We start from the raw sequence: 461,233 nt of genomic DNA, 5'->3' as shown, positions 1-461,233 counted from the left end.
AAGAGGCGGCGACGGTGGCCGCTTGAAGCAGAACCCGCGCGCCGGTAACCGCGTGGGCAGGCTCCACATATTCCGCCTCGTTGTGGCTCAGCCCGTCACGGCACGGCACAAAGATCATCACGGCAGGCGCCACCCGGGCGAGGAACAGCGCGTCATGGAATGCACCCGAGATCATCTGTTTGTGCGGCAGCTGTAGGGTATTGGCGGCCTCCTCGACGGTTTTGACCATATCGGCAGAGAATGCCTCCCCCGGCATGTCGAACGACCGACTGATCGTTACCGTGCAATGCTGAGCTTCTGCCTCCGCCGCGCACACCTGGCGCAGTTCTGCTTCGATGGCATCGAGCCGCTCTACCCGCGGATGCCTGATATCGACGGCGAAGACCACAGACTGCGGTATGGCGTTGATCGATCCCGGCTGGGCGGNCTACCCGCGGATGCCTGATATCGACGGCGAAGACCACAGACTGCGGTATGGCGTTGATCGATCCCGGCTGGGCGGGAGCGGAACCTCTTTCCAGCCTTGGCCCGGCTGTCTGTGCACCCTGATGTTGGGCAGCCGGGCCGACGCCCTTCTGAATTCAATTATCGCCGGCGTCGCGGCTAACAGACGAAACCGTTATTTAGTCTGGTCCTCCCTGCCTTGGTGATCTCGCCTTTACAGATTCCAATCCTGGACGCTAAGCCAGCAGCGGCCACTCGCTGCTCTCCAATCAACAAGCCTCAAACATCAGGTCGCGGTTATATGCAAAAAAGCCGGCCACCTTTCAGCAGCCGGCCAGTGCAAACAAGGAAGGGAACGTTGCACTGATGGGGCAGTGCACCGTCCGAAGCGTTTCCAAGCGACAATGTTCCACCGACGAGAGAACAAAGAAGGCTTCACCGCCAGCGCACATTCCCGTTAGCCGCGCTGTGTTGCCGTCGCCTGGTGTCTAAAGGCCTTTAACCAGCCACGGATCGGTGTCGTATCCGAGGCGCGGCTTTTCCGGCATTCCACCGGCCGGCAATTTGGCGGTTCCGGTCGGCCTGCAGTCCAGTTCGAGCACCTGCTTCTTGGCAGAGTGCTTCGTAGAGCAAAGGTCCGTGGCGTCACTCACCACCACCTTCTTCTCCTTGGCCTCAGCGACACCAGTCCCAGCGATCACGATCGCCGCGCAAAACACAGCTACTCTCATCATACTCCCCACCGTTGCTCCTACCCAAAAAGGCTGAGCATGACGTTACGGCACATTTAAATTAGCGCAAGCGAATATTAGCTTGGCTAGTCCCCTTCACATCGGCTCTGGTCGCCTCCCCCTTGCTGCTGCGCCTTGCGAAACCGGGAGCGCGATATGGTAGGATGGGCGCATGCCTGCTCATGATCGGAGGGCCGATGTTCATGACTTGAGCTCGACATGGCAGAGGGCTGCAACCGTCAACTTTCCCAAGTCGTCGTGGCGATGAACGATCGCGTCGAGGATCGCTTACTCGTTTACTAGGTTCCGCTGGTCTAGCTCTACGCGATCACACCATAACCACGTGATGACAAATCAGCCATGTGTGTGGCGCGGCGGGCCTGTTCCGCTTGTGGCCGGCGCCTACCCACCTGGGTTCCCCAACCATGGCGTCGGCCATTTTCGTTCTCTCAGCTATTATAGGCCTTTGCTATCGGCCTATGTGTCGGCCTTGGATGGCGAGATCGCGGTTAGATCACCTCGTTCGTTTGGATGTTTCGCTGGCGTTGGCAGGAGGCGCATATGTTCGCCAGCCGNGGCCTTGGATGGCGAGATCGCGGTTAGATCACCTCGTTCGTTTGGATGTTTCGCTGGCGTTGGCAGGAGGCGCATATGTTCGCCAGCCGGCGGATTCCACACCGCCCCACCGGTCAGGCCCAGCGCGCCCGCTGCAAAGTCCCCGCAGACGGCTGCTGGGCCGCTGGCGGGCAGCGGCTACTTGCTGACGATCCAACCCATCAAACCTTGGGACTAAACATCTAGGCCTCGGAATGCAGAGCGGAGAACGTCGGCTTGAAACGCGGAGACGGCAACAGTAGACGGGTCGGCATCTTCCCAGCCTCGCGCCACGTCATCGCGATGACGTTGACGAAGGCGCTCGCGTGAGGCTCGGATGGCCCTGCGCGATTGATCCATGTCCCGGCTAAATGTGGCGGATTCCGCCATGGACTTCTTGCGCATCAGCAAGGTGGCCGTAGTGGCCGCTTGAGCGATATCTATGAGCTTTGCAACCATCGCAGCCTCCCTCAAAGCAATGGTAAACGCCACATTAATAAGCCCGCCGAAACTCTCTCTGCAATGAAAAGAGTTGTACGATTTTTACGAATTCCCGCACCTTCAGTGATGCCGGACCGCTGCTATCCTCGCTCTTGTTCTGTCATCGCAATGAAGGACGACATCTTCGAGCAGCCGTCGCACACCTGTTGCATGAAAAAAGCTGTAGGCGTTTATAGGTGCCCGGGGAATCCGCCGTTTGTTTGCGTTGTGGAGCGGGACAAAGCAAGTTTCCTCACTCAGGCTGCCTACCGTGAAGCGGGGCACAAGCCCGACTTCCACGCGTTGCCGTGGGAAGCTGAACACAGGGCCGTCAAAGAAAGGCAGGTGAACGGGACGGCGCTCGCTGAACGGGACGGCGCTCGCTGAACGCGCCGGCTGCCTTCACGTTCACAACCGGCGCGCCGCTGGTGCGGCTTCTCAGGCGCGCTCCATCGCAGAAGGGAAGGCATCAGCTGCAGCACTGCTGGCCTTTTCCCACACGAAGGCTTGCGCGCATCGCTCTCCCACGGTGTCGGTAAAGTTGTTTACTCGACCGACAAGAGAGTTGGTTTTTCAAACTCCGGACGCTTGCGTTCCGATCAAAGCAGCCGCAACACACGGCCCTCGTTGTTGAACAGAACGAGCGGTTGAAATGGTGAAGTCGCGTCTACCCATTGGGCGGCGACTCGTTTCGGAAGTAGGGAACTTGCGACACACCTCAACTCGACCTGATCTTCTGGCGGCCTTTGGCGCGAGGCGTCGCCCGAAGTAACCGCGAAAGCAACAAAGGAAACGGACCCAACTGGTCCGAAAAACCGTTTGCCTGTTGTCAGCAAGGATCGGTCCCTCCATGCTCTGACCGCTGCAAACACTGGCGTGGAGAAGCCTCGATGTCACAGACCGATGAAAGTCTTATTACCGCTACCATCGAAGGTTACGTTTTGGCCATGTCCACCGGTGCCGAAGAAGGGCTGCGGGCAGCCTTCCACCCACGCGCATCAATCATCGGTAACTTCCAGGGCGCGGTCGAATGGCTGAGTGTCGATGCCTATGTCGGCGAGGTGATGGGTGCGGGCTTGCCGCCGAACACCAGCCCCAACTGGACAGTCGCATCGCTCGACATTACGGGCGATGCAGCCACTGTGAAGGTTGAGGACGAATTTGGAACCACAAGGTTCACCGACTATCTTTCCCTGCTCAAGATCGCAGGAGAATGGAAGATCGTTAGCAAACTCTACCACCTTCACCATTAGGACCGTCCAGATCACAGGCCAAATACCGCTAAGCTGGCGATCTCCTGTCGTAGGTCTCCCAGCGCCTTTAGAGCTTGAGCTCACTCCTTAGCGCGTCGATTCGCTTCGAGGCCTCGGCTTTGCTTAGATCTTCAGCGTAGCTTCTGTCGTCGCCCGCCTGCTCACATAATGTTTTCAAGTAGGAAGCTTGCGACGGAGTCATTGGCTCGTCACCAGTCGTCCATTCGTCAGGATCCTTGCTGATAGTTTCGCTTTTGGCTCGGGGTGAAGTTTGCATGACGCTCTCCATGTTGGGAACGGCACAACGTGTTTGATCTGCTTTTGTTCCACATGCTTGAAGTGTGTGAGATTGCGAGGGCATAGGTGTTCACGACTGCAAGTTTACCCGTGCTGGAACAATCCGACGAGATTGCTTAGCTTCCGCTCGCGGTCGCCAACGATGAGCCGACGCCAACTCTGCGCGACGTCGAAAGACCCTCCGCGCCCGCAATTTACCCCAACGGTGAGGAGACAATCCCCATGAAAGCAATCGTAGCGACGGACCGGACTGCAGGAACGGCCGGGATGAAGTTGGTGGAACTGCCCGAGCCTCAGGCGGCAATTAACGACGTGGTCGTACAGGTTCATGCGGCAGGATTCGTCAACACCGAACTGGAGTGGCCCTCGACGTGGGCCGACCGAGCCTTCCGTGACAGGACCTCTTCGATCCTCGGCCACGAGCTGGCTGGTGTGGTCACTGCGCTCGGCTACGGCACCACGGGGCTTTCAATCGGTCAGCGAGTGTTCGGCCTCGCCGACTGGCATCGCGACGGCACCCTCGCCGAGTATGTTGCCATGGAGGCACGCAATCTCGCGCCACTGCCCGGCGACGTCGACTTCACGGTGGGCGCGAGCCTGCCGATCTCCGGCCTGACCGCCTGGCAGGGGCTGTTCCAGCACGGCCGCCTTCAGGCGGGGCAGAGCGTTCTCGCGCATGGCGCTGCCGGTGCCGTCGGTTCGATGGTGGCGCAGCTTGCAAGGGAGGCCGGAGCCTATGTCATCGGCACCGGACGCGCCGCCGACTGCCAGAAGGCGCTCGACTTCGGTGCAAATGAATTCGTCGACCTCGGAAATGACACGCTGGAAGACGTCGGCGGTGTCGATCTGGTGTTCGATGTCATTGGCGGCGACATCCAGAAGCGGTCCGCAACGCTGGTCCGGGCCGGAGGAACGCTTGTGACAGCCGTCGGACCAACGGATATTCGACCTGCAGACGGCCTGGCGATTGACTTTGTCGTCGAGGCTGATCGAGCCCAGCTTTCTGAGATAGTTCAACGAATCCGGGATGGACGACTGCGGACGAACATCGGCAAAGTCTCGAGCCTGGACGATGCCGTCGCGACCTTCAACTCGACCAAGCGACGCACGGGAAAGACGGTTATCCGCGTTCGTCCGTGAGAACTTGGGAGAGGAGGCGAGTCCTCTCTCCTTAAGGTCGCGTCAGGCAGCTGACACGGTGAGGTGCAAATCAGCGCCTGTCGCGGAATGTAGCCATTGTAGGCAGGCGAGGAATTCGCGTCGTCCATCGTAACCCGATGAGCTGGTTTGCCAAACAGGGGAGTCGAAATCCTTCATGTGTTGTAAGGCCGCGATGGGGGCTCTGCAAGAGTGATACGATTGCCGTCAGGGTCTGCGATCTGGGCAATCTTCCCGTAGTCACCCTCCGATTCACCTGTGAGCGTCACGCCACTTTCTTCAAGCGACCTTCGGGCTTTGTCCATTTTGGGGACCACAATAGTCAGTCTGCCGGACCCAGCATTTTCCTTATCCTGGAAGATTTGCAAGTTGGCGCCTGCGATGTTGCGCCATTGGATCAACCCGTCCATGGGGCGATCATCAGGCCTCCGCTCGAATAGCCGGGTATAGAACTCCTCCGCTTTGTCCATCCTTGCTGTGGCGAGCACGGCGTAAAATCCTTGGATTTGCATTCACATGCCTCGAGCAAATGCGGTGTTTGCGGGAACCTGCTTTGTACGTTTCCGACTCTTGCCTTTTTCGGAAAGTGACCCACAGAATAGCTGATGAGGTTCTATCTCTCTGGGAGGATGGGATGGACATTCAAGCACCTGTTCGGCCTACGCAGCAAACGGCCAAGGAGCTGGTCCGCGAGGTCCTGTTGGGCTCACAACCCGGCAACATACTTCCGTCAAGGCGACCATTGCAGCGGTGCCCGAGCGCCGGCCGCGATCTTCTCGAAACTGACTGCCAGTTAGTCGAAATGATCGTCGATTCAGCCTCCGTTTGGGGACTGTTCATCGCCTTCAACGCTCGAGAAGCGTGATGCCCCACCGTTGGTTCAACCCTCCAGTTTATGTGAAGACCGAGCGCCCGGGGCTTCGCCTTGGTGTCAACCGGGTTGATGCCGCCGCTGAGGAGCTCCTAAAATGGTCCAATCGTGGCCCCAAGTGGCGGCTGGCGGCCGAGGCTTGCCTATCTGCGATGGATGGCAAGATGCTGGGTAACGACTTCCGGCTGCTGTTCGAGGCCGCGGCCGATGAAGAGGAGATGCTGCTGCCGGATTAACAACGCTATACGCAACGGGACCACTCGGGTCTGTTTTCGCGTTGGCGGCCGGCGAATTCACCAGCGCAACGGGCATCTATGCCGTCCGGCTACCGAGCGACGCCCCAGATGGACAGTTGTTCGCCGGTGGGCTTACCATAGGGCCGGGGGGTGACCGATGGAGGTCACATGGTTGATGAAGAGCATCGCCGCGAACGGAGGCAGCGGGTGCTTAAAGGCGCCTCAATCATCAGCGGAATTACAAACTCCGAGATCAGTTGCACCATTCGGAACCAAAACAGTGGCGGAGCTGAGCTCAAAGTCCCGGTGGAAGCGCGTGTCCCTGAGCGGTTTGTGCTTTACGTGCCGACCGACGGCGTTGCCTACCAAGCAGTCCTGCGGTGGCGCAGGAACGACCGAATTGGGGTTCAATTTACAGGAACGTTGCCGAAGCCGCGTCTCCACTATGGCTAAGCAGCGCCGGTGCATTGGCTTTGCGAAATTTGGACACTATCCGGCGCTCCGCACGTGTTTCAGGGCAGTCGTACTTTAGAGGTTACCCTAGGGAACCCTCGCCTCAGGTCGACACGGCCAGAAGGCTGAAGATGCCGGGAATATTCCTCGTCCAGATAGTTAGCCAGACGCCCACGCGCTGCGGGGGTATTACCCAGTGAAGACGTCAAACAACGTCCAGCTTTCGGCGGGTTCAAGTCGTAGCTTTGGGAAGCCATGCCGTCGCTAGGTAAGTCTGCGGTCCAGTTCTCAAGCAGTGATCGACATTCGACATTCCTGTTGGAGGAGTGCGGGTTCTACAGCAGATTCGGTTTCAAGGATCGCGAGGGGTTGGCTTAATGCATCATGAGCGACCCAGCATTCTCAGAAACCGGCACCCGTCTGCGCAGCCCTATGATGCAGATAGGTAGAGTCAAAATCTGCGGCGCGAACGAGCCCTGCCCAGTCGGGCGCATGAAAACGCGAGCCAAGGGTAGATATCAGACCGTCGCGTCGAAGGTCCTGAAGCACTCGGTTCACGTGCACGGAGGAGAGGCCAAGTGCGTCGCCAAGTGCAGCCTGCGTTATGGGGAGATAGGCCACATGATCTTCAATGCGACCGACCGAGCGAAGGCGGACAATAAGTTCGCAAAGAATGTGAGCCATACGAGAGTAGGCGTCGCGCCTTCCGACGTTGGTGACCCACTCTCGATAGATCGCCGCATCGATCACAGTGGAGCGCCAAAACACTCTCGTTATCGAAGAGTGCTGGTCGCAAATGGCGCGAAGATCGTCGTGCCGCATGAAGCCCACTCGAGAGGGCATCAGAGGGGTGAACGTGCAATCCATGACCGACAAATGCAAACCATGCAGGTCGGGAATGTCGCCCGGAACAAAAAAGGAGGATATCTGACGCTTGCCCTCCCCGGTTAGTTTGGTCGACCCTATCAAGCCGTCAAGAACGACGAAGGAAAGGCTCGGCTTCTCGCCCTCGCGCAAAATGTCTTCATTGGGCTGATATTCCTTCTCCTGAATCGAAATGTTCCCCAGAATGCCAATATCTGATTGTGCGAGTTCCGAGATGGTCTGGAGCTTGCGGATCAAGATGTTTGAAGAAGGAGCCTGTGCCATCAAGAACCCGTTCGGGTAGCCCACCAATTTGCTGTGGGCGCTAATTTCGATGGCGGTTGGGCTGGCGACGTTAGATCGTGCTTGATCCCTTTGGCTTCCCGCATCAGAGAGGACCAATTCCCTCCCAGCAGCGCTATCAACTCCAAGGCTTGCGCCTCCGTTATGTTGGTCTCGTCGATAAGCCTTTGGACAAGGCGACGCTCGGGCTCAGACATCATGCCGCCTAGGATCCTTCCCAACCGCTCAGAGACCCCTTCCTAACTATAACATTTGATATAAGTTCCGACCTAAGTGGCTGTTTTTGTGAGGGGCCATAGCGTTCGAAGCCGCGCACTCCGGATCACAGCCTGCTATCCCCCAGATTAACATATGTTATTATGCGAGGAACATTCGAGGCCTCGCCGTTGAATTGCTGAGGAATTACTCACGGGGGGCAGGCTTGCAATGCCGTCGGGTTCCGTCTTGATCGTGGAGGATGAGAGCATGATCCTCTTAGACGTCGAGAACTCTCTCCGCCAGGCCGGGTTCGAGGTGATCGCCGTCTTAAAGGGCCATTGTGACTTTTGATCGTGAGCCGGAGCGAGTTGCGGCTCTGCTGACAGATATCAGACTTGGAGACGGCCCGACCGGGTGGGATGTGGGCCGGCACCTCCGAGGCGCCAATCCTACTATGCCAGTGATATACATGAGCGGCGATGGTGCGGACGATTGGCCGTCTGGAGTGCCCAACAGCCTGATGATCACCAAGCCGTTTGTTATGCCGCAGATCATTACCGGGCTGGCAACTCTCCTCAATACACAGGGAGTGTACCAACTCCCAGCCTCAGAATAGCTGCGGTTGATAGCTGCCATGTGTATATAGGGAAGTCAGGGGGGCCTCTGCTATCCGCCATCATTTGCGGGCAAGTCTCCCAGAAGCTGGCTTAACGGACCAACCAAGGGACTGGGTAGCCTACTTGATTGAAGGATCTCAACGCTTGGGAATTTTGCAGCGACGGGTGGCGGCTCGCGCGGTGTCGGCGACTAAACCGGTGGGCTTTTGCTGATACCTACAAAGCGCGAGGCCACCTTTGGTCGAGGCATTGGGCCGCCAGCGCGTCGGCGCGTGCTGGCGGCCCGTATGCGGCCTCAAAAACACCCATCGAGGCGTCAACCGGGGGGTCGAGTTCGGCCATTTTTGGCCTTTGCAATGCAGGCGTGTATTGCAGCGCCAAAGCACAACCTTTGATCAGCCGCTTGTAATCAGCAGTACGTAAGTGGGCTCGAGAACGGTAAGTGTAACCCCACTATTCAAATGCTGTTCCAGATCGCAAAAGCGCTTGGCGTCAGCCATGTTGACCTCGTAATGCCGACTGAGCAGCAGGGTCAATCGTACGATCAGCCTGCCGACCATCGACCTGAGGATCGCTTTGACCAGCTCCGGCTCCGGCTCGTCGCCTTCGAATATTCCGAGCAGGTAGGTCGCCTTGTCGTGGCGCTCGGCATCGTTTGCAGCCGGGTACGCGCAAAGGGCCAGCAGAAACTCTCTTTCTACATCGCTCGCCGAATCCAAACGGTCGAATTCATCGCGCGTGATGGGGCGACCCGCCACGACAGCATCGGCTTGGCGAGCAATTTGCCGAAGCTCCGAGTAGGCGGCGCAGTGCGAGCAGATCGCCTTCACCAGCGCAGGCGATACGTCCTGACAGTGAGGGGCAGCCGCACAGCCATGATATTCCGCAGCCCCGCCCACCGAGGGCGTCGCATGGTCGACAAATGCAAACGGCAAGGCGCCTAACAGAGCTCGCCGGGAAATCCCACGAACAAGCATCTCAGTACTCCTCGCCCAGCCTGATTGTGAGTACGCGGGTCGTGATAGCTGGCTCGGCTGGGTCGTCTGAGGCGAAGGTCATCGACTGGTCGTAGTAGTCGATCTTCCAGATTACTGTCCTACCGTCGATTTCCAGCACAGCGCAGTCGTGCTCGCCGTGAGGGTCATTGTCGTCATTGAAGGCGTCGAAGGCAGCAACCGCCGCGACCGTGTCGGTAATGTCGGCAGCACTCAGGGCCGCGATTCCGGCCGTCATCACAATCCGTCCGCCTTGTGCGGCGGTGCGCAGGCAATCATTCAGCTGCGCGATGCGTTGCTGCCTACTTCCAAGCGGGCACGTCTCACCAAAGCTGCATTGCAAACTCATGTGCGAATCCTTCTCATCATGGCCCTTGTCGGGACCATTTTTTCTGCTGTGAGTTTTGGGAACGGTGGGCGGCGGCCTTTGGCCACACGCCCAGCTTGGGTCAGTCGGTATGTTCGGGATGCAACAGCGCGATATGGATCAGCTTGCGCGTGAACACTGGAACGTCGAGCCAATCGCGCCAGCGCAGGCTGTAGACGCCGTCAGGGCTGATCCTTACCACCTGTGCCTCGAACCACCCTTGGTAGGCGCCTTCCGTGGCCAAGACCAAGCTTCCCACTTCTATCTTCGCCCAATCGGTCGGCCGCGATGGTTCGGGGCGTTTCGGCCCGCTCTCCTGGATTCCGGTGCTGGATGCCTTTTTGCCGGGCTTCAGTTTCTCAGCAGCAGGCTTGGCGGCTCTGATCGGCCACTTGTAGGTACTTGGCAGGTGGGTCGCGATTTTGTCGAATGTCGCAGCCTTCACAAAGGGCACGAAAGCCTTACCGCTGGCAAACACCCTGCCCTGTGGGAGCTTACCCGCCAGGTCGCGCAACTCGTCGGTTGAGGCCCTAAGTGCCGCCATGCCCATCATACCCGCCGCCTTTTCGGCAACGTCGGTTTCGTCCTCGCCAAACCAGGAGGCATGGGCTTTGCCGCCGTCATCGAGTCCTAGGACGATTAACGCTGGCGAGGCGGTTGCAGTACCGGCAGAAACAGCTGCGTTGGTCATTGAGGGTCTCCCAAAGAAAAGGGCCCCGAGATGGGGCCCTTGGTTGTGTTTTCAGATGATGAACAGTGGTGTCGGCGCCAAGCCGGAGGCGGTAATTGTCGGGCTCGACGCCCTGTGGCGATAGTGTTCAAAAACCCACCTTTTCAGCTGCCTCGGTACCAAAATCGGTCTTCCGAACCCGGCTCAGTATAGCGAGCCAATAGGCAACTGTCAAGAATTATGTTAATTAAATCAACATCTTAGCGTCGACACCCTAAAGGTGGATACGCGTAGTTTCAGTTCAGTGATCGGCGTTGTGCCCGATCTGATGAGCTTTTAACGCGCAATGCTGGGACACTTGCCCGACGATCAGTGATCCACCTGTAAACCACTTGCATGTCCTCTTCGGGCGTCGCTCTTAGTGTAACGTCGATTTTGATGCCCATCCCATGAAGCGATGGCAAACTCTCTATCTTGGTTTGACTCTTCGATTTCCTGAACCTCAAGTGCTTCAGCAGAACGGACCCCTCGGTAAGATGATCAATGAATGTCTCAAGCGAGACGCTGAACTCGCATCTCGCCACCGCCACTATCAGGCAGGAGATCATTTCGACGGTGTGCTGATTGCAACGCATCGTCTCCGGCTTGGCTGACGCCTCGCGAAGCCACCTCGATACGGCGTCCTCATAAAAGTCATCGTTTCGCATGTCTCCGAACTCGATGAACATCGCGATCAGGCCCTTGTAGAGTTCCACTATGCCGACAGGGACGTCTGCCAACGGCTCTCTCAACAGAATGTCGTCCGCGAGCCACATCACCAGCTCGGCGCTTTTTGTGATTATCTTCACTCTATGTTCCTTCCTTTAGGTGTGACGGATTGTAGACCGTTCATCGCGTTCCAAGGCTGGCGCAAAAATAGACCCGCAGAAGAATTGGTATTCGCTGGATGCGGGACATAGCGTTGGCGCCCGATTTGCCGTTACCGGTTATCCGATGGGTGGAGGCACCCGCTAAGACCACCAAACGCTGGGAAAAAAAGCCTCTACCGGCGACGCTAAGGTCGAAGCCGCGTCAAAGGCCGGCGGTTCTACAGGACGCGGCTGACTGCATTGCGTTAGATGAGAACAGCGAAGGTTGTTGAGGGGCCGTTATCTGCTGCCCTGAGCGCCGTGCGGATGCTCTTCGCCATGGCCTGCGCCAGCTGCGGAGGCAAGGCGTTGCCTACTTGGCGATAGGCGGCAGTCTTGCCACCGCTGAACTTCCAGCCATCAGGAAAGCCTTGCAGGCGGGCAACCATGGCGACGGTCAGGCGAGGGAAGCCGACAAAGCCACGCTCTGGTGCGGCATCGGCAACGGACTTGCCGTTCACGCCGAGCTTTTCCCACGCCTGCCGAGTGCGCGTAGGGCCAAGGTCCGGTCCACCGTGCTTCTTTGAGCCACCGACGATGGTGGGAGCCGGGCCGGTAGCGTTCGACCGCCAAGCCTTGGCATCGGCCCAACCATATTGGAGGTTTGGCAGCAGGCTCTGGCCATGCAAAGGCCGATGAATACCGCCTCAGCATTGCCACGATGAACACTCTCTGCCGGGCCTGCGGCACCCCGAAGTCAGCAGCATTGAACAGGCGCCAGTCGACCGCGTAGCCGAGCAGGCCGAGCTGGTTCCGCAATTGCTCGCGATATGTTTCGAAGCGAGGCGCCAAGAACCCCGACATTCTCGATCATGATGGCTTTGGGTCGCATCTCTCCGATCAGGCGCAAGGCGTCGGGGAACATGTTGCGCTCGTCGAGCTCTCCTTCCTGCTTGCCCGCGACGGTGAACGGCAGGCAGGGCAGACCGGCTGCAAGCAAGTCGACCTTGTCCAGGTAGCGGCGACCGTCGAACTTGGCGATGTCGCAGTGAAATACATCCCAAAGCGGCCGGTTTGCCCACAACGTCGAACAGCAGGCAGCATCGAATTCCACCAACGCCAGATGGTCGAAACCCGCGCGGGCGACGCCGATGGCTTGCCCGCCAGCTCCTGCACACAGTTCGATTGTAGTGGGATTGCAGGGGCCGACAGGGCGAACAGCCTTATCTGCTCTCCTGTTTGAACTGCCCTTGGCAATCGGCTGGCGCACGGCGAGCGCATGGCTCCGCCGGGACGCTGAAGCATCCTTTTTCATAAGTTCTCTCCGGGAAGGTTGGGTTACGCGAGGGGCTTGTTGCCGCCTCGCTTCAGCCCTTTACGCGCCATCATCCGAGGGATCGGGCGGCGGCATCCTCCGCGAAGAGAAGTCCAGTTGTGAATAGTGCATTGGGTAAGGGTGCCGGATAGAACGGCTACCTGCGTCTAGTGCGACGTGAAAGCCAGCCCTGGATGCTGGCAGCATCCAGGGCTGGCCAAGTTTTAAAAGTTGAGGTCTTTGAGGAATTCCCGCTCGGTCTTGTCGGCTCGAAGCGACTCCATTTCCGAGTGAGTACGCGGAAGGATGAACTGCCCGTCGAACCCCACACGAGGGGTCTTGATGCCCTTACGACCGTAGTCGACTACGAATGAAAGATCGTGCGTAATTGGCTGCGAATCCAGGCACCAAAGTGGGCGAGGTTTATAGCCTGAATAGCGGAACTGCTCGTGATGAAAATGGTCGTCGAGCGTCTGAGTCATGCGTGTGTCGGGAGGCATTACAGCGATGACGTGGATATGCCGCCCGTCATTGTTCACGATGGTGCGAAAGTTGTCTTTGTGGCGCTTAAAAACTGGATAGTCGGGCGTACAAATCCAAAACGGCATTTTGATCGTCGGTATGTTCTTAGGCTTCTTAAAACAGCGTGTCAGAATTTGCGAATAGACCTTCTCCACCGTTTCCTGCATCTTCTTGTTGACGGTCGATGTCGAGCCGCTGAGGTGGTTGAACTGGAAGGTGAGCAGCGTCGCTGTCGCGCCGCACACCATTCGCTCTTCTACCATTGAGGTGTATCCGTACGTTAGGTCCTCGATCATTTTCGGTGTCAGCTCTATAGCCATCGTCTCCTCCTTGGGTTGGTTGGTTGTGATGGGGTTGTCCTCCCGTGTGAGGTGTCTTCGTGGGTAGTGGGGGTCGGTGGCCTGCCTCCAATACCGTGTTGCCGTAGCCTCCTCAGGCAGCCCCAATCGCCTCCCACCGACAAACACAGCCATGTGCGGGTCCAGTGGAACCGACATCCGAAAGGGTGAAGAACAGGTTGGCTATGCGTGGCGATTCCGCGCGTGGCGTGACTGTTCGATGTTCGACAATTGGGATTGGGCCGTGGCTGGCAATGAGCCTTTACCGGCGACCTCGGCGCGTTGCCAAGACATCGCGACGAGAGGCAGGTTAAAAAGAGGCCGGCGGAGCTTTAGCTCGACCGGCCTTTGAAGAACGTCTTAACTGCAATTTCGGACCGTCCGAAATGATCGACGTCGACAAGTTTGCCTGCGGAAAAACGGCTCGGCTGACCGTGATGACCTAGTCGCGAGGGTCTGGGTCAAGGAAGGCCTCGTTGATAGCAATCTTGAAGGGATTCCCAAGGCTGATAACCCGAGCCCGCAAAATGAAATCCTTGTTCCTTTCCAAACCAAGAAAGGGCTGCGTGTTGCCAACGAACTCCACCTTGATGGAGCCATCGTAGTGCGCCCGCGTCGTCGTCGGCGTATCGGCTTTTGATGCCTCTGGTTTGTTTGCAATCTTGCTATCCAGTTTGGATTGGCAGGTAGCTTTGTTAGATGGACTATTAGGCTTGCTCGGTCGCGTACGGTGGCCGACAATCTTCTTTTTTTCTCGCTTCGACGAGGCACCAGTTGCAGCGAGTTTCTTGAGTGTACTTCGCTTCAAATGCTCTTCAAGCTCCTCAACCTCGACGCCTTCGTTGAGCAGCGCCTGCACCGCGCGACTATAAAGGCTGGCATTCTTGGCCGCGGCGCCTCCCAGACCAAAAATCCAACGAAAAACATGGTAGAGATATTTCTTACCATTGGATGGTGGCGCGTTGTCGCCCCACTTCGGCTCGTTAATGAAATCCGCCCACGCACGCGGCCCCCCTTGTCTGATTTCTTGGGCCACAGACGTGGCCTGTACGATGCAGAGGCGAAGGCCGTCATTGCGGAGGTCCTCGTAGGTTCCGATAGCCCTTTCAATGCCGTTAAGTTGCTTTGCAACCGAACTTTCGGGAGGTTGATTGTGTCCGAGGACGGCTCGCGTATTGGGTAATTGATTCGGTACAGTCGGTACCATTGTTGCTGACTCCTTTGAACTTGGAGTCGAGCCGCCGACGAGCATCTAAATGCCGTTCGCCAGCCCGACTCATGCTGAGTTAGGACTTGACGAGACGGGCCGTTCGGTCATCCGGAGGCGGTGTGAACGCCGTTGACCATGTTCCTGCTGACCGAGCAACTACAGAACAGGGATCGCTGTCTCTAAGCTGGGCCAAGGGAGCCCTGCTCACGCTCGTTGAGCGAGGCGGCATCTGCCGCGACCTTCCTCGTAAGTCAGAATCACGTAACTTTCAAGATGGGAACTGAGCGTTCTTGAGGCAGCAACGCATCCGAGGCGCAGGCTTATAGTAGACTTTTCTACACGCCGGTGTTACACAGCGAGTGCAAATCGGTCAGCCGCGTCGTTGATTTTGTTGTCTTTTTTCAGCGATCTGCCCATTCCGCCTCTGGGCACCAGTTTTCTTTGAAGACATCAAATGCTTGATCTCGGCCTGCCGGCTGTGCCGGCAAGCCTGCGCAACCGAGTTATGAACTTTCGGGGCGCACGGTCTCCACGCGCAGCGAGCCGGCTGGAAGCGGCTGCAGCAGTTCGGCTTCCGGCTTCGTCAGACTGAGCCAAGCCGCCCAATCGCCGGGCCGAAGCACCACGACCTGCCGACTGTGATAGGGCGCAATATCCGGTCCAGGCTCGGTTGTCAGCATGGTGAAGGTTGGCGGCTTGTTGCCGGCAGCTTCACGCCAAAGCCCTGCGATGGCCATGAACGGCGAGCCGTTGAGCGTGAAGCGATGCTTTGCCTTCGGATACTTCGTGCCCGTGAACTCGAAGAAGGCGGATGCCGGCACGAGGCAGCGTTTGCTGCCGGCGAATTGCCGGCCTTCGGAGCGGAAGTTGAACACTGGTCCGCCTTTCGGGCCGGCCAGCGGAAATCCAAACGTCATCGACGTCAGTTCAACAACGCCAGTGTCGCCGGCGGCGCGCATGATCGGGGCTGGATCGTTGATATGGATGTCATCAACCCGCGGCAGGTCAAGTTCGGTCTGATGGGTCGGGATCTCGAGTGCCAGCGACTCCAGCATCCGGCAATATTCAGCCCAGAGAATATGCTGCTCATAGTCGTTGCACATGGAAGGCTCCCGACCGGTCTGCCAGTTTACCTCACGCCAAACAAAGAGGCGATGGACCGCTCAACCCTCGCGGTCGCGCTCGACCAGTATATCGGCCTCGATCGCCGCGTTGACGAAGGCGGCGCGGGCATAGCGCGCCTCTTGAAGGCCTTCCAGAACGCCAAGGCAGGCTTTGCGGGCGGCGACGTGATAGCCGCCTGTCTTCACGGGCCATCGGTTCATGAGGATGTCAGCGGCCTGCGCGACACGCTCCACCTTGTAGATCATGTTTCTGGACCTGCCGAGCGCCACGCGAACCGGCTCATCGAAATGCTGATCTTGCATGCTTCCCCTCCGAACGCGATCGCGAGTCAATTCGGGGGAGGCAAGTTCGGTTCCACGGGAGCGATTTGCCAACGCAATAAACCCGCCTTCTGAAATCACTTTGCGCGCATCGGCCAAATGGCGGATTTGATTTGCTTGGTGATCCCCTTTCCCTGGGGCAAACTGCCTGCCGGGGCTGCAGGAGGAGAAATGCGAGCACGCGCAGCTACGATCGGCGACCTCGAAAGTGTCTTCCGTGATCTGTCCACGCGGATGTCGGACGAGTATGTGGCCGCCGGCAAGGACAGCAAGGTTGCCTACGACAATTTGATGATGAATTTGAAGGAAGGCCGGGCGCACGCGCTGGTCGAGGGCGACAAGACGGTGGCGATCGTCGCCTGGCACGAGAACAGCGACGCCGCCGACACGCTGTTTGCCGCGCAGGAGGGTTTCTTCAGCGCCGCGACGGTCCGCTTCTGCAGGCGCCACATCCGCCACATTCAGGCGCTGGCCGGCAACCTTCCCATCCACTCGCGCAGTTGGCTGCAGCGGGCGGACGTCGGCAAATGGTTCCGCGTCATCGGTTATGTCGAACGCGGCCGGGAGAACGGCGCCACTGTGTTCGAACTGCCGCCGGCACGGGCCGCGTCATCGGTGCGGGCCGCATAGGGCTGCGCACCCACGGATGCCATCACCGAAAAGCCCACCGCCAGGATGGCGATGGGCCGATATTCGCCTGCGATGGGCTCATATCGGGGGCTCAGATATCGGGCTGATCGAGCGCCTCGAAAATCACCCGTTCCAACGAACCGAACTCCTCTTCGATCTCGCTGACCTCAAGGCCTAAATGCCGAGCATCCAGGGCAGCTCGCGTGGTCAGGGTTCGAGCCGTTGCCCTGTCGGCAGGCAGTTCGCCCGGCAGGTGCTCGTGGATCCAGCCCTGCAGGAAATCAACGCCGCGCTCGCTCATCGATTTATCCCTTCCTTTATCGGGGGGACTATTCACCCAGAATGACCCCAGAAGCGACGATCTGAGCCGTCAGGCTGGTGAGCCTGCCTCGCTTCACGAGCGTCGGCTTTTGGTAGATTTTCTTCATGGCGGCGCCTTTCGCGACAAATCGCTCGTCGGCAACAACGTCCGTCGCGGGGCAGCGTTCCATGGCGGGCTGTTGAGCCCGCCCCCTGACACATCGTATTTGAGAACAGCCCCGCTCCCGCTAACCCGTGATGTTGATGCCGCGGCAGGTTGCGAAGCCAATGCGGGGCGTGGCATTTGTCGGTGCCGATCATTGGGATGGCAAGCAGGACATGGCACGGCCACCAGACATCGCCCAACACCAGGCCGCCAAGGCAGGCGTCAGCCTGAACCGGGCGCTTTCCAAACTCGGCCTGTGTTCGCGCAAGCAGGCCGAGCTGCTGATCGCCGAAGGGCGCGTGCGGGTTGGCGGCAAGGTGGTGCGCGATCCGTCGCTGCGTGTCGATCTCGGCCGCGACCGCATCGCTGTCGACGGCGAGCAGATCGTCGGCGAGGCAAAAGTCTACCTGATGATCAATAAGCCGCGCGGACAGGTCACCACGCGCGATGACCCGCAGGATCGTGGCACCGTCTATGACTGCCTGGCGGATCTGGAGTTGCCTTTCGTGTCGCCGGTCGGCCGCCTCGACAAGGCCAGCGAAGGCCTGTTGCTGATGACCAACGACACGCGCTGGGCCAACGGCCTGCTCGATCCGGCCTCGCATGTCGCCAAGACCTATCACGTGCAGATCGGCACCGCGCCCGACGAAGCGATGCTGGCGCGCTTTCGCGACGGAGCGATCGTCGACGGCGAACTGCTGACCGCAAGTTCGATCGAACTGCTGCGCAGCGGCGGCCGCACTGCCTGGCTGGAAATCGTGCTCGACGAGGGCCGCAACCGCCAGATCCGCCGCCTGCTCGGGGCATTCGACATCGAGGTGCTGAGGCTGGTTCGGGTGGCGATCGGCGGTTTGCAGCTCGGCGAACTCGCCAAGGGCAAGGCGCGGCATCTGACATCGGAGGAATTGGCGGTGCTCGCGCGTTAAGAGGCAGGCTTGCCGCGAAACTCTACTTCTGGTTCCACGTGCGTATCACCGGCTCGCTCAGATCGTGCTCATAGCCGAGGATGCTGAGGCTCGCGGTATCAAGTACGAAGTGCGCACCGCCTTCGGGTGGCAGACCGAGCCAGCGCGCGGCCAGCACGCGCAGGAAATGCGAGCTTGAAAACACCAGCACATTGCCCTCGATTGCCTGCAGCCCGGCGATGATCCTGTCGGCCCTGGCACCAACATCCGCTACCGACTCGCCGTCGGGACAGCCGTCACGGAACAATTGCCAGCCGGGACGCTGCACAAGAATCTCCTTGGTCTTAACGCCCTCATAGGCGCCATAGTCCCATTCCTGCAGGTCCGGCTTCTTCACGGCGGTGGCGCCGAAGCCGGCAAGCGTGCAGGTGCTGAAGGCGCGCTGCGACGGGCTCGACCATACAGCCTTGAAGGACAGGCCCTTGAGCCGGTCCGCCACGCTGCGCGCGGCCGCCTCGCCCTTTGGTGTCAACGGTATGTCGGTACGGCCGGTGTGTTTTCCCGAAGCGCTCCACTCCGTCTCGCCGTGACGGACCAGATAGATTTCGGGATACGGATTGCTCATGCGCCGGCCTTTCGGTTTTACGCCGGCACTTTAGCCGGGAAGGCCCAGCCAGCACCAGCCGTTGCTCCGGCTGGCGAAAAGGAAAGCCGCAACCGGCGAAACCGGCTGCGGCCTTGAGGTCGAACGCCCTAGGGGTCAGGCGGGCTGCAGATCGCCCGACAGCGCGAGGTCGGCTTCCTCGGACAATGTGCCGGCCATGGCGGCGGCGAACTTGGTCTGGTCGAGTTCGCCTTCCCAGCGCGCCACCACGATGGTCGCCACTGCATTGCCGACGAAGTTGGTCAGCGCCCGGCATTCCGACATGAAGCGGTCGACGCCGAGGATCAGCGCCATGCCGGCGACCGGCACCGTAGGCACGACCGAGAGCGTCGCGGCCAGCGTGATGAAGCCGGCGCCGGTGATGCCGGCCGCCCCCTTGGAGCTCAGCATGGCGACGAGCAGCAGCAGGATCTGGTCGCCATAGGTGAGCGGCGTGTCGGTCGCCTGGGCGATGAACAAAGCGGCCAGCGTCATGTAGATGTTGGTGCCGTCGAGGTTGAAGGAATAACCGGTCGGGATGACCAGGCCGACCACCGAACGGTTGCAGCCGGCGCGCTCCATCTTGGCCATCAGGCCGGGAAGTGCCGCTTCGGACGACGAGGTGCCGAGCACCAAAAGCAGCTCTTCCTTGATGTAGCGGATCAAAGCGAGGATCGAGAAGCCGTTGTACCAGGCGACGGTGCCGAGCACGACCAGCACGAACAGCAGCGACGTCAGGTAGAAGGTGCCGATCAGAAAGGCGAGGTTGGCGATCGCGCCGATGCCGTATTTGCCGACGGTGAAGGCCATGGCGCCGAACGCGCCGATGGGGGCGGCCTTCATCAGAATGGCGACCAGGCGGAAGATCGGCGAGGTCAACGCCTGCAGGAAATCGACGACCGGGCGGCCGCGCTCACCGACCAGAGCGAGAGAGATGCCGAACAGCACCGAGAAGAACAGCACCTGCAGGATATCGCCTTGTGCGAAGGCGCCGGTGATGGTGTCGGGGATGATGTTGAGCAGGAAGCCGACGATGGACGTGTCATGCGCCTTCTCGGTGAAGGTCGCGACCTTCGAGGGATCGAGCGTCGCCGCATTGATGTGCATGCCGGCGCCGGGCTGGACGACGTTGGAGACGACCAGGCCGACGATCAGCGCCAGGGTCGAAAAGACCAGGAAATAGATCATCGCCTTACCGGCAACGCGGCCGACCTTTTTCAGGTCGGAAACGCCGGCAATGCCCGTCGTCACCGTCAGGAAGATGACCGGCGCGATCACCATCTTGACCAGCTTGATGAAGGCGTCTCCGAGCGGCTTCAGCGAAGCACCGAGTTCGGGATAGAAATGACCGAGCAGCACGCCGGCGGCGATCGCCGTCAGGACCTGCACGTAGAGATGACGGTAAAAGGGTAGCTTGCCGCGCGGTTCGGCGGCAGCGAATGCTGGCTGCATGACGTCCTCCATGGCGCCCCGATCGAAAGCTCGACCTCCCGGGGCAGTTGTTTTCCGCAGCCTTGCGACTGCTGTATTGGTCACTGCAACTGCCGTGCCAGACTGTGCGGCATACCGCAGCCGTTGATTTTGTTGGATCGAGGCTGCTGCCGCTCAACGCAAGTGCGGACATCCGCATGACTGAATTGTGCTTTGTGCGAAATCATGCACAAATAGGGAATGCTGCAACGCCCTGCCGCGGTCCTGTCGCCGACGCCCGAGCAACTCGGCAAACGCGCGCGTCGCGCCTGGCTGCTGTTTGCGGCGATCGCGCTGGTGATCGTTGCCACGGCGCTCACCGGCGCCGGCCTCTACGCGCGCCGCGCCGAGGTCGCGGCACTGGCGGCGCAAGGCCGCACCGATGCCAATCTGAAGGTTGCGTTGCTGCGCGCCGTGCTGGAAAGCCCGCGGGCGCTGCCGCTGCTCTTGTCCGAGGACCAGCAGGTGCATGACGCCCTGCAGAACAAGGGCGCTGTCACGATCGACGTGCTCAACCGCAAGCTCGAAGGGCTGGTCTCCGGCACCAAGGCTTCGGTGCTTTACGTCACCGGCGTCGACGGGTTTGCGATCGCCTCCAGCAACTGGCGCGAAACAACCAGCTTCGTCGGCAACGACTATGGTTTCCGCGCCTATTTCTCCGGCGCCATGCAATCGAGAACGGCCGAATATTTTGCGCTGGGCAACATCAGCAAGCGCCCGGGCCTCTATATTTCGCGTCGCGTCGGCAATGCGGCGGCACCGCTCGGCGTCGTCGTCGTTAAGATGGAATTCGACCAGCTTGAAGCCGACTGGCATGAGGCCAACCGGCCGGCCTATGTCAGCGACGACCACGGCGTCGTGCTGATCACCAGCGTGCCGTCCTGGCGCTTCATGACCACCGCGCCGCTGACCGGCCCGGTGGCTGCCGCCATCCGGAGCAGCCAGCAATTCGGCAACGCGCCGCTGATCCCCTTGCCGATCACACGCCCCGAGGCATTGAGCCCTGACGTGTCGATGGTGCATGCGATAACACCGGGCGGCAGCGATGCCGAATATCTCAGGCTTTCGACACTGGTCCAATCGACGCCATGGCGGCTCGATTATCTCGTGCCGGTCGAAGCGCCGATCGCGGCTGCGGTGCGTGAGATGCGGCTGCTGGCGCTGGGCGTCGTGGTGCCGTTGCTGGCGCTGGCCGGCTATCTCCTGTGGCGCCGTCAGTCGGCGCAGATGCGCATCGCTGCCGAACAGGCAGCGCGCATCGAGCTTGAGCGCCGCGTCGTCGAGCGTACGCATGACCTCAGCCTGGCGCGCGACCGGCTGCAGGCCGAGATCACCGATCACCGCAGCACCGAAGCCAAGCTGCAGGTCATGCAGCAGGAATTGGTGCAGGCCAACCGTCTTGCTACCCTCGGCCAGGTTGCCGCCGGGGTCGCGCATGAGATCAACCAGCCGGTGGCGACGATCCGCGCCTATGCCGACAATGCGCGTGTGTTCCTGGAGCGCAAGCAGACCGCCTCGGCCGAGGAGAACCTTGGCGCGATTGCCGCGCTGACCGAGCGCATCGGAGGCATCACCGAAGAGTTGAAGGTCTTTGCCCGCAAGGGGCGCACGGCAGCCGAACCGGTCGAATTGCGCGGCGTCATCGAGGGCGCCGTGGTGCTGCTCAGAAGCCGCTTTGCCGGTCGGCTGGACGCACTCGATATCACGCTTCCGCCGGTAACGCTCAAGGTGATGGGCAACCGGCTGCGGCTCGAACAGGTGCTGATCAACCTGTTCCAGAATGCGCTGGAAGCGCTGGACGGGCGCGACGGCGCCAGGGTGCAGGTGTCGGCCCAGGAGACGGCCGACGGCGTGGCGCTTGCCGTCGCCGACAATGGGCCGGGCATTTCGCCTGCCATCCTCAAGTCATTGTTCACGCCGTTCAACACCTCGAAGGAAAAAGGCCTCGGGCTCGGCCTCGTCATCTCGCAGGACATCGTCGCCGACTATGGCGGACGCATCGAGGTGGCGAGCGACCAGGCCGGCACGCGCTTTACCATTCACCTCGCCAGGGCAGCATGATGGACACCGCACCGGTCGTATTGATCGACGACGATAGCGAATTGCGGAGGGCCACGCGGCAGACGCTGGAACTCGCTGGTTTTTCCGTCTCGGCCTTTGCGGTGGCGAACGAGGCGCTGGCCGGGCTCGACGCCAATTTTCCCGGCGTGGTGGTGTCCGACATCCGCATGCCCGGCATTGACGGCCTGCAGCTCTTCGACCGCGTCTTGCAGCTTGATGCCGACATTCCGGTAATCCTGGTCACCGGGCATGGCGACATCGCGGTTGCGGTCAAGGCGATCAAGGATGGCGCCTACGACTTCATCACCAAGCCTTTCGCCGCCGACCGGCTGGCGCAAAGTGTGGCACGGGCGGCGGAAAAGCGCCGGCTGGTGATGGAGAACCGCGCCTTGCGCGAAAGCGCCGAACAGGCGCAGGACGGCCTGCCGCTGATCGGGCAGACGCTGGCGATGGAGCGATTGCGCCGGACGCTGCGGCAAATCGCCGATACCGATGTCGACGTTCTGGTGACCGGCGAGACCGGCTCCGGCAAGGAGGTGGTGGCGAGCCTGCTGCATCGCTGGAGCCGCCGCGCCAGGGGCAATTTCGTGGCGCTGAATTGCGGCGCGCTGCCGGACACGGTCATCGAAAGCGAGCTGTTCGGCCATGAGGCCGGCGCCTTCACCGGCGCACAGAAGAAGCGCATCGGCCGGATCGAGCATTCGAGCGGCGGCACGCTGTTCCTCGACGAGATCGAAAGCATGCCGGCCTCGACCCAGGTGCAGATGCTGCGGGTGCTGGAAATGCGCGAGGTGACGCCGCTCGGCACCAATGAAATCCGGCCGGTCGACCTGCGCGTCGTCGCCGCCGCCAAGGTCGATCTCGGCGACGCCAGCCGGCGCGGCGCCTTCCGCGAGGATCTCTACTACCGGCTCAATGTGGTGACGATCTCGATCCCGCCGCTGCGCGAACGCCGCGACGACGTCGCCCTGCTGTTCTTCTACTTCGCCGAGCGTGCAGCCGGCCGCTTCCGCCGGCAAATGCCAGCCGTGCCTGCCTCAGTGCACCGCCATCTGAGCCAGCACGACTGGCCGGGCAATGTGCGTGAACTCGCGCATTTCGCCGAGCGTTTCGTGCTGGGACTCGAGGAAGCGGCGCAAGCGCCACCTTCCGCCCCGGCGGAGCCGGATGACGCCAGCTCACTGCCGGAACGGCTGGAACGCTATGAAGCCAATGTCATCCGCGAGGCGCTTGGCCGCAATGACGGCGATGTCCGGCGCACGATTGAAGCGCTCGGCATTCCGCGCAAGACCTTCTACGACAAGCTGCAGCGGCACCGCATCGTGCGCAGCGATTTTTCCAGGTAATTCATTTTCCAGGTATTCAGGCGTGTGGACCCGAAAGCAGGGTAGATTTTGTGAACCGGCGCAAAAAAACCGTGGCAAGTCGGCATCAGAAAGTGTTGAAGACCGCATCGGCGGCCTTCGGCACGGCGCGATCCGGTTGCGCTCGGCAGATGTTGATGATTTGTTGCCGGTCAGCGGAGAATGAATGATGCGAGAACCTGTCGGTCAAGATGAATATGGATCGACCAACCCGTTCGATCCGGACGATCTGACGAATTTGAACGCGATCGGCCCGGCCATGGGCGGCGGCAACGACTTCGAGAAATACGCCGTTGCCGTGATCATCGTCTTCGGCGCGCTGATCATTGGCGGGCTGATGGCCGCTTCCATGACCTTTGGTCACCGGAACGGCTTCCTGTTTGCGCTTGGCGGCGCAACCGCGGCCTGGATATCGGGCAATGCGCTGCTCCTCGACCGTCCCCGCATCTACGCGGCGTTCGTCGTGATCGCGGCGCTGATGCTCGTCGGGTCGACGCTTACGCTCGTCCTCTGATCAATCTCTTGTTTTGATCAGTAGCCAATCGCCTCGCCGGATGCGGCGCGGCTGTCGATGGCGCCGTTGTAGCGGGCGCCGCCGCCCTTCTCGATTTCCGCCAGGCTCTTGCCGCCGACAAGAATGCCGGCCGCCTGACCCCAGGTAGAATCCGCGAGATCGAGGTGGTAGCCCATGCCGGCCAGCAGTTTTTCAGTGTCGGGCGACAGGCCGAACGGTTCGACATAGATCGTGTCGGGCAGCCATTGATGGTGGATGCGCGATGCGTCGATCGCCTCCTGGATGTTCATGCCGTGGTCGATGACGTTAACGATGGCTTCCAGCGTGATGGTGATGATGCGCGAGCCGCCGGGGCTGCCGATAACCATGAACGGCTTGCCGTCCTTGGCGACGATGGTCGGGCTCATCGATGACAGCGGCGTCTTCTTCGGCTGGATGGCATTGGCCTCTCCCTGCACGAGACCGTAGAGGTTGGGCACGCCAGGCTTCTGGGTGAAATCATCCATCTCGTTGTTGAGCAGGATGCCGGTGCCGTCGGCGACCACGCCGGCGCCGAACGAACCGTTCAGCGTATAGGTGACCGCGACCGCATTGCCGTCATCGTCGATGATTGAATAGTGCGTCGTTTCCTTCGACTCGCCGAAGCCCTTCGGCATCAAATCCTGCGAGACGCCGGCGCGGAACGGGTCGATCTTGTCGCGGATCTCCTTGGCGTAACCCTTGTCGAGCAGTTTCGAGACCGGATTGTCGACGAAATCGGGATCGCCGAGCGCCGAGTTGCGGTCCACATAGGCGTAGCGCATCGCCTCGACCATGACATGCACGGTCTCGGCCGAGCGGGCGCCGAGATAAGACAGCGGGTAGCCCTCCAGCACGTTGAGGATTTCGCAGATGATGACGCCGCCGGAGCTTGGCGGCGGCGAGGACGTGATCTCATAGCCCCGATAGGTGCAGCTCACCGGTTGCAGCTCGCGTACCTTATATTGCTCGAAGTCTGAGTTGGCCAGAATGCCGCCCTTGGCGCCGCTCGCCTTGACGATGGCGTCGGCGATGGCGCCTTTGTAGAAGGCGTCGGCGCCTTTTTCGGAGATGGCGGCGAGCGAGGCTGCAAGATCGGGCTGGAGGAGACGCTCGCCGGCGCCATAGGGTTTGCCGTCCGGCTTCAGGAAGATGGCGGCGGCGGCAGGGTCCTTCGCCAGCCGTGCGGCATTGCTCGCGAATGAAGCAGCGTCGCCCTGGTCGAGGATGAAGCCATCCTTGGCATAGGCAATTGCCGGCGCCATCAAATCCTGGCGTGGCAGCGTGCCATATTTTTCACGAGCCATCTCGAACCCTGCCACGGAACCCGGTACGCCGACCGCAAGGTAGCCATCAAGGCTGGCGCCCTTCACCGGATTGCCGTCCTTGTCGAGATACATGGTCTTGGTTGCCGCCAGCGGCGCGCGCTCGCGGAAATCGAGGAAGGTCGATTTGCCGTCCTTGAAGCGGATGGTCATGAACCCGCCACCGCCGATATTGCCGGCATTAGGGTAGACGACGGCGAGCGCATAGCCGACGGCGACCGCCGCATCGACGGCATTGCCGCCCTTCTTCAGCACCTCGACGCCGGCTTCCGACGCCAGATGCTGGGCGGTGACGACCATGCCGTGCTCGCCCTTCGCCGGTTGTGGCGAGGCGGCATGGAGCGCGCCGGATGGCGCGAGCGCAATTGCGAGCGAAAGGGTGACGCCAATCAGCGTCCGGCGGGTCAAGGGCATGGCGGTGCTCCAAGTGCGGTGCCTAGAAGAGCTACATGGAGCGGCCGAGTCCATCATCAATATGAGCGAACACATATTGATGTTCGCCTGCCGGCAGAGGCAAGCTGATCTCCCCCCTGTGGTGGAGATTAGCCAATCTCAAACAATCCCGCCTGAACCGCCCACAACCGCCGGCCGTTCCGCCGCGACCTTCGCCCGGTAGCCCGCCGCGCGATATGCGGCGACTGGATCGATGGCGCCGCCTGTGTTCAGCCGCGCCATGGCAAGGATCGGCTCGACATCGGTGCGGTAGGCAGCTTTCAGCGTCTGCGTCGCCATCAGCGCATCATTGCCGTCTTGGAAACCCTCGAGCGCCTTGCGGTCGACCAGCAGCGCCTGCGCATAGGCGCGCTGCACCTCGACCGCCGACAGCATCAGGCTTTCGATCGGATCGGTGACGTTGTGGCTCTGGTCGAGCATGTGGGCGGGATCGAAACCCTCGGCGCCGGACAGCTCGGCATCGACCAGTTCGTTGAAGACCAGGAACAGCCGATAGGGATCGATCGAGCCGGCATCGAGATCGTCGTCGCCATATTTGGAATCGTTGAAGTGGAAGCCGCCGAGTTTCTTGAACTGGATCAGCCGCGACACGATCATCTCGATGTTGACGTTGGGCGCATGGTGGCCGAGGTCGACCAGGCAGTAGGCCTTGTCGCCCAGCTCCTTGGATATGAGGTAGTTGGTGCCCCAGTCCTGCACGACCGTGGAGTAGAAAGCCGGCTCGTACATTTTGTGTTCGGTGAACAGTTTCCAGTCGGCGGGCAGTCCGGCATAGATCTCCTTCATCGCGTCGAGATAGCGCTCGAAGGCTTTGGCGAAATTGACCTGGCCGGGGAAATTCGAGCCGTCGCCGATCCACACTGTTAGCGCCCTGGACCCCAGCGTCTTGCCGATCTCGATGCATTCCAGATTGTGCTCGACCGCCTGGCGGCGCGTGCCGGCATCGGCATGCGACAGCGACCCGAACTTGTAGGACAGTTTTTGGTCCCTGGCATCCGAGAAGGTGTTGGAATTCATGGCGTCGAAGCCGAGGCCGAAGCGCGAGGCCGCCTGCTTCAGCCGGTTCGGATCGGCCTTGTCCCACGGTATATGCAGCGAGACGGTCGGCGTCGCCTGTGTCAGTTGGCTGATGACGGCGCAGTCCTCGATCTTGTCGAAAATGTCGCGCGGCTCGCCGGCGCCGGGAAAGCGGGCAAACCGCGTGCCGCCTGTGCCGACGCCCCAGGACGGAATGGCGACGGCGAATTTCTCGACCTTGTCGCGGATGGCATCGATGGCGATGCCGCGGCGGTCGAGGCGTTCGCCGAGCGACGCGTAGTCGCGCTCGAGGTCGGGTTTGCGCTGGGCGTTGTGGCTGGAGACGAGATCGGCGGCGATGATGGTTTCGGACAAGTGCTATTCCTCCCAATGCGTTCAGTCAGCGCTGCCCTTCATCCGGCCCTTCGGGCCACCTTCTCCCCGTATAGTGACGGGGAGAAGAGAAGCGCTCCGCCCTTAACTCAGCGCGTAAAGCTCTGCGCGTTGCCGGCGTCGACGTTGATGATGTTGCCGGTGGATTTGGCCGACATGTCGGACGCCAGGAAATAGATCGCTTCGGCGATGTCTTCGGGAAACACCGAGCGCTTCAGCATCGAGCGCGAGCGGTAGTGTTCTTCCAGATCGTCGGTCGACATCTTGTAGGCGGCGGCGCGCTGTTCCTTCCACTCGCCGGTCCAGATCTTCGAACCGCGCAGCACGGCGTCCGGATTGACGACGTTGACCCGGATCTGGGCTTCCGCGCCTTCCAGCGCCAGGCAGCGGGCGAGATGGATTTCGGCCGCCTTGGCGGTGCAATAGGCGGCGGCATTGGGTGACGCGGCAAGACCGTTCTTGGAGGCGACGAAGACGACATTGCCGCCGATCTTCTGGGCCCGGAACAGCCGGAAGGCTTCGCGCGAGACCAGGAAATAGCCGGTCGACAATATGTCCATGTTCTTGTTCCACAGCGCCAGCGTCGTCTCCTCGATCGGCGCCGAGGAGGCGAGGCCTGCGTTGGAGACGAGAATATCAATGCCGCCGAACTCGACGGCTGTCTGGGCGAAGCCGGAAATCACCTGCTCCTCCGCGGTGACGTTGATCAGCACCGGCCGGACGAAGTCCTTGCCATAGGCTTTCGCCAGTTCGTCGTTGGCGTTGGCAAGTGCGGTCTCGTCGATATCGGCCAGCACGACGCAGGCGCCTTCGCGCAGCAGGCGATTGGCGGTGGCGCGGCCGATGCCGCCGGCGCCGCCGGTGACCAGCGCGATTTGGCCGGCGAGCGACTTCGGCTTCGGCATGCGCTGCAGCTTCAAATCCTCGAGCAGCCAGTATTCGATGTCGAAGGCCTCCTGCGCCGGCAGGCCGACATAGGACGAAACGGTCGAGGCCCCGCGCATGACATTGATGGCGTTGACGTAGAATTCGCCAGAGATGCGGGCGGTGGCCTTGTCGCCGGCGAAGGTGAACATGCCGACGCCGGGCATCAGGTAGACCACGGCGTTGGGGTCACGGATCGGGGGCGAGTCCGGATGCTTGCAGCTGTCGTAATAGGCTCGGTAGCCGACACGGTACTCAGCAATATCGTCGGCGAGTCGGGCGATAACGGCTTCGACGTCGGGCTTCGCTGGGTCGAACTCGATAACCAGCGGGCGGATTTTTGTGCGCAGGAAATGATCCGGGCATGAAGTGCCGAGCGCCGCCAGCGGGCGCAAATCCCTGGAGTTGACGAATTCGAGCACGGCGGCGGAATCGTCGAAATGGCCGAGCTTGTGGCTCTTCTCCGAAATCAGGCCGCGGATCCTCGGCATCAGTCTCGCCGCGATGGCGCGGCGCTCAGCGGCGTCGAGCGATTTGACGACTTCGCCGCCAAAGATGGCGAGACCCTCGGAGCGGCGCTCGAACCATTCGATCGCCTGGTTGATGACCGAGATCGTCGTCTCATAGCACTCCTTGGGTGTGTCGCCCCAGGTGAACAAGCCGTGGCTTTCGAGGATGACGCCCTTGGCCTCGGGGTGTTCGACGCAGAATTTCTCCAGCCAGAGGCCAAGTTCGAAGCCCGGCCGCTTCCACGGCAGCCAGCCGATGGCGTCACCGAAGATCTCCTTGGTCAACGCCTTGGAATCCTTGGCCGCGGCAATCGCGATAATGGCATCGGGATGCATGTGATCGACGAACGGCTTCGGCACATAGGCGTGCAGCGGCGTGTCGATCGAGGCCGCGCGCGGGTTGAGGTTGAAGGTGCAGTGGGGAAGATAGCCCACCATCTCGTCCTCATGCGCGACGCCACGATAGAGGCCTTTCAGCGCCTGCAGTTTGTCCATGTAGAGCGTGGCGAAACCGTCCAGCTTGATCGAGGCGCTGTCGCCGCCCGAGCCCTTGACCCATAGCACTTCGACTTCGGCGCCGGAGAGCGGGTCCTTCTGCCGGATCTTGGACGAGGTGTTGCCGCCGCCATAATTGGTGACACGCTTGTCGGAGCCGAGCGTGTTGGAGCGATAGACCAGAAGCTCAGGCTCGCTCAGCCCCTTGGCTTTCGCATCGTCCCAAAGGTTGGCAAGGCGCGAGCCGGAGCGCTTGTCGAGCATGATTATCCTCCCTGGGACGCAAAAGGCGCGGTCCATTTTGCCGGAAATGTCTACGCAAGCATCTCGGTTGTCAATCATAAACGATCAAGATCGATCATATTGCACTGCACAATGAAATTATATGAGCGGAAATGATTGACACTGGTGGTTTTCTAGTGCCTCATGACCATGCAGGGAGGAACCATGCACGAAAAAGAGCGCCACAGGATCATTCTGTCCGCCGTCCAGGAAAAGCCTGTGGTGACGGTGCAGGAGATGGTCGACCTGACGGACTCCTCCGAGGCGACGATCCGGCGCGATATCGCGGCTCTTCATGTGCAAAAGCGCCTGCGCCGCGTGCGCGGCGGCGCCGAAGCGATCTCGCCACCGCAGTTCATCGGCCTCGCCGGCCGGCCCTTTTCCGTCAACGAAACGCTTAACGCTTCGCAGAAGCGCGCGATTGCGCGCGAAGCGGTGGAGTTGTGCAAGGACGGCGAGCCGATCATCATCAATGGCGGCACCACCACCTTCCAGATGGTGCATTTCCTGACCGGACGCCGCATGCCGATCTTCACCAATTCGTTCCCCATCGCCGACCATCTGCTCAAGCATTCGAAGAACACCGTCATGCTGTCGGGCGGCACCATCTACCGCGAGCAGAACATCATCCTCTCGCCCTTCGACAATGACGTGACGCGCAATTTCTACGCGCGCCGCATGTTCATGGGCGCTCAAGGGCTGGGGCCGCTTGGCCTGATGGAAGGCGACCCGCTGCTGATCCAGGCGGAGCAGAAACTGATCGACCAGGCCGACGAACTGGTGGTGCTGGTCGACTCATCGAAATTCCGCCAGCGCTCGAGCCTGATCCTGTGCGGGCTGAAGCGCATCGCCACCGTCATCACCGATGACGGCATCGAGGATCGCGAAGCCAACATGCTGGAGGCCGCGGGTGTGACGATGATCGTCGCCCGCAAGTCGGCAAAGGAAGAATCCTCGCTGCAGGCCTGAGGCCAACCGCAGCGACGATGGAATGCAACGCTCAAGGGAGGAAATACGATGAGCTTTCTGAAGAAATTGATGGTGACGGCCGCGTTCTCGGCCGCCATGTTCGTGAATGCCGCCTATGCCGAGAACGTCAAGATCGCGCTGGTGGTGAAGTCGCTCGGCAACGGCTTCTTCGACGCCGCCAACAAGGGCGCCGAAGAGGCGGCCAAGGAACTCGGCGATGTCGACATCATCTACACCGGCCCGACCAAGGCGACCGCCGAAGCGCAGATCGAAGTGGTCAATTCGCTGATCGCGCAGAAGGTCAACGCCATTGCGATTTCGGCCAATGACGCCGACGCGCTGGTGCCGGTGCTGAAGAAGGCGATGGAGCGCGGCATCACCGTCATCTCGTGGGATTCGGGCGTCGCCAAGGAAGGCCGCCAGCTGCACCTCAACCCGTCCGACACCGGCCTGATCGGCGAGACCATCATCAAGCTTGCCGCCGACTATCTGCCGGAAGGCGGCGAAGTCGCCATTCTGTCGGCTTCGTCCACCGCGACCAACCAGAACGCCTGGATCGACGCGGCCAAGAAAATCCTGCCGGAAAAATTCCCCAAGATCAAACTCGTCGCCACCGTCTACGGCGATGACGATTCGGCCAAGAGCACCGACGAAGCCAAGGGCCTGCTGAAATCCTATCCGAACCTCAAGGCGATCATCGCGCCGACCACCGTCGGCGTCGTTGCCGCTGCCCAGGTCGTCACCGACGCGAACCTGATCGGCAAGGTCAATGTCACCGGTCTCGCGCTGCCGTCGGAGTTCAAGAAGTTCATCGACAACGGTTCCAGCCAGGCGGTTGCCCTCTGGAATCCGATCGACCTCGGCTACTCCGCCGTCTACCTCGCTCATGATCTGGCGGTGAAGAAGGAAGAGGCAAAGCCGGGCGCAACGCTGTCGATCGGCCGCGTCGGCAAGGTCACGCTCGACGACAGCAACTCGGCTGCGATGGCTCCGCCCTTCCAGTTCGACAAGTCCAACATCGAAAAGTTCTCCAAGATCTATTGATCTCGGACGTCTCGGACCAAGCGCGGCGGGACCAAAATCCCGCCGCGACTTTAAACGGACCTTGTTTCAGGGCTTGATACGGATATGGACACGACAGCCCAGCACGGCATTGCGAAGGAGGAGCCCACGGGTCCTGCCCCGCGCCTGACGCTGTCCGGCGTCTCCAAAAGCTTTCCCGGCGTGCGCGCGCTGCACAATGTCAGCCTGTCGCTTTACCCCGGCCAGGTTACGGCGCTGATCGGTGAAAACGGCGCCGGCAAGTCGACGCTGGTCAAGATCATGACCGGCATCTACCAGCCGGACGCCGGCACGATCAGCATTGACGGCCAGGCCGTCACCCTGCCCAGCGCGCATGCCGCCTTCGGCCACGGCGTCACTGCCATTCATCAGGAAACCGTGCTGTTCGACGATCTGAGCGTCGCCGAAAACATTTTTCTCGGCCATGCGCCGCGCACGCGGCTAGGCACCATCGACTGGCGCACCATGCGAAAACACGCGCGCGAAGTGCTCGACACCATGCATGCCGGCCATATCGACGCCGATGCGCGGCTGAAAGACCTCGGCATCGCCAACAAGCATCTGGTAGCGGTTGCTCGCGCGATGTCGATCGATGCGCAGATCGTCATCATGGATGAGCCGACCGCAGCCCTTTCGATGAAGGAGATCGAGGAGCTTTTCCTGCTGATCGAATTCCTCAAGGAGGAAGGCAAGGCGATCCTGTTCATCAGCCACAAGTTCGACGAGATCTATCGGATCGCCGATCGCTACACCGTGTTCCGCGACGGCGAGATGGTTGGCGAGGGCCTTATCAAGGATACCGGCCAGAGCCAGATCGTGCGCATGATGGTCGGCCGCTCGGTCGATCACATCTTTCCGCAACGCAAGGCCGAGATCGGCGCGCCGGTGCTGTCGGTCGCTGGCCTTTCGCACCCGACCGAATTCAACGACATCGGCTTCGAACTGCACAAGGGCGAGATCCTCGGTTTCTACGGCCTTGTCGGCGCCGGGCGGTCAGAGGTGATGCAGGCGATATCGGGCATCACCCGCATATCGGGTGGAACGATCACGCTGGAAGGCAAGACGATCACGCCGAAATCGGCGGCGGATTCCATCGAAGCCGGCATCGTCTACGTGCCGGAAGAGCGCGGCAAGCAGGGCGTGGTGATCGGCCTGCCGATCTTCCAGAATGTCTCGCTGCCTTCGCTCAAGCGCACCTCCAAATCCGGCCTGCTGCGATTGTCGGACGAATTCGCGCTCGCCCGCTCCTACACCGAGCGGTTAGANTCGGGCGGCAACCAACAGAAGATCGTCATCGCCAAATGGCTGGCGACGGCGCCCAAGGTGATCATCCTGGACGAGCCGACCAAGGGCATCGACATCGGCTCCAAGGCCGCCGTGCACGGCTTCATGGCCGAGCTCGTCGCGCAGGGCCTGTCGGTGATCATGGTGTCGTCGGAACTGCCGGAGATTCTGGGCATGTCCGACCGCGTCGTCGTCATGCGCGAAGGGCTGGTTGCGGCGGTCTACGATAATAAGGGGCTGGACGCCGAAACGCTGGTCCGGACGGCAGCGGGGATCGCGGCATGAAGGCTCTCCTTAAATACCGCGAGATCTGGCTGGCAGCGGCGATCGTCGTTTTGATTGCTCTGATCTCGACGCGTTTCCCGGCCTTTGCCGACCCCGGCAATCTCGCCCAGGTGTTCAACGACACCTCGATCCTGATGATCCTGGCGCTGGGACAGATGGTCGTCATCCTGACCCGCTCGATCGACCTGTCGATGGCCTCCAACCTGTGCTTCACCGGCATGGTGGTGGCGATGCTGAACGCCGCGCATCCGGCGATCCCGATCCCGCTGCTGATCGTCATTGCGCTGGCCGTCGGACTGGTGCTCGGCGCCATCAACGGCCTGCTGGTGTGGCGGCTGAACATCCCTTCCATCGTGGTGACATTGGGCACGCTCACCATCTATCGCGGCGCCACCTTCGTCCTCTCCGGCGGCGCCTGGGTCAATGCCGACAAGATGAGCCCGGACTTCATCGGCTTCCAGCGCGCAGCTTTCCTGGGCATTCCGGTTCTGTCCTGGATCGCCATACTGGTCATCGCGCTGTTCTTCGTGGTGATGACGCGAACCGCGCTTGGCCGTTCGATCTATGCCATCGGCGTCAACCCGACGGCGTCGGTCTATGCCGGCATCGATGTCGGCCGAACCAAATTCATCGTCTTCTGCATTTCCGGCATGATCGGCGGGCTCGCCGGTTATCTCTGGATTTCGCGTTATGTCATCGCCTCGGTCGAGGTCGCCAATGGCTATGAGCTCAATATCATCGCCGCCTGCGTCATCGGCGGCATTTCGATTGCCGGCGGCATCGGCTCGGTCGGGGGCGCGGTGCTCGGCGCGCTGTTCCTCGGCATCATCTCCAACGCACTGCCGGTCATCAACATCTCGCCTTTCTGGCAGATGGCGATTTCAGGCAGCGCCATCATCCTGGCCGTCGTGCTCAACGCGCGCGGCGAACGCCAGCAGGGACGGATCATCCTGAGGAAAGCGGAAGCGGCATGACCGACACCCCCGCCCCGCGCCACATTCCCGACCGGCTCGACAAGCCGCTCTCTTCAGCGATCTTTTCCTGGGAAGCGCTGCTGGTCGTCGTGGCCGTCGCCATCTTCGCCATCAACAGTTTCGCCTCACCCTATTTCCTAGATGCCTATTCGCTGTCGGACCTGACCTTCAATTTCACCGAAAAAGGCCTGATCGCCTTCGCCATGGCGCTGCTGATCATTTCGGGCGAGATCGACCTGTCGGTCGCCGCCATCATCGCGCTCGCCTCGACCATGATGGGCATGGCGGTACAGGCCGGCGCCGACACGCCGGTGCTGGTGGCTATCGGCATCGTCGTCGGGCTCGGTTGCGGCGCCTTCAACGGGCTGTTGGTGACGAGGCTCGGCCTGCCGTCCATCGTCGTTACCATCGGCACGATGAGCCTGTTTCGCGGCATTGCCTTCATCATCCTCGGTGACCAGGCCTACAAGGGCTATCCCGAGAGCTTCGCCTTCTTCGGCCAGGGTTACGTCTGGTGGGTGGTGTCGTTCGAACTGGTGCTCTTCCTCCTCGCGGCCGTCGCCTACTGGTTCCTGCTGCATCGCACCAGCTTCGGCCGCCGTGTCTTTGCCATCGGCAACAATCCGGTCGCGGCACAGTTTTCCGGCGTTCGCGTCGGCCGCATCAAATTCATCCTGTTTTGCCTGACAGGGCTGATGGCCGGCATCGCCTCGGTGCTGATCACCTCGCGGCTCGGCTCGACGCGGCCGTCCATCGCGCAGGGCTACGAGCTTGAGGTCATCACCATGGTGGTGCTGGGCGGCGTCAGCATTCTGGGCGGCTCCGGCAGCATTGTTGGCGTCGTGCTCGCCGCCTTTATCATGGGGCTGGTGACCTTCGGCCTCGGCCTGCTCAACGTGCCCGGCATCGTCATGTCGATCTTCATCGGCCTGCTCTTGATCTTCGTCATCGCGCTGCCGATCATCTGGCGACGGCTGCGTGGTAACAGCTGATGCCCGAGAAATACGCCTTCAAGATGCAGCTCAAACCCGGCATGAAAGCCGAGTACAAAAAGCGCCACGATGAGATCTGGCCGGCGCTGGTGGCGCTGCTGAGAGAGGCCGGCGTTTCTGATTATTCGATCCATCTCGATGAAGACACCAACATCCTGTTCGGCGTGCTGTGGCGGCGGGACGACCATGGCATGGCCGACCTGCCGAAGCATCCGGTGATGCAGCGCTGGTGGGCGCACATGGCCGACATCATGGAGACCAGGCCGGACAACCAACCGGTGGCCATCCCCCTGGAAACAATGTTCCATATGGCATGAGTGCGCTGCGCCACATCGCCGTCATCGACATCGGCAAGACCAACGCCAAGGTGGCGCTGGTCGATCTCGTCACGCTGAGCGAGGTGGGGTTGCGCCGCATGGCGAACGCGCCGCTGCGACAAGCGCCCTATCCGCATCACGATGTCGAGGCGCTGTGGACGTTTATCCTCAACAGCCTTGCCAGCCTCGACCGCGAACAGCGTATCGACGCGATTTCGATCACCACGCATGGTGCGACCGGCGTGCTGGTTGACGCCTCGGGCGAGCTGGTGCTGCCGGTGCTTGACTACGAGTTCGACGGCCCCGACCGGCTGGCGGCGGAGTATGACGCTGTCCGAGCGCCCTTCGCCAAAACCGGTACGCCGCGCCTGCCGGTCGGCCTCAATCTCGGTGCGCAATTCTTCTGGCTTGAGAAGCGTTTCCCCACCGAATTCGCCAAGGCCGCCGCGATGCTGATGTATCCGCAATACTGGGCGCTGCGCCTGACCGGCGTTGCCGCCAACGAGGTGACCTCGCTCGGCTGCCACACCGATCTGTGGAGCCCTTGGGAGGCGGACTTTTCCTCGATGGTCGACAGGCTGGATTGGCGCAGGCTGATGGCATCGGTGCGGCCGGCCAGGGACCAGCTCGGCCCGATCCTGCCGGCGCTTGCCGCGCGCACCGGGCTCGATCCGCAGACCCCGGTATTCTGTGGCCTGCACGATTCCAACGCCTCCCTATTGCCGCATCTTCTGTCCGACGAGCCGCCCTTCTCGGTCGTCTCGACCGGCACCTGGGTGGTATCGATGGCGGTCGGCGGCAGAGAGATTGCGCTCGATGCTGCGCGCGACACGCTGGTCAATGTCAGCGCGCTGGGCGACCCCGTGCCCTCGGCGCGTTTCATGGGTGGCCGTGAGTTTTCCCAGCTGACCAAGGACAAGCCGCAGGACTGCAGCGGCAGCGAGGTGCTGGCCGTTCTGACAAAAAAGATGCTGCTTTTGCCTTCTACCCAGCAGGGATCAGGACCGTTCCCGCACCATGCCGCGGCATGGCTTGGTGCCGAGGGCATCAGCAAAGGCGAGCGGTTCGCCGCCATCTCCTTCTATCTGGCGCTGATGACGGCGACCTGCCTTGAGCTGATCGGCGCCGACGGCCCGACCACCGTGGAAGGACCGTTTGCCCGCAACCGCCTCTTTGTCGGCATGCTGGCGGCAGCGACCGCGCGAATCGTCATCGCCTCCGAGGCCGCCACCGGCACCAGCATCGGCGCGGCGCTGCTGGCAACGGATCAGTCCGTTCCACACGGCAAGGGCGAGAGAACTGAACCGCAGACCGACCCGGTCTGGGCGGCCTATGTCACCGCGTGGCGCGCGGCAGTCGAGGCGCAAGGCTGATCACAAAATCCGCTTGCCAAAGGCCGACATGACGAAGTTGATGGCGTCGGCGCCGATCCGCGGCTCCAGACCGGCGGTCAGCCCGGAAACATCCATCGACAGCAGACCGCCGGACAGCGAGATCGCCTCCATTGCCTGATGCGTCTCGCGCACCGTCAGCCCGCCCGAGCCCGCAGCCCAGCCGGTAAATTCGGTCGCCGTCGGCGAATAGCTGACGTGAAAGCCCTGCGTGCCCGACGTCGCGATGCGGATCGCCTCATGCATGAGGTCGCGCATGCCCATGGCGTCGATGTCGGTCATGGTGAAGGCCGAGACACGCGAATCCTTGAGCACCCTTGCCTCCGCCGGATCGGCATGGCGCAGGCCGACGATGACGACATTTTCCGGCGACAGCTGCGGCTGCAGTGCGCAGGGCTTGTGATCGAGACCGAGCGCGCGGGCCAGCACCGAGACTTCAGGCATGTCTTTGGCCTCCTCGTACTCGGGCATCAGGGCGGCGATGGAATCGATCCAGATCAGGCCGAAGGAATGCGTCGCGCGCGCCGTTGCGGTCAGCGCCTTGTGGGCGATACGGCGATCGGCGCCGGCAGCGAGCCGGATCAAGCCCGAGGGCGGCCGCTCGACGTCGGCGAGTTCGACCACGTCGAAATTCATCGCCTCCAGACGCGCGCCGGTTCCCTCGCGGGCGATAATCCCGCCGGCTTCCGGTTCGGCCGAGATCGACACCATCTTGCGGCCGGAGAAATCCGCGACGTCGTGCATCGGCGCCTTCCCGACATATTCCGAGGTCATCGCCAGAAGCATGGCGCCATAATTCATGCGGAAGGCGACACGGTCGCCGACGGTAGGTCGCGGATCGGCATCCTGCACATCGAGCAGCAGATGGTCGCTGGAAGCGCCGAGCACCCTCACCCCCTTGGCGATCGGCGTCAGCCCTTCGACCAGCACGTCCTCGCGGCCTATATTGGCGATGGCGCGCAGCCGGTCGCCCTCGTCGGCGAAGACCGGCTGGTTGCCGAAGGCGTCGTAGCCGGATGTGCCGATCGGCCGCGAAGGCTTGAGTTTGACCTCGATGATGTCGCTGGTCAGCCGGCAGGCATCGGGTTCGAGTTCGGGCCACGGCACGTCGCGAAAGGTTTCGACACCGCCTTGCAGGATCGCCTCGCCCACGCGCAGATTGTTGATGCCGGGCGGCAGCTTGCCTTCGAGCAGCAGCGTCAGCGACGACGAGGCGCCGCCGGAAATGAAGTCGAGGCTTTTGCCGGACAGGCGCTCGGTCTTGTAGGCATGGGCGACGAGTTGGCCAAGGTTCTCCGGCGTCGGCATTATGGCGCCGAAGCAGCCGAGATTGGTGCCGATGCCGGCGATGCGCACGCCCTTGAATTCCAGGATCTGCTCGACGGTGGGGATCAGGTCGCTTGGCCAGATGCCTTCGCGGAGATCGCCGAGATCGATCATCAGCATGATATCGTGGACGCGGCCCATGCGCTCGGCAATGCGCGATATCTCGCGGATGGTGGTCAGTTCCGACTGCAGGCTGATGTCGACGGTGCGCACGACCTCCTCGACGCGCGCCATGGGCGGGCTGCGCAGCAGCATGACCGGCGCATTGATGCCGCTGTCGCGCAGCCGGCGGATGTTTTCGAAGCGCGATTCCGCGATGCCGGCAACACCGCCGCGCAGCATGGCCCGCGCCACTTGCGGCATGCCGCATGTGCCCTTCGTAACTCCGAACACCTTGATGCCGGACAGCGCGCAGCGCTCGACGATGGTGCGGGCGTTGCGCTCGATGCGGCCAAGGTCGATAGCGACTTGCGGTCCCGACATTTCGTCACTCAGGGTTTGTAGAATCTGTCAGCCAGATGCATCTTCCAGATCGTCGTACGATATTTGTCAAACTTTGCGCAGTGACGGCCTCAATGTTGGAAACCAGAGCAATTGTATGTGGGCACGTCTTTCGATCGGAGAGGCCGGTGACGCTGGTCGTTCATCATTTCGATGGTGAGTGGCAACTGACCTGCGGCGAACATGATCATCCCGCGGACTGTGGAGATTTCGAAGTTATCGGTCTCGGCCATTTGACCGCCAGGCAGGAAAACTTGGCACAGATTGGCCAGCTTGAGCGCGGATGGCTTGCCGAATGGGTGCACGGCGAATGGACTCGATGCCAACACGACGACTAGAGCTCCCTCAGTTCCCGTAGACCAGCCCTTGCGGGTCGATCTCCGGCTTGCGGCCGGCGACGAGGTCGGCCAGGAACTTGCCCGAGCCGCAGGCCATGGTCCAGCCGACATGGCCGTGGCCGGTGTCGAGGTAAAGGTTCTTGTATTTCGCCTTGCCGATGACCGGCACCGAGTTGGGCATCATCGGCCGCAGACCTGCCCACAACAGCGCCTTCTTCTCGTCGAAAGCGCCAGGGAAAAGGTCTTTGCCGGTGCTCAGCATAGACTTGAAGTCGCTGGGCTTGAAGCTGCGGTCGAAGCCGGTGAACTCGGCTGTCGAGGACATGCGCAGGCGGTTTCCGAGCCTGGAGTAACCAACCAGCCGGTCCTCGTCGGCGCCGCCCATGGTCGGTCCCTTGCTCTCGTCCTCCAGCGGGATGGTCGCGCTATAGCCTTTAACCGGATAGACGGGCAGGTCGATACCGTAGCGGCGACCGATCAGGCCGCTCTCGGGGCCCATGGCGATGACGACGGCGTCGCCCGTCACCGGGCCGGCCGATGTCATGACCGCACGTACCCAGTCGCCCTCTATGTCGAGCCCCTCGACCGTGGTGTCGAACAGGAATCTGACGCCGAGCTTTTCGGCGGCATAGGCGGCCAGCCCATCGACGAATATCCTGGAATCGCCGGTCTGGTCGATTGGCGAATAAACGCCGCCGGCGATCTTTTCCTTCACGCCGGCGAGCCCGGGCTCAAGTTCGACCAGCCGGTCGCGGCCGACGATCTCGATCGGCAGGCCATGCTTTGCCAGAAACTGGTAGTTGTCAGTGCCGGTGTCGAGACTGTGCTGCGAGCGGAAGAAATAAAGAATGCCCTTCTTGCGCTCGTCATAGTGGATGCCGGTGGCGTCGGAGAGCGCGTTGATGCAGTCGCGCGAATAGAGCGCCAGGCGCAGTTTGACCTGGCTGTTGGCGCGCAGCCGGGCCACGGTGCACTGGCGCAGGAAACGCAGGCTCCAGGCGAGGAAATAAGGATCGAAGCGCAGCCTGACCTTGATGCCGAGATCATGGTTCCAGAGAGCGCGCAGGAAGGTCTTCAGCGCCGCCGGCGAGGCCCAGGCGGTGGCGTCGCCCGGCGACACCAGACCGGCATTGGACTGGCTGGTGCCGCGCGCCGGCGCCGGATGGCGCTCGATAACGGTGACCTCATGGCCGTCGGCGGCCAGATAATACGCGGCCGCGGTGCCGACAACACCGGCTCCAAGCACCGTTATCTTCATGCCACCCCCCAAAGCTCTTCGCGGCGCAGCGCCTCCACGCCGCATCGCCAATGCCTTCAATAGCGCTTCGCCGCGCGCCTTGCGAGCCCTCGGAAGTGCCCGGCTCAGCCCCGCGCGGAGTTCTTGCCGGTGAGGATGCGCTCCCAGGCGAGCGCATCGGCGACGATCTGGTCGAGGTCGTCGCGTTGCGGGGTCCAGCCGAGTTCGGCGCGTGCAAGGTCCGAATTGGCAACCACGGCGGCGGCGTCGCCGGGGCGCCGGTCGCCCATCTTGACCTCGAAATCCCGGCCGAAGGCGCGCCGCACGCTGTCGATGACCTCGAGCACCGAATAGCCGTGGCTGTAGCCGCAATTGGCGACGAGGCTGCCGCCGCCGGCGCGCAGCCGCTGCAGCGCCAGCCGATGCGCCGCGGCCAGGTCGCTGACATGGATATAATCGCGCATGCAGGTGCCGTCCGGCGTCGGATAATCGGTGCCGAACACCTGCATGAAGGGGCGTTTGCCGAGCGCGGTCTCGCAGGCGACCTTGATCAGATGCGTGGCGCCAGGCGTCGACTGACCCGTCCGGCCCCTGGGGTCGGCGCCGGCGACGTTGAAGTAGCGCAGGGCCGTGTAGCGCAAGGGATGCGCAAGCGCTGCGTCGCGCAGCATCCATTCGCTCATCAGCTTGGACAGGCCGTAGGGCGATTCCGGCGCCAGGCGGGCATCCTCGCGCACCGGCTCCAGGCCGGCGCCGCCATAGACGGCGGCGGTCGAGGAGAAGATGAAATGCGGCACGCCCTCTCGTACCGCGGTTTCGATCAGCGTGCGCGTCTTCGAGGTGTTGTTCTCGTAATAGGCGAGCGGGTCGACAACCGATTCCGGGACCACGATCGAACCGGCGAAGTGGATGATCGCGTCGACCTTGTTATCCCGGATGATCTGGCTGACCAATTCCCTATCGGCGACATCGCCGACGACCAGCTTGGCCTCCGGCGCCACCGCCCATTCGAAGCCCGTGGAAAGGCGGTCGAGAACGACGACGCTCTCGCCGGCATCCAGCAGTTCCCAGACCATGTGGCTGCCGATATAGCCGGCGCCGCCCGTTACCAAAACCGTCATCCGCGTCCTCTTTTACTCATAATTTGTCGGAAACTGTCTCAATCACCGCCTTACTGGAAAGCCTGCGGCAAGGCCATTAGAAACGCCTGAATGTTAGATCCGTAACAGTCTCACCGGCCTGTGGCATCGTACGGAAACAAAATTGATCCACATCAAGGGAATAGGCCACGATCTGGCATCGTTAGGAACAGGCTTGGGGCGTGGCATTTTGACCAAAACGGCCCAGTGGACGACGAATGGGCCAACGATTATGATCCCGCGCAAAACTGGGAAGGCGACATGAACTATCAGCGGTTCTTCGAGGAAGCGATCGACCAGCTCCACGCCGAGCGGCGCTACCGGGTTTTCGCCGATCTCGAGCGCATTGTCGGCAAGTTTCCGCGCGCTATCTGGCGTTCCAACGGCCGCGCCGAGGAAATCACCGTCTGGTGCTCCAACGACTATCTCGGCATGGGCCAGAACCCCGATGTCATCGCCGCTTTCCAGAACGCGGCCGGCAAGATGGGTTCGGGCGCCGGCGGCACCCGCAACATTTCCGGCACCTCGAACCCGTTGGTCGAGCTTGAGCTGGAACTGGCCGACCTGCACGACAAGGAAGCCGCGCTCGTCTTCACCTCCGGCTTCGTCTCCAACGAGGCCTCGATTTCGACCATTGCGCGGCTTTTGCCCAATTGCCTGATCATTTCGGACGAGCTCAACCATGCCTCGATGATCGAAGGCGTGCGGCGCTCGGGTGCCGAAAAGAAGATCTTCCGTCACAATGACGTCGCGCATCTCGAAAGCCTGCTACAGGCGGCGGGCCGCGAACGCGCCAAGCTGATCGTGTTCGAGAGCGTCTATTCGATGGATGGCGACATCGCGCCGATCAAGCAGATCGTCGAACTGGCCGAACGCTACAACGCCATGACCTATATTGACGAGGTCCATGCCGTCGGCATGTACGGACCGCGCGGCGGCGGCATCACCGAGCGCGAGGGGCTGGCCGACCGCATCGACATCATCGAAGGCACGCTGGCCAAGGCGTTCGGCACGCTGGGCGGCTATATCGCCGGCAACAGCGCCGTCATCGACGCGGTGCGCTCCTATGCGCCGGGCTTCATCTTCACCACGGCGCTGCCGCCGGCGATCGCCGCCGCCGCCACCACGTCCATCCGCCACCTCAAGCGGTCGCAAGCCGAGCGCGATGCGCAACAGCGCCAAGCGTCGCGGACCAAGGAGGTTCTGTCTGCAGCCGGCCTGCCGGTGATGGAATCGCCGACACACATCGTGCCGGTGCTGGTCGGTGACCCCGAACTCTGCAAGATGGCCAGCGACCGTCTGCTCGGCGTGCACGGCATCTACATCCAGCCGATCAACTATCCGACCGTGCCGCGCGGCACCGAGCGGCTGCGCATCACGCCGACGCCGTTCCATACCGATACCCTGATTGCGGGACTGCAGGACGCGCTGGTCGAGACATGGGATGCGCTGGGCATTCCCTACGGCTCCGCCGGACGGCCCACTGTCGCCAAGAGCGACCGGATTGTGCCGCTGCTTGTGCCGAAGTCGGGCGGCTGAAGCCGCCGCCCATTCACCTCAAACCGTCCTCATCCATCCCGCCAGCCGGTGTGCCGCTTCCTCGAGTTGGTCGAGGCGGCGGTGGAAGCACAGGCGCAAAAACGCCTCTCCGCCAGGGCCGAAGGCGGTGCCCGGCGCCAGGCCGACATTGGCCTTGTCGACGATGTCGAAAGCAGCCCGGCGCGGATCGGTGATGCCGTCGACCGTGAAAAACAAATAGAACGCGCCTTGCGGCACGGTGAAGCGCGCTTTGCCGGTTGCGCCGAGAATATCGCAGACCAGGTCGCGCGCTTTCCTGGCGCGCTCCACCTGCTCGACGATGAAGGCATCACCGTGGTCCAGCGCCGCGACGGCGCCGCGCTGCATGAACTGGGCGACGCCTGAGGTCGAATACTGGATCAGGTTCTCGAACACCTGCTGCAGCTCGGGATGGGTCTTGATCCAGCCGACGCGCCAGCCGGTCATCGCCCAGTTCTTGGAAAAGGAGTTGACGAACAGGATGCGGTCTTCCGCGGTCGAAATGTCGAGGAAGGACGGCGCACGGCCGTGGCCGTAGTGGAACAGCGAATAGATCTCGTCGGCGATGATCCACAGGCCATTTTGGCGGGCGAGATTCAGGATCGCCTGCAGCGTTTCCTTATCGGCCGTCCAGCCGGTGGGGTTCGATGGCGTGTTGACGAACAGCGCCTTGGTGCGCGGCGTCACCGCAGCCGCAATTTTGTCGATATCGCAGGACCAGCCATTGCCCGACTGGTCGAGCGTGACCGCAACCGGGGTAGCGCCGGAAATACCGGCGGCGGCGGCGAAATTCGGCCACGCCGGGGAGAGATAGACCACCTCGTCGCCGCTGCCGGCGACCGCGGCTAATGCCAACTGAATGGCATGCATGCCGGAACCGGTGGCGATGAATTCCTCTTCGGCGAAGCTCTTGCCGAAATGCCTGGCATAGTAGCGAGAAAGCGCTTGCCTCAGCTCCGGAATGCCTTTCTGCCAGGTATAGAAGGTCTCGCCATTGGCTAGCCCCTTGGCGGCGGCTTCCGAAATGAAGGCAGGCGTCGGCAAATCGCCTTCACCGGCCCAGAGCGGGATCATGCCCTCGCGCGTACGGCCGTAATTGACGACGGCGACAATGCCGCTTTCGGGGGCGGCCACCGCTTCGGCGCGCAAGCTATCGATCAGGGTCATGACAGGTCCGTTTTGATGTCCGCTTTGATGCATGTCATTATCCAGAACCGCTGCGCACTTATGGGCGACATGCATTGGCGGATGCTCTTAGCAGATGCGGCAACAGAAAACCCCGGCCGCGAACGACCGGGGTTTTGGTCCAGAAATCTGGCCTTGTCTATTTCCTGGCGAGGAGATCGCGAATCTCGGTGAGCAGTGCGACGTCAGCCGGCGGCGGAGCCGCAGGTGCGGCCGGCTTCTCGCGCTCGAGCCGCTTGCGCATGTTGTTCACGGCCTTGACCATAAGGAAGATGATGAAAGCCAGGATGACGAAATTCAGCGCCACGGTGATAAAATTGCCGTAGGCGAACACCGCGCCTTCCTTACGCGCGTCGGCAAGATTGGTCGAATGCACTGTTGATGAGAGGCCTATGAAGTAGTTGGAAAAGTCGACGCCACCAAGTGCGCCGATGAAAGGCATGATGATGTCATTGACAAGAGAATCGACGATCTTGCTGAAGGCCGCGCCGATGATGACGCCGACCGCAAGGTCCATCACATTTCCTTTGGAAATGAATTCCTGGAATTCTTTCAGCATTCGACCCTCCTTGTCATGACGGACCGCGCTGCCGCCGTCCCTCCGGCGTCGGCCCGTGCGCACCATAACAAAAACCTGCGGTTGCAACAGAAGCAAAAGCTGGAAAACACCGCTTTCTCCTTACCTTGGGTCACGGTTCGACAGGGCCGCGTCGCGGCCATGCGCCGGAAAGCCGCGATGGACTTGACCTTAGAGCTGTGATTGCCTCTGGGCAGGCCGGGGTGAAAGCTGGCCGAGGAGGATTTTCGGGCCGTGCAGGGCTGGTTCATCGTCATCATTGCGGTCGCCTATGTAACGCTGCTGTTCGTCATCGCCAGCCTCGGCGACCGGCGTTCAACGGCGCTGGGACCCGGCCGCGCCCGGCCCTTCATCTATGCGCTCAGCCTCGCCATCTACTGCACCTCCTGGACCTTCTTCGGCTCGGTCGGCCTGTCGTCCGAGCGCGGCCTCGAATTTTTGGGCATCTACACCGGGCCGGTGCTGGTGTTCGTGTTCGGCTTTCCGCTGCTCAATCGCATCGTGCGGCTGGCCAAGAGCGAGAAGATCACCTCGATCGCCGACTTCCTGGGCGCCCGCTATGGCAAGAGCTTTGCCGTCTCGGCGATCGCCACGCTGATCGCCACCATCGGCGCGGTGCCCTATATCGCACTGCAATTGAAGGCGATCTCCGGTTCGGTCGGCCTGATGGTCGAGCATTATACGGGATCGCCGCCCTCCTTCGATCCCTTCGTCAGCGACATCTCGCTGGTGGTGGCCATGCTCTTGGCGCTGTTTGCGGTGCTGTTCGGCACCCGCCATGCCGACGCCACCGAGCACCAGGACGGGCTGGTGCTGGCGGTGGCGGTCGAAACCGTGGTCAAGCTCGCCGCCTTCCTGGCGATCGGCCTGATGGTCACCTTCCTGATCTTCGGCGGCCCGGGCGACATGATCGACAAGCTGGCCGAAAACAGCCAGGTGCGGCAGGCCATGGGCTACGACACCTCGCTCGCCACCTGGCTGGTGCTGACTTGCCTGAGCGGCTTTGCCATCATCATGCTGCCGCGCCAGTTCTACGTCACCATCGTCGAGAACCGCGGCGAGGCCGAACTGCGCACCGCGACCTGGGTGTTCCCGCTCTATCTCGTAGCGATAAACCTGTTCGTGCTGCCGATCGCCTTCGCCGGCCTGGCGCTGGTCGGCACCAAAACCACCAGTGACCTCTATGTGCTGGCACTGCCCTTGTTCGGCGGCCATGACTTCCTCGCCATGGCCGCCTTCATCGGTGGGCTGTCGGCGGCGACCGCCATGGTGATCGTCGAAAGCGTGGCGCTGTCGATCATGATCTCCAACGACCTCGTCATCCCGCTGTTCGTGCGCCGCCTGCTCAAGACCACGACCTCGGAGAATGAGGATTGGTCGACGCTGATCCTCAACGTGCGGCGCGGCGCCATCTTCATCCTGTTGTTCATTGCCTTCCTCTACTACCGCGAAAGCACCAACTCGGCGCGGCTGTCGTCGATCGGCCTGATGTCGTTCGCGGCAATCGCCCAATTCGCGCCGGCGCTGATCGGCGGGCTGATCTGGCGCGGCGCCAATGGCCGCGGCGCGGCCCTTGGCATGGTCGCCGGCATCCTCGTCTGGGGCTATACGCTGCTTTTGCCGTCGCTCTCGGCAGCCGACGCGGACATCGTCGTGCAGGGGTTGTTCGGTTTCGAGGCGCTGCGGCCGCAGGCTCTGTTCGGCACCGTCGCCGAACCGTTGAACCACGGCGTGCTCTGGAGCCTGTCGGTCAACACGCTGTTCTTCGTGCTCGGCTCGCTGTCGCGCGCGTCAGTGCCGCTGGAGCGGATCCAGGCGTCGATCTTCGTGCCGCGCGAATCCGGCCCGATGCCCAGCCTGCGCCGCTTCCGCACCGCCATCACCGTCAACGTGCTGAAGGACACCATCTCGCGCTACCTCGGCGTCGAGCGCACCGAGCGCTCCTTCCAATCCTTCGAGAAAAGCAATGGCGTCTCGCTGCACGGCAATGAGCAGGCCAGCATGGATGTCATCCGCTTTTCCGAGCAGCTGCTGGCGAGCGCGGTCGGCTCGTCTTCGGCGCGGCTGATCCTGTCGCTGCTGTTTCGCCGCAACGACCGCGAGTCCAAGGACGCCTTTCGCCTGCTCGACGACGCCACCGAAGCGCTGCAGCACAATCGCGACCTGCTGCAGATCGCGCTCGACCAGATGGAGCAGGGCATCACCGTATTCGACCGCGATTTTCGTCTGATCTGCTGGAACAGACAATATCGCGCGCTGTTCGACCTGCCCGACGAGATGGGCCAGGTCGGCGTCTCGCTCGACCGCATCCTGCGCCACCTCGCCGAGCGCGGCGATATTCCGGCCGACCAGCGCGTGGCGATGCTCAACCGGCTGACCAGCTTCGTCAGCCCATGGCAGATGGAGTTGAAGACCAGTGGCCGTATCCTCGAACTGCGCTCCAACCCGATGCCGGACGGCGGAATCGTCGCCACCTATGCCGACATATCAGGACGCGTCGAACAGGATTTGGCGCTGAAGCGGGCCAATGAATCGCTGGAGCAGCGGGTCAAGACGCGGACCATCGAACTGACTAGAGTCAACGAGGAGTTGACCCGGGTCAATGAGGAGCTGGCGCAGGCGCAGATGCTGGCCGAGGAGGCTAATCTGGGCAAGACGCGCTTCCTCGCCGCCGCCGGCCACGACATCCTGCAGCCTTTGAACGCCGCCCGTCTCTACTGCTCGTCGCTGATCGAAAAAGCCGGCAAGGGGCCGGCGGGCAAGGCTGCCGTCAACATCGAATCCTCGCTCGAATCGGTCGAGACGATCCTGGGCGCCGTGCTCGACATTTCGCGCCTCGACGCCGGCGCAATGAAGCCGGACGACAGCGCCTTCCGCCTGGACGGGCTGCTGCGCCAGATCGGCAATGATTTTCAGCCGCTCGCCGCCGAAAAGAAACTCGATCTGACGATCATAGCCTCGTCGCTCAGCGTGTTGACGGACCGCAACCTGCTGCGCCGGCTGATCCAGAATCTGGTCTCCAACGCCATCAAATACACCCCCCATGGCCGCATCCTGGTCGGCGTGCGACGGCGCGGCGAACTCGCGGAAATCCAGGTGATCGACACTGGCATCGGCATTGCCGGCGACAAGCTGAACACGGTCTTCAACGAGTTCACCCGGCTGGACGAAGGCGTGCGCGAGGCCGAAGGTCTCGGCCTTGGCCTGTCCATCGTCGACCGCATCGCGCGGGTGCTGCGGCTCGAGATCCAGATCTTTTCCAACCCGGGCAAGGGTACGCGCTTTTCCGTTATCCTGCCGGTTGCGGCGGTTGAGGCGCCGCGGCGCGAGGTCGAGCCGAAGGCGCCTGCCCGCACCGCGAATTCGCTGGCCGGCCTGCGCGTCATGTGCATCGACAACGACGCCCGCATCCTCGACGGCATGCGGCTTCTGCTCGAGGGCTGGGGCTGCAGCATCGGCACGTTTTCGGGTTCGGAGGATTTTGGCAGGGCCGATCGTCCCGACATCGTGCTTGCCGACTATCATCTCGATGGCAGAAGCGGCCTCGACATCATCGCCCGCCTGCGTGACATCCATGGTTCGGACCTGCCGGCCGTGCTGGTCACCGCCGACCGCTCCACCGAGGTCCGTGCCGCTGCCGCCGCCCTGGACGTGCCGGTGATCAACAAGCCGCTGAAGCCGGCCGTGCTGCGTTCCATGATGGCAAGGGTCAGGCCGCTGGCATCGGCGGCCGAGTAGGGTTCAATGCATGTCGCCCAGAAGTGTGCCCCGGTTCTGGGACCACGACATGCATCGAACAAGAGCTAAAGCGGGTCGCATGAATCCGTTCAGCGCGATGCGCTTTAGCCTGCTGGCTGCAACGGATCGCTGCCGATCTTGGACAGCTGGATCACCGCCTGGGTGCGGCTGTCGACGCCGAGCTTTTGCAGGATGGCCGAGACATGCGCCTTTACCGTCGCTTCGGAGACGCTGAGTTCGTACGCGATCTGCTTGTTGAGCAGGCCTTCGGCCAGCATGCCGAGGACACGCGTCTGCTGCGGCGTCAGCGCCTGCAGCCGCTTGATCAGGTCGGATATTTCGGGGTCGCGCTCGACGCCGAGGTCGATGCCGACGGGGGCTGCGATATCGCCTGCCAGCACCGTCTGCACGGCGCTGCGGATTTCCTCCATGCTGGCCGATTTGGAGATGAAACCGGATGCGCCGAGATCGAGCGCGCGCCGGATGGTCACCGGGTCGTCGTGGGCCGACACCACCACCAGCGGCACCGCCGGGTGGATGCCGCGCAGCGCGATCAGACCGGACAGGCCGCTGGCGCCCGGCATCGACAGATCGAGCAGCACGAGGTCGACATCCTCATGGGCCACGACCAGCGCCTTGGCGCTTTCGAAATCGCCGGCCTCGTGAATGGCGGCGACATCGCCGACGCCGGCAAGCGCCTCTTTCAAGGCGCCGCGGAACAGCGGATGGTCGTCGGCAATGACGAAGGTGTAGCCCGACGGCAAATGTTCCTCCCCAAATCCCTTATTGATTATCGGCTTTTACGGGACCGGACGATTATGCGGCGAAGCGCTTTGTTTCAAGCGGCAATGGCCGGACGGGGCATTTCCCCGCCGGGCAGTTCAGGTCTTTTTCGAATTGAGATTGGCGCCGTCATCCTTGTCCATTTCCTTGACGATGCCCATGAAGCCGCGCAGCATGCGCTCCATATAGCTCATCGTCTTGTCGAAATCCTCCTCGCTCGGCAGCTTCGATTCGAGGCGGGCGGACAGCGAGTTCTCGAGCTTGGCGACGCGTTCGTCCATTGCTTTCATCGAGGCCTGCAAACGGTCGACTTCGTCCTGGAAGGCGGCGCGTTCGTCGGCGGCCATCTTGCAGACGAGCTGGCCGGAGCGCTCCTCGCAGATCGACATGGCGCCGGTCCGGGTGTCCATGCGGACATAACCGTTGGCGGATTTTTCCAGCCGGTAGCGGTCGGTCTCTTCGGACCAGGCCGATGCCGCAACCAGCGAGACCAGTGCGGCGGGGATCAGTATGTGCTGCAGACGCATGTTCCATCCTCCACGAGCCAGTATGCGCAACCTATCACAGCTTTGCGCCGTAAATGCGGACGAGTTGCCCTTCCCCGCATGATCGGTTCGGATTATAGCGCAACCATGTCTCAGATTATCTACAAGATCGCGCCCGAAGCGCTTTGGCGCGAGGCCGAGAAAAACGGCCGTTTCACCGGCGCTCCGATCGATATCGCCGACGGCTTCATCCATTTCTCCACCGCTGATCAGGTCAGGGAGACGGCGGCGAAGCATTTCGCCGGCCAGATGGATTTGCTGCTGATCGCCATCGACGGGGCGCTGCTCGGTGACGCGCTGAAATACGAGGTCTCGCGGGGCGGCGCGCTGTTCCCGCATCTCTATGGCGTGCTCGATATGAGCGCCGTGCTGTGGGTGCGGCCACTGCCGCTCGGGGCCGACGGCGCCCATCAATTCCCGGCGCTGGAGGCCGAATGATCGTGTTCGATCGCATCGGCCAGAAACTGCTGTTCACCTTCGATCCGGAAACGGCGCATGGCATGTCGATCGCGGCGCTGCGATGCGGTCTGCCGGTCGGCGCGCGGACGGTGCGCGACGACAGGTTGAAGCTCAGCCTCTGTGGCATCGCCTTCCCCAATCCGCTCGGCATGGCCGCAGGCTACGACAAGAACGCCGAGGTGCCCGACGCGCTGCTTGGCCTCGGCTTCGGCTTTGCCGAAGTCGGCACCGTGACGCCGCTGCCGCAGGCCGGCAATCCGAAGCCGCGCATTTTCCGGCTGACTGAGGATGATGCGGTGATCAACCGCCTGGGCTTCAACAATGAGGGCCACGAGGCGGCGGAAAAACGCCTTGCCGCGCGCCAGGGACGCGGCGGCATTGTCGGCGTCAACATCGGCGCCAACAAGGACAGCGCCGATCGTGTCCGTGACTATGAGTTGGGCGTTTCCCGTTTTGCGAAATACGCCAGCTATCTCACCGTCAACATCTCGTCGCCCAACACGCCCGGCCTGCGCACCATGCAGGCGCGCGAACAGCTCGGCGAACTGTTGTCTCGGGTCATGTCGGTGCGTGCAGCAGCTTCGGCGCAGCCGCCCCTCTTCCTGAAGATCGCGCCCGATCTGGTCGAGGCCGAGCTTGAAGACATCGCCGCCGAAGTCAGCGAGAAGCAGATTGACGGCGTCATCGTCTCCAACACGACGCTGGCGCGAACCGGATTGCGTAGCGCCACCAGCGAGACCGGCGGGCTCTCCGGCAAACCGCTGTTCGAGCGTTCGACCATCGTGCTGGCCAAGATGCGCAAATTGCTCGGGCCGGAGCGCGCCATTATCGGCGTCGGCGGCGTCGATTCGGCCGAGAACGCGCTGGAGAAAATCCGCGCCGGCGCCGATCTCGTCCAGCTCTACACCGGCATGATCTATGCCGGGCCGGCGCTGCCGGGGCGCATCCTTGCCGGGATGGTGCGATTTGCCGACAAGGAGCGGCTGAAATCATTGCGCGAACTGCGCGACAGCCGGCTCGATCAGTGGGCTGCCAGGCCGCTCTAAAACGCCGTGCGCAACCGGAGCCGCAGGATGGCCAGCAGGCTGAAGCCGCGCACCAGCAGGAAAACGTGCAGCGCCGCCCACAGGCCGTGATTGCCGAGAGACGGCGCCAAGCTGAACAATGCGGCGCTGAAGGCCAGGAACGACACCAGCATCATGTTGCGCATGTCGCGCGACCACGTGGCGCCGATGAAGACGCCGTCCATCTGGAAGGCCAGCACGCCGCTCAACGGTGTCAGTGCCGCCCACGGCAGATAGATGTCGGCAACAGCACGAACGTCCTGCGACGTGGTGATCAAAGAAATCAGGCCGGCGCCGCCGAGCCAGAAGATCAGCGTGGCGGTTCCGGCGAGGCCGAACCCCCAGAATAAGGTCAGACGTACCGCCCGGCGGAACGCCGTCTCGGCACGTGCGCCGATCGCGCGTCCCGCCAACTGTTCGGCCGCGGTGGCGAAACCGTCGAGAAAATAGCCGGCGACGAGGAAGAAGTTCATCAGCACGGCATTGGCGGCCAGCGTCAGCGTGCCGAACTGCGCGCCCTGGCGGGTGAACAGCGCGAAAGCGGCGAGCAGCGAGAACGAGCGGATCATGATATCGCGGTTGAGCGACAGCATGCGCAGGAAAGCGGGCATGTCGAGCAGGCGATGCCGCGGCAGGCGGGGTGCGGCCCGGAAGCGCCAGACAACGATGGCGAGACCCAGCAGCATGGCCAGACATTCGCCGGTGACGGTCGCCCAGGCCACGCCGGCGACGCCCCAGCCAAGCTTCAGGCCGAGCAGGATGCAAAGCACGATGTTGATGCCGTTGAGCACCGCCTGCAGCATCAGCCCAAGCCCGCCCTCGCCGCGTCCAAGGACATAGCCGAGGATGGCGTAGTTGATCAGCGTGAAGGGGGCGGCGAGCATTCTGATGTGGATATAGACGCCCATCGCTTCGCCGACGCGCGCCTCGCCGCCGATGAATTTCTGGCCGGCGATGGCAATCAGCGGCGCAAGGACGACAAGCACGATGCCGGCGGCGACCGCGATCAGCACGGCGCGCCAGAACACCGCCTGCTCCTCCAGTTCGTCGGCGCGCCCGAACGCCTGGGCGACGAGGCCGGTGGTGCCGGAGCGCAGGAAATTGAAGGTGCTGAAGACGACGTCGAAGATCAGCGCCCCAGCCGCCAGGCCGCCGAGCAGGGCGGCATCGCCGAACTGCCCGACCACCGCCGTGTCGGCGATGCCGAGCAGCGGCGTCGTCAGATAGGCGAACGTCATCGGCACGGCGATGGCGAGCACCGAACGGTTGGTGACGGCGAAGGGTCTCGCGTCGGCTGGGGTTGCACCCGTGTCCAGGGGATTGCTGCCTTGCTGATTGCGGCTTGATCGAACAGCCGATGTGCCCCATTTTCCGGCCACCGCGCAATCACTCTTGCCGTGACGGCCAACCGAAATGTTCTTCAGGCGCGAGCCCGCCGGATCCGAGTACTGGTTTTAAGCAATTCCCAAGGGGAAGCGCTATGCGCTTCTCCCGGGAAAACCGCTGCACACTTTTACTGGAATTGCTTTAGCCATGCCCCTGCAGATCGTCCACCACCCCGACTACGATGCCGGCTTCGCCGTCAATCATCGCTTTCCGATGAGCAAATATCCGCTGCTGATGCAGGCCTTGCATATCAGGGGTCTGATCCACGCCGATGCGCTGTCGATGCCGGCGCCGGCGCCGGCCTCCTGGCTGAAGCTCGCCCATGCGGCTGATTATGTCGACCAAGTCATCACGTGTTCGGTGCCTGAAAAGATCGAGCGCGAGATCGGCTTTCCCGTGGGTCCGCGCGTTTCGCTCAGGGCGCAACTCGCCGCCGGTGGTACGGTGCTGGCCGCGCGGCTGGCGCTTATCAACGGCATTGCCTGTAACACTGCCGGCGGCAGCCACCATGCGCGGCATGCGCAAGGCGCGGGCTTCTGCACTTTCAACGATGTCGCCGTCGCTTCGCTGGTGCTGCTGGCCGAAGGTTCCGCCCAAAAAATCCTGATCGTCGATCTCGATGTGCATCAGGGCGACGGCACGGCGGATATACTGAGAGACGAACCACGCGCCTTCACCTTCTCCATGCATGGCGAGCGCAATTATCCGGTGCGCAAGATTGCCTCCGATCTCGACTTTGCGCTGCCGGACGGCACCGGCGATGGCGCCTATCTCGAGCGGCTGGGCGCCCTCCTGCCGGAGCTCTCGGCCAAGGCGCACTGGGACATCGTCTTCTACAATGCCGGCGTCGACGTGCATGCCGAGGACCGGCTCGGCCGGCTATCGCTCAGCGATGACGGCGTGCGTGCCCGCGACGCCATGGTGATCGGTCATTTCCGCGCGCTGGGCATCCCGGTCTGCGGTGTCATCGGCGGCGGCTATTCGACCGATGTCGCAGCGCTGGCCGCGCGCCACGCCATCCTGTTCGAGGTGGCGTCGGACTTTGCCTGAGTGGCCTTCGGTTTGAGCACAATCTTTTCCGAAAACCGGTTGCCACTTTTCGGGATCATGCCTCCGCTTCACTTCCGGTAGTTCGCGAGCCTGAGCAGGATGAACACCGGCACGACGATCGCGGCGCCGAGCAGGATATAGCCCAAGAAGCGATAGACCGCGTTGAAGCCGAGGTTCCACAGATCGATGAAGAAACCCTGGATGCGGTAGAAGACGTCCATCGGCGTCCAGCCGAACGCATTCATGACCAGGCCGACGAGGAACGACACGACCAGCAGCTTGACGATCACCCTGACGGGCGAGTCACCGAGAAAGCGCGTCACTGTGGACAAGGGGCTGCCTCCAGATTGGTATGCCCGGATTCGGGGTACAAACCCACGAATACGCACTTGCTGCGCCCGCATCAAGGCAGGCGGACTGGCGCAATCGGTCGGGGTTTCCAACAGCCGTTTCCGAAGAGCTGTCCAAGGGCGATTGCCCGAAGCACGCCCGTCATGATATCGAGAGGCCAATGCGGGTATGATGTAATGGTAGCTTGTCAGCTTCCCAAGCTGAACGCGAGGGTTCGATTCCCTCTACCCGCTCCAGTTCCTATCCCACCTCCCGCAAGATAAAATCGTGCAGCATCTTGGCTGCCGGCGACAGGACGCGGTTCTTCACCGTGATCAGGCTGTAGGGGCGGACCTCGATGTCAAACTCGGTCTGGACGACATCGATGGCGCCGGCGAGACCGTCGGGGTTCTGGATGAATTTTGCCACCTGGATCGACACCGGGGCGATGGCGTCGGACTGCGCCACCATGACCAGTGTGAGCAGCAGCGACGAGGTGTTGAGGATGCGGTCCGGCAGGGCGATGTTGCGGTTCAGGAAATTGCTCTCCATCGCCTGGCGCAGCGGCGACCCGCCCGACTGGAACACCCAGTCGAAGGCGGCGGTGTCCTCCAGCCGCACCGCCCTCCCATTGTTAAGAGGATGGCCATTGCTCAGCGGGTGGCCGCGACGCACGATCAGGCAGGCCTTCTCGACGCCGATGACACGGGATTCGAACAGGCGCGGATTGAGGTCTTCGGGAACACGGGCGATGATGAAATCATGGCGCGTGGCGATCAGTTCGCGCGCCAGCACATTCGACGTCTCGACCTGCATGGTAATCTCGATGCGCGGATAGAGGCGGCGTATCTCGCGGATCGCCGGGACCGCCAGTTCGATCGCCGGCGCCGTCACCGCGCCAAGGAACACCGAGCCGCCCTTGCCGGCCTTGAGCTCCGATATTTCGCGGTCGGCCTCGCGCATTTCGAGCAGGATCGAGCGCGCGCGCCGGGCCAGCGCCTTGCCGTAAGGGGTGAGCGTGATGCCGCGCGGCAGCCTTTCGCAGAGCTTCACCTCGAGCACCGCTTCCATCTCGGAAATCATGCGCGAGGCCGCCGGCTGCGAGATGTTCATCACCTGGGCGGCAGCACTCACCCGACCGTGATCGTCGAGTGCTGCGATCATGCGCATGTGACGCAGGCTCAAGCCGCTACGCAGAAGTGTCTCGCCATCGCCCGGCAATTCATCGTAACCGCTTGAAATTCCCTGAGGACCTCGTAAAGCCGCCATGCCTTTTCCCGCTTCCGCCACTGTTCCAGCCCGATCTAGTCATATACCGGTTTTGGTATAGCAACCACCGAAGATCGCATTTGACAGTTATGGCAAAGGGTCACACTTTCGCGCGTCCTCAAGACTTGACCGTCGATGACGAGCAAAATCGTATCGATTTAAATCAAGACTGAGGGCCGATTGGGAGGATACCGGAGATCGATTATGACGGCGGCGGCGCTTTGGCGCATCCGCCCGACTGCGCGGCCCGCGAAGCCCCGAGGTGTCGCGTCCATCAACCAGGGAGAGTTTTACGTGAAAATCATCAAGACACTGGCCGCCGTCGCGGCCCTTGGCATCGCTGCCATGACCTACTCGGCGCACGCAGCCGACAAGGGTCTTGTCGGCGTGCTGATGCCGACCAAGACCTCGCAGCGCTGGATCAATGACGGCGATGCCGTCAAGTCCCAGCTCGAAGCTCTCGGCTACACGGTCGACCTGCAGTACGCGCAGGACGACATCCCCAACCAGCTCAGCCAGCTGGAAAACGAAATCACCAAGGGCCCGAAGGCGCTGATCATCGCTTCGATCGACGGCACGACCCTGTCGGACGCGCTGCAGAAGGCCGCTGACGCCGGCGTCGTCGTCGTCGCCTATGACCGCCTGATCAAGAAGACCGCCAATGTCGATTACTACACCACCTTCGACAATTTCGGCGTCGGCGTGATCCAGGCGAACTCGCTGGTCAAGGGCCTCAAGGAGCGCTTCCCGAACACCAAGCCGTGGAACGTCGAACTGTTCGGCGGCTCGCCGGACGACAACAACGCCTTCTTCTTCTACAACGGCGCAATCTCGGTGCTGCAGCCGCTGATCGATGACGGCTCGATCAAGATCAAGTCCGGCCAGACCGGCATGGACAAGGTCGGCACGCTGCGCTGGCTCGCCGCCACCGCCCAGGCGCGCATGGACAACCTGCTGTCGGCCAACTACTCGGACGGCAGCCGCGTCGATGGCGTTCTTTCGCCCTATGACGGCCTGTCGCGCGGCATCACCGCTTCGCTGCGCGCCGTCGGTTACGGCACCGACGCCCAGCCGTGGCCGATCGTGACCGGCCAGGACGCCGAGACCGCTTCGGTCAAGCTGATCATCACGGGCGAGCAATACTCGACCGTGTTCAAGGACACCCGCGAACTGGCCAAGGCCACCGTCGAACTCGTCGACAAGGTGCTCTCGGGCGGCAAGCCGGACGGCCTCGATGAAAAGACCTACAATAACGACGTCAAGGTCGTCCCCTCGATCCTTTTGACGCCGCATGAGGTCGACAAGTCGAACTACCAGGCACTGGTCGTCGACTCCGGCTACATCAAGGCCGACGAACTGAAGTAATCCGTTTATAAAGACAGGGGTCCTGCGCGACGCAGGACCCCTTTCCGTTCACAAGCGACCCCGGTATTGTTTCTACCGGACTTAGTTTGCGTGCATGTCGTTGCCTCAAACCGCAAGCACTTTGGAGCGACATGCAACAGGAGGAGCTTGCCCTGATGACGACGATTTTGGAGATGCGCGACATCACCAAGACGTTCCCCGGCGTGAAGGCGCTGTCGAACGTCAACCTCAGCGTCGAAGAAGGCGAGATCCACGCCGTGGTTGGCGAGAACGGCGCCGGCAAGTCGACGCTGATGAAGGTCCTGTCGGGCGTCTATCCCGCCGGCACCTATGACGGCCAGATCATTTTTCAGGGTCAGGAATGCCAGTTCAAAGGTATCCATGACAGCGAACACAAGGGCATCGTCATCATCCACCAGGAGCTAGCGCTGGTGCCGATGCTGTCGATCACCGAAAATATCTTCCTCGGCAACGAAAACGCCCGATACGGCGTCATCGACTGGGATGCCAACGAGGCGCGCACCGCTGCCCTGTTGAAGAAGGTGGGCCTCAAGGAGGACCCCAAGACACTGATCACCAATATCGGCGTCGGCAAGCAGCAGCTGGTCGAGATCGCCAAGGCGCTGAGCAAGGACGTCAAGCTTTTAATCCTCGATGAGCCGACCGCGTCGCTCAGCGAGAGAGACAGCCAGGCGCTGCTCGATCTTCTGCTCGAATTCAAGCGGCAAGGCATGACCTCGATCCTGATCTCGCACAAGCTCAACGAGATCAACCGGGTCGCCGACAAGGTAACCGTCATCCGTGACGGGCGCACCATCGAGACGCTGGCCAAGAAGGATATCTCCGAAGACCGCATCATCACCTCGATGGTCGGCCGTTCGCTAGACGACCGCTATCCGCCGCGCGAGCCCAAGATCGGCGAAGTCGTGTTCGAGGTGAAAAACTGGTCGGTCTATCACCCGCTCCATGCCGAGCGGCAGGTGATCAAGGGCATCGACATCAATGTGCGCAAGGGCGAGGTGGTCGGCATCGCCGGGCTGATGGGCGCCGGCCGCACCGAATTCGCCATGAGCCTGTTCGGCCGCTCCTATGGCCGCCGCATCACCGGCGAAGTGCTGCTCAAGGGCAAGCCGGTCGATGTCTCCTCGGTAAGCAAGGCGGTCCAACACGGCATCGCCTATGTCACCGAGGACCGCAAGACCTACGGCCTCAACCTCATCGACCATATCAAGCATAACATTACGCTGGCCAATCTCGACGGCGTGTCGCGCCACAGCGTGATCGACGACATGCGCGAACTTGCGGTCGCCAACGACTATCGCAAGAAGACCAATATCCGTGCGTCAAGCGTCTATCAGATGACCGGCAATCTTTCCGGCGGCAACCAGCAGAAGGTGGTGCTGTCGAAGTGGTTGTTTGCCGACCCTGACGTGCTGATCCTCGACGAGCCGACACGCGGCATCGATGTCGGCGCCAAGTATGAAATCTACACGATCATCGCGCGCCTTGCCTCGGAGGGCAAGGCGATCGTGGTCATCTCGTCGGAAATGCCGGAATTGCTAGGGATTACCGACCGCATCTACGTCATGAACGAAGGGCGCATGGTGGGCGAAATGCCGGCGGCGGAAGCAAGCCAGGAAAAGATAATGCGCGCCATCGTCCGGGGAGAAGGAAAAGCAGCATGAGCACCGAAAGCGCCCCCGCCCCGCAGGGCAACGTCGCCGACGAACAGCGCCCGCGCATCGCCGTCTCGGCGCTGGCGACGAATTTACGCGAATACGGACTGATCATAGCCCTGATCGTCATCATGCTGTTCTTCCAGTTCACCACGTCGGGGACGTTGTTCAAGCCGGTCAACCTCAGCAATCTGGTGCAGCAGAACTCCTTCATCATCGTGATGGCGCTGGGCATGCTGCTGGTGATCGTATCGGGCTATATCGACCTCAGCGTCGGATCGGTCGCCGGTTTCATTGGCGCGCTGGCGGCAAATATGATGGTCATCTGGCAACTCGGACCGCTGAGCAATCCCCTGGTGGTTTCAATCGTCTGCCTGGTCGCGGGTGGCCTGATCGGCGCCGCGCAAGGGTATTGGATCGCCTATCACCGGATACCGAGCTTCATTGTCACGCTGGCCGGAATGCTGATCTTCCGCGGCATTTGCCAGGCGTTGCTTGGCGGCGGCTCGTCGGTGGGTCCGCTTCCCGACGACTTCAAGATGCTCAGTTCCGGCTTCATCCCGGATGTGATCGGCCCACTGACGCTCGTCCCGCCGGTCGTGAACGCAGCCGGCAAGACCATCATGGGCAGCGGCGTGACCCTGCACATGACGACGGTCGTGCTGGGGCTGATCGCCGTGCTCGCCTATGCCTATTTCGGGGTCCGCACCCGGCGCAAACGAGAACGCCATGGTTATGAGGCCGAGCCCTTCACCCTGTTCGTCGTCAAGACGCTGGTCGCCAGCGCGCTGGCGCTGTTCCTGGTCTATGAGTTTGCCAGCTACCGCGGCCTGCCCGTGGTGCTGCTGGTCATGGGCGTGCTGATCACGCTGTTCGTCTTCGTCACCAAGCGCATGACCATCGGGAGGCGCATCTACGCCATGGGCGGCAATCCCAAGGCGGCGCAGCTGTCGGGCATCAACACCGAGCGGCTGACGCTGATGGTGTTCATCAATATGGGCGTGCTGTCGGCGCTTGGCGGCCTGATCATCGCGGCTCGTCTCGGCCAGGCGGTGCCGGCGGCGGGTCTCGGCTCGGAGCTCGACGTCATCGCCGCAGTGTTCATCGGCGGCGCCTCGGCGATGGGCGGCGTCGGCCAGGTCATCGGGGCGGTCGTCGGCGGCTTCATCATGGGCGTGATGAACAACGGCATGTCGATCATGGGCGTCAATGTCGACTGGCAGCAGGTGGTCAAAGGCCTGGTGCTGCTCGGCGCCGTGATCTTCGACGTCTACAACAAGAACAAGGCCTGACAAGCTTCAGGCGAGGCAAGCAGGAGGCATACGATCGCGGCGCAGCCGGCAAATTGTCGGCATAAGAAGTCCCCCGAGGGATCAAGTTCGCGAGCGCAATCCGGACGAAGAGTTCAACCCGTGGCGCGGCTAGGTCCGAGCCGCGCAGGTCAAGGTTTGCCAAGAGGCATCCAAGGCCAAGCACATGAGAGAGGATTTAATCATGCTGATCTCCCAGATCCTCGACGACGCCGAGACCATCCGCGTCGTCGCCCGCAATGGCGGCGGCAAGACCAGGATCATCAACGGCGCCCGCAGCGTCTATTCGCTGGCCATGGAAGCCGCGCGCACCGGAACGGCCCTCGCCGCGCTGATCGAACGCAAGGGGTTCGGTGAAGCGATAGACCTCGACGCCGTCTACAAGAAGGGCCGGCTGGTGTCCCCGATCAACCATCCCGATCCTGCGCATCTGCATCTGACCGGCACCGGCCTGACCCATCTCGGCTCGGCGGCGACGCGCGATTCCATGCACAAGAAGCTCAGCGATGGCGGCGAGGAGCAGCTTACCGATTCCATGAAGATGTTCCGCATGGGGCTCGAAGGCGGCAAGCCGGCCAAGGGCCAGACCGGCGTGCAGCCGGAATGGTTCTACAAGGGCAACGGCACCATGGCGGTGGCGCCGGGCGCCGCACTGATGTCGCCGGCCTTTGCGCAGGACGCCGGCGAGGAGCCGGAAATCGCCGGCATCTATGTCATCGGCGACGACGGCGCGCCGTTCCGCGTCGGCTTCACGCTGTCGAACGAGTTTTCCGATCATGTTACCGAGCGGGTGAACTATCTGTTCCTGGCACATTCCAAACTGCGCAACGCCTCGTTCGGGCCGGAAATCCTGATCGGCGACCTGCCGGCCGACGTCAGGGGCTCATCGCGAATCTATCGCGACAGCAATTTGCTGTGGGAAAAGCCGTTCCTGTCGGGCGAAGCGAACATGTCGCACACAATCGCCAATCTCGAACATCATCACTTCAAATATTCGGCCTTCCGCCAGCCGGGCGACGTGCATGTGCACATGTTCGGCACGGCGACGCTGTCCTTTGCCGACGGCATCAAGACTCAGGCCGGCGACGTTTTCGAGATCGAGGCCGCGGATTTCGGCCTGCCGCTGCGCAACCCGCTGGAGATCGAGCAGCCGGTTAAGGTGGCGGTGAAGGCGCTTTGAGGCAGCATCACAATTTGGGAGCCGGAAATGAACGGAATGCGGCTTGTCATTGTGTTCACGGGCGTGGCCCTGTTCCTGACCCAACCGTCGGTGGCCTTTAGCGCCGGCCAGTGCAGCCCGAAGTCCTATCGTGAAGCCCGTTTGGCGATGACGAGCCGTCTTCTAGCAACCGGCTATTCGAAAGCCCAGGTGAGCTTTCTGATGCGCAACACGGATCACACGACATCAGCGCTTCGCAGCGACAGGCTGAACAACAATGGCAAGGTCTGCGGCATCGACTCCGCTAAGGCCCATGTCCTCGGTTGCCTCGACAAGCAGTTGTTCCCGTTGAAGCGCGGCTCAAACGCTTCGCTCGACGAGGTCAAACTGACCGAAGGCTTTTGGGGCAGGAAACGTTTGGCCGCACGCGAACTGCTGTTTATCGGCCATTTTCATGCCTGCCTTGGAGCCGCGAAATCGTATCTCTTTCGCGGCTGACGCCGGCGGACGGGACTCAATAGATATCGAAATCGAAATACTTGGCCTGGATCTTCTTGTAAGTGCCGTCGGCGACGATGGCGTCTATCGCCCCGTTGAGCTTGTCGCGAAGTGCCGTGTCCTCCAGGCGGACAGCGATGCCGGCTTGCGTCTCGGTGCCCTTGACGTCACCGACAAGCTTGCAGCAGCCGTCGCTCGCCTTCTTCAGCCAGTCCATCAGCACGAATTTGTCGGAGATGACGGCGTCGAGACGGCCGTTCTGCAAGTCGGTGATCGCCTCTTCCTGGGTGGGGTAGAGTTTCGCCTCGGCGCCGGCCTTGCCATAGGCGTCCTGCGCATAGTCGGCCTGGGTGGTCGAGGCCTGCGCGCCCACCGTCTTGCCGGCAAGGGCTGCCGGTTCGGTGGAAGTGAGGTCGCTGTCCTTGGGCGCCACCAGCGCCAGCGGCGTCGTGTAGTATTTGTTGGTGAAGGCGACCTGTTTCTTGCGCTCCTCGGTGATGCTCATCGAGGCGATGATGGCGTCGAACTTTTTCGCCTGCAGCGCCGGGATGATGCCGTCCCAGTCCTGGGTGACGATCTCGCACTCGACCTTCATCTGCGCACACAGCGCATTGGCAATGTCGATGTCGAAGCCCTCGATCTTGCCGTCCGCGGTGATGGTGTTGAAGGGCGGATAAGCGCCCTCGGTGCCGATCTTCAATTTCTCCTGCGCCTCAGCCAGCGAGCCGGCCGATATCACCAGCATGGCAGCGCCCGCTGCCGATATGATCCATCTTGAAATCTGCATTTTGGTTCCCCTTGCGCGCCGTTCTCTTGCCGGCCACCGAAAGGCAGCCAAGCATGGTGAGGCAGCGCAGGCAAGTATTTTGCCTGACGGTGATCGAAGGTTCAGCCGGCGGGGCGGAAATGCTTGGAGAGCTTGAGGCCTTGCGCCTGGTAATTCGAGCCGAGATCGGTGCCGTAAAGCGCCTGCGGCCGCTTCAGCATGTGTTCGTAGACCAGCCGGCCGACGATCTGGCCGTGGTCGAGGATGAACGGCACTTCGTGGCTGCGCACTTCGAGCACCGCCCGGCTGCCGGTGCCGCCTGAGGCCGAATGGCCGAAGCCCGGATCGAAGAAGCCGGCATAGTGAACACGGAATTCGCCAACCAGCGGATCGAAGGGCGTCATCTCGGCGGCGTAGAGCGGCGGCACGTGCACGGCTTCGCGGCTGACCAGGATGTAGAACTCGTCCGGGTCGAGCACCAGTTCGCCGGCGCCGCTCTTATAGAGCGGCTCCCAGAAATCGACGGCATCCTGGGCGGCGCGCTTGTCGACATCGACCAAGCCGGTGTGATGCTTGCCGCGATAGCCGACCAGGCCGTTCTGGTCGCCGTCGAGATCGATCGACAGCGCAATGCCGCCGCCGGAAATGTTGGGCGGCTCGGTCGCCACCAGCATCTCGGCGCGGTGCAATTCGTTCAGTTCTGCCTCCGACAACAGCGCGTTGCCGGTGCGAAAGCGGATCTGCGACAGCCTCGATCCGGCGCGTACGACGATCGGGAAGGTGCGCGGACTGACTTCGAGATAAAGCGGCCCGTGATAGCCGGGGGCGATCTTGTCGAACTCATGGCCGCGATCGGTCATCACCCGGGTGAAGATGTCGAGCCGGCCGGTCGAGCTCTTCGGGTTGGCCGAGGCCGACACGTTTGCGGGCAGCGCCAGGCTTTCGAGCAGCGGCACGATGTAGACGCAGCCGGTTTCCAGCACCGCGCCCTCGGCGAGACTGAACTCATGCAATTTCAGCCGGTGAAGCTTGTCGGCCACCAGATGATCGGGACCCGGCAGGAAGGAGGCGCGCACGCGAAAAGCCTTGTCGCCGAGCCTGAGATCGAGGCTCGCCGGCTGCACCTGGTCGACATCGAGCGCGCGCGGCGACTTGAGCGCGCCGGACTGAAACAGCGCGGAAATGTCCTGATCGGGAAGAATGCCTGTCTGCCGCAAAAGGCTGGCTCCGCTCCAAGGTCGGTCTCTTTGTGGCAGGTTCTTGCCGCAAAACCGCTGGATATTATTGCGGAACCTGCCTGGTACAAACCTCTTAATGAAGCCGGCAATTGACGCAAGCGCAGGTGAGGTCTAAAGGGTCGTTATCCCGTGGTGATTTGGCCGGTCGGCTTGCAGCCACGTTAAACAAGTCGCTAAAGGACCGTCGGGCCGCAAGGCCATATGGACCGGTTGCGACTTTCGCGGCCGGTTTTTTTGTGTCTGGAACAAAAGCGATGAGCACCAAGAAGCGTAACTGGAAACCTCAGACCGCACTCGTGCACGGGGGAACGCTGCGTTCCCAGTTCGGCGAGACGTCCGAAGCGATGTACCTCACCCAAGGCTATGTCTACGAGACGGCGCAGGCTGCCGAGGCCCGTTTCAAGGGCGAGGAGCCGGGCTTCATCTATTCGCGCTATGCCAACCCTACCGTCGACATGTTCGAAAAGCGCATGTGCGCGCTGGAGGGTGCCGAAGATGCGCGCGCCACGGCGTCCGGCATGGCGGCGGTGACGGCAGCGCTCCTGTGCAGCGCCAAGGCCGGCGACCATATCGTTGCGGCGCGCGCGCTGTTCGGCTCCTGCCGCTGGGTGGTGGAGACGCTGGCGCCGAAATACGGCATCGAGGCAACGCTGGTCGACGGCACCGACATCGCCAACTGGGAAAAGGCGGTGCGGCCGAACACGAAACTGTTCTTCCTGGAAAGCCCGACCAATCCGACGCTGGAAGTGGTCGACATCGCAGCGGTGGCGGCGCTCGCCACCTCGATCGGCGCCAGGCTGATCGTCGACAATGTCTTTGCCACGCCCTTGCAGCAGAAGCCCTTGCAGCTCGGCGCCCATATCGTCGTCTACTCCGCGACCAAGCACATTGACGGCCAGGGACGCTGTCTCGGCGGCATCATCCTGTCGGACAAGAAATGGATCGACGAGAATTTGCACGACTATTTCCGCCACACCGGCCCGAGCCTGTCGCCGTTCAACGCCTGGACGCTGCTCAAGGGCCTGGAGACGCTGCCGGTTCGGGTGCGCCAGCAGACGGAAAGCGCGGCCAAGATCGCGGATTTCCTGGCAGGACGGCCGGAAATCGCCCGCGTCATCTATCCCGGCCGCGCCGACCACCCGCAGGCCGACATCGTCAAGAAGCAGATGACGGGCGGATCGACGCTGATCTGCCTCGACGTTAAGGGCGGCAAGCAGGCGGCCTTCGCCTTGCAGAACGCGCTCGACATCGTGCTGATCTCCAACAATCTCGGCGACGCCAAGAGCCTGATCACCCATCCGGCGACCACCACGCACAAGAACCTCAGCGACGAAGCTCGCGCCGAGCTTGGCATCGGGCCGGGAACGCTCAGGCTGTCGGTCGGTCTTGAGGATACGGACGATCTGCTGGAGGACGTTGCGCAGGCGCTGAAGGCAGCCGGATAGGCCGCGAGGCGTCACGCTCCCGACGAAACCTCTTCCAGTTCGGCCGTCTTGGTGCCGATGGTCATGATGTTGCCGCGCCAGTCGACGGCGCCGCTCAGCCAGCCGCGCGCCCAGATGGCGGGAAGCATCATGTCGCGGACCATCATCGCCGGGACCAGGCGCAGCGACAGATGCCAGCCCTTGGCCGCGGCCAGCGCGCATTCGGGAATGTAGGCCGCCGTCAGCACGGCCAACACCGTGGCCGGCAGGCTGATGCCGGCACTTGCGGCCGCCACCAGTGCCAACGCCAACGGCACGGCGACGCCGGTCAGGATCTCGGGTGCGAAAAACAGCGGGAAGGTGACGCGGCGCAACCGCGCCCAGCGCGCCTGGCGCGACCAGATGTCGGCAAGTCGGCGCTGCCCCAGTGGTTGCTCGAAAGGCGAGGCAACGAGATTGACGCGCAGGCCCAGTCCGTTGACCAGCTTGGTTGCAGCAGCATCCTCAGCGATCTCGGCGGCCAGCGCGCGGATACCGCCACTGGTATCGAGCATCGGCTTGTTCCACAGCATGCTCTTGCCTTGGGCAAAGCCGAGACCGAGCGCCTCGCCGGCATATTGCCAGCGCGCCTGCAGCGTGTTGAGGAACGCGCATTCGACCTCGGCCCAAAAGCCATCCGGCCGAGAGCCGATCGGCGTCGAGCAGATAAGCCCGGTATTGGTCCGCCAGGCCGCCATCAGGTGCTGGACGTAATCCCTTGGCATCAGCACGTTGGAATCCGCCAGAATAACCCAATGATAGCGCGCCGCTTCCCAGCCCTTGACGCAGTTGTTGAGCTTCGGGTTGCTGCTGACGCGGTCGTCGCCGATCAGCAGCCGGGCCGGCACGTTGGGAAACAGGACGATCGCCCTGTTTATCAGTTTGACGACGGGATCGTCGGCGTGAGCGACGCAGAAGATCAGTTCGTAGCGCGGCCAGTCGAGCGAGAAGGCTCGCTGGAGCGTCTCTTGTGTGAACGGCTCCACGCCGCGCGACGGCACGACGATCGAGACCGGTGGCTGCTCGCCGGACGGCGGAGGGATAAGGCGACGCGCTTGCAGTTTCGACGAAGCAAGCAGGATGCTGGCGAGATTGGAAAGAAGCAAAGCGGAGGAAGCGAAGGCGGCTGTGAGAGCTGGTTCCATCGAGATCTGGTCACTCCGGAAAGGCCGCTCGCGGCTGCTTTGTCAGTCGACAGATGGGCCTTGAGTCGCCGGCAAGGTTTGCGCACACCAACATTGTCATGTGTCACTTAAATGACATTGTTTGTCGGCACCTCCGCTTTGAGGCTGGCAGGACATGCCGTTGTGCGCGTATCAAACCGCATAGCGCGACAAATGTTCCTTGCCGCGCAACCGGAGCAGCCCATGTATCGCGCCGTCACGCGCAACATCGAAGTGCAGGTCAGACCGTTCTACCTGGAGGACCGCTCGGACCCGGCGGAGAACCGTTATGTCTGGGGCTACCAGGTGACGATCGACAACCAGTCGGACGATTTCGTGCAGCTTATGTCGCGTTACTGGCACATCACCGACGGCAGCGGCCGGATCGAGGAAGTGCGCGGCGCCGGCGTGGTCGGCGACCAGCCTGAGCTCAATCCCGGCGACAGCTATCAATACACGTCAGGCTGCCCGCTCTCGACGCCCTCCGGCTTCATGGTCGGCCACTACACCATGCGCAACAAAAAGGGCGAGACGTTCGACGTCGCTATTCCCGCGTTTTCGCTGGATCTGCCGGGGACGCGGCGGACGGTGAATTAGGGGTTTTCTCCCCATCTCTATACGGGGAGGACTGCCCGGCAGTGCAACGAGGGGCGCCGCCGGACTCATGAGGTTATCTTCCACGCACATGACGTAGGCTATGCGCGGCCATTCACCAAAGTTCGCGCTGCCCCTCATCCGCCCTTCGGGCACCTTCTCCCCGTGAACGGGGAGAAGGAAGAGATGCTACTGAGTTGCAAACTCCGCCGGGTCGAAGTCGTACTGCTTCGAGCAGAACTCGCAGGCGACGTGGATGCCGCCATCTTCGGTGCTGTCCTTGATCTCCTGCGCGGAAAACCCCTCGAGGATGCCGCGTATCTTGTCCCTTGAGCAGGAACATTGGTCGGCGACCGGCACGCCGCCGAAGACGCGCACGCCATGTTCGTGGAACAGCCTGTAGAGCAGCCGCTCGGCGCCGATGGTCGGGTCGATCAGCTCGGTCGGCTCGATGGTGCCGAGCAGCGCCACCAGCTCGCGCCACGAATTGTCGGCCGGCTCCTGCGTCACGTCACGCGGATCGCCGTCGCCGCCCGAAATGTCGGGCACGCGCATGCGCTCGGGTGACTGCGGCAGGAACTGCGCCAGGATGCCGCCGGCGCGCCACTGCTCACGAGCGCCGCCGGGACCTGGCGTCAGAAGCTTGGCCACCGACAGCCTGAGGTCGGTCGGGATCTGCTCCGACTGGCGGAAATAGGTGCGCGCGGCGTCCTCCAGCGTCTCGCCGTCGAGCTGGACGATGCCCTGATAGCGCTGCGTGTGCGCGCCCTGGTCGATGGTCAGCGCCAAAACGCCGCTGCCCAGCAGCGTCTGCTGCGAGGTCTGGCCTGCGGCCACCAGGGCCTCCAGCCGGTCGGCGTCGAAACGCGCATAGGCGCGCAATGCCGAAGGCGTGGAGAAATCCGCGACCAGCATGTCGACCGGGCCGTCGGTGCGGGTCTGCAAGATGAACTTGCCTTCGAATTTGAGCGAGGTGCCGAGCAGCACCGTCAGCACACAGGCTTCCGCGAGCAGGCGGGCGACCGGCTCGGGATAGTCGTGACGGTTGAGGATGGCGTCGAGCATCGGCCCGAGTTGCACGGTGCGGCCGCGCACGTCGAGCGGGCCGACCTCGAAGGGTACGACATGATCGTCGCCGGCATAGCCGAACTCGCCGAGTTTGGGGTGATGTTCAGTCACTTGATGCGTTTCCAACATGACAAAGCTCCAGGGCGCGGCCATGCGGCCCGGAGGGGTGCATGCGTCCAAACGCGCTTGATTTGCGTGATGGGGCGCAAATAGGCATCGCGCCGCCCCGGATCAAGCGCTTGGAGATCAAGCGCCTGGAGATCAAGCGCCCAGACACCAGGCCAAAACCGCCTTCTGGGCGTGGAGCCGGTTCTCGGCTTCGTCGAAGACCACCGAATGCGGACCGTCGATGACCTCGTCGGTCACTTCCTCGCCACGATGCGCCGGCAGGCAGTGCATGAACAGGGCGTCGGGCTTGGCCCTGGCCATCAGCGCCGCATTGACCTGATAGGGCGAGAAGACATTATGGCCGCGGGCGCGGTGTTCCTGGCCCATCGACACCCAGCAGTCGGTGACGATGCAGTCGGCCTGGTCGACGGCCTCTTCGGGCGAGCGGGTGAAGTGCAGCTTGCCGCCATTGGTCTTCGACCAGTCGATGTGCTTCTGCGCCGGCTCGCTGCCTTCCGGCACTGCGACGTTCAGGTTGAAGCGGAACCGCGCCGAGGCCTCGAGCAGCGAATGCAGCACGTTGTTGCCGTCGCCGGTCCAGGCGATGGTCTTGCCGGCAACCGGACCGCGATGCTCCTCGAAGGTCATGATGTCGGCCATCAGCTGACAGGGATGGGTGTCGTCGGTCAGCCCGTTGATGACCGGAATCGTGGCATTCTCGGTCAGCTCGAGCAGCCGCTCATGCGACGTGGTGCGGATCATGATGGCGTCGACATAGCGCGACAGCACCTTGGCGGTGTCGGCAATGGTCTCGGAGCGGCCGAGCTGCATTTCGGTCCCGGTCAGCATGATGGTCTCGCCGCCGAGCTGTCGCATGCCGACGTCGAAGGACACGCGCGTGCGCGTCGACGGCTTGTCGAAGATCATGGCCAGCACCTTGCCTTCGAGCGGTTTGGTCCGTTCGCCGGCCTTGAGGCGCGCCTTGCGCACCACCGCATCGTCCAGCATCAGGCGCAGATCGCCTTCGGAAACGGCGGAAAGATCGGTGAAATGGCGAAGGCTCATCGGGAATGGCTCTCGGGATTACTTCGAGGCGGCCGCGGCGATGGCGTCGGTCAGGCCCTTGGCGCCGGCGCGGATGCGATCGAGCGCTTCGCCGATCTCGGCGTCGGTGACGGTCAGCGGCGGCAGCAGACGAATGACGTTGTCGCCTGCCGGCACCGCCAGCAGATGCTGGTCGCGCAGCGCCATGTTGACCTTGGTGTTGGGCATGGCGCATTTCAGGCCAAGCATCAGGCCGCTGCCCCTGATGCCTTCGATGACATCAGGAAATTCGTCGGCGACCGCCGCCAGGCCCTGCTTCATCAGCAATGCCTTGCGCTGGACGTCTTCGAGGAAGCCGTCTTCCAGCACGACGTCGAGCACAGCGTTGCCGACCGCCATGGCCAGCGGATTGCCGCCGAAAGTGGTGCCATGCACGCCTGCCGTCATGCCGACGACAGCGTCGTCGGTGGCGAGGCACGCGCCCATCGGGAAGCCGCCGCCAATGCCCTTGGCAATCGCCATGATGTCGGGCGTCACGCCGGTCCATTCATGCGCGAACAGCTTTCCGGTGCGACCGATACCGCACTGGACCTCATCGAAGATCAGCAGCAGGCCATGCTGGTCGCAGAGCTGCCGCAGCCGCTTCAAGGATTGCGTCGGCACCGGGCGGATGCCGCCCTCGCCCTGTACCGGTTCGATCAGGATCGCGGCGGTCTCTGGTGTGATCGCCTTCTCGGCGGCGTCGATGTCGTCGAAGCCGACCTGGTCGAAGCCTTCGACCTTGGGGCCGAAGCCTTCGAGATATTTGTACTGGCCGCCGGCGGCGATGGTCGCCAGCGTGCGGCCGTGGAAGGCGCCTTCGAAGGTAATGACCCGGAAGCGCTCGGGATGGCCCTTGACGAACTGGTAGCGCCGCGCCGTCTTGATCGCGCATTCGAGCGCCTCGGCGCCGGAATTGGTGAAGAACACCTTGTCGGCGAAGGTGGCGTCAGCCAGCCGCTCGCCGAGCCGGGCCTGCCCCGGGATCTCGTAGAGATTGGAGACGTGCCAGAGCTTGGCCGCCTGTTCGGTCAGCGCCGAGACCAGATGCGGATGGCTGTGGCCCAACGAATTGACCGCGATGCCGCCAGCGAAATCGAGATATCGCTCGCCCTTGTCGGTAACCAGCCAGGTGCCTTCGCCATGATCGAAGGCCAAAGGGGCGCGGGCAAAGGTCTCGTAAAGCGCCGAACCGCTCATTATATGCGTCTCCGGTACCGGAAAAATCAAAAAAGCCGCCAAAGCGGCGGCCTTTGCGGCTTATCGTGTTTTTCGGCCATGAAGTCAACGAAAACGTCGTGCAGAGGCGCGTGGCCAGCTCCCGACGAGACGCCGGCTCATAAGCGACCGGGCAAGTTGGGGAAAACCTAAAAAACCGATTCGTGTTGCACCTGGGACTCTTGTCACCGAGTCAACACATGAGGTAATTGTAGTCGGGAAATAACTAGATTTCGTGCGGCGGACCTAATCACCTAATATATGTGGTGTCTGCCCCGGCAAAGATTGCCGGGTCGGGAACGGATTCCGGCTGCCGCACACATAGCAGGAGCGCGGTCTCATGAACTGGACTGACGAGCGGGTCGAACTTCTCAGGAAACTGTGGTCGGAGGGCTTGAGCGCAAGCCAGATCGCCGCACAACTCGGCGGGGTCAGCCGCAACGCGGTCATCGGCAAGGTGCACCGGCTGAAGCTGTCGGGCCGCGGACGCTCGACCGCGACGCCGGCGCGTCAGAAGAAGACAACGCAGGGATCTTCGATCCAGAAATCGGTGCCTCGCGCCGCAACCACGCAGCGCCATGTCACGACTTCGATCGGGGCGAACGCACTGCAGGCGCAGTTCGACGCCGAGCCGGTGGCGCGCCACTACATCCGCCCGGTCGAAAACGTCGTCGTGCCGATCTCGCGGCATCTGCAGCTCACCGATCTCACCGAGCGCACCTGCAAATGGCCGAATGGCGATCCGCTATCGGAAGACTTCAACTTCTGCGGCAACGAGGCGGCTGAAACCGGACCTTACTGCAAGTACCACGCAAGGGTGGCGTTCCAGCCGGCTTCAGAGCGGCGCAGGAGCCGGTAGTTAGGAATAGGGATTGGGGACTGGGCAGTAGGGAATGGGGTAGCGCTCGTGAGGCGCTACCTTATTCTGCCTACTGCCTACTGCCTACTGCCTACCATCACAGCCACCCACTCTTCCGAAATCGCCAATACAAAAACGAGCAGATCAGCGCGATCGAGACCAATACGACGGGATAGCCGTATTGCATCTTCAGTTCCGGCATGTCGTCGAAATTCATGCCGTAAATGCCGGCGAGCGCCGTCGGCACCGCCAGGATCGCCGCCCATGAGGCCAGCTTCTTGGTGTTCGCGGTTTCCTGGCTCTGGCCGACCAGCAGGCTGGCTTCGAAAGCGAACGCCAGAACCTCGCGCAGGCTGTCGATCTTTTCCTGCACGGTCCGGATATGGTCGGTGACATCGCGAAACAGCGGATGCATTGCGGTATGGATCTGCGGCAGTTCGGCGCTGGTCAGCCGGCGGCAGACCTCGACCAGCGGCAGCGCCGCATTGCGCAGGCGCAACAGATCGCGGCGCAGCATATAGAGCCGCTCGATGTCGGGACCGGTCATCGGCTTCAGCAGCACCCTGTCCTCGATCGCCTCGACCTCGTCCTCGATCTGCTCTAGCACCGGCATGTAGTTGTCGACGATGAAGTCGAGGATGGCGTAGAGGACGAAATCCTCGCCCTTGGCCAGTGAGTGCGGACAGCTTTCCCAGTGCTGGCGCACGGCGGCGTATGAGGTCGAGGGACCATGCCTGACGCTGACGATATAGCCTGAGCCGACGAACAGATGCGTCTCGCCGAAGGTGACGCGTCCGTCGATCAGCTGTGCAGTGCGGGCAACGATGAACAGTGCATCGCCATATTGCTCGATCTTCGGCCGCTGGTGCGGATGTTCGGCGTCTTCGATCGCCAGTTCGTGCAGATGAAATTGCGCCTTGACGCGCAGCAGAAGCTCGCGGTCGGGTTCGAGCAGCCCGATCCAGACGACATGGCCCGACTTCTTGGCCCATTCGCCGGCTTCCTCGATCGGTATGTCGGCGATGCGCTTGCCGGCGGTGTAGACGCTCGACGCGATGATGCCGGACGATGCCGGCGCCGGCTTGAACTCTCGGACATATTCCATCGCAGCCTCCTGAGCGCCTGGCCTTGGCCAGGAACCGAGACGCTAACATCCGGGCAGTTTAGCGCAATATGATTAAGCGTTCGAGGGGCGCGATCACTTCACCGGCAGCACCGGCAGGGCAACCTTGTCGGTCTTGTCGCCCTTGGGACGCTCGGCCGGCAACTGCTCGCCGGTGACGATGTAGTAGATCGTCTCGGCAATGTTGGTGGCGTGGTCGCCGATGCGCTCGATGTTCTTGGCGCAAAACAGCAGATGCGTGCACGGCGTGATGTTGCGCGGATCTTCCATCATGTAGGTCAAAAGCTCGCGAAACAGCGAGGTGTACATGGCGTCGATCTGGTCGTCGCGGTCGCGAACGAAGCCTATTTTCTCGACCGAGCGCGAGGCATAGACGTCGAGCACTTCCTTGAGCTGGGTCAAAGCGAGTTCGGCAAGCGCCTCGAGGCCGCGAAACAGGCTGGTCGGCTGGCGGCCGTCAATGACGCTGACCACACGCTTGGCGACGTTCTTGGCGAGGTCACCGACCCGTTCGAGGTCGGCCGAAATGCGGATGGCGCCGACGATCTCGCGCAGATCCGTCGCCATGGGCTGGCGCTTGGCGATGATGACGATGGCTTTGTCGTCGATTTCGCGCTGGCCATCGTCAAGCACGATGTCGTCACGAATGACCTTCTGGGCGAGGCCGGGATCGGCATTGACCAGCGCCTGGATCGCCTGCTCGACCATGCGCTCGGCATGGCCGCCCATCGCAGCGATGCGCTTCGCCAGGTATTTCAGCTCTTCGTCATAGGCGCTGACAATGTGTACGGACTGCATGGGCGAAATGCCTTCCTTAAATCTTTGGCCTTTTGAGTCGTTTCCTCGACCCCTGTGCTGATACGCTAGCCGGATGACAGAAAGAAGAAACAGGCAGTTAGCAGATAGTACCGCCTCAGCCTGCCGGCAAATGGACCGTGAACGCCGCGCCCTTGCCAACCTCCGACTTGATCGAAAGCCGGGCGTTGTGGCGCGTCAGAATATGCTTGACGATGGACAGGCCAAGACCGGTGCCTTTCTGCGTGCGGCTGCTCTCCACGTCGACGCGATAGAAGCGCTCGGTAATGCGCGGTATGTGCTCTTCCGGGATGCCCGGGCCGTAGTCCCTGATGGTTACATCGATGCCCGGTTCCGGGCCGGCCTCGCCCCGCGCGATCGACACCGTGACGCGTCCGCCAGGCTGGCCGTATTTGCAGGCGTTTTCCAAGAGATTCTCGAACACCTGGAACAGCTCGTCGCGGTCTCCGGGCACGTCGAGCGGCCCCTCGGCGTAGTCGCGTTCGATGACGACGCCGTTCTCGCTGGCGAGCGGGCCTAGTGAATCGATGACGCTGTCGATGGTCTGGCGCAGATCGACCTCGGTTCCCGGCCTCAGGTAAGGCTTCATTTCAAGCCTCGACAGCGACAGGAGATCGTCGATGAGGCGCGCCATGCGGCCGGTCTGGTTCTGCATGATCTGCAGGAACTGCTCGCGCGCCGCCGGATCGTTGCGGGCCGGGCCGCGCAACGTCTCGATGAAGCCCGAGATTGAAGCAAGCGGGGTGCGCAACTCGTGGCTGGCATTGGCTATGAAGTCAGCGCGCATGCGGTCGATGCGGCGCGTCTCACTCTGGTCCTTGAATACCAGCACATAGAGATCGGTGGCGTGGCCGACCGAGGACGCGCTGACCCGGTAGGCCCGTTCAACCGGCAGCTTCTCGGTGTAGTCGACGGCATCGGAGGCGACGGTTCCCGACAGCACGCCGTCGAGCAAGGCCTGCATTTCCGGCGCGCGGAATTTTAGCGACAGCGACAGGCCGGGCGCGATACCGACAAAGGCGGCAAAGGCGGCGGCATTGGCGTGGACGATGGTGGCGGTGCGGTCGAAGATGATCAGCGGATCGGCAACGGCAGCCGCAAGATATTCGCCGGAAAGCCGCTGCAGCCCGCTCGCCTCGATCGTGGCAATGGTCTCAGCAGACCGGCTGGCGCCTCCGGTTGGCAGAAGCGCGGCGGCCAGCAGCACCGTCAACGCAGCCAGGACGACATAGGCGGAGATACCGGCAAAACCATAAACGGCCATGATGGCGATCGCACCGGCGGCAAGCAGCCATCGGCTGTTCCACAGCCGGCCGGCGACGGCCTGCCCCGTGGTTGTCCGCTCTGCGCCGGTGTCAGCCATTCGTGCTTTCCGTGCTTCTGCGCCGGTCCCGCCGAAACTTCCGCTGGACCGGGTTTGAGGCCCCCCATAGCATGAGTCCGCAAGCTGGAAAGGTTCGTCTCGATGAAAAAAGCCAAGGAAAGTCCCGCCGCAGAGCCGGCAGAGGGGCCGCTGAATATCAAGGTGGACGGCAAGGAGCGGGAGTTCGACATCGAAAACCCCGAGCTTCCCAGCTGGATCGAGGACCACAAACTGACCGCAGGCGACTACCCCTACGACAAGAAAATGAAGACCGAGGAGTATGACGAGACGCTGGAGCGGCTGCAGATCGAACTGGTCAAGGCGCAGGCCTGGCTGCAGGCGACCGGCAGCAGACTGATGTCGCTGTTCGAGGGGCGCGATGCCGCCGGCAAGGGCGGCACCATCTCGGTGCTGCGCCAGTATCTCAATCCTCGAACCGCGCGCAATGTGGCGCTGACCAAGCCGACCCCAACCGAAGTCGGGCAATGGTACTACCAGCGCTACGTCGCCCATTTCCCGACATCGGGCGAATTCGTCACCTTCGACCGGTCCTGGTACAACCGCGGCGGCGTCGAGCCGGTGATGGGCTTCTGCACACCGGAACAGCATGCAAAATTCCTCGACGAGACGCCGCATTTCGAGCGGATGATCTCCAACGACGGCATCTATTTCTTCAAATTCTGGCTCAACATCGGCCGCGAAACCCAGCTCGAACGGTTTCACGACCGCCGCTGGTCTCCGCTGAAGAACTGGAAGTTCTCGCCGATCGATATTGCCGGCATCACCAAATGGGACGACTACACCAAGGCGCGCGACCAGATGGTCGAGCGCACGCACAAGCAGTTCGCGCCCTGGATCATCGTGCGGGCCAATGACAAGCGACGCTCGCGGCTGGCCGTCATGCGGCGCATCCTGTTGTCACTGCCCTATGATGGGCGCGATCTCGACGCCATCGGCAAGGAAGACAAAAAGATCGTCGGCGAAGGGCCGTCGTTTCTCGAGAAGTAGAGACTGGCCTCGATAGGCAGAGGCTGAAATTACAGAGCCCACCCCCACACGGAGGTGGGCTCTGTGGCCATTGTCTAAAGCGCATCGCATTTGAACGGATTCACGCGACGCGCTTTAGGTCTTTGTTTCATGCATGTCGTTCTCTCAAAACCGGGGCCACTTTGAGCGACATGCATTAAAGCGCGTCGGGTGAAGACAGTCTCACGACGCCTGCCGCATGCCGAGCATGTGGGGGGTGCCCCTGGCCAACACCGGGGCGTGATGGTTGCGGCGCGAACGCACGACATCCAGCGTATGCTCGTTGAAGGTCAGCAGTGTGGCGACGACCTGCTGGTTGCCATAGGTGCGCTGGTACCCGAGCGGCGTCGCCAGGAAGTGCAACTGCAGCGTCCGCAGCACCCACACCGGCTCGACCTCGATAATGACCTGATCGACATTGCGAGCAAGGCCCCATTCGACGAAGCCGGCGATCAGTTCGGTGCCGACCGTAGACACGCCGCGCTTGCCATCGCGAAAGCCTGGCGCCACCGCGTAACGGGTTAGCTCCCAGACATTCGGTCCCGAAGGGCGCTTTCCCTCGCAGAGTTCCGGCATCACATCGCTAAGGAGATGCGGCCGTGTGGTCGGCAGCATCCGATGATAGCCTGCAAGCTCGCCATTGCGTATGACAAGGTGGTGTTCGGCCTCATCATGGTCGAATTGATCGATTTCGAGGCCGTCCGGGCGATCGAGATCGGTCCACCGCATCTCATCGACGAAGACCTTGTAACGCAGGCGATGGACGGCCTCCCATAGGTCGGGACGTTCCATCAGTTGTTGAGTGGTAAGGGAAAATAGCATTAGCCGTCTCCTGGGCTTAAGAGGAAGATACGGCCGGGCTTTCCCGAAAAAATTGCGCGAAGGTGTTGGCAAGGATTTCCAGGCTGCCACAGCCGACATGGCTAATATAGCTGCGTCTAAACGCCTCCGCGATGGCGTGCACCCTGTTGGCGACGCCGAGTCTGCTTTTGGCGTTAAGAAAGCATTAGCCGTCTCAAGAGGACGACAGGGGCCGGTCTTTTCTGAAGATATGACGCCAACAATGCGGCCATAAATTTCGGGCCGCCAGAACCGGCCTAGCTGATATAGCCGTGCCTGACTGCTTCGGCGACTGCCTGCACACGGTTGGCGGCGCCTAGTTTGCTCTTGGCGTTGAGAAGGTGTTTCTCAGAGGTATGCTCCGAGATGCCGAGGATCTGCGAAATCTCCCACTCGGATTTTCCGACCGCCGCCCATTGCAGGCATTCGCGCTCGCGCGGCGTCAATTCAATGTGATCGATAGATTTGCCGGCCGTCGTTTGAAGCTGCATGGCGCGGCCGATGGCATAGGTGGAGGCCAGCGAGACCATTGCGAATTCGGCTTCGGACAGTTCGACCGCCTCACCGCCCAGCGAGACCAGCGCGATCTGGCCTTCGAGCGTGATCAGCGGGAAGGCGAGGCCGTCACGCAGCTTGAACTGGCGGGCGTCGCGCATTACCTCGGCGCTGCTCTTGTCGGCGGGCATGCTTTGAACGGCATCGCGCCATTGGAATGGCGCCCGAAACTGCTTCAAATGGCTGACGACCGGATCGTGGTCGACGTAGTTGCGCGATAAGTAACGCTCCAGCCATTCGCTAGGCCAATCGCAGAGCAGCACATGGTCCTTCGTCTGGCTGCTTGGTGTACCGGGCTGCGGCACCGTTGCGGCTATCAGGGCCGTCAATCCGAAATTCGAGGTGACACTAAGTAGCTGCTCGCACACCGCAGCCGACGTGTCGGCACGCTGCACCCGGTCAATATATTCAAGTGTCCGGTCAAAATAACCCATCGCAACATCTACCCCATGTTGCCTACCGCTCTTGAGACCGATGCTACGTGCCTGCCCCGCACTTAGCCATCAACCCCGGATTGCAAAGCCACATCCTTAGCTTTTCTAACGCCAGCGACCGCCAACCCCGGGCCGACTCTGTGCGGCTATTTGCAACCTCGCCAAAGCATAACCCGAAATTTGCCCTTTGAAATCAAAAACAATTGTGCCTGCGCCGTTTTCGTATCACAAGCCAACGGCCAAGACGGGCGGAGTTTTTTGTGACATCACGCTGGATAACCATCGCCTTGCTGTCGATGCTGATCGGAGTGCAGCCGTTTGCCGGCGCTGTGCGGGCAGCGGAACCGCAGGTGCCGGTGCTTTGGGATGCCAAGGAGCGGCTGCCGAAGCCGGACCTTGCGGCGCTGCCGAGGCTCAGGTTCCTCACCACAACCGATTTCCCGCCCTTCAATTTTCTCGACGGCACGGGCCGACTGTCCGGCTTCCACATCGACCTGGCGCGGGCGATTTGCGCCGAACTCGACATCGCCGACAAATGCCAGATCCAGGCGCTGCCCTGGGCCGAACTCGACGACGCGTTGCAGAAGGGCGAAGGCGAGGCGATCATCGCCGGCATCGCCGCAACGCCGGAGACGCGGGCGAAGTACAGCTTTTCGCGCTCCTATCTACAGTTTCCGGCGCGCTTCATCATGCCGAAGACCAAGGCCTTCGCCGAGCCGATCCTCGACAAATTGCGCTCGAAGCGGGTCGGCGTGCTGGCCGGCTCGGCGCATGAAAAGATGCTGCGCGATTATTTCGGCACCGTGCAGATCATCCGCTTTCAACGGCCGGAAGACCTCTACAGCGACTTGAAGAGCGCCAAGATCGATGCCGCCTTCGGCGACGGCATGCGCTTTTCCTTCTGGCTGGGCGGCACGGACGCCGCCGGTTGCTGCCGCTTCGCCGGTGGACCCTACCTGGCGCCGGAATATCTGGGGTCCGGCATGACCATTGCCACCCGGGCCAGCGACCCAGCGCTGGCCGCAGCCATGGACTACGCGCTGCAGGAGATATCGGTGAAAGGCACCTTCGCCGAATTCTACCTGCGCTATTTCCCGGTCAGTTTCTTCTGATCCGGTTCCCGGTCAGCTTTTTCTGATCCGGTCCCGGTCAGCTTCCTTTAGGGGCTGGATCAGGTCAGCGTGCGCAGGCGGGCCTTCGCCCCGCGCGCGATGGCTGCGGCGGTCAGCGTGTCGAGATCGAGCTCACGCCGGATCAACTGCAGCACCCGCAATTCCTCCATGCGCATTTCTAGATCGACGGCGGCAACCTCGAAGGCCGCGGCATAGGCGGTGTCGTGCAGCCGTTCGGGCAAAGTCTCGGCGACACGCTCGAGCACGCCTTCCAACCCATCCTTTTCATGCAGCATCTTCTGGCAGTCCTGCGCAATGGCGATCAGCCTGTCCTGCTTGAAATCCTCGAACACCGGCCAGCTGCGGACGACGTCGCCGATGCGCGCCAGTTCGATATCGGTCATGTCGCGATCGGAAGCCGAGGTGATGACCATCAGGTAGATCAGGGCTTCATGGGTGGACGGCAACGGCATTCAAAACTCCTTGATAGTGAGGGTCGAAGGTAGGGACGCCACGGCGCCGTCGCAACGAAAACGCCTGATATCGTTGACGCTCCGCCCTGTCGCGCCTAGAGACCCGGTTGAAAAATCTTACCAGCCGCGAAAGCCGGCCATGACTGGAACTTTGACATGACGGGATCAAACATCGCCGATCTCAACCCCGAAATGCTTGCGGCAGCCGCCGAAAGCAAGGCCTGGCCGTTCGAGGAAGCCAAAAAGATCATCGAGCGCTACAAGGGCGGCGACTTCCCGGAGATCGTCCTGTTCGAGACCGGCTACGGCCCGTCGGGCCTGCCGCATATCGGCACGTTCGGCGAGGTCGCGCGCACCTCGATGGTGCGCCATGCCTTTCACGTGCTGACCGGGAACAAGGTCAAGACCAAGCTGCTCTGCTTCTCCGACGATATGGACGGCATGCGCAAAATCCCCGACAATGTGCCGGATCGCGCAGCGCTCGAGCCCTATCTGCATATGCCCCTGTCGGCGGTGCCCAATCCGTTCGGCGGCGACTATCCGAGCTTTGGCGACCACAACAACGCGATGCTGTGCCGCTTCCTCGACACGTTCGGCTTCGACTACGAATTCGCCAGCGCCACGCAGTACTACAAGGCCGGCCGCTTCGATGCGATGCTGGTGCGCGCCGCCGAGCGCTATGAGCAGATCATGGCGGTGATGCTGCCGACGCTGGGGCCGGAGCGGCAGGCAACCTACAGCCCGTTCCTGCCGATCTCGCCGAAGAGCGGGCGCGTGCTCTACGTGCCGATGAAGCATGTCGACGCCAAGGCCGGCAACATCACCTTCGACGATGAGGGCACCGAGACCACGCTTTCGGTGACCGGCGGGAAGGTCAAGCTGCAGTGGAAGCCGGATTTCGGCATGCGCTGGGCAGCGCTCGGCGTCGATTTCGAAATGTTCGGCAAGGACCACCAGACGAACGCGGTGATCTACGACCGCATCTGCAACATTCTCGGCGGGCGCGCGCCCGAGCATTTCGTCTACGAACTGTTCCTGGACGAGAACGGCCAGAAGATCTCGAAGTCGAAGGGCAACGGGCTGACCATCGACGAATGGCTGCGCTACGCGCCGACCGAAAGCCTCGGCCTCTATATGTATCAGCGGCCAAGGCAGGCGAAAAAGCTCTATTTCGACGTCATCCCACGCGCCGTCGACGAGTACTACACCTTCCTCAACGCCTATCCGCGCCAGGACTGGAAGGAGCGGCTGGGCAATCCGGTCTGGCACATGCATGACGGCAAGCCGCCTTCCATCGACATGCCGGTGCCGTTCTCGCTGCTGCTCAACCTGGTCAGCGCCTCCAACGCGCAAAACAAGGATGTGCTGTGGGGCTTCATCTCGCGCCATGCATCTGGCGTGACGCCGGCGACGCATCCCGAACTCGACCAGCTGGTCGGTTTCGCCATCCGCTACTTCGACGATTTCGTGAAGCCGACGAAGACCTTCCGGCCGGCCGACGATGTCGAACGCGTCGCGCTGGAAGCGCTTGGCAACGCGCTTGCTGGCCTGCCGGCCGGCGCCGACGGCGAAGCGATCCAGAACGCTTCGCTCAACGTGGCGCGCAAGATCGAACGCTATCAGGACCATTCGAAGAAGAGCCCGGACGGCGGCCCTGGTGTCTCGGGCGCTTTCTTCCAGATGATCTACCAGGTGCTGATCGGCCAGGAACGCGGACCGCGCTTCGGTTCGTTCGCAGCCCTCTACGGCATCGCCGAAACCCGCGCGCTCATTGAGCGGGCGCTGGCTGGTCAGCTGGCGGCGTAATTTCCGTCCCGGCCAGCGGCGTGTCTATCGCCGGGGCATCGAGGATCGGTTGCGACGCCGTCGGTGCCACAACAGGCGTTGGCGCCGGTGGCAGGCCGCCAAGATCGGTCGCGGCGCCGAAGACGCCCTTCTTGGCGGCGCGCGCCTTGTCGCCCGCTTCGACATAGGGGCCGGCTGCCGTGGCGCGCGCCCAGCCGTTTTCGACCAGCCACTGGCCGACATCCAGCTTGCCGATGCGGCATTCGGCGGCGATCAGCGCACGGTCGGCCTCCGGCGGCACCTTGCAGGCAACGGCCCGGCCGCGCAGGAAAGACCGGAACGCGGTGCGCGCCCTGATACCGCAAGCCCAGGACTTGCCGCCCTCGGTGCAGGTCTCGTCTTGCCTGACGATGTCGATGCCGGAGACCGTCACGGAATAACCATTGGCTTCGATCAGGCCGGCGGCGGCCGCGACCGGCTGGAACAGTTTTGTTCCTCCCCAGTCGTCGACCGCTCTGCGCCCACGCGGCTTGGGCGGCCCGGCCAGCGCCAGGTCGCTCAGCGGCGCGCGTGGCTCAACCCGTTCAAGTTCTTCTACCGGCAGCGGCGGCGGAGCGATGGCCTCGGGATCGATCGCCCTCGAATGCACCTGAGGCGAGTGCATCGGAGGCTTGACGGGCCGGACCTCGGGGATCGCCGACGTCGCCGGCTCCTCGGGCACGGCCTCGGTGTCCGGGTCGATCTGGTCGACGGTGATGGCGGTGCTTTCGCGATGCAGCGCGCGACCGCCGGCGACGACAATGGCGACCATCACCGGGATCGCCAGGAGGGCTATGAGGATTTGAAGCAGACGCACCGCGAGACCTACTGGCTTGCCCAGACGATCCGCGCCACCCATTCGACATCGCGCATCGCGATGTCGCGGTCCGGGTGGTCGGGGTTGAGCGAAATCAGCACGATCGATTTCGTCGTCTGGCGGTCGAGCACCTTGGCCATGACTTCGCCGGCATTGGTCTTGACGACGACGCGGTCGCCCTTGCGGGTAGCGGCGCCCGGCTCGACGATCAGCACATCGCCATTGCGGTACAGCGGCAGCATGGAATCGCCCTGCACCTTCAACGCATAAGAGGTTTCGGTCGCCCGTGCCGGAAGCTCGACAAGGTCCCAGCCCTGGCCTGAGGGATAGCCGGCATCATCGAAGAAGCCGCCGGCGCCGGCCTGGGCAAAGCCGAGCAGCGGCACCGCCGAACGCTGCGCGGCTACCGAGCCCGAAGCGGCCTTGGCACGGCCTTCGACCAGCCCGGTGAATTCGTCGAGCGAGGCGCCGGTCGCCTCGATGATCTTCGCCAGCGATTCGGTCGACGGCCAGCGCGGCCGTCCATCCGAGGACAGCCGCTTCGATTTGTTGAAAGCGGTGGAGTCCAGACCGGCTCGCCGGGCCAGGCCGGAGGCCGACAACGAATAGCGCTCAGCGAGAGCGTCGATGGCTGCCCAAACTCGGTCATGCGAGAGCAATTCGCTCTCCTCAAAACAGGAAAAAATACCTTTTCCTTCTAACGCGCGGTCATCCGATTGTCCACCGGCGCGCGGCCCGATCCCCTAAAAAGCTGTGTGCGGCGAAGTCGTCATGGATGCCTCAAACTGCCTTGGCAAGGCTGCGCAATCCCTGGTCGGAGCTCATGAAACCCCGCTCGGCCTAGGTCGGCGGTCGCGGTTGAACGGAGCGGGCAAGCGTACTGTTGGACGCGCCAAGGACGCTGTAGCATTTTGATTTGGCGCATGACCCCGAAAATCGATTCCGATTTTCGGGGTCATGCGCGAGGTCGGCGAGCATCATGTAGCGGGCGTTGTTGAGATGGAGGTTGAAGTCGATCTCGGTCGGCAGGCAGCGAAAAGCCAGTCGGCTTTCGCTACCGACCGCATAAGGCCACGGCGCCTTGCCGTGGCCATCATGCGCGCAAGGCGCCCCCAGACGTACATGGGGCGCTAGCTCAAGCGGCCTTCTTCACCTCGCCTTTCGCATAGGGATCGAAGCGCTGGTAGAAGGTCTCGCCCTTCTCGGCCAGGTCGAGCAGCAGCTTTGGCGCCTTGAACTCGGCGCCGTATTTCTTCTGCAGGCCTTTGGCTATTCTGACGAACTCCCTGGCGCCGATGCCGTCGATATAGGACAGCGCGCCGCCGGTGAATGGCGCGAAACCAAAGGCGAGTATCGACCCGAGATCGGCCTCGCGCGGATCGGTGACGATGCCTTCCTCCATCACCCGGGCCGCTTCCAGCGCAATGGTTACCAGCAGGCGCTGCTGCAGTTCCTCATAGTCGACCTTCTCGGCCTCCAGCTGCGGATAGAGATCCTTCAGGCCCGGCCACAGCTTCTTCTTGGCAGGCTTGGCGGGATAGTCGTAAAAACCCTTGCCGTTTTTGCGGCCGAAGCGGCGATGGGTGTCGACCAGCGTGTTGATCAACGCCATCTGCCTGGGGTCGACAGACTTGTCTCCGAGGTCCCTGATGGTCTGCTTCATGATCTTCTGGGCAAGGTCGATCGCCGTCTCGTCGGTCAGCGCCAGCGGGCCGACCGGCATGCCGGCGGCCTTGGCGGCGTTCTCGATCATCGGCGCCGGAACGCCTTCGATCAGCATCTTGTAGGCTTCCGACATGTAGCGCAGCACGCAGCGGTTGACGTAGAAGCCGCGCGTGTCGTTGACGACGATCGGCGTCTTCTTGATGGCGCGCACGAAATCGATCGCGGTGGCCAGCGCCTTGTCGCCGGTCTTCTTGCCCAAAATGATCTCGACCAGCATCATCTTGTCGACCGGCGAGAAGAAGTGGATGCCGACGAAATTCTTCGGCCGCGCCGAATTCTTGGCCAGCGCGGTGATCGGGATGGTCGAAGTGTTGGAGGCGAAGATCGCCGACGATTTCAGCACGGCTTCGGCCTGCTCGGTGGCAGCCTTCTTGACGGCCGAATCCTCGAACACCGCCTCGACCACCAGATCGCAGCCGGCGAGATCGGCATAGTCGGCCGTCGGCGTGATCAACGACAGAAGTCTGTCCTTCTCCTCGGGCTTGGCGCGGCCCTTCTTGACCTGATCGGAGATCAGGCTGTCGGAATGCGCCTTGCCCTTTTCGGCCGACGCCATGTCGCGGTCGAGCAGGACGACCGGGATGCCGGCCTTGGCGGTGACAAAGGCGATGCCGGCACCCATGAAGCCGGCGCCGAGAATACCGATCTTCTTGAACTTGGTCTCCGGCACGCCGGCCGGGCGGCGGGCGCCCTTGTTGAGCTCCTGCAGCGACACGAACAGCGAGCGGATCATCGCTGCTGCTTCCTTCGACTGCATGATTTCGGTGAAATAGCGCTGTTCGATCCGCAGACCGGTGTCGAACGGCACCAGCAGGCCCTCATAGACGCATTTCAGGATGGCCGCGGCGGCCGGATAATTGCCGTAGGTCTCGCGGCGCAGGATGGCGATGGCCGGCGGCCACAGATTGAAGCCGGCCGGCGTATAGATTTGGCCGCCAGGCAGCTTGAAGCCCTTCTCGTCCCAGGGCTGGACGGCTTTCAGGCCGTTCCTGATCATCGCTTTGGCGGTCTCGATCAGCTTGCCGGGTTCGGCGATCTCGTGGATCAGCCCCATCGCCTTGGCTTTCTGCGGCGACAGCGTCTGGCCGGTGGTCAGCATCTGCAACGCCTGCTGCTGGTCGGTCAGGCGCGGCACGCGTTGGGTGCCACCGGCGCCGGGGAAGATGCCGACCTTGACTTCCGGCAAGGCCATCTTGACCTTTTCGGAGTCAGCTGCAACGCGGCCATGACAGGCCAGCGACAGCTCGAACGCGCCGCCCATGCAGGTACCGTTGATCGCCGAGACCCAAGGTTTGCCCGACGTTTCGAGCTTGCGCCACAAGCCACCCATGCGGCCGGCATTGTCGAACAGGAGCTGTGCCGCCTTCTCCGGGTCCTTGGTCTTCTCCTTGGCAAATACGGCCAGCATCTTCTGCAGCATGGTCAGGTCGGCGCCGCCCGAGAAGCTGTCCTTTCCCGAGGTGATCACCGCGCCCTTGATGGCGGCGTCGGCCACCACCTGGTCGATGATCTTGTCGAGCTCGTTCATCACCTCTTCGGTGAAGACGTTCATCGAGCGGTCCGGCATGTTCCAGGTGACCATCGCGATGCCGTCTGCGTCCGTGTCGACCGTGAAGTTTGTATAAGTCATGTCTCTCTCCTTCCGGCCGAAAATCAGACGCGTTCGATAATCGTTGCGGTGCCCATGCCGGCGCCGATGCAGAGCGTCACCAGAGCGGTGTTCAAATCGCGGCGCTCGAGCTCGTCCAGCACCGTGCCCAGGATCATCGCGCCGGTGGCACCGAGCGGATGGCCCATGGCGATGGCGCCGCCATTGACGTTGATCTTGTCGTGCGGGATTTCGAATGCCTGCATGTAGCGCAGCACCACCGAGGCGAAGGCCTCGTTAAGCTCGAACAGGTCGATATCCGACAGCTTCATCTTGGCGCGCTTCAGAAGCTTCTCGGTGACGTCGACCGGACCGGTAAGCATCAGCACCGGCTCGGAGCCGATGTTGGCAAAGGCGCGGATGCGGGCGCGTGGCTTCAGGCCCATCGTCTTGCCGGCCTTCTTCGAGCCGAGCAGTACGGCGGCCGCGCCATCGACGATGCCGGACGAGTTGCCGGCATGGTGGACGTGGTTGACCTCTTCCACCTCAGGGTGCTTCTGCACGGCGACCGCGTCGAAGCCGCCCATTTCACCAGGCATGACGAAGGACGGGTTGAGCGAAGCCAGCGACTGCATGTCGGTCGACGGCCGCATATGCTCGTCATGATCGAGGATGGTGAGGCCGTTCTGGTCCTTGATCGGTATGACGGAGTTCTTGAAACGGCCATCGGCCCAGGCCTTGCCCGCACGCTTCTGGCTCTCGACCGCATAGGCATCGACGTCGTCGCGCGAAAAACCGTATTTGGTGGCGATCAGGTCGGCCGAAATGCCTTGCGGCACGAACCAGCCGGGCAGGCCGACGGACGGGTCCATGAACCACGCGCCGCCCGAGGCGCCCATGCCGACGCGCGACATCGATTCCACGCCGCCTGCAATGACGATCTCGTCGGCGCCTTGAGCGATCTTGGCGGCGCCGAAATTGATGGCGTCGAGGCCTGAGGCGCAGAAGCGCGAGATCTGCATGCCCGGCGCCTTGTTATCGTAGCCGGCCTCGAAGGCGGCGGCACGCGGAATGACGGAGCCGGCTTCGCCGACCGGATCGACGCAGCCGAAGATGATGTCGTCGACGTTTGCAGTGTCGAGGCCGTTGCGGTCGCGCAACGCTTCAAGCGTCCTGGCCGCAAGCCGCACCGCCGGCACCTCGTGCAGCGAGCCATCCTTCTTGCCCTTGCCGCGCGGTGTGCGCACGGCGTCATAGACATAAGCTTCAGCCATTTGCTTGCTCCTTGCTTTGCCGACGTCGCTCTCAGAGAGAGCGGCCGATCAGCAATTTCATGATCTCGTTGGTGCCGCCGTAGATGCGCTGGACGCGGGCGTCGCGGAACATGCGGGCGATCGGATATTCATTCATGTAGCCATAGCCGCCATGCAATTGAAGGCATTCGTCGACGACTTTTCCCTGCAGGTCCGAGAGCCAGTATTTCGCCATCGACGCCGTCACCGGATCCAGCCCGCCATTGATGTGGCGGGTGACGCAATCATTGTAGAAGACGCGGCCGATGGTGGCCTCGGTCTTCAGTTCGGCGAGCTTGAACTGGGTGTTCTGGAACTCGATGATCGCTTTGCCGAAAGCCTTGCGATCCTTGACGTAGTCGATGGTCAGCGCCAGGGCGCGTTCGATCATGGCGATCGCGCCGGTGCCGATCTGCAGGCGCTCCTGCGGCAATTGCTGCATCAGCTGGATGAAGCCCTGTCCCTCTTCGTGGCCAAGCAGGTTCGAGGTCGGCACGCGCAGATCATTGAAGAACAGCTCCGACGTGTCGTTGGCTTTCAGGCCGATCTTGTCGAGGTTGCGGCCGCGTTCGAAGCCGTCGGCCTCGTCGGCCTCGACGACGATCAGCGAGGTGCCCTTGGCGCCTTTGGCCGGATCGGTCTTGGTGACGACGATGATGAAATTGGCCAGTTGGCCATTGGTGATGAAGGTTTTCGAACCGTTGATCTTGTACTGGTTGCCGTCCTTCTCGGCGCGCGTCTTGACGCCTTGCAGGTCGGAGCCGGCGCCCGGCTCGGTCATGGCGATGGCGCCGATCAGTTCGCCGGTCGCCAGTTTCGGCAGCCATTTCTTCTTCTGCTCTTCCGAGCCGTAGTGAAGGATGTAAGGAGCAACGATCGCGTTGTGGAGACCGATGCCGAAACCGTCGACGCCGACATGGCCGATCGCCTCGATGATGGCGCTCTCATGCGCGAAGGTGCCGCCGGAGCCGCCATATTCCTCCGGCATAGAGGCGCAGAGCAGGCCGGCGGCACCCGCCTTGCGCCAGCTCTCGCGGTCGACCATCTCGTTCTTCTCGAACTCGTCGTAGCGCGGCGCGATCTCTTCCGACATGAAGCGGTGCGCCATGTCGTAGAGCATGCCGACCTCGTCCGCCGCCCAGGCGGGCTTCGGCAAGGAGAGCACTTCGGCTGGATTTGTCATGCCGTTTCTCCCGCGCCAACGTCCCCCTCCCCCTCGAGGGGAGGGTGGCCGCGAAGCGGTCGGGTGGGGTCGCCGATGACGTGCTCGACCTTATCTTCGGAATTGACGCGGGTTTGGGGCATTGCGATCATCTCCTACCAAAGCGCCAACCAGCCGGCGCACTGCACGCAAGGACCCCTCCCGGCCCTTCGGGCCACCCTCCCCTCAAGGGGGAGGGGGACGCCAGCCATTTCTAGAACGCTTCCGCAGGCAGCGCCATTAGCGTGTCCGCACCACTGGAAATGCGGGCGAGATGTGCCGATGTCTCGGGCATGATCCGCTCCATGAAGAAGCGCGCCGTCACCACCTTGTTATCGTAAAAAGCCCCATTTTCGTGGACAGATTGGGAGCCATTGGCCCCGGTCTTACCGAGCGCGGCCTTGGCCATCTGCGCCCACATATAGCCCAGCGCGACCAGGCCGAAGAGATGCATGTAATCGGTCGACGCGGCGCCGGCATTGTCGGGCTTGGCCATGCCGTTCTGCACCAGCCACATGGTCGCCGCCTGCAGATCGTTGAGGCCCTTCTTCAGCGCCTTGGTGAAAGGCGCCAGCTTCTCGTCGGCGCGGTTCTCCTCGCAGAACTCGCCGACGTCCTTGAAGAAGGCCTGCACGGCGCGGCCGCCATTCAGACCAAGCTTGCGGCCGACGAGGTCGAGCGCCTGGATGCCGTTGGCGCCTTCATAGATCATGGCGATGCGGGCATCGCGCACGAACTGGCTCATGCCGTGCTCTTCGATGTAGCCGTGGCCCCCGAACACCTGCTGCGCCATGACTGCATGGTCAAAACCCTTGTCGGTGAGCACGCCCTTGATCACCGGCGTCAGCAGGCCGGTATAGTCGTCGGCCGCCTGGCGATCCTTGTCGTCGGCGGAGCGGTGGGCGATGTCGGACTTGATCGCCGTCCACAGCGCCAGCGCGCGGCCGGCCTCATTGAAGGCCTTCATGGTCATCAGCGAGCGGCGGATGTCGGGATGGACGATGATCGGATCGGCTTGTCTGTCCGGCGCCTTGGCGCCAGACAGCGAGCGGCCCTGCAGCCGGTCCTTGGCGTAGGAGACCGCGTTCTGGTAGGCGATCTCGGACAGCGACAGGCCCTGCAGGCCGACGCCGAGCCGGGCTTCGTTCATCATCGTGAACATCGCCTTCAGGCCGCCATTGGCCTCACCGAGCAGCGTGCCTTCGGCCTCGTCATAATTCATGACGCAAGTCGAATTGCCGTGTATGCCCATCTTCTCCTCGATCGACCCGCAGGAGAGCGTGTTCTTCTCGCCCGGATTGCCCGAGGCATCGAGCTTCAGCTTTGGCACGATGAATAGCGAGATGCCCTTCACGCCCGCCGGCGCGCCTTCGATGCGGGCCAACACGAGATGGACGATGTTTTCCGACATGTCGTGCTCGCCGGCCGAGATGAAGATCTTCTGGCCTGAGATCTTGTAGGTGCCGTTGCCGTTCGGCACCGCCTTGGTGCGCAGCAGGCCAAGATCGGTGCCGCAATGCGGCTCGGTCAGGTTCATGGTACCGGTCCAGGACCCCTCGACCAGCTTTGGCAGCCATGTCGCCTTCTGCTCGTCGGTGCCGTGTGTGATGATCGCAGCGATCGCGCCTTGCGTCAGGCCGGGATACATCATCAGCGCCATGTTGGCCGAAACCATGTATTCGGCAACCGCGGTGTGCACGGCATAGGGCAGCCCCTGGCCGCCGAACTCGACGGGCGCCGCCAGTCCCATCCAGCCGCCTTCGCGATACTGGTCGTAGGCTTCCTTGAAGCCCTTCGGCGTCGTCACCGAGCCGTCCTCATGGCGCACGCAGCCTTCCATGTCACCGACGCGGTTCAGAGGATGCATAACGTTTTCGGCGAGCTTGGCGCCTTCGGCGAGGATCGCCTCGACAACGTCGGGCGTCGCGTCGGCAAACCCGGGAAGGTTGGAATATCGCTGATAACCCAGCACCTCGTTGAGCACGAACAGCGTGTCCTGGACCGGCGCCCTGTAGATCGGCATGTGTTCCTCCACCATGCGGGTCTTGGCCGCGAGATCGGGCCCCGAACATGAGGTTGGGGCGGCACGCCGGCCAATGTCGAAAGCGAGATAGCAAAAATTGACGTTTGCGTAAACGTCAATTTTGTCGCCGGGACAAAATTTACCTATGCCAGCCTGTCGCACGAGCGGTGCATGGCTTTGTGCAAAGCGAGGGGGGTCAAACAAAAAGAGCCGCGGGGGCGGCCGCGCGGCTCTTAAGTTCAAAGCTTTCGCCGGGAGCTGCGGAGCAAAATCAGCTGGCGGCGCTGGCCGGGGCCGAACGCTCGGACAGCATCTGGCGCACGGCCGACATCGAGCCGCTCAGCTCGTTGATGGCGTCGTCGATCAGCGCGCGCTGCTTCTGCAGGCGGGCTAGCTGCTTCTCCGACTTGTCGAGAGCCAGCCGCAATTGCTTGGTGTTGGATCCCGTGGGATCGTAGAGATCCATCATCTGCTTGACGTCGCGCAGCGAGAACCCGACCTTGCGGCCGAGCAGGATCAGCTTCAGCCGCGCCTTGTCGCGGCGCGTGTAGAGGCGCGTTGCCCCATCGCGTTTCGGATTGAGCAGGCCCTTGTCTTCATAGAAACGCAGCGTGCGCAGCGTCACGCCGTATTTCTTGGCCATCTCGCCGATGCGCACGAGCTCCTCACTGGCTTCGGCAGACATATTGTTGGTGTTGGCCGCGGCTTCGCCGGGCGAAACAAGTTTCATAGTCACTGGCTTTCCCCTGTCGTGGCATCGCGGTCTCGGACCTTGCAACGCCTGAGTGGAAGCGGGGGCATGCTTCCAGTCGTGGTTTCAACTAATTCATCGCAAAAGGCACGAACGGCGCCCCTCTTACGTTTACGTCAATTCTATATCGATAGCCGCCGCATGACGCAAGGGCGTTCTGGGATTGCGAAACCTTATGCCGCACCCCCGGCGCCGGGTCCGAACGGGCACCGCCTGTATTTCAGCAATGCCGTAACTTCTTAAGCTTGGTTAACACCTTGTTTACCACGATGGGTGAAATGTGCGGATGTCGGTCACCCGTGTTTATCCTGTAGCGAATTTTTCACGGTTTTTCGGAGAGCGGGCCTGGCCCGGGAAGCTCGTCTTCCGCCGCAGCAGTGCCGCGCGGCCGCCTTCGTTCCCGACAAGGACTTGGGAAACTGGCAGCAAGCCGGCCATTCTGAAAAACGGACGCATCGATGAACAGCAAGCGGTCCTATCTCGATACACTCAACGCCGGCAGGCCGCGCAGGCCGAACACCACACTTGATGAATTGAACCGCTCGCTGGAAACGCTGGAGCAGCGGCTGGAGCGCAAGCGCGAGGACGCCGCCGAGCGCTTCGATCCGCGCCGGCCGCCGGCAGAGCCGCGCTACGCAAGCGCCCAGCCCTACGCCCCGCCGCGCTGGTACGAGGACCCGCAGCCCACGCCGCGGCCGAAAGGCGCCGGGCCGGCCGGCTTCGACCAGAACTATCAGGCGATCGCGCGCGACATCGACCGCGTGCGCGGCCAGGAAGACAGCGTCGCCGTGGTCGGCAAGATCGCCGGCGAATTGCGTGGCCTGCGCGAGGAACTGCGCCATCAGATGACGGCCGGCCTGCAGCGCGAATTCGCCGCGTTGCGCAAGGACATCGAACGGGCCTTCCAGGCGAGCAACCAATCGGGTGGTCAGGCAGGCGGCTTGCCCGGCAAGGGCAGCGCCGAACTCGGCGTCGAATTCGAGCGGCTGTCCGGCGCAATCCAGACGCTGGCCGAGAAGAGCGACGACCGAAGCGTCAACATGCTGCGGCTCGAGCTCGAGCAGGTAAAGACGGCGCTCGACACATTGGCGCGCGAGGAAAGCGTGCTGAAGGTCGACCGCCGCTGGGACGATTTCGACCGCCGCTGGAGCGCGTTCGAGGACCGTGTCGACGCCGACCAGCGCAACCGTGCCGACGGCCCCGGATTTTCGGCCCTGACCGACCGGCTCGAACAGATCAGCAATGCCGTCCACAATCTGCCGGAATCGCTGTCGCTGCGCTCGATGGAAGAAAAGGTCCGCACCCTTGCCGGCGCCGTCGATCATTTCGTCAGCCAGCAGAGCAACCGCGGCGGCGACACGCTTGGCCTGATCGACGAACGGCTTGATGAGATTTCGCGCGCCATCGTCGCCTCGACCGTCGCCGCACAGGCCAATTCCTTCGACCCCGAACCCTTTGAACGCATCGAGAAGCGGATCGCCTCGCTGGCGCAGCAGATCGAGGAAGTCGTGCAGGTTCGTCCGAGCGGCGAGGTTCTCGACCGTCTCAGCACGCTGTCGAACAGGGTCGACGAGCTTGCCGGCCGCGCCAATCTGCCGGAACAGGCGATGGAGCGCCTCGGCAAGCAGATCGCGATGATCGCCGACAAGATCGACCGCGCCCCGGCCATGCCCGACGCCGACTATATCTTCCAGGGTCTGGAACAGCGCTTCGACGTGCTGTCGGGCATGATGGAACGTCGGCAGGGCGATGCCATCGAACAGGGCAACATGCTGTTTCGCGATCTCGAGCGGCGGCTGGACGAGGTTGCCGACCGGCTGGACCAGCGCCAGCCGCAGGCTGACAGCGCCGGCATCATGGACGCCATCGACGCACGCTTCACCGCGCTCGCCCAACGCATGGAGACGCGCATTCCCGATCCTGCCAACGAGGCGGCGATCCGCGGCCTGGAAAGCCGGCTCGAAGACATTTCAAGCCGGCTGGAATCGTCGGCCGCGCAGGTCGCCGGCATCGATCCGGCACTGATCCGCAGCCTTGAGGCGCAGGTCTCCAGCCTATCGGCGCATCTGTCGAAGCCCGGCACGCCGCTGCCGGAATTCGAGGACATCAGCCCGCGCCTCAACGAAATCGAGAAGTCGCTGGCCGGAACCCGCGAATCCATCATGGGCGCGGCACGCGAAGCAGCCGAGAGCGCCGTGCGCTCGCTGGCAGATTCCAACGCCAACACCGCGGCCGTTACCGGCCTTGCTCAGGATCTGAAGACGCTGGAAGCGCTGACGCGCCGTTCGGACGAGCGCAATTCACGGACATTCGAGGCTATCCACGACACGTTGCTCAAGATCGTCGATCGTCTGGGCTCGCTGGAGACCAGCGAACCGGCCGAGGCGGTGAGCGAGCTTCTGGATGCCCAGGCCGAGCCGGCGCGGCGGGCCCGCGCTGCACGCGCCTCCAAGATTTCGGTGCAGGACGCGCCGTCGATGGATATCGACCAGCCGCTGCCGCTGACCGGAGACATGGCCGATCTCGACGGCCGCGCCGCCGCCATCATGCGCAGCGAGCCGGATATGCGCGCCGACCCGGGTACGCGTAGCGACCCGGTCATGGGCAGCGAACCCGTACGGCGCTCGCCAGCCGAGGCTGCCGCGGCCGCTGCCCAGGCAGCGCTCGGTTCCGACAGGATTGCCGAGAAAGGCGAAGCCACGGCCAAGAAGTCGCTGTTCGGTGGATTTGCGCGCGCCTTCAGGGGCAAGAAGCCGGCTGACATGCCGCCGCTTGCCGGCTCGGGGCCCAATGTCGACCTGCCGAGCGTCGATCTCGACGAGCCGCTCGATCCGAAGCTCGCCAACCGGCCGTTGGAGCCGGGCTCCGGCGCGCCCGACCTCAACGCCATCATGAAGCGCGTACGCGACGAACGTGGCCCACCGGTGCGCCAAAACTCCGGCGATGCGTCGAAATCCGACTTCATTGCCGCGGCCAGGCGCGCGGCGCAGGCCGCGGCCGCCGAGGCCGACGCGTTGAAACGCCAGTCTACCATGAAGGGCCCGGTCAAGGCGCTTCGTATCGGCGACCTGCTCAAGGCGCGGCGCAAGCCGATCCTGATGGGAGCGGTCGCGATCATGCTGGCGCTTGCCGGCCTCCAGTTGGGCAAGGCCTTCTTCGCCGACCCGGTCGAGGTCGCAAGCAACGATACAACGCCGATCGTCGCCTCGCAGCCGGTCGAGACTGCCTCGGTCAACGCTGCCAGCCAACCCAAGGCAGAACAGCAGGTGGCAGTTCAGGACGTGCCGGCCCGGATCGTCAGGCAGGCGGAGCCCACGGAACCGCCAGCTGGCAACGATGCGCCAATGAATGCGGCCTCGGTCGCTGGGCCCGAAGTGCCGGCGGTGGAGCCCGCGCCAGCGCCGATGGCTTTGGCCGATCCGGCCCCCGCGCCAAATGCAATGCTGCCGACCACCGCCACTGCGGAACCGGCGGCTGCCGACGCGCAGCCTGCGGCCGCCGTCATGGCGCCCTCGGCCTCGGATACGACGGCCTCGGATACTACCGGCGCCGTTCCGCCGGCTGATGCCGCGGTAGCACCTGTCGTGGCCAAGATAGACGTTCCGGCCGATGCCGGCCCGCAAGCCTTGCGCGACGCGGCTGCCGGCGGTGACGCCAAGGCGCTGTTCGAGCTCGGTTCGCGCTATGCTGAATCGCGCGGCGTCAAGGAAGACATGGCGGCAGCGGCCAAATGGTACGAAAAGTCGGCCGAGCTCGGCTTCGCACCGGCGGAATACCGCATCGGCAATTTCTACGAGAAGGGCATCGGCGTCACGCGCGACGTCAAGAAGGCAAAGACCTTCTACCAGCTCGCCGCCGCGCAGGGTAATGCCAGCGCCATGCACAATCTGGCCGTTCTGTTTGCCATGGCCGCCGACGGCGTGACCGACAATGAATCGGCCGCGCACTGGTTTCAGGCGGCGGCCGATGTCGGCGTCAAGGACAGCCAGTTCAATCTCGGCATCCTGGCGGCAAAGGGCGTCGGCATGAAGCAGAGCCTGGAGGAATCCTACAAATGGTTCGCGCTCGTCGCCAAGACCGGCGACAAGGATGCGGCTGCAAAGCGCGACGAAGTCGCCACTGCGCTGCGCCCCGAACAGCTGGAGCGGGCGCGCGCCGCCACGGAACTGTGGAAGCCGAAGCCGCTCGACCCGGCGTCCAACTCGGCCGACATTCCTGAATCCTGGCAGGAAGGCACGCCGCAGACCACCGCCAGCGTCGACATGAAGAAGGCGGTCAAGAACATCCAGCTCATCCTCAACAAGAACGGCTACGATGCCGGCGGCGCCGATGGCGTGATGGGCGGCAAGACCAAGACCGCAATCATGGCTTTCCAGACCGACAACAAGATGCAGGCGACCGGCGAAATCGACGAAAAGCTGGTGAAGGCGCTGCTGGCGCACAAATAACGGCAGATGCGTCGCTAACGCGACGCCCTTGCCATACATTTGCCTGTTAACTGCTTGAGATGTTTTTTGTTTCGGTAGGGCGACGGGGTTTGATCCCACTGCCCCGGCGGTGCAAGAAAGAATTGGCTTTTCGGTGCGACAATGCCCTGGAATGGCTGCAATCGCCGACAGGCAAACTGATCGAGACTGACGGGTGGGCATCTATCTCCCGATCGCGGAAATTTCCGTCAACGTCTTCGTGCTGCTGGCAATGGGCGCGGCGGTGGGTTTCCTGTCGGGCATGTTCGGGGTCGGTGGCGGCTTTCTGATCACGCCGCTCTTGATCTTCTACAACATCCCGCCGGCAATCGCCGTTGCTACCGGTGCCAACCAGGTTATCGCCTCCTCCTTCTCCGGCGCGCTGTCGCACATGAAGCGCGGCACGCTCGACTTCAAGCTCGGCGGGGTGCTGCTGGCCGGCGGCATCGTAGGCTCGACCGGCGGTATCTTCGTCTTTGCCTTCCTGCGTCGGCTCGGCCAGCTCGATTTGTTTATCTCACTGCTTTACGTCGTGCTGCTTGGCACCGTCGGCGGGCTGATGCTGGTCGAGAGCGTCAATGCGCTGCGCGCGACGCGCAGCGGTGCGGCGCCGGTCTTGAAGAAATCCGGCCAGCACAACTGGATCCACCGGCTGCCGCTGAAGATGCGCTTCAGGGCCTCGAAGCTGTTCGTCAGCGTCATTCCGGTGCTGGGGCTCGGCGCCGGCATCGGCTTCCTGTCGTCGATCATGGGTGTCGGTGGTGGCTTCATCATGGTGCCGGCGCTGATCTACCTCCTGAAAGTGCCGACCAACGTCGTCATCGGCACCTCGCTGTTCCAGATCATTTTCACCTCGGCCTACACCACGCTGGTCCACGCCACCACCAACCAGACGGTCGACGTCATGCTTGCCTTCCTGCTGATGGCGGGCGGCGTTGCCGGCGCGCAATATGGCGCCAAGGCAGGACAGAAGCTGCGCGGCGAACAGCTCAGGGCACTGCTGGCGCTGCTGGTGCTGGCGGTTGCCATCCGGCTTGCCATCGATCTCTTCGTCACGCCGCCAAACCTCTATTCGCTGACCGCCGCGGGCCTGAACTGATGCCGCGGTGGGGGATTTTTTCGGCCGCCGTTTTGCTTTTCGCCCTCGCTCTGCCGGCGGCAGCGCAATCGCCGAACCCCTTGCCGGAAGGCATCCAGATCGGTCTCTCCACCGACGCGGTGTCGATCACCGCCGGCTTTTCCGGCGCCGACCTGACCATTTTCGGTTCGCTGGAAAATCCCGACCCGCTGGTCGCGCGACAGGGGCGCTACGACGTCATCGTCGTGCTCGAAGGCCCGCCGCGGCCGGTGGTGGTGCGCCGCAAGGACCGGGTGCTCGGCGTCTGGGTCAATCTGGAATCCGAGACCTTCGAGAACGTGCCGGTATCCTACTCCGTCGCCACGACGCGGCCGCTGCAGGACATCACCGAACCCAACAGCTACAAGCAGCTGTCGCTCGGCGCCTCCAACCTTTACATGCAGCCGGCCGAGGTAACCGACAGTCCGGCGACGATCGAGGAATTCACCGTGGCGCTGCGCGAGCGCAAGGCGGCGACCGGCCTCTATAGCGAGAATGTCGGCGGCGTGCAGTTCCTGTCGCAGAACCTGTTTCGCGCCACGGTGCGGCTGGCGCCCAACGTCCCGGTTGGAACCCATAAAGCCCGCGCGTTCCTGTTCAAGAGCGGTCTGTTCCTCAAGGAAAGCTCGGCCCAGCTCGAAATCCGCAAATCGGGCTTCGAACAGTCGATCTTCCGCGTCGCGCATGATTACTCGTTTCTCTACGGCGTCTTCTCCGTGTCGCTGGCCATGATCACCGGCTGGCTGGGCAGGCTGATCTTCCGCAGGGATTGACGCGCACGACCCATTTCCGGGGAAAGGGGGTTCCCCTTTTCTCAGTCTTGCGATAGACCGCCGCCTCCCAACCCTCGGGTTACACGCACAATCATTCGGCAGAACGGTCAGGCCTCTGGACGGCGCGCGCCTTGCGGACGCCTGCCACAGCGACGACCCAATGACAGGAGGCTGCAATGCACCAGGCATTTGGCGGCATCGATTTCGGCACGTCCAATTCTACGGTGGGCGTGATCCGCAACGGCCAGGCACGGCTGGTGGCGCTGGAAGGCGGACAGCCGACATTGCCAAGCGCGGTTTTCTTCAACTTCGAGGACGGTCACACCTATTTCGGCCGCCGCGCCATTGCCGACTACACCGATGCCATCGAAGGCCGGCTGATGCGGTCGCTGAAGAGCGTGCTCGGCAGTTCGCTGGCGCATGAGAAGACGCGGATCAAGGCCCGGCAGATCGGTTTCATCGACATTGTCGGCATGTTCGTCGGCCATTTGAAGAAGCGGCTTGAGGAAGATGCCGGCGCTCCGGTGGAGAACGTTGTGCTCGGCCGGCCGGTGCAATTTGTCGACGACGATGTGGAAGCCGATGCCAAGGCGCAAAGCGAGCTTGAAAAAGCGGCGCGCGCGCAAGGCTTCAAGCACATCGCCTTCCAGTTCGAACCGATTGCGGCAGCACTCGACTATGAGCAGGACGTGAAGCGCGAGGAACTGGCGTTGATCGTCGACATGGGCGGCGGCACGTCCGACTTCTCGATCGTGCGCGTTTCGCCGCAACGCGCCCGCTCACGCGACCGCAAGGACGACATCCTCGCCAACCGAGGCATTCATATTGGCGGCACCGATTTCGACCGGCTGCTCAGCATCGCCCATGTCATGCCCAAGCTCGGCTATCTCTCGCCCACAAAAGACGGCAAGCGCAACCTGCCGGCGAGCTATTTCATTGATCTCGCGACGTGGCAGCGCATCAACCTCGTCTATACTGCCAAGGCGATGACGCATCTGAGGCAAATCCGCTTCGAGGCCGTCCGCGCCGACCTTGTCGACCGCTTCATCCATATTGTCGAGCACCGTTACGGCCATGCGCTGGCCGGCCTCGTCGAACGAGCCAAGATCGCGCTGACGGATCAGGCTTCGGCCGATGTAACGGTGGCGCTGCCCGGCGCGGGTTTTGCCGCCGAGATCACGCGAGACGGCCTGGAAGAGACGATTGCCGCCGACATCGAGCGGGTGTCCGCTACGGTGCGGCAGACGATTGCCGATGCTGGCGTGAAAGCGTCCGACATCACCGCCGTGTTCCTCACCGGCGGCTCGACCGCCATCCCGCTGGCACGGCGCGAAATCCTGTCGCTGGTGCCGCAAGCCGCCGTTATCGAGGGCGACATGTTCGGTTCGGTCGGCCTTGGCCTGGCGCTGGATGCACAGCGGAAGTTCGCCTGATCGCTTACGCCGGATTGCTGACGGCCTCAGCGCCGAGATGCGCCTTGAGCGCCATCTGGGCGAGGCTTGCCTGGCGGTCGCGATGGGTGATCATGGCGAAGTCGCGCTTCGGCAGTTCGAGCGGCACCGACCGGAGACTGCCCTCGGCGACGGCGCGTCCGACGACGAGGTCCGAGATGATGGTGGCGCCGGCGCCGGCCTCGACCGCCTGGCGAACCGCCTCGTTGCTCGGCAGCACCAGAAATATCTGCAGGTCGCCAAGCGATATCCCCTCGCGGCGGGCCAGGTCCTCCAGCACCTCGCGCGTGCCCGAACCACCCTCACGGATGATCCAGCGCAGCCCTCTGATATCCGGGCGGCCCGGCGCGATCTCGGCGATTTCGGGATGCGAGGCGGCGACGACCAGCATCAACCTGTCGACGTCGACCTTGGTGCGGCGGAGGATGTCTGACTCGGTGCGCCCCTCGACCAGACCGAGATCGGCGGTGCCGTCGAGCACATTGGCCTCGACCTGCCTGGTGTTGCCGATGCTGACGCTTAAGCGCACCGCCGGGTAGGCTTCATGGAAAGAGGCCAGCCTGCGCGGCAGCCAGTAGCTGGCGATGGTCAGGCTGGCGGCGATCGACAGGCTGCCGGCGACCGTCTGCGAGACATGCTCCAGCACATTTCGGGCGGCGGCGGCGCGTTCCAGCACCGCCTTGGCCTCGGGCAGGAAACGGTGGCCGGTCTGAGCCAGCTCGATGTTGCGGCCGACACGGTTGAACAGATGAACGCCATGCTGCTCTTCCAAAGCGCGGATGGCCGCCGACGCCGCCGACTGGGAGATGCCCAAAAGCTCCGCCGCCTTGGTCATATGGCCGCGTTCGGCAACGGCAACGAAAATGCGCAACTGGTCCAGCGTCATGTGTGCATTAAGAACCAATTCCGATCGAATTTACAAGAACAACTGATTAGACGGATCGATAGCTTTATTCTACTTTTTCAGTCGAAGTTAGAAAGAATTCGCCAACAAATCGCGGCCAACAAAATGATCGGGCGGTTCAGATCCCTGTTTGCGCATTGGACCCGTGGCCTCAGGCGGCGGCTGGCCGGCGATCGATATCATCCTGAAGAACACTATATGCGTGGCCCCGGACCGAAGACGCGGGCCAAATTCGCAGGTAGCAAAAGCACGCCGGCATCATGAACCCAGCTGCGCCGCGCGGAGCCAATTCCGCACCGTCGCAACGGCCGCTTGGCGATACACGCGCGCCTGATGAAGGCGACGGCGTCGACACCTCGCCCGCTATCTCCGACAGCATCGCCAAGACCACCTGTTATATGTGCGCCTGCCGGTGCGGCATCGACGTCCACATCAAGGACGGCAAGGTGCGCTACATCAACGGCAACAAGGCCCATCCGGTTAACCGCGGCGTAATCTGCGGCAAGGGCAGCTCCGGCATCATGCAGCACTACAGCCCGGCGCGGCTGAAGAAGCCGCTGTTGCGCAGCGGCCTGCGCGGCTCGGGCGAATTCCGCGAGATCGAGTGGGAGGAAGCGTTTTCGATTGCGACCGGGCGGCTATCGCATATCCGCCGGACCGATCCGAAAAAGCTCGCCTTCTTCACCGGGCGCGACCAGTCGCAGTCGCTGACCGGCTGGTGGGCGAGCCAGTTCGGCACGCCGAACTTCGCCGCCCATGGCGGCTTCTGCTCGGTCAACATGGCGGCCGGCGGGCTCTACACGATCGGCGGCTCGTTCTGGGAGTTCGGCGAGCCGGACTGGGACAATACGAAATACTTCATGCTGTTCGGCGTCGCCGAGGACCATGATTCCAACCCGATCAAGATCGGCTTGGGTAAACTCAAGGCGCGCGGCGCCAAGGTGGTGTCGATCAACCCCTGTCGCACCGGCTACAACGCCATTGCCGACGACTGGATCGGGATCCGGCCCGGCACCGACGGCCTCTTCGTCTTCGCCCTAATCCATGAACTGCTGAAGGCAGGCCGCGTCGATCTCGATTATTTGCTGCGCTACACCAACGCCCATGTGCTGGTCGTCCAGGAGCCGGGTGCGGCGGACGACGGGCTGTTCCTGCGCGACAGCGACAACAATCTTCTCGCCTGGGACAGAGTGGCGAAGACAACCGTCAACGCAGCCGATGCGGATGCGAAACCGGCGCTGACCGGCAGCTTCACGTTCGCCGGCCGCCGTTGCGTGCCGGTGTTCCGGCTTATCGCCGACCGCTACATGGACGACAGCTACGCACCCGATGCGGTCGCGGCACGATGCGGCATTCCGGCCGACACCATCCGCCGGATCGCTGCCGAACTCGCCCACGTCGCCTTCGAACAGACGATCGAACTGCCGGTTGCGTGGACCGACTGGGCCGGACGGCGGCACGAGACGATCAAGGGACGGCCGGTGTCGATGCATGCCATGCGCGGCATCTCGGCCCACTCCAACGGCTTTCACTCCTGCCGTGCCATCCACCTGCTGCAGGTGCTGCTCGGCACGGTGGACGTGCCCGGTGGCTTCCGTTTCAAGCCCCCCTACCCGCGCTCGGCGCCGCCGGGACCGAAGCCGGCCGGCAAGGTGGTCAGGCCGATGACGCCGCTCGACGGCATGCCGCTCGGCTTCGTCTGCGGGCCGGACGATCTCCTGGTCGACGAGGCCGGCACGCCTTTGCGCATCGACAAGGCTTATTCCTGGGATGCGCCGCTCGCCGCGCATGGGCTGATGCATACGGTCATCCGAAATGCGTGGGCCGGTGACCCGTACCCGATCGACACGCTGATGATGTACATGTCGAACATGGCTTGGAATTCCTCGATGAACACCGTCGAGACCATTGCCATGCTCACCGACCATGACGAAGCGGGTAACTACAAGATCCCCTTCATCATCTATTCCGACGCCTATTATTCCGAGACAGTGCCGTTCGCCGATCTGGTGCTGCCCGACACCACCTATCTCGAACGTCACGACTGCATCAGCCTGCTCGACCGGCCGATCAGCCATGCCGACGGGCCGGGCGACGCGATCCGCCATCCGGTGGTCGAACCCGACCGAGATGTCAGGCCGTTCCAATCGGTGCTGATCGAACTCGGGGCGCGGCTGGACCTGCCCTGCTTCATCAACGATGACGGATCCGCGAAATATCGCGACTATGCCGACTACATCGTCAATCACGAGCGCACGCCCGGCATTGGCCCGCTCGCCGGCTGGCGCGGCAAGGACGGCACGTCTGTCGGCAAGGGCGAAGTCAATCCCGACCAGCTGCAGCGCTACATCGACAATGGCGGCTTCTGGCACCAGGATTTTGCTGAGGACCAGCGCTATTACAAGATGGCCAACCGCCCCTATCTCGACTTCGCAGAGCAGATGGGGTTCATCCCCAAGGCCGAGCCGATCGTGTTCCAGCTCTATTGCGAACCGATGCAGCGCTTTCGCCTCGCCGCGCGCGGTCATGGTCGCGTCCAGCCGCCCGAGAGCGAACGCCAGCGCATCGAGACCTATATGGATCCGCTGCCGTTCTGGTTTACGCCGTTCGAAGAGGCCGCGGTCGATCCGCAGAAATATCCGCTGCATGCGCTGACGCAGCGGCCGATGCACATGTATCATTCCTGGGGCTCGCAGAATGCGTGGCTGCGGCAAATCACCAGTCAGAACCGCCTGTTTGTGCACCACCAGACCGCGGCAGATCTCAGTCTCGTCGATGACGACTGGGTGTGGATCGAAAGCATCAACGGTCGGGTTAAGGGGCAGATCAAGCTGGTCGACGGCGTCAATGCGGATACGGTCTGGACCTGGAACGCCATCGGCAAAAGGCGCGGCGCCTGGGGTCTGAAGGACAACGCTGCCGAGAGCAATCGCGGTTTCCTGCTCAACCACATTGTCGGCGACCAGACATCGGCTGACGCGAAAGGCAAACGCTATTCGAATTCCGATCCGGTGACCGGCCAGGCGGCGTGGTTCGACCTCAGGGTACGCATTGTCAAATGCTCTGATGAGGAAGCCGGCTTCACCGAACCGCAATTCGAGCGTTTCAGCCAGCCGCCAAATGTCGAGCCTTCGCCCGACATCCTTCGCTTCGGCGCCGAGTTCCGCGTCCATAGGGAAGCCGTGGAATGACCTGCCTTCCCGCCCATACAGACAAGAAGCTTGGCCTAGTCATCGACCTCGACACCTGCGTCGGCTGCCAGGCCTGCGTCACCGCCTGCAAGGAGTGGAACACCGGCGGCCACATGGCGCCGCTGACCGACATCAACCCCTATGGCGGCGATGTCGACGGCGTCTGGTTCAACCGCGTGCACAGCTACGAGCACACGACCGAAGCGGGCGGTCGCACGGTCAACTTCCCCCGCTCCTGCCTGCACTGTGAAACGCCTGCCTGCGTCACCGTCTGCCCCACCGGCGCCTCCTACAAGCGGGCGTCGGACGGCATCGTGCTGATCGACGAAAGCAAATGCATCGGCTGCAAACTGTGCAGCTGGGCCTGTCCCTATGGCGCGCGCGAATTCGACCCCGATGTTGGCGTGATGAAGAAATGCACGCTGTGCGTCGACCGCATCTACAATGACAATCTGGCCGAGGAAGACCGCGTGCCGGCCTGCGTAGCCGCCTGCCCGACCAGCGCCCGGCATTTCGGCGATCTCGGCGATCCCACCTCGGCTGTCTCGCAATTGGTGGCGGAGCGTGGCGGCGTCGACCTGATGCCGGAGATGGGCTACAAGCCGACCAACAAGTACCTGCCGCCGCGCGCCCGGCGTGCCGCATCGGTGCCGGCGGCAAGGCTCGACCCGGTCAGGGCCGAAGGCGGTTTCCTCGGCTGGGTCGACCGCATGCTTTCGAACTGATATCCATGCATCCTGCCGCCTCGGTCGTTTTCTTCACCACTGCTACAGGAGCGGGCTACGGACTGCTGGCGCTGCTTGGCGTGCTGGGCGGGCTGGGCTTCATCCCGGCCGATTTCTGGCTTGGCCTTATCGGAATGGGGCTGGCGCTTGGGCTGATTGCTGCCGGCCTTTTGTCTTCGACCGTCCATCTCGGCCGCCCCGAACGCGCATGGCGCGCCTTCTCGCAATGGCGCAGTTCGTGGCTGTCGCGCGAAGGCGTGGCTTCGGTGGCAACCTTCATTCCGGCCGGGTTGTTCGGCATCGGCTGGGTGTTCTTCGGCCACACCGGAGGCTGGATGGCCATCGCCGGGTTTCTCGCAACTATCGGCGCAATCGTCACCGTCTGCACCACCGGCATGATCTATGCCTCGCTGAAGCCGATCGCGCAGTGGCATAGCCCGTATACGCTGCCGGGCTATCTCATCTTTTCGGCGATGACCGGCAGCGTGCTGTTGAACGCGCTGCTGCAGGCTTTCGCCATCAGCCCGACCGCCGTTGCGGTAGCCGCCCTGCTGCTGACCTTGCTCGGCTGGGGCTGGAAGCTGGCGACGTGGCGATACAATGACGCGCTGGAGATCGCGACCACCGCCAACGCGGCGACAGGGCTCACTGGCGGCACAGTGCGCTCGCTGGAATGGCCGCACACCGAGGAGAACTACCTGCTCAAGGAAATGGGTTTTCGGATCGCGCGCAAACATGGCGCAAAGCTGCGGCTGATCACGCAGTTGCTGGCTTTCGCCTTGCCTGCCCTGCTGCTGCTTTCTGTCTTATTCGCTTTGCCCTGGCCATTCGCAGCGGTGCTGTCGGTGCTTGCGGCAATCGTCCAGTTCGCCGGCATGCTGGTCGAGCGCTGGCTGTTCTTCGCCGAGGCCAAGCACACCGTCACCCTCTATTACGGCCGGTAGAGCGTCCCGCCGTCAGGCGGCCCGTGCTCGTGGCGCCGCCGGCAAATCCTTAAGCAGGATTTCGATCGCGGCATCGATTACAGCTGTCCTGCGGTCGTGCGCGTAAAGGCCGTATTGGACCGTGAGCGGCTCGGGCAGGCCGGCTGACGTCTTCAGCACCCGCATCGAAGCGGTACGCACGGATTCGGGCGGAAGCAGTCCAACGCCCAGTCCGTTCTCGATCACGGCCTGAAGGCCGGTGACGCTCTGGCACGACAGGACGATCCGGTGCTCCCGACCGGCGGCGACCAGCGCCTCGATCATCCGCCTGCGCCAAGGGCAGGTTGCGCCGAAGGCGGCGAGATCGAGTGGCCGGTCATGGTCCAGCACATAGTCCTGGGCGCAGACCCACTGCAGTTCGACGTTCCATGTCGTCACGGCATCGGCCGCGACGACGGATGTCGGGGCAATCATGACATCCAGCGCATCCTCGCTCCACAGCCGTCCCAGCGCGACGCTGTGCTCGACCATCGCGTCGAGGCTGATGTCGGGATAGGTGCGATGCAGCCGCCCAAGCGCGGCCGAAAGCGCGGCCGTGGTGACCTCTTCGGCAAGACCAATACGCACGCCGCCGCCAATGCTAGCCTGCTGCAGACGCGCCACCGCTTCATCGCCGAGAGCGAGGATGCGGGTCGCGTATCCCAGAAAGAGCTCGCCTTCCGCAGTCGGCACAACGCCGCGGCCGGTGCGCTGGAACAGATGCCGCTGGAGCAGGCCCTCGAGCCGACGCATCTGCATGCTCATCGCCGATTGGGTCTTGCCGGTCTGCGCGGCGACCCTGCTCAGGCTACCTTGCCGGCAGACCGCGACATAGGTGCGGAGAAGGTCGAGGCCGATCTGTTCAGATATCATTTTGTTTGAACTCTGATGTCATAGGTATCAGTCTACAATGATATCTCGCCACGCGCTATCTCACACTCAAGAGAACAGCGCAGGAGAGAAAACCATGAAAGCGATCCGTGTTCACCGCCATGGCGGGCCAGATGTGCTCGCCTACGAAGATGTCGACATCGGCCAGCCCGGACCGGGCGAGGTGCGCGTGCGCAACCGGGCGGTCGGTCTCAACTTCGTCGACATCTATTTTCGCACCGGCGAATACGCGCCGCCCGCTCTGCCATTCATTCCCGGCAATGAAGGCGCAGGCGAAATCGTCGCCGTCGGTGAAGGCGTCAGCGGCTTCGCGCCTGGCGACCGAGTCGCCTATGTCGAGACCCTCGGCGCCTATGCCGAAGAACGCATCGTGCCGGCGCATTTCGTCGTGCATCTGCCCGACGCCATCGATTTCGAGACGGGCGCGGCCATGATGCTGAAGGGGCTGACGGCGCAATATCTGCTGCGTCGCACGTTTCGCGTCGAGGCGGGCCATACAATTCTGGTGCATGCCGCAGCGGGCGGCGTTGGCCTCATCCTGACGCAATGGGCAAAGCATCTCGGCGCCATCGTCATCGGCACGGTCGGTTCACCCGAAAAGGCCGAACTTGCGCGCGCCAATGGCTGCGACCATGTCATCGACTACAGCAAAGAGAATTTCGCCGCACGGGTGAAAGAGGTCACCAACGGCGAGGGCTGCCACGCCGTCTATGACGGCGTCGGCAACGCGACCTTCCCGGCCTCGCTCGACTGCCTGCGGCCGTTCGGCACCTTCGTCAGCTACGGCACAGCGTCGGGGTCGATCCCGCCATTCGACATCATGCTTTTGATGCAAAAGGGTTCGCTGTTCGCCACCTGGCAGTTGCTGTTCCATCATCTCGCCAGGCGTGAGGACGTCGTCGCCATGAGCGAGGATCTGTTCAGCGTCGTCCTCAGCGGCGCAGTGAAAATCCCGGTGCACACAAGCATGCCGCTTGCCGAAGTGGCGGAGGCGCACCGCCGGCTCGAAGCACGGCAGACGACAGGCGCAACCGTGCTTATACCGTAGAAACTCAGCCCGGCCGCAGCATCGAACCGGAAATGGCGAAGATGCGCGCGGCGCCCATCATATAAGCTATCAACGTCTCGCGGCGGAACAGGCCGGCATAGGCGCGGTCGAGCACGTTGAGCGAGCCGGTATAAGCGCCGAAGGCCGGCATGATCATGCGGCCGCCATCGCCGGCAAAGCAGCGCCGCCGCACCGAGCGGCCCTGCTGGACGATGCGGGCGCAAGGGTGAAGATGGCCGGCAACTTCGCCCTCGGTTCTTATCTTCGACGGCTCGTGGCGGAACAGCAGCGAGCCGATGGCGAGTTCGCGCACCGTCTCGCCGGGCAAATCCGCCGGCGCTTCCGGGTCATGGTTGCCGGCGACCCAGAACCAGTCGCGGCCGGCCATCAATGCTTCCAGCCGATCGCGGAAGGTTTGATGCATGCGCTCGGCGCCGCCGCCGTCGTGGAAGGAGTCGCCCAGGCTGATGACGATGGCCGGCTGGTAGTCCGCGATTACCGCCTGCAGCCGGAGCAGAGTGGCGCCGGTATCGTAGGGCGGGATCAGTGCGCCGCGCCTGGCGAAGGACGAGCCCTTTTCCAGATGCAGGTCGGAGACCGCGAGCAGCCTCAGATCGGGGAAATAAAGCACGCCGCGCGAATCACAGATCGCGCGCTCGCCCGCGATGCCGACAAAGTCGGCCTCGGCGATCAGCGATGCCCGCGCCAGCGAAAAATTCATTCCTCAACCATCCCAGGACCCATGGCTTCCTCGACCAAAGTCGCGGCATCCATCAGCAGCGTTTCGTCGGCCTCGCCGTTCACCGGCATCTTGCCGATTTCGAGCATGATCGGCACGGCCAGCGGCGATATCTGTTCGAGTGCCTTATGCACGATTCGACCCTGGATACGCGAGAGCATGTCGGCAAGTCTGCTGACATCGAGCAGACCGGTCGCCGCGTCGGCGCGCGTCGCCTGCAGCAGGATGTGGTCGGGCTCATGGCTGCGCAGCACGTCATAGATCAGATCGGTCGAGACGGTGACCTGGCGGCCGCTTTTCTCCTGGCCGGGGTGACGTTTCTCGATCAGGCCTGAAATCAGCGCGCAGTTGCGGAAGGTGCGCTTGAGCAGCCAGCTGTCGGCCAGCCAAGCCTCGAGGTCGTCGCCCAGCATGTCCTGGTCGAACAGAGCGCCAAGCGAAGGTTTCCGCGATTTGAACATCGCGCCCATATCGCCCAGCGACCAGATGGCCAATGCGTAGTCGGTGGCGACGAAGCCAAGCGGCCTGGCGCCGGCCCTGTCCAGCCGGCGGGTGAGCAGCATGCCGAGCGTCTGGTGCGCCAGCCTGCCCTCGAAAGGATAAGCGACGAGATAGTGACGGTTGCCGCGCGGAAAGGTCTCGATCAAGAGGTCGTCGCGTTTGGGCAATACCGATTTGTCGGCCTGGTAACGCAGCCAATCCGACACCTGCTCGGGCAGCTTCTTCCAGCGCTGCGGGTCGTCCAGCATGGCGCGCACCTGCTCGGCGAGGTAGGTCGAAAGCGGAAATTTGCCGCCGCCATAATAAGGCACCTTGGCGTCGCTTCCCGGCGCATTCGAGACGAAGCATTCGTTCTCGCGGATGCCTTCGAAGCGCAGGACTTTGCCGGCAAACATGAAGGTGTCGCCATGCGTCAGCGTTTCGAGGAAGGCCTCCTCGATCTTGCCCAGAACCCGGCCGCCGTGCGAAGCCGAGCCTTTGCTGCCGGCCTTGACGTAACGCACATTGAGCGCCGGCACCTCGATGATCGTGCCGACATTCAGCCGGTATTGCTGGGCAACGCGCGGATTGGAGACCCGCCACATGCCGTCCTTGTTGAGGCGGATTCGGGCGTAGCGCTCGTAGTTCTTCAGTGCATAGCCGCCGGTAGCGACGAAATCGATGACGCGGTCGAATGCCGGCCGGTCGAGGCTGGCATAGGGCGCTGCTGTCTGCACTTCCTCGTAGAGATCGTCGGCGCGAAACGGCGCTCCGCAGGCGCAGCCCAGCACATGCTGGGCCAGCACATCGAGCCCGCCATTGACCAGCGGCGGCGTATCCTGGGCGTCCAGATAGTTGGCGTCCAGCGCTGCCCGGCACTCCAGCACTTCGAAACGATTGGCCGGGATCAGGATCGCCTTCGACGGCTCGTCCATGCGGTGATTGGCGCGGCCGATGCGCTGCGCCAGCCGGCTGGCGCCCTTGGGCGCGCCGACATGGACGACCAGATCGACATCGCCCCAATCGATGCCAAGGTCGAGCGTCGAGGTGGCGACGATGGCACGGAGCGCGTTTTCCCCCATCGCCTTCTCGACGCGTCGGCGCTGGGCGACATCGAGCGAGCCGTGATGCAGCGCGATCGGCAAGGTATCCTCGTTGACCCGCCATAATTCCTGAAACAGCAGCTCGGCCTGGCTGCGGGTGTTGACGAACAGCAGGGTGGTCTTGTGGCGCTTGATCTCGCGATAGATTTCCGGCGTCGCATAGCGCGCCGAATGGCCGGCCCATGGCACGCGCTCTTCCGAATCGAGTATCGAGATTTCGGGCTTCGCGCCGCCGGTTACGACGATGAGTTCAGCCATGTCTCCCGGTGGATTCTGGCCGACCAGCCAGCGCCGCAATTCGTCGGGCTCGGCCACCGTTGCCGACAGACCGATCGTCTGCAGGCCGGGCAGGATGCTGCGCAGCCGCGCCAGCCCGAGCGCCAGCAGATGGCCGCGTTTCGATGTCACCAGCGAATGCAGCTCGTCGAGCACGACATAGCGCAGATCCTCGAAGAAGCGCCCGGCATCGCCGGCCGCAATCAGCAGCGCCAATTGCTCGGGCGTGGTGAGCAGGATATCGGGCGGCGCCAGCTTCTGGCGCTGTCGCTTGTGGGAAGGCGTGTCGCCGGTGCGCGTCTCGATGGTGACGGGCAGGCCGATCTCCTCCACCGGCTTGCCGAGGTTGCGCTCGATGTCGACGGCCAGCGCCTTCAGCGGCGAGATGTAGAGCGTATGGATGCCGCGCCGTGCCATACCGGCTTTGCGTCTGGGGCGGTTGGCCAGTTCGGTCAATGATGGCAAGAAGCCGGCCAGCGTCTTGCCGGCGCCGGTCGGTGCGATCAAGAGCACCGATTGCCCGGCGTGAGCCTTCGCCAGCAGCTCGATCTGGTGAGCGCGCGGCGACCAGCCTTTTTCGCCAAACCATCTGATGAATGGCTCGGGCAGAAGGACGGCGGCTTTCTGTTTGGCAAGGCGCGGCTGCTCGGTCACGCGAAAGAGGTAGCGCGACGGCGCGCGATCGCCAAGGAAAATCGGAACAAAAGGTGATCGGCCGAGCTATCCCTCGCCGCGTTTACGGGGAGAGGGATGCCGGCAGGCAAGTGAGGCGCAGCGCGACCTTTCAGTCGCTGGCGTCGCCCCTCATCCGCCCTTCGGGCACCTTCTCCCCGTGAACGGGGCGAAGGAAGAGGCGCTAAGGCCGCCGAAACCCAGTCGGCCCGCCATAGAGATACCCAATCCGATCAACCGCATACTTCAGCCCTTCGCGCGAGACCAGCATGGTGTGGCCGTTGGCGTGGATCATGGTCTCGGCGTCGGTCATAACGGCGACATGCCCCTTCCAGAACACGAGGTCACCGCGTTTTAGCCCGGCATAATCGGATCCCGGATCGAGCGGCTCGCCGAGGCCTGCCGCCTGCATGTCGGAATCTCGAAGCACATTGCGGCCGGCCATGCGCATGGCCAGTTGCACGAGGCCAGAACAGTCGATGCCGAAGCCGGAGGTGCCGCCCCAGAGATAGGGCGTGCCGATAAACATCTCGGCGACCGAGACATAGTCGGCGGCGATATCGCTGACGGGGCGCACATGGCCGGCGATCAGCGCCTCGCCGGAAGGCAACAGCGCATAGTGCGTGCCGCGCGTTTCGGCAGCGCCGGTTACCGTCACCGTCGAGCCCATTGACAATTGGCCGCTGATCGGGAAGCGCAGATCCGGGCCAGGATAGAGGAAGGTGCGCGGCGCCGTGACGATGTGGGTTGGCGCATGCTCGGGTGCGCCCAGCATGGTGGCGCCGACGTAGCCGACATAGCCGTCGCGTTCGGCCTGGACCCAGGCCCATCCCTCGGCTTCCTCGAAGACAAGCACATCGTCGCCGAACAGAATTTGCGTGTTGACGCCGGCATCCGGGCGCGGTGCCTTGCGCACGTCAGCCACCGAGGCTGTGATCCGGGCCGGACGGCCGGTGACGAAGCGATCGGCCGACACCTCCCCTTTCAGCCTGGCATCGGCGAGGTCGGAACGGAAGGCGTGGAGGCGGGCGTCCCTGGCAGGCAAATCGGTACTCGTCTAGTTCATGGATTGATCAGATGGGCAGTTCATGAGCCTTGGCAACGATACCATCCCCGAAGCGCTCGACAAAGAGCGCGCCTTCGACCGTGCGCCGGATCAGCACATTGCGCTTGTCGAGCTCGTCGCGATGGCGCGACACCAGTTTCAGCGCACCCATAGTGTCGAGCGCGCGGGTGATAACCGGCTTGGTGACATTGAGGCGGGCTGCCAGGCCGCGCACCGTGTGCGGCGGCGGGTCGAGATAGATGGTGAACAGGATCGCCGTCTGGCGCATGGTGAGATCTGGCGCGCCGGCGCGCACCTGCGACAGCATCACCTGCTGCCACAGCCGCATCGCCTGGCTCGGACGCATCGAAATCGACATCGCCCGAGCATGACGGCAAATTGTTTCGGTTCCGTTTCAGTTTTGGTGGCCGTCTCAGGCGTCAGGCATAGCGCCTCGAAATGACCCGCTCCAGTGCACGGATGCCTTGCGCCTCTCCGCCGGCGGGTCCGTAGGGGCGATCGGACGGGTTCCAGGCGAAGATGTCGAAGTGCGCCCAGCCCGTTGTCCGTTCGACAAAGCGCTTGAGGAACAGCGCCGCGGTGACCGAGCCGGCGAAACCGTCCGTGGTTACGTTGTTGATGTCGGCGATCTTCGACGCCAGCCTGCCGTCATAGGGTCGCCACAACGGCATGCGCCACAACGGATCCTCGACGGCCACGGAGGCCGCAGCCAGTTCGGACGCCAGCGTTTCGTCGCCAGTGTAGAAAGGCGGCAGATCGGGCCCGAGCGCGACACGCGCTGCCCCGGTCAGCGTCGCCATGTCGATCAGCAGTTCCGGCTCCTCGTCATCGGCCAGCGCCAGCGCATCGGCCAGCACCAACCGCCCTTCGGCGTCGGTGTTGCCGATCTCGACGGTAATGCCCTTGCGGCTGGTCAGTACATCTCCAGGCCGGAAGGCGTTGCCGGCAATCGAATTCTCGACCGCCGGGATCAGGACGCGCAGCCGCACCTTCAGCCCGGCAGCCATGATCATCGAGGCCAGGCCCAGCACATTGGCGGCGCCGCCCATATCCTTCTTCATCAAGAGCATGCCCGAGGACGGCTTGATGTCGAGGCCGCCAGTGTCGAAACAGACACCCTTGCCGACCAGCGTCACCTTCGGCGCGCCTTCGGGTCCCCAGACCATGTCGATCAGGCGCGGCGCGCCGACCGAGGCGCGGCCGACCGCATGGATCATCGGGAAATTCTGCTTCAGGAGATCATCGCCCTTGATCACCGACACCTCGGCCTTGTGAGTGGCCGCCAGGGTCCGAACCGCCTTCTCCAACTCGTCCGGTCCCATGTCGCTGGTCGGCGTGTTGACCAGGTCGCGCGCCAGGAAGACGCCGTCGGCGATGCCCCGGACACGTCCTGGATCTACGCCGAGCGGCAGCGCGAAACGCAGCGCCTTGCCTGATTTCTTGCCGTAGCGAGTGAAGACGTAACCACCGAGCACCAAGGCTATGACCGCGAGTTCCGGCTCGGCGGGAGCGGCGGCAAAATGCCAGTCGCCTTCCGGCAAGGCTCTCGCCAGCATGCCGACGGCCAGCGCGCCCTCGCCGTCACCGACGCCGAACAAGGCGCCAGCAAGGGAACCGTTGTCGCCCGGGACGGCGAGCGTCCTGCCGGCTTCGCCGGAAAAGCCGTTGGCGGCCGCCCATGCGATCGTGGAAGGCGAAAGCCCCAAGGCCTCCAGTCCATCCCTCGCGACCAGATGGATCGGCAAGGCAGTGTTTAGTGTCTCGACGAGTTCGACGGGCATTCGATGGTCTCCGNCCTCGCGACCAGATGGATCGGCAAGGCAGTGTTTAGTGTCTCGACGAGTTCGACGGGCATTCGATGGTCTCCGGGAGGCTTGCAGATCGTCCTCAGTCAAGTGACAGGGACGTCGAATGATTTCAACATCTATGCACAGAGCCGGGCATGGGACGTGCCAGGTCAGTGGCTTCCGGCGGGCCGTTCACCGATCCGACGGCTCGCTTTTTAACTGTCCGTTAGGGTTAACAGAATATTTCTGCAGGGATGAAGATGGCCACGTGAATGGCCACGCCCAGAATGGAGAGCCCCGTGCCGATGCCCACCAGCCGAAGGATGAACGTCACGGGCAAACGGTTGGTCACCACAGCGCTGCTGATGGCGCTGGCGGCCGGTGCTGCGGGGTGCGGAACCAGCAAGCTCACGACCGGCTCGATCGGGCGCACCAGCGGCAAACCGCTGGAAACCATGTCGGCCGGCGAGTTGCACGGGGCGACCGGGCGGCTCGGCGAATCCTACGCAAAGAACCCCAACGACAAGCGGCTGGCGACAAATTTTGCGGCGGCGCTCCAGATGGACGGCGATGCCGACCAGTCGCTTGCCGTGATGCGCAAGCTGGCGATCGCCTACCCCAAGGATCGCGACGTGCTTGCCGCCTACGGCAAGGCGCTGGCCGCCAACGGCCAGTTCGAGCCGGCGCTCGACGCCGTGCGCCGGGCGCAGACGCCGGAATATCCGGACTGGCGGCTGATGTCGGCCGAGGCCGCCATTCTCGACCAGCTTGGCCAGAAGGATGAAGCGCGCCAGAACTACCGCAAGGCGCTGGACCTCAAGCCGAACGAACCCTCGATCCTTTCCAATCTCGGCATGTCCTATGTGCTGGAAGGCGATCTGCGCACCGCCGAGACCTATATGCGCTCGGCAGCCCAGCAACCGAATGCCGACAGCCGGGTGCGCCAGAACCTTGCGCTGGTCGTGGGACTGCAGGGCCGCTTCGACGAGGCCGAGAAGATCGCCTCGCAGGAGCTTTCGCCGGAACAGGCGCAAGCCAATGTAGCCTATCTTCGCGAGATGCTTGCCCAGCAGAACGCCTGGAGCCAGCTCAAGGATCAGGACAAGGCAAAGGCGGCGACCAACTGAGCGCCGCATGGGCGCCGGCTCCGCACAGCGCAAAATCCGTCCACGCATCAACGCTGAAAACCAAGAGCCGCACTGCATTGGCAGTGCGGCTCTTTGTATGGCTGCAACGAGGCCTACTGGCTTGAGGAATTGTGCTGGTCGCCGAAGATGCCGCGCTGGCTGACCTGAATGCCGGCTGGGCCCAGAATGATGGCGAACAAAACCGGCAGGAAGAACAGGATCATCGGCACGGTAAGCTTCGGCGGCAGGGCGGCGGCCTTCTTCTCGGCTGCATTCATGCGCATGTCGCGGCTTTCCGCGGCCAGCACGCGCAATGCGTGCGCCACGGGTGTGCCGTAGCGTTCCGCCTGGACCAGTGCCTGGGACACTGACTTCACCGATTCCAGGCCGGTACGAGCCGACAGGTTTTCATAAGCCTGCTTGCGTTCCTGCAGGTAAGAGAGTTCGGCATTGGTCAGCACGAATTCCTCCGCCAGCGCCACCGATTGCGAACCGATCTCCTCGGAGACCTTGCGCAAGGCAGCCTCGACCGACATGCCCGACTCGACGCAGATCAGCATCAGGTCGAGCGCATCCGGCCACGCCGCCTGGATCGACTGCTTGCGCTTGGCGGCACGATTGTTGACGTAAAGGATCGGCGCGTAGAAGCCGGCGTAGGCGACGAGAATGCAGACGAACAGTTTCGCGAAGGCCGGCCGGTCAGGCAGTCCGCCGAGCACGAACAGATAGATCGCTGCCAGCGCGAAACCCACAAACGGCAGGATCAGGCGGAAAAACAGGAAGCGCGTCAGCGGGTTTTGGCCACGAAAGCCCGCCACCTTGAGCTTCTGCAACGTGCCTTCATCGGCCAACGCACGCCGCAGGTCCAGCCTGTCGACGATGTTGCGCATGCCGATCGACTGCTCTTCCCGCAGCCCCTTGCGGCGGCGATCGGCTTCGTTGGCAAGCCGCGAGCGCTGCTTGGCGCGCAATTCGTCACGCTCCAGCGCCACCGATTTCATGCGCGCCTTGAGCTGATTGCCGCCAAGCGCCGGCAGTAACGTGAAGACGGTCGCGAACACCGCAACGCCGACCAGCAATGCGATCAGGAAGGCAGGATCGGTCAGCGATTTTACGACTTGGTCGGTCATCCGTTTTCAGTCTTTTCGTTCGAGCTTTCCAAGGTGGGCCTAAACTTCAAAGTTCATCATCTTGCGCATCACCAGAATGCCGATCGACATCCACACGCCGGAACAGCCAAGGATCAGATTGCCGGTGCTGGTGGTGAACAGCGGCATGATGTAGTTCGGGCTCGACAGATAGACGAGAAGGGCGACGACAATAGGCAGCGCGCCGATGATGACGGCCGACGCCTTCGCTTCCATGGACAGCGCCTGGACCTTGGCCTTCATTTTCTTGCGATCGCGAAGCACGCGCGAAAGGTTGCCTAGCGCCTCGGAGAGATTACCGCCGGCCTGTGACTGGATCTGGATAACGATTCCGAAGAAACTTGCCTCGCTGCACGGCATGGTCTCAGCCATGCGCAAGGTGGCGTCGGGGATGGACATGCCAACCTGCTGCGAATCGACGATCCGGCGGAACTCGGTCTTGACCGGCTCCGGCGATTCATTGGCGATCAGGCGAATGGCGTCGTTGAGCGGCAGGCCGGATTTGACGGCGCGCACGATGATGTCGAGGGAGTTGGGAAATTCGTTGAGGAACGCCTTGACCCGGCGCGCGCGGCGAAACGAGACGAACCAGCGCGGCAGGCCGAGCGCGCCGGCCAGAAGCGTACCCGGCAGGACAAGTAGCGGCGCGCCGGCGAGATAGGCGAGCACCGTCAGCGCGATGCCGCAAATGACGGAGTAGATATAGAAACGCTCGATCGAGACCTGCATGCCGGCCTGACGAATCTGGGCCTTCAACGGCGGCTTCTTGACGGCGAGTTCGTTGGTTTTCTGCTTTTCGTCGAGCTGTTTCAGCGTGTCCTGGACAGATTTACGCCGCTTGACCGCCTCCGCGACACGGTCGCGCGAAGCCTTGACGACCGAACGATCGGTCTCGGCGGCCTTGATCGTCTCGAGCCGCTTGCCGGCCTGCTTCTCGTTGCTCATCTTGGTGAACAGGAAGGCATAGGCGACCGCACCGGCGCTGAAGCCGGCGAGCACGATGAACGCCAGTACGGTGGTATCAATTCCGAACATCGACCTCAGTCCCCACGCCTCGATATGCGTTAGTCAGCGCGTTTCTCCATCGATTCCAGAGCATTGGCGAGGCGCTGTTCCTCGCCATAGTAGCGGGCGCGATCCCAGAAATGCGGACGGCCGATGCCGGTCGACACATGCTCGCCAAGCAGCCTTCCGTTCGAGTCCTCGCCCTTGATGTTGTAGAGCACGATGTCCTGCGTGATGATGACGTCACCTTCCATGCCGATCACCTCGGTGATGTGGGTGATGCGGCGCGAGCCGTCGCGAAGGCGTGCTGCCTGGATGATGACATCGACGGAGCCGACGACGATTTCACGCACGGTCTTCTGCGGCAGCGAATAGCCGCCCATGGCGATCATCGATTCGATACGGTTCAGGCATTCGCGCGGGCTGTTGGAGTGGATCGTTCCCATCGACCCGTCATGGCCGGTGTTCATCGCCTGCAGCAGGTCGAAAACCTCCGGTCCGCGCACTTCGCCGACGATGATGCGTTCGGGCCGCATGCGCAAGCAGTTCTTGACCAGGTCGCGCATGGTCACCTCGCCTTCGCCCTCGAGATTGGGCGGGCGGGTTTCGAGACGTACCACGTGCGGCTGCTGCAGTTGCAGTTCGGCCGAGTCCTCGCAGGTGATGACGCGTTCCTCGCGGTCGATATAGTTGGTCAAGCAGTTGAGCAGCGTCGTCTTGCCGGAGCCGGTACCGCCGGAGATGACGATGTTGCAGCGGACGCGGCCGATAATCTTGAGTATCTCGGCGCCCTGCGGCGAGATGGCGCCGAACTTGACCAGCTGATCGAGCGTCAGCTTGTCCTTCTTGAACTTGCGGATGGTGAGCGCGGTGCCGTCGATGGAGAGCGGCGGCGCGATCACGTTGACGCGAGACCCGTCAGGAAGACGGGCGTCACAGATCGGGCTCGATTCGTCGACGCGGCGGCCAACTTGGCTGACGATGCGCTGGCAGATGTTGAGCAGCTGCTGATTGTCGCGGAAGCGGATGCCGGTCTGTTCGACCTTGCCGTTGACTTCGATGTAGACGTTCTTGGAGCCGTTGACCATGATGTCGGCGATATCGTCGCGGGCGAGCAGCGGTTCCAGCGGCCCGTAGCCTAGCACATCGTTGCAGATGTCGTCGAGCAACTCTTCCTGCTCGGCGATCGACATTGCGAAATTTTTGATGGCGATGATGTCGTTGACGATATCGCGGATTTCCTCGCGCGCGCTCTCGGGATCGAGTTTCGCAAGTTGCGACAGGTCAATGGTGTCGATGAGCGCGGAGAAGACCTGGCTCTTGGTGTCGTAGTAGGTTTCGCTTTTTTCGCGCTGGATCTTTTTTGGCGGCTCCGGCGCCATCGACGGCGCCTCAACGGCACGGCGAGTTGGCGGCGTTGCCAGCGCTCCCGGCGGCGGCGCTGCCGGGGGTCGGGCAAGTACCCCCATCTCCGCAGGCGTTGCAGCAGCCGGCGCCGCTGACGCTGGCTGACGGAACTCCGGGGTGAACCGGCCGCCGTCGTCGGAGCCTCTTTTTCCAAACATGATCGACTACCAATTTCGCTTGAGAAGCGTCATTTCTTGTTACGCGAGAGCTTGCCGAGGAGGCCGCCAAGGCCTGCCTTCTTCCTGGCCTTGATTTCGCTGCGACCGGTCAGCACGTGCGCGATTTCGTTGATCATGCCGACGACCGGGCTCTTGGGATCCATCTCGCCCAGCATGCGGCCGTTGTTCGCGGCATTTCCAAACAACAACGGGTCGAAGGCGATGACCGACATCGGCGTGAGGCTGAGCGGCTCGGCGAAGTCGGAAGCGGAAATCTCGGGCCGTTTCGGCACGCCGGCCTGATTGATGATCAGTTTCGGCGGCGGATCGTTCGGGCGAAGACGCGTCAGCATATCGACCAGATTCTTGGTGTTGCGCAGATTGGCCAATTCCGGCGTCGCAGTGATGACGATCTCGTCGGCCTTGATCAGTGTGTTCTTGGTCCAGCCCGTCCAGATATGGGGGACGTCGAGCACCAGCAGCGGCACGCTGCGCTGGGCGGTATCGATGAGTTGCGTGAAGGCATCGGGATCGAAATCATAGACACGTTCGAGGGTGGAGGGCGCGGCGAGCAGCGACAGATGTTCGGCGCACTGGGCAAGCAGACGGTCGAGATAAACCTCGTCGACGCGTTCGGGCGAAAACACGGCCTCGGCGATGCCTTGCGCAGGGTCCTGGTCGAAGTTTATGTTGGCCGTCCCGAAAGCCAGGTCGAGATCGGCGACGACCACTTCCGACTTGAACAGCGATGACATCGCCCACGCCACATTGTGGGCGATGGTCGAGGAGCCGACGCCACCCTTGGCGCCGACGAAGGCGATCGAGCGGCCGATCGGCTCGGCTTCCGGATCGACGAAGATCGACGAAACCACCGAGACAATATCGGCCATCGACACGGGCGCGATGACGTATTCGGAAATACCGAAGCGGATGAGTTCGCGGTAAAGACCGACATCGTTGTAGTGGCCGATCACCACGACTTTAGAGGAGGGATCGCAATATTCTGAAAGCTGGGCAAGCTGCTCCAGCAACTGCTTCGGTTCGCTGCGCGACTCCAGAAGGATGAGGTTCGGCGTCGGCGCGGATTGGTAGAATTCGATCGCCGTGGCGATGCCGCCCATATGCACTTTCAGATGCGCCTTGGCCATGCGGCGATCCTCGCCGGCCCGCTCCACCGGATGCGCGACACCTTCCGTCTCGCAAAATGCCTGGATGGAAATACGCGGAACCGGCCGCAGCGCCTGCATCGCGGCAATATCCAATTGCGAGCTGTCGCCGCCGTCTACGGGCGTATCGTAGGCAAGATTGCTCATTGTCATGCTCTTTTCCGTGACTTCTCTTCCGGTCTCTACGCGGGACCGGCGCTCCTAGTACGTCACTTCCGAATTGCCGAGGAACTCGTCCGAAATACCTCTGCCGCGGTAGACGTCGATCACCGCGCCGCGGTTCTCGGCGTCGATGTCGGACGACTTTCTTGGCCCGAGCAGATCGGTCGGATTGGCGAGTTGCGCGGCGAGGTTGTTTTGAGACGAGCAGCCGTAATCGGCGTAGTGCTTGTTTTCGGAGGTTTCGAGGATGTCTTCGGGCCAGCGCCCGCATTTGTCGGTCTGGGCTCTCACCGAAATATAGGAAACGCGGATAGGCGCCGACGCTTCCGGGGAAACCGACTGGTAGGAGGTCACCACGATCCGGTTTAGCTTGATGCCGCTGGCAACCGCCAGCCTTGCGAAATCGCGCGCCGCGGCAGTCGCCGCGACCTCATTAGCCGAGCCGATCGGGGTTGCGATCGTCAGCGCCGGGGCAGCGCTCTTGTCGTAACCGTCGAGGAAGCCCAGAAGCGTGTCGCGCTGCGAGCCGGTCATGCCGCGATCGCCGGCGCCGACCGGGAGGTCGAGCTTCTGGTTCTTCTCAGCAATTACGATCGGATGCGTGGTGCGATAATCATCGGGAATCGCCCCAACCGTGATGCTGTCGCGCTTAGCGCAACCGGCAAGCGAGGCGGCGATCGCGACCGCCAGGATCGGCATTGCCGATCGGCGGATCCGGCCACGGCCAGACCATGCCTTTGCGGCAATCGCCAGTACCTTTGATGCTGACTGAGACATGTCCGCTTCCCCGCTTACTTGTAGATGAAGCCGACAACGCCGTGGTAGCGGCCGTTGGGCTTGTCGGTCTGCATGGTGCCGTAGACGCGGTTGACGCGGCCAAGGAACATGGCCGGACCATCGCCGGCGGCATTGAAATTGTCGTCCGGCTTAGCCAGGTCGTTGCGCGCCACCGGCCGAGCCAGATAAGGCGTGATGATGATGACCAGTTCAGTTTCATTGCGGACGAAATCGCGGCTGCGGAATAGCGTGCCGAGCACCGGGATCTTGGTCAGGCCGGGCAAGCCCGATACAGCCTGGCGGACGTCGTCGCGAACGAGGCCGGCAATCATCATCGAACCGCCCGACGGCAATTCGACGGTGGTGTCGGCAAGTCTCTTGCGGATCGACAGAAGCGTCAGGCCGGGCAAGCTGCCGCCGCCTTCCAGGGTGGTAGCACCTTCCGAGGTCGGCTCCGAAACCGATGTTCTGACCTTGAGGCTGATCCGACCCGCCGACAGCACAACGGGCTGGAACTCGAGGCCTATGCCGTATTCCAGCTTTTCGTTGGTGTAGGTGACCTGGCCGGTCTGGTTGTCGGTCGAAACGTTGTTCGTACGTGCCGTGATGAGATTGAATTCGCCGCCGACCCTGAACGTTGCCTTCTCGCCCGAAACCGCGGTGAGGGTCGGTTCTGCAAGCGTCTTCATGACGCCGCTTTGCTCCATGGCATTGATGTAGGCTTTGAGGCCACTGCCGCCCAAGTTAAAGCCTGAATTCTGCGAAAGCGGCTTTCCCAAACCGTAGTTGGGCGAACTCAGCGCACCGTAGGCGATGCCGTCCATGCTGCCGCTGCCAACCATGTTGACGCCGAGCTGCTTCATCACCGAGCGGCTGACTTCGGCCACGGTCACCTTCAGCGTCACTTGGTCGTCGCCGATGATCTGTAGCAGGTTGACGATCTTCGAGACCCGGCGTTCGGCATCCGGGTTGTTGATGTCGACGCCGCCATTGGCATTACCGCCGGCCGCGGTCTGCGAATACTGGCCCGTCGTCGCTTCACCGCCGGACACGAAGATGGTTGCCAGATCGACGGCGCGCTTGGCATCGAGCGGCGTATCCACCGTCCCGGTCAGGACGACGTTGTCGTTCAGCAATTCGACCTTGATCTCGGCATTCGGAAGGAAGCGCTTGAGGTAGTCTTCCAATCCGGCGACGTCGCGTTCGACGGCCAGATCCAGGCTGGCAATCTGCTCGCCATTGGGACCGAAGACGAAGATGTTGGTTTCGCCCACCGACTTGCCGAACAGATAGATGCGCCTTGCGGTGCGGGTCACCGCATCGGCGACCGCGGGATTGGCGACAAGGATGTCGTAGGCGTCGCTCGGCAGATCGATGACGACCGATTTGTTGAGGCCGAGCTTGACACGTTGCGTGGCGGTCGAGGCCGTGACCCCGACGCTCTTTCCGGCGGCCTTGGCGTCGCCGAGGCCACTTGCATGGGCTCCGAGGAAAAGCAGGCCGACGGCTGCAGCCATGGTGACCGGCAGTTTAGCGACTAACCTCATTTCCTTGCCCCTACTTCGGAAACTTCGCCCGATTTGATCAACCGCACCGTTCCGCGCCGCCCACTGCCGGAAACGAGGTAGTCGGCTTCATCGGTACCCTTTTCCTTGTTGTCGGTGATCGAGCGCAGCGCCAGCGTCAGGCGATCGGCCATCTGCTGGGCGACGGTTATGATCTCGGCCTGCTGCGGCGTCAGCTCCAGCGTCGCCGTCTGTCCGACCCTGGTCTTCTTGCCTTCCTCGTCCTCCTGGATGGTCTGATCGATCGCCAGGACGCGGATGTTCTTGAGGATGGTCTCGGTGGTGAATCCGCTGCCGCCGTTGCCGGTGTCGGATCTGCGGGTCATGATGACGTCGACAAAATCGTTGGGCAGGATGAACCCGCCTGCCGACGTGTCAGCCGAGATCGCGGTGGCGACGGCACGCATGCCGGTGGGCAGGATCGAAGACATGAAGCTTTGCCCCTCGCCGATCAGCTTGGAGCGCCGCAGCGGCTCACCGGTGTACATCGCCATGCGGGCGACGGAGCCCTTCAGTTTCTCCCGCGCTTCGGGTTCGGCGGCACGGGTGATGAAATTCGCATTGATGCCATCGGACGGCCAGGACTCCCAGCTGAGATTGTTCTCAAGTGGGCTGCCCATCGGCACGTCGCCGGAAAGCACGAGCACATCCTGCAAGGCAATGGCCGGCGCCTGCGGGGCATCGGCGACGACCTGCTGGGGCGGGACCGCCACCATATTCTTGGCAACATAACCTGCACCACCCGCCGCAGCCACCGCCACGCCCAGAATAATCAGTCGGGATGCTGGCATCTGTCCGAACCCTCGCCTTTAGGCAACCACCTAGCCAGGCCGGACTTTGCAGCGGCAATCGTCAAAACAAGGTTAATGCAATGCTTACGATCGTGATTAATTTAAGGTTTACATAAATTGGACGGACCCGTGCTCCGACGACAGAAAGGGCGAACAGCGGCCTCTTTTCAGACCGATGTCGGAGCGGCAAAGGTTGCTTGCTGTTTCAGTTCGCCAGCTTTGCCAGTGCCCAAACCATCAGGGGTGAATCCGGATAGGTCAGCAGCCCGCCAATGCCGAGTGCAATGCCGTAGGGAACGCCAGTCGTGTCGTCGGCGAAATGGCGCAGGAATAGATTGTGGCTGGTGTAAATCGCCAGCGGCGATTTCCGGTAGAGAAGGATGGCGAGCGTCAGCAGTCCGCCGATGAACGTCGATATCACGAGATACTCGACAAGGTGAATGTTGAACCCCATCCAGACGGCGGTGCCGGCGAGCAGCTTGGCGTCGCCGCCACCCATGCCGCCGAGTGCAAACAGACCGAACGTCACGGCCAGCACCAGGCCGCCGGCGGCGAAATGCCAGCCATAGGTTGCCCAGTCCATGGCCGTCAGCGGCGCAACCAGCGCAAACACCGCCAGCAGCAGCACCGGTACGCGGTTGGCGATCGTCATCGACAGCATGTCGGAGATCGCGGCGAAGAGCATGCAAAAAGGAAAGATGACGAAGATCAACGCTTCGAGCATGGGCGCGACACCCTGTTGCCAACTGTATCCAGCCTCAGCCTAGACATATATGATTAACGATCGATGAGACTGGGTTACTCAAAACCACCCGACGCGATGAAATAAGGGCCGCCAGTCAGGCGGCCCCTATCTCTAAGGCAACCAGTGTATTACGAACCACTCACCTTACCGGCGATGGCGATGAACTTGTTGTTCAGGGCGTTGCCGAGCTGACCAGCGCCAAAAATGATGGCAAGCGCGATGAGAGCGGCGATCAGACCGTATTCGATAGCGGTCGCGCCGGATTCGTCCTTCGCGAAACGTGCGATGAGATTAGACATTCGAGAGCTCCTACTCCACGTGTTACAGCACTTCCGTCAACTTCTGTGGTGGTTGATCGGATGCTGCCAATCTACGGAGAAGCTCTTTCAATCGGCTTAATAAACAGCCTTACCGATTCCTTTCCCGCTTCGAACAGCTTGCGTGGTTAACCGGAAACTAAACGCTGGACAGTAGCTCGCCTGCCCGTGAAAAGCTGTAATTTCACGGCTATCGGCAGGACGCATTGTTATATCAGCTGGCAGCAAGATTGGAGCGAATACCCGGCGCCGGTCAAGGGTTTAACCGTTGGTTCACCAATCTCCTTCATGTTCCGTGAACAAGTTTTGCCGCTGTGGAGCGCCTTGATGACCGCCATGAAATCGTCATTCCTGCTTGTCGCGCTTCTCGCCGTCCCGGCTTTCGTGCTGCCGGCCAAGGCCGGAGCCGGCATCGAAGTGACGATGAACCAGGCCAAGATCGTCAAACTGACACGCCCCGCCGACACCATCGTCGTCGGCAATCCGGCGATCGCCGACGCCTCCGTCCAGGATGCATCGACGATCGTGCTGACGGGCAAGGGGTTCGGCGTGACCAATCTGGTTGTCCTCGACCACGATGGCAGCCCGATCGTCGACGAGCAGGTGACCGTAGTGCGCCAGGACGCGTCGTCGGTGCGTATCTACAGGCGCGCCTCGGTCCAGACCATGTCCTGCACGCCCTATTGCGAAAGCTCGTACAAGAGCGACTCGGAAAAGTCGTCCGAGGCCGAGATGAGCGCTGGGCAGTAAGCGCCTCAGGTGACTTGATTGTCTGGGGGAGAGCCGCGTCGGTTAGCGGCCGGTTAATGTCGCCTGGTCGAATTTAACGGTCATTCAAACCGGAGCTAAATGGGTTCTTGATAGTGGTGCTGACGGTACCGCATCAGGATCGGCAGGAACGGGATATGGGCGACGTTTTGGACGAGGATTCAAGACGCAAGATCTGCAAGGCCAAGGCAGGGCGCGTGACGTTTGCCCGTCGTTTCCTTGGTGATCGGCGCGGCGGCACGGCGATAGAATTCGCCATGCTTGCGTTACCGTTTGCGGCTCTCGTCTTCGCCATCCTCGAGAGCTGCATTTCATTTGCCGGACAGGAGGTGATGGCCAACATCACCGATGATATCGCCCGTCAATTGCGTACTGGCCAGTTGAGGCAAGCCGATGTGACGGAAGAGAAGCTAAAGGGTAGGGTCTGCGCCAGACTCGAGATCATTGTCGCCAAGGGTTGCCCCGGTTTGCTGGTTGATCTGCGCCCGTTCAAGACCTTTGCCGGGGCAGCCAGTGCGGGTTTCAAGATTTCCGGCTCGACCATCACGCTGACGGGCAAGGATCCGGATACAGGCAAGGACCCGGCTTTCGGGACCCCCACAATAGGTCCGGCAGAATCAAAGAACATGCTGCGGGTTTTCTACCCTTGGCCGGTCATGACCGATTTCATGGCTCAATACATGTCGAATATGGATGGCGGCAAGACGCTGCATTACGCAACGGCAACGTGGCAAAACGAGCCATTCGACAACTGAGGCACGTGTAGCAAAGGAAAAGGGCATGTTTCGTGCGGGGGCACATCCGGGGATATCGGTTATCTGGAAGAGAGCGGCGCGGTTTTGTGCCGATCGGCGGGGCATAGCGGCGGTCGAGTTTGCCCTCATCGTGCCCGTCTTGCTGATCATGTATTTCGTTACCATGGAGGCCTCGCAAGCCATCGAGGCCAGCAAGAAGGTCAGCCGCATCAGCTCCATGGTTGCCGACCTCGTCACGCAGCAAACGTCGGTGGTCAATGCAGATCTCACCGACATTATGAAAATCGGAAACTCCAGCCTTCAGCCTTATAACCGCTCAGTCGCCGATATCTTCATCACAGCAATCGACATCGAAGCCGATCCGGGCAAACCGACACCGAAGGCGAAGGTGGCGTGGTCCTGGCGCGTGCTGAATGGGGTCACGAGCCGCGACTCCAACCCGACAAGCTCCACCACTGTTCCGGCGACGCTCAACGTTGCGGGGACTTTCCTTATTCGTGTCAAAACCACTCTCAATTATGAACCGATCATCTCCTGGTCGGAAGGCTCCGAAAAGCCGCTCGGATTTATCTCGGCCTTCAACGAAGGCAAGATAACGATGAGCGAAACCTACTATCTCAGGCCGCGCCGGGCCACGTCGATCCCCTGCAGCGATTGCTGAAGCAGTTCTACCCATTCAACCCGGTTCATTGCGCGCTGCTGTCGGTGCTGGCTGACACCAGGCGCACGATGGAAGCGGCCATCGCATAGTCACTCGCAGCGGCGAGCGTGAACCCTCCCGAATGTCTCGATTCCACGAAATCGTAGACTTCCGGCGACTGCGATCTGAGATTGGTGAGGAAGACGGTCAGTCGGCGTTTGGCTTCGGGGTCGAGATCGCTGCGGACGGCGTGAGGGCCGTATCTGAGCACGCCGGAAGTCCAGATGATCTGGAGCGCGGCTTCTGGAATCCCCGCCGCCTCCAGCCGCGCCGCCGTGCCGTCCGGATCAGCCGGCTGATCGCCAGCAATCGCCGTCCGGTTTTCCGCCGTGGCCCGCTCCCAGCCGAATACGGCATCGGCCTGGCCATCGGCCAGCATCGCTTCTGCGGCGGCAGCCGAGCCGGCATGAACGAGGAATGGCGCATCCTGACTGATCTTGATGCCGTCGGCCGCCAGCCCGGCGAGCGGTAGAAGCGAACCGCCGACATAGTCGGAAGGCGCCATGGCGATGCGGTGCGTTTCCAGGGCCGCGAGATCGGAAAGCCTGCCGTCGCGCGTCAAAAGCACGGAGCGGATGCCCGTGGCACCGTCGGCGTCGACCGGCGCCACAAGAGGTTCGACGCAGCCGCAGCGCTCCGAGGCGGTGGCGTAGGCGGTCGCCGAATAGACCGCGTATTGAATCCGGCCATTGGCCTGCGCCTCCATCAGCGCCGCATAGTCATGCGCGACGACGAATTCCACCTTCATGCCGAGCGCCCTGCCGTAGGCGTCAGTCAGCATGGCCAGACCCGGAACCGTGTTGCCGGCGCCCGGCTCGGCAACGATGCCGATCCGAAACGTGCCGATCTGGTCGCGCCAGTCGGCGTGCGCGGCGAGCTGCGAGGCCAGCAGCGCTACAGTGGTCGCCAGTGCACTCCAACCCAGGTCAGCCCGTCTCATCGATCCATGCCCCGCACGCCGTTCCTTGAAGCGCATCGCATGTCTCAAGGATGCGTACAGCGCGCCTGCCCGACTTCGCGACCATCGCGTCAGGCCGTTGCCGCCTGGTTTACGATTTGCCAATGCCGCGACGGGACCTTATGTCTGGTCAACCAGACTGGCAATGACGGCACCGATGGCACGCGCTTTCCTCTTCGTTCTCGATTCTTTCGGCATTGGCGGCGCCGCCGATGCCGAACCCTATGGGGACGCCGGCTCGAACACATTCGGACATATCGCGCTGGCCTGCGCGGAAGCCCGCGCCGATCGCGAGGGCCTGCGCGAGGGACCGCTGAAGGTGCCCACCATGGTTTCGCTCGGTCTCGGCCGCGCAGCAGAAACCGCAACCGGCTTCCAATTCGACAGCAAAGCCGCTGTTTCAGCCTCCGCTTTCCACGGCGCCGCGCAGGAGATTTCGAGCGGCAAGGATACGCCGTCGGGTCACTGGGAAATCGCCGGGCTGCCCGTGCGGTTCGACTGGGGCTATTTCCCCGATAAGGTGCCCGCCTTCCCTGCCGAACTGGCCGAAGCGATGATCCGCGAGGGTAAGGTGCCGGGCATTCTCGGCAACTGCCATGCGCCCGGCACGGAGATCATCGAGCGCTTCGGCGAGGAGCATATCCGCACTGGCCAGCCGATCTGCTACACCTCGGTCGATTCCGTCCTGCAGATAGCAGCGCACGAAGTTCATTTCGGCCTGGAGCGGCTCTACGAGTTCTGCAAGACGGTACGCCGGCTGGTCGATCCGCTGAAGATCGGACGGGTGATCGCACGGCCTTTCCTGGGCGAAACATCGGCCACCTTCGAGCGCACCTACAACCGCCATGACTACGCCGTGCCGCCGCCTGAGCCGACGCTGCTCGACCGCTTGACCGGGCGCGGCAGCCGGGTGATCGCGGTCGGCAAGATCGGCGACATCTTCGCCCACCGCGGTATCTCGGAAGTACGCAAGGCGCCCGGCAACATGGCAATGTTCGACAAGGCGCTGGGCGCGATGGACGATGCCGGCGACGGCGACCTGGTGTTCGCCAATTTCGTCGATTTCGACACCGAGTTCGGCCATCGCCGCGACGTCGCCGGCTATGCTGCGGCGCTCGAAGCCTTCGACCGCCGGCTGCCCGAGGCACTGGCAAAGCTGAAGCCGGGCGATCTGCTCATCCTCACCGCCGACCATGGCAACGATCCGACATGGCGTGGCACCGACCACACGCGCGAACGCATCCCGGTCATCGGCATCGCACCGGGTCTCACGGGCGGCGACATCGGGCTCAGGACCACCTTCGCCGATATCGGCGAGACGGTCGCCGAACACCTCAAGCTGGCGCGCGGCCGCCACGGCGCTTCCTTCCATGCGGCGATAGGCGGCCATGCCTGAACTGCCCGAGGTCGAAACCGTCCGGCGCGGCCTGCAGCCGGTTCTGGAATGCGCGCGGATCGTGCGCGTCGAGGCACGCCGGCCAGATCTCCGATTTCCGTTTCCGGCGAGATTTGCGCAGAGGCTGACCGGCAAGACGGTCAACGCGCTTGGCCGCCGCGCCAAATATCTCACCATACACCTGGACGGTGGCCCCGTGCTGATCTGCCATCTCGGCATGTCGGGCTCGTTCCGCATCGAGGCCGCTGATGACAAAGAGACGCCCGGCACGTTCCATCAAGAGCGCTCGAAGGATGCCAAGCACGACCATGTGGTGTTCCATGTCGTGTCGCCTGTCGGCGTCCAGTCTCGCGTGGTCTTCAACGACCCGCGTCGCTTCGGCTTCATGTTGTTTGCGGAAGGCCTGGCCGACGCGCATCCGATGCTGGCGGGACTGGGCGTCGAGCCGACCGGCAATGCGCTGGAAGGCACCCTGCTCGCCTCGCTGCTGAAGGGCCGCAGATCGCCGTTGAAGGCGGCGCTGCTCGACCAGAAGCTGATTGCCGGGCTCGGCAATATCTATGTGTCGGAAGCGCTGTGGCGCGCCGGCCTGTCGCCATTGCGCGAGGCAGGCACCATCGCCGGGACCAGCAAGAGGGCCAAGGAACAGAGCGAACGACTGGCCGAGGCAATCCGTTCGGTGATTGCCGATGCGATCGCCGCCGGCGGGTCTTCGCTGCGCGACTATGTGCACACAGACGGGTCGCTGGGCTATTTCCAGCATTCCTTCGCGGTCTACGATCGCGAAGGCGAGCCCTGTCCGACGCCCGGCTGTCGCGGCCAAATCGAGCGCATCGTGCAAAGCGGCCGCTCGACCTTTTATTGCCGGACCTGCCAACGGTAAGCTAGACGGTCCTTCAGTGCCGCAACCAGGAGGCCAGCCCATGAGCTATGAAACTATCATCGTCGAGACGCGCGGCAAGGTCGGCCTGATCACGCTGAACCGGCCCAAGGCGCTCAACGCGCTGAACGCGCAGGTGCTGGCGGATTTGCTGACGGCGGCAAAGGGGTTCGACGCCGATCCCGGCATCGGCGCCATGGTCATCACCGGTTCCGAGAAGGCTTTTGCGGCGGGCGCCGACATCAAGGAAATGCAGGCCGTCACCTACGCGGAGGCCTATGTGCAGGATTTCTTCGTCGGCTGGGAAGAGTTTACCCGCACCCGCAAGCCGATGATCGCGGCGGTCGCCGGCTATGCACTGGGCGGCGGCTGCGAACTGGCGATGATGTGCGATTTCATCATTGCCGCCGACACGGCGAAATTCGGCCAGCCCGAAATCACGCTCGGCGTCATTCCTGGCATGGGCGGGTCGCAACGGCTGACCCGCTTTGTCGGCAAGTCGAAGGCCATGGACATGTGCCTGACCGGACGGATGATGGATGCCGCCGAAGCCGAGCGCAGCGGCCTGGCGTCGCGCGTCGTGCCGGCCGGCGAGTTGATCGAGGAGGCGATGAAGGCCGCGGCCAGGATATCAGAGTTTTCGCTGCCATCGGTGATGATGGCCAAGGAGGCAGTCAACCGCGCCTACGAGACGACGCTGGCGGAGGGACTGCGCTTCGAACGCCGGCTGTTCCACTCGCTGTTTGCGCTCGACGACCAGAAGGAAGGGATGGCCGCCTTTGCCGAGAAGCGGAAGCCGAATTTCACCAATCGCTAGAGTGGCGGCGGCGAGGACCAAAAAGAAGCCAAAGCGGCGTTGACGCGCCGGAAAAGCTGAACTATAAGCCGCTCCAACCGAGGCGGCCGTTGGCTGCCCGTTTGTTTTTTGCGCCCTGCGGCATCCCGCATGCGCCCACCAGATCAGAAGAGAGGCATCATGGCCAATACCTCCTCGGCCAAAAAGGCAACGCGCAAGATCGCCCGCCGCGCAGCGATCAACAAGAACCGCCGCTCGCGCGTGCGTACATATGTCCGCCAGGTCGAAGAGGCACTGGCTGCCGGCGACAAGGCAGCCGCGCTGGAAGCCTTCAAGACCGCAGAGCCGGAATTGATGCGCGCCGCGACCAAGGGCGTGATCCATAAGAATACGGCATCGCGCAAGGTGTCGCGTCTGGCTCACCGCCTCAAGGTGCTGGCGGCCTGATCGACCGTTCCTGAACTGTCGTTCTTTCAAACCCGGCCAATCGCGCCGGGTTTTTTCGTTTTCCGGCAAGCACTTAAAAAGAACGGCCGCAAAGCACGCCCGAGCCGCATTCCAGAGTCTGGAATGCTTTGCCGGCACATACACTCCCACTGATATTCCAATCCGCCGAAACGGCCCACGCCAATAAATTTGGCTGTCACAAATTGCTGATACTTTTCAACGACTTGCTGGAAGTGATCCACAGCTTGTTCACATCGCCTGTGGGCGATAGGCAGCAAGTTGGTGTCAAGCGAATTATTTCAGAAAATTTCAAACCGCACAGCCATTTTCATATTCGCGGCAAAAGGGTTTGAATCCCAATGGCTTTGTCAAAATATGCGCTTCCAGCACGGAGCCCGAACCGTTGTTCACTAACCAGATTCCTTAAAAATCCGTTAGAGGTGGCCTTGCCCTATCCACAGCGATTTCGGTAATGTCGATCTATCGAAAGGGACGGGCCATTAGCCCTTAACCCAGCCTGAATCGGCCAGCTAACAGTGGCAGAATTCATGACGTGGATCAATTCCGCGAACGGGTATGGCTTGCCTTTTCGATACGATAGGGGACTGGCGTAATTGTACATGGCAGCTTGATGGCGCACCGGCGTTTTCGCCGGGCAGCACCGCTTTGCCCGAACATGTCAGACGGACTGGCCTTAAGCAGCCGGGACCGATCCCATTCTGACGAGGCAACGTCATCCGCCGGCGGCGGCGGTGGTGTTGTAGCGAAGATACGGTCGCCGGAAACATGGGTGCAGGAGGCGCACTCCCGGCGGAAAAAAGGTACAAAGGAAAAGGGACGCACAATCATGCAGAGCGGCATCGAGCGGGAGCTTACGGGCGACCTGCCATTTCCCGGAACATTGGTCGGAGCGCACGATATGGCGGCTTCCAACGACGCGGAACAGAAGTTCGACCGGGTCAAGGCCCAGTTGAAGGCGCGCCTGGGAACCGAGGTCTATTCGAGCTGGTTCGGCCGTATGAAGGTGGCTGAGGCTTCCCGGGGCATTGTACGCATCTCGGTGCCCACGGCCTTCCTGCGCTCGTGGATCAATGGCCATTATCTCGATCTCATCGCCGATCTGTGGAAGCACGAGGATCCCGAAATCCTCAAGATCGAGATGGTCGTGCGCACCGCGACCCGTCCGGCCCGCAATGGCGTCGAACCCGAGGTCGTGCCGGCGCGCAAGATGACCAAGCATACGCAGACCGCATTGGCGGCCGGCACGGTCGGCCCCGGCAGGATGGAGCGGGCGCCCGCCCCTCGTCCCGGCACGCCGATCGAGAGCGAATTCCGGCACAATGTGCTGGGGTCGCCGCTCGACCCGCGCTACACGTTCGGCTCCTTCATCGAAGGCCCGTCGAACCGGGTGGCTTTCGCCGCAGCCAAAGCCGTGGCGGAATCGCAGTCGAGCGCGGTGCGCTTCAACCCGCTGTTCCTTCATGCAACCGTCGGGCTCGGCAAGACGCACCTTTTGCAGGCGATTGCGGCCGAATCCCTGAAACAGAACCCGAAATCGCGCGTCGTCTATCTGACGGCCGAATATTTCATGTGGCGCTTCGCCACCGCGATCCGCGACAACAATGCGCTGACGCTGAAGGAACAGCTGCGCGACATCGACCTCTTGATCATCGACGACATGCAGTTCCTGCAGGGCAAGTCGATCCAGCACGAATTCTGCCATCTCATCAACATGCTGCTCGACAGCGCCAAGCAAGTGGTGGTTGCCGCCGACAGGCCGCCGTCGGAACTGGAATCGCTGGAACCGCGGGTGCGCTCGCGCCTCAATGGCGGTGTCGCGCTGGAAATGTCGGCGCCGGACTTCGCCATGCGCATCGGCATGCTCAAGCTGCGGCTTGCCACGGCCAAGGTCGACGATGCGTCGCTCAATATTTCGGAGGAGATCCTCAACCATGTCGCCCGTACCGTCACCGGCAGCGGGCGTGAGCTGGAAGGCGCGTTCAACCAACTGCTGTTTCGTCAGTCGTTCGAGCCGGCGATCACCATCGACCGCATCGACGAGATCCTGGGGCACATCTATCGCTCTGGCGAGCCGAAGCGGGTGCGCATCGAGGACATCCAGCGCATCGTGGCGCGCCACTACAATGTGTCGAAGACCGAGTTGCTGTCCAACCGGCGCACGCGCACCATCGTGAAGCCCAGGCAGGTCGCCATGTACCTGTCGAAGGTATTGACGCCGCGCTCGCTGCCGGAGATCGGCCGGCGGTTCGGCGGGCGCGACCACACCACGGTGCTGCATGCGGTGCGCAAGATCGAGGACCTTTCCGGCGTCGACAACACGCTGGCGCAGGAACTGGAACTGTTGCGCAGGCTGATCAACGACCAAGCCTGATCGGCGCGGCAAACGGAGCGCGCCGGGTTAGAGTATTAGGTCGTCGCGCTTTAAATTTTCTTGTTTTGATGCATGTCGTTGTCCCAAAACCGCTGCGCAGTTTTCGGCGACATGCATCGGTTGCCGGCCAACGTCCGCTTTATCCCCAGAAAGCCCGCTTAACCGGCGCGAACCGGTGGCCCGGACTTGCGTTTGCTGGCTTTTTCCTGTCAGTTTGCATAGATTCTGAGCCTGTTCAGACCTTTCGCGGGGCGCCGCCCACTGGTGACCCGTCCATTCATTCAAGCGAGCCTGTTTCGTCATGCGTGTTATCCTGGAACGGTCCAATCTCCTGAAGTCGCTCAACCACGTTCATCGCGTGGTCGAGCGGCGCAATACCATACCGATCCTGTCGAACGTGCTGCTCAGCGCCGAGGGCGCCAGCCTTGAAATGAAAGCCACCGACCTCGACCTCGAAGTGACCGAAGCGACGCCGGCAAAGGTCGAGCGCGGCGGGGCGACGACGGTTCCGGCGCACCTCCTCTACGACATCGTGCGCAAGCTGGCCGACGGCGCCGAAGTGATGCTGAAGACCGATGAGGACGGCAACGCCATGACGGTGACGTCGGGCCGCTCGAGCTTTCGCCTGCAGTGCCTGCCGCAGTCCGATTTCCCGGAGCTTTCGGCGGGGTCCTTCTCACACATCTTCCGGCTCGATTCCGTCGCCCTGAGAGGCCTGATCGAAAAGACCCAGTTCGCCATCTCCACCGAAGAGACGCGCTACTATCTCAACGGCATCTACCTGCACACGCATGAAACTGGCGGCAAGCTGAAGCTGCGTTCGGTGGCGACCGACGGTCACCGCCTGGCGCGCGCCGAGATCGACGCTCCGGCCGGGTCCGAAGGCATGCCGGGCATCATCATTCCGCGCAAGACGGTCAGCGAATTGCAGAAGCTGGTCGACGATCCCGATGTCGCGGTGACCACCGAATTGTCCGACACCAAGATCCGCTTCACCATCGGCAGCGTGGTTCTGACCTCGAAGCTGATCGACGGCACTTTCCCGGACTACCAGCGCGTCATTCCGACCGGCAACGACAAGAAGCTGATCATCGACCGCCAGAGCTTCGCCGCCGCCGTCGATCGCGTCTCGACCATTTCCTCCGAGCGCGGCCGCGCGGTGAAGCTTTCGATCACCGAAGGCCAGGTGACGCTTGCCGTCAACAATCCGGATTCGGGCAGCGCCACCGAGGAACTGGCGGCCGACTATTCGTCCGACCCGATCGAGATTGGCTTCAACGCCAAATATCTGCTCGACGTCGCTGCTCAACTCACCGGCACGGAAGCCAAGTTCATGCTGGCCGATGCCGGCTCGCCGACGCTGATCCACGACATGGCCGATGAGACCGCGCTCTACGTGCTGATGCCGATGCGGGTGTAGCCGCACTGCGGCACACTGCAGCATGGTGATTGCGGCGACTTCTATAGGCGGATAGCGGTTGCCGGAACAAAATCACATAAGTAAGCTCACACTTACGAATTTCCGCAATTATGCGGCGTTGTCGATCGGCTTTTCACCCGGCGCGGTGGTGTTTTCCGGCGACAATGGCGCCGGCAAGACCAATCTCCTGGAAGCCATCTCGCTGCTGACGCCTGGCCGCGGCCTGCGCCGGGCGCCCTATGTCGACGTGGCCCGCGAAGGCGGCGATGGCGGCTTTGCGCTGCACGCAAGGCTCGACGGGCCGGAGGGGCAGGTCGAGATCGGCACCGGCATCACCGGGGGTGAAGCGGCCGGCGAGGGCGGTCGCAAGGTGCGCATCAATGGCGCGCCGGCACGGTCGGCCGACGCCATGCTGGAATGGCTGCGCGTGGTCTGGCTGACGCCGGCCATGGACGGCCTGTTCCCGGGGCCTGCCGCGGACCGGCGGCGCTTTCTCGACAGGCTGGTGCTTGCGATCGATCCCGGCCACGGCCAGCGCGCGCTCGACTATGAGAAGGCGATGCGCGGACGTAACCGATTGCTTACGGAAGGTTCGCTAGACGGCGCATGGTTCGACGCCATCGAGATGCAAATGGTCGAAACCGGCGTGGCGATTGCCGCGGCGCGCGCCGAGCTGGTGCGCCTGCTGGCCGCCATGATCGACAGGTTGCCGTCCAGCGGGCCGTTTCCGCAAGCCGACATCAGCCTCTTCGGCGACCTTGAAAGCCATGTCGCCTCAGCACCCGCTGTGGATGTCGAGCAACGCTATCGCGACGCCCTTGCCGACGGCCGCGAGCGCGACCGCGCCGCCGGACGCACGCTCGACGGCCCGCACCGTTCGGATCTACTGGTGCGCCACCGCCCCAAGGCGATGCCGGCCGAACTCTGCTCGACCGGAGAGCAGAAGGCGCTGCTGGTCGGCATCGTGTTGTCGCACGCAAGGCTGACCGGCGAGATGTCGGCGATGACGCCGATCCTGTTGCTCGACGAGATTGCCGCGCATCTCGATGCCGGCCGGCGCGCCGCGCTGTTCTCGATCCTGGAGGAGCTGAACTGCCAGGCCTTCATGACCGGAACCGACGCCGCGCTGTTTTCCAGCCTGAGGGGACGCGCGCAGTTCCTCACCGTCGACCACGGCACGGTTGGGCCAACCGAAGAGACCTGACAAGGTTTTTGCTCCGCTATATGGTCGGGCAATGACCCCTGCCGCCCTCACCGACGAAGAACTCGAACGCTATGCCCGCCACATCGTGCTGCCCGAGATCGGCGGCGCTGGCCAGCAGAGGCTGAAGCGGGCCCGGGTACTGGTCATCGGCGCCGGCGGGCTCGGCGCGCCGGTGCTGGAATATCTCGCTGCCGCGGGCGTCGGCACGCTTGGCATCGTTGATGACGACATTGTCTCGCTGTCCAATCTGCAGCGGCAAGTGATCCACGCCACCGATACGGTCGGTACGGCGAAGACCGAGAGCGCCAAAGCAGCGATCGCCCGGATCAATCCCCATGTCGCGGTGGAATTGCACGATTTCAGGCTGACGGCCGACAATGCTGCCGTCCTCGTCACGCGCTACGACGTGGTCGTCGACGGCTCCGACAATTTCGAGACGCGCTATGTGGTGGCTGATGCCTGCGCGGCGGAAAAGCGGCCGCTCGTGCATGCCGCCGTCGGCCGCTTCGACGGCTCGGTGACGGTGTTGATGCCGTTCGGCACCGGCGCCGACGGCAGACCGAACCCTGGATATCGCGACNCCTCTTTCCCGAAGCGCCGCCAGAGGGGCTGGTGCCGTCCTGCGCCGTGGCCGGGGTCGTCGGTGCGCTGACCGGCGTCGTCGGCACCTTGCAGGCAATGGAAGCCATCAAGCTGATCACCGGCATCGGCGAACCGCTGGTCGGCCGGCTGCTGCTCTACGATGCGCTGTCGGCGCGCTTCGACACGATCCGCTACAAGAGAAACTGAGCTTATGGATCAGTCCACCAGCGTCCTTGTTACGCAGCTCGCCTCCGATTTCGAGCGCTGGGATGAACTGCTCAGCCTAATCATGCATTCCTTTGCGCCGATGGACGGCGTCATCGATCCGCCCTCCTCTGCGCATCTGCTGAGCGTCGAAAGCCTGAGGGACAAGGCTGGGCGGGAAACGGTGTTCGTGGCTCTGCAGGGCGGCCAGATCGCAGGCTGCGTTTTTGCGCTGGAGAGACCCGATGATTTCTATGTCGGCAAGCTCGCCGTCGAACTCGGGCTTCAGGGCCGAGGCATCGGCAGACGATTGATGCAGGCTGTCGAGGATCTTGCCCGCAACCGCAACAAACCCGCCATCGAACTGCAGACGCGGGTCGAGCTCACGGCAAATCACGCAACCTTTGCGCGTCTCGGCTTCCGCGAAACCGCGCGCACGGCGCATGACGGTTATGACCGGCCGACCTCGATCACCATGCGCAAGGAGTTCGCGTGAGCCTCGCCCTCAGCGCACAGGAGCAGACAATCGCCTCCGGCCATGACGGGGCGGCGATGGCGATGCGCATCGTTGCCGAAAGCGCTGCGCTGCTCGGCGCGCCGCGACTGATCCCGATCGCCTCGACGCATATAGACGGCGCGCTCTATCACGGCGATTCCGGCACGCTGTTTGCCGAAAGGCTGGTCGATGGCGGCGCCAGGGTCGCGGTGCGCTCGACGCTCAATGTCGGCGCGCTCGATCTGATGGGCTGCTCGCGCGTGCGCCTCGAAGAGCCGGCGCGCGGCATGGCGCGACGAATGATGGAGGCCTACCGCAAACTTGGCTGCGAGCAGAGCTGGACCTGCGCGCCCTATCAGGCCGGCCACAGGCCAGCGCTTGGCAGCGATGTCGCCTGGGGTGAATCGAACGCGGTGGTGTTCTGCAATTCGGTGCTGGGGGCACGTACCAACCGCTATGGCGACTTCCTCGACATCGCCTGCGCCATATCGGGCCGCGCGCCGGATTGCGGCCTGCATCGCCCCGAGAACCGGCAGGCACGATTGGCGTTCGATGTGTCCGGCCTCTCCGCCTCGTTCCTTGGTTCGGAGATCGCTTGGCCGGTGCTGGGCAACCTCTACGGCCGTGAGGTCGGCAATGCGGTCGGCGTCGTCACCGGCATATCCAGCCATCCCGGCGAGGATGCGCTGAAGGCCTTCGGCGCGGCGGCGGCATCGTCGGGCGCCGTCGGCCTGTTCCACATTGCCGGCGTCACGCCAGAAGCGCCCGACGCCGAGGCCATCCTGGTGGGCGGCAGGCCGGAAACGATGATCCGCGTAACGCCGGAGATGGCCATGAAGGCCCGCGCCGGCCTGTCCACCGCAGCCACGCAGACCGCCATCGATGCCGTGGCGATCGGCAGTCCGCATCTGTCTTTGGCCGAATTCGATGCACTTGAGCGGCTGATTGGCGGGCGGCGGCTCAGCGTGCCGATTTACGCCTGCACCGGCCGCCACGTGCTCACCAGGCTGGAGCAGAACGGCAAGCGCAAGATGCTCGAAGCCAGCGGCGTCATCATCGTCGCCGACACCTGCGTGGTGGTGACGCCGATCCTGCCGGATCTGGCCGGCGGCGTGCTGATGACCAATTCGGGAAAATTCGCGCAATATGCCCCGGGCAATACCGGCTACGCCGTGCTTTACGGTTCGCTGGCCGACTGCGTCGAAAGCGCCGTCACGGGTAAGCCGCGATTTACGGATATCGCCGCATGAGCGCCGCAGCCGAAATTCTGGTGCCTGGCAGTGGCGGCGAAGGCGCAGCCCTGGTGTTGACCGCGCCGATCAGCTTCTGGGGCGGCGTCGATCCGAAGAGCGGCCGCATCGCCGATGTCCGTCACCCGCAGCATGGCGAAACCATTTCCGGGCGTGTGCTGTTCCTGCCCGGCACGATCGGCTCGTCCTCAGCGTCAGCCGTGCTGATGGAACTCGTCCACAATGGCCATGCGCCGACGGCACTCGTGCTGCACGAGCCGGACGCGATCCTGCTGCTTGGCTTGATCGTGGCCAGGGAAATGGGCTGGCCGACGCCGGTAGCGCTCAGGCTCGAGCGCGACGATTTTGAGGCCTATCGCGGCAAGCGTGTGAGTGTCGCGGCGGATGGCGCCCTCACAACCGCATCCTGAACGCGGCCCGCTTCAAGTCCGTAGCGGCAGCACGCGGTCCGGCGGCCGGTGGCCGTCGAAGAAGGCGCGGATGTTGATGATCACCTTCTCGCCCATGTCGATGCGGCCCTCGATCGTCGCCGAACCCATATGCGGCAAAAGCACGACCTTGTTCTTCGCGGCAAGCTTCAGCAGTTTCGAGTTCAGCGCCGGTTCGTGCTCGTAGACGTCGAGGCCGGCGCCGGCGATCTTGCCGTCCTGGATCAGCTTGACCAGCGCTTCCTCGTCGATGATGTCGCCACGCGCGGTGTTGACCACATAGGCGGTGGGCTGAAGCAGAGCCAGGCGCCGCGCCGAAAGCAGATGAAAGGTCGCCGGCGTCGACGGGCAATTGACCGAGATGATGTCCATGCGGGCAAGCATCTGGTCGAGGCTTTCCCAGTAGGTCGCCTCAAGCCCTTCCTCGACCGCCGGCAGCACGCGATGGCGGTTATGGTAGTGGATCGACAGGCCGAAAGCCTTGGCGCGCCTGGCAACAGCGGTGCCGATGCGGCCCATGCCGACAATGCCGAGGCGCTTGCCCCAGATGCGCCGCCCGAGCATCCAGGTCGGCGACCAACCGGCCCATTTCTTGTCGCTGGTGAGCACATTGGCGCCTTCGGCCAGCCGCCGCGGGCCGGCCAGCATCAGCGCCATGGTCATGTCGGCCGTATCCTCGGTCAGCACGTTCGGCGTGTTGGTGACGGTAATGCCTTTCCTGGCCGCCGCCGCCACATCGATCTTGTCGACGCCATTTCCGAAATTGGCGATCAGCTTGAGATTGTCGCCGGCCTGGGCAATCAGCGCCGCATCGATCTGGTCGGTGATGGTCGGCACCAGCACATCGGCTTCCTTGATCGCCGCGACCAGCTCCGGCTGCGTCATCGGGCGGTCCTCGACATTCAGCCTGGCGTCGAAGAGTTCGCGCATGCGGGTCTCGACCGGATCGGGCAGCTTGCGCGTGATGACGACGAGAGGCCGTTTTTTGCCTGCCATTGTTTCCTCGAACCCGATCTCGTTGAGACCTCTTTAACCAAGACAGGCGAAACTGAATACCGGTCGCGGTGCCTGCCACTCCTGTAACAAGCGGTGCCGCCGAAGACAAAGAAAAAGGGGCGCCCGGACCAAAGGGCACGCGCCGAAAGGAATGAAAGTGTCTGGTTTCGCGTCGCTTCGCCTGATCCTCAGCGCAGCGCTTCTCGGCGCTCTCCTGCATTCCCCGCAAGCCGCGGCGCAAGGTGCCGCCGCACCTGTGCAGACGGTCACGCTCGGGCCGAGCGGCCTGCCGCTGCCGCGTTTCGTCAGCCTGAAATCGGCTCGCGTCAACTCGCGCGTTGGCCCCGGCGCCAACTATTCCGTCGACTGGATGTACACAAAGGCCGGCCTGCCGATGGAAATCATCCAGGAATTCGATACCTGGCGGCGGGTGCGCGATGCCGATGGTTCGGAGGGTTGGATCAACCAGTCGCTGCTGTCCGGCCGCCGGACCGCGATCGTCGCCCCTTGGCAACGCACCAAAGGTGGCCGAATCAATCTGCTCGACGATGCCGATAAGGACGCCAGCGTCATCGCCATCATCGAGCCGGGCGTTACGGGCACGATCAAAACCTGCGATGGCCAGTGGTGCGAAATGACCTTCGACGGCCACACCGGCTGGATCGCCCAGTCGCAGGTGTGGGGCGCCTATCCCGGCGAGCACGTCAAGAATTGAGATTGCTGGAGGCCTAACGGCCGATACGGCCGAGATGGGTGTCCTGAAAACCGGTCGACAGTTTGAGACCGTAGCCGAGCGCGCGGTCGACGGCGATGTGGATGATCCAGATCAGACCAATCGCGGTCGCCGTCGAATTGGCCAGAACATATCCGGCGAGGGCCAGCAACAGCGGGACGATCAGGATGTGCAACGCGTTGTAAGCGACAGCGCCGATCCGTGCCCCGGCGAGATAGCCCAGCATCGACAGGTCGGGCGCCAGAATAAGCAGGGCGAACAGCCACCAGGAAACGCCTGACGCGGCATAGGCGACTATAGCCACGACCGCGACCGCAACCCATTCGAGCCGGATTGCAAAATCGACAGGTTTCACGGGTTGGGGCTTAAACGCTGCGCTTCGGGCGCAGCCTCACCACGATGTCGACATTGGCGATCTCCATGCCTGCGGGTGGCTCCGGCAGGTTGGAGACGGTCACCGGACCGCTTTCTATATCGAAGATCCTGTTTTCGCCTTCGATGTAAAAATGATGGTGATCGGAGGTGTTGGTGTCGAAATAGGTCTTGGACCCCTCGACCGCCAGGATGCGCAGCAGGCCGGCCTGGGTGAACTGGTGAAGCGCGTTGTAGACGGTGGCGAGCGAGACCGGCACGCCGGCGGCGACCGCCTCTTCATGCAGTTCCTCGGCCGAAAGGTGGCGGTCGCCCTTGGCAAACAGCAGATCGGCCAGCGCAATGCGTTGGCGTGTCGGCCTAAGGCCGGCTTCGCGAACCCGCTTGTCCACAGCGACATTTTCCTTCCGGCCGCCCAGATCCATCTATCCGTCCAAGCCCACAGTTCTGCCTCAAGACACGCCCAGAGTGGCGAAAAAACGTCATCAACCGAAACTGGATACCTCCCGACATATATTCTGTTGGCGGAATACGATCAATAGAGCGACGTGCGTCCAGTTGGACGCACTAAGTGCGCTCTATTGCTTTTTTGGCGTCACATCGTGCTTTCCGGAATCGAAATCGATTTCGGGCCGATGCGAGAGCGCGCATTGACCCGGGCAGACGGGCGGGTTAAGCGCAAACCCCGGTTTCCGGCCCGAAAGGGATTGTGTTAGGAAACCAACGACAAGGGCGCCCCACCGCCCGGGACATTATGGGGACGAGACATATGGCGGGTTCGAAATCCAACTACGGTTATGAGGAATTGCTTGCCTGCGCCCGCGGCGAACTGTTCGGGCCCGGCAACGCCCAGCTACCCTACCCGCCCATGCTGATGTTCGACCGCATCACCGAGATCAGCGAGACCGGCGGCGCCCACGACAAGGGCTTCATCCGCGCCGAATTCGACATCAAGCCGGACCTGTGGTTCTTCGCCTGCCATTTCATCGGCAATCCGATCATGCCTGGGTGCCTGGGCCTCGATGCCATGTGGCAATTGACGGGGTTCTACCTCGGCTGGCTCGGCGAGCCGGGCAAGGGCATGGCGCTGTCGACCGGCGAAGTGAAGTTCAAGGGCATGGTGACGCCTTCGGTCAAGAAGGTGGAATACGGCATCGATTTCAAGCGCGTCATGCGTGGACGCCTGGTGCTCGGTATCGCCGATGGCTGGCTTAAGGCCGACGGCGAACCCATATACGCTGCGACAGACCTCAAGGTGGGGCTGTCCAAGCAATCGGCCGCCTGACCGGCGCCACTGCAGCAGGGCGTTCCCGGACGCGCAACGACGCTGCGGCATTTTGATTTTGCGTATGATCGCCGGCGAAAACCGACTAGGGTTTCGGGATCATCCGCTGGAAGGAGTTGCGAATGAGAAGGGTCGTCGTCACAGGCCTCGGCATCGTATCGTCGATCGGCAACAACGCCAACGAGGTGCAATCCTCGCTCCACGATGCCAAATCAGGCATCAGCTTCTCCGATTCCTTCGCCGAACACGGCTTCCGCTGCCAGGTCTGGGGCGCGCCGACGCTCGACCCGACCCCTATGATCGACCGGCGTGCCATGCGCTTCCTGAGCCAGGGCGCGGCCTGGAACCATGTCGCGATGGACCAGGCGATCGCCGACGCCGGGCTTGGCGAAAGCGACATCACCAATGAGCGCACCGGCATCGTCATGGGCTCGGGCGGCCCCTCGACCCGCACCATCGTCGAGGCGGCCGAGACCACGCTCAAGAACAACAGCCCCAAGCGCATCGGTCCGTTCGCGGTGCCGAAGGCGATGTCGTCGACCGCGTCGGCGACGCTCGCCACCTGGTTCAAGATCCACGGCGTCAACTATTCGATCTCGTCGGCCTGCTCGACCTCGGCGCATTGCATCGGCAACGCCTACGAACTGATCCAGTGGGGCAAGCAGGATGTGATGTTTGCCGGCGGCCATGAAGACCTCGACTGGACGATGTCGGACCTGTTCGATGCCATGGGCGCGATGTCGTCGAAGTATAACGATCGTGCGCCGACAGCTTCCCGCGCGTATGACGCCAATCGCGATGGCTTCGTCATCGCGGGCGGCGCGGGCGTCCTCATCCTGGAGGAGCTCGAACACGCCAAGGCGCGCGGCGCCAAGATCTACGCTGAGATCGTCGGCTATGGCGCGACGTCGGACGGTTACGACATGGTGGCGCCGTCGGGCGAAGGCGCGGTGCGCTGCATGCGCCAGGCTCTGGCGACGGTGTCCACGCCGGTCGACTACATCAACACCCACGGCACCTCGACGCCGGTTGGCGATTCCCGGGAAATGGGCGCCATCCGAGAGGTGTTCGGCGACACGATGCCGTTCATCACCTCGACAAAGTCGCTGACCGGCCATTCGCTGGGTGCCGCCGGCGTCCAGGAATCGATCTACTCGATCCTGATGATGCAAGGCGGCTTCATCGGCGAGAGCGCCCACATCGAAAACCTCGATCCCGAATTCGAGGGCATGCCGATCGTGCGCAAGCGCATCGACGACGCCAGGATCGACACGGTTTTGTCCAATTCGTTCGGCTTCGGTGGCACCAACGCAACGTTGATTTTCCAGCGCTATTCCGCATAAGGCCAGCGTTTTATTGTAGGGGGATTGCCGGCCATGGACGGACTGATGAAGGGCAAGCGCGGGCTTGTCATGGGCGTCGCCAACGATCATTCGATCGCCTGGGGCATCGCCAGGAAATTGTCCGAACACGGGGCGGAGCTTGCCTTCACCTATCAGGGCGACGCCTTCGGGCGCCGCGTCAAGCCGCTTGCCGAGAAACTTGGGGCGTCACTGGTGGTGCCGTGCGACGTCGAGGACAGCGCATCGGTCGCCGCTACCTTCGAGACGCTCGGCAAGGAATGGGGCGGGCTCGACTTCGTCGTCCACGCCATCGGCTTTTCCGACAAGAACGAGCTCAAAGGGCTCTACGCCGACACCAGCCGCGACAATTTCGTCCGCACCATGGTCATCTCCTGCTACTCCTTCACCGAGGTCGCCCGCCATGCCGCCCCGCTGATGAGCGAAGGCGGCGCGATGATCACGCTGACCTATGCCGGCTCTGTCCGCGTCATGCCGAACTACAACGTCATGGGCGTCGCCAAGGCCGGGCTGGAAGCCAGCGTGCGCTATCTCGCCAACGATTATGGCCCGCGCGGCATCCGGGTGAACGGCATATCGGCGGGACCGGTGCGTACTTTGGCCGGCGCCGGAATCTCGGACGCCCGCCACATGTACTCCTACCAGCAGCGCAACTCGCCGCTGCGCCGCACGGTGACCATCGACGAGGTCGGCGGCTCGGCGCTCTATCTTTTGTCCGACCTCTCGTCAGGCGTCACCGGCGAAATCCACTATGTGGATTCCGGCTATCACATCGTGTCGATGCCAACCCTGGATGAGTTGAAGCAGACCGACAGCGTACGCGATTAATTCACCAGAAAAATCAGATGCATCGGCGGAAACTCATTTTAAGGAGATATCCGCTAGAAGTCCTATGGGCTTGGGCTCTGCGCGTTCTTGCTGGGCGCAAAGGATGCTTTAGCCTTTATGAATTTGCGCGTGATATTTCCCGAAAGTCGAGTTGATTTCGGGATCATGCGACAGGGACTGAGCAATGCCTGCTGTCAGCAACCCGAAGCGAACACCTGTGTTCCGGCTGCTCACCGTCGCCAGTTCGGGCCTTGGCAGTTTCATCCTTGGGCTTTGGGGCCTCCGGCATGGTTTCGGGGACGGCTTTGCCGGCATGCAGGCGGAAACCATGATCGGCATCGCGTCGGCGCTATGCGCGCTGGCCGCCGCCGGTGCTGCCTTGTCCTTCTTCGCCGGCGTCGATGAATCGGTGGACTACGTTTTCAACGAAACCCATTTCGACAAGCTGACCGGGCTTTTGGCGCGGCCGGCGATGGTCGGCAGGATTGCCGACGCGGCGTCCGCGACGATCAGGACCGGTGAGCCGGTGTTCCTCATCGACATCGACATCGACCGCTTCAAGCAGATCAACGACGCCATCGGCTACAGCCATGGCGACGAACTGATCCGCGGCTTCACCAAGCGGTTGAAGGCCTGCATGCCCGAAGGCGCGGTGATGGGGCGCATCGGCGCCGGCGAGTTCGCTATCCTTGTCAGGGAACACCAACTCCAAAGCTCGATGGAAAGCACCGTCGAAACCATGATCGAGGAGATGCTGAAGCCGTACCAGCTCGATTCTCACCTGCAGTCGGTCGGCCTGTCGGTCGGCATCGTGGCGATGCCAAAGGATGGCGTCGATCCGGTCCTCATCCTGCGCCGCTCCAACCTGGCGCTGCAGAATGCCCGCGCCGGCGGCGTGGGCAACTGGTCGGTCTTCCATTCCGACATGGGCCAGGTCGCCGACTACCGCCACTGGATCGAATCCGAACTGCACATCGCCTTCGACCGTGGCGATTTCGACCTTCATTACCAGCCGCAGCTCGACCTGCCGACCGGCCGTGTCGTCGGCTACGAGGCGCTGATCCGCTGGAAGCACCCGGAACGCGGCATGATCCCGCCGATGGAATTCATTCCGATCGCCGAAGAGACCGGCATGATCCACCCGATCGGCAATTGGGTGCTGAACAAGGCCTGCAGCGATGCCCGTCATTTGCCCGAGGACTGCTTCGTTGCCGTCAACATCTCGCCGGTCCAGTTCATGACCAAGGATTTCGTAGGCATCGTGCGCGACACGATGGCCAGCACCGGCATCAAGCCGTCGCGCCTGGAGCTCGAACTGACCGAGACGGCGATGATGCAGGACCGTGACCGCGCCGCCATCATCCTGCAGCAGCTTGCCGACATGGGCATCTCGGTGGCGGTCGACGATTTCGGCACCGGCTATTCCAATCTGAGCTACCTGATCGACTTCGCCTTCGGCAAGCTGAAGATCGACCGCTCGTTCGTCAGCCGCATCGACACCGATTCCAATTCGGGCGCCGTCGTCTCTACCATCGTTGGCCTGTCGCGGGCGCTCGGCGTCGGCATCATCGCCGAAGGCGTCGAGACCGAGAACCAGGCGACGCTCTTGCGGGCGGCCGGCTGCGAGATGGTGCAAGGCTATCTGTTCGGCAGGCCGGCGCCGCTCAAGATCAAGCCTGGCGACATCAGACCGACCATTCCCGTCCACGAGCCGGCGCGCATCGTCAGCATGCATTGAGGTGACCGGCACCGTCCTATCGGCGCGCGGAGAAAACCTTGAACATGCCGTCGCGGGCGAGCTCGGCATGGCTGGAGAAGACGGCCTTCAGAACCGGTTCGTAAGGCAGCTGACGGTTCGCCACCATGAACAGCCGCCCGCCCGGCTTCAGCGCCTTGCCCGCCGCCTGGATCATGCCGGCGCCGATTTCCGGCTCGGCCGCCCGGCTGCGATGGAAGGGCGGGTTCATGACGATGGCATCATAGCGCCGCTCGACCGGCTCGCTCAGCAGATCGGTCCAGAAGAAGCCGGGCTCGAAGCCTGTCTGGCCGATATTGCCCCTGGCCGCCTCAAGCGCGTCGAAATCCGCTTCGTAAAGGTCGAGCCCCGTTATGCCGGATGAACGTGCCGCGACCTCGGCGGCGACATAACCCCAGCCGGCGCAGAAATCAGCAATGTTGCCGCGCAGGTCTTTGGGCAGGTTGTCGACCAGAAGTTTCGAGCCGACGTCGATCCGGTCGAAGGAGAACATGCCAGGCGCGGTACGGAAGCGGTCCTCTACGACCAAGGCGGGATTGGCGACGCGCAGTTTTTCCGCAGGCGCCAGATCGGCCGGACGGCGAAGCCAGAAGGCGATGCCGTGATATTTCGGCAGATGCCCTTCGATGGGGACAAGCTGGTCGATGCGCTTGCGCAGGCTGGCGATGCCTTCGTCCTTGCCGCCGGCGACAATGATCAGACCGCCCGGCGTGACGCGTTCGATCGCCTCGGCAATACGCATCTCGTTTAGCCCACGATGGCGGCCGGCAAGCACGAGCGCTGCATCGAATGCATCGCCTTCCGCGCGCGGCGTTACCTTGTGACCGGCACGCTCCAGCGCTCGGAGATGCGGCCGGAAACCCTGTGCAAGATGGAGCTCTGCCTCGAAGCCTTCCGGCAAGCGGAAGCCGGGCTCCGCACCCAGGAACAACACACGCTCGCCCTTTTGCGGCAGAGGGAGCCCCTCGGCCTCGAAGGGATGGAACAGTGTCTTCAGCGGCTCAGCGGCCATTCTTCGATTCTCATGTCGTAGACGGGTATTAAACGAAAACGGGCGCGACATAAGCCGCGCCCGTTCAACTCTATTGTCAGACCACTCAGGCGGCGTTTTCTTCGCCTTCGGCCTTCTTGTCGCGGGCGATTTCCTTGCCGGTGGCCTGGTCGACGACCTTCATCGACAGGCGGACCTTGCCGCGCTCGTCGAAGCCCATCAGCTTGACCCAGACCTTGTCGCCTTCCTTGACGACGTCCGAGGTCTTGGCGACCCGGTCGTTGGCAAGCTGCGAGATGTGGACGAGGCCGTCACGCGGACCGAAGAAGTTGACGAAAGCGCCGAAGTCGGCGGTCTTGACGACCGTGCCTTCGTAGATCTCGCCGACTTCCGGCTCGGCGACGATGGTATGGATCCACTTCTTGGCCGCCTCGATCTCCTTGGCGTTCGACGAAGCGATCTTGACCGTGCCGTCGTCCTCGATGTTGATCTTGGCGCCGGTCTTCTCGACGATCTCGCGGATAACCTTGCCGCCGGAGCCGATCACGTCGCGGATCTTGTCGGTCGGGATGTGCATGACCTCGATGCGCGGTGCGAACTCACCGAGTTCGGGGCGGGCGCCGGTCAGAGCATGCGCCATCTCGCTGAGGATATGCTGGCGGCCGTCCTTGGCCTGGTCCAGCGCGATCTTCATGATCTCCTCGGTGATGCCCTCGATCTTGATGTCCATCTGCAGCGAGGTGATGCCGCCTTCGGTACCGGCGACCTTGAAGTCCATGTCGCCGAGGTGATCTTCGTCACCCAGGATGTCGGACAGAACCGCGAAGCGCTCGCCTTCCTTGATCAGGCCCATCGCGATACCAGCAACCGGCTTGGCCAGCGGAACGCCGGCATCCATCAGCGCCAGCGATGTGCCGCAGACGGTGGCCATCGACGACGAACCGTTGGACTCGGTGATCTCCGAGACGACGCGCAGCGTGTAGGGGAACTGGTCAGCGCTCGGCAGCATCGGACGGATGGCGCGCCAGGCGAGCTTGCCGTGGCCGATTTCGCGGCGGCCCGGCGAACCCATGCGGCCGGTCTCACCGACGGAGTAGGGAGGGAAGTTGTAGTGAAGGAGGAACTTCTCCTTGTACATGCCGGTCAGCGAATCGACATACTGCTCGTCCTCGCCGGTGCCCAATGTGGCAACCACAAGCGCCTGGGTCTCGCCGCGGGTGAACAGCGCCGAACCGTGCGTGCGCGGCAAGACGCCGACTTCCGAGACGATCTTGCGGACCGTCTTGAGGTCACGGCCATCGATGCGCGAACCGGTGTCGAGGATGTTCCAGCGCACGACCTTGGCCTGGAGTTCCTTGAACACCGAACCGATCTGCTCGGAGGTGTACTTGGCGTCTTCGCCTTCGGCCGAAGCGAACGCTGCCTTGACCTTCGCCTTGACGGCGTCGACGGCGGCGTAACGCTTCTGCTTGTCGACGTTCTTGTAGGCATTGCTGAGCTCGTCGCCGACGATCTTCAGCATTTCGGCTTCAAGCGCGGAGTAGTCCGGCGCCGTGAAATCGCGCGGCTCCTTGGCGGCAACTTCGGCCAGCTTGATGATGGCGTCGATGACCGGCTGGAAGCCCCTGTGGCCGAACATGACGGCGCCGAGCATCAGCTCTTCGCCGAGTTCCTTGGCTTCGGACTCGACCATCAGCACGGCGTCGGCGGTGCCGGCGACAATGAGGTCCAGCCTGGATTCCTGCATCTCATCGACATGCGGGTTCAGCACGTATTCGCCGTTGATGTAGCCGACGCGGGCGCCGCCGATCGGGCCCATGAAGGGAACGCCCGAGAGCGTCAAAGCGGCCGAGGTGGCGACGATCGACAGGATGTCGGGATCGTTCTCGAGGTCATGCTGGACGACGGTGACGACGATCTGGGTGTCGTTCTTGTAGCCGTCGGCGAAGAGAGGGCGGATCGGGCGGTCGATCAGGCGGGAAACCAGCGTTTCCTTTTCGCTCGGACGTCCCTCGCGCTTGAAGTAGCCGCCGGGGATCTTGCCGGCGGCGTAGGTCTTTTCCTGGTAGTTGACGGTCAGCGGGAAGAAATCGAGGCCTGGCTTCGGCTCCTTCATCGAAACGACGGTGGCGAGAACCTTGGTTTCGCCGTAGGTCGCAAGCACCGCGCCGTCAGCCTGACGTGCGATCTTGCCGGTTTCCAGGATGAGCGGACGGCCGCCCCATTCGATTTCCACTTTGTGGTAGTTGAACATATCTTGTCCTTAATAAGCGGAAAGGGCCGCGCCGTTTCACGGTGCGCGGATGCCCTTTCCCTGGCTTCCTTTCTCGGGCAGCCACGGGCAAGACAACGGGAAGCTCGGGTAGATTTCGGCGCTGGTTAGCGCACGAGCGTCCTGCAATCCTGCCCCATGACCGTCCATGGGCGGTTTCGAGTGGCCTCTGCGCGCTCGAAACCGGGTCTGGCCAATCGATGCGACTGGCAGAATGCGCGACCGGCGGGCTCTCCTTCGAAAGCCCGCCGGTCAATTCGTCAACGGCGCAGACCGAGCTTCTCGATCAACGTCTGATAGCGCGCGTCATCCTTGCGCTTGAGATAATCAAGCAGGCTGCGGCGCTGGGAGACGAGAGCGAGCAGACCACGGCGGGAATGGTTATCCTTCTTGTGGTCCTTGAAGTGGTCGGTCAGGTTCTTGATGCGCTCGGAAAGGATGGCCACCTGGACTTCCGGAGACCCGGTATCGCCCTTGGCGGTTGCGAATTCACCCATCAATTCCTGTTTGCGCTCGGCAGTAATCGACATCGTGTTTTTCCTTATCTGTTTGAGGAAACGGGTCGCCCTCAGCCGGGATGTCGTCCAGCAGGGGCCGGTGCAAGCAAAGCGACATGGCGCGATGCTGCGGCGCATATAAGGCAATTCCCTGGAAAACACCAGCCCATTCATAAAGCCGGCTCGTCGCAGCCCTTTGCTCAGGAATCCAGGATCCCCCTGATACCTGAAGCTTACAGCCACTTCTTGCTTTTGAAGAAGACGATCAGCCCGACAGCAACGGCCAGCATGAACAGCAGCGAAGCCGGGTAGCCATAGTAGGCTTTCAGTTCCGGCATGTTCCACGGCGAGCTCTCGGGATCGAAATTCATCCCCCAGATACCGACCAGGAAGGTTAGCGGCATGAAAATCACCGAGACGATGGTGAGATAAGAGATCACATCGTTGGTGCGCGCCTGGCTCAGCGACAAATGCATTTCGATCAAGCCGGTCAGCATATCACGCTGGTTCTCGACCAGCTCGATCAGCCGCAATGCGTGGTCGAGCGTGTCGTTGAAGAAGATTTTCGTCTCCGGCTTCACATAGGGCACGTCGTTGCGGATCAGCGTCGCCAGCGTGTCGCGCATCGGCCACAGCACGCCCTTGAGCACATTGGCGTCGCGCCGCAATTCGTGCAGCTGGCGCATCTGATGCTTGTGAGGCGTGTTGAGCATCTCGTCCTCGATGCCATCGACCTCCTCGCTAGCGGCCTCAATCGGCGGGAAATAGCTGTCGACGATGGAATCGATGAGCGCATAGGCCAGATAGTCGGCGCCGCGCATCCGCAACCGGTTGGGCAACGCTGCGGCGATGCGCTTGCGCACGGGGTCGAACGGATCGCCTTCGCGCTCCTGGAAGGTGACGACGAATTTCTTGCCGAAGAACACCGCGATCTGCTCATAGCGATGCACCTTGACGTCGTCGATCATGCGCATGACGACGAAAGCGTGGTCCTCGAAGAAGTCGACCTTCGGCCGCTGGCCGGTGTTGACGACATCTTCCAGAGCCAGTGGATGCAGGTTGAAGATCCGGCCGATCTCCTCGATCAGCTGGATGTTGGCGAGACCGGTGCAGTCCAACCAGACGACCGGCCAGTTGTCGCAATGGGTGTTGAGATCGTCGATGCTGGCATCGTTGATGGTCTTGAATTTTTCAGGCGAAATCAGCGTCAGCCGCAGCTCGGACCGTCGCGCCGCCGGATCGGCGATCAGCGTGCCGGGCGAGGCTCCAACCGGCGGCCGGCGCGTTGTCACCGGCGCCCGCTTCTTCACCGCCTCAGCCTTTGCCATGTGCCCCTCGGATGTGACGTCGACGTAAAACTAGACGGGAGTGGTCAGCCGGCAAAGACCCGCTTCGGCTTGAACATGCCTTGCTCGATGGCGCCGATGGCGACAAGCTTGCCGCGCGCGGTGGCGCAGGCTTCCTCGGCTTCCACGGGCGCGTCGCGGCCGCGGATGATGACGGGATTGCCAAGGCGGATCTTGGTCGCCGCTTCGTCGCTGATGGCAATCTGCGGCAGGCAGTCGAGCGCGGCGGCCGTGTCGACGAGCAGCGCATCGATTGCGCCAAAGTCGATCGGCGCGTCGGCAACATCGGCGTCGCCCTCTTCGTCAGCTTCGCGCTGTTCGCCGAAACGGGCGGCTTCCAGTTCGGCGACGGTGACGAAATCCTCCTGGGTGAACGGCTCGACCTCGACCCTGCGCAATTCGGCGATGTGGCCGAAGCAGCCGAGGTCGCGGCCCATGTCGCGGGCCAGCGAGCGCACATAGGTGCCTTTGCCGCATTCGACCTCGAACGAAGTGTGGTCGGCAGCGTGCTCGACGATGTCCAGACGGCCGATCTCGATCTCGCGCGCGGGGATGTCGACTGTCTCGCCCCCACGGGCGAGATCGTAGGCGCGTTCGCCTGATATCTTGATGGCCGAGAATTGCGGCGGTGTCTGCATGATGACGCCGGTGTAGTTCGGCAGCAGCGCCCTGACATCTTCTTCCGCCGGACGGCGGTCGGAACTTTGCGTCACCGGGCCTTCGAGATCGTCGGTCGAACGCTCCTCGCCCCAAGCGACGGTGAACCGGTAGATTTTGGCGCCGTCCTGCACATAAGGCACGGTCTTGGTTGCCTCGCCCAGCGCGATCGGCAGCATGCCAGAGGCCAGCGGGTCGAGCGTGCCGGCATGGCCGGCCTTTTCGGCCTGGAAAAGCCATTTGATCTTGGAGACGGCTTCGGTCGAACCCATGCCAACCGGCTTGTCCAGCACCACCCAGCCGGAGATCGGCCGGCCCTTCTTCTTGCCGCGGCGCCCCACTATTTCTCGTCCTTGTCGTTGTCTTCGCCATCGGTACCCAAGTCTCGCGCGACTTCCGGCGATTTCAGCAAATCGTTGATCCTGGCGAAATTGTCGAAGGACGTATCGAGCTTGAAGCGGAACTCCGGCATGAACTTCATCTGGCGGAGCGCGCCGGAGACGCGGCCACGCACGAACTTCGCGTGCTTGTTGAGCGCGTCGATGACCGCACCCGTGTCCTTGGCGCCGAGCGGCGAAACGAAGGCCGTTGCGACCCTCAGATCAGTGGACATGCGCACTTCCGAGACCGAAACCACGGTGTTCTCGATCAGCGGGTCGATAATCTCGCCGCGCTGCAAGGTTTCCGACAGCGCATGGCGCACCTGTTCGGCGACGCGAAGCATGCGCTGGGATGGGCTGGAGGCGGTTGGACGGGGCATTTTTCTCAATCCGGAAAGCGTGAGGCGCGGGATGGGACCGTGCCGCCATGTCTCATATTTGTTCTATGCATGTCGTTTATCCCGCACTTTTGGGCGACAGGCATTAAAGTTAGGGCGGCGGTCTTTCGACCACCGCCCGGTCGTATCGACAGTATACGAACTCAGAGCGTCCGGGTCACCATCTCGACGCGGAAGCACTCGATGATGTCGCCGACGCGCATGTCCTCGTAGTTCTGGAAAGCCATGCCGCACTCCTGGCCGCCCGGAACTTCCGCGACTTCATCCTTGAAGCGCTTGAGGGTCTTCAGCGTACCTTCGTGGATGACGACGTTGTCGCGGATCAGGCGCACGCCCGCTCCACGTTCGACCTTGCCTTCGGTGACACGGCAGCCGGCGATCTTGCCGACCTTGGTGATGTCAAAGATCTCGAGGATCTCGGCATTACCGATGAAGGTCTCGCGGCGTTCCGGCGACAGCAGGCCGGAAAGTGCTGCCTTCACATCGTCGACGAGGTTGTAGATGATCGAGTAGTAGCGGATTTCGATGCCCGCGGCCGCCGCGGCCGCACGTGCCTGCACGTTGGCACGGACGTTGAAGCCGATGATCGCGGCCCCCGAGGTCTCCGCCAGCGACACGTCGCTTTCGGTGATGGCGCCGGCGCCGGCATGAACGATGCGCGCACGCACCTCGTCGGTGCCAAGCTTGTCGAGAGCGGCGTTGATCGCCTCGATCGAACCCTGCACGTCGCCCTTGATGACCAGCGGGAATTCCTTCAACCCGCTCGTCTGCAGCTGCGACATCATCTGTTCGAGCGAGCCGCGCTGGCCGGCATGGCGAGCCACTGCCTTCTCGCGCGCCAGACGCTGGCGATATTCGGTGATCTCACGGGCGCGGGCCTCGTTGTTGACGACAGCGAAGCGGTCGCCGGCTTGCGGCGTGCCCTGCAGGCCAAGCACCTCGACCGGCATTGCCGGCGGAGCCTCCTTGATCTGCTCGCCACGGTCATTGACCAGCGCGCGCACCCGGCCCCATTCGTTGCCGGCGACGAGGATGTCGCCCGGCATCAAAGTGCCGGTCTGCACCAGTACGGTGGCGACGGGGCCACGGCCCTTGTCGAGCTGGGCTTCGATGACCACGCCTTCGGCGGTACGGTCCGGATTGGCCTTGAGGTCGAGGATTTCGGCCTGCAGCAGGATCGCTTCCAACAGCTTGTCGAGGTTGGTGCCCTTGGTCGCCGACACTTCGACGTCCAGCACTTCACCGCCCATCGATTCGACGAACACCTCATGGCGCAGCAGTTCCGACCGAACCTTCTGCGGATCGGCATCATGCTTGTCGATCTTGTTGATCGCCACGATGATCGGAACGCCGGCCGCCTTGGCATGGCTGATCGATTCGATGGTCTGCGGCATGACGCTGTCGTCGGCCGCCACCACCAGGATGGCGATGTCGGTCGCCTGAGCGCCGCGGGCGCGCATCGCCGTGAAGGCGGCGTGACCGGGCGTGTCGATGAAGGTGATCTTCTGACCGTTCTTCTCGACCTGGTAGGCGCCGATATGCTGGGTGATGCCGCCGGCTTCGCCGGAGACGACATTGGCATTGCGGATGGCGTCGAGCAGCGAGGTCTTGCCGTGGTCGACATGGCCCATGATGGTCACGACAGGCGGCCGCGACACCAGGTCCTCGGCATTGTCGGCAATGTTGAACAGGCCTTCCTCGATGTCGGACTCGGCGACGCGGCGGACCGTGTGGCCGAATTCTGTGGCGACCAGCTCGGCCGTGTCGGCGTCGATGATGTCGCCCGGCTTCAGGATCTGGCCCTGCTTCATGAAGTACTTGACCACATCGACAGCGCGCTCGGACATGCGCTGCGCCAGTTCCTGGATGGTGATGGTTTCAGGCAGGATCACTTCGCGCATAACCTTCTCGCGCGGCTCATTATGCATCGCGCGCTTGAATTTTTCCTGGCGGCGACGCATCGACGACAGCGAGCGGGCGCGCGCGTCCTCGTCGGAAAGAGCCGTGTTGAGGGTCAGCTTGCCGCGACGACGGTCTTCCTCGGCCTTGGTCGGCTTGGCCGGGCGCGCCACTTCGGGCGTAACCGGACGGCGTACCGGGGCACCGGCGGCGGTGCGCTTCGGCTTGACCTCTTCCTCATCGTCCGACGCCACAAGCTCGGCAGCCTGCGGCGCGCGGCGGCGCGCTTCTTCCTCGGCGCGGCGGCGGGACTCGGCCTCGGTCTGCAGGCGGGCTTCTTCCTCGGCCTGACGGCGCGCGGATTCCTCGCGCTCGCGCTTGCGGCGTTCCTCATCCTCGTTGCGGCGCTTGGCCTCTTCGATGGCGCGTTGGCGGTCCTCGACGTCGCGAACCTTGGAGCCTTCGAGCGCCCTGCGGCGCGCTTCCATTTCATTGCGCGACAGTTCGTTCAGCACCATGCCGCCGCGTTCGGCCGGGGGCGGCGGAGGCGGCGCCTTGGGCGCTTCCTGCACGACGGGGGCTGCCACTACCGCGGGCTTGGGCGTAAATACGGGTGCAGCCACCGGCTCCGGCTTGTCGCCGGGCATGGAGAATTTGCGCTTCTTGATCTCGACCTGGACCTGCTTGGTGCGGCCATGCGAGAAATTCTGTCGCACGACGCTCTGCTCGGTACCGGGGCGCTTCAGCGTCAAGGTCTTCTTCGGTGTAACACTCAACGTCTTATCGTCGCCCGATTTCGTATCGCTCATTCCATATCCTCTGCAGCATCATCTTCGTCAGCAACGGCCGCAAGCATTGCCAGATCGTCGGGGGTTCCGCCCCGATATCGGTCGAGCGCAACCATGCGCCTCTCAACCGCCTTGCCCGCGTCTCCCGCGAGAACGGCAGCATGTATCACATTTGTACCCCCCAATGCCAAGCTCAACTCGGCCTCGGAGAAAAGTTTGTAGGCAAGGACTGCCGGCCCGCCGAGGTGGACAGTTGCCCGCCGCGCCTGACTGATCTTGCGCACGCCATCGTCGGATGCCTCGGTCGCGTGGAGCACGAAAAGCGCCAACCCCGAGCGCACCGCGCTCTCGACCTTGGTTGCGCCGAGTGCGATCGAGCCAGCCTTGCGGGCAAGGCCGAGCATACCCAAAGCGGATCGTGCAAGCAGTCCGTCGACCATGCCGCCGAGATCGGGCGGCACGACGACCTGCGCCTTGAAGGCGCGGGCAAACAGGTTCTTCGCCGCCGCCTTGTCGATATGTAGGCGGTCGGCGCTCACCCAACAACCACGGCCGGGCAGATTTCTCTTTAGGTCAGGAACGACGGCCGAATCCGGGCCGACGACGAAACGGATCAGCTCATCCGGCTCGGCTTGCTTGCGCGTGACGATGCAGGTGCGATCGTTCATCTCGTCCTGGGGCGGGTTGTGTGCGATGCGGTTTCACCTCACGCACCAACGGCTTCGTCAGCCGGGACCTGTTCGGCTGCAAGCTCGTCTTCGGTGATCCAGCCGGCCTTGAGGCGGGCTGCCAGAACCATCTGCTCGGCGTCGGCGCGCGACACGCCGTGATTGGCGAGCACACCCGGGAATACCTTGGTCTCGCCGTCCTTGCGTTCCTTCCAGCCGGTCAGGTCGTCGGCGGCATAGCCGGCGAAATCCTCGATCGTCTTCACGCCATCCTCGCCGAGCGTCACCATCATGGCGGTGGTGACGCCAGGAATCTCGCGCAGTTCGTCGGTGACGCCCAGCGCCTTGCGCTTGTCGTCATGCTCGGCTTCGATCTTCTCCAGATATTCGCGGGCGCGGGTCTGGATCTCCGAAGCGGTGTCTTCGTCGAAACCGTCGATCGAGGCGATCTCGCCCGAATCGACGTAGGCAACTTCCTCGACGCTGGTGAAGCCTTCGGAGGCCAACACCTGGCCGACCATCTCGTCGACATCAAGGGCTTCCATGAACAGCGACGAGCGTTCGACGAATTCCTTCTGGCGGCGCTCAGACTCCTCGGCCTCGGTCAGGATGTCGATGTCCCAGCCGGTGAGCTGCGAGGCAAGACGCACGTTCTGGCCGCGACGGCCGATGGCCAGCGACAGCTGGTCGTCGGGAACCACCACTTCGATGCGCTCGGCATCCTCGTCGAGCACCACCTTGGCGACTTCCGCCGGCTGCAGCGCGTTGACGATGAAGGAGGCGGCCGAAGGCGACCACGGAATGATGTCGATCTTTTCGCCCTGCAATTCGCCGACCACGGCCTGGACGCGGCTGCCGCGCATACCGACGCAGGCGCCGACCGGATCGATCGACGAGTCACGCGAAATGACGGCGATCTTAGCGCGCGAGCCTGGGTCGCGGGCGACCGACTTGATCTCGATGATGCCGTCATAGATTTCCGGCACTTCCATGGTGAAGAGCTTGGCCATGAACTGCGGATGGGTGCGCGACAGGAATATCTGCGGGCCGCGCTGTTCGCGGCGCACGTCGTAGACATAGGCGCGGACGCGGTCGCCGTACTTGTAGTTTTCACGCGGGATCAGCTCGTCGCGGCGGATAATCGCCTCGCCACGGCCGAGATCGACGATGACGTTGCCATATTCGACGCGCTTGACGGTGCCGTTGACGATCTCGCCGATGCGGTCCTTGTATTCGTCATACTGGCGGTCGCGCTCGGCCTCGCGCACTTTCTGCACGATGACCTGCTTGGCTGACTGGGCGGCGATGCGGCCGAAATCCATTGGCGGCAGCTGTTCGGCGATGAAGTCGCCAAGCTGGGCGTCCGGATTGCGCTCGCGGGCCGAGGAAATGGCGATCTGGGTGGCGTAGTCGTCGACCTTCTCGACCACTTCCATCAGCCGCTGCAGCTTCATCTCGCCGGTGTTGGCGTTGATGTCGGCGCGGATGTTGGTTTCCTGGCCGTAGCGCGAGCGCGCGGCCTTCTGGATCGCATCAGCCATGGCGGCAATGACGATCGACTTGTCGATCGACTTTTCACGCGCCACCGCGTCGGCGATCTGCAGCAGTTCAAGTCTGTTGGCGCTTACAACCATCTTATTTCTCCCGAGCTTGTTGCCGAGCTTTTAGGCCCGGCCGCTCATCATAGTTCCTGTTCGATTTCGTCTTCCGCGCCGCCTTCAGCACCTTCGGGTGCATCATCAGCTTCGCCGCGGCGTTTCTTGGCTTCCTTGCGTTCCCGGTTGTCCTTCGAAAGGGCATCGCGAATAAGGTCGTCGGTGAGGATCAGCCGCACATCGGCGATCGCGTCATAAGGAATGCGAACCGTCGGCTCTTCGCCGTAGGCGGCCTTGTCGCGCTCGAGCAGCATGTCGTCTTCGCCGGCTTCGGCGATCTTGCCCTTGAAGCGCTTGCGGTCGGCGACCGGCACCGAGGTTTCCATCTTCACCAGATGGCCGGTCCAGGTGACGAAATCCGACTTGCGTACCAGCGGCCGGTCGATGCCCGGCGACGACACTTCGAGATGATAGGCCTTCTCGATCGGGTCATCGACGTCGAGCGCCGGCGACACAGCGCGGCTGACCTCTTCGCAATCCTCGACGGTCATGGTGCCGTCCTCGCGTTCGGCCATGATCTGCAGCGTCAGGCCGTTCTGGCCCGACAGATGCACCCGCACGAGGCGGAAGCCAATGCCTCGCAACACCGGCTGAACGATCAGCGCGATGCGCGCATCGATACCGCTTTCGCGGATGATGCGGTCGTCGGCTTCGCTTGCCCTTGCAGTCATGCGGTTCCTGTCGTTCTCCGGATCAGGATGATCGTCGTCCCGAACCATCTCTTTGCTGATGGCTGACCGGCAGGTAATAAAAAAGAGCGGGACCGGGTGGACCCACTCTTCGTCATACCGACCAAGAATTTGAGGCTGATATAAACGATCCCGGCCAGTGTTTCAAGTCTGTTAACGGGCCGGGCAGAGCTGCAGCCGGCGACGGCTGGCAGGATTGCGCGGGGCGCATGCCGGCTATGCGGTAACGGCCCTGTGATCCCGGATGTCACTTCGCTATCTATGCTGCACTGCACAAATTAAGATGAGCGCGCGGTGGCGCGCGAAAGGTCAAGACAATGAGCAACCGTACCGTGTTTTCCGCCATAGGCGACGCCTTTGCCCTTTTCGGCAGCGCCGTTGCCGCCTCGCGGGCCGTCGAAGCCGGCCGCAAGCCGCGCGCCAACGATCTGCGCCGGCTCGGCATGGACCCGACCGCTTTCGGCAAGATCGGCCGTTTCTGAAGCCAGACCGGCTGTCGATGCGGGACACTTTCCCATCGAACTATTTTCTGATGAAGGTGAGATAGGCCGGCCGTCGGCCCTCGCGAATGGCTTTTGCCTCGTAGCGTGTGCCCGGCCAGCCTTCATAGGGCCGATGCCAGTCGGCCCCATCTTGCACCTGCCAAAGGAGCGCGCCATGCGCCCGACAGTGCAACAAGGTCCAGTTCACATAGGTGTCGATGTCGGATGCGAAGCGGAATTTTCCGCCCGGCTTCAGCACGCGCGCGAACCGATCGAGGTTGAGCGGGCTGACAAAGCGCCGCTTCCAATGCTTTTTCTTCGGCCAGGGATCGGGGTAGAGCAGATCGATGCCGTCGAGCGACGCCTGCGGCAACCAATCGAGCAGGCGCGTGGCGTCGTCGTCATAAACGCGAAGATTGGCAAGCGGCTTTTCCCGCACCGCCATCATCAACTTGGCCATGCCGTTGACGAACGGCTCGACACCGATGAAGCCGGTCGCCGGTGCCTCCCTGGCACGGTGCAGCAGATGCTCACCGCCGCCGAAGCCGATTTCCAGCCGAACCGTTGAAACATCCGCTGAGAATAGCGCGCGCAATTCTGCCGGTGCCTGGACGGAGAGGTCGAGGCCATACGCTCCAAGACCGCTTTCCAGCGCCGCGGCCTGCTGCGGGCGAATGGTCTTGCCGTGCCGGCGGCCGAAGAACCCTTCGGTCGCGCGGCTCCGCCTGTCCTGTGGATCCATGGCCTGGTCGCGCGCCGCGCTTAGATTGAGATGAGATTTGGGATTGAGATGAGATTTGGCTGAAATCTCATCTCAATCTAATCCTTTGTTGGAGCATGATCTTTTCCAAAAAACCGGTACCACTTTTTGGAATCATGCCTAAGCAGCGATCGCGTCCTTGAGCGCCTTGGCCAGATCGGTCTTTTCCCAGGAGAAGGACCCGTCTCGGCCGGCCTTGCGGCCGAAATGGCCGTAGGACGAGGTCTTTGCGTAGATCGGCTTGTTGAGGTCGAGATGCCTGCGGATGCCGGATGGCGACAAATCCATCACCGTGCGCAGCGCTTCCTCGAGCTTGGCCTCGTCGACCTTGCCGGTGCCGTGCAGGTCGACATAGACCGACAGCGGCTGGGCAACGCCGATGGCGTAGGACAGCTGGATGGTGCAGCGGTCGGCGAGCTTGGCCGCCACTACATTTTTGGCGAGATAGCGCGCCGCATAGGCGGCGGAGCGGTCGACCTTGGTGGTGTCCTTGCCGGAGAAGGCGCCGCCGCCGTGCGGGGCAGCACCACCGTAGGTGTCGACGATGATCTTGCGGCCGGTCAGGCCGGCGTCGCCGTCCGGTCCACCGATGACGAACTTGCCCGTCGGGTTGATGTACCACATGCAATCGTCGGCGATCTTGAGGTCGCCGAGCGCCTCACGGATGTAAGGCTCAACGACCTTGCGGACCTTCTTGGAATCCCAGGTCGCGTCGAGATGCTGCGTCGACAGCACGATCTGCGTCGCTTCGGCGGCTTTGCCATCGACATAGCGAACGGTGACCTGGCTCTTGGCGTCGGGTCCGAGCTTGCCGGCTTCGCCGTTGTTTTCGTGACGGGCAGCGGCGAGCAGTTCGAGAATCTTGTGGCTGTAATAGATCGGCGCCGGCATCAGGTCCGGGGTCTCGCGGCAGGCATAGCCGAACATGATGCCCTGGTCGCCGGCACCCTCTTCGCCCTGGCGGTCGGCGGCGTTGTCGACGCCCTGGCCGATGTCGGGCGACTGGCCGTGCAGCAGAACCTCGATCTTTGCCGTCTTCCAGTGGAAGCCGGCCTGCTCGTAGCCGATTTCGCGGATCGCCTTGCGGGCGACCGACTTGAACTTGGCCGGGTTGACGACCGAATGCCCGGCGGCGTCCTTGAGGATGTTGCCGGCTTTGTCCCGCTTCAGCAGAGTATCGGGAACCCTTACTTCGCCGGCGATGACGACGCGGTTGGTGGTGGCGAGCGTCTCGCAGGCGACGCGGACTTTCCACGGGTCCATGCCGGTCTTCTTGGCCTCGCGATAGACCAGATCGACGATCTCGTCCGAGATGCGGTCACAGACTTTATCGGGATGACCCTCGGCCACGGATTCCGAGGTGAAGAAGTAGTTCTGCCGCGTCACGGGTGTCCCCTCTTGAAAAAACGATCGGCAGGGCTGCCGATTTTGGCGCGCCACGTGTTAACGGTGCCGGGCGCCGCTCGTCAAGCGGTGCCGCGGTTCTGGCATGAGTGCCGCAGCAATATATCTTGTACCACCGGCGGCTGGCACCGCCGGCAGTCGAGCCTCTGGGCTACTCGGGCCCGGGGGATTACTGGGGCCAATGGGTCAATCGACCCACCGAATCACTCGGCATCTTCGGCAGAAAGGGACTTCACAAGGTCGATAATCCGGCGGCGCACCTTCACATCCGCGATCTTGACGAACGCGCGGTTGAGCTGAAGCCCTTCCGGACTGCCGCAGAATTCGACGGCGAAAGCCATCGAAGTGTCCTCGGCAAATCCTCTATTACCCACCGGCTCCTGCCCTGGCGCATCCTCGAAAAAGAAGGCGACAGGCACGCTGAGTATCGAGGCTATTGCCTGCAGACGGCTGGCGCCGACGCGGTTCGTTCCTTTTTCATACTTTTGGATCTGCTGAAACGTAATACCGAGATTTTCACCAAGCTTTTCCTGGCTCATTCCAAGCATATTGCGCCGAAGGCGGACGCGACTTCCCACATGGATGTCGATCGGATTCGGTTTCTTCTTGTTTTCTTCTGTCATTTTTTCCTCGCCGAATTTTTCCGGCCTTTTCTATTTTTCTCGCCCAACGAAGCCGGAGCCAACTGCCCCAACAGAAACACCAACCGACTTCGAGAAAATTAGGCGGTAACAGTATGAGTTTCTAATGTGTCGACTGTCAATTCACCCGTAGCCGTTGCCTTACGTTCAAGCTGAGGGCGATTGCGGCAAACACCAACATGATCAGCATTCCGTTAATGCGCCGCCGCGCGGCGGAGATGAAGGCTTGGCCGGAGATCGGCACCCGCACGTCGATGGCGCCACGTGCATCGACCGCCAATGCGTCGACGATGCGTCCGCGCGTATCGACAACGGCGGAAATGCCGTTGTTGGCGGCGCGCAACAGCGGCAATCCGTTTTCCACCGCGCGAATCTGAGCCTGCCTGAAATGCTGGTACGGCCCGGGCGTGTCGCCGAACCATGCGTCGTTGGTGACGTTCACAATAAGCTGGGATGACGTTGCGTCAACAGCCACAAGATCAGGAAAGATCACCTCGTAGCAAATAAACGGCAAGGCGCTGATGCCGCCGGGCAAAGCGATCGGATGGCGCTCGTTGCCGGCGGCGAAATTCATCGGCCCGGCGACGAGCTGTCCGATGCCGAAGCGGCTGAGCAGACCGGAAAACGGCAGATACTCGCCGAACGGCACCAGATGGACCTTGTCGACGGCATCAGCGATTTCGCCCTTGTCATCGATCGCCACCACCGAATTGTAGTAGCGGCTGTCGGCATCCGCCCCCGATCCGCGCTCCTCGCGCACGACGCCGGCAATCAGCATCTGACCAGGCTGCAGCATGTCGCCGAGCGCGGTCAGCGCGTCCGGACGCTCAGTGAACAGGAAGGGTACCGAGGTCTCCGGCCACAGGATCAACTGCGGTTTGCTATTGCCGGGATCGGGCGCTGCGGCCGACAGGCCCATCATCGTGGCGAAGATGCGGTCGCGCACCGAGGCGTCCCATTTTTCGCTGAGGTCGACATCCGGTTGCACGATACGGACATCGAGAGTGCGGGTTGTCGGCTTGTCGGGGGTCGCGAGCCTGACATAGCCGAAGCCAGCATGGGCGGCGACGAGAATGGCAAGCAGGACCACACCGAGACGGACATGCCGGCGTGCTGCAAGCAAGGCCGGCATGGCGAAGACAAATACCGCCAGCGCGTTCATGCCGACCATGCCGGTCACCGACACGCTTTGCAGCAACAGCGGCACGGGCATCGCCGCATAACCGACGGCATTCCAGGGAAAGCCGGTGAACAGGAAGCCGCGCAGCCATTCCGTCAGGCCAAAGGCAAAGGCAAGGGCGGCAATGCGGCCAATGTCGTTGGTCCATAACAGCCGGGCGACGACGGTGGCGAAGCCGTAGAAAAATGCCAGCGCCAAAGGAATGCCGACGACCGCGAAGGGTAAGGCCCAGGCGAAACTGTCGGCCTCGACCAGAAGCGCCTCACCGATCCACCACAGGCCGGCGAGGAAATAGCCGAAGCCGAACCACCAGCCGATGGCAAAAGCCGGCCGCAGGCGCCTGAGCCAGCCGTCGGAAGCCTCGCCGGTGGCGCCGTCGAGCAGCCAGACCAGCAGTGGAAACGAGACGAAACAGACGGCGAAGAAATCGTAAGGCGCCTGGGCGAGCACCGCCAGCGCCCCGGCAAGAAACGCCACCAGCGCGCGCCGCCAGCCCCAAAGCAGAATTATCCGGCCGGCAAGGCGCTCCATACAGACTTCCCAGGTCGCGCGAATCAGGAGCCAAGATTTATCAGATTTATTGAAACGCGAACCGGCCGATCGCTGCGCTATCGGTGCCATCCCTCGATGGTGAGCCCGCTCAGGTGCTCGGCCTCCTCGCGCGGCACCGTGCGCAAGGTCTGGGTGAAGGTCCAGACATGCCCTTCGGGGTCGCGCGCCCGATACTGCCGTTCGCCGTAGAAATGGTCGGCAGGCTCCTCGACGATTTGGGCTCCAGCCGCCATTGCCCGCCCACAATGCACGTCCAGGCCGTCTTTCAGACGCACACAGACCGACTGAGTGTTCTTGCCGGCGACGCTTACCGGACTGGCAATATGATCGGCCCATTCGGAATCGACGATGATGTAGCCGTCGCCAAAGCGCATTTCGGCATGGACCAGCCGTCCGTCGGCGTCGCTGACCACCATGCTCGGCTCGAAGCCGAAGGCCGTTTCGAGCCATTTCAATGCGGCTCGCGGGTCCTTGTAGAAGACACCCGAGCCAAAGGTTGAGTGCTTGAAGGGATCGTCGATCGTCATCGGCCGGGCAACGTTCTGTCCTAGGCCTGCTCGGTGCGGGGGGCGGTCACGCGGCGGCGACGCTCGCCCTTCTGGTTCTGGACGATGCGCACCCGCTTGACGCGGCGCGGATCGGCGTCGAGCACGTGGAATTCGAAGCCGGGGATGGCTTGCACAACCTCACCACGCGCGGGCACGCGGCCCAGCGTGTTGAAGATCATGCCGCCGATCGTGTCGACATATTCACCATGCTCACCGGCGGTAAAGTCCTCGCCGATCATCTTGGCGACCTCGTCGATCTCGGCCTTGCCGTCGACGACGAACACGCCCTCGCCGGTCTGGGTGATCAGCGGCTCGTCCTCGTCATGCTCGTCCTCGATATCGCCGACGACCATCTCGACGATGTCTTCCAGCGAGGCGAGACCATCGGTGCCGCCATATTCGTCGATGACCAGCGCCATCTGGGTTCGCGTCGTCTGCATATGGCCCATCAGGTCGGAGGCAAGCATCGAGGGCGGCACGAAAAGCACCGGGCGGATCAGATTGAGGTCGCCGATGGTGCGGCCGAGATCGACCTGGGCGAGGTCGAGAAGCGTCGTTGCCGGCGTCTTCCTGGATGTTCTGCCCTTCTTGACCCGGGCGACCTTGGTGATGTGGGCCAGCACGTCGCGGATGTGAACCATGCCGCGCGGATCGTCGAGCGTCTCGGAATAGACCGGCATGCGGGAATGGCCGGACTGCTCGAACAGACCGAGCAGATCGCCCAACGTCGTGGTGATCTCGACGGCCTCAATATCGGCGCGCGGCACCATGACGTCCTCGACGCGTACCTCGCGCAGGCGCAATATGTTGTTGAGCATGGCGCGTTCGCCGGGCGAGAAAGACCCGGCATCGCTGGTCGTTTCGGCAAGCGCGCCGGCGATTTCCTCGCGCAGGCTGGTGCCGTTCCGCTGCCTGAAAAGGCCCAAGACGCGGTCGAACAGGGACGGACCGGCAGGCGATGGCTCGCTGGCAATGCCACCAGAAGCGGGGCTGCCGGAACTGGGACTCGGACTCGATCCCTCTTCCGTCGTATCGGAAGGCTTTGTCGCACTGCCAGCCTCGGGGCGGGCGGCAGTTTCTGGTTTGTCGTTCATCGTCGTCCGGTCAATTGGTCTTTTGTCATTACGTGTAGGGATCGGGAATGGCAAGCCTTGCGAGCGCTGAGCGCTCGATGGCTTCCATCTCATCGGCCTCTGCATCGGTCTCGTGATCGTAGCCCAGCAAATGCAGCAGGCCGTGGATGACGAGATGGGTGATATGGTTCTCGAAGGGCTTGTCTTCCAGGGCTGCTTCGCGCGCCACCGTCTCGGCGGCCAGCACGATGTCACCCAGCATGGGCGGCAGCTTGCCACCCCTGGGGAACGGAAAAACAGGGAAAGACAAGACGTTGGTCGCCTTGTCCTTGCCGCGCCAGCCGGCATTGAGGGTACGGATATGGGCATCGTCGGAAAAGACGATGCTGAGTTCGGAAGGACCGGCAGCAGCGGTTTCGGCAAAGGCAGCCGACACGGCGCGATCGACCAGACGCGTCAGCGCCGCCTCATCGGGCCAGTCGCCGGCCTCGACCGACATATCGATCTCGACGGGAACCGAACTATCCCCGCCGCCAGGTCTTATGTCTTCAGGCATGAGCCCGCATCGTCACATCAGCTCTCGGCGCCGAGGCCGCGCGCCAGCTTGGCGTCGCGGTCATAGGCCCTGACGATTTCGGCCACCAGCGGGTGGCGCACAACGTCGACATCGTTGAAGCGCACGGTTACCGCGCCCGCCACGCCGTCAAGGACACGCAAGGCTTCGACGAGGCCCGACTTGGTGCTTGGAGGCAGATCGATCTGCGTCGGATCGCCGGTGACGATCATGCGCGAATTCTCGCCGAGGCGGGTCAAAAACATCTTCATCTGCATCGGCGTGGTGTTCTGCGCCTCGTCGAGGATGACGGCGGCATGCGCCAGCGTGCGGCCGCGCATGAAGGCCAGCGGCGCGATCTCGATGACCTCGGCGGCAATGGCGCGCTCGACCTTGTCGGCCGGCATCATGTCGTAAAGCGCGTCATAGAGCGGCCGCAGATACGGATCGACCTTTTCCTTCATATCGCCGGGCAGAAAACCCAGCCGCTCGCCGGCCTCGACCGCCGGCCGTGACAGGATGATGCGCTCGACCATGCCGCGTTCGAGCAGCATCGCCGCATGCGCCACCGCCAGATAGGTCTTGCCGGTGCCGGCGGGGCCAATGCCGAAGACAAGTTCCGAACGCTCCAGCGCCCGCATATAGGCGTCCTGGTTGAGCGAACGGGCATAGATCGTCTTCTTGCGGGTGGAGATCTGGGCGGCCGAAACCTTGCCCTTGCGTTCCAGCGTCGGCAGCGTCAGCTGGTCGTCGGCGGCAATGGCCATGCGCACGGCGCCATCGACGTCGGACTGGCCAATGTCGGTGCCCTTCTGGAGAATGCCGTAGAGATTGTCGAGTGCGCGGCGCGCCTGTTCGGCCGCCGAGGCCGAGCCCTTGATGGTCAACTGGTTGCCGCGCGAGCGGATGTCGACGCCGAGCTTCTGCTCGAGCCGGGCCAGGTTCTCGTCGAACTGGCCGTACAGGGCGCTGGCAAGCTTGTTGTTGTCGAAAGTCAGAACGATGTGCGCCATGTCAGAGGCCCCGGATGTCTGGTTCTGGGGCAGAGTCTTCACTTCAGCAGCGCTCAACCGTCTCTCCTCATCTGCCGAGGCCATCAAGCCAACTCGGCGAACAGGCTATTGTAGCCCGTCTTCGTGATTCGCACCCGGATAATGTCACCGATTTCGCCGGCCTTTTCATCAACAATAACCGGCTGCAGCCAAGGCGAGCGGCCGACCTTCTGGCCGGCCTGACGGCCGGGCTTCTCGATCAGCGTGTCGATGGTGCTGCCGACCAGGACCAGGCCGAAATCCTGCTGTTGTTTCAGCAGCAGCGCCTGCAGGCGTTGCAGGCGCTCGTCCTTGACCGCTTCCGGCACGTGATCGGGCATATCGGCGCCCGGCGTGCCGGGACGCGGCGAATATTTGAACGAGAAGGCCGAGGCGTAGTTCACCTGGCGCACCAGACCCATCGTGGCCTCGAAATCCGCCTCGGTTTCGCCGGGGAAGCCGACGATGAAGTCACCGGACAGCGCGATGTCGCCGCGTGCAGCGCGGATGCGCTCGAGCAGCGCCAGATAGTCCTTGGCCGTGTGCCTGCGGTTCATCGCCTTGAGGATGCGGTCTGACCCGGATTGCACCGGCAGGTGCAGATAAGGCATCAAAGCCGGGAGATCGCGATGGGCAGCGATCAATTCGTCGTCCATGTCGCGCGGATGGCTGGTGGTGTAGCGCAGCCGCGCCAGGCCAGGAATTTCGGCCAGCCGGAACAGCAGGCGACCAAGCCCCCATTCCATGCCATCCTCACCCTTGCCGTGCCATGCATTGACGTTCTGCCCCAGCAGCGTCACCTCGCGCACACCGGCATCGGCCAGCCGCTCGGCTTCGGCGACGATCTGCGCCACCGGCCGCGACACTTCCGAGCCCCTGGTATAGGGCACGACGCAGAAGGTGCAGAATTTGTCGCAGCCTTCCTGTACCGTGAGGAAGGCGGTGACGCCGCGCTTGATCATTTCGGCACGCTTCGGCTTCGGCAGATGCTCGAACTTGTCCTCGATGGCGTATTCGGTCTCGACGATCTTCTCGCCGCCACGCACCCGGGCCAGCACATCGGGCAGCCGGTGATAGGTCTGCGGGCCGATGACCAGATCGACAGCAGGCGAACGGCGGATGATTTCCGCGCCTTCGGCCTGCGCGACGCAACCGGCGACGCCGATCAGCATTTCGCGCCCAACTGCTGCGCGTTCAGCCTTCATGTCGCGGATGCGGCCGAGCTCAGAATAGACCTTTTCCGCCGCCTTCTCCCTGATATGGCAGGTGTTGAGCAGCACCAGGTCGGCGTCGGCGATGACATCGGTCGCGGTGTAGCCGTCGGCGGCCAGCGCATCGGTCATGCGCTGTGAGTCATAGACATTCATCTGGCAGCCATAGGTCTTGACGAAGACCTTTTTGGCCGGGGCGGACGCCGCAGCAGCGCTTTGCGAGGCGCTGTCGGTTTCGTTCCGCTCTATCGTGTTCAAATCCATCCGGCGGCTTCTAACGCCTTTTCGTGACAAAAAACAGACGATTCTCGGGCATCGGCCTGTAGGCGCCCGGCCTGCGCTAGCGGCTCGGACGGGGATCGGCGAGCGCGGCCTGCATCATGGCGCGCACCTGGCTTTCCATCAGCCTCGACGTTTCCTTGCGGTTCGAGCCCTTGGAAAAGGCGATGGGCTCGCCGAAATGCACCTCGACGTCAATGGCGCCTTCGGCCATCAGCACCTTGAGATGCGGCATCAGGTCCTGATCGCCGATCCAGGCAGCGAGCGGCCGGTGGCGGCGGCCGAGAGGCACGCCGTGCACCCGCGTGTAGGCAATCGCCAGCGGCTGGATGAAGACCTGCTCGGCCGCGCCTTCCGAAATCGCCATCGAGGCGGCGCCGAACAAGGTGCTCTTGAACGGCAGGATGGTGTTGCCGTCGCCGGTAGAGCCCTCGGCAAACAGCACCATGGCGTCGCCCTTGGCCATGCGGCTGGCGATCTCGCTGGCCTGGTCGCCAGCTGTCCGCTTGCGCTCGCGTTCGATGAAGACCGTACGCTGCAGTTTCGACAGCCAGCCGATCAGCGGCCATCCCTCCATGTCCGCCCGGGCGATGAATGTCACATCGGCAAAGGAGCCGAGCACCATGATGTCGGTCCAGGAGATATGGTTCGAGGCGACCAGCAGCGGGCGCTGGCTGGACAGTGCGCCTTTGACATGGATGCGCAGGCCGAGCGTCCGGACGATGAGGCTGTGCCAGACCTTCAGAATGACCGTCTCGCGCCAGATTCCAGTCTTCATCGACAGCAGCTGCAAAGGCACAAGGACCAGCGAACCGACGACAACGAGGCTCAGCGCCAGGAAAATCCTGATTTTTCCGATCATGCAGCTTGGCCCTGCCCCAAAACTTTGGCTAGCGAAGATCGCGGCGCATGACAAGCGCGCCGGTAGGACCATGTTCGGTCGAGCGGTAATAATTGGCGCGGTGGCCCACCTGGCGGAAGCCCAGCCGCCGGTAGAGGGCGATGGCAGCGACATTGGTCTCGTCGACCTCAAGGAACAGCGCCTCGGCGCGCTGCGCATGCAATTCGCGCAGCACGGCGTCCATCAATTGCCAGCCGAGCCCCTGGCGGCGATGCGAGCGCGCCACCGCCACGGTCAGAATCTCGCCCTCGCCGGCTGCAAGCCTGGCCAGCACGAAGCCGACCGGCGGCTTGGCGCCCTGGCCGATTTCGCGCGCGGCATAGCCGAACACGGTTTCCTGTTCGAGCAACGCGGCGAACTCGCCATCGGTCCAGGGCCGGACGAAATCCTCGCGATGCAGCACCGACGCTGCCGGGCTGTCGGCGATGGTCAGCGGCTCGAGCGCATAGTCCCTGCGGCGCGGCTGGAGGAAAGGGATGCGCATCACTTTTCCTGCCTCAACAGGATGAACCCGGCCTGCGCCTTGGCATCGGCGCCGCGCAGATAGAGTGGCTTCGGCTTGTCGCCCTCGCCTTTTGCAGCGGCGAGCCGGGCGTAGACGGCAATGTCGGCGGTGGCAGCCGTCGGGCCGATATCGAAATCGCGACCGGCCGCGGCTGCGATCTGCACGGCGGCCGTGCCGGCAAGCACCGGACGATTGTCCGCCGCCATTCCCGCGGCTTGGGCAAGTGTGGTCACAGCCGGACCATAGCGCAAAATCGCTTCCGCATCGTAAAGCGCGGCATGGATTTCCTCGCGGCCGGCATCGAGAGCGGCCAGGACCGGGCGGCCGGGAAATGCCGCCCTCGCCTCGGCCGCCAGCGCCTCCAGTGTCGTTACCCCGATCGCCGGGATCTTCAGCGCCAGCGCCAGGCCGCGCGCCGCCGAGACGCCCACCCGCAGGCCGGTGAAGGAACCCGGACCGATGGAAACCGCAACGGCGCCAAGGCCGGCATAATCGGTGCCGTCCGCTTTCAGCGCTTCGTCAATGACAGCCATCAGGTGTTCGGCATGGCCTTTGCCGAGATCGAGTACCGAGCGGCCAAGTTCTCTGCCGCCCGATGCGTCATAGACGCAAGCGGCGCAGAGATTGGCGGCACAGTCGATGGCGAGCAGTTTCATGGGCGACCGGTTCGAAAAACAGTCTCCCTCTGCCCGCCACGGCGCGCCGCCGCAAGAGCCAGCGCGTAAATTGTTAAGTGGCTTCGCTTCGGTGCAGGCCGGACGGCTTACGCCGCCGGCGCGATGCGCAGCATGTGGTTGTCCCAGACATAGTCGGGCTCGGAGCGCGTCGCGCCGCTGCCTTCGATGATTTCGCCAGCACCCGTGGTTGCCATGAAGCCCGGGCCGTCGGGCGCCAGGCCGCAGACCTCGACCAGCGCCTTGGTGGCGACGATCTTGCCGCTGGCGGCGTCGATGACGGCCAGCGAATTGCCTTCCGGCGAAGACACCGCGACCGTGCCGGCAATCGGGTTGGCGGCGACCGAGCCGATGTAATTCCGGAAGCCGGATAGCACGTCCTGCGGCATGTCGAGCAGCTGCAGCCCCTTGCCGCGCGTGGCGCGGCCGACCAGCGGTGGCCGCTCGGTGCCCGGCCCGCGGTACTGGCAGCCGAACCAGATGGTGCCTGTGGGGTCGGCATCCATGTGGCGAATCGACAGCTGGTGCAGAGCCGGCGGCAGTTCGTGCTTTTCGATGAGATCGCCGGTTGTGCGATCGACCAGCACATAGGACGGCTTCATGGTGGCGATGTTGAGCTCGGCGCGGCCATAGTCGGGATGGGTCTCGATGCCGCCATTGGCGATGGCGATCGTCCGGCCGTCTCCGAGCAGCAAGAGCTCATGCGGCCCCATGCCATAGGTCGGAAACTCGCCGATGCGGCTGAACTTGGCCCGTGCGTCGTAGATCCCGACGACGCCGGCGGCATTGTCGAAATTGTTTTCGGTGACGTAAAGCAGCGCGCCGTCGGTGGAAAACACACCGTGGCCGAAGAAATGCCGACCGGTGATGCTGACGATGGTCAGCGGCGGCTCGCGGCCGGCATGGTCGAAGACCACGGCGAAGGTGCCGGGTTGCCGGGCGAAGACCACGGAGCGCTTCGAGACCGGATCGAAGGTGACGTCGTGGCCACGGTCGGGCAGGTCGATCGCATGCAATACTTTTCCGGCTTCCGACAACACAGCGGCGCCAAAGCTGCCGTCGCGCTTGACGAAGGCGGTGGCAAAGACGGCATCGGCGGCAAGCGTGTCCGCCCAGGCCCGCGGCGCCATTGACGCGACGAAGCCGGCGCCGGCAGCTCTGAGAAAATCGCGGCGGTCCATCAGCGGCGTGCGTGTCGCAACCATTGGTCAGTCCCCGTCCAGTGACGAAAAGCCGGCGGTCAGGCCGAACTCGGCGGTTAGCCGGGTGCCGATCAAGCCCGACAGGCTGGAGGTGATCAGCGCGAAATGTTCGAGTTTTCCGCGCTCCGCGGGATCGGCGAGCGTCTTGTCGATCCGACCCTGGATGGATTTGGCAGTGGCAACGCCATTGATGAGCTGGAGATGGATGGATTCCGCCATCCATCTGCTATCCTCGGGCAGCGCGTCGCCGAGCTTCGAGGCCTGGAACAGCGCATCAATGCCGGAGAGGTTGCCGGCTAATGAAAGGCCGGTGTTTTGCGAGCGCCAGTAGATCGCTTGCCTCGGCTTGTCACCCTGCGGTTTGGCGCCGAGAAAACCTTTGAGGCGCACGTCGCGCACCATTTCGAGTTCATTGATGAACACGCCGACCAATTCGGTCACCGCTTCAGTGCCGTCGCGGTAAAGCGCATTGTCGGGTCCGGGATTGGCCCACAGGCCTGCAAAACCGTCCGGTTTTTTCCAGGCGGCGTCGACATCGGCCGCCATGGTCTCGATATTCTTGGCGATCGCCGCGCCATAGGCGCAGCGATAGGGCTCGTCCTTGCCGACGAGCGTCTCGGCGCCGTCGCCGTAAAGCACGAACTCAAGCGCCCCTAATCCCTGCATCGCGACACTCTTGCCCGCCAGCTGCGCTGGATCGGTGGCGGTCGGATCCTTGCCGGCCAGCGCCGCCTGCACCTGCTTCAGGCCGATGCTCTTTCGGTCCGGCCAGTAGAGCATGCGCTCCAGCCGGTTGTTCTCCTTGATTGGCCCGAAGCCGATGATTTCAGCCGACGACCAGGCTGCGACCGTGGCCGAGAATCCGGCATGCGCGGCATCGAGGTTACCCTGCGACGGCGCCTGGCAGAGCGCGTCCATGGCCTTCGCCAAGGTGCCGGCATGGCCATGCAGGCTGGCATAGGCGGGGCGGACAAAGCCGTCGATCGCTCTTTGGATCACGTCGGAGGCTTTCACCGAGGCCGATGCCGGGGACGCACCGAACAGAGCCAATGGGAGGAGTAGAACAGGCAAAACCCGCTTGAGCATCAGAATGACTCCAGGAATTTGATGAGAGCATCGCGGTCGGCCGTATTGGCGGCGGCGAAGCGATCGCGCGCTTTCTGCCCCTCGCCACCATGCCACAGGATCGCTTCGGCAAGCGTGCGCGCACGCCCGTCATGCAGGAAGAAAGCGTTGCCGTTGACGGTCTTTGTCAGGCCGATGCCCCATAGCGGCGGGGTGCGCCATTCACTGCCCGTGGCATCGCCCACCGCCTGGCCGTCGGCAAGGCCAGGCCCCATGTCGTGCAGCAGAAAGTCGGAATAGGGCCAGATCAGTTGGAACGCCTGCGCCTTGTTCCCGCGCATGGTGACGAATTTCGGCGTATGACAGGCAATGCAGCCCATCTCGTAGAACAGCTTCTTGCCGGCGAGCACGGCGGGTGCGCCGACATCGCGCCGCGCCGGCACCGCAAGGTTCTGCGAATAGAAGGTGACGAGGTCCATCACCGGTGGTGGCGCCTCGACCGGGCCGAGCCGCTTCTGCACGCCATTGGGCATGGCCAAACAGGCCTCTTCGGCTGCGGTGCAATCGCCCCAGTGACTGGGCTCTTCCGGCGTCGAAATGCCGATGTCGCCGGCAAAGGCGTCCGCCGCCTGCTGGCGGATCGACGCGGTCTGGGCCTTCCAACCGAAGCGGCCAAGCGTCAGTTGCCCACTGCTGAGGTCACGCACCATGTTGGGCTTGCCGGAAATGCCGTCGCGGTCGTCGGGATCGGCATGGGCAAGGAGGTCGGCCGGCGCGATCTGCTCGATCAGGCCAAGGCCGATCATTGGCGGCGTCAGGCGCGGCGACAGCGTGGTGCGCGGGTCAAGCGGGCCGTAGCCAAGCCCGTCGACCGAATAGCTCGGCTTGCGCAGCCAAACCACGCTGCCGTCGCCGAGCGTGACCTTTTCCTCGCGATAGTCGACATACATGCGGCCTTCGCCCTTGAGGCCGGGCACCGCCAGTCCCTGCAACTGCGCGCCGTAGACCGGATCGGGGAAGTTCAGCACCTTGTGCGCGGCGATCTCGGTCTTTTCCTCGGCCGTGCTCGCATCGCGCGCCAGCCGCAGGAACATCGACGTGGTGCGGCTGTCGGCGGCCGGCGGGCGGCCGCGGCCATCCTTCAAATGGCAATTCTGGCAGGCGCGCTCGTTGAACAGGGGTCCGAGACCGTCCGAGGCCTGGGTCGAGGATGGCGACGACACCCAGTTCTTGCGGAAAAGCGCATTGCCGAGCTTGAAATTGCCCTGTTCCTCGAAGGTAATGTTTTCAGAGGGTTGCGAGAAGGCGTCGCGGTCGACCTGCTTGCGCGACGTGCCGGCGCCGCCTTGCATCGTTTCGAAGGATTCGGGCTTGGAGAAATCCTGGGTTGGCCTGGTAACTGCAAGGACGCGGGCCTGGTCCTTCGGCGTCAGGTCGGTGCGGCTCGTGGCGAGGCCGACCGGTTCCGACGATCCGGCCAGGGCCGGGGCCAAAATTGCCGCCAGGGTTACAACCGAAAGCCCGCGAAAGGCCTGATATCGCGGGTTTTTGAGGAGCAGCGGGCCGGCGGCCCGCCGCAAGCGGCGCAGAATATCTATGGGGCGCCGCATTCCTGCATGGTCCTATTCCGCCTCGTCCGCCGATGCGGCGTTGAGCTGGCCGTATTTTTCCTCGCCGATCGAGGCAAGGAGGTCGAGCTGCGTCTCGAGGAAGTCGATGTGACCTTCCTCATCCGCCAGCAATTCCTCGAACAGCTTCATCGTCACGTAGTCGCCGGCTTCGTTGCAGATCTCGCGCGAACGCTTGTAGGCGGTGCGTGCGTCATATTCGCCGGCGAGATCGGATTCGAGCACTTCCTTGACGTTCTGGCCGATGCGCAACGGCGCCACGGACTGCAAATTGGGATGCCCTTCGAGGAAGATGATACGGGCCACCAGCCGGTCGGCATGGTGCATCTCCTCGATCGATTCGGCGCGTTCCTTCTTTGCCAGCTTGGCATATCCCCAATCTTCGAGCAGGCGGAAATGCACCCAGTATTGATTGACGGCGCCAAGCTCCAGGAACAGAGCCTCGTTAAGCCGCTCGATGATCTGCGGTTCGCCTTTCATGGATTCTGCTCCCATATTGGACGCGCAGGCCTCTGACGCGATCCAGGTGTGAAACGATGTCCACGCCGCTCGCCTCCGAACGGGTGTGGTAATTTTCGGTGACCCGAATGATCGTTTCGACCACATTTGGGAAGCAGCCGCAACAGCGACCGCGCTTTTGCATCGTGTGATAGACCTTCGCCGGCACGATCAGTTGCCAGGGGTCCTGATCCAGCAGATCGACGATCGTCTGCTCAATCTCCTTTTCGGTGATGATGTTGCAATGGCAGATCAGCATGGATTGGCTCTGGCTGACGGCGCCCCTCCGCGCCGTTTGGCTGGTAGTTGGTTGGGGTGCTACTTGAACACCTTGTCCGGTGCGTCGAGGCTGTCGGACCCCTCGAAGGCTATGTTGTTCAGGTTCAGCGCGCCGACGGCGCGTTCGATCGACTTGGTCTGGTCGACCAGCGCGTCGATTGCCGCCTGCACGGTAGCATTGCCTTCGGTGTTGCCCTCGGCGATCTGCTGGTCGTAGGCCTCGCCGGCCACTTCCCGCGCCTTGATCGCCTCCATCTTGGCGACCGAGACATCGAGCTTGTCGGACAGTTCCTTGTCGATCGCCGGATCGGCCGCCTTGACCATATCGTGCACCGACGGGCCTGAAACGACGGTGCCGTCGATGCGCGTGTAGCTGGCGAGATAGGCGGCGCGGATGCCGATGGCGTCATAGAGATGCGAGTTGTAGGTATTATCCGAGAAGCAGTCGTGCTCCTCTTCGGGATCGTGCAGCAGCAGGCCGAGTTTCATGCGCTCCCCGGCCAGTTCGCCGTAGGACAGCGAGCCCATGCCGTTGAAGATCACCGAGATAGCGGTGTTCGGCTGGCCATCGACGAGGTTCTTGCGGGCGGCGCCGTCTTCCTTCCAGTTGCCGACCATCTCCTGCAGGTCGGAGACCAGAAGATCGCTGGCCGACTTCAGATACTCGGCCCGGCGATCGCAATTGCCGCCGGTGCAGTTCTTGAGGTCGTAGTCGGTGTACGGACGCTCGCCGGCGCCCGGGCCGGTGCCGTGCAAATCCTGGCCCCAGAGCAGGAATTCGATGGCGTGATAACCGGTGGCGACATTGGCCTCGATGCCGCCGGCCTCCTGCAGCGTGCCGGCGAGGAACTCCGGCGAAAGCTTCGAGGCGTCGACCTTCTTGCCGTCGATCTCGATGTCCTTGTTGGCGATGACATTGGCGGTGTAGAGCGCGTTGGCGTCGGACTCGGTGCCGTAGCTCTTGGCGACGTAGTCGATCAGGCCTTCGTCGAGCGGCCAGGAGTTCACCTTGCCTTCCCAGTCGTCGACGATCTTGTTGCCGAAGCGGTAGACCTCGGTCTGCTGGTAGGGCACGCGCGACGCCTTCCAGGCATCGCGGGCGGCATTCAGCGTGTCCGCCGACGGGTTGGCAAGCAGCGCGTCGACAGCCTTGTCGAGCGCCTGCGCCGTGGTCAGCGAATCCTCGTACTTGGCCAGCGCGATGTCGGAATAGGTCTTGATGACCGCCTTGGCATCGATCTCCGCCGCCTTGGCCGGCAGGATGAAAACCGCCGCCGTCAACATAGCCGTGGCACCGATCGCAGCCAGTCTGCCGCCATATCGCGCTGTCATCATCAGTCTCCAGTTCAAAGGGGATTCGGTAAAAGGCGCGCGTGCCAAACGGTGCCGGGACATAGGCATGCCGTAGGACACCACAGATGCCGCGCCGCTCTGCGGCTCACGGGAGAAAGACACCAAATGCCTCCAATCGAACGGGTTCAAGGCCCAAACATCAAAGGGATGCGCTGACGCGCGAGCCTCCATAAAACGATGGCGAGGCCGGAAGTCAACTGGTGAACCCTAGAAAATTCAATTGAAACAACAGTTTAGAATTATTCTAAACTAGCACTATCAACTTTAAATCGTAGCCAGCAGCCAAGGTGAGAGACGCCGCGATTGACAAGCGACCGTTCCGGGTGCGACCCGGACCGGGGCTCTTGCGACGGCGGCAGACAATCGCCATCTGGCGGAACGGCTCACAATCAAAGCATGATGTCGTCCGAAAACCGCTTCGCACTTTTCGGCATCATGCTCCAGATTTGAAACAGGAATTCGGGTTGCGATGAAGAACGGGGTCGTCATTGTCGGTGCGGGTCATGCGGGCGTGCAAGCGGCCGCCAGCCTGCGCGAGGAAGGCTATGACGGGCCTGTCATACTGATCGGCGACGAAACCGATCTGCCCTATCACAAGCCGCCGCTGTCGAAGACCTTCATCAAGGACGCCGATGCCAAGCCGCAACCCTTGCGCGGCGAGGCCTTTTACACCGGCAGCGCCATCGACTTCAGGCCGGGCGTCCGAATCGACAGCATCGATACGGCAGGCCGCAAGCTGGACATAGCGGGCGGCGGCGTGCTGCCGTTCGACCGGCTCATCCTGGCCACCGGTTCGCGGCCGCGGCTTCTGCCGCTGCCGGGCGCCGACCTCTCGGGCGTGCTGTCGCTGCGCTCGATCGCCGATGCGCGGCTGATCCGCGCGCTCAGCGCCCAAAGCGAAGACGTGGTCATCCTCGGCGGCGGCTTCATCGGGCTGGAGATCGCGGCAACGCTGAGGGCCGCCGGCCGCAACGTCACCCTGGTCGAGGCTGTCGACCGGCTGCTTGGCCGCGCCGTGGCGCCGGTGGTGGCGAGCCATGTCCGCCAACGGCTGGAGGCGATCGGCGTGCGTATCCTCACCGGCACCACCATTGCCAGGCTGGAAGGGGAAAACCGCCATGTCTGCGCTGCCATCACCTCCACCGGCGAAAGGCTGCCCGCGCGCATGGTCATCGTCGGCATCGGCGCCGTGCCGAATGTCGAACTTGCGCAGGCTGCCGGACTGACTGTCGCCAATGGCATCCGCGTCGACCAACAGATGCGCACCTCAGTGCCTGATATTCTGGCCATCGGCGACGCCGCTTCCTACCGCCACTGGTCGACCGGCGGCGACGTGCGGCTGGAATCGGTGCAGAACGCCACCGACCAGGCGCGGCTTGCCGCACGCACGATCACCGGCCATACGGACGCCTATGCGGCGGTGCCGTGGTTCTGGTCTGACATCGGCGACATGAAACTGCAGATGGTCGGGCTGACCTCGGGCGGCGACAGCCATGTCGTGCTGGGCAACCTCGCTGAGAACAAGTTCTCGATCTACCACTATGCTGGAAGCCGGCTGCTCGGCGTCGAATCCGTCAACAGGCCGGGCGACCATATGCTGGGCCGCAAGATGCTCGGGGCCGGGTTTTCGCCGATGGCGCAGACGATTGCTGAGGGACCTGACGGGCTGAAGGCTGCACTGGCAGCGTTCCAGCAGGATGAGCCGGCACGGGCTGCGGGCTAGACGCACTTACCCTCCCCCTTGTGGGGAGGGTCGCTGCGAAGCAGCGGGGTTGGGGTCGGCGCGAGGCCCCCCACCCGGACCTGCGGTCCGACCTCCCCACAAGGGGGAGGTAGGGGTTTGCGCTAGGCAGCGCAGACTTCGCGGATCGAGCTTTCCAGAATGTCGAGCGCCTCGTTCATGACATTGTCCTGGATGGTGATCGGAGCCAGGAAACGGATGACGTTGCCGTAGACGCCGCAGGTCAGCAGGATCAGCCCCTTGTCGAGCGCCTTCAGCCGGATCGCATTGGCGATCTCGGCCGACGGCAGGCCCTTCTTGACGTCGTTGAACTCGACCGCGTTCATGAAGCCGAGACCCCTGATGTCGACAATCTCGGGCACATCGTCGCGGATCGACTGCAGCCGCTGTTTCAGCCGGGCGCCCAGCGTATTGGCGCGGTCGCACAGCTTTTCGTCCTCGATTACGTCGAGCACGGCGTGTGCTGCGGCGACACCGATCGGGCTGCCGCCATAGGTGCCGCCGAGCCCGCCAGGACCGGGCGCATCCATGATCTCGGCGCGGCCGGTGACCGCCGCCAGCGGGAAGCCGCCGGCCAGGCTTTTCGCCATGGTGGTAATGTCGGCCGCGACCTCATGATGATCCATGGCGAACATCTTGCCGGTGCGGGCAAAGCCGGTCTGCACCTCATCGGCGATCAGCAGCATGCCGTGCTGGTCGCAGAGCTTGCGCAGCGCCGTCAGGAATTCGCGCGGCGCGTCGTAGAAGCCGCCCTCGCCCTGGACCGGCTCGATGATGATGGCGGCAACGCGAGCCGGATCGACATCGGCCTTGAACAGTTTGTCGAGTGCGACCAGCGAATCGGCTGTAGACACGCCGTGCAGCGGCACCGGAAACGGCGCGTGGTAGACGTCGCCCGGCATGGCGCCGAAGCCGACCTTGTAGGGCACGACCTTGCCGGTCAGCGCCATGCCCATGAAGGTGCGGCCGTGGAAGCCGCCGGCAAAGGCGATGACGGCTTGGCGGCCAGTGGCGTTGCGGGCGATCTTGATGGCGTTCTCGACCGCTTCAGCACCCGTAGTGACGAAGATGGTCTTCTTCTCGAACTTGCCGGGCAGCATGCCGTTCAGCCGTTCGGCCAGCCTGACATAGCTCTCATAGGGCACGACCTGGTGGCAGGTATGGGTGAAGCGGTCGAGCTGTGCCTTGACCGCCTCGATCACCCTGGGATGGCGGTGGCCGGTGTTGACGACGGCGATACCGGAGGAGAAATCGATGTATCGGCGGCCTTCTACATCCCAGATCTCCGAATTCTCGGCGCGGTCGGCATAGATCTGCGTCGTCATGCCGACGCCGCGCGAGATCGACTGGTTCTTGCGCTCAGAAATGGCTGCGTTCTTCATTTCGTCCCTCATCGGGCCGACGCCCGTTCTCGTTAGATGAATGCCAAGGCCTCTTCTGACCTTATTTCACGTTTTCCTCAAGTTGGCACCGCCGCCGGGCGATTGGGCCTGTCGTCGATGCGGGCCACTTCGACAGACCGGTCTTAACCAGCCGACCGATACACGTAAGGGGCAGTCCGTGACAGCTCACCCGTCACCGGGAACGGCGAAGCGATCCCGCTCGCCGCGGTGGCGAACTTCCGCTACGACCTCGAACAGCCGACGGTGTGGCGGCGCAACCGCATCCCGATGATCACCGTTCGCGCAGGCCTCGTTGGCGACGTGCTGCCGGCCACCGTCGTCAACGAATTGAAGCCGTCGGTCAACGCCTTCATCGCCAAACTGCCGCCCGGCTATTCCGTTGCAACCGCCGGCTCGGTCGAGGAAAGCGCCAAAAGCCAGGGACCGATCGCAGCGGTGGTGCCGCTGATGCTGTTCGTGATGGCGACCATCCTGATGATCCAGTTGCAAAGTTTTCAGCGCCTGTTCCTGGTCGTGGCGGTGGCGCCGCTCGGCCTGATCGGCGTGGTCGCGGCCCTGGTGCCGAGCGGCGCACCGCTCGGCTTCGTCGCCATTCTGGGCGTCCTGGCGCTGATCGGCATCCTGATCCGCAACTCAGGTGATCCTGATCGTGCAGATCGAGGATCTGGTGGCCGAGGGCCAAGACCGCTGGGAAGCCGTGATCGAAGCGACCGAGCACCGCATGCGGCCGATCGCGCTGACGGCCGCGGCCGCCAGCCTAGCGCTGATCCCGATCGCGCGCGAAGTGTTCTGGGGCCCGATGGCCTACGCCATGATGGGCGGCATCATCGCCGGCACGGCGATCACGCTGCTGTTCCTGCCGGCGCTTTATGTGACGTGGTTCAGGATCAAGGAGCCTAAGCAGGGGGACGAACCATCTGTTCCGGAGAACGGCGAACTGGCGCAAGACCCCGCTTAAGGCTTTGCCGGATCATTCGTTATCGTTAGAGGGTTCGGGGCGCGATTTCGCTCGCTGCCATGGCGATGATTTTGACGTCCGCCAAGCATGCCAGCCTTTTGGCAAGTCGGCCAATGCCAGGATGCTTTCATCCTGCTGCACCACCTCTTGCAGGCCAACGAGCATTATCTCGCGTTCATCCCAATCTCGAGAGTCGCTGCTATAGAATTGCCAACTGCCCCCTTCATCGTTGTAGTTCTCGTCATCGTCAGCTTCATGCACAACGTATGCGATCCAGTCGCCCCGTTTGAATATGCTCTTGTCCGATAGCACCGCGACATTGGGCGGATCTGCAAACTTCCATTCTTCCATGGAATTCCCCAAGCGATTATTCTGCGGAAGAAACTAGTTCACGCCGTCCGAACAAACCCCTCGCTCGCCCTAAGCAAATTGCGTGTGTAATCCTTCTCCACGCGGTGCCCGATCAGCTGGCCCGCCGTCAGGTTCTCCACCGCTTCGCCATTCTGCATCACCATCAGGCGCTCGCACATATGGGTGATGATGGCGAGGTCGTGGCTGACCATCAGGAAGGTCAGCTTGCGCCGACGGCGAACCTCTTCCAGCAGGTTGAGCACTTCCGCCTGCACCGAAGCGTCGAGCGCCGAGGTTGGTTCGTCGAGCAGCAGGATCGACGGTTCGAGGATGAGCGCCCGCGCGATCGCCACGCGCTGACGCTGACCGCCGGAGAGCTGGTGCGCGTAGCGGAAACGGAAACCGTTGCCTAATCCGACCTCGTCGAGGGCGCGCTGGATGCGTTGCTCGCCATCGGCAAAGCCGTGAATGGCGAGCGGCTCCTGTAGCAGGCGGTCGACGGTCTGACGCGGGTGCAGCGAACCATAGGGGTCCTGGAAGACCATCTGCACTTCGCGATAAAAAGCCTTGTCGCGGCGCGCTCCCAGCGTCTTGCCGTTGACCGTGATAGTACCGGATGCGACAGGCACCAGGCCGGCAATGGCTTTGAGCAGCGTCGACTTGCCGGAACCGCTCTCGCCGACCAGGCCGAAGGATTCGCCGGACTTCACCTCGAGGTTCGCCCCTTTCAGCGCGCGAAAACGGTCGAACACCACCTCCAGCCCTTCAATCGAAATGGCTGGCGTCATGCCGCCCACTCCGGCTTGCGGTCGAGCACCGGCAGCGGGTGGCGTTCGTAACCGATCCTGGGCATGCAGTTGAGCAGGCCGCGCGTGTAGGGATGCTGGGCGTCGCGCAGCTCCGACGCCTTGAGCTGCTCGACCACCTTGCCGGCATACATGACGATGACGCGGTCGCAGAAGGAGGCGACCAGCCGCAGATCGTGCGAGATGAAGATCAGACCCATGCCGCGCTCACTGACCAAGCGGTCGAGGATGCCGAGCACATCGAGCTGAACGGTGACGTCGAGCGCCGAGGTCGGCTCGTCGGCGATCATCAGTTCCGGTCCGGCGATCAGCATCATTGCGATCATGGCGCGCTGGCCCATCCCGCCGGACACCTCGTGCGGATGCAGGTCGAAGACACGCGAGGGATCGCGGATCTGCACAGCTTCCAGCATGGCCAGCGCCCGCTCGCGCGCTTCGGCCTTGGAGACCTTTTCATGCGTGCGCAGCGTCTCGACGATCTGGCGGCCGATGCTCATCACCGGGTCGAGCGAATATTTCGGATCCTGCAGGATCATGGCGATGCGTTTGCCGCGCAGCGCCCGGCGCTGGCGGGCGGGTATGTCCAAAAGATCGATGCCGTCCAAGGCGAGCTTCTTGGCCGAAACCAGAGCCTGCGGCGGCGTCAGCCCCATGATGGCGCGGCCGGTCTGCGACTTGCCGGAGCCGCTTTCGCCGACAATGCCCAGCCGCTCTCGGCCGAGCGAGAAGGTGACGCCGCGCACCGCCTGGATGAGGCCGGTCCGAGTCGGGAAGGTGACGCGCAGGTCGTCGACATCGAGAAGTGCACCGCTCATTGGTCACCACTCATTGGTCGCCACTCCGGGGATCGAGCGCATCGCGCAGGCCGTCGCCCAGCAGGTTGAAGCCGAGACTGACGATCAGGATGGCGAAGCCGGGCGCGCCGGCCACCCACCATTGGTCGAGCACGAAGCGACGGCCGGACGCGATCATGGTGCCCCATTCCGGCAGCGGCGGCTGCGCGCCGAGGCCAAGGAAACCGAGGCCGGCGGCGGTGAGGATGATGCCGGCCATATCGAGCGTCACCCGGATGATCAGCGAAGAGATGCAGAGCGGCATGATGTGGCGCAGCACGATGCGGAACGGCGAGGCGCCCATCAATTGCACCGCCTTGATGTAATCGGAATTGCGCACGGTCATCGTCTCGGCCCGCGCAATTCGCGCGTAAGGCGGCCACGAGGTGATGGCGATGGCCAACACCGCGTTTTCGATCCCGGGGCCAAGGGCGGCGACAAAGGCCAGTGCCAGGATCAGCTTGGGGAAGGCGAGGAAGATGTCGGTAATGCGCATCAGAATGGCATCGGTCCAGCCGCCGGCATAGCCGGCGACGGTGCCGACCAAAAGGCCGATGGGGGCTGCGATGACGGCGACAAGAATGACGACGTAGAGCGTCCAGCGCGAGCCGAAAAGAATGCGCGAATAGATATCGCGGCCGAGATCGTCGGTGCCGAACCAATGCGCCGCACTCGGCGCCAAAAGCCGCGCGTTCTTGAGATCGCCGATGGTCGGCGAATAGGGCGCCAGCACATCGGCAAAGGCGGCGACCAGCAGCAGCGCGGTGATGATGAGCAGGCCGAGAAACGCCAGCCGGTTGGCGGAAAAGCGCCGCCAAGCGACGTAGGCGCGGCCGAGCCTTGCCTGCATGCGCGAGGCCGGCCGATCGCTGAGCAGCCAATCGCGGCGCGTTTGGATTGCTTCGGCGCTCATCCTGTCTTCGTCCTCGGATCGAGCACCTTGTAGAGAACATCGGACAGGAGATTGATGCCGATGAACACCGAACCGATGACGATGGTGCCGCCGAGCACGGCGTTCATGTCGGCGTTCTGCAGCGAATTGGTGATGTAGAGGCCGATGCCGGGCCAGGAGAACACCGTCTCGGTCAGCACCGAACCTTCGAGCAGCCCGGCATAGGACAGCGCGATCACCGTGACCATCGGCACCGCGGCGTTGCGCAGCGCATGGCCCCAGATGATTCGCGTTTCAGACAGGCCCTTGGCGCGCGCGGCGACGATGTATTCCTGCGACAGCTCGTTCAGCATGAAGGAGCGCGTCATCCGGCTGATATAGGCGAGCGAGAAATAGCCCAGCAGCCCTGCCGGCAGGATGATGTGGCGGTAAGCGTCGTAGAAGACATCCCACTGGCCCTGCAGCGCGGCGTCGAGCAGGTAGAAGCCGGTGATCGGTGTGAATGTGTACTCGTAGACGATGTCGAGGCGGCCGGGAAAAGCCACCCATTGGAGCTTGGCGTAGAACAGGACAAGCCCCAAAAGCCCGATCCAGAAGATAGGCACGGAATAGCCGATCAGGCCGACAATGCGAACGATCTGGTCGATGAGACTGCCGCGTTTTACCGCTGCCAGCACGCCGAGCGGCACGCCGATCAACGAGCCTATCAAAGTGCCCAAAGTCGCCAGTTCGATCGTTGCCGGAAAGGCACGGCGGATGTCGGTCATCACAGGATTGGTGGTCAGCACAGAGGTGCCGAAATCACCGTTCAGCGCATGCTTGAGATAGATATAGAATTGCTCGATCAACGGCAGGTCGAGCCCCATCTCGCGGCGGGTGCGCTCGACGACATTGGCCGGTGCGCGGTCGCCGAGCACCGCCAGCACCGGATCGATCGGGATGACGCGGCCGATGAAAAAGGTCACCGCGAGCAGGCCGAGATAGGTGGTGACGGCGATGACCAGGAAGCGGCCGATCGCCAACAAGATAGCGACGGCGCGGGCGCTTCCCTGCCCCGCCGTCGCCTGGTTTTCAATCGCGCTCATCAGGGCGCGTCCGCCGGCGCTATTCCTTGGAGACCGGGCCGACGAAGTTGGTGTCGAAGCTCGGACCGAGCGCAAAGCCTTTCAGGTTTTTGCGCAGGCCTGCCACTTCCAATTGCTGGTGGATGATGACGAAGGGGCTGGTGTCGAGGATCGTCTTTTCAAGGCTCTTGTACATATCGGCGCGCTTGCCGGCATCCTTCTCCAGCAAGGCTGCTTCGGTCTGCTTTGTCAGGTCCGGGATGTCCCAGGCATTGCGCCAGGCCAGCGTCTTGGTCTTGCCTTCATCCGAATTGTCCGGGTTTGAGGCAAAGGTCTGGGCGTTGGAGTTCGGATCGAAATAGTCCTGGCCCCACTGGCCGATATAGATGTCATGATTACGGGCGCGGTATTTGGTCAGCGTCTGCTTGCCGTCGCCCGGGATAATTTCCAGCTTGATGCCGGCCTGGCCAAGCGTCTGCTGGATCGATTCCGCCATGCCCGTTGTTGGCTGTCCCGTGCGTACATCCATGGTTACGCTGAAGCCGTCGGCCAGGCCGGCCTTGGTCAGCAGTTCCTTGGCCTTGGCGACGTCGAACTTGAACGGATTTTCGTCCAGTTCGCCCAGCACGCCCTTGGGCAGGAAGGTCTGGTGGATCTCGCCAATGCCCTTGAGGATGGTCGTGCTCAGCGCATCGTAGTCGACCAGATATTTGAACGCCTGGCGAACCTCGGGCTTGGCGAGGTTCGGATTCTTCTGGTTGAGACTGATGTAAAAGACCGTGCCCTTCGGCGCGCTGGTCGTGGTGAGATCGGCATTCTTGGCGATGGCGTCGAGATCGTTCGGCTCGAGGTTGCGGGCAACGTCGATGTCGCCTGCTTCGAGCGCCAGGCGCTGCGCCGAGCTCTCCTTCATGTTGCGGTAGATGACGCGCGCGAGCTTGGCCTTCTCGCCATTGTAATTGTCGTTGCGCTCGAGCACGACGACCTCATTGGCCCGCCATTCGCGCAGCTTGTAGGCGCCGGAGCCGGCATAACCGGTCTTCAGGAAGGCGTTGCCGAAATCGTTGTCCCATTTGTAGTCGGCACTCGGCGTCACCGCGGCGACATGTTCCTTCACCAGCTTTGCGTCGACGACCGAAGCGACCGTTGCCGACAGGCAGTTTAACACGAAGCTCGGCGCATAGGCCTTGTCGACGGTGAACTGGAAGGTGGTATCGTCGACGGCCTTGGCCTTGTCGGCAACATTGTCGCCGCTGATGCCGAACTGGTTGATGATGAATGCCGGCGGCTTGTCCAGCTTGATGGCGCGCTCGAAGGAATAGGCGACATCGGCGGCGGTCAGTGGATTGCCCGAAGCGAACTTTAGGCCGGGCTTGAGCTTGAACGTATAGACCAGACCGTCGTCGGAAACGGTCCAGCTCTCGGCAAGGTCGCCCTTGACCTTGGAGGTGTCGCTGAGGTCGAGGCGGACCAGTAGATCATAGGTGTTGCCGGTGACTTCGGCGGTCGACAGTTCGAATGCCTCGCCCGGATCCATGGAGATGATGTCGTCGATGGCGAAACCTTCGACCAGCGTGTCGGCGGGCGTCACGGCGAAGGCGGGCGCAACGCCTATGAGCAGAGCGGACATGGCAGCACCTGCGAGCCAGACGCGCGAACGTAGAGCAAACTTTTCCATCATCATGATGATTGTTCCCTGTTTTGTTGATTGTTGACCCCGAGTTCCCGGCTCAGGCTGCAGTAATCTTTTTCGCGGCCGGAGGACGACCGTTAGACCCAATACCGTGTTGATTTTTTTCCAGTTGGTCAACACCCTATCCGGCAGCCCTCCAACCGGCAACGGGCATTTTTGCGAGCCGGCATACTGGACCGGAATATGCTGTGCGCGTCGAAGCATGGGCGAGCCAATTGCAGCCGCCGATGGGGAAAAATCTGCTCTTTTCGGTGCTACTTGATGGCAGCAACCAGATCGGCGTCGGGGAAGCAGGTGGCGGGGCGGCCGTTCTTTTCCTGCCAGCTGCCGATCGAGCGGCGGGTCTTGAAGCCGGGCAGGCCGTCGGCGCTGCCGACATCGTAGCCCTTGGCCTCCAGCGCCTGTTGAAGCGCGGCGATGTCGGAACGATGCAGGCCGCCGACCGCACCCCAGCTGCCGACGAAATCAGCATCGCCATGGGCGATGCGGTCAGCGCCATGGCCGATGAACAGGGCGTAGAGGTCGCTGGTGTTGTATTGCTTCAACACGTAAAAATTCGGCGTGGCGATGAAGGCCGGACCGCTGCGTCCGGCCGGCATCAAAAGGAACCCTTCCGCCTTCAGTTCGTTGGCCGGAAAGGCTTTGCCGCCGACACGGCTGATTCCCATCGCCGCCCAGGCTGAGATCTTCTTGCCCTGGTCGGGACCTTCGAGCGAGCAGGAAACGCTTTCCGGAACCGTCACCTCGAAGCCCCAGCCACGCCCCTTCCCCCAGCCATAGTGGACGAGATAGTTGGCGATCGAGGCCAGCACATCAGGCGTCGAATTCCAGATGTCGGGGTGGCCGTCGCCGTCGTAGTCGACGGCGTGCTTCAGGAACGAGGTCGGCATGAATTGCGGCTGGCCGAGCGCGCCGGCCCAGGACGATTTCATGGCGCCGACCGGCGCCAACCCATGCTCGACGATCTCGAGCGCCGCCAGCACTTCGGTGCGGAAGAAGTCTTTCTTGGTCGACATGAAGGCCTTGGTGCCGAGCACTTCGAAAGCGTCGTAGGGCATTTTCGCCGCGCCGAAGCCGGTCTCGCGGCCCCAGATCGCCAACAGTATCTCGCCCGGGACACCGTAGCGCTTTTCGATCGCAGCCAGCGTCTTGGCGTTGGCCGCCTCGCGCGTGCGCCCACCTGACGTGACGGCGCGCACCGTCTTTTCGGCGAAATAGGCGCCGGGCGAACCGAACTCCGCCTGATGCTGCTTCTGCGGCGTGTTGGGCTTTTCGCCGGGCAGAACGAGGTCGGGCAGTTTGAGGTTCGGCTTCACGCCGTCGAAAGCGGCGTCGAAGGTGGATTTGGAGATGCCTTTGGTCTGGGCTTCCGGCCAGAGATCGGTTTGCAGCCAGGCGCGGAACTGGTCGTCGATTTTGGCGGCGGAGGCGGGGGCTACAAAAAGCAGGGCAACAAGGGATGCGAGAAGCGCAACGAGCGCCAATCGGAAAGGTCCGCTTTCTGTCGCGCCCCCCTCTGTCCTGCCGGACATCTCCCCCACAAGGGGAGAGATTGGCTGTCGCTTCGGTTTTCGCCAACCACCAGCGTTGAAAGAAGAATGCCGCCCGAGAAGCTGCTGATCTCCCCCCTTGAGGGGGAGATGTCCGGCAGGACAGAGGGGGGTGTTTGGCGCAAACCTCGAAGAATGCGAAGCTTTCATGTCGCACATCCTGCCCGCCAATTGCGTCAAAACGCCGTCCGCGATCGCAACGCGGCTGCCAGCGTACCCTCATCCAGATAATCAAGCTCGCCGCCAACCGGCACGCCATGGGCAAGTCGTGTCACCTTGACCTCGAAGCCCGACAACTGGTCGGTGAGATAGTGCGCCGTCGTCTGGCCCTCGACGGTGGCATTGACGGCAAGGATCACCTCCTTCACCTCGCCGCCGGCAACGCGGTCGACCAGCGAGCGCACGTTGAGCTGTTCGGGACCGATGCCGTCGAGCGGCGACAGCGTGCCGCCGAGCACGTGGTAGCGCACATTCATGGCCGCCGCCCGCTCCAGCGCCCAGAGATCGGAGACATCCTCGACCACGATCAGCGTCGAGGCATCGCGGCGCGGATCGGTGCAGATCATGCAAGGGTCGGAGGTATCGACATTGCCGCAGATCGTGCAGATGCGCACCTTGTCGGCGGCTTCAGCCATGGCGGCGGCGAGCGGCGACAAAAGCTGCTCCTTCTTCTTGATGAGGTGCAGTGCCGCACGCCTGGCCGAACGCGGCCCTAGTCCCGGGACCTTGGCCAGGAGCTGGATCAGGCGTTCGATCTCGGGACCGGCGATTCGCTTCGACATCGCACTGATCTAGGATTTTTCCGCGCGCTTTGAAACATGCCGCATACGCACCGAGCCCGCCATGCTGCCATGGCGGGCTTGGAAACTGTTTTAGGCGTCAGTAAGCTGACGCTGGCCGGGTCTGGTCGACGATCATTGCGCCGATAGCGTCGGTGTTCTCAGGCGTCGACTGGAAGCCCATCGACGCTTCCTGCGTTGCCGATGGAACCGAGGTGATGTAGCGGGCGTTCAGCGTGCCGCCGAAACGCGAGGCATCGGGCTCGGCCATCGGCTCCTGCATCGCCACCTCCGTCTGCTTGGCGGCGATGCGGACGCTCTTGGCGGGCGCCGCGGAAGCCGTCACATAGGTCTGCTCGGCTGGGGCACGTGTCGCCTTGGCTGCGCGAACCGCCGCGGCCTGCTTGGCAGGATCTGGACGGACAATGGTCTTCACCACCGGCTCGGCGTAGGCAACCTGCACCGGCGCTTCAGGCACAGGCGCGCGCGGCTGCGCCGAGGCAACCATGGTCGTGGATTCATCCGGCAGCGGCTGCCAGTTGCGACCGCGCTTCTCGTAGAAGGCGTTGCCGCCGGCAACCATGGTGTAATGCATGTTCTTGTAGGGGAACCTCAGTCCGGCGGTGTGGAAGTACATCGTGTTCTTCAGCTTGGCCTTGCGCTCGCCCTTGAGCACCGCATCGGCGGCCTCCTCGACATCGGGCATCGCTTTCGAATTCATCGCCCGCGTCATCACGCCGGGCGCGAACTGGCCCGGTTCGCCAACCACTTGGCAAATGGTGCTGCCATGATTGCCGGAGCGCAGCCGGTTCATCACCACCGTGCCGACGGCGATCATGCCGTCACGGCTCGAGCGGTTGGACTCGAAGAACATCGCCCGCTCCAGGCATTCCTTCTCCTTCGGCGTGTTGCGGTAGGCGCGCGTCGAAAGGAAGCTGGGCGTGATGGCGTCGGTCAGGCTGGCGACCGACAGGCCATGCGAAGACGTAGTCTGGCTGCAACCCGCCAGGAACATAGGGGAGAAGATGATGCCGAGCAGAAGCGGCGTCTTCCATCGCGTCGCGATCAACAAAAATGCCTCATTGTCCAGATGCCAGCCCGCCCCGAGATGTGGCAAGAATGAGACTCTTAAAGGCAAAAAGATGGCTAAAGGATTAGCTTTCGTGCAGCATAGGTAAAACTTTATAAATGGCCGGATATGTCCGCGTGAGCAAAGCCGGAGAAAGTCTTAACGACAGCCTCCGCAGCCGATTTCCCTTCATAATCAATTAACTGGTTGGAGCCGGCTCAGAACGGCAATTTCATTCCGGGCGGGATCGGCAAGCCTGCCGTCAGCGCCTTGGTCTTCTCCTGCATAATCTGCTCGACCTTATTTTTGGCGTCATTGTGAGCGGCAAGCAGCAGGTCTTCGAGGATCTCGACCTCGTCCTCCTTGAACAGCGACGGATCGATCTTCAGCGACTTCATCTCGAACTTGCCGGTCAGCGTGACATTGACCAGCCCGCCTCCGGCCTGCCCGCTTGCTTCTATCGTGGCGATCTCGTCCTGCATGGCCTGGAACTTGGCCTGCATTTCCTTCGCCTTGCCCATCAGGCCGAGAAGATCTTTCATGGTCGGGTCCTTTGCGGATTCGTGGCTATGGTCAGGTTTCGTCGTCGTCCGGCGGCGGCTCGACCGGCGCTTCGGCCTTGTCGGTGTCGACTTCCGGCGCGTCGGGAATGCGCACGTCGATGATCTTGGCGCCGGGAAAGCGCGCCAGGATGGCGGCCACAGCCGGATCGCTTTTCGCGTCGGAGAAAGCAGTCTCGCGCCTGGTCGATTCCATCTCGGCCAGCGTTTGGCCGCCCTCTTCCTTCGACAATGACACCAGCCAGTTGCGGCCGGTCCAGGCGCGCAGCTTCGTCGTCAAGTCGTTGAGCAGCATCTTGGGCGCATCGGCGGTCAGGCCGACGTCGATACGGCCGGGCTCGATGCGCACCAGGCGAATACAGCTCTTGACCAGCACCTTGAAGGCGATGTCACGCTGCGCGTCGGCAAGAGCGACAATATCGGCCAGCGATTTCAGCGGCGGCGATTGCGGCTCGACGACCGGCTGCGGAGGCGCGACAAAGGCGACCGGGGGCGCGTCGACCAATCGCATGGTTTGCGCACCGGCTGGCCCGGACGGCATCCGGGTCTGCGCTACCGCGCTGGCGCCGCCGCCATTGCCGGCATTTACCGGCGCACCATTCGGGCGTGACGCACCACCGGACGCCGGAGCGCCGCTCTCCAGAGATTTCAACGCCTCGTCCAGCGTCGGCAGGTCGGCGGCATGCGCCAGCCGGATCAGCACCATCTCGCCGGCGCTGACCGGTCGGTTGGACGACTGCACCTCGGGAATGCCTTTCAAGAGCATCTGCCAGGTTCGCGACAGAACCTTGACCGACAGCGTGCTGGCGAAGTCGGCGCCGCGGCGGCGCTCATCCTCGGACAGGGAAGCGTCGTCGGCAGCCGTCGGCACGAAGCGCAGCCGGGTGACGAGGTGGTTGAATTCGGCCAGATCGGTCAGCACGGCAGCCGGATCGGCGCCGGTGTCGTACTGGTTGCGGAATTCGGCAAGGGCGGCCGCCACATCGCCCTTCATGACATGTTCGAACAGGTCGACGATGCGGGCGCGGTCGGCGAGACCCAGCATGGCGCGCACCGCTTCGGCGCTGACGGCGCCGCCGCCATGGGCGATTGCCTGGTCGAGAATGGAGAGCGAATCGCGGGCCGAGCCTTCGGCGGCGCGCGCGATCATCGCCAGCGCGTCGTCGTCTACCGATATGCCTTCCTTGCCGGCAATGGAGGCGAGATGCGCGACCAGTGCGCCGGCATCGATGCGTCTCAGGTCGAAACGCTGGCAGCGCGACAGCACGGTGATCGGCACCTTGCGGATTTCGGTGGTGGCAAAGATGAATTTGACGTGCGGGGGCGGCTCTTCCAGCGTCTTCAACAGGCCGTTGAAGGCCTGGGTGGAGAGCATGTGCACTTCGTCGATGATGTAGACTTTGTAGCGCGCCGACACCGGGGCATAGCGCACGCGCTCGATAATGTCCCTGATGTCGTCGATGCCGGTATGCGACGCGGCGTCCATCTCGATGACGTCGACATGGCGGCCTTCCATGATCGCCTGGCAGTGCTCGCCCAGGAGGGCGAGGTCGACCGAGGGATGGTCGACCGTCGGCGTCTTGTAGTTGAGCGCCCGCGCCAGGATGCGCGCCGTCGTGGTCTTACCGACGCCGCGCACGCCGGTCAGCATCCAGGCCTGGGCGATGCGGCCTGTGGAGAAAGCGTTGGTCAAAGTGCGGACCATCGGCTCCTGGCCGATCAGTTCGGAGAAATTCGACGGACGATATTTGCGCGCCAGCACGCGATAGGCGACGGCCTTTTGCTTCTCCAGGTTTTCGGGGTCCGAATTTCCGGCTTCGCTCATTCGCCCGTAAAGCTCCAAAAGGCCGCGTCTCAGCGTAGCCGATTCCTGCTAGATCGTTTCACCGTTTTCTGAAACGGCAAACCGCTCTACCCTTTGCTTTAACGCAATTCCGGACGGGAAACCGCTCACACTTTCCCTGGAATTGCTCCAATAGTCTCGCCCGCGCTGCAATGCGTCGTCAATGTCGCGAGAGGGGCCGATGAGGTGGGAGGCTGGAACAATGACCCGTTCCGGGCTCGTTAGGGCTGCTTCCTTCCGGACCTGACCCGGTTGGCGAGTGGATCGTCCACCACCAACCTCCCGCGTTCCATATCGGCAATTCATCGATCAAATGCAAGGGTGCATTGAGAATCGGATGCCCGTGAACTCCGCCGCTCAATGAATCGCTTGCAGCCCCCGTGCAGCCGCTCTAGCGTCATGAGTTTGGGAATAATGCGAGAAGCGCAAGGGAAACGCCAATGCTACCGGGCCTCAAGGCCGGATTCACGCTCGACTCCAGGCTGGAGGCGGATAGCGAGCAGCTGATGTGGCTCGGCCTGTGCGAGCTCAGGGTGATGAACGATAGCCGCTGGCCATGGCTGGTCCTGGTGCCGCAGCGGCCGGGGGCCGAAGAAATCCACGACATGACGCCGCTCGACCAGGCGATGTTGACGTTCGAAACCAACATGGTGGCGCAGGCGCTGAAAAGAACCACGGGCTGCACCAAGATCAACACCGGCGCGCTCGGCAACATCGTTCGGCAATTGCATGTCCACGTCATCGCCCGCTCGGAAGGCGATCCGGGCTGGCCGGGGCCGGTGTGGGGGCACGGCATGCGCGAGCCCTATGAGCGTTCAGGCATCCGCCAGTTTGCGCAACAGATCAAGGCGGCGCTATAAGCCGCCTGTGTCCATCCCTAGACGTTCGAGCTTCCATGACCTTTCGCCTTTTTGACGCGCCCTTGCGCGAACCGAGCCAGTTCGTCGGCTTCGCCGGAAACACGATTGATCGGCAATCCGAGAACCGCGCCGACGATTCCGTCGAAAGGGCGTTGGCCGATCCCTCGGCACGTCTTCTGCCGATGCATGGCGGACGGCTGTATCTGAAATTGCACGATGGCAGCTTCGACCCTTGGTTCGATCTGGCTGAGGGCCAGAAGCTGCAGCCATCACTCGCACAAGGCGTGCTGCTTGGCTTTGCCGAGAGCGGCCCGGTACTTGCCGTGCCGGTCGGCCTCGATCCCGAACAGCTGCCGGAGACCATGAAGGCGATCGATTATCGCTCGGTCTATATGCAGGGGCTGATCGACGAGGCGGCAGCGGGCGCGCTGGCGCAAGGCGCCGCCCTGCTTGCCTGGCATGCCACCCATCGCTTCTGCAGCAAATGCGGCCATGAATCGCAAATGCGGGCCGGCGGCTACAAGCGCCATTGCCCAAATTGCGGCACCGAGCACTTTCCACGCACCGATCCGGTGGCGATTATGCTGACGGCGACGCGGGAAAAATGCCTGCTCGGCCGCGGCCGACATTTCGGGCCCGGCATGTACTCGGCGCTTGCCGGCTTCATCGAGCCGGGCGAGACGATCGAGGCGGCGGTGCGCCGCGAAACGCTGGAGGAAGCCGGCATCCGGCTCGGCCGCGTCGTCTACCATGCCAGCCAACCCTGGCCGTTCCCCTATTCGCTGATGATCGGCTGTTTCGGCGAACCGCTCAATGACGACATCCAGGCCGATCTCAACGAGTTGGAAGATTGCCGCTGGTTTTTTCGCGACGAGGTGCGTTCCATGCTGGAGAGGACGCACAAGGACAATCTGGTCACGCCGCCGAAAGGCGCGATCGCGCATCATCTGATCCGCGCCTGGATCGACAGCGAATAAGAGTTGTTATTTTACGCAATTCCGGACGGAAAACCGCTTCACACTTTTCCTGGAATTGCTTAACGGGAGCAAAAAATGATCCGTCACACCGTGGTTTTCACCCTGAAGCACCCGCAGTACTCGCTGGAGGAAAAGCGGTTCCTCTCCGATGCCAAGCGCATTCTCAGCGCAATCAAGGGCGTCACCCATTTCGAGCCGCTGCGGCAAGTCAGCCCGAAGAACGACTATCACTTCGGCTTCTCGATGGAGTTCGTCGATCAGGCCGCCTACACCAGATATAACGAGCATCCCGACCACGTTGCCTTCGTGCGCGACCGCTGGATCCCGGAAGTCGAAACCTTCATGGAAATCGACTATGTGCCGCTGACCCTGCTGGTTTAGGGGAACCTTAGTCCGCGACCTTCCACTGCTCGCGCGACTCGCTGGCGGGATAGACGCCCAGAATGCGCACTTCGCGCGAGAAGAAGCGCAGTTCGTCCAGCGCCAGCTTGACCAGTGGGTCGTCGGGATGGCCCTCGATATCGGCGTAGAACAGCGTCGCGGTGAAGGCGCCCAACTGATAGCTCTCCAGCTTCGTCATGTTGACGCCGTTGGTGGCGAAACCGCCCATTGCCTTGTAGAGCGCAGCCGGCACGTTGCGGACACGGAACATGAAGGTCGTCATCATCTTGGTGTCGGCCGAGGGCCGTTCGGCCAATCGCTTGTCCTTGGTCAGCACGACGAAGCGGGTGACATTCGAGTCCGTGTCCTCGACATTTTTCTCGATGATGTCGAGGCCATAGAGTTCTGCGGCGAGCGCAGGCGCCAGCGAGGCCATGGTGCGGTCCTTGAGCTCGGAAACCAGCTTCGCCGAACCCGCCGTGTCGCCGGCAATCACCGGCTTCCAGCCATTCTTGCGGATGTATTTGCGGCACTGTCCCAGCGCATGGATATGGCTGTGCACGGTCTTGATCTCTTCGCGTTTGACGCCGGGCAGCACCATCAGTTGGAAATGGATCGGCAGGAAATATTCGCCGACGATGTGGAGTTTCGATTCCGGCAAGAGATGATGGATGTCGGCGACGCGGCCGGCGATGGTGTTTTCGATCGGGATCATGGCGAGGTCGGCCTTGTTGGTCTCGACCGCGTTGAAGGCATCCTCGAAGGTGGGGCACGGCAACGGCTCCATCGAAGGGAACATGTTGCGGCTGGCGGTGTCGGAATTGGCGCCCGGTTCGCCCTGGAAGGATATTCTGTTGGTCTTGTCAGGCATGCCGATATCTCAGGTTGAAGGTCTCAGGAAAGAATTTGTCGGGCGCGTTCGAGGTCTTCCGGCGTGTCGACGCCGAGCGGCAGCGATTGCACGATCTCGGCATCGATGCGCATACCGGCCTCCACCGCCCGCAACTGCTCCAGCCGCTCGCGCCGTTCGAGCGGCGACGGTTTTAGCGCGACGAAGCGTTCGAGGGCTGAGCGCCGATAGGCGTAGAGGCCGACATGGTGATAGAGCGGCCCCTCGCCCCAGGGCGCGGTGGCGCGGGTGAAATAGAGCGCCTTCAGCCGCGTCGCCGACAACGGCGAACCGACGATCTTGACGACGTTGGGGTTGGCCTTTTCCTCGTCGCGGACGATCTCGACGCCGAGCGTGGCGATGTCGACCGCAGCGTCCTCGAACGGTTTCAGCGCCGCACCGATGATCTTGGGATCGATGGTCGGCAGGTCGCCCTGCACATTGACGATGGTTTCGACCTTGCGATCGGGGTCGAGGGCGGTCAGCGCCTCGAAGATACGGTCGGAACCGGATTCGTGGTCGGTGCGCGTCATCACCGCCTCGAAACCGTGCGCGCGCACCGCTTCGGCCACGTTGCGCGTGTCGGTTGCCACCACCACCCGGCCAAGCCCAGCCTCAGCGGCGCGGCGGGCGACATGGACGATCATCGGCGCGCCGGCTATGTCGGCCAGCGGCTTGCCCGGCAGGCGCGTCGAGGCCATGCGGGCCGGGATCAGGATGAGCGTGGACATCGAGGTTGCAAGGCGTTCGAAAGAGGATGGGGAAAGTGGCAAAAGGTCTCACTGGAAGCGCCCTTATAGGTGTTGCAACGCCCAAGCAAAAGACCTAGTTTCCGCCCGATTTGACCGGCTCGACGGGGTGGGTCACGATACCGACGGACGGAGTGGACGGAGAGGTCCGCCGGAAAAGGGAGCCCTGGGGCGTATGGATTCCAACGAAGTCAACAAACTGCTCGCCGGGTTGCTTGGAACCTGTTTCGTCGTCTTCTCGGTCGGTTTGGTGTCCGACGCCCTGTTTGCCTCGCCGGCGCCGGAAAAACCCGGCTTTGCCATCGAGGCGACGGAGCCTGCCGAAGGCGGCGCCGCCGGACCCGCGGCAGAGGCCAAGCCGATCGCCGACCTTTTGGCCACCGCCAATGTCGAGCAAGGTGCGGCCGTCTTCAAGAAATGCCAGGCCTGCCATTCCGGCGAAAAAGGCGGCCCCAACAAGGTCGGCCCGGATCTCTGGGACATCGTCGACCGCCCCGTCGCCGAGCATGAGGGCTTTGCCTATTCGGCCGGCATGAAAGAGTTTTCCAAGGGCGGCGCGGAGAAGTGGACCTATGACAACCTCAACCACTTCATCACCTCGCCGAAGAAATTCGTGAAGGGCACTGCGATGGGCTTTGCCGGCCTGCCGAAGGACGAGGACCGCGCCAACGTCATCGCCTATCTGCGCACGCTATCGGATAGTCCGAAGCCGCTGCCGACGCCAGGTGCCGCCGCTGATGCAACCGCGCCGGGCAAGCCGGCCGAGGGTGCTGCTCCGGCCAAGCCGGCTGAAGGTGCAGCTCCAGCCCCTGCGACGCCGGCACCGGCGCCCGCCAAATAACCGAATTGTCATCTCCATGATCTCAAAAAAGCCGGGTTCAGCCCGGCTTTTTGTTAGGAAAATCGCATATGCGGCGACAAAGCCGCCGCATGGCGGTTTTCACCGGCGTCAAATCATTTAGGATTGCCGGGCATCGCGAAGAGGAGAACGCATGACGGTTGGCCGAACGCTTCTGAGGTCCTTTCTGGTTGTGGGCGCCCTCGCAGGCGGCCTGCAGGCAGCCTTCCCCCAGGAATGGCACACCACCTCTTCGCTGATCGGCCCCTCCAAGTATGGCGAGAATTTCCAGCGCTACGATTATGTGAATCCGGATGCACCGAAGGGCGGTACCTACAATTCGGTCGTTTCCGGCACGTTCGACAGCTTCAATCCCTATATCGTTCAGGGATCGCCGGCGGCCGGCCTGCAGCCATTTGGCGGCGGCCTGCTCTACGACACGCTGATGGATCAGGCGACTGACGAAGGCAGCGTCAGCCACCCGCTCATCGCCGATGCCTACAAGTACCCGACCGACTATTCCTCGGCCACCTACCGGCTCGACCCACGGGCGAAATGGCATGACGGACAGCCGATCACCACTGACGACGTGATCTGGTCGTTCCAGGTGCTGAAGGCCAACAGCCCGATGTACAGCCGCTATTTCGAAAACGTCACCGACGCAGTCGCTGTCTCGGACCGTGAGGTCGAGTTCCACTTCGACCAGAAGGGCAATCGCGAACTGCCCAAGATCCTCGGCGACCTTGTCGTGCTGCCCAAGCATTGGTGGGAAGGCACCGACGCCAATGGCAAGAAACGCGACATCACCAAGGGGACGCTGGAGCCGCCGCTGGGCTCGGCTGCCTACAAGATCGCCAGCTTCAAGGCGGGGTCGGAAATCGTCTGGCAGCGCGTCCCCGACTATTGGGGCGCCAAGCTGGCTGTGAAAATCGGTCGGGAGAATTTCGACACGCAGCACTTTACCTACATTCTTGACGACAACGCCTCCTGGGAGGCGTTCAAGAAAGGTGGCCTCGACGATATCAAGCCGGAAAACAGCTCGAAGCGCTGGGCGACGTTTTATGATTTCGCGGCGATCAAGGCCGGCGATGTGATCAAGCAGGAGTTCAAGACCACCTCGCCCGAGCCGATGCAGGCTTTCATGCTCAACCAGAGACATAGGTTGTTTGCCGATCGTCTGGTCAGGGCCGCGCTCACCTACCCGTTCGATTTCGAATCGATGAACCGCACGCTGTTCTTCGGTTTCAACACTCGCACCCACAGTTATTTCCAAGGCACGGACCTAGCCTCCAGCGGCTTGCCGCAAGGCAAGGAATTGGAGATCCTGGAGAAGTACCGCGACAAGCTGCCGCCGGAAGTATTCACCCAGGAATTCAAGTTGCCGGTCTACGATTCGCCGCAGGCGGAGCGCAAATATCTGAAGCAGGCGGTCGACCTGTTCGCCCAGGCCGGCTGGGTGATCAAGGGCGGCAAGATGGTCAACGCCAAGACCGGCGAGCCATTCAAGTTTGAAATCCTAGGCTCGAATGAAACCGACCAGGTCATTTCCAGCCCCTGGATCGCCAATCTGCGCAAGATCGGCGTCGATGCGACACTGCGCATCGTCGACCCGAGCCAGTACACCAACCGCGTCAGAAATTTCGATTACGACGTCATCACAGGACAGCTCCAACAGTCGGAATCGCCCGGCAACGAGCAGCGCGATTTCTGGAGCTCCAAGGCCGCCGACACACCGGCATCGCGCAATTATTCCGGCATCAAGAACCCGGTCGTTGACGCCCTTGTCGACCGCATCATTTTTGCCACGGATCGCGATGACCTCGTCGCCACCACCCATGCGCTCGATCGCGTGCTGCTGTGGAATTACTATGTGGTGCCGCAATACTATCGCGCCGTTGTGTGGCTGGCTTACTGGAACAAGTTCGGCATCCCGGAAAAGCAGCCCGGCTACCGTGGCGCCGATATCGATTCCTGGTGGATCGATGCGGACAAGGAAAAGGCCCTGGCCGCCAAGTACAAGGGCAGCAATTGATGGCGGGGCTCCCTCGCCGCGATTTCCTGGCCCTCAGTGGCGCCGCGGCCGTTGCTGCGCTGCTGCCGGGCAAGGCTTTCGCCGCCAGCCCAACCGGCGTGAAACTGCATGGACTGTCGGCTTTCGGCGACCTCAAATACAAGCCGGACTTCACTCATTTCGACTATGTCAATGTCGATGCGCCGCAAGGTGGCGTCTTCAACTTCCTGCCGCGCAACTGGCTTGCCAACCAGACGCCGCTGACCTTCAACACGCTGAATTCGTTCGTTCCCAAAGGCGATTCGCCCCAGCGCACGGAGATGTGCTTCGATTCACTGATGGTGAGAGCGTACGACGAACCTGACGCCGTTTACGGGCTGATCGCTGACGGCGTGACGATTTCCGACGACCGCAACGACTTCACCTTCTCGCTGCGCCCGCAGGCCCGCTTCCATGACAGCACGCCATTGACGACAGAGGATGCCGCCTTCACCTTCAAGCTGCTCAAGGACAAGGGGCACCCGTACTATTCCCTGCCGCTAACGCATCTGGATGACGCGATTGCCGTGGATGCCCACACGCTGCAGCTTAGGTTTTCCGGCAAGCAGACAAGCCGCACCATCCTCAACGTCGTCGAGTTCCCGGTCCTGTCGAAGGCGTTCTACACGGCCAACCCGTTCGATTCCTCGCAGATGAACCCGCCGTTGGGGTCAGCCGCCTACAAGGTCGGTCGCTGGTCGGCCGGGGCCTGGATCGAATATGAGCGTGTGGCTGATTATTGGGGCAACGACCTGCCGGTCAATCGCGGCCAGAACAATTTTCAGCGGATCCGCGTTGAGTTCTATCAGGACCGTAGCGTTGCCTTCGAAGCGTTCAAGAAGGGAGAAATCCTCTACAGGGAGGAATTCACCTCGCGCGTCTGGGCGACCGGCTACGACTTCCCAGCCTTCACTGCCGGCAAGGTGGTGAAGCACGAATTCCCGGCCGAAACGGTGCCTTCGATGCAGGGCACCGCCGTCAACCAGCGGCGCGAGCAGTTTCGCGACTCGCGCGTGCGGCAGGCGATCGGGCTCTGCTTCGACTTCGAATGGACGCGGCGCAATTTCTTCTACGGTTCCTATGAGCGCTCGCAATCCTGCTTCGAGAAATCCGAATTTCGCGCCGAGGGCAGACCGTCGCCACAAGAATTGGCTCTTCTTGAGCCGCTGCGTGAGCAGATTCCCGCCGAGGCTTTTGGCGAAGCCGTGGTCCAGGACGCGTCGAACGGCTCCGGCCGCGACCGGCAGTTGCTTGGCAAGGCGGCCAAGCTTCTGGCCGAGGCCGGCTGGAAACGGTCCGGCAATTTCGTCGTGAACGACAAGGGTGGTCGGTTGTCCGCAGAGTTTCTTGTCGACGACGAAGTCTTCGAGCAGGTCTACTCGCCCTGGGTCGAAAACATGAAGGCGGTCGGCATCGATGCCTCGATCCGGCTGGTGGATGCCGCGCAATATCAGCTGCGGCAGAATTCGTTCGACTACGACCTCGTCTCGGTCGCGGCCTCGTTTCCGGCGACGCCAACCCGTGACGACCTCGAAACCATTTTCCATTCGCGAGCAGCTACCGTATCGGGCTCTCGCAATCTGCCGGGAACGTCGAGCCCGGCCATCGACGCCCTGGTTGACGCCGCGGGCGCCGCCAAGGATCGCGAAGGCCTGACAATTGCCATGCGCGCGCTCGACCGGGTCTTGCGTGCACGGCGGGATTGGATTCCAAGTTGGTTCCTGGCGAATCATCGAAGCGCCTATTGGGACATGTTCGGTTTTCCCGAGCGGAAACCCGAGTTCGACTTCCCGGTCGAAGCGCTGTGGTGGGTCGACAAGGGCAAGGCGGCAAAAATTGGCAAAGGGTAGGCTGTTGCGCGGCACTTTACCCTCCCCCTCGTGGGGAGGGTCGGTGAGCACTTCGTGCGCAGCGCGAATGGCGAACCGGGGTGGGGGTGTGACGGCGTACGCCGGGTCGAGACTACCCCCACCCCGCCCCGCTTCGCGGATCGACCCTCCCCACAAGGGGGAGGGTGAAAGCTGATGGGCGCCTACATACTGCGCCGTATCCTGCTGATGATACCGACCCTGTTCGGCATCATGGCGGTTGCTTTCGTCGTCACTCAATTCGCACCGGGTGGACCGGTCGAGCAGGTCATCGCCAGCCTGACCAACCAGGGCGGCAGCGACCGCCTCGGCAGCGGCGGTGGCGATGCAGGAGGCGGCGGCAATTTCGATGTGGCCGGTGACGTCGGCTCGAAGTATCGCGGCGCGCAAGGGCTCGATCCGGAATTCATCAAGAAGCTGGAAAAGCAATTCGGCTTCGACAAACCACCGCTCGAACGCTTCGTCATGATGCTGTGGAACTATGCCCGCTTCGATTTCGGCGACAGCTATTTCCGTGACATCTCGGTTCTTGACCTGATCCTCGAGAAGATGCCGGTGTCGATCTCGCTTGGGCTGTGGATCACGCTGTTGTCCTATCTGATCTCGATCCCCCTTGGCATCCGCAAAGCGGTCAAGGACGGCTCCGCCTTCGACGTCTGGACCAGCGGCGTGATCATCGTCGGCTATGCAATACCGGCGTTCCTGTTCGGCATATTGCTGATGGTGCTGTTCGCGGGCGGCTCCTTCTGGGACTGGTTCCCACTGCGCGGCATCGTCTCCGACAATTGGGACCAATTGTCGTGGCCCGACAAGATCGTCGATTATTTCTGGCACATGACCTTGCCGCTGACGGCGCTGGTGCTGTCGGCCTTCGCGACGACGACGCTGCTGACCAAGAACTCCTTCCTGGAAGAGATACGCAAACAGTATGTGGTGACGGCCCGTGCCAAGGGCCTGTCGGAGCGGCGGGTGCTTTACGGACATGTGTTCCGCAACGCAATGCTGATCGTCATTGCCGGCTTTCCAGCGGCCTTCATCTCGGCCTTCTTCACCGGCTCGCTTTTGATCGAGAACATCTTTTCCCTCGACGGTCTCGGGCTGCTCGGCTTCAGGTCCGTGTTGGCGCGCGACTATCCGGTCGTCTTCGCCAACCTCTATATATTTTCGCTGCTTGGCCTGTTCGTGACGCTGTTGTCCGACCTGATCTACACATGGGTCGATCCGCGCATCGATTTCGAGCGGAGAGACGTCTGATGACGCAGGCTGCAGCCGAGATCACACCGACAAGGATCGCCCGCCCCTGGCTGTCGCCGCTCAACAAGCGGCGCTGGCAGAACTTCAAGGCCAACAGGCGCGGCTACTGGTCGTTGTGGATATTCCTCGCTCTGTTCGTGCTGTCGCTGTTTGCCGAACTGATCGCCAACGACAGACCGATCGTCGCCTACTACAAAGGCGAGATCCTGTTCCCGGTGGCGGTCGCCTACCCCGAGGAAAAATTCGGCGGCTTCTACGCCGTCACCGACTATCGCGACCCGGTCATCCGCGACGAGATCAACGCCAATGGCTGGATGATCTGGCCGCCAATCCGCTATTCCTACCGCACCGTCAACAATGCGATCCCCGACGCCGCTCCCGCAAAACCGTCATGGGAATACGACGCGCAGAGGCGATGCAGCCAATATCCGCAAGGCGCTGCCGATCCTGACTGCATTGTCGGCAACTGGAACTGGCTGGGTACCGACGACCAGGCGCGCGACGTGCTGGCGCGCATCATCTACGGGTTCAGGATTTCCGTGCTGTTCGGGTTGATCCTGACCGCGGGTTCGTCGGTTATCGGCGTCGCCGCCGGCGCGCTGCAAGGGTATTTCGGCGGCTGGACCGACCTTCTCTTTCAACGCTTCATAGAAATCTGGTCGGCGATACCGCTGCTGTATCTGCTGCTGATCGTCGCTGCCATCCTGCCGCCGGGCTTCTTCATCCTGCTCGGGCTGATGCTGCTCTTCTCCTGGACGTCGCTTGTCAGCGTGGTGCGCGCCGAATTCCTGCGCGCGCGCAACTTCGAATATGTCAACGCGGCCCGCGCGCTTGGTGTGTCCAACCGCACCATCATGCTGCGCCATCTTCTGCCCAATGCCATGGTGGCGACGCTGACCTTCATGCCTTTTCTGGTCAGCGCCTCGATCTCGACACTGACCTCGCTCGACTATCTCGGCTTCGGCCTGCCGCCCGGCACCGCGTCGCTCGGCGAACTGCTAAAACAGGCGCAGAGTAACCTCAATGCCCCCTGGCTCGGTATATCGGGCTTCATCGTCATCTCGCTGATGCTGTCGCTGTTGGTGTTCATCGGTGAAGCAACGCGCGATGCTTTCGACCCGCGCAAGGCGTTCCGATGAGCAGCGAACTCCTGCTCTCCGTCCGCGATCTCAGCGTTGCCTTCACCCAAGGCGGCAACGAGTCGACCGCCGTCGACCACATCTCCTTCGATCTCGCCAAGGGCGAGACGGTGGCGCTTGTGGGCGAATCCGGTTCCGGCAAATCGGTCTCGGCGCTGTCGGTGCTGAAGCTTCTGCCCTACCCGACGGCCAGCCATCCCTCGGGCAAGATCCTGTTCCAGGGCGCCGACCTTTTGGCGATGAACGAAAAGCAGTTGCGCAGCGTGCGCGGCAACAAGATCACCATGATCTTCCAGGAGCCGATGACCTCGCTCAATCCGCTGCACACGATCGAGCAGCAGATCGTCGAGATCCTGGCGCTGCATCAGGGCATGGGCGACCGCCAGGCCAAGGCGCGCACGCTGGCGCTGCTCAACGAGGTCGGCATTCGCGAACCGGAAAAGCGGCTCGACGCCTATCCGCACCAGCTGTCCGGCGGCCAACGCCAGCGCGCCATGATCGCCATGGCGCTGGCCAACGAGCCTGAACTGCTGATCGCCGACGAGCCGACGACGGCGCTCGACGTCACTGTCCAGGCGCAGATCCTCGAATTGCTGGCGGGGCTGAAGAGCCGCAAGGGCATGTCAATGCTGTTCATCACCCATGATCTCGGCATTGTCAGAAAGATCGCCGACCGCGTCTGCGTGATGACCAAAGGCAAGATCGTCGAGACCGGGCCGACCAGGGACATCTTCGCCAACCCGCAGCACGCTTATACCAAGCACCTCCTGGCCGCCGAGCCGAAGGGCAAGCCGCCGGCCGCCAACGACGCCGCCAAACCGGTTATGACCGGCAAGGACATCAAGGTTTGGTTCCCGATCAAAAAGGGTTTCTTTCGCACCACCGTCGACAATGTGAAGGCTGTTGACGGAATCGACGTCACCGTACGCGCCGGCCAGACGCTAGGCGTCGTCGGCGAATCCGGCTCCGGCAAGACGACGCTCGGGCTGGCGCTGGCGCGGATGATCTCATCGACCGGCACCATCCAGTTCAATGGCAGCGACATCAACCAGCTTTCCTTCAACGCCATGCGGCCGCTGCGCCGCGAGTTGCAGATCGTTTTCCAGGACCCGTTCGGCTCGCTCAGCCCGCGCATGTCGGTCTCGGAGATCATCGAGGAAGGCTTGAAGATCCACGAGCCGAAGCTGTCGCCCGATCAACGCGACGACAAGGTCGTCGCCGTGCTGAAGGAGGTCGGGCTCGATCCGGCGACCAGGAACCGCTATCCGCATGAATTCTCCGGCGGCCAGCGCCAGCGCGTCGCCATTGCGCGCGCCATGGTGCTCAATCCACGCTTCGTCATGCTGGACGAACCGACCTCGGCGCTCGACATGAGCGTGCAGGCGCAAGTGGTCGACCTCTTACGCAATCTGCAGGCCAGGCACGACCTTGCCTATCTGTTCATCAGCCACGATCTGAAAGTCATTCGCGCCCTTGCCAATGACGTCATCGTCATGCGCAATGGCAAGATCGTCGAAGCCGGCCCTTCCGAACAGATTTTCGAGCGGCCGCAGACCGACTATACGAAGGCGCTGATCTCGGCCGCGTTCAAGATCGAGACGGCGCCGGTCGGTATCGTCAGCGAATAACAGGGAATACAATCCGCAAATGGAAAAAGGCAAAATCCTGCTTGCCGTCACCGGCTTTCATCCGCAGCGCTGGCGCGAGCTGCTGTCGGCCGAGCGCGAAGTGGTGCTGGAGCCGGACGGCGCTTCGGATCCGTCGATCACCTATGCGGTGGTGTGGAAGCAGAAGCCGAACCTACTGAAATCGCTGCCCAATCTGCGCGCAATCTTCTCGATCGGCGCCGGCGTCGACCACATCTTCGCCGATCCCGGCCTGCCCGATGTGCCGATCGTCAAAGTGGTCGCCGAGAACCTGACGCAGTACATGACCGAATATGTCGTCTGGCGCGTGCTCGACCATCACCGCCAGGGCATGCTCTATCGTGCGCAGCAGCCGAAGAAGACCTGGCACGAACCGCCGCAGCGGCCGGCCGGTGACATCTCGGTCGGCATTATGGGGCTCGGCAATCTCGGCCGCGCGGCGGCATCGGTGCTGTTGTCGCTCGGCTTTGCCGTCAATGGCTGGTCGCGGAGCGACAAGGCCATGAAAGGCGTTGCGACCTATGCCGGAGAGGCCGGGCTGATCCCCTTCCTCAACGCCACCGACATACTGGTGGTGCTGTTGCCGCTGACGCCGGACACGCACGGCATCATCAATTACGGCGTGCTGAAGGAATTGCGCAAGCGAAACGGCCTCGGCGGCTCGGTGCTGATCAATGCCGGGCGCGGCCGGCTGCAGAAGGACGCCGACATCTTGCGAGCGCTGGACGACGGCACGCTGAAGGAGGCGAGCCTCGACGTGTTCGAGGTCGAGCCGCTGCCGAAGACCAGTCCGCTTTGGAGTCACCCGAAAGTGTTCGTGACGCCGCACGCGGCGGCGACCTCCGACCCTGTCCACCTGGCGCCGAGCATGTTGCGGCAGATGGATGCCTTCGAGCGCGGCGAAAAGCTTGATAACGTGGTCGACCGCAAGGCGGGGTACTGAGGAAGTTCAGGTTCAGCTCGGCAGGGTGAACTTCTTCTGTTTGTTGGGCTTGCCGCAGTCGCGGCGGACGATCGAGCGGTTCATGGCGTCGATCTTGCCACTTGCCAGATCAGTATCGCGCTTGCTTTTGGAGCGCATATCCGGCGTGAACGGGCCGAAGCCCATCGCCGGATTGGAGAAGCTCGGCTTGGCGTCCGTCGACAGATGGTATTGCTGCGCCAGTTCGTTGCGCTGCGCCAGCAACTGGTCGCAAGGCACGTTGTCATATTGCAGCGACGATTGTACGTCCTGGTCCTGCCGCTCCGACATCGAGCTGCTGCAGCCGGCCATCGCCAGGCAGGACGCCAAGACCATCATGTTCCAGCGCATGTGTTCCTCCTCAATGCCTGCCGAGGGCTTTTCTCGGCTTGTATCCTACCTGATGCCGCGCGAGCCGCAAAAATCCTATTCACGTTTTCGAACAAGACGAGACATCAACCCTTGGACGAGGGCACCGCCAGCGCGGCAAGCCCGCCGACCGGCTGGCGGCGATCCCAGCGGATGACGGTCGGCTGCATCGACAGCACCGACAGGCCGTTTGCGGCAAGCACCCGCTCGACATAGGCTTGAGAATGGGCGTAGCGACGAGACGGCTGCAGCGCAAAACCGGCGTCGCCGCCCGCCCCGCCCTTGGCTGGCGTTTCGACGGAAAAGGCAAACAGGCCATTGGTGGCCAGAATGCCGGCGACGGTCTTCACCACGCGATCGAGCGCGCCGACATAGATGAACACGTCGGCCGCCGCCACCAGATCGGCTTTCGGCCCGGCATAGGCAAAATGCTGCAGATCGGCCTTGGCGAGCAGGTCGTAGACGCCCTTGGAGCGGGCCTTTTTCAGCATGGCGGCGGAGATATCGTAGCCCTCCAGCCGTTCGGCGACCGGCCGCAGTTTCTCGCCCATCAGACCGGTGCCGCAACCGAGATCGAGCGCCAGCGAAAAGCGGCCCGGTCTTGCCGCGCGAATGGCGCGATCGAGAAACTCCGGCAGCCGGTAGCCGAGCTTGTCGACCAGCGAGTCCTCGAAAGTCTCGGCATAGTGGTCGAACAGCGTCTCGACGAAGGCGCTGGGTGGCGCTGCGGCAGCCGGCGCCTTGCCGATGAGTTGCAGCTTCAGCGCAGCACCCAGGCGATCCGCCGGGTCCAGTTTCAGCGCCGTCGCCCAGGCTTGAGCCGCCACGTCGAGCCGCTCGGCTGTCTCCTGCATCTCGCCAAGACGGAACCAGCCCGCCGCCCATTGCGGCGCCAGTTCCAGCGCGCCGAGCAGCAGCTCCGCCGCTGCCGCGTGCTCGCCCGAGCCGAAAAGCATCTCGGCATAGTCGGCGCGACGGTCGGCGGTCAGGTCGCCGGACGAGATTTTCAGCGGTTGCATGGCGATGGCCCCGCCGGCTGATGCGGCCGGTGGCTGGCTGTAGGCCGAGTCAGCAGTCTCTTGCAACAGGCTTCCCGCGCTGGAATTAGCCACTATCTTGACTGGATGCGCGCCAGCGACCTGCTCCATCCCCGGCCTGAAGGCCTTTATTGCCCATCCGGCGATTTCTTCATCGACCCGGTGCGGCCAGTCGACCGGGCGTTGATCACGCATGGCCATTCCGACCATGCCCGATCCGGCCATCGTTCGGTGCTGGCGACGCAGCAGACGCTCGACATTATGGGGTTGCGTTATGGCGAGGATTTTGCCGGGACAACGCAAGCGGCCGTGCTTGGCGAAGCGATGGCGCTGAACAATGTCAGCGTCACCTTCCATCCGGCCGGCCATGTGCTGGGCTCGGCGCAGATCGCGGTCGAGCACAAGGGCAGGCGCATCGTCGCCTCCGGCGACTACAAGCGCCAGAAGGACGCGACCTGCGCACCGTTCGAACCGGTCCAATGCGACGTCTTCATCACCGAGGCGACCTTCGGCCTGCCGGTGTTTCACCATCCGCCCGACACGGAGGAGATCGCCCGGCTGCTCAAATCGGCGGCGCAGTTTCCCGAGCGATCGCATCTGGTCGGCGCCTATGCGCTGGGCAAGGCACAGCGGGTGATGCGGCTGCTGCGCGATGCCGGTTATGACAGGCCGATCTATATCCACGGCGCGCTGGCCAAGCTCAGCGAATATTACCAGAGCCAGGGCATCGACCTCGGCACGCTGGAGCCGGCAACCGTCGACAGCGGCGGCAAGCAGGATTTCACCGGGGCCATCGTTGTCGGCCCTCCATCGGCCTTCGCCGACCGCTGGGCGCGGCGCTTTCCCGACCCGATCTCATGCTTCGCCTCGGGCTGGATGCGCATCCGCCAGCGCGCCAAGCAAGGCGGCGTCGAACTGCCGCTGATCATTTCCGACCATGCCGACTGGGATGAACTGACCGCTACCGTCAAGGAGACGGGCGCCGGCGAAATCTGGGTGACGCACGGCCGCGAGGAAGCGCTGGTGCGCTGGTGCGAGCTGGAAGGCATCGCCGCCAGGCCACTGCACCTGGTGGGATATGAGGACGAGGGCGATTGATGGTGATTTTTGATCCAGAAATCGCCGGCGCGGCGATCCTTCCCACCCCCCTCTGGCCTGCCGGCCATCTCCCCCGCAAGGGGGGAGATCAGATGTCACCTCCGCTTTCGCCAATCGCCAACCTCGCAAGATGGGCGGCAAGATCAAGGCTGCCAATCTCCCCCCTTGCAGGGGAGATGTCCAGCAGGACAGAGGGGGGTGCGCCAGAACGCAAACCTCTGCCGTCAACGCGGTCCTTGCATCCATGAACCGCTTTGCCGAACTCCTCGACCGCTTGGTGCTGACGCCGTCGCGCAATGGCAAGCTGACGCTGCTCGTCGATTATTTCCGCAGCGTCGAGGACCCCGACCGCGGGCTGGCACTGGCGGCGATCACTGGCGACCTCAACATTGCGGCGGTGAAGCCGGCGATGCTGCGCACGCTGGTCACCGAGCGCATGGATCCGGTGCTGTTCGGCTATTCCTACGACTATGTCGGCGACCTTGCCGAAACCGTCTCGCTGGTTTGGCCGCAGACGCCGGGACATATCCCCAACCGGGAGCCGACGCTTGGCGATGTCGTGGCGAAGCTGCAGGCGGCGAGCCGCTCGGACGGACCCAAGGTGCTGGCCGGGCTGCTCGACAGCGCCGGCATTTCGGCGCGCTTTGCCATCATCAAGCTCGTCACCGGCGGCTTGCGTATCGGCGTTTCGGCGCGGCTGGCCAAACAGGCGCTGGCCGATTTCGGCAAGGTCGATGTCGCCGAGATCGAGGAGCTGTGGCACGGGCTGACACCGCCCTATATCTCGCTGTTCGCGTGGCTGGAAGGCAAGGCCGAGAAGCCGAAGCGGACCGCACTTGCCCTGTTCAGTCCGGTGATGCTGTCGAACCCGGTCGGCGACGGCGACCTCGAAAAGCTCGATCCGGCCGACTATGCCGCGGAATGGAAATGGGACGGCATCCGCGTTCAGGCGGTGTGCGAGGGCGGCGTGCGCCGGCTCTATTCGCGCACCGGCGACGATGTGTCCGGCGCATTCCCCGATCTCGCCCAGGCAATGGATTTTTCCGCCGCGCTCGATGGTGAATTGCTGGTCGGCGAGCCGGTGGCGACCGGCACCTTTTCGGACCTGCAACAGCGGCTCAATCGCAAGAGCGTGGCCCCGAAGATACAGCAGCAATACCCGGCATTCATGCGCTGCTACGATGCGCTGCAGATCAACGGCGAAGATTTGCGCGCGCTACCTTTCCGCGAGCGGCGGGCCCGTCTTGAGGCCTTCATCACAACGCTGGACCCGCACCGTTTCGATCTGTCGCCGTTCGTCGAATTCCCGGATTGGCAAACGCTGGAGGAACTGCGCCGCGCGCCGCCGCACCCGATCATCGAAGGCGTGATGCTGAAGCGCTGGGATTCGCCCTATCTCGCGGGACGGCCGAAAGGCCCGTGGTTCAAGTGGAAGCGCGATCCGCACACGGTCGATGCTGTGCTGATGTATGCGCAGCGCGGCCATGGCAAGCGGTCCAGCTTCTACTCCGATTATACGTTCGGCGTCTGGTCGGGGCCGGAAGGCGCGGAGGAACTGGTGCCGGTCGGCAAGGCCTATTTCGGCTTCACCGACGAGGAGCTGAAGCAGATCGACAAATTTGTCCGCGACAACACCGTCGAGCGTTTCGGCCCGGTGCGCTCGGTGCGCGCCGACCGCAGCCAAGGCCTGGTGCTGGAGGTGGCTTTCGAAGGTCTCAACCGTTCGACCCGCCACAAATCCGGCGTTGCGATGCGATTTCCCCGCATCTCACGGCTGCGCTGGGACAAGCCGACCGCCGAAGCCGACCGCATCGAGACGCTGCAGGCGCTGCTTGATCGCTAGACTTAATTCCGAACCGGGAGTACCAACCCAGGCAGGAGCGTAGATGATTTCCCGATCCGACAAGGTTGAACGATTTCGTGCTCTTCACAAATCCGGCTGCTTCGTGATCCCCAATCCGTGGGACATAGCCGGCGCGCGGATGATGACGGGTCTCGGCTTCAAGGCGCTGGCGACGACATCGTCGGGCTACGCATTCTCGAAAGGCAGGAAAGACGGAGCGCTGGACGTCAGCCGCGCCGAGAGCCTGGCCTATGCCGCCGATATCGCCGCCTCGACCGATGTTCCCGTTACCGCCGATCTCGAGGACGGGTACGAAGACACGCCCGAGGGTGTTCCCGAGACCGTTCGGCTGGCGGCCGAGGCTGGACTGGCGGGGCTGTCCATCGAGGATCGGCAGCCGAATTCCGATCTGCCGATACGCGATTTTGACGACGCGGTGGCGCGGATAGCCGCCGCCGCAGAGGCCGCGCGAAAATACAACATCGTGCTGACTGCCCGCGCCGACGGCCTCGGCAAAGGCGCTTATGATCTCGAAGAGGCCATTCGCCGCCTCAGGACATTCGAGGCTGTCGGCGTTGAGGTTCTCTATGCGCCGGGTGTGCCGGACCTGGCGTCCCTCGAAAAGCTTTGCCGCTCAGTCAAAACTCCCGTCAATCATGTGATCGGCCAGGGTGTCTCCGGGTTGACCCTCGACCAGATTGCGCAAGCCGGTGTGCGGCGGATCAGCGTCGGTGGATCGCTCGCCCGCGCTGCCGGCGGAGCGCTGCTGACCATCTGCCGGGAGATTGCGGCAGGCGACTTCGGCGCGCTGGACTCCGCCCCGGCCTGGGGCGTCCTGCACAGCCCCAAAGCGATGATTTAGCTGGCAGGAGCCGCGCCCGCAAATCCAGGCTGTGACCACCGGGCACCGGGACCTACGGTTCGATCGAGACGCGGATCTCGTAGATGTCGACCGCCTTGCCCTGCTTGTCGAAGTCGGAGTTGATGGCGATGCTCCCGGCGGCGCCCGGGGGCTTGTCGGGGAATTTCACGTCGAACAGATATTCGTTACGCTGCTGGCCGACCGCATAGCGCTTGCGGCCGCAATCGCCGAGATCGCCGAAATTGCAGTCGACGGAGATCTGCGTGTCCTTGCCGTCCTCGGCGCGGGCGACGATGTCGAACACGGCATGTTTGCCGGCAAGCTTCTCCAGCACGCCCTGCCCGACATCGAAGCTGATGGCCGAGCCGGAAGCACCGGAGCGGATGCGCAGGAAGGAGCCGGTGTCGTCCTGCACGACATCGGCCTTGGCGTCGGACGGGGTCGCCACATGCGTTGGATCGGTGGGTGTAAACACGTTGATCCAGTCGCGCGTCTGTTCGGCGACACCAGGCTGCTGCGGCGCGCCAGGCTGCTGCGGCTCAGTTGTACCGGCAGGCGGCGTGAAGTCGTCATCGTCGACGGTCGGCGGCGCTTCGGGCGGCGCCGTGTCGAGCTGCGCCGGCGTCTTGAACACCCCGGTCTGCACGGCGAAATAGAGGCCGATGCCGGCGGCGGCGAGCAACGTCACGCCAAAGAAGATCGCCGTCAGCGGCAGGCGGCGGCCCCTTATCCGCCTTTCATCGCGATCAGGCGCCACTTCCGCCGCGGCCTCGGCCGGCGCGGAATCGGCCATATCGATCGCCGGGGCGCCGGGCAGCGTGGCGTCAGGCATGATGTCGGGGACGACCGGCAGCACGCGCGAACGCGGCGCGTCGGATGCCTCGGGCTGAACCGGTTCATCAACGACGATCGCCGGCGACGGTCCGGCCGCGACACCTGTCGGGGCATCGACCGCGGGCGCTTCGGCGGCGCCCTGTACGGCGTCTTGCGGCTGCGCAACGCGTTGCGGCAGCGCGGTATCTTGTGTCTGCGCAGCGCTCTGCGTCGGCGCGGCGCTCTGCGTGGGCGCGGCGACATCGGGGACCGCGGGCAGGAATTCGGATTCGATCTCGGCGATCTTTTCCTGGACCGCCTTGCGGCGCTTGATGGCGGCTTCCACCGTCACGCCGGGATTGGCCTGGAGCACGCGGTCGAGCGCCGCGAAAGCCGACCGATAGACCCTCTCGCGAAATGCCCGGTCCTCGGCGTTGCCTTTCTCGAAGGCGTTGCGGATCGCTTTTTCGATCGCGTCCAAGCGAATTTCCCCTGTCCGTTCGCTTACATTGCCATGATCGTTAGCCGCAGGAGACCAATCAATCAACGGGCGAGCGCCCGCATTCTGCCTTACAGGCCTGTTCAAGGCCCATTTCGATGCGTTTTGGCAATAAAATCAGTCGGTTTTGCCGCCTTGCCGGGCAGTTTGTGCGCAGTCCACCGCGACGTCTCCGCGTAGCCGAAAAAGCAAATGAGGCGGTGGCTCATTGCGCGCCAATGGAAAATGCCGGGACGAATTGCCGGATGCCGGCTCGAAATCGCGGTTGCCCATCTTGAATTAGCGGCCGGTTGAGTCTATCACCCAGCCGATCCTGGAACCTCGCGCTTCCCGGGCCGCTTTAGCTCAGTTGGTAGAGCACATCATTCGTAATGATGGGGTCAGGTGTTCGAGTCACCTAAGCGGCACCAGTTCTCCATCCGACGCAAGCGTGACGGCAGGTGCAAGGCTAATGCACGTCACTCCCTACGCCAACACCGGCACTTCCTGTCTGCCTCGTCGACATGCGCCATATGGCCGCCGCCACAGGATTGCGTCGTCAGACGCTTGACCATCGACTATGCTGCATCGCGCAAGATCGACAACCTAGAGAACCCGACACTACAAGCATAATTTATAAGATACAAAACCACTACCTTAGAATAATCTTCGTCAATTTTGACCTATATCAGACACTCCGGATTATAGTTGTGTAATTAAACCGTGTCTTTTCTGACATGGTACCACTTCTCGTACAACATTGCGGACGTGAAAAACCCTCAGCGACGCAACGCACTCGCAAATCATACCCATTTTTAGCACTAACTCACACAAATATTACAGCTCGATAGATATTTTGTGTTGCACTGCACCATTACCCGGTTGCACCATTTCTTGGGGGATTTGGTACTGGGAAGTGCGCCGTGGAGGATTCCGCCAAGTTGATCAGCTTGAATTTTTCGCTGGCCAGCACCGATTTCGAGGCTGCCCCGCGCAAAAGGCGCGGGTTTGTTGTTTTCGGCGCACTCTCGACGCTGGCAGGCCTCGACCTGAGGCCCGGAATGCAGGGCCGCTGGCTTCATCGGAGATTTCAGACCGGCGGAAATGGCTGATGGCGGTCGCGCGTGACAATCAGTTGGACGCTCTGCGCGCCATCGCTGTCACGATGGTTCTCTATTCCCATTTCCTTGCACCCAACGGCTCCTCCTTTTGGGGCCACATCGGGGTGCGGCTTTTTTTTGTGCTGAGCGGCTTCCTGATCACACGACTGCTGCTCGAAGCGCGCGCCGCGGCCGAATTCAAAGCCGGCCCTGCATTGAGTTCCTTCTACATCAGGCGCGCGCTGCGCATATTCCCGCCCTATTTCGCCGTGCTTGGGTTCGTCTGGCTGACCGATCTGGAGCAGTCCAGTGGCTCGCTCGTCTGGCATGCGCTTTACCTGTCGAATTTTTGGTACGCGCTGCGCAACGAATGGACGCCCTGGCTACTCTGCCATTTCTGGAGCCTGAGCATCGAGGAGCAGTTCTATATCGCCTGGCCGCTGGTCGTGCTTCTCGCACCCCGCCGGCGGGTGGAAGCGATCACTATCGGCGTCATCCTGTTGTCGCTGGCCTATCGCTTCTACTGGCCGATCACCGCCACCCCGGCGCTAGCGCGCGACCTGCTGCCGCCAGCATCGATGGACGCGCTGGCGTTTGGTGCTTTGCTTGCCTGCCGGCGGACCAGAGGCGCCGGCCTGCCGCAATGGATGCGGCTAGGCTGGCCAGCCCTTGCGGCTGTCTTCCTGGCGATTGAGTGGCTTATCCCTGCGCCGGCCGATCCTATGCTGGAATGGGCCCGCTGGGCGTTGCTGCAGATCCTGCCCCTAGTGCCGCTGGTGGCCGTTGTGGCCGTCTGTTCAGCCGGCCTTGGCGGCGTCCTCGGCAGGGTTTTCGAACTGCCACCGCTGCTGTCACTGGGCCGCATCAGCTACGGCGTCTATCTTTACCATCCGATCCTTCTGTCGCTCGCCGTCAAGTCACAGCCCTGGATCCCGCTCAATGTCTCGGAGCAGGGGCCAGGGCGTTTCCTGGTCGCGAGCGCCGCCACGATCGCCGTCGCTTCGATCTCGTGGACGGCTTTCGAAAAGCCGCTCAACGGCCTCAAGCGCCGCTTCCCCTATGTAGCGCGCCGCCGCTCCCAGGCACGCTCTGGCGATGCCGGCTGGCTCGGCAGGGCGGCGGACGCCTATCCCGGCGGATCCCCCGATGGCCGCGCCGCACTCGAACTCCGGCGAACGGATGCACAGAGATGACCACCGCGCCGCTCGTCTCCGTCCTGCTGCCGGTCTACAATGCCGGGCCTTATCTCACCGCTGCGCTGGAGAGCATTCTGCGGCAAGACTACGATCGCCTGGAGGTCATCGCTATCGATGACGGATCGACTGACAACTCGCTCGAGATTCTCGAACGATACCGCCGGGCAGACAATCGCGTTTCTGTCATCTCGCGTGAGAACCGCGGCCTCGTCGCCACCCTCAATGAAGGGCTACGACTGGCCCAGGGCGAGCTTGTTGCGCGAATGGATGCGGACGATGTCGCCTATCCCCGGCGCCTCTCGCGCCAGGTCGCACTGTTCGAGCGGCGGCCCGATCTCGGCTTCTGCGGCGCCTGCGTCGATACCTTGCTTCACGGCCGTATCGCCAAAGGCAGGCTAGACCCGGTGTTCCGGCTCGGCCGGCTCGACATATTGTCGATGTTCTTTACGATATTCTTACATCCGACGGTGATCTATAACAGGAAGGTTATTGGGAACAACGATCTCTATTACGATCCAAAGTATAGGCATGCCGAGGATTTCGATCTCTTCAGACGGCTTGCCGGCCGTTTCCCGGCGACCATATTGCCCGATAGCCTGCTCGTCTATCGCATCCATGCGGGAAGCGTGACCATGCGGCATGCCAAGGAAATGCGCAGGACGCATTTGCGGATCGTGGCCGAAAATCTCGAGCGTGAGGGGCTTGCGGAAACCACAGCGGATCTGCGCGACATCGGCGAGGCCGTCTCTTTCGACACGGTTTCGCGCGCAGCCGATTTCATCCGTGCGCTCGAAGAGCGGATTTCCGAGCTGCCGACCGACACACGGCCAAGCTTCGAGGCAGGCGCGCTGAACCTGTTCTATTTCCTCTACCAACTCGTCGGCGACGAAGGAGAACCGCCGCTGACCCACGAATTGCTCACGCGGACGGCGAGATGGAATTTCATCCGGCGCCGCGAACAATATGCGCTGCGTCCCGGCGTCTGGGCGCCTTGGCTCAGCCTGCTCTCGATAAGGGCCGGAAAGCGGGCGGACGCGGTGGCCTACTTCTTCAAAACCACGCCGGCCGAAGCGGTGCTTGCGCGTTATCAGCGGGGACTGGTATGACCGACAGGCCCCACCCGCTCCTGCGCGATCACCAGTTTGCGAGTGCGCCTGTCCCGACATCTCCCCGATCGGAGCGGCCGTCGCTCGAGGTCAGTTTCATCGTCTGCACGCGCGACCGCGCCGCTGTGCTGGAGGCTTGCATAGCCTCGATCCAGGCGGCATGCCGGGTGCACGCCACCTTCGCGGCAGAGTTGGTGGTGGTCGATAATGGTTCACGGGACGGCACGTCAAAGCGGCTGGCCGCTATCGCCGAAACTTCCGACATCCCAGTCACAGCCGTCTCGGAGACTCGCCCCGGACTAGCCGCTGCCCGCAATGCCGGATTGGCGCGAGCGCGAGGCCGCGTGCTGGTCTTCGTCGACGACGACTGCAAGCTCGACCGCGACTATCTCCGCGACCTGGAGCGGCACTACCGGAGTGGCGAGAAGTGGCTGATCCGCGGCGGCCGGGTCGAGCTCGGTGATGCCCGGGACCTGCCCTTCACCATAAAGCTCTACGAGGCAAGCGAGCGGCTGACCCCGGCGGTCCACCCCGGCGGCTTCGTGCTCGGCTGCAACATGACCATGCACCGCGACGTCGCGGCCCGCATCGGGTCGTTCGACGAACGCTTCGGCGCTGGCGGCCCGCTACGCTCGGCTGAAGATACTGATTATCTCGTGCGGGCGATGCTGCTCGGCATGCCGGTCGAGTATGTGCCCGACATGACGGTCTTGCATCATCACGGCCGGCGAGACCGCAAATCGATCGACAGGCTGCACCGCGACTATAGCCTCGGTAATGGTGCGCTGTGCCTGAAACATGTCCGCCACGCCCCTTGGCTGCTTCGCCATGTCTATTGGTCCGCGCGGGCCGCGTTCAGGGAACTGGCGGGCCGTCCTCGCTTTGACCGCGACCTCGATCTGTCGCACTGGCCTATTGTTGTTATGAATCTGGCAGGTGCCGCCAGATTTGCGCTGCTCGTCATGATGGGATGGCCAAAACGGCTGCCGCTGCGCCACGACCGAGAAGCCAGCGAAGCCAATGCGGAGGCCAGAGCGCGATAATGTCACTGATTCCGTCAGCCCTGCCAATGCTGCGCCGCGCGCTTGGTGGCAGGCTGTTGCGGCTCGTTCCCGTCGTGGTGGGGCTCGGGCTTGCGGGCGCCGCGCTGGAAGGCCTCGGCATCGGTCTCATCATTCCGCTGCTCGGCATCATTATGGGACGTGGCGAAACATCAGGCATGGCCGGTTTCTCCGCCCTCCTCCAGCAGGTTGGAGCGGACCTCGGCGAGCGCCAGCGGCTGATCGCCATTTCGGCGGCGATCCTCGGTTCGATCGTACTGAAAAATGTCTTTGCCTTCGCCAACACTCTGCTGACCAGCTACATCTACGGCAAGGCAGGTTATTCGATCCGTAGCGCACTGTCGGAGCAGTTGCTCAGGGTCGGCTACCCCTTTTTCCTGCAGCAAAGCCCCGGGCGGCTGCTCAACATCATCTCCAACGAATCCTGGCGAGCATCCGACGCTATCCAGGCCCTGCTCGGCGCGATCGTCAGTGCCTCGGCCGCCGTCATCCTGCTCGCCTTCCTCCTGCTCCTCTCTTGGCAGATGACGCTGCTGGTGACTCTAGGGCTGGCGCTTGTCCAGCTGGCGCACGGGGTTTTGTCGTCCAATCTGAAGGCGCCGAGCCGCAGCGTCGTCTCGCGCAACAGCGCACTGGCGTCGCAGATGCTGCATCTGGTGCATGCCGGGCGCCTGATTCGCATCTTCGGGCAGGAGAACCGCGAAAAGGCGGTCTTCGCCAAAGCGTCCGACGGGGTGCGGCGGGCGGCTTTCGTGCTTTCAATCCGCCAGGGCGTCTTGCCGCCACTGACCGAGGTATTGCACGCGATGCTGTTCCTGGCGGTGGTGATCGGAGCCTGGCTGGCGAATGTAAGCTTCCCGCTGACCGTCGCCTTCCTCATCCTGCTCTACCGACTGCAGCCGCATATGCGGGCCTTGCAGATGTCCTGGAGTCAGTTGCAAGGCATGAGCGGCTCGCTGGAGGAGGTACAATGGCTGCTCGATCCTTCCGACAAGCCCGAGGCGCCGCAGGGCAGCCTGCCGTTCGACGGCTTGCGCCAAGGGATCAGCTTCGATGATGTGAGCTTCGCCTATTCCGGTCCCCTGTCAGGCCCCGACGCGCGCGAGGCGGTGCTGCATAAGGCGGTGTTCGATATCCGCAGCGGCCGCTCGACGGCGCTGATCGGCCGCTCGGGCGCCGGCAAGACGACGATCGTCAATCTCCTGTGCCGCTTCGTCAAACCCGACAGCGGCAGGATCCTCGTCGATGGGGCACCGCTCGATGAAGTCGACCCAAGCCAGTGGCGGCGGAACATTGCCCTGGCCAGTCAGGAGCTGGAACTGGTCGATGGCACCATTTTTGAAAACATTATCTACGGCTACGACACGGCCTCGGCCAGCGACGCCATGCGCGCCGCAAGGCTGGCCGAGGCACATCAATTCATCGAGCACCTGCCGCAGGGTTACGCGACGCTGGTCGGATACCGGGGCATCAACCTGTCAGCCGGACAAAGGCAAAGGATCGCCCTGGCGCGGGCGCTGGTGCGCGATCCCGATATTCTCATCCTCGACGAAGCCACCAGTGCGGTGGATGGGTTGTCAGAAGCCGCTATTGTCGAGACGCTGAAGTCGCGGGCCGGCCGCCGCACCACCATTGTCATCAGTCATCATTACAGCACCATATCGTTCTGCGACGACGTGGTGATCTTGAGCCGCGGTCGGGTGAAAAAACAGGCCCCCTTCGCAACCCTGGCAATGCTCAGCATGGACGAGCTTTACCAGCACGGAGCGGGTGAGTGATGGGGCGCACCCCAACCTGCGACGCGGCTTACGCCCGGCAGCTCGCAGATCGCGATCAATCCTGCCGGCAAACCACCGCCGCGACGCATTTCCGATTGTTCAAAAACAATTCTCGGTGAGAGGTCAGGCGGCCTTCTTCTTCGCCAGCCGCGCCTTGATCGAGGCGACGTCGGCGCGCGGCGTCGCGGCGAACAGCGTCCTGGTGTAGTTGTGCTTGGGGTCGGCGAAGACCTCCTCGCGCGAGCCGTATTCGACGGCTTCGCCGAAATACATCACCATCACATCGTCGGCGATGTAGCGCACGACCGACAGATCGTGGCTGATGAAGACATAGGTCAGCTGGAATTCGTCCTGCAGGTCGGCGAGCAGGTTGAGCACCTGCGCCTGCACCGAAAGATCGAGCGCGGAGACCGGTTCGTCAAGCACCAGCAGGCTCGGGTTCAGCATCAGCGCGCGGGCAATGGCGATGCGCTGGCGCTGGCCGCCCGAGAACATGTGAGGATAGCGATTGTAGTGCTCGGTTCCGAGGCCGACTTTCTTCAGCATCCTCATGGCGAGGTCGCGCCGCTCTTCGGCCGGCTTGTCGGTGTTGATGAGCAGCGGCTCGCCCAGCACATCTCCGATCTTTTGGCGCGGATTGAGCGATCCGTAAGGGTTCTGGAAGACGATCTGCACCTTGCGGCGCATCTCCCTGGTCAGGCCGTTCCTTGCGATGTCGACCTTGTTGCCGTCGATGAACAGTTCGCCCGACGTTGCCGGATCGATCAGCGTGATGATGCGCGCCAGCGTTGACTTGCCGCAGCCCGATTCACCGACGATGGCCAGCGTCTTGCCCTTGTCGACGCTGAACGAGACGCCCTTGACCGCATGCACGGTGCGCGCGCCGCGAAACAGGCCGCCGCCGACGTGATAGTCGCGCACGATGTCCTTGCCTTCGACGACCTTGATGCTCATCAGACGCCCCCGGCAGCCGGTTCGAACAGCATGTCCGAGACGGTCGGTAGCCGGTCGCCGACGGCATTTTCCGGCAGCGCCGACAAAAGCGCGCGGGTGTAATTGCTCTTCGGCGATTCAAACAGCGACAGCACGTCGGCCTCTTCCATCTTGCGGCCCTTGTACTGGACGATGACGCGGTCGGCGGTCTCGGCGACGACGCCCATATTGTGGGTGATCATGATCAGGCCCATGCCGTATTTGACCTGCAGCGAGACCAGCAGGTCGAGGATCTGCTTCTGGATGGTAACGTCGAGCGCGGTGGTCGGCTCGTCGGCGATCAGAAGCTTGGGATTGCAGGCGATGGCGATGGCGATCATCACCCGCTGGCACTGGCCGCCCGACATCTGGTGCGGGAACGAGTTCAGCCGTTCGGCCGGCTCGGCAATGCCGACCTGCGTCAGCAATTCGATGGCGCGCTCGCGACGCTGGGCCTTGTCCATGCCCATATGGAAGCGCAGCACTTCCTCGATCTGGAAGCCGACGGTGAAGCACGGATTGAGACTGGCCATCGGCTCCTGGAAGATCATCGACATGTCCTTGCCGACGATCTTGCGACGGTCGGCCGGGCTCATCTTCAGAAGATCGCGACCGTTGAAGCTCATCTGGTCGGCAGTGACCGTCGCCGTCCACGGCAACAGCCCCATCACAGCCAGCATCGACACCGACTTGCCGGAGCCGGATTCGCCGACGATGGCCAGCACTTCACGTTCGTTCACATGGAGCGAGACGCCATCGACCGCGCGGAACGGGCCGGATGCGGTCTGGAACTCGACGACGAGATTGCGGATGTCGAGCAGCGCCATTACGACCTCCTCAGCTTCGGATCGAGCGCATCGCGCAGACCGTCGCCGATCAGGTTGATGGCAAGCACGGTGATGAGGATGGCCAGACCGGGGAAGGTCACCACCCACCAGGCGCGCAGGATGAATTCACGCGCCGAGGCGAGCATGGTTCCCCATTCCGGTGTCGGCGGCTGGGCGCCAAGGCCGAGAAAGCCGAGAGCGGCCGCCTCCAGGATGGCGTTGGAGAAGGACAGCGTGCCCTGCACGATCAGCGGCGCCAGGCAGTTGGGCAGGATGGTGCGCAGCATAAGCCTTATATGGCCGGCGCCGGCGACCTTGGCGGCGACCACATATTCGCGGCTCTTTTCGGCCATGACGGCAGCGCGCACCAGACGGGCAAAGTGGGGTTGCAGGACAAGCGCGATGGCCAGCATGGCGTTGAACAGGCCGGGGCCGAGGATGGTGACCAGAACCAGCGCCAAGAGCAGCGACGGGAAGGACAGGATCAGATCCATGACCCGCATGATCGCCACGTCGACCCAGCCCCGGAAATAGCCAGCCAAAAGGCCGAGCGTGATGCCGCCGACAAGCGCCAGCGTGACCACGACGGCGCCGATGAGCAGCGAGAAACGCGCGCCATAGAGCAGGCGCGAGAGCATGTCGCGGCCGACCGCGTCGGTGCCAAGCAGATATTCCATGCTGCCGCCTGCCTGCCAGGCCGGCGGACGCAAGAAAGCGGTCTTGTCCTGGATGTCGGGCGCATAGGGCGCGAGCAGCGGTGCAAAGAGCGCGGCCAGCACCAAAAGGATGAAGACGAACAGGCCGATGACGGCGCCGCGGTTTACCGAGAAATAGTGCCAGAAAGTCCTGAAGCCGGTCAGTCGGTCAGGGTTGCCGGCGGCCATCGGGGCGATTTCGGTCGACTGGCTCATCACGCCGCCCTGATGCGCGGGTTGATGACGGCATAAAGCACGTCGACGATCAGGTTCACGGCCATGACGATAAGGGCGATCAGCAGCAAGCCTGACTGCACGACGACATAGTCGCGCTTGGATATGGATTCGACCATCCACTTGCCGATGCCCGGCCAGGCGAAGATGGTTTCTGTGAGAATGGCGCCGGCGAGCAGGGTACTGACCTGCAGGCCGATGGTGGTGACCACCGGGATCAGCGCATTGCGCAGCGCATGCACGCCGATGACGCGGGACGACGACAGGCCCTTGGCGCGGGCGGTCCGCACATAGTCTTCGCCCAGCACTTCGAGCATGGCCGAGCGCGTCTGGCGCGCGATCACCGCCAGCGGGATGGTGCCGAGCACAATTGTCGGCAGCACCAGGTGGCTCAATGCCGAGCGGAAAGCATCCCATTTGCCGTAGAGCAGGCTGTCGAGGGTCAGGAAGCCGGTGATCGGCTTGATAAAGAACTGAAGGCCGATGCGTCCTGAAACCGGGGTCCAGCCGAGATAGCCGGAGAAAAAGATGATCAGCAGCAGACCCCACCAGAAAATCGGCATGGAATAGCCGACAAGGGCGGTGCCCATCAGCCCCTGGTCGAACCAGGAGCCGCGTTTGACCGCAGCAATGATGCCGGCCGGGATGGCCAGCACCATGGCGAAGATCATGGCGAAGACTGAGAGCTCGACGGTTGCCGGGAAGAGCGTCATGAAATCTTCGATGACCGGCCGCTTGGACGAAATCGACACGCCGAAATTGCCGGTCGCGGCATCGCGGACATAATGCGCGTATTGCTGCCAGATCGGCAAATTGTAGCCGAACTGTTCCTTCAGTTCCGCGTAACGCTCGGGCGACACGCCATGCTCGCCGGCCATGGCAAGAATGGGATCGCCGGGCAGCAGCCTGACGAAAGCGAAGGCGCAGATGGTGATGCCGATCAGCGTCGGCAGCACCAAGACGATTTTGTTTAGGAGATATCGGAGCATCTTGAAAAGCGGGCGGCGCCTGATTGCGCGCCGCCCGCCTAACAGTTCTATTCGGCCTTGTCGACGCCGTCGAAGCGATGAATGCCGAGCGGGTCCATCATGAAGCCGCTGACATTCTTGCGCACGACTGCGTAGACCTGGCTGTGTGCCATGAGGAAGGCCGGAGCCTGCTTCTGGAAGACAACCTGCGCCTCTTCATAGAGCTTGGTGCGTTCGGCCTGGTCGCTGGTCTTCTTGGCCTTCTGGATCAGATCCTCGAAGTCCTTGTCGCACCAGCTGGAGTAGTTCGACACGCCGATGGCCGAGCAGGCGAACAGCGTGGCGAAGAAATTGTCCGGATCGCCATTGTCACCGGTCCAGCCGATCTGGAAGGCGCCCGGACGCTCCTTCTTCTTGCCTTCTTCGCGGTACTTCGTCCACTCGTAGCTGACGATCTCCGCCTTGACGCCGACCTTGGCCCAGTCAGCCTGGATCAGTTCGGCGGCGCGCTGGAAGTTCGGGTTGTAGGGACGGACGCGGTCGGAGGCCCAAAGCTGGATCTCCTTCAATCCGGCATCGGCCAGCACCTTCTTGGCGGCTTCCGGATCATAGGCGTCGGACTTCACGTCCTTGTTCCACGACCACATGGTCGGCGGGATCAGGTTTACGGCCGGCGTGGCGCCGGCGTCCTGGAACAGCGACTTGATGAGCGATTCCCGATCGATCGCCTGGTTGAGCGCATGGCGCACTTCAGGCTTGTCGAGCGGCGGGATGGTGGTGTTATAGCTCATATAGCCGATGTTGAGGCCAGCCTGATCCATCAGGGTCACGTCGGCGTTGGCCTTGATCGTGCCGATGTCGGCAGGATTCGGATAGGGCGCGATATCGCATTCGCCGGCGAGCACCTTCTGGATGCGGGCGGTGGCGTCAGGCGTGATCGCGAAGACGAGATCGTCGATCTTTTCCTTGCCCTTGAAGTAGTCCGGGTTGGCCGCATAGCGGATGACCGAATCCAGCTGGTAGTCGACGAACTGGAACGGACCTGTACCGACCGGCTTGGTCGAGAAGTCGGCCATCTTGCCGTCTTTTTCCAGCTGGTCGGCATATTCCTTCGACACGATCGAGGCGAAGTCCATGCCGAGATTGGCCAGCATCGGCGCGTTCGGCTCGGTCAGCGTCAGCTTCACGGTCAGGTCATCGACCTTTTCCCACTTGGCGACGTATTTCGGCATGTCCATGCCGGTGTAGTAGTCCCAGGTCAGGTTCGGCAGGTACTTCTCGCCGTTCCAGGGGTTTTCCTTGTTGAACTGGCGATCGAACGAAAAGACGACGTCGTCGGCATTGAAATCACGCGTCGGCTTGAAGAAATCCGTCGTCTGGAACTTCACGCCCGGATGCAGGTGGAAAGTATAGACCAGGCCGTCGTCCGAAATCTCCCATTTGTCGGCGAGACCGGGCACAACTTCGGTGCCGCCATGCTTGAACTCGACCAGGCGCGAATAGACGGTGCGCGACGAGGCGTCGAAGTCGTTGCCGCCCGTCGTGGTACCCGGGTCGAAGTTGGCCGGCGAGGCCTCCGAGCAATAGACCAGCGTCTTGGCATTGGCCACACCGCCGAGGACGCTTGCAGCCAGCAACGCGGCTGCAAAAGTCAGTTTCTTTTTCATTGAGCACTCCCTGATGTTCTTCCAAGCCCCTCTATAGGCTCGCGAAGCGCGCATATAAGCACCGTTTTTCCGGCTTTGGAACACCCTGTTTGCCTACCCCACCGTAAGCAGAAAATATTTCTCGGTCTTTGACGAACTGCAGAAACAAATAGCAAAATCTGCTAATCACGGGATTGTTAACGACCGCATTTTTTCATTGATCGCAGCAATCGTAAGCCAAAAATCCACAAGCCTGGGTTTCGCCACCGAGATGACCGGACGGCATTGCCTGAGCTGGCATCGCGGGAAGGATTTCGACGGCAAATCTTTGCCGTCCTGCCGCTGGGGCAAGACTTGCACGGCCGCCGATAGTCGCAATAGATAGATGACACGCTGGATTTTCCGGGAATCCGCGACATCGCTGCAGCGGAGGACGCCTCACCACATCGAGGCGGCGCAGCAGGAGCAGGCAACAGAACGACCGAGGGAGGCTAGAGGTGGCGAAAGCAACAAAGACAACGGCCCCGGCGAAAGCAAAAGCGGCGAAAGCTTCAAAACCGGCCGCCGCTGCCGCCAAGTCGAAAGCGCCACCGGCCAAAGCCACTCCCGCCGTCAAGCCAACGGCAACCTCGACGCCGGCGAAGGCAAGCGCCAACCCGGCAGCGAAACCTGCGGTCAAGCGCGCGGCGAAGACAACACCCGCTGCAAAGCCCGCCCAGCCGCCAGCCGCGAAGACAGCCGCGGCGAAGCCCGCCTCGAAGCCGTCGCCGGGCGCGGCCAAAAAACTGCCGAATACGCTGACGGCGCTTGCCGCGGGCTTGCCGGAAAAGCCATGGCTAAAAAGCTATTCGAAAGTCGTGCCGGCGGAGATCGGCGCCCTGCCCTACAGTTCGATCGGCGACTTCCTCGTCGGCGCCTGCAAGCAGTTTTCCGGCCAGCCGGCATACGTCTGCATGGGCAAGTCGATCTCCTATGCCGAACTCGAGCGGCAATCGGCCGCCTTCGGCGCTTATCTGCAATCGAAGGGCCTGCAGAAAGGCGCACGCGTGGCGCTGATGATGCCGAATGTGCTGCAATATCCGGTGGCGATGATGGCCGTGCTTCGCGCCGGCTATGTCGTGGTGAACATCAATCCGCTCTACACGCCGCGCGAGCTCGAACATCAGCTCAAGGATTCCGGCGCGCAGGCGATCGTCATTCTGGAGAATTTCGCCAGCACCCTGGACGCGGTGATTGCCAGGACGGCGGTCAAGCATGTGGTGGTCGCGGCGATGGGCGACATGCTCGGCGGCCTCAAGGGCACGATCGTCAACCTGGTCGTGCGCCGGGTGAAAAAGATGGTGCCGGCCTGGTCGCTGCCCGGCCATGTCAAGTTCAATGCGGCGGTGAAGGCCGGCGCCGGCATCGCCTTCAAGCCGGCCAAGATGGAAGCCAGCGACGTCGCCTTCCTGCAATATACAGGCGGCACCACGGGGATTTCCAAAGGTGCTGTGCTGCTGCACTCCAATGTGCTGTCCAATGTCGCGCAGAACACGCTGTGGCTGCAGGACGCCTATGCGATCAAGCCGAAACCGGCGCATCTCAATTTCATTTGCGCACTGCCGCTCTACCATATCTTCGCGCTGACGGTGAACGCGCTGATGGGCATGCAGCAGGGCGCCCAGAACGTGCTCGTTCCCAACCCGCGCGACATTCCCGGCTTCGTCAAGGAGCTGCAGAAATACCCGATGCACATTTTCCCCGGCCTCAACACGCTGTTCAACGCGCTGCTCAACAACGAGGATTTCCGCAAGCTCGACTTCAAGCCGCTGATCATGACGCTGGGTGGTGGCATGGCGGTGCAGAAGGGGGTTGCCGAGCGCTGGAAGGCGCTGACCGGCAATTCGATCACCGAGGGCTACGGGCTGTCGGAGACCTCGCCGGTGGCGACCGCCAACAAGTTCAGCGACAGCAATTTCACCGGCACGATCGGCCTGCCGCTGCCGTCGACCGAGATCGTCATCCGCGACGATGACGGCAACAACCTGCCGCTCGGCGAGGTCGGCGAGATCTGCATTCGCGGGCCGCAGGTCATGGCCGGTTACTGGAACCGGCCGGACGAGACCGCCAAGGTGATGACCAAGGACGGGTTTTTCAAATCCGGCGACATGGGCTTCATGGACGAGCGCGGCTACACCAAGATCGTCGACCGCAAGAAGGACATGATCCTGGTCTCCGGCTTCAACGTCTACCCCAACGAACTCGAGGAAGTCGTCGCCCAGCATCCGGGCGTGCTCGAAGTGGCGGCGGTCGGCGTGCCGGACGAGCATTCGGGCGAAGTGCCGAAGCTGTTCATCGTCAAGAAGGATCCGGCGCTGACCGTTGAGGCAATCACTGCGTATTGTCGCGAGAACCTGACCGGCTACAAGCGGCCGAAATACATCGAGTTCAGGACCGAGCTGCCGAAGACGCCGGTGGGCAAGATTTTGCGCCGGGCGCTGCGGGAATAATTTGAACGGCGAGCCTGGCGACGGCGGGATGGCGGACGATAGTCGGCGTCCCGATGCAGTAGTGTTCATCAAGGCGAACCTGCGGCTTGCGCCCGTTCCCGCCCTTCGTGAAATCCAGCTCTATACGGCTCATTCCGGCAGCGGCCTGAGGCGGCTTGTCGAGTGGCGAGCTCATGGACCGGAAGACGGCAGCCAGACCGAGGAGCACGAAGCTGAGCCGCAGCCGCCCTACTGGGCCTATGCCTGGGCCGGCGGCGCCGTGCTGGCGCGCTATATACTCGACCATCCGCAAATCGTGGCCGGTCACCGCGTGCTCGACCTCGGCGCCGGCTCGGGCCTCGTCGGCATCGCCGCCGCCAAGGCCGGCGCCAGCGCGGTGATCGCGGCGGAGATCGATCGCAACGGCGTCGCCGCGATCGGCCTCAACGCGTTGGCCAACGGCGTCGAGATCACCATTGTCGACCAGGATATCACGACGGGCCCGCCGCCAGCGGTCGACCTCGTGCTTGCCGGCGACGTGTTCTACGGCCGCGAGGTTGCTCTGCGGATGATCCCGTTCCTCGACCGCTGCCTGGCAGCCGGCATCGAGGTGCTGGTCGGCGATCCCCGCCGCGCCGATCTGCCGCTGTCGCGGCTACGATTGGTTGCGGAATATCAAGTGCCGGACTTCGGTGACGCGAAGGGCGCTGCGGGCAGGCTGAGCGGTGTGTTTTGGTTCGAGCCGGAAGATTTGCTAGCGCGACGCGGCAAAGCCCAGTCGCTCTGAATGGCCGGATTCTACTCATTGTGGACAAACCTCAAGGGGCAGAAAATAGATTCGATTAGCCGTTGATAAGAGAAGTCGAATGGCGTGGATTAAAGTTGTTCAACGTATCGGTTTCACAGTTTGCCCAAAGTGCGAAAATCGCGGCTTCGACCTTCAGCCGGGCGAAGACATCGATAACGCAAGCGCCAAGATCAAGTGCGGCAAATGCGGGTACGTTTGCTCTGCTGATGAGTGGCCCACTATGTCCGAAAACAAACCAGAAGCTCCATAGTTTTCATGGGCTGCTTCGCCCAACTCGGCCATTGGCGGGAAATCTCGAGTCGAATTGAGTTTGCCCCAGGCCCCCTTCAGACCGTCTCCTTGACCCGCGCCGAGAGAAAGTCTGGCAAATCGGCGACCGAATCCAAAACGACATCGGCGATCGCCGACAGCGATTCACGCGTGCCGGTGCCGGAGAGCACGCCGACCGCCAGACCGCAGCCGCCGGCACGCGCCATCTCCAGGTCGTGGCGGTTGTCGCCGACCATGGCGATCTCGGACGCCTTCAACCCGGTCAGGTCGCAAAAGGCGACGATCGTGTCCGGCGCCGGTTTCGGATTGGCGACCGCGTCATAGCCATAGGCGGCGGTGATCAGCTGCGCGACGCCAAGCGTGACCATGGTCTTTTCCGCACCGGCAGTCGAATCATTGGTGGCGACGCCGAGCCGGTAGGATCCCTTGTGCAGAGCCGTCAGCGCCGCGACGATGCCGGGCAGGGCCACCGCCATCGATGAGCCTTGCACCGAGGTGATCTCGTTGAAGCGGGCGACGGCCAGCATCTGGTCCTCGTCGGACAGGCGCGGGAACCATAGTTCGACGACATCCATGTTGGTGCCCGAGGCGAAGATGGAATCCGGCTTGAAGCGCTTGGCGACAAAATCGAAGCCCGCCGCTGAAAGCAGCCTGTCGGCTTTCCAGCGATCGCCCTCGGCGGCATCCATGGCCATGAAATCGGCGATGCCGAGCCAGGTCGCGTTGAAATCGACAAGCGTGCCGTCCTTGTCGAACAAGATGCCCTTGATGTCGGCCGGATTTTTCATTGAGCCCCCCGCAGTTGCTGGATGCGCGCCACCAGCCCGGCCGTCGATGCGTCGCGCTTGGCGGCGCTCTCCTTGCCTTCCACGACTGGCAACAGGCCGGTCGCCAGCTCCTTGCCGAGCTCGACGCCCCATTGGTCGAAGGAATTGATGTTGAACAGAGTGCCTTCGACGAAGACGCGGTGCTCGTAAAGCGCGATCAGCCGGCCGAAGGTGCGCGGGTCGAGCTTGCGGTAGAGGATCGTCACCGAGGGGCGGTTGCCGGAGAAGACGCGGTGCGGGGCTATTCTGTCGACATCGGCCGGCTTCATGCCCTTGGCCAGCATCTGCGCGCGAGCCTCGTCCAGCGTGCGGCCCTTCATCAACGCTTCCGATTGGGCCAGGCAATTGGCAAGCAGTAGATCGTGCTGGTGCTTCAGATCCGGCTCATGGCCGACGGCAGCGGCAAGGAACTCGACCGGGATGAAATCGGTGCCCTGGTGCAGCAGCTGGAAGAAGGCGTGCTGGCCATTGGTGCCGGGCTCGCCCCAGACCAGCGGTCCGGTCGGCGTCGTCACCGGCGTGCCGTCGAGGGTGACGCCCTTGCCGTTCGATTCCATGTCGAGCTGCTGCAGATAGGCCGGCAGCCTGGAAAGGCGCTGGTCATAAGGGATGACCGCACGCGCCGGATAACCGCAGATCACGCGATGCCACCAGCCGACCAGCCCCAGCAGCGCCGGCAGGTTCTTCTGCAGGGGTGCGGTGCGGAAGTGCTCGTCCATCTCATGCGCGCCATCGAGGAAGGCGCGGAAGTTGCGCGGGCCGATGGCGATCATCACCGGCAGGCCGATGGCGCCCCACAGCGAATAGCGGCCGCCGACCCAGTCCCAGAAGCCGAACACGCGATCCGCTTCGATGCCGAACTTGGAAACCAGGTCGAGCGCGGTCGAGACGGCGGCGAAATGCTTGCCGACAGCTTCCTTGCCGAGCGCCTTCTGCACCCATTCGCGCGCCGTCTCGGCATTGGTCATCGTCTCGACCGTGGTGAAGGTCTTCGAGGCGATGATGAACAGGGTGGTTTCGGCCGACAGGCCCTTCAGCGTGTCGTGGATATGGGCGCCGTCGATGTTGGAGACGTAGTGCGCGCGCGGGCCGTCGTGATAGGGCGCCAGCGCCAGCGTCGCCATGGCCGGGCCGAGATCGGAGCCGCCAATGCCGATGTTGACAATGTCGGTGATTTTCTTGCCGGTGGCGCCGGCGGCCTTGCCGGAGCGAATGGCGTCGGCGAAAGCGCCCATGGCGTCGAGCACGGACAGCACATCCGCCTTGACGTCCTGGCCATCGACGGTGACGCCCTTGCCCGAGAGGTTGCGCAGCGCCGTGTGCAGCACGGCGCGGTCTTCGGTGATGTTGATTTTCTTGCCGGAAAACATTGCGGCGCGGCGACCTTCGAGATCGGCGGCGGCGGCGAGCTTCTCGAGCAGTTCCATCGTGCCCTGGTCGACCGCGCATTTCGACCAGTCGAGCAAAAGGTCGCCGTCGCTGGCCGAGAACGTCTCGAAGCGCTTGGGGTCGGCGGCAAAAGCCTCGCGCATCGTACCCGATGCCGCCGCGCGCGCAGCACGCAAGGCGACAAGCTGTTTGTCGAAGGAGGAATGATCCACTTTCGGCTCCTGATCGTTTTTCACGACATCTTATCAGACCGGATGTTTCCGGCGCGTGTCGTCGCGCTGATCTTATTGAGCCGAATTCCGCATGTTTCAATGCGTGGGGATGACGCAGTGCAGCATAGTGCGATGTGATGGAGCTATGACGCTGCGCGCCGCGCTGGATGATTTGATGGGAGTAGCGACGACGCTGCGCGTCGCGCTGGGGATAATGAGGCGCGACGACGCTTCGCATCGCGCGGGCGTCCGCGCTGCGGGATGACGCAAGCGTCACCCGGGGATGCGACGACGCTGCGCGTCGCGCATAGATCACTGGCATAAATCCCAGCGATCAGAAAAATTGATTGGCGCAACCCCTTGTGCCACGGTTACCTTCCGCTGGTCCAGCCAAGCAAAAAAGACTGGCCATCGAGGAACACCTTCCATGCCACAGCGTAACGACACGGCCATATGGTCCGGCCTGTTCCGGATTTCGGCGGAATCGGGCCAGACCCTGCAGGCGCAGATCCGTCAGGCGATCGTCGCCGCCATTCTCGACCGGCAGATCGCCGCTTCGATGCCGCTTCCGTCCTGCCGCATCCTGGCTGAAAAACTCGGCGTCGCGCGCGGCACTGTGGTGCTGGCATTCCAGCAATTGGTCGACCAAGGTTTCCTGGTGGCGCGCGAACGGCGCGGCCATTTCGTCAATCCGGATGTGCTGGCCACCCCCGCCAAGCCGCACCAGAAGGCGCCCGACCAGCAGAACGAGATCGACTGGAAGGCACGCCGGCAGATCGCCGCCAGCGACATGCCGCCACCGGCCAAGCACGACAACTGGATCAAGTCCTCCTACCCCTTCGTCTACGGCCAGTTCGACCCGGCGCTGTTCCCGACAGCCGAATGGCGTGAGTGCAACCGCATGGCGCTGGCCGTGCTCGAAATCCGCAACTGGGCCTCCGACATGGTCGATCGTGACGATCCGCTCTTGATCGAGCAGATCCAGGCGCGGCTGTTGCCGCGGCGCGGCATCTTCGCCAATCCGGACGAGATCATCGTCACGCTGGGCGCCCAGAACGCGCTCTATATGCTGGCGACACTGCTGATGACAAAGGGCTCCAAGGTCGCGATGGAAGACCCGGGATACCCCGACGCGCGCTCGATCTTCCGCTTGGCAGGCGCCGAAATCCAGCCGGTTCCGGTCGATCAGTCCGGCATCGTCACCTCGTCCATTCCCAACGATTCCGGCTTTGTCTTCGTCACCCCCAGCCACCACTGCCCGACCATGGTGCCGCTGTCGGCGGAGCGGCGGCAGGACCTTCTGGCGCGCGCCAACCGCCACAACCAGATCATCATCGAGGACGGCTATGACAGCCAGCTTCTCGACGAGGCGCCGCAGCAGGCGCTGAAGAGCCTCGATCGCTCGGGTCGCGTCGTCTATGTCGGCTCGATGTCGAAGACGCTGGCTCCGGGCCTGCGGCTTGGCTACATCGTCGCTTCGGCTGGACTAATCTCCGAGCTCAGGGCGCTGCGTCGCTTCATGCTCAGGCACCCGCCGGCCAACAACCAGCGCGCGGTCGCGCTGTTCCTGTCGCTCGGCCATCACGAAGCCCTGGTGCGGCGGCTGTCGTCGGCCTTCGACGAGCGGCGCAAGCGTCTGGTCCATGCGATTTCCGCATTCCTGCCGGAATGGCGCTCGACCGATTCGGCCGGCGGCACATCGCTCTGGCTGGAAGGCCCGCGCGGCACCGATTCACGTGGACTGGCCGAGGCCGCGGCCTCGCGCAGCGTCATCATCGAGCCGGGCGATCGCTTCTTCGATCGCACCGAAAAGCCGTCGCGTTTCATGCGCTTGGGCATTTCCTCGATCGCACTGCAGCACATCGAGCCGGGTATTCGCGAGCTCGCGACCGCAGCCGGACGCAGGCCCGCTGCAGCCTGATTTGCCTGTGCCGGGGCTTTGAACAGCCCGGCCCTTGGCATGATCACCAACATTCTGCATTAGCTCTCTGGCATACTCGGCTGCGTTGACTGGCCCATAGGCTGGGCCAATGGCAACGGCATAGTCGGCTGACAGAGGGACGAAGCAGGCCGACGGTGGACCAATCACCGCGTCGTGTTTCGCAAGCTAAAGGTGGAGTGCCCCCCATGTCAGTGGCTGTTGAGCAGCAGGATGCGGCTCTTAAGGATGCGGCTCCTAAAGATACATCAGCCGACCAGCGTTCGCGACGATCCGGCGGGCGCGAAGCGCGCCGCGCCATGCGGGCAGCACCTTTGGCCGACGACATCAGGCCGGTACGTGCCGGGCTTGAAGGCGGCAGTTACGGCCCGCTCAACCGGAACGACCAGGAGCGCATCCATGAAGCGGTGCTGACGCTGCTGGAGACCGTCGGCTTCGCCAATGCCATTCCCTCCTGCGTCGAGGCGCTGACCGGGGTCGGCGCCGTTTACGGCGATGACGGCCGCGTCCGTTTCCCACGCGGGCTTGTGATGGACACGATCAGACGAGCCGCGCGAAATTTTACGCTGCACGGCCAGGACCCCAGGCATGACATGCTGATCCAGGGCAAGCGCGTGCATTACGGCACGGCGGGTGCGGCGGTGCATCTGGTCGATGTCGAAAAGCGCGAATACCGCGAGTCGCTGGTGCAGGACATTTATGATGCCGCTCGCCTCGTCGAAGGGCTCGACAACATCCATTTCTTCCAGCGGCCGATGGTGCCGCGCGACATTCCCGATCCGCTCGAAATGGACTTCAACACGCTCTACGCCTGCGTGATGGGCACGTCGAAGCATGTCGGCACCTCGTTCACGGTGCGCGAGAACGTGCAGCCGGCGCTGGAAATGCTTTATGCGATCGCCGGCGGCGAGGAGAACTTTCGCGCCCGGCCGTTCGTGTCAAACTCCAATTGCTTCGTCGTGCCGCCGATGAAGTTTGCCGAGGACGCCTGCGGCGTGCTCGAAGCCTGTGTCGACGGCGGCATCCCGATCCTGCTTCTATCGGCCGGCCAGGCCGGCGCCACCGCTCCCGCGGCGATTGCCGGCGCTGTGGTGCAAGCGGTGGCCGAAGTGCTGGTCGGCCTCATCTACGTCAACGCCATCAAGCCCGGGCATCCGGCGATCTTCGGCACCTGGCCGTTCGTCTCCGACCTGAGGACCGGCGCCATGTCGGGCGGCTCGGCCGAGCAGGCAGTACTGACTTCGGCCTGCGCGCAGATGGCGCAGTTCTACGACCTGCCGGGCGGCTCGGCCGCCGGCATGACGGATTCGAAACTGCCCGACATCCAGTCCGGCTATGAAAAGGGGATCACCGACGTGATGGCCGGTCTTGCCGGCCTCAATCTGGTCTATGAATCGGCGGGCATGCACGCCTCGCTGCTCGGCTTTTGCCTGGAGAGCCTGATCATAGACAATGACATGCTGGGCCACTGCCTGCGCTGCGTGCGGGGCATCGAAGTGACCGACGAAGCGCTGTCGATCGACACCATCACCGAAGTCTGCATGAATGGCCCAGGCCACTATCTCGGCAACGAGCAGACGCTGCGCCTGATGCAGACCGAGTATTTTTATCCGGCCGTCGGCGACCGCTTTTCGCCCAAGGAATGGAACGAGAAGGGCCGGCCCGACATCTTGCAGCGGGCGATCATCGAAAAGAAGCGCGTGCTTGCCGAGCGCTTCCCGCGCCATGTGCCGAAGCTGCTAGACGACAAATTGCGCGCCCGCTTCGGCGAGATGATCAAGCTGCCACGCAGCGGCATGGGCGGGTAAGCTTCACCTTACGAAGGTCAGTCCGCACTTAGCCCAAAGCGCTCGACGACTTCGGCGCTGATCAGCTTGCCATGCAGCGCCATCAGCACGATCTGGGCATCCAGGCTGTCGCCGGTTTCAAGCGCTGCCTCGATGCGGCGCTCAGCGTCCAGCCGCCGCTCCGGCCCATTGGCCTGCTCAAAGGTTTGTGGGCCTGCGATGCAATAACCAAACAGCTGCGCCACGGACCGATAAGCCTCTGGCGGGGGCTCGTCCGGCCAGTGATCCTTCATCAGATTGACGATGGTGAGCTTTACTCCCTCTGGCACCAGTGCCGGGTGAAGGTCGGCGCCGCGCAGCGCGTTGTCCAGTTCCCGCAAGTCACCCGAGCGGCCGAACATGCCGAGGAAACCGAGGGAAGAGCGCCGTTTAGTCACGTTGATACTTTCCGTCCGATAGCCGACCACTCATATGGGAATGTAGGATCGTTTTTCATCGCCTTTCCGGAGTCTCAGGCAAACCAGGCGTCGAGCCCGAATTCCCGCTGCAACAGGTCTTCCGCACTTTCCAGCGCGCCCTCGATCCAGCCGTGATTGTTGGACCACGCTTCGCCACAGACATGAATGCCCGGAGCGAGCGTATGGCTCGCCAGTTTTATACCGGAGATATCTATGCCACGGTCCCAGACATGCGACGCGCCGCCATAGGCCGGCGCACCCCAATCCTGCGCAAACCCGCCGATGGGTTTCGAGATGGCGCCGTGTTTGCCATGGACTTCGACCATCTGGCCGTGAAAGGCCTCCAGCGCGGAATGTCCCTCGGCCAAAACCGCAAAGCCGTGGCGCCGAGCGAGCTCAGGCAGCAGTGAGCGCCAGAATACCATGTGCTTGCCATCGCAATAGGCCATGGCGACGCTCCGACGAATCGTCGCGTCGCGAGCGTCCGCTTTTGTGAACTGCCATATCTGGCGAGCCGGCAGATCGGTCACGCTGTGGCCGGCCGCGATGCCGTTTCGAGCCCACCACGGGCTGGCATAGCAGGCGGCCAGCGTGAGCATCGGCCAGGGTTCCGGTGCCGGCAGATCGCTGGGCTGCTCGATGCCGGACTTTTCCAGCAGGGTCCGCAGGGGGCGGACCGGTAACGCCAGCACGACCTTGCGCGCCTCGACCGTCCCGCCCTGCCCCTCGACAGACAAGACCATCCCTTGCGCCGAGCGGGCGATGGCGGTCACGGTGTGATCGAGATGGACGGCGCCGCCGCTGACAGCGATCCGCCCGGCCATTCGCTCCGCAACCGGCTGGAACCCACCATCGGGGGAACAATAGGAGCGGCCGCCGCTCAGCTCGCCGAGCGCAAGCCTGAACGTCTCGGCGGCGTTGGGTCCGCGCAGGAGCAACGAATAGCCCACCGCGTCCTCGGCAAAAGCCATTTCCTCCGGGGTCAAGACCGTCGCCAGCACATCCCAAGTCGCCCAATCCGCCAGCTTGCGGCCGCGATAAACGAAGCCTGCGGCGCCGTTCCATTCGGCGCTGCCGAAGGCCTCCGAACCCGGCAGGATCAGTGCTGCCGCCTTTCGCAGCAGGCGGGACGGGCCTTTTTCCTGCAGCCGACGCGTCACGTCATAGGCAAACAGGCGGCGCGGCGCAAAGCGCGATATAGCGGCGTAGGGCAGGCTCCTACCGCGCAGATGGAGCCGGTTGGCGCCGGTGACGACGTCCATACCCGACAGCTTTACATCCAGCGTCGCCATGAGTTTTTTGAGCAGCCGATGTTGCGGCATCAGCATCATCGCGCCGAGATCGATGCCGAAGTTCGGCTCTCCGGGAAATGAGACCGTGGAGGCCCGACCGCCGACGCGACCGGCGGATTCGAAAACAGCGATCCTTGCGGGCTTTTCACTTTGGGACAAGCGCCACGCCAGGAAGAGACCGGCCATGCCCGCGCCGACAATAGCAATGTCGACCGGGGCAATGTCGATCGGGCTAGGCGGCAAGGATACGCCCGTGGCGGAAAACCATCATCATGGACGACGCTCTGGACCCCTCTTGATTTCGTGTCAAAAAACCCGAAACTGACGAGGACTGCAATGTCATACTGACAGGTGGGATCAGTTGGCGTGCGAGCAGTGATCTAAAACGGGCAACGGGTCCTATGAAGAAACAGTATCACACACCAGTCATCCGCAAGGCAGGACGACTCTCCGGCATCACAGCCATCGCCGCTTCGTCCGGCCCGCCTCCACCCTGAGGCCGCCATCCAAACAAGCTTACGCCAAGGCTTTCATGCCGGCCCGATCAGGCCGGCATTTTCATATCAAGCGGGTGCTCAGTGGTTGTCCCTCGGCACGCCGCTGGTGTGCGCGACGTCCTGGTATTTCACCGCCGGCTTCAGCACCATGCCCTCCGAGAACTGGTCGACCATGGAGCGCTGGATCTCCTGCCATGGCGTCTGATGCTTGGGATAATGATAGCCGCCATCGACCTGCAGTTCGGCACGGCGGCGCGTGATTTCCTCGTCGGTGACGAGGATGTTGGCAGTGCCTTTCCGTAAATCGATGCGCACACGGTCGCCGGTCTTGAGCAGCGCCAGGCCGCCGCCAATGGCGGCCTCCGGCGAAGCGTTGAGGATAGACGGCGAGCCGGATGTGCCCGACTGGCGGCCATCGCCGATGCAGGCCAGCGCGTGAATGCCCTTCTTGATGAGATAGGCCGGCGGCTGCATGTTGACGACCTCGGCGCCGCCGGGATAGCCGATTGGGCCGGCGCCGCGCATGAACAGGATGGTGTGCTCGTCGATGCCTTGCGCCGGATCGTCGATGCGGGCGTGGTAGTCCTCGGGACCATCGAAGACCATGGCGTTGCCCTCGAAGGCTTCCGGGTCGTTCGGGTTGGAGAGATAGCGTTCGCGGAATTCCGGCGAGATGCCGCTCATCTTCATGATTGCGGAATCGAACAGATTGCCGCTGAGATTAATGAAGCCGGCATTGGCCTTCAGCGGCTCGGCGACGGTGCGTATGACGTCGGTGTTCTCGTTGGCCACATCCTTGCAATTGTCGCCGATCGATTTCCCGTTGACGGTCATCGCTTCGGGATAGGGCAGCAGCTTGGCCTTCATCAGTTCGGCCACCACAGCCGGCACGCCGCCGGCATGATGATAGTCTTCGCCGAGATATTCGCCCGATGGCTGCAGATTGACGATGAGCGGCACATGGAGGCCGACCGTCTGCCAGTCGTCATTGGTGAGCGGCACGCCGAGATGACGGGCAATCGCGTTGAGGTGGATCGGGGCATTGGTCGAGCCGCCAATCGCCGAATTGACGACAATGGCGTTCTCGAAGGCCTTGCGCGTCATGATGTCGGACGGCTTCAGATCCTCATGCACCATCTCGACGATGCGCTTGCCGGTCTCATAGGAGATCTGGCCGCGCTCGCGGTAGGGTGCGGGAATGGCGGCCGAACCCGGCAATTGCATGCCGAGCGCCTCTGCCAGCGAGTTCATCGTGGTGGCGGTGCCCATGGTGTTGCAATAGCCGGTCGACGGCGCCGATGAGGCGACGATGTCCATGAACTCGTCATAGTCAATCTCGCCGGCGGAGAGCCGCTGGCGCGATTCCCAGACGATGGTGCCGGATCCCGTGCGCTTGCCTTTGTGCCAGCCATTGAGCATCGGTCCGACCGAAAGTGCTATGGCCGGAATATTGACGGTGGCCGCCGCCATCAGCAGCGCCGGCGTGGTTTTGTCGCAGCCGATGGTCAGCACGACGCCGTCGAGCGGATAGCCGTAAAGCACTTCGACCAGGCCGAGATAGGCAAGGTTGCGGTCGAGTGCCGCGGTCGGGCGCTTGCCGGTCTCCTGGATCGGATGGCACGGGAATTCGAAGGGGATGCCGCCCATCGAGACGATGCCTTCGCGCACGCGCTTGGCCAGTTCGATATGGTGGCGGTTGCACGGCGACAGATCCGAGCCGGTCTGGGCGATGCCGATCAGCGGCTTGCCCGACATCAACTCGGCCCGCGTCAGGCCGTAGTTCAGGTAGCGCTCGAGGTAGAGCGCGGTCATGCCTGGATTGTCGGGATTGTCGAACCACTCCTGCGAGCGAAATTTCTTCTTTCCGGTGGGGGCGCCTGCCATCATGGTCTCCGTATTTGTAAGACAAATCGATATGGCAACGCGCGGAAGCAGGCAAGAGGGCGCACCGTCGCAACCGGACTTTGGTGCGATAGACACAGACCAGACCGTGCGTTAGGCCTTCGAAGTCTGTCCGGGAGGTGTCGATGGCTTTGGTGGTCGAAGGCGAGGAACGCATTGCCGCCCCCCTGCAGAAAGTGTGGGACGCGCTGAACGACCCGAAGGTTTTGCAGGCGACCATTCCCGGCTGCCAGCACCTGGAGATGAAATCGCCGACCGAAATGGCGGCGACGGTGGTGTTGAAGATCGGACCGATCAAGGCGACATTCAACGGCGAGGTGACGTTGAAGAACCTGAAGCCGCCGCACTCCTACACCATCCAGGGCGAGGGCAAGGGCGGTATTGCCGGCTTCGCCAAGGGTGGCGCCGACGTGACGCTGACGGCGGACGGGCCGGATGCGACGGTCCTCAAATACGCGGCCAAAGCCGAAGTCGGCGGCAAGATCGCCCAACTCGGCAGCCGGCTCATCGAATCGACTTCGAAGAAGCTGGCCTTGCAGTTCTTTTCAAGCTTTGGCGAGAAGGTGGGTTCCCCTCCCCCTTGAGGGGAGGGTGCCTCGTGAAGCGAGGCGGGTGGGGTCGCCTCAACTGCCTCAACGTGAGTTGAGCTGCCTCGACTTGTAAAGAAATAGCGTCGAGCGTGTCACCGCGGACCCCACCCGGCCCTTCGGGCCACCCTCCCCTCAAGGGGGAGGGATATCCGAGCTACTCGAACACGATGTTCGGCACCGCCGCTTCGGCCGCGCCGCGTTCTTCGTTGACCCGGTCCCAGACCTTCGAAGCAATGCCGCGATAGATCTTCGCCTCGGCGCTGTCTGGCTTCGACGCCACCACCGGAGCACCTTCATCAGAACTTTCGCGAATGCCCATTTCCAGCGGCACTTCGCCGAGGAAGGTCACGCCGAGTCGCTCGGCCTCGCGCCGCGCCCCGCCATGGCCAAAGATGTCGTAGCGCTTGCCGGTATCGGGGGCTATGAAATAGCTCATGTTCTCCACGATGCCGAGCAGCGGCACGTCGACCTTCTTGAACATATTCAATCCTTTGCGGGCGTCGATCAGCGCCAGGTCCTGCGGCGTCGAGACGATGACGGCGCCGGCCAGCGGCACCTGCTGGGCCATAGTCAGCTGGGCGTCGCCGGTGCCGGGCGGCATGTCGACGACGAGCACGTCGAGGCGGCCCCATTCGACCTCGCGCAGCATCTGCGTCAGCGCCGACATCACCATCGGACCGCGCCAGATCATCGGCGTCTCCTCGTCGACGAGGAAGCCCATCGACATCACCTTAAGGCCGTAATTCTCCATCGGTTTCAGGATCTTGCCGTCGACGGTCTGCGGCCGGCCATGGATGTTGAGCAGCCTGGGCATGGACGGGCCATAAATATCGGCATCGAGCACGCCGACACGCAAACCGTTGGCGGCGAGGCCAAGCGCGATGTTGACAGCGGTGGTCGACTTGCCGACGCCCCCCTTGCCGGACGCCACCGCGATGATCGCCTCGATTCCGGGCACGCCGCGCTTGCCCGAGCTTTGCGAGGCCGAGGCGTGCGGGGCTGGAGTGTGTGGAGCTGGGCGCGGCCCGCCTGGCGCAGCCGGCGGTGCGGGCCTGGGCGCGGGACGCGACGCAACCGGAGCCTCCATGCCGCCGCCCTTCTTCTCCGCCGTCAGCGCGACGACGGCGCCGGCGACACCAGGGATCGCCTTGACGACACGCTCGGCTGCAGCGCGCAGCGGCTCCATCTCCTGTGCGCGGGCGGCGGGAACGGTGATCGAGAAAAACACTTTCGAATCGGCGATGAAAATCTCCGAAACCATGCCGAGGTCGACGATGTTGCCGGTGAAGTCCGGCCCGTTGACCGTCTTCAGACGCTCGGTGACGATTTCCTTGGTGACGGACATGCATTATTCCCTAAGGCGTTTGGCTGCGGCTCAGATAGTGCAGATTGGCAGCGACTCCAAGCACCACCGGTGTCCGCCTCACCCTGCCAGGCCAACCGCTAGGTAGGTGAGCGCCGAAATTGCAGCCGTGGCCGGCAAGGTGACGATCCAGGCGATGACGATGTTGCCGGCAATGCCCCAGCGCACGGCCGAGACGCGGCGGGCGGCGCCGACACCGATGATGGCCCCGGTGATGGTATGGGTGGTCGACACGGGGACGCCGAGCCAGGTGGCGGCAAACAGGGTGATGGCGCCGCCGGTCTCGGCGCAGAAGCCCTGCATCGGGTTCAACCGGGTGATCTTCGAGCCCATCGTGTGGACGATGCGCCAGCCGCCGAACAAAGTGCCGAGCGCCAGTGCTGTCTGACAGGTGAGGACGACCCACAGCGGCACGTAGAACGTCCCGCCGAGCATACCTTGCGAATAGAGCAGCACGGCGATGATGCCCATGGTTTTCTGGGCGTCGTTGCCGCCGTGCCCTAGCGAATAAAGCGAGGCCGAAAAGAACTGCATGACGCGGAAAGTGCTGTCGACGGCGAACGGTGTCTGGCGCACGAACAGCCAGGAAACGGCCAGGATCAGGACCAGCGCCAGAACAAACCCTGTCGCCGGCGACACGACGATTGCGGCGACCGTCTTGCCAAGCCCGGTCCAGACGATGGCGCCGGGCCCAGCCTTTGCAACGCCGGCGCCGACGAGCCCGCCGATCAGGGCATGCGAACTGCTGGACGGGATGCCGGCAATCCAGGTGACGATGTTCCAGACGATGGCGCCGACGAGCGCCGAGAAGATCACCGCCGGCGTGACGATGCTGACGTCGACGATACCTTTTCCCACGGTTTCAGCCACGTGAAGGCCGAAGAACATGAAGGCGATGAAATTGAAGAAAGCCGCCCACAGGACCGCATATTGTGGTCTCAGCACGCGGGTGGAGACGATGGTGGCGATGGAGTTCGCCGCATCGTGCAGGCCGTTGAGAAAATCGAAAAACAGCGCGACGGCGACAAGGCCGATCAGCACGGGAAAGGCGATGGTGGCTTCCATTGCCTAAACGTTCTCGATGACGATGCCGCTGATCTCGTTGGCGACGTCCTCAAAGCGGTCGACCACCTTCTCCAGCTGGCCGTAGATCTCCGAGCCGATCAGGTAGGCCATCGGATCGCTGCGGCCATGCCGCTTGAACAGGTCCTTCAATCCCTGCTCATGCAGATCGTCGGCGCGGCTTTCGACGCGCATGACCTCTTCGGCGATGGCGTTGAGGCGTACCGTGTGCGTGCCGACCTTGCTGAGCAGCGGGATCGCTTCGGCAACCAGCCTGGAGGCGGCAACGATGACGCCGCCCATCTCCTGCATCAGCGGGTCGAATTCCTTCTTTTCGAACAGCTTCACCGTCTTGACGGTCTTGTGCATCATGTCGATGGCGTCATCCATTGACTGGATCAGGTCCTTGATGTCGCCGCGATCGAAAGGCGTGATGAAGGAACGCCGCACCGCCAGCAGGACTTCGGCCGTGATATGATCGGCCTCGTCCTCGAGATCGATGATCTTCTGGCACCAGCGATCGATGTCCTTGCCCTGCAGAAGCTGCTCCAGCGCCTCGGCGCCGCCGACCACGGTGCGGGAATGCCGTTCAAAGAGGTCGAAGAAGCGATCTTCGCGCGGCAAAAGCTTGCGGAACCAGCCCAGCATGTCCGATCTCCTCGTATTCCATCCAACCACATAGCGCCGTGTTCGGCCGGGGGAAACAGCCAGCCGGCCCAAAGATGTGGATGCATGGCCAATTGCGGGTAGAGCTTGCGGCGAAAGGCAATTTCCCCGACCTTGCGCGCAACGAACGGACGGATGGGATGATCGACAAGCTCGAATTCTTCATCGCGCTGGCCAAGGAGGAGCATTTCGGCCGGGCGGCGGAAGCGTGCGGCGTCACGCAGCCGACCTTGTCGGCCGGGATCAAGCAGCTGGAGGGCCAGCTCGGCGTCATGCTGGTCAATCGCGGTTCGCGCTTTCAGGGGCTGACGCCGGAAGGCAAGCAGGTGCTGGTGTGGGCGCGTCGCATCGTCGGCGATTCCAGGACCATGCGCGAAGAGATGCGGGCGGCGCGACATGGCCTGTCCGGGCGTATCCGTATTGCCGCCATCCCAACCGCCCTCGCCATGGTGGCGCGGCTGACGACGCCATTTCGCGAGAAGCATCCGGGCGTCACCTTCTCTATCCTGTCGCGCACCTCGATCGAGGTGTTGTCGCTGCTCGGCAATTTCGACGTCGATGCCGGCATCACCTATCTCGACAACGAGCCTCTCGGACGGGTGACCAGCGTGCCGCTCTATGACGAGCGCTACCAGCTGATCACGGCGGTCGGAAATCCCTATTCGGATCGCGACAAAGTGACATGGGCCGAAATCAGCCAGCTGCCGCTCTGCTTGTTGACGCCGGACATGCAGAACCGCCGCATCATCGACCAGCATCTGGCCGAGGCCGGCGTGCAGGTGCGGCCGACACTGGAATCCAACTCGATGATCGTGCTGTTCTCCCACATACGGACAGGCAAATGGTCGTCGATCATGCCGCTCAACCTGGCGGAAACATTCGGTTTTTCCGAGCCGATCCGGGCCATTCCGATCGTCGAACCGGATGCCAGCCACACGGTCGGGCTGGTCGCCGCGCCGCGCGAACCGCACACGCCGCTGGTGCAGGCGCTGCTGGACGAGGCGATGGCGCTGGCAGACGATTTCCGCGCCAATCGCTGAGCTAGTCATAACTGATCAATCGGCGCGATAGAAATTTTCTATCGTGCAACGAAACCGCTTTATTGATTTCAGGGGTTTTCTCTGATTTCTTAAGCACTTAGCGATTAAGCGGCGTAGGCATGTCGTTGTTCCAAAACCGCGTCATGCTTTTGGACGATATATGCATCGATCGCTACGATAGGGAGGGCGCTGCGTGACGATGCAGCCAGCAAGTACCGAGATACAGTCGCGCACGGCGGCGATCATCCAGGAGTTGAAGGGCCTCGAAGGCCCGCTGCTGCCGATCCTGCACGAGATCCAGGACGAATTTGGCCACGTGCCGCAGGACGCCGTGCCCGTCATCGCCGATGGGCTGAACCTGTCGAGGGCCGAAGTGCATGGCGTTGTGACCTTCTATCATGATTTCCGTGCCCGGCCGGCCGGCCGGCATGTGCTCAAGCTCTGCCAGGCGGAAGCCTGCCAGTCGATGGGTTCGGATGCGATCGCCGCAAAGGTCAAGCAGTTTCTGGGCATCGATTTCCATGAGACCACCCGCGACGGATCGGTTACACTTGAGCCTGTCTATTGCCTCGGGCTGTGCGCCTGTTCACCGTCGGCGATGCTGGATGGTGAGGTGATCGGGCGGCTCGATGACGAGAAGATCGAAGAGATCGTCGGGGAGGTACGCTCATGATCCCGCGCATCTACATTCCAGGTGACTCCGGCGCGCTGGCGCTCGGCGCCGAAAAGGTCGCCAAGGCTGTTCGTGCGGAACTGGCTGAACGGGGCGTCGAGGCCAAGATCGTCCGCAACGGCTCGCGCGGCGCCTATTTCCTCGAACCGATGGTCGAGGTCGCGACCGAAAAGGGCCGCGTCGCTTACGGGCCGGTCAAGCCATCGGACGTCAAGAGCCTGTTCGACAGCGGCTTTCTCACCGGCGGGCATCACAAGCGCTGGCTGGGCGCGCCCGACAAAATCCCGTTCCTGGCCAAGCAGACGCGCCTGACCTTTGCGCGTTGCGGCATCAACGACCCGCTATCGCTCGATGCCTACAAGTCACTGGGCGGGCTCAAGGGCCTGCAGAACGCGGTGGCCATGGCGCCGCTCGACATCGTCAAACAGGTCACGGAATCGGGCTTGCGCGGCCGAGGCGGCGCCGGCTTCCCGACCGGCATCAAGTGGAAGACGGTGCTCGATACGACATCTGACCGCAAATACATCGTCTGCAATGCCGACGAGGGCGACAGCGCCACCTTTGCCGACCGCATGATTATGGAGGGCGACCCCTTCGTGCTCATCGAAGGCATGACGATTGCCGGCATCGCCACCGGCGCGACCAAGGGGTTCGTCTATATCCGCTCGGAATATCCGCATGCGGTGGCTGTCATGAACAAGGCTGTCGAGGTCGCCCGCAAGGCAGGCGTGCTCGGCGTCAGCGTGCTGGGTTCGCCCAACGCCTTCGACATGGAAATCCGCGTCGGCGCCGGCGCCTATGTCTGCGGCGAGGAAACGTCGCTGCTGAACAGCCTTGAAGGCAAGCGCGGCGTGGTGCGCGCCAAGCCACCGCTGCCGGCAATCCAGGGTCTGTTCGGCAAGCCGACGGTGATCAACAACGTCATCAGCCTAGCCTCCGTGCCCATCATCATGGACCAGGGTGCTGCCTTCTACAAGGATTTCGGCATGGGCCGCTCGCGCGGCACGATCCCGATACAGATCGCCGGCAACGTCAAGTTCGGCGGCCTGTTCGAGGCGGCGTTCGGCATGACGCTGGGCGAGATCGTCGACGATATCGGCGGCGGTACGGCCACAGGTCGCCCGGTGAAGGCGGTGCAGGTCGGCGGCCCGCTCGGCGCCTATTTCCCGCGCGGCCTGTTCGACACGCCGTTCGACTACGAAGAGTTCGCGAAGCGCGACGGGCTGATCGGCCATGCCGGCATCACCGTGTTCGACGACACGGCCGACATGCTGAAGCAGGCGCGCTTTGCCATGGAGTTCTGCGCCATCGAAAGCTGCGGCAAGTGCACGCCCTGCCGCATCGGCTCGATACGCGGGGTGGAGACCATCGACCGGCTTGCCGCCGGCATCGAGCCGGAGAAGAACCTGGCACTGGTCACCGATCTCTGCAACACGATGAAGTTCGGATCGCTCTGCGCGCTGGGCGGCTTCACGCCCTATCCGGTGATGAGCTCGATCACCCATTTCCCCGAAGATTTCAAGCCCGCGCCGGCGCGCGTGGCTGCTGAATAGGAGCTGGCAGATGAATATCAAGGCCGACTTCCCGACACTCATCGAAGAACTCGATTACGGAACCCCGGAATCGAAGGCGCAAAAGCAGGTTACGCTGATCGTCGACGGCCGCAGCATCAGCGTGCCGGAGGGTACGTCGATCATGCGCGCGGCGATGGAAGGCGGGGTCGAGATCCCAAAACTCTGCGCCACGGACATGCTGGACTCGTTCGGCTCCTGCCGCGTCTGCCTGGTCGAGATCGACGGGCGCGGCGGCACGCCGGCATCCTGCACGACCCCCGTCGGCGAAGGCATGGTGGTGCGCACGCAATCCGAGCGGCTCGACGCCATCCGCCGCGGTGTCATGGAGCTTTACGTCTCCGACCACCCGACCGGCTGGAACGAGAAGGCCGGCACCGGCGCCAGCGAGTTCGACGTTGTGGCGAAATCGGTCGGCCTGACCGAGAACCGCTTCGGCATTGAGGGCCGCAACCACGTCAAGCAGGAAAACGGCGTCGCGCCCGGCCATGGCTCGCTGGCGGTCGACTACATCGCCTGCGACGAGTCCAACCCCTATTTCACCTATGATCCGGCGCAATGTATCGTCTGCTCGCGCTGCGTGCGGGCCTGCGAGGAGGTGCAGGGCACCTTCGCGCTGACGATCGAGGGCCGCGGTTTCGAATCGCGCATGGTCGCCGGCATGCACGAGGATTTCATCGCCTCCGAATGCGTGTCCTGCGGCGCCTGCGTGCAGGCCTGTCCGACCGATGCGCTGCGTGAAAAGACCGTGCTTGAGAAAGGCATGCCCGAGCGCTCCGCCGTCACCACCTGCGCCTATTGCGGCGTCGGCTGCTCGTTCAAGGCCGAAGTGAAGGACGACGAAGTCATTCGCATGATGCCCTACAAGGACGGCAAGGCGAACCACGGCCACTCCTGCGTGAAGGGCCGTTTCGCCTATGGATATGCCACCCACAAGGACCGCATCCTGTCGCCTATGATCCGGGAAAAGGTCAGCGATCCCTGGCGCGAGGTGAGCTGGGAAGAGGCCATCGCCCATACGGCCAAGGAATTCCGCCGTATCCAGTATCAATACGGCCGCACCTCGATCGGCGGCATCACGTCCTCGCGATGCACAAATGAAGAGACCTATCTGGTGCAGAAGCTTGTGCGCCAAGGCTTCCGCAACAACAATGTCGACACCTGCGCCCGCGTCTGCCACTCGCCGACCGGCTACGGCCTCGGCCAGACCTATGGCACCTCGGCCGGCACGCAGGATTTCGATTCCGTCGACTTCACCGATGTCGCCGTCATCATCGGCGCCAATCCGGCTTCCGCGCACCCGGTGTTCGCCTCGCGGCTGAAAAAGCGGCTGCGCCAGGGCGCCAAGCTGATCGTGCTCGATCCGCGCCGCACCGAAATGGTCAAGTCAGCGCATATCGAGGCCGACTATCACCTGCCGCTGAAGCCCGGCACCAACGTGGCGGTGCTGACGGCGCTGGCGCATGTCATCGTTACCGAAGGGCTTTTCGACGAAGCCTTCATCCGCGATCGCTGCGACTGGGCGGAGTTCCAGGATTGGGCTTCTTTCGTCGCCTTGCCGGAAAACAGCCCCGAAATCGTGGGCAAGCTGTCCGGCGTCGACCCCGAACTGATCCGGGGTGCTGCGCGCCTCTATGCCAAGGGCGGCAATGGCGCGATTTATTATGGCCTTGGCGTCACCGAACACAGCCAGGGTTCGACCACGGTTATGGCTATCGCCAACCTTGCCATGGCGACCGGCAATATCGGCCGTCCCGGCGTCGGCGTGAACCCGCTGCGCGGCCAGAACAACGTGCAGGGTTCCTGCGACATGGGCTCATTCCCGCACGAACTGCCAGGCTACCGCCACATCTCGGGCGAGGCGGTGCGTGACATCTATGAGAGCCTTTGGGGGGTGAAGCTCGACGACGAACCCGGCCTGCGCATCCCCAACATGCTGGATGCCGCCGTCGACGGCTCGTTCAAGGGCATCTACATCCAGGGCGAGGACATTCTGCAGTCGGACCCTGATACCAAGCATGTCGCGGCCGGCCTGGCGGCGATGGAATGCGTGGTCGTGCACGACCTGTTCCTCAACGAGACCGCCAACTACGCGCATGTCTTCCTGCCGGGCTCGACCTTCCTGGAGAAGGACGGCACTTTCACCAATGCCGAGCGCCGCATCAACATGGTGCGCAAGGTTCTGGAGCCGAAGGCGCGCTACGCCGACTGGGAAGCGACACAGGAGCTTGCCCGTGCGATCGGGCTGGATTGGAACTACCAGCATCCCTCCGAAATCATGGACGAGATCGCCAAAACGACGCCAAGCTTCGCCGGCGTCTCCTTCGATCTGCTCGACCGTGTCGGATCGGTGCAATGGCCCTGCAACGAGAAGGCGCCGCTCGGCACGCCGATCATGCATATCGACGGCTTCGTGCGCGGCAAGGGCAAGTTCATCCGGACGGAATATGTGGCGACCGACGAGCGGACCGGGCCCCGTTTCCCGTTGCTGCTGACCACCGGCCGCATCCTCAGCCAGTACAATGTCGGTGCACAGACAAGGCGCACCGAAAACGTCATGTGGCACTCGGAGGACCGGCTGGAAATCCATCCGCACGATGCCGAGAACCGCGGCCTGCGCGATGGCGACTGGGTGCGGCTGACCAGCCGTTCGGGTGAGACGACGCTGCGTGCGCTGATCACCGACCGGGTGTCGCCAGGTGTGGTCTACACAACGTTCCACCATCCCGACACGCAGGCCAACGTCATCACCACCGACTTCTCCGACTGGGCGACCAACTGCCCGGAGTACAAGGTGACCGCGGTGCAGGTCGGCGCCTCCAACGGGCCTTCGGACTGGCAGCGCGATTATAACGAGCAGGCCGAGCAGAGCCGCCGCATCGCAAAGCTGGAAGCGGCGGAGTAGTCTTGCCACGGCGTTCGACAATAAGAGCTTCAATCTTGACGGTTGGTCGACCCCTACTCCGTCAGGAAGGACGCGAGCTTATGCCGCCTGGCGCCTTTCTTCTCCCTCCGGAGGGGGGAGAGGTGGCGCCGCGAAGCGGCGACGGAGTGGGGGACGCCGGCCCCGCAACACGCAGCCGTCGAAAGTCGCGCACAACCCAAAGAGCAGGCAAACCGGCCTATCTGGCGAGCAGTCGACCCCCACTCCGTCAAGCTTCGCTTGACACCTCTCCCCCGATCGACGGGGGAGAGGAAAGGCGCGAGCCTCCACAGCTACTGCTAAGGACGAACAGGGCAGAGGGGCGCGCCTCGTGACCCGAAAACGCCAAGCCACCACCCAAATCTCTCGCCTTGCCCACCGCGCCAGCGGCACTGCGACGGCCAACCGCATGGTGCCGGAGGAGACGCCGGTGGCGTTCTCCTTTGCCGGCACCACCCATGCGGTGATGATGGCGAGCCCGGCCGATTTCGAGGATTTCGCGCTCGGCTTCTCTCTGACCGAAGGCATCATAGCCTTGCCTGACGAAATCGATGCGATCGAGGTCGAGGTCCATGGCGCCGGGATCGATATCCAGATCCGGTTGAAGGACCAGGCCAATACGCGCTTCGAGGCGCGACGCAGGCGATTGGCCGGTCCGGTCGGCTGTGGGCTATGCGGCATCGAATCGATCGAGGAAGCGATGCGCTCGGTCGACAAGGTTGGTGCGTCCAAGCTTACGCTTGAAGCTGACGACATCGTTCGCTCGGTCAAGCTTTTGTCGAAGGTGCAGCCGCTGCATTCGGAAACCGGTGCAGTTCATGCAGCGGGCTTCTACATCCCCGGCAAGGGCATAGTCATGGCGCGCGAGGATGTCGGCCGCCACAATGCGCTGGACAAGCTGGCCGGCGCGCTGGCCAAGGCCGGCATTGACGGTGCATCGGGCGCGGTGGTGGTGACATCACGCGTCTCGGTGGAGATGGTGCAGAAAACGGCGGCGATCGGCTCCGCCTTCGTCATCGCCGTGTCGGCGCCGACAGCCCTTGCCATCCGCACCGCCGAAGAGGCCGGCATGACGCTGGTAGCGCTGGTGCGCGGCGACGATTTCGATGTTTTCACCCACCCGGAACGGGTGGTCTTGGGAGTTGCCCAGCATGTCGCATAACGAAGAACACATCACGAGCACCGGGGAAAAGCTGGTGCGCATGGCCAACCAGATCGCCGCCTTCTTCCATTCAAGGCCCCGCGAGGAAGGTGTGGCGGGCGTGGCCGAGCACATCAACAAGTTCTGGGAGCCCAGGATGCGCCGGCAGTTCTTCGAGATGCTGGACAGCGGCGGCGAAGGTTTTGACGAACTCGTCGTCGTGGCCTCGGCCAGGATCAAGCGGCCGAAGACCGAGGAGCAGGCCGATGTGAGCATCGGCTACGTCCAACCCACGGGTGCAGAGAGCGCCGCTCCCCAGAAATAGCCTCCCCCAGAAATGGCGGGCGAACACGGTTCGCGGCGGGCTATATTCCTGTCTTCTAAAGTTTGGCTGCCGCATCCGCCGGGCGTCTGCTATGGTCGGCGATCAGAAATCGTCTGGCCGGGCGGGATAGCAACGTGAGGCCGATCGAGACGCGATATGCCCTCAGCGGCGACGTGCGGATCGCCTATCAGGTGGTCGGCCAGGGATCGTTCGACCTGGTTTTCGTGCCTGGCTTCATCTCCAATCTCGACCTGCATTGGGAAGACGAGGGCTACGCCAGGCTGTTGAAACGGCTCTCGGCGTTCTCGCGGCTGATCCTGTTCGACAAGCGCGGCACCGGCCTGTCCGACCGCGTCGACCCACGCCACCTGCCCAGCCTCGAAACCCGCATGGACGATGTGCGCGCGGTGATGGATGCCACCGGCAGCGGCCGCGCGGCCTTGCTCGGCGCTTCGGAAGGCGCGCCGATGGCAATGTTGTTTGCCGCCACCTATCCGGAACGGACACGAGCGCTGGCGCTCTATGGCGGTTATGCGCATTTCCACAAATGGGTGATGTCGCCGGAGCGCCTCGAGGCCTTCATCGCGACGGCCGGCACGGAATGGGGCACGGGCGCCACACTGCCCAACTTCGCTCCCGGCCGGGTAGATGATGCGCATTTCACCCAGTGGTGGGCCCGCTTCGAGCGGCTGTCGGCCAGTCCGACGGCAGCGGCAGCCCTTGCCCGGATGAATGCCGGAATCGATGTGCGCGGCGTGCTGTCGGCGATCGGCGCACCGACACTGCTCATTCATCGCCGCAACGACGCGCGGGTCGACCCGGACGCCAGCCGCTTCCTGGCGAAAGAGATCGCCAATGCGCGATTGGTCGAGGTCCCCGGGCGCGACCACCCGATCTGGACCGGCGATGTCGACCGGGTGGCCGACCTGATCGAGGAATTCCTGACCGGCGAGCGTGCCGTGGCCGAAGCGGAGCGCGTGCTTGCCGCTCTTCTGGCGACACGCATCTACGACACGGCGCGGGTTGGCGACCGCATGTGGAGCGAACGTAGCGAGCGCTTCCAGGAGAGCTGGCAGCAGCTGGTCGGCCGTCATGGCGGACGCGTCGCCGGCATCCATGGCGAATTGATGATCTCGCGCTTCGACGGGCCGGCGCGGGCCATACGCTGCGCGGCGGCACTGCGCGATGCGGCGCAACATATGGGCATTGCAAGCGCCCAGGGCGCCCATGTCGGTGAGGTCGAAATGCGCGGGCCGCCGGTGGGGCTGATGGCACGGGTGACGATGCAGATCGCCGCCCATGCCGGGCGCGGCGATATTCTGGCGTCGCGGCTGGCCGCCGATCTGGCGGCGGGGTCCGGCCTGCATTTCATCGATGCCGGGCGTGTCACGGTGGATGAGCTGGACGAGCCGCTGGCGCTGGTCCAGGCAACGTCGGAACAGCACCTGGAGCCGGCCTGCCGCCCCAAGGCGAAACCCGCCGAGCCGGCTCAACTGACGGCGCGCGAAAGCGAGGTGGTGATCCTGATCGCCGACGGCAAGAGCAATGCCGCGATCGCCGCCGAGCTGAGGCTCAGCGAGCATACGGTCAAGCGTCATGTCGCCAACATATTGCTGAAGCTCGATTTGCCGTCACGGGCGGCGGCAGCGGCATTTTCCGCCAGGCAGGCTGGCCCGGACGGGCCATAGGGACCATGGCGCTTTCGGGCGAAGCGGCCAGGTGGGGTCGAGGCGTACCAATTCTCTCCATGCAGGCCAGGCGGATGTCGCCGGGAAAGGCACTGCGGATGGAGGATGCAATGCTGAAGTCAAACAGGTCGATCAAATCGCTGGTGATAGCGGCAGGCGTTGGCGCGCTGTTCACGATCGCTCCCGCCAGAGCCGAGGATGCCTCGGCGGCCGCCGCCTACAAGGACATCGAGGCGACGCTCGGCTCAGTGCCGGACATGTTCAAGACGCTGCCCGATGTCGCGGTTGCCGGCGCCTGGGCCGAGATCAAGGGTGTGCAGCTCAACCCCAAGACCGCGCTCGACGGCAAGACCAAGGAACTGCTGGGGCTGGCCGTCGCCTCGCAGATCCCCTGCCAGTACTGCATCTATTTCCACACCGAGGCCGCCAAGCTCAATGGCGCGACCGATGAGGAGATCAAGGAGGCGATCGCGATGGCGGCGATCGTGCGCCACTGGTCGACGATGCTCAACGGCAGCCAGGTCGATTTCGCGACCTTCAAACAACAGACCGACGGCGTGTTCGCAGCCGTCAAAGCCAAGTCGCAGTGAAAGAAAATGCCGGGCGGTGCGCCGGGCATTGCTTGTGATCATTCAACCGCCCGATCAACGGGCCATGGAGGAGAAGATGCTGACCAAGACGCAGAGCGTGGACGGCGCGGCGATCAAGAAAGCGATCGAAGGACGGGACGGCAGGATGCTCGCTAGCTTCTATGCCGACGACGCACTGGTGCGGGTGATCGACCGCAACAATCCACCGAGCAAGCCGCGCGAGATCCGCGGCCGGGCGGCGATCAGCACCTTCTGGGACGACATCTGCAGCCGGGCGATGACCCACAAGGTCGACACCACCATCGCCGATGGCGACAATCTCGCCTTCACCCAGGCCTGCGCCTATCCGGACGGAACGAAAGTGTTCTGCGCGGCGATGCTGGAGCTGAAGAATGGGCGGATTGCACGACAGACCGTCGTGCAGGCCTGGGACGAGTAGTTCCACCGCGGAAAGATCAACCGCGGTTGGGCCGCAAAACTGGAGGAGACAAAAATGTTCAGCGCCAGATGGCAGATCGACGCCAAGTTCGGGCACAAGCAGACCGTGCTCGACCTGTTGAAGAAATGGGAACGCGAGATCGGCNGATCGGCTCTCAGGTCGGCATTGCCGATCTCGAGTTCCAGATCATGACCGGTTCGATCGGAGCTCGGGAAGCGACGGTCGAATCGCATCATCAGGTCGAAAGCCTTGCCCAGCTGGAGGGTTTCTTCGCCAGGATCGGCATGATCGACGCCCACGCCAAATGGGGCAAGGAGATGGAGCCCTACGTCGTTTCAGGCACCAGCCTTTGGAACATCTACCGCATCGTGGAGTAGCCGTGGCAGGTGCAGCAGTTTTCGGCCATCAGTTGCGGCGGCCGAAACTCGTCCGCTGCCCGGAAAACCGCCCTTCCCTGGCCGATCCGGCAGCCGCGACACGTGCCGGCTGATTGGGCAATGTGGCCTGCTTGGCCAGGGCCGCCGCTATCAAGGCGTCGGCCTGGCGCGCGCGCTGGTCCGCGCCGGCATCTCCGGCAGGGTTGCCCGCCACGGCGGAGGTCGACATCCGCCAGCGGGGTTTGAAAGCAAGATAGAGAAGCAACGCGCCGAGCAGTCCAGCCCCAATGACGATCGTCAAACGCGTGCCGGTCATGCCGGTGCGTTCGATCTGGGTGGGGTTGGCGGGGTTCTGGACGACGGTGAGCTTGTCGCCGACCTGCGGTTCGCGGGCACCGTTCTTGTTCAGCTCCATCGTGGCCTCGACGGCGTCGGCGCCGGTGCCGACGCGCAAGGTGCCGGTGAATTTCTGGGTCACCTTCCACTCTTTGTCAGCATGAACCGTCTTGAACGCATCCACCAGTTCGCACGGGATCGTGGCGGTGCTGACGGTCTTGTAGACAATCTTGTGGGTGGTCGATTCCATGTCGCATTCGACATTGACCGCGAGGATTTCAGCAGGCGCCTCGGGCCAGCCGCTCTTCTTGATCATGTCCTTGCCGCCGAACACAGCGATCAGCAGACAGAAGCCGCCAATGAGTACCAGCTTGATCTTGGTCGTGTTCATGCGCAAACCCCTCGCCGCGCGGTTTCCCGGCAAGAGGCTGCTCGTTCAGGTTGAATATTCAGTAAATCGTGAACTCCCGCCGTACCGCAAAAGTAACTCACGATTAATATACAGAAAACGCGGTGGCGAATATTTTAGAGATAGTGGCGGCCTCTACCCATGCGCCACCATCACATGACGAACGGCGGTATAATCCTCCAGCGCATAGAGAGACATGTCCTTGCCGTAGCCGGACTGCTTCAACCCGCCATGCGGCATCTCGTTGGTCAGCATGAAATGGGTGTTGATCCAGGTGCAGCCATATTGCAGACGGGCGGCCGTCGCCATGGCGCGCGAGACGTTCTTGGTCCACACCGAGGATGCCAGGCCGTAGTCGCTGTCATTGGCCCAGTTCACGGCTTCATCGACTTCGGAGAAGCGGGTGATGGAGACGACCGGACCGAACACTTCGCGGCGCACGATCTCGTCTTCCTGCAGCGCGCCGGCAACCACCGTCGGCTGGTAATAGAAGCCGGAGCCTTCGCCGGGCTTGCCGCCGGTGGTGATCTCGATGTGCTTCAGTTCCGAAGCGCGCTCGACGAAGCTCGAGACGCGATCGCGCTGGCGGCGCGAGATCAGCGGCCCGATCTCGTTTTTGGTGTCATCGGGCTGGTTGTATTTGATGGTCGAGACGGCAGATGAGAGATCGGCGACGAGCTTGTCGTAGATCTTCTTGCCGGCATAGATGCGGCAGGCGGCTGTACAATCCTGCCCGGCATTGTAGTAGCCGAAAGCGCGCAGGCCGTTGACCACGGCGCCAAGGTCGGCGTCGTCGAAAACGATGACCGGCGCCTTGCCGCCGAGTTCCAGATGCGTGCGCTTGACCGACTTGGCGGCGGCCTGCAGCACCTTCTTGCCCGTGGCGACGTCGCCGGTGATCGAAATCATGTTGACCTTGGCGTGATTGATCAGCGTGTTGCCAACGCTGTCGCCGCGGCCGAGCACGACATTGACGACGCCCTCGGGCAGAACCTCGGCCAGGATCCTGGCCAGCTTCAGCGCCGTCAGCGGCGTCTGCTCCGACGGCTTGAAGACGACGGTGTTGCCGCCGGCAATGGCCGGCGCCAGCTTCCAGGCCATCATCATCAGTGGATAGTTCCACGGCGCGATGGAAGCGACGATGCCGATCGGATCGCGCCGCACCATCGAGGTGTGGCCGGGAATGTATTCGCCGGCGACCACGCCCGGCATCGAACGCACAGCGCCGGCAAAGAAACGATAGCAGTCGACGATCGCCGGGATCTCGTCATTGAGCACGGCGTTGATCGGCTTGCCGCAATTCAGCGCCTCGAGCGCCGCGAACTCCCGCGCGTTGGCCTCGATGCGGTCGGCGATCTTGAGGAGATAGCCGGAGCGCTGCGCCGGCGTTGTGCGTGACCACAAGACGAACGCTCGCCCGGCGGCAGTAACAGCCGCCTCGATCTGCGCCTGGCTGGCTTCAGGCAGGTTGAGAATGGTCGCCCCGGTCTTTGGATTCAGAATCGGCTCCTCGGTCTCGGTGCCGTTCTCGAACTTCGAGCCGATCAGCATCTGGGTGTCCATGCGGGTTCTCCTTGGTCAGGAGCGAGTAGCGAATAGCGAGTAGCGAATAGGGCTGGTCGTGCAATCTCCCTATTCGCTATTCGCTACTCCCTATTCGCTGTTCTTCATTTGCCCGAACCGGCGATCTGGTCGCCGTCGCGGGTCAGGTAATAGGCGGCAAGGATGGGCAGCAGCGTCACCAGCACCACGACCATGGCGACGACATTGGTGACCGGACGCTGGCGTGGGCGGATCAGCTCTTCCAGCATCCAGATCGGCACGGTCTGCTGCTGGCCGGCGGTGAAGGTGGTGACGATGACCTCGTCGAAGGAGAGCGCGAAGGCGAGCATCCCCCCGGCAAGCAGAGCGGTGGCGATGTTGGGCAGCACGACGTGCCGGAAGGTCTGGAAGCCGTCGGCGCCGAGATCCATCGAGGCCTCGATCATTGAGCCGGAAGTGCGGCGGAAACGGGCGACCGCATTGTTGTAGACGACGACAACGCAGAAGGTGGCGTGGCCGAGCACGATCGTCCAGAACGAGAACGGGATGTCGGCTAGCGAGAAGGCCGAGCGCAACGCGATGCCGGTGATGATGCCGGGCAGCGCGATCGGCAGGATGACGAGCAGCGAGATCGTCTCGCGGCCGAAGAATTTCGTCCGTGACACGGCGGCGGCGCACAGCGTGCCCAGTATCAAGGCAATCGCGGTCGAGATGGCGGCGACACGGACCGAAAGCGACAGCGCCTGCCAGACATCCGGCCGGTTCCAGGTGACGGCGAACCATTGTGTGGTCAGCCCCGGCGGCGGCCAGACGAAGCTCTTCTCTTCCGTGGTGAAGGCGTAGACGAAGATCAACAAGATCGGCAGATGCAGGAACAGCAGGCCGCAGGCGGCAGCGATCTTGAGGCCGAGCGGAGCGGATTGCGAACCGTCAGAGCGCATCGAAGGCCCCCATGCGCTTGGCGCCCCAGAGATAGAAACCCATGATGACGATGGGCACGACGGTGAAGGCTGCGGCGAGCGGGATGTTGCCGGCTGTGCCTTGCTGCGAATAGACGGCCTGCCCGATGAACAGCCGCGATGTGCCGATGATCTGTGGGATGATGTAGTCGCCCAGCGTCAGCGAGAAGGTGAAGATCGAGCCGGCGACGATGCCGGGCAGCGCCAGCGGGAACAGCACGTTGCGGAAGGTCTGGCCCGGCGATGCGCCGAGATCGGAGGACGCCTCGACCAGATTGCCGGGCACGCGCTCCAATGCCGCCTGCACCGGCAGGATCATGAACGGCAGCCAGACATAGACGAAAGCGATGAAGGTCCCGGTGGCGGAGACCGACAAAGAGTTGCCGCCGACGACCGGCAGCGACAGCCAGCCATCGAGCACCCAGAGCAGATGCAATTTGGCGAGCAGCCAGGTCAAAATGCCTTCCTTGGCGAGGATCAGCTTCCAGGCGTAGATCTTGACGAGGTAACTCGACCATAGCGGCAGCATGACGCCGAGATAGAACAGCGCCTTCCAGCGGCCGCGGGCATAGCGCGCCGCATAATAGGCGATCGGGAAGGCGATGACGGCCGAGGCCAGCGTGACCAGCACCGCCATCGTCACCGTGCGCAGGATGATGTCGAGATTGGCGGGCTGGAACAGGTCGCCATAGGTCTTCAGCGTGAATTCGTGGTTGATGAGGCCGGAGAACTCGTCGATCGAAAAAAAGCTCTGCGCCAGAAGTGCGAACAACGAGCCGATATAGACAACGCCGAGCCATAGAACCGGCGGCAGCAGCATGAGGAACAGCAGCAGTTGCGGCTTGCGCCAGAAAAGGTCCGACAGTGCGCCGCGCATGCCACCGCTGCCGGGCAGGATGGCGGGGGCGGAGGTTGAGTTGAGCGCGGCGATGGTCATGGGGCGACCGCGGCGATTGGATCAATGGCGGCCAGGCCGCGATCCGTCACACCCCCCTCTGTCCTGCCGGACATCTCCCCCTCAAGGGGGGAGATCAGCAATTTTTCGGCCTCGCCAATTCCGCCACGTTGGAGATTGGCGAAACCGGAAGGAACAGCCGATCTCCCCCCTTGAGGGGGAGATGTCCGGCAGGACAGAGGGGGGTGCTTGGCGCAAACCTCAATCATGCCGGCTCGTCCATCAAATGCAAATGCTCGCGGTTGAACGTCAGCACCACCGCTTCGCCTTCCGCCGGCAGCTTTGTCCCGGCCGGCACGATGGCGTGCAGCCTCAACCCGTCGGCGTCGAGCGCCAGCTTGGTCGTAGCGCCGAGATAGTTGGTTCCGACCAGGCGCGCGGCGACGCCCTCGCCTTTGGCGGCGCGGCCGATGCGGATGGATTCGGGACGCAGGCTGCCCCAGCGGTGCTGGCCGGAATAGCGCTGGACGAAGTCCGGCGGCAGTACGTTGGAGGAGCCGACGAAATCGGCGACGAAGCGGGTCTTCGGCCGCTGGTAGATGTCTTCCGGCGTGCCGATCTGCATGATCTTGCCGTCATTGAAGACGGCGACGCGGTCGGCCATCGACAGCGCTTCGCCCTGGTCGTGGGTGACGAAGACGAAGGTGATGCCGAGCGCCTTCTGCAGCGACTTCAGCTCTTCCTGCATGTTCTCGCGCAGTTTGAGATCGAGCGCGCCGAGCGGCTCGTCGAGCAGAAGCACCTTGGGCTGGTTGACCAGCGCACGGGCCAGCGCCACGCGCTGGCGCTGGCCGCCGGAGAGCTGGCCGGGACGGCGGGCGCCATAGCCTGGAAGCCGCACCAATGACAGCGCCTCTTCCGCCGCCTTCTGCCGCTGCGGCTTGGCGACGCCCTTGACCATCAGCCCGTAGGCGACATTGTCCAGCACGTTCAGATGCGGGAACAGCGCGTAGTCTTGGAACACGGTGTTGACGTTGCGACGATAGGGCGGCATGCCCTCGGCGCGGTCGCCGAAGATCGAGATCGAGCCCGAGGTCGGCTGCTCGAAGCCGGCGATGAGGCGCAGGCAGGTCGTCTTGCCGGACCCCGACGGACCGAGCATGGCGAAGAACTCGCCCGGCACGATATCGAGATCGACCGCATCGACGGCGCGCACGCTGCCGAAATGGCGAGAGACTTTCTGGAAGGAAACGGCCGATGTCATGGGCTGTCCGTCTGTTGCCGGTTTGTGTTCGTCGAAATAGCTCTTGCCGCCACCAATCAGGCCAGCGGGCACGGCACTTCACCTCCCCCTCGATGGGGGAGGTCGCGGCGAAGCCGCGGGTGGGGTGACTAGCACCGGACGTCAGCGTTGCCCCCACCCCGACGCTGCGCGTCGACCCTCCCCACTAGGGGGAGGGTTAAGGGAGCTCACCGCCCGCCGATGACGCCGATATAGTCGGACACCCAGCGGTAGTAGGGCACGCAGTGGTCGTTCTGGGTGGCGCACTTCGAGACCGGCGTCTTCCAGAACTTGATCTTGTCGAAGTTCTCGTAGCCGTTGGTCTTGCAGCCTTCCTCGCCGAGCAGCTCGTTGCCCTTGCAGGCAGCGGGCACCACGGGGAGCGAGCCGAACCAGGCCGAGACATCGCCTTGCACCTTGGGCGACAGCGAATGCTCAAGCCACATATAGGCGCAGTTGGGATGCGCGGCGTCGGCCTCCATCATGGTGGTGTCGGCCCAGCCGGTGACGCCTTCTTCCGGCACGGTCGAGGCGACCGGCTTCTTGGCGGCAACCAGCGTGTTGACCTGGTAAGGCCACGAACCGGAAGCGACGACGCCTTCGTTCTGGAAGTCGTCGACCTGGATGGCGGCGTCATGCCAGTAGCGGCCGACCAGCGTCCGCTGAACACGCAGCAGCTCGAGCGCTGCCTTGTACTGGTCTTCGTTCAGTTCGTACGGGTCCTTGATGCCGAGTTCCGGCTTGTGGAACATCAAATAGTTGGCGGCGTCGGCGATGTGGATCGGGCCGTCATAGGCCTGGACGCGGCCCTTGTTGGACTTGCCGTCCGGCAGGTTCATTTCCTCGAAGACGACGTTCCAGCTTTTGGGCGCTTCCTTGAAGACATCGGTGTTGTACATCAGGATGTTCGGGCCCCACTGATAGGGAACGCCGTAATGCACCTTGTCGACGGTGAACCAGGGCGCATCCTTCAGACGGTCGTCTACCGCCTTCCAGCTCGGGATGAGATCGGTGTTGATCGGCTGCACGCGCTTGCCGGCAACGAGGCGCAGCGAGGCGTCACCCGAAGCGGTGACTAGATCGAACCCACCCTCATTCATCAGCGAGACCATCTCGTCGGAGGTGTTCGCGGTCTTGACGTTGACCTTGCAGCCGCTCTCCTTCTCGAAGGAGGTCACCCAGTCATAGCCCTTGTCGGTTTCGCCGCGCTCGATGTACCCCGGCCAGGCAACGATGCTGACCTCCCCTTCGCCCTTGCCAAGTTCCTTGACCTGGGCGACGGCCTGACCGGAAAAGGTCAGCGCGACCGTCAAGGCGGTGCACGTCTTCAGGAATGAATTCATCGTCAATCTCCCATTTTGGCGCCTGACTGCGAAGCGAGTCGCCGCCGCGGTCAGCCGCAGGCTGAAAAGCGTCAGTTCATCCGATGGCACGTTGCCGCTCTGATGGCGGCTTTCGTCCCTGACATGAAAAGTGCTCGGAAAATTCCGGTTTCGCAAATTCATTTATCAGAAACGCGATATCGGTTTTTCCGATAGATAACCACGCACCCTATCAACGCTGCTGGCGTACCATACGCTGCGACTGGGCAAGGCCGATGAAGTCGCGCGACGCCTGCGGCAGACCGGAGCCGCGGCGCCAGACCATGCCGACCTGGACGACCGGCAGGGAACCCGAAATGTCGCGCGATTCGATGCGGTCGCCTTCCAGCGACCACGGCCGGTAGACTAGGTCGGGCAGCAACGCCACGCCCGCACCTGTGGCGACGAGGCTGCGAACGGCTTCGACCGAGCGGGTGCGAAAGGCGACATGCGGCCTGGCGCCGATCGCCGCCAGAAGCTTGCCGGTGTTCTCCTCGATCTCGTCGACGGTCAGCATGATCAGCGGCTCGCCGGCAATGTCGCCTATGCCGATAATGTCGGCGCTGGCCAGCTTGTGGCCGAGCGGGACCCACAGCCGGTAGGCCGAGACCTCGAGGATTTCCGACTGCAGAGCGGTGCGGTCGCGCAAATTGGAGGTGACCATGACGGCAATGTCGAGCTTGCCGCCGATCAGCAGATGTTCGAGATAGTCGCCATTGTCCTCGATGGCCGAGACATCGACGCCGGGATATGCGCGGCGGTAGCGCGCCAGCAGATCGGACAGCACATAGCCCGCGACCAGCGAGGTGACGCCGAGCTGCAGCCGCCCGCCGGCCACCACCTGGTCGTCGGAAAAAGCGCGGCGCGCGTCGGAGACGTCGGCCAGGATCTTGGTCGCATGGCGCAGGAACTGGTGGCCTTTGTGGGTAATGTTGAGGCCACGCGGATGGCGCTCGAACAATTCGACGCCGAGATCGCTCTCCAGCTCCTTGATCGCCTCGGTGACCGAGGATTGCGAGATGGAGAGGTTTTGTGCGGCGCCCGACACCGTGCCTTGCTCGGCGACGGCAATGAAGAACTGCAGCTGGCGGATGGTGAAAGCCATGGCCGGACTAAACACCGGCGCGCCGGGGAAGGAAAGCCGAAGGCGGAGCTTATACCCATACGGCTTGAGGCGCCTCCTGGTCAGCCGAACCCGAGGCACCGCCGGCAGGCAGGACCGTAGCGAAGCGCGAGCATGAACGCCGTCTCCAGCGCCAGGACGATGACGATGATGCGAAAGCCGATGGCATAGGAATCCCGGCCGCTGCCGCGCATAAGGTAGCCGGTGACGAGGAAGCCGGTGTTCCATAGCGTGGCGCCGAGCAGCGTCGCCGCCGCGAAGGGCAAGAGTGGAAGACGGAGCGCGCCGGCCGCGATCGGCAGATAGTTGCGAACCGTCGGGATGAACTGCGCCAGCAAGGAGACCCGGACATGATGGCGGCGGTAGGCCTGACCAAGCTTGCTGTAGGTCGCATAGCGCAAGCAGACATATTTGCCGAAACGCTCGACCAGCCTGTCGGCACGATCCAATCCAATCCTACGGCCCACACTATACCAGACAAGGCAGCCTGTGATGGCGGACAGCGTCGTCACCAGAAGCAGGATCGCCAGCGCCAGGAGATCGGAGGCTGCCGTCATGCCGAGGAACAGCAGCAGCACATGCGAGGGCGGCAGCGGCAGGATCTTTTCAGTGAAGGCGAGACAGCCGACACCAAGCAGGCCGAAGCCCAGGATCGCCGATAGTGGATCAGTCATGCGAAGCGCCAGTCATAGGTTTTGAGGTTCTTGATCCTGGACACCTTATACACCGTCATACACCGTCGCCGGCGGAAAGTTGCGGAATGTCCGGCCAAGCCGGGTCCGCTTCCAGGTCGGAGCGCGCAAGCGTCCAGGAAAGACAAGGCATCGTTTGCAGCATGGTGGCCTCATTGCTGATGCGGGCGATTCGCCCGGCCCGCATTTCGACGAGGCGCTGTTTGCGGCTGCCAAGTTGCATGGACATTGCGAAGAGCGGGATGATTGAAAAACAATTTTTCACCAGAACGACATCTTATGCGGCCGGCGACGCGGCGCGCATGATGCACAACATCGCCTTCGTGGTATCGGGTGGCGGCATGGGCCGGGATCGCGGCGCGCCAGTCGCTGGTGTTTGGCTAGGCCGCAGCGATGCTGAGGCGCGCTCCAGCCTCGGCAAGTGCCGAGGCAATGTCGCGCGGCGGCGGCTGGTCGGTGGCGAGTTCGGAAAAACCGTCGAAGCCGCAGACCTGGACCAGACCCTGGCGACCGAACTTGGTGTGGTCGGTGATGACCAGCGAGCGCTGGCCGCGCGACAGCACCATGCGGGCGAACTCCGCCTCTTCCAGATCGTAGTCGGCAAGGCCTGCGGCGGCATCGACGGCGCCGATCGAAATCACCGCATGGCTGACCGAGAAGCGGCTGACGAAATCGATCGCCGAGGCGCCGAAGGCGGCCCCGGAATCGCTGCGCAATTCGCCCCCGGCCATATAGATCTTGTTGCCGTTGACGGTGGCCAGCGTGCGGGCGATATCGGACGAGTTGGTGACGACCGTCAGCCGCCGGTGGCCGAGCAGTTCGCGGGCCAGGAACGAGGTCGTGGTGCCGGTGTCCAGCATGACCGATTCACCGTCGCGAATGGTGGCAGCGACCATGCGGGCGATCAGCCGCTTGGGCTCGGCATTGTCGCGCATGCGCCGCTCGAAGGGCGCTTCGCCGGCCATCGACGGCAGGCCGATGGCGCCATGCATCTTGAGCACCGAGCCATTGCCGGTCAGTGGCTTGACATCCCGGCGCACCGTTTCAAGCGAAACCCCCAGCCGGTCGGCGAGGCTGGCAATGGTGACGGTGCCCTCTTCCTTGAGGAGGCGGAGGATTTCGCCATGCCGTTTCGAATGGATCATCTGGCTTCCTCAATTTGCGGCCTGCCCGGTTTTAGGGCAATGCCGCCGTTTTTAAAGGAATTGCTCGTGGTTTCGGGCAAAACACCCAAAAAAAGTCACAACATTTCATTGACAGTTAGGTAGCACTGGCGTGACATTGACGGCGTGACAGCTTCGGAACTGCCACGGGAGGGTGATGGCAGAGCCGCAATTCACGGACCGGACCGTCTGGCCAGACCGTCTGGGTTTGAACTGGCACAAAAGTTTCTCAAATCCGCGGGGGCGGAGACCGGGTATCAAAACCTGGCCAGAGGGGCTCGTCGGTGCGGCGCGGGATAGGAGTTCCTGCGTCCCGCACCGACGAGATTTTTTGCGTTTCCCAACGCTCGTTGCGCGGCGCATGGCGCCCAGGAAAGCTCCGCAAAAGTCAGGGATGGCCCCGTGACTGCTGAAGACCGCATCCGGGCCTTGCCTTGCTGGAATGGCAGCATCGACATTGCGCCGCTGCCGGGCGGCCTCAGCAACGCCAACTATCTGGTCAAGGACGCGGCCGGGCGGCATGTCGTGCGCTTCGGCCAGGACTATCCATTTCACCACGTCTTTCGCGACCGCGAGGTGATGACGGCCCGCGCGGCGCACGCCGCAGGCTTCGCGCCGGCGGTCCGCCATTCCGAACCCGGCATCATGGTCACGGAATTCCTCGGCGCGAAAACCTATGTTGCCGAGGACGTGCGCGCCAATATCGGCCGCGTCGCAGCCCTTATGCGCGGGTTCCATCGCGAGATGCCCAATCACATCTCCGGCGCCGGCTTCATGTTCTGGGTCTTCCATGTCATCCGCGACTATGCGCGAACGCTGAGCGAAGGCGGCAGCCGCAAGCGCGACGAGCTGCCCAGGCTGCTGGCTCTGGCCGACGAGTTGGAGCGGGCGCAGAAGCTGCTGCCGATCGTATTCGGCCACAACGATCTTCTGCCGGCAAATATCCTCGACGATGGCGACAGGTTGTGGCTCATCGATTTCGAATATGCCGGTTTCAACACCGCGATGTTCGATCTTGCCGGCGTTGCCTCCAACGCCGAGATGAGCGACGCGGAGTCCTTCACTTTCCTCACGGCGTATTTCATGCGCGAGCCGGATGAGGCGATCCGCCGCTCGCACGCGGCCATGCAATGCGCCTCGCTGCTGCGCGAGGCGATGTGGAGCATGGTTTCCGAACTTTACCTCGACGCGCCCGGCATCGACTACGTCGCCTACACCGCGGAGAACCTGACGCGGCTTGACGCGGCGCTGGACAATTACCGCACGAAATACGGGACACAGTCATGAGCTTGCCCACGCATGCCGGCATCGTCGTCATCGGCGGCGGCATTATCGGCTGTTCGACGGCCTATCACCTGGCGCGCGATCACAAGGCCGATGTCGTGTTGCTGGAACAGGGGAAGCTGACCTCGGGTTCGACCTGGCACGCGGCCGGGCTGGTCGGCCAGCTGCGCTCGTCCGCCTCGATCACCCGCGTGCTCAAATATTCGGTCGAACTCTACAAGGGGCTGGAAGCCGAAACCGGTCTTGCTACCGGCTGGAAGATGACCGGGTGCCTCAGGCTCGCCACCAATGCCGACCGCTGGACCGAATACAAAAGGCTGGCGACGAGGGCAAAAAGCTTCGGCATGGACATGCAATTGCTGTCGCCGGACAAGGTGAAGAAGATGTGGCCGCTGCTGGAGACCGGCGACCTCGTCGGCGCCTCCTGGCTGCCGACCGATGGGCAGGCCAGCCCCTCCGACATCACGCAGTCGCTGGCCAAGGGCGCGCGCATGCATGGCGCCAAGCTGTTCGAGGACGTCCGCGTTACCGGCTTTGACATGACGGACGGGCACATCACCGCGGTGAAGACCAACAAGGGCGACATTGCTTGCGACAAGGTGGTGAACTGCGCCGGCCAATGGTCACGCCAGGTCGGCGCGATGGCCGGCATTTGCGTGCCGCTGCAACCGGTCAAGCACCAGTACATCATCACCGAGAAGATCGACGGGCTGGCGACCGACGCGCCGACAATCCGCGATCCCGACCGCCGCACCTATTTCAAGGAAGAGGTCGGCGGGCTGGTGATGGGTGGCTATGAGCCGAACCCACAAGCCTGGACGACCGGCCTGCCGGGCGGCGATGTCCCCGATGACTGGGAGTTCCGGCTGTTCGACGACGACTACGATCATTTCGAGCAGCATATGAGCCAGGCGATCGCGCGCGTGCCGGCGCTGGAGACGGTCGGCGTCAAACAGATGATCAACGGGCCGGAGAGTTTTACGCCGGACGGCAATTTCATCCTCGGTGTCGCGCCCGAATGCGCCAACATGTTCGTCGGCGCCGGCTTCAACGCCTTCGGCATCGCTTCCGGCGGCGGCGCCGGCTGGGTGCTGGCGCAATGGGTTGTCGATGGTGAAGCGCCGCTCGACCTTTGGGTGGTCGACATCAGGCGCTTTTCCGGCCTGCATCGCGATCGGCAATGGGTCAGCGATCGCACGCTGGAAGCCTATGGCAAGCATTACACGATCGGCTTTCCGCATGAGGAGTACGTCTCGGGCCGGCCGCGCATCGTCTCGCCGCTATATGACCGGCTGAAAGAACATCGCGCCGTGTTCGGCTCCAAACTCGGCTGGGAGCGGCCGAACTGGTTCGCGCCGCAGGGCGCCAGACCCGAAGACATTTATTCCATGGGCCGGCAGAACTGGTTTGGCCCGGTCGGCGAGGAGCACCGGCATGTGCGCGAGAAAGTCGGCATCTTCGACCAGTCCTCCTTCGCCAAATACGAAATGACGGGTTCGGATGCGGCAAAGGCGCTGGACTGGATCTGCGCCAACGATGTCGCCAAGCCGGTGGGACGGCTGACCTACACGCAGCTTCTCAACACGCGCGGCGGCATCGAGGCCGATTTGACGGCGGCCAGGCTCGCCGAAGACAAATTCTACATCGTGACCGGCACCGGCTTCCGCACGCATGATCTCTCCTGGATTGGCGACCATGTCGGCAAGGGCCTCGACGTGACGTTGAAAGATGTCACCGAGGATTTCGGCACGCTGTCGCTGATGGGGCCGCGTGCCCGCGATGTGCTTTCGGCCGTCACCGACGCGGATGTCTCGAATGCCGCCTTCCCGTTCGGCCATGTCAGCGAGATCGCCATTGCCGGTCATACGGTTCGGGCGCTGCGCGTCACCTATGTCGGCGAGCTCGGCTGGGAATTGCATGTGCCAATCGCCGCCACCGGCGAAATCTTCGACACGCTGATGGCGGCAGGCAAGCCGCACGGCATCCGGCCGATCGGCTATCGGGCGCTGGAATCACTTCGGCTGGAGAAAGGCTACCGCGCCTGGGGCTCCGACATCACCCCCAACGACACGCCTCAGGAGGCCGGCCTCGGCTGGGCGGTGAAGCTGAGGAAGAACACCGATTTCGTCGGCCGGCAGGCGCTCGAAAAGATCAGCGGCGCCGACCTGAAGAAACGCTTTGCCGGCTTCACGGTCGACGATCCCGATATCGTGCTGGTCGGGCGCGAGACGATTTTGCGCAATGGCGAACCGGTCGGCTATCTCACCAGCGGCGGTTATGGCTACACGCTGGCTAAGAACATCGGCTATGGCTATGTCCGCAACGCCGATGGCGTCAGCGACGATTTTCTCAGCTCAGGGGACTATGAGCTGGTGGTCGCGATGGAACGGACGCCGGCCAACATTCATCTCGAACCGATGTACGATTCTTCGATGAGCAGGATCAAGGCGTAGATGAAACCTGGATTAGCTCACACGGAGTACAAGGCCGCGGCTGGGCACGGTGTCAGCCTCGCCCGGCATCGAAACATAAGGCGCAGTCTCCTCGGCACGAACGACCCTGACCTCAGCCTCGAGCGCAGCGATGCGATCGGCAAAGCCGGCGTTCCACAGCGTGTTCTTGATGGTCAGCACGATGACGCCACCGGGACGGCAGACGCGGATCAGTTCGTCCAGCCCCCCGGCGCCGACATGGCCGGAGGTGAAAACGCCGGCCGAGACGATGCCGGCATAGGCATTGTCGGCAAAGGGCAGTGGCCCGCCGAGCGCCAGGCAATGCAGCGCCGAATAGACGCCCTTTGCCGCCGCTTTAGACAGCATGCCTTGCGAAATATCGAGCGCTTCGACCTGGGGATAGCCGGTGATGGCCAGCCACTCGCCGATCAGCCCGGTGCCGGCGCCGGCGTCGAGAAGCGGTGCGGCGCCGCGCGGCAGATGCCGTGCGAGCAGGGCCAGGCAGATCGTCGGATGGCGGTAGCCGGCGGCCGACATGTCGGCATCGTAGGTTTCCGACCAACTGTCATAGATCGCGGCGACGTCCTCGGGCCGTTGCGCCGCATAGGCGGCGCCAAGCCCGCCATGATCCTTGTTGCCCGCCATGGCTGTTTCTCCGCCAGCTCGCTGCTCACCCTCGATCGGATGATAGCCAAACGGCGAAAACTGTGGAACCTTTGTCGCAAGAAATAACACGCCAGGGGCAACAGGCATGAGGACCGACGAGGCACGCGCAACACTTGCGGCAATTCCGGCATTAGCGGGCTACGACGGACCGCTGGAGCGGCTGGGCGGGATGACCAATCTCGTCTTTCGGGCCGGCGATATCTGCCTGCGTATCCCCGGCAAAGGCACCGAGGAGTATATCAACCGCGCTAATGAGGCGGTGGCGGCGCGTGAGGCGGCCAAAGCGGGCGTCAGTCCCGAGGTGCTGCATGTCGACCCCGCGACAGGCGTGCTGGCGAGCCGCTTCGTTGCCGGCGCCGTGACGATGTCGCCGGCAAAGTTCAAGCTGCGTGCCGGCAGCCCGGCCCGCGCCGGCGAAGCCTTCCGCAGGCTGCACGCGTCCGGTGCGGTGTTTCCGTTCCGCTTCGAGCTGTTTGCGATGATCGACGACTATCTCAAGGTCTTATCGACCAAGGACGTCGCCTTGCCGCCGGGCTACCACGACGTGGTGCGCGAATCCGACACCGTGCGTGCCGCCCTTGCCGCGCATAGACTGCCGCTTGCGGCCTGCCATTGCGATCCGCTGTGCGAGAATTTTCTCGATACGGGCGAGCGGATGTGGATCGTCGACTGGGAATATTCGGGGATGAACGATCCGCTCTGGGACCTCGGCGACCTCTCGGTCGAAGGCCGGTTCGACACCGCGCAAGAGGAAGAGATGATGCGCGCCTATTTCGGCGGCGAGGCGAAACCGGCCGAGCGCGGCCGCGTCGTTATCTACAAGGCGATGTGCGACCTGTTGTGGACGCTGTGGGGGCTGATCCAGCTTGCCAACAACAACCCGGTCGAGGACTTCCGCGCCTATGCCGACGGCCGCTTCGCCCGTTGCAAGGCGCTGATGGAAACGCCTGAGTTTTTACGGCATCTGGCGGCGGTGCGCCAAGGTTAGGTCAATTCACGCCTTTCGGCACGTTCTCCGGCGGCACGACTGTTTCGACCACCTTCTGGCGGTGGAAGATGAACAGGCCGGCGAGCACGACGATGGCCGAGCCGATCAGGATGCGCGGTCCCGGCAGGTCGCCGAAGAAGGCCAGGCCGAAGATCACCGCCCATAGAAGCAGGCTGTAGTGCAGCGGCGCCAGCGTCGAGGCAGGGGCCAGTTTCAGCGCCCTGGTAATCATCAGATGCGCGCTGCAGGAGACGATGCCGAGCAGGAGCATGGCGCCGAAATCGAGTGCCGAGGGCGTCTGCCAGGCGCCTATGGTCATCACGCCGCCGACGAGCAGCGTGCCGATAGTCTGCCAGGTGACCAGCGTTGTGTCGCTGGTGCCGCGCAGGCGGCGGCTGAGGATGATGGCGAAGGCGAAGGCAATGCTGCCGACCAGTGCGAACAGCGAGGACTGCGAGAACGCCGCCGAAGACGGCTTCAAGATGATCAGCACGCCGCAGAAGCCGACCATGATGGCGGCCCAGCGGCGCCAGCCGACCTTTTCGCCGAGCAGGAAATGCGACAGCGCCGCCACATAGATCGGCCCGGCCATGTAGAAGCTCATCACGTCGGCAAGCGGAAGATAGACGACGGCGGCATAGAACAGCGCCGTGTCCGCCGTGGTCGCCAGCACGCGCAGAATCTGGAGGACCGGCCGCTCCATCCGGAACAGTCTGCGGGCGCCCTGGTTGGCGATCATCGGGCCGAGCACGATGAAGGCGCCGATGGATCGGATCAGCACCACCTGGCCGACAGAGAAGCTGGCGACCAGCCATTTGCCCATCGCGTCGTTCAGCGCGAACATGAAGTCGCCGGCCAGCATCAAGAGGATGCCGGCCAGAAGCGCGTTCCTGATAGTGAAGGTGCGGACGAGCGACTGGGCCATGCGGCTCCCTAGCTGCAAGCGGCCGCTTTGACGAGGCAAATCGGTAAGACCAGCGGCGGAAATCGGCTGTTTCTACGCAGTTTTGTGCCGCCGGTTCACCTGTCCGGGACGGCCGGCGATCGACAGCCGTGTCTCCTGTTTCGTGCGCTCGGCCACCACCTTGCCCCTGGCGACGATGCACAGCCGTTCGGCACGCAGCCTCAAGGCCTCGATCGGGTTGCCTGCATCGAGGATGACGAAGCTGGCGCGCTTGCCCACGGCAAGGCCGAGATGATCGAGGCCCATGATGGCGGCGTTGACATTGGTGACCATGTCGAAGCAGCGTGCCATGTCGGCAGGGCTCGACATCTGAGCGACGTGAAGCCCCATGAAGGCGACGTCGAGCATGTCGGCGGTGCCCAGCGAATACCAGGGGTCGAGAACGCAATCCTGGCCCCAACCGACGCGGATGCCGAGCGCCAGCATCTCCTTCACCCGGGTCATTCCGCGGCGTTTGGGAAACGTGTCGTGGCGGCCCTGCAGCATGATGTTGATCAGCGGATTGGGGATCGCCGACACACCGGCCTCGGCAATCAGCGGCAGCAGCTTGGAGACGTAGTAATTGTCCATCGAGTGCATTGAAGTCAGATGCGAGCCGGCTACCTTGCCCTGCAGGCCAAGGCGCTGCGTCTCATAGGCAAGCTGCTCGATGTGGCGCGACAGCGGATCGTCGGTCTCGTCGCAATGCAGGTCGACCATCAGCCCGCGCTTCGCCGCGATTTCGCACAATTCGGTCACCGAGCGCGTGCCGTCGGCCATGGTGCGTTCGAAATGCGGGATGCCGCCGACGATGTCGACGCCCATGTCGAGCGCGCGCAGCGTGTTCTGGCGCGCCGTCGGCGAACGGTAGAAGCCATCCTGCGGGAAAGCGACCAGTTGCAGATCGATATAGGGCGCGACAATCTTCTTGACGTCGAGCAGCGCCTCGACCGCCAGAAGCCGGTCGTCGCAGACATCGACATGGGTACGGATGGCGAGCAGGCCCATCGAGACCGCCCAGTCGCAATAGGCGAGCGCCCGCTCGCGCACCGCGTCATGCGTCAGGAGCGGCTTCAGCTCGCCCCATAGCGAAATGCCCTCCAGCAGCGTACCCGAAGCGTTGATGCGTGGAATGCCGTAGGACAGCGTTGCATCCATATGGAAATGCGGATCGACGAAGGGCGGCGAGATCAGATTGCCACGGGCGTCGATCGACGTGCCGGCGCTGACATGCAGTTCGGGCTCGATGGCGACGATCGTCTCGCCGATGATGCCGAGGTCGGCGACGGTGCCGTCGGGCAGCGTTCCGCCGCGCACAACAAGGTCGAAATCCATCTGTCGTCATCTCCCCGCAGATCAATCGCCGCAATCGTGGCGCAAAAGACACCGTGCCGCAGCCGATTGTCTCCGCGACAGCGAAAGGTTCCATCCGGCCACAACTCGCTCTATAAGCCGCCTTTCGCCCTGGTGGCGAATCCGAAATTCGTCAGTCAGGCATGGGATCGGCCATTTGTTTCGCTTCTTCCGTTCGACGGAAAACCAGCGCCTTATCGCAAGGCTTTTGCGGGAATCCTTTCACGCGCATAGATTTGGCTACGCTGCGGCCATTCTGTCGATGCTGGTGGTGGCGGCAACGACAGCAGCCAGCGCCTATATGCTGCGCGAAATCACCAATGAATTCGTGGTTTACAAGCGGATTGGGCAGGTCAATCTGATCGCGGCGGCGACCGGAGCGATTTTCATTCTCAAGGGCTTCGCAAACTTCATCCAGGCCTACTTCATGAGCAGGGTCGGCAATGCCATCATCGCCGACCGGCAGCGCAAGATCTATGACAGCATTCTTGCGCAAGGCATCGAATTCTATCATTCGACCTCTTCGTCCGAACTGATTTCGCGCATGACGAACAATGCCCAGGCCGCGCGCAGCGTGCTCGACCAAATCGTCACGTCCTATGTTCGCGACCTGGTGACGCTGGCTGCGCTGGTGGGTGTGATGGTCTGGCAGCAGCCGGCGCTGTCCCTGATCTGTCTGGTGATCGGGCCCATCGCCATTTACGGCGTCAATCGTATCCTGAAGCGCGTCCGAAAAATTGCCTCGCAAGAATTCCGTTCGCTCGGCCAGATCGTGCAGGTGATGCAGGAAACTGCGATCGGCGTGCGCGTCGTCAAATCCTTCGGTCTCGAAGGCGCCATGCGCAAGCGCATGTACAAGGCCGTGTCGGACGTGGAGAGCCGCGCCAACAACATCGCCACGCTGGAGGCCGCCACCAGCCCGGTTATGGAAACGCTTGCGGGGCTGGCCATCGCTGGCGCCGTTTTTGTCAGCGGCTTCCTGGTTCTGGGCGGCGGCGGTCAGATGCCGGGCAACATCATGGCCTTCATCGCGGCGCTGCTGTTGGCCTATGAGCCGGCCAAGCGCCTGGCCCGCGTACGCATCTCGCTTGAAACCGGCATTGTCGGCGTGCGCATGATGTTCCAGCTCGCCGACCGGCCGCTGACGCTGGCCGAAAAGCCGGATGCAAAGCCGCTGCGGGCCGGGCCGGGCGAGATCCATTTCGACAATGTCAGCTTCGCCTACCCCGAAAGCGCGCCGGTGTTCGAGGGACTGGACCTGACGCTTGCCGCAGGCAAAATGACGGCGCTCGTCGGACCCTCGGGCAGTGGCAAGTCGACCATCCTCAACCTGATCATGCGCATGTACGACCCGCAGAGCGGCAGGGTGATGTTCGACGGGCAGGACATTTCTTGTGCCACGCTCACCTCGGTCAGGGAAAAGATCGCCTATGTCAGCCAGGACACGTTCCTGTTTGCCGGCACGATCATGCACAACATCAGGCTCGGGCGCGAGGGCGCCACGGACGAGGAAGTAATGGCCGCCGCAAGGGCCGCCAATGCACATGACTTCATCAGCGCCCAGGCGAAAGGCTACGACACGGATGTCGGCGAGAATGGCGCGCTGCTGTCAGGCGGCCAGCGCCAGCGCATCTCGATCGCACGCGCCATGCTGCGCAATGCCGAAATCCTGCTTCTGGACGAGGCGACCAGCGCACTCGACGCCGAATCCGAGGCGCTGTTCCGCGACGCGCTGCAGCAGCTGACGGTCGGGCGCACCACCATCGTCATTGCCCACCGCCTGTCGACCGTGCACCAGGCCGACACGATCGTGGTGCTGGAGGCCGGCAAGGTGGTGGAAAGCGGCGCGCATCGCACGCTGCTCAACCAGGGCGGGCTGTATCAGAAGCTTTACGAATATCAGCTGATGCCGTGAGCTTTACCCTCCCCCTTGTGGGGAGGGTCGCTGCGCAGCAGCGGGGTGGGGGTCGGCGCCGCACCCCCTCACTGCGGCACGTGCCGCACCGCGCCCTTGTCTGCGCTGGTGGCGAAGGCTGCGTAAGCGCGCAGCGCGGTCGTCACCTTGCGCTTGCGCTTTTCCTCGGGCTTCCAGGCCATGGCGCCCTTTGCCTCCATGGCCGCGCGGCGCGCATCTAGCTCGGCGTCACTGACCGCCAGACGTATGGTGCGGTTGGGGATGTCGATCTCGATCGTGTCGCCCTCTTGCACCAGCCCGATCAATCCGCCTTCGGCCGCCTCCGGTGAGGCATGGCCGATCGACAGGCCTGATGTGCCGCCCGAGAAGCGGCCGTCGGTGACCAGCGCGCAGGCTTTGCCGAGGCCTTTCGACTTCAGATAGCTCGTGGGGTAGAGCATTTCCTGCATGCCGGGGCCGCCACGCGGCCCTTCATAGCGGATGACGACGACATCGCCGGCCTTGATCTCGTTGGACAGGATCGCTTTGACGGAAGCGTCCTGGCTTTCGAACACGCGGGCCGGGCCGGTGAACTTCAGGATCGACTCGTCGACCCCGGCGGTCTTCACGATGCAGCCGTCGAGCGCGAGATTGCCTTTCAGAACCGCAAGCCCGCCGTCTCTGGAGAACGGCGTTTCGGCCGAACGGATGACGCCCTTCTCGCGGTCGAGGTCGAGCTCGTCCCAGCGGCGGTCCTGGCTGAAGGCGACCTGTGTCGGCACGCCACCCGGAGCGGCGAGAAAGAAGTCGCGGACGCTCTGGCTCGAGGTGCGGGAGATGTCCCAATGGTCAAGCGCTTCGCCGAGGCTTGCCGTATGCACCGTGGGCAGGTTGCGGTTGAGCAGCCCGGCATTGTCGAGCTGGCCGAGGATCGCCATGATGCCGCCGGCGCGGTGGACGTCTTCCATATGCACGTCGGACTTGGCCGGTGCGACCTTGCATAGCACCGGAACCCGCCGTGACAGCCGGTCGATGTCTTCCATGGTGAAGTCGACTTCGCCCTCGTGGGCGGCGGCCAGGATATGCAGCACCGTATTGGTCGAGCCGCCCATGGCGATGTCGAGCGTCATGGCGTTCTCGAAGGCGCCTTTGGAGGCGATGCTGCGCGGCAGTGCCGACTCATCATCCTGCTCGTAATAGCGCTGGGCGAGATCGACGATGAGATGGCCGGCCTCGACGAACAGCCGCTTGCGGTCGGCGTGGGTTGCCAGGGTCGAGCCGTTGCCGGGTAGCGACAGGCCGAGCGCCTCGGTCAGGCAATTCATCGAATTGGCGGTGAACATGCCGGAGCACGAGCCGCAGGTCGGGCAGGCTGAGCGTTCGATGACCTTGACGTCCTCGTCGGAGATCTTGTCGTCGGCGGCGGCAACCATGGCGTCGACCAGGTCGAGCGCTTGTGTCTTGCCGGCGAGCACCACCTTGCCGGCTTCCATCGGCCCCCCGGAGACGAAGACGCTTGGGATATTGAGGCGCAAGGAGGCCATCAGCATGCCGGGCGTGATCTTGTCGCAATTGGAGATGCAGACCATGGCATCGGCGCAATGCGCGTTGACCATATATTCGACCGAGTCCGCGATCAGCTCGCGCGACGGCAGTGAATAGAGCATGCCGTCATGGCCCATGGCGATGCCGTCATCGACGGCGATGGTGTTGAATTCCTTGGCGACGCCGCCGGCCTTCTCGATCTCGCGCGCCACCAGCTGGCCAAGGTCTTTCAGATGGACATGACCCGGCACAAACTGGGTGAAGGAATTGACCACCGCGATGATCGGCTTGCCGAAGTCCGAATCCTTCATGCCGGTGGCGCGCCACAGGCCGCGGGCGCCGGCCATGTTGCGGCCGTGGGTGGTGGTGCGGGAGCGATAGGCAGGCATGAATTTTCCTTGGCTGGCTGGCTGCGCTCAACGCGGAGCGTGGCGGCGCTGGATTTGGATCGCAGGGTTTATAGACCGGCAAGTATGGTCTGGCCACATTTTTGCAATGCGCCAGAGTCTCGCTGAAATCAGGGTTTCGAAAAAGATTGCCGGCCAGTGTCGGATCGCTAGCCCGGCATCCGTCCTTGGGACGACGGCAAGGGAATGGCACCATTTCAATAAGTCAGCCGCTTCACCTGTAACCGCAACCAAACACCCGAGGAGCATGACATGCAAAAGATCACCACCTGCCTGTGGTTCGATGGCCAGGCCGAAGAGGCGATGAATTTCTACGTCTCCATCTTCAAGAATTCGAAGGTGCTGAGCGTGCTGCGTTGGCCCGAAGGCCATGCCGATGCCGGCAAGGCGCTGGTGACCACGTTCGAACTCGACGGCGTGCAGTTCCAGGCACTCAACGGCGGACCGCAATTCAAGTTCAACGAGGCGATGTCACAGTCGATCGACTGCAAGACCCAGGAAGAGGTCGATTATTTCTGGGACAAGCTCATCGAAGGCGGCGGCGAACCGTCGCAATGCAGCTGGCTGAAGGACAAGTTCGGCGTCTCCTGGCAAGTCGTGCCGGAGCAACTGCCGCGCCTGCTTCTGGATCCGGACCGGGCCAAGGCCGGGCGGGTAATGTCGGCGATGATGCAGATGAGCAAGATCGATATTGCGAAGATCGAGGAAGCTGCGGAGGGGTGAGAAGGGGTCCGCGTAGCGGACGAAAAGCCAATTGCTTGGCTTTTCGAGCTTCGAACGCCCTGAGCCATGCGAAGGGCCGGCGCGCGTTGGAGCCAATTGACCCTTCAACGTCGGCGCTGCCCCTCATCCGCCCTTCGGGCACCTTCTCCGCGTAAGCGGGCAGAAGGAAAAGGGGCGCCTTACGCCGCCTTGTCGCGGACCTGGTAGTCCTTGATGGTGGCGAAGCGGATCGCCCTCCAGCGTTCGGCTTCGTAGTTCAGCGAGAAGGCGTTTTGGGCCAGAAACACCGGGTCGTTGTCGAGATCACGGGCGATGTCGCCGCGATGCGCCTCAATGAAGCGAAGCGTCTCGGCCTTGTCGTCGGCAGAGATCCAGCGGCAGACCGAGAAGCGCGACATCTCGAATTCGACCGGCAGCGTGTATTCGAAATTCAACCTTTCCTTCAAGACGTCGAGCTGCAGCGCGCCGACAACGCCGACGATGGCCGGCGAGCCGTCTTCCGGCGAAAACAGCTGCACGACGCCTTCCTCGGCCATCTGGTGCAGCGCTTCCTTGAGTTTTTTCGCCTTCATCGCGTCGCCGAGGCGCACACGGCGCAGGATTTCCGGCGCGAAGTTGGGTACGCCGCGGAACAGTATCTCCTCGCCTTCGGTCAGCGTATCGCCGATACGCAGCGTGCCGTGGTTGGGAATGCCGACGACATCGCCGGCAAACGCTTCGTCGGCGGTGACGCGGGTGCGGGCAAAGAAGAACTGCGGCGCCGACAGGCTCATCGGCTTGCCGGTGCGCACCAGCTTGGCCTTCATGCCGCGCTCGAGCTTGCCCGAACAGACGCGCACGAAGGCGATGCGGTCGCGATGGTTGGGGTCCATATTGGCCTGGATCTTGAACACGAAGGACGTCATCTTCTCCTCCGTCGCCTCGACCTTGCGGGTGTCTGCGTCCTGCGCACGCGGCGGCGGGCCGAAGGCGCCGAGCGCCTCGATCAGGTCGCGCACGCCGTAATTGCGCAGCGCCGAGCCGAAATAGACCGGCGTCAGATGGCCCTCACGGAACGCGTCAATATCAAGAGGTCGGCAGGCCTCGCGCGCGAGTTCCAGCTCCTCGATGAAGGCTTCGCGCTCGTTTTCCGGCAGCAGGCCGGCGACGCGGTTGGAGTCGGGGCCGTTGACCGGCGTGCGGTCTTTCTCGGCATCGCCCCTGCGCACAGCGTTGAGCGCCAGGTGGTAGGTGCCGGCAAAAGTCTTGCCGCGGCCGATCGGCCAGGTGATGGGGGCGGTGTCCAGCGCCAACTTCTGCTCGATCTCGTCGAGAATTTCGAACGGGTCGCGGCTTTCGCGGTCCATCTTGTTGATGAAGGTGACGATGGGGATATCGCGCAGCCGGCAGACCTCGAACAGCTTCAGCGTGCGCGGCTCGATGCCCTTGGCGGCGTCGATGACCATGACGGCCGAGTCGACCGCCGAGAGCGTACGATAGGTGTCGTCGGCGAAATCCTCGTGACCTGGCGTGTCGAGCAGGTTGAAGACATTGTCCTCGTATTCGAAGGTCATCACCGAAGTGACGACCGAAATGCCGCGCTCGCGCTCGATCTTCATCCAGTCGGACCGGGTCTGGATGCGGTCCTTCTTGGCCTTGACCTCGCCGGCAAGCTGGATGGCGCCGCCGAACAGCAGCAGCTTTTCGGTGAGCGTCGTCTTGCCGGCGTCGGGGTGGGCGATGATCGCGAAAGTGCGGCGGCGCGATACCGCCTGTTCGATGTCTTCAGCCAATTTCTGGAATCCTGTCTGTGGCGCGGGCTTCTAGCAGCGCATTGCCAGCCTGTCGACCGTTTCGGGCCGGCAGGCCTCGACCGCCCTTGAGCTTAACCCGCTGCGGTGGCATCAGAGGAGCCCAATTTGAGAGGTCCGGTATGAGCAGCGCTAAAGAAGTCATCGTCATCGGCGCCGGCATTATCGGGGCGTCCATCGCCTGGCACCTGACCAAGGCCGGGGCGCGGGTGACTGTGATTTCCGATAGTGGTGCCGGCGGCGTCGCCACGCCAAACTCCTTTGCCTGGATCAACGCCAGCTGGGGCAATCCCGAAATCTATTTCCGGCTGCGCATCCGTGCGATGGCCGAATGGAAGCGGCTGGCAAACGAGCTGCCCGGCCTGCCGCTCGCCTGGTGCGGCGGGCTGTGCTGGGATCTGCCGGCAGGCAGGCTCGAAGCCTACGCGGCTGAGCACGCTTCCTGGGGTTACGGCATCGAACGCGTCGACGCCGGGCGGGCAGCGCAAATCGAGCCCAGTCTCGTCGAGCCACCGGAATTGGCTGTCTATGTCGCGGAAGAAGGCGTGGCCGAACCGGTCGCAGCGGCCAAGGCGCTGCTGGCCGACGCAGAACGGCAAGGTGCGCGCGTTCTCTCCAGTTCTGTAACCGCACTTGTCCAGACCTATGGCAGGATTACCGGTGTCGATACATCGCATGGGCTGATGGCAGCCGAAGAGGTGGTGATCGCAGCCGGCGTCGGGGCGCCCGATATTGCCGCTACCGCCGGCATCAAGCTACCTATCGAGACGCCGCCCGGCCTGATCGTCCACTCGCGGCCATACAAGAAGCTGCTCAACGGGCTGGTGCATGCCGAAAAGCTGCATATGCGCCAGACGGCGGAGGGCCGCATCATTGCCGGCTCGGATTTCGCCGGCGGCGATCCAGGTGAGAACCCCGACGCCACGGCGCGCGATTTGTTCGCAGCAATGAAGGCGGCCTTGCGCGGCGCCGACGGGCTGGAATTCGAATTTCACACGGTTGGCTACCGGCCGGCGCCGATCGACGGCTTTCCGATCATCGGCCGCGCCGAGGGCGTCGACGGCCTCTATGTCGCCGTCATGCATTCCGGCGTCACGCTGGCGCCGGCGGTCGGGCTGTTCGCCACGCGCGAAATTCTCGACGGCGAGCGTGATCCGCTGCTGACGCCTTATGGGTTGGGTCGGTTTGCTCAGTAGCCCGGCGGACGCTTGAAGCCGCCGGTCAGCGCTTCGATCGCCTTGGCGATGCCGAGCAGCCGCGATTCCGACCAGCGCTTGCCGACCAGTTGCAGGCCGATGGGCAGGCCGTCGCGGTCTTGCCCGCAGGGGAGCGAGAGTGCCGGATGGCCGGAATAATTGAAGACCGCGCCATAGGCCGGTAGCATCCAATAGCTTTGCTCCTTGCCGTCGACTTCGATCGGCGTGCCGGGCTCACAATGCGCGAAGGCCGTGGTCATGGCGACCGGGCACAGCAAGGCATCGCAGGTTTCGAAGAACCTGTCCCAGGCCAGGATCGAGCGGTCGCGGCGAGCGAGCGCCTCGAACCAATTGGTGATCGGCGTTGGCTGCTCCGGCGGTTCGGGCTGCGCTGCCTCCAGCATCATGCCGATCAGATCGCCGCCCTGCTCCAGATCGTCATGCAGATCGATCTCAGGCAAGTTCGCTTCTTCCACAATCACCCCTGCTGATTGCAACCGCTTGGCCAGGCTTTCGACCGCGGCAGCGATTTTACCAGCCACCGGAAAGCCGGGGAAGGACGGCGCGACGGCGATGCGCAATGTCTTGAGGTCGAGCCTGGGCATGGCCTCTACGGGCACCGGCGCGAGGTCGGTGTCTGCTCCGTCCGGGCCGGCGATGATTTTGTAGATCAGCGCAAGATCCTCCACGCTGCGCGCCAGCGGGCCGAGGCAGGACATCAGCCGCACGCTACGCGCCGCGCCGTTCGGATCGGGGAAGGCGCCGGCCAGGGACACGCGGTGCTCGGTCGGTTTCAACCCGTAGACGCCGCAAAAAGCCGACGGCAGGCGGATCGAATCCTGCATGTCGGTGCCGACATCGAACGGCGTCATGCCGGTCGCCACCGCTGCCGCTGCGCCACCGCTGGACCCGCCTGACGTGCGCGATCGGTTCCACGGATTGCTGGTGCGACCGAACAGCGGATTGTCCGATTGCCAGTCGCCCAGCATCGTCGCGACATTGGTCTTTCCAATCAGGATGCCGCCTGCGGCTTTCAATCGGGCGACGACCGGGCTGTCTGCCTTTGCCACATAGTCGGCGAATGGTGCGAAACCAACCGTGGTCTTCATATCAGCGGTTTGGTGCATGTCCTTCAACGTGAAAGGCACGCCATGCAGCGGTCCGAGCGCATCGCCGCGCGCCTGCACCGCGTCGGCTTGTTTCGCGCGCTCGCGGGCGCCTTCCCGATCGAGATTGACGACCGCGTTGACCGCCTCGCTGTGTCGGTCGATTTGGGTCAGATGGGCGTCCAGAGCTTCGACGGCGGAGATCTTTCGCGCCGCGATTGCGGCGGCGAGATCGATGGTCGAGGAAAAGGCGAGGTCCATGATTGCTCCGGCTGCTGCCAAACGTATCGCGGTTTAAAACCAAGTTCAGCATTCGGAGATCATCGGCGCTTGATCAAAATTGCGCTTGCCGGTCGGTAGAGGTTGGCGCTCTACGGCGCCCCCCTCTGTCCTGCCGGACATCTCCCCCACTTTGGGGGAAGATTGGCAGCTTTGGCTTCGGCGCCCCTTTTCCTGCGTTGAAAATTGGCGAAGGCCGCCGTGACCTCCAATCTCCCCCCTCGTGGGGCAGATGTCCGGCAGGACAGAGGGGGGCGCGAAGGAATGCGGCTTAGACTAGGGCCTAGACGACCAGTGCCAGCCTTGCCACAGCCGGCACGAACGGCCGAATGCTCATCCCATCGCCAGTGATCGTGACAAAACTCGCCGGCGGGATCGCCTGCCAGTCGCCGCCTTCGCGGTCGAAGGGTTCGGACACGATGCAACGACCGCCGTTGCGGAGCGACGTGTACAGGGTCGGTGCGTGGGCATCGCTTGCGTAGCGCACGGCATAGAGCGCGCGCCCATCCGAAAGGGCCGCAGTGAGTTTCAAGGCCGGTTCGAGACCGGCGTGGCGTGACGCCTCCAGAACCCGAGCGGTGGCGCGCGATACTGCCCCTTGCGGGTCGCCAGCAAGACCCTCGTCGATCATCAGCAGGAAAAACAATTCGGAATCGGTGGTGCCCTCGCGCTGGTCGAAGACGGCGTCAGAGAGCGAGTTCTCCAGCGCGCGGCGGATCTTTTCGAAGCCGCCGATCTGGCCGTTGTGCATGAACGACCAGTTGCCGGAGATGAAGGGATGGCAGTTCATGCGGCTGGTGGCGCCGCCGGTCGACGCCCTGACATGGGCGAGGAACAGGCCGGATTTGATCTGCCGGCACAGGCTTTTCAGATTGGGATCCGACCAGGCCGGCAGGATGTCGCGGTAGAGGCCGGGCTCGGGCCGGTCGCCATACCAGGCAAGGCCGAAACCGTCTCCATTGGTCGGCGACTTGGCTTCCTGGGCGCAATGGCTCTGGGCAATCAGCGAGTGGCAAGGCGCGGTGACGACGTCTTCGAGGAAGACCGCTTCACCCAGATAGGCCGCCCATCGGCACATCGCTTCTAACCAATCCTAGGCGCGATCCAAGAGAGCCTGGGGCTCCTTGACCGCGTGCGAGCCTCTGTTGTGCGTCCGCTCGTAGAGTTCGCGAACGATTCGGCTTGCCGTAGTTTCGAAGAGAAACGGCAAGAAAGCGTGAACGAGTGCCGCACCAGCGGCCATCAGGAGGCGCGAGCAGAACCAGGCGGCAAAGGCCATATGGCTGAAATAGGTCTCGCCCACCTTGGCCGGGTGAGAGGTGAACAGCTTCGAAAACAGCGTCGTCATGGTGATCCCTCCTGCCGGGATAAGCCCCGATGTGGGTATCCTGCCACGGGGTAAAGGTTCATCGGTCTCAATTTGTCCTTGTCTAACGCCGTGGTTCGGGACATTCATCCCAACATGGCGCTTGAATTCGATGAAATCGACCGAAGATTGCTGGCCGAGCTGCAACGCGACGGCACACTGTCGGTCGATCAGCTCTCCGAAAAAGTGTCGCTGTCGCGCAACGCCTGCTGGCGCCGCGTCAAGCGGCTTGAAGAGGACGGCGTCATCACCGGACGGGTGGCGCTGGTCGATGCCGACAAGCTCGGGCTCGGTCTCTCGGTGTTCATCCTGATCCGCACCTCCAATCATGACCCGGACTGGCTGCAGAAGTTCCGTGCGGCGGTGACTGGTTTTCCCGAGATCACCGGGGTCTATCGCATGTCCGGCGATCTCGACTACGTGCTGCGCGCCCGCGTTGCTGACATGAAGGCCTATGACCGGCTCTATCAGCGGCTGATCGCCAAGGTGGCGCTGTCGGACGTTTCGGCCTCCTTCGTCATGGAGGAGATCAAGGAGACGACCGTCGTTCCGGTGGAATTGCGCTAGGTCACACTGACGCCTGAAAGAAAGCCGTTTATAGGCCTGCGGACGAGTTGACCGAATCGCCGTTCGCGCCGATAGGATCGATTTTATGCGCGCAGCCTTCCAAAATTCCTCCGTCATTGGTCCCACTGTCGGCTTCGTCAGGTTGCCGCATGGCGATGGACTTCCCCTTCCCGCTTACGAAAGCACCGGCGCCGCCGGCATGGATCTGCGCGCCGCGGTGCCGGAAGACCGGCCGCTGCTGATCCTGCCTGGCAAGCGCGCCTTGGTGCCGACCGGTCTGATCCTGGAAATTCCCGAAGGAATGGAAGGCCAGGTGCGGCCGCGCTCCGGCCTTGCCTTCAAGCATGGGCTGACCGTCCTCAATTCACCAGGCACGGTCGACAGCGACTATCGCGGCGAGGTTAAGGTGCTGCTGGTCAACCTCGGCGACGAGGATTTCGCGGTGACGCGCGGCATGCGCATTGCCCAGATCGTCTTTGCCGCGGTGACGCAGGTGACGGTTGAGGAGCGCTCGCTGGCCGGCGCCACGACGCGCGGCGCGGGCGGGTTCGGATCGACCGGCACCGCCTGAATGAGCATACCGAAACTGGTCATCTTCGACTGCGACGGAATCCTGGTCGACACCGAGAACCTTGCCAACCGGCGGCTTGCCGAGTGGTTTGTTGCCGCCGGTTATCCCACCACATTCGAATATTGCCGCAAATATTTTTCCGGCCGCAGCATGGCTTCGGTGCAGAAGGAAATCGAAGAGACGACCACGGTGCGGCTCGGCGCCGATTTCGTCGATCGCTGGAATGCCGGCCTGCCCGATCTGTTTGCGCATGGCGTCGAGGCGATCCCCTATGTGCGCGACTTCATCGAGGCGGTNAATGCCGGCCTGCCCGATCTGTTTGCGCATGGCGTCGAGGCGATCCCCTATGTGCGCGACTTCATCGAGGCGGTTCGCGCGGCCGGCATTCCCTATTGCGTCGCCACTTCTGCGCGTATCTCGAAGATGCACATCACGCTCGGCCAGACCGGGCTGCTGCCGCTGTTCGAGCATGGCATGTTCTCTTCGACCATGGTCAGCCGCGGCAAGCCGTTCCCGGACCTGTTCCTGCATGCGGCAAAGACCATGGGTTTTGCGCCGGCCGACTGCATCGTCATCGAGGACAGCGTTGCCGGCACGCAGGCCGGCATTGCCGCGGGCATGCGTGTCTATTCCTATCATGGCGATCCCTATTCCGACCGCGATGGCCTGGCCGGCGCTGGCGGCGTCCTGTTCGACGACATGCGCGAACTTGCCGGGCTGGTGCCGATCCACTGAAGCTGTGTTAGGTTCCGCGCGGCCAGCCTGAGGCACCCATGCCAACGAACCTGCTTCGCTCCATCCTAAAGCGTTTCACCGTTTCATGGAAACGGCGAACCGCTCTATCTTTTTGTTTTGTTGCAATTTCCGGCCGGAAAACCGCACACACTTTTCCTGAAATTGCTCTAGCGCTTGTGCTGCTGCCGTGGCTTTGGACCGCAGCCGGCGCGCAAGCCGTCAGCTTCCCGGAATTCGGCAGCGCCATCCCCGGCCACATGGATGTGACCTATCTGGACCTCGCAAGGATGGTCATTCCCGGCCTCGCAGGTGACAGCAACGGTTTCTACCGGGGTGGATTGCCGATCGAGATGCGCCACATCGAGGGACCGGATGGCGGCGGTTCGCCGCCTGAGACATCGGGCCTCTCCAACGCCGGCGTGCTCGCCATCAAGGCCGGGGGCAAGGACCGGCTGGCGATGCTCTACGACCTCGGCGACTCTCCCGACAGCGCCGAAGGCTATGCCGTGCTGGCGCTCTACGACATCACAGACAAGCCGAAGCTGCTCGACGCCGTCAATGTCGCGCTCGACCGCGGCACCTATTTCCGTGAACCGGGCAAGCTTTCCGTTGGGCCGAACGACGACATCGTGATCACCATGAGCGCGCATTTCAATTCAAGCCAAAACTACGCGATCACGCCGCTGATCATGGTGCGCGACGACAAATTCCAATTGATCGACATGATCTTCACCTTCGATGAGAACCTGTGCGCCTACAGCCGCAAGCAGGACGTTGCTTTCCAGACGATCGCTGACGGGCAGCCTTATGCCGCGGTCAAAGTGACGGTGACCGACGCCACGGTGCTCAACGGCGAGAGCTGCGACGACCAGCCGCCCAAGCCTGAAGCCCACACAATTTCCGTTACCTATCATTGGGACAAGAAGACGTTGCACTACGTCAAGGATTCCGATGCGCTAGACAAATTGGCAGGAGAGAACGCCAAACGCTTCTGAGCCAACCGCATTCGTTTGCCCGGTGCATTGCTGCACGATAGAATCTGCCGGCATTTCCGCATCTGAAGGGAGCACTCATGGACAAGGGCAAGATCTTTCGCGACCTGCACGCCTCGACCTTCGTCATGCCCAACCCCTGGGATGTCGGCACGACCAAGCTCCTGGCCTCCTTCGGCTTCAAGGTGCTGGCGACGACCAGCGCCGGTTTTGCCTTCTCGCGCGGCCTGCCCGATGGCGCAGTGACCTTCGAGGCGATGATCCACCATTGCCGCGAGCTGACGGCGGCAACCAGCCTGCCGGTGTCGGCCGATCTCGAGAAAGGCAAGGGCGACAGCGCGACGAGTGCCGCCGAGACGGTTTTTGCGGCCGAAGCGGCAGGTCTCGCCGGCTGCTCGATCGAGGACCATACCGGCGATCCCGACAAGCCCATCTATGAGTTTTCACACGCCGTCGAGCGCGTTGCAGCTGCTGCTGAGGCCGCACGGGCGCTCAAGCATGATTTCGTCTTCACCGCACGGGCCGAGAATTTCCTTTGGGGCAAACCGGATCTCGACGACACGATCAAGCGGCTGCAGGCCTTCGAAAAGGCCGGCGCCGATGTGCTCTATGCGCCCGGCCTCAAAGATGTCGAGACCATCCAGAAAGTCTGCTCGGCGGTGAGCAGGCCGGTCAATGTCATGGCACTCCCGGCCTTCACCATCGCCGACCTTGCCATGGCCGGGGTCAAGCGCATCTCGCTCGGTCCGTGGCTGACCAATTTCGCCTTCGGCATGCTGGAAACCGCGGCGCGCGAGATCCAGCAGGACGGCACGTTCGGCTTCACCCGGGCCGCCATCCCGTTCGGCAAATTGCAGGCGCTGTTTTCCAAATCCTCAGGCTAGGGGGTCCCGGCGCATGACGCTCACCGTCGTCGACATGCACACCGGCGGCGAGCCGCTCAGGATCGTCACCGACGGCTATCCAGACATTCCCAAAGGCACGATCCTGGAAAAGCGCGCCTATGTGCGCGACCACCTCGACCATTTGCGCAAGCTGCTGATCTTCGAGCCGCGCGGCCACTACGACATGTATGGCGCGCTGCTGGTGGAGCCCGACCTGCCCGGCGCCGAGCTGGCCGTGCTGTTTATGCACAACGAGGGCTATTCGACGATGTGCGGCCACGCCATCATTGCGCTTGGCCGCTACGCCGTCGACGAAGGGCTGGTGGTCAAGCAGGAGCCAATCACCACCGTCAACATCGAGGCGCCGTGCGGCATGGTCGTCGCCTCGGTCGAGGTCAGGGACGGCAAAGCGGGATCGGTGTCGTTCGAAAGCGTGCCGGCCTTTCTGTTTGCCCATGACCAACAAATCGAATTGGGGGGATACGGCAAGATTGCGTTCGACATCGCCTATGGCGGCGCCTTCTACGCGCTGGCCGACTGCCATCAATTCGGCCTGGAGTTCGGCCGCAGCCGGGTGCGCGATTTCGTCGACGCGGCAACCGCGCTGACCGAGCGGCTGAAGGCGGCGTTCCCTCTATCGCATCCCGACCATGCCGATCTCGCTTTCCTCTACGGCACCATCCTCACCGATGGACACGATGCGTTCTCCGGCGAGGCAACAAAAAACATCTGCGTCTTTGCCGATGCCGAGGTCGACCGCTCGCCGACCGGCTCCGGCGTCACCGCGCGGCTGGCGGCAATGCATGCCAAGGGTGAGATCAACCCTGGTCAGGAGCGGTCCTTCGAAAGCATCGCCGGCTCGCGCTTTTCCGGAGCGGTGGCGCGCACGACCATGGCCGGCCCGCATGATGCGATCATCGCCCGCGTCGGCGGCCGCGCCTACTATTCGGGCCGGGCGGAATTCACCGTCGAGCCGGATGACGAATTGGGACGCGGTTTTCTTCTGCGTTGATAGGCCTATCGCCCGGCGCTCTCCCGCGCGCCGACCGCCTTGTGCAGATGCACCATCATGGCGGCGGCAAAGAGCGGCGTCAGCAGGTTGAGCAGGGGCACGGCGAGGAAGGCAGCGATGAGCAGCCCGGCCAGAAAGACGGTGCCGGCATATTTCCGGCGCAACGCCCTCGCCTCATCTTCCGGGCGGAAGCGCATGGCGGCGAATTCGAAGAATTCACGTCCGAGCAGATAGCCGTTGACGATGAAGAAGGCGGCGATGTTGACGCCCGGAACCAACAGAAGGAGCAAGGCGACGATGTTGCCCAGGATGACGACGCCGAAGAATTTCACCGACAACACGAGCGAGCGCAGCGCCGGCATGGCGCGTCCGACGGGATCGGCCGGATAGTCGGTGCGCTCGACCACTTCGGCGATGTCGTCGAGAAACAGGCCGGCCACGATTGCCGTCACCGGCGCGATCAGCAGCGCCATCCCGAAGGCAAGCGCGATGGCAGCGATGATGCCGCTCAGCCATCCGGCCCAGGACGGCAGGCCGGGCAGCAAGGAGTGAACCCATGGCAGGGCCAGCCAATCGACAAGCCCGGTCAAGACGAACCACAAGGCGACCAGCGCCAGGACGGTCAAGCCCAGCGTCTTCAGGAAAACCGCGCGGAATTCGGGAGAAAACAGCCGGCTGAAGGCGGCGCGGGCAGCGTTGGAGATCACGGCGTTTCCACCCCCAGGAACAAACGGATATCTCCGACATAGGCGGAGACCCTGTCAGCCGCAAGCCTGCTGGAGCGGGCGCAATTCCGGACGGGAACTAGAGCATGATCCCAAAAAGTGGGTACCGGTTTTTGGAAAAGATCATGCTCCAACAAAGGGCTAGATCATGATGAGATTTCAACCAAATCTCATCATGATCTAGCGCGCCAGCGCCCGGGAGCGGGCGGGGATGGTCATTGCCGCAACGCCGGCGACGACGCAGCCCATGCCCCAGAAAGCTGTCGGCCCAACGCTTTCACCGAGGAACAGGACGCCGATGCCGACGCCGATCGGCACGCGCAGATAGGCCTGCGACGTCGTGCCGACCGAACCAAGCGTGTGGATGAGGCGGAAAAAGATGCAGAAGGCCAGCGCCGTGGAGAACACCGACAATGCCAACAAGGCCAGTATCGACGCCATTGAAGGCGACAGCGTCCACGGGCGGTCGAAGGCCAGGCTCAAGGGGACGAGGATGACCGCGCCGCACAGCATCGAGCCGGCGGCCGGCAGCATCGGGTCGAGTCCCCTAAAGCTGCGGCCGAAAAACGGCGGCGCCGGCATAGCAGACCGTGGCGGCAATGACGGCAAGCTGCGCCCACAATTGATGGCCGAGCCCGCCAAGCGCCTGGGTGCCGACGATCAGGCAAATGCCGGCAATGCCGGCACCGACACCGAACAGCTCGCGTGCGGTCACGGATTCATGGCGGGTGATAAGCGCGGTCAGCAGGAAGGTGAAGATCGGCGAGGTCGCGTTGAGAATGGTGGCCAGACCGGCGTCGATGGAGCGCTCGGCGGCGGCGATCAGCGTGAACGGCACGACGCTGTTGAGGCAGGCCTGGACCATGAACCGCCACAAGGTCGCGCTGTCCTTGGGCATGGCGAGGCCGCGCCAGCGGATCAGCGCGAGCAGGATGGCGCCGGCAATGAAGGTGCGGGCAGCGATGAAGGATATCGGCGGGATCGTCTCGACACCGATCTTGATGAAGGTATAGGACGCGCCCCACAGGGCGGCCAGCACGCCAAGCAGCGCCAGTTCGGTGGTCATGTCGGTCTTTGCTTGCATGCGGGTGCTTCCAGCGCTTGATTTGAGGCCAAGCTTGTAGGCGACCCGGCGGTCAGATGCTTCGGCCACGGTCGAACTGTGATGGAGCCTCGTCCCAGGCGCGCGCGCCGGCTTGGGCCGGCAAAGGGTGGAAATCGGTTGCCATTTTTCGGGGTGATGCTGTAGACCCGCCCGGGCGCGGCAGAAAGCCGGCAGGTTCCCAGGCGGAGACATTGATGCCCGATTATGACGTGCTTTGCATCGGCAATGCCATTGTCGACATCATCGCCCAGTGCGACGACGCTTTTCTCGAGACAAACGGCATCATCAAGGGTGCGATGAACCTCATCGACACCAAGCGCGCCGAGCTGCTCTACAGCCGCATGGGGCCGGCGATCGAGGCCTCGGGCGGCAGCGCCGGCAACACGGCGGCGGGCGTCGCCAGCTTCGGCGGCCGCGCCGCATTCTTCGGCAAGGTATCGAACGACCCGCTCGGCGAAATCTACGCCCATGACATCCATGCCCAGGGCGTCGCCTTCGACACCCGGCCGCTCGAGGGCCAGCCGCCGACGGCGCGCTCGATGATCTTCGTCACCCCCGACGGCGAGCGCTCGATGAACACCTATCTCGGCGCCTGCATCGAACTCGGGCCGGAAGACGTCGAGGCCGACAAGGCGTCGGGCGCCAAGGTGACCTATTTCGAGGGCTATCTGTGGGATCCGCCGCGCGCCAAGGAGGCGATCCGGCAGACGGCGAAGCTCGCACACGAGGCCGGGCGCGAAGTGTCGATGACGTTGTCGGATTCGTTCTGCGTCGACCGCTACCGGGACGAGTTCCTCGAGCTGATGCGCTCGGGCACTGTCGACATCGTCTTTGCCAACAGCCACGAGATCAAGTCGCTCTACCAGACAAAATCCTTCGACGAGGCGCTGGCGGCTATCCGCAAAGACTGCAAGATTGCCGCCGTCACCCGCTCCGAAAAAGGCTCAGTGATCGTGCGCGGCGACGANGGCTATCCGCAAAGACTGCAAGATTGCCGCCGTCACCCGCTCCGAAAAAGGCTCAGTGATCGTGCGCGGCGACGAGACCGTCACCATTCAGGCGACGACGATCCGCGAACTGGTCGACACCACCGGCGCCGGCGACCTCTACGCCGCCGGCTTCCTCTACGGCTACACGACCGGACGCAGCCTGCAGGATTGCGGTGATCTCGGCTCGCTGGCAGCCGGGCTGGTGATCCAGCAGCTCGGGCCGCGGCCGCGGCAGAACCTGCGCAGCGCGGCCCAACTGGCGGGGTTGCTGTAGGGCCGTCTTTCGGCGCGCAGCGCCGAGCCAGATGAGGGGTGCCCGCCGGTTCAGGCTGTCCGGCGCTCCGCTCAGGCGGTGCGGCGAAGGTCGTCGGACGTAGGCCCGGGTTCCAAAGCCCCGGCGGTGACCAGCCGGTTCCGGCCGCTCTTTTTGCCGATGTACATCAGTCGGTCGGCGAGCGTTATCAGCGCCTCCGAATCGGACGCTTCCGCCGGGTAGATGGCGACGCCAACGGTGCAACCAACATGGATGGCACCATTCGGCGTCGGCACCTTGATCCGCAGCTTTTCCAGGATACGTTCGGCGACGCCCACGGCCTTCTGTCGGGCCCGGCTAGCCTCTCCTGAAAACAGGAATGCGAACTCGTCTCCACCGAGCCGCGCCACGAAATCAGCGCTGCGCAGGATGGTGCGAAGCTGACCCGCCACCTCATGCAGCAGCGCGTCGCCGGCCTCGTGGCCGAGCGTGTCGTTGACCTTCTTGAACCTATCGAGGTCGATGAACAGCAGGCCGGCCGCCTGGCCGGTGCTGTCGCAGCGGTCGATCACCGACCTCAGCTCGTTGTGAAAGGCGCGCCGGTTGGGCAGGCCGGTCAATGCATCGTGGTTGGCCGAGTGGTCGCTGTGCTGCTTGGCCAGCTCGATCTCGCGCTTTTGTACGGAGAGTTCCTCATTGGCGGCCTTGAGTTCGAGCAGCAGCTCGGCGTTGAGATCCTCGACGACCTTGCGGTCGCTGATGTCGACGACGAAACCTTCCAGGAATTCCAGTTCGCCGGCCTCGTCCCAGACGCCGCCGCCGATCTCGCGGACCCAGAGCGGCTCGCCGACCTGCGGCACGATGCGGTAGTCGACGTTCCAGTTGCAGCGCGCCTCGAGCGCGGTATCGACGGCGGCATAGACGGCAGCGAGATCATCCGGGTGGATGGCCGAGACATAGTCGCGCACGGCATTTTGAATGAAGTCGCTCGGCCGATAACCGCTGACGGTGAAAATGCCGTCGCTGATGTAGAGCATGGTGTAGGACGCATCGTTGCGGCAACGGTAGAGATAACCGTCCATGCGGCCGGTGATGCTGAGCAGCGCATCCAGGCGCTCGTCGTGATAGACCCCCTGGCCGACCACAGATGCCGTGTCATGCTTCATGGCCGCACCCCCGTTTTGGCGGTCTGAGCGCGCCGCCAATGCCATAAGGCCATAGGGGGCGAGAACGTTCCCTATAGCAGCCGAATATTATCAATCTCTTATGGGTTGGCTATTTTGCCGCCAATCAGGCTCCCGCGCTATAGGCCGCGATCGCAGCCATGTTGACGATGTCCGAATCCTTGGCGTTGAGCGAGACGATCTGGACCGGTTTGTTCAAGCCGACCAGCAGCGGGCCGATGACGGTGGAGCCGCCGAGTTCCTGCAGCATCTTGGTCGAGATCGAGGCCGAGTGGAACGCCGGCATGATCAGCACATTGGCCGGGCCGGTCAGGCGAATGAATGGATACTGCGCCATGGCGCGGGCATTGAGCGCAACGTCGGCGGCCATCTCGCCATCATACTCGAAATCGACGCGGCGCTTGTCGAGGATGCGTACCGCTTCCTGGACGCGTTCCGAGCGCTCGCCCTGCGGGTGGCCGAAGGTCGAATAGGCAAGCATGGCGAGCCTCGGCTCATAGCCCATGCGGCGGGCGAAGCCCGCCGCCTCCTCGGCGATATCGGCGATCTGCTCGGCATTGGGCATATCGTGCACGGCGGTGTCGGCGACGAGCACGGTCTTGCCCCGGGCGAGCACGATCGAGACGCCGATGACGCGGTGGCCGGGCTTGGCGTCGATGATGCGGCGGATGTCATCGAGCGCCGTCGAATAGTTTCGGGTCACGCCGGTGACGATGCCGTCGGCATCGCCCAGCGCCACCATGCAGGCGGCGAAGTGGTTGCGGTCGTTGTTGATCAGGCGCTGGCAGTCGCGGAACAGGAAGCCTTTGCGCTGCATGCGCTCGTAGAGATAATCGGTATAGATGCCGTTGCGGCGCGACAGCCTGGCATTGATGATCTCGATGCCTTGCTTGTTGAGGTCGATGCCGGCGTGCCTGGCGTTTTCCTTGATGACGTCGTCGCGGCCGAGCAGGATCGCGGTGCCGAGCTTCTGGTTCACATAGGAGACGGCGGCGCGCATCACCTGTTCTTCCTCGCCCTCGGCAAAGACGATGCGCTTGGGCTGGCGGCGGACGCGATCGTAGATGCGCTGCAAGGTCGAGGCGATCGGGTCGCGGCGGGCCGACAGCTCCTGCGCGTAGCGGTCGAGGTCGAGGATAGGCTTGCGGGCGACGCCTGACTCCATCGCCGCTTTGGCCACCGCGAGCGGGATGGCCGAGATCAGGCGCGGATCGAACGGCACCGGGATGATGTAGTTCGGGCCGAATTTCGGCCGGTTGCCCTGATAGGCGGCGGCGACATCGTCGGGCACGTCCTTGCGCGCCAGGTCGGCCAGCGCTCTCGCTGCGGCGATCTTCATGTGGTCATTGATGGTGGTGGCCCTGACATCCAGCGCACCGCGGAAGATGTAGGGGAAGCCCAGCACATTGTTGACCTGGTTGGGGTAGTCGGAACGCCCGGTGGCCATGATGGCATCGGTGCGGATTTCGGCCACTTCCTCCGGCGTGATCTCCGGGTCGGGATTGGCCATGGCGAAGATGATCGGGTTCTTGGCCATCGACTGCACCATCCTGGTGGTCAATGCGCCCTTGGCCGACAGGCCGAGGAAGACGTCGGCGCCGTCGAGCGCCTCAGCCAGGCTGCGCGTGTCGGTCTTGACCGCATGCGCCGACTTCCACTGGTTCATGCCTTCGGTGCGACCCTGGTAGACGACCCCCTTGGTGTCGCACAGGATGATGTTCTCGGGGGCAAAGCCCATCGCCTTCATCAGTTCGATGCAGGCAATGCCGGCGGCGCCGGCGCCGTTGCAGACCATTTTCGTGGTCTTCATGTCGCGGCCGGTGATCTCCAGCGCGTTGATCAGCCCGGCGGCCGAGATGATGGCGGTGCCGTGCTGGTCGTCATGGAAGACCGGGATGTCCATCAGTTCGCGCAGCCGCTGCTCGATGATGAAGCATTCCGGCGCCTTGATGTCTTCCAGGTTGATGCCGCCGAAGGACGGGCCGAGAAAGCGCACGCAGTTGATGAATTCGTCGGCATCCTCGGTGTCGACCTCGAGGTCGATGGAATCGACATCGGCGAAGCGCTTGAACAGCACCGCCTTGCCTTCCATCACCGGCTTGGAGGCCAACGCGCCGAGATTGCCGAGGCCGAGAATGGCGGTGCCGTTGGAGATGACGGCGACCATGTTGCCGCGCGTCGTGTAGTCGAAAGCGCGGCTGGGGTCTTCGGCGATGGCCAGCACAGGAACCGCCACACCCGGCGAATAGGCGAGGCTCAGATCGCGCTGCGTCGCCATCGGCTTGGTGGCGACGATCTCCAGCTTGCCGGGGCGGCCCATGGCGTGGAATTCCAGCGCCTCCTCGGCACTGACGGAGGGGCCGCTGTTTTCGGTTTTCTTGGCCATGATGCTTTTGATTTCCTCGCCGGTGTCGCCCCCTTGAGACGGGTGCGTGTTTTTGAAACTTCTGGATCAAGGCTACACGCCACCGCTGTAAATCGCCAAGCGATCTTCACGCCCGCAGCGAAATCTCCCGAGGGTCGGATGACGTCACGTCGGCTCTGGCTCGCTGACGAAAGCAGCGATTTCGCGCACCGTTCCCCGTCGCATCATGCCGTCTGTGCCGGGGAAAGGCCACGTCTCGATGGGTGGCGCACGACTTCCCTTGCGCCGCAGCAATGCAGTCAGGAACGCCATGAGTTCGATGCGCTGGGCGTGAACCTTCTCCAGCGTGCGGCGGCGGATGTGCTGACGCGGTATGGCACGATCTCGCAGCGTCTCGACCGCGCGGCGAATGGCAGCCGGTTCCGGATCGGCGACGATGCAATAATCCGGATCGAAATAGACGTCGCGACCGCCAAGGCTCGGCGTACTGACGATCGGCAGGCCGGCCATCAGATATTCCATCGAGGAGTACATCGATCCTTCCACGGCCGACAGGCACAGCCCGACGGCGGCCTGGTTGTAGACGCGGTTGACCTGTTGCGCCGTCAGCTTGCCCGGCCAGCCGTCGACGAGCGGATTGGCGATCTGGTGGAGCGGCGAACGCGCCTGCAGTCGCCGAACAAAGGCGCGGGCGGCAACCGGCGGCAATTCGCCGATCGAATAGGTGATGTGGGCCAGCCGCTCTATGTCGAAGGCCAGGTGATGGCGTTTGATCGGCGAGATGCGGCCATTGTAGACCGCGTCGAATTCGACCGGCACGTCCGGCAGCGGCCGGAATATATCCTCCGACACCATCAGATTGTGGTTGGAGAAGATGGCATTGCCGCCCGCAGCTGCGATGAGACGGCGCTCTTCCTCGGTGTTGCACAGGAAGATGATTTCGTGCAGCGGAAACCGGCCGGCATACCAGGCGAGATCGCGGCCCATCCGGGCGATGACAGCCGGCCGCTCCATGGTCCAGGTCTGCATCGTCAGGAAGGTGACGCGCCGTCCCGCCAGGCGCCGGCCAAGGGCCGCCAGCGGATAGAGCGGACGGGCTCCGCCAATCGGGACATAGAGCACCAGCGGGTCGCGGCTGAGCACATGCAGCGACATCTCGATGCCGCTATCGAGATCGGACAGCGGTCCCCGTGTCGGCAGGAGGAAGGGGACGCGCTTGCGCACTGTCCCCCTAAGCTTGCTTTTGGTGCGGTGGACGCGCCGCGCCGCCAACAGCAGCAGGCGCTCAAGCGCCGATCCAGCCGGACCGACCAGCTCTTCGAACGCCTCCTGTTTGTCCTGATCCATGCCGCTTATCCCCGCCATGGCGATCATAGGGTCTGGTTGGCGCCCGAAGCAACCAACGGCTTCACCCGGCGTAGAGGGAGCACAAGCCGCCGTCGAGGCCGGTCGTCCCCTGCTTTTCGGGCCGCCGGCATTAAACCCCGCACCCACATCTGCTAGCGTGCGGGCATGAACATGCACACTTCAGCAGAAACCGACGCCCCCGAGGTGACACCGCCTGCGCCCGTCGGCAGCGTCACGCCGATGATGGAGCAATATATCGAGATCAAGGCGGCGAACCCGGACTCGCTGCTGTTCTACCGCATGGGCGATTTTTACGAGCTGTTCTTCGACGATGCCGAGAAGGCGAGCCGCGCGCTGGGCATCGTCCTGACCAAGCGCGGCAAGCACCAGGGCCATGACATTCCGATGTGCGGCGTGCCGGTGCATGCGGCCGACGACTATCTGCAGAAGCTGATCGGCCAGGGTTTCCGCGTCGCCGTCTGCGAGCAGATCGAGGACCCGGCGGAAGCCAGGAAGCGCGGCGGCAAATCGGTCGTACGCCGTGACGTGGTGCGGCTGGTGACGCCCGGCACCATCACCGAGGACAAATTGCTGGCGCCGTCGGAATCGAGCTTCCTGATGGCGCTAGGGCGGGTGAAGGGCGGCAACAGCGGTGACGCCTTCGCCCTGGCCTGGATCGAGATCTCGACCGGCGTCTTCCGCGTCGCCGAAACCACGGCCGACCGCCTGCTGGCCGATGTCTTCCGCGTCGACCCGCGCGAGCTGATCGTCGCCGAGCCGGTGTTTTACGATCCCGAGCTGAAGCCGGTGTTCGACGTCATCGGCCGCGTCGCCAGCCCGCAGCCGCCGTCGCTTTTCGATTCGGCTTCGGCAGCGGGGCGGATCGCGCGCTTCTTCGAAGTGGCGACGCCTGACAGTTTCGGTGCCTTCTCGCGCGCCGAATTGTCGGCGGTCTCGGGCGCCATCGCCTACGTCGAAAAGACGCAGAAGGCCGAGCGGCCGCCTTTGTCGCGTCCCGAACGCGAGGAGCAGGGCTCGACGCTGTTCATCGATCCTGCGACACGCGGCAATCTGGAACTGTTGCGCACGCTGTCGGGCAGCCGCGACGGCTCGCTGTTCAAGGCTATAGACCGCACGGTCACCGGCGGCGGCGCCAGGCTGCTCGCCGACCGGCTGATGGCGCCGCTGACCGATCCGGCGGCGATTGCTGCCCGGCTTGATTCGGTATCGTTCTTCCGCGCCGAGACGCGGCTCTGCCAGGCGGTGCGGTCAAGCCTGAAGAGCGTCGCCGACATGCCGCGAGCGCTGTCGCGGTTGGCGCTCAACCGCGGCGGCCCGCGCGACCTCGGCGCGCTGCGTGCCGGCTTTGAAGCGGCGGGCGCCATTGCCGAAATCCTCGCCGCAACAGCGCTGCCCCATGAATTGACGGAAGCACTTGCCGCGATAAAGGCGCTGCCGCGTGCGCTGGCCAAGCATCTGGCCCAGGCTCTTGGCGAGGAACTGCCGCTGCTCAGGCGCGACGGCGGCTTCGTGCGCGGCGGCTACCATGCCGAGCTCGACGAAATGCGGGCGCTGCGCGACGAATCGCGCAAGGTGATCGCCGGACTGGAGCGCTCGCTGATCGAGGAGACCGGCATCCGCTCGCTGAAAATCCGCCACAACAATGTGCTGGGCTATTACATCGAGGTGACGGCCAACCACCATTCAATCATGACCGGAAGCGACGGCGCCAAGACGCGCTTCATCCACCGCCAGACCATGGCCAATGCCATGCGTTTCACCACGACCGAACTTGCCGAACTCGAGACCAAAATCGCCAATGCCGCCGACCGGGCGCTGAGCATCGAGCTTGCCGCTTTCGATACGCTGACGGCTGAGGCGGTCGGCGAGGCGCAGAAGATCCGCGCCGGCGCCGATGCGCTCGCCGTGCTCGACGTGTCGGCGGCGCTCGCGCTGTTGTCGGAGAGCGAAGCCTGGTGCCGGCCGCTGGTCGATTCCAGCCTTGCCTTCGACATTTCGGGCGGGCGCCATCCTGTGGTGGAACAGGCGCTGCGGCGTTCGGGCGAAGGGCCGTTCGTCGCCAATGATTGCGATCTGTCGCCGCAAGACGGGGCCAAGGCCGGCGCGATCTGGCTGCTCACCGGTCCGAATATGGGCGGTAAGTCGACCTTCCTGCGGCAAAACGCACTGATCGCCATCCTCGCCCAAACCGGTTCCTTCGTGCCGGCGACATCGGCCCATATCGGCGTCGTCGACCGGTTGTTCTCGCGCGTCGGCGCCTCGGACGATCTGGCGCGTGGCCGCTCCACCTTTATGGTCGAGATGGTCGAGACGGCGGCGATCCTCAACCAGGCCGGTGAGCGGGCGCTGGTGATCCTCGACGAAATCGGCCGCGGCACCGCCACTTTCGATGGCCTGTCGATCGCCTGGGCGGCGGTCGAGTACCTGCACGAGAAGAACCGCTGCCGGGCGATCTTTGCCACCCATTTCCACGAGATGACGGCGCTGTCCGGCAAACTGCCGCGCCTTTCCAACGTCACCATGCGGGTCAAGGAATGGGAAGGCGACGTCGTCTTCCTGCACGAGGTCGGCAAGGGTGCCGCCGATCGCTCCTATGGCGTTCAGGTCGCTCGCCTTGCCGGTCTGCCGGAAGCGGTGGTCGGCCGCGCCAAAGAGGTGCTGCATCAGCTCGAGGAAGGCGATGTCTCCGGCAAGGCCAACCGACTGGTCGACGATCTGCCGCTGTTTTCGGTGGCAATGAAGCGGGAAGCGGCAAAGCCTGCGAAGAGCGACGCATTGGGCGCAGCGCTGGGTGAGATCAATCCAGACGAGATGACGCCGCGCGAGGCGCTGGAAGCGCTCTACCGGCTGAAGGGGCTGGCGGGGAAAACCTAGCCCGATTTCGGCCTTGACCAATTGTACCGATTGGTACAATGCTCGCCATCGCCTTTGCCGATGCGAGAATAACATGAGCCGTCCGCCGCTGCCGCCCTTCACCGCCGAGACCGCCGCGCAGAAGGCTCGGCTTGCCGAAGACGCCTGGAACAGCCGCGATCCCGAACGGGTTTCGCTCGCCTATACGCAGGACAGCACCTGGCGCAACCGCGCCGAGTTCGTCTCGGGCAGAAATGAGATAGTCTCCTTCCTCACGCGCAAATGGGCTCGCGAGCTCGACTACCGCCTGATCAAGGAGGTCTGGACCTGGAACGACAACCGCATCGCGGTGCGCTTTGCCTATGAATGGCGCGACGACAGTGGCCACTGGTTCCGCTCCTACGGCAATGAGAATTGGGAATTCGACGCGGCCGGGCTGATGCGTAGGCGCGTCGCCAGCATCAACGACCTGCCGATCGCCGAGGGTGAGCGCAAATATCACTGGCCGCTCGGCCGCCGGCCGGACGACCATCCCGGCCTGTCCGAACTCGGACTTTAGAATATGATCCCTAGAGCTGTGTCGCGGTTTTCGGCAAAGATCATGCTCAAGCGGAAAAACTAGCGCATGCGCAGGATCGCGCCCGATCGCGCCGATTTGCTCTCCATCATCGGCGAGGTTTTCCGCGAACACGGCTATGAAGGGGCGAGCCTGGCGCGGATCGGTGCGGCGACCGGCCTAGGCAAAGGCAGCCTTTACCACTTCTTCCCCGGCGGCAAGGAAGAGATGGCGGCGGCTGTCATTGCCCATATAGATGGCTGGTTCGAGGAGAATGTCTTCGTGCCGTTGCAGGACAGGGCCGACCCTCGTACGGGCATCGATCGGATGTTCGAAGCGACGGAGAGCTATTTCCGGTCGGGGCGCCGGGTGTGCCTGATCGGCGCCTTTGCGCTGGACGAATCCCGCGACCTCTTCGCCATCGCGATCAAAAGCTATTTCGGCCGCTGGGTGGCGCATCTTGCCGAAGCGCTGACCCGAAGCGGGCACAGCGCTGCCAGGGCGGACGAACTCGCCGAAGAAGCGGTCGGCGCCATCCAGGGCGCGCTCACGCTGGCACGCGCCTTCGACGACACGGCAGTGTTTTCCCGCGCCCTGCAACGAGCGCGGGCGGCGCTGGAAACCACCTAGCCAATTGCATGGGCGTCTGGCATTCAGAATGCGAGTTGTTCATTGCCACCTCCTAGGCCCATCTATAACAAAATTGGGAAGGCAAATGGCGCGATCTCATGAAGCATTGCCGTGAGGATACTGCCCCACATGATTTGGACTCCGCACGAGGTCGTCAAGACTGAATTGCAACCTGGAGAAACCGTGCGCTGGACTGGATCTCCATCCTTTATGGGTATGCTTCGGACCCAGTTATTTCCGATTATTTTTGCAATCGCCTTGACCTGTTTCTGTACTCCACTCCTCCTCAGCGCTCTAAGCGAACCATTCCTTAAGCACATTGGGTGGAATTCACTCTCGCTGATCACGTGGTTTGTCGCTATTGGCTTTGGACTATGCCTGCTCGGCAATGCCGTCTGGAATACTTTGGCTGTATGGCGAACGGTCTACGCCGTGACCGACCGTCGAATCCTTATCATCAGCGATTTGTGGTGGCGGCATGTCCTCGCCATGGCCCCTAATGCCATAAACACCATTGAGCGAAACGAACGCTCGAACGGTAGAGGATCGATTACCTTTCGCCGGGAAACGGTTGATACGGGCGACGAACCAACCACAACCACAGTGAGCTTTGTCGGTGTCCGCGATGTGCGAAACGCAGCGCGCGAGATCGAAAACCTACGACTGGGCAGCAAGTAGACGGCCAGTCTGACCAACCGCAATCAATTCAGATCATCTCCAGCCCGCGCTTGCGCGTCGGCGGTGGAAAGGCGCGGTCGAGTTCGGCGAGGTCTTCGGCCGTCAGCCTGATATCGAGCGCGGCGACATTCTGGCGGACATGGTCGTGGCTGCTCGCCTTCGGAATGGCGATGACACCGGGCTGCGCTATCACCCAGGCAAGCGCGATCTGTGCTGCCGTGGCGTTGTGGCGGGCGGCGATGGTTTCCAGCCTGGAATTGCGCGCCAGCGCGCCCTGCTCGACCGGCGAATAGGCCATCAGCGGGATGCCGCGCTGCCGGCTCCACGGTGCGAGATCGAATTCGGGGCCGCGCCGCGACAGATTGTAGAGCACCTGGTTGGTCTGGACATGATCGCCAGACGACAGGCCGGTCAACTCCTCCATCTCGTCGGTGTCGAAATTGCTGACACCCCAGTGGCGTATCTTGCCGGCCTCCTTCAGCGCCTCGAACGCCTCGACGGTTTCAGATAGAGGCACACTGCCCGGCCAGTGCAGGAGATAGAGATCGATGCGGTCGGTGCGCAGGCGCTTCAAGCTGTTTTCGCAGGCCCGCGCCACGCCGGTGCGCGAGGCATTGGACGGCAGCACCTTGGAGACAAGAAAGAGTTCGTCGCGGCGCCCGGCAATGGCTTCCGCCACCACCTCCTCGGCGCCGCCGCTGGCATACATTTCAGCGGTGTCGATCAACGTGATGCCGAGGTCCAGCCCGAGCTTCAGGGCATTGACCTCGCCGGCGCGGCGGCGGGAATCCTCGCCCATCTTCCATGTGCCCTGTCCCAGCACCTGGACGGCCTCGCCCGAAGGCAGTGTGGTGGCTCTTATCGTCGATGGCATGTGGGCTCCTGGCGCCGTGTAATCGATGCGAATGGCATCACAAGCACGGAGAGAAATCCAGAATGAATCTCTCCGGCATGGCCGTTGCTGCCTTACTTCGCCGGATGGGCGGCGAGCCAGGCCTGCATCTTGGCGATCTCGGCTTCCTGCGCGGCGATGACATCTTCGGCCAGCTTGCGGATTTCGGGATCCTTGCCATTGGCGAGTTCCACCTTGGCCATGTCGATCGCGCCCCGATGATGCGGGATCATGCCGCGCACGAAATCGACATCGGCATTGCCGGAATATTCGATCATCATGTCGGTGTGCATCTTGTCCATCGCCGCCTTGTAGCCGTCGGTCGAAGGACCTTGCGCGCCCATCGCGCCCATGTCGTGTTTCATCTCTTCGGATTGCGCCGGGACGCTTTCGAGGAAAACGGCAAGCAGCATTCCCGCCGCCATCATCAAAAGCACGATCTTCTTAGCCAAGGTCATCCATGATCTCCTGTTGATTGATATTCGTATCTGGGGGCTTTGCTCAGAGTTTCAACGTCCGCAGCCGCAATGCGTTGGCGATGACCGAAACCGAAGACAGGCTCATGGCCGCCGCCGCCAGCATCGGCGACAAAAGCGTGCCGGTGAGCGGATAGAGCACGCCGGCGGCAACCGGCACGCCAAGCACATTGTAGAGGAAGGCGAAAAACAGATTCTGGCGGATGTTGCGGATCGTCCCCTGGGCGAGCGTTCGGGCCCTGACGATGCCGTTGAGATCGCCCTTGACCAGCGTAATGCCGGCGCTCTCGACAGCGACATCGGCGCCGGTGCCCATGGCGATGCCGACATCGGCGCTGGCCAGGGCCGGCGCATCGTTGACGCCGTCGCCGGCCATGGCTACGCCGGCACCTTTCGCACGCAACTCCTCGACAAGGGCTGCCTTTTGTTCCGGCAGCAGGCCGGCGCGCACCTCGTCAATGCCAAGGCTTTTGGCGATGGCGCGCGCCGTGCATTCATTGTCGCCGGTCGCCATGATGATCCGCAAGCCTCTGTCGTGCAGCGCCCTGATCGCCTCGGCTGTCGTTGCCTTGACCGGATCGGCGACCGCGACAATGCCGGCCAGTTTTTTGTCCACCGCAACGAACATCGCCGTCTTGCCTTCTGCCTGCAGCGCCTCGGCCCTGGCCGACAGGGAAGCGGTGTCGATGCCGACATCGGCCATCATGGCGGCGTTGCCGAGCGAAACCTTCCTGCCAGACACCGTGCCGGATACGCCCTTGCCGGTGACGGCGTCGAAGCCGCCGGCCTCAACGAGCGTCAGGCCGCGTTCGCCGGCGCCGCCGACAATGGCCTCGGCCAGCGGATGCTCCGAGCCTTTTTCCAGGCCGGCGGCGAGCGCCAGCAATTCATTCTCAGACAGGCCTTCGGCAGCGACGACATCGGTCAAGCGAGGCTTGCCTTCGGTCAAGGTGCCGGTCTTGTCGACGATCAACGTGTCGACCGAAGCGAAGCGCTCGAGCGCGGCCGCGTCCTTGATCAGCACGCCCGCGTGCGCCCCGCGCCCGGTGGCAGTCATGATCGACATCGGCGTCGCCAGGCCGAGCGCGCAGGGGCAGGCGATGATCAGCACCGAGACCGCCGAGACGATGGCAAAGATCAAGCTGGGTTCGGGACCGAAGATCGCCCAGGCGGCAAAGGCCATGAGCGCGACCAGCACGACGGCCGGCACGAAGTAGAAGGAGACGCGATCGGCTAAACCTTGAATCGGCGCGCGCGAACGCTGCGCCTTTGCGACCAGCTCGACGATGCGCGAAAGCGTCGTTTCGGAGCCGACCTTTTCGGCGCGCATGATCAGCGAACCGTTCTTGTTGAGCGTGCCGCCGGTCAAGGCATCGCCTTTCGTTTTTTCGACCGGCAGCGGCTCGCCCGAGATCATCGATTCGTCGATGGAGGAACGGCCTTCCGTTACAGTGCCGTCGACCGGCACGGCGTCGCCCGGACGGAGGCGTAGGTGGTCGCCGGTCTTGACCGCAACGAGCGGCACGTCGGTGTCGGAGCCGTCCTCCCCGATCAGCCGTGCCGTCTTCGGCGCCAGGTCGAGCAGCGCACGGATGGCCGAGCCGGTCTTTTCGCGCGCCCGCAATTCGAGCACCTGACCGAGGAATACCAGCGCGACGATGACGGCGGCTGCCTCGAAATAGACCGGCACTGTGCCGCCATGACCGCGGAACTGGTGTGGAAAAATGTCCGGGAACAGAGTGGCCGCCACGCTGTAGAGATAGGCAGCGCCGACACCGAGCGAAATCAGCGTCCACATATTGGGGCTGCGGTTGACCAGCGACTCCCAGCCTCGGTGGAAGAACGGGAAGGCCGCCCACAGCACGACGGGGCTGGCCAGCGCCAATTCCAGCCAGACCATCGTTCGCCCGTCGACAAACGCCTGGAACGTCAGGCCGAGCATCGGCGCCATGGCAACGATCAGCAGCGGCAGGGACAGCACCGCGCTGACCCAGAACCGTCTGGTGAAGTCTACCAGTTCGGGGTTCGGGCCCTCATCGCCAGTGGGAACGCCCATCGGCTCAAGCGCCATGCCGCAGATCGGGCAGGAGCCGGGCTTGTCTCTTATCACTTCGGGATGCATCGGGCAGGTGTATTGCGTGCCTTTCCGCACTGGCGACGGCGTCGGCCTGTCACCGAGATAGTTTTGCGGCTCGGCCTCGAACTTCGCCCGGCAGCCGGCCGAGCAGAAATAGAAACCCTGGCCTTCGTGGCGGAAAAAATGCCTGGCGGTAGCGCGGTCGACACTCATGCCACAGACGGGGTCGGTGGCGGTCAGGTATTTTTCGGGCCCGGCGACGAATTTCGTACGGCAACCCTCGCTGCAGAAGTGAAAGAGACGGCCGCCATGCTCGGCCGTCGGCTTACCGGCTGCCGGATCGACGCTCATGCCGCAGACCGGATCGCGCACCACTGCTTCGGCGGCCGGCTCAGCAGCCTTTGCCGTACAGCAGTTGCCATCGGCCGCGTGCGCGTGGTGGTGATGCTCGGAATGCGCCATCGAAAAGTGCCTTATATCTGTCTGGGTGAGGAGGTAGTGCTTCCAGTAACTGGAAGGTCAAGGGGCGATTTCCACTTTTCGATCGTGGCCGTCATCGCGCACATCGAGGGAAAATCGCTTACGCAACTTTGTTCCCATGCTATGGACGCGCGTCCCACTGCATCGATCCCACCCAAATGAAATGCCTGATTATCAATCTCGATCGGTCCCGCGATCGCCTCGCCCATGTAACGGCGGAGTTCGCGCGCATCGGCATCGCCTTCGAGCGGGTCGCCGCCATCGATGCGCGAGATCGGCCGGATCTGGCCGAAATGCCGCAGGGCAAGAAGCATTTGCGCCTGGCCGACGCCGAGATTGCCTGCCTGCTCAGCCACCAACAGTGTTGGTCGACGATCGCTGCAGGTGAGGATGCTTACGCGGCGATTTTCGAGGACGATGTCGTTTTCCCGGACAAAGCCGGCGCTTTGCTTGCCGATGCGGGCTGGATTCCCGCCGATGCGGACATCGTCAAGTTGGAAACGTTCTTCAACCGGACCGTAATTTCACGCAAGCAAGTTGCCTGCGGCCACGGTTTTTCTGCGAGCAGACTGCACGGGCTCCATATCGGTACGGCGGGATACATCCTGTCCAGACAGGCCGCGCGGGACCTTCTTGCGGCAACGAATGAGATCAGCATTCCCGTCGATCACCTCATCTTCAATCCGCGTTTTGCTACCTCGTCCGACAAGGTCATTTACCAACTCGTCCCAGCATTGTGCCTGCAGGCACAATTCCTCGGCGACAGTCCGGTGAGATTGCCAAGCCTGCTCAAGCAGGAGCGAACAGAGGAATGGGTGGCAAGCGGGATAGGTAAACGGCGCCCCAGGCCAATCACCGCCAAGGTAAGGATCGAGACCAGGCGGTTGACGCGGCAGATCGCCGATCTCTTCCGGCTCCGGCGCGAGATGATCATCCCTTTCTGGTATCGCGGCCGACGCGTCCGTCCGCCCCATACACAGCGCCGTGAAAACGCGCTATAGACGCCGCGCAAAGGCGAGGCCCACCGGCAATCCATGGCAAAAATCTCCCTCAAGCTCGACGCGCTGATCGACAGCGAGGCTTTGCGCCGCGACATGACGGCGCTGATCTCGGCGGCCAGCGGCATCGAGCCCGGCGCGCGCGTCGGTGCGCTCCGGCTGCTGAAGGATCGGCTGACCGAGGGCCGCAAGGTTGCCGAGCGCATGCTGATGGACGATGGCAGCGGCACGGCCTGCGCCGCCCGGCTGTCGCATCTGATGGACGAGATCATCCGCGCCCTCTACGAGTTCGCCGCGACCCACGTCTACCGGGTGAAAAGCCCCTCGACCGCAGAGCGCATGGCGGTCGTCGCCGTCGGCGGCTATGGCCGCGGCACGCTGGCGCCGGGCTCCGACATCGACCTGTTGTTCCTGCTGCCCTACAAGCAGACGCCGTGGGGCGAACAGATCGTCGAATATATGCTCTATATGCTGTGGGACCTCGGGTTGAAGGTTGGCCACGCCACCCGCAACATCGACGAGTGTCTCAGGCTGTCGCGCAGCGATATCACCATCCGCACCACGATCCTGGAAGCGCGGTTCCTGTGGGGCGAACAGAAGCTCTTCGACGAATTGCTCGCTCGCTTCGACCATGAAGTGGTGCGCACCACCGGACCGGAATATGTGCAGGCCAAGCTCGCCGAACGCGACGATCGCCATGCCAAGGCCGGCGAAAGCCGCTATCTGGTCGAGCCCAACGTCAAGGACGGCAAGGGCGGCCTGCGCGATTTGCAGACGCTGTTCTGGATCGCCAAATACTTCTATCGCGTGCGCACCGGCGAGGAATTGGTCGAGAAAGGTGTCTTCACCGAGGCCGAGTACCGCGAATTCCAGAAGGCCGAAGACTTCCTGTGGGCGGTGCGCTGCCACATGCATTTCCTCACCGGCAAGCCAGAGGAACGGCTGCATTTCGATATCCAGCGCGAGATCGCCGAACGGCTGGGCTACACCACCCATCCCGGTCTGTCGGCGGTCGAGCGCTTCATGAAGCATTACTTCCTCGTCGCCAAGGATGTCGGCGACCTCACCCGCATCTTCTGCGCCGCGCTCGAGGAAGAGCAGGCCAAGCATGTGCCCGGCTTCAACCGCATCTTCCTCACCTTCCAGCGCCGCAAGCGCAAGCTGGCAGGCACGTCGGACTTCATTGTCGACAATCACCGCATCAACGTCGCCGACGACAGCGTGTTCGAGCGCGACCCGGTCAATCTGCTCAGGCTGTTCTGGTTCGCCGACAAGCACGGGCTGGAGTTCCATCCCGATGCGCTGAAGCTGCTCACCCGCTCGCTCGGTCTGGTCAACAAGTCGCTGCGGCGCGACGAGGAGGCCAACCGGCTGTTCCTCGACATCCTGACCTCGGACCGCAATGCCGAGCTTAATTTGCGGCGCATGAACGAGGCCGGCCTGCTCGGCAGGCTGATCCCCGATTTCGGCAGAATAGTCGCCATGATGCAGTTCTCGATGTACCACCACTATACGGTGGACGAGCACCTGATCCGCTGCATCGGCGTCTTGGCCGAGATCGAGCGCGGCGACGGCGAAAAGGTGCATCCGCTCTCGCACACGCTGATGCCGGGGCTAGAGAAGAGCCGCGAGGCGCTCTATGTCGCGGTGCTGCTGCACGACATCGCCAAGGGCCGGCCGGAGGATCACTCAGAGGCCGGCGCCCGGATCGCGCGCCGCATCTGCCCGCATATGGGGCTGTCGGCGGCCGACACCGAGACAGTCGCCTGGCTGGTCGAGAACCATCTGGTGATGTCGATGACGGCGCAGACGCGCGACCTCAACGACCGCAAGACGATCGAGGATTTCGCCTCGATCGTGCAATCGGTTGAGCGGCTAAAAATGCTGTTGATCCTGACCGTCTGCGACATCAGGGGTGTCGGGCCGGGCGTGTGGAACGGCTGGAAGGGCCAGCTCCTGCGCACGCTCTACTACGAGACCGAACTGCTTTTGACCGGCGGCTTCTCGGAAGTGTCGCGCGCCAAGCGGACGGCGGCGGCGCGCGAGCGGCTGGCCGAGGCGCTGGCCGATTGGCCGGACAAGGCCCGCAAGCGCTATGTCGGCCTGCATTACGAGAACTATCTGCTGACGGTCGACCTCCCCGATCAGCTGCGCCATGCCGAATTCATTCGCGAAGCCGACGCGGCAGGCAAGAAGCTCGCCACCGTGGTCAGGACCCACCAATTCGAGGCGGTGACCGAGATCACCGTGCTGGCGCAGGACCATCCGCGCCTGCTTTCGGTTATTGCCGGCGCCTGTGCCGGCGCCGGCGGCAACATCGTCGACGCGCAGATCTTCACCACGTCCGACGGCCGCGCGCTGGACATCATCCTGATCTCACGGGAATTCGACCGCGATGAGGATGAGCGCCGTCGCGCCGAGCGCGTCGGCCGGCTGATCGAGGACGTGCTGTCGGGCAAGAGCTGGCTGCCGGAGATGATCGAGAAGCGCACCCGGCCGCGGCGCGGCGCCAAGGTGTTCAAGATTCCGCCGCGCGCCGAAATCCGCAACACGCTGTCGAACCGGTTTTCGGTGATCGAGGTCGAGGGACTGGACCGGCCTGGGCTGTTGTCGGAAATCACCAGTGCGTTGTCCGATCTCTCGCTCGACATCGCCTCGGCTCACATCACCACCTTCGGCGAGAAGGTGATCGACACTTTCTATGTCACCGACCTTACGGGGCAGAAGATCGACAACCCAGCACGCACCGCCACCATCCACGCCAGGCTGATCGCGGCGCTTGAAGGCGTTGTCCCAGAGCGCGGCGGCAAGGCCAAGGCGGCGGCCGAGTGACCATCACTTTGTCCCAATCACCCCCTTTGTCCCAATCATCCCCTTTGTCCCAATCATCCAGGCAATCTCCCCGCGCATGAGCCTCGTCAAGAAATTCGCCACGGTTGCGTCCGGCACGCTGATGAGCCGCGCCCTTGGCTTTGGCCGCGAGATGCTGATGGCTGCCGCACTCGGCACCGGGCCGGTGGCGGACGCCTTCAACGCCGCCTTCCAGTTTCCAAACACGTTTCGCCGGCTGTTTGCCGAAGGCGCCTTCAACGCCGCCTTCGTGCCGCTGTTTGCCAAGGAGATCGAGACCCACGGCACCGACGGCGCCAAGCGCTTTTCGGAGGAAGTGTTCGGCGTCCTGTTCACCGCACTTCTGGCGCTGACCATCGTCATGGAATTGGCGATGCCGCTGATCGTGCGCTATCTCGTGGCGCCGGGTTTTGCCGACACGCCGGGCAAATTCGAGACGACCGTCCTGCTGGCGACGATCATGTTCCCGTATCTCATCTGCATGTCGCTCGCAGCGATGATGGCCGGCATGCTGAATTCGCTGCGCCGCTATTTCGCGGCTGCCGTGGCGCCGGCTTTCCTCAACATCATCCTGATCAGCGTGCTCGGCTACGCCTGGTACCACGGCATGGATGCCCGTGAGGTCGGTTTCAGCCTGTCCTGGGGCGTGCTGGCGGCGGGGCTGGTGCAGCTTGCCATCGTCTGGGTGGCGGTGCGCAATGCCGGCATCGCCATCGGCTTTCGCCGGCCGAAGATGACGCCCAACGTCAAGCGCCTGCTGATCCTGGCGCTGCCGGCGGCGATCACCGGCGGCATCACCCAGATCAACCAGCTGATCGGCACGGCGATCGCGTCGGCGCAGGACAGCGCCGTGTCCTCGCTTGCTTACGCCGACCGCATCTACCAGCTGCCGCTCGGCGTCGTCGGCGTCGCGGTGGCCATCGTGCTGTTGCCGGAGCTGTCGCGGGCGCTGAAATCGGGCAATCTGGTCGAGGCGGCCAATCTGCAGAACCGCTCGGTCGAGTTCACCCTGTTCATGACCTTGCCGGCGGCGGCGGCACTGTGGGTGATGGCGGAGCCGATCGTGCGGCTGGTCTATGAGCGCGGCGCCTTCGCCGCCAACGGCTCGACGCCGACAGTGGCCGCAATCCTGGCGATCTTTGGCCTCGGCCTGCCGGCCTTCGTGCTGATCAAGGCTTTCACTCCCGGCTATTTCGCCCGCGAGGACACGCGCACGCCGATGATGTTCGCCGCCATCTCGGTCGGCGTGAACGTGATCACCGCGCTGACGCTGTTCCCGAAAATGGGCGCGCCCGGCATTGCGGTGGCCTCGGCCGTGGCCGGCTGGGTCAACGCTGTGATGCTGCTCGCCGTGCTGATCCGACGCGGCCATTGGGGCCGCGACGTGCCATTGCTGAAGCGCATTCCGCGCCTGGTGCTGTCGGCTGCGGTGATGGCGGTGGCGCTCTATTTCGCCGAGCACTGGCTGGCCGTCAGGCTCGGCCCCGGCTCGCCACTGGTGATCAAGGCCGTGACGCTTCTCTCATTGGTAGCCGGCGGGGCGCTGCTCTACTTCGTCACGGCTTTCGCCACCGGCGGCGCCGATTTCGGAATGATCCGGCGCAATGTGAAACGCGGCTCGGGCAAGGCAGCGGCGCCCGCGCCAAAGGCCGATCTGGACGAATAGTCCGGGCGAGCTAACAGCAACACCGGTCTTGATCCTCTCCGCCCCTTCGTCCATAAGCGCGCCGTCGCAAGACTTTCGCCGCGCGTGGTTTCCAGCCGCGTGATTGGCTCCGAAAAGTCTGCAACTTTTCGGAATCACGCTTATACGGCCCTCCACAAGCCATGAGGAACCCATGACCGCCTTCAAACAGCTCGTCTTTTCCGGGGTACAGCCGACCGGCAATCTGCATCTCGGCAACTATCTCGGCGCCATCAAGAAATTCGTCGCCCTGCAGGACACGTCAGACTGCATCTATTGCGTCGTCGACCTGCATTCGCTGACGGCACAACTCGTCCATGACGACCTCGCCGACCAGACCCGCTCGATTACCGCGGCCTTCCTTGCCTCCGGCATCGACCCGAAGAAGCACATCGTCTTCAACCAGTCGCGGGTGATGCAGCATGCCGAGCTTGCCTGGATCTTCAATTGCGTGGCGCGCATCGGCTGGATGAACAAGATGACGCAGTTTAAGGACAAGGCCGGCAAGGACCGCGAGAACGCCTCGCTGGGCCTGCTTGCCTATCCCTCGCTGATGGCGGCCGACATCCTGCTCTACCGCGCGACCCATGTGCCGGTGGGCGAGGACCAAAAGCAGCATCTGGAGCTGACCCGCGACATCGCGCAAAAGTTCAATAATGATTTTTCGAGCCGCATCGCCAGTCTTGGCGTCGGCGTCGAGATGCAGGTTGGCGAGGAGACGGTAAACGGGTTCTTCCCGATAACCGAACCGGTGATCGGCGGGCCGGCGGCGCGCATCATGAGCCTGCGCGACGGTTCGAAGAAAATGTCGAAGTCGGACCCGTCCGACCTGTCGCGCATCAATTTGACCGACGATGCCGACACCATCTCGAAGAAGATCCGCAAGGCCAAGACCGACCCGGAAGCGTTGCCAAGCGAAGCCGACGGACTGGAAAGCCGCCCGGAAGCGGAAAACCTGGTCGGCATCTATGCCGGGCTGGCCGAGATGTCGAAGGCGGACGTGCTGAAGGAATTCGGCGGCCAGCAGTTTTCCGTGTTCAAGCCGGCGCTTGCCGACCTTGCCGTGGAAAAACTGGCGCCGATCGCCGGCGAGATGCGCCGTATCGAGGGCGACCGCGCCTATGTCGACGCGGTGCTGAGAGAGGGCGGCGAACGCGCCGGCGCGCTGGCTGAGACCACGATGAAGACGGTACGCGACATTATCGGCCTGTTGCAGGGCTGATCCTACCGTCAGTGCACCGCACCATTCTGGCCCAAGGCCGGCGGCTTGCCGCCGGTCTGTCGCGGTGGCAGATTGCGGCCGAAACACCGAGTAGATAGACATGGTCTCCAAACGCCTCAGTCGCGAAGCCGGCCATCGCAGGAAATTCCTGACGATCATCGACGACACGCCCGAGTGCGAGCGCGCCGTCGCCTACGCCTCCAAGCGGGCGCAGAGCACCAGCGGCACGCTGGTGCTGCTCTACATCATCACACCGGACGACTTTCAGCACTGGCTGGGCGTCGAGAAGATCATGCGCGAGGAAGCCAACGCCACGGCGCGCGCGGCACTCGACGGCTACGCCAACAAGGTGCGCCAGAAGCTCGGCATCGAGCCCGAGATGGTGGTGCGCGAAGGCAAGCCGACCGAAGAGATCCACAAGCTGATCGAGGAAGACCAGGACATCGCCATCCTGGTGCTGGCGGCAGGTGCCGGCAAGGAAGGACCCGGGCCGCTGGTCGGGGCTGTTGCCGGCAAGGGCGCCGCCTTCCCTATTCCGGTCACAGTGGTGCCGCAGAACCTGTCCGACGAGGAGATCGACAGCCTCGCATAGAGAGTGATGCCGGAAAGTGTGAAGCGGTTCGGATAACATCACGATCCTGGATTTATAGCCCGCGCGGGATTCCTTCCCAGCCAGCAAAAACATTCCGCCAGCCAGCCATTTTGAGCGATGCGTTTCGCTTGAATGTACAGCCGATTGAGCCTATTTAGAACTATTCCAAACTAGCTGCCCGACTGGGGCACGGAGACGGCCATGTTCATCCAGACCGAATCGACGCCGAACCCGGCAACGCTGAAGTTCCTGCCCGGCAAGGAAGTGCTTGTCGAAGGCACCGCCGATTTCCGCGACGCCGACAGTGCAGCCAGCGCCTCGCCGCTGGCCGGCCGCCTGTTCGAGATCCCCGGCGTGACCGGCGTCTTCTTCGGCTATGACTTCATCACCGTGACCAAGGACGGCCCGGACTGGCAGCACCTGAAGCCGGCCATCCTCGGCGCCATCATGGAGCATTTCATGTCGGGCGCGCCCGTCATGGTCAACGCCGGCCCCGCCGCCGAGACCAGCCAGACCGGCGAATTCTACGACAAGGCCGATGAGCAACTGGTCATCACCATCAAGGAATTGCTCGACACCAGGGTGCGCCCGGCGGTTGCCCAGGATGGCGGCGACATCACCTTCCGCGGCTTCGAGAACGGCACCGTGTTCCTGCACATGAAGGGCGCCTGCGCCGGCTGCCCGTCCTCGACGGCGACGCTGAAGCACGGCATCCAGAACCTGCTCCGCCACTTCGTGCCGGAAGTACAGCAGGTCGAGCAGGTCTCCTAAGACCCCTTCACGCATTCGAGCGAGCAACAAAAAACCGGGCCAGATTGCCCGGTTTTCTGTTTTGGACGTCCGTTGTTGCCTAGACGGTCCGCGTACGAAGGGTAACGCCTATCTTGACCATGATCTTCCCGAAAACCGGTTCCACTTTTCGCTTTCGTGGACCTCGGTTCCGGATCAAGGTCCTACATCACGATGACCTTGGCGCCGACCGACGTGCGGTCGTAGAGGTCGATGATGTCCTGGTTCATCAGCCGGATGCAGCCTGACGACATCGCCTTGCCGATCGAATTCCATTCCGGACTGCCGTGCAGGCGGTAGCCCATGTCGCCGCCCTTGTTGAACAGATACATGGCGCGCGCGCCGAGCGGGTTCTTCAAGCCCGGCTCCATGCCGCTCGCGAACTTCGCGAGCTCCGGCTGGCGCTGGATCATCTGCCGCGGCGGCGTCCAGGTAGGCCATTCGCGCTTCAGCGCGATATGGGCGGTGCCGTGCCATTCAAAGCCTTCGCGGCCGACGCCGATCCCGTAGCGGATCGCCCGGCCGTCGCCTTCGACGAAGTAGAGAAACTTGTTCTGAGTATCGACGACAATGGTGCCCGGCTTTTCCGAGGTGTCGTAGTTTACCTCTTGCCGGTGGTACTTCAGCGGCACCCTCTCGATCGGGATGCGCGGCAGTTGGTAGCCTGCATCGTTCACCGAACCGTAGTTGTTGGTGAACAGCTGCGAGCCGATCGTGCTGCAACCCGAGATCGCGGCCGACAACGCAAGTGCGGCGACGATTGCAAATGACTTCATGCGCATGAAATGGTCCGATGCCCCGCCAAGATGTCGCGACACGTTACGGCCGCTTTTCCTGAAATCATTCATGCTGGCATTTGCTTTGCTTGCCAAGCGCGCGATGCCTATATGCAGGAGCTTACGTGCCGGTAAGCCGTCAACTATGGCATTTCGGCAACAGGACTCACGGGATTGTGAAGGAAAAACAATGGTCGGTCCTGTCGGATAGCCTAGAATCAGGGAACCACATCGAGGAATCACAATGAATGTAGGCGACGCCGCGGCGCGGTCCGGCCTGCCGGCCAAGACCATCCGCTACTATGAAGAGATCGGCCTGATCGCCCCGGCGCGCGCCGGCAATGGCTACCGCGATTATTCCAGCGACGACATTCATCGGCTGGCCTTCCTGCGCCGCGCTCGCAACCTCGGCTTTTCAATCGACGATTGCCGCCAGTTGATGGCGCTCTACCGCGATCGCAGCCGCGCCAGCCACGATGTGCGCGAGATTGCCGCCGCCCATGTGAGCGCCATCGAGGAAAAGGTGCGCGAGCTGCAATCGATGCGCACGACCTTGCAGACGCTGATCCAGGCCTGCCATGGTGACGACCGGCCGGATTGCCCGATTTTGGATGACATTGCGGGGGCTGCGCTGCTCGAGAACAGGCCGGCTTCGGCCATATAGGTAGTATCTCGACTGACTAAAATACGGGAACGTCCAAGGGACAAGAACGGAACCAAAGCGGTTACATCAGACCTTTGCGCTCCCGGCGCAAGACTTTAGTCCGGCCGCCTTATAGCTAAGAACGGAAGTTGATCGGCGGACGCAGGGGCGTTCCGGAGCAATACCAGACCGCGCCGATACAGATATGGTGCGATCGCGGAAGGCGCTCGGATCAAGTCGTAGCCTCAGTTCTGTCAACCGTATAATTGCCGCCATTCCCCTACGGCTGGGTAGCGCTCGTGAGCAGTGGGTCATCTAGCTCTGCCTTTGTCTTCAGGACGGCATCAACGAGGGAACCGAACTCCTCGAGCTGAATGTGTAACTATCCTGGACCGCTCCCCCATATGGCTGAGGCGGAAGCGTACGAATTTCCGGTTTTCGGCTGAGATGCGCTTCACCAGAAACATGAATGAATAGGGACCCGCGATCGCTGAGTACCGGCGCAACTCTTCGGTCGCGGGGAAAAGCCGGTTGATGAATCCCAAAAACCCCATGGTGTCTCCCCTCGTGCCAAGGACCGTGCTTCTTATCATTGCGAGAGAAAATTCGCCTATGGGTTTGTCAACCATACGATCGCCATGGTCACACAGGGTTCAAACCGTGAACAAAATCTGGCATGGTGGGTGCCATGCCGATCATTTCGCCGATTCCCCTCAATCCCCTCATCGACGGCCGCCAGTCCGAACGCGCCATGCTGGTGCGGCGCGGCGTGCAGAGGCTGTTGATGCAAATGGGCATGCATGTGCTGCCCGAACTGTCGCTGGCCACCGGGCGGCGCGCCGACCTTGTGGCGCTGACCCGGCAGGGCGATATCTGGATCATCGAGGTCAAATCCTCGATCGAGGATTTCCGCGTCGACCGCAAATGGCCTGACTACCGGCTGCACTCCGACCGCTTCTTCTTCGCCACCCATCCGGGCGTGCCATCGGAGATCTTCCCCGAGGAATGCGGCTTCATCCTCTCCGACGGCTACGGCGCCGAGATTCTGCGCGATGCGCCCGAGCACCGGATGGCGGCGGCAACGCGCAAGGCGCTGATGCTGCGCATCGCACGGGCGGGTGCGGCGCGGCTGCTGGCGGCGGAACTGGCGGGGGTGGCGGTGCCGGCGCTGGCGGGAGAGAGCGAGTAGACGAAGCTCAAGTTCCTCGCCCCGCTTTGCGGGGGCGAGGAACCCAAGAACACCTACTCCACCACCTCCTCCACCCCTGCCGCCGGCGCCATCAGGAGCACGGCGGCACCCAGCAGCGCTGCAACGAAGGACCCCGCCAGGATGCCGACCTTGACGGCGTCCTGCAGCGCCATGTCGTTGGCGAAGGCGAGCAGGCCGATGAACAGGCTCATGGTGAAGCCGATGCCGCAGAGCAGCGAAATGCCGATCATGTGCAGCCAGCCGGCATTGACCGGCAGGTCGGCGAAGCCGAGCCGGATCGCCAGCGCCGAGGAGCCGAAGACGCCGGCCAGCTTGCCCAGCACCAGGCCGGCGGCAACGCCGAGCGTCAGCGGCTCGACCAGGGCAGAGGCGCTGAGGCCGGCCAGCGACACGCCGGCATTGGCAAAGCCGAAAATCGGGATGACGAAGAACGGCACGATCTTGTGCAGGCCGTGCTCCAACCGGTGCAGCGGCGAATGGTCGAGATCGTGCCCGCTGCCGGGAGAAGTTTTCAGCGGAATGGTGAGCGCCAGCGCCACGCCGGCCAGCGTCGCATGCACACCCGATTTCAGCACGAGCACCCACAGCACGGCGCCGAGCACGAGGTAAGGCGTCAGCCTCGTCACCCGCATGCGGTTGAGCACGATGAGCACCGCGATGACGGCGAAGGCCGCACCGAGATAGGCCAGCGACAGGCCGCTTGTGTAGAAGATGGCGATGATGATGACGGCGCCGAGATCGTCGATGATGGCGAGCGCGGTGAGAAATATCTTGAGCGACGCCGGCACGCGGTTGCCGAGCAGCGACAGTACGCCGAGCGCAAAGGCGATATCGGTGGCGGTCGGGATCGCCCAGCCGGAGAGCGCGGCGGCGTTGTTGCGGTTGATGGCGACATAGACCAGCGCGGGAACCAGCATGCCGCCGGCGGCGGCGACGCCCGGCAGCACGCGGCGCGGCCAGGTCGAGAGCTGACCGTCGAGCATCTCGCGCTTGATCTCGAGGCCGACCAGCAGGAAGAACACCGCCATCAGCCCATCATTGATCCAGTGCGACACGCTGAGCGGGCCGAGATAGGCGTGGAGAGCGGCGAAATAGGTTTCGGCCAATGGTGAATTGGCGACGATCAGCGCAAGGGCTGCCGCAACCATCAGGATGATGCCGCCCGCCGCCTCGCCATCGAGGAATTCGCGAAGGATGGATTTCGGCTGCTTGTCGCGCATCTGTGCTCCGTTGCCGGGTTTTCCGGCGGCGTTGTTGCCGATGATGGGCAAAGGTCGATGGCACGGCAAGCGCAACTGTTTCCAGCGTTGGCGCCGCCCCTCATTGTCCTGCCGGACGTTCGTCATTCGAAAAGCCAAGCAGTTGGCTTTTCGTCCGCTTCGCGGACCATTCCTCAACTCCCCACATAGCGACGGGGAGAAAGAGGCAGCTTCAGCCTCGCCGTCGTCTCCTGCAACGCCGGCGATTGGCGAAACCGGCGATGAGAGCGCCCCTCTCCCCCGTCTCTATACGGGGAGAGGATGCCGGCAGGCAGGTGAGGGGCAGCGCTGAGGTTCGGCAATTGGCCGCCGGCGCCACCGGCGCGTGAACCTCAGCGTGGTGCGCGCTTGGCGAGTATGCGCTGCAGCGTGCGGCGATGCATGTTGAGCCGGCGCGCGGTTTCCGACACGTTGCGGTCGCACATTTCGTAGACGCGCTGGATGTGTTCCCAGCGCACGCGGTCGGCCGACATCGGATTTTCCGGGGGGGCGGCGCGCTCGCCGGCGGTGCGGGTGAGCGCTGCAAACACGTCGTCGGCGTCAGCCGGCTTCGACAGATAGTCGATGGCGCCGAGCTTCACCGCGGTCACCGCGGTGGCAATGTTGCCGTAGCCGGTGAGGATGACGGTGCGGGCATCGTCGCGCTTCTCGCGGATGGCGGCGACGACGTCGAGGCCGTTGCCGTCGCCAAGCCGCATGTCGACCACCGCATAGGCCGGCGGGTGGGCGCGCGCCTTGGCCACTGCCTCCTCAACGCTCTCGGCCGTCTCGACCACGAAACCCCTGGTTTCCATGGCGCGGGCCAGCCGCGTCAGGAACGGCTTGTCGTCGTCGACGATGAGCAGCGAGGTGTCCTCGCCTTCGACCATTGCGCCAATTGCTTCTTCGCCAGTCATTATCTCAAAAAATCCTGCTGCCTTAATTTTACGCAGATATAGTTCCTGAACGCCATTGTCCAATTTTGCCGCCTCCGCCAAGGCTTTTACGCGGTGTCGAACATCGAGATCCCCACCGATTCCGGGTTGAGGAAGACCGTGCGCGGCCACGATATCTGCACGATCGCGCCTTCGCCCAGTCCGCTCGAATTGCGGAAATCGAGCGTGGCGCCGGAGCGTTCGAGCAAGGTCTTGGCGATGAACAGCCCGAGACCCAGGCCACCGCCGGCCTCGTTGCCCTGGCGTGTCGACATATAGGGCTCGCCGATGCGATCGATGATTTCGGGCGGAAAGCCCGGCCCGTCGTCGATGATCGAGAAGGTGACGTCGAGCTCGTCCCAGCTCCAGCGCACGGTGACGGTCTTGCGGGCGAAGTCGACGGCGTTCTCGACCAGATTGCCGAGGCCGTAGATGACGCCGGGGTTGCGCCGTCCCACCGGTTCGGGGCCGACGCGCTCGCCCGGCCGAAGCTTGATCGAGATGCCGAAATCGCGGTGCGGCGCCGTCACCTCCTCGACCAGCGAGGTCAGCGGCAGACGCGACAGATGCGCCTCGCCCTCGGAGGACAGGCTGGTCAGCCGCTTCAGGATCTCGCGGCAGCGCTCGCTCTGCGACCGCAACAGCTTCACATCCTCACCATATTTCGGATCGTTACCCAGCGCCTTCTCCATTTCCTTGGAGACAAGGGCGATGGTGGCGAGCGGCGTGCCGAGTTCGTGCGCGGCGGCGGCGGCGAGGCCATCGAGCGCCGACAGATGCTGCTCGCGCTGCAACACCAGTTCGGTGGCGGCAAGCGCATTGGCGAGCAGGCGAGCTTCCTCGGCGACGCGGAAGGCATAGATGGCGGTGAAGGCGATCGAGGAAAACACCGCCATCCATATCCCGGCGACATAGATGAACGGCATGGGCAGCGGCGCGCCCTCATACCATGGCAGCGGCTGGTGGAAGAAGACCAGCAACGTGGCCGCCGCCATGACCAGCGCGCCGAGCACCGCAGTCAGCCGGAGCGGCAGCGACGCCGCCGAGATGACGACGGGCACGGTCATCAGCACCGAGAACGGGTTGGTGAGGCCGCCGGTCAAATAGAGCAGGCCGGCAAGCTGCAGGCTGTCGAAGGTCAGGATGAAAAAGGCTGAGAACGGGGTCAGCCGGTGCGCTGCCGGATAGCGGAAGGTCAGCACCAGGTTGAGCCAGGCCGAGCAGGCGACCAGCGCGAAGCAGAGGCTGACCGGCAGCGGGAATTTGAGCCCATAGGCGACGACCAGCACCGTCAGGCTCTGGCCGACAATGGCCAGCCAGCGCAGCCGGATCAGCGTGTTGAGGCGCAGCCGCTGGCTTTGCTGGAAGTCTGGCGCGTGCAGGATGTTGATCATGGCCAAGGATTATAGCCGGGAAAGGACGAGCGCTAGGTCCCTCGCGGTTTGGCGCGGGCGGTGGCCGCAGCGAGCAGCGGATTTTCCGGCCAGACATGGCGGGGATAGCGGCCGCGCATGTCGGTGCGCACATCGGCCCAGGAGCCGCGCCAGAAGCCAGGCAAGTCACGCGTCGTCTGGATCGGCCGGTGCGCCGGCGACAACAGCTCAAGCGTTAGCGGCACGGTGCCGTTGGCGATTGCCGGATGGCGGTCAAGGCCGAACAGTTCCTGCACGCGGATCGCCAGCACCGGCCATTCGCCGTCATAGCGGATCGGCACATGGCTGCCGGACGGCGCGTCGAAATGGGTCGGCGCCAGTGTGCCGATCTTGCGCTGCAAATCATGCGGCACCAGCGCCATCAGGCCTGACGACAGCACGCCGGGTTCGATGGCGGCGAAGGACGCCTTGCCCGACAGGAACGGCAGCAGCCAGTCGTCGAGGCGTTCGAGCAGGGCGGCTTCCGAAACATCGGGCCAAGGCGCGCCGAGGCCGCGATGCAGCCAGCCAAGCCGTTGGCGCAGCGTCTCGCCGTCCTTGCCCCATTCCAGCAGCGACAGGCCGTGCTCGCGCAAGGCATCCAGGATGGCGCGGTCGGCGTCTGTTCCAGTTGGTGCGGGCAGCATGCGCTCCGACAAAGTGATGGCGCCGAGCCTGGCGGTCTCGCGCACGCGCACCGCGCGCCGCTCGCGGTCGAAGCTTGTCTCGCGGCGAGTCTCGATCCTGTCGGAGAGTGCGGCGCGGATGTCGGCCTCGTCGACGGCTGCCGCCGCCGTGATGCGGGCATTTTGCGCCTTGCCTTGCAGATCGGCGACGACCAGCCAGGTCTCACCGGCCAGCGGATCGGCGGCGTCGAGCATGGCGCCGGAGCCGTTGGCGAGCACGAAACGCCCGCGCTCGCCGCGCGCTCTGGCGACACGGTCCGGCCAGGCGTGGATGAGGAGAAGACCGGCAGAAGCGGTTTCGCTGCTCTTGGCGCCGCCCGCCTGCTTCGCCAATCGCCCGGCAAGCTGCCTTGCCGCAACGGCGCGCGGTGACTTTTCCGTGCGGAAGCGCATCAGGCGCCGTTCGAGGTCGGCGCCGTCGCCGCCAAGGCCACGCTCGGTGAGCAGGACGGCTAGCATCGCAGCTTCGAGCGCGTGGCCGCCGCCAGCGGCTTCAGCGACCATGTGTGCGAGCCGCACGGGCAGCGCCAGCTTGCGCATCGCGCCGCCTGCCTCCGTCAGCCGTCCGGCCGCGTCGATGGCGTGCAGCGCCGTGAGCAGCGCCCGCGCCTCGTTAAGCGCGGGAATGGGCGGCGGATCGAGGAAGGAGAGACTTGCGGGATCGGCGACGCCGAAGGCGGCGCAATCGAGCAGCAACCCGGACAGATCGGCTTCCAGAATCTCGGGCGGGGTGAACGCGGGAAGGGCCGCCGTCTGCTCGGCCCGCCACAGCCGAATGGCGACACCTGGCTGCGTGCGTCCGGCGCGACCGGCGCGTTGATCGGCCGACGCCCTGGAAACACGCACCGTCTCCAGCCGGGTCAGGCCGCTCGCCGGCTCGTAGCGCGGCAGCCGCGACAGGCCGGAATCGATGACGACGCGCACGCCGTCGATGGTAATCGAGGTCTCGGCGATCGACGTCGCCAGCACCACCTTGCGGCGACCGGGCGGCGCCGGCTTGATCGCGGCGTCCTGCGCCGTGTTGTCGAGCTGGCCGTAGAGCGGCACGATGTCGGTGTCGGCGCCGAGGCGGCCCTGCAGCCGCTCGGCGGTGCGCTCGATCTCGCGCTGGCCGGGCAGGAAGGCGAGCACGCTGCCGCTCTCCTCGGCAAGGGTGGAGCGGATAGCCTTGGCCATGGCGTCTTCGACGGGAACGCCGGCCGGCCGTTCGTCGTATCTGACATCGACGGGGAACGCACGGCCTTGGCTTTCGATCACCGGGGCGCCGGACAGGAGTTTCGCGACGCGCGCGCCATCGAGCGTTGCCGACATCACCAGCAGCCGCAAATCCGGCCGCAGCGCGCCCTGCACGTCGAGCGCCAGCGCCAGGCCGAAATCGCCGTCGAGCGAGCGCTCGTGGAATTCGTCGAAAATCACCGCCGAGACGCCGGGCAACTCCGGATCGTCGAGGATCATGCGCGCCAGCACGCCTTCGGTAACGACGAGAATTCTGGTCCGTGCCGACGTGCGGTTTTCCATGCGCAGGGCATAGCCGACGGTGGCGCCGGGCTCTTCGCCAAGCAATTCCGCCATGCGGCGGGCGGCGGCGCGGGCGGCGAGGCGGCGCGGTTCGAGCAGGACGATCTTGCCGGCGACCAGCCAGGGCGCATCGAGCAGCGCCAGCGGCACCAGCGTCGTCTTGCCGGCGCCGGGCGGCGCCACCAGGACGGCGCTGTTGCCGGAGCCGAGCGCCTGGCTCAGGGCCGGCAGCACGGCGGATACCGGAAGCTCCGGCAAGGATCTCGTCGTCATTGCGTCCGCATATCAGCGGTCACTATGGCCATGCAACCGGATCAAAGCCTCGTGCGCGCAAACGGGTTCCAGCGCACCGTGCCCAGCCGCACCTCCTCGCGCACCATGGTGAGCAGGCCGGACGCGCCAACGACGGCCAAGCCGACCAGCGATATCCAGTCCGGATACTCCTGGAAGAACAACGCACCGAGGATCACCGCCCAGACGATCTGCGAATAATGCGTCGGCGCGATGCGGTTGGCCGGTGCGTGTTTGGCGGCCAGCAGCTGCAGCAATTGGCCGCCGGCGGTAAAGGCGCCGCCCAGCACCAGCCACAGCAGCTGCATGGCGTTGGGGAGGGTGAACGATGTGGCGATGGTGCCGGCCCCGTTGAACAGCAGCCCGTAACCGATGAGCACGCCGAGCATGGTGGTGCGCTTTTCCTGCTGGGCGAGCGACCGCATCAGGATGACGCTCGCCGCGGCAAGGAAGGCCACCGTGAAGGCGGCAAGGTGTCCGAGATGCAACTCGCGAAAACCTGGCCGCACCACCAGCATGACACCTGCAAAGCCGGCAACCACCGCCAGCCAGCGCCATGGACCGACCTTTTCTTTCAGGATGACGGTCGAGAGAATGGTAACGCAAAGCGGCGCCAGGAAGATCAGTGCATAGGTCTCGGCCAGCGGAATGGTGGTGAAGGCGTAGACGCTGAGCACGCCCGAGGCGATGCCGGCCCAGGCGCGGGCCTGCACCGCCCATGGCCGCCCGGTGCGCCAGAAGTCGCGCCAGCGCTCATCGACTGGGCGGCTGAAAAACAGGAAGCAGCCGGCAAACAGCGTGATGAAGAAGCCGATCTCGAAGACGGTGAACTGTCCGCCAAGGCTCTTGATAACGGCATCGCTGCACGAATAGCTTGCATAGGCGATGAGGGCGAGCAGGATTCCGTTCGTCACGTTTTTCCATTTCCGGGGAGAGTGCAGTGAAGGTATTGGCGCTCGGCGCGCATCCCGACGACATCGAGATATTCATGTTCGGTACGCTGGCTGCCTATGCCACGCAAGGCGCAGAACTGACTTTTGCCGTGGCCACGGATGGCGCCAGGGGCGGCATGGGCGACCCGAGCGTTTTGGCTCGTGTCCGCCGCGACGAGGCGGCGGCCGCTGCGGCGCTGCTCGGCGCAACCCTTCGCTTTCTCGACTTTCCCGACGGCGAACTGGTGGCTGATGCGGCACTGATCGCTTCGCTGAAAGCGCTGATACGCGAGACCGCGGCGGATCTGGTTATCACGCATGCCCCCAACGACTATCACGCCGACCATCGTGCTTTGTCGGACGGCGTGCGCATCGCGGCCTCGTTCGGCGTCCCCGTGCTGCATGCCGACACGATGGGCGGCACCGGCTTTGCGCCGACGCATTACGTCGACATTTCCGCCTACGGCGATATCAAGACGCAGGCGATCCGAGCGCACCAGTCGCAGTGGCCGGAGCAATATGTCGACAGAGCGCGCGTCCAGAATGAGTTTCGCGCCGGGCAATGCAACAGCGTTCCCGGCTCCCTGGCCGAGGCCTTCCGATTCGAGCCGACATTTCCCTTCGCCGACATCCGCGCGCTGCTGCCGCCCGCGCCCCCTGTTCGGCCGGTGACGCCGCAGACGAAAATTATAGGCGACCCCGGCTAAGCAACTTCCGGGCGAGCCGTCCGGCAATCATTTCCCAACGATTTCAATCGCCGTTTCGCCATGTTGCGGCGCAGCGACGAATTCGCTTGCCTTGTTTAGTAAAAATTGCATCACTAAACAAATTACTAAACATCTGCGACGCACCGCGCCGCCCTGGCGACGCATAGCGCGCCGTGTTTAGCCCCTCGGAGGAGCGAGGGTTGAGGGGTTCTTGAAACGGCCATCCGGGCGCGTTTCGCAAATGGGGAGGAAGGCATGAAATCGAGCTTGAAACTGGCGTTGGGACTGACCTCGGCGATTACCGCGTCGACAGCCGTCTCGAACGTTGCGCACGCTGAAGACCTGACGCTTTGCTGGGCCGCCTGGGATCCGGCAAACGCGCTGGTCGAACTGTCCAAGGATTTTACCAAGGAAACCGGCATCGGCATGAAATTCGAATTCGTGCCGTGGACCAACTATGCCGACCGCTTCCTCAACGAGCTCAACTCGCACGGCAAACTGTGCGACCTGATCATCGGCGACAGCCAGTGGATCGGCGGCTCGGCCGAGAACGGCCACTACGTCAAGCTGAACGACTTCTTCGACAAGGAGAAGATCAGCATGGACGACTTTGTGCCGGCAACAGTCGTCGGCTATTCCGAATGGCCGAAGAACACGCCGAATTACTGGGCGCTGCCGGCCATGGGCGACGTCGTCGGCTGGACCTACCGCAAGGATTGGTTCTCCAAGCCGGAGCTGCAAAAGGAATTCAAGGAAAAATATGGCTGGGATCTCGGCCCGCCGACCACCTTCGACCAACTGAAGCAGGTCGCCGAGTTCTTCCAGAAGCGCGAGATCGACGGCAAGACCGTCTATGGCGCTTCGATCTACACCGAGCGTGGCTCGGAAGGCATCACCATGGGCGCCATGGACGTGCTCTACAGCTACGGCTTCCAGTATGAAAACCCCAAGAAGCCCTACGAGATGGAAGGCTTCGTCAATTCGCCAGACGCGGTCAAAGGCCTGGAGTTCTACAAGTCGCTCTACGATTGCTGCACGCCTCCGGGTGCCTCGAACAGCTATATGGGCGAAGGCGTCGACGCCTTCAAATCCGGTCAGGTGGCCATGCACATGAACTTCGCCTTCACCTGGCCCGGCCTGCAGAAGGACGAGAATGTCGGCGGTGATAAGATCGGCTACTTCGTCAATCCGAAGGGTCCCGGCGGTGCCCAGTTTGCGCAGCTTGGCGGCCAGGGCATTTCGGTCGTGTCCTATTCAGACAAGCAGGAATCGGCGCTGAAATACATCAAGTGGTTCGCCAACAAGGATGTACAGGCCAAATGGTGGTCGCTCGGCGGCTATTCCTGCCTGAACGCGGTGGTCAAGGACCCGGCCTTCCCGTCCAGCCAGCCCTATGCANTGGTCGCTCGGCGGCTATTCCTGCCTGAACGCGGTGGTCAAGGACCCGGCCTTCCCGTCCAGCCAGCCCTATGCACAGACCTTCCTCGACTCGATGGCGATCGTGAAGGACTTCTGGGCCGAGCCGAGCTACGCACCGCTGCTGCAGGCGTCGCAGAAGCGCTTCCACGACTATGTCGTTGCCGGCCAGGGTTCGGCCAAGGACGCGCTTGACGGCCTGGTCAAGGACTGGACGCAAGTGTTCCAGGACGACGGCAAGATGTAACCGGACCAACGGCTCCTCCCGAGCCTGACCCCAGAGGCGGATGATTTTCAGGCCGAATCGATCAGAAATCATCCGCCTCAGGGCTAAAAAGAGAGAGAGCATGATGTCGTCCGAAAACCGCTTCACACTTTTCGGCATCATGCTCTTGGTCCCGTGCTGCCCTTGGCACGGGACGCAGTTCAGATAAATTCCAGTGTCGAGACTTGACGTGACCGAAGCAGGACTCACCATGCTCAATCGGACTGCGGAGAACGTTGCCCGGGCGACCCCGGAGCCGTTGGCCCGCAAGGTCCGGGGGATCAGCGACAAGGGCCTCGCCTGGCTGTTCATCTCGCCGACGATCCTGTTGCTCTTGGCCATCAACATCTTCCCGCTGTTCTGGGCGATCTACCTGTCCTTCACCAACTTCCGCGCGAACCGCCCGAACGAGGTGGTGAAAAACCTCGGCTTCGCCAATTACCAGCGCATCCTCGGCGACCAGGACATCTGGATCGCCATGCAGACGACGGCGCATTTCGTGTTCTGGACGATCCTGCTGCAGACGCTGATCGGTTTCACGCTGGCATGGCTGATCGACAGGAAGTTTCGCGGCCACGCCTTCTGGACGACCATCATCCTGGTGCCGATGATGCTGTCGCCGGCGGTGGTCGGCAATTTCTGGCGTTTCCTCTACGAGCCGCAGATCGGCCTGTTCGCCTACGCCATCTCGTTCGTCACCCGGATACCACCGACCGACATCCAGATGCTGTCCAACGTGTCGCTGGCGCCGTGGTCGATCATCATCGTCGACACCTGGATGTGGACGCCCTATGTTATGCTGATCTGTCTCGCCGGCCTGCGCTCCATCCCCGAATACATCTATGAAGCCGCCGAGGTCGACCGCGCGTCCAACTGGCGGCAGTTCTGGTCGATCACGCTGCCGATGGCGCTGCCCTTCATCATGCTGGCGGTGCTGTTTCGCGGCATCGAGAACTTCAAGATGTTCGACATGGTCAACCTGCTGACCGGTGGCGGGCCGGGCTCGACCACCGAGGTCGCCTCGATCACGCTGAAGCGGCAGGCCTTCGAGAGCTGGCGCACCGGATATTCCTCGGCCTTCGCCATCATCCTGTTCGTCGCGGTGTTTGGGCTGGCCAACATCTACGTCAAGGCGCTGAACAAGGTGAAGCAGAGATGAGCCTGACCACCGCCCACTCCGTCGTCGCCCCCTCGGCCAATTCGAAGCGGATCGCCGGCACGATCATCGTGCTCTACGCGCTGATCTCGATCGTGCCGTTGCTGTGGATCTTCGCCACCAGCTTCAAGACGCCGCCGGATTCGATCGCCTATCCGCCCAAGATTCTGTTCCAGCCGAGCATCGAGGGCTATTGCAACCTGTTCACGACGCGCACCAGGCAAACGGCCGAGTATATCAACTCGCTCGGACCCGCGACCGGTTTCTGCGACGAGACCTCGCGCAAGCGCAACATGGTGATTGCCGGCCCGTCCAACTTCCTGCCGCGCTTCGTCAACTCACTGATCATCGCCTTCGGTTCCACCTTCTGCGCCGTATTCCTCGGCACGCTTTCGGCCTACGGTTTCTCGCGCTTCAAGGTGCCGCTGGCCGATGACCTTCTGTTCTTCATCCTGTCGACGCGCTTCATGCCACCGATCGCGGTCGCGATTCCCATCTACCTGATGTACCGCGAGCTCGGCCTGTCCGACACCGCGCTCGGCATGATCCTGCTCTACACCGCGGTCAACGTGTCGCTCGCGGTGTGGCTGCTGAAAGGCTTCATCGACGAGATCCCGCGCGAGTATGAAGAAGCGGCGATGATCGACGGCTATACCAGGCTGCAGGCCTTCTGGCGCACCGTGCTGCCGCAAGCGACTACCGGCATCGCCGCGACCGCCATCTTCTGCCTGATCTTCGCCTGGAACGAATATGCGTTCGCCGCACTCCTGACCTCCGGCACCGCGCAGACCGCGCCGCCCTTCATCCCGACCATCATCGGCGAAGGCGGCCAGGACTGGCCGGCGGTGGCGGCCGGCACGACCATCTTCCTGGTGCCGATCCTGGTCTTCACCATCCTGCTTCGCAAACAATTGCTGCGCGGCATCACTTTTGGGGCGGTGCGCAAATGATTGGTGTGCCAGGTCGACCCCCACTCCGTCGAGCTTCGCTCGACACCTCTCCCCCGATCGACGGGGTAGAGGAAGGACGCGAACTTCATTCAGCCAGGCTCCCTTCCTCTCCCTCCGGAGGGGGGAGAGGTGGCGCTGCGAAGCAGCGACGGAGTGGGGGAACCACCTGGCAACCGTCTCGCCCCGTTGCCGGGCAGAAGGAAGGAAGCTGCGCATGACGCGCCCAGCCATCTCCAAAAAGTCATCCTGGCCTCGCTGGGCCCGGCGCGGCCTGATGGAAAACATCGCCACGACGCTGATCGCCATTGGATTCCTGATGCTGTTCCAGCCCTTCGCGCTGGCGCTCTACACCTACTCCTTCATCACCATGCTCGCCGGCACGGTGATGTTCATCATCGTCTCGAAGTTCCCGGAATAATCATGGCCGAAATCCGCGTCCAACATTTGAGAAAGGCCTTCGGCGATTTCGTCGCGGTGCAGGATTCCAGCTTCGTCGTCGAAGATGGTGAGTTCTTCGTCATGCTTGGTCCCTCGGGCTGCGGCAAGACGACGACGCTGCGCATGGTCGCCGGCCTCGAATTGCCGACCGGCGGCCAGATCCTGCTCGGCGGCGAGGACGTCACCATGCGCCGGGCGCGCGAACGCGACATCGCCTTCGTCTTCCAGCTGTTCGCGCTCTATCCGCATATGAACGTGCGCAAGAACATCGGCTTCCCGCTTCTCGCGCAAGGCATGCCCTCGGCCGAGATTCGAAGCCGTGTCGAGGAAACGGCGAAGCTGCTGCGCATCGACCATCTGCTCAACAAATCGGTCTCGGGCCTTGCCGGCGGTGACCGCCAGCGCGTGGCGCTCGGTCGCGCCATCGTGCGACGGCCAAAATGCTTCCTGATGGACGAGCCGCTCGGCACGCTCGACACCGAATTCCGCGATCTGATGGTGCATGAGCTGCGCGAGCTGCACAACCGCATCCACGCCACCACCGTCTATGTCACGCACGACCAGATGGAAGCGATGTCGATGGCCGACAAGATCGCCGTGATGAACCATGGCGTTATCGAACAGTTCGGCAGCCCGCGCGAAATCTACGACCGCCCGGCAACCATGTTCGTCGCCGACTTCATCGGCTCGCCGCCGATGAATTTCCTGGGCTTCGGTGGCGGGCTGGCGAAGGGGGCGAAGGAAATCGTCGTCCAGGGCGCCAAGGTGGCGGTGCCGGAAGTGCGCGAGGAAATTGCGCCCGCCGACATGGCGCTCGGCATCCGTCCCGAGCACATCCGTTTCGACGATGCGTCGAAACTGCGCGGCACCATCTACGGCACCGAATATCTCGGCACGACGCAGATCGTGGCGGTGGAGACGGCGGACGGCATCATCAAGGCGCGGGTGCCGGCCGAAATCCGGCTCGCTGCCGGCGATCATGTCGGGCTGACGTTGAACAGCGCGCGGCTGTCGCTGTTCGACAAGGGCTCGGGTCGGGCGGTGCGCACCGCGATCCACGATACCGCCTCTCAAGGGAGAGCGCAGCATGGCTGACGTGCACATCAAGGGCGTGACCAAAAGCTTCGGCGACCATGTCGCCGTCGATGGCCTCGACCTTAACATCGCCGATGGCGAATTCGTCGTGCTGCTCGGCCCGACCGGCGCCGGCAAGACGACGACGCTGAGATTGATCGCCGGACTGGAGCGGCCGGATGGCGGCACGATCCATATTGGCGGCCACGATGCGACGACGCTGTCGCCGGCCGAGCGCGACACCGCTTTCGTCTTCCAGCAATATTCGCTCTACCCGCATCTGTCAGTCTACGACAACCTCGCCTTCCCGCTGCGCTCGCCGGCGCGGAAAGTACCGGAGGACCAGATTCGCCGCCGCGTCGAAGAGGTGGCAAAGATGGTGCGCATCCACCACAAGCTCGCCAACCGCTCGACCAAGCTGTCGGGCGGCGAGATGCAGCGCGTCGCCATCGGCCGAGCGTTGGTGCGCAAACCGTCGATCTATCTGATGGACGAACCGCTGTCGTCGCTGGATGCCAAATTGCGCGCCGATCTCAGGCTCGAACTCAAGCGCATCCAAGCCGAGCTCGGCGCCACCATGCTCTATGTCACGCACGACCAGATCGAGGCGATGACCATGGCGGACCGCATCGGCATCCTCAACAATGGTGTGCTGGTGCAGATCGGCACGCCGCGCACCATCTATTCCGAGCCGGCAAACCTTCATGTCGCCGCACGGCTCGGCCAGCCGGCGATCAATCTGCTGCCAGCGGGACTGCTGCCTGATGGTGGGGCGCCGACCGGAACCAAGACCATCGGCGCGCGCACCGAGCATCTGTCGATCGAGAAGACCGCAAACGGCCATGCCGACGGCGTCGTCGACTGGGTCGAACATCTCGGGGACCAGAACCATCTGCATGTTACGGTCGGCCCGAAGAAACTGGTGACGCTCACCGACCCCGATACGGATCTGGCCGAGGGCGACAAAGTGGTGATCCGCTACCGCTCGCCACTTTATTTCGGCGCCGACGGGCAAAGACTGATGTGAGGTTTTCGGTGTCTCGCCAAGGGCACGGCACCGGCTTCTGATTGACGAATACAGGACGAATTCGATGAAGCACTTTTTCAACCGCAGGGAAACGATCGTCACCGAGGCGCTGGACGGGCTGTTGCGGACTATCGGTTCCGGCGATCTCGCGCGCCTCGACGGTTACCCCGAGATCAAGGTCGTGCTGCGCGCCGACTGGGACAAGGCGAAAGTTGCCGTCGTCTCCGGTGGCGGCGCCGGACACGAACCGTCTCATGCCGGCTTTGTCGGCAAGGGCATGCTGACGGCGGCGGTTTCGGGCGAGATCTTTGCCTCGCCCAGCGTCGAGGCGGTGCTGGCGGCCATCCGCGCGGTGACCGGCCCCGCCGGCTGCCTGCTGATCGTCAAGAACTACACCGGCGACCGGCTCAATTTCGGCCTGGCGGCCGAGAAGGCGCGCGCCGAGGGGTTTCGCGTCGAGATGGCGATCGTTGCCGACGACATCGCCCTGCCGGGTATCAACCAGCCGCGCGGCGTCGCCGGCACCTTGTTCGTGCACAAGATCGCCGGCCATTTGGCGGAGACCGGTCAGGACTTGGCAGCCGTTGCTACAGCCGCTCGCGCGGCGGCGAAGGACATCGTCTCGCTCGGCATGTCGCTGTCGTCCTGCTCGATCCCCGGCCAGCCACATGAAGAGCGGTTCGGCGAAAATGACGGCGAACTCGGCCTCGGCATCCATGGCGAGCCGGGCGTCGAGCGCATCGCGGTGCAAAGCGCCGACAAGCTGGTGGCGATCATGGCGGAGCGGCTGGCCGCGCGGCTCGACCCGAACGCCAGCCACGCGTTGCTCATCAACAATCTCGGCTCGGTGCCGCCGCTTGAGATGTCGCTGGTCGCCAATGCCGTGCTGGCCTCGCCGCTGGCCAAGACCGTGAAGCTTGCGATCGGCCCCGGACCGCTGATGACGGCGCTCAACATGAACGGTTTTTCGCTGTCGCTGATCAAGCTCGATGCGGCGCGCGAGGCAGCCTTGCTGGCGCCTGTCGGCCCACATGCCTGGATGCCGGCCAAAACCGTCGTCGCGCCGGCTATCGTGCCTATGGCGAAAGCGGCTGGAAACAGCGCAGCCCAAAGGGCCAGCCAGGATTCCGGCACCAGGCGTTTGATCATCACGGTCTGCGAACGGCTGATCGCGCTCGAAGAGACACTGAACGGGCTCGACGCCAAGGCGGGCGATGGCGATACCGGTTCGACGGTTGCGACCGGCGCGCGCAGCGTGCTGGAACGGCTCGATGCGCTGCCGCTGGCCGACCCTGCCGCCACGCTTGCGGCTATAGGCGATAGTCTGGGCGTCGCAATGGGCGGCTCCTCAGGCGTCTTGCTGTCGATCTTCTTCACGGCGGCGGCTCAGGCTTCGAACGGCGGAGCAACCCTGTCCAAGGCGCTGCTTGCCGGGCTTGACCGGATGACCTTCTATGGCGGCGCCAGGGTCGGCGACCGCACCATGGTCGATGCCTTGGAGCCGGGGCTGAAGGCGCTCGATGCCAAGGGGCTGGATGCCGCGGCTACAGCGGCACGGCACGGCGCCGAGGCGACCGCGGCCATGGAGAAGGCGAAGGCCGGGCGCTCCGCCTATGTCGGCACCAAATTGCAGGGCGTAGTCGACCCTGGCGCCCATGCCGTGGCCGAAGTGTTCGCGGCCGCCGCGCTGCATGCAACGGCCTGACGGCATGCTTAGATTGTCGAATGAAAACTCTTGCGATACTGCCGGCAGGATCGAAACCGGGAATCTGGACATGGCAGCGTTCGACCTTGCCAGGCTGATCACCGCCGCCGCGGACACGATCGCCGCTCACTCGGAAGAGTTGACCGCGCTCGACCAGGCGATCGGCGACGGTGACCATGGGCTGAACATGAAGCGCGGGTTTGAGGCCTTGCGTGCCGATGCCGAGGCGTTTTCGGCCAAGCCGCTGCCCGAGGCGCTGAAGGCGATCGGCACCAAGCTGGTGATGACGGTTGGCGGTGCATCCGGGCCGCTCTTCGGTACATTGTTCCTGGCGCTGGGCAAGGAGATTTCGGGAGAGCCGGATCGTGCCAATCTGGCGGCTGCTTTCGGCAAGGCAATCGAAGCTGTGGCCGCCAGAGGCAAATCCCAGGTCGGTCAAAAGACCATGCTCGATGTGCTGCAACCTGTGCAGGACGCGTTGGTCGAAGGAAAGACGGCCATGGAAATTGCAGATATCGCCGACATGGCTGCCGAGGCGACCGTGCCGATGAAGGCAACACGCGGTCGCGCCTCATTCCTCGGCGACCGCTCAATCGGTCATATGGATGCCGGCGGACGCTCTGTGGCGCTGCTGGTGCGGACCGTCGCCGAAACCGTCGAGGGCCAAGCATGAGCAATGTCGGCATCGTCATCGTCTCGCATTCGCCGCTGGTTGCCGAAGGCACGGCCGACATGGTGCGGCAGATGGTGGGCGACGAAGTGCCGCTTGCATGGTGCGGCGGAAACGGCCATGGCGGGCTCGGCACCAGCGTCGAAGCGATCATGGGCGCCATCGACAAGGCGTGGTCGGAGGCGGGCGTCGCCATACTGGTCGATCTCGGCGGCGCCGAGACCAATTCGGAAATGGCGGTGGAAATGATCGGCGAGCCGCGGGCGCTCAGGATTATCGTCTGCAACGCGCCGATCGTCGAAGGCGCGGTGATGGCTGCGACGGAGGCGTCCGGCGGGGCCTCGCTGAAGGAAGTGGTGGCGACGGCGCATGAATTGTCGCCGTCGTGAGCGAACGGGAATTTTGACCTGATGTCCGCATTTGCCGAGGCCACCGTCCTGATCACCCACGAGGTAGGTCTGCACGCGCGCCCTTCGGTGAAGTTCACCAAGCTTGCCAAGAGCTTTGCCGCCGAGGTGGAGATTGCGCTTGCCGCCAACGGCCCATGGTTCGACGCCAAGAGCATCGTCAAGGTGATGGCGGCCAGGGCGCCGAAAGGCACCATGCTGCACATCCGGGCCACAGGCGACGGCGCCGATGATGCCGTGAGAGCGCTGGCCGAGCTGGTGCGACGCGGTTTCGACGAGGATGCGGGCCATGCCCGAACCGCTTAGGCTGCAAGGCATTTCGGCCTCGGCCGGCTATGCCGAGGGGCCGTTGTTCAACCTCGACAACGGCACCGCGCACTACACGGGCAAGGCGAGCGCCGCGGACGAGAAGGCCGCATTGGAAGCAGCTATCGCCAGCGCGACGGACCGGCTCGCGACCCTGATCGAAACCGCCGATGACGAGGCCGCCGGCATTCTCGAATTCCAGCTCGCCATGCTTGGGGACGAGGCACTGACCGGCCCGGCTTTTGCCGCGATCGCGTCCGGCATGCCGGCTGACATGGCCTGGCGACAGGCGCTGGACGCCGAGATCTCCGGCTACGAAACGTCAGACCAGGACTATTTCCGGGCTCGCGCCGCCGATATCAGCGATATCCGCGACCGCGTGCTGCGCGCCCTTACCGAGGAGCAGGAGAGCGCTCCACCAGCCGGCGCCATTCTCTATGGCGAGGACATCGCGCCGACGCGCTTTCTCGAGACCGACTGGAGCACCGGCGGCGGCATCGCGCTGAGGGCCGGCAGCGCCGCCAGCCACGTCGCCATGCTGGCGCGCTCGCGCGGCGTGCCGATGGTGGTGGGGCTTGGCGCTTCGCCGGCTAATCCCGTCGGTCTGGCTCTGCTCGATGCGGAGCATGGCGGTATCGTGCTTTCGCCGACCACGACCGAGATCGAAGCGTTCCACCGGTCCTCGTCCTCGTTTGTGGCACATCGAGACAAGGCCGGAGTCTATCTCGCGAAACCGGCGGTAACCCGGGCCGGGACGACAGTGCGCGTGCAGGTCAACATCGCCGATCCGTCCGAGGTCGACGGCATCGACATTTCGACCTGCGACGGGGTCGGGCTGATGCGCACCGAATTCCTGTTCGGCAAGGCGCCGCCGGACGAGGAGACGCAATACCAGGCCTATCGCAAGGTGCTGGAATGGGCAGGCGACAAGCCGGTAACCATCCGTACCGTCGACGCCGGCGGCGACAAGCCGGTGCCGGGCTTCACCGTCGAGGAGAGCAACCCGTTCCTCGGGCTGCGTGGCATCAGGCTGTCGCTGGCAAGGCCGGAGGTGTTTCGCGTACAGATCCGGGCGCTGCTGCGCGCGGCGGTGCACGGCAATCTGAAGGTGATGTTTCCGATGATCGCCGTCGCGGAGGAATACCAACGCGCCGCCGCTCTGTTCGTGGAGGAGCAGGCCGGGCTTGCCGCGCGCGGCATCGCGCAAAAAATGCCGCCGCTCGGCATCATGGTCGAGGTGCCTTCGGTGGCGATCGCGCCGGAGGCGTTCGCCGATGTCGCCTTCTTCTCGATCGGTTCGAACGATCTGACCCAATATGTAATGGCGGCTGCCCGCGATAACGCAGCCGTGGCGCATCTTAATTCTGTCCGCCATCCCGCCGTGTTACGGCTGATCGGCTCGGTTGCCGCTTTTGGCCTGCGCGCGAAAATCCCAGTCAGCCTGTGCGGCGATGCCGGCGGCGATCCGGCATCGATCCCGGCACTGCTCGAGGCCGGCCTGCGGGATCTCTCGGTGGCTCCCGCCCAACTCGCCATGGCCAAGGCGGCCATCTCGGATGCATCGGTCTAGGATGACTGAGATGGCCGACAAGACACCAGAAGCCGGCTCCGAAGAGGCGATCCGCGCCTACAAGACGATCCTGTCGCAGGTCATCGACCAGCGACCGTCGGGTATGCGACAACGCCTTGCCGACGCGCTTGGCAAGCACCGCAGCTTCGTCACCCAGATTTCCAGCGCGGCCTATTCGACCCCGATCCCGTCAAAACATCTGCCGGCTATTTTTTCGGTCTGCCATTTCAGTCCGGCCGAGCGCGATCAGTTTCTGGCTGCCTATCATCTGGCGCATCCCGGCAAGATGTCGGTTGCGGCAGGCATGCGCAAGACCCGGCATGTCTCGCTGATCGTGCCCGATTTCGGCGACGACAAGCAGAATGCAGCGCTCGACAAGGCGATCAACGAATTCATCCAGAAGATCACCAGCATCACCGGCAGGAGTGGCGGCTGATCGTGTTGTGTCGGGAGGACACATGAAGAAGTTTATGAATTCCGTCGACACGGTGCTGACCGAAAGCCTCAACGGCTTCGTTGCAGCTCATGCCGACATCCTGGTGCTGGGCGAGGAGCACAAATTCATTCGCCGCAAGGTGATGAAGCCGGGGAAGGTGGCGCTGATCTCGGGCGGCGGTTCCGGCCACGAGCCGCTGCATGCCGGCTTTGTCGGTCACGGCATGCTGGACGCCGCCTGCCCCGGCCAGGTCTTCACCTCGCCAACGCCGGACCAGATACTGGCGGCGGCCGCCGCCGTCGATACCGGCGCCGGCTGCCTGTTCATCGTCAAGAACTATGAAGGCGACGTGATGAATTTCGACATGGCCGGCGAAATGGCCGACGGCGTCCTGCAGGTGGTGATCAATGATGACGTCGCCGTCGAGAATTCGTCCTTTACGACCGGCCGGCGCGGCGTCGCCGGCACGCTGGTGGTGGAGAAGATCGTCGGCGCCGCCGCCGAGCAAGGCATGGCGCTGGCGGATCTCAAGGCGCTCGGCGGTCGCATCAACAGCGCGACGCGTTCGATGGGCGTGGCGCTGACCAGTTGCACGGTGCCGGCGGCCGGCAGGCCGACCTTCGAGATTGGTGATGGCGAGATGGAATTCGGCGTCGGCATTCATGGCGAGCCCGGCCGGCGTCGCGACACGTTGAAAAGCGCCGATGCGATCGCCGAAGAGATTTGCGCCGCGATCCTGGGCGATCTCGGCGACAGGGCGAAAGGCCCGGCACTGTTGTTCATCAACGGCTTTGGCGGCACGCCGCTGATGGAGCTCTATCTGATGTACAACAGCGCCCGAAACATCTTCGAAAAACAGGGCGTGACGGTGACCCGCTCGCTGGTCGGGTCCTACGTGACATCGCTCGACATGGCCGGCTGCTCGATCACGCTGACCATGCTGGATGACGAGGCAACGTCAATGTGGGACGCGCCGGTGCACACAGCCGCGCTGCGCTGGGGACTGTAACGGAGGGGCCTTGCCCATATCCCGAACAGGCGGCTTATGAACTTGCCTTAGCCTGCGGGACCGGACGGACCGTTACCCGCAGTCACGCCGACAGATTGCCCGCCTGCAGCGCGGCTTGCCTTGCGGCCGACCGCTCCGGCTTCATCCAAACCGAAGCCGTAGAAGTCTTATCGCGGTATCGGCAGCGACGGCCCGGCCACCACGCTGGACAACTTTCCTGCCTTGCGCAGCACGGGCGCTTCATACTTTTTCTTGGCCATTCCAAACACCCTTTTCAGTCAGTGCAAAAGAATGGACCGAAACCGTGGAAAGTCAATTCATGAGCTGGCTCTGCCACCACACGCTGGCTTCATGCATGCTTTTCTGCAACATACGCTCCTCTGAGTTGGTTGTTTGACGCAATTCCGGACGGGAATTGCTCATGTGGGCGAACGTCATCCGGGTTTGATGCTGCCATCTCTTGCGCCTGCCGATGAAAAACTGCTGCTGACCTTCGCCGACCCGGAGGCGCCGGCTGCCATTGGCCGTGACGTTGCTGCCGAAAGCTTGCTGGCACTGCTCGTCAATGCCGAGTTCCACGGCGTGCTTCCCATCATGCTGCGCAAGCTCAGCGAGATCGGCGACGCCCAACTGCCTGCGGACGCAGCCTTGCGGCAAAAGCTGTCGGAACTGCGTGATCGCTCGACGCTGGCGACCGGCCAATCGATGCTGCTGCAATATCATGGCGACCGCATCATGAAGGCATTGGCGGCGAAAAATGTTCCGGCCCGCATCGTCAAGGGTCCGGTCTTCGCACGCAAACTTTACCGCCACGCCGCTGACCGGCCGTTCACCGACATCGACATTCTGGTCGAGCCGGCCAGCATCATTGAAGCCAACCCGGTGATTGCCGGATGCGGCTTCGAGCTCTGGAGCGGCGAGGCGCAGTCGCAGGATCTGCAGGAGTTCAAGTGGCTGGAGAAGGAGAATACCAGCCTGCTGATCGAACTGCACGGCAACCTGGTGCATGATTCCGGCATGCGGCGGCGGCTGTCGCTGGGCTTTCGCGAATTGCAGATCATCGACGGCAGCGAGGCCGACACGCCGGCCGCGCTGCTGACCATCGCCATTGTCCACGCCGCCGGCGGGCACAAGTTCCACCGGCTGCAGCTTTGCGTCGATGTGCTGCAGGGCGTGCGCGCGCTGCGGTCGCCCGCGGATGAAGACCGGCTTTTCGAGGCGGCGCGCATCAGCGGCATCGAGCTCGAACTGGCGACGGTTCTCAATGTGACGGGGCGGCTGTTTGATGCACCGCGCGCGATCGAACTGGCCGACCGCATCAAGCCCGACCTCTCGATATTTTTGGCCAAATGGCTGATCACCGGCGATACGCTGCTCGGCGTCAATTCCAGGGACAAGATGCATTCGCGCCTGCGCCGCGACGCCTTCCGCTGGATCCAGCGCCTCGCCAGGCCAAAGCCGCATTCTGCCTGAAGTGTGCTTTAGTCCCGCGCCGCCAGCGCCGAGCGGATCAGCGGGGCCGCCTCGGCCGGGTTCGCGCCGACTTCCAGGGTAAATGTCGGGACGGCTTTGACCAGCGTTGCGATGGTTGCCATGCGGCGCTTCTGCGCCGGCAAAAGGCCGGTCATGCCGGTCCTGACATTGTCGGTGGCAAGCGCCACCATGGCGTCTGTCCTGGTCATGGGCACGAGCCGGGTTTGCGCGTCCGCCGAGCGGGCGAGATGAAACAGTGCCGCAACCGGTCTGCCGACAGTTTCCTCGATGCGGATGATCTCGGCGAGACGTTCCAGCGAGACGGCCTGCTCGCCATTGGCGTCCCATTTGTCGCCAAGGCAAGGCGCCACGAAGGGCAGCATTGCCGCGGTGTGGCGGTGGACCTTCACCTTGCGCGGCAAGCCCCAGGCCGTGATGCCGCCACCGGCCAAAACCTTGAGGATCATGGCGTCATCCGAGCACAGGCCGAAACCTTGCGACGCCAGCGCCAGCGACGTCGTCGACTTGCCGGTGCCGCTCGGCGCATGGATCAGCACGAGCGCCTCGCGGCCGGGCAATGTCAGGCCGGCGGTGTGCAGCATGTGCTGGTCGCCGGCATCAAGTGCTGCATCCAGCACCATCATCAGCACCGTCCATTTGACCTTGGCATCGGGATGGACTCGTATCTCGGCCCAGCCTCCATCGGCATTGATCGAGACGGTCTGCAGGCCGGGAAAGACCAGATGAACGGTGCCGCCACCGTCGATCAGCCGGCAATGGCCGTCTTCCGGTACGTCGCCGTCGAAAGCGAGTTTTCCGGCAGGCGATTCCTCTAACTCCTGCGTCTCGACGATATCGATGCGGAAACCCGGCTCGGCCGGCCCGCTGACGCGCAACGTGCCGAGCATGAGGTCGAAGCTTGGCCAGAGATCGGCCCGCGAGGCCGATATGCTGATGACTTGGCCCTGGAGATCATAGCAGAAGGTGGTCGCCGGACCGGTCAAGCAGCGTGCGCCTTTCCGGCATCGGCGTGATGGCGATAGATCTGGACCATGCCGGGGAGGCTGTCCGAGACCACCGGGCGGCCATCGAGACAGACCCAGCAATGGGCAGACATGCGCGGCGCCTGCATCGACTTCGGATCGACGCCGAAGCGCAGATCCGGATCGAAGCCGGCAAAGCGCAGGAAGCGGTGGGCGAGCAGGCCCTCGCGCAGGCATCTGCGGTCGCGCATCAGCCAGGGGTGCCGGACGGTCCGGTTGACGGCAGCGACGATGTAGGCTGACGACAGGCCGCGATAAGGGGTGGGTGCGCTGAGCGGCGCCCATTTCAACACCGATTCGAAGCTGCGGCGGCCGACCAGGATCGGCATCAGCCGCGCGCTTGCCCATAAATGGACACGAAACAAAGCGCGCAGGAGAACGCCGTCCACCATCAGGGAGCCGGGTCGGCGAGAATGCCTTCGCTCACCAGTTCGGCGGCCAGCGCCGCCATGTCCTGGTCGAGCGTGCCCTTGTCGACCTCGAACTCGTCGCACAACAGGACGACGATCTGGTCGAGGCTGCGGGCGCCGTCCACCTTGTCGAGAAAGGCTTCGGTGGTGCCGTTGCAGGTGTAAAGCTGGCCGCTGCGCGCCAAGAGCACGACGGCGCCATCGCCGACATGCTGGACCGAGGCGTCGTCCGCCAGCCGCAGAACCATTTCAGAACCGATTTGGGCCATGGAGCCCCTCCACCATTTTCCTGGAGAGCAGATAGCGCGGCGATGCGGGTCTGTCCATTGCGCGGGCGAGAGGGAGAACAGGCAGGCCCGACCGTTCTGTGGCAATCCGGCAACGCCAAAATCCTCACGACACACGCAACCGAAGACGGCGGGTCTTAAAACAGGGAAGCACCCCAGAAATAGTCGGTGATTGCAGCTGGTAATCACCGCCGCAAGCCGTCAAGCCGGCTATCTCGCAGGGTCAAGGTCTTGCTTTTCTTACCTAAAGTAAGCTATGCAGTCGCGGGGTTTTGGGAGAGCATTGGGTATGCGTTACAATTGGGAGCGGGCGCCGACCGCGTTCGAACGTCATCGAAAAGCGTTGGCAGCCGCCATATTGATTGCGGGTGGCGTCGGGCTGATGCTGGCGGCCTTGCCGCTTTAAGACTGATATCCGACACGAACGCCCTGCTTTCTCCGGGCGCATGAGCTTTTTCTGCCTGCCACAAGACGGGCCGCGGCTTAGCGTGCCTGGCCGGTTACGGCGATGAAGCGGCGGTCGCGTCCTTCGAAGCCCTGGCTGAAGCGCTGCACCAGCACGGCCAGTACCGCCGGCCTGCCGGGCGGGGTGTATTCGTAGGATTCCGACAGGCTGTAGGAAGTCGGGCAGTTGCGCGAGCCCGGCACGGCCTTGTCCTCGTGCATGACCTTGAACGGCTTGCCGTCCTGCCCCTGCAGCGACAGGCGGAAGCCGCGCGCCTTGCCCGCCTTGTCCCCTTGAAGTGTCTTGTCGCCCTGAAGTGTCTTGTCGCCCGGAAGAACTTGGTCGCTTGGCTTGGCGTCATCAAAGCTTGCCAAGCAATCCTCCTTGCTGTCGGCAAGGATCTCATCGAGCTGGATGGTCGAAATCAGTGTTTCGCCATAGAACGGCGACAGCCATTTCTGCGCGGCCTGCTCGAGGCGGGGGATGTCGTTGTACTCGACCGTGTCGTCCGGGAAGGTGAACCTGTCGGAGGCCGTGCGCGTGCCGCGCTCGGCGATGCCGTATTTGGCCAGGATTGGCGCGGCCTGCTTTGCGGCCTGCGCCCGTGCCTGCTCCACCGTCGTGGTCGCCTCTTCCGATTCATCGAGGACAAGGATCGGCTTGCCGCCGACGAACTCGTCTGTGCTTGTGTCGATGATGTCGATCTGCGACCAGCCGGAAACGGCAGCGTCGAGCTCGCCATATTGCTCGAAGGCGAAATATTTGCCGTCGGGGGAAAAGCCGATGATCCGCCGCGCGGCGGCATCGCCGGCCTGGGCGGCGGAAACGATCGTCAACAGCAGCGCTGCTCCAACGGCAGATCCAACCCCGTATCGTACCGTCATTGCGCGCCCTGCCCCGATTTCAAACCCGGCCATGGTGCCTGCAATTTATGGCCAAGGCGAGATCGGCCAAGCCCCAAATTTCGGGAAAGACATGGCATTTGGGGAAAGACGTGGCCGGGAAAACCCGCATAGGCTATTGCAAGATAGAGAGTTTTCCCGAGGAGGGATGAATGGCGTCACGCTACCACGAGGTCTATGACGGCTGGAAACGCGACCCGGAACAATTCTGGGCCGCTGCCGCCGAGGCGATCGACTGGTATTCGCCGTGGACCAGCGTCTTCGATGCCAAGGCGGGCGTTTACGGGCGCTGGTTCAACGGCGCCAGCTGCAACACCTGCTTCAACGCTCTCGATCGCCATGTCGCAAGCGGCCGCGCCGACCAGATCGCACTTATCTACGACAGCGCGATCACCGGCACGGTCAAGAAATTCACCTATGCCGAATTGAAGCGCGAAGTGGTAGCGCTGACTTCGGTGCTCAAGAACCGTGGCATTCACAAAGGCGACCGCGTCATCATCTACATGCCGATGGTGGCCGAAGCGGCGGTCACGATGCTTGCCTGTGCCCGCATCGGCGCGGTGCATTCGGTGGTGTTCGGCGGCTTTGCCTCGCACGAGCTCGCCACCCGCATCGACGACGCCAAGCCGAAGCTGGTCATCTCCGCGTCCTGCGGCCTGGAGCCTGGACGTGTCGTGGCCTACAAGCCGCTGCTCGACAAGGCGATCGAAATGTCCCGCCACAAGCCGGACGCCTGCCTGATCCTGCAGCGCGACCAGCTGCGCTGCGATCTGAGGGAGCATTACGATATCGATTTTGCCGACGCCGTTGCCCGCGAGCGCGCCGCGGGCGCCAACGTCGATTGCGTTCCGGTGCTCGCCACCGACCCGCTCTACATCATCTACACCTCCGGCACGACCGGCCAGCCTAAGGGCATCGTGCGCGACAATGGCGGCCACATGGTCGCGCTCAAATGGACGATGGAAAACGAGTTCGGCGTCAGACCGGGCGAAGTATTCTGGGCGGCCTCCGATGTCGGCTGGGTGGTCGGCCATTCCTACATCGTTTACGGACCGCTGCTGCATGGTGCGACAAGCGTGCTGTTCGAGGGCAAGCCGATCGGCACACCCGACGCCGGCACCTATTGGCGGGTGATCGCAGAACACGGCGTGGTCGCGCTGTTCACCGCGCCGACGGCCTTCCGCGCCATCAAGGGGCAGGACCCCAAGGGCGAATTCGTGCCGAAATACGATCTGTCGAAATTCCGCATTCTGTTCCTGGCCGGCGAACGCGCAGACCCGGAAACCATCAAATGGGCGGAGCAGAAACTCAACGTGCCGGTGGTCGATCATTGGTGGCAGACCGAGACCGGCTCGCCGATGACCATCAACCCGGCGGGCCTCGGCCTGCTGCCGGTGAAATACGGCTCGCCCGGCGTGCCGATGCCGGGCTACGACATTCGCGTGCTCGACGATGCCGGCCATGAAGTGCCGCGCGGCACACTTGGCAATGTGGCGGTGAAACTGCCGCTGCCGGCCGGCTGCCTGCCGACGCTGTGGAATGCCGACGAGCGTTTCCGGCAAGCCTATCTCGAGGAATTTCCCGGCTTCTACAAGACGGCCGATGCCGGCATGATCGACGACGACGGCTACCTCTATGTCATGGCGCGCACAGACGACATCATCAATGTCGCCGGACACCGGCTGTCGACCGGAGCCATGGAGGAGGTGCTTTCAGCGCATCCCGATGTTGCCGAATGCGCCGTCATCGGCGTCGCTGACGCTATGAAGGGCCAGGTCCCGCTCGGCTTCGTCGTGCTCAATGCCGGTGTGTCGCGCGATACCGCTGCCATCGAAGGCGAAGTGGTGGGGCTGGTGCGCGAACGGATCGGCCCGGTCGCGGCCTTCAAGACCGTGGTGACGATCAAGCGCCTGCCCAAGACGCGCTCCGGCAAGATCCTGCGCGGCACCATGCAGAAGATCGCCGACAAGGAAGAATGGACGATGCCGGCGACCATCGACGATCCCGCCATTCTTGACGAGATCACCGCGGCGCTCAAAGCCCGCGGCATCGGGGTCTGACGGCCCCAGTGGCGTTGTTCCAGCGATCCAGGCCCCCCCGGCCGGCGCCGCGCGAGCGCCTGGAAATGGATATGGACGACACCGTCGTCTACGCGATCGGCGACGTGCATGGCTGCTACAAGGAATTGCTGTCGCTGGAGCAGAAGATCCAGCTCGACGCGCTGCAATTTCGCGGCCGCAAGATTATCGTCATGCTCGGCGACTATATCGATCGCGGGCCGCAATCGGCGCGCGTGCTCGACCATGTCTTGGCGCTACCGCCAACAGGGTTCCTGCGCGTCTGCCTGGCGGGAAACCACGAAGTGGCGATGCTGAACTATCTCGACGGATATCTGTCGCGGGACCGCTGGCTGGCGGTCGGCGGCCGCGAGACGCTGTTTTCCTATGGGGTCGATCCGGCGCGGCTTGCCAGCCTCTATGCCTCGAGCGACGAGGTCGACCGGCGCGTGAAGGAAGTCATTCCGGCCAGCCATATCGACTTTCTGCGCAGCCTGCCGGTGCTGCTCTGTTCGGATAAATTCGTTTTCGTCCATGCCGGCATCAGGCCGGGTATCGACCTGGTCGCACAGGATGAGCAGGACCTGCTCAACATCCGCGACGAGTTCTTCAACGCCGCCCATCTGCTCGACCGCTTTGTGGTGCACGGGCACACGCCGGTCGATATTCCCAGGCTCGACGGGCGCCGGCTCGGCATCGACACCGGCGCGTTTCGAAGCGGCCGGCTGACAGCGCTCAGGATCGCGGGTAAATTCGGCAAGCTGATCTTTTCCTGACCTGCCGTGCTTCTTCGTTTGAGCGTGATCTTTTCCGAAAACCGGATCCGCTTTTCCGGGTCACGCTCCTTTTCAGGATCGCGCTCCGTTCAGGCGGCGGTCTTGGCCCGCACGTCCGATTTCTCCAGATAGTAGGTCGAATAGCGGTCGAAGAACTTTTCCGAGCCGCCGAGCGAGCCGTATTTCGGCAGCTTCTTCAGATCGACCTTGTTGAGCACGGCGCCGACGACCTTGCTTGCGACGTAGGGTTCCTGCTCCAGCAGCGAGCGCACCATGGCGCGCGGCGTGCGGCCCCATTCGGCAACCAGCACGAAGCCGTCGACCAGCGGCGCAAACGCCTTGGCGTCGACCACGGGGCCGAGCGGCGGCAGGTCGACGATGATGTACTCGAACGTCTCCTTGGCGTTGTCGATGAAGCGCCGCATGCCGGCCGACGACAGCAGCTCGCTGGTATGCGAGAATTGCCCACGCAGCACGGCCGGGATGATCGCCAGCTTGGTCTGGCGGTCGACTTTGCCGACCGACTGCCAGGTCTGGCCGTTGACCACGGCCTCCATCAGCCCCTGCTCGGCCTCCATGCCGAGGTTGCGGCTGAGGCCAGGATTGCGCAGATCGGCGTCGATCAAAAGCGTCTTCGAGCCGTTGGCGGCCAGCAATCCGGCGAGATTGGCGGCGACCGTAGACTTGCCCTCGCCGGGCAGGACCGAGACCACGCCTATGACCCGGCTGCCTTGCCCTTCCATGACGACGTCGAAGGCGATCTTGGCGTTGCGCAGCGTTTCGGAGAACATCGATGCCGGCGCATCGACGCTGACCCGCATGCGCGCCCGTTTCTCGGCCGCCGACAATGTGTTGGCGCCTTTGGCATCCGCCGCACCGCCGTCGGCGTCCTTGCCGAGCCTGCCGCCGATCATCGGCAAATAGCCGAGGAATTTGAGGCCGACGCGATCGCGAATGTCCTCGCCGGTCCTGAAGAAGCGCTCGTTGAACTCATTCAGGCCAGCGAAGCCGGCGCCAAGCAGCACGCCAAGCACCAGCGACAGCGCCAGCACCCTGGAGGTGCGCGGGCTTGAGGCGGAAAGCGGCGTTGAGGCATCCGAGATGATGCGGACCTTGCCGACCGGGAAGGATTGCTGCTGCGAGGCCTCCTCGTAGCGGCTAAGGAAGGTCTGGTAGAGCGTGGTCAGCGCCTGCGCCTGCTGGTCGAGTTCGCGCAGTTTGACCTGGCTCTGGTTGTCGATGGAGCTCTTGCCGGCCGCGTCGGCGATCTTCTGCCTCAGTGAGGTCTCGCGTGAAAGCGCGACTTCATATTCATTGCGATAGCTTTCGGTCAGTTGCTTCAACTCGCCGAAAATCTGGGTCGACAGGTCGGCCTTTTCCTTGGCCAGCGCCACCGCCTGCGGATGGTCGGCGCCGAAATTGGCCGTCACGTCCTGCAGCCGCTTGGCCACTGCGAGATAGCGGGTCTTGAGCGTTGCAATGACGGAGCTTGCCGGCTGATCGCTTGAGATGGCGGAATCGTTGAAGGCATTGTCCGAGCCGCTTTCGACGATGGTCTTGTATTGCTGATAGCGGGCGCTGGCGCGCGCCGTATCGGCCTGCGCGACGATCAGTTGCGCGGTGAGATCGGCAATCTGCTTGTCGCTGATCAGCTGGCCGTCGCTGTTGGCGGCCAGACCATGCTCGGCCCTGAATTTCTCGACCGCCATAGCGGCCGCCTGTGAGTTCTGACGAAGCTCGGTCAGCCGGCCCTGCAGCCAGACCGCAGCGCGCTCGGTGGCGTCGAAGCTGGCATTGAGCTGGTCGGCGAGATAGGCGTCGGCATAGGCCTTGGTGATGGCGGTGGCGAGCGCCGGATTGGTCGACTGGTAACCGATGGCGAGCACATAGGAGCGGCCGTTGCGCTGCGCCAGCACCTCGCTCTGCAGCTTCAGCACGGCATAGTCGTGGCGCGCCGTCTGCATCATGGCCTGGCGTGTCGCCTCATCGACGTTTTCCATGCCGGGAATCTGCTCGGCGGAACTTGAGCGGAAATAGCCGATCACGCCGCGCACGAAGCCGATGCCCTTGACCAGCGCCGATTGCGGCGGGTTCATGAACTCTGCGTTCTGGTCGAGTTTCAGCTTGTCGACCACCACCGAGGCCAGCCGCGCCGAGGTGATGATTTCGATCTGGCTGAGCAGGGCGGCGTCGGTCTGCATGGTGACGGATGCAGCCGAGATGTCGTCGATGACCTTGTTCAGGCCTTCGTCGATCAGCACGCTGGCGACCGACATGTATTGCTTGGGCGTGGTCTGCAGATAGAGCAACCCCAGGAACAGGCCGATGATGGCGCAGACTGCCACCACCTTGACCTGACGCGCCGCCATGCCAAGCAGGCGCTCGACGTCGATGAAGTCTTCACCCTTTTCCTGATCGGGGTTGGGCAACGGCATCCTCTTGTCGAGAGGAAAGCTGGCATAATTCATCTTCGATCCAATTCTAGGTTACAGGCGCCGGAGCGAGACGGGGCACCTCGCCCGGAGCTGCGGAGATCGGGGGCAAGATATGCAACGCAAGCTTCATGCCATCTGGCGCCGGGCCTGAGCGGCCTGGCGTGCAGGCACGAGCCGCGCCATCGTCCAAACGCATATGCCCTCGAAAGATGGGCATTATGCGGCCACTTCCTGACGCTCATGCGACCGCACGAACGCCTGCAGCATTTCCAGCACAGGTCCCTTCATGTCGTCGCGCGCCAGCGCGAAGGCGATGGTCGCCTCTATGAAGCCTTCCTTGGAGCCGCAGTCGAACATGCGGCCATTGAAAGGCTGGGCAAAGAAAGACTGGCTTTTCGCCAGCCGCACCATGGCATCGGTAAGCTGGATTTCGTTGCCGGCGCCGCGCTGCTGGTTGCCCAGCAGCGAGAAGATCTCGGGCTGCAGGATGTAGCGGCCGTTGATGTAATAGTTCGACGGCGCATTGGCCGGCGCCGGCTTTTCGACCATGGCCGTGACCTCGAAGCCGCTGCCTGTCTCGGCGCCGCGCCCGACGATGCCGTATTTGCTGGTCTCGCTGGGATCACAGCGCTCGACGGCGATCACATTGCCGCCGGTCTGCTGATAGAGATCGACTGTTTCAGCCAGGCAACCTCGGCGACCGAACGACACCATATCGGGGAGCAGCAGGGCGAAGGGCTCGTCGCCGATGACTTCGCGTGCGCACCACACCGCATGGCCGAGACCATGTGGCGACTGCTGGCGGATGAAGCTGGTGGCGCCGGCCACGGGCAGCATGCTTTCGAGCGCCTCCAGCTGGGTCTTCTTGCCGGTTTGTTCGAGCGTTCCAATCAGTTCGGGGTGCAGGTCGAAGTAGTCCTCGATGACAGCCTTGTTGCGGCCGGTGACGAACACGATGTGCTCGATGCCGGCTTCGAAGGCCTCGTCCACCGCATATTGGACGACCGGCCGGTCGACCACGGGCAGCATCTCCTTCGGAATCGACTTGGTTGCCGGCAGGAACCGTGTTCCAAGCCCCGCCACAGGGATGACTGCCTTCCTGATTTTCTTCATCGCAAATTCCTTCTGAGCAGATCGATTTCAGCCTGTTGCAGGCCACGAACAAACGTCTTCATGTACTCGCCCTCCTTACCTCTCCGCGCCGACGGCAAACTGCGCCGCCACCCTTTTGAGGCGGACGGCGATCGGCATCGACATGTGCCTGACAGCCGCCGGATCACTTAGCGCGGTGCGTATCGCTTTCAACGGCGAACGCGCCTTGATGTGCTGGACCAGCGACAGGAACGATGCCGCCTTGCGCAGGCTGCGGGCGCGTTTGGCGAAGGCGGCCGCAGCAGCAGCGTCCATGGAATTGGTCTCGGCGAAGACCGCGTCGGCCTTGCGCATCGCCTCGATATGGTGAAGCTCGAGCACGCGCGAGATCGAGCCCGTGCGGATGTGGTAGATATAGCCGGTCGTCGGCTCGACGACGCATTTTCCGCTCTTGGCCAGCGCGTTGGCGAGCAGGATGTAATCCTCGCCTATGCTCAGACTTTCATCATAGCGAAGCCCGTTTTCGATCAGGAAACGGCGCTGGAAGATCGGCTTGAGATAGCCAAGGTTGAACGTGGATTCGAAAACGATGTTGCCAGCGATGTAGTCGGCGAGCGTGATTTCACGCAGGCCCTCCAGATATTTGGCGGGAAACATCGTCGCTTCGGCAATGCCGTCCTCGCGCACCACCTGGAGGTTGTCGACGGCGATTACAGCGCCCGCACTTTCGGCTCGCGCGATCATGGCGGCGAGCCGCCCGGGCAGGACGGCATCGTCGGAATCGAGCACCGCGACCCAGCGGCCTGTGGCGAGGTCGAGGCCGGCATTCCTGGCGCCGCCAGGGCCACGATTTGCCGGCAGCGCAACCACTTTGACGACATCTTTTGGATAGGCTCTTGCGACGTCGAGCGTGTTGTCGCGCGACTGGTCATCGGCGACGATGATTTCGACGCTGACATCGCGCTGGGCCATGGCGCTTGCGATCGCCCGGTCGAGCGTGGCCGCGGCATTGTGGGCTGCGATGACAAAGGAGACGTCAGGCTGCACGCTTGGCTCCTTGCTGCGGGGAAGACAGTCCGTATTGGCGAATTTCGCTGATACCGACCAGGCCGCTGACGACGCCGACATGCATGATGCCGCGCAGCACGCTGCGGTTGCGGCGGACCGGGCTAATCGCAGTCAACGCCGCCATGCCGAAGCAATAGGCGGCCTTGGCCGAGGCGAGGCCGACCTCCTTCGCCCGACGGACTGCGCCCGCATTGTGGCCAACAAGGTGGCCATGCGTCTGACCGAAGCGGAAGCGGCGGCGGCGCAGCCAGTCGAAAGCGGCTCGCGAACGCGGCACGACTTCCTCGACCAACGCCTCCGGCGCAAAGGCGATTCGACCGCCTGCCTTGACCATGCGGTCGAAGAATTCGGTGTCTTCGCCGCCGCTCTGGCCGCGCGCCAGGCTGAAACGACGGTCGCGCAAGCTGTCGGCGCTCATCCTCAAAAGGACGTTGCAGGTGTAGCCGGTGCGGATTTCGCCCTGCACCCAGACCGGCAAGGTCGAATGGAAATCGCCCTTGCGCATCCAGTCCGGCGCATCCGGGCGGTAGAGCGCCCGCACCGGACCGAGCACGGCCTCGGCGCCGCTTGTCTCCGCGATAGCAATCAGTTCGGCCAGCCATTGCCGGGAAGCGGTTTCATCGTCGTCGATGAAGGCGAGAAAATCGGCCGTGCTGGCATCAAGACAGGCGTTGCGGGCGACCGAGATGTTGCGCGCCGGGGCGTGCCGGTAGCGGACCAGGAGCTTCAATTCGCTCGCCAGCGCGGTCACCAGCGGCTCGGCGGTCGGCTCGTCGTCATTGTCGGCGACGATGACGCCGATGCCGAAACCGGCAGGCATATCCATGGCAGCGAGCGACCGCAGCGTGTCGGCCAGTTCCGGCCGCCGGAACGTGCAGACGCAGATGTCGATTCGGCGGCTGTCGGCGACCATCATGCCACCCCGCGCTGCGATCGCGAGCCGAGCAGTTGCAGCCAAAACCCGAGCGACCAGCCGAAATGCATGACCATCGCCGAAATGCCCGCCAGCACATTGTTGGGATTGCGCTGGCTGATGGCGGTCACAGCGCCGTAGCCCAGACAGACCGAAGCCCAGACCAGCAGCGGCACCGCCGCCAGCCAGTGGATAAAGGAAAATACCGCGAGAAGGACGACCGGCGCCACCAGCAGCGGGATCATCTGCCGAACTTTCGGGATCATGCGGTGCTTGAGCACATTCTTGGCGCGGCCGCGGCCATAGCCGAGATATTGGAAATACAGGCCCTTCAGCGACGAACGCGGATAGTAGACCATCTGCGTCTTGCCGCTCATCCAGATCCGGTAGCCTGCCCGGCGCAGGCGGTAGTCGAGTTCGGCATCCTCATTGTGGCTGAAGGTCTCGTCATAGCCGCCGACCGCGGTGAAGGCCGAGATCCGGATCAGCGCGTGATGGCCATGGTCCACCCATTCGCCGGCCGAGAAGTGCCGATGCTTGGAGCCGCCGGTGCCGAGCTTGGAATTCTGCGCCGCCGCGACCGCTTTCTGCACCGCGCCGCTGCCGCTGGTCAGCATCGAGACGACGACCGAATCGGCTGAAGTGGCGAGCGCCTCCTCGACCAGCCGGTCGCAATAATCGGCGGGATAGCCGCCATGGGCATCGATGCGGATCAGGTATTCGGCGCCGTCACCGAGGCTGGCGACGGCGAGATTGATCGCCGCGCTCTGGATACGTTTTGGGTTGTGCAGGAGGACGACCTGAGGGTCCTTGGCCGCAACCGCTTCGACAATGGCCAAAGTACCATCGGTGCTGCCGCCATCGGCAACGACGATGCGGGCGCCGAGCCTTAGCGCTGCCGGCCTGAGCTGCTCGAGCAACGCGCCGATATGGGCTGCCTCATTCAGGCACGGAATGACGATCAGGCTTGGCGGCAGCGCTTCGGTTTGCGTCATCGGCGCCTTTCCATGAACTGCACTTTTGTCATTGGTCATCCTTCAGGCCAGTGCCTCGGTGGCGAACGAACCAGGGGCAACCGCAAGGCCGCGCAGCCTGTCGACAAAGGCGCGGCAGTCGCTGCGGTCGTAACTCCAGGTTCGTGGGTTGCGGGCCAGCACACGCGCCTTGGCCTTGCCGAAGTGCTCCTGGTCCATGCGGCCGAGCGCGGTTTCCAGGATTTCGGGCGTGGCAGCAGAAAGCAGGATGCCAATGTCCTGCTGGTTGAGAAAGCGCCCCGTCTCGGTAGTGCCCATCGAGATCGGTACGGCGCCGAAGCGGCAGCCCTCATAGAGGCGGTTGGGCAGCAACCATTCCGAATTCTGCCCTTCCTCGAAGAAATCGATCGCCCAGGAAAAATGCACTTCGCCGTAGATCGCGGCCATGTCTTCCGGGTTGCGGTAGGGGCCACGAAAGGAGAGATAGGGTTCGGCCTCGACAAAAGCGTGGAAATCCGGGAATTCCGAGAGTGCCGGACGGCCCCGGAGGACGACCTCGAAGCGCCCGCCCTGACGGCGCGTGAAGTCGGCCAGCAGCTCCAGCGAGCGGCGGCAGCGCAGCGCGCCGAACCAGCCGATGCGCCACGGGGGTGCTGCAGGGTTTTCGGCCGTTGACCTGTCATCCAAGGCGATCGGCGCGGTTTCGAAGTATTTGTTTTCGACCAGTTCCACCGGTGCGGCGACCTGCCCGAACGGCTTGAAATAATTGGCGATGAAGGCCGGTGAGCTCGTCACCAGAAGCTTCACGTCGCGGGCGAGATAACGCTCCGCTGTGCGCAGCGCTTTGCCCAGCATGTCATTGCGCAGCACCAGGCGATGAATGTCGAGGCATTCGTAGACGATCGGCACGCCGCCGCGAAAGGCGGCCTTGGCGCGCCTGGCCAGCGCCAGCATTTCCAGATTGCGCGCGATGATGAGGTCGGGCTTCGGCATCGCCGCAAGCTTCGAGCCTATCGACAGCGCCGCCTTGGCGACCGCCGCCAGACGCTGGCCGAATCGGCCGTCACGCGTCGCGCCGAGGTCGACCGGCTGCAGCCCCTCGACGTCGGGAACAGCATTTGTGGTCCGACGGAAGCCGGCCAACGTGACCCGCGCGCCGCCTGCCTTGAGCATTATGATCCGCCGGCGCACCGCCGGGTCGGAAACATCGTGCACAAGGTACAAGACATGCAGCATGAAAACTCGACCGCTGTTGGCCCACCCACGGGAATGCTAACCCAGCTTTTGCTGCATCGCAACATTTTTGGTGCGCCGTAGCATAAGTGCACGTTTTTTGTTGCACTGCAAAATTGATGCGTTACCCTCCGTCGGGCTTGAGCGCCGCTCTGACTGGTCACCCAGCCCGATGCAGCGATGAATTGTGACGCGAGCCGCATCGGGATCGTCCTGGCGTGGGTATTTTCGGTCACCATGCCCGTCCTAGGCACCGCAGGCCCCGCCGCGGAATCTGCTGACGAAATGAGGTATCCCATGAAGATCGTCGTTGAAAACACAGTCTGCCTGAATACCGGGGATGCGGCGATTCTGCTGGCGATCCGCCACATTCTCAGGACGATCGTGCAAGGCGACGTGCGGTTTGCCGTCTTCGACAGCCAGCCCGAGGTTGCGGAACGACTCTATCCGAAGACGGATTATCCCGACCTCGAATTTCATAAGCTGCTGTCGGAATCCCTGTTCCGATACAAGAATGGCAGCGGGCTGAGGGACCGGTTCAAGCCGATCTACAATCGGCTCGTTCTCCAGGCCCTGCGCTGGTTTGGCAGCAGCGCGCTAGGCAATTTTTTCAGCCATCGCGACCGGCGCGGTCTCGATATCTACGCCGACGCGGACATGGTGGTCACCACAGGGGGAACCTATCTCGTCGAGAACTACAATCTCGAACGACGCCTCAATCAGTTCAGGCTCGATGCCGTATTTGGCAAAGATCCGGTCTTCTTCACGCAATCCCTCGGTCCGTTCGACAAAAGTTACAACCGCCAGGAGCTCGGCCCGATCTTTGACCGCAGTCCGCTCATCCTGTTGCGCGACGAACGGTCGCGGACCCATATCCGGGACTTGGTGAAGGATCTCGGAAAGTGCCACGTGGTGGCCGATGCCGTATTCGCCTTGGCCGATACCGACAGGATCGGCAAGCGTCTCGCTTCCAGCCAGCCGCCGGCGTCGACGGGCCGCGTCGCTATTTCGGTCCGCCACTGGAACTACGTCAGCGACGGTGAGGGCGGCATGCGCCGCTATCTGGATTCGATCCGCGAGATCGCCACAATTCTTGTCAGGGACCTTGGCAAGGAGGTGACCTTCGTCTCCACGTGTCAGGGCGTGCCGGAATATGCCCATGACGATTCCAAGACCGCACAGGCCATCGTTGCCGAGCTCGATCCTGAGATCGCCAGCCACGTGACAGTGGACGCTTCGTTCCACACGCCGGACCAGTTGATGGGGCTGGTGAAGGGCTTCGACTTCGTCGTCGCGACGCGCATGCATATGATGATCATGTCGCTTTGCGTCGGCACGCCGGTGCTGCCGATCGCCTACGAGTTCAAAACCAAGGAAGTGGCCAAGCGAATCGGTGTCGACGATGTGCTGCTCGACATCGACACCGTGACGCCCGAAGAGGCGCGCGAAAAGCTCGGCCGGTTTGCGGGAAATCTCGACCGCTATCGCAAGACAAGCCTTCAGGCCGTGCTCGAAGAACATGCTTCGGCAATGTCGGCCACAAACCTGCTGGCGCCGCTGATCGCCGGCCGCTCAGCGGATATTGCGCGCGGCGTTGGACAGGGTGGTGAACAAGGCGCGTCGCGACTGCGGGACGGCAAGCATGAAAACGAGACCGATGCCGTAGTTGAGGGCAAGCGCCAAAAAGACCGCGAGCAGGTCTGACTGGCCCGTTAGAGACGCCGGCAACCACAGGTACAGGAACCAGGCAAGCAGGGACGAGGCGATGAAAAGCCCCTGCATGAGCAGGAAGTCGGCGGCGGTCACCGGACCGACGCGATGGACCAGTAGCGCCAGCACGGGAACGCGCAGCACGTAACCGCTGATGGCATAGGCCGCGGCAACGCCGACGGCGCCCCAGTGCAGGCCGACGACGAAGGCAGCGACGGTCGTCAGCGACGAATAGATGCCCCAATGGAACATGGTCTTCGTCTTGCCCTGACAGATGAATATCCATCCCGTCGTGCTTGAAACGGACTGGACCAGGCTGGCGATGCCCAGCCAGGCAAAGATCGGTGCGACCGGTGCCCAGCCCGCGCCGAAGAGAAGTCCGACGATCTGATTAGAGGTCAGCGTCAGCGCCGCGATGCCCGGCATGGTAACGGCCGCCAGCATCCAGTTGGTGCGCACATAGATATCGCGAAAGCGGGCCTTGTCATCGTGAATGCGGCTGAGCAGCGGCACCATGACCCGTGTCAGCGGCTGGTTGATGTTCTGCAGCGGGAACAACAGGAGCTTGTAGGCGCGGTCGTAATAGCCGAGTTCGATCGCACCGGAATATTTTCCGATGAGAATGTTGTCGAGATTGCGCGAGAAGAAGTTGGCGAGGTTGAAGCCGGTCAGGTTGGCGCCGAACGACAATATGTCGGCATCGACTTTCAGGTCCGGCCGCAACGGCGTCCAACGCGCCACCCGCCAGGCGGCAGCCAGGGCGATAGCTGCCGAAACCGCCGGGCCGATGACCAGCGACCAGTAGCCCAACCCCGCATAGGCCGCGATCGCGGCTGCCAGAAGTCCGGCGGCGGCGCTTATCACGTCGTTCAGTGCGAGCTGGCCGAACTGCAGGTGCCGGTTCATCAACGCCAGCGGCACTGCGGCCAGACTGCCGAGAAGCAGCGGCAGGGCAGAGCCAAGGGTGATGCCGGACATACGTTGATCGCCATAGAACGCGGCGATGGCAGGCGCCAGGCCGGCCACTACCACGGCACTGCCCAGCCCGACGAGCGCGCTGATCCAGAACACCTGGTTGAGCTGCTGGTTGCTGATGTCCTTGCGCTGAACCACAGCCTGCTGAAGGCCCAGATTCTGAAGCAGCCCGACGAAGGCCACGATCGGCCCGACGGAAGCCACCAGACCGAAATCCTCGGGGACGAGCAGACGGGCCAGCACGATGACGGAGAGAAACTGGATCGCCATCTTGAAGCCCTGGGCGCCGATGGTTACCAGCCCGCCGCGCAGGGCGACACGACCGAACTGGGGGGGCAGATTGGCGTTCATGCAAGCGACCTCGTTTCGCCAAGCCGCATGGCGATTTCCACGAAATGTTGGTTCAGCAGATCGGAGTTGAACTCGGCCTCGATCTTCTTGCGCGCCGCGAGCGCGATCTCTTCACACGGCTTCGGATTCTCGGCGATCCAGGCAAGCTTTCCGGTCAGCGCCGCAACGTCCCGCTCAGCCACGAGAAAACCCGTCTTGTGATCGTCGATCAGTTCAGGGATCCCGGAATGATATGTGCTGACCACCGTCAGGCCGGCGGCCATCGCTTCCATCAGCGAAACCGGAATGCCTTCCAGATCGCCATCGCGGGCGCCGACGCTGGGCAGCAGGAATACATGCGCATCGCGCAGACGCTGTTTGACTTCGCTGTGCGGCCGGGGCCCAAGAAAATTCACCCTGTCGGCAATGCCGAGCTCTGCGGCGATCCCCTTCAGTTGCTCGAGAAGTTCTCCGCCGCCGATCACCGAGTAGATCCAGTCTCGCCGCGGCAGGCCAGCAAGCGCGCGAAGCGCATATTCGATGCCCTTCTTTTCAGTCAGGCGGCAGACCGAGATGAAAGAGAGCGTAGCCTGCTCCCATGAACGCCACCGATAGTCGATGTCACTCGGCCGCACCCCCATATGGTGAACCACAACCTGCTCCGGCGATGCACCGACCTCAATCAAGGCATCGCGGAAAAACGCATTCACCGGCAGTTGAAGAACGCCCTTTTCGAACACAATCTTGTAGCGCGCGAGCGTATTGTCATGCAGCGGTTCGCCGACATCACGGCCGTGAAATATCGTCACCAGGGGAGCGGAAATCCTCCCGCGCTTGATGGCGCGGGCCACGCGCATGCCGTTGTTGCCGAAATGGGCAACGATGACGTCGGCGCCCTGCAGTTTTCGCGCATGAGCAATGTCGATGGCGGTCGAGAGCTTGTCCCAGAACCTGCCGGACCACTTCCTGAGCAGCGGGCGATAGCGACCCAGGCCACCCCACCAGCATACGACCTTTCCTGGCAGCGCCTGCCAGCGCGGATCATCGATGTTGCTGTCCCTGCCGAAGGACGTCTCGTTGCAGACGACGCCGACTTCCATGCCGCGCTCAAGGCATCCGGCTATCTGGTCGAGAACAAAGGTTTCGGACAATGAGGGGAACTTGTCGACTACGAAGCAAATCTTCATCGGCAGGATGCGCTCGTGCGGAGAGCCGGTGTGCCCTTGACAAAAGCCGGGCCGAAAACAGGGTGCCGGAGGCACAAGACATGCAGCATGGAACTCTACCGCTGTTGGCCCACCCGCAGGGACGTTAGTATAGGTCTTGCTGCACTGCAACATTTTTGGTGCAGTGTAGCAAGATTTCCCTCGGCTTGGCGTGTCTGCCGATCAAACGCAGAGCAGCAGTGTCAGCCGGCAGATGAAGGATCCGCCAAGCCCTCGGAAACCCCGACATGACCGGCAGGTTCATGCGCAGGGCTCGATGTGGCCAGTTGGGTAACGATCTGCGCAAAACGTTCATTCAGAACATCTGCGTTGAAGTCGTCCTCGACTTTGCGGCGTGCGGCAAGCGCGATACGCTCGCATTCGGTCGGGTGCTCCCCGGCCCAGGCAAGCTTGCCGGCAAGCGCTGAAATATCTCGCTCGGGCGCAAGCAACCCCGTCTCCCCATCCTTGATGAGCTCCGGGATTCCCGAATGATACGTGCTGACCGCAATCAATCCGGCGGCCATGGCCTCCATGAGCGCGACCGGAATGCCTTCCATATCCCCGTCGCTGGCAGTGATACTTGGCAGCAAAAAGAGATGAGCCATGCGAAGCCGTCTTTTCACCTCTGCGTGAGGGAGGCTGCCGAGGAATGTTACGCGACCAGCCAAGCCCAGCTCTACGGCCAGCTTCTCCAGATTCATCCGCAGAGGACCGTCGCCAACAATGTCGTAACGCCAGTCTAGCTGCGGCTGGGAGGCCTTGAGAGAGGCCAGGGCTCGCAAGGCGAACTCGACGCCTTTCTTTTCGACCAGGCGGCAAACCGTCGTCACGACCAGTTGGGTGCCTTCCCACGATTCCCAGCGATAGCCGATTTCGCGGGTGTCAATTCCCATATGGTGGACCGTCGTGCTCGCCTGGGACAGGCCGGCTTCCAGCAGCATCGTGCGGAAGTAATCGTTGACGGGCAGGTTCAGGGTCCCATGCTTGGTCAGCCCGGCATATTGTGTCGCGAGCACTGCCTGCCGCGCCGGGATCGCCACGTCCGCGCCGTGAAAGATGGTTATGATCGGTGGTTTGAGCACCTTCCATTTCTTCAGTGCGGCTGCTCTCTCGCCGTTCTGTCCGAAGTGGGCGACAATCACGTCGCAGCGGTTCAGGCGGCGTGCAAAGGCGATGTCGAGAACGGTCGAGGCCTTGTATCGCAGACGCGGCGGCAGACGCTGTACAAATTTGCTGATTACAGCGGCCCATCGCCACCAATGTCGGGTTCTGGCGAGCAGCGTCGCCATCGGCTCGCTTTGCCGGTCAATTCGGTGGTCACCTTGCATCTTTTCGCAGACCACTTCGACCTGAAAGCCCCGCGCCAGCAGCCCAGCCATCTGGTCCACGACGAAGGTTTCCGAAAGCAGAGGGAATTCGCCGACGACAAAGCCCACGCGCATGACCCGCCCATAAGGTTGGGGCTTGCTCGGACCAAGCGGTCCATATCGCACAAGCCCTAATGTAGACAGGCAGAATACACGTTGATTGCTGCAGTGCCACAAAATATTGCACTGCAGCAATTAAAAGTGATCCGGACGGGCGCACGACGCCTGGACCTGGCTAACGGGAACTTTGCGCGACCACGGTCGTGCAGCGTCTCAGCTGAAATGCAACACGACGCGTTTAGGCTGCGCGCTCCAAACCGACACGTCTTGCGCGGTCGAGAACGCCCATGAACGTTGCGAACTGGCTGTCGGGGTTCATCTGCCGCCGCTCCGAAAACTGACGTGCTGTCGCTGACAGCCGCTTGTACTCGGCCTCATCGCTCCACAGCCGCCTGATCGTTGCGACCCAGTCGGCGAGCGGGGCGTCGTAGTCCAGTACCACGCCGCCGGCGCCGATCGCTTCCGGCAGACCGCCGCGCCGCGAGCCGACCACGGGAATGCCACTACAATGCGCTTCCGAGGCCACCCGGCCCCAGGCTTCTTCCCATTTGCTGGGCGCAAGCAGGATTTTCGTGCGGCCGTAGACCGTCTTCATGTCGCTGGTGCGGCTTTCCAGCTTGACGTTCTGGAGGGGAGAGATTGTTGCTTCGATCCGGGCTCGATGATCGTCGTCGAGCTTCCAGCTTTCGACGAACAGGAACGGGATCTCGGGACAGGCGGCGGCAATGCGCACCGCAAGATCGAAGCCTTTTTCCTCATATGGATTGATGAGCGTGACAAATTCACCGGTCGTCGGTGTGCTGTAGAACGCGGGATTGATGGTCGGCGGAATAACCGTCGAATCGATATCGAATTTTGCCTTATAGGCGCGCGCGGTGAACTCGGAGTTGGCGATATAGACCGCCGAATGGAGCTCACGCAGATCGCCGGCCAATTCGTCGAATTCGACATTCCTCAGATAGACGGTCAGCGGCACGCCAAGCCTCTGCAGCTCTCTGCCGATCGGCACCGAATTGTGGCACTGCACGACCGCGACATCCGGCCTCAACTTTTTGACGGCGAAGTCGGCCGCTTCCCAGGGGAACCACGCCCGTACAACCGGATAGCCCGGGAAATTGTCGATGACCGCGCGCTGACGAAGGAGCTTCATCTTGGCGCGCGCCCTGAAGCCGAACATGCCGTCGCCGAACAGCGCTGCCAGAACGGATGCCTCGTGACCATTTTCGCGCAATTGCTCGACCAGGTGGTGGGTGCTCGACTGGACGCCCCCGCTGAATTGCGGCGTGTAGCCGGTGCCGCCTGCAAACAGAACTTTCATGAACCTGGCTCCGCGTTGTGCCGCCCTGCCTTCACGCCGCCATCCTGCCGATCGAGAAATACTCGATGCCGTGACGGGCGATGACCTTGGGATCATAGAGGTTACGGCCATCGAAGATGACCGGCGTGGTCAGGGCATCCTTCACCGCGTCGAAGGACGGGGCGCGGAAACTCTTCCATTCGGTGGCGATCAGCAACGCGTCGGCGCCGCGCAGTGCCGCCTCCTTGGTGCCGCACAACAAAAGGTCGTCGCGCAGGCCGTAGATGGCCTGGCATTCCTGCATCGCCTCGGGGTCGTAGGCCTGCACATTGGCGCCGGCCTGCCACAGCGCCTCCATCAGGACGCGCGCCGGCGCCTCGCGCATGTCGTCGGTGTTGGGCTTGAAGGCGAGGCCCCAGAGCGCGAAGGTCTTGCCCTTGAGACTGCCCTTGAAATAACGGTGCACCTTGTCGAACAGCACCGACTTCTGGGCATTGTTGCGCTCCTCCACGGCGCGCAGCAGCTTGGCGTCGAACTTGACACCTTCGGCGGTCTTGATCAGCGCGCGGACATCCTTGGGAAAGCACGAACCGCCATAGCCGAGGCCGGGATAGATGAAGTGGTAGCCGATGCGCGGATCCGAGCCGATGCCCTTGCGTACCTCCTCGATGTCGGCGCCGAGCTGCTCGGCCAAATTGGCCATTTCGTTCATGAAGGAGATCTTGGTCGCCAGCATGCAGTTGGCGGCGTACTTCGTGAATTCGGCGCTGCGCACGTCCATCACGATCATCTTCTCGTGGTTGCGGTTGAACGGCGCGTAGAGCTCCCGCATCACCGCCTCGGTGCCCTCGCTGTTGGTGCCGACAATGATGCGGTCAGGCTTCATGCAGTCGGCGACGGCGGAACCCTCCTTGAGGAACTCAGGATTGGAAGCGACGTCGAAAGCCAGGTCCTGGCGCCCGCGCGCCTTCAGCGTCGCGGCGATTTTGGCCTTCACCTTTTCGCAGGTGCCGACCGGCACGGTCGACTTGCCGACGACGATCTTGGGACCGTCCATCTCGCGGCCGATGGTCTCGGCCACCGCCAGCACATATTTGAGGTCGGCCGAACCATCTTCGCCGGGTGGCGTGCCGACCGCAATCATCTGGATCTCGCCATGCTTGACGCCGGCGGCGGCATCGGTGGTGAACTTGATGCGGCCGGCGGCGTGGTTCTCCTTGACCAGGGCCTCCAGTCCCGGTTCGAAAATCGGCACCAGGCCCTGGTTGAGCCGCTCGACCTTCTTTTCATCGACATCGACGCACACCACCTGGTGCCCGACCTCCGCCAGCACCGCGGCCTGCACGAGACCGACATAGCCAATTCCAAAGACCGTCAAATTCATTCGGGTTAATTCCTGTTCACGCCCTTTGGCCTTATATAGCCGGGCCGGTTCAGATCTACTTTATGCTGCTTACACTGCATGCCAGCGATTCCGGAAACTGGCACGGCTGGCCGAGCGCGGTGAAGGCGACGCGCTGCACCTGCATCGTCACCTGGCGGCCGGGGTCGGAAAAGGCGCCCATCCAGTTTTTCAGCGTGTCGCTGCCCCAGAGGCTGAAGAATATCTTCTGCGAGTGGGTCGGCAATTGCTCGGGATTGGTCACTTCCTGGACCAGCTTGCCGTTGACGTACCAGCGCAGCCGGTCCTTTTCCCAGATAAAGGCATAGTCGTTGAAGCCCTTGTCGGCGCCGCCTTCGACCTCGGCCAGCTTCTCGTTCTTGGGCTTGCCGGCGATGTAGCTGTTGACCTGCACCTTGGATGTATCCTTGGTCAGCACCTCGAAGTCGATCTCATACCAGGGCTGTTTGTCGGCAGGGCCGATATAGGTGAAGAAAGCGGCGTTGAGACCGGATCCGGTGTCGGTCTTCATCCGTGCTTCATAGGTCCCATAGCCGAAGCGCTGCTTGGTCTGGATCTCGGCGCAGGCGAACTCGCGGTCCTTCAGTTTGCGCTTTTCGAAGCCGAGCGTCAGCATGTTGTCGGAAAATTTTACCAGGCTTTTCGACCAGGTGCAGTTCTGGTGATTGCCGTTCGACCAACCGTCGGAGACATACCAGCGCGAACGATCGAAACTCTTGAAATCGTCGACGAAGGACGGTGCGCTTTGCATCTCCGGGGAGGCGTCCTGGGCGCGGGAGGGGTGGGCGGCGCCGAGCAGAGCTGCGGCTGCCGCCAACAGAAGCGCACCAACGGATAGAAGACGCGTTGGGTTTACAAGACGCATTGGCCGATTTGGCCGCGTCGAAATCATGGCATCGATTGCCGCCATGGGCGTCGTCTTCGGATCTGCGTTCATATCAATTCACCTTTGTGCTGTTCCGCCCCAACCCAAAGTCACCGATTGGCCCACATTGCTAACGGGCCGATCCCGATCCTCCGTCCCCGAACTTTCTCTTCTGTGTCTCGTGTGACCGTGTTCAGCCGAAGCGACCTGCGGGTTTGACATATTCCCCGTGCGAATCAGAACTCCGGCCATCCTCGCCGACGATCGCGTCGAGTGAATGACGCAGTTCCTTCATCCGGCTCGTCTGGCGCACCAGCTCGGCGATGCGCTGTTCGCAGTTCAGGATGGACTTCGTCAGCTCGCCGACTTCCGACAGCTTGCGTGCCGACGCCGAGCCGTTCTCCATCGACTCGACCAGGAAGGCCGCGTTGGTGGACTTCGACCGGTAGCGGGCCTCCAACCCGGTCTTCTCGGCCGCAATCTCGGCCGTGATCTGATCCAACAGCTTTGCCAGACGGTCGAAACGCGCCAGATCGGTCTGCTTGTCGCGCGCTGGGTCCCTGGACCTGAAGCCGAAAATTGAAGCCATCCGGTTGGCCTTCCAAAATTGCTGCACCGCAACATACAGTGCCATCGTCGGGGCGTGTAGGCAACCTCCGAGTTTCAGAAAGGCAATTTTTTCAGCCTTGCGGCCGCCGTCCCGGACTTGGCGGAGCCTACTTTTGCGCCGCCGTGCTGGTAGCGGCCATGAGGAAGCGCAAGGGCGGCACCGGCTGCTGCCGCGGGGACAGACCGGCGTGGCGAAACAAGGCATCGAGCTTGTCGGCGGCCACGCCGACAACGATAGGAATGAGGTTCGACTGGCTGGCCAGCGCATAGGCGGCGGCAGACGCCATGCCGCGCTCGGCCTTCACATCGAGGAAATTGCGCAGCCGGTATTTGTCACGCACATGCCGCTCGTGCTTGCGCAGCAGGGCCTTGGAGCCTTCCGGCAGGCTGTCGATCTTGAGCAGTGCCAGATCCGCATCGGCGAGGCGCTTCAGATCCTGTGTCTTGTGGCGCCCGCTCAGCGAATCGGCGCGCACGATCGCGCCATAGCCGCAGGAACGGATGACCTTGAAGCGTGCGCCAAGGGCAAAGGCGCGGGCGTACAGTTCATAGTCTTCGCCGAGACGCAGGTTCTCGTCGTAACGCAGCCCATGCCTGTCGAGGAAAGCTCTTGATATCACCGGCTTGAGAAAGCCGAGTTCGCCGCGCTGGACACGCCGTCTGGAGATGTTGCCCTCGATGAACCGCTCGAAGTCGAGGAATTCCGGGTCCGCCGAAAAGGACGGGGCGACGATCTTCGAGACATCGGTCGCCGTATCGTCACGGATCAGCATGATGTTGTCGGCGGCGAAATCCCAGTCGGCGCTGGCAAACAGCTGGCGAAACCGTCCCTGAAGGAAGAAATCGTCGGCGTCGAGAATGCTGATGAAAGGCGATTTCGACCCGGCAATGGCGGCGTTGCGGGCGAAGGACGGGCCGCGATTGGCGTCGAGCCGGATGACCGAAAGCCGGCCGCTGCCATCATCGGCAGCGCTGGCCACCTTTGCGGTGTCATCGGTGGAGGCGTCGTCGACGACGACGACTTCCGCCACCTCCGGCTCGCGCAGCGCCGAGGCGATGGCTGCGGGAATGGTCCGGGCCGCGTTGCGCGCCGCGATGATCACGCAGACCCGGGATTCTGTCATGGACATAGGGTGGCCTTTCGATTGCATAAAGTGTCGCGAGGCCCCTCGCCCTCCCGGCGCGCGGCGCCGGACCCCGATCCATCCCCAGCGGATCGGGACGGAACGTTATCTGCCTGCTGCATGACGACCCTCATCGTCACCGGCTTTCCCGCTCGAAAATCCGCCGGCTGAGGTCGGCTGACGCGGCCCAGCCGGCCTCGGTCAGGTAGCGGACAGGTTCGCGGCCGCACAATTCCCACAAAACGGTGCGCCGTTGCGGCCATCTGAGCGACGACAGCCACGGCGCGATGACCATGTGGAACAGGTCTTCATTGCCGATGCGTGACAGGATCCTGGTGGCCCGATCCGACAGCAGCGTGCCGGCGCCACCAAGCAGCACATCGGCGGCGCGCAGGCCCAGCAGCAGGGTGTCAGCCAGCCCCTGCTCGACCGCGTAGTCGAGCACAGTCTGCTGCTCGGCCTCGCTCAGCCGACTGGCAGCGGCCCGGACATCGCAGACATAGCCCGCGCATGGCTCGCGGTTGAACAGCGCCTTTGCGACACTGATGCAGGACAGAAGCAAAGTGTCGGAGGCCGAGATGAACGGCACGCTGGAGCCGGCGATCGCAAGCGCGCGCTTGCGGCGCAGGAACCCTTCCGTATCGCGCGGGCTGGGCGATCCCGGCTGCTGGAGCCGGTAATGGAGATCGACGGTGGACAATTTCCGACCTTGGCTGCGAACCATGTGCTGCTCGCCCAGAAAGCGCACCCACCAGACGGAGCGGGACTTGCCGGCGACCTCGTAGCCGATCGAGCGCAGCGCATCGCGAGCCCTAAAGAAGCCGGCCGGCGACACCAATATGTCAACATCTCCGGACGGCTTCATGAAATGGTCGCCATAGAGCAGTTGCTGCTGGAGGGGCCCCTTCAGGAACACGAAATCGATGCCGCTGCCGCGCAGCGCCTTGTCGATGGCCATCGAATCCATGATGCCGGACGAGTTCATCGCAATCGTGCGCCGGCGATAAGTGTCGAGCCACTCGAGCAATCCCGGCGGCGTCTCGCCCGCCGGTGGGCGCGACAGCGCCTTCAGCATGAAGGTGGCGACCTTGTTCAGCCTGGCGATGTCGCAAACATCGGCAACGGAGATGGCCGGTGCAGGCGCGGCGCTGGGGCTCGCCCCGGAGGCGAAGAACAGCCGCAGGCACGCCTGCACATAGGCCACTTCGTCGGCGCAGCCAGCGGCGCGCAACCTTTCGAAGGTCCCTTCCTGCAAGGCCATCTGCTGCAGCATCTCCGCAAAAAATTCGCCAGGCGCGTTATATTGCAAGTGCGAAGCAAAGCATCGCCAAATTCATGCGCCGCGTCCAGTTTTTCCTTTGGCGCCAATTTCCTGCAACCTGAACGTTTCGCAACACAGTCCTAGATGCAAGGCGCCGGTTGATCGGGGCTTGTGACGGGTACGTCAGCAACAATTTTGTGGGAATGCGCCAGCGCCCAAGTGAGGAGCATTCGAAGGAAAATTTAACGTAATTAAATCAGATACTTAGTTGATGGCCTCGGACACTCTGCTGAATTCTCCTGGGATGTGAAAATGCAAAGCGCTTTGATCACCATTGAAGGGAGTCGCAACCGAGAATTGATTAACGGCTGGTAAATCAGGCTTGACTCATAAATGCTGCCATGCAGCTATTGCGGTGCAGCAATAGCTCGCTGCCGGCAATCGACAGGCCGCTTCCAGTCCACAAGTGGAGAGTAAATTGGAACAGAATGTTGAAAAGCATGAGTACGAAACCCCTAGCCTGACGGTCCACGGCTCGATCGAGACCATCACGCAAGGCGGTAGCGGTACTACGGCACTCGACGCCTCGTTTCCGGCACATACGCCGGTCGGCGAACTCACCTTCTCCTGAGTATTCTCTCGTTGGGGTGACAAAGTCCGGACTCTGCAAACAGAGCGCACTAAGGAGAGTCGGGGGTCAAACCCCGGCTCTCGCGTCTTTGTCCGGAATTGCCGAAGCGTTGGTTGTGAGCGAGGTTTAGGAATGGACTGGAACCCCACGGACCATGATCGGATGAGCGCGAGCAAGGATGCCGTGGCCTGCGAATTCGGCAACGGCCTGGCGCTGCTCGATATGAGGTCCAACATCTATTACAGCCTGAACAGCGTCGGCGCCTATATCTGGGAGCTGATCCAGGAGCCGCGGCCGATTTCCGAAATCCGCAGCGCCGTGCTGGATCGCTACAATGTCGATCCGGAACGCTGCAAGGCCGATGTCGATGGATTGTTGAAGGGCTTGGCGGACGCCGGGCTTGCGAGGCTCCATGATGAGGAACTTGTCTAGAGCTTTCTCACTTGGCGGGCCGGAGATGCTCTTTCTCGCCCACTGCCTTGCGGTGGTCGTGGCGGTGCGGCTGGGGCTGACGCTGCTTTCCTACAACAAAGTGCGCCGCATGGTGACCCGGCTCGACGCGCGCGAACCAGCCGACATCGGCGATCTCAGGCGTGTCGCCTGGGGCGTGGCTGCGGCTGCCCGCCTGGTGCCTGGCGCAAGCTGTCTGACCCAAGCGCTTTCCGGCCAATATTTGCTTGCCCGCCAGGGCAACGCCTCAAAAATCCGCATCGGCATCGAGCGCGATACCGGCACCGAGTTGAAGGCGCATGCCTGGCTGGTCAGCGGCGACCATATCGTGCTCGGCGGCTCGCTTGGCGGGTTTAACCATCTCGTCGACCACGGCCAGTGAGCGATGAGCGGCGTCGCCGGAATTCTGCTGAGGCAGGAAGGCAGGCAGGCCGCCGCGGCCGACATCCAGCGCATGCTTGCCCGCATGCAGCATCGCGCGCCTGACGGCAGTTCGTGGTGGATCGACGAGGGCGTCGTTCTTGGCCACGCCTGGCTCAACACCACCGATGAAGCCGGCCCCGGCCCGCTGACCATGGCCGGCGGCAAGCTCGCAATCACCGCGGATTGCCGGCTGGACAACCGCGACGAACTCTTGGCCAGGCTCGGCATCCGGGACAATTCGGTTGCCGACGCCGTGCTTGTGATGCGCGCCTATCTGCGCTGGGGCGAAGCCTGTCCCGAATATCTGCAGGGCGACTTCGCCTTTGCCATCTGGGACGCCGAGCGCCAGAAGCTGTTTTGCGTGCGCGATCATTTCGGCGTCAAACCCTTCTACTACCATTCGAGCGACCGGCGTTTCGTCTTTGCTTCCGAGATCGGGCCGATCCTCGATGTCGGCGGCGTCGACATGCGCATCAGCGAACACCAGATTTCCGGCTTCCTCGCCGGGCTGCCCGACGATCCGCAATCGACTGCCTATGCCGATATCTTCCGCCTGCCGGCGCGCCATAGCCTGACGGTGACCGGGAACCAGGTGGTGTTGCGCCGCTACTGGCAGATCGAACCGTCGCCAAGACCGATGCGGGCGGACACGGCCGAGGAATTCCGCCATCTGTTCTCGCAATCGGTCCGCAACCGCATGCGCGGCACGCCTGCGGTCGGGGCGATGCTGAGCGGAGGCCTCGATTCCTCCTCGATCGCCTGCGTGGCGGGCCTGCAGAATGCCGCCCAGCAAAGACCGAGGCTGCCGACCTTCTCGCTGGTGTTCGAAAAGGGCTCGCCGATGGATGAGCGTCCGTTCATCGAGGCGGTGCTGGGCCAGCAGAAGGTCGACGGCACTTTGATTTCCGTCGGCGACTACGCGCCCTTCGCGGAATTCGAACGCATTCTGGAGGAGCAGGAAGAAACGTTCCTGGCCCCCGGCCTGTCGCTGACCCGCGACATCTACAGGACGGCCGGCGCCAAGGGCATGAAGGTGCTGCTGGACGGCCATGGTGGCGACGAGGTGGTTTCGCAAGGCCACGGCCATCTGCACGAACTCGCCGATGCCGGCAAATGGATGGAGCTGTGGCGTGAGCTGCGCAGCGCTTCCAACACTTATGGCGACGGCATGCTCGGCCTTTACTACAAGTTCCTGACCCTCTACGGGCCTGCCTGGCGCGTCGCGAGAATCAAGCGGTTCGCGAACCGCGTGCTTGGCAAATTGCGGCGCCATCCCACTGGGCGGCCGGCGACGAGCTGGCGCGGCCTGATCAATCCGGACCTGGCGATGCGCACCGACCTCGTCGAACGGTTCCGCAGGGCCGGCTATATGCCGCCCGCGGTCAGCGCCAGCGAGACCTTGACCCATCGCTGGCTGCTGTCGAACGGCATGGTGCCGCACGCCTTCGAGGTTCTCGACAAGGCCGCCGCCAATTTCGGCGTCGAGCCGCGCTACCCCTTCTGGGACAAGCCGCTGGTTGAGTTCTGCCTGGCACTGCCCGGCGCGGAAAAGCTGAACCAGGGCTTTGGCCGCTCGGTGTTGCGCCGTGCCATGGAAGGAATTTTGCCCCCGGCGGTGCAGTGGCGGCGCGACAAGATCGATTTCACCTCCAATTTGGTCAAAGGCATGCTGGGCAATCACCGCGATCTCCTGGACAAGGTGCTGGTGAAAGATGCGGCGCGGATTGCCCCTTACGTCAACCTGCCTGAGGTGACCGCCGCCTATGGCCGCATTTCCAGCCAACCCGAGGCCGCGACCTTGCCCGATGTCCAGTATGTATGGCGTTCGATTTCGCTATCGTTGTGGCTGCGGCAGGTGCAACAGCGCGGGAGCCACTGATGATGCCGGCCAACATGCCTCTTGCCGCTGATGACCGCCATGCAATTGCTGCTCGCGCACAGCACTTCTACAAAGCCTATGGGCTGACGATCGCTTCGCAGGTCGAACTGCCTGAGCTAGAGCCGAGCGAACCAGCTTGCGTCGATGTGCTGATCACGGTCGGCCCGATCGACCTGCCAAAACCCTCGCCCGAGACCGGAACTGCTTTCCGTTTCGAGCCGCGGCAGCAATATTTGGCATGGCAGACGGTCGGCGCCTTCCTGATCACCGATGCCTGCCGCATCGAGGTGGAGCCGGCGCCCGATGTCGACGACGCGCTGCTGGCGTTTCCGCTGCTCGGCCCGGTCATGGCGCTGCTTTTGCACCAGCGCGGCCTGCTCATCCTGCACGCCAGCGCCATTGCGGTCGGCGGCAAGAGCGCTGTCTTCATGGGCGACAAGGGCGCCGGCAAATCGACGACGGCGAGCGCGATGATCCGTGCCGGGCATCGATTGCTGACCGACGATGTCGTGGCGCTCGATCTCACGGACCGGCCGATGATCGTTCCGGGTTTTCCGCAGTTGAAGCTCGCCGCCGATGCCGCCGCCGCGTTTCCCATCCGCCAGGCAGAAATACGCCCGCAGGTGCATGCGGCGATCGACAAGATGCAGCATCGCCTGCACGCCGGATTTGCGGCAGACGCGGTGCCGGCGACCCGGATCTATATCCTCGAGCGCAGCGACAAGGCAGCGATCACGCCGCTGCCAGGCATCGGCGCCCTGCCGGCCATCATCAAATTTTCCTATGTGACGCGTTTCGGCCGTCCAGCCCTGGTCGGCGATTTTGCCACGACACATCTTCGCCAATGCGCGGCCCTGGCCAGCCAGGTCGGCGTCTGTCGCCTCGGAGTGCCGACCGGGCTCGACCGTATCGGCGAAGCCGTCGCCCTGATCGAAAACGATCTGGCGGCCGACAAAGGGCCGCGGTGAGCTGACATGTCCGCATCGCAGATCCTGCGCTTTTCGTTTTACCGCGATGTCGCCGGCTTCGGCGCCGCCATGGCCCGGATCGGCGGGCGCAGGACCTTCACGGCATTGCTGTTCCTGATCCTGGGAAGCCTGACCGAAGGCATCTCGATCCTGCTTCTGGTGCCGCTGCTGCATCTGGTCGGGCGACCCGAGCAGAATTTCGCGGTCAGGTTGCCTGACCGCGACTGGGTGCGCTGGCTGGCTCCGGACGGAACGCTGCAATTGACCACGGTGCTTTGCCTGCTGGTCGGGCTTGTCGCGCTGCAGGCAGCGTTCAACCGCTATAAATCCGTCTACATGGCGCGGCTGCTGCTCGACTTCATCAATCGCCTGCGCATGAACCTGTTCGAGAGCATCGGCAAGGCGCGGTGGGGGATATTCGCGCGCATGCGCAGCTCCGATCTCGACCATGCGCTGACCGGCGATATCGACCGCGTGCAGTCGGCGGCGTTCTCGCTGCTGATGCTGGTGCAGATCACTGTGCTTCTGGCGGGTTATCTCGTTGTCTCGCTGTTCATTTCGACAGTGATGACGGCGTTTGCCATTGTCGTCGGCATCGTCACCTTCCTGGCGCTGCAGCCGTTTCGGGCACGAGCCAGCGCCTTCGGCCGGGTTTTGACCAGCAATCGCCAGGAGCAGTACCGAACGGTCTCGGAGTTCCTCGGCGGCATCAAGGTGGCCAAGAGCCTGAATGTCGAGGCGACCTATTACGCGCAGCTTCGCGCGACGCTGGAGAAGATGAAGGCCGACAACATCAACTATGTCCGCAACAGCACCATCGGCACCGCTCTGTTCCAGGTCGCCAGCGTCATTGGTCTGAGCCTGTTCATCTATGTCGCTTTGGTCCGCTTCAACCTCTCGCTGGCCGAGATCGTTGTCCTGCTTCTGGTGTTCATGCGCATTGCGCCGCGCTTCATGGACATGCAGATGCAGGCGCAGCAGGTGCTGATCAATCTGCCGGCCTATGCCTCGATGCGCGACATGCAGGCGCGTTTCGATGCCGAGCGCGAGCCCGCAAACCTCGAATCGGATGCCAAGCTGTCGCTCGATGTCGGGCTCAACATACGCAATGTCTCCTTTGCCTATGAGGCGGGCGGCAAGCCGGTGGTGAGCGATGTCACCTTTGGCCTACCCGCCGGCAAGGTAACGGCGCTGATCGGTCCGTCAGGATCGGGCAAGAGCACGCTTGCCGACATGCTGCTTGGCCTGCTCGAACCGAGCGAGGGCAAGATCCTGGCCGATGGCGTCGAGATCGGCGCCGCCAACCGCCGGCGCTGGCGCGACCAGGTGGCGTATGTGCCGCAAGACGTGTTCCTGCTGCACGATACGATCGCCGCCAATCTGCGCCTTGCCGCGCCGCAAGCCAGTGACGCGGAGCTGTGGACTGCACTGCGCGCTGCGCATGGCGCCGACTTCGTCGAGCGGCTGGAGTTGCGGCTCGACACGGTGGTCGGCGACCGCGGCGTCCGGCTCTCGGGCGGCGAACGCCAGCGCATCGCGCTGGCGCGCGCGCTGCTGCGCAAACCTTCGCTGCTCATTCTCGACGAGGCGACCAGCGCGCTCGACTGGCAGAACCAGTCCCTGATCGCCAAATCGATCGACGGCTTGCGCGGATCGATGACGATCCTGACCATTGCGCACAGGCCATCGATGATCGCCTTCGCCGACTGGGTGGTTGCAGTCGAAAACGGACGAATCGTCGAAGTCGGGCAATATCAGAGGTTGAAAGCGAAGGCCGGCAGCCGCCTGTCGAAAATGCTTTCAGGCGAGCAATCGGAACCCGAGCCGGCCGAAGCAGGCTGAGTCCGGCTGCAAGATGATCCGAGGCCGACCTTGCGGCTTCAGACTGTTCAATGCACGCTGCGCCTCGCCGAGAGCTTCTCGCCTTCAACCGCCTTGTCGGCGCCGAGGCTTCTTTCGGCGTCGCGAGCCCTGTCGGCCGATGTCGGCGCGCTCCTGGCGATCATAACATACACCAGCAGGAAATAACCGACTTGGATGAGGACAGCGCAGCCGATGACGCGAAGCACCGTTGTGGTGACCGTCGCGCCGTCGACATAGGACCACGCGACCACGATCGCGAGGGCGAAAACCATTCCAATGACGAATTTTGGTAATGACATGTTCGGCGGCCCGTCAACCGGCCCGAGCATGCAAAAGCGATGACTTACCCACCCGAGTATCTCCCCATTCGCCATGCGAGCTTATTTAGCTGCTCTTTTTCGGCCGGTTGCTTCCGGCCTTCCCAACCCATCCAGACTCTATCAGGAATAATTTGCGACTCTATTAAGGCGCGAAACTGACGGCAAGGGCAACCAGCAATAATTTTCGGCTTGGCGGCGGCTTGGACTCCGCCATGCTGCGATGCACACGCAGGGGTGGTGGCCTAACTCGTCGTGCGCTTTATACTACAGTAGAATCTACAATGTTAATTAGTATTTTACTTGTTTAATTTAGCAAAGCCAGTGATTCGAAAATCAGTTAAAGCCGTTCCCTCTGCGGCAAAGGACGATTTGCCCAAAACCCGCCGAAAAAAGGCATTACATTTCCTACGGTTGCTAATTATTCGTCACAAACCCGCCATAAAGGGCAAAATTTGGGCAAGGAGGGTTTATTATTTAGTCAATTCCTGACGTGACTATTTCAGCCATATGGGAAATTGTGTGTTGCGCTGCAGCATTTTTTTGGTATCGTGGCATAAACCATCCGTTCAACGTATGGAGCTTTTGCATGAGGGACGTTGCCAAGTCGGCCAATGCGGCATTTTCGCATGTCGGCGTAGATTTTCCGCCACCCATCGGCGGGCTGCTGAAGCGCAGTTTCGATATTTTCGGTTCACTTGTCGGCCTGGTGGCGCTTAGCCCGTTGTTCCTGATGGTGGCCCTTCTGGTCAAGCTTTCCGACGGCGGCTCGATCTTCTACGGCCACAAGCGCATCGGACGCGGTGGGCGGATTTTCCCCTGCCTCAAGTTCCGCACCATGGTCGAAGACGGCGAACGTGTGCTGGCCGCCTATCTCGCGGCCAATCCGGAAGCCAACGCCGAATGGATCGCGACCCGCAAGCTGAAGAACGATCCGCGCGTCACCCGCGTCGGCGCCGTTCTGCGCAAGCTCAGCCTCGACGAGCTGCCGCAGATCATCAACATCCTGCAGGGCGACATGAGCCTTGTCGGGCCTCGCCCGGTGGTGCGCGACGAGCTTGAGATCTACGGCAGCGCCGCGGTCTATTATTTGAAGTCGCGGCCGGGCCTGACCGGGCTCTGGCAGGTCAGCGGACGCAACGATGTCTCCTATGACAGTCGCGTCGCGTTCGACCGTCACTATGTCGAGAACTGGTCGCTGTTCGAAGACGTTCGCATCATCCTCAAGACCGTGCCTGCGGTGTGGATGTCGCGCGGTTCCTACTGACCGACCGCAACTGGTCAGCAATCGGGCCGGTACGGCCCGAAGCCAATCCGGTCCAAAGCTATTCGGCGATGGGCCGGTCTCGCATTGCAGCCATAGTATTCTGCCAGGTTCCGAAGGAGGCACTCGGCAGCAGGCCTATCGGGCGGATGGGGCCAAAACGGATCGGAAACGTTCAGTTGAAAACAGACATATCAGCGTATTTTCGCCTTGCCGGCCCGATGCGGCCGGCACGGCTCGTCGCCACGTGCCTCGCTCTGTCGCTCGCGGTTCCGGCCATGGCCGACGAGTACCGGCTCGGCTCGCAGGACAAGCTCAACATCCGCGTCGCCGAGTGGCAGACGGTGGAAGGCACGTTCCGTGACTGGTCGGCGGTAAACGGCGAATATTCGGTCGGTCCAGCCGGCAATTTGTCGGTGCCGTTCGTCGGCGAACTGCCGGCCGCCGGCAAGACCACGTCGGAGGTTGCGGCCGCGATCAGCGTCGCCCTGCAGCGCAAGCTTGCCTTGTCGGACAAGCCGGAAGCCTCGGTGGAAATGGTGCAGTTCCGGCCGTTCTACATCTCGGGCGAGATCCAGACGCCTGGCCAGTTTCCCTATGTGCCGGAGCTGACCGTGCTCAAGGCGATCAGCATCGCCGGCGGCATCCGGCGCAACGCCGATTTCGGCACCCAGCTCGGCAAGGATCTGATCACCGCCAAGGGCAATTTCGACATTTATGACGACCAGCGCGTGCGGTTGATCGTCAAGCGTGCCCGCATCGATGCCGATCTCGCCGGCAAGGAGAGTTTCGAGGCGCCTAAGGAAGTCGAGGGCGACCCGCGCCTGGCGACAATCGTCGCCGACGAAATGCAGATCCTGATCTCCGACCAGAAAGCGTTGAAGCTGAAGCTGCAGGCGCTTGACGATCTGAAAGGGGTCCTGCAGTCCGAAATCGAGGCGCTGCAGAAAAAGATCGTCAACCAGCAAAAGCAGGTCGACCTGGCGCAGCAGCAGGCGGACAGTATCGGTCCGCTGGCGCAAAAGGGCTTGGTCGCCAACGCACGCCTGCTTTCCTCGCAACAGTCGGTCACCGATCTGCAGGGCAAGATCCTGGACTATGAGACGGCGATCCTCACCGCCAAGCAGTCGGTCAGCAAGGCGACGCAGGATGCCATCGATGCCCAGAACACGTTGAACTCGAGACTTGCCGCCGACCGGCAGCAGGTCGAAGCAGACCTCAACGAAGCCGCACTCAGGGTCAACATGCAACAGGGCCTGATGGCCCAGGCATCGGACCCGGCCACGACCGCCGCCATCACAAACCACAATGAAGAGCCGGCGCTCATCTATTCGCTGGTGCGCGTGACCGACGGCAAGACCAGCGAGATCGACGCCAAGGAAGATACGCCGGTGCTGCCGGGCGACGTCATCAAGGTGAAGCTGGCGCCGACGGCCAGCCAGTAACCTGTTTGTTTGGAGCAATTCCGGACGGAAAACCGTTTCCCACTTTTCCCGGAATTGCTCTAGCGCTCGGGCTCGCTCGGCGAGGCCCGCGCGATGGAGGCGGGAGGAACCAGTTCGGCTCGTTCGCGCCAGGGTGCGGGCGGGAACTTCCGTTTTTCGACCGCTTGAAGGCATTCCATGCAGCCCGCCGCACCGCGCCACGTCTACCTCAATCTCGATGCCATCCGCGGCGTCGCGGCGATCAGCGTCATGCTCTACCACTTCTCGCCGTTCCTGGCCGCCGGCAAGGTGCTGCCGTCGAGCTATCTGGCGGTCGACCTGTTCTTCCTGCTCAGCGGCTTCGTCATCGCGCATGCCTATGACCGCAAGATCGAAAACGGCATGGGCTTCGGCACGTTCCTGGCGATCCGCCTGATACGCCTCTACCCGCTCTACCTCGCCGGCACGCTGCTCGGTTTCTTCTATCTCATCGTCAAGAACCGGCTGATTCCGGCGGAATACATGCCGATCTCCGAGATCGGCACCATGCTGACGACCGGCATGTTCTTCATCCCGCTGGTCAGCGATGCCTATCACACGATCTTTCCGCTCAACCCCGCGTCGTGGTCGCTGTTCTTCGAGCTGATCGTCAACATCGCCTATGTCGCCGTCTTCTTCCTGCTGACGAAACGCGTGCTGACCGTGCTCATCGCCGTCAGCCTGGTGCTGCTGGTCATCGCTTCGATCGTGGCCGGCACCCTCGACTTCGGCATGACCGGCTCGACCATCATCAGCGGCCTGCCGCGCGTCTGTTTCTCGTTCTTCCTGGGCGTGCTGCTTTGCCGGTCCATGACACGCTATCAAAGCGGGCTCGGCTTCCTGCGGCGCGGCTGGTGGGTCGAGGGTGCGATCGCGCTGACGCTCATCGTCTTTGCCATCGCGCCGGCCGGCGGCGCGCGCGTCGCCTACGATCTCGCCTGCGTCGTCTTTGTTTTCCCGGCGCTGGTGGTGGTCGGCACTATTGCGCCGACGGCGCCGCGCCTGTCAGGCCTCTATGGCTGGCTGGGGCGGATTTCCTACCCGATCTACATCATCCACACGCCGCTGCTGATGATCATCGCCGGGGCGGGCAAGGCCGCAGCGATCGACCCGTTCGCGCATCATCCCTGGTTCGGCATCGTCATGGCGGTTTCGGTCATCGTCATCGCCGACATCGCCACGCGCGTCTATGACGAGCCGTTGCGCCGCTTCCTGCAGCGGCTGATGCTGCGCAAGCGCGCCGTCGCCTGAGATAAGCAAGTCAGACGCGCGCCGGCATGCGGCCGTTGGCGGTGTTCTCGTCCGGCACCGGAACATAGGCCCGCCTTGCCCTGGCGAGCGGCACCGGGCGCAGCTTGAACAGGCCGTAATAGACGATGAACGAGGCCATGAAATAGGGGCCGAGGATCTCGACCTCGAAGAAGGAGCGGATCAGCATCATGCCGACCGCGCCGGCGAGCACCACCGAATCGGCGCTCCAGTCACCGAACACCACCTTCGAAACATGGCCCCAGAAGGAGCGCAGGATGATCAGCGCCAGCATCGTCACGCCGATGAAGCCGAGCTCGACCAGCGTCTCGATATAGGTGTTGTGGAAATGGAAGCCGGTGCGGGTGGAGATGTAGAACTCGGCCCAGAGCCGTTCCGGATCGGCAAAACCCTGGATCCAGTAGGCGGCATAGCCATAACCGAGCACCGGACGCTGCTGCGCGGCGGCCCAGCCCTGTTCCCAGAGATAGGTGCGGCCGGTCAGCGTCGAATCCTTGCCGAAGATGCCGAGCACGACATCGAGCAAGCCAAGGTTCAGCGCAGCCATCACACCGCCCACCAGCGCCGTAGCGCCGACGACGAACAGCACGCGGCGGTAGCGGCGTGACAGAACCTTGCTCATGGCAAGCAAGGCAACGACACCGATCACCGCCGGAAGCGAAGCGACTGACGTCGCCGAGTGGGCGATCGCCAGCATATAGACGGACAGCAGGATGATCGGCGCGGTCCAGACGAAGCTCATCCAGTTGCGCCGGTAGAAGGCCAGAAAAGCGAAGCAGAAGAAGATGCCGAGCGAGGCGAAGAAGCCGATCTGGTTCTTGGAGCCGAAGGCGCCGACGAAATTGGTGGTGCCGTCGATAGTGTCGAGCGCATAGGCGCCAACCTTCAGCGAATACAGCAGCACGATGAAGATGCCGATCAGCGAGCCCAGCACCAGCGTGCGCGTGCTGATGGTGCGCGCCGCGATGTAGGCGCACAGCATGTGGGAGAAATATTGCAGCCCCGCCCGCGCGCTGGTGCCGGCCGCTTGCGACCAGAACAGCGACAGACAGACATAGGCCGCAAACAGCAGCGGCAGCCAGGCGCTGGAGAGATCGCGGGCGAAACGCCGGTAGTCGACGAACAGCAGCGGCAGCCATACCAGATAGTAGGCGAGGATCAGGATCTGGCCGAAATTGGTGGAGTAGGCGAAGGCAAAGACCGACACCGCAACGGCGAAGGCGGCATAGGCCTTGTTGTTGTCCGGATCGATCAGAATGGATTTCGGGATCTTCATATCCGTACCGGATTTCTCATGCTGCCGCCTTTCAGCTGGGCTGAAGCGCCCATGGTCGGCTTTTCTGCGTCATGCGCGATCGCCGGAACCTGCCCTTGCCGGATCCCGATCAGCGGGCATCCATTGTGCAGTGCACAATATAACCTCTATCGCCTGTCACTCAATGGTAAATTTGCCGCGAGGGGTAAAGTTGCCGCAGGCAGGGCCAAAACGAACATGCAACCGACAAATGGCGTTAATGCGGCTCGCTCGTTCGAAAATTCAAACTGTGGCCGCTACCACAGCGCTCCGCCGGTGATCTGGATGTTTTCCATGGTGATGCCCTTGGCCAGATCCGAGCACAGGAACACGGCTAGAGCCGCGATTTCCTGCGGCTGCAGCATGCGCTGCTGGGGATTGCCCTTGGCGATCTCGGCCATCGCTTCCTCGGCGGTTCTGCCGTTGCCCTCACGCTCGACCACCTGCGCCACGTTGCGGCGCATCAGTTCGGTCTCGACCCAGGTCGGGCTGATCATGACGCAGGTGACACCGTGCGCGGCGCCTTCCAGCGCCACGCAGCGGGTAAGGCCGAGCAGCCCGGCCTTCGAGGCGCAATAGGCCGGGTTGTCCTTCCAGCCGACGGAAGCCGCTGTCGAGCCGATGTTGACGATACGGCCCCAGCCGCGCTCGATCATGCCGGGCAGCACAGCTCGGGTGACGCGGAACGCTCCGCTGAGATTGGTGTCGACGATCTTGTTCCACAGCGCGTCGGAATGGCCGCAGACCGGCTGTTCGGCGGTGGTGCCCGCGGCATTGACCAGTATGTCGGCCGGGCCGATGGCGGCCTGCGCGTCAGCCGCAAACCGGTTGGTCACCTCGCTGTCGCGGACATCGAGATGGGCGGCATAAACCCTGGTGCCGTGGGCAGACAGGGCCAACCGCACGCGCTCGATTTCATCTGCGCCGGGATAGTAGGCGGCGTCGGTTCTTTCGGCGCCGGCGGGGGCGATGTAGGAGCCGACCGCTACATTGACGCCGGCTTGCGCCAACGCCGTCGCAATCGCGAAGCCCATGCCGGAAAACCCGCCGGTGACGATCGCGCTGCGGCCGGAAAGGTCTGTCATGGGCAGTGAATCTCCGATACGATGTTTGATGCGATAGTCTTAGACCCAGCCCGGTGACGAGCGCTACCTTGCCTGCAGCGCTGGTCACCACGTCGCTAGAGCGGTTTGCCCAGCCACTCGCGATAGAAGCCTTCGAGATCGGGTTCGAAATCATGCACGATCGGATAGCCGGGTGCCGCCGCCTCGACCTCGTGCATGGTGCCGCATTCCGGACAGATGAATTCGCGGATTTCCATCCATTGCGGATCGGGGATATCGCTGTTGGGATAGATCTCGCGCAGCGCTTCCTCGGTGTTTCGCACGTTGATCGCAGCCTTGAGCTTCCAGTTCTTGCGGTAGTCGCCGAAGGAGTGGCCGCATTCGCAACGGGTGATGCGCTCGTCGCCGCTCTGGCAGATGAACAGGTGATCCGAGACCGGCAGCAGGATCGGGTCCTTCCAGGTGACACGGTCCTGATAGACGGCGAGCATCTTGAAGAAGCGGTCGTCGTCCTTGTAGGCGCTCATGATGCGCTTTGTCTGAGGCCAGGGGAGCTTGCCGGCTGAGAGATCGCCGAGGACTTCCTTGCTGTACGAGGTCATGGCTTTGCTCCCGGCATGAAGATCGATCTGGCGTCGACGGTCCAGAAATCGCTGAAATCCCTGGTGAAGCGCGACGACAGCTTGATCGCGCTGGCATACATTTTCTTCACCTCGGGCGCGAAGTCGGCCTTCTCGACACGGCCGCGTTCGGCAGCGATCCAGTCCGAAACCGGGATCGCCTTGGCCAGACGCTCTCTGCGCATGGCGGCACGACGTTCGACGGTGGCGTCGATATCGGCAACCGGATAACCCTCGGCGTCGTCCTTCAGCACGATGCCGAAAATCTGGATCGCCGCCTGGCGGGTGAGAAAACCGTTCTCGACATCCCAGGCGGTCTTGACCGGATCGCGCTCCAGCACGTCGCCGTAACCGCCGCCACCATTGTAGGAATGGCTGAAGATGTCCCCCGACTTGTGCGGCGAGGTGATGTAGGGGCCTTCGACCACGGCATGGTCGCCGCCGATGTTCTTCTCGTAGTCGGAGACATGCGGATCGATACCTGGGGCATGCGCGAGCGGTTCGCCTTTTGCCGCCAGTTCGTGGATGTTGGAGTTGCGCACCGCGCGATGCTTCTGGCAGGTCGGCGCGGGATAGCCGCCGCACATGCCGCCATTGTCGAATACCCGCGAGGAGTGTTCCGAGGTGTGCAGTCGCAGGTGCGAGGTCTTGTTGATCAGCCAGGTCGAGACGAAGGAACAGCCGCCGCGATATTTGCCGGCGCCGCCCGAATTGGGCATGATCGAGCGGCCGATATAGACCATCGGCATCGACTGTTCCCAGACCTCGATGTTGCCCATGTCGGATTCCGGATTCCAGCCGACATAGGCGGTGTCGAGGCCATCGGCGATGGCCAGCGCGCCGGAGCCGGCGGCGGCGCATTCGAAATGCGCCATGCCGAACGGCGTACCGTACTGGCTTTCGCCGCCCATCTCAATCATCGGGCTGTTGACCTGGCCAACGAAGGCTTCCTCGACGAAGCCGCGCGCGACGAAGCCGCGCGACAAAAGGCGCTGGAACACGCCATAGGCCGGCAGCAGCAGCGCCCAGGATGTGGCGGTCGCCACCATCTCATTGTCGGGGTTGGTCCAAGTGCCGTGCGGCAGCTTCAGCTCGGTCGCCATCCAGGCGCCGTCATTGACGAGGCCCTCGAAATTCATGTGCTGGGTCAAGGTGACGAACATGCCTCCATCCATGCCGGCCGGCGTGCAGTTCATCGAATGGTAGCCCCAGGGCTGCGTGCCCTCGAAGTCCATGGTGATCTTGCCGTCGGTGGTGATCTCCATCTCGATCGGGATGTTGTAGAGCCAGTCGGGATCGCCAAGCAGCTGGAAGCCGGGCTTGCCCGCCGTGACATGGCCGTAGAAGGTGTGGCCGCGATAGATGCCGGGCACGGTGAGCTGGCGGGTGCGGGCGAGCTGGGCACGACGGCCCTCCTCGATGAACTCCTTCGATACCTTCATCCAGTAGTCGAGGCCGATCTCCGAGATCAGCTGCTTGACGCTTTCGCGCATGTCGATGCAGGAGGCGACCTTGGCCTTCTCGTCCAGCACCCAGTAGATCGGCATGCGCAGATTGCGCTCGCAGCGGATGACGTAGTCGCGGCGGATCTCGTCATTCTCGCCGATCTTTTCGGCGCAGACGAACAGGCCTTCGGTGAAGCGCTCCTGCGCCAGGCAGACGTCGCCGCCGGGCGTGATGCCGCCGGCTTCGAGCTCGTGGCAGACCGCACCGGCCCAGCCGACCAGCGTGCCTTCATGGAAGATCGGCATTACGTCCATGACGTCGGGCACCTGCACGGTGCCGATGAAAGCATCGTTGTTGGCGAAGATGTCGCCTTCGCGGATCTTCGGGTTTTCCTCGTAATTGTTCTTGATCATCCATTTGATGAAGCGGCTCATCGTGTGGACGTGGACCATGATGCCGTTGGACAGCGCGATCGCATCGCCCTCGGGCGTATAGATCGCCACCACCATTTCGCCGACTTCGCGCACGCCGGGCGAGGCCGAGATGCGGCGGGCCATTTCGCGGGCCGAGACGCAATAGGCGCGCAGCTTGGTGTGCAGCGTCTCGAATTTCAGCGGGTCCTGGTTGCGTAGCGTGAGCTCGGTGATGCCGTCATAGCAGCCGGTCTCTTCCATCAGCCGTTCTGAATCGAGCAGCCGTTCGCGAAGGCGCAGGGCCGAGGCAGGTCTGTCCAACATGGCGGTGCCCTTTCAAGAATGGGTGTAATGCAGCAGCGTCCACTCATCGACGTGGACACGGTCCTGCGGATGAACAACGAGCGTGGTGGCGGGATGTTCGATGATGGCCGGACCGATCACCTCATGGCCGGGCTGCAGTAGGTCCATCTCGTAGAGATTGGCCTTGTGCCAGCGTCCCCCGATATAGGCCTCGCGCACGCCCTTGTGCGCTGCTGCCGGGGCCGACTTGCCGAGCGGGCGCTTCAAGAGCACCGGCTTGACCTTGTCGGCGGTGGCGATCAATCCGAGCTCGGTGATGGTGAAGCCGGCTTCGCCATAGCGCGAAACGCGATGGTTGACCTTGGCGTAGACCGCCTCGAACTCGTCGATGACCCTACGCATGTCGTCAGCCGAATTGACCTCGGCAAGCGGTGCCATGACCTCGACATCCTCGAGCTGGCCGGTGTAGCGCATCATCAGGAACGGCACGGTCTTGATCTTGTCTCTGATATGGCCGTCGCTGATCATCTCGTCGACCGCCGCCTTGGTGAGATCATTCCAGACGTCGGTGACCTTCTTGCCGAAAGCGAGCAGCTCGTCATCGCTTGCGCGGGCGCCGATGTCGTGCTGCGTCGAGACCGAATGCCGACGCATGAAATCGGCGGTGGTGCAGCCGAAGGCCGAGAAGGCGGCGGCAAACTGGAAGGTGATGATGTCCTTGAAGCCGATGCCCCTGGAGCAGCCGGCCAGATGCAGCGGACCCGAGCCGCCATAGGACAGCAGCGTGAATTCCGAGGGATGGATGCCCTGGCCGGAGATGACCCGGCGCAGCGCGTTGTTGGCATCGGCTTCCAGCATGTCGATCATGCCTTCGGCAGCCTCCTCGACACCGACGCCAAGGATGCTGGAGCATTTTTCCTCAAACGCTTTGCGCGCCTTCTCGACCTGCAAGACGACCTTGCCGCCGAGGAAATAATACGGGTTGAGGCGGCCTAGTATGGCGTCGCAATCGGCGATGGTGGGTTCAGTGCCGCCCTTGGCGAAGCAGATGGGGCCGGGGTCGGAACCGGCGCTTTCCGGCCCGAGCGAGACTTTCTTGGTCAGCGGGTCGACCTTGAGGATCATGCCGGCGCCGGCGCCGATCGTGTCGAGATGCAGCGTCGGCACGTTGAGCTTGAAACGGTCCATCAGCGGCTCGTTCTCGATCCGCGTCTGGCCGCGCGAAATGACGCCCATGTCGAAGGAGGTGCCGCCCATGTCCGAGCAGATCAGGGAGTCGTTGCCGATGAGCTTGCCGACATAGGCCGCGCCGAGAATACCGCCGATCGGGCCGGAAATCATGGTTTCGTGCAGGCGCGGATGGTTGATTGAGGTCAGGCCGCCAAAGGACAGCAGCGTCTGCACGCCGTATTTGAAGCCGTATTTTTTCGAAACGTCCTCGATACCCCTAAGCTGCTTGCGGCCGCGCGACGTCGCGTAGGCTTCGATCAGCACCGAGTTCAGCCGCGACTGTTCGCGGATGACCGGGCGGACCTCGTGGCTGGTGTAGATGAGGATGTCGGCGCCGGCTTTCAGCACCTCCTCGCGGCATATCTCGGCGATGCGCTTTTCGTGCACCGGATTGACGTGCGAGAAGATGGTCATGATGCAGATCGCCTCGACCTTGTCGGCAATCAGCTTCCTGGCCGCAATCGCGACTTCATGCTCGTAGAGCGGCAGCACGATGTCGCCGAACTGGTCGATGCGCTCGGTGACGCCATGGGTGCGACGGCGCGGCACCAGCGGATCGGGATGATGGTGGGTCACCGCATGCAGCCGGTCGGCATAGGAATAGTCGGCCCAGGCCTGCAGGCCGCGACCCATCAGGATCATGTCTTCCAGACCCTTGGTGGTGATCAGGCCAAGCCGGCGCCCGGTGCGCGACAACAGTGTATTGAGCATGCCGGTGCCGGAATAGAGCACGACGTTGACGCCGGAGAACAGCTGCTCCAGCGAGATGCCCCAGGCGTCGGCCGCGTCTTCGGCCGATGCGAGGAAGCCTTCGGCCTCGTTCTTCGGCGTGGTTGCCGACTTGCCGATCTTGAAGTGGCCGTCCTGGTCGACAAGGATCGTGTCGGTCATGGTGCCGCCGGCGTCGATGCCGATGACGATTGGATTGCCGACGATGGGGCTGGTGAGGTTGGGTTGGGTCACGGTCGCCTCAGGATTGCTGTAGGATGGCTCAAGCTAGATTCCTTGGGCGGCCTTGCGCCATATGCCAAAAGACACAATGTCCGCCGGACCGGGATCGCCGAGAAAAGGGCATGCGCATGGGCAATATCTGGGGGCCGCTCGCCAGGGCGATTGCCGCCACCGGTACGGACAGGCATGTCGACTGCCTGATTGACCTGATCGGCGCCGATATCGAGCACGATCTCGTCACCGTGACCCGATATTCGGCGACGCAGACGCCGGAATTCATCANTGATCGGCGCCGATATCGAGCACGATCTCGTCACCGTGACCCGATATTCGGCGACGCAGACGCCGGAATTCATCAAGCACCGGCGCTTCTCCAACGAGATGGTCCGGCGCTATCTCGACAATTACTACGTCTTCGACCCGTTCTATGCCTCGTGGCGGCGTGAACGCCGGCTGGGCATCCTGCCGCTGAAGCGGCTTGCCGATGACGAGGCCAAGCGCGGCCAGTACATAGCCGGCTTCCTGGCGCAGTCGGAAATCTGCGATGAGGTCGGCATCATGCTGGCCGATGGCGGCGACTGGTGCCTCGGCATCTTCCTCGACCGCTCGACCTCCACCTTCAAGGAGAGCGAGATCGCCCTGCTGGACGAGCGGCTGCCGGTGTTCGAGGCCTTGCATGCGCTCGACATCAAGGCGCGCGGCACCGAGTTCTCCCGCACATCGGCGCCGACCGGCCCCGGCGCCTCGCCCCGGCAGGAGCCGACCATCCCGGCGAGCCTGTGGCCGGAGCTGTCGCTGCGCGAGCGGGAATTGGTGCAGTTGATCCTGGCGGGACATCCGACCGCCAACATCGCGGAACGGCTCGGCATCGCCGTCGGCACGGTGAAGAACCACCGCCGCCGCATCTACGAGAAGCTCGACATAACCACCGAACGGGAGCTGTTTTTGCAGTTCTTCCAGCATCGGGCAGACGGTTAGTCCGCCATCGATATTGCGTCAGTCGTGCAATTGCCTGGAAATCGGCGGGCCGACAGTAAAGCCGGAGAATGTTACCTCAAACCCTTCGCGCTGCGGCGAGCAGCACATCATGCCGACATCGACGGATTTGGAGATCGGGAAATAAGCCAGCCGCACCGGCTTCCACTTGCCATCGGTGGTATCAAGATATTGGATGCGGATCGCCTCGGCATGGCGGGTCAGCCGGATGCGCACGCCGTCGGGGCCGGTGGGAATGCTGAGCAGCGACCAGTCCGAGGTGTCGTTGGTGACCACCACCGAAAAGTAAGCCAGCCCGTCGGTGTATTCGATGCCGGCCTTGATCCAGTGCGTTTCACTCAGCCGCAGCATCAGCCCGGCCTGGTCGTAGAGCACCTTGTAGTCGCCCTTGACGGTGACTTCGGCGCTGAAGTCACCCTCAACCGGGCGATAGAGGAAATGGCCATTGTCACGCCAGAAGCCGTAAAAGGTTTCGCGCCAGAAGTCGGTTTCCCCGCCGGTGCGCACATGCACGATGCCATTACCGAAAGCATGGTGCGGCGGCGGGTTGAGCCAGGTCAGTTCCTCTTTCGCCGCTGTCATCGGTTCACCCGTCGATTAGCCGGCAAAGGTGTAGGCTGTCTTCACCGTAGTGTAGAACTCCGCGGCATAGCGGCCCTGCTCGCGTGGGCCGTAGCTCGAGCCCTTGCGGCCGCCGAACGGGACGTGGAAGTCGACGCCCGCCGTCGGCAGATTGACCATCACCATGCCGGCCTCGGAATTGCGCCGGAAATGCGTGGCATGCTTGAGGCTGGAGGTGCAGATACCGGAGGTCAGGCCGAAGGGCGTGTCGTTGGCCACCGCCAGCGCCTCGTCATAATCCTTGACGCGGATGACATTGGCGACCGGACCGAAGATTTCCTCGCGCGAAATGCGCATGGCGTTGGTGCTCTCGGTGAACAGCGCCGGCCTGAGATAGAAGCCGGGTGTTTCGCGGTCCAGCCGCTCGCCGCCGAAGGCGAGGTTGGCGCCTTCCTGGCTGCCGATGGCGATATAGTCCTCGTCCTGCTTCAGCTGGCTCGCATCGACGACGGGCCCGATCTGGGTCTTGGCATCAAGCGCATCGCCGATGACGAGTTTTTCCAGGCGCTCCTTGAGCACGGCAACGAAGCGGTCATGAATGCCTTCGGTCACCACCAGGCGCGACGAGGCCGTGCAGCGCTGGCCAGTCGAGAAATAGGCGCCGTTGATGGCGCACTCGACCGCCGTGGCGAGGTCGGCGTCGTCGAGCACGACCATCGGATTCTTGCCGCCCATTTCGAGCTGGAACTTGCGCATGTGCTCGACGCTTGCCGCGGCCACGCGTTTGCCGGTGCCGACCGAGCCGGTGAAGGTGATGGCGTTGAGGTCGGGGCTGTCGAGCATGGCCTGGCCGACCACCGAGCCCTTGCCCATGACCAAATTGAGCACGCCTTTCGGCAGGCCGGCGCGGTGCAGGATGTCGACAATGGTCCAGGCGCTCTCCGGCACCAATTCGGCCGGCTTGAAGACGATGGTGTTGCCGTGGGCGAGCGCCGGCGCGATCTTCCAGGTGGGAATGGCGATCGGGAAATTCCACGGCGTAATGATGCCGACGACGCCAACGGCCTCGCGGGTGATCTCGACGCCGACGCCCGGGCGCACGCTGGGCACCAATTCACCCGACAGGCGCAGCGTCTCGCCGGCGAAGAAGTCGAAGATCTGGGCGGCGCGGATGGTCTCGCCAATGCCCTCGGCCAGCGTCTTGCCCTCTTCGCGCGACAGGGCGCGGCCGATCTCTTCCTTGCGCGCCATGATCTCGTCCGACGCCTTTTTCAGCACGGCATGGCGAACCAGCGGCGCCGAACGCGACCAGGCCGGGAAAGCAGCCTTGGCCGCCGCGATGGCCTGCTTGGCCTGTTCGGCACCGGCCGAGGCATATTCGCCAACGACATCGCCCGTGTTCGAGGGATTGATGTTGCGCGAGCCGGCCTCGCCCACCCACTCGCCATCGATCAGATTTTTACGAAACAGGCTCATGTCGCGGTTTCCTTGTATTGGTTCGCTGGCGGTGCCGTATGCCTGAATTATTTATCAGACAAATGACGACACTGTGAGGGCTGAAATCTAGCTGCGGACTGGATAGCCGATGGCGCGCGGCTATGAAAGCCGCGACCTCAAGATGGACAATATGAAGCGGCCCTGTCAGGTCGGAAAAGTCCAGAACAGGCAAGCCAGCGTCGCCGCGGCGAAGATGACGAAGAACAAGCTCCTGAGCAGGATGTTGCGGCGCAGCCCGTTCATGGTGAAATGGCTGCCAACGATGGCCGCGGCGAACAGGAAACGCCAGTTCAGGAGCGCCCACAGCACGCTGCTCTGGCCGAAAGCCCAGCGGGCGACGAGACAGCCGACAATTGTGGCGAACAGGGCAATCACCGCCCAGAACAGCGCATCCGCAGCATGGGTCAAGACGATGCCGGCGGCGCGGATCGGCAGGATCATCATCAGCATGGCGCCGAAAAAATAGACGGCGGCGAGCGGCAGGAACGAGCGGGCATCGGCAATGCCGTCCAGCCGCCTCACGCCGATCGCGCCATAGGGATAGCCGTGCCTGGCCACCGCCAGGCTGAGCGCCATGAGCAATGCGGTGAGCACCGCGACCAATGCGAATGTAATGAGGGCCTTGCTCATGCCGTTCCTTGTTCTGATGCCCTATCCGGGCCGAATCACAAGGAGCGATTTTAGCGCACGGTCCTGAATTGCGCGTCAGCTTTGGTGAGCGCCGATCTTCACCGGTCGCTGTTTTCGAAGGCGCCCATGCCTTGCGCGATCAGATTAGTGGCCATGACCAGCGAGACGATGGCCGCCGAGTTGAAGATCACCACCCACCATTTGCCGCCGGTCAGGAAGCCGTAGCCGTCGGCGACCGCCAGTCCCCAATCGGCTGAGGGAGGCTGGATGCCGAGGCCGAGGAAGCTCAGCGTGGCGATCGAAAAGAAGGCATAGCCAAGCCTTGTGACCAGCTCGATGAGAATGGTTTCCCTGACATTAGGCAGGATCTCGAGGAACATGATGGAAAGAGCGCTCTCACCGCCGAGACGAGCGGCGCTGACATAATCGCGTTCGCGCTGCTCGCGCACGGCGGCACGCACCGTCCGTGCCACCAGCGGGGCATAGGCGATGCCGATCACAAGGATGACGGTGAGGTTCGATGGCCCAAGCGCGACCAGCGCCATGGTGACGAGGACGATGAAGGGAAAGGCCATCAGCGTGTCGAGCAGCCTGGCGCCGATGGCGTCGATCAGCCCGTCGAAATAGCCGAGCACGAGGCCAAGCACGCTGCCGGCGGCAACGCCGAGCAGTGTTGCTGCCGGCGCGACCAGCAGGATGTCACGCGAGCCGACGGCGATGCGCGACAGCACGTCGCGGCCAAGTTGGTCGGTGCCGAACCAGTGCGCCGCGTCGGGCGGCGCCAGCATGACGAGGAAATCCTCGGCATAGGGATCGTAGGGCACAAACAGGCTGCCGAACACGGCACAGCCGACCCAGAACAGCAGGATCAGCGAGCCGATGATGACCGAGGGCGGCAGCTGCGAAACAGTCTCGCGGATGCGACTTGCTGCCCGCCAGCGCAGCGTACGGCGCTCCGGCAATTCCATCAGTTCCATCATGGCGAGACACGGCGGCGCTGCCGCGGATCGAGCAAGGCATTCACGAGATCGCCTGCCGCGGCCGACAGCACGAAGATGGTCGCCATGACCAGCACGCCGGCTTCGAGCATCGGGAAATCTCGCGCCTTGGCGGCGTTGAGGACAAGGTTGCCGAGGCCCTGTATGCCGAACAGGGCTTCGATGACCACCAGACCACCCAGCATGTAACCGGTCTGGGTCGCGAGCACGGCGATGGTCGGCGTCAGCGCATTGCGCAGCACGTGCCGGATGAGTATCTCGCGACGCTCAAGGCCTTTCAGGACGGCGGTGCGCGTATAGTCGGCGGCCAGCGCCTCGATCACACCGGCCCGCGTCATGCGGGTGATGTAGCCGGCAAGGTTCAGCACCAGCGGCAGCGCCGGCAGGATCAGATAATAGCCACTGACCCACAGCCCGGCGCCATCGGGAGCAGCGCCGGTGATCGGGAACCAGTTCAGCCACAGGCCGAAGACGATGAGCAACAGCAGGCCGGAGACGAAGTCCGGGACGATGCCGAAGGACACGCCGGCGAGTACGATCAGGCGGTCGATAAAGCGGCCCTGGTTGAGACCGGCGACGATGCCGGCGCCGATGCCCAGCGGCAACAGAAAGACGAGGATAATTCCGGCAAGGGCCGCCGAGCGCTTGAGGCTTTCCAGAACGAAGGGCGCCACCGGCAAACGCAACGACAGGGAGGTGCCGAAGTCGCCTGACAGCACGCTGCTGAACCAGTGCCAGTATTGCACGAGCACCGGCTGGTCGGCGCCGAGCTGCCTGTTCAGCGCCGCGACGGCCTCGGCATCGGCGAACGGCCCGAGCATGAGGCGACCGACATCGCCGGGCAGAACCTGCCCGGCGAAGAACACCAGCATGCTGACCAGCCACAGCGTGAGCAGAAGCGAGGCTGCCCGCACCAACACAGTGCGGCCGGTCAGCATCGGATTTTAGTGCCCGGAGTGGCTGGACGTCTCGCAATCATGCCTGGGCGAACGTCACGCGATCGAGCAGCAGATGCGAGATCGCCGTGAAGCGGACGCCCTCGACCTTCGACGAGACGATGCGGCTGTATTGCGAGAAGTAGCTGATGATCAGCGGCGTCTCGTCCAGCAGCAAGGTCTGGATCTTGCCCGCGGCAAGGCGTTGCGCCTGAAGGTCGCGGGCCTTGCCGTATTCGAGCAGCAACCCGTCATAGGCCGGGTTGTTGAAATGCGCCGCGTTCCAGGCGCCCGAACTCTTCAGCGTCGCATTGAGGAAGATGTCGGGCGTGCCGCGATGGCCAAAATCGGTAATGCCGAGATTGGAATCGAGCCATGGCGACGAGCCGAACTTCGCCGAGCCATAATAGGCGTCCTGCGGCAGCACGTTGAGCTTGATGTCGATGCCGGCCTTCTTGGCAAAATTCTGGATCAGCACGGCATAATCGGGAATGTCATAGGCGCGCTCGGTGGTCAGCGTCACCGGGAAGCCGTTCGGCACGCCGGCTTCGCCAAGCAGGCGCTTGGCCTCGGCGATGTCCTGCTTGCGCTGCGGTACCGACGGATCGGCCGAGGGGAAGATCGGCGCGAACGGGGTGTCGTTGCCGACGATGGCGCGGCCCTTGAGCAAGCCCTTGACCACCGCCTCGCGGTCGATGGTGAGCGCCAAGGCGCGGCGGATGCGCTTGTCGGTGAACGGCGCCTGGTCAGTCCTCAGATGCACCTCGTCATGCGAACTTGCCTGCACGCTGAGCAGCTTGAAGTTGGGATTGCCCTCGATCGCCAATTCCAGCCGGGTCGTGCTCGGGATGACGTCGAGCTGGCCGGCCTGCAGCGCCAGCACCTGCGCCTGCTCGTCGTCGAAGAACTTGATTTCGACGCGGTCGGGCAGCGCCTTGTCGCCCCAATAATCAGGGTTGCGCACGAAGCTGGCGCCCTGCTTGGGGCGGAAGGATTCGAGCTTGAACGGGCCGGTGCCGTTGAAATTCTTCTCGAAATCGCCGGCATAGTCGGCCGGCAGGATGACGGCATTGTAGACGTCGGACGAGACATAGAAGGGGAAGTTGCTGTTGGGCCCGTCGAGATCGAAGGCGACTGTCTGGTCGTCGACGACCTTGGCGCCGCCCTTGGACAGGATGCCCTTATAGGCCGACAACGCGGACGAACCGCTGGCCGGATCGACCAGCCGCTCGAAGCTCGCCACCACATCCTTGGCGGTGACGGTGCGGCCGTCGTGGAATTTTACGCCCGGCCGCAATTTGAAGGTCCAGCGGCTGGCGGTCTCGTCGGCCTCCCACGACAGAGCGAGCTTGGGCTGCAGACCGTCCTTGGGATCGTCGAGGATGAGATATTCGCCGACCTGGCTGATGACGCCGATGCTGGCCGGATCGGTGATGGAGACGGGATCGATCGCCTTGGTCGGCTGTCCGAGCCCAACGCGGACCGTGCCGCCGGCGCCGGCAGCGCGCGCCGTGCCGAAACCAGCAAGTCCCTGCGAGGCGGCAAAGCCGGTGAGGCCGATCAAGGCTGCGTATTTCAGCAGATCGCGGCGCTTGAGGAAGCCGGCCTGGTGCTCATCGACGGCGACGTTCCAGATGTCGCCGGACAGATTGCGAAGCGTATTGATGTCGTTGCGTTTGGTCATTTTGAAACCCCTGTCTGAAATGACTGTTGAATGGCTTAAGCGACTGGTTCGCCGTCGAGATGGATGCGGTCGACGGCTTGCGGGTAAAAGGCGATGAGGCCCCTGATCTTGGGCATTTCGGCAATGGGATCGCGGTAGCTCCAGGCGACATCGGGGCTCACCGAGCCGTCGGCGCGCCGGCCCGACCAGTAGGAGGCGATGCCTTTGTAGGGACAGCGCGTCGTGCTGTCCGAGTCGACCAGACGGTCGAGCCTGACATCGTCCGGATGCAAATAGAAACGCGTCGGCAGATGCGTTTCGAACAGCAGCACCGGGCGATGGCTGTCGGCGATCACTTCGCCGTCGAACCAGATCTGGACATGGCTTGAACTCTGCAGAGCGTCGATGCGGGCGTATGGGTCGCGGGCGTGGACGAAGACTTCTTCCTCCTCCTCGAACCATTGGTCGACCGCTTTCCAGGTGAAGGCGATGCGGCCGGCCAGTGGCGACAGGCTTTCATCCTGCGGCGCGACAAACGACCAGGCCGCATTGGGAGAAGCTTTCGATCCCGTCTCCAGGTCCCAATAGGTGGTTTCGCCGCCGACTGGATGCGGCTGGCGATGCTCGGACGGCTTCAAGAGCGAGCGGTCCACCGAGGAGGCCGGGAAGAAATAGATCGGCAGAAAATGGTTGGAGCGCAGCACCAGGACGTTGCGGCTGTCGGCGATGGTGCGGCCGGCGAATTTGACCCGAATGCGCTTGGGGCTGTGCAGAACATTGATGAGCTGCGGAGCCGTGGCTTCGCGGGGCTGAAGTTTTGGCGCTGCGGTCATATCAGTTGCCCCAAGTCAGGATACGGCGCGCACATTGTCGCGCTGTTCGGCGAAGCGGTTGGCCGGCCGAGCCAGGCCGAAACGATCACGCAGCGTCCCCGGCGCATATTCGGTGGGGAATACGCCGCGGCGCTGCAGTTCCGGCACGACCTGCTCGGCAAAATTCACCCAATCCTCCGGGAGCAGCGGGAACATCAGGTTGAAGCCGTCGGCGGCACCTGCCTCGAACCAGTCCTGCAGCTGATCGGCGATCTGGTTCGGTGTGCCGACGACGGTCGGCACCGAACCGCTGTTGGCGAGCTTGCGAGCGATCTCGCGCAGAGTGAGGTTCTGCTTCGACCATTCCTTGACGCGATTGAGCGAGGTGCGGCCGCCATTGAAGGTGCTCTCGTCCGGCAGCGGCGGCAGCGGGCCGTCCGGCGGATATACGGAGAGATCGACGCCGCTCCAGCTCGAGAGAAGGTCGATGCCGACCCGATCGGGAAGCAAGCTCTGCAGATACTCCTGCCGCTCGCGTCCCTCCGCTTCGGAAGCTGCGACGATCGGCAGGATGCCCGGCAGGATCTTGAAGCTCTCGGGCTTGCGGCCGTAACGGGCGAGGCGCTCGTTGATGTCCTGCCTATATTTGATGCCGTCTTCCTTGGTGCTGTAGATGGCAAAGTGCGCATCGGCATGCGCGGTAGCGAAATTCTTGCCGTCTTCGGACGAGCCGGCCTGGACGATCAGCGGATGGCCCTGCGGCGGGCGCGAGACATTGAGCGGTCCGCGCACCTTGAAGTGCGGGCCCTTGTGGTTGATCGCATGGACCTTGTCGGGATCGGCGAAATAGCCCGATGCCTTGTCGATAAGCAGGGCTTCGTCTTCCCAGCTGTCCCACAGTGCCTTGACGATATCGAGGAATTCGGTGGCGCGCTCATAGCGAAAGGCGTGCTCGATATTGCCGTCGCGGCCGAAATTGCGGGCCTCCTCGTCCATGGCCGACGTCACCACATTCCAAGACGCCCTGCCCTTGCTGATATGGTCGAGCGAGGCAAACATGCGGGCGACATTGTAGGGCTCGCTGTAGGAGCTTGAGGCGGTGGTGATGAGGCCGATATGCCTGGTCACGCCGGCAAGCGCCGACAACAGCGTCAGCGGTTCCAGGCGGGCATTGGCGTAATGGGCTACGCCGCTCTGTACGGAATCCCAGATCGCAACATGGTCGGCGACGAAGATCGTATCGATCCTGGCGCGCTCGGCAGACTGGACGAGATCGCGGTAGAAGTCGAAGTCGAGCACTTCGCGGCCGGGCGCGCGCGGATGGCGCCATGACATACGATGATCGCCCTGCGGGTTGAAGAAAAACGCGCTGAGGATCATGTGGTCGCGTGCCATGTCGGCCTCCTTGCAGAACTGCTCCAAGGGACCGTCGCGACGCCTCGACCGGCTGCGACAATCTCTCCTGAGCGATGAAAGGTAGATTGCGCTCCAGCTTAATTCGAGTAATTTTATAGAGATTGTGCGGCGCGAAAGCGGAAGCGATTGCCCTCGAAGACCGCGCCGAAAGAAAGTGGTTTCAGCAAGACATGTCGTCATCGGTTCTGAACGTCGAGCAGCTCACCGTCGCCTATGATGGACGCCGGGGATCGCATCCGGCCGTCAACGGCGTGTCGCTCGCCATCGGCGAAGGCGAAGCGCTCGGCCTTGTCGGCGAGTCCGGATCGGGCAAGAGCTCGGTGGCTCTCGCTATTCTGCGCTATCTGCCGCGCAACGCCCGGATCGCCGCGTCGGCGCTCGAATTCCAGGGTCGCGAGATCCGCAGTCTCTCCGGCGAGCAGCTTCGCCGGCTAAGGGGCGATCGCATCGCGGCTGTCTACCAGCATCCAGGTGCGGCACTCAATCCGGCCATGACGATCGGCCGGCAGATCACCGAAACGATCATGCGGCATCGCCAGGTTCGGCAGGACGAAGCACGCACCCGCGCCGCCGAACTGCTGAGCCGTGTCAGGGTGAGCAATCCGGAACGGGTGCTCGATCTCTATCCGCACGAATTGTCGGGCGGCATGCAGCAGCGCGCCAACATCGCGATTGCCATTGCGCTCGACCCGTCGCTGCTGGTGCTGGACGAGCCGACGACGGCGCTTGACGCCAGCGTCCAGTCCGAGATCGTCGCCATCCTGCAGGACTTGCGCCGCGATCACAAAACCAGCGTTCTGCTGATCAGCCATGACATCAACATGGTCCGCCGGGCCTGCGATCGGGTGGCCGTGATGCAGTCGGGGACGGTGGTCGAAAGCGGCATCGCCAACGATGTCTTCGAGAACCCTGTTCACGCCTACACCAAGGCGCTGATCGCCTCGATCCCGGCGCTCAACTTCACCAAGCGCGACGGCAGGCTGGCCGAGATGCACACAACCAGCCCGTCGAAGCCTGTCCGCAGCGATCAACCGGAAGCCGCACGTCCGATCGCCGTCGCCTGCAAAGGCATCAGCCACGCCTTCGGCTCCCAGGCCGTCCTGCACGATATCGACCTGGAGATAGCCCAGGGCGAGACGTTCGGGCTGATCGGCGAATCCGGCTCCGGCAAGTCGACATTGGCAAGGATCGTGACTGGCCTCCAGACGCCGGACGCTGGGTCGGTCGAGCTGTTCGGCAGCACTGTCGCGCCGCGCGTCGAGAAAAGAAGCCTGAGCGAACGGCGCGACGTGCAGATGGTGTTCCAGTCACCCGACCGCACGCTCAATCCGCGCCAGCGGATCGGCAGGATCCTCGGCCGTCCGCTGCGGCGGCTCGCCGGCTTTGGCCGCAGCGAGGTGAAGCAGCGTGTCGGCGATCTCCTGGCCTCGGTTCGTCTTGCCGCTACGACCGTCGACCAGAAGCCGAGATCGCTGTCTGGTGGCCAGCGCCAACGGGCGGCGATTGCGCGCGCCTTTGCCGGCGTGCCGAAGCTCGTGGTGTTGGACGAGCCGACCTCTGCGCTCGACGTTTCGGTGCAGGCGACCGTGCTCAATTTGCTCAACGACCTGCAGCGCGACAAGGACACCACCTATCTGTTCATCAGCCACGACCTAAGGGTGGTGCGCTATATGGCCGACAGGATCGGCGTGCTCTATCGCGGCCGGCTCGTCGAGACGGGGTCATCCGAGCAGATTTTCCGTGGCCCCAACCACCCCTACACGAAGCTGCTTCTGGCCGCCTCCTCGGATGAGACGGCGCCGAGGGCTCCGGCTCAGCTCCACGTCGCGGCACACGATGCCGAAACCTCCGGATGCTCCTTTGCCGCCCGCTGTCCTGTCGCGCTGCCCGATTGCCGAAAGGCGCAACCACCCGTCAGGCAGGCCGGCGACGGTCATCTGATCGCCTGCTGGAGGGACACAGGCAGTCTCTGATTGCGAAGCGGGCCGGCCCAACTGCAAGCCTGCCTTCGAAGAGATGTCCCCCGGCCGATGCGCCGGAGGACAGGCTTGGGAGGCGCCGGACGTCGGCTGGAAATTTCCGGCGATGGTTTTGACCAGCGTCGATTTGCCGGCACCATTGTCGCCCATCAGGCCGAGAACCTCGCCCTCATTGATGTCGAGCGACACATTGTCCAGCGCGCGGACGGCACCGAAATCCTTCACGATATGTTCGAGACGCGCTAGAACCGGCACGCATCCTCCCATGCCAATTTGTAAGTTTCTGATACAAATCCTCGTTTGAAACTTGGGTCAAAGGGCTTGGGGATGCTGAATATCTTGTTGCAATGCACCCAACCTTGGGTCTTTCAAACCGCCTAGAAATTCTATTAGTATGCAAATCAAACAAATTGTGGAGAACGACGTGCTGGTGTCGACCGATCTTCGGCCGAACGAAACGAGGGCACTTGCGGCGCTGTTTCGTGCCGGCGCGTTGAGCCGAGCGGCGCTCGCACGCGATCTCGGCCTGACCCGGTCGACCACCGGCGCCCTGGTGCTGGGGCTGACCGAAGCCGGTCTGGCGCGCGAGCGGTCGGATGGAACGGATGACGAGCAGGATAGCGAGGGTCGGGTCGGCCGTCCCGGTATCCTGGTCGAGATCGAAGGCAATGGCGGCTTCTTCCTTGGCGCTTATATCGGCGTCAACTGGATCGCAGTCGTGACTGTCGACCTTGCCGGCGCGCGGCGTGCGAGCGCCTCTAGGGCATTTGCCGGCCCCGGTAGCACGCCCGAAGCCGCGGTCGACATCATCAAGGAGCTCGTTGCCGAGATCCGGTCGCAATTGCCTGAAGGCACGCGCCCCTACGGGCTCAATGTCGCCGTGCCCGGCTTCCCCGCAGCTGATGGCGTCTCATACCATGCCACCATCCTTGGCTGGCACGGGGTCAATCTAGCGGAGCTTTTGGGCAATGCCTTTGGCGACGATTTTCCGATCCTCTTGGAAAACGATGCCAATGCCGTCGCGGTGGCCGAGACATACCGGCCGCAGCCGGGAAAGGACGATGAGGATGCCCTGGTCATCCTGATCGAGAACGGCGTCGGCGGCGGCATCATCAATGCCGGCAGGCTGCATCGCGGCCGACTCGGCGGCGCCGGCGAAATCGGTCATCTGCGCATCGGCGACGAAGGTTTTGTCTTCGACGCGAAGCGCCCGGGGCGGCTGGAATCCTATGTCGGCAAAGATGCGTTGCTGGCTCGCTATTTGCACATAAGCGGACTGCGCGCCGGCGTGGATGAGTTTGTCGCGGCGCTTGCCGGCGGCGATCCGGCAGCCGTCGCCACCGCGCGCGACTGGGCGCTCTGGTTCGGCCGCGGCCTGGCGACGCTCACCTGCACCTTGCAGCCGGAGCGCATCATCCTCTCGGGCTCGGTCAATGCCGTCTATCCTTTCGTCGCTGAGCAGGTCGAGGCTTTCCTGTCGGACTTCCTCGCCGAAGGCTATCCCGTTCCCCGGATCGAACTGGCGCGCGTCCGCGCCGACGGTCCGGCATTGGGCGCTGCCTGCCTGCTGCATCAGGCAGCTTTGTCGGGCGATCCCCAATTTCAACTTCGCGGCCTCGCCGCGCGCTAATCAGGAGAAAGATTCCATGCCTCGCAAAGATGAAAAGCGGCTGCGTGTCGGCGTGCTCGGCTGCGGTCCGATTGCGCAGGCGGCGCATTTCGAATCCTGCACCAAGGCGCGCAATGCCGATCTCTATGCCATCTGCGATGTCGCCGACGATCTGCGCGACAGGATGGCGGCGACCTACGCGCCCGAAAAATCCTATGCCGACTACGGCCAGATGCTGGCCGATCCCGACCTCGATGCCGTCATCATCGCGACATCGGACATTTTTCACGTCAAGGCCGCGGAACTGGCGCTCGATGCCGGCAAGCATGTGCTTTGCGAAAAGCCGCTGGGCGTTTCGGTCGAGGAGGTCGAAGGCTTGCGGGCCACGCTCGACAAGAGCGGCAAGGTGCTTCAGGTCGGCCATATGAAGCGCTTCGATCCCGGCATCCAGGCGGCAAAGGCTTTCGTCGACGACGAAATGGGCGAGCGGCTGGCGTTCAAAGGCTGGTACTGCGACAGCACCCACCGCTACCCGATGACCGATGCGGTGCAACCGCTGATCATCACCAGCGCCAAGGCGCGCAAGCCTGCCGTCAATCCCAAGGCGGATCTGCGCCAATACTACATGCTGGCGCATGGCAGCCATCTCCTTGATACGGCGCGCCATCTGCACAGGCCGATCGAGGCGGTGGAGGCCCGGCTCACCGAGCGCTATGGCGCCTATTGCTGGTTCATCACCACCATCTTCGCCGACGGCACGATCGGCCATCTCGACCTGACGGTCGCCGTGCGCATGGACTGGCACGAAGGGTTCCAGATCTACGGCGAGAACGGCAGCGTTCTCGCGAAGACCTATAACCCCTGGTACTACAAGAGCAGCGAGGTCGACATTTTCCGCGAGGCCGATGGCAGTTGGCACCGGACGCTTGGCGCGGATGGCCACTTCTATCGCCGGCAGCTCGAAGGCTTTGCCGATGTCGTACTGAATGGCGCGCCGATGATCGGCGCCGGCATCGAGGACGGCATCGCCTCGGTCAGGGGCATGGCGGCCATCGCCCGCTCGGCCGCTGCCGGCGGCCGCGCCGTCCGTCTGGCCGATGTCGACGGGGTCGTGTGATGCAGCTTGGGATTTTCGCCAAGACCTTCGCCACCACCGGCGCCTTGCCGGTGCTGCGCGCGGTCGCGGACGGCGGCTACACGGCGGCGCAGTTCAACATGGCGTGCCTTGGACTGCCGTCGATGCCGGACAGCATCGAGCCGGATGCGGCCCGGTCCGTCGCTAAGGCGAGCGGCGAGGCCGGCGTTTCGATCGCGGCCGTGTCTGGAACCTACAACATGATCCACCCGGATCGCTCGGTTCGTGTGTCAGGTCTTGCTCGGCTGGAGGTGCTGGCTGCGTCATGCGCTGACATGGGCACGCGCCTGATCACGCTGTGCACCGGCACAAGGGATGCACAGGATCCGTGGCGCTGGCATCCCGACAATGCAAGCGAGGCGGCATGGAGCGATCTGCGGACGGAGATGGAAGCGGCGATCGCGATTGCCGAGCGCTTCGACATCGAGCTCGGCATCGAACCGGAACTGGCCAATGTCGTCTCCAGCGCGCGGGCCGCTCGCCGGCTGCTCGACGAGATGAACAGCGCGCGGCTGCGCATCGTGCTCGACCCGGCCAATCTATTCGAAGTGGCGGACAGCGCGGAGCGTCACCGCCTGATCGACGAGGCCGTCGATCTGCTGGCTGCGGAGATCGGCATGGCCCATGCCAAGGACCGCAATGCCGATGGCAGTTTTGCCGCCGCCGGACAGGGCGTCGTCGATTTCCCGCATTTCATCGGCTGCCTAAGAGCCGCCGGGTTCGACGGCCCCCTGATCACGCATGGCCTGACAGAGGCCGAGGCGCCCGGCGTCGGCGCGTTCCTGCGCAATGTCCTGGAAGCGAGCGACGACACGTGAAAAAGACCTTCAGCCGAGATGGCGTCGACCTTGCCTACCGGGAGGTCGGCACGGGCCTTCCCGTCATCTTCCAGCATGGGCTGGGCGGCGATGAGGCGCAGGTGGCCGACGTGTTTCCCGATCTGCCGGTGACCCGGCGCGTGACGCTCGAATGCCGGGGCCAGGGCGGATCCAGCTACGGGCCGGTCGAGCGGCTTTCGATTGCGACTTTTGCTGAAGACGTCGAAGCGCTGGCCGACGATCTCGGCCTCGGCCCGGCCGTCGTCGGCGGCATCTCGATGGGCGCGGCGCTGGCGCTCCGCCTGGCGGTGCACAGGCCGGCGCGGGTGCGGGCGCTGGTGCTCGCCCGGCCTGCGTGGGTATCCCAGGCTGCACCGGCCAATATGAGGCCCTATGCCGTGGTCGGCGATCTCCTGATGCGCCATTCGCCTGACGCCAGGCGTCTGTTCGATGACAGCGCAGTTGCCGCAGAGCTAGCGAGGCTGGCGCCGGACAATCTCGCCAGCCTGCAAGGCTTCTTCAATCGCCCGGACCCGGTTCTGTTCGGTAGGTTGCTGGTGGCGATCGCGGGCGATGGTCCGGGCGTGAGCGAGGCGGACATCCGCGCTATCGCGGTGCCGACCCTTGTCATCGGCCATGACCATGACCTCGTCCATCGACTGGACGACGCACAGACGCTGGCCGGGCTCATCCCGTCGGCCCGGCTTTGCACCATCACAGCCAAATCGCAGGATCGCGCCGCCTACCGGCGGGAATTCCGCGCCTGTCTTTCGGAATTCCTGGAAGCGCTGGCATGACGCATCAAACGATGGAAGACACGATCGCCGTGGTCGAGATCGGCGGCACGTCGGTCAAGGTTGGCTTTGCCGACCACGGCATCCCGGTGGATTTTGCCCGCACCTACCCGACCGCGCAACTGCGCCAGGGCGCGCCTGTGGCGGGGTTGGCCGATGCGGTCACCGCAGCCTGCCGCGATGCCGGGCTCAAACCTGCACGGGTCGTTGCGACGGTGCCTGGGTTCATCGACCGCGACTTCGACACGGTGCTGCACACGGCCAACATTCCCGAACTGAACGGTATCCGGCTGGGTACGGAACTGGCATCGCGGCTCCGCGTTCCCGTGCGGCTCGAACGCGACGTCGTACTGCAATTGCTGGGCGAAAGCGTTGCCGGCGCGGTGAAGCGGCAGAAGGAGGTGCTGGCGGTCTATCTCGGCACCGGCATCGGTGCGGCCTATCTCGGCAAGGACGGCATTTTCAGGGGTGGCGGCTGGGCGCTCGAGATCGGCCATATGCCGATCTACCGGCCCGACGAAAGCGGTCCGCCAAACCGGGTCGAGACCTATGCCTCAGGGGCAACGCTCGTCGACCTCGCGACAGACTACGATATCCCGGTGGCCGATCTGTTTTCGGCGGCCGGGCAGCCGCCATCGCTGCGCGAATGGCTCGACGAAATCGTCTGGCAGCAGGCGGTGGCCGTCGCAACGGCAGCCGCCCTGTTTTCCCCGCAGACGATCCTGATCGGCGGCGGTATCGTCGACATGAAGTCCTATCCCCGCCAGACGCTCAAGCAGCGCATCGCGGACAGCCTACCGCATTCGCTTGTTGTAGAGCCTCTGGACATACGCTGGGCGGCCCTGGGCTGGCAGGCGGCGATCCATGGCGCGGTGCTGCTCGGCGCGGTGTGATCGCCGTGGTTGCTGTCGGCGAAGGATTACTTGATCGTCTTGCCGTCCGCCCCAAACCGGTATGTCTTACCCGGCTCGGGCGTTGCATACAGCGTCGCACCGGGCTCGGCGTCGTAGACACCGAAAATGCGCACCGTGATCAGCCCGGCCTTTTCGCAGTCGAGATAGAGGTTGGTGTCGGCGCCGAGATGTTCGGCGTGCACCACCGTTCCCTTCCAGGCACCGGACCTTGGATCCACGGTCAGATGCTCCGGCCGCACGCCGATCGTCTTGGCCGTCTCGCCCAATCTGGCGCCGTCGATGAAATTCATCTTCGGCGAGCCGATAAAGCCGGCGACGAACTCGTTTGCCGGCGAATTGTAAAGCTCCATCGGGCCGCCGATCTGCTCGATCTGGCCAGCGTTGAGCACGACGATCTTGTCGGCCAGCGTCATCGCCTCGACCTGATCATGGGTGACGTAGATCATCGTTGCCTTCAGCCGGCGATGCAGCTGAGCGATCTCCAGTCGCGTGTTGACGCGAAGCGCTGCATCGAGGTTCGACAAGGGCTCGTCGAAGAGAAACAGTTTTGGCTCACGCACCACGGCGCGGCCGATGGCGACACGCTGGCGCTGGCCGCCCGACAGTTCCGCCGGCCGCCGCTCGAGATACGGTTCCAGCGACAGCATCGACGAGGCGACGCCGATGCGGCGTTCGATCTCCGGGGCGGGCGTGCCGGCCTGCTTGAGGCCGAGGCCCATATTGTTCTTCACCGTCAGATGCGGGTAGAGCGCGTACGTCTGGAACACCATGGCAATGCCGCGTTTTGCCGGGGGCGTGGCCGAGACATCGACGCCGTCGATCACCACCCTGCCGGAGGTCGAATCCTCCAGCCCGGCGATGACCCTGAGCAAGGTTGACTTGCCGCAGCCAGATGGGCCGACGAAGACGACGAATTCGCCGTCGGTCACTTCGAGGTTGATGCCTTTCAGCACCTCGACCGGCCCGAAGGCCTTCTTCACATTCTCGATTACCAGCGAGCCCACGGCTTCGTCCTTGTTCTAGAGTTTGCCCTACTAGAGCTTAACTGGGGCGCCGCTGCGCACGCTCTCATCGGCGGCAAGGCAGACGGCGAGCGATTTCACCGCGTCGTCCATGTGGCGGGTCAGGTCAATGTCTTCCCGGATCGCCTTCAGCACGAAAGCCTGTTCGAGGTCGCAGAGATCCTGGTGGCCGGGTTCGCCGTCCATCGACAGCATCTCGTCCGGCCTGGCGAACTTGCCGTCCGCACCCGTCGCAGCGCTGTGCAGGCGGATGGTCGAGGTCTTGGTGTGGGTGTCGATGTCGTCCGACCTCACACCTTCCTTCATGACGATCGACACGCAGCCATTGGGCGACATCACGTCCTTCACGAAGAACGCCGTTTCCGAAATCATCGGTCCCCAGGCCGCTTCGTACCAGCCGACCGAGCCGTCGTCGAACAGCACCTGCAGATGGCCGTAATTGTACATGGTCGGCGCGATTTCCTCGGTCAGCCGCAGCCCCATGCCGCGCACCTCGACCGGCCTGGCGTCGGTGATCTGCAGCATGACGTCAAGATAGTGCACGCCGCAATCGACGATCGGCGAGGTCGTCTGCATCAGTTGCTTATGCGTCTGCCAGGTCGGGCCTGACGATTGCTGGTTGAGGTTCATGCGAAACACGTAAGGGCCGCCGAGCTTGCGCGCCTCGGCGATCAGCCTGACCCAGGAGGGGTGGTGGCGCAGGATGTAGCCGATCACCAATTTTCGGCCGTTGGCCTTGGCCGCCGCGACGACGCGCTTGGCGTCGGCGACCGTCGTTGCCAGCGGCTTTTCGACAAAGACATGGCAGCCCGCCTCGAATGCCTTCACCGCATAGTCGGCATGGCTGTCGGAATAGGTGGCGATGCAGGCGACATCCGGCTTTTCATCGCGCAACGCGTCGTCGAAGGAGCGCCTGATGCCATAGCCCGACAGCCCGTCCGGTAACGGCACGTCGGAGCGGTTGATCAGGGCCGCGATCTCGAAGCCCGGATTAGTGTGGTAGGCCAGCGCATGGCTACGGCCCATATTGCCGAGCCCGGCGACGACGACACGAAGGGGCGATTTAGAGGTCACCTAACTACTCCAGATGTTCCAGTTGTTCCTGCTGAGAGGGTGTCACCCCACCCGGCGCTTCGCGCCGACCTCCCCATCGAGGGGAGGTAGGACGCTGGCGCGAACACCCTCGCTGCCAAAGAAGCTTCTCCGAAAGTCGCCCCCTGGCGGTCGTGAATGAAGCCACGACCTTTTACCTCCCCTTGATGGGGAGGTCGGCGCGCAGCGCCGGGTGGGGTGAAGGCTCCAGCAGAGATTTGTAGGGCTCCGCTCACTTGACGGCTCCGGATGTGATGCCGCGGATCAGCTGCCGCGAGAAGATGACGTAGAGGGTCAGCACAGGCATGATCGCCAGCGAGAGTGCCGCCAGGATGGCGTTCCAGTTGGTGACGAACTGGCCGAGGAAAAGCTGCGCGCCGAGCGTCACCGTCTTGGTCTCTTCCGACGGCGCCAGGATCAGCGGGAACCACAGGTCATTCCAGATCGGGATCATGGTGAAGACGGCGACCGTCGCCATCGAGGGCCGCACCAGCGGCAGCACCAGCCGGAAGAAGATGGTGTATTCCGACAGGCCGTCGATGCGGCCGGCATTCTTCAGATCGTCGGACACCTGCTTCATGAATTCCGACAGGATGAAGACGGCCAGCGGCAGCCCCTGCGCGGTGTAGACCAGGATCAGCGCCGTCAGCGTGTTGACCAGCCCGCTCGCCACCATCAATTGCAGGATGGCGACGGTGCCGAGCCGGATCGGGATCATGATGCCGAGCGCGAGGTAAAGCCCCATCAGCGTGTTGCCGCGAAAGCGGTATTCCGATAGCGCGAACGCCGCCATCGCGCCGAACAGAAGCACGAAGAACAGCGAGGCGACGGTGACGACGAGGCTGTTCTGAAAATAGTGGATGAAGTCGCCCTGCCCGATCACGGTGGTATAGCCGATCAGGTCGAAGGTTTTTGGCGTCGGCGGCGTCAGCGGTTCGCTGAAGATGCCGGCGCGGGACTTGAACGAATTCATGATCACCAGGATCACCGGAAACAGTGCGATCGCCGTATAGGTCAGCAGGATCGTGTGGGCGCCGATGGTGCGGGGCAGCGAACGGGTGGCGGTGCTCATTGGAAGGTCTCCTGACGAGCGATGACTGTTGAGGTCGGCACCAAGGCACCCCCCTCTGTCCTGCCGGACATCTCCCCCGCAAGGGGGGAGATCAGATGCCGCGACTGCTTTCGCCAATCGCCAACGTTGCAAGACGAGCGGCAAGGCCAGAGCTGCCAATCTCCCCCCTTGCGGGGGAGATGGCCGGCAGGCCAGAGGGGGGTGTTCAAGCTCGACATCTCGCCCCTCAGAACTGGTAGCGACGCAGGCGCGTCTGGACGAGGAACAGGTAGACGCAGACGCCGCCGAGGATGATCAGGAACATCATCGTGGCGATCGCCGCGCCCATATTGGGATCGCCGGTCTGCAGCTGAAAGCCGAAGAAGGCGCGGTAGAGGAAAGTGCCCAGAATATCGGTCGAATAGTTCGGGCCGGCGAGCGCCCCTTGCGCGGTGTAGATCAGGTCGAAGGCGTTGAAATTGCCGACGAAGGTCAGGATCGAGATGATGCCGATCGACGGCAGGATCAGCGGCAGCTTGATCTTCCAGAACTGCGACATGCCGGTGATGCCGTCACATTCGGCCGCCTCGATCACCTCTTCGGGGATCGACAAAAGGGCTGCATAGATCAGCATCATCGGGATGCCGACGAACTGCCACACCGAGATCAGGCTGAGCGCGGTCAGCGCATATCGTTCCTTGCCCAGCCACGGCGTGAACAGGCTTTTCAAGCCGACCAGGTCCATCAGATGCGGCGCCACTCCCCATAACGGCGACAGGATCAGTTTCCAGGCGAAGCCGACGATGACGAAGGACAGGATGGTCGGCACGAAGATCGCGGTGCGGTAGAAGGCGGCGAACCTCAGCCTCGGGCTGGAAAGAAGTGCGGCCAGAAGCACGCCGATCGGGTTCTGCACCACCATGTGGATGATGAAGAACCAGGTGTTGTTCCTCAGCGCGTTCCAGAAACCCACCGACCAGTTGGGGTCGCCGAACAACGTACGGAAGTTGGTGAAGCCAACGAACACCTGATGCTGCTCGACGTTGCGGAACAGCGACAGCTGCAAGGTGCCGGCCAGCGGCAGGATCATGATCGCCGTATAGACCAGCAGCGCCGGCGCCAGGAAGACGCCGATATGCCAGCGGAACGGTCGTTTCGGTCGTGTTTGTGCGGCCATGAGTGCGGTCCCCGCCGATCAGGTTTAGCAATGCCTTCGACGGCAGCGCTGCCCCTCACCCTTACCCTCTCCCCGTGAAGGACGGGGGGAGAGGGGGCGCCTGCGTTTCGGCTGATCCTTCTCCCCGTCACTATACGGGGAGAAGGTGCCGGCAGGCGGATGAGGGGCGGCGCCGTCGTTCGCAGTCGATGATGCTGTCGAAAAACGCAGGGCCGTCCACTTGGGGCCCTGTCTGTTGTCTGAGCTCTTACTTGCCCGGCTTGTACCAGCTGTCGAGGCCGTCCTGCAGCTTCTTGGCGGCAGCTTCCGGCGTGTCGGTGCCATTGATGACGTTGGCCGATTCAACCCAGGTTTCGTTCTCGAGGTTCGGCGTGCCGCGCGACAGGATCTGGTAGGTCGAGCGGATCGTCGACTTGCACTTGTCGCGCCAGGAGACGAATTCCTGCGCCAGCGGGTCTTCCATCTTCACCGGGGTGGAATTCAGGCTGAAGAAGCCCGGCAGTGCGTTGGCGTAGATGGTGGCGAAGTCCGGCGAGGCGACCCAGGACAGGAAGGTCTTGGCCGCGTCGGCATTCTTCGACGCCGCATTCAGGCCCATGCCGATATCGGTATGGTCGGAGATGTAGCAGGTGTCGCCGGCCTTCTCGACCGGCGGCGGGAAGGCGCCCATCTTGAACTGCGCCTGGGTGTTGAACAGGCCGATCTCCCACGATCCCGCCGGGTAGATGGCGGCGCGGCCAAGCGTGAACAGGTTCTGGCTGTCCGGATAGGTCTGGGCCTCGAAGCCGTCGCCGAGATAAGGCTTCCACTTGGCCAGTTCCTCATAGGGAGCAACCCAGTCCTTGTCGGTCAGCTTCTGGTCGCCCTTGATCAGCGCTGCGCGGCCCTCTTCGCCCTTCCAGTAGTTCGGACCGATGTTCTGATAGCCCATGGTCGCGGCTTCCCATAGGTCCTTGGTGCCCATGGCCATCGGGATGTAGGTGCCGTCGGCCTTGATCTTGTCGAGCGCGGCGAAGAACTCGTCACGCGTCGTCGGCACCTTGAGGCCGAGCTTGTCGAAGGCGTCCTTGTTGTAGATGAAGCCGTGAATGACCGAGGCCATCGGCACGCAGAAGCTCGCCTTGCCGTCGTCGGTCTGCCAGGCGGCCTTGGCAACGGGCGAAAAGTTTTCCATGCCGGGCAGCGCCGACAGGTCGGCAAGGTTGCCCTTCTTGAACAGTTCGAGCGACTTGTCGAACGGGCGGCAGGTGATCAGGTCGCCAGCCGAGCCGGCGGCGAGCTTGGCGCCGAGTGCGGCGTCATACTCGGTCGGCGCCGACGGTGCGAACACCACTTTGATGCCCGGGTTCTTGGCCTCAAAAGCCGGGATCAGCTTGTCCTTCCAGATGGCAAGGTCGTCGCCGCGCCAGCTTTCGATATTGAGCGTTACGTCATCGGCGTGAGCCAACCCGGCGGTGCCGAGAATGCTGGTGCCGAGAAGCAGTGCCGTCAGTAATTTCGTTGTCATGCTAGTCTCCCTGTTGACCTTTTTCAGGTTCGGTTTTGAGAACAGGGGCCTTCGCGCCCTTGTTCCCCTCGATCGCGGAAAGGGCCGGCCGCAGCTTCTGGCCGGTCCCTTCCAGTATCTTCTCGGCCGCAACGGCGTTGGCAGCGCCGGCGGCGAGCAGAATGGCTCTCTTGACGACGCCGCCGCTCGCTTCGAGCAGCCGCACGGCGTCTTGCCGGTCGCGGCCGCTGATAGCGGCGACGATGCGAGCCGCGCGGTCGCGCAGCTTGATGTTGTCGGCGGTGAGATTGACCATGTAGCCGTCATGGACATGGCCGAGATGAATGGCGGTAAGCGTCGACAGCATGTTGAGCGCGATCTTCTGGGCAGTGCCGGCGCCCATGCGCGTCGAGCCGGCAATCACCTCCGGTGGCGTCTCGAGCAGGATGGCGACGTCGGCCAGCCTGAGCAGGGGCGTGTCCTTGTTGTTGGCAATGGCGATGGTTGCCGCGCCCCGGCTGCGCGCATCCTTCAGCGCCTGCACCGCATAGGGCGTCGAGCCGCTGGCCGAAATCGCGATCAGGCAGTCGCCCTTGCCGATGCCGGCGCCGGCAATTGCCGTCGAGGCTTCGTCGGTGTCGTCTTCCGGTCCGCCGGCCAGGGTCTTGAAAGCGTCGTCGCCACCGGCGATGAGGATGGCGATGCGTTCGCGCTTGATGCCGAAGGTGCCGGGCAACTCCAGCGCGTCGGCCAGCGCCATCAGGCCGGAGCTGCCGGCCGCAGCATAGGCGAGCTTGCCGCCGCCGTTCAGCCGCCCGGCGATGATTTCGGCTGCGGCGGCGATGGCGGGAATGGCGTCGCGCACAGCCTTGGCGGCCTCGATCTGCGCATTGACCAAAGAAGAAAGGATGGCGTCCGGGGCCTGGATGTCCAGTCCCTCGGCATTGCTGTGAAGCGCTTCGGTGCGCGGTTCGGCCATCCCTGTCCCTCCGATGGAAGGACAATACCAAAAAAATACCACTTGTCCACACGCATTAACGAAATTGCGAACTGGAAAGCGTTGAGCCGGCAAAATTCCCGGATTTTCAACCTGATACGCCTTAATCTTTTTGAAACGGAAATTAATCCCTTGGCTATTGGTATTTTATTGGTATTATCCGCCCGGAGGAGACATCGCGTGAAATTCGTGCTCGGTATCGACGGCGGCGGCACCAGCTGCAGGGCAGCCCTTGCGACAGGCGATGGCGTTGTCATTGGCCGTGCCAAAAGCGGCGCCGCCAACATCCGCACCGATCTCACCGGCGCTCGCACCCACATCGTCGAGGCTGCTCGTCAGGCCTTCATCGCCGCCGGGCAAGATCCGGACCTGATCCCGCAGACACCAGCCATTCTCGGCCTTGCCGGCGCCAATGTCGGCACCTACCGCCAGCAGCTTGAAGCAATCCTGCCGTTCAGCATCAGCCGCGTCGAGACGGACGCCGAGATCGCGCTCGAAGGGGCAGTCGGCTCTGGTGACGGCGCCATGGCTATCCTCGGCACCGGCACCGCCTATATGGCGCGCAAGGGCGGCACGTCGCGCGCCATCGGCGGCTGGGGCTTTCAGGTCGGTGATCAGGGCAGCGGCGCCCGCATCGGCCGCGACCTGCTGGAGCAGACGCTGCTCGCCCATGACGGCGTCCGCCCGCGCTCAGCCCTGACCGACAGCATGATGGCCATTTTCCGCAACAATCCCGAAGACGTGGTCGAGTTCACCACCAATGCCAAGCCCGGCGATTTCGGCGGCTTCGCGCCCAAGGTTTTCGAGCATGCCGAGAAGGGCGACAGCGTCGCCAACTGGATCGTGGACAAGTCGGTTGCCGATGTCGAGGCGTCGCTCCACGCGCTCGACCTCTCTGATGACGCCCCGCTCTGCCTGCTCGGCGGGCTGGCGCCGCTCTATGGGCCGCGCCTTTCCCAGCGCTACCAGGCGCTGCTGAAAGCACCGCTCGACGATGCGCTGGGCGGCGCCGTGCAGATGGCGGCCCGCATCTTCGTCAAAGCGGAGGCGACGCGATGAGCGATGCCGCCGACCAGATCTTCGCCACGCTGAGGCAGTCGTCGCAGAGCGGCGCCCCGCTCTACCTGCAGCTCAGGAAAAGCATCGAGGACGCCGTCAATCGCGGCCTGATCGGGCCGGGCGATGCGCTGCCTTCCGAGCGCGACATCGCCACCAAGGCCGACATTTCGCGCGTCACCGTCCGCAAGGCGGTGCAGGACCTGGTCAAGGGCGGCATCCTCGTGCAGCGCCACGGCTCCGGCACCTTCGTGGCGCCGCGCATGGAGCGCGTCGAGCAGTCGCTGTCCAGGCTCACTTCATTCACCGAGGACATGGCAAGGCGCGGCATGGCGGTGCGTTCAGCCTGGCTCGACCGCGACCTCTACCCGCCCTCGCCCGACGAGATGATGGTGCTCGGCCTGTCCTCGAACGAGCTGGTGGCGCGCGTGGCGCGCCTGCGCATCGCAAACGACACGCCGCTGGCCATCGAGCGCGCCTCGTTGTCGGCCAGCGTGCTGCCGGATCCGGCCGGGATAGGCTCGTCACTCTATGCGGCGCTGCAACTGACCGGCAACCGGCCGGTGCGGGCGGTGCAGCGCATTTCCGCCGCCAATCTCGGCGACGCCGATGCGCGTCTGCTCGAAGTGCCATCCGGCATTGCCGGCCTGCACATCGAACGCATTTCCTATCTCGCGAGCGGCAAGGTGATCGAGTTCACCCGCTCCATCTACCGCGGCGACGCCTATGATTTCGTCGCCGAACTGCGCCTGACAGGGCCGAGCGAAGAGGGCCGACCATGATCCCCAAGACCACCCATATGCGGCGCGAGATCGACGAAATTCCGCAAGCCGTCGCGCGTCTGCTCGATGGCTCGGCGGCGGTGCTGACCGAGGCCGGACGCGGCATTCGCGAGCGCGATCCGAGCTTCGTCGTTACCGTCGCGCGCGGTTCGTCCGACCATGCCGCCACCTTCATGAAATATGCCGTCGAACTGACCGCCGGCCTGGCCGTGGCATCGGTCGGTCCGTCGATCGCCTCGATCTACGGCGCCAAGCTCAAGCTCGCCGGTTCCGCTTGCCTCGCCATCTCGCAATCCGGCAAGAGCCCTGACATCGTCGCCATGGCCGAGACGGCACGGGCCGGCGGTGCGCTCACCGTCGCCATCACCAACACCGCCGATTCGCCGCTGGCGCGGGCTTCGGATTTTGCCATCGACATTCTGGCCGGCCCCGAGCGCAGCGTCGCGGCGACCAAGACATTCGTCAATTCGGCGGTCGCCGGCCTGGCGCTGATGGCGCATTGCACCGGCGACGACAGACTGCTGGCCGCCCTTGCCCGCCTGCCCGAGCATTTCAGCAAGGCGATCGCCTGCGACTGGATGGCGCTGGCCGGCGCGTTGGAGACGCCGCAATCGCTGTTCATCCTCGGCCGTGGCCCGTCGGCGGCGATGGCCGACGAGGCGGCGCTGAAATTCAAGGAGACCTGCGGCATGCATGCCGAGGCCTATAGCGCCGCCGAAGTGATGCACGGCCCGCTGGCGCTGGTCGGGCCAGGCTTCCCGGTGCTGGCGCTCGCCGCCCGCGATGCCTCCGAGCCGTCCGTGGCAGAGGCTGCCGACAACCTTGCCGGCAAGGGTGCAGCAGTTTTTGTAACCTCGGACAAAGCCAAGAGCGCGGCGCGGCTGCCGCATGTCGCCACCGGTCATCCCTTGACCGACCCGCTGACGCTGATCGTCTCCTTCTACGGCTTCGTCGAAGCCTTCGCCCGCCATCGCGGCCTCGATCCGGACGTACCGCGCAATCTGCGCAAGGTGACGGAAACCGTATGAGCGACCGTTTTGCCCTGACTGGCGCCCGAATTTTCGATGGCGACGACTGGCATGACAACGCCGCCCTTGTCGTGCACGGCGATGTGGTCGAAGGCATTCATCCCGTCGGCGCCATTCCGTCGGGCGTTGCCCGCATCGACGCCGGGGGCGGCATGCTGGTGCCGGGTTTTGTCGACCTGCAGGTCAATGGCGGCGGCGGCGTCATGCTCAACGACCATCCCGATGTCGCCTCGCTGGCAACAATCTGCCGGGCGCATGCGCCGTTCGGCACGACCGCACTGCTGCCGACGCTAATCACAGATACGCCTGACATCACCGCCGCGGCCATTGCCGCCGGCACCGAGGCGGCACGGCAAAAACTGCCGGGGTTTCTCGGCCTGCATCTCGAGGGACCGCATCTCTCCGTCGCCCGCAAGGGCGCGCATGAACCGGCGCTGATCCGGCCGATGACGGATGCGGATGAAGCGGCGCTGGTCGCGGCACGCAAAAACCTGCCGGTGCTGCTGACGACGATCGCGCCCGAATCCGTCGAGCCCGCCCGTGTTGCGGCTTTGGCCAAGGCCGGCATCGTCGTCAGCCTCGGCCATTCCGATACCGGCTATGCCATGGCCAGAGCCTTTGCCGACGCGGGCGCCAGCGTGGTCACACATCTGTTCAACGCCATGAGCCAGATCGGCAACCGTGAGCCGGGGCTGGCGGGTGCGGCCATCGACATAGGCAGTCTGTCGGCCGGGATCATTGCCGACGGCATCCATGTCGATCCCGCCACCATGGCAATCGCGCTGCGCGCCAAGCAGGGGCCGGGCAGGATCGTGCTGGTCACCGACGCCATGGCGACGATCGGCACCGACATGACGTCGTTCACCCTCAACGGCCGCATCATCTATCGCAAGGATGGCAGTCTGCGGCTGGCCGACGGCACGCTGGCCGGCGCCGATCTCGATATGATCTCGGCCGTCCGCTACATGCACAGGATCGTCGGGCTGGACCTGTCGGAAGCGTTGCGCATGGCCTCGCTCTATCCGGCGCAGGCGGTCGGCCAGGCCCACCGGCTCGGCCGCTTCGCCAGTGGCACGGCTGCCGATATCGTCGCTCTGTCGGACGCCCTCGACGTCAACGGCGTCTGGATCGGCGGCGACAAGGTTTTTGCAGGCGCGGACAGTCCGCGCTAAAGTCCACCCATGCATGATGTCGACTGCGTTGTCGCCGGAGCCGGTGTTGTCGGCCTCGCCATTGCCCGCGCGCTGGCGCTGTCGGGCCGCGAGGTGCTGGTGGTCGAGAAGGCCGCAGCCATCGGCACCGGCACCAGTTCGCGCAATTCGGAAGTCATCCATGCCGGGCTTCATTATACGCCGGGCAGCCTGAAGGCCCGTCTCTGCGTCAACGGCCGCGAGCGTCTCTATGCCTATTGCCGCGAGCACGACGTCGCCCATCATCGCACCGGCAAGCTGATCGTCGCCGTCGAACCCGACCAGTTGGACAAACTGCAGGCGATCCAGATCAACGCGGCGCAATGCGGAGTCGGTGACCTCAAGCTTTTGACGCGCGCAGAGGCCGAAAGCCTGGAACCGGCGCTGAGCTGCGCCGGCGCGCTGCTGTCGCCGTCGACCGGCATCGTCGACAGCCAGGCGCTGATGCTGTCATTGCGTGGAGACGCGGAAGCGGCCGGCGCATCTTTCGCCTTGCTCACCGTTGTCTCAGGCGCGAGCATCGAAGCCGACGGCATCCGGATCGACACGCGCGACGCCGATGGCGAGGGTTTCACCTTGAAGACCGGCGCCTTCATCAACGCCGCCGGCCTCGACGCGCAGGCGCTCGCCGGCCGCATCGAAGGCCTCCCGCAAGACCGTGTTCCGCCGCTGTGGCTGGCGCGCGGCAATTATTTCGCGCTTTCCGGTCGCTCGCCCTTTTCGCGGCTGATCTATCCGGTGCCAGTCCATGGCGGCCTCGGCGTGCATCTGACCCTCGACATGTCGGGGAGCGCGCGCTTTGGCCCGGATGTCGAATGGATCGATCGCGTCGACTATACCGTCGATCCCGCACGAGGCGCTGCCTTCTACGACGAAATCAGGCGCTACTGGTCCGGCCTGGCGGACGGCGCCCTGCAACCGGCATATGCCGGCGTCAGGCCGAAACTGTCCGGTCCAGGCCAGCCGGCCGCCGACTTCGTCATCCGGGGACCGGCTGACCACGGGGGCGGTCAGATCGTCAATCTGTTCGGCATCGAGANATCGAGAGCCCTGGCCTTACCGCCAGCCTCGCCATCGCAGAACATGTCGTTGGGCTTTTATATCCGCAATGACGGGCGTTCCTGAAACGTCGGGCAGGCGCATACCATGAAACCTTTTGATATGGAGGTCGTTGTCGGGGCATATGTCCGAGGCAAAACCCAAATCGGAACCGGCCGACGGCATCGAAGCGCGCGATGCCCCGAAGTCGCGTCGGGAAAAGCCGTCACGGCAAACGCGCGGAGATGGACCGCGCGAGGACACGCCGCGCGAGAAAAAAGCATCGGCCGCCGAAGCCGCGTCCGAGCCCGTTGGCGAGGCTGCGCCGCCGCCGGATGCCGTCGAACCCGATCCCAAGCTGACGCCCGAGCAGGCCGAGCAGGCGCGCAAAAAATATCTGCTGCGGCGTTTCTGGATCAGCGGGCGCGGCTATTGGGGGAGGCATGGCGACAAGCTCGCCTGGCCTTTGACGATCGGAGTGCTGCTGCTGATCTGCATCAACATCGGTTTCCAGTATGGCATCAACGTCTGGAACCGCTCGATGTTCGATGCCCTCGAGCAGCGCAACGCCCGCACAGTCTATCTCCTCAGCGCCGTATTCGTGCCGCTGGTGATCTGCAGCGGCAGCCTTGTCGTCGCGCAGGTCTATCTGCGCATGACGATCCAGCGCCGCTGGCGTTCCTGGCTGACCACCGGGGTCGTCGCGCGCTGGCTGGCAAACGGCCGCTACTACCAGCTGAACCTCGTGGGCGGCGATCACCAGAACCCCGAGGCACGCATGACCGAGGATCTGCGTATCGCCACCGAGTCGCCGGTCGATTTCACTGCCGGCGTCCTCAACGCATTCCTGTCGGCCTCTACCTTTATCGTCGTGCTGTGGACCATCGGCGGCGCGCTCACCCTGCCGATCGGCGGCGAGAGCATCACCATTCCCGGCTTTCTGGTCATCACCGCGATCATCTATGCCGTCATCACCTCGACCTCGATGGTGGTCATCGGCCGCGACTTCGTCCAGCTCTCCGAGCGGAAGAACCAGGCGGAGGCCGAACTGCGCTACACGCTGACGCGCGTGCGCGAAAACGGCGAGAGCATCGCCTTGCTGGGAGGCGAGGACGAGGAGCGCAGCGGCATCGACAGGAATTTCGGCCATGTGCTGAGGCAATGGGCGCTGCTGACCGGACAGCACATGCGCACGGCCGCGGTGTCGCAGGGATCGAGCCTGTTTGCGCCGGTCGTGCCGATCCTTTTGTGCGCGCCAAAATTCCTCGAAGGCTCGATGACGCTTGGCGAGGTGATGCAGGCGGCGTCTGCCTTTGGCATCGTGCAAGGCGCGTTCGGCTGGCTGGTCGACAACTATCCGCGCCTCGCCGACTGGAACGCCTCCGCGCGGCGCATTGCCTCGCTGATGATGTCGCTCGACGGGCTCGAGCGCGCCGAGCAGAGCGATGCGCTCGGACGCATCAACCGGGGCGAAGCGGAAGACGGCGCCATCCTCAGCCTCGACAATCTTTCCGTGACACTCGACGACGGCACCTCCGTAGTCAAGGAAACCGAGGTCGTTATCGAGCCGGGCGAGCGGGTGCTGGTTTCAGGCGAATCCGGTTCAGGCAAGTCGACGCTGGTGCGGGCCGTCGCGGGCCTGTGGCCATGGGGCGGCGGCAGCGTCAATTTCCACACCGACAGGCGCCTGTTCATGCTGCCGCAACGCCCCTACATCCCTTCCGGAACGCTTCGCCGCGCGGTCGCCTATCCCGCGGCGGCGGACAAGTGGACCATCAAGCAAATCAAGGCTGCCCTCGACAAGGTGGGGCTTGGCTATCTCACCGGCAGGATCAAGGAAGAGGCGCCATGGGACCAGACGCTGTCGGGCGGCGAAAAGCAACGCCTCGCCTTCGCGCGCCTGCTGCTGCATCGCCCCGATATCGTGGTGCTGGATGAAGCGACTTCGGCGCTCGACGAGAAGAGCCAGGACACGATGATGTTGACGGTGATCCGCGAACTGCCTGACGTCACCATCATCAGCGTGGCGCATCGTGCGGAGCTCGAAGCCTTCCACAGCCGCAAGATCACCCTGGAGCGGCGGGAGGGCGGCGCCAAGCTCGTCAGCGACGTCGACCTCATCCCGCGCAAGCGCAAACGCAGCCTGCTGAACCGCGCTTTGTGGGGTTCCAGCACTCGGGTGAAAAAGCCGCGCAGGTAAAAGGCGCCACTGCCGAACCGCGAACAGAGATGTCCAGGCGAAGCGCTTGGGCAAAGACATTAGCCGGCTATGGATTAGCCGTAGAGACCCTTGTAGGTCTCGCGCAGCAGGTTCTTCTGCACCTTGCCCATCGTGTTGCGCGGGAGCTCGTCGACGAAGATCACCTGCTTCGGATGCTTGTATTTGGCCAGCTGGTCGGCAATGGCGCCAACGATCTCGGCCCCGGTGATCTGCGATGCCGGCGCACGCACCACGACAGCGGTGACGCCTTCGCCGAAATCGGGATGGGCAATTCCGATGACGGCACTTTCCAAGACGCCGGCAACCGCGTCGATCTCGCTCTCGATCTCCTTGGGATAGATGTTGTAGCCGCCGGAGATAATGAGATCCTTGCCGCGGCCGACGATGTGGACGTAGCCGTCCGCGTCGATGATGCCGAGGTCGCCGGTGATGAAGAAGCCGTCCTTGCGAAACTCCGCCTTGGTTTTTTCCGGCATGCGCCAATAGCCGGAAAAGACATTCGGACCTTTGACCTCGATCATGCCGACTTCACCCTGGCCAAGCGCATCGCCGCTGTCAGGGTCGGCGATGCGCAGCGAAACGCCGGGCAGCGGGAAACCGACCGTGCCGGCCCGACGCTCGCCCTCATAGGGGTTCGACGTGTTCATATTGGTCTCGGTCATGCCGTAGCGCTCGAGAATGTCGTGGCCGGTGCGCTCGCGCCAGGCCTTGTGCGTTTCGGCGAGCAGCGGCGCCGAGCCGGAAACGAACAGGCGGATGTTCTTCGCCGCCTGGACATCCAGCCCGTCCTGCTGCAGGAGCCTTGTATAGAAGGTCGGCACGCCCATCAGCACTGTCGCGCGCGGCAAGAGCGAGACGATGCGGGCGCCGTCGAACTTCTGCTCGAACAGCATCGAGGCGCCGGCCATCAGGGTGACGTTGGTGGCGACGAACAGGCCATGCGTGTGGAAGATCGGCAGGGCATGGATCAGCACGTCATCCCCGGTGAAACGCCATTGCTCGACCAGCACGCGCGCATTGGAGGCCAGGTTTTCGTGGCTGAGCATGGCGCCCTTGGAGCGTCCGGTGGTGCCCGATGTGTAAAGGATTGCGGCCAGATCGTCCGGCCCGCGCGCCACGGCGTCGAAATCCGTGGGCTGTTGTGCCGCCAGTTCGGTCAGCGAGCCCTCACCATTGCTGCCAAGCGTGAAGGTGGCAGCACCCGACGCCTGCGCCAACGGCGCGATAGCGCCGGCGCGGGCCGGGTCGCAGACGACCAGCCCGCGGCTCGGCATCACCGAAGAAATAGCCGAGTTCGGCCAGCGTGTAGGCGGTGTTGAGCGGCAGGAAGACCGCGCCGGCGCGCAGGCAGGCGAGGTAAAGGAAAATGCATTCGGGGCTTTTTTCGACCTGCACGGCAACGCGGTCGCCCGGCTCGACGCCGAAATGCCTCAGCGCATGTGCCAGCTGTGCCGATTGCGCCAGCATGTCGCCATAGGCGATCGCGCGTCCGTCATCGGTCGCCATCAGGATGCGCTCGGAGGCTGAAATCCGGCTGCGGAACGCGTCGAACAGGTGATTGGTCATGCGCCTTCCCTAGAGCATGATGCCGAAAAGTGTGAAGCGGTTTTCGGAGGACATCATGCTCTACCCTTTGATTTAGAGCCGGATGATTCCAGGTCGATTCGGCCTGAAATTCATCCGGCTCTAGCGCATGGCCTTGGAACAAAGGAAACGATTTCGCCTCCGTCCGGCAAAAACGTGAAATCGGGTTTGCCGCCGATCAGATGAAGGCAAGCGGACTTGGATAACGGGCGATTTTGGATAGCGGGCGGATTTTGGATAGCGGACCGGAAGCGCTTCTATCTGCGACTGCGCAGCGCCTTGGTGGCGCTCACGCGTGGATCGCCGCTGTCGTTGAAGCGCTCCATGCACATGGCTGCCGTCAGACGGTAGTGGCTGAGGAGGGCTTCAACGGCGCCATCGGCATCGCCATCCACCGTGCGCTCCGCAATCAGCCGATGTTCACTGATTTCGTCGCGCTCGCTGCCGTCCTGGGAGATCAGCCGGTAGCGGGAGGCCTGATCCGAAAGCTGGTCGCAAAAGCCGGTCAGCCAATGCGAGCGGCAGCCTGCGATCAGTGCCCGATGGAAGGCGCGGTGCAGCTTTTCCCATTCCGGATTGTTCGAGGACGGATCCTCCGGCAAGCGGCGCGGGGCACGCGCCAGGCGATGCAAGGCCAGCACGAGCTGCTCTTCCCATTCGCCGGTGCGGTTGGCAATGGATTCACGCAGGGCCCGCTCTTCCAGCCAGCAGCGAGTGCGCGTCAATTCCTCAAGTTCCGGGGCACTGACCGGCATGATGAAGAAACCGCGCTGGTCGTGGCGGCCGAGCAGACCCTCCGAAGCAAGTCGGTTGAGGGCCTCGCGAACCGGTGAGGCGCCGGCGCCGTAACGGGAAACCACCCATTCGACACGAAGCTTGCTTTCACTTTCAAACACGCCGCGCAGGAGATCGTCGCGAAGCTGTTGATAGACCGTACTAGCGAGTGTGCTCTTGGGTCCCGCGCCTTCGCTCACATCGGCAGATCCGTAGGTCAATATGACTCCTGTAGCTCTCCCAAGCTCCGCTAGCCCGTTCGCGAAGCAAACGATTTCCCGTGTGAATCTACTGTAGCTCCTAAGGCATCCGCCCCTCAAGCGAAAGATCACGATATTCGACTTAAAGAGGAAGGTTGACCGCATCTTATCCGCCGGAAGTAACTAAAATCGTGAAAAACTTGTTCTTCTGAAGAAAGTTTGTCTCCCAGCATGGCAGGTGCCCTCGAGAAACAGCTTCGAGATCCCGAATACGGATAATTTTGTCTTAACGCGCGTCATGCCGCCGGATTGACCTCTCCCCGCATGCAGATCCCTTCGGCAGTTATCCACTAGGTTTATGGGCCAAAACTAGTGCCGGATGCCGCGATCCTGTCGCGTGCCGCGATGCCCTTGCGGCTGCCACCCGTTGACGGCTTCTTGGGAGATCGAAGGATCAGGCAGGGAGATCAGGCCGAGGAGAACCGACCAGCCGGGAACTTGCCCTGGAACTGATGTCAGCCGGCAGCCCGGTCGGCCGCGGTTCGGATGGCTTCTATATTGGCCCGGTAGGCTTCGACGCTGCCGCCCTTGAAGATGGCGGCGCCTGCCACCAGCACATCGGCGCCGGCTGATGTGACAAGGGGGGCAGTTTCCGGCGACACGCCGCCGTCGATCTCGATGCGAATCGGCCGGTTTCCGATCAGCGCTTTCACCCGCTTGACCTTGTCGACCATGGCCGGGATGAAGGCCTGCCCGCCGAAACCCGGATTGACGGTCATGATCAGGATCAGGTCAAGCCGGTCGAGCACATATTCGATCGCACTTTCCGGCGTCGCCGGATTGAGCGATACGCCGGCCTTCTTGCCGAGACCCTTGATGGTCTGAAGCGAGCGTTCGAGATGCGGTCCGGCCTCGGCATGCACGGTCATGCCGTCGCAGCCGGCATCGGCAAAGGCGGCCAGATAAGGATCGGCCGGCGCAATCATCAAATGGCAGTCGAAAAAGGCCTTGGTGCGGTTGCGGATGGCCTTGATCACCGGCGGGCCGAAGGTGATGTTGGGCACGAAATGCCCGTCCATGACGTCGAGATGGATCCAGTCGGCGCCGGCCGCCGTCACCGCCTCGACCTCGTCGCCGAGCTTCGAGAAATCCGACGCCAGCACCGATGGCGCGATCAGGGTCTTCCTGCTCATGATGCGGCCCCTTTGGGCGCCCTGTTTGCGGGCGCGATCCAAACGTCTGCCTAGACCATGATCCCGAAAAGGGAAAGTCGGTATTTGTTGTGCTAGGAGCGGCCTCGGCTGATGCCTTACCTGCTCGGCCTCGCTTCCGGTTATGGCCCAATTGGCGAAAACAGAAAGGAGAGCTCAGACGGGAAAGACCGTCTCTTCCATGCTGACGTCGCTGGACGGCTTTATCGAGGGACCGTCGGGCGACAGCGGCTTGCTGGTGTCCGAGGAAGATTGCACCGGCATTTCAACGACGAGATGCGGCGGACCCCGATCGCGCTGACGAAAAAAACCCGCCGAATCGCTCCGGCGGGGTTCTGAATTTTGACTCGTATCAGATCCTATGGCTTGAAGTTGGCCGCCGGATCCCTTTGCGGCTGTACCTGCGTCTGCGGCGTGCGCTTCGGTATGAACTGCTGAAGGACACCTGGATTGAGCAACAGGGTCGGGTCGAGCGACGGCTGCTGCCGGATGGCTCTGCAGTTCGGGAACCGACCAACGGTGCCTTCGGGGCAGCGCCGCCTGATGATCGGCACGCACTGGCCGCCGACCATCTGCGAGCCCGGGGCGCAGTCTCCCACCTGCGGCCTCGGCTTGCGGCATGCGCCGTCGATCACCTGGGTGCCGCGCGGGCAAACACACTCGCCGCGCTTGTTGTGCACCTGGCCGCGTATGTCGCACTGTTCCAGCACAGGCTTCTTCTGCCGGCAGGCATTGCCTTGCACCTCGGTACCCCGCGGGCAGACACAATTGCCGTTGGCGTCGTGGACCTGGCCGCGGATCGAGCACTGCTCGGGCTTCGGCCGGATCGGCCGGCAGACCTTGCCCCTGACTTCTGTGCCGTCCGGGCAGACGCAATCGCCATTGGCGTTTTGGATCTGACCACGGATCGAGCATTGTTCAGGCTTTGGCCGGATCGGCCGGCAGGCTCCATTGCGCTCCTCTGTCCCACGCGGGCAGACACAATCGCCATCGGCGTCATGAACCTGGCCGCGTATGCTGCACTGCTCGGGCTTCTGCTTGTCGCGCACGCAGGCATTTGCCTGTCGGTCGAGATGCGTACCTTCCGGGCAGTAGCAGCCATTGCCGTCCGACGTCGGGACCGAACCGGGGATGGCGCAGCCAGGCTTGTCGGTCTTGACGCAAGCGCCGTTCTCAAGCTCGGTTCCGCGCGGGCAGACACAGCGTCCATCCTCGGTGCGGATCTGGCCCTTGAGCAGCACGCAGGGCCTCGGATCCTTCGGCTGGATGATGACGCCGCCGTCGGGCGAGCACTGGCCGTTGCGGAACGTCGTGCCTTCCGGACACACGCACCGGCCGGCATCGTTCATGACGAAGCCTGGCGAGCATTCCTTCTTCACCTCGCGCTTGATGGTGAACGGATGGCAGGCATAGGCCTTGCCGCGATCGCCCTGGACGTTGGTCAGGTCGCCGGGCAGTACGTCGCCGCCGCCTTGCACCCTGGTGTCGGGAGACAAGACGCCGACGCAGTTCTGGCCGCTGACGTTGCCCCGCAGATTGACCAGGGGAGCGTCGGGAAGGACCACGGTGACCTTGTGCACATGGCTTTCCCCGGCGCCGAGCGTCAGGTTGGCAATGCAGGTCAACGGCAAGGTCGTCGGTTCGGGCGAGCAGCCAAAGGGCGGTTCGATCGAGGTGATCGCGACGCCTTGCAGCCGCCCCAGGCCGTCCACCCCGATCGCATCGCCGATGCGGACCGGACCGGAGAAGGCGGTCTGGCCATCATTGGTGATGGTGATCTCGAACGAGCAGGGTTGCCCGGGCTGGCACTCGGTATCGCCGGTCTTCTTGACGCTGACGGTGGACGTGCCGCCGCCCTTGGCGCAGGCCTGGCCGATCGGGTAGACGATATCGTCTCCAGGGGCCGGGCCGTATGAGCCGCGTGCGCAGTTCTCGAACGCGCCATTGGCCGAGACCGTCACATCGAAGTGCCTCGATGTTCCGGGAGTCATCGCGGCGCCGGGTATCTGGCACGACAGCGCGTTGGCCGGAACCGCTCCGCAGGCCCATTCCGCGCCGTCGGGTGTGACGGTCTGGATCTGGACCGGCGCGCCACCCGATATCAGCGTGGCAGCATCGTTGACCCGCACCGGACCGGTGGGGGCAGCGGTGCCAAGGCTGATGACGGTGATGCGGCAGGAAACCACCGCTGCACCGGCGAGCGAGCCGTTGCACACCTTGGTTATGCGCAGGGTCGGCTTGCCGCCATTGGGACGACGGAAGCGTTCCTTGGCGCAGGCCTTGTTGTTGGTGAGGTCGACCTCACCGGGGACGGGCTTCAGCGCCGCGCAGTTCTCGACCGCATCCGACTGGTAGCCGGCCGGCATGATCGCCTTGACGACGATCGGCGTCGATGCGCCCGGCATCAGCACGATGCCGGCATTGTCGCAGCGGAACTGGCCAGGACCGTTCGGTCCGCATGTCCAGGGCGGAGACGGGCCGAAGGTCGAAGAGACCGGCGCGCCGCCCGGGTAATTGTCGATAACCGTCAGCGGCCCATTATAGGGGACGCTGCCATTGTTGATGATGTCGATCACGAAGTAGCAGATGCCGTCGGGCGTGCAGACCGGGATGCGGGCACGCTTCTTCAGGATCAGGTCGACCTTCTTGTCGACCGGGGGCCGGCAATCGCGGTCGCGGTCGCCACGCCGGCAGATCGGGATCGAGGCACAGCCGCGATCGTTCTGCTGGCTGCCGAACAGCGGCTTGCCGCTGGCGCCGTAGTTATAGGTGGCGCAGTTGCGCAGCGCGCTGCCTTGCCAACCACCCGCCGGCTTGAAGCCGAGCTTGAGGTTGATGGAGGCCCCCGGATTGAGCGTGGTCACCGGATAGGTGCACGTCATCGGGGTCACGCCGGGCATGCATACCCAGGGCGGATTGGGCCCTGAATCCAGAGTCGAGCCGGCCGGCAGCGTCACCTCGTCGAGCACGATCTTGCCGTGATACGGCCCGTCGCCGACATTGGTGACCTTGATGGTGAAGTCGCAGCCGCCGCCCATCGTGCAACGCGTCACGTCGGCGCGTTTCTCGACCTTGAGGTCCGGTTCCTTGTCCTTGGGCGGACATCTCAAGTCACGCGGGATGACGATGTCGATGGTCTGCGTGCAGCATAGTCCCCAGCCCTCCTTCGGGCCGGCATAGGTCTCGATGCCGGTTACGATGAGGTGGATGACGTCGCCGGGCGACGCACCGACGATCTTCCAGTTCAGCACACCGCCGCCCGCCGGCACCAATTGCGTGTCGGGGATGATGGTGATGCCTGGGGTCGTCGTCGATACCTGCACCCATTTGCCGCCCATCTCCGGGCCGACAGGCATGTGGTAGATGAACGCGCCGCCGCCTTGCACGCAATCGACCGTGCCGCGCTCCACCTTGAAACATTCCCGGTCGGGAGGCGGAGGCCGCTTGTCACAATTGGTGAGGTCGATCTTGATCGAGGTCTTGGCCCCGGTCTTGTAGTCGCCGTCGTCGGGCTTGCCCGGATCCTGCGACGGGATGATGGCCCCCGTGCCGACGCCCGGCGTCACCTTGATCATGCCCTGGTTGTCGACGATGGTCGGCGAAGGAAACGCCGCATGGTCGATCTTGGCGGTGATCTTGAAATTGATGACGCGTTCATTGCCAGCCCCGGCGCCGTCGAGATCGGTGGTGGAAATCCGGAAATCGGAGACCGTTGCCGTATCGTTCGGATTAGCCGAGGTGCTGATTGTCGCACCCGGCAGCGGTCCGCCAGACGCATCCGTGCCGTCGCCGGACACGTTGACGTTGACGATCGCAAGACCGTGCGGAAGCTGATCCTTGAAGTCGAGTTGGAGTTTCTTCAGCCTGGCCGAAAAGCTTGGGTCGGCAAAGCCTTGCGGGTCGCCGCGCAGGCCAAAGCTCAGGGAGTAGACGACGTAGTCGCAGCTCCTCTGTGTGCCTGTTTTGGTGAAGAACGGCACGATCCGTTCCGGCCTCGGATTGACGATTTTTGAATTGTCCAGGTCGAGCCGCAGTTCCGGAGTGATCGGGACTGCATCTTCGGCGTGGCTTGCCACAGGGGTGAACATGGCGACCGCGATACCGGCCGCCATCAGCCAGCGCGCGCCGCGCCTGGCATATGACAGGGGTTTCATGATGGTCTCCATGACGGTTGGCTGCTTGCCGGTGGATTGACTGCTGTTCGCGGTCGGGGAAAGTGCGAGATTTTTCATCTTCCCCTCCTCAACGTTCGCAGCTGACGGCTGGGGTTCTGAGCGGCAAAGTCATCTTGCAGCAAGGGTAGTAGCCACCCTTGTCCTTGTCGGACTGCCTGTAGAAGCAAAGTCCAACATCGACTCTGTCGCCCGGAGAATGGCCGGTGATGTCGACCGTGTAAGGCTTACCGGGAGCATGCGACTGGGGTGATGTCACCCCGACGCCTGGTGTCCTGGACTTTGTCTCACTGGAAGGCTGGACCTTGATCGAATCGCCGCCAAAGCCGGCATGGTCATGGAGATAGAGGTCGGCCTGGAGGCCGCGAGGCGTGCAGTAGAACTGAACATCCTCGACATCGATGCACGGAGGCAGATCGCCGGGCGGTGGGAAGTCCGGCGGATAGAACGGCGGCAGATAACCGCCGGGGATCTCTTCATAATAGCCGGCACGGCCTTCGCAGGGGTGCCAGACCTCGACGTCGCCGACATGGCCTTCCACTTCCGGGTCTTCGAAATAGCCGTCGAAGTCGACGAACCACGAGCCGAAAGGCGGCACGTTGGCCGGCTTGACCAACGGCGTCGGCGTGATCTGCACGCCGTGCACGGCAAGCGGCCCGCCGGCGGCGAGCTGGTCGGCAAGTGTCGGGTTGTCGCGCAGCTTGTCGCCGGTGTTGACCAGCGTGTCGGTGCACACGCCGGTGTCGAGATTGCCGTCGGCGTCATAGCCATATTGCAGGTCGAGCCCACCGGCCGACTGCCGGTTGCCTTGCGGGAAGCCGACCGCATATTCCTGCGGCTCTTCCACCCAGACCGATTCCGTTGCCGGATCGTCCGGGTTTTCGCGCCAGTAGCGGATGACCTCGCCCTTGCCGGAATCGGCGAACTGGCTGTAATCGTAGCGATTCTCGACCGGGCCGCGCTGCGCCAGATACATGAAACCCTGGTTGTCGAAGGCGATGTCGGTGACGGCGTAGTCCTTGTCGGCCTTGACCGTCAGCTCCCAGCGCGGATCACCGGCAAAGCTGCCATCGCGGGCAATGCCAACCGACCAGATCTCGGCCTTTTCGCCGACCGAATAATAGAGCCGGCCGCCATGATAGGCGACGGACCAGACGCGGCGTTCGTCCTGCGTGTAGCCCCATGTGTCGGGGTCTTCCGAGTCGAAGGCAGCACCCTGTATGTCCATCACCGCACCGTCCTCGGCGACGGGAGCCAGCCCATGCGCCGGCCGCCCGGCAACGCCGTGATCGAATGTGTCGATCAGCGTGCCGTTGGCATCGAGGCGGTGGATGAGGCCGGTGTCGAGATCGCTGGCGAAAAACTCGCGGTGATTGCTGTCGAAGCTGATGTCGCCGATGCCGGAACCGCTGTTGGTGTCAATGTCGGCGAATTTGGAGACCGCGCCGGTGATGCCGTCGATCTTCCAGATCGTGCCCGGACCGCCACCGCTTTCGGTGCCGAACTGGCCGTCCATGAAGACGGCGCCTGCGGTTCCGCGGCGCTGTCGCTCGGGCCGACCGTCGGCATCTTCGTCCGGGGTGACGATACGGATGCCGTGCAGGGAGGTAGCGCCGGCATAGAGGTTGGGGACGCCCGAGGGAACGCCGTCGCGCACACCGTCATCATAGGTGATGGCGAACACCTGGCCGATCTGTTCGGCCGTCACCTCGAAGGGCGGCGGCGTGTAGACGAGCTGGCCGGAAGCCGGTCCGCCGAGCGCCGAAACGTCGAAGACGCGCAAGGTGGCGCGCGTCGTGTCGATGAAGGTTTCGTCGACCGGGTCGACGCCGGGCGGCAGCCCCCCCCTTTCGGAATCGGCAGAGTCGAAATTGGGAATGACGGTGCCGGAAAATCCGGTGACCGCCATCGAGCCGGGATAGATGATCTGGGTTTCCTGCGCTTGGGCGGCTGTGTCCAACCAGAGCGTGGCGCTCAGCGCCAGGGCAAGCAAACCGCCGGCCAGATGGAGCGAACGGCGCAAACCGCCGCTTGGAGACGACATGGACGCGCCGCGATCGCAGGACATAAAACTCCCCCCGAAGTTTTCGGGAGGAACATCCGGTCCGGCCGCGCGAAACAGGGCAAGGCGCGGCGTTCCGGCACGTTCGTCCCTGATCGAATTGTCTGCTTTCCTCATCTTCACGATACGCCTGCTCCTGCGCAGGGTCAACGGAATCAGCCGAAAGCCCAGCGCATCGACTCCATCCCGAAGGCGGTGGTCGCGCTGAGCTTGCGTTGGTCCCGGAGACCGTGGAGCCTCTGGGGTCCTGGTCATGGGGGCATCCTTTCCGGCCCGCACCATGCGGCGCCTGGTCGTCAGTCGCAGGCTGAAGCGGAAAGGTTCATGCAAAACGGCGGCCGGGTCTGTCCGCCATTTCACAGAGGCGCGGCCAATTCCTTGTGTCAACTCAAGGTGGAAAACAGTCTTGGCGCGCGAAAGACCGGCCGGCTTACTTACCGTCAGTGCCGGCTTCTGCTAGCGTCTTCCCAACCCTGGGGGGATCATGACACGCAGGCACTTCGTTCTCTTGCTGGCGGCGCTTTTTCCATGTGCGTTGCCGGTCCATCAATCCGTAGCCAAGACCTTGGTCTACTGCACCGAGGTTAGCCCCGATACGTTTGATCCCGCACTCGCCTCCGGATCCCGCGACGCCTCGGCCACCGCTCTCTACAACCGCATGGTCGAGTTCGAGCCCGGCACCACCAAGGTGCGCCCCGGCCTTGCCGAAAGCTGGGAGATTTCCGACGACGGCCTCACCTACACATTCCATCTGCGGCACGGCGTGAAATTCCATAGCGTCGAGGGCTTTACGCCTAGCCGCGACTTCAACGCCGATGACGTGCTGTTTACCTTCGACCGGCAGGCCAACGCGCAGAACCCGTTCAACAATTACGCCAAACGCCAGTACATTTACTTCGACGGCATCGGCATGCCGGATCTTGTCGCCGGTTGGCGCAAGCTTGACGACCATACTGTGGTGATGACGCTGAAGGCGCCGCATTCGCCGATGCTTGCCGACCTGGCGATGGATTTCGCTTCGGTCGTTTCCAAGGAATATGCCGACAAGCTCGTCGCAGAGAAGCGGCTTCTCGACTTGGCGCTGAAGCCGGTCGGGACGGGTCCGTTCCAGCTTGTCGACTACCAGCAGGATGCAGTCATCCGCTACAAGGCCAATCCGGACTACTGGCGCGGCAAGCCGAAGATCGACGATCTCGTCTTCGCCATTGCCACCGATGCCAGCATTCGCATGGAAAAGCTGCGCGCCGGCGAATGCGATCTCATGCCCTATCCAAATCCGGCCGACCTGGAGGCGATCAAGGCGACGCCCGGAATCAAGGTCATGCGGCAGGAGGGCCTCAATACGGGATACCTCGCCTTCAACACCTTGCAGAAGCCCTTCGACGATCCAAGGGTGAGGAAGGCGATCGCCATTGCCATCGACACGCAGGCGCTGGTCGACGTCGTATTCCGCGGCACCGGCGAAGTCGCACGCAATCCGCTGCCGCCAACCTCCTGGGCCTATGACAAGACGAGCCCCGATCATGTCTTCGACCCCGCTGCCGCCAGGCAGGGGCTCGCCGATGCCGGCGTAAAAGACCTGCACATGAAGATCTGGGCGATGCCGGTGCAGCGTCCGTATAACCCGAATGCGCAGCGTATGGCCGAAATGATCCAGTCCGACCTGGCAAAGATCGGTGTCACCGTGGAAGTCGTGACGTATGAGTGGACTGAATACCTTGCCCGCTCGAAGTCACGCGACCGCGACGGCGCCATGCTGTTCGGCTTCACTGGCGACAATGGCGACCCCGATAACTTCCTGTCGGTGCCGCTTGGCTGTGCCGGCGTCGGCACCACCAATCGTGCCAACTGGTGTTTTCCGGCCTTCGACGATCTGCTCAAGCAGGCAGCCGGGATCGTCGATCCCGCTGCCCGCGCAAAACTCTATTCGCAGGCGCAAACGATCTTCAGGGAGCAGATGCCGTGGGTCGCTATCGCCCACTCCGTGGTCTCGATCCCGATGCGCGAACAGGTGACGGGCTATGTCATGGACCCCTTTGATCACCACGATTTCTCGGGCGTCGATATCAAGGAATAGCGTTCGGTGTCTGCCGCCGATCTCGATGTCTATGTAGAGAGCCTGCGCAATTTCCGACTGGTGCGGAGCTATAGCATCGCGCAGTTACTGCCTTACCTGGAACAGGCTGGATTGAAAGTGCGCCTGCTCGACCGGCCGGCCGGCCGAGATCGGGCGCCGGTGGCCTTTCTGCATGTCGACCTGACAATCGTGCCGCCAACGTACCGCGGTCTCGGCCACCTCTACGACCGCACCATCAATGGCCGCGCGCTGTCCATCCACCGGCACCTTTATTCGACACTGAAGCTGGAGGCCGGCGACAGCCACAAGGGGCCGGTTGTCGTCAAGACCGTCCTCAACTCCAGGGGTCGGCCAGAGCAGCGCTGGTGGCAGCATCGCAACGGCCTGACCAGGAGCGCGCATGTCATCCGCAAGCTCTTCGAACCCGGCTACAAGGACCGCCTGTGCCCGCCCTATAAGGTCTACCAGACGATCGGCGAGGTTCCTCGGAATGTATGGCGCAACAATCGCCTGATGGTGGAAAAGTTCGCCTTCGAAACCCTCGACCTGCCCATCGTCAAACACCGCTACATGTTCCTGCTCGGCGCCGAGATCAACATGCGGCAGGTCTACGACGATGTGTTGTGCGCCGGCTCAAAAATCCTGAGCAATGAGGTGGGCGGCGCGGTGCCGCCGGAGGTGCTGGCGGTGCGGCAAAGGCTCAATCTGGATTTCGGCGCCATCGACTATTTCATCGTCGACGGCAAAGGCATTGTCGTCGATGCCAACAAGACCGTCGGCTCAAATCCGGAATGGCTGAAGAAAAACCGCTTTCGCCGGGAGTTCAACGATCGCATGGCCGAGGCGCTGATCGCCTTTGTCCGCGGCTGAGCCGTTCACCCGATCCAGTCGCCCTTGCCGAGCACCGACACCACTTCGACGATACGGTTGAAGCTGGCGCGGGCCCGGCCGACCGTGTGCCTGGCCCGGAGATAGCCGTGCACCAGTCCCGGCTCCTCGAACCAGGCGGCATGGCCGCCGGCAGCGAGGACGCGGTCGCGATAGGCCTCGCCGTCCGACGACAGTGGGTCACACTCAGCGGTGATCAGCACTGTCGGTGGCAGGCCGGTAAAATCTGCGTCGGCCATTGGATACAAAGTGATGTCGCCGGTCCCATCGACGCCGCCGGTGCGGATATCCCTGTAGAAGTCGAGATCGCGCACCGTCAGCATCGGCGCTTCCGCATGCGTCAAATAGGAGCCTTGCGAACGGTCGCCGCCGAGGCCGGGATAGATCAGCACCTGGCCGATCGGCTTTTTGGCATGGCTGCGCGTTGCGTGGGCGACAGCCGCGCAGAGATTGCCGCCGGCGCTGTCGCCGCAGAGCAAAATAGGGCAGTCGTAGTTTGAGGCCGCCCATTCGAAGGCATGCAGCGCATCGTCGAAGGCGGCAGGGTGCAGATGCTCTGGCGCCAGCCGGTAGCCGATGGAGACCACTTCGAAGCCGGTCCGGGCGCACAGCTCGGCGCAGACATCGTCATGGCTGTCCAGCCCACCGAGGATGAAGCCGCCGCCATGGATGTAAAGCACCATCGCGTCCCGGTTAGGTGAGGCAGAGCGATAGATGCGGATCGGGATGTCGTGGGCGGCAATGATTGTCGTTTCCGCCGTCACGCCATCGGGATAGCCGGCAAAAAACTCGCGGCACATCCTGTCATAGATCGCACGCTGTTGGGCGATGGTGTAGTCGATCGTGTCGGGAGGATAGTAGGAGTTGGTCTTCTCGATGAAGGCCCAGGTCTCGGCGTCGATGAGGGTTTTGTAGTCGGTCATGCAGCTCCTTTACCTCCCCCTTGATGGGGGAGGTCGCCGCGAAGCGGCGGGTGGGGGGTGGTGGCGCATCACCCNGGGGGGGGGGGGGGGGGGGGGGGGGTGGTGGCGCATCACCCCACCCCGGACCTTCGGTCCGACCCTCCCCATCGAGGGGAGGGTAAAGAGGCTACTTCCCCTTCCACATCGGGTCGCGCTTTTCCGCAAAAGCCCGGAACCCTTCCATATTGTCCTCCGAGCCATAAAGCGCATCGACCGTCGCCAATTGCCGGCGCGTCACGCGGTTCATCGCGTCCTGGAAGGTCAGCGCCTCGGCCACCCGCGCCGTCTCCTTGATCGCGGCAAACACCAGTGGCGGACCGCCGGCGAGCAGCCGGGCGATCTCCCAGACGCGCTCCTCGAGCTTGTCCTTGGGCAGCACTTCGTTGACCAGCCCCCAGCGATACGCTTCCGCCACATCCATCCAGCGGCCGGTGAGCAGAAGGTCCATGGCGACATGGTAGGGAATGCGCTTGGGCAGCTTGATCGTCGCGGCATCAGCCAGCGTGCCGGCGCGGATTTCGGGCAGGGCGAAGGAGGAATGGTCGGAGGCGAAAATGAGGTCGCAGGACAGCGCCAGCTCGAAGCCGCCGCCCACCGCCATGCCGTTGACGCAGGCAATGATCGGCTTGTTCATGTCGCGCAGCTCCTGCAGGCCGGCAAAACCGCCGACGCCATAGTCGCCGTCGACCGCGTCGCCACCGGCGGCTGCCTTCAAATCCCAGCCGGCGCAGAAGAACTTGTCGCCGGCGGTCTTGACGATGGCGACGCGCAATCCGGGATCGTCGCGGAACGCCTTGAAGGTCTCGCCCATCAGCCGCGAGGTCTTGAGGTCGATGGCGTTGGCCTTGGGCCGGTCGAGCGTGACCTCGATGATGGTGCCCTCGCGGCGGGTGGAAATGACGTCAGACATTCTTCTTCTCTCCCAGCACCAGCAGCGCGTCGGCGATCCAGGCGCCCTTGCCCTCGGCGCAGACGATCAGCGGGTTGATGTCGAGTTCCTCGATCTCTCCGGCATTCGTCTGCACGAAGCCGGCAATGCCCGCGATGGCGTCGATGGCAGCCCCGACATCGGCCTTGGGCCGGCCACGATAGCCGTCCAGCAGCGGAAACAGTTTAAGGCCACGCAGGGCCGCCTCGATGTCGTCGCGCGTCGCCGGCAGCATCAGCGTGACGCTGTCGCGCAACAGCTCGACCAGCACGCCTCCGGTGCCCAGCGTCATGACGGCGCCGAACATCGGGTCGCGGGTGAAGCCGACGATCAGTTCGGCAACGCCGTCGCGCACCATGCGCTCGACATAGAGGCCGGTGCCGAGCGGCAGCAGATCATGCGCCGCCGTGCTCACGGATTCGGCGTCTTTCAGATTGAGCCGCACCGCGCCGACTTCCGACTTATGGGTGACGCCGAGCGCCTTCAGCGCCACCGGGAAGCCGAGCGCCATGGATGAGATGACGGCCTCGACAGCGTTGGCGGCACGTTCTGCCTTCGGCACCGGCAAGCCGGCCTTGATCAGCCGCGCCTTGGCTTCGGCCTCGTCAGGGGTGACATGGTCGCCGCCGGCAGCACCTGCAGCCGACGTGTCGATCGGCTGCGCCTGCGGCTCGGCCCAGGCCCAGCCGATGAAGGCCGCCGCGCCTGCGGCATCCATGGCCTCGGAAATACCGAACAACGGCACCATGCCGCGCGCCATCAGCTCGGCGGTGTATTCCTCCGGCAGGTTCTCCGGCAGCGACGAGACGATCGCGCCATGCGCCTTGTTGGTCTTCAGCGCCGCCTCGAAGGCGCGCAGCGTCGCCCACCAGTCGGTGACCGAGCAGCGGTCGGGGCGCGGGAAATCGAGCACCAGCATGTTGAGGTCGAAACCGCCCGACACCATGGCGGTGAAGGTGGCGGTCATCGCCGGTTCATTGTTCCAGATGAAGGTGTGATAGTCCAACGGGTTGGCGACCGCGACCAGCGGCCCGAGCGTCGATTTGACATGGGCGCGGTGTTTGCTGGTGAGCTCCGGGAAATTGACCCAGCGGCCTTCGGCGCTGTCGGCCATGACAGAGGCTTCGCCGCCCGAGCAACTCATCGATGACAGACGATAGCCGGGCAGCGGCCCGGTGACATGCAGCAGCTTCAGCGCCTCGATGAAAGCGGGGATGGAATCGACGCGGGCAATTCCGAGCCGCCGCAGGAATGCGCCCGAGGCAGCGTCCGAGCCGGCCAGCGATGCCGTGTGCGAGACCGTCGCCTGCCGCGCCTGTTCGGAGCGACCGACCTTCATGGCGATGATCGGCTTCTTCAGTTCGCGCGCGCGCGCGGCCAGCTTCTCGAAGCCGGCTACCGAATCGAAGGCTTCGATGTGCAGGCCGAGCGAGGTGACGCGCTCATCCTCGATCAGGCCGAGCGCCATTTCGGAGAGGCCGGTCTGCGCCTGGTTGCCGGCCGTCATCAGGAAGGCGATCGGCAGGCCGCGCTTCTGCATCGTCATGTTGATGGCGATGTTGGAGGACTGGGTGATGATGGCGACGCCCTTGGCGCCTTCGGGCAGCCGGATGCCGCCATGCTGGTCGGGCCACAACAGCGCGCCGTCGGCGTAGTTGATCAGGCCATAACAGTTCGGGCCGATGATCGGCATCTGGCCGGCCGCGGCCACCAGTTCGGCCTGCAGCCGCTCGCCATCGTCGTCATAGGCCTCGGTCTCGAGAAAGCCCGCGGCAAAACAGACGGCGCCGCCGGCGCCACGCTCGGCCAGCGCCTTGATCACGTCGATGGTGAGATGCCGGTTGACGCCGACAAAGGCAGCGTCGGGCGCCCCGGGCAATTCGGCGACCGAGCGATAGGCCTTGCGGCCGGCGACCTCGTCCTTGTTCGGATGCACCGGCCAGATTTCGCCGGCAAAGCCCATCTTGATCGATTGCGCGACGACGGCAGCGGCCTGGGCCCCGCCGAACACCGCGATGGATTTTGGGCGCAAGAGACGTTCAAGCTTATGCATGGTTTATGCCCCGAACGGGCGCAGCAGCGCCCGCGAAATGATGTGGCGCTGGATTTCCGACGTACCTTCCCAGATGCGCTCGACGCGCGCATCGCGCCAGATGCGCTCCAGCGGCAGGTCGTCCATCAGCCCCATGCCGCCATGGATCTGGATTGCTTCGTCGGCAACAAAGGCGAGCATTTCGGTAGCCTTCAGCTTGGCCATGGCCATGTCCTGATCGGTCACGGTGCCCTGATCGTACTTCCAGCCGGCTTCGAACACCATCAGGTCCGCAGCCTTCAATTCGGTCGCCATGTCGGCGAGCTTGAACGACACGCCCTGGAACTTGCCGATCTGCTGGCCGAACTGCTGGCGCTGCGCAGAATATTCGATGGCATGGCCAAGCGCCCGCTCGGCGCGGCCAAGGCAAGTGGCACCGACCTGCAGGCGGGTGGCGCCGAGCCAGGAATTGGCGACCTCGAAGCCCTTGTGCACTTCGCCGAGCACCTGGCTCGCCGGCAGGCGGCAATCGTCGAATTCGAGGATGGCGTTGGTGTAGCCGCGATGCGAGACGTTGCGGTAGCCGTCGCGCACGGTGAACCCCTTGGTGCCCTTGTCGACGAAGAAGGCGGTGATCTTCTTGCGCTTGCCGCGCGGCGTTTCTTCCTCGCCCGAAGCCATAAAACAAATCGTGAAATCGGCAAGATCGGCATGGGAGATGAAATGCTTGGTGCCGTTGAGCACCCAGTCGTCGCCGTCCTGTACGGCGGTCGCTTTCATGCCGCGCAAATCGGAGCCGGCGCCGGGCTCGGTCATCGCCAGGCAGTCCCACTTTTCGCCACGGATGCAAGGGAACAGGTATTTTTCGCGCTGTTCCTGCGTGCCGGCCAGAAGGATGTTGGAGGGGCGCGCCACGCAGGTCCAGTGCAGCGCGTAATTGGCGCGGCCGAGTTCCTTTTCGTAGAGCAGCCAAGTCACCGTATCGAGGCCGGCGCCACCGACATCGGCCGGCATGTTGGCGGCGTAGAGCCCGGCTTCGATCGCCTTGACCTTGATCTCCTCGATCAGCTCGCGGCGCAGCACGCCGGTGCGCTCGACCTCGCGTTCATGCGGGTAAAGCTCGTTCTCGACGAACGCACGCGTCGTCTCGACAATGAGCTTCTGTTCCTCCGACAGCCCGAAATCCATGGTCTTCAGCCCTTCTTCTTTTTCTTCGGCTTTTCCACCTTCTTCACCGGCTTCGACGCCTTGGCCTTTTCGGCAGCCTTGGAAGCGGCCGGCTTCTTCGCCGCCAGCTTTGCCAGCTGCCTGGTGTAGTCCTTGTGCAAGGCGCCGGCGCCCCAGCCCTTGCCTTTGTTCTGTTTCGACAGAGCATCCATAATCGCGACCAGATTGTCGTCGCGGATCTTTTCCAGCTCACGGATCGACAGGCCATGCGCCTGGTCGTCCGACTGGGTGGCGATCAGATCGACCAGCTCGTCGTTGAACTCCGGCACGTCCATCAGCTTGGTCCACGGCCATTTCAGGCACGGCCCGAACTGCGCCATAAAGTGGCGCATGCCGGCCTCGCCGCCGGCGACGCGGTAGACCTGGAACATGCCCATCTGCGCCCAGCGCAGGCCGAAGCCATAGCGCATGATGTCGTCGAGTTCCTCGACGGTGCAGATGCCGTCCTTGATCAGCCACAGCGCCTCACGCCAGGCCGCTTCGAGCAGGCGGTCGCCGACAAAGGCCTCGATCTCCTTGCGGATCACCACCGGCTTCATGCCGATCGATGCATAGATCTCCTTTGCGACCTCGATCGCCTCTGGAAAGGTCTGTTCGCCGCCGACGATCTCGACCAGCGGCAGCAGATAGACCGGGTTGAAGGGATGTCCGACAACCAGACGCTCCGGATGCTTCTTCATCGCCACCTGCATGTCGGTCGGCTTGATGCCCGAGGTGGACGAGCCGACAATGGCGTTGGCCGGCGCGCAGAGATCGATCTCGGCCAGTACGCGGTGTTTGAGGTCGAGCCGCTCCGGCACGCTCTCCTGGATGAAATCGGCGTCGGCCACCGCCTCGGCGATGGTCTTGGCAAAGGTCAGTCTGCCTTCCCTGGGCAGGCCGCCGGGAACCATCTGCCTGTAGGCGCGGCGCGCGCCCTTCATCACTTCCGAGACCTTGCGCGACGCTTCCGGGTCCGGATCGAAGATCGACACATCGATGCCGTTGAGCAGCAACCGCGCCACCCAACCGGCGCCGATGACACCGCCGCCAATGGCGGCTGCCTTGTTGATGATGCTCATGGTCAGGCTCCGCTTCTTGTCTTGTCGGTTTCGGGGTCGATGAGAGGCACGCGCTCGCCGACGCGGATCACGGAGGGGTCGTAGGCCTTGCGGGCGAAGACTTCGAGCACGAACTGGCGGAAGAATGCGATCGGCAGCGTGTCGTAGTCCGGGTCGAAGCTCGACTGGTCCCAGCGTTCGCAAAACTGGTCGCAATCGTCGAAATAGGCATGGCCGGCGAAGCGGTCGCGGGCGTGACGGTTGCCGCCGAGATGATGGGCATAGTAGAGCCGCTGGAAGTCGCCGTGCTTTTCCACCACCCAGGTGCATTGCTCGCGCACGAAAGGCTTCAGGATCGAGGCGGCGTATTCGTCGTGATTGTACGGTGCGTAGATGTCGCCGATGTCGTGCAGCAGCGCGCAGGCGATCCAGTCGGTGTCGGCGCCGTCGCGCCAGGCCCGCGTCGCCGCTTGCAGCGAATGGCCGAGCCTGGTGATCTTGTAGCCCGACAGGCCTTCGTCGAGTTGCACCAGTGCGTCGAGCAGCCGCTCGCCGGTCCTGGCGGCATAGTCGATCTCATGGGCGGTCAGGAACTCATAGTCTTGCCTGTCGCCATCCTTCATCGCAGTGAATTTGACGGTAGCCATGATCCGCTCCCGTCTTAAGCAGCCGCTGCGATCGGCGCCCGCTTGGTGAGGTTGAGCTTCCTGCGCACTTCCTCCGGCCCCAAAATCCTGGCGCCGAGATTGGTAACGATGCTGGCCGCGCGCTCGACGAGCTGCGCATTGGTGGCCAGCACGCCCTTGTCGAGCCAGAGATTGTCTTCGAGACCGACGCGGACATTGCCGCCGGCGAGCACTGCAGCGGCTGCATAGGCCATCTGGTTGCGGCCGATGGCGAAGGCCGACCAGTTCCAGGTCGACGGCACGTTGTTAACCATGGCCATGAAGGTGTTGAGGTCGTCCGGCGCCCCCCACGGCACACCCATGCAGAGCTGCACCAGCGCGTCGGGATTCAAGACCTTTTCTTCGACCAGCTGCTTGGCGAACCAGAGGTGGCCGGTATCGAAGGCTTCGATCTCCGGCTTGACGCCGAGCGCCGTCATCATGCCGCCCATTGCGCGCAGCATGCCGGGCGTGTTGGTCATGACATAATCGGCCTCGGCGAAGTTCATGGTGCCGCAATCCAGCGTGCAGATTTCCGGCAGGCACTGGCGCACATGTTCCATGCGGTTGGTGGCGCCGCCCATGTCGGTGCCTTTTTCATTGAGCGGCAGCGGCGCTTCCGGTGAGCCGAACACCATGTCGCCGCCCATCCCGGCGGTCAGGTTCAGGATCACATCGACTTCTGCCGCGCGGATGCGGTCCGTCACTTCGCGGTAGAGATGGACATCGCGGCGCGGCTTGCCGGTCTCGGGGTCGCGGACATGGCAGTGGACGATGGCGGCACCGGCCTTGGCCGCATCGATCGCCGAATCGGCGATCTGCTTGGGCGAGCGTGGCACATGCGGGGAGCGGTCCTGCGAGCCGCCGGACCCGGTCACGGCACAGGTAATGAAAACCTCACGGTTCATCGCGAGCGGCATGGACATCTCCTCCCCATAGAAACAGACCCTAACAATGACCGACTTGCCGGAAACTGTTTTGCAATTTACGAAGCTCTCGTGATCAAAAGCGAAAAACCGACCATCTTTCGCGCTGAGCGATCGCCGCTCAAGGTGACGCTGCTGGTGTTTTCAGGCTCGTCCATCATGTGCGTGGCGTCGACCGTCGACCCGCTGCGCGCCGCCAACCGCATCTCAGGCGAGACGCTGTTCGATTTCAAACTGGTCTCGGTCACCGGCGAGGCGCCGGTCACCACATGCGGCCTGCCGGTGGCGGTCAGGGGCCGCTTCGATGCGGCCGAGCCGACCGACGTGCTTGTCGTCGTCGCCGGCTTCGGCACCCAGAATTACGCGACATCGGCTCTGCTTTCCGGATTACGGCGAGCGGCCCGCGCGGCTCGCGCCTGCGGCGGCGTCGAGGCCGGCACATGGCTGGTGGCGCGCGCCGGCCTCCTCGAAGGCCGCAGCGCCACCACCCATTGGGAAGACATGGAGGATTTTTCCTCCGCCTTTCCCGGCGTCGACGTGCGTCCGGACCGCTACGTCATCGACGGACCGGTGTTCACCTCGGGCGGGGCGTCGCCGACCTTCGACCTGATGCTGCATCTGATCCGCACCCGGCTCGGCATGGCCGTCGCGCTCGATGTCGCCAGCGTCTTCATCTACGACCAGGCGCGCGCCGCGACCGACGCGCAGCCGCTGGTCTCGCTCGGCCGGCTCGACGGCTACGACCCGCGTCTGGCGCAGGCTATCCGGCTGATGGAATCGCATGTCGACCAGCCGCTGACCATCGACGCGGTGGCAAAACGCGCCGGGGTGACGGCGCGGACATTGGAGAGCATTTTTCGCAAGTCGATCGGCGAGACGCCGGGCGCATATTATCTCAGGCTTCGGCTGGGCGCGGCGCGGCGGCTGGTGGTCGACACGCGGATCGCCATGGCGGATATTGCCGGGCGGACGGGGTTCTCGTCCGCCGCGGCATTTTCCAGAGCGTTTTCAAGAGCGTTCGGCGAAGCCCCGGTCAGGCTGCGCCGAGGTTGATGCATGTCGCCCAAAAGTGTGTCGCGGTTTTGGGATTACGACATGCACAGACAAAGGGAGATCAGGCTGCGTTCTGTCGATCGCTGCCGGCGTCCATCTGCGAGCGCATCTGCCTCGCCAGACGGACTTCAAATCGGCTGCTGACAGCACGATCCCATTCGTTTTTCACGCTGTCGGTCGGCCGCGGCAGCGCCATCAGCCGGTCGATGATCGATCCGGTCTCGCCGGATGAGAGCAGGGCGTTGATTTCGCGTTCATGCTGCATATCGGTTCGCCTCCTTCCTTTTCACCCGCCACAACCGCATCCTTATACGAGATACGTGACGGCAGTTTGAAGGCAAGAGCGAGGTCATTGAGGGGCGCCAAAGGGCAAACCCTTGTCGTCGGATAGGGTCTTGCGCAAACCCCATTCCGGGGCGGCCGGAATGTTATCCAGCCACCCTTGAGCACAACGAATCGGCTTTCCGCCCTCAGACGTAGCGGTTGACGATGTTTTCCAGCAACTCCTGGCGGCCGGAGCGTGGCTGCGGCTCGATCTTCTTCTTCACCACGCGCTCGGCGATGTCTTCCAGCGAGCGCTTGCCCGACAGCATCGCCTTGCCCTCGGCCGTGTTCCAACCGGCATAGCGCTCGGCCAGCGGACCCGACAGCGCCTTGTCCTCGACCATCTTGGCGGCTGCCTTGAGACCTCGTGCGCAGGAATCCATGCCGCCGATATGGCCGATCAGCAGGTCCTGCGGGTCGAGCGACTGGCGGCGCAGCTTGGCGTCGAAATTGGTGCCGCCGGTCTTGAAGCCGCCGGCCTGCAACACCTGGTAATAGGCCAGCGCCATCTCCGGCACATTGTTGGGGAACTGGTCGGTGTCCCAGCCCGACTGGTAGTCGTTGCGGTTCATGTCGATCGAGCCGAAGACGCCGAGCGCATTGGCCAGCGCCAGCTCGTGCTCGAAGGAATGGCCGGCAAGAATCGCGTGGCCCTGCTCGATGTTCAGCTTCACTTCCTTCTCCAGCCCGAAGCGCTTGAGGAAACCGTAGACCGTGGCAACGTCGTAGTCGTACTGATGCTTGGTCGGCTCCTGCGGCTTCGGCTCGATCAGGATCGTGCCTTTGAAGCCGATCTTGTGCTTGTAGTCGACGACGAGACTGAGGAAGCGCCCGGCCTGCTCCTGCTCGCGAGCAAGATCAGTGTTGAGCAGCGTTTCATAGCCCTCGCGCCCGCCCCACAGTACATAATTCTCGCCCTTCAGCCGCTTCGTGACGTCGATGCAGCTTTTCACCGTCGCCGCCGCATAGGCGAAGACATCCGGATCGGGATTGGTGGCGGCGCCCGACATGAAGCGGCGGTTGGAGAACAGGTTGGCCGTGCCCCAGAGCAGTTTGACGCCGGTCTTCTTCATCTTGGCGGCAAAATAGTCGGCGATCTCGTCGAGCCGCGCGGCACTTTCGGAGAAATCCTTGCCTTCCGGCCGCACGTCGGCGTCGTGGAAGCAGAAATAGGGCGCGCCGAGCAGCGAGAACATCTCGAAGGCGACGTCGGCTTTCAGCTTGGCCAGTTCCATCGTGTCGACGCCGCCAGCCTTGGGAAACCAGGGCCGGTCGAAGGTCTGGCCGCCAAAGGGATCGCCGCCCGGCCAGGCGAAAGAATGCCAGTAGGCGACGGCGAAGCGCAGATGGTCTTCCAGCCGTTTGCCGGCCACCACCTCGTCGGGATTGTAGAAGCGGTAGGCCAGCGGATTGGTGGAATCCGGCCCCTCATACTTGATCGCTTTGATGTCGCCGAAAAATCCGCTGCTCATGATTTCTGTCCTCTCTCGAATAGTTCACCCTGATTACCTCAGGCGTAATTGGTTTCGCTCTCGCTTGGGGTGAAAAGCCTCGTGTCAAAGCCACTCAACGAAGGAGACAGACCATGACCGACCTCAATACGATCGCCCAGAACTACATCACCGCCTGGAACGAGGCCGATGCGGATCGCCGTGCCGAACTGCTCAAGGCCACCTTCACCGAAGACGTCAGCTACCGCGATCCGCTCATGCAGGGCGACGGCCACGCCGGCGTTGCTGGGCTGATCGACGGCGTACAGCAGCGCTTCGCCGGCTTCCGGTTCTCGCTGAAGGGTACGCCGGACGGGTTTGGCGACCGCATCCGCTTCTCGTGGAATCTTGGGCCGGAAGGCGTGCCGTCGGTTATCGAAGGCACCGATATCGGTGTTGTCGAAAATGGGCGCCTGAAGAGCGTCACCGGGTTTCTGGACAAGGTGCCGGCGCAGTGATCGATTAAGGGTGGCGCGAGACACCCCCCTCTGCCCTGCCGGGCATCTCCCCCGCAAGGGGGGAGATTGGCTGGCATCCACGCCTTCGCTAATCACCCACCTTACAAGACTGGCATACCCGCCGACGCTGCCGATCTCCCCCCTTGCGGGGGAGATGCCCGGCAGGGCAGAGGGGGGTGCCTCGCGCCGACTCACGCGGTCATGCCTTTGATCGCCGGGTATAGCGCCCGGTAGCGCTGGTACGCATCGGCATACGCCCCGCCAAGCGCAGCATCCGGCTCGATCGTCGCATCCGTCCTCGGCGCCGTGCACACCGCCAGCGGATCAGCCCCTGTCGCCGCGATCAGACCAAGCCTCGCCGCGCCAAAGGCAGCACCGAAATCGCCGTCGGCCGGAATGTCCACGGGCACCTGCAGCGCCGTAGCGATCGCCTTCAGCCAGTAGCGCGAGCGCGAGCCGCCGCCGATTGCCGTCACCCGCGTCAAATCCGTGCCGGCGGTCTTCAAGGCTTCGAGACTGTCGCGGAATGCGAAGGCGACGCCTTCAAGCACGGCCTGCGTCAGCACCGCGCGGCTCGACTCATGCGCCAGTCCGGTGAAGGACCCACGAATGGCGGAATCATTGTGCGGCGTGCGCTCGCCCGAGAGATAGGGCAGGAACGACACCCCGCTCGGCGCTTTCAGCACATCGCCAAGTTCGGCGGTCAATTCGCCGGCCTTCTTGCCTGAAATCTCCGACAGCCAGTTCAGCGAATCGGTCGCAGACAGGATGACCCCCATCTGGTGCCAGGTGTTGGGCAGGGCATGGCAGAAGGTGTGCACCGCGCTTGCCGGATTGGGCAGGTAGGAAGCGTTGGCAGCAAACAGCACGCCAGATGTGCCCAGCGACACAAAAGCGTGGCCGGCGCCGACCGTGCCCATGCCGCAGGCCGAAGCAGCATTGTCGCCGGCGCCGCCGGCAACCGGGGTGCCCGATGCTATGCCCCAGCTGGCGGCCAGTTCGGCGCGCAAGGCTCCGGCCTTCTCCGTGCCTTCGACCAGCGACGGCATCTGCCTTTCGTCGAGCGATGTCGCCGCAAGCAACTCGGGGGACCAGCGCCGTTTGCCGACATCGAGCCAGGAGGTGCCGGCCGAGTCGGACATTTCTGAGATATGCTCGCCGGTCAGCCACAGCCGCAGGAAATCCTTCGGCAAAAGCACCTTCGCCACTTTGGCGAAGACGGAGGGCTCATTGTTCTTCACCCAGGCGAGTTTCGGCGCCGTGAAGCCGGGGAAGACGATATTCCCGGTGAGTTGGCGAAAGCGCGGGTCGGCATCCAGCGCGGCGGCCTCAGCGTGGCTGCGCGTATCGTTCCACAGGATGCAGGGGCGCAGCACCTGGTCGCCGGCATCGAGCAAGGTGGCGCCATGCATATGGCCGGAAAGGCCGATGCCCTTGACCGCGGCAAGCTCTTTCGGGTGCGACGTTTTCAGCTCGGCGATGGCCGTCTCGCAGGCGCGGATCCAGTCGGCGGGGTTTTGTTCGGACCAGCCGGGATGCGGCCGCGATACGTCAAGCGAAGCATGGCCGGAGCCGATGATCTTCTGCCCGGCATCGATCAACAGCGCCTTGACGCCCGACGTGCCGAGATCGAGGCCGAGATACATGCATTCCTCCCATTGCCATTAATTTTTTCGGGTCTCGAAAAAATCTGGCTTGCCAGTTTTTAAAACAAGATCCGCCGCGGGTCAATTCTCTGACAAATTGGCGGCGCGTTGCGAAAACAGCGCCGACAGCGGACTGTCCGGCCGGACCAGTGCGCGCTCGGCCGTCAACGCCCAGGCAAACGCCGTGTCGCCGGCGCGCAACGCCGCCTCGATCAGCGTGAGATCAATCACATCGCGCTGGGCGTGGCTGCCGCCAAAGCGATGGGCAATGGCGCGGACCGGTCGGATCAGGCGCACCGCTTCGCTGTAATTGCCCTCGCCGAATGCCTTGATGCCTTCCGTCAGTGGCTGGCCGACATCCCGGGTAAAGGCGGCGTTGTCGTCGCTGCCGCGCATCGCCTCGTGCTGGGCTTCGAGCAAGATCTTGACCGGCGCTTCGAGACCGGCGCCGACGAATGCCATCATCGCATGCGCATCGTTGAAGGCGTAATTGCCGGCTCCAGCCTTCGGCGCCCAGTTGGCAGCGAGCGCTGCCCAGCGGTCGCCGACATCGACACCGCCGAGATAAAGCCGCCACAGGATCGCAGAGGCGTCGACCATGTTCAGCGCCAGCGTCGAACGCTCGCCATAGATCGGCCCGTCATAGAGCTTGAGCACCTCGTCGGTCTCGCCGAGATCGTAGTGGAACAGCGCCAGATGCCACCAATTATGCACCTGCAGGAAGCTTTCCTTCGTCCACGCCCCGGGGTTGGCGCGCATCCAGGCGATGCCGTCCCGTTGCCGGCTCTGCATCTCCATGACATGGGCGACCGCATGCTGCGCCCAGCCGTCTCGCGGCTCGATCTCGATCGCCTGTCGGCCGAAACTTTCGGCTCTGATATAGTCGCCCATCTCCTCGAGACCGAAGGCCTGCATACCGAGAATGGCGTGGTAACCTGGCATGCCGCTCTGCCAGGACGGCAGCGCGCGGCTGATACGGTCGCGCAGCATGCGGGCATTGCCGGTGAAGAAGTCGATCTGGTGGCCGACCTGCAACGCCACCGCGTCGAGCGGGTTGTCGATGGCGATATCTTCGAGCAGGCGCGCGGCGTCATGCCAGCGTCCCTCGGCAAGGTGGCCAAGGGCCGCCACATGCGCCTGTTCGCGCGGCGTCGCGGCAAGCGGCAGTGCCGCAGCATGGCATGCCTGGGTGACCGCCATTGCCTCGCGTTCGGTGGCGAGGCCGAACAGATACCCCTTGAAGACATGCGCCATGACGAAACCGGGATCCGCCGATATGGCGCGGTCAACGGAGCCGACCGGGTCGCCGACGAAGCATTGCAATTCATGAACGGCCTGGCTGTAGGGTGAAAACCCGGCCTCGGTCGCGCCCGAAAACATTAGGCCGAATGGATCTCTTACTGCCATATCGGCCCTGATGCTCCGCAGTTCCTAATTGCCCGAGCGCATCGCCACCGTGGCGATCCCGGCGCCGACCAGCAGCGTGCCGCCGGTGCGGTTGAAGATGCGGATCGCCTTGGGGTTGCGTACGACGTTGCGGGCGCGCGCCGCAACCAGCGCGTAGCCGAAGGCATTGGCGAAGGCGAGCGCCAGGAAGGTCGCTTCGAAGATCAGCATCTGTGTCCAGAAATCGGCTTCCCGGTTGAGGAACTGCGGCAGGAAGGCGACGAAGAAGGTGATGCTCTTCGGGTTGAGTGCGGTGACCAGCCAGGCGTGCGCCATCATCTTGGCGGCCGAGACGGCATCTGTGCGTGGTTCGGCTTTGAGCGCGCCGCCGGCGCGAAACAGTTTTACCCCGAGATAGATCAGATAGCAGGCGCCGATCAGCTTCAGAATGGTGAACACGGTCGCCGACGCGGCCAGCAGCGCGCCGATGCCCAGCATCGACAGGGTCATGGCGGTGAAGTCGCCCAGCGCCACGCCGACGGCCATCGGCAAGGCGGTGCGCCAGCCCTGGCCCAGCGCATAGGACACGACCAGAAGAATGGTCGGGCCGGGAATGATGAGCAGAACGGTGGAGGCGGCGGCGAAGGCGGCCCAGTTTTCGAACGACATCTTTGTCTCCTTGAGCGCAAAGAAAAGGATAAATCCTCGTGTGCGGAGGAATGTAAAGAGCCCTCTCCCAAAAATGCACGGCGGACCATTTCGCCAGATCGCTGCGGCTATTGGCGGCACAGGCTTAAGACCGGTCGTTGGGCCTTCACCCTTTTTCAACCATGTTTGGCGAAACTGCCTGCCATCCGGCCGGACCGTGTTTCCCGCCGACAGCGTAGGGTTTGGGTGCATGCGTGAGTTGCCGCAGAATGTGACGCCGCCAGCAAATGGCGACGCAAACGAGACCGAACATCTCTATTCCCGCCGCTTCGTCCTGTCAGGGGCCGGCGCCATGACGCTGCTCGGCATGGCCGGCTGCAGCACTTCGACGCTCGAGCTGCCGCAATTCCAGCTGGATGACACGGTCACCGGCTCGGTGCGGCCGATCCGTCCGGCGATCAGCGTCGACAAGAACGTCACCGGCCCTGATGTCATGTACGCCTCGCTCAACGATGGCGGCTTCGAAGTGCCGGCGGTGCCCTATCAGAAGGTCAAGCCGGAGTTCCGCCGCCAGATCGTCGTCAACGAGACCGGCGAGGCGCCCGGCACCATTGTCGTGCATCTGCAGGAGCGAAAGCTCTATCTGGTGCAGGAGGGCGGCGACGCCATCCGCTACGGCGTCGGCATCGGCAAGGACGGCTTCCGCTGGTCCGGCCGCGCCAACATCCAGTACGGCAAGGAATGGCCGACCTGGACGCCGCCGCCGGAGATGATCCAGCGCAAGCCGGAACTGGTGAAATGGCAAAACGGCCAGCCCGGTGGCCTCACCAACCCGCTCGGCGCACGCGCCCTCTACATCTACCAGGACGGCAAGGACACCGGCTACCGCATACACGGTTCGCCGGAATGGGCGAGCATTGGCCAGGCGATGTCGTCGGGCTGCGTGCGCCTGATCAACCAGGATATCATCGACCTCTACAGCCGCGTTTCCAAGAAGAACCCGGTCGTGGTCGTCTGATCCTGTGCGGCGGTTTGGCGCCGCTGGAAACTCCCGTTGCGCGATGCGGCAAGCTAGGCCAAGGTGCCTTGAAAACCACAGCGCCGGGAGAGATCGAGCATGGCTGGAACGTTTGTCATCGCACAGGGCGGCGGCCCGACCGCCGTCATCAACCAGACGGTTGTCGGGGCCACGCTGGAAGTCCGCAAGCGCCATCCCGGCGCCAAGGTGCTGGGCTCGCTCCACGGCGTGCGCGGCATTCGTGACGGCAACTATGTCGACCTCTCCGCCATCCCAGAGGACCGGCTGCGGCTGATCGCCGGCACGCCGAGTGCCGCGCTCGGCTCGACACGCGACAAGCCCGACGCTGCCTATTGCGAAGTCATCCTCAACGGGTTGAAGAAGGCCGGCGCCGACGCTTTCATCTACATCGGTGGCAACGACACGTCGGGCACGCAGCAGATTCTGACCGACGCCGCCGGCGGCAGCATTGCTTTCGTCCATGCGCCAAAAACCATCGACAACGACCTCGAGGAAAACGACCACACGCCGGGCTTCATCTCGGCGGCCGAATTCGTCGCCGGCGCCTTCCTGTCCGTCGATCTCGATTTCCGCGCATTGCCCGGCATCTATGTCGGCATCGTAATGGGTCGGCATGCCGGCTTCCTCACCGCGGCGGCTGCAGCCTGGCAGCTCGATCCCGACAGCGGCCCGCATCTGGTCTACGTGCCGGAACGGCCGTTCTCCGCCGCCGGTTTCATCGACGACGTGCGCGCCACGCTCGACCGCCACAAGCGTTGCATCGTCGCCGTCTCCGAAGGAGTCAGCACCGCCGACGGCAAGGCGCTGGTCGAAAGCCTGGTGCCGCCGGACAAGCTCGAGCGCGACGCGCATGGCAACGTCAAACTGTCGGGCAGCGACCTGCCGTCAGCTCTGGAACGTGCGCTCGCCGAAGGCCTGCCGGGCAAGCGCGCCCGCGTCGATGCGCTTGGCTACATGCCGCGCGGCTATGTCGGCGCGATCAGCGCCGTCGACGCGCGGGAGGCTTTCGACGCCGGCGCCTTCGCGGTTGCCGTTGCCGGCGAAGGCGGTGGCTCGGTGGCGCTGCAATATGACGGCACGAAAACCGTGCTGAAGAAGGTGCCGCTGAAGAACGTCGCCGGCAAGACGCGCCATATGCCCGACGATTTCATGAAGCCCGATGTCAACCAGCTGTCGGAAGCGGGCATGGCTTACCTGAAGCGGCTGGGGCCNAGCGGCTGGTGCCGGAAAAATACAAGGTGGGAAAGCCCTTCGTCTGATGGGCGGCCGTTTTGGCGGCACCCGTTTTGGTGGCGAGCGCGTTGTCGGCGACTGGTTCGGCAAGACGATCATCGACGACCGCACGACGATGCTGACCGAGCCGTTCGTGCATGATTTCGTGCGCGCCAACATCTGGCATTTCAGGGGACGCGACGCCGACCTGCTGGTCGACACCGGCATGGGCATCTGCCCGCTGGCGCCTGAAATCGACACGCCCGAGGGCAAGCCGCTCATCGTTGTCGCCACCCACATCCATCTCGACCATGTCGGCTCGCTGCACGAGTTTCCGCTGCGCGCCGGGCCGCGGCACAGTGCCGAGCATTTCGAGACCATGAACGATCAGGTGACCTACGCCTACATGTTCAACAATCTCGACGGCGCCGTTTCGAAATTGCCGGCGCCGGGCTGGACGGCGGCCGACTACAAGATCCCGCCGGCGCCGCTGACGCGCACGCTGGACGAGGGCGACATCGTCGACCTCGGCGACCGGCAGTTCCGCGTCCTGCATCTGCCCGGACATTCGCCGGATTCGATCGCTTTGTTCGAAGAGACGGACGGGTTGTTCTTTGCCGGCGACGCCATCTACGATTCCATGCTGATCGACGACCTGCCGGATTCCTGCCGGCCTGATTATCGCCGTACCATGCAGCGGCTCCTCGATCTGCCTGTCCGTCTCGGCCATGGCGGCCATGGGCCGAGCTTCGACGGCAACCGGATGCGCGAGATCGCCACAACCTATCTCAGGCGCACCGAAGGCCGCTGACGACATTGTGATCGGAACCAGCGTGGCGCCGTGGTCGAGCGTCCGGACAAGGCAGCCGCCAATGCCGGCCTGCAGCCGGGCGACGTCATCGTCGCCGTCGACCAGTCGCCGGTGCGGAATGCGCGGCAAGCCAACCAGGCGATCGCCGAGGCCGGCAGATCGGGCCGGAAGTCGGTGCTGCTTTTGATCGATCGCGGCGACGCGCAAATCTTCGTCGCCGTATCCTTCGCCGCCGGTTGAGACATCATGGCAGGCTCGCCGGACCACCGACAGGCCTGCCGCACGGCCGCCGAAATTCCTGTTGCCCGCCGCGACATCTTCGAGAACATTACGGCAGGCCGGCAATGGCCTGCTAAAAACGGACAGTCAAATGGTCACTCGCGGTTTTTCCTCCGGTCGAAAGCCTCCGACGGAGACCGATGCGCGCATTCCGCCCGGTCAGTATCTCGAACAGGGCTTTCCGGTGCTGTCGGCGGGGCCGACGCCGCGCGTGCGCACCGAGGACTGGTCGTTCACGCTCAGGCACGGGCCACGCCCGATCAAGAAGTGGAACTGGGCCGAGTTCAACGCGCTGCCCTTGACCAAGATGACGCGCGACATCCATTGCGTTACCGCCTGGACCAAGTTCGATACCGCCTGGCAAGGCGTGCTGGTCGACGACATCCTTGCCGATGCCGGCATCGAAGCGCCGACCGGCTTCCTGCTGGCGCATGGCTATGACGGCTACACCACCAACGTGCCGGCCAAGGATCTCACCGCGGGGAAGGCGATGGTGGCGCTCCTTTATGAAGGCAAGCCGATCACTGCCGACCATGGCGGCCCGGCGCGGCTCCTGGTGCCGCATCTCTATTTCTGGAAATCGGCCAAATGGCTGAACGGGCTGCAGTTCACCGAGCGCGACGAGCCGGGCTTCTGGGAATTGCGCGGCTATCACATCTATGGCGACCCGTGGCGCGAGCAGCGCTATAGCGGCGATCCATGAGCGAAGCGCCGCAATCTCCCTGGCAGACGGCGAAAATCACCCGGATCGAAAAGCGGACGCCACGCGTCACCAGTTTCTTCTTCGCGCTGTCACGGCCATTCGCCTATCGCGCCGGACAGCATGTCGACGTCAGGCTGACGGCGCCTGACGGCTACCAGGCGCGCCGCTCCTATTCCATCGCCTCGGCGCCGGAGAGCGGCGCCACGATCGAGCTGGCGATCGAGAAGCTCGACGACGGTGAAGTCTCGCCCTTCTTCCACGACATCGCCGCGGTCGGTGACGAGATCGAACTGCGCGGGCCGCTCGGCGGCCATTTCGTCTGGTCCGATGGGGATGGCGGGCCGCTGCTTCTGGTCGGCGGCGGCTCCGGCGTGGTGCCGCTGATGGCGATGGTGCGGCATCGAACCTTGCGCAAATCGGCGGTGCCGGTGGCGCTGATGTTTTCGGTGCGGGTCTGGGACGAGGTGATCTTCCGCGACGAGCTGATCGGTCTCGGTGACCGCCGCGACGGGTTCGAGCTGGTGCTTACGCTGACGCGCGAGGCGGCACGGCGCCCGTCCGACTATTCGAGGCGCATCGACACGGCAATGGTCATGCAGGCGCTCACGCGGCTGCCGCGGCCGCCGGCGCTCGCCTTCGTCTGCGGGTCGAACGCCTTCGTCTCGGCGGCTGCCCAGGCGCTGATCGACGCCGGCATACCAGCGGAAATCATCCGCACCGAGCGCTATGGCGTCTGAGAGGGCCACAGTGGTTCACCGTTTCATGGAAACAGCCACCCGCTCTCAGGTGGGTGAAAACCTTGCCGACAGCAATTGGAACGGCAGCGCGCCATAGGCGGCGACTTCGGCCTCATTGTCCCAGTTGCGGAACTGGCGCGATGGCCGTGCCTCGATCACCAGAGGCCGGCCGGTGTCGTCCACCGTTACCTTGCCGCGAAAGCGCAGCACACGTCCGCCGCCGGCGCGGCTGATCACCATGGAACGCAGGCGGGCGACATGGCCGCCGCCGGCATTGATTTCCATCTCGATGCGGCGCCGGATTGGTGGAACGACGATCCTGACGGTGACGTCCAGCACCATCTCTCCAGTCCTGTCCGGACGCGGCAGGGGCTGGGAAAGCGCGAACGGTTCCGGCGTCGCTCTTGCCTTGCGCAATGTCGGCCTGCCGCGCCAGACGGCGGGCGTCGGCTGCTGCAGGCGGCCCTTCTTGCGTTTGAGGCGCAACTGCTTGGCAAAGCCTCGCGACAGCCAAACGAGGCCGCCGAAATCGGTGCGCGGCTTGGCCTGCAGCACCGAGGACCAGCGCGACAGGCCGGCGCGGTCGGCCAACTCAATCGTCTTTGCAAGTTCGGCCTCCGGCACCGCGATGCCGATCTCCAGGCAGAGATAGGAGAGCGCCACCGCCGCGGCGACGGCGAGGCCCCGCTTGGCGACGACGTCGGCGAACACGCCCCAGTCGACTGCGCCACTCTCGATGGCGACCGCACAGTCGACCAGCCAGTCGCTGTGGGTGTGGGCATCGAGGCCGCCATGTGCGATGGCGAGCGCCATGCGGTCGGCCGGAGAGGGAACAAGCACGCGGACGCCATTGAAATCGGCTGACAGCGCCCGCTGCCAGATCGCCAGATCATCTTCCGCGCTTTGCTGCGACCCGTCATAAGCGAGCTGGTGCAGGTCGATGTCGCCGAAACTGCCCTTGAAAAAATTCATCGAACGCAAGGACGCCAGCCTGGTGCGCAGATATTGCGGACTGACGCCGGTGGCGATCTGCCAGTCGCGTTCGCTAAGCACATCGAAGGCGGCAATCATGGCCTGCGGGCGCACCAGCATGTCGATGTCATGCGCCACCCGGCCGCGCTGCGCCGACGCGTTGACGGCGATGCGGCTGGCGCCTTTGATAAGCATCACCGCGCAGCCGGCGTCGATCATGGCCTGTAGCGCCGGCTCGGCCTCGCGCGCAGCCAGCCGCGATTTGGTCCACAGCATCTTTTGCAGGCCGACAAGACGTGGATAGGCCGGATGCCCAGCGAGCTTGCGGCCGAACTTGTCGGAGATCGCGGCCAGCAGCCGATGCTCTCGGAAGGCAGCATGGTCGATGTCGTTCTCATCGAGCCAGCGCGCCGCATAGCCCCCGGCCGCCTCTTCATCGGGGAGCAATGCGGCCTTCAGCAACTGGTCTAGGCCGCCAGTGGGCCATGACCAACCATAGTCCGGAAACCGACGGCCGATACGGCGCATGGCATTGGCCATCAGTCGGCGCTCGCCTTTTTCGCTGCTCGCCTTTGCATGGCCAGCCTTACGACTTCGACATAACCGCGGTCGCGCACGGGGTCGCGTCCATAGGACATGCTGTCGGGCCGGATGCGGCGCAAGGTCAGGACATCGTCGAGCATGGCAAGCGCAAAGCCCGCCTCACGGGCACGGGCGATCCAGTCGACCATGTCGCCGCGACCGCCTTGCGGGTCGATGATCGGACCGACGGCCTCGGCCACCTCCCGGCGGATCATCATCGTCGTGCGCGACCAGCCCGCCACCGCCACGTCCTGTTGCACATCGGGCTTGTCATCGCGAAACGTCCGCCAGTGGGCAAAGACGCCTGCCGTCGCGGGAAACCGCTCGAAATGCTCCAGCTGCCTTTCGATCTTGGTCGGCAGCCACAGATCGTCCGCATCGAGCGTGGCGACGAAGGGCGTCGCCAGCGCGGCGATGCCCCTGGTGGTGGCGCTGCCTGGTCCGGCATTGTCCTGGCGCAACACCCGCACCGGCATGCCCAGCGCATTGACCACCGCGACCGTATCGTCGGTCGAGCCGTCATCGACTACGATTATGGCGTCGGGCTGGACCGTCTGGGCCGCGACCGATCGCAGCGTCTCGGCGATGGTGGCGGTCGCGTTGAAGGCCGGAATGACGACGCCGTAGCTGGCCATCACAGGAAACGCCAATTCGCAAGTTCCTTGAAATCGAAGATGCCGTCGACAGGGTGCAAGGAGCGGTCGGCCTCGCGCCGTTTCATCGACTTGTAGACGGCGCGCATGAATTCGCGAAAAGGAACATCGGCCTGCCTGGTCATGTTGCCGGGATGGCGCCGGTAATAGAGCGCAACAGTGTCGGGCATCGTGAATTTCGGCCCGCTTTCGAAAGTGCGCAGCAGATAGTCGGTGTCCTCGGCCTGGTGGAAATCCTCGTCGAAGCTGCCGATGCGTTCGACCAACCGCCGGACGAAGATAGCGGGAGACAGGTGAATGCCGCGAACCGTCACCGAGTGGCTGTCGGCTGTCGGCTCCAGCGTATCGTCATCTATGTCGTCGACCAGCGTCATGCGCGAATAGGTGAGCTCGAGGGTGGGGTCTGCGTCGAAACAGGCCAGATCCGCCTTGAAGCGGCCCGGCGGGGAAATGTCGTCGGAATCGAGAAACGATACCAGCCCGGTCTGCGGCAGCAATTGCCGCAAGCCCGCGTTGCGTGCCCGCGTCACCCCGGCATTCTGCTGCTGGAAAAGGCGAATGCACGGCGCCTCCGCGATCAGCGAGCGCACGACCGCCACCGAACTGTCGGTCGAACCGTCATCGATAACGATGATGTCGAGATCGGCGGCATCGCGCTGCCTCAGCAGCGAGCGCAGCGCCGAGCCGACATGGCGTTCGCGGTTGTAGACCGGCATGATCACGCTCAGCTTCACGCACGCATTCCAGGCTGTGATCTGTTCATTCTTTCACCACTCTGCCGGGCGCTTGATCTCGAAAAGCCCCTCGACCGGGCGCCGCGACGGATCGGCCTTGCGCCGCCGCAAGGATTTCTGAATTACACGTAGATATTCGCGCACCGCCACATCCCTTTGCTTGGTCAAATTGCCGGGGTGGCGCCGGTAGTATACCGCGACGGTGTCGGGAAAAATGTGCTTTGGGCTGGTTTCGAAAATGCGCAGCAGATAGTCGGCGTCTTCGCCCTGCCGGAACTCCTCGTCGAAAGCACCTGTACGGTCGATGAGTGCCCTGCGGAATATCCCGGCGCTAAGGCTGACGCCGCGCACGGTGGGACCTGCGCCGCCCCGTGCCGGCTGCAGGGCTTCGTCGTCCATGAGATCGACGCGCGTCATCAGCGAGTAGGTCAGCTCGAGCGCAGGGTCGGCCGCGAACAGGGGTAGGCCAGCCTTGAATCGTCCAGCCGGCGAGACGTCGTCCGAATCCAGGAACGACACCAGTTCGGTTTGCGGCAGCAACTGCCTCAGCCCTGTGTTGCGCGCGTTGGCCACGCCCTGGTTTGCCTGCTGGAACAGGCGGATGCACGACGCTTCCCGCATGATGGCGCGGACTGCTTCAACGGAGCTGTCCGTCGAGCCATCGTCGACAACGATGATATCGAGATCGGCATCGTCGCGTTGCCTGAGCAGGGACCGCAACGTCGAAACGACATAGATCTCCCGATTGCAGACCGGCACGATGACGCTCAACTTCATGCGGAGCCCCGAAGGACGAAATCCGCAATCGTGCCGGCGATCTCGCGCGGCTCGGTCCCCAGCGACAGCCGGTAGCATGGCAGATCGCGGGTAAGCTCGCTGAAAAAGCGAAAGCCCGCTTCCCGCTCGCCCGGCATCTGCACGATTCCTGACGGCGCCAGGGCGATCATGGCATCCTTGCGCGATATGGGCATGACCGAGCTTCTCGCACCTCCCCTGATATGGGGCACTATCAAAGCAATAATGTCCAGACTTGGAGGAGTTGGTCGAGGCGCGATCTCGTTGATGTGAAAGGCATGCTTGCCTTGCCAGTTCAGCGGTTGGTACGACTTTAGCCGCTCCTCCAGCTTCAGCCGCTTGAAGCCCTCCGGATCCTGCTTGAGCGTGGCAAACAGCGGATAGGCCGTCACCCCCCCGGTCCGGTCGATCAGCACATAGTCGTCGCCGACGCTATCGAGCCCATTGAGCAGGCCGGCGACGACTGTTCCCGATTTTCCGGCTCCCCCGGAGCCCGCCAGCAACACGCCCTTGCCATCGATGCCCAGCGTGCCGGCATGGGTAAGCCGCATGCCGCGCGCCGCATATTCCCAATGCAGGAAGGCGCGCAGCGGCGCCGCCTGTTCCCATGGCGGAAAGGCCTCGGCCGCCATCATCAGCTGCGCCCCGACATGGCGTTGCGGGTCATGGAACTGCCAGAAATCGAGGTCATGATAGTAGCTGCCGCGCAATCCGGCCTCTTCCAGCCGGTTGGCAAAGGCATGATGGTTGTAATCGCCTCGGCCCCAGGTGGCCGGGGCGAGGACGCCATCGATGCCCGGGTGGGCGACGAAAATGCGGCAGCCGTCAGATGCAGACGGATTTTCCGGGGCCGGTATGAAGGCATGGCTCATGGCTTCCGCCAGCGTGCCATGGTCGAGGTGGACACTCAGCTCCAGTCCCGGCAACCGCACGCTGGCGGTAACGGGATAGAATGCGGCGGCGCTTTCCGCGGCCGCCAGCACATGGCGGGCATAATCCGGCAGGGTTTGCAGCGTGATCAAAGGCATGTGTTGGTTGTTCAGCGTCCAGAATTGCGCCGGGTCGCCTGATGCATGTCGCTCGGGGTGGCCCCGGTTTTGAGACGACGACATGCATAAAATAAAAGATCTAAACCGCGTCGCCTGAGTCCTTCAAACGCGACGCGCTTTAGGGAAACGATTATGCCTGTTTCACCGCCGGCCAGCCGAGAGGTTCCTCGACCTCATGGATCGGGTCGACAATGATGAGATCGGCAAGGTCGTCATGGACATCGACCTTGAGCGGCTCATTGCTGGCAGCAAGCGCAGACGACAGCTCGCCCGAAAGCGGTTGTGCCGGTGTTTCGGCTGGCGCAAGCAACCCGAAATCGAGCAGTCGGGCAACGAAGCTTTCGAGGTCGGCCAGGCTTATTTTTGCGGCGCCCGCGGCAGCTCCGACCAGCGCTTCAGTGGCGACGCCGGACGACAAAGCCTGCCAGACCCGGCTGCCGGAATCGGAAAAGCCGAAATACTTGCCGTTCGAAAGATCGAGAACGACGGCTTCGCCATCGAATGATTCGAAAACGATGTCCTTGCTTGCGACCGCGTAGACCCGCTGTTGCATCGCTCTGTCCCCCGTCCCATGCGCCCTGAAGGGATGCGCCGGCTTCACGGTCTGCCAAGCCCTTCCTAAGTGCGTCTAAATCACTTGGCCGTTGGTTGGCAAGACAAAGACCCGCGAATACAACGCCTGCGTCGGCGACCGTTGCGGCGAAGTCGACCGGCTCAAGCCTCGATTTCGAGCGCCGACAATGGTTTCGAGCAGCAGGCAAGGATAAAACCGTCATCGATCTCGTGGTCGAGGATGCCGCCATTGTGGCTCATCTCGACTTCGCCGGAGACCTTCTTCACCTTGCAGGTGCCGCACAGGCCGAACTCGCAGGCGGCGGGAATCCGCACGCCCGAGCTGCGCGCGGTCTGCAGCACGGTCTGGCCGGCGACGCAGCCGGCGTCGACCTCCGAAAGCGAGAAGCGGATCGGCGTCACGGCTTCGACAGGTGCAGCGATGCCGTCCTCGACCGGGGAGGCAAACGGCGCCGGAATTTCCTCCACCACAGGCGCGGCAAAGCTCTCCTGATGGTATTTCGTCATGTCGAAGCCGGCGGCATCCAGCATGCCGCGCACGGCGCGCATGAACGGATCGGGGCCGCAGCAGAAGATTTCGCGCTCGCGGAAGTCCGGAGCCAGCAAGGGCAGCCGGATCGCATCGATGCGGCCCATATGGCCGTACCAGCCTTCGCGGCTGGAACGTTCCTCGATCATGAAGCCGAGCGACAGGCCGGGCATATGGCCGCCGAGCAGTTCGAGTTCCTTGCGGAAGATGATCTCTTCGGCACGCCGCGCGCAGTTGACGAAACCGACATCGGTCCATGGCGCGCAGTCGTTCAGCCAGCGCAGCATCGACATCATCGGCGTCACGCCGGAGCCGGCGGAAATGAACAGGTATTTGGCCGCCGGGTGGCTGTGCAACGAGAAGTCGCCGGCCGGTCCGTAGGCCTTGACATGCGAACCGGGCACCAGATGGTCGAACATCCAGCGCGTGCCGATGCTGCCGGCCTGCGCCTTGATCGTCACCGCGATCGAAAACGGCCGCGATGGCGACGACGACAGCGTGTAGGTGCGCATCAGCGGCCCGTCCGGTGTCGGCAGTTCCAGCGTCAGGAACTGGCCCGGCTTGTAGCGGAACCAGGTCTGGTTGTCGGAGCGGAAGGTGAAGGTCTTGACGTCGGGCGCCTCGTCGCTGACGCCGATCACTTCCAGCACCTGCAGCCTATCGTTCCACGGCGCCATCTGGTCAAGATGGCGATAGAGCCCAAGATCCGTCATCGCATTCATCCTCTGGTCCCTCTTCGCCTGCTCCAGCTCACGCGACGCTGCGTAGCGCCGGCCGGCCGCCTTCGGCAAGGCGCGGGCCGATGAAGGCCGCGTACCATTCGACGAACTGGATCACGCCGCCCTCGTGCAGCTCCGAATAGGGGCCGGGCTCATAGGCCGGAGACAGGATGCCAAAGGCGTTTTCCTCGACGATGCGGCGGTCCTGGTCGTTGGTCTCGGTCCAGACATGGGTGAGCTCCTCAAGGTTGTAGTCGACCCCCTCGACCGCATCCTTGTGCACCAGCCACTTGGTCGTCACCGCGGTTTCGGTGGCGCTGATCGGCAGCACCCGGAAGGTGACCGCATGGTCGATCAGTATGTGGTTCCAGGTCGTCGGATAGTGGTAGTGCATCAAGGTGCCGATGCGGTCGGCGGCAACAGTGTCGGACAGGTTCTTCGTCACCGCGCGCTTTCCGGACATCGTGTAGCTGACGGCATCGCGCAGCAGCGGCGCGCGGGTGGCGCGGTATTGCCCGGCCGGATCGATGCGGAACTTGCTCGGCAGGCCCGCCGCCTCGCATTTCGCCCAGTGCGCCAGCATCTCCGGATCGCTGTCGGCGCCCTGCACGCCGGTCACCGTCGGCGCTTCGGGGAATGTCTTGCACAGCTCTGGATGATTGCCGGCGCAGTGATAGCATTCGCGGTTGTTTTCCCAGACCAGCTTCCAGTTGCCCTTCTCGATGATGGTGCTCTCGAAGGCGACCTTGGCTTCATTCAGCCGGTGCGGCTTGAGGTAGGGCTCTATCATGGCGCGCATCGGGGCAAAGTCGGCAGGTTCTTTTGCCAGGCAGATGAAGATGTAGCCGCCGACGCTCTCGCAGGCGACGGGCTTCAGGCCGAACTGGCTCTTGTCGAAACCGTCGGCCATCTGGCGGGCAAACAGCAGCCGGCCGTCAAGCTCGTAGGTCCACTGGTGATAGGGGCAGACAAGCTTTGCCGCCATGCCCTTCTCAGTGTTGCAGACACGGCTGCCGCGATGGCGGCAGGAATTGTGAAAGGCGTTGATGTTGCCCTTCTGGTCGCGGACCAGCACCACCGGATAATCGCCGATCTGCACGGTGATATAGCTGCCGGGCTTCGGCAGTTCGCAATCATGGCCGATGAACAGCCAGTCGCGATACCAGATAAGCTCCATGTCGAGCTTGAAATAGTCCGGGTCGGTGTAGAAGGGCTGTTCCAGCGAAAAGCCTTGCTTGCGGCCGTTCAGGAGCCTCAGCATGTCGTTGCGCGTATCCATAGTTCTGTCCTCGTGGTTTAAGGACTGAACTTGGTGGTGATGGAGGAAGGATCGGACGCAGGCCGGCGCGGCGCCGGACATGCACTATCCACCTCTTGACCGCCCACCGCGATCAGTCGAGTCTATGCATCTCGGGCTGGTTTCCGGGCTCTGGAGTTGTCCTTGCGGACCATCGCGACACCTTCCCAGGCTGCTGCCCAGTGGTCTCCCGTTGCGACTTCAACTCCACCACCGTTGCGGGGGCAGCGCCGGATTCTGACCGGCTTCCCAATTCTCCGCTGCGTCGTCACGAAGCGGCACCTGAGATGCGATCATCTAATCACGGCAGCGATCGCGACGTCGGCATGAAAGCGACATCATATCCATGCGGCGCGACACGCGCGGCATACGCCCCGCCGACCACCGAAGGGCTGAGATCCTGTCTTGCGGCGCTATCATCGCCGTTTCGAATCGCTGCGGATCCAGTTCCGATCGGGGGCAAAAAGGGCTCAACGGTATCGAAAAGTTACTATTAGCAATCTCTAATCGAACCGAACGGTTCGTTTCTGTTGACAATGCGTGCAGGACGGTGTGAACGACGGCCCGGAAACCGACACCGGAGCGAACCACTCGGTTCGACATAAGCAACTGAAAACAATGCGATAAATGACCATAGAGGAACTTCCTGGCACAATTTCAAGGTGCAGGACCGTGGTCCACACGGAACAACTTCGTGATTGGAAACCAGCCTATGGCTTTCCCACATCGGGGCTGTCCGAACGACGCGAATTCCTCCCAAGACACGCCGCTAGACGGCCAGACAAACTGGAGTACTAAAAATGAAAAAGATCATCCTCACTGCCGCAGCCGTTTTGGCGATCACCGGCAGCGCCTTCGCCGGTAGCGACAATTACGGTTCCAATGGTGCGAACCAGCCAGCCGTCTCGGTCGACAGCTCGTATACGGCTTCCATTCAGAAGCCGGCGCACGCTGACAAGCAGCCTGTCGTTCAGGGCGCCGACCGCGACCTCTACGGCAATCGCTGATCCCGACCAAAGAAGGGCGGCTAACCCGTCGCTCTCGGGATCCCAAAAAATTCAGGAGTATTGAAATGAAAAAGATCATCCTTGCTGCCGCCGCCGTTTTGGCCATCTCCGGCAGCGCTTTCGCCGGCAGCGACAACTACGGTTCGAACGGCGCCAACCAGCCTGCGATTACGTCGACCGATAGTGGCCATACGGCTTCGGTTGAGAAGTCGGCTCCAGCCGAGCAGGCGCCTGCCCACGGTGCCGACCGTAACCTTTTCGGCCGCTAAAAGCCGGTTTCCAGCACGTGGCGGGCTTATCCGCTGCAGCTGGCGGCATCAGAAAAATTCAGGAGACTAAAATGAAGAAGATCGTTCTTGCCACCGCAGCCGTTCTGGCTATTTCGAGCGCTGCCTTTGCCGGCAGCGACAATTATGGCTCCAATGGCGCCAACCAGCCGGCCGCTGCCGTCGACACCACCCGCACTTCGTCGACCGGCACCAACTCGGCGGTCTACAAGCTGCTGAACTCGTCGAACGACCAACAGAAGTTCGTTCCTCAGAGCAGCGACAGGGATCGGTTCGGCAACAACTAACAGCCGAAGCTTAAAAAAAGAGCGGCGGGCCTGGCCCGCCGCTCTTTTTTCATGCCTGTACGACGCAGCTATCTCAAGCCGCCTTCACTTCCACCGGCTTGAGCGAGAAGGAGTGCCCATCGGCGTCGAAGATGTGCAGGTCCCCGGCATCCGCGGTCAGTCGCAGCTTTGCCCCGCGCTTGACCTCGACATTGCCGGGCAGCTTGGTCACCAACGGCAGGTCAGCGCGGCCGATATCGACATAGACAAGCTGCACCTCGCCGAGTTGCTCGACATAGTCTACCACGCCCTCGAAAAGATATTCCGCGCCGGTGGCGGCCGACAGATCCTCCGGCCGCACGCCGAAGCTGACTGCCGCACCCTTTGCTGACGCCGGCGTTGCGATCGGCACCGTTGCCTTGCGGCCGCCGACATGGCTGACGATTGTCGGGTTGCCCGTCCTGTCGATTGTCGCCGGCAGGATGTTCATGGCCGGCGAGCCGATGAACTGGGCAACGAACAGATTGCCGGGCTTCTTGTAGAGGTCCATCGGCGTGCCGACCTGCTCGATATGGCCATCCTTCAGCACGACGATGCGGTCGGCGAGCGTCATCGCTTCGACCTGATCGTGGGTGACGTAGATCATGGTCGTGGCAGGCATCGATTCCTTGAGCTTGGCGATCTCGATGCGGGTCGCGACGCGCAGCGCCGCGTCGAGATTCGACAGCGGCTCGTCGAACAGGAACACTTTCGGATTGCGCACGATGGCGCGACCGATGGCGACACGCTGGCGCTGGCCGCCCGACATCGCCTTGGGCAGGCGGTCGAGATATTTGGTCAGCTGCAGGATTTCGGCGGCCTGCCGCACCCGCTTGTCGATCTCGGCCTTGCTTTCCTTGCCGATCTTCATCGAGAAGGCCATGTTGTCGTAGACGGTCATGTGCGGATAGAGCGCATAGGACTGGAACACCATGGCAATGCCGCGCTTGGAAGGCGGCACGTCGTTCACCACCTCGCCGGCGATCTTCAGCTCGCCGGAGGTGATCTCCTCAAGCCCGGCGATGGACCGCAGCAAGGTCGACTTGCCGCAACCCGACGGGCCGACGAAGACGATGAACTCGCCCGACTTTATGTCGAGGTCGATGCCGTGGAGAATGTGCAGATTGCCGTATGATTTCTTCACCTGTCTCAGCGTGACATCGGCCATAATTTCCTCCCAGTGATTTCCCTAGAGAACCTGGATTTCCTCAAAAAATCCAGTTTCGTCAAAAACTCAGTCGATGCGCCCGAACCAGGCGCCGTAGCCGCCGAGGCGGATGGAACCTGTGCCGGATTGTCCCGAAAAACCGTGCCCGGCCAATGGCAGCAGCGCCTGACCACCGAGATCGACCTCGGCCGGCTTGCTGGCCAGATTGAAGACGCAGACGATCTGCTCATTGCCCTCACGGCGGGTGAAGGCGACGGTGTCGCCCTCGCTTTCGATGAACTCGATGTCGCCTTTGGCCAGGGCCGGATGCTGGCGGCGGAAACCGAGAAAGCGCCGGTAGTGCTCGAGCAGCGAGGCCGCGTCGCCCTGCTGAACATTGACCGCTTGCGACAAGTGCTTGCCCGGCACCGGCAGCCAGGGCTTGGCCGTCGAAAAGCCGGCATTGCTGGCGGTTGCATCCCACACCATCGGCGTGCGGCAGCCGTCGCGGCCCTTGAATTCGGGCCAGAAGCGAATGCCGTAGGGGTCCTGCAGATCCTCGAACTGCAACTCGGCTTCGCCCAGCCCAAGCTCCTCTCCCTGATAGAGGCAGACCGAACCGCGCAGCGACATCAGCAGCGCCGAGATAACCTTCAGATAGGCGGCCGGGTCGGCCTCGTCGGCGGCCCAGCGCGAGGCCGGACGCATCACGTCGTGGTTGGAAAAGGCCCAGCACGACCAGCCGTCGCTGGCGACCTTGCCGAAGGCTTCCAGCACCTGGCGCACCTTGGCGGCGCTGATCTTTTCCGGCGCCAGGAAATCGAAGGAATAGCACATGTGGACGCGTTTGCCGCCGGCGGTGTAGGCGGCGACCACTTCCAGCCCACGCTGCGAATCGCCGACTTCGCCGACCGCGGCGGCCGCCGGATATTCGTCGAGCAGCGCCCGGAACCGTTCGAGGAAGGCAAGGTTTTCCGGCCGGCTCTTGTCGTAGATATGGTCCTGGTAGTTGTAGGGATTGACCGCAGGTGCTGTCTGGTCGTTGCGCTCTTCGGGCGGCAGCGGCGGATTGTTCTCCAGCCCCTGGCTGTGGAAGTAGAAATTGATGGTGTCGAGGCGGAAGCCGTCGACGCCGCGCTCCAGCCAGAAGCGGGTGACGTCGAGCAGCGCGTCCTGGACTTCCCGATTGTGGAAGTTGAGGTCCGGCTGCTCGGACAGGAAATTATGCAGATAATATTGCTGGCGGCTGGTGTCCCACTGCCAGGCCGAGCCGCCGAAGATCGACAGCCAGTTGTTGGGCGGCGTGCCGTCCGGCCTGGCGTCGGCCCAGACATACCAATCGGCCTTGGGATTGCTACGGCTGGCGCGGCTCTCCTTGAACCATGGATGGTTGTCGGCGGTGTGCGACAGCACCTCGTCGATCATCACCTTGAGGCCGAGGTGATGGGCTTCCGCAACCAGCGCGTCGAAATCGGCGAGCGTCCCGAACATCGGGTCGACGTCGCAATAGTCCGAGACGTCGTAGCCGAAATCCTTCATCGGCGACTTGAAGAAGGGCGAAATCCAGATGGCGTCGACGCCGAGCGAGGCGATGTAGGGCAGCCTGCGGATGATGCCCTTGAGGTCGCCGATGCCGTCGCCATTGGAGTCCTGATAGGAGCGCGGATAGATCTGGTAGATCACCGCGCCCCGCCACCAGTCGCGATCGACGGCGAGATCGGGCTTCGAGGTCGCCTTCAAAGCGGCTTGCATAAGTCTCAACCTCCTTTGACCGAGCCGGCCAGCAGCCCGCGGACGAAATAGCGCTGCAGCGAGAAGAACACGATCAGCGGCACGATAATGGTGACGAAGGCCGATGTCGTCAGGATTTCCCAGTCGCCGCCGCGCGAGCCGAGCAACGCGTTGAGCTTCGCGGTCAGCACGATCTGGTCCCCTTCGGTACCGAGGAAAACCATTGCCACCAACAAATCGTTCCACACCCACAGGAACTGGAAGATTGCAAAGGACGCCAGCACCGGGAAGGACAGCGGCAGCACGATCTTGACGAAGATTTCGAAATCGCTGGCGCCATCTATGCGCGCCGATTCCATGATCTCGCGCGGCAGGCCGGCAATATAGCTGCGCAGGAGATAGATGGCGAAGGGCAGGCCGAAGCCGGTATGCGCCAGCCAGATGCCGAGATAGGTTTTCGACGGCACACCGAAGAAGATGCCGACGCCGTTGTAGATCTTCAAAAGCGGGATCAAGGACATCTGCAGCGGCACGACCAGCAGGCCGATGATTGTGGCGATCAGCAAGGCGCGGCCGGGAAAACGCATCCACGCCAATGCATAGGCGGCGAAGGCGGCGATCAGGATCGGGATGACCGTCGCCGGGATGGTGACGGTCAGCGAGTTTATGAACGAGCGGCCGATGCCCTCCGAAAACAGCACGGTCTTGTAATTGTCGGTGGTGAATTTCGGTGGCGCCGACGAGGCGTAATAGACGCGCTGGCCACGGTCGCCTTCGAAAGCCTTGGGCGAACTCATGACGAACGTTCCGTCGGCATTGAGCTGCAAGGTCACGCCGTCGCCGAGATCGGCAGTGGTGCCGGCCGGATATTGCGTCGGTGCCGCCGACTTGACGCCGAAGGCGCTGATGTTGCGCGCAGCACCGTCGCCGAAGATATTGCCGGCAAGCACGAACTTGCCGTCCTTCTCGACCTGCGCCGAGGCCGGCGGCAGGCGGCCGGCTTCAGTCTGGCTGGAGCTGGAGAACGAGTTCCACCAGCCCGAGGCGATGATCTGGTCCTTGTCGCGCAGCGACGAGACCAGGATGCCGAGCGTCGGCACGGTCCAGACGGCGACGAAGACAAGCACGGCGATGTGGACGCCGAAGCGGCTGGCAAAGGACTTTCCGGTCGCGACGGCCATCTCAATGTCCTCCCGTCTCTTTGTTCGCCTGGCGGATGTTCCAGACCATGATCGGGATGACCGCGATCATGATGATGATGGCGATGGTGGCGCCGCGGCCGAAATCGCCGCCGCCGCGGAACATCCAATCGAACATCAGATTGGCCAGCACCTGGCTGTTCCATTGGCCGTTGGTCATGGTCAGCACGATGTCGAACACTTTCAGCACCAGGATGGTGATCGTCGTCCAGACCACGGCGATGGTGCCCCAGATCTGCGGCACCATGATCTTCCAGAAGATCTGGAACGGATTGGCGCCGTCGATGACCGCGGCTTCAAGCGTCTCTTCGGGGATGCCGCGCAACGCCGAAGACAGGATGACCATGGCAAAGCCGGTCTGGATCCAGATCAGGATGATCATCAGGAAGAAATTGTTCCAGAACGGCAGCGATATCCAGACCTGCGGCTGGCCGCCGAAATACTGGATGATGGCGTTGAGCAGGCCGATCTGCGTCTGGCCCTCGCCGCGATATTCGTAGATGAATTTCCAGATCACGCTGGCGCCGACGAAGGAGATCGCCAGCGGCAGGAAGATCAGGCTCTTGGCGATTGTGCCCCACCAGATCTTGTCCGTGAGCACGGCGATTATCAACCCTAGAAAGGTGCAGGCGGCGGGCACCACCGCCAGCCAGATGATGTTATTCAGGATCGAGTTGCGGAACTCGCGGTCGCCGAACGCCCATTCATAGTTGGCGAAGCCGACAAAATGCTGGCCGCCGCGGTCGAGGAAGGACAGCCAGAGCGTCGCCACCACCGGATAGATCAGGTAGACGGTGAGGATGATCATCGCCGGGCCGACGAACAGCCACGGACGGACCAGTCCTTGCCGGCGCAGATTGTCGATGGCCGCAGCCCCGGCCACGCCGCGCGACGGGAATATCAGGTCGACCAGCTTGTTGGCGCCCCAGAAATAGGCGACGCAGCCGCCGACGCCGATGATGATGACAAAAATGGCCGATAAGATCTGAGCAGCCATGGGTCCCTCTTCCCTGCGCATGATCGGCCGGGCCTTGAACAGCCCTGGCGATGTGGCTCTGCGCCGATTTAAGTTATTCTGAAACGAACGAACGCAAATCGGTCCGGCGTAAGGCGCCGGTCGGATCCGGGCCATAGCGGCCCGGACCCAGTCTGTGGAGGAAGTCCTGAATTTGCCGCCAAAGCGGCTGATTACTTGGCAGTGGTTACTTGCCAGCTGACTGCTTGCCAGCTGACTACTTGATAGCGTCCCAGCTCTTCTGGATGTCGGTGGCGACATCCTGCGCCGACTTGCCGCCGACCAGATCGATCATGCCGGTCCAGAAGGCGCCGGCGCCGATCTTGCCCGGCATCAGGTCCGAACCGTCGAAGCGGAAGGTCGAGGCATTGGCAAGGATATCGCCCTGCTTCTTCAGCGCGTCGCTGGCATAGGCATCCTTGTTGACCGACTTAAGCGGCGTGACGAAGCCGCCCTGGGCCATCCAGATTTCATGTGCCAGCGGCATTTTCAGGAATTCGATGAACGCGCGTGCACCCTTCGAGTCCTTGGTGATCATGGCCAGCGTGCCGGCGCCGAGCACAGGCGTGCCCAGCTCGGGCTTGGATGCATAGGGCGGGAAGTAGAAGAAGTCGGCGTCCTGTCCAACCTTTGTGCCTTCCGGGAAGAAGGTCGGGATGAACGATGCCTGATGGTGCAGGTAGCATTTCGGCGGCACCGAGAAGAGGCCCTTCGGGCTGTCGCGGAAGTCGGTCGCGGCAACCGCCTTGGCCCCGCCGTCGACCATCTTGTCGTCGGTCGCGATCTTGCCGAAAATGTCGATGGCGTTGACCACCGCCGGATCGTTGAACGGGATCTCGTTCTTTACCCACTTGTCATACACGTCGGGCGCCTGGGTGCGCAGCATGATGTCTTCGACCCAGTCGGTCGCCGGCCAGCCGGTAGCGCCGCCTGAGCCGAGGCCGATGCACCACGGCGTGCCGCCGTCGGCGATGATCTTCTTCTCGAGATCGGCGAGCTCTTCCTGGGTCTTGGGAACCTTGTAGCCGGCTTCCTCGAAATTGTCCGGCGAGTACCAGACCAGCGATTTCACGTCGGCCTTGTAGGGAAAGGCGAAGAAGCCCGGCTTGCCGTCCTTGTCCTTGAAGGTGCCGAGATCGACCCATGACTGGCCGGCGCCGTAATTGTCCTTGATCCATTTGGCGGTGTCGTCGCCCAGCGGCGTCAAAAGGCCCTTGGACGCCAGATCCTGGATCAGGCCCGGCTGCGGCAGTACGGCGATATTGGGCGGGCTGCCGGCCTGGGTATCGATGACGATCTGCTGTTCGTAATTTTCCGACGAGGAGTATTTGATCTCGGCGCCGGTGGCTTCCTGAAAATATTCGAGAACAGTGCGGATGAGGCCTTCGTCCTCGCCGCGCCAGGGCCCGAAGATGGTCAGCGTCTCGCCCTTGAGATCGACCTTCTTCAGCTCTTCGTAATTGGCCCAGTTGAAGCGCTTATCTTCCCCGGGCTTGAACTTCAGTTCGGCTTGCGCCGGCAGGGACAAGGCGAGCGTGGCAAACGCTGCGCCAAGCAGAAGCATCTTCTTCATCGGTATTCCTCCCAGTGTGGACACATACACCCGGACGGAACCTCCATTCCGCCCGCCGACGCTGCAGGACTGTGACTCGTTCAGAAAGGAACCGCAACCTTTCGAAGAGTCTTCCAAAGCGCTTTGGTCTTTTTGATCTCGCCATTGAATCGGCTGCAAGTCAAGAGGGCGGTGAGCTAATCGATTTAATTTCGAGCTGGAAGACTTGGTAAAGTGCACTGCAGCATAGTTTTACGGCGGTGCAGCAGCGTATTAAGCTTCAAACTGGCCGGACCAGTGCGTATGGTCGACCAGCTTGGCCGCGCCCGTTGTGGCGCCGCGTGGCTTCAAAATTAAAAGCGCTTTGAGGCTTGGAGGCCTCCCAGTGAACCTGAAGCAGCTCTCTCATATGCTGGCCCTGTCGCAGACAACGGTAAGCCGTGCGCTCAACGGCTATCCCGAGGTCAACGAGGAAACCCGCCGGCGTGTGGTGGATGCCGCCAAGCGCCACGGCTACCGGCCCAACCCGAGCGCGCGCCGGCTGGCGACCGGCAAGACGGGCATGATCGGTTATGTCCTGCCGACGGGCGCCTCCGTCGACATCGACCCGCATTTCGTCGAATTCCTCTCCGGCCTCGGCGACTATGCCCGCTCGCACGAGCTCGACCTGGTGCTGTCGCCGGCCGATGCCGACGACCAGGAAACCACCTATCGCCGCATCGTCGCCAACCGACAGGTCGACGCCGTCTACATCTCCTCGCCGCGCCCGGCCGACCGGCGGGTGGCGCTGGTCAACACGCTTGGCATTCCCTTCATCGTCCATGGCCGCAGCGAGGGTTCCGATTTCGACTACCCCTTCACCGACATTGACAATGAGGGCGGCTTCCACGATGCGGCCCGGCTGCTGGTTCAGCTCGGCCACCGGCGGCTGGCGCTGATCAATGGCGACGACCGCGAGACCTTCGCCATCCACCGCGAGCGCGGCATGCGCAGGGCGCTGGCCGCGAGCGGCCTGACGCTCGGCGAGCGCCATGTCTGCTCGGTGACGATGACCGAGGAGAACGGCTATCGCGCCGCCAGGCGCCTGCTCGAACAAAGCGAACCGCCGACGGCGATCGCCTGCTCCAGCCTGATCATGTCGCTCGGCGTCGTGCGCGCCGTGCGCGACCTTGGCCTGACCATTCCCGGCGACCTGTCGCTGATTGCCCATGACGACGTTTTCCCATGGCTGAAGCCGGAGAATTTTTCCGTGCCGCTGTCGACGACGCGCTCGTCGATCCGCCTGGCCGGCGCCCGCATCGCCGAACGCTTGGCAGCGCGCATTTCCGGCTTGGAAGAAGGGGCGCGAGGCGAGGTCTGGCCAGTCGACCTTGTGGTCAGGGGTTCGGTCGCAGGCGCCCCGGTCTAGGGATTAATCCATCGCTCCGCTGGGCAAGTTCACCCTTGTGGATGTTGCCCGCAGATAGATTGACTTTGTTGGGACAACGGTCTGCCTGGACCTGTCCTTGATTTGGCTTCTAGTGGGTGGCAACCAGTAAGCCAGAGCCATCAACCAGTCCTCAGGGTGCGCCACTTGCCCACATTCCCGTTCTCCGAAACGGATCCAATCCGGCATCCTGGCCCGCCGCCGAAAGCGTCGGAGGTGGTCATTGTCGGTGGCGGCATCATCGGCGTAACGACAGCGCTTTTCCTGGCACAGCGGAACATCCCGGTGACGCTGCTGGAAAAGGGACGCATTGCGGCCGAACAGTCGTCCCGAAACTGGGGCTGGATCCGAAAGCAGGGACGAGACGCGGATGAACTGCCCATCGTCATCGAGGCTATTCGCCTGTGGCGGCAACTGGCTGAGGAATGCGGCGAGGACATCGGCCTGACCCAGACAGGTGTGACCTACCTGGCGAAGACCGACAAGGACATGGCCGGCTTCGAAGCCTTCATGAAGATCGCCGCGATCCATGCGCTCGACACCCGTCTCCTGGATGCAGACGAAACCGCGACACTCATCAAAGGCATGTCGCGCAAATTCAAGGGCGCGATGACGACGCCCTCCGACATGCGCGCGGAGCCTTGGCTGGCGGTGCCCGCACTTGCCCGGCTCGCCGTGCGAAAAGGCGTCAAAATCGTCGAGAATTGCGCAGCGCGAACCCTCGAAATCTCAGGCGGCAAGGTCAAGGGCGTGTGGACCGAGACGGGGTATATCGAGGCCTCCAGCGTGCTGGTCGCGGGAGGTGCCTGGTCATCCTTGTTCCTGAGAAGACACGGCGTCTCCATCCCCCAGCTCAGCGTCAGGGTAACCGCAGCCGCAACGGACCCCTTGGCTGAAATCTATGCAGGTGCGGCGACTGACGAACACATCGCTTTCAGGCGCCGGCAGGATGGCGGGTATACGCTCGCCGCGGGCGGCAGCCATCTGCATTACCTGGGACCTGACGCCTTCCGGCACGCCACCAAATATCTTCCTGCGCTGAGGGACAATCCGCTGGGGACACGCTACTTTCCGTTCGCGCCGTCAGGTTACCCCGATGCCTGGTCGACGCCGCGCGATTGGGCGCCGGATTCGCACAGCCCTTTCGAGAGAATGCGGGTGCTCGACCCGGCCCCTGAACCGGCCCGTCTGCGTTCGATAAAACGCAAGTTCAAGCACCTCTTTCCGCAGTTCGAGAGGGTTCGCCTGAAGGCAGGCTGGGGCGGCATGATCGACGCCATGCCGGACGTCGTCCCCATCGTGGATCATGTGGCGGCCGTCGGTGGTCTTTTCGTCGCGACGGGAATGAGCGGTCACGGCTTCGGTATCGGGCCTGGCATAGGCCGTGTCGTTGCCGACCTGATCCAGGGAAACCAGACCGGGCACGACCTCAGCCGCTTCCGGCTGTCGCGCTTCCATGATGGCAGCCCTGTCCGGCTGGGCCCGGCGCTCTGAATTGGTGGCGCGAATTTCGCCCGGTTTACTTGTTCGCCGCCGCCTTCGTATCCAGCAGCCCATAACCGAAATCATTGTCCCGCCCCTTCGGGCCAAGGTCCCTGGCGGTGGCGGCCAGCGCCTTTTCGATGTCGTCGGCGGAGCGCTCGGGTGAAGCGTGGATCAAATTGGCGATAGCGCCGGACACGATCGCGGCGGCAAACGAGGTGCCGGTGACGACGTCGGAGCCGGCGCCGCTCGGCGCCACCATCTCGACGCCGGGCGCCGAGATGAAGACATAGGCGCCGCGATTGGCCTGCTGCATCAGCCCGTCCTTGGCGTCGGTGGCGGTGACCGCGATCACGCCCTCATAGGCGGCGGGGTAACCATAGGGCGCTTTCGGCCCGTTGTTGCCGGCCGCCGCGACCAGGATGATGCCGAGCCCACGGGCGTTGCGGCAGGCGGTGGCGAGCAGGTCGTTCTTGGGGCCGACGAAACTCATATTGATGATGCTGACATTCTGGTCCGCCGCCCAGTCGAGCGCCGACAGGATGACATCCATGGTCGACTTGCCGTCCTCGAAGGCGCGGGCGTGATAGATCCTGGCGCCGGGCGCCATGCCTTCGAGCGGGCCGACGCCGGCGATCAGCCCGTCGACCGAGGTACCGTGGTCACGCTTTTCGACCGGCACGTTGGGCATGGCGTCGAACTGATCAGCAATGACGCCGGAAAGCGCCGGATTGGTGTCGTCTATGCCGGTGTCGATGACGGCGATGCGCACGTTTTCGCCACTGGCTTGCTTGTTGTCGAGCTGAATGCGCTCGAAGGCATAGTTGACGATGCCGGCCGCCTGCTGCAGCGAATAGATATGGTTTGGCTCGCGCCGCAGGGTGCGGCCATCGGCGGCCAGCTGCGCCAGCACGGCGCCGACTGTGCGGCCGTCGGGAATGCCGAAGCGCACCAGTGTGGTGCCGAGCAGCCGCGACTGGCGCTGCGAACGCACTTCAAGGCCGAAGGAGGCGGCGATCTGCTGGACGGCGCCGGCATCGCCGTCGACGGTCACCAGCACCTCGTCGGGCACGAACTCGCCGGCGATGGCACGGCGCGGCGCGGTCGCGACAAGATCGGTCGGCGAAACGATCGCCCCGCCGGCGGGTGGCCCGGCCTGCGTGTCGGCAGGCGGCGCTGACGGCCGTGGCGTCGGCACGGGCGCTACGGGAGCCGGTGGGTTGGGAAACAGGTCGACGATCAGGGCCGGAAGGGTAACTGCGCCTGGTTCGCCGCCGACGTTGGCCTCATTGCCGTCTTTCGGGCAGTCGGCAGCCGCCGCTCCGGCCGCGTCGGTGCAGTCGGCCCGGCCGGCATTGGGATCATTGGTCTGCGCCGACGCCGGCACGGCGACGATTGTCGTCGCCGCCACCAGGATCGCCGCAAATCGAATGACCGCCCTAGCTGCCATCAACCGGTTTCCTTCCCTCGATCACAGTCTCCGCGAACGGCTGGGCGGCAATAAGACCGACGAGCTTGGTGTAGTCTGCTCCGGTCTTGACCGGGATAGCAATGCGGAAGACGCCCGAGGCGGTCGGCCCGCCGGCGATCTTCAGCGCGTTCTGGTCGAGGAAGGCGGCGATGTCGGACATCTTCGCATCCGGCTTGAACTTGACCAGCGCGAACGGCAGTTTCGTCAGCTCATCCTCGGCGCCGGCAACCTCGAAATCATGGCTCTTGCCGCCGGTCTGCACGTAGGACTGCACCACGACCAACGCCAGCAGCACCGCCGCTGCCGCCCAGCCGACCGTGGCCGGCATCGCCGTGAACCGGCCGAGTGCCTGCGCCAGCCAGGAACGGCCCGCGGGAGCGCGGACCGGTCCGGCTTCGGCGTCGAGCGCCCTGGCAAAGCGGCTGAGCGCATCGGCCGGTGGCCGGATCGCCTCGTTGGCGGCGGTGGCGCCGGAGAATTCCGCCTCAGCCTCGCCAAGCGCCGCCATCGCCGCCGGATCGCTCGCCAGCCATTCCTCGACGGCTTCGAGGTCCGAGCCTTCCAGCGAGCCGTTCAGGTAGAACGGCAGCAGCGTTTCCATTTCGTCACGGCGTGACATTTTTCCAGCGGCGCTCATATCTTCAGGATTGCTCATGGCCACCCCCTGTCGTAACCGGCGGCCTTGAGGGCTTCGCCGAGTTTCTTGCGGGCGTAGAACATTCGGGTCTTGACGGTGGCGACCGGGATGCCGAGCACCTCGCCGATCTCCNCGATCTCCGTCACCGACTGTCCATGGTAATAGGCAAGGTCGACCACCGAGCGGTGTTCCTCCGGCAAGGCATCGACGAAGCGCCGCAAGGCGGCGCCCTTGTCTTCCTTCATGGTGGCGACTTCCGGCGTGTCGGCGCCATCGGGAACCTGCGCCGCATCGTCGTCATCGATCCAGTCTTCTTTTTTCTTGCGCAGCATCGACAGCGCCTTGAAGCGGGCGATGCCGAGCAGCCATGTCGAGACTTCCGAGCGCCCTTCGAAACCGGGCGCCTGGCGCCACAGCTCAAGAAAGACCTCGTTTGCGATATCGTCGGCCATCATTTCCGATCCCGTCTGGCGCACCACGAAGCGGTAGACCCGCGCGTGGTGACGCATGAACAGCAGCCGAACAGCGGCACGGTCGCCCTTCGCGACCCGGTCGACAAGCGCGCGATCAGTCTCGGTCGCTGCCGTCATGGCCGGTCGAGCCGCCTGGCTCCTGTCTGCTCTGTCGCCGATCGGTTCAAAAAGGTTCATCCTTCCGCCAAGGAATTTTGGCGAAGCTAACCGAAGAAGGTGAGTGTTGCCAGAGTGTCTCCCTTCTCCCCGTCACTATACGGGGAGAAGGTGGCGGCAGCCGGATGAGGGGCGGCACCGGCGTTGGGGTATTTATGTTTGATGTTGCGCTGCCCCTCACCCTTGTCCAGCCGATAGATGGGTAACACTTTGAACCGGATACATAGGTGACACTTCTCTCCCCCTATGCGTCCGCCNGCCTCATGGGGACGTTCCTCATTGTAGCTGTGGCGGAAGGTCTCGAAGGCCTGGCCCTGTGCCGTTCGGTCGGCTTCCGGTGCCTCGGCCATCGGCAGCATGGTCAGGTGAAAGCGCTCGTGACGTCCGTTCTGCTGTGGCCTGCCGGGTGCGATCCGCTCCAAGGTGATGCCGAGCTTGATGAAGCGCACGACAAGCGGCGTCAGCCCGGTGACGCCGGCCGATGCGAAGGGCGGGCCATTGTCGCTTCTGAAGCGATCCGGCAGGCCATGCTCTTCAAACAGCCGTTCGAACACCGGCCAGGCTTCGCTATCGGCCGTCGACCCCGTCGCTTCGAGCGCCAGAAGATAGCGGCTCGACGCATCCATCACCGTCAAGGGTTCGCAACGCCAGCCGTCGCGGGTCCGGAACCAGCCCTTGTGATCGCCAGTCCACACCGCGTTCGGTTCTTGCGGCTGTGGCCAGGGTCCATTGCCGCAGGCCCGCAGGCGGGGTCGCTTGCGGGCGCGGACAAGCCCATGCCGCGCAAGGATCGCGCCGACCGTCGAGGCTGAAGGCCACATGAACTCGGGAGCCGTGCGCCTGAGCCGTGCCACGATCTTCTTTGGACCCNCGGATGCAGCTCCTTGGCCGCCACAATCCGCTCAACCAGATCCTGAGCTGTCGCCCGGCCATGATTGAGCGGGGCTCGCGGCAGGTCGTGCAAACCCTCAGGCCCAAACGTCCGATAGCGTCCTAGCCATTTGTAGCCGTTCTTGCGTGAGATCCCGTAGGCCGCACAAAGCGCAACCATCGTCTCATCCCCAGAAAGACACTCCACAACAAACCGTAGCCGCTCGTCCATGATGCCAGTCTCTCGCCAAACCATCGCCGGTCCTCCGGCGGACAAGAAAACTGTCACCCATGCTATCGGTCCATTCTGTTACCTATCTATCCGGTTCGGA

The 461,233-nt window shown here is 63.2% G+C and carries 401 protein-coding genes, 2 tRNA genes, 1 other RNA gene, 15 pseudogenes and 2 riboswitches; of the genes and pseudogenes, 182 read left to right on the top strand and 237 right to left on the bottom strand.

Going from position 1 to position 461,233, the window contains the following annotated elements; all coding sequences use genetic code 11:
- Both X751_RS01000000163975 and X751_RS144645 read right to left on the bottom strand, forming a co-directional pair.
- On the bottom strand, nt 1–388 hold a 388-nt coding region (locus tag X751_RS01000000163975), incomplete at its 3' end, for a M20/M25/M40 family metallo-hydrolase (RefSeq protein WP_031247141.1).
- Between the two features lie 544 nt (nt 389–932).
- Nucleotides 933–1,178 carry a hypothetical protein gene (locus X751_RS144645; protein ID WP_023711241.1) on the bottom strand — a complete coding sequence of 82 codons (246 nt, stop codon included), beginning with the start codon at nt 1,176–1,178 and terminating at the stop codon, nt 933–935.
- A gap of 1,020 nt (nt 1,179–2,198) precedes the next feature.
- On the opposite strand from X751_RS144645, the gene X751_RS1000000167055 reads away from it, so the two are divergent.
- Both X751_RS1000000167055 and X751_RS0133720 read left to right on the top strand, forming a co-directional pair.
- Nucleotides 2,199–2,636 (top strand): hypothetical protein, encoded by a 438-nt coding sequence (locus X751_RS1000000167055; protein WP_156935533.1) that lies wholly within the window; start codon nt 2,199–2,201, stop codon nt 2,634–2,636.
- A 503-nt stretch (nt 2,637–3,139) separates the two neighbouring features.
- Nucleotides 3,140–3,502, top strand: coding sequence for a nuclear transport factor 2 family protein (locus X751_RS0133720; protein ID WP_023728174.1), 363 nt, complete (start codon nt 3,140–3,142; stop codon nt 3,500–3,502).
- A gap of 67 nt (nt 3,503–3,569) precedes the next feature.
- Here the strand turns inward: X751_RS0133720 and X751_RS09840 are convergent, their stop codons facing one another.
- On the bottom strand, nt 3,570–3,779 hold the full coding sequence (locus tag X751_RS09840) for a DUF3072 domain-containing protein (protein ID WP_023737206.1): 210 nt from the start codon (nt 3,777–3,779) through the stop codon (nt 3,570–3,572).
- A gap of 242 nt (nt 3,780–4,021) precedes the next feature.
- Between X751_RS09840 and X751_RS144660 the strand changes: the two genes are divergently transcribed.
- Nucleotides 4,022–4,939 (top strand): NADP-dependent oxidoreductase, encoded by a 918-nt coding sequence (locus tag X751_RS144660; protein WP_023711237.1) that lies wholly within the window; start codon nt 4,022–4,024, stop codon nt 4,937–4,939.
- 173 nt (nt 4,940–5,112) lie between these two features.
- Here X751_RS144660 and X751_RS144665 read toward each other — a convergent pair whose 3' ends face one another.
- Nucleotides 5,113–5,445, bottom strand: coding sequence for a VOC family protein (locus X751_RS144665; protein WP_245265712.1), 333 nt, complete (start codon nt 5,443–5,445; stop codon nt 5,113–5,115).
- A 376-nt stretch (nt 5,446–5,821) separates the two neighbouring features.
- Between X751_RS144665 and X751_RS0133710 the strand changes: the two genes are divergently transcribed.
- Nucleotides 5,822–6,064 carry a DUF982 domain-containing protein gene (locus X751_RS0133710; RefSeq protein WP_023711235.1) on the top strand — a complete coding sequence of 81 codons (243 nt, stop codon included), beginning with the start codon at nt 5,822–5,824 and terminating at the stop codon, nt 6,062–6,064.
- A 168-nt stretch (nt 6,065–6,232) separates the two neighbouring features.
- Nucleotides 6,233–6,517 (top strand): PilZ domain-containing protein, encoded by a 285-nt coding sequence (locus X751_RS1000000165820; protein ID WP_023737203.1) that lies wholly within the window; start codon nt 6,233–6,235, stop codon nt 6,515–6,517.
- A gap of 402 nt (nt 6,518–6,919) precedes the next feature.
- On the opposite strand, the gene X751_RS144675 is transcribed toward X751_RS1000000165820, so the two are convergent.
- The gene (locus X751_RS144675) at nt 6,920–7,666 is read right to left on the bottom strand and encodes a Crp/Fnr family transcriptional regulator (RefSeq protein WP_023699338.1); all 747 of its coding nucleotides are present in this window, start codon (nt 7,664–7,666) and stop codon (nt 6,920–6,922) included.
- A 1,288-nt stretch (nt 7,667–8,954) separates the two neighbouring features.
- Here X751_RS144675 and X751_RS1000000168635 point away from each other — a divergent pair.
- Nucleotides 8,955–9,443, top strand: coding sequence for a hypothetical protein (locus X751_RS1000000168635; RefSeq protein ID WP_084558299.1), 489 nt, complete (start codon nt 8,955–8,957; stop codon nt 9,441–9,443).
- A 34-nt stretch (nt 9,444–9,477) separates the two neighbouring features.
- Here the strand turns inward: X751_RS1000000168635 and X751_RS144680 are convergent, their stop codons facing one another.
- The 9 genes and pseudogenes from X751_RS144680 to X751_RS144710 all read right to left on the bottom strand — a co-directional run bounded on the left by X751_RS144680 (nt 9,478) and on the right by X751_RS144710 (nt 16,191).
- Nucleotides 9,478–9,843 (bottom strand): DUF3768 domain-containing protein, encoded by a 366-nt coding sequence (locus X751_RS144680; RefSeq protein ID WP_050592384.1) that lies wholly within the window; start codon nt 9,841–9,843, stop codon nt 9,478–9,480.
- 100 nt (nt 9,844–9,943) lie between these two features.
- Entirely contained in the window at nt 9,944–10,552 is a 609-nt protein-coding gene (locus tag X751_RS144685; RefSeq protein WP_023699342.1) for a hypothetical protein, read from the bottom strand.
- Nucleotides 10,553–10,827: 275 nt separating this feature from the next.
- Nucleotides 10,828–11,379: a hypothetical protein gene (locus tag X751_RS144690; RefSeq protein ID WP_023713140.1), complete on the bottom strand. Its 552-nt coding sequence runs from the start codon at nt 11,377–11,379 to the stop codon at nt 10,828–10,830.
- Between the two features lie 266 nt (nt 11,380–11,645).
- Nucleotides 11,646–11,900, bottom strand: coding sequence for a DNA cytosine methyltransferase (locus tag X751_RS1000000167535; RefSeq protein ID WP_245260267.1), 255 nt, complete (start codon nt 11,898–11,900; stop codon nt 11,646–11,648).
- Nucleotides 11,800–12,694: pseudogene (dcm, locus tag X751_RS1000000168630) on the bottom strand (DNA (cytosine-5-)-methyltransferase). The gene X751_RS1000000167535 and the pseudogene dcm overlap by 101 nt, the downstream one beginning before the upstream one ends.
- Nucleotides 12,695–12,918: 224 nt before the next feature.
- On the bottom strand, nt 12,919–13,536 hold the full coding sequence (locus tag X751_RS144695; protein WP_156935613.1) for a hypothetical protein: 618 nt from the start codon (nt 13,534–13,536) through the stop codon (nt 12,919–12,921).
- Between the two features lie 460 nt (nt 13,537–13,996).
- Nucleotides 13,997–14,761: a hypothetical protein gene (locus X751_RS1000000167050; RefSeq protein WP_156933220.1), complete on the bottom strand. Its 765-nt coding sequence runs from the start codon at nt 14,759–14,761 to the stop codon at nt 13,997–13,999.
- Between the two features lie 506 nt (nt 14,762–15,267).
- Nucleotides 15,268–15,867: an SOS response-associated peptidase family protein gene (locus X751_RS144705; RefSeq protein ID WP_023745325.1), complete on the bottom strand. Its 600-nt coding sequence runs from the start codon at nt 15,865–15,867 to the stop codon at nt 15,268–15,270.
- 60 nt (nt 15,868–15,927) lie between these two features.
- Nucleotides 15,928–16,191, bottom strand: coding sequence for a DUF982 domain-containing protein (locus X751_RS144710; RefSeq protein ID WP_023745324.1), 264 nt, complete (start codon nt 16,189–16,191; stop codon nt 15,928–15,930).
- Nucleotides 16,192–16,380: 189 nt separating this feature from the next.
- Here X751_RS144710 and X751_RS144715 point away from each other — a divergent pair, with 189 nt between their 5' ends.
- A complete protein-coding gene (locus tag X751_RS144715) occupies nt 16,381–16,839 on the top strand; it encodes a hypothetical protein (protein ID WP_023745323.1) in 459 nt (152 codons plus the stop codon).
- Between the two features lie 91 nt (nt 16,840–16,930).
- Here the strand turns inward: X751_RS144715 and X751_RS144720 are convergent, their stop codons facing one another.
- Nucleotides 16,931–17,140, bottom strand: a complete 210-nt coding sequence (locus tag X751_RS144720) for a DUF768 domain-containing protein (RefSeq protein ID WP_023745322.1) — start codon at nt 17,138–17,140, stop codon at nt 16,931–16,933.
- Between the two features lie 28 nt (nt 17,141–17,168).
- Entirely contained in the window at nt 17,169–17,330 is a 162-nt protein-coding gene (locus X751_RS1000000168020; RefSeq protein WP_023745321.1) for a hypothetical protein, read from the bottom strand.
- Nucleotides 17,331–17,478: 148 nt separating this feature from the next.
- Between X751_RS1000000168020 and X751_RS144725 the strand changes: the two genes are divergently transcribed.
- On the top strand, nt 17,479–18,231 hold the full coding sequence (locus X751_RS144725) for a pseudouridine synthase (protein WP_023745320.1): 753 nt from the start codon (nt 17,479–17,481) through the stop codon (nt 18,229–18,231).
- Nucleotides 18,232–18,253: 22 nt separating this feature from the next.
- Here the strand turns inward: X751_RS144725 and X751_RS144730 are convergent, their stop codons facing one another.
- Together X751_RS144730 and X751_RS144735 are read right to left on the bottom strand one after the other, a co-directional pair.
- On the bottom strand, nt 18,254–18,835 hold the full coding sequence (locus X751_RS144730; protein ID WP_023745319.1) for a histidine phosphatase family protein: 582 nt from the start codon (nt 18,833–18,835) through the stop codon (nt 18,254–18,256).
- Nucleotides 18,836–18,970: 135 nt separating this feature from the next.
- Nucleotides 18,971–20,317 carry a dicarboxylate/amino acid:cation symporter gene (locus X751_RS144735; protein ID WP_156936395.1) on the bottom strand — a complete coding sequence of 449 codons (1,347 nt, stop codon included), beginning with the start codon at nt 20,315–20,317 and terminating at the stop codon, nt 18,971–18,973.
- 207 nt (nt 20,318–20,524) lie between these two features.
- Here X751_RS144735 and X751_RS144740 point away from each other — a divergent pair, with 207 nt between their 5' ends.
- From X751_RS144740 to X751_RS09935, 3 genes are all read left to right on the top strand, one after another.
- Entirely contained in the window at nt 20,525–22,384 is a 1,860-nt protein-coding gene (locus X751_RS144740; RefSeq protein ID WP_023692505.1) for an ATP-binding protein, read from the top strand.
- Nucleotides 22,381–23,730: a sigma-54 dependent transcriptional regulator gene (locus X751_RS144745; protein WP_023669667.1), complete on the top strand. Its 1,350-nt coding sequence runs from the start codon at nt 22,381–22,383 to the stop codon at nt 23,728–23,730. Before X751_RS144740 ends, X751_RS144745 begins: the two co-directional genes overlap by 4 nt.
- 184 nt (nt 23,731–23,914) lie before the next feature.
- Complete coding sequence (locus tag X751_RS09935; protein WP_032885862.1) at nt 23,915–24,262, top strand: hypothetical protein; 348 nt, start codon at nt 23,915–23,917, stop codon at nt 24,260–24,262.
- Between the two features lie 17 nt (nt 24,263–24,279).
- Here X751_RS09935 and ggt read toward each other — a convergent pair whose 3' ends face one another.
- The 3 genes from ggt to X751_RS144760 all read right to left on the bottom strand — a co-directional run bounded on the left by ggt (nt 24,280) and on the right by X751_RS144760 (nt 29,660).
- A complete protein-coding gene (ggt, locus tag X751_RS144750) occupies nt 24,280–26,019 on the bottom strand; it encodes a gamma-glutamyltransferase (RefSeq protein ID WP_023669665.1) in 1,740 nt (579 codons plus the stop codon).
- A 138-nt stretch (nt 26,020–26,157) separates the two neighbouring features.
- Entirely contained in the window at nt 26,158–27,450 is a 1,293-nt protein-coding gene (gene rhaI / locus X751_RS144755; protein WP_023669664.1) for an L-rhamnose catabolism isomerase, read from the bottom strand.
- Between the two features lie 107 nt (nt 27,451–27,557).
- Nucleotides 27,558–29,660 (bottom strand): bifunctional rhamnulose-1-phosphate aldolase/short-chain dehydrogenase, encoded by a 2,103-nt coding sequence (locus X751_RS144760; protein WP_023745317.1) that lies wholly within the window; start codon nt 29,658–29,660, stop codon nt 27,558–27,560.
- Between the two features lie 183 nt (nt 29,661–29,843).
- On the opposite strand from X751_RS144760, the gene X751_RS144765 reads away from it, so the two are divergent.
- The 7 genes from X751_RS144765 (at nt 29,844) to X751_RS144795 (ending at nt 36,934) form a co-directional block, all read left to right on the top strand.
- Entirely contained in the window at nt 29,844–30,647 is an 804-nt protein-coding gene (locus X751_RS144765) for a DeoR/GlpR family DNA-binding transcription regulator (RefSeq protein ID WP_023745316.1), read from the top strand.
- A gap of 48 nt (nt 30,648–30,695) precedes the next feature.
- On the top strand, nt 30,696–31,691 hold the full coding sequence (rhaS, locus tag X751_RS144770) for a rhamnose ABC transporter substrate-binding protein (protein WP_023669661.1): 996 nt from the start codon (nt 30,696–30,698) through the stop codon (nt 31,689–31,691).
- Between the two features lie 84 nt (nt 31,692–31,775).
- Nucleotides 31,776–33,278: a sugar ABC transporter ATP-binding protein gene (locus X751_RS144775; protein WP_023745315.1), complete on the top strand. Its 1,503-nt coding sequence runs from the start codon at nt 31,776–31,778 to the stop codon at nt 33,276–33,278.
- Complete coding sequence (locus X751_RS144780; protein WP_023745314.1) at nt 33,275–34,252, top strand: ABC transporter permease; 978 nt, start codon at nt 33,275–33,277, stop codon at nt 34,250–34,252. The genes X751_RS144775 and X751_RS144780 overlap by 4 nt, the downstream gene beginning before the upstream one ends.
- On the top strand, nt 34,249–35,244 hold the full coding sequence (locus X751_RS144785; protein ID WP_023745313.1) for an ABC transporter permease: 996 nt from the start codon (nt 34,249–34,251) through the stop codon (nt 35,242–35,244). The genes X751_RS144780 and X751_RS144785 overlap by 4 nt, the downstream gene beginning before the upstream one ends.
- The gene (gene rhaM / locus X751_RS144790) at nt 35,244–35,561 is read left to right on the top strand and encodes an L-rhamnose mutarotase (RefSeq protein ID WP_023745312.1); all 318 of its coding nucleotides are present in this window, start codon (nt 35,244–35,246) and stop codon (nt 35,559–35,561) included. Before X751_RS144785 ends, rhaM begins: the two co-directional genes overlap by 1 nt.
- A complete protein-coding gene (locus X751_RS144795) occupies nt 35,558–36,934 on the top strand; it encodes an FGGY-family carbohydrate kinase (RefSeq protein ID WP_023745311.1) in 1,377 nt (458 codons plus the stop codon). Before rhaM ends, X751_RS144795 begins: the two co-directional genes overlap by 4 nt.
- Here X751_RS144795 and X751_RS144800 read toward each other — a convergent pair whose 3' ends face one another.
- Nucleotides 36,935–38,761, bottom strand: coding sequence for an alanine racemase (locus X751_RS144800; RefSeq protein ID WP_023745310.1), 1,827 nt, complete (start codon nt 38,759–38,761; stop codon nt 36,935–36,937).
- Nucleotides 38,762–38,907: 146 nt separating this feature from the next.
- Here X751_RS144800 and X751_RS144805 point away from each other — a divergent pair, with 146 nt between their 5' ends.
- Nucleotides 38,908–39,117, top strand: coding sequence for a hypothetical protein (locus X751_RS144805; RefSeq protein WP_023745309.1), 210 nt, complete (start codon nt 38,908–38,910; stop codon nt 39,115–39,117).
- A 7-nt stretch (nt 39,118–39,124) separates the two neighbouring features.
- Here the strand turns inward: X751_RS144805 and X751_RS144810 are convergent, their stop codons facing one another.
- Together X751_RS144810 and galE are read right to left on the bottom strand one after the other, a co-directional pair.
- The gene (locus tag X751_RS144810; protein ID WP_023669653.1) at nt 39,125–40,375 is read right to left on the bottom strand and encodes a D-amino acid dehydrogenase; all 1,251 of its coding nucleotides are present in this window, start codon (nt 40,373–40,375) and stop codon (nt 39,125–39,127) included.
- Nucleotides 40,376–40,479: 104 nt separating this feature from the next.
- Nucleotides 40,480–41,475 (bottom strand): UDP-glucose 4-epimerase GalE, encoded by a 996-nt coding sequence (gene galE / locus X751_RS144815; protein WP_023745308.1) that lies wholly within the window; start codon nt 41,473–41,475, stop codon nt 40,480–40,482.
- Between the two features lie 279 nt (nt 41,476–41,754).
- Between galE and hemA the strand changes: the two genes are divergently transcribed.
- Nucleotides 41,755–43,032 (top strand): 5-aminolevulinate synthase, encoded by a 1,278-nt coding sequence (gene hemA / locus X751_RS144820; protein WP_023745307.1) that lies wholly within the window; start codon nt 41,755–41,757, stop codon nt 43,030–43,032.
- A gap of 18 nt (nt 43,033–43,050) precedes the next feature.
- Here hemA and X751_RS144825 read toward each other — a convergent pair whose 3' ends face one another.
- Both X751_RS144825 and mscL read right to left on the bottom strand, forming a co-directional pair.
- Complete coding sequence (locus tag X751_RS144825) at nt 43,051–44,217, bottom strand: pyridoxal phosphate-dependent aminotransferase (protein WP_023745306.1); 1,167 nt, start codon at nt 44,215–44,217, stop codon at nt 43,051–43,053.
- A 157-nt stretch (nt 44,218–44,374) separates the two neighbouring features.
- Nucleotides 44,375–44,794 (bottom strand): large conductance mechanosensitive channel protein MscL, encoded by a 420-nt coding sequence (gene mscL, locus X751_RS144830; protein WP_023681933.1) that lies wholly within the window; start codon nt 44,792–44,794, stop codon nt 44,375–44,377.
- A gap of 252 nt (nt 44,795–45,046) precedes the next feature.
- Here mscL and X751_RS144840 point away from each other — a divergent pair, with 252 nt between their 5' ends.
- Nucleotides 45,047–48,550 (top strand): PAS domain-containing hybrid sensor histidine kinase/response regulator, encoded by a 3,504-nt coding sequence (locus X751_RS144840; protein ID WP_023745305.1) that lies wholly within the window; start codon nt 45,047–45,049, stop codon nt 48,548–48,550.
- Between the two features lie 104 nt (nt 48,551–48,654).
- Here the strand turns inward: X751_RS144840 and X751_RS144845 are convergent, their stop codons facing one another.
- Both X751_RS144845 and X751_RS144850 read right to left on the bottom strand, forming a co-directional pair.
- Nucleotides 48,655–49,314: a response regulator transcription factor gene (locus X751_RS144845; RefSeq protein ID WP_023740729.1), complete on the bottom strand. Its 660-nt coding sequence runs from the start codon at nt 49,312–49,314 to the stop codon at nt 48,655–48,657.
- Nucleotides 49,315–49,431: 117 nt separating this feature from the next.
- Complete coding sequence (locus X751_RS144850; RefSeq protein WP_023745304.1) at nt 49,432–49,860, bottom strand: hypothetical protein; 429 nt, start codon at nt 49,858–49,860, stop codon at nt 49,432–49,434.
- A gap of 105 nt (nt 49,861–49,965) precedes the next feature.
- On the opposite strand from X751_RS144850, the gene X751_RS144855 reads away from it, so the two are divergent.
- Entirely contained in the window at nt 49,966–50,316 is a 351-nt protein-coding gene (locus X751_RS144855; protein ID WP_023669645.1) for a DUF952 domain-containing protein, read from the top strand.
- Nucleotides 50,313–51,383: a quinone-dependent dihydroorotate dehydrogenase gene (locus X751_RS144860; protein ID WP_023711402.1), complete on the top strand. Its 1,071-nt coding sequence runs from the start codon at nt 50,313–50,315 to the stop codon at nt 51,381–51,383. Before X751_RS144855 ends, X751_RS144860 begins: the two co-directional genes overlap by 4 nt.
- On the opposite strand, the gene X751_RS144865 is transcribed toward X751_RS144860, so the two are convergent.
- Nucleotides 51,380–52,717, bottom strand: coding sequence for an MATE family efflux transporter (locus X751_RS144865; protein ID WP_023745303.1), 1,338 nt, complete (start codon nt 52,715–52,717; stop codon nt 51,380–51,382). The genes X751_RS144860 and X751_RS144865 overlap by 4 nt on opposite strands.
- A 217-nt stretch (nt 52,718–52,934) precedes the next feature.
- Between X751_RS144865 and X751_RS144870 the strand changes: the two genes are divergently transcribed.
- A complete protein-coding gene (locus tag X751_RS144870) occupies nt 52,935–53,837 on the top strand; it encodes a histone deacetylase (RefSeq protein WP_023745302.1) in 903 nt (300 codons plus the stop codon).
- Nucleotides 53,838–53,905: 68 nt separating this feature from the next.
- Here X751_RS144870 and X751_RS144875 read toward each other — a convergent pair whose 3' ends face one another.
- A complete protein-coding gene (locus X751_RS144875) occupies nt 53,906–54,169 on the bottom strand; it encodes a DUF6460 domain-containing protein (RefSeq protein ID WP_023696688.1) in 264 nt (87 codons plus the stop codon).
- 181 nt (nt 54,170–54,350) lie between these two features.
- On the opposite strand from X751_RS144875, the gene X751_RS144880 reads away from it, so the two are divergent.
- Nucleotides 54,351–54,424, top strand: a tRNA-Gly gene (locus X751_RS144880).
- Nucleotides 54,425–54,428: 4 nt separating this feature from the next.
- Here the strand turns inward: X751_RS144880 and X751_RS144885 are convergent.
- Nucleotides 54,429–55,436, bottom strand: coding sequence for a LysR family transcriptional regulator (locus X751_RS144885; protein WP_023669640.1), 1,008 nt, complete (start codon nt 55,434–55,436; stop codon nt 54,429–54,431).
- Between the two features lie 294 nt (nt 55,437–55,730).
- Here X751_RS144885 and chvE point away from each other — a divergent pair, with 294 nt between their 5' ends.
- The 5 genes from chvE to X751_RS144910 all read left to right on the top strand — a co-directional run bounded on the left by chvE (nt 55,731) and on the right by X751_RS144910 (nt 61,444).
- Complete coding sequence (gene chvE, locus X751_RS144890; RefSeq protein ID WP_023681943.1) at nt 55,731–56,801, top strand: multiple monosaccharide ABC transporter substrate-binding protein; 1,071 nt, start codon at nt 55,731–55,733, stop codon at nt 56,799–56,801.
- Nucleotides 56,802–56,953: 152 nt separating this feature from the next.
- Nucleotides 56,954–58,486, top strand: coding sequence for a multiple monosaccharide ABC transporter ATP-binding protein (gene mmsA / locus X751_RS144895; RefSeq protein ID WP_031195625.1), 1,533 nt, complete (start codon nt 56,954–56,956; stop codon nt 58,484–58,486).
- Nucleotides 58,483–59,769 (top strand): multiple monosaccharide ABC transporter permease, encoded by a 1,287-nt coding sequence (mmsB, locus tag X751_RS144900; protein ID WP_023669637.1) that lies wholly within the window; start codon nt 58,483–58,485, stop codon nt 59,767–59,769. Before mmsA ends, mmsB begins: the two co-directional genes overlap by 4 nt.
- A gap of 202 nt (nt 59,770–59,971) precedes the next feature.
- A complete protein-coding gene (gene araD1, locus X751_RS144905; protein ID WP_023730974.1) occupies nt 59,972–60,967 on the top strand; it encodes an AraD1 family protein in 996 nt (331 codons plus the stop codon).
- A 27-nt stretch (nt 60,968–60,994) separates the two neighbouring features.
- On the top strand, nt 60,995–61,444 hold the full coding sequence (locus tag X751_RS144910) for a hypothetical protein (RefSeq protein WP_023745300.1): 450 nt from the start codon (nt 60,995–60,997) through the stop codon (nt 61,442–61,444).
- 16 nt (nt 61,445–61,460) lie between these two features.
- Here X751_RS144910 and X751_RS144915 read toward each other — a convergent pair whose 3' ends face one another.
- Nucleotides 61,461–62,231, bottom strand: a complete 771-nt coding sequence (locus X751_RS144915; RefSeq protein ID WP_023745299.1) for an ABC transporter substrate-binding protein — start codon at nt 62,229–62,231, stop codon at nt 61,461–61,463.
- Nucleotides 62,232–62,332: 101 nt separating this feature from the next.
- Nucleotides 62,333–63,427, bottom strand: a complete 1,095-nt coding sequence (locus X751_RS144920; protein WP_023699517.1) for a 2'-deoxycytidine 5'-triphosphate deaminase — start codon at nt 63,425–63,427, stop codon at nt 62,333–62,335.
- A 140-nt stretch (nt 63,428–63,567) separates the two neighbouring features.
- Nucleotides 63,568–63,645, top strand: a riboswitch (SAM riboswitch).
- Nucleotides 63,646–63,702: 57 nt separating this feature from the next.
- On the opposite strand from X751_RS144920, the gene X751_RS144925 reads away from it, so the two are divergent.
- Nucleotides 63,703–64,893 (top strand): O-succinylhomoserine sulfhydrylase, encoded by a 1,191-nt coding sequence (locus tag X751_RS144925; protein WP_023669633.1) that lies wholly within the window; start codon nt 63,703–63,705, stop codon nt 64,891–64,893.
- 11 nt (nt 64,894–64,904) lie between these two features.
- On the opposite strand, the gene X751_RS144930 is transcribed toward X751_RS144925, so the two are convergent.
- Nucleotides 64,905–66,056, bottom strand: coding sequence for a ceramide glucosyltransferase (locus tag X751_RS144930; protein ID WP_023745298.1), 1,152 nt, complete (start codon nt 66,054–66,056; stop codon nt 64,905–64,907).
- A gap of 222 nt (nt 66,057–66,278) precedes the next feature.
- Between X751_RS144930 and apaG the strand changes: the two genes are divergently transcribed.
- Complete coding sequence (apaG, locus tag X751_RS144935) at nt 66,279–66,671, top strand: Co2+/Mg2+ efflux protein ApaG (RefSeq protein ID WP_023681948.1); 393 nt, start codon at nt 66,279–66,281, stop codon at nt 66,669–66,671.
- Between the two features lie 186 nt (nt 66,672–66,857).
- On the opposite strand, the gene X751_RS144940 is transcribed toward apaG, so the two are convergent.
- From X751_RS144940 to X751_RS144950, 3 genes are all read right to left on the bottom strand, one after another.
- Complete coding sequence (locus tag X751_RS144940) at nt 66,858–67,889, bottom strand: Hsp33 family molecular chaperone (protein WP_031195623.1); 1,032 nt, start codon at nt 67,887–67,889, stop codon at nt 66,858–66,860.
- 108 nt (nt 67,890–67,997) lie between these two features.
- On the bottom strand, nt 67,998–68,909 hold the full coding sequence (argF, locus tag X751_RS144945) for an ornithine carbamoyltransferase (RefSeq protein WP_023681949.1): 912 nt from the start codon (nt 68,907–68,909) through the stop codon (nt 67,998–68,000).
- Nucleotides 68,910–68,927: 18 nt separating this feature from the next.
- On the bottom strand, nt 68,928–70,127 hold the full coding sequence (locus X751_RS144950) for an aspartate aminotransferase family protein (protein ID WP_023745297.1): 1,200 nt from the start codon (nt 70,125–70,127) through the stop codon (nt 68,928–68,930).
- Nucleotides 70,128–70,485: 358 nt separating this feature from the next.
- On the opposite strand from X751_RS144950, the gene X751_RS144955 reads away from it, so the two are divergent.
- Nucleotides 70,486–71,004 carry a GcrA family cell cycle regulator gene (locus X751_RS144955; protein ID WP_023669627.1) on the top strand — a complete coding sequence of 173 codons (519 nt, stop codon included), beginning with the start codon at nt 70,486–70,488 and terminating at the stop codon, nt 71,002–71,004.
- Nucleotides 71,005–71,101: 97 nt separating this feature from the next.
- On the opposite strand, the gene X751_RS144960 is transcribed toward X751_RS144955, so the two are convergent.
- From X751_RS144960 to X751_RS144970, 3 genes are all read right to left on the bottom strand, one after another.
- A complete protein-coding gene (locus X751_RS144960) occupies nt 71,102–72,109 on the bottom strand; it encodes a magnesium and cobalt transport protein CorA (RefSeq protein WP_023692534.1) in 1,008 nt (335 codons plus the stop codon).
- Between the two features lie 93 nt (nt 72,110–72,202).
- Complete coding sequence (gene phoU / locus X751_RS144965; protein ID WP_023696693.1) at nt 72,203–72,925, bottom strand: phosphate signaling complex protein PhoU; 723 nt, start codon at nt 72,923–72,925, stop codon at nt 72,203–72,205.
- 115 nt (nt 72,926–73,040) lie between these two features.
- Nucleotides 73,041–74,306, bottom strand: coding sequence for an ATP-binding protein (locus tag X751_RS144970; RefSeq protein ID WP_023726832.1), 1,266 nt, complete (start codon nt 74,304–74,306; stop codon nt 73,041–73,043).
- 102 nt (nt 74,307–74,408) lie between these two features.
- Between X751_RS144970 and ppk2 the strand changes: the two genes are divergently transcribed.
- Nucleotides 74,409–75,314 (top strand): polyphosphate kinase 2, encoded by a 906-nt coding sequence (gene ppk2 / locus X751_RS144975; protein ID WP_023745296.1) that lies wholly within the window; start codon nt 74,409–74,411, stop codon nt 75,312–75,314.
- Between the two features lie 201 nt (nt 75,315–75,515).
- On the opposite strand, the gene X751_RS144980 is transcribed toward ppk2, so the two are convergent.
- The gene (locus X751_RS144980; RefSeq protein ID WP_023681954.1) at nt 75,516–76,154 is read right to left on the bottom strand and encodes a GNAT family N-acetyltransferase; all 639 of its coding nucleotides are present in this window, start codon (nt 76,152–76,154) and stop codon (nt 75,516–75,518) included.
- Between the two features lie 275 nt (nt 76,155–76,429).
- Entirely contained in the window at nt 76,430–77,161 is a 732-nt protein-coding gene (locus tag X751_RS144985) for a LuxR family transcriptional regulator (RefSeq protein ID WP_023669621.1), read from the bottom strand.
- Between the two features lie 260 nt (nt 77,162–77,421).
- Here X751_RS144985 and X751_RS144990 point away from each other — a divergent pair, with 260 nt between their 5' ends.
- The gene (locus X751_RS144990; protein ID WP_023730967.1) at nt 77,422–78,273 is read left to right on the top strand and encodes a transporter substrate-binding domain-containing protein; all 852 of its coding nucleotides are present in this window, start codon (nt 77,422–77,424) and stop codon (nt 78,271–78,273) included.
- Nucleotides 78,274–78,332: 59 nt separating this feature from the next.
- Here the strand turns inward: X751_RS144990 and X751_RS144995 are convergent, their stop codons facing one another.
- A complete protein-coding gene (locus X751_RS144995; RefSeq protein WP_023688697.1) occupies nt 78,333–78,746 on the bottom strand; it encodes a tellurite resistance TerB family protein in 414 nt (137 codons plus the stop codon).
- Nucleotides 78,747–78,902: 156 nt separating this feature from the next.
- On the opposite strand from X751_RS144995, the gene X751_RS145000 reads away from it, so the two are divergent.
- On the top strand, nt 78,903–80,552 hold the full coding sequence (locus X751_RS145000; protein WP_023732412.1) for a lysine--tRNA ligase: 1,650 nt from the start codon (nt 78,903–78,905) through the stop codon (nt 80,550–80,552).
- On the opposite strand, the gene X751_RS145005 is transcribed toward X751_RS145000, so the two are convergent.
- The 7 genes from X751_RS145005 to X751_RS145035 all read right to left on the bottom strand — a co-directional run bounded on the left by X751_RS145005 (nt 80,515) and on the right by X751_RS145035 (nt 89,946).
- Complete coding sequence (locus X751_RS145005) at nt 80,515–81,387, bottom strand: thermonuclease family protein (RefSeq protein ID WP_023688698.1); 873 nt, start codon at nt 81,385–81,387, stop codon at nt 80,515–80,517. The genes X751_RS145000 and X751_RS145005 overlap by 38 nt on opposite strands.
- Nucleotides 81,388–81,395: 8 nt before the next feature.
- Nucleotides 81,396–82,046 (bottom strand): helix-turn-helix transcriptional regulator, encoded by a 651-nt coding sequence (locus X751_RS145010; RefSeq protein ID WP_023681959.1) that lies wholly within the window; start codon nt 82,044–82,046, stop codon nt 81,396–81,398.
- Nucleotides 82,047–82,522: 476 nt separating this feature from the next.
- Nucleotides 82,523–84,742: a 3-hydroxyacyl-CoA dehydrogenase NAD-binding domain-containing protein gene (locus X751_RS145015; RefSeq protein WP_023745295.1), complete on the bottom strand. Its 2,220-nt coding sequence runs from the start codon at nt 84,740–84,742 to the stop codon at nt 82,523–82,525.
- A 23-nt stretch (nt 84,743–84,765) separates the two neighbouring features.
- Nucleotides 84,766–85,974: an acetyl-CoA C-acetyltransferase gene (locus tag X751_RS145020; protein WP_023669613.1), complete on the bottom strand. Its 1,209-nt coding sequence runs from the start codon at nt 85,972–85,974 to the stop codon at nt 84,766–84,768.
- Between the two features lie 31 nt (nt 85,975–86,005).
- Nucleotides 86,006–87,175 (bottom strand): acyl-CoA dehydrogenase family protein, encoded by a 1,170-nt coding sequence (locus X751_RS145025; RefSeq protein WP_023745294.1) that lies wholly within the window; start codon nt 87,173–87,175, stop codon nt 86,006–86,008.
- A gap of 232 nt (nt 87,176–87,407) precedes the next feature.
- Complete coding sequence (locus tag X751_RS145030) at nt 87,408–89,216, bottom strand: acyl-CoA dehydrogenase (RefSeq protein ID WP_023681963.1); 1,809 nt, start codon at nt 89,214–89,216, stop codon at nt 87,408–87,410.
- Between the two features lie 271 nt (nt 89,217–89,487).
- A complete protein-coding gene (locus tag X751_RS145035; RefSeq protein WP_023669610.1) occupies nt 89,488–89,946 on the bottom strand; it encodes a MerR family DNA-binding transcriptional regulator in 459 nt (152 codons plus the stop codon).
- Between the two features lie 479 nt (nt 89,947–90,425).
- Between X751_RS145035 and X751_RS145040 the strand changes: the two genes are divergently transcribed.
- The 4 genes from X751_RS145040 to X751_RS145055 all read left to right on the top strand — a co-directional run bounded on the left by X751_RS145040 (nt 90,426) and on the right by X751_RS145055 (nt 97,756).
- Nucleotides 90,426–94,415 carry an SEL1-like repeat protein gene (locus X751_RS145040; protein WP_023745293.1) on the top strand — a complete coding sequence of 1,330 codons (3,990 nt, stop codon included), beginning with the start codon at nt 90,426–90,428 and terminating at the stop codon, nt 94,413–94,415.
- Between the two features lie 193 nt (nt 94,416–94,608).
- Nucleotides 94,609–95,532, top strand: coding sequence for a sulfite exporter TauE/SafE family protein (locus X751_RS145045; RefSeq protein WP_023669608.1), 924 nt, complete (start codon nt 94,609–94,611; stop codon nt 95,530–95,532).
- Nucleotides 95,532–96,323 carry a TIGR02186 family protein gene (locus tag X751_RS145050; protein ID WP_023669607.1) on the top strand — a complete coding sequence of 264 codons (792 nt, stop codon included), beginning with the start codon at nt 95,532–95,534 and terminating at the stop codon, nt 96,321–96,323. Before X751_RS145045 ends, X751_RS145050 begins: the two co-directional genes overlap by 1 nt.
- Before the next feature lie 176 nt (nt 96,324–96,499).
- Complete coding sequence (locus X751_RS145055) at nt 96,500–97,756, top strand: Hsp70 family protein (RefSeq protein WP_023745292.1); 1,257 nt, start codon at nt 96,500–96,502, stop codon at nt 97,754–97,756.
- A gap of 4 nt (nt 97,757–97,760) precedes the next feature.
- Here the strand turns inward: X751_RS145055 and X751_RS145060 are convergent, their stop codons facing one another.
- Nucleotides 97,761–98,660 carry a LysR family transcriptional regulator gene (locus X751_RS145060; RefSeq protein WP_023699495.1) on the bottom strand — a complete coding sequence of 300 codons (900 nt, stop codon included), beginning with the start codon at nt 98,658–98,660 and terminating at the stop codon, nt 97,761–97,763.
- A gap of 278 nt (nt 98,661–98,938) precedes the next feature.
- Here X751_RS145060 and X751_RS145065 point away from each other — a divergent pair, with 278 nt between their 5' ends.
- From X751_RS145065 to X751_RS145075, 3 genes are read left to right on the top strand one after another with little or no spacing between them, the layout of a single operon-like run.
- On the top strand, nt 98,939–101,869 hold the full coding sequence (locus tag X751_RS145065) for a molybdopterin oxidoreductase family protein (protein WP_023745291.1): 2,931 nt from the start codon (nt 98,939–98,941) through the stop codon (nt 101,867–101,869).
- Nucleotides 101,866–102,594, top strand: coding sequence for a 4Fe-4S dicluster domain-containing protein (locus tag X751_RS145070; protein ID WP_023699493.1), 729 nt, complete (start codon nt 101,866–101,868; stop codon nt 102,592–102,594). Before X751_RS145065 ends, X751_RS145070 begins: the two co-directional genes overlap by 4 nt.
- 5 nt (nt 102,595–102,599) lie before the next feature.
- The gene (locus X751_RS145075) at nt 102,600–103,538 is read left to right on the top strand and encodes a DmsC/YnfH family molybdoenzyme membrane anchor subunit (RefSeq protein ID WP_023745290.1); all 939 of its coding nucleotides are present in this window, start codon (nt 102,600–102,602) and stop codon (nt 103,536–103,538) included.
- 12 nt (nt 103,539–103,550) lie between these two features.
- Here the strand turns inward: X751_RS145075 and X751_RS145080 are convergent, their stop codons facing one another.
- Nucleotides 103,551–104,429 (bottom strand): LysR substrate-binding domain-containing protein, encoded by an 879-nt coding sequence (locus tag X751_RS145080; protein ID WP_023699491.1) that lies wholly within the window; start codon nt 104,427–104,429, stop codon nt 103,551–103,553.
- A 94-nt stretch (nt 104,430–104,523) separates the two neighbouring features.
- Between X751_RS145080 and X751_RS145085 the strand changes: the two genes are divergently transcribed.
- Nucleotides 104,524–105,495, top strand: coding sequence for a quinone oxidoreductase (locus X751_RS145085; RefSeq protein WP_023745289.1), 972 nt, complete (start codon nt 104,524–104,526; stop codon nt 105,493–105,495).
- Nucleotides 105,496–105,499: 4 nt separating this feature from the next.
- Here the strand turns inward: X751_RS145085 and pdeM are convergent, their stop codons facing one another.
- Nucleotides 105,500–106,216 (bottom strand): ligase-associated DNA damage response endonuclease PdeM, encoded by a 717-nt coding sequence (gene pdeM, locus X751_RS145090; RefSeq protein ID WP_023703455.1) that lies wholly within the window; start codon nt 106,214–106,216, stop codon nt 105,500–105,502.
- Nucleotides 106,213–108,702 carry a ligase-associated DNA damage response DEXH box helicase gene (locus X751_RS145095; RefSeq protein WP_245265797.1) on the bottom strand — a complete coding sequence of 830 codons (2,490 nt, stop codon included), beginning with the start codon at nt 108,700–108,702 and terminating at the stop codon, nt 106,213–106,215. The genes pdeM and X751_RS145095 overlap by 4 nt, the downstream gene beginning before the upstream one ends.
- Here X751_RS145095 and X751_RS1000000168010 point away from each other — a divergent pair.
- On the top strand, nt 108,610–108,804 hold the full coding sequence (locus X751_RS1000000168010) for a hypothetical protein (protein ID WP_245265798.1): 195 nt from the start codon (nt 108,610–108,612) through the stop codon (nt 108,802–108,804). The genes X751_RS145095 and X751_RS1000000168010 overlap by 93 nt on opposite strands.
- A 145-nt stretch (nt 108,805–108,949) precedes the next feature.
- On the opposite strand, the gene X751_RS145100 is transcribed toward X751_RS1000000168010, so the two are convergent.
- From X751_RS145100 to X751_RS145110, 3 genes are all read right to left on the bottom strand, one after another.
- Nucleotides 108,950–109,810 carry an NlpC/P60 family protein gene (locus tag X751_RS145100; protein WP_023745287.1) on the bottom strand — a complete coding sequence of 287 codons (861 nt, stop codon included), beginning with the start codon at nt 109,808–109,810 and terminating at the stop codon, nt 108,950–108,952.
- Nucleotides 109,811–109,838: 28 nt separating this feature from the next.
- A complete protein-coding gene (locus X751_RS145105) occupies nt 109,839–110,189 on the bottom strand; it encodes a MarR family winged helix-turn-helix transcriptional regulator (protein ID WP_023699486.1) in 351 nt (116 codons plus the stop codon).
- 61 nt (nt 110,190–110,250) lie between these two features.
- Nucleotides 110,251–111,612, bottom strand: coding sequence for a M17 family metallopeptidase (locus X751_RS145110; protein ID WP_023745286.1), 1,362 nt, complete (start codon nt 111,610–111,612; stop codon nt 110,251–110,253).
- Between the two features lie 311 nt (nt 111,613–111,923).
- Here X751_RS145110 and X751_RS145115 point away from each other — a divergent pair, with 311 nt between their 5' ends.
- Nucleotides 111,924–112,745: a tetratricopeptide repeat protein gene (locus X751_RS145115; protein WP_023745285.1), complete on the top strand. Its 822-nt coding sequence runs from the start codon at nt 111,924–111,926 to the stop codon at nt 112,743–112,745.
- 113 nt (nt 112,746–112,858) lie between these two features.
- Here the strand turns inward: X751_RS145115 and X751_RS145120 are convergent, their stop codons facing one another.
- The 9 genes from X751_RS145120 to X751_RS145160 form a co-directional block, all read right to left on the bottom strand.
- Complete coding sequence (locus X751_RS145120; RefSeq protein WP_023703460.1) at nt 112,859–113,875, bottom strand: type II secretion system F family protein; 1,017 nt, start codon at nt 113,873–113,875, stop codon at nt 112,859–112,861.
- Between the two features lie 39 nt (nt 113,876–113,914).
- Nucleotides 113,915–114,928: a type II secretion system F family protein gene (locus X751_RS145125; RefSeq protein WP_023703461.1), complete on the bottom strand. Its 1,014-nt coding sequence runs from the start codon at nt 114,926–114,928 to the stop codon at nt 113,915–113,917.
- A gap of 29 nt (nt 114,929–114,957) precedes the next feature.
- A complete protein-coding gene (locus tag X751_RS145130) occupies nt 114,958–116,463 on the bottom strand; it encodes a CpaF family protein (protein ID WP_023745284.1) in 1,506 nt (501 codons plus the stop codon).
- Nucleotides 116,464–116,492: 29 nt separating this feature from the next.
- Nucleotides 116,493–117,776 (bottom strand): CpaE family protein, encoded by a 1,284-nt coding sequence (locus X751_RS145135; RefSeq protein WP_023681982.1) that lies wholly within the window; start codon nt 117,774–117,776, stop codon nt 116,493–116,495.
- A gap of 54 nt (nt 117,777–117,830) precedes the next feature.
- Nucleotides 117,831–118,568, bottom strand: a complete 738-nt coding sequence (locus X751_RS145140) for a CpaD family pilus assembly protein (protein ID WP_023745283.1) — start codon at nt 118,566–118,568, stop codon at nt 117,831–117,833.
- A 14-nt stretch (nt 118,569–118,582) separates the two neighbouring features.
- Complete coding sequence (locus tag X751_RS145145) at nt 118,583–120,115, bottom strand: type II and III secretion system protein family protein (RefSeq protein WP_023681984.1); 1,533 nt, start codon at nt 120,113–120,115, stop codon at nt 118,583–118,585.
- Nucleotides 120,112–120,924, bottom strand: coding sequence for a Flp pilus assembly protein CpaB (cpaB, locus tag X751_RS145150; protein ID WP_023681985.1), 813 nt, complete (start codon nt 120,922–120,924; stop codon nt 120,112–120,114). The genes X751_RS145145 and cpaB overlap by 4 nt, the downstream gene beginning before the upstream one ends.
- A gap of 205 nt (nt 120,925–121,129) precedes the next feature.
- A complete protein-coding gene (locus X751_RS145155; protein WP_023703464.1) occupies nt 121,130–121,648 on the bottom strand; it encodes a prepilin peptidase in 519 nt (172 codons plus the stop codon).
- Nucleotides 121,649–121,797: 149 nt separating this feature from the next.
- Nucleotides 121,798–121,968, bottom strand: coding sequence for a Flp family type IVb pilin (locus tag X751_RS145160; protein WP_023681987.1), 171 nt, complete (start codon nt 121,966–121,968; stop codon nt 121,798–121,800).
- Nucleotides 121,969–122,313: 345 nt separating this feature from the next.
- Here X751_RS145160 and X751_RS145165 point away from each other — a divergent pair, with 345 nt between their 5' ends.
- The 3 genes from X751_RS145165 (at nt 122,314) to X751_RS145175 (ending at nt 124,170) form a co-directional block, all read left to right on the top strand.
- Nucleotides 122,314–122,736 (top strand): pilus assembly protein N-terminal domain-containing protein, encoded by a 423-nt coding sequence (locus tag X751_RS145165; RefSeq protein WP_023681988.1) that lies wholly within the window; start codon nt 122,314–122,316, stop codon nt 122,734–122,736.
- Between the two features lie 155 nt (nt 122,737–122,891).
- A complete protein-coding gene (locus X751_RS145170; protein WP_031196259.1) occupies nt 122,892–123,509 on the top strand; it encodes a TadE/TadG family type IV pilus assembly protein in 618 nt (205 codons plus the stop codon).
- 25 nt (nt 123,510–123,534) lie between these two features.
- On the top strand, nt 123,535–124,170 hold the full coding sequence (locus tag X751_RS145175; protein ID WP_023745282.1) for a TadE/TadG family type IV pilus assembly protein: 636 nt from the start codon (nt 123,535–123,537) through the stop codon (nt 124,168–124,170).
- A gap of 25 nt (nt 124,171–124,195) precedes the next feature.
- Here X751_RS145175 and X751_RS145180 read toward each other — a convergent pair whose 3' ends face one another.
- Complete coding sequence (locus X751_RS145180) at nt 124,196–125,149, bottom strand: PhnD/SsuA/transferrin family substrate-binding protein (RefSeq protein WP_023745281.1); 954 nt, start codon at nt 125,147–125,149, stop codon at nt 124,196–124,198.
- A 175-nt stretch (nt 125,150–125,324) separates the two neighbouring features.
- Between X751_RS145180 and X751_RS145185 the strand changes: the two genes are divergently transcribed.
- The 4 genes from X751_RS145185 to rpsT all read left to right on the top strand — a co-directional run bounded on the left by X751_RS145185 (nt 125,325) and on the right by rpsT (nt 128,686).
- Nucleotides 125,325–126,563, top strand: a complete 1,239-nt coding sequence (locus X751_RS145185) for a phosphopentomutase (protein WP_023745280.1) — start codon at nt 125,325–125,327, stop codon at nt 126,561–126,563.
- On the top strand, nt 126,556–127,446 hold the full coding sequence (mutM, locus tag X751_RS145190; protein ID WP_023745279.1) for a bifunctional DNA-formamidopyrimidine glycosylase/DNA-(apurinic or apyrimidinic site) lyase: 891 nt from the start codon (nt 126,556–126,558) through the stop codon (nt 127,444–127,446). The genes X751_RS145185 and mutM overlap by 8 nt, the downstream gene beginning before the upstream one ends.
- 40 nt (nt 127,447–127,486) lie before the next feature.
- On the top strand, nt 127,487–128,260 hold the full coding sequence (locus X751_RS145195; protein WP_023745278.1) for an enoyl-CoA hydratase: 774 nt from the start codon (nt 127,487–127,489) through the stop codon (nt 128,258–128,260).
- A gap of 159 nt (nt 128,261–128,419) precedes the next feature.
- Entirely contained in the window at nt 128,420–128,686 is a 267-nt protein-coding gene (rpsT, locus tag X751_RS145200) for a 30S ribosomal protein S20 (protein ID WP_023669577.1), read from the top strand.
- 26 nt (nt 128,687–128,712) lie between these two features.
- Here rpsT and X751_RS1000000167035 read toward each other — a convergent pair whose 3' ends face one another.
- A complete protein-coding gene (locus tag X751_RS1000000167035; RefSeq protein ID WP_156936394.1) occupies nt 128,713–128,964 on the bottom strand; it encodes a hypothetical protein in 252 nt (83 codons plus the stop codon).
- A 569-nt stretch (nt 128,965–129,533) separates the two neighbouring features.
- On the opposite strand from X751_RS1000000167035, the gene dnaA reads away from it, so the two are divergent.
- Nucleotides 129,534–131,078, top strand: a complete 1,545-nt coding sequence (gene dnaA, locus X751_RS145205; RefSeq protein ID WP_031204276.1) for a chromosomal replication initiator protein DnaA — start codon at nt 129,534–129,536, stop codon at nt 131,076–131,078.
- 27 nt (nt 131,079–131,105) lie between these two features.
- On the opposite strand, the gene X751_RS1000000167030 is transcribed toward dnaA, so the two are convergent.
- The gene (locus X751_RS1000000167030) at nt 131,106–131,381 is read right to left on the bottom strand and encodes a hypothetical protein (RefSeq protein ID WP_156936393.1); all 276 of its coding nucleotides are present in this window, start codon (nt 131,379–131,381) and stop codon (nt 131,106–131,108) included.
- On the opposite strand from X751_RS1000000167030, the gene dnaN reads away from it, so the two are divergent.
- The 6 genes and pseudogenes from dnaN to X751_RS145230 all read left to right on the top strand — a co-directional run bounded on the left by dnaN (nt 131,380) and on the right by X751_RS145230 (nt 136,644).
- On the top strand, nt 131,380–132,498 hold the full coding sequence (gene dnaN, locus X751_RS145210) for a DNA polymerase III subunit beta (protein ID WP_023669575.1): 1,119 nt from the start codon (nt 131,380–131,382) through the stop codon (nt 132,496–132,498). The two genes, X751_RS1000000167030 and dnaN, sit on opposite strands and share 2 nt — an antisense overlap.
- Before the next feature lie 58 nt (nt 132,499–132,556).
- On the top strand, nt 132,557–133,702 hold the full coding sequence (recF, locus tag X751_RS145215; protein WP_023745276.1) for a DNA replication/repair protein RecF: 1,146 nt from the start codon (nt 132,557–132,559) through the stop codon (nt 133,700–133,702).
- Between the two features lie 31 nt (nt 133,703–133,733).
- Nucleotides 133,734–134,491: pseudogene (locus X751_RS01000000163960) on the top strand (molybdopterin-synthase adenylyltransferase MoeB).
- Nucleotides 134,492–134,495: 4 nt separating this feature from the next.
- Nucleotides 134,496–134,984, top strand: a complete 489-nt coding sequence (locus tag X751_RS145220) for a GNAT family N-acetyltransferase (RefSeq protein ID WP_023745275.1) — start codon at nt 134,496–134,498, stop codon at nt 134,982–134,984.
- Complete coding sequence (locus tag X751_RS145225; protein WP_023745274.1) at nt 134,981–136,234, top strand: aconitase X catalytic domain-containing protein; 1,254 nt, start codon at nt 134,981–134,983, stop codon at nt 136,232–136,234. The genes X751_RS145220 and X751_RS145225 overlap by 4 nt, the downstream gene beginning before the upstream one ends.
- Nucleotides 136,231–136,644 carry a DUF126 domain-containing protein gene (locus X751_RS145230; protein ID WP_023745273.1) on the top strand — a complete coding sequence of 138 codons (414 nt, stop codon included), beginning with the start codon at nt 136,231–136,233 and terminating at the stop codon, nt 136,642–136,644. The genes X751_RS145225 and X751_RS145230 overlap by 4 nt, the downstream gene beginning before the upstream one ends.
- Before the next feature lie 12 nt (nt 136,645–136,656).
- On the opposite strand, the gene X751_RS145235 is transcribed toward X751_RS145230, so the two are convergent.
- The gene (locus tag X751_RS145235) at nt 136,657–137,658 is read right to left on the bottom strand and encodes a D-glycerate dehydrogenase (RefSeq protein ID WP_023669570.1); all 1,002 of its coding nucleotides are present in this window, start codon (nt 137,656–137,658) and stop codon (nt 136,657–136,659) included.
- A gap of 157 nt (nt 137,659–137,815) precedes the next feature.
- Here X751_RS145235 and X751_RS145240 point away from each other — a divergent pair, with 157 nt between their 5' ends.
- Nucleotides 137,816–138,373: an SH3 domain-containing protein gene (locus tag X751_RS145240; RefSeq protein ID WP_023669569.1), complete on the top strand. Its 558-nt coding sequence runs from the start codon at nt 137,816–137,818 to the stop codon at nt 138,371–138,373.
- A 13-nt stretch (nt 138,374–138,386) separates the two neighbouring features.
- On the opposite strand, the gene X751_RS145245 is transcribed toward X751_RS145240, so the two are convergent.
- Nucleotides 138,387–138,746, bottom strand: coding sequence for a DUF4260 domain-containing protein (locus X751_RS145245; protein WP_023669568.1), 360 nt, complete (start codon nt 138,744–138,746; stop codon nt 138,387–138,389).
- 10 nt (nt 138,747–138,756) lie between these two features.
- Entirely contained in the window at nt 138,757–139,188 is a 432-nt protein-coding gene (gene irrA / locus X751_RS145250) for an iron response transcriptional regulator IrrA (protein WP_031193300.1), read from the bottom strand.
- A 344-nt stretch (nt 139,189–139,532) separates the two neighbouring features.
- On the opposite strand from irrA, the gene fabA reads away from it, so the two are divergent.
- The 4 genes from fabA to X751_RS145270 all read left to right on the top strand — a co-directional run bounded on the left by fabA (nt 139,533) and on the right by X751_RS145270 (nt 143,975).
- Nucleotides 139,533–140,048, top strand: a complete 516-nt coding sequence (fabA, locus tag X751_RS145255; RefSeq protein WP_023745272.1) for a 3-hydroxyacyl-[acyl-carrier-protein] dehydratase FabA — start codon at nt 139,533–139,535, stop codon at nt 140,046–140,048.
- 122 nt (nt 140,049–140,170) lie between these two features.
- On the top strand, nt 140,171–141,391 hold the full coding sequence (gene fabB / locus X751_RS145260) for a beta-ketoacyl-ACP synthase I (RefSeq protein WP_023696728.1): 1,221 nt from the start codon (nt 140,171–140,173) through the stop codon (nt 141,389–141,391).
- Between the two features lie 33 nt (nt 141,392–141,424).
- Nucleotides 141,425–142,237 carry an enoyl-ACP reductase FabI gene (fabI, locus tag X751_RS145265; protein ID WP_023669564.1) on the top strand — a complete coding sequence of 271 codons (813 nt, stop codon included), beginning with the start codon at nt 141,425–141,427 and terminating at the stop codon, nt 142,235–142,237.
- Between the two features lie 184 nt (nt 142,238–142,421).
- On the top strand, nt 142,422–143,975 hold the full coding sequence (locus tag X751_RS145270) for a bifunctional diguanylate cyclase/phosphodiesterase (RefSeq protein ID WP_023745271.1): 1,554 nt from the start codon (nt 142,422–142,424) through the stop codon (nt 143,973–143,975).
- A 16-nt stretch (nt 143,976–143,991) separates the two neighbouring features.
- Here the strand turns inward: X751_RS145270 and X751_RS145275 are convergent, their stop codons facing one another.
- The 10 genes from X751_RS145275 to rimP form a co-directional block, all read right to left on the bottom strand.
- Entirely contained in the window at nt 143,992–145,005 is a 1,014-nt protein-coding gene (locus X751_RS145275; protein ID WP_023745270.1) for a class I SAM-dependent methyltransferase, read from the bottom strand.
- Between the two features lie 85 nt (nt 145,006–145,090).
- Nucleotides 145,091–147,238: a polyribonucleotide nucleotidyltransferase gene (gene pnp, locus X751_RS145280; protein WP_023745269.1), complete on the bottom strand. Its 2,148-nt coding sequence runs from the start codon at nt 147,236–147,238 to the stop codon at nt 145,091–145,093.
- A 278-nt stretch (nt 147,239–147,516) separates the two neighbouring features.
- On the bottom strand, nt 147,517–147,927 hold the full coding sequence (rpsO, locus tag X751_RS145285; protein WP_280790678.1) for a 30S ribosomal protein S15: 411 nt from the start codon (nt 147,925–147,927) through the stop codon (nt 147,517–147,519).
- 59 nt (nt 147,928–147,986) lie between these two features.
- Nucleotides 147,987–149,081: a magnesium/cobalt transporter CorA gene (gene corA / locus X751_RS145290; RefSeq protein WP_023688739.1), complete on the bottom strand. Its 1,095-nt coding sequence runs from the start codon at nt 149,079–149,081 to the stop codon at nt 147,987–147,989.
- Between the two features lie 44 nt (nt 149,082–149,125).
- A complete protein-coding gene (truB, locus tag X751_RS145295; RefSeq protein WP_023703480.1) occupies nt 149,126–150,097 on the bottom strand; it encodes a tRNA pseudouridine(55) synthase TruB in 972 nt (323 codons plus the stop codon).
- On the bottom strand, nt 150,097–150,516 hold the full coding sequence (gene rbfA / locus X751_RS145300) for a 30S ribosome-binding factor RbfA (protein WP_023692585.1): 420 nt from the start codon (nt 150,514–150,516) through the stop codon (nt 150,097–150,099). Before rbfA ends, truB begins: the two co-directional genes overlap by 1 nt.
- 161 nt (nt 150,517–150,677) lie before the next feature.
- Nucleotides 150,678–153,242, bottom strand: a complete 2,565-nt coding sequence (gene infB / locus X751_RS145305; protein WP_023669557.1) for a translation initiation factor IF-2 — start codon at nt 153,240–153,242, stop codon at nt 150,678–150,680.
- A complete protein-coding gene (locus X751_RS145310) occupies nt 153,239–153,889 on the bottom strand; it encodes an RNA-binding protein (protein ID WP_023669556.1) in 651 nt (216 codons plus the stop codon). Before X751_RS145310 ends, infB begins: the two co-directional genes overlap by 4 nt.
- A 38-nt stretch (nt 153,890–153,927) precedes the next feature.
- Nucleotides 153,928–155,523 carry a transcription termination factor NusA gene (nusA, locus tag X751_RS145315; protein ID WP_023669555.1) on the bottom strand — a complete coding sequence of 532 codons (1,596 nt, stop codon included), beginning with the start codon at nt 155,521–155,523 and terminating at the stop codon, nt 153,928–153,930.
- 47 nt (nt 155,524–155,570) lie between these two features.
- Entirely contained in the window at nt 155,571–156,215 is a 645-nt protein-coding gene (gene rimP, locus X751_RS145320) for a ribosome maturation factor RimP (protein ID WP_023745268.1), read from the bottom strand.
- A gap of 335 nt (nt 156,216–156,550) precedes the next feature.
- Here rimP and X751_RS1000000165805 point away from each other — a divergent pair, with 335 nt between their 5' ends.
- Entirely contained in the window at nt 156,551–156,715 is a 165-nt protein-coding gene (locus X751_RS1000000165805) for a hypothetical protein (RefSeq protein WP_023669553.1), read from the top strand.
- A 40-nt stretch (nt 156,716–156,755) separates the two neighbouring features.
- Here the strand turns inward: X751_RS1000000165805 and X751_RS145325 are convergent, their stop codons facing one another.
- The 18 genes from X751_RS145325 to X751_RS145410 form a co-directional block, all read right to left on the bottom strand.
- Nucleotides 156,756–157,457: a tRNA (guanosine(46)-N(7))-methyltransferase TrmB gene (locus X751_RS145325; protein WP_023745267.1), complete on the bottom strand. Its 702-nt coding sequence runs from the start codon at nt 157,455–157,457 to the stop codon at nt 156,756–156,758.
- A 138-nt stretch (nt 157,458–157,595) separates the two neighbouring features.
- Nucleotides 157,596–158,861, bottom strand: coding sequence for a methionine adenosyltransferase (gene metK, locus X751_RS145330; protein ID WP_023669551.1), 1,266 nt, complete (start codon nt 158,859–158,861; stop codon nt 157,596–157,598).
- Nucleotides 158,862–159,082: 221 nt separating this feature from the next.
- Nucleotides 159,083–159,502 (bottom strand): helix-turn-helix domain-containing protein, encoded by a 420-nt coding sequence (locus X751_RS145335; RefSeq protein ID WP_023669550.1) that lies wholly within the window; start codon nt 159,500–159,502, stop codon nt 159,083–159,085.
- A gap of 136 nt (nt 159,503–159,638) precedes the next feature.
- Nucleotides 159,639–161,231 carry an apolipoprotein N-acyltransferase gene (gene lnt / locus X751_RS145340; RefSeq protein ID WP_023745266.1) on the bottom strand — a complete coding sequence of 531 codons (1,593 nt, stop codon included), beginning with the start codon at nt 161,229–161,231 and terminating at the stop codon, nt 159,639–159,641.
- A 77-nt stretch (nt 161,232–161,308) separates the two neighbouring features.
- Nucleotides 161,309–161,779 carry a VOC family protein gene (locus tag X751_RS145345; protein ID WP_023726865.1) on the bottom strand — a complete coding sequence of 157 codons (471 nt, stop codon included), beginning with the start codon at nt 161,777–161,779 and terminating at the stop codon, nt 161,309–161,311.
- Between the two features lie 20 nt (nt 161,780–161,799).
- Complete coding sequence (locus tag X751_RS145350) at nt 161,800–162,894, bottom strand: hemolysin family protein (protein ID WP_023669547.1); 1,095 nt, start codon at nt 162,892–162,894, stop codon at nt 161,800–161,802.
- 28 nt (nt 162,895–162,922) lie between these two features.
- Nucleotides 162,923–163,429, bottom strand: coding sequence for an rRNA maturation RNase YbeY (gene ybeY, locus X751_RS145355; protein ID WP_023669546.1), 507 nt, complete (start codon nt 163,427–163,429; stop codon nt 162,923–162,925).
- 17 nt (nt 163,430–163,446) lie between these two features.
- Entirely contained in the window at nt 163,447–164,523 is a 1,077-nt protein-coding gene (locus X751_RS145360) for a PhoH family protein (RefSeq protein ID WP_196813585.1), read from the bottom strand.
- Nucleotides 164,523–165,932: a tRNA (N6-isopentenyl adenosine(37)-C2)-methylthiotransferase MiaB gene (gene miaB, locus X751_RS145365; protein ID WP_023745265.1), complete on the bottom strand. Its 1,410-nt coding sequence runs from the start codon at nt 165,930–165,932 to the stop codon at nt 164,523–164,525. Before miaB ends, X751_RS145360 begins: the two co-directional genes overlap by 1 nt.
- A gap of 76 nt (nt 165,933–166,008) precedes the next feature.
- Nucleotides 166,009–166,809, bottom strand: coding sequence for a lysophospholipid acyltransferase family protein (locus tag X751_RS145370; RefSeq protein ID WP_023745264.1), 801 nt, complete (start codon nt 166,807–166,809; stop codon nt 166,009–166,011).
- A gap of 28 nt (nt 166,810–166,837) precedes the next feature.
- Nucleotides 166,838–167,332 carry a ribosomal protein S18-alanine N-acetyltransferase gene (gene rimI / locus X751_RS145375; protein ID WP_023669542.1) on the bottom strand — a complete coding sequence of 165 codons (495 nt, stop codon included), beginning with the start codon at nt 167,330–167,332 and terminating at the stop codon, nt 166,838–166,840.
- Nucleotides 167,332–168,009 (bottom strand): tRNA (adenosine(37)-N6)-threonylcarbamoyltransferase complex dimerization subunit type 1 TsaB, encoded by a 678-nt coding sequence (tsaB, locus tag X751_RS145380; RefSeq protein ID WP_023669541.1) that lies wholly within the window; start codon nt 168,007–168,009, stop codon nt 167,332–167,334. The genes rimI and tsaB overlap by 1 nt, the downstream gene beginning before the upstream one ends.
- Before the next feature lie 107 nt (nt 168,010–168,116).
- Nucleotides 168,117–169,232 carry a DUF1513 domain-containing protein gene (locus X751_RS145385; protein WP_023726870.1) on the bottom strand — a complete coding sequence of 372 codons (1,116 nt, stop codon included), beginning with the start codon at nt 169,230–169,232 and terminating at the stop codon, nt 168,117–168,119.
- 3 nt (nt 169,233–169,235) lie between these two features.
- The gene (locus tag X751_RS145390; protein WP_023745263.1) at nt 169,236–170,315 is read right to left on the bottom strand and encodes an imelysin family protein; all 1,080 of its coding nucleotides are present in this window, start codon (nt 170,313–170,315) and stop codon (nt 169,236–169,238) included.
- Complete coding sequence (locus X751_RS145395) at nt 170,315–171,904, bottom strand: di-heme oxidoredictase family protein (protein ID WP_023745262.1); 1,590 nt, start codon at nt 171,902–171,904, stop codon at nt 170,315–170,317. The genes X751_RS145390 and X751_RS145395 overlap by 1 nt, the downstream gene beginning before the upstream one ends.
- 12 nt (nt 171,905–171,916) lie before the next feature.
- Nucleotides 171,917–172,402 (bottom strand): bacterioferritin, encoded by a 486-nt coding sequence (bfr, locus tag X751_RS145400; RefSeq protein ID WP_023669537.1) that lies wholly within the window; start codon nt 172,400–172,402, stop codon nt 171,917–171,919.
- Nucleotides 172,368–172,679 (bottom strand): (2Fe-2S)-binding protein, encoded by a 312-nt coding sequence (locus X751_RS145405; RefSeq protein WP_023669536.1) that lies wholly within the window; start codon nt 172,677–172,679, stop codon nt 172,368–172,370. Before X751_RS145405 ends, bfr begins: the two co-directional genes overlap by 35 nt.
- A gap of 59 nt (nt 172,680–172,738) precedes the next feature.
- A complete protein-coding gene (locus X751_RS145410; protein ID WP_023692591.1) occupies nt 172,739–174,031 on the bottom strand; it encodes an imelysin family protein in 1,293 nt (430 codons plus the stop codon).
- A 490-nt stretch (nt 174,032–174,521) separates the two neighbouring features.
- On the opposite strand from X751_RS145410, the gene X751_RS145415 reads away from it, so the two are divergent.
- A complete protein-coding gene (locus X751_RS145415) occupies nt 174,522–175,775 on the top strand; it encodes an FAD-dependent oxidoreductase (RefSeq protein WP_023745261.1) in 1,254 nt (417 codons plus the stop codon).
- A 122-nt stretch (nt 175,776–175,897) separates the two neighbouring features.
- Here the strand turns inward: X751_RS145415 and X751_RS145420 are convergent, their stop codons facing one another.
- On the bottom strand, nt 175,898–177,175 hold the full coding sequence (locus X751_RS145420; RefSeq protein WP_023699447.1) for a 4-aminobutyrate--2-oxoglutarate transaminase: 1,278 nt from the start codon (nt 177,173–177,175) through the stop codon (nt 175,898–175,900).
- A gap of 195 nt (nt 177,176–177,370) precedes the next feature.
- On the opposite strand from X751_RS145420, the pseudogene X751_RS1000000165800 reads away from it, so the two are divergent.
- Nucleotides 177,371–178,154 (top strand): annotated as a pseudogene (locus X751_RS1000000165800) (efflux RND transporter permease subunit); the annotation flags it as partial.
- Nucleotides 178,155–178,166: 12 nt separating this feature from the next.
- On the opposite strand, the gene X751_RS1000000165795 reads toward X751_RS1000000165800, so the two are convergent.
- From X751_RS1000000165795 to ffs, 12 genes are all read right to left on the bottom strand, one after another.
- Nucleotides 178,167–178,505: a DUF2185 domain-containing protein gene (locus X751_RS1000000165795; protein WP_023696743.1), complete on the bottom strand. Its 339-nt coding sequence runs from the start codon at nt 178,503–178,505 to the stop codon at nt 178,167–178,169.
- A 38-nt stretch (nt 178,506–178,543) separates the two neighbouring features.
- Nucleotides 178,544–179,293, bottom strand: coding sequence for an ABC transporter ATP-binding protein (locus tag X751_RS145435; protein WP_023669527.1), 750 nt, complete (start codon nt 179,291–179,293; stop codon nt 178,544–178,546).
- On the bottom strand, nt 179,290–180,126 hold the full coding sequence (locus tag X751_RS145440; RefSeq protein WP_023669526.1) for an ABC transporter ATP-binding protein: 837 nt from the start codon (nt 180,124–180,126) through the stop codon (nt 179,290–179,292). The genes X751_RS145435 and X751_RS145440 overlap by 4 nt, the downstream gene beginning before the upstream one ends.
- Nucleotides 180,127–180,136: 10 nt before the next feature.
- A complete protein-coding gene (gene nikC, locus X751_RS145445; RefSeq protein ID WP_023745258.1) occupies nt 180,137–181,057 on the bottom strand; it encodes a nickel transporter permease in 921 nt (306 codons plus the stop codon).
- A complete protein-coding gene (locus X751_RS145450; RefSeq protein ID WP_023669524.1) occupies nt 181,054–182,121 on the bottom strand; it encodes an ABC transporter permease in 1,068 nt (355 codons plus the stop codon). The genes nikC and X751_RS145450 overlap by 4 nt, the downstream gene beginning before the upstream one ends.
- Nucleotides 182,122–182,140: 19 nt before the next feature.
- Nucleotides 182,141–183,784, bottom strand: coding sequence for an ABC transporter substrate-binding protein (locus tag X751_RS145455; protein WP_023682026.1), 1,644 nt, complete (start codon nt 183,782–183,784; stop codon nt 182,141–182,143).
- A 263-nt stretch (nt 183,785–184,047) separates the two neighbouring features.
- A complete protein-coding gene (locus X751_RS145460; protein WP_023745257.1) occupies nt 184,048–185,325 on the bottom strand; it encodes a lytic murein transglycosylase in 1,278 nt (425 codons plus the stop codon).
- 194 nt (nt 185,326–185,519) lie between these two features.
- Nucleotides 185,520–186,125 carry a recombination mediator RecR gene (gene recR, locus X751_RS145465; RefSeq protein ID WP_023745256.1) on the bottom strand — a complete coding sequence of 202 codons (606 nt, stop codon included), beginning with the start codon at nt 186,123–186,125 and terminating at the stop codon, nt 185,520–185,522.
- Nucleotides 186,126–186,222: 97 nt separating this feature from the next.
- The gene (locus tag X751_RS145470) at nt 186,223–187,191 is read right to left on the bottom strand and encodes a cell wall hydrolase (RefSeq protein ID WP_023745255.1); all 969 of its coding nucleotides are present in this window, start codon (nt 187,189–187,191) and stop codon (nt 186,223–186,225) included.
- A 218-nt stretch (nt 187,192–187,409) separates the two neighbouring features.
- Complete coding sequence (locus X751_RS145475) at nt 187,410–187,733, bottom strand: YbaB/EbfC family nucleoid-associated protein (RefSeq protein ID WP_023669519.1); 324 nt, start codon at nt 187,731–187,733, stop codon at nt 187,410–187,412.
- A gap of 31 nt (nt 187,734–187,764) precedes the next feature.
- A complete protein-coding gene (locus X751_RS145480) occupies nt 187,765–189,576 on the bottom strand; it encodes a DNA polymerase III subunit gamma/tau (protein ID WP_023745254.1) in 1,812 nt (603 codons plus the stop codon).
- A gap of 204 nt (nt 189,577–189,780) precedes the next feature.
- Nucleotides 189,781–189,877: signal recognition particle sRNA small type (gene ffs / locus X751_RS1000000165790), an RNA gene on the bottom strand.
- A gap of 157 nt (nt 189,878–190,034) precedes the next feature.
- On the opposite strand from ffs, the gene X751_RS145485 reads away from it, so the two are divergent.
- The 3 genes from X751_RS145485 (at nt 190,035) to X751_RS145495 (ending at nt 191,812) form a co-directional block, all read left to right on the top strand.
- Nucleotides 190,035–190,454 carry an HIT family protein gene (locus X751_RS145485; protein WP_023682032.1) on the top strand — a complete coding sequence of 140 codons (420 nt, stop codon included), beginning with the start codon at nt 190,035–190,037 and terminating at the stop codon, nt 190,452–190,454.
- A gap of 35 nt (nt 190,455–190,489) precedes the next feature.
- The gene (gene nudC, locus X751_RS145490; protein ID WP_023745253.1) at nt 190,490–191,431 is read left to right on the top strand and encodes an NAD(+) diphosphatase; all 942 of its coding nucleotides are present in this window, start codon (nt 190,490–190,492) and stop codon (nt 191,429–191,431) included.
- 75 nt (nt 191,432–191,506) lie between these two features.
- Nucleotides 191,507–191,812 (top strand): Dabb family protein, encoded by a 306-nt coding sequence (locus X751_RS145495; RefSeq protein ID WP_023669515.1) that lies wholly within the window; start codon nt 191,507–191,509, stop codon nt 191,810–191,812.
- Between the two features lie 7 nt (nt 191,813–191,819).
- Here X751_RS145495 and X751_RS145500 read toward each other — a convergent pair whose 3' ends face one another.
- Together X751_RS145500 and X751_RS145505 are read right to left on the bottom strand one after the other, a co-directional pair.
- Complete coding sequence (locus tag X751_RS145500; RefSeq protein ID WP_023692604.1) at nt 191,820–192,683, bottom strand: prephenate dehydratase; 864 nt, start codon at nt 192,681–192,683, stop codon at nt 191,820–191,822.
- Between the two features lie 23 nt (nt 192,684–192,706).
- Nucleotides 192,707–193,432: a 3-deoxy-manno-octulosonate cytidylyltransferase gene (locus X751_RS145505; protein WP_023669513.1), complete on the bottom strand. Its 726-nt coding sequence runs from the start codon at nt 193,430–193,432 to the stop codon at nt 192,707–192,709.
- A gap of 193 nt (nt 193,433–193,625) precedes the next feature.
- Here X751_RS145505 and X751_RS145510 point away from each other — a divergent pair, with 193 nt between their 5' ends.
- From X751_RS145510 to X751_RS145540, 7 genes are all read left to right on the top strand, one after another.
- The gene (locus X751_RS145510) at nt 193,626–194,291 is read left to right on the top strand and encodes a cytochrome c family protein (protein WP_023688767.1); all 666 of its coding nucleotides are present in this window, start codon (nt 193,626–193,628) and stop codon (nt 194,289–194,291) included.
- A gap of 151 nt (nt 194,292–194,442) precedes the next feature.
- The gene (locus X751_RS145515) at nt 194,443–196,320 is read left to right on the top strand and encodes an extracellular solute-binding protein (RefSeq protein ID WP_023745252.1); all 1,878 of its coding nucleotides are present in this window, start codon (nt 194,443–194,445) and stop codon (nt 196,318–196,320) included.
- Nucleotides 196,320–198,188 carry an extracellular solute-binding protein gene (locus X751_RS145520; RefSeq protein ID WP_023745251.1) on the top strand — a complete coding sequence of 623 codons (1,869 nt, stop codon included), beginning with the start codon at nt 196,320–196,322 and terminating at the stop codon, nt 198,186–198,188. Before X751_RS145515 ends, X751_RS145520 begins: the two co-directional genes overlap by 1 nt.
- Nucleotides 198,189–198,362: 174 nt before the next feature.
- A complete protein-coding gene (locus X751_RS145525; protein ID WP_023745250.1) occupies nt 198,363–199,460 on the top strand; it encodes a microcin C ABC transporter permease YejB in 1,098 nt (365 codons plus the stop codon).
- A complete protein-coding gene (locus tag X751_RS145530; RefSeq protein WP_023682037.1) occupies nt 199,460–200,599 on the top strand; it encodes an ABC transporter permease in 1,140 nt (379 codons plus the stop codon). The genes X751_RS145525 and X751_RS145530 overlap by 1 nt, the downstream gene beginning before the upstream one ends.
- Complete coding sequence (locus X751_RS145535) at nt 200,596–202,227, top strand: ABC transporter ATP-binding protein (protein ID WP_023745249.1); 1,632 nt, start codon at nt 200,596–200,598, stop codon at nt 202,225–202,227. The genes X751_RS145530 and X751_RS145535 overlap by 4 nt, the downstream gene beginning before the upstream one ends.
- Before the next feature lie 19 nt (nt 202,228–202,246).
- Entirely contained in the window at nt 202,247–203,188 is a 942-nt protein-coding gene (locus tag X751_RS145540; protein WP_023696755.1) for a glyoxylate/hydroxypyruvate reductase A, read from the top strand.
- 12 nt (nt 203,189–203,200) lie between these two features.
- Here X751_RS145540 and X751_RS145545 read toward each other — a convergent pair whose 3' ends face one another.
- Together X751_RS145545 and X751_RS145550 are read right to left on the bottom strand one after the other, a co-directional pair.
- Nucleotides 203,201–203,557, bottom strand: a complete 357-nt coding sequence (locus tag X751_RS145545) for a hypothetical protein (RefSeq protein ID WP_023725789.1) — start codon at nt 203,555–203,557, stop codon at nt 203,201–203,203.
- Between the two features lie 104 nt (nt 203,558–203,661).
- Entirely contained in the window at nt 203,662–204,594 is a 933-nt protein-coding gene (locus tag X751_RS145550; protein WP_023745248.1) for a methyltransferase domain-containing protein, read from the bottom strand.
- Nucleotides 204,595–204,699: 105 nt separating this feature from the next.
- Between X751_RS145550 and X751_RS145555 the strand changes: the two genes are divergently transcribed.
- The 3 genes from X751_RS145555 (at nt 204,700) to X751_RS145565 (ending at nt 208,415) form a co-directional block, all read left to right on the top strand.
- Nucleotides 204,700–205,710, top strand: a complete 1,011-nt coding sequence (locus X751_RS145555) for a ligase-associated DNA damage response exonuclease (protein WP_023725791.1) — start codon at nt 204,700–204,702, stop codon at nt 205,708–205,710.
- A 244-nt stretch (nt 205,711–205,954) separates the two neighbouring features.
- Nucleotides 205,955–207,553 carry a cisplatin damage response ATP-dependent DNA ligase gene (locus X751_RS145560; protein WP_023692612.1) on the top strand — a complete coding sequence of 533 codons (1,599 nt, stop codon included), beginning with the start codon at nt 205,955–205,957 and terminating at the stop codon, nt 207,551–207,553.
- A 43-nt stretch (nt 207,554–207,596) separates the two neighbouring features.
- A complete protein-coding gene (locus X751_RS145565; RefSeq protein ID WP_023740782.1) occupies nt 207,597–208,415 on the top strand; it encodes an isocitrate lyase/phosphoenolpyruvate mutase family protein in 819 nt (272 codons plus the stop codon).
- Between the two features lie 52 nt (nt 208,416–208,467).
- On the opposite strand, the gene X751_RS145570 is transcribed toward X751_RS145565, so the two are convergent.
- Nucleotides 208,468–209,709 (bottom strand): hypothetical protein, encoded by a 1,242-nt coding sequence (locus tag X751_RS145570; protein ID WP_023736159.1) that lies wholly within the window; start codon nt 209,707–209,709, stop codon nt 208,468–208,470.
- A 352-nt stretch (nt 209,710–210,061) separates the two neighbouring features.
- Between X751_RS145570 and X751_RS145575 the strand changes: the two genes are divergently transcribed.
- The 6 genes from X751_RS145575 to X751_RS145600 all read left to right on the top strand — a co-directional run bounded on the left by X751_RS145575 (nt 210,062) and on the right by X751_RS145600 (nt 215,947).
- Nucleotides 210,062–210,137, top strand: a tRNA-Thr gene (locus X751_RS145575).
- A 492-nt stretch (nt 210,138–210,629) separates the two neighbouring features.
- Nucleotides 210,630–210,818, top strand: a complete 189-nt coding sequence (locus X751_RS145580) for a hypothetical protein (RefSeq protein ID WP_023736160.1) — start codon at nt 210,630–210,632, stop codon at nt 210,816–210,818.
- The gene (locus tag X751_RS145585; protein ID WP_023736161.1) at nt 210,818–211,999 is read left to right on the top strand and encodes an acyltransferase; all 1,182 of its coding nucleotides are present in this window, start codon (nt 210,818–210,820) and stop codon (nt 211,997–211,999) included. The genes X751_RS145580 and X751_RS145585 overlap by 1 nt, the downstream gene beginning before the upstream one ends.
- The gene (locus tag X751_RS145590; RefSeq protein ID WP_023682047.1) at nt 211,996–213,108 is read left to right on the top strand and encodes a glycosyltransferase; all 1,113 of its coding nucleotides are present in this window, start codon (nt 211,996–211,998) and stop codon (nt 213,106–213,108) included. The genes X751_RS145585 and X751_RS145590 overlap by 4 nt, the downstream gene beginning before the upstream one ends.
- On the top strand, nt 213,105–214,151 hold the full coding sequence (locus X751_RS145595) for a glycosyltransferase (protein ID WP_023732470.1): 1,047 nt from the start codon (nt 213,105–213,107) through the stop codon (nt 214,149–214,151). The genes X751_RS145590 and X751_RS145595 overlap by 4 nt, the downstream gene beginning before the upstream one ends.
- Nucleotides 214,151–215,947, top strand: coding sequence for an ABC transporter ATP-binding protein (locus X751_RS145600; RefSeq protein WP_027049321.1), 1,797 nt, complete (start codon nt 214,151–214,153; stop codon nt 215,945–215,947). The genes X751_RS145595 and X751_RS145600 overlap by 1 nt, the downstream gene beginning before the upstream one ends.
- Before the next feature lie 123 nt (nt 215,948–216,070).
- On the opposite strand, the gene X751_RS145605 is transcribed toward X751_RS145600, so the two are convergent.
- Genes X751_RS145605 through X751_RS145625 form a run of 5 tightly spaced genes read right to left on the bottom strand, consistent with a single transcriptional unit; the run spans nt 216,071 to nt 221,310 of the window.
- Nucleotides 216,071–216,901: a dipeptide ABC transporter ATP-binding protein gene (locus tag X751_RS145605; RefSeq protein WP_023682050.1), complete on the bottom strand. Its 831-nt coding sequence runs from the start codon at nt 216,899–216,901 to the stop codon at nt 216,071–216,073.
- Nucleotides 216,901–217,746, bottom strand: a complete 846-nt coding sequence (locus tag X751_RS145610; RefSeq protein ID WP_023692618.1) for an ABC transporter ATP-binding protein — start codon at nt 217,744–217,746, stop codon at nt 216,901–216,903. Before X751_RS145610 ends, X751_RS145605 begins: the two co-directional genes overlap by 1 nt.
- Complete coding sequence (locus X751_RS145615) at nt 217,746–218,630, bottom strand: ABC transporter permease subunit (protein ID WP_050485757.1); 885 nt, start codon at nt 218,628–218,630, stop codon at nt 217,746–217,748. The genes X751_RS145610 and X751_RS145615 overlap by 1 nt, the downstream gene beginning before the upstream one ends.
- A 26-nt stretch (nt 218,631–218,656) precedes the next feature.
- A complete protein-coding gene (locus X751_RS145620; RefSeq protein ID WP_023692619.1) occupies nt 218,657–219,664 on the bottom strand; it encodes an ABC transporter permease subunit in 1,008 nt (335 codons plus the stop codon).
- A 47-nt stretch (nt 219,665–219,711) separates the two neighbouring features.
- Entirely contained in the window at nt 219,712–221,310 is a 1,599-nt protein-coding gene (locus X751_RS145625; RefSeq protein ID WP_023669491.1) for an ABC transporter substrate-binding protein, read from the bottom strand.
- Nucleotides 221,311–221,786: 476 nt separating this feature from the next.
- On the opposite strand from X751_RS145625, the gene X751_RS145630 reads away from it, so the two are divergent.
- Together X751_RS145630 and X751_RS145635 are read left to right on the top strand one after the other, a co-directional pair.
- Nucleotides 221,787–223,778, top strand: a complete 1,992-nt coding sequence (locus X751_RS145630) for a long-chain fatty acid--CoA ligase (protein WP_023682052.1) — start codon at nt 221,787–221,789, stop codon at nt 223,776–223,778.
- A 28-nt stretch (nt 223,779–223,806) separates the two neighbouring features.
- Nucleotides 223,807–224,544, top strand: a complete 738-nt coding sequence (locus X751_RS145635; RefSeq protein ID WP_050591294.1) for a 50S ribosomal protein L11 methyltransferase — start codon at nt 223,807–223,809, stop codon at nt 224,542–224,544.
- Nucleotides 224,545–224,891: 347 nt separating this feature from the next.
- Here X751_RS145635 and X751_RS145640 read toward each other — a convergent pair whose 3' ends face one another.
- On the bottom strand, nt 224,892–225,623 hold the full coding sequence (locus X751_RS145640) for an HAD family hydrolase (RefSeq protein ID WP_023745246.1): 732 nt from the start codon (nt 225,621–225,623) through the stop codon (nt 224,892–224,894).
- Nucleotides 225,620–227,227, bottom strand: a complete 1,608-nt coding sequence (gene pgi, locus X751_RS145645; protein ID WP_245265795.1) for a glucose-6-phosphate isomerase — start codon at nt 227,225–227,227, stop codon at nt 225,620–225,622. Before pgi ends, X751_RS145640 begins: the two co-directional genes overlap by 4 nt.
- 463 nt (nt 227,228–227,690) lie before the next feature.
- Between pgi and X751_RS145650 the strand changes: the two genes are divergently transcribed.
- Together X751_RS145650 and X751_RS145655 are read left to right on the top strand one after the other, a co-directional pair.
- A complete protein-coding gene (locus tag X751_RS145650; RefSeq protein ID WP_023669484.1) occupies nt 227,691–229,184 on the top strand; it encodes a PLP-dependent aminotransferase family protein in 1,494 nt (497 codons plus the stop codon).
- Nucleotides 229,185–229,390: 206 nt separating this feature from the next.
- Entirely contained in the window at nt 229,391–231,010 is a 1,620-nt protein-coding gene (locus X751_RS145655; RefSeq protein ID WP_023745244.1) for a trimethylamine methyltransferase family protein, read from the top strand.
- Between the two features lie 17 nt (nt 231,011–231,027).
- Here X751_RS145655 and X751_RS145660 read toward each other — a convergent pair whose 3' ends face one another.
- The 3 genes from X751_RS145660 to X751_RS145670 form a co-directional block, all read right to left on the bottom strand.
- Complete coding sequence (locus tag X751_RS145660; protein ID WP_081726128.1) at nt 231,028–231,390, bottom strand: hypothetical protein; 363 nt, start codon at nt 231,388–231,390, stop codon at nt 231,028–231,030.
- A gap of 110 nt (nt 231,391–231,500) precedes the next feature.
- Nucleotides 231,501–232,982: an FAD-dependent oxidoreductase gene (locus X751_RS145665; RefSeq protein ID WP_023745243.1), complete on the bottom strand. Its 1,482-nt coding sequence runs from the start codon at nt 232,980–232,982 to the stop codon at nt 231,501–231,503.
- Nucleotides 232,983–233,314: 332 nt separating this feature from the next.
- Entirely contained in the window at nt 233,315–235,120 is a 1,806-nt protein-coding gene (locus X751_RS145670) for an IlvD/Edd family dehydratase (protein WP_023688786.1), read from the bottom strand.
- Nucleotides 235,121–235,263: 143 nt separating this feature from the next.
- Here X751_RS145670 and X751_RS145675 point away from each other — a divergent pair, with 143 nt between their 5' ends.
- Nucleotides 235,264–235,722 (top strand): carbon monoxide dehydrogenase subunit G, encoded by a 459-nt coding sequence (locus tag X751_RS145675; protein ID WP_023745242.1) that lies wholly within the window; start codon nt 235,264–235,266, stop codon nt 235,720–235,722.
- A 160-nt stretch (nt 235,723–235,882) separates the two neighbouring features.
- Here X751_RS145675 and X751_RS145680 read toward each other — a convergent pair whose 3' ends face one another.
- From X751_RS145680 to X751_RS145690, 3 genes are all read right to left on the bottom strand, one after another.
- Entirely contained in the window at nt 235,883–237,073 is a 1,191-nt protein-coding gene (locus X751_RS145680) for an Mrp/NBP35 family ATP-binding protein (RefSeq protein ID WP_023703517.1), read from the bottom strand.
- A gap of 78 nt (nt 237,074–237,151) precedes the next feature.
- Nucleotides 237,152–238,156, bottom strand: a complete 1,005-nt coding sequence (locus tag X751_RS145685) for an inorganic phosphate transporter (RefSeq protein WP_023703518.1) — start codon at nt 238,154–238,156, stop codon at nt 237,152–237,154.
- Nucleotides 238,157–238,159: 3 nt separating this feature from the next.
- Nucleotides 238,160–238,801 carry a DUF47 domain-containing protein gene (locus tag X751_RS145690; RefSeq protein WP_023673429.1) on the bottom strand — a complete coding sequence of 214 codons (642 nt, stop codon included), beginning with the start codon at nt 238,799–238,801 and terminating at the stop codon, nt 238,160–238,162.
- Nucleotides 238,802–238,959: 158 nt separating this feature from the next.
- Here X751_RS145690 and X751_RS145695 point away from each other — a divergent pair, with 158 nt between their 5' ends.
- From X751_RS145695 to X751_RS1000000168625, 10 genes and pseudogenes are all read left to right on the top strand, one after another.
- A complete protein-coding gene (locus X751_RS145695) occupies nt 238,960–239,859 on the top strand; it encodes a LysR family transcriptional regulator (RefSeq protein ID WP_023688790.1) in 900 nt (299 codons plus the stop codon).
- Between the two features lie 193 nt (nt 239,860–240,052).
- Nucleotides 240,053–240,532 carry a formate dehydrogenase subunit gamma gene (locus X751_RS145700; RefSeq protein ID WP_023745241.1) on the top strand — a complete coding sequence of 160 codons (480 nt, stop codon included), beginning with the start codon at nt 240,053–240,055 and terminating at the stop codon, nt 240,530–240,532.
- Nucleotides 240,529–242,085 (top strand): NADH-quinone oxidoreductase subunit NuoF, encoded by a 1,557-nt coding sequence (locus tag X751_RS145705; RefSeq protein ID WP_023736170.1) that lies wholly within the window; start codon nt 240,529–240,531, stop codon nt 242,083–242,085. Before X751_RS145700 ends, X751_RS145705 begins: the two co-directional genes overlap by 4 nt.
- A gap of 10 nt (nt 242,086–242,095) precedes the next feature.
- Complete coding sequence (fdhF, locus tag X751_RS145710; RefSeq protein ID WP_023745240.1) at nt 242,096–245,008, top strand: formate dehydrogenase subunit alpha; 2,913 nt, start codon at nt 242,096–242,098, stop codon at nt 245,006–245,008.
- A 349-nt stretch (nt 245,009–245,357) separates the two neighbouring features.
- The gene (gene fdhD / locus X751_RS145715) at nt 245,358–246,188 is read left to right on the top strand and encodes a formate dehydrogenase accessory sulfurtransferase FdhD (protein WP_023745239.1); all 831 of its coding nucleotides are present in this window, start codon (nt 245,358–245,360) and stop codon (nt 246,186–246,188) included.
- Nucleotides 246,178–246,492, top strand: a complete 315-nt coding sequence (locus X751_RS145720; RefSeq protein WP_023673423.1) for a formate dehydrogenase subunit delta — start codon at nt 246,178–246,180, stop codon at nt 246,490–246,492. Before fdhD ends, X751_RS145720 begins: the two co-directional genes overlap by 11 nt.
- A 134-nt stretch (nt 246,493–246,626) precedes the next feature.
- Complete coding sequence (locus tag X751_RS145725; RefSeq protein ID WP_023673422.1) at nt 246,627–248,180, top strand: alpha/beta fold hydrolase; 1,554 nt, start codon at nt 246,627–246,629, stop codon at nt 248,178–248,180.
- A gap of 110 nt (nt 248,181–248,290) precedes the next feature.
- The gene (locus tag X751_RS145730) at nt 248,291–248,770 is read left to right on the top strand and encodes a carboxymuconolactone decarboxylase family protein (protein WP_023688798.1); all 480 of its coding nucleotides are present in this window, start codon (nt 248,291–248,293) and stop codon (nt 248,768–248,770) included.
- 76 nt (nt 248,771–248,846) lie between these two features.
- Nucleotides 248,847–249,209 (top strand): nuclear transport factor 2 family protein, encoded by a 363-nt coding sequence (locus X751_RS145735; RefSeq protein ID WP_023688799.1) that lies wholly within the window; start codon nt 248,847–248,849, stop codon nt 249,207–249,209.
- Between the two features lie 54 nt (nt 249,210–249,263).
- Nucleotides 249,264–249,586, top strand: a pseudogene (locus tag X751_RS1000000168625) (hypothetical protein).
- A gap of 28 nt (nt 249,587–249,614) precedes the next feature.
- Here the strand turns inward: X751_RS1000000168625 and X751_RS145740 are convergent.
- The 10 genes from X751_RS145740 to X751_RS145785 form a co-directional block, all read right to left on the bottom strand.
- Nucleotides 249,615–250,313, bottom strand: a complete 699-nt coding sequence (locus X751_RS145740) for a DUF3592 domain-containing protein (protein WP_023745238.1) — start codon at nt 250,311–250,313, stop codon at nt 249,615–249,617.
- 153 nt (nt 250,314–250,466) lie between these two features.
- Nucleotides 250,467–251,894 carry a gamma-aminobutyraldehyde dehydrogenase gene (locus X751_RS145745; RefSeq protein WP_023745237.1) on the bottom strand — a complete coding sequence of 476 codons (1,428 nt, stop codon included), beginning with the start codon at nt 251,892–251,894 and terminating at the stop codon, nt 250,467–250,469.
- A 104-nt stretch (nt 251,895–251,998) separates the two neighbouring features.
- Entirely contained in the window at nt 251,999–252,814 is an 816-nt protein-coding gene (locus X751_RS145750; RefSeq protein ID WP_023673416.1) for an ABC transporter permease, read from the bottom strand.
- Nucleotides 252,804–253,769, bottom strand: a complete 966-nt coding sequence (locus X751_RS145755) for an ABC transporter permease (RefSeq protein WP_023702659.1) — start codon at nt 253,767–253,769, stop codon at nt 252,804–252,806. Before X751_RS145755 ends, X751_RS145750 begins: the two co-directional genes overlap by 11 nt.
- Nucleotides 253,770–253,992: 223 nt before the next feature.
- Entirely contained in the window at nt 253,993–254,991 is a 999-nt protein-coding gene (locus X751_RS145760; protein ID WP_023745236.1) for an ABC transporter ATP-binding protein, read from the bottom strand.
- A gap of 206 nt (nt 254,992–255,197) precedes the next feature.
- Complete coding sequence (locus tag X751_RS145765; RefSeq protein WP_023688802.1) at nt 255,198–256,352, bottom strand: ABC transporter substrate-binding protein; 1,155 nt, start codon at nt 256,350–256,352, stop codon at nt 255,198–255,200.
- Between the two features lie 211 nt (nt 256,353–256,563).
- Nucleotides 256,564–257,475, bottom strand: a complete 912-nt coding sequence (locus X751_RS145770; protein ID WP_023673412.1) for a LysR substrate-binding domain-containing protein — start codon at nt 257,473–257,475, stop codon at nt 256,564–256,566.
- Between the two features lie 80 nt (nt 257,476–257,555).
- The gene (locus tag X751_RS145775) at nt 257,556–258,167 is read right to left on the bottom strand and encodes a DedA family protein (RefSeq protein ID WP_023745235.1); all 612 of its coding nucleotides are present in this window, start codon (nt 258,165–258,167) and stop codon (nt 257,556–257,558) included.
- Between the two features lie 55 nt (nt 258,168–258,222).
- Entirely contained in the window at nt 258,223–258,408 is a 186-nt protein-coding gene (locus X751_RS145780) for a hypothetical protein (protein ID WP_156933986.1), read from the bottom strand.
- A 157-nt stretch (nt 258,409–258,565) separates the two neighbouring features.
- Nucleotides 258,566–259,330 (bottom strand): DeoR/GlpR family DNA-binding transcription regulator, encoded by a 765-nt coding sequence (locus tag X751_RS145785; protein WP_023745234.1) that lies wholly within the window; start codon nt 259,328–259,330, stop codon nt 258,566–258,568.
- Between the two features lie 420 nt (nt 259,331–259,750).
- On the opposite strand from X751_RS145785, the gene X751_RS145790 reads away from it, so the two are divergent.
- Together X751_RS145790 and X751_RS145795 are read left to right on the top strand one after the other, a co-directional pair.
- Nucleotides 259,751–260,635 (top strand): phosphotransferase family protein, encoded by an 885-nt coding sequence (locus X751_RS145790; protein WP_023703531.1) that lies wholly within the window; start codon nt 259,751–259,753, stop codon nt 260,633–260,635.
- On the top strand, nt 260,632–263,085 hold the full coding sequence (locus tag X751_RS145795; RefSeq protein ID WP_023745233.1) for an FAD-dependent oxidoreductase: 2,454 nt from the start codon (nt 260,632–260,634) through the stop codon (nt 263,083–263,085). Before X751_RS145790 ends, X751_RS145795 begins: the two co-directional genes overlap by 4 nt.
- Nucleotides 263,086–263,097: 12 nt before the next feature.
- Here X751_RS145795 and X751_RS145800 read toward each other — a convergent pair whose 3' ends face one another.
- A complete protein-coding gene (locus X751_RS145800) occupies nt 263,098–263,730 on the bottom strand; it encodes a class I SAM-dependent methyltransferase (protein WP_023745232.1) in 633 nt (210 codons plus the stop codon).
- A gap of 106 nt (nt 263,731–263,836) precedes the next feature.
- Between X751_RS145800 and X751_RS145805 the strand changes: the two genes are divergently transcribed.
- On the top strand, nt 263,837–264,739 hold the full coding sequence (locus X751_RS145805) for a phosphotransferase family protein (RefSeq protein ID WP_023745231.1): 903 nt from the start codon (nt 263,837–263,839) through the stop codon (nt 264,737–264,739).
- Nucleotide 264,740: 1 nt separating this feature from the next.
- Here the strand turns inward: X751_RS145805 and X751_RS145810 are convergent, their stop codons facing one another.
- Nucleotides 264,741–265,664 carry a DMT family transporter gene (locus tag X751_RS145810; RefSeq protein WP_023692641.1) on the bottom strand — a complete coding sequence of 308 codons (924 nt, stop codon included), beginning with the start codon at nt 265,662–265,664 and terminating at the stop codon, nt 264,741–264,743.
- Between the two features lie 72 nt (nt 265,665–265,736).
- Nucleotides 265,737–267,017, bottom strand: a complete 1,281-nt coding sequence (locus X751_RS145815; protein WP_023745230.1) for an amidohydrolase family protein — start codon at nt 267,015–267,017, stop codon at nt 265,737–265,739.
- 175 nt (nt 267,018–267,192) lie between these two features.
- On the opposite strand from X751_RS145815, the gene X751_RS145820 reads away from it, so the two are divergent.
- Nucleotides 267,193–268,950: an ABC transporter ATP-binding protein gene (locus X751_RS145820; RefSeq protein ID WP_023685110.1), complete on the top strand. Its 1,758-nt coding sequence runs from the start codon at nt 267,193–267,195 to the stop codon at nt 268,948–268,950.
- Nucleotides 268,951–269,018: 68 nt separating this feature from the next.
- Here X751_RS145820 and ilvD read toward each other — a convergent pair whose 3' ends face one another.
- On the bottom strand, nt 269,019–270,863 hold the full coding sequence (ilvD, locus tag X751_RS145825; RefSeq protein WP_023715582.1) for a dihydroxy-acid dehydratase: 1,845 nt from the start codon (nt 270,861–270,863) through the stop codon (nt 269,019–269,021).
- Between the two features lie 270 nt (nt 270,864–271,133).
- Between ilvD and X751_RS145830 the strand changes: the two genes are divergently transcribed.
- Nucleotides 271,134–271,604, top strand: a complete 471-nt coding sequence (locus X751_RS145830) for a VOC family protein (RefSeq protein WP_023672886.1) — start codon at nt 271,134–271,136, stop codon at nt 271,602–271,604.
- A 179-nt stretch (nt 271,605–271,783) separates the two neighbouring features.
- Here the strand turns inward: X751_RS145830 and X751_RS145835 are convergent, their stop codons facing one another.
- Nucleotides 271,784–273,376: a peptide chain release factor 3 gene (locus X751_RS145835; protein WP_023745229.1), complete on the bottom strand. Its 1,593-nt coding sequence runs from the start codon at nt 273,374–273,376 to the stop codon at nt 271,784–271,786.
- 140 nt (nt 273,377–273,516) lie between these two features.
- Here X751_RS145835 and X751_RS145840 point away from each other — a divergent pair, with 140 nt between their 5' ends.
- A complete protein-coding gene (locus X751_RS145840; protein ID WP_023745228.1) occupies nt 273,517–274,590 on the top strand; it encodes an FAD-binding oxidoreductase in 1,074 nt (357 codons plus the stop codon).
- Here the strand turns inward: X751_RS145840 and X751_RS145845 are convergent.
- The 3 genes from X751_RS145845 to X751_RS145855 form a co-directional block, all read right to left on the bottom strand.
- Nucleotides 274,584–275,957 carry an amidase gene (locus tag X751_RS145845; RefSeq protein WP_023725823.1) on the bottom strand — a complete coding sequence of 458 codons (1,374 nt, stop codon included), beginning with the start codon at nt 275,955–275,957 and terminating at the stop codon, nt 274,584–274,586. The two genes, X751_RS145840 and X751_RS145845, sit on opposite strands and share 7 nt — an antisense overlap.
- A gap of 301 nt (nt 275,958–276,258) precedes the next feature.
- Entirely contained in the window at nt 276,259–277,053 is a 795-nt protein-coding gene (locus tag X751_RS145850) for a class II glutamine amidotransferase (protein ID WP_023685116.1), read from the bottom strand.
- 15 nt (nt 277,054–277,068) lie between these two features.
- Complete coding sequence (locus X751_RS145855; RefSeq protein ID WP_023685117.1) at nt 277,069–277,323, bottom strand: DUF6356 family protein; 255 nt, start codon at nt 277,321–277,323, stop codon at nt 277,069–277,071.
- Between the two features lie 114 nt (nt 277,324–277,437).
- Here X751_RS145855 and X751_RS145860 point away from each other — a divergent pair, with 114 nt between their 5' ends.
- From X751_RS145860 to X751_RS145885, 6 genes are all read left to right on the top strand, one after another.
- A complete protein-coding gene (locus X751_RS145860; protein ID WP_023690042.1) occupies nt 277,438–277,908 on the top strand; it encodes an Lrp/AsnC family transcriptional regulator in 471 nt (156 codons plus the stop codon).
- 85 nt (nt 277,909–277,993) lie between these two features.
- The gene (gene dut, locus X751_RS145865) at nt 277,994–278,479 is read left to right on the top strand and encodes a dUTP diphosphatase (RefSeq protein ID WP_023698959.1); all 486 of its coding nucleotides are present in this window, start codon (nt 277,994–277,996) and stop codon (nt 278,477–278,479) included.
- Nucleotides 278,480–279,214: an HAD family phosphatase gene (locus tag X751_RS145870; RefSeq protein ID WP_023745227.1), complete on the top strand. Its 735-nt coding sequence runs from the start codon at nt 278,480–278,482 to the stop codon at nt 279,212–279,214.
- A 176-nt stretch (nt 279,215–279,390) separates the two neighbouring features.
- Nucleotides 279,391–280,209, top strand: a complete 819-nt coding sequence (locus tag X751_RS145875) for a hypothetical protein (protein ID WP_245260580.1) — start codon at nt 279,391–279,393, stop codon at nt 280,207–280,209.
- A 77-nt stretch (nt 280,210–280,286) separates the two neighbouring features.
- Nucleotides 280,287–281,090 (top strand): oxaloacetate decarboxylase, encoded by an 804-nt coding sequence (locus tag X751_RS145880; protein WP_023745225.1) that lies wholly within the window; start codon nt 280,287–280,289, stop codon nt 281,088–281,090.
- 13 nt (nt 281,091–281,103) lie between these two features.
- Nucleotides 281,104–282,102, top strand: a complete 999-nt coding sequence (locus X751_RS145885; RefSeq protein ID WP_023692651.1) for a proline racemase family protein — start codon at nt 281,104–281,106, stop codon at nt 282,100–282,102.
- Nucleotides 282,103–282,107: 5 nt separating this feature from the next.
- On the opposite strand, the gene X751_RS145890 is transcribed toward X751_RS145885, so the two are convergent.
- Nucleotides 282,108–282,809: a sulfate transporter family protein gene (locus X751_RS145890; protein WP_023672874.1), complete on the bottom strand. Its 702-nt coding sequence runs from the start codon at nt 282,807–282,809 to the stop codon at nt 282,108–282,110.
- Nucleotides 282,810–283,007: 198 nt separating this feature from the next.
- A pseudogene (locus X751_RS01000000163950) lies at nt 283,008–283,911 on the bottom strand (EamA family transporter).
- A 215-nt stretch (nt 283,912–284,126) separates the two neighbouring features.
- On the opposite strand from X751_RS01000000163950, the pseudogene X751_RS01000000163945 reads away from it, so the two are divergent.
- Nucleotides 284,127–285,195: pseudogene (locus X751_RS01000000163945) on the top strand (adenosine kinase).
- Nucleotides 285,196–285,266: 71 nt separating this feature from the next.
- On the opposite strand, the gene X751_RS145895 reads toward X751_RS01000000163945, so the two are convergent.
- The 3 genes from X751_RS145895 to X751_RS145905 form a co-directional block, all read right to left on the bottom strand.
- On the bottom strand, nt 285,267–286,340 hold the full coding sequence (locus tag X751_RS145895; RefSeq protein WP_023745224.1) for a sensor domain-containing diguanylate cyclase: 1,074 nt from the start codon (nt 286,338–286,340) through the stop codon (nt 285,267–285,269).
- Between the two features lie 124 nt (nt 286,341–286,464).
- Complete coding sequence (locus tag X751_RS145900) at nt 286,465–288,744, bottom strand: NADP-dependent malic enzyme (RefSeq protein WP_023745223.1); 2,280 nt, start codon at nt 288,742–288,744, stop codon at nt 286,465–286,467.
- A 144-nt stretch (nt 288,745–288,888) separates the two neighbouring features.
- Entirely contained in the window at nt 288,889–290,070 is a 1,182-nt protein-coding gene (locus X751_RS145905) for a glycosyltransferase (protein ID WP_032892959.1), read from the bottom strand.
- A 165-nt stretch (nt 290,071–290,235) separates the two neighbouring features.
- Between X751_RS145905 and mutS the strand changes: the two genes are divergently transcribed.
- From mutS to X751_RS1000000164810, 4 genes are all read left to right on the top strand, one after another.
- Complete coding sequence (gene mutS, locus X751_RS145910; protein ID WP_023745221.1) at nt 290,236–292,965, top strand: DNA mismatch repair protein MutS; 2,730 nt, start codon at nt 290,236–290,238, stop codon at nt 292,963–292,965.
- A 73-nt stretch (nt 292,966–293,038) separates the two neighbouring features.
- Nucleotides 293,039–293,503 carry a nuclear transport factor 2 family protein gene (locus tag X751_RS145915; RefSeq protein WP_023729603.1) on the top strand — a complete coding sequence of 155 codons (465 nt, stop codon included), beginning with the start codon at nt 293,039–293,041 and terminating at the stop codon, nt 293,501–293,503.
- Between the two features lie 66 nt (nt 293,504–293,569).
- Nucleotides 293,570–294,130, top strand: coding sequence for a TetR/AcrR family transcriptional regulator (locus X751_RS145920; RefSeq protein ID WP_023745220.1), 561 nt, complete (start codon nt 293,570–293,572; stop codon nt 294,128–294,130).
- Between the two features lie 129 nt (nt 294,131–294,259).
- Nucleotides 294,260–294,808 carry a hypothetical protein gene (locus X751_RS1000000164810; RefSeq protein WP_023690027.1) on the top strand — a complete coding sequence of 183 codons (549 nt, stop codon included), beginning with the start codon at nt 294,260–294,262 and terminating at the stop codon, nt 294,806–294,808.
- A 28-nt stretch (nt 294,809–294,836) separates the two neighbouring features.
- Here X751_RS1000000164810 and X751_RS145925 read toward each other — a convergent pair whose 3' ends face one another.
- The 3 genes from X751_RS145925 to X751_RS145935 all read right to left on the bottom strand — a co-directional run bounded on the left by X751_RS145925 (nt 294,837) and on the right by X751_RS145935 (nt 298,715).
- On the bottom strand, nt 294,837–295,682 hold the full coding sequence (locus X751_RS145925; RefSeq protein ID WP_023745218.1) for an aldo/keto reductase: 846 nt from the start codon (nt 295,680–295,682) through the stop codon (nt 294,837–294,839).
- A gap of 92 nt (nt 295,683–295,774) precedes the next feature.
- Nucleotides 295,775–296,158 (bottom strand): DUF305 domain-containing protein, encoded by a 384-nt coding sequence (locus tag X751_RS145930; RefSeq protein WP_023685134.1) that lies wholly within the window; start codon nt 296,156–296,158, stop codon nt 295,775–295,777.
- 43 nt (nt 296,159–296,201) lie between these two features.
- Nucleotides 296,202–298,715 carry a heavy metal translocating P-type ATPase gene (locus X751_RS145935; protein WP_023692659.1) on the bottom strand — a complete coding sequence of 838 codons (2,514 nt, stop codon included), beginning with the start codon at nt 298,713–298,715 and terminating at the stop codon, nt 296,202–296,204.
- Nucleotides 298,716–298,891: 176 nt separating this feature from the next.
- Between X751_RS145935 and X751_RS145940 the strand changes: the two genes are divergently transcribed.
- From X751_RS145940 to X751_RS145965, 6 genes are all read left to right on the top strand, one after another.
- A complete protein-coding gene (locus X751_RS145940) occupies nt 298,892–299,734 on the top strand; it encodes a glycosyltransferase family 25 protein (protein WP_023690024.1) in 843 nt (280 codons plus the stop codon).
- Between the two features lie 33 nt (nt 299,735–299,767).
- Nucleotides 299,768–302,563 carry a [protein-PII] uridylyltransferase gene (locus X751_RS145945; RefSeq protein ID WP_023715570.1) on the top strand — a complete coding sequence of 932 codons (2,796 nt, stop codon included), beginning with the start codon at nt 299,768–299,770 and terminating at the stop codon, nt 302,561–302,563.
- A 76-nt stretch (nt 302,564–302,639) separates the two neighbouring features.
- Nucleotides 302,640–304,247, top strand: coding sequence for a murein biosynthesis integral membrane protein MurJ (gene murJ, locus X751_RS145950; protein WP_023745217.1), 1,608 nt, complete (start codon nt 302,640–302,642; stop codon nt 304,245–304,247).
- A gap of 172 nt (nt 304,248–304,419) precedes the next feature.
- Nucleotides 304,420–305,487 (top strand): tryptophan--tRNA ligase, encoded by a 1,068-nt coding sequence (gene trpS, locus X751_RS145955; protein WP_023745216.1) that lies wholly within the window; start codon nt 304,420–304,422, stop codon nt 305,485–305,487.
- Between the two features lie 100 nt (nt 305,488–305,587).
- The gene (locus X751_RS145960; protein WP_023672856.1) at nt 305,588–306,079 is read left to right on the top strand and encodes a universal stress protein; all 492 of its coding nucleotides are present in this window, start codon (nt 305,588–305,590) and stop codon (nt 306,077–306,079) included.
- A gap of 201 nt (nt 306,080–306,280) precedes the next feature.
- Nucleotides 306,281–306,850, top strand: a complete 570-nt coding sequence (locus X751_RS145965; protein ID WP_023685140.1) for a NifU family protein — start codon at nt 306,281–306,283, stop codon at nt 306,848–306,850.
- Between the two features lie 182 nt (nt 306,851–307,032).
- On the opposite strand, the gene X751_RS145970 is transcribed toward X751_RS145965, so the two are convergent.
- Nucleotides 307,033–307,650: a L,D-transpeptidase gene (locus X751_RS145970; protein WP_023692663.1), complete on the bottom strand. Its 618-nt coding sequence runs from the start codon at nt 307,648–307,650 to the stop codon at nt 307,033–307,035.
- Between the two features lie 238 nt (nt 307,651–307,888).
- Here X751_RS145970 and cueR point away from each other — a divergent pair, with 238 nt between their 5' ends.
- Together cueR and X751_RS145985 are read left to right on the top strand one after the other, a co-directional pair.
- A complete protein-coding gene (cueR, locus tag X751_RS145975) occupies nt 307,889–308,308 on the top strand; it encodes a Cu(I)-responsive transcriptional regulator (RefSeq protein WP_023703112.1) in 420 nt (139 codons plus the stop codon).
- 667 nt (nt 308,309–308,975) lie between these two features.
- On the top strand, nt 308,976–309,476 hold the full coding sequence (locus tag X751_RS145985; protein ID WP_023692665.1) for an MmcB family DNA repair protein: 501 nt from the start codon (nt 308,976–308,978) through the stop codon (nt 309,474–309,476).
- A gap of 53 nt (nt 309,477–309,529) precedes the next feature.
- On the opposite strand, the gene nhaA is transcribed toward X751_RS145985, so the two are convergent.
- The 5 genes from nhaA to X751_RS146010 form a co-directional block, all read right to left on the bottom strand.
- Nucleotides 309,530–310,717 (bottom strand): Na+/H+ antiporter NhaA, encoded by a 1,188-nt coding sequence (gene nhaA, locus X751_RS145990; RefSeq protein WP_023732524.1) that lies wholly within the window; start codon nt 310,715–310,717, stop codon nt 309,530–309,532.
- Nucleotides 310,718–311,088: 371 nt separating this feature from the next.
- Nucleotides 311,089–311,652 (bottom strand): ActR/PrrA/RegA family redox response regulator transcription factor, encoded by a 564-nt coding sequence (locus X751_RS145995; RefSeq protein WP_023672848.1) that lies wholly within the window; start codon nt 311,650–311,652, stop codon nt 311,089–311,091.
- Between the two features lie 86 nt (nt 311,653–311,738).
- The gene (locus X751_RS146000; protein WP_023685147.1) at nt 311,739–313,064 is read right to left on the bottom strand and encodes an ActS/PrrB/RegB family redox-sensitive histidine kinase; all 1,326 of its coding nucleotides are present in this window, start codon (nt 313,062–313,064) and stop codon (nt 311,739–311,741) included.
- Between the two features lie 32 nt (nt 313,065–313,096).
- On the bottom strand, nt 313,097–315,559 hold the full coding sequence (gene hrpB / locus X751_RS146005) for an ATP-dependent helicase HrpB (protein ID WP_023745214.1): 2,463 nt from the start codon (nt 315,557–315,559) through the stop codon (nt 313,097–313,099).
- A 41-nt stretch (nt 315,560–315,600) separates the two neighbouring features.
- Nucleotides 315,601–316,491: a DMT family transporter gene (locus tag X751_RS146010; RefSeq protein ID WP_023684199.1), complete on the bottom strand. Its 891-nt coding sequence runs from the start codon at nt 316,489–316,491 to the stop codon at nt 315,601–315,603.
- Between the two features lie 26 nt (nt 316,492–316,517).
- Between X751_RS146010 and X751_RS146015 the strand changes: the two genes are divergently transcribed.
- The 15 genes and pseudogenes from X751_RS146015 (at nt 316,518) to X751_RS146080 (ending at nt 331,118) form a co-directional block, all read left to right on the top strand.
- Nucleotides 316,518–317,216, top strand: coding sequence for a PIG-L deacetylase family protein (locus X751_RS146015; protein WP_023715560.1), 699 nt, complete (start codon nt 316,518–316,520; stop codon nt 317,214–317,216).
- Between the two features lie 255 nt (nt 317,217–317,471).
- Nucleotides 317,472–318,879 (top strand): annotated as a pseudogene (locus X751_RS01000000163940) (ABC transporter substrate-binding protein).
- A 229-nt stretch (nt 318,880–319,108) separates the two neighbouring features.
- Nucleotides 319,109–320,056, top strand: a complete 948-nt coding sequence (locus tag X751_RS146020; RefSeq protein WP_031198535.1) for a sugar ABC transporter permease — start codon at nt 319,109–319,111, stop codon at nt 320,054–320,056.
- Nucleotides 320,053–321,003 carry a carbohydrate ABC transporter permease gene (locus X751_RS146025; protein WP_023668775.1) on the top strand — a complete coding sequence of 317 codons (951 nt, stop codon included), beginning with the start codon at nt 320,053–320,055 and terminating at the stop codon, nt 321,001–321,003. The genes X751_RS146020 and X751_RS146025 overlap by 4 nt, the downstream gene beginning before the upstream one ends.
- A 214-nt stretch (nt 321,004–321,217) precedes the next feature.
- Nucleotides 321,218–321,421, top strand: a complete 204-nt coding sequence (locus tag X751_RS146030; RefSeq protein WP_023668776.1) for a hypothetical protein — start codon at nt 321,218–321,220, stop codon at nt 321,419–321,421.
- A 2-nt stretch (nt 321,422–321,423) separates the two neighbouring features.
- Complete coding sequence (locus X751_RS146035) at nt 321,424–322,536, top strand: ABC transporter ATP-binding protein (protein WP_023707800.1); 1,113 nt, start codon at nt 321,424–321,426, stop codon at nt 322,534–322,536.
- The gene (locus X751_RS146040; protein ID WP_023668778.1) at nt 322,529–323,542 is read left to right on the top strand and encodes an ABC transporter ATP-binding protein; all 1,014 of its coding nucleotides are present in this window, start codon (nt 322,529–322,531) and stop codon (nt 323,540–323,542) included. The genes X751_RS146035 and X751_RS146040 overlap by 8 nt, the downstream gene beginning before the upstream one ends.
- Before the next feature lie 64 nt (nt 323,543–323,606).
- Nucleotides 323,607–325,247 (top strand): dihydroxyacetone kinase subunit DhaK, encoded by a 1,641-nt coding sequence (locus X751_RS146045; RefSeq protein WP_023668779.1) that lies wholly within the window; start codon nt 323,607–323,609, stop codon nt 325,245–325,247.
- A gap of 70 nt (nt 325,248–325,317) precedes the next feature.
- Entirely contained in the window at nt 325,318–325,920 is a 603-nt protein-coding gene (gene dhaL / locus X751_RS146050) for a dihydroxyacetone kinase subunit DhaL (RefSeq protein WP_023668780.1), read from the top strand.
- Entirely contained in the window at nt 325,917–326,306 is a 390-nt protein-coding gene (gene dhaM, locus X751_RS146055) for a dihydroxyacetone kinase phosphoryl donor subunit DhaM (protein WP_023725850.1), read from the top strand. The genes dhaL and dhaM overlap by 4 nt, the downstream gene beginning before the upstream one ends.
- Before the next feature lie 21 nt (nt 326,307–326,327).
- Complete coding sequence (locus X751_RS146060) at nt 326,328–326,630, top strand: HPr family phosphocarrier protein (RefSeq protein ID WP_023684207.1); 303 nt, start codon at nt 326,328–326,330, stop codon at nt 326,628–326,630.
- Nucleotides 326,614–328,200, top strand: coding sequence for a phosphoenolpyruvate--protein phosphotransferase (gene ptsP, locus X751_RS146065; RefSeq protein ID WP_023745213.1), 1,587 nt, complete (start codon nt 326,614–326,616; stop codon nt 328,198–328,200). Before X751_RS146060 ends, ptsP begins: the two co-directional genes overlap by 17 nt.
- A 10-nt stretch (nt 328,201–328,210) precedes the next feature.
- Nucleotides 328,211–328,636: a hypothetical protein gene (locus X751_RS146070; protein WP_023668784.1), complete on the top strand. Its 426-nt coding sequence runs from the start codon at nt 328,211–328,213 to the stop codon at nt 328,634–328,636.
- A gap of 22 nt (nt 328,637–328,658) precedes the next feature.
- The gene (dhaK, locus tag X751_RS146075) at nt 328,659–329,645 is read left to right on the top strand and encodes a dihydroxyacetone kinase subunit DhaK (RefSeq protein WP_023668785.1); all 987 of its coding nucleotides are present in this window, start codon (nt 328,659–328,661) and stop codon (nt 329,643–329,645) included.
- Between the two features lie 447 nt (nt 329,646–330,092).
- Nucleotides 330,093–331,118: a nucleotidyltransferase family protein gene (locus tag X751_RS146080; RefSeq protein ID WP_023725855.1), complete on the top strand. Its 1,026-nt coding sequence runs from the start codon at nt 330,093–330,095 to the stop codon at nt 331,116–331,118.
- A gap of 8 nt (nt 331,119–331,126) precedes the next feature.
- On the opposite strand, the gene X751_RS146085 is transcribed toward X751_RS146080, so the two are convergent.
- From X751_RS146085 to X751_RS146100, 4 genes are all read right to left on the bottom strand, one after another.
- On the bottom strand, nt 331,127–332,122 hold the full coding sequence (locus X751_RS146085) for an HPr kinase (RefSeq protein ID WP_023745212.1): 996 nt from the start codon (nt 332,120–332,122) through the stop codon (nt 331,127–331,129).
- A complete protein-coding gene (locus X751_RS146090; RefSeq protein WP_023745211.1) occupies nt 332,119–332,553 on the bottom strand; it encodes a lasso peptide biosynthesis B2 protein in 435 nt (144 codons plus the stop codon). Before X751_RS146090 ends, X751_RS146085 begins: the two co-directional genes overlap by 4 nt.
- Nucleotides 332,553–332,840 (bottom strand): PqqD family protein, encoded by a 288-nt coding sequence (locus X751_RS146095; RefSeq protein ID WP_023745210.1) that lies wholly within the window; start codon nt 332,838–332,840, stop codon nt 332,553–332,555. The genes X751_RS146090 and X751_RS146095 overlap by 1 nt, the downstream gene beginning before the upstream one ends.
- Nucleotides 332,841–333,341: 501 nt before the next feature.
- A complete protein-coding gene (locus X751_RS146100) occupies nt 333,342–334,139 on the bottom strand; it encodes a DUF2259 domain-containing protein (protein ID WP_245260048.1) in 798 nt (265 codons plus the stop codon).
- 218 nt (nt 334,140–334,357) lie between these two features.
- Between X751_RS146100 and X751_RS146105 the strand changes: the two genes are divergently transcribed.
- Both X751_RS146105 and X751_RS146110 read left to right on the top strand, forming a co-directional pair.
- Nucleotides 334,358–336,265 (top strand): propionyl-CoA synthetase, encoded by a 1,908-nt coding sequence (locus X751_RS146105; RefSeq protein WP_023745208.1) that lies wholly within the window; start codon nt 334,358–334,360, stop codon nt 336,263–336,265.
- Nucleotides 336,266–336,336: 71 nt separating this feature from the next.
- Nucleotides 336,337–337,038: a metallophosphoesterase family protein gene (locus tag X751_RS146110; RefSeq protein WP_245265792.1), complete on the top strand. Its 702-nt coding sequence runs from the start codon at nt 336,337–336,339 to the stop codon at nt 337,036–337,038.
- Between the two features lie 89 nt (nt 337,039–337,127).
- On the opposite strand, the gene X751_RS146115 is transcribed toward X751_RS146110, so the two are convergent.
- The 6 genes from X751_RS146115 to X751_RS146140 form a co-directional block, all read right to left on the bottom strand.
- Nucleotides 337,128–339,506, bottom strand: coding sequence for a polysaccharide biosynthesis tyrosine autokinase (locus X751_RS146115; protein WP_023745206.1), 2,379 nt, complete (start codon nt 339,504–339,506; stop codon nt 337,128–337,130).
- A gap of 183 nt (nt 339,507–339,689) precedes the next feature.
- A complete protein-coding gene (gene galU, locus X751_RS146120) occupies nt 339,690–340,586 on the bottom strand; it encodes a UTP--glucose-1-phosphate uridylyltransferase GalU (RefSeq protein ID WP_023668795.1) in 897 nt (298 codons plus the stop codon).
- 75 nt (nt 340,587–340,661) lie between these two features.
- Nucleotides 340,662–341,612, bottom strand: a complete 951-nt coding sequence (locus X751_RS146125; protein ID WP_023668796.1) for a glycosyltransferase family 2 protein — start codon at nt 341,610–341,612, stop codon at nt 340,662–340,664.
- Nucleotides 341,602–342,549, bottom strand: a complete 948-nt coding sequence (locus X751_RS146130) for a glycosyltransferase family 2 protein (protein WP_023745205.1) — start codon at nt 342,547–342,549, stop codon at nt 341,602–341,604. The genes X751_RS146125 and X751_RS146130 overlap by 11 nt, the downstream gene beginning before the upstream one ends.
- Nucleotides 342,546–343,541 (bottom strand): glycosyltransferase family 2 protein, encoded by a 996-nt coding sequence (locus X751_RS146135; RefSeq protein WP_023711254.1) that lies wholly within the window; start codon nt 343,539–343,541, stop codon nt 342,546–342,548. The genes X751_RS146130 and X751_RS146135 overlap by 4 nt, the downstream gene beginning before the upstream one ends.
- Nucleotides 343,542–343,583: 42 nt before the next feature.
- The gene (locus X751_RS146140) at nt 343,584–344,756 is read right to left on the bottom strand and encodes a glycosyltransferase (protein WP_023745204.1); all 1,173 of its coding nucleotides are present in this window, start codon (nt 344,754–344,756) and stop codon (nt 343,584–343,586) included.
- A 177-nt stretch (nt 344,757–344,933) separates the two neighbouring features.
- Here X751_RS146140 and X751_RS146145 point away from each other — a divergent pair.
- Nucleotides 344,934–346,100, top strand: a pseudogene (locus X751_RS146145) (polysaccharide pyruvyl transferase family protein); the annotation flags it as partial.
- Between the two features lie 225 nt (nt 346,101–346,325).
- Here the strand turns inward: X751_RS146145 and X751_RS146150 are convergent.
- The 9 genes from X751_RS146150 to X751_RS146190 form a co-directional block, all read right to left on the bottom strand.
- Nucleotides 346,326–347,789, bottom strand: a complete 1,464-nt coding sequence (locus tag X751_RS146150; protein ID WP_023745203.1) for a lipopolysaccharide biosynthesis protein — start codon at nt 347,787–347,789, stop codon at nt 346,326–346,328.
- Nucleotides 347,786–348,955 carry a glycosyltransferase gene (locus X751_RS146155; RefSeq protein ID WP_023736209.1) on the bottom strand — a complete coding sequence of 390 codons (1,170 nt, stop codon included), beginning with the start codon at nt 348,953–348,955 and terminating at the stop codon, nt 347,786–347,788. The genes X751_RS146150 and X751_RS146155 overlap by 4 nt, the downstream gene beginning before the upstream one ends.
- A gap of 221 nt (nt 348,956–349,176) precedes the next feature.
- Nucleotides 349,177–350,418, bottom strand: coding sequence for a glycosyltransferase (locus tag X751_RS146160; RefSeq protein WP_023702332.1), 1,242 nt, complete (start codon nt 350,416–350,418; stop codon nt 349,177–349,179).
- Between the two features lie 223 nt (nt 350,419–350,641).
- Nucleotides 350,642–351,721: a glycosyltransferase gene (locus X751_RS146165; protein WP_023668804.1), complete on the bottom strand. Its 1,080-nt coding sequence runs from the start codon at nt 351,719–351,721 to the stop codon at nt 350,642–350,644.
- A 31-nt stretch (nt 351,722–351,752) separates the two neighbouring features.
- Entirely contained in the window at nt 351,753–353,084 is a 1,332-nt protein-coding gene (locus X751_RS146170) for a UDP-glucose/GDP-mannose dehydrogenase family protein (protein WP_023668805.1), read from the bottom strand.
- A 55-nt stretch (nt 353,085–353,139) separates the two neighbouring features.
- A complete protein-coding gene (locus tag X751_RS146175) occupies nt 353,140–354,039 on the bottom strand; it encodes a glycoside hydrolase family 16 protein (protein WP_023668806.1) in 900 nt (299 codons plus the stop codon).
- 121 nt (nt 354,040–354,160) lie between these two features.
- Entirely contained in the window at nt 354,161–354,556 is a 396-nt protein-coding gene (locus tag X751_RS146180; protein ID WP_023745202.1) for a hypothetical protein, read from the bottom strand.
- Between the two features lie 127 nt (nt 354,557–354,683).
- The gene (locus X751_RS146185; RefSeq protein WP_023702337.1) at nt 354,684–355,706 is read right to left on the bottom strand and encodes a glycosyltransferase family 2 protein; all 1,023 of its coding nucleotides are present in this window, start codon (nt 355,704–355,706) and stop codon (nt 354,684–354,686) included.
- A 130-nt stretch (nt 355,707–355,836) separates the two neighbouring features.
- Entirely contained in the window at nt 355,837–356,961 is a 1,125-nt protein-coding gene (locus X751_RS146190) for a nucleotidyltransferase family protein (protein WP_023745201.1), read from the bottom strand.
- Nucleotides 356,962–357,439: 478 nt separating this feature from the next.
- On the opposite strand from X751_RS146190, the gene X751_RS1000000165775 reads away from it, so the two are divergent.
- From X751_RS1000000165775 to X751_RS146215, 6 genes are all read left to right on the top strand, one after another.
- Nucleotides 357,440–357,592, top strand: coding sequence for a lasso RiPP family leader peptide-containing protein (locus X751_RS1000000165775; protein ID WP_023684233.1), 153 nt, complete (start codon nt 357,440–357,442; stop codon nt 357,590–357,592).
- A gap of 162 nt (nt 357,593–357,754) precedes the next feature.
- Nucleotides 357,755–358,024: a PqqD family protein gene (locus X751_RS146195; protein WP_245259933.1), complete on the top strand. Its 270-nt coding sequence runs from the start codon at nt 357,755–357,757 to the stop codon at nt 358,022–358,024.
- Nucleotides 358,025–358,049: 25 nt separating this feature from the next.
- Nucleotides 358,050–358,424, top strand: coding sequence for a lasso peptide biosynthesis B2 protein (locus tag X751_RS146200; protein WP_023702339.1), 375 nt, complete (start codon nt 358,050–358,052; stop codon nt 358,422–358,424).
- A 3-nt stretch (nt 358,425–358,427) separates the two neighbouring features.
- On the top strand, nt 358,428–360,344 hold the full coding sequence (locus X751_RS146205; protein ID WP_023745199.1) for a lasso peptide isopeptide bond-forming cyclase: 1,917 nt from the start codon (nt 358,428–358,430) through the stop codon (nt 360,342–360,344).
- Nucleotides 360,344–361,312 carry an HPr kinase gene (locus X751_RS146210; protein ID WP_023745198.1) on the top strand — a complete coding sequence of 323 codons (969 nt, stop codon included), beginning with the start codon at nt 360,344–360,346 and terminating at the stop codon, nt 361,310–361,312. Before X751_RS146205 ends, X751_RS146210 begins: the two co-directional genes overlap by 1 nt.
- A 6-nt stretch (nt 361,313–361,318) precedes the next feature.
- Nucleotides 361,319–363,154, top strand: a complete 1,836-nt coding sequence (locus X751_RS146215) for an ABC transporter ATP-binding protein (RefSeq protein WP_023745197.1) — start codon at nt 361,319–361,321, stop codon at nt 363,152–363,154.
- A gap of 47 nt (nt 363,155–363,201) precedes the next feature.
- On the opposite strand, the gene X751_RS146220 is transcribed toward X751_RS146215, so the two are convergent.
- Nucleotides 363,202–363,474, bottom strand: a complete 273-nt coding sequence (locus X751_RS146220) for a hypothetical protein (RefSeq protein WP_023711266.1) — start codon at nt 363,472–363,474, stop codon at nt 363,202–363,204.
- Nucleotides 363,475–364,081: 607 nt separating this feature from the next.
- Here X751_RS146220 and X751_RS146225 point away from each other — a divergent pair.
- The 3 genes from X751_RS146225 to X751_RS1000000164805 all read left to right on the top strand — a co-directional run bounded on the left by X751_RS146225 (nt 364,082) and on the right by X751_RS1000000164805 (nt 367,470).
- Nucleotides 364,082–364,759: a sugar transferase gene (locus X751_RS146225; RefSeq protein ID WP_023668816.1), complete on the top strand. Its 678-nt coding sequence runs from the start codon at nt 364,082–364,084 to the stop codon at nt 364,757–364,759.
- Nucleotides 364,760–364,977: 218 nt separating this feature from the next.
- The gene (locus X751_RS146230; RefSeq protein ID WP_032892935.1) at nt 364,978–366,201 is read left to right on the top strand and encodes a polysaccharide biosynthesis/export family protein; all 1,224 of its coding nucleotides are present in this window, start codon (nt 364,978–364,980) and stop codon (nt 366,199–366,201) included.
- Between the two features lie 177 nt (nt 366,202–366,378).
- Nucleotides 366,379–367,470 carry an acyltransferase gene (locus tag X751_RS1000000164805; RefSeq protein WP_023696958.1) on the top strand — a complete coding sequence of 364 codons (1,092 nt, stop codon included), beginning with the start codon at nt 366,379–366,381 and terminating at the stop codon, nt 367,468–367,470.
- A 10-nt stretch (nt 367,471–367,480) separates the two neighbouring features.
- On the opposite strand, the gene X751_RS146235 is transcribed toward X751_RS1000000164805, so the two are convergent.
- The 5 genes from X751_RS146235 to X751_RS146255 form a co-directional block, all read right to left on the bottom strand.
- Nucleotides 367,481–368,764 carry an O-antigen ligase gene (locus tag X751_RS146235; RefSeq protein ID WP_023689977.1) on the bottom strand — a complete coding sequence of 428 codons (1,284 nt, stop codon included), beginning with the start codon at nt 368,762–368,764 and terminating at the stop codon, nt 367,481–367,483.
- A 275-nt stretch (nt 368,765–369,039) separates the two neighbouring features.
- Entirely contained in the window at nt 369,040–369,867 is an 828-nt protein-coding gene (locus tag X751_RS146240) for an SDR family NAD(P)-dependent oxidoreductase (protein WP_023745195.1), read from the bottom strand.
- Between the two features lie 95 nt (nt 369,868–369,962).
- Nucleotides 369,963–370,448, bottom strand: coding sequence for an acetone carboxylase subunit gamma (locus X751_RS146245; RefSeq protein ID WP_023745194.1), 486 nt, complete (start codon nt 370,446–370,448; stop codon nt 369,963–369,965).
- Complete coding sequence (locus tag X751_RS146250; RefSeq protein WP_023745193.1) at nt 370,445–372,649, bottom strand: hydantoinase B/oxoprolinase family protein; 2,205 nt, start codon at nt 372,647–372,649, stop codon at nt 370,445–370,447. Before X751_RS146250 ends, X751_RS146245 begins: the two co-directional genes overlap by 4 nt.
- Before the next feature lie 12 nt (nt 372,650–372,661).
- Entirely contained in the window at nt 372,662–374,821 is a 2,160-nt protein-coding gene (locus tag X751_RS146255) for a hydantoinase/oxoprolinase family protein (RefSeq protein WP_023745192.1), read from the bottom strand.
- A 110-nt stretch (nt 374,822–374,931) separates the two neighbouring features.
- On the opposite strand from X751_RS146255, the pseudogene X751_RS0133630 reads away from it, so the two are divergent.
- Nucleotides 374,932–375,787 (top strand): annotated as a pseudogene (locus X751_RS0133630) (helix-turn-helix transcriptional regulator).
- Nucleotides 375,788–375,805: 18 nt separating this feature from the next.
- On the opposite strand, the gene X751_RS146260 reads toward X751_RS0133630, so the two are convergent.
- The 8 genes from X751_RS146260 to X751_RS146295 form a co-directional block, all read right to left on the bottom strand.
- Nucleotides 375,806–376,387, bottom strand: a complete 582-nt coding sequence (locus X751_RS146260; RefSeq protein WP_023732560.1) for a DUF1349 domain-containing protein — start codon at nt 376,385–376,387, stop codon at nt 375,806–375,808.
- A 15-nt stretch (nt 376,388–376,402) separates the two neighbouring features.
- Nucleotides 376,403–377,842 carry an aldehyde dehydrogenase family protein gene (locus X751_RS146265; protein WP_023745191.1) on the bottom strand — a complete coding sequence of 480 codons (1,440 nt, stop codon included), beginning with the start codon at nt 377,840–377,842 and terminating at the stop codon, nt 376,403–376,405.
- A 165-nt stretch (nt 377,843–378,007) separates the two neighbouring features.
- A complete protein-coding gene (locus X751_RS146270) occupies nt 378,008–378,493 on the bottom strand; it encodes a hypothetical protein (RefSeq protein WP_023745190.1) in 486 nt (161 codons plus the stop codon).
- Nucleotides 378,494–378,591: 98 nt separating this feature from the next.
- Nucleotides 378,592–379,473, bottom strand: coding sequence for an ABC transporter permease (locus X751_RS146275; RefSeq protein WP_023668828.1), 882 nt, complete (start codon nt 379,471–379,473; stop codon nt 378,592–378,594).
- Nucleotides 379,470–380,429, bottom strand: a complete 960-nt coding sequence (locus X751_RS146280; protein WP_031198523.1) for an ABC transporter permease — start codon at nt 380,427–380,429, stop codon at nt 379,470–379,472. The genes X751_RS146275 and X751_RS146280 overlap by 4 nt, the downstream gene beginning before the upstream one ends.
- Nucleotides 380,430–380,466: 37 nt before the next feature.
- Nucleotides 380,467–382,110 (bottom strand): ABC transporter substrate-binding protein, encoded by a 1,644-nt coding sequence (locus X751_RS146285; protein WP_023668830.1) that lies wholly within the window; start codon nt 382,108–382,110, stop codon nt 380,467–380,469.
- 35 nt (nt 382,111–382,145) lie between these two features.
- Nucleotides 382,146–382,922, bottom strand: coding sequence for a DUF427 domain-containing protein (locus X751_RS146290; RefSeq protein WP_023725876.1), 777 nt, complete (start codon nt 382,920–382,922; stop codon nt 382,146–382,148).
- A gap of 15 nt (nt 382,923–382,937) precedes the next feature.
- Entirely contained in the window at nt 382,938–384,296 is a 1,359-nt protein-coding gene (locus X751_RS146295; RefSeq protein ID WP_023668832.1) for an LLM class flavin-dependent oxidoreductase, read from the bottom strand.
- Between the two features lie 191 nt (nt 384,297–384,487).
- On the opposite strand from X751_RS146295, the gene X751_RS146300 reads away from it, so the two are divergent.
- Complete coding sequence (locus X751_RS146300; RefSeq protein ID WP_023745189.1) at nt 384,488–386,290, top strand: ABC transporter ATP-binding protein; 1,803 nt, start codon at nt 384,488–384,490, stop codon at nt 386,288–386,290.
- Nucleotides 386,291–386,371: 81 nt separating this feature from the next.
- Here X751_RS146300 and X751_RS1000000165770 read toward each other — a convergent pair.
- A pseudogene (locus X751_RS1000000165770) lies at nt 386,372–386,551 on the bottom strand (ATP-binding cassette domain-containing protein); the annotation flags it as partial.
- A 139-nt stretch (nt 386,552–386,690) separates the two neighbouring features.
- Between X751_RS1000000165770 and X751_RS146305 the strand changes: the two are divergent.
- Genes X751_RS146305 through X751_RS146325 form a run of 5 tightly spaced genes read left to right on the top strand, consistent with a single transcriptional unit; the run spans nt 386,691 to nt 391,545 of the window.
- Nucleotides 386,691–387,926 carry an ROK family transcriptional regulator gene (locus X751_RS146305; RefSeq protein WP_050590935.1) on the top strand — a complete coding sequence of 412 codons (1,236 nt, stop codon included), beginning with the start codon at nt 386,691–386,693 and terminating at the stop codon, nt 387,924–387,926.
- A 16-nt stretch (nt 387,927–387,942) separates the two neighbouring features.
- Nucleotides 387,943–389,022, top strand: coding sequence for a Gfo/Idh/MocA family oxidoreductase (locus X751_RS146310; protein WP_023745187.1), 1,080 nt, complete (start codon nt 387,943–387,945; stop codon nt 389,020–389,022).
- Entirely contained in the window at nt 389,022–389,858 is an 837-nt protein-coding gene (locus X751_RS146315; RefSeq protein WP_023702361.1) for a sugar phosphate isomerase/epimerase, read from the top strand. The genes X751_RS146310 and X751_RS146315 overlap by 1 nt, the downstream gene beginning before the upstream one ends.
- Complete coding sequence (locus X751_RS146320) at nt 389,855–390,655, top strand: alpha/beta hydrolase (RefSeq protein ID WP_023745186.1); 801 nt, start codon at nt 389,855–389,857, stop codon at nt 390,653–390,655. The genes X751_RS146315 and X751_RS146320 overlap by 4 nt, the downstream gene beginning before the upstream one ends.
- Nucleotides 390,652–391,545, top strand: coding sequence for an ROK family protein (locus tag X751_RS146325; protein WP_023745185.1), 894 nt, complete (start codon nt 390,652–390,654; stop codon nt 391,543–391,545). Before X751_RS146320 ends, X751_RS146325 begins: the two co-directional genes overlap by 4 nt.
- A gap of 26 nt (nt 391,546–391,571) precedes the next feature.
- Here X751_RS146325 and X751_RS146330 read toward each other — a convergent pair whose 3' ends face one another.
- The 6 genes from X751_RS146330 to X751_RS146355 form a co-directional block, all read right to left on the bottom strand.
- A complete protein-coding gene (locus X751_RS146330) occupies nt 391,572–392,570 on the bottom strand; it encodes an ABC transporter ATP-binding protein (protein WP_023745184.1) in 999 nt (332 codons plus the stop codon).
- 30 nt (nt 392,571–392,600) lie between these two features.
- Nucleotides 392,601–393,662, bottom strand: a complete 1,062-nt coding sequence (locus X751_RS146335; protein WP_023745183.1) for a Gfo/Idh/MocA family oxidoreductase — start codon at nt 393,660–393,662, stop codon at nt 392,601–392,603.
- Nucleotides 393,663–393,912: 250 nt separating this feature from the next.
- A complete protein-coding gene (locus X751_RS146340; RefSeq protein ID WP_023745182.1) occupies nt 393,913–394,752 on the bottom strand; it encodes a carbohydrate ABC transporter permease in 840 nt (279 codons plus the stop codon).
- 226 nt (nt 394,753–394,978) lie between these two features.
- Nucleotides 394,979–395,908 (bottom strand): sugar ABC transporter permease, encoded by a 930-nt coding sequence (locus tag X751_RS146345; RefSeq protein WP_023707791.1) that lies wholly within the window; start codon nt 395,906–395,908, stop codon nt 394,979–394,981.
- A gap of 247 nt (nt 395,909–396,155) precedes the next feature.
- Nucleotides 396,156–397,415, bottom strand: coding sequence for an ABC transporter substrate-binding protein (locus X751_RS146350; protein WP_023668844.1), 1,260 nt, complete (start codon nt 397,413–397,415; stop codon nt 396,156–396,158).
- A gap of 1 nt (nt 397,416) precedes the next feature.
- Nucleotides 397,417–398,373, bottom strand: coding sequence for an N-acetylmuramic acid 6-phosphate etherase (locus tag X751_RS146355; RefSeq protein WP_023745181.1), 957 nt, complete (start codon nt 398,371–398,373; stop codon nt 397,417–397,419).
- Nucleotides 398,374–398,571: 198 nt separating this feature from the next.
- Here X751_RS146355 and X751_RS146360 point away from each other — a divergent pair, with 198 nt between their 5' ends.
- From X751_RS146360 to X751_RS146380, 6 genes and pseudogenes are all read left to right on the top strand, one after another.
- Nucleotides 398,572–399,450, top strand: coding sequence for an N-acetylglucosamine kinase (locus X751_RS146360; protein WP_023668846.1), 879 nt, complete (start codon nt 398,572–398,574; stop codon nt 399,448–399,450).
- Nucleotides 399,447–400,229 (top strand): GntR family transcriptional regulator, encoded by a 783-nt coding sequence (locus X751_RS146365; protein WP_023668847.1) that lies wholly within the window; start codon nt 399,447–399,449, stop codon nt 400,227–400,229. Before X751_RS146360 ends, X751_RS146365 begins: the two co-directional genes overlap by 4 nt.
- The gene (locus tag X751_RS146370; RefSeq protein ID WP_023668848.1) at nt 400,226–401,257 is read left to right on the top strand and encodes an SIS domain-containing protein; all 1,032 of its coding nucleotides are present in this window, start codon (nt 400,226–400,228) and stop codon (nt 401,255–401,257) included. The genes X751_RS146365 and X751_RS146370 overlap by 4 nt, the downstream gene beginning before the upstream one ends.
- Nucleotides 401,254–402,429 (top strand): N-acetylglucosamine-6-phosphate deacetylase, encoded by a 1,176-nt coding sequence (gene nagA / locus X751_RS146375; protein WP_023745180.1) that lies wholly within the window; start codon nt 401,254–401,256, stop codon nt 402,427–402,429. Before X751_RS146370 ends, nagA begins: the two co-directional genes overlap by 4 nt.
- Nucleotides 402,430–402,438: 9 nt before the next feature.
- Nucleotides 402,439–403,559 (top strand): annotated as a pseudogene (locus X751_RS01000000163935) (NAD(P)/FAD-dependent oxidoreductase).
- A 71-nt stretch (nt 403,560–403,630) separates the two neighbouring features.
- Nucleotides 403,631–405,685: an ABC transporter ATP-binding protein/permease gene (locus X751_RS146380; protein ID WP_023745179.1), complete on the top strand. Its 2,055-nt coding sequence runs from the start codon at nt 403,631–403,633 to the stop codon at nt 405,683–405,685.
- Nucleotides 405,686–405,759: 74 nt separating this feature from the next.
- Here the strand turns inward: X751_RS146380 and X751_RS01000000163930 are convergent.
- The 5 genes and pseudogenes from X751_RS01000000163930 to X751_RS146400 all read right to left on the bottom strand — a co-directional run bounded on the left by X751_RS01000000163930 (nt 405,760) and on the right by X751_RS146400 (nt 415,991).
- A pseudogene (locus X751_RS01000000163930) lies at nt 405,760–407,272 on the bottom strand (malonyl-CoA synthase).
- Nucleotides 407,273–407,547: 275 nt separating this feature from the next.
- A complete protein-coding gene (locus tag X751_RS146385; protein WP_023668851.1) occupies nt 407,548–408,285 on the bottom strand; it encodes a GntR family transcriptional regulator in 738 nt (245 codons plus the stop codon).
- Nucleotides 408,286–408,779: 494 nt separating this feature from the next.
- Nucleotides 408,780–409,457 carry a ribulose-phosphate 3-epimerase gene (gene rpe, locus X751_RS146390; RefSeq protein WP_023745178.1) on the bottom strand — a complete coding sequence of 226 codons (678 nt, stop codon included), beginning with the start codon at nt 409,455–409,457 and terminating at the stop codon, nt 408,780–408,782.
- Between the two features lie 377 nt (nt 409,458–409,834).
- Complete coding sequence (locus X751_RS146395; protein WP_023745177.1) at nt 409,835–413,707, bottom strand: hypothetical protein; 3,873 nt, start codon at nt 413,705–413,707, stop codon at nt 409,835–409,837.
- A 10-nt stretch (nt 413,708–413,717) separates the two neighbouring features.
- Nucleotides 413,718–415,991 (bottom strand): hypothetical protein, encoded by a 2,274-nt coding sequence (locus tag X751_RS146400; protein ID WP_031198280.1) that lies wholly within the window; start codon nt 415,989–415,991, stop codon nt 413,718–413,720.
- A gap of 202 nt (nt 415,992–416,193) precedes the next feature.
- On the opposite strand from X751_RS146400, the gene X751_RS146405 reads away from it, so the two are divergent.
- Together X751_RS146405 and X751_RS146410 are read left to right on the top strand one after the other, a co-directional pair.
- Entirely contained in the window at nt 416,194–417,786 is a 1,593-nt protein-coding gene (locus X751_RS146405) for an ABC transporter substrate-binding protein (RefSeq protein ID WP_023745176.1), read from the top strand.
- Between the two features lie 6 nt (nt 417,787–417,792).
- On the top strand, nt 417,793–418,656 hold the full coding sequence (locus tag X751_RS146410) for a hypothetical protein (RefSeq protein ID WP_023745175.1): 864 nt from the start codon (nt 417,793–417,795) through the stop codon (nt 418,654–418,656).
- A gap of 5 nt (nt 418,657–418,661) precedes the next feature.
- Here X751_RS146410 and X751_RS146415 read toward each other — a convergent pair whose 3' ends face one another.
- The 7 genes from X751_RS146415 to X751_RS146445 form a co-directional block, all read right to left on the bottom strand.
- Nucleotides 418,662–419,597, bottom strand: coding sequence for an alpha/beta hydrolase (locus X751_RS146415; RefSeq protein ID WP_023745174.1), 936 nt, complete (start codon nt 419,595–419,597; stop codon nt 418,662–418,664).
- A gap of 166 nt (nt 419,598–419,763) precedes the next feature.
- Complete coding sequence (locus X751_RS146420) at nt 419,764–420,546, bottom strand: carnitinyl-CoA dehydratase (protein WP_023745173.1); 783 nt, start codon at nt 420,544–420,546, stop codon at nt 419,764–419,766.
- A complete protein-coding gene (locus tag X751_RS146425; protein WP_023745172.1) occupies nt 420,539–422,617 on the bottom strand; it encodes an acetate--CoA ligase family protein in 2,079 nt (692 codons plus the stop codon). The genes X751_RS146420 and X751_RS146425 overlap by 8 nt, the downstream gene beginning before the upstream one ends.
- Before the next feature lie 3 nt (nt 422,618–422,620).
- Nucleotides 422,621–423,784 (bottom strand): acyl-CoA dehydrogenase, encoded by a 1,164-nt coding sequence (locus X751_RS146430; RefSeq protein WP_023745171.1) that lies wholly within the window; start codon nt 423,782–423,784, stop codon nt 422,621–422,623.
- Nucleotides 423,785–423,789: 5 nt separating this feature from the next.
- Nucleotides 423,790–424,884 carry a carnitine 3-dehydrogenase gene (locus X751_RS146435; RefSeq protein ID WP_023745170.1) on the bottom strand — a complete coding sequence of 365 codons (1,095 nt, stop codon included), beginning with the start codon at nt 424,882–424,884 and terminating at the stop codon, nt 423,790–423,792.
- A 2-nt stretch (nt 424,885–424,886) separates the two neighbouring features.
- On the bottom strand, nt 424,887–425,510 hold the full coding sequence (locus tag X751_RS146440) for an HD domain-containing protein (RefSeq protein ID WP_023745169.1): 624 nt from the start codon (nt 425,508–425,510) through the stop codon (nt 424,887–424,889).
- A gap of 14 nt (nt 425,511–425,524) precedes the next feature.
- Nucleotides 425,525–426,448, bottom strand: a complete 924-nt coding sequence (locus tag X751_RS146445; protein ID WP_023668863.1) for a 3-keto-5-aminohexanoate cleavage protein — start codon at nt 426,446–426,448, stop codon at nt 425,525–425,527.
- A 78-nt stretch (nt 426,449–426,526) separates the two neighbouring features.
- Here X751_RS146445 and X751_RS146450 point away from each other — a divergent pair, with 78 nt between their 5' ends.
- Nucleotides 426,527–427,507, top strand: a complete 981-nt coding sequence (locus X751_RS146450) for a GlxA family transcriptional regulator (RefSeq protein WP_023668864.1) — start codon at nt 426,527–426,529, stop codon at nt 427,505–427,507.
- Nucleotides 427,508–427,568: 61 nt separating this feature from the next.
- Here X751_RS146450 and X751_RS146455 read toward each other — a convergent pair whose 3' ends face one another.
- Complete coding sequence (locus tag X751_RS146455) at nt 427,569–427,772, bottom strand: hypothetical protein (protein WP_023684278.1); 204 nt, start codon at nt 427,770–427,772, stop codon at nt 427,569–427,571.
- Between the two features lie 205 nt (nt 427,773–427,977).
- Nucleotides 427,978–429,303 (bottom strand): xylose isomerase, encoded by a 1,326-nt coding sequence (xylA, locus tag X751_RS146460; protein WP_023684279.1) that lies wholly within the window; start codon nt 429,301–429,303, stop codon nt 427,978–427,980.
- Between the two features lie 113 nt (nt 429,304–429,416).
- On the opposite strand from xylA, the gene X751_RS146465 reads away from it, so the two are divergent.
- Nucleotides 429,417–429,779 (top strand): nuclear transport factor 2 family protein, encoded by a 363-nt coding sequence (locus X751_RS146465; RefSeq protein WP_023745168.1) that lies wholly within the window; start codon nt 429,417–429,419, stop codon nt 429,777–429,779.
- 191 nt (nt 429,780–429,970) lie between these two features.
- On the opposite strand, the gene xylB is transcribed toward X751_RS146465, so the two are convergent.
- The 3 genes from xylB to X751_RS146480 form a co-directional block, all read right to left on the bottom strand.
- On the bottom strand, nt 429,971–431,425 hold the full coding sequence (gene xylB, locus X751_RS146470) for a xylulokinase (RefSeq protein ID WP_023745167.1): 1,455 nt from the start codon (nt 431,423–431,425) through the stop codon (nt 429,971–429,973).
- Between the two features lie 81 nt (nt 431,426–431,506).
- A complete protein-coding gene (locus X751_RS146475) occupies nt 431,507–432,832 on the bottom strand; it encodes a tetratricopeptide repeat protein (protein ID WP_023745166.1) in 1,326 nt (441 codons plus the stop codon).
- A gap of 24 nt (nt 432,833–432,856) precedes the next feature.
- Nucleotides 432,857–433,480: a LysE family translocator gene (locus tag X751_RS146480; RefSeq protein WP_023745165.1), complete on the bottom strand. Its 624-nt coding sequence runs from the start codon at nt 433,478–433,480 to the stop codon at nt 432,857–432,859.
- 229 nt (nt 433,481–433,709) lie between these two features.
- Here X751_RS146480 and X751_RS146485 point away from each other — a divergent pair, with 229 nt between their 5' ends.
- The 6 genes and pseudogenes from X751_RS146485 to X751_RS146505 all read left to right on the top strand — a co-directional run bounded on the left by X751_RS146485 (nt 433,710) and on the right by X751_RS146505 (nt 438,240).
- On the top strand, nt 433,710–434,477 hold the full coding sequence (locus X751_RS146485) for a L,D-transpeptidase (RefSeq protein ID WP_023668871.1): 768 nt from the start codon (nt 433,710–433,712) through the stop codon (nt 434,475–434,477).
- Nucleotides 434,478–434,576: 99 nt separating this feature from the next.
- Nucleotides 434,577–435,757: pseudogene (locus X751_RS11680) on the top strand (diphosphate--fructose-6-phosphate 1-phosphotransferase).
- A complete protein-coding gene (locus X751_RS146490) occupies nt 435,757–436,521 on the top strand; it encodes an MBL fold metallo-hydrolase (protein WP_050588119.1) in 765 nt (254 codons plus the stop codon). Before X751_RS11680 ends, X751_RS146490 begins: the two are co-directional and overlap by 1 nt.
- Nucleotides 436,522–436,536: 15 nt before the next feature.
- Nucleotides 436,537–436,761 (top strand): annotated as a pseudogene (locus X751_RS146495) (PDZ domain-containing protein); the annotation flags it as partial.
- Between the two features lie 130 nt (nt 436,762–436,891).
- Nucleotides 436,892–437,503, top strand: coding sequence for a sulfite oxidase-like oxidoreductase (locus X751_RS146500; RefSeq protein ID WP_023745161.1), 612 nt, complete (start codon nt 436,892–436,894; stop codon nt 437,501–437,503).
- Nucleotides 437,500–438,240: an FAD-binding oxidoreductase gene (locus X751_RS146505; RefSeq protein WP_023745160.1), complete on the top strand. Its 741-nt coding sequence runs from the start codon at nt 437,500–437,502 to the stop codon at nt 438,238–438,240. The genes X751_RS146500 and X751_RS146505 overlap by 4 nt, the downstream gene beginning before the upstream one ends.
- Before the next feature lie 45 nt (nt 438,241–438,285).
- Here the strand turns inward: X751_RS146505 and X751_RS146510 are convergent, their stop codons facing one another.
- The 8 genes from X751_RS146510 to X751_RS146545 all read right to left on the bottom strand — a co-directional run bounded on the left by X751_RS146510 (nt 438,286) and on the right by X751_RS146545 (nt 446,125).
- Nucleotides 438,286–439,752, bottom strand: coding sequence for a nucleotidyltransferase family protein (locus X751_RS146510; RefSeq protein WP_023745159.1), 1,467 nt, complete (start codon nt 439,750–439,752; stop codon nt 438,286–438,288).
- Nucleotides 439,752–440,444, bottom strand: coding sequence for a glycosyltransferase family A protein (locus X751_RS146515; protein ID WP_245261955.1), 693 nt, complete (start codon nt 440,442–440,444; stop codon nt 439,752–439,754). The genes X751_RS146510 and X751_RS146515 overlap by 1 nt, the downstream gene beginning before the upstream one ends.
- Nucleotides 440,429–441,181: a glycosyltransferase gene (locus X751_RS146520; RefSeq protein WP_023684291.1), complete on the bottom strand. Its 753-nt coding sequence runs from the start codon at nt 441,179–441,181 to the stop codon at nt 440,429–440,431. The genes X751_RS146515 and X751_RS146520 overlap by 16 nt, the downstream gene beginning before the upstream one ends.
- Nucleotides 441,182–441,214: 33 nt before the next feature.
- Nucleotides 441,215–441,958: a glycosyltransferase family A protein gene (locus tag X751_RS146525; RefSeq protein ID WP_023745157.1), complete on the bottom strand. Its 744-nt coding sequence runs from the start codon at nt 441,956–441,958 to the stop codon at nt 441,215–441,217.
- Nucleotides 441,955–443,004: a hypothetical protein gene (locus tag X751_RS146530; protein WP_023745156.1), complete on the bottom strand. Its 1,050-nt coding sequence runs from the start codon at nt 443,002–443,004 to the stop codon at nt 441,955–441,957. The genes X751_RS146525 and X751_RS146530 overlap by 4 nt, the downstream gene beginning before the upstream one ends.
- Before the next feature lie 151 nt (nt 443,005–443,155).
- Complete coding sequence (locus X751_RS146535) at nt 443,156–443,578, bottom strand: PqqD family protein (protein WP_023696905.1); 423 nt, start codon at nt 443,576–443,578, stop codon at nt 443,156–443,158.
- Between the two features lie 161 nt (nt 443,579–443,739).
- On the bottom strand, nt 443,740–444,840 hold the full coding sequence (locus X751_RS146540; RefSeq protein WP_023690258.1) for a hybrid-cluster NAD(P)-dependent oxidoreductase: 1,101 nt from the start codon (nt 444,838–444,840) through the stop codon (nt 443,740–443,742).
- A gap of 37 nt (nt 444,841–444,877) precedes the next feature.
- Nucleotides 444,878–446,125 carry an aromatic ring-hydroxylating dioxygenase subunit alpha gene (locus X751_RS146545; RefSeq protein ID WP_023668884.1) on the bottom strand — a complete coding sequence of 416 codons (1,248 nt, stop codon included), beginning with the start codon at nt 446,123–446,125 and terminating at the stop codon, nt 444,878–444,880.
- Nucleotides 446,126–446,241: 116 nt separating this feature from the next.
- A riboswitch (cobalamin riboswitch) is annotated at nt 446,242–446,444 on the bottom strand.
- A 499-nt stretch (nt 446,445–446,943) separates the two neighbouring features.
- On the opposite strand from X751_RS146545, the gene X751_RS146550 reads away from it, so the two are divergent.
- From X751_RS146550 to X751_RS146560, 3 genes are all read left to right on the top strand, one after another.
- Nucleotides 446,944–447,150, top strand: coding sequence for a DUF680 domain-containing protein (locus X751_RS146550; protein WP_023668885.1), 207 nt, complete (start codon nt 446,944–446,946; stop codon nt 447,148–447,150).
- A 65-nt stretch (nt 447,151–447,215) separates the two neighbouring features.
- Nucleotides 447,216–447,419 (top strand): DUF680 domain-containing protein, encoded by a 204-nt coding sequence (locus X751_RS146555; RefSeq protein ID WP_023668886.1) that lies wholly within the window; start codon nt 447,216–447,218, stop codon nt 447,417–447,419.
- 71 nt (nt 447,420–447,490) lie between these two features.
- Nucleotides 447,491–447,724: a DUF680 domain-containing protein gene (locus tag X751_RS146560; protein WP_023668887.1), complete on the top strand. Its 234-nt coding sequence runs from the start codon at nt 447,491–447,493 to the stop codon at nt 447,722–447,724.
- Between the two features lie 73 nt (nt 447,725–447,797).
- Here X751_RS146560 and ugpC read toward each other — a convergent pair whose 3' ends face one another.
- The 5 genes from ugpC to X751_RS146585 form a co-directional block, all read right to left on the bottom strand.
- Complete coding sequence (gene ugpC / locus X751_RS146565) at nt 447,798–448,910, bottom strand: sn-glycerol-3-phosphate ABC transporter ATP-binding protein UgpC (RefSeq protein ID WP_023668888.1); 1,113 nt, start codon at nt 448,908–448,910, stop codon at nt 447,798–447,800.
- Nucleotides 448,911–448,976: 66 nt separating this feature from the next.
- Nucleotides 448,977–450,641, bottom strand: coding sequence for an alpha-glucosidase family protein (locus X751_RS146570; protein ID WP_031205894.1), 1,665 nt, complete (start codon nt 450,639–450,641; stop codon nt 448,977–448,979).
- A gap of 5 nt (nt 450,642–450,646) precedes the next feature.
- Nucleotides 450,647–451,801, bottom strand: a complete 1,155-nt coding sequence (locus X751_RS146575; RefSeq protein WP_023668890.1) for a carbohydrate ABC transporter permease — start codon at nt 451,799–451,801, stop codon at nt 450,647–450,649.
- 1 nt (nt 451,802) lies between these two features.
- A complete protein-coding gene (locus tag X751_RS146580; protein WP_023668891.1) occupies nt 451,803–452,816 on the bottom strand; it encodes a sugar ABC transporter permease in 1,014 nt (337 codons plus the stop codon).
- 235 nt (nt 452,817–453,051) lie between these two features.
- Entirely contained in the window at nt 453,052–454,407 is a 1,356-nt protein-coding gene (locus tag X751_RS146585; protein WP_023668892.1) for an ABC transporter substrate-binding protein, read from the bottom strand.
- Between the two features lie 364 nt (nt 454,408–454,771).
- Here X751_RS146585 and X751_RS146590 point away from each other — a divergent pair, with 364 nt between their 5' ends.
- Nucleotides 454,772–455,794, top strand: coding sequence for a substrate-binding domain-containing protein (locus tag X751_RS146590; protein ID WP_023745155.1), 1,023 nt, complete (start codon nt 454,772–454,774; stop codon nt 455,792–455,794).
- Nucleotides 455,795–455,959: 165 nt separating this feature from the next.
- The gene (locus X751_RS146595; RefSeq protein ID WP_023745154.1) at nt 455,960–457,306 is read left to right on the top strand and encodes an FAD-binding oxidoreductase; all 1,347 of its coding nucleotides are present in this window, start codon (nt 455,960–455,962) and stop codon (nt 457,304–457,306) included.
- 25 nt (nt 457,307–457,331) lie between these two features.
- Here the strand turns inward: X751_RS146595 and X751_RS146600 are convergent, their stop codons facing one another.
- From X751_RS146600 to X751_RS1000000168620, 4 genes and pseudogenes are all read right to left on the bottom strand, one after another.
- The gene (locus tag X751_RS146600) at nt 457,332–458,744 is read right to left on the bottom strand and encodes a S8 family serine peptidase (protein ID WP_023745153.1); all 1,413 of its coding nucleotides are present in this window, start codon (nt 458,742–458,744) and stop codon (nt 457,332–457,334) included.
- Nucleotides 458,734–459,402, bottom strand: coding sequence for a hypothetical protein (locus X751_RS146605; RefSeq protein ID WP_023745152.1), 669 nt, complete (start codon nt 459,400–459,402; stop codon nt 458,734–458,736). Before X751_RS146605 ends, X751_RS146600 begins: the two co-directional genes overlap by 11 nt.
- Before the next feature lie 14 nt (nt 459,403–459,416).
- A complete protein-coding gene (locus X751_RS146610; protein ID WP_023745151.1) occupies nt 459,417–459,992 on the bottom strand; it encodes a sigma-70 family RNA polymerase sigma factor in 576 nt (191 codons plus the stop codon).
- A gap of 297 nt (nt 459,993–460,289) precedes the next feature.
- Nucleotides 460,290–461,157: pseudogene (locus tag X751_RS1000000168620) on the bottom strand (helix-turn-helix domain-containing protein); the annotation flags it as partial.
- Nucleotides 461,158–461,233 lie beyond the last annotated feature (76 nt).

Source organism: Mesorhizobium sp. LNJC394B00 (assembly GCF_000502555.1).
In the GTDB taxonomy this organism is placed as follows: domain Bacteria; phylum Pseudomonadota; class Alphaproteobacteria; order Rhizobiales; family Rhizobiaceae; genus Mesorhizobium.
This window is presented reverse-complemented; position numbering and strand designations above follow the sequence as displayed.

Coding starts and splice junctions, on each gene's coding strand:
- X751_RS144645 (WP_023711241.1), bottom strand. CDS start 1,178: ATGATGAGAGTAGCTGTGTTTTGCGCGGCGATCGTGATCGCTGGGACT.
- X751_RS0133720 (WP_023728174.1), top strand. CDS start 3,140: ATGTCACAGACCGATGAAAGTCTTATTACCGCTACCATCGAAGGTTAC.
- X751_RS09840 (WP_023737206.1), bottom strand. CDS start 3,779: ATGCAAACTTCACCCCGAGCCAAAAGCGAAACTATCAGCAAGGATCCT.
- X751_RS144660 (WP_023711237.1), top strand. CDS start 4,022: ATGAAAGCAATCGTAGCGACGGACCGGACTGCAGGAACGGCCGGGATG.
- X751_RS0133710 (WP_023711235.1), top strand. CDS start 5,822: ATGCCCCACCGTTGGTTCAACCCTCCAGTTTATGTGAAGACCGAGCGC.
- X751_RS1000000165820 (WP_023737203.1), top strand. CDS start 6,233: ATGGTTGATGAAGAGCATCGCCGCGAACGGAGGCAGCGGGTGCTTAAA.
- X751_RS144675 (WP_023699338.1), bottom strand. CDS start 7,666: ATGGCACAGGCTCCTTCTTCAAACATCTTGATCCGCAAGCTCCAGACC.
- X751_RS144680 (WP_050592384.1), bottom strand. CDS start 9,843: ATGAGTTTGCAATGCAGCTTTGGTGAGACGTGCCCGCTTGGAAGTAGG.
- X751_RS144685 (WP_023699342.1), bottom strand. CDS start 10,552: ATGACCAACGCAGCTGTTTCTGCCGGTACTGCAACCGCCTCGCCAGCG.
- X751_RS144695 (WP_156935613.1), bottom strand. CDS start 13,536: ATGGCTATAGAGCTGACACCGAAAATGATCGAGGACCTAACGTACGGA.
- X751_RS1000000167050 (WP_156933220.1), bottom strand. CDS start 14,761: ATGGTACCGACTGTACCGAATCAATTACCCAATACGCGAGCCGTCCTC.
- X751_RS144705 (WP_023745325.1), bottom strand. CDS start 15,867: ATGTGCAACGACTATGAGCAGCATATTCTCTGGGCTGAATATTGCCGG.
- X751_RS144710 (WP_023745324.1), bottom strand. CDS start 16,191: ATGCAAGATCAGCATTTCGATGAGCCGGTTCGCGTGGCGCTCGGCAGG.
- X751_RS144715 (WP_023745323.1), top strand. CDS start 16,381: ATGCGAGCACGCGCAGCTACGATCGGCGACCTCGAAAGTGTCTTCCGT.
- X751_RS144720 (WP_023745322.1), bottom strand. CDS start 17,140: ATGAGCGAGCGCGGCGTTGATTTCCTGCAGGGCTGGATCCACGAGCAC.
- X751_RS1000000168020 (WP_023745321.1), bottom strand. CDS start 17,330: ATGGAACGCTGCCCCGCGACGGACGTTGTTGCCGACGAGCGATTTGTC.
- X751_RS144725 (WP_023745320.1), top strand. CDS start 17,479: ATGGCACGGCCACCAGACATCGCCCAACACCAGGCCGCCAAGGCAGGC.
- X751_RS144730 (WP_023745319.1), bottom strand. CDS start 18,835: ATGAGCAATCCGTATCCCGAAATCTATCTGGTCCGTCACGGCGAGACG.
- X751_RS144735 (WP_156936395.1), bottom strand. CDS start 20,317: ATGGAGGACGTCATGCAGCCAGCATTCGCTGCCGCCGAACCGCGCGGC.
- X751_RS144740 (WP_023692505.1), top strand. CDS start 20,525: ATGCTGCAACGCCCTGCCGCGGTCCTGTCGCCGACGCCCGAGCAACTC.
- X751_RS144745 (WP_023669667.1), top strand. CDS start 22,381: ATGATGGACACCGCACCGGTCGTATTGATCGACGACGATAGCGAATTG.
- X751_RS09935 (WP_032885862.1), top strand. CDS start 23,915: ATGATGCGAGAACCTGTCGGTCAAGATGAATATGGATCGACCAACCCG.
- ggt (WP_023669665.1), bottom strand. CDS start 26,019: ATGCCCTTGACCCGCCGGACGCTGATTGGCGTCACCCTTTCGCTCGCA.
- X751_RS144760 (WP_023745317.1), bottom strand. CDS start 29,660: ATGCTCGACAAGCGCTCCGGCTCGCGCCTTGCCAACCTTTGGGACGAT.
- X751_RS144765 (WP_023745316.1), top strand. CDS start 29,844: ATGCACGAAAAAGAGCGCCACAGGATCATTCTGTCCGCCGTCCAGGAA.
- rhaS (WP_023669661.1), top strand. CDS start 30,696: ATGAGCTTTCTGAAGAAATTGATGGTGACGGCCGCGTTCTCGGCCGCC.
- X751_RS144780 (WP_023745314.1), top strand. CDS start 33,275: ATGAAGGCTCTCCTTAAATACCGCGAGATCTGGCTGGCAGCGGCGATC.
- X751_RS144785 (WP_023745313.1), top strand. CDS start 34,249: ATGACCGACACCCCCGCCCCGCGCCACATTCCCGACCGGCTCGACAAG.
- rhaM (WP_023745312.1), top strand. CDS start 35,244: ATGCCCGAGAAATACGCCTTCAAGATGCAGCTCAAACCCGGCATGAAA.
- X751_RS144795 (WP_023745311.1), top strand. CDS start 35,558: ATGAGTGCGCTGCGCCACATCGCCGTCATCGACATCGGCAAGACCAAC.
- X751_RS144800 (WP_023745310.1), bottom strand. CDS start 38,761: ATGTCGGGACCGCAAGTCGCTATCGACCTTGGCCGCATCGAGCGCAAC.
- X751_RS144810 (WP_023669653.1), bottom strand. CDS start 40,375: ATGAAGATAACGGTGCTTGGAGCCGGTGTTGTCGGCACCGCGGCCGCG.
- galE (WP_023745308.1), bottom strand. CDS start 41,475: ATGACGGTTTTGGTAACGGGCGGCGCCGGCTATATCGGCAGCCACATG.
- hemA (WP_023745307.1), top strand. CDS start 41,755: ATGAACTATCAGCGGTTCTTCGAGGAAGCGATCGACCAGCTCCACGCC.
- X751_RS144825 (WP_023745306.1), bottom strand. CDS start 44,217: ATGACCCTGATCGATAGCTTGCGCGCCGAAGCGGTGGCCGCCCCCGAA.
- mscL (WP_023681933.1), bottom strand. CDS start 44,794: ATGCTGAAAGAATTCCAGGAATTCATTTCCAAAGGAAATGTGATGGAC.
- X751_RS144850 (WP_023745304.1), bottom strand. CDS start 49,860: ATGCGTCTGCAGCACATACTGATCCCCGCCGCACTGGTCTCGCTGGTT.
- X751_RS144855 (WP_023669645.1), top strand. CDS start 49,966: ATGTCTCAGATTATCTACAAGATCGCGCCCGAAGCGCTTTGGCGCGAG.
- X751_RS144860 (WP_023711402.1), top strand. CDS start 50,313: ATGATCGTGTTCGATCGCATCGGCCAGAAACTGCTGTTCACCTTCGAT.
- X751_RS144870 (WP_023745302.1), top strand. CDS start 52,935: ATGCCCCTGCAGATCGTCCACCACCCCGACTACGATGCCGGCTTCGCC.
- X751_RS144885 (WP_023669640.1), bottom strand. CDS start 55,436: ATGGCGGCTTTACGAGGTCCTCAGGGAATTTCAAGCGGTTACGATGAA.
- mmsB (WP_023669637.1), top strand. CDS start 58,483: ATGAGCACCGAAAGCGCCCCCGCCCCGCAGGGCAACGTCGCCGACGAA.
- araD1 (WP_023730974.1), top strand. CDS start 59,972: ATGCTGATCTCCCAGATCCTCGACGACGCCGAGACCATCCGCGTCGTC.
- X751_RS144910 (WP_023745300.1), top strand. CDS start 60,995: ATGAACGGAATGCGGCTTGTCATTGTGTTCACGGGCGTGGCCCTGTTC.
- X751_RS144915 (WP_023745299.1), bottom strand. CDS start 62,231: ATGCAGATTTCAAGATGGATCATATCGGCAGCGGGCGCTGCCATGCTG.
- X751_RS144925 (WP_023669633.1), top strand. CDS start 63,703: ATGAGCACCAAGAAGCGTAACTGGAAACCTCAGACCGCACTCGTGCAC.
- X751_RS144930 (WP_023745298.1), bottom strand. CDS start 66,056: ATGGAACCAGCTCTCACAGCCGCCTTCGCTTCCTCCGCTTTGCTTCTT.
- apaG (WP_023681948.1), top strand. CDS start 66,279: ATGTATCGCGCCGTCACGCGCAACATCGAAGTGCAGGTCAGACCGTTC.
- X751_RS144940 (WP_031195623.1), bottom strand. CDS start 67,889: ATGGCCGCGCCCTGGAGCTTTGTCATGTTGGAAACGCATCAAGTGACT.
- argF (WP_023681949.1), bottom strand. CDS start 68,909: ATGAGCCTTCGCCATTTCACCGATCTTTCCGCCGTTTCCGAAGGCGAT.
- X751_RS144950 (WP_023745297.1), bottom strand. CDS start 70,127: ATGAGCGGTTCGGCGCTTTACGAGACCTTTGCCCGCGCCCCTTTGGCC.
- X751_RS144955 (WP_023669627.1), top strand. CDS start 70,486: ATGAACTGGACTGACGAGCGGGTCGAACTTCTCAGGAAACTGTGGTCG.
- X751_RS144960 (WP_023692534.1), bottom strand. CDS start 72,109: ATGGAATATGTCCGAGAGTTCAAGCCGGCGCCGGCATCGTCCGGCATC.
- phoU (WP_023696693.1), bottom strand. CDS start 72,925: ATGCAGTCCGTACACATTGTCAGCGCCTATGACGAAGAGCTGAAATAC.
- X751_RS144970 (WP_023726832.1), bottom strand. CDS start 74,306: ATGGCTGACACCGGCGCAGAGCGGACAACCACGGGGCAGGCCGTCGCC.
- ppk2 (WP_023745296.1), top strand. CDS start 74,409: ATGAAAAAAGCCAAGGAAAGTCCCGCCGCAGAGCCGGCAGAGGGGCCG.
- X751_RS144980 (WP_023681954.1), bottom strand. CDS start 76,154: ATGCTATTTTCCCTTACCACTCAACAACTGATGGAACGTCCCGACCTA.
- X751_RS144985 (WP_023669621.1), bottom strand. CDS start 77,161: ATGGGTTATTTTGACCGGACACTTGAATATATTGACCGGGTGCAGCGT.
- X751_RS144995 (WP_023688697.1), bottom strand. CDS start 78,746: ATGCCGTTGCCGTCCACCCATGAAGCCCTGATCTACCTGATGGTCATC.
- X751_RS145000 (WP_023732412.1), top strand. CDS start 78,903: ATGACGGGATCAAACATCGCCGATCTCAACCCCGAAATGCTTGCGGCA.
- X751_RS145015 (WP_023745295.1), bottom strand. CDS start 84,742: ATGACTTATACAAACTTCACGGTCGACACGGACGCAGACGGCATCGCG.
- X751_RS145020 (WP_023669613.1), bottom strand. CDS start 85,974: ATGGCTGAAGCTTATGTCTATGACGCCGTGCGCACACCGCGCGGCAAG.
- X751_RS145025 (WP_023745294.1), bottom strand. CDS start 87,175: ATGACAAATCCAGCCGAAGTGCTCTCCTTGCCGAAGCCCGCCTGGGCG.
- X751_RS145030 (WP_023681963.1), bottom strand. CDS start 89,216: ATGCCGATCTACAGGGCGCCGGTCCAGGACACGCTGTTCGTGCTCAAC.
- X751_RS145035 (WP_023669610.1), bottom strand. CDS start 89,946: ATGAAACTTGTTTCGCCCGGCGAAGCCGCGGCCAACACCAACAATATG.
- X751_RS145040 (WP_023745293.1), top strand. CDS start 90,426: ATGAACAGCAAGCGGTCCTATCTCGATACACTCAACGCCGGCAGGCCG.
- X751_RS145050 (WP_023669607.1), top strand. CDS start 95,532: ATGCCGCGGTGGGGGATTTTTTCGGCCGCCGTTTTGCTTTTCGCCCTC.
- X751_RS145055 (WP_023745292.1), top strand. CDS start 96,500: ATGCACCAGGCATTTGGCGGCATCGATTTCGGCACGTCCAATTCTACG.
- X751_RS145060 (WP_023699495.1), bottom strand. CDS start 98,660: ATGACGCTGGACCAGTTGCGCATTTTCGTTGCCGTTGCCGAACGCGGC.
- X751_RS145065 (WP_023745291.1), top strand. CDS start 98,939: ATGAACCCAGCTGCGCCGCGCGGAGCCAATTCCGCACCGTCGCAACGG.
- X751_RS145070 (WP_023699493.1), top strand. CDS start 101,866: ATGACCTGCCTTCCCGCCCATACAGACAAGAAGCTTGGCCTAGTCATC.
- X751_RS145075 (WP_023745290.1), top strand. CDS start 102,600: ATGCATCCTGCCGCCTCGGTCGTTTTCTTCACCACTGCTACAGGAGCG.
- X751_RS145080 (WP_023699491.1), bottom strand. CDS start 104,429: ATGATATCTGAACAGATCGGCCTCGACCTTCTCCGCACCTATGTCGCG.
- X751_RS145085 (WP_023745289.1), top strand. CDS start 104,524: ATGAAAGCGATCCGTGTTCACCGCCATGGCGGGCCAGATGTGCTCGCC.
- pdeM (WP_023703455.1), bottom strand. CDS start 106,216: ATGAATTTTTCGCTGGCGCGGGCATCGCTGATCGCCGAGGCCGACTTT.
- X751_RS145105 (WP_023699486.1), bottom strand. CDS start 110,189: ATGTCGATTTCGATGCGTCCGAGCCAGGCGATGCGGCTGTGGCAGCAG.
- X751_RS145110 (WP_023745286.1), bottom strand. CDS start 111,612: ATGCCCGTCGAACTCGTCGAGACACTAAACACTGCCTTGCCGATCCAT.
- X751_RS145115 (WP_023745285.1), top strand. CDS start 111,924: ATGCCCACCAGCCGAAGGATGAACGTCACGGGCAAACGGTTGGTCACC.
- X751_RS145120 (WP_023703460.1), bottom strand. CDS start 113,875: ATGACCGACCAAGTCGTAAAATCGCTGACCGATCCTGCCTTCCTGATC.
- X751_RS145125 (WP_023703461.1), bottom strand. CDS start 114,928: ATGTTCGGAATTGATACCACCGTACTGGCGTTCATCGTGCTCGCCGGC.
- X751_RS145130 (WP_023745284.1), bottom strand. CDS start 116,463: ATGTTTGGAAAAAGAGGCTCCGACGACGGCGGCCGGTTCACCCCGGAG.
- X751_RS145135 (WP_023681982.1), bottom strand. CDS start 117,776: ATGAGCAATCTTGCCTACGATACGCCCGTAGACGGCGGCGACAGCTCG.
- X751_RS145140 (WP_023745283.1), bottom strand. CDS start 118,568: ATGTCTCAGTCAGCATCAAAGGTACTGGCGATTGCCGCAAAGGCATGG.
- X751_RS145145 (WP_023681984.1), bottom strand. CDS start 120,115: ATGAGGTTAGTCGCTAAACTGCCGGTCACCATGGCTGCAGCCGTCGGC.
- cpaB (WP_023681985.1), bottom strand. CDS start 120,924: ATGCCAGCATCCCGACTGATTATTCTGGGCGTGGCGGTGGCTGCGGCG.
- X751_RS145155 (WP_023703464.1), bottom strand. CDS start 121,648: ATGCTCGAAGCGTTGATCTTCGTCATCTTTCCTTTTTGCATGCTCTTC.
- X751_RS145160 (WP_023681987.1), bottom strand. CDS start 121,968: ATGTCTAATCTCATCGCACGTTTCGCGAAGGACGAATCCGGCGCGACC.
- X751_RS145165 (WP_023681988.1), top strand. CDS start 122,314: ATGACCGCCATGAAATCGTCATTCCTGCTTGTCGCGCTTCTCGCCGTC.
- X751_RS145170 (WP_031196259.1), top strand. CDS start 122,892: ATGGGCGACGTTTTGGACGAGGATTCAAGACGCAAGATCTGCAAGGCC.
- X751_RS145175 (WP_023745282.1), top strand. CDS start 123,535: ATGTTTCGTGCGGGGGCACATCCGGGGATATCGGTTATCTGGAAGAGA.
- X751_RS145180 (WP_023745281.1), bottom strand. CDS start 125,149: ATGAGACGGGCTGACCTGGGTTGGAGTGCACTGGCGACCACTGTAGCG.
- X751_RS145185 (WP_023745280.1), top strand. CDS start 125,325: ATGGCACGCGCTTTCCTCTTCGTTCTCGATTCTTTCGGCATTGGCGGC.
- mutM (WP_023745279.1), top strand. CDS start 126,556: ATGCCTGAACTGCCCGAGGTCGAAACCGTCCGGCGCGGCCTGCAGCCG.
- X751_RS145195 (WP_023745278.1), top strand. CDS start 127,487: ATGAGCTATGAAACTATCATCGTCGAGACGCGCGGCAAGGTCGGCCTG.
- rpsT (WP_023669577.1), top strand. CDS start 128,420: ATGGCCAATACCTCCTCGGCCAAAAAGGCAACGCGCAAGATCGCCCGC.
- dnaA (WP_031204276.1), top strand. CDS start 129,534: ATGCAGAGCGGCATCGAGCGGGAGCTTACGGGCGACCTGCCATTTCCC.
- dnaN (WP_023669575.1), top strand. CDS start 131,380: ATGCGTGTTATCCTGGAACGGTCCAATCTCCTGAAGTCGCTCAACCAC.
- X751_RS1000000167030 (WP_156936393.1), bottom strand. CDS start 131,381: ATGACGAAACAGGCTCGCTTGAATGAATGGACGGGTCACCAGTGGGCG.
- X751_RS145220 (WP_023745275.1), top strand. CDS start 134,496: ATGGATCAGTCCACCAGCGTCCTTGTTACGCAGCTCGCCTCCGATTTC.
- X751_RS145230 (WP_023745273.1), top strand. CDS start 136,231: ATGAGCGCCGCAGCCGAAATTCTGGTGCCTGGCAGTGGCGGCGAAGGC.
- X751_RS145235 (WP_023669570.1), bottom strand. CDS start 137,658: ATGGCAGGCAAAAAACGGCCTCTCGTCGTCATCACGCGCAAGCTGCCC.
- irrA (WP_031193300.1), bottom strand. CDS start 139,188: ATGGATCTGGGCGGCCGGAAGGAAAATGTCGCTGTGGACAAGCGGGTT.
- fabA (WP_023745272.1), top strand. CDS start 139,533: ATGGCGGGTTCGAAATCCAACTACGGTTATGAGGAATTGCTTGCCTGC.
- fabB (WP_023696728.1), top strand. CDS start 140,171: ATGAGAAGGGTCGTCGTCACAGGCCTCGGCATCGTATCGTCGATCGGC.
- fabI (WP_023669564.1), top strand. CDS start 141,425: ATGGACGGACTGATGAAGGGCAAGCGCGGGCTTGTCATGGGCGTCGCC.
- X751_RS145270 (WP_023745271.1), top strand. CDS start 142,422: ATGCCTGCTGTCAGCAACCCGAAGCGAACACCTGTGTTCCGGCTGCTC.
- X751_RS145275 (WP_023745270.1), bottom strand. CDS start 145,005: ATGGCCGCTGAGCCGCTGAAGACACTGTTCCATCCCTTCGAGGCCGAG.
- pnp (WP_023745269.1), bottom strand. CDS start 147,238: ATGTTCAACTACCACAAAGTGGAAATCGAATGGGGCGGCCGTCCGCTC.
- rpsO (WP_280790678.1), bottom strand. CDS start 147,927: ATGAATGGGCTGGTGTTTTCCAGGGAATTGCCTTATATGCGCCGCAGC.
- corA (WP_023688739.1), bottom strand. CDS start 149,081: ATGGCAAAGGCTGAGGCGGTGAAGAAGCGGGCGCCGGTGACAACGCGC.
- rbfA (WP_023692585.1), bottom strand. CDS start 150,516: ATGCCCCGTCCAACCGCCTCCAGCCCATCCCAGCGCATGCTTCGCGTC.
- infB (WP_023669557.1), bottom strand. CDS start 153,242: ATGAGCGATACGAAATCGGGCGACGATAAGACGTTGAGTGTTACACCG.
- X751_RS145310 (WP_023669556.1), bottom strand. CDS start 153,889: ATGAACGATCGCACCTGCATCGTCACGCGCAAGCAAGCCGAGCCGGAT.
- nusA (WP_023669555.1), bottom strand. CDS start 155,523: ATGGTTGTAAGCGCCAACAGACTTGAACTGCTGCAGATCGCCGACGCG.
- rimP (WP_023745268.1), bottom strand. CDS start 156,215: ATGACTGCAAGGGCAAGCGAAGCCGACGACCGCATCATCCGCGAAAGC.
- X751_RS1000000165805 (WP_023669553.1), top strand. CDS start 156,551: ATGAGCAACCGTACCGTGTTTTCCGCCATAGGCGACGCCTTTGCCCTT.
- X751_RS145325 (WP_023745267.1), bottom strand. CDS start 157,457: ATGGATCCACAGGACAGGCGGAGCCGCGCGACCGAAGGGTTCTTCGGC.
- X751_RS145335 (WP_023669550.1), bottom strand. CDS start 159,502: ATGACAGAAGAAAACAAGAAGAAACCGAATCCGATCGACATCCATGTG.
- lnt (WP_023745266.1), bottom strand. CDS start 161,231: ATGGAGCGCCTTGCCGGCCGGATAATTCTGCTTTGGGGCTGGCGGCGC.
- X751_RS145345 (WP_023726865.1), bottom strand. CDS start 161,779: ATGACGATCGACGATCCCTTCAAGCACTCAACCTTTGGCTCGGGTGTC.
- X751_RS145350 (WP_023669547.1), bottom strand. CDS start 162,894: ATGAACGACAAACCAGAAACTGCCGCCCGCCCCGAGGCTGGCAGTGCG.
- ybeY (WP_023669546.1), bottom strand. CDS start 163,429: ATGCCTGAAGACATAAGACCTGGCGGCGGGGATAGTTCGGTTCCCGTC.
- X751_RS145360 (WP_196813585.1), bottom strand. CDS start 164,523: ATGGCCTCGGCAGATGAGGAGAGACGGTTGAGCGCTGCTGAAGTGAAG.
- miaB (WP_023745265.1), bottom strand. CDS start 165,932: ATGGATTTGAACACGATAGAGCGGAACGAAACCGACAGCGCCTCGCAA.
- X751_RS145370 (WP_023745264.1), bottom strand. CDS start 166,809: ATGATCGGAAAAATCAGGATTTTCCTGGCGCTGAGCCTCGTTGTCGTC.
- rimI (WP_023669542.1), bottom strand. CDS start 167,332: ATGCGCATCCCTTTCCTCCAGCCGCGCCGCAGGGACTATGCGCTCGAG.
- tsaB (WP_023669541.1), bottom strand. CDS start 168,009: ATGAAACTGCTCGCCATCGACTGTGCCGCCAATCTCTGCGCCGCTTGC.
- X751_RS145385 (WP_023726870.1), bottom strand. CDS start 169,232: ATGGTTGCGACACGCACGCCGCTGATGGACCGCCGCGATTTTCTCAGA.
- X751_RS145390 (WP_023745263.1), bottom strand. CDS start 170,315: ATGCTCAAGCGGGTTTTGCCTGTTCTACTCCTCCCATTGGCTCTGTTC.
- X751_RS145395 (WP_023745262.1), bottom strand. CDS start 171,904: ATGCGGCGCCCCATAGATATTCTGCGCCGCTTGCGGCGGGCCGCCGGC.
- bfr (WP_023669537.1), bottom strand. CDS start 172,402: ATGAAAGGCGAACCGCAGATCATCGAGCGGCTTAACGAGGCTCTGTTC.
- X751_RS145405 (WP_023669536.1), bottom strand. CDS start 172,679: ATGCTGATCTGCCATTGCAACATCATCACCGAAAAGGAGATTGAGCAG.
- X751_RS145410 (WP_023692591.1), bottom strand. CDS start 174,031: ATGACAGCGCGATATGGCGGCAGACTGGCTGCGATCGGTGCCACGGCT.
- X751_RS145415 (WP_023745261.1), top strand. CDS start 174,522: ATGAAGAACGGGGTCGTCATTGTCGGTGCGGGTCATGCGGGCGTGCAA.
- X751_RS145420 (WP_023699447.1), bottom strand. CDS start 177,175: ATGAAGAACGCAGCCATTTCTGAGCGCAAGAACCAGTCGATCTCGCGC.
- X751_RS1000000165795 (WP_023696743.1), bottom strand. CDS start 178,505: ATGGAAGAATGGAAGTTTGCAGATCCGCCCAATGTCGCGGTGCTATCG.
- X751_RS145435 (WP_023669527.1), bottom strand. CDS start 179,293: ATGACGCCAGCCATTTCGATTGAAGGGCTGGAGGTGGTGTTCGACCGT.
- X751_RS145440 (WP_023669526.1), bottom strand. CDS start 180,126: ATGAGCGGTGCACTTCTCGATGTCGACGACCTGCGCGTCACCTTCCCG.
- nikC (WP_023745258.1), bottom strand. CDS start 181,057: ATGAGCGCCGAAGCAATCCAAACGCGCCGCGATTGGCTGCTCAGCGAT.
- X751_RS145450 (WP_023669524.1), bottom strand. CDS start 182,121: ATGAGCGCGATTGAAAACCAGGCGACGGCGGGGCAGGGAAGCGCCCGC.
- X751_RS145455 (WP_023682026.1), bottom strand. CDS start 183,784: ATGATGATGGAAAAGTTTGCTCTACGTTCGCGCGTCTGGCTCGCAGGT.
- X751_RS145460 (WP_023745257.1), bottom strand. CDS start 185,325: ATGTCCGGCAGGACAGAGGGGGGCGCGACAGAAAGCGGACCTTTCCGA.
- recR (WP_023745256.1), bottom strand. CDS start 186,125: ATGTCGAAGCGAATCGCCGGTCCCGAGATCGAACGCCTGATCCAGCTC.
- X751_RS145475 (WP_023669519.1), bottom strand. CDS start 187,733: ATGAAAGATCTTCTCGGCCTGATGGGCAAGGCGAAGGAAATGCAGGCC.
- X751_RS145480 (WP_023745254.1), bottom strand. CDS start 189,576: ATGAGCGAAGCCGGAAATTCGGACCCCGAAAACCTGGAGAAGCAAAAG.
- X751_RS145485 (WP_023682032.1), top strand. CDS start 190,035: ATGCTACCGGGCCTCAAGGCCGGATTCACGCTCGACTCCAGGCTGGAG.
- nudC (WP_023745253.1), top strand. CDS start 190,490: ATGACCTTTCGCCTTTTTGACGCGCCCTTGCGCGAACCGAGCCAGTTC.
- X751_RS145495 (WP_023669515.1), top strand. CDS start 191,507: ATGATCCGTCACACCGTGGTTTTCACCCTGAAGCACCCGCAGTACTCG.
- X751_RS145500 (WP_023692604.1), bottom strand. CDS start 192,683: ATGCCTGACAAGACCAACAGAATATCCTTCCAGGGCGAACCGGGCGCC.
- X751_RS145505 (WP_023669513.1), bottom strand. CDS start 193,432: ATGTCCACGCTCATCCTGATCCCGGCCCGCATGGCCTCGACGCGCCTG.
- X751_RS145510 (WP_023688767.1), top strand. CDS start 193,626: ATGGATTCCAACGAAGTCAACAAACTGCTCGCCGGGTTGCTTGGAACC.
- X751_RS145515 (WP_023745252.1), top strand. CDS start 194,443: ATGACGGTTGGCCGAACGCTTCTGAGGTCCTTTCTGGTTGTGGGCGCC.
- X751_RS145520 (WP_023745251.1), top strand. CDS start 196,320: ATGGCGGGGCTCCCTCGCCGCGATTTCCTGGCCCTCAGTGGCGCCGCG.
- X751_RS145525 (WP_023745250.1), top strand. CDS start 198,363: ATGGGCGCCTACATACTGCGCCGTATCCTGCTGATGATACCGACCCTG.
- X751_RS145530 (WP_023682037.1), top strand. CDS start 199,460: ATGACGCAGGCTGCAGCCGAGATCACACCGACAAGGATCGCCCGCCCC.
- X751_RS145535 (WP_023745249.1), top strand. CDS start 200,596: ATGAGCAGCGAACTCCTGCTCTCCGTCCGCGATCTCAGCGTTGCCTTC.
- X751_RS145540 (WP_023696755.1), top strand. CDS start 202,247: ATGGAAAAAGGCAAAATCCTGCTTGCCGTCACCGGCTTTCATCCGCAG.
- X751_RS145545 (WP_023725789.1), bottom strand. CDS start 203,557: ATGCGCTGGAACATGATGGTCTTGGCGTCCTGCCTGGCGATGGCCGGC.
- X751_RS145550 (WP_023745248.1), bottom strand. CDS start 204,594: ATGCAACCGCTGAAAATCTCGTCCGGCGACCTGACCGCCGACCGTCGC.
- X751_RS145555 (WP_023725791.1), top strand. CDS start 204,700: ATGCGCGCCAGCGACCTGCTCCATCCCCGGCCTGAAGGCCTTTATTGC.
- X751_RS145560 (WP_023692612.1), top strand. CDS start 205,955: ATGAACCGCTTTGCCGAACTCCTCGACCGCTTGGTGCTGACGCCGTCG.
- X751_RS145565 (WP_023740782.1), top strand. CDS start 207,597: ATGATTTCCCGATCCGACAAGGTTGAACGATTTCGTGCTCTTCACAAA.
- X751_RS145585 (WP_023736161.1), top strand. CDS start 210,818: ATGGCGGTCGCGCGTGACAATCAGTTGGACGCTCTGCGCGCCATCGCT.
- X751_RS145590 (WP_023682047.1), top strand. CDS start 211,996: ATGACCACCGCGCCGCTCGTCTCCGTCCTGCTGCCGGTCTACAATGCC.
- X751_RS145595 (WP_023732470.1), top strand. CDS start 213,105: ATGACCGACAGGCCCCACCCGCTCCTGCGCGATCACCAGTTTGCGAGT.
- X751_RS145600 (WP_027049321.1), top strand. CDS start 214,151: ATGTCACTGATTCCGTCAGCCCTGCCAATGCTGCGCCGCGCGCTTGGT.
- X751_RS145605 (WP_023682050.1), bottom strand. CDS start 216,901: ATGAGCATCAAGGTCGTCGAAGGCAAGGACATCGTGCGCGACTATCAC.
- X751_RS145610 (WP_023692618.1), bottom strand. CDS start 217,746: ATGGCGCTGCTCGACATCCGCAATCTCGTCGTCGAGTTCCAGACCGCA.
- X751_RS145615 (WP_050485757.1), bottom strand. CDS start 218,630: ATGGCCGCCGGCAACCCTGACCGACTGACCGGCTTCAGGACTTTCTGG.
- X751_RS145620 (WP_023692619.1), bottom strand. CDS start 219,664: ATGCTCCGATATCTCCTAAACAAAATCGTCTTGGTGCTGCCGACGCTG.
- X751_RS145625 (WP_023669491.1), bottom strand. CDS start 221,310: ATGAAAAAGAAACTGACTTTTGCAGCCGCGTTGCTGGCTGCAAGCGTC.
- X751_RS145635 (WP_050591294.1), top strand. CDS start 223,807: ATGGCGGACGATAGTCGGCGTCCCGATGCAGTAGTGTTCATCAAGGCG.
- X751_RS145640 (WP_023745246.1), bottom strand. CDS start 225,623: ATGAAAAATCCGGCCGACATCAAGGGCATCTTGTTCGACAAGGACGGC.
- X751_RS145650 (WP_023669484.1), top strand. CDS start 227,691: ATGCCACAGCGTAACGACACGGCCATATGGTCCGGCCTGTTCCGGATT.
- X751_RS145655 (WP_023745244.1), top strand. CDS start 229,391: ATGTCAGTGGCTGTTGAGCAGCAGGATGCGGCTCTTAAGGATGCGGCT.
- X751_RS145660 (WP_081726128.1), bottom strand. CDS start 231,390: ATGTTCGGCCGCTCGGGTGACTTGCGGGAACTGGACAACGCGCTGCGC.
- X751_RS145670 (WP_023688786.1), bottom strand. CDS start 235,120: ATGGCAGGCGCCCCCACCGGAAAGAAGAAATTTCGCTCGCAGGAGTGG.
- X751_RS145675 (WP_023745242.1), top strand. CDS start 235,264: ATGGCTTTGGTGGTCGAAGGCGAGGAACGCATTGCCGCCCCCCTGCAG.
- X751_RS145680 (WP_023703517.1), bottom strand. CDS start 237,073: ATGTCCGTCACCAAGGAAATCGTCACCGAGCGTCTGAAGACGGTCAAC.
- X751_RS145685 (WP_023703518.1), bottom strand. CDS start 238,156: ATGGAAGCCACCATCGCCTTTCCCGTGCTGATCGGCCTTGTCGCCGTC.
- X751_RS145690 (WP_023673429.1), bottom strand. CDS start 238,801: ATGCTGGGCTGGTTCCGCAAGCTTTTGCCGCGCGAAGATCGCTTCTTC.
- X751_RS145695 (WP_023688790.1), top strand. CDS start 238,960: ATGATCGACAAGCTCGAATTCTTCATCGCGCTGGCCAAGGAGGAGCAT.
- X751_RS145705 (WP_023736170.1), top strand. CDS start 240,529: ATGATCCCGCGCATCTACATTCCAGGTGACTCCGGCGCGCTGGCGCTC.
- fdhF (WP_023745240.1), top strand. CDS start 242,096: ATGAATATCAAGGCCGACTTCCCGACACTCATCGAAGAACTCGATTAC.
- X751_RS145720 (WP_023673423.1), top strand. CDS start 246,178: ATGTCGCATAACGAAGAACACATCACGAGCACCGGGGAAAAGCTGGTG.
- X751_RS145730 (WP_023688798.1), top strand. CDS start 248,291: ATGCTGAAGTCAAACAGGTCGATCAAATCGCTGGTGATAGCGGCAGGC.
- X751_RS145735 (WP_023688799.1), top strand. CDS start 248,847: ATGCTGACCAAGACGCAGAGCGTGGACGGCGCGGCGATCAAGAAAGCG.
- X751_RS145740 (WP_023745238.1), bottom strand. CDS start 250,313: ATGAACACGACCAAGATCAAGCTGGTACTCATTGGCGGCTTCTGTCTG.
- X751_RS145745 (WP_023745237.1), bottom strand. CDS start 251,894: ATGGACACCCAGATGCTGATCGGCTCGAAGTTCGAGAACGGCACCGAG.
- X751_RS145750 (WP_023673416.1), bottom strand. CDS start 252,814: ATGCGCTCTGACGGTTCGCAATCCGCTCCGCTCGGCCTCAAGATCGCT.
- X751_RS145755 (WP_023702659.1), bottom strand. CDS start 253,769: ATGACCATCGCCGCGCTCAACTCAACCTCCGCCCCCGCCATCCTGCCC.
- X751_RS145760 (WP_023745236.1), bottom strand. CDS start 254,991: ATGACATCGGCCGTTTCCTTCCAGAAAGTCTCTCGCCATTTCGGCAGC.
- X751_RS145765 (WP_023688802.1), bottom strand. CDS start 256,352: ATGAATTCATTCCTGAAGACGTGCACCGCCTTGACGGTCGCGCTGACC.
- X751_RS145770 (WP_023673412.1), bottom strand. CDS start 257,475: ATGGCTTTCACCATCCGCCAGCTGCAGTTCTTCATTGCCGTCGCCGAG.
- X751_RS145775 (WP_023745235.1), bottom strand. CDS start 258,167: ATGACTGATCCACTATCGGCGATCCTGGGCTTCGGCCTGCTTGGTGTC.
- X751_RS145780 (WP_156933986.1), bottom strand. CDS start 258,408: ATGCAACTTGGCAGCCGCAAACAGCGCCTCGTCGAAATGCGGGCCGGG.
- X751_RS145785 (WP_023745234.1), bottom strand. CDS start 259,330: ATGATCCATTCGAAACGGCATGGCGAAATCCTCCGCCTCCTCAAGGAA.
- X751_RS145795 (WP_023745233.1), top strand. CDS start 260,632: ATGAGCTTGCCCACGCATGCCGGCATCGTCGTCATCGGCGGCGGCATT.
- X751_RS145800 (WP_023745232.1), bottom strand. CDS start 263,730: ATGGCGGGCAACAAGGATCATGGCGGGCTTGGCGCCGCCTATGCGGCG.
- X751_RS145805 (WP_023745231.1), top strand. CDS start 263,837: ATGAGGACCGACGAGGCACGCGCAACACTTGCGGCAATTCCGGCATTA.
- X751_RS145810 (WP_023692641.1), bottom strand. CDS start 265,664: ATGGCCCAGTCGCTCGTCCGCACCTTCACTATCAGGAACGCGCTTCTG.
- X751_RS145815 (WP_023745230.1), bottom strand. CDS start 267,017: ATGGATTTCGACCTTGTTGTGCGCGGCGGAACGCTGCCCGACGGCACC.
- ilvD (WP_023715582.1), bottom strand. CDS start 270,863: ATGCCTGCCTATCGCTCCCGCACCACCACCCACGGCCGCAACATGGCC.
- X751_RS145830 (WP_023672886.1), top strand. CDS start 271,134: ATGCAAAAGATCACCACCTGCCTGTGGTTCGATGGCCAGGCCGAAGAG.
- X751_RS145840 (WP_023745228.1), top strand. CDS start 273,517: ATGAGCAGCGCTAAAGAAGTCATCGTCATCGGCGCCGGCATTATCGGG.
- X751_RS145845 (WP_023725823.1), bottom strand. CDS start 275,957: ATGGACCTCGCCTTTTCCTCGACCATCGATCTCGCCGCCGCAATCGCG.
- X751_RS145850 (WP_023685116.1), bottom strand. CDS start 277,053: ATGTGCCGATGGGCGGCCTATCTGGGTGAAGCGGTCTTCCTCGAAGAC.
- X751_RS145855 (WP_023685117.1), bottom strand. CDS start 277,323: ATGACGACGCTGTTTTCGAAGCTGTTCACCTCTCACCCGGCCAAGGTG.
- X751_RS145860 (WP_023690042.1), top strand. CDS start 277,438: ATGGCGCTTGAATTCGATGAAATCGACCGAAGATTGCTGGCCGAGCTG.
- dut (WP_023698959.1), top strand. CDS start 277,994: ATGCGCGCAGCCTTCCAAAATTCCTCCGTCATTGGTCCCACTGTCGGC.
- X751_RS145880 (WP_023745225.1), top strand. CDS start 280,287: ATGGACAAGGGCAAGATCTTTCGCGACCTGCACGCCTCGACCTTCGTC.
- X751_RS145885 (WP_023692651.1), top strand. CDS start 281,104: ATGACGCTCACCGTCGTCGACATGCACACCGGCGGCGAGCCGCTCAGG.
- X751_RS145895 (WP_023745224.1), bottom strand. CDS start 286,340: ATGAAGCATGACACGGCATCTGTGGTCGGCCAGGGGGTCTATCACGAC.
- X751_RS145900 (WP_023745223.1), bottom strand. CDS start 288,744: ATGGCCAAGAAAACCGAAAACAGCGGCCCCTCCGTCAGTGCCGAGGAG.
- X751_RS145905 (WP_032892959.1), bottom strand. CDS start 290,070: ATGGATCAGGACAAACAGGAGGCGTTCGAAGAGCTGGTCGGTCCGGCT.
- mutS (WP_023745221.1), top strand. CDS start 290,236: ATGAACATGCACACTTCAGCAGAAACCGACGCCCCCGAGGTGACACCG.
- X751_RS145915 (WP_023729603.1), top strand. CDS start 293,039: ATGAGCCGTCCGCCGCTGCCGCCCTTCACCGCCGAGACCGCCGCGCAG.
- X751_RS145920 (WP_023745220.1), top strand. CDS start 293,570: ATGCGCAGGATCGCGCCCGATCGCGCCGATTTGCTCTCCATCATCGGC.
- X751_RS1000000164810 (WP_023690027.1), top strand. CDS start 294,260: ATGATTTGGACTCCGCACGAGGTCGTCAAGACTGAATTGCAACCTGGA.
- X751_RS145925 (WP_023745218.1), bottom strand. CDS start 295,682: ATGCCATCGACGATAAGAGCCACCACACTGCCTTCGGGCGAGGCCGTC.
- X751_RS145930 (WP_023685134.1), bottom strand. CDS start 296,158: ATGACCTTGGCTAAGAAGATCGTGCTTTTGATGATGGCGGCGGGAATG.
- X751_RS145935 (WP_023692659.1), bottom strand. CDS start 298,715: ATGGCGCATTCCGAGCATCACCACCACGCGCACGCGGCCGATGGCAAC.
- X751_RS145940 (WP_023690024.1), top strand. CDS start 298,892: ATGAAATGCCTGATTATCAATCTCGATCGGTCCCGCGATCGCCTCGCC.
- X751_RS145945 (WP_023715570.1), top strand. CDS start 299,768: ATGGCAAAAATCTCCCTCAAGCTCGACGCGCTGATCGACAGCGAGGCT.
- murJ (WP_023745217.1), top strand. CDS start 302,640: ATGAGCCTCGTCAAGAAATTCGCCACGGTTGCGTCCGGCACGCTGATG.
- trpS (WP_023745216.1), top strand. CDS start 304,420: ATGACCGCCTTCAAACAGCTCGTCTTTTCCGGGGTACAGCCGACCGGC.
- X751_RS145960 (WP_023672856.1), top strand. CDS start 305,588: ATGGTCTCCAAACGCCTCAGTCGCGAAGCCGGCCATCGCAGGAAATTC.
- X751_RS145965 (WP_023685140.1), top strand. CDS start 306,281: ATGTTCATCCAGACCGAATCGACGCCGAACCCGGCAACGCTGAAGTTC.
- X751_RS145970 (WP_023692663.1), bottom strand. CDS start 307,650: ATGCGCATGAAGTCATTTGCAATCGTCGCCGCACTTGCGTTGTCGGCC.
- cueR (WP_023703112.1), top strand. CDS start 307,889: ATGAATGTAGGCGACGCCGCGGCGCGGTCCGGCCTGCCGGCCAAGACC.
- X751_RS145985 (WP_023692665.1), top strand. CDS start 308,976: ATGCCGATCATTTCGCCGATTCCCCTCAATCCCCTCATCGACGGCCGC.
- nhaA (WP_023732524.1), bottom strand. CDS start 310,717: ATGCGCGACAAGCAGCCGAAATCCATCCTTCGCGAATTCCTCGATGGC.
- X751_RS145995 (WP_023672848.1), bottom strand. CDS start 311,652: ATGACTGGCGAAGAAGCAATTGGCGCAATGGTCGAAGGCGAGGACACC.
- X751_RS146000 (WP_023685147.1), bottom strand. CDS start 313,064: ATGATCAACATCCTGCACGCGCCAGACTTCCAGCAAAGCCAGCGGCTG.
- hrpB (WP_023745214.1), bottom strand. CDS start 315,559: ATGACGACGAGATCCTTGCCGGAGCTTCCGGTATCCGCCGTGCTGCCG.
- X751_RS146020 (WP_031198535.1), top strand. CDS start 319,109: ATGCTCAATCGGACTGCGGAGAACGTTGCCCGGGCGACCCCGGAGCCG.
- X751_RS146025 (WP_023668775.1), top strand. CDS start 320,053: ATGAGCCTGACCACCGCCCACTCCGTCGTCGCCCCCTCGGCCAATTCG.
- X751_RS146030 (WP_023668776.1), top strand. CDS start 321,218: ATGACGCGCCCAGCCATCTCCAAAAAGTCATCCTGGCCTCGCTGGGCC.
- X751_RS146035 (WP_023707800.1), top strand. CDS start 321,424: ATGGCCGAAATCCGCGTCCAACATTTGAGAAAGGCCTTCGGCGATTTC.
- X751_RS146040 (WP_023668778.1), top strand. CDS start 322,529: ATGGCTGACGTGCACATCAAGGGCGTGACCAAAAGCTTCGGCGACCAT.
- X751_RS146045 (WP_023668779.1), top strand. CDS start 323,607: ATGAAGCACTTTTTCAACCGCAGGGAAACGATCGTCACCGAGGCGCTG.
- dhaL (WP_023668780.1), top strand. CDS start 325,318: ATGGCAGCGTTCGACCTTGCCAGGCTGATCACCGCCGCCGCGGACACG.
- dhaM (WP_023725850.1), top strand. CDS start 325,917: ATGAGCAATGTCGGCATCGTCATCGTCTCGCATTCGCCGCTGGTTGCC.
- X751_RS146060 (WP_023684207.1), top strand. CDS start 326,328: ATGTCCGCATTTGCCGAGGCCACCGTCCTGATCACCCACGAGGTAGGT.
- ptsP (WP_023745213.1), top strand. CDS start 326,614: ATGCCCGAACCGCTTAGGCTGCAAGGCATTTCGGCCTCGGCCGGCTAT.
- X751_RS146070 (WP_023668784.1), top strand. CDS start 328,211: ATGGCCGACAAGACACCAGAAGCCGGCTCCGAAGAGGCGATCCGCGCC.
- dhaK (WP_023668785.1), top strand. CDS start 328,659: ATGAAGAAGTTTATGAATTCCGTCGACACGGTGCTGACCGAAAGCCTC.
- X751_RS146080 (WP_023725855.1), top strand. CDS start 330,093: ATGCTGCCATCTCTTGCGCCTGCCGATGAAAAACTGCTGCTGACCTTC.
- X751_RS146090 (WP_023745211.1), bottom strand. CDS start 332,553: ATGGTGGACGGCGTTCTCCTGCGCGCTTTGTTTCGTGTCCATTTATGG.
- X751_RS146095 (WP_023745210.1), bottom strand. CDS start 332,840: ATGGCCCAAATCGGTTCTGAAATGGTTCTGCGGCTGGCGGACGACGCC.
- X751_RS146105 (WP_023745208.1), top strand. CDS start 334,358: ATGGCGTCACGCTACCACGAGGTCTATGACGGCTGGAAACGCGACCCG.
- X751_RS146110 (WP_245265792.1), top strand. CDS start 336,337: ATGGACGACACCGTCGTCTACGCGATCGGCGACGTGCATGGCTGCTAC.
- X751_RS146115 (WP_023745206.1), bottom strand. CDS start 339,506: ATGAATTATGCCAGCTTTCCTCTCGACAAGAGGATGCCGTTGCCCAAC.
- galU (WP_023668795.1), bottom strand. CDS start 340,586: ATGAAGAAAATCAGGAAGGCAGTCATCCCTGTGGCGGGGCTTGGAACA.
- X751_RS146130 (WP_023745205.1), bottom strand. CDS start 342,549: ATGATGGTCGCCGACAGCCGCCGAATCGACATCTGCGTCTGCACGTTC.
- X751_RS146135 (WP_023711254.1), bottom strand. CDS start 343,541: ATGACGCAAACCGAAGCGCTGCCGCCAAGCCTGATCGTCATTCCGTGC.
- X751_RS146140 (WP_023745204.1), bottom strand. CDS start 344,756: ATGCTGCATGTCTTGTACCTTGTGCACGATGTTTCCGACCCGGCGGTG.
- X751_RS146150 (WP_023745203.1), bottom strand. CDS start 347,789: ATGAACGCCAATCTGCCCCCCCAGTTCGGTCGTGTCGCCCTGCGCGGC.
- X751_RS146155 (WP_023736209.1), bottom strand. CDS start 348,955: ATGAAGATTTGCTTCGTAGTCGACAAGTTCCCCTCATTGTCCGAAACC.
- X751_RS146160 (WP_023702332.1), bottom strand. CDS start 350,418: ATGCGCGTGGGCTTTGTCGTCGGCGAATTCCCTCTGCTTTCGGAAACC.
- X751_RS146165 (WP_023668804.1), bottom strand. CDS start 351,721: ATGAAAGTTCTGTTTGCAGGCGGCACCGGCTACACGCCGCAATTCAGC.
- X751_RS146170 (WP_023668805.1), bottom strand. CDS start 353,084: ATGAATTTGACGGTCTTTGGAATTGGCTATGTCGGTCTCGTGCAGGCC.
- X751_RS146175 (WP_023668806.1), bottom strand. CDS start 354,039: ATGAACGCAGATCCGAAGACGACGCCCATGGCGGCAATCGATGCCATG.
- X751_RS146180 (WP_023745202.1), bottom strand. CDS start 354,556: ATGGCTTCAATTTTCGGCTTCAGGTCCAGGGACCCAGCGCGCGACAAG.
- X751_RS146185 (WP_023702337.1), bottom strand. CDS start 355,706: ATGTCCATGACAGAATCCCGGGTCTGCGTGATCATCGCGGCGCGCAAC.
- X751_RS146190 (WP_023745201.1), bottom strand. CDS start 356,961: ATGGCCTTGCAGGAAGGGACCTTCGAAAGGTTGCGCGCCGCTGGCTGC.
- X751_RS146195 (WP_245259933.1), top strand. CDS start 357,755: ATGAGCGCGAGCAAGGATGCCGTGGCCTGCGAATTCGGCAACGGCCTG.
- X751_RS146200 (WP_023702339.1), top strand. CDS start 358,050: ATGCTCTTTCTCGCCCACTGCCTTGCGGTGGTCGTGGCGGTGCGGCTG.
- X751_RS146205 (WP_023745199.1), top strand. CDS start 358,428: ATGAGCGGCGTCGCCGGAATTCTGCTGAGGCAGGAAGGCAGGCAGGCC.
- X751_RS146210 (WP_023745198.1), top strand. CDS start 360,344: ATGATGCCGGCCAACATGCCTCTTGCCGCTGATGACCGCCATGCAATT.
- X751_RS146215 (WP_023745197.1), top strand. CDS start 361,319: ATGTCCGCATCGCAGATCCTGCGCTTTTCGTTTTACCGCGATGTCGCC.
- X751_RS146220 (WP_023711266.1), bottom strand. CDS start 363,474: ATGTCATTACCAAAATTCGTCATTGGAATGGTTTTCGCCCTCGCGATC.
- X751_RS146225 (WP_023668816.1), top strand. CDS start 364,082: ATGAGGGACGTTGCCAAGTCGGCCAATGCGGCATTTTCGCATGTCGGC.
- X751_RS146230 (WP_032892935.1), top strand. CDS start 364,978: ATGCGGCCGGCACGGCTCGTCGCCACGTGCCTCGCTCTGTCGCTCGCG.
- X751_RS1000000164805 (WP_023696958.1), top strand. CDS start 366,379: ATGCAGCCCGCCGCACCGCGCCACGTCTACCTCAATCTCGATGCCATC.
- X751_RS146235 (WP_023689977.1), bottom strand. CDS start 368,764: ATGAAGATCCCGAAATCCATTCTGATCGATCCGGACAACAACAAGGCC.
- X751_RS146240 (WP_023745195.1), bottom strand. CDS start 369,867: ATGACAGACCTTTCCGGCCGCAGCGCGATCGTCACCGGCGGGTTTTCC.
- X751_RS146245 (WP_023745194.1), bottom strand. CDS start 370,448: ATGACCTCGTACAGCAAGGAAGTCCTCGGCGATCTCTCAGCCGGCAAG.
- X751_RS146250 (WP_023745193.1), bottom strand. CDS start 372,649: ATGTTGGACAGACCTGCCTCGGCCCTGCGCCTTCGCGAACGGCTGCTC.
- X751_RS146260 (WP_023732560.1), bottom strand. CDS start 376,387: ATGACAGCGGCGAAAGAGGAACTGACCTGGCTCAACCCGCCGCCGCAC.
- X751_RS146265 (WP_023745191.1), bottom strand. CDS start 377,842: ATGAGCCTGTTTCGTAAAAATCTGATCGATGGCGAGTGGGTGGGCGAG.
- X751_RS146270 (WP_023745190.1), bottom strand. CDS start 378,493: ATGAGCAAGGCCCTCATTACATTCGCATTGGTCGCGGTGCTCACCGCA.
- X751_RS146275 (WP_023668828.1), bottom strand. CDS start 379,473: ATGATGGAACTGATGGAATTGCCGGAGCGCCGTACGCTGCGCTGGCGG.
- X751_RS146280 (WP_031198523.1), bottom strand. CDS start 380,429: ATGCTGACCGGCCGCACTGTGTTGGTGCGGGCAGCCTCGCTTCTGCTC.
- X751_RS146285 (WP_023668830.1), bottom strand. CDS start 382,110: ATGACCAAACGCAACGACATCAATACGCTTCGCAATCTGTCCGGCGAC.
- X751_RS146290 (WP_023725876.1), bottom strand. CDS start 382,922: ATGACCGCAGCGCCAAAACTTCAGCCCCGCGAAGCCACGGCTCCGCAG.
- X751_RS146295 (WP_023668832.1), bottom strand. CDS start 384,296: ATGGCACGCGACCACATGATCCTCAGCGCGTTTTTCTTCAACCCGCAG.
- X751_RS146300 (WP_023745189.1), top strand. CDS start 384,488: ATGTCGTCATCGGTTCTGAACGTCGAGCAGCTCACCGTCGCCTATGAT.
- X751_RS146305 (WP_050590935.1), top strand. CDS start 386,691: ATGCAAATCAAACAAATTGTGGAGAACGACGTGCTGGTGTCGACCGAT.
- X751_RS146310 (WP_023745187.1), top strand. CDS start 387,943: ATGCCTCGCAAAGATGAAAAGCGGCTGCGTGTCGGCGTGCTCGGCTGC.
- X751_RS146315 (WP_023702361.1), top strand. CDS start 389,022: ATGCAGCTTGGGATTTTCGCCAAGACCTTCGCCACCACCGGCGCCTTG.
- X751_RS146325 (WP_023745185.1), top strand. CDS start 390,652: ATGACGCATCAAACGATGGAAGACACGATCGCCGTGGTCGAGATCGGC.
- X751_RS146340 (WP_023745182.1), bottom strand. CDS start 394,752: ATGAGCACCGCCACCCGTTCGCTGCCCCGCACCATCGGCGCCCACACG.
- X751_RS146345 (WP_023707791.1), bottom strand. CDS start 395,908: ATGGCCGCACAAACACGACCGAAACGACCGTTCCGCTGGCATATCGGC.
- X751_RS146350 (WP_023668844.1), bottom strand. CDS start 397,415: ATGACAACGAAATTACTGACGGCACTGCTTCTCGGCACCAGCATTCTC.
- X751_RS146355 (WP_023745181.1), bottom strand. CDS start 398,373: ATGGCCGAACCGCGCACCGAAGCGCTTCACAGCAATGCCGAGGGACTG.
- X751_RS146365 (WP_023668847.1), top strand. CDS start 399,447: ATGAGCGATGCCGCCGACCAGATCTTCGCCACGCTGAGGCAGTCGTCG.
- X751_RS146370 (WP_023668848.1), top strand. CDS start 400,226: ATGATCCCCAAGACCACCCATATGCGGCGCGAGATCGACGAAATTCCG.
- nagA (WP_023745180.1), top strand. CDS start 401,254: ATGAGCGACCGTTTTGCCCTGACTGGCGCCCGAATTTTCGATGGCGAC.
- X751_RS146380 (WP_023745179.1), top strand. CDS start 403,631: ATGTCCGAGGCAAAACCCAAATCGGAACCGGCCGACGGCATCGAAGCG.
- rpe (WP_023745178.1), bottom strand. CDS start 409,457: ATGAGCAGGAAGACCCTGATCGCGCCATCGGTGCTGGCGTCGGATTTC.
- X751_RS146395 (WP_023745177.1), bottom strand. CDS start 413,707: ATGAAAAATCTCGCACTTTCCCCGACCGCGAACAGCAGTCAATCCACC.
- X751_RS146400 (WP_031198280.1), bottom strand. CDS start 415,991: ATGGTGCGGGCCGGAAAGGATGCCCCCATGACCAGGACCCCAGAGGCT.
- X751_RS146405 (WP_023745176.1), top strand. CDS start 416,194: ATGACACGCAGGCACTTCGTTCTCTTGCTGGCGGCGCTTTTTCCATGT.
- X751_RS146415 (WP_023745174.1), bottom strand. CDS start 419,597: ATGACCGACTACAAAACCCTCATCGACGCCGAGACCTGGGCCTTCATC.
- X751_RS146420 (WP_023745173.1), bottom strand. CDS start 420,546: ATGTCTGACGTCATTTCCACCCGCCGCGAGGGCACCATCATCGAGGTC.
- X751_RS146425 (WP_023745172.1), bottom strand. CDS start 422,617: ATGCATAAGCTTGAACGTCTCTTGCGCCCAAAATCCATCGCGGTGTTC.
- X751_RS146430 (WP_023745171.1), bottom strand. CDS start 423,784: ATGGATTTCGGGCTGTCGGAGGAACAGAAGCTCATTGTCGAGACGACG.
- X751_RS146435 (WP_023745170.1), bottom strand. CDS start 424,884: ATGAGCATCATCAACAAGGCAGCCGCCATTGGCGGCGGTGTCATCGGC.
- X751_RS146440 (WP_023745169.1), bottom strand. CDS start 425,510: ATGGCTACCGTCAAATTCACTGCGATGAAGGATGGCGACAGGCAAGAC.
- X751_RS146445 (WP_023668863.1), bottom strand. CDS start 426,448: ATGCCGCTCGCGATGAACCGTGAGGTTTTCATTACCTGTGCCGTGACC.
- X751_RS146455 (WP_023684278.1), bottom strand. CDS start 427,772: ATGCAGCATGAACGCGAAATCAACGCCCTGCTCTCATCCGGCGAGACC.
- xylA (WP_023684279.1), bottom strand. CDS start 429,303: ATGAGCAGCGGATTTTTCGGCGACATCAAAGCGATCAAGTATGAGGGG.
- X751_RS146465 (WP_023745168.1), top strand. CDS start 429,417: ATGACCGACCTCAATACGATCGCCCAGAACTACATCACCGCCTGGAAC.
- xylB (WP_023745167.1), bottom strand. CDS start 431,425: ATGTATCTCGGCCTCGATCTCGGCACGTCGGGCGTCAAGGCGCTGTTG.
- X751_RS146475 (WP_023745166.1), bottom strand. CDS start 432,832: ATGGCAGTAAGAGATCCATTCGGCCTAATGTTTTCGGGCGCGACCGAG.
- X751_RS146480 (WP_023745165.1), bottom strand. CDS start 433,480: ATGTCGTTCGAAAACTGGGCCGCCTTCGCCGCCGCCTCCACCGTTCTG.
- X751_RS146485 (WP_023668871.1), top strand. CDS start 433,710: ATGCGTGAGTTGCCGCAGAATGTGACGCCGCCAGCAAATGGCGACGCA.
- X751_RS146490 (WP_050588119.1), top strand. CDS start 435,757: ATGGGCGGCCGTTTTGGCGGCACCCGTTTTGGTGGCGAGCGCGTTGTC.
- X751_RS146500 (WP_023745161.1), top strand. CDS start 436,892: ATGGTCACTCGCGGTTTTTCCTCCGGTCGAAAGCCTCCGACGGAGACC.
- X751_RS146505 (WP_023745160.1), top strand. CDS start 437,500: ATGAGCGAAGCGCCGCAATCTCCCTGGCAGACGGCGAAAATCACCCGG.
- X751_RS146510 (WP_023745159.1), bottom strand. CDS start 439,752: ATGGCCAATGCCATGCGCCGTATCGGCCGTCGGTTTCCGGACTATGGT.
- X751_RS146525 (WP_023745157.1), bottom strand. CDS start 441,958: ATGAAGTTGAGCGTCATCGTGCCGGTCTGCAATCGGGAGATCTATGTC.
- X751_RS146530 (WP_023745156.1), bottom strand. CDS start 443,004: ATGCCTTTGATCACGCTGCAAACCCTGCCGGATTATGCCCGCCATGTG.
- X751_RS146535 (WP_023696905.1), bottom strand. CDS start 443,578: ATGCAACAGCGGGTCTACGCGGTCGCAAGCAAGGACATCGTTTTCGAA.
- X751_RS146540 (WP_023690258.1), bottom strand. CDS start 444,840: ATGACGGATCTTGGGCTCTATCGCCATCTTGACCAGATGGCGCCGTGG.
- X751_RS146545 (WP_023668884.1), bottom strand. CDS start 446,125: ATGGATACGCGCAACGACATGCTGAGGCTCCTGAACGGCCGCAAGCAA.
- X751_RS146550 (WP_023668885.1), top strand. CDS start 446,944: ATGAAAAAGATCATCCTCACTGCCGCAGCCGTTTTGGCGATCACCGGC.
- X751_RS146555 (WP_023668886.1), top strand. CDS start 447,216: ATGAAAAAGATCATCCTTGCTGCCGCCGCCGTTTTGGCCATCTCCGGC.
- X751_RS146560 (WP_023668887.1), top strand. CDS start 447,491: ATGAAGAAGATCGTTCTTGCCACCGCAGCCGTTCTGGCTATTTCGAGC.
- ugpC (WP_023668888.1), bottom strand. CDS start 448,910: ATGGCCGATGTCACGCTGAGACAGGTGAAGAAATCATACGGCAATCTG.
- X751_RS146570 (WP_031205894.1), bottom strand. CDS start 450,641: ATGCAAGCCGCTTTGAAGGCGACCTCGAAGCCCGATCTCGCCGTCGAT.
- X751_RS146575 (WP_023668890.1), bottom strand. CDS start 451,801: ATGGCCGTCGCGACCGGAAAGTCCTTTGCCAGCCGCTTCGGCGTCCAC.
- X751_RS146580 (WP_023668891.1), bottom strand. CDS start 452,816: ATGGCTGCTCAGATCTTATCGGCCATTTTTGTCATCATCATCGGCGTC.
- X751_RS146585 (WP_023668892.1), bottom strand. CDS start 454,407: ATGAAGAAGATGCTTCTGCTTGGCGCAGCGTTTGCCACGCTCGCCTTG.
- X751_RS146600 (WP_023745153.1), bottom strand. CDS start 458,744: ATGGCAGCTAGGGCGGTCATTCGATTTGCGGCGATCCTGGTGGCGGCG.
- X751_RS146605 (WP_023745152.1), bottom strand. CDS start 459,402: ATGAGCGCCGCTGGAAAAATGTCACGCCGTGACGAAATGGAAACGCTG.